The 457,488-nt window shown below is 66.3% G+C and carries 394 protein-coding genes, 1 tRNA gene, 1 other RNA gene and 6 pseudogenes (1 of these 402 running past the window's edge); 207 read left to right on the plus strand and 195 right to left on the minus strand.

Features of this window, described 5'->3' with window-relative positions; genetic code table 11:
* Positions 1-676: the 5' portion of a LysR family transcriptional regulator gene (locus tag ACZLIF_RS08515; protein WP_065174970.1), read on the minus strand. The gene continues 356 nt to the left of window position 1, outside the view; only the first 676 of its 1,032 coding nucleotides appear in the window; it begins with the start codon at positions 674-676; its stop codon lies off the left edge, out of view.
* 147 nt (positions 677-823) lie between these two features.
* Between ACZLIF_RS08515 and ACZLIF_RS08520 the strand changes: the two genes are divergently transcribed.
* The 7 genes from ACZLIF_RS08520 to ACZLIF_RS08550 all read left to right on the plus strand — a co-directional run bounded on the left by ACZLIF_RS08520 (position 824) and on the right by ACZLIF_RS08550 (position 9,213).
* Positions 824-1,051: a hypothetical protein gene (locus ACZLIF_RS08520; RefSeq protein WP_053517540.1), complete on the plus strand. Its 228-nt coding sequence runs from the start codon at positions 824-826 to the stop codon at positions 1,049-1,051.
* Positions 1,048-1,818, plus strand: a complete 771-nt coding sequence (locus ACZLIF_RS08525) for an SDR family NAD(P)-dependent oxidoreductase (protein ID WP_074901312.1) — start codon at positions 1,048-1,050, stop codon at positions 1,816-1,818. Before ACZLIF_RS08520 ends, ACZLIF_RS08525 begins: the two co-directional genes overlap by 4 nt.
* An 89-nt stretch (positions 1,819-1,907) precedes the next feature.
* Positions 1,908-3,131 carry an efflux RND transporter periplasmic adaptor subunit gene (locus ACZLIF_RS08530; RefSeq protein WP_164972414.1) on the plus strand — a complete coding sequence of 408 codons (1,224 nt, stop codon included), beginning with the start codon at positions 1,908-1,910 and terminating at the stop codon, positions 3,129-3,131.
* A 127-nt stretch (positions 3,132-3,258) separates the two neighbouring features.
* Positions 3,259-6,429, plus strand: a complete 3,171-nt coding sequence (locus ACZLIF_RS08535) for an efflux RND transporter permease subunit (protein ID WP_053517457.1) — start codon at positions 3,259-3,261, stop codon at positions 6,427-6,429.
* Positions 6,430-6,493: 64 nt separating this feature from the next.
* Positions 6,494-7,231, plus strand: a complete 738-nt coding sequence (locus ACZLIF_RS08540; protein ID WP_128990667.1) for an SDR family oxidoreductase — start codon at positions 6,494-6,496, stop codon at positions 7,229-7,231.
* Complete coding sequence (locus tag ACZLIF_RS08545; protein WP_053517459.1) at positions 7,225-8,646, plus strand: efflux transporter outer membrane subunit; 1,422 nt, start codon at positions 7,225-7,227, stop codon at positions 8,644-8,646. The genes ACZLIF_RS08540 and ACZLIF_RS08545 overlap by 7 nt, the downstream gene beginning before the upstream one ends.
* 303 nt (positions 8,647-8,949) lie before the next feature.
* Positions 8,950-9,213 carry a hypothetical protein gene (locus tag ACZLIF_RS08550; RefSeq protein WP_053517461.1) on the plus strand — a complete coding sequence of 88 codons (264 nt, stop codon included), beginning with the start codon at positions 8,950-8,952 and terminating at the stop codon, positions 9,211-9,213.
* 18 nt (positions 9,214-9,231) lie between these two features.
* Here the strand turns inward: ACZLIF_RS08550 and ACZLIF_RS08555 are convergent, their stop codons facing one another.
* The 3 genes from ACZLIF_RS08555 to hchA all read right to left on the minus strand — a co-directional run bounded on the left by ACZLIF_RS08555 (position 9,232) and on the right by hchA (position 11,779).
* Complete coding sequence (locus tag ACZLIF_RS08555) at positions 9,232-10,086, minus strand: endonuclease/exonuclease/phosphatase family protein (RefSeq protein WP_128990679.1); 855 nt, start codon at positions 10,084-10,086, stop codon at positions 9,232-9,234.
* A gap of 110 nt (positions 10,087-10,196) precedes the next feature.
* Entirely contained in the window at positions 10,197-10,901 is a 705-nt protein-coding gene (locus tag ACZLIF_RS08560; protein WP_128990665.1) for a PA1136 family autoinducer-binding transcriptional regulator, read from the minus strand.
* A 5-nt stretch (positions 10,902-10,906) separates the two neighbouring features.
* Positions 10,907-11,779 carry a glyoxalase III HchA gene (gene hchA / locus ACZLIF_RS08565; RefSeq protein ID WP_128990663.1) on the minus strand — a complete coding sequence of 291 codons (873 nt, stop codon included), beginning with the start codon at positions 11,777-11,779 and terminating at the stop codon, positions 10,907-10,909.
* 484 nt (positions 11,780-12,263) lie between these two features.
* Between hchA and ACZLIF_RS08570 the strand changes: the two genes are divergently transcribed.
* Positions 12,264-13,442 carry a cytochrome P450 gene (locus ACZLIF_RS08570; protein ID WP_241686023.1) on the plus strand — a complete coding sequence of 393 codons (1,179 nt, stop codon included), beginning with the start codon at positions 12,264-12,266 and terminating at the stop codon, positions 13,440-13,442.
* Between the two features lie 21 nt (positions 13,443-13,463).
* Here the strand turns inward: ACZLIF_RS08570 and ACZLIF_RS08575 are convergent, their stop codons facing one another.
* From ACZLIF_RS08575 to ssrA, 3 genes are all read right to left on the minus strand, one after another.
* Positions 13,464-15,473 (minus strand): esterase/lipase family protein, encoded by a 2,010-nt coding sequence (locus ACZLIF_RS08575; RefSeq protein WP_128990659.1) that lies wholly within the window; start codon positions 15,471-15,473, stop codon positions 13,464-13,466.
* 286 nt (positions 15,474-15,759) lie between these two features.
* A complete protein-coding gene (locus tag ACZLIF_RS08580; RefSeq protein WP_241686022.1) occupies positions 15,760-17,259 on the minus strand; it encodes a S8 family serine peptidase in 1,500 nt (499 codons plus the stop codon).
* A gap of 287 nt (positions 17,260-17,546) precedes the next feature.
* Positions 17,547-17,900: a transfer-messenger RNA gene (gene ssrA, locus ACZLIF_RS08585) on the minus strand.
* Between the two features lie 229 nt (positions 17,901-18,129).
* Here ssrA and ACZLIF_RS08590 point away from each other — a divergent pair.
* Positions 18,130-18,702, plus strand: a complete 573-nt coding sequence (locus ACZLIF_RS08590) for a hypothetical protein (RefSeq protein WP_053519702.1) — start codon at positions 18,130-18,132, stop codon at positions 18,700-18,702.
* A 51-nt stretch (positions 18,703-18,753) separates the two neighbouring features.
* Here the strand turns inward: ACZLIF_RS08590 and smpB are convergent, their stop codons facing one another.
* On the minus strand, positions 18,754-19,257 hold the full coding sequence (smpB, locus tag ACZLIF_RS08595) for an SsrA-binding protein SmpB (RefSeq protein WP_019661238.1): 504 nt from the start codon (positions 19,255-19,257) through the stop codon (positions 18,754-18,756).
* Between the two features lie 57 nt (positions 19,258-19,314).
* Here smpB and ACZLIF_RS08600 point away from each other — a divergent pair, with 57 nt between their 5' ends.
* Positions 19,315-19,740, plus strand: coding sequence for a type II toxin-antitoxin system RatA family toxin (locus ACZLIF_RS08600; protein ID WP_053519703.1), 426 nt, complete (start codon positions 19,315-19,317; stop codon positions 19,738-19,740).
* Positions 19,741-19,743: 3 nt separating this feature from the next.
* On the plus strand, positions 19,744-20,001 hold the full coding sequence (locus tag ACZLIF_RS08605; protein WP_053519704.1) for an RnfH family protein: 258 nt from the start codon (positions 19,744-19,746) through the stop codon (positions 19,999-20,001).
* Positions 20,002-20,037: 36 nt separating this feature from the next.
* Here the strand turns inward: ACZLIF_RS08605 and ACZLIF_RS08610 are convergent, their stop codons facing one another.
* Entirely contained in the window at positions 20,038-20,430 is a 393-nt protein-coding gene (locus ACZLIF_RS08610; protein ID WP_053519705.1) for an outer membrane protein assembly factor BamE, read from the minus strand.
* A 103-nt stretch (positions 20,431-20,533) separates the two neighbouring features.
* On the opposite strand from ACZLIF_RS08610, the gene fur reads away from it, so the two are divergent.
* Positions 20,534-20,941: a ferric iron uptake transcriptional regulator gene (gene fur / locus ACZLIF_RS08615; protein ID WP_053519706.1), complete on the plus strand. Its 408-nt coding sequence runs from the start codon at positions 20,534-20,536 to the stop codon at positions 20,939-20,941.
* A gap of 55 nt (positions 20,942-20,996) precedes the next feature.
* Here the strand turns inward: fur and ACZLIF_RS08620 are convergent, their stop codons facing one another.
* Positions 20,997-22,250, minus strand: coding sequence for an SGNH/GDSL hydrolase family protein (locus tag ACZLIF_RS08620; protein ID WP_053519707.1), 1,254 nt, complete (start codon positions 22,248-22,250; stop codon positions 20,997-20,999).
* A gap of 97 nt (positions 22,251-22,347) precedes the next feature.
* Between ACZLIF_RS08620 and ACZLIF_RS08625 the strand changes: the two genes are divergently transcribed.
* Positions 22,348-23,265: a LysR family transcriptional regulator gene (locus ACZLIF_RS08625; RefSeq protein ID WP_128990657.1), complete on the plus strand. Its 918-nt coding sequence runs from the start codon at positions 22,348-22,350 to the stop codon at positions 23,263-23,265.
* Between the two features lie 43 nt (positions 23,266-23,308).
* On the opposite strand, the gene recN is transcribed toward ACZLIF_RS08625, so the two are convergent.
* Positions 23,309-24,970, minus strand: a complete 1,662-nt coding sequence (gene recN / locus ACZLIF_RS08630) for a DNA repair protein RecN (protein ID WP_053519709.1) — start codon at positions 24,968-24,970, stop codon at positions 23,309-23,311.
* 114 nt (positions 24,971-25,084) lie between these two features.
* Between recN and hrcA the strand changes: the two genes are divergently transcribed.
* The 4 genes from hrcA (at position 25,085) to dnaJ (ending at position 30,135) form a co-directional block, all read left to right on the plus strand.
* Positions 25,085-26,149: a heat-inducible transcriptional repressor HrcA gene (hrcA, locus tag ACZLIF_RS08635; RefSeq protein WP_053519710.1), complete on the plus strand. Its 1,065-nt coding sequence runs from the start codon at positions 25,085-25,087 to the stop codon at positions 26,147-26,149.
* Positions 26,150-26,212: 63 nt separating this feature from the next.
* The gene (grpE, locus tag ACZLIF_RS08640) at positions 26,213-26,728 is read left to right on the plus strand and encodes a nucleotide exchange factor GrpE (protein ID WP_053519711.1); all 516 of its coding nucleotides are present in this window, start codon (positions 26,213-26,215) and stop codon (positions 26,726-26,728) included.
* 206 nt (positions 26,729-26,934) lie between these two features.
* Positions 26,935-28,857 (plus strand): molecular chaperone DnaK, encoded by a 1,923-nt coding sequence (gene dnaK / locus ACZLIF_RS08645; protein WP_053519712.1) that lies wholly within the window; start codon positions 26,935-26,937, stop codon positions 28,855-28,857.
* A gap of 153 nt (positions 28,858-29,010) precedes the next feature.
* Positions 29,011-30,135 carry a molecular chaperone DnaJ gene (gene dnaJ / locus ACZLIF_RS08650; RefSeq protein ID WP_053519713.1) on the plus strand — a complete coding sequence of 375 codons (1,125 nt, stop codon included), beginning with the start codon at positions 29,011-29,013 and terminating at the stop codon, positions 30,133-30,135.
* 61 nt (positions 30,136-30,196) lie between these two features.
* Here the strand turns inward: dnaJ and ACZLIF_RS08655 are convergent, their stop codons facing one another.
* Positions 30,197-30,994: an AraC family transcriptional regulator gene (locus ACZLIF_RS08655; protein WP_128990655.1), complete on the minus strand. Its 798-nt coding sequence runs from the start codon at positions 30,992-30,994 to the stop codon at positions 30,197-30,199.
* A 72-nt stretch (positions 30,995-31,066) separates the two neighbouring features.
* Here ACZLIF_RS08655 and ACZLIF_RS08660 point away from each other — a divergent pair, with 72 nt between their 5' ends.
* The 3 genes from ACZLIF_RS08660 to ACZLIF_RS08670 all read left to right on the plus strand — a co-directional run bounded on the left by ACZLIF_RS08660 (position 31,067) and on the right by ACZLIF_RS08670 (position 34,889).
* Positions 31,067-32,266 carry an MFS transporter gene (locus ACZLIF_RS08660; protein WP_053519715.1) on the plus strand — a complete coding sequence of 400 codons (1,200 nt, stop codon included), beginning with the start codon at positions 31,067-31,069 and terminating at the stop codon, positions 32,264-32,266.
* Between the two features lie 593 nt (positions 32,267-32,859).
* Positions 32,860-33,768: a pyridoxal kinase gene (gene pdxY / locus ACZLIF_RS08665; RefSeq protein ID WP_128988981.1), complete on the plus strand. Its 909-nt coding sequence runs from the start codon at positions 32,860-32,862 to the stop codon at positions 33,766-33,768.
* Positions 33,765-34,889: a prephenate dehydrogenase gene (locus ACZLIF_RS08670; RefSeq protein WP_128988979.1), complete on the plus strand. Its 1,125-nt coding sequence runs from the start codon at positions 33,765-33,767 to the stop codon at positions 34,887-34,889. Before pdxY ends, ACZLIF_RS08670 begins: the two co-directional genes overlap by 4 nt.
* Positions 34,890-35,065: 176 nt before the next feature.
* Here ACZLIF_RS08670 and ACZLIF_RS08675 read toward each other — a convergent pair whose 3' ends face one another.
* The 5 genes from ACZLIF_RS08675 to ACZLIF_RS08695 form a co-directional block, all read right to left on the minus strand.
* Positions 35,066-35,260: a hypothetical protein gene (locus ACZLIF_RS08675; protein WP_053519789.1), complete on the minus strand. Its 195-nt coding sequence runs from the start codon at positions 35,258-35,260 to the stop codon at positions 35,066-35,068.
* A gap of 70 nt (positions 35,261-35,330) precedes the next feature.
* Positions 35,331-37,103, minus strand: a complete 1,773-nt coding sequence (locus ACZLIF_RS08680; RefSeq protein WP_065181307.1) for an ABC transporter transmembrane domain-containing protein — start codon at positions 37,101-37,103, stop codon at positions 35,331-35,333.
* Positions 37,096-37,692, minus strand: a complete 597-nt coding sequence (locus tag ACZLIF_RS08685) for an IMPACT family protein (RefSeq protein ID WP_053519787.1) — start codon at positions 37,690-37,692, stop codon at positions 37,096-37,098. The genes ACZLIF_RS08680 and ACZLIF_RS08685 overlap by 8 nt, the downstream gene beginning before the upstream one ends.
* A 34-nt stretch (positions 37,693-37,726) precedes the next feature.
* On the minus strand, positions 37,727-38,689 hold the full coding sequence (locus ACZLIF_RS08690) for a hypothetical protein (protein ID WP_128988977.1): 963 nt from the start codon (positions 38,687-38,689) through the stop codon (positions 37,727-37,729).
* Positions 38,686-39,204, minus strand: a complete 519-nt coding sequence (locus ACZLIF_RS08695; protein WP_229765872.1) for an RNA polymerase sigma factor — start codon at positions 39,202-39,204, stop codon at positions 38,686-38,688. The genes ACZLIF_RS08690 and ACZLIF_RS08695 overlap by 4 nt, the downstream gene beginning before the upstream one ends.
* A gap of 292 nt (positions 39,205-39,496) precedes the next feature.
* Between ACZLIF_RS08695 and ACZLIF_RS08700 the strand changes: the two genes are divergently transcribed.
* Positions 39,497-42,292, plus strand: coding sequence for a bifunctional diguanylate cyclase/phosphodiesterase (locus ACZLIF_RS08700; protein ID WP_241685966.1), 2,796 nt, complete (start codon positions 39,497-39,499; stop codon positions 42,290-42,292).
* A gap of 19 nt (positions 42,293-42,311) precedes the next feature.
* On the opposite strand, the gene ACZLIF_RS08705 is transcribed toward ACZLIF_RS08700, so the two are convergent.
* On the minus strand, positions 42,312-42,905 hold the full coding sequence (locus ACZLIF_RS08705; protein WP_128988971.1) for an LOG family protein: 594 nt from the start codon (positions 42,903-42,905) through the stop codon (positions 42,312-42,314).
* A 264-nt stretch (positions 42,906-43,169) separates the two neighbouring features.
* Positions 43,170-44,666, minus strand: a complete 1,497-nt coding sequence (locus tag ACZLIF_RS08710; protein ID WP_128988969.1) for an aminotransferase class III-fold pyridoxal phosphate-dependent enzyme — start codon at positions 44,664-44,666, stop codon at positions 43,170-43,172.
* 209 nt (positions 44,667-44,875) lie between these two features.
* On the opposite strand from ACZLIF_RS08710, the gene queA reads away from it, so the two are divergent.
* The 6 genes from queA (at position 44,876) to fabV (ending at position 52,385) form a co-directional block, all read left to right on the plus strand.
* Positions 44,876-45,943, plus strand: coding sequence for a tRNA preQ1(34) S-adenosylmethionine ribosyltransferase-isomerase QueA (gene queA, locus ACZLIF_RS08715; protein ID WP_128988967.1), 1,068 nt, complete (start codon positions 44,876-44,878; stop codon positions 45,941-45,943).
* Between the two features lie 126 nt (positions 45,944-46,069).
* The gene (gene tgt, locus ACZLIF_RS08720) at positions 46,070-47,200 is read left to right on the plus strand and encodes a tRNA guanosine(34) transglycosylase Tgt (RefSeq protein ID WP_065181313.1); all 1,131 of its coding nucleotides are present in this window, start codon (positions 46,070-46,072) and stop codon (positions 47,198-47,200) included.
* A 135-nt stretch (positions 47,201-47,335) separates the two neighbouring features.
* A complete protein-coding gene (gene yajC, locus ACZLIF_RS08725) occupies positions 47,336-47,680 on the plus strand; it encodes a preprotein translocase subunit YajC (protein ID WP_053519780.1) in 345 nt (114 codons plus the stop codon).
* A 61-nt stretch (positions 47,681-47,741) separates the two neighbouring features.
* Entirely contained in the window at positions 47,742-49,598 is a 1,857-nt protein-coding gene (gene secD, locus ACZLIF_RS08730) for a protein translocase subunit SecD (protein WP_053519779.1), read from the plus strand.
* Positions 49,599-49,613: 15 nt separating this feature from the next.
* Positions 49,614-50,594 (plus strand): protein translocase subunit SecF, encoded by a 981-nt coding sequence (gene secF, locus ACZLIF_RS08735; protein WP_053519778.1) that lies wholly within the window; start codon positions 49,614-49,616, stop codon positions 50,592-50,594.
* Positions 50,595-51,125: 531 nt separating this feature from the next.
* On the plus strand, positions 51,126-52,385 hold the full coding sequence (gene fabV, locus ACZLIF_RS08740; RefSeq protein ID WP_053520465.1) for an enoyl-ACP reductase FabV: 1,260 nt from the start codon (positions 51,126-51,128) through the stop codon (positions 52,383-52,385).
* A gap of 149 nt (positions 52,386-52,534) precedes the next feature.
* Here fabV and ACZLIF_RS08745 read toward each other — a convergent pair whose 3' ends face one another.
* From ACZLIF_RS08745 to ACZLIF_RS08755, 3 genes are all read right to left on the minus strand, one after another.
* Complete coding sequence (locus ACZLIF_RS08745; RefSeq protein ID WP_128988965.1) at positions 52,535-54,604, minus strand: EAL domain-containing response regulator; 2,070 nt, start codon at positions 54,602-54,604, stop codon at positions 52,535-52,537.
* 91 nt (positions 54,605-54,695) lie between these two features.
* Positions 54,696-55,880 carry a BaiN/RdsA family NAD(P)/FAD-dependent oxidoreductase gene (locus ACZLIF_RS08750; protein WP_128988963.1) on the minus strand — a complete coding sequence of 395 codons (1,185 nt, stop codon included), beginning with the start codon at positions 55,878-55,880 and terminating at the stop codon, positions 54,696-54,698.
* A complete protein-coding gene (locus ACZLIF_RS08755) occupies positions 55,877-56,425 on the minus strand; it encodes a YaeQ family protein (RefSeq protein ID WP_053517781.1) in 549 nt (182 codons plus the stop codon). Before ACZLIF_RS08755 ends, ACZLIF_RS08750 begins: the two co-directional genes overlap by 4 nt.
* Positions 56,426-56,549: 124 nt before the next feature.
* On the opposite strand from ACZLIF_RS08755, the gene ACZLIF_RS08760 reads away from it, so the two are divergent.
* Positions 56,550-57,443, plus strand: a complete 894-nt coding sequence (locus tag ACZLIF_RS08760) for a pseudouridine synthase (protein ID WP_478462520.1) — start codon at positions 56,550-56,552, stop codon at positions 57,441-57,443.
* 13 nt (positions 57,444-57,456) lie between these two features.
* Here ACZLIF_RS08760 and ACZLIF_RS08765 read toward each other — a convergent pair whose 3' ends face one another.
* Positions 57,457-57,948, minus strand: a complete 492-nt coding sequence (locus ACZLIF_RS08765; protein ID WP_128988959.1) for a YaiI/YqxD family protein — start codon at positions 57,946-57,948, stop codon at positions 57,457-57,459.
* Positions 57,949-58,251: 303 nt separating this feature from the next.
* On the opposite strand from ACZLIF_RS08765, the gene ACZLIF_RS08770 reads away from it, so the two are divergent.
* From ACZLIF_RS08770 to ACZLIF_RS08785, 4 genes are all read left to right on the plus strand, one after another.
* Positions 58,252-58,461, plus strand: a complete 210-nt coding sequence (locus ACZLIF_RS08770; RefSeq protein ID WP_005416210.1) for a cold-shock protein — start codon at positions 58,252-58,254, stop codon at positions 58,459-58,461.
* 148 nt (positions 58,462-58,609) lie between these two features.
* Positions 58,610-59,299, plus strand: coding sequence for a glutathione S-transferase (locus tag ACZLIF_RS08775; protein WP_065181317.1), 690 nt, complete (start codon positions 58,610-58,612; stop codon positions 59,297-59,299).
* A gap of 31 nt (positions 59,300-59,330) precedes the next feature.
* Complete coding sequence (locus ACZLIF_RS08780) at positions 59,331-60,896, plus strand: protein adenylyltransferase SelO (protein ID WP_128988956.1); 1,566 nt, start codon at positions 59,331-59,333, stop codon at positions 60,894-60,896.
* Positions 60,897-61,241: 345 nt separating this feature from the next.
* Entirely contained in the window at positions 61,242-61,778 is a 537-nt protein-coding gene (locus tag ACZLIF_RS08785; RefSeq protein ID WP_065175040.1) for an adenine phosphoribosyltransferase, read from the plus strand.
* A gap of 80 nt (positions 61,779-61,858) precedes the next feature.
* Here ACZLIF_RS08785 and dbpA read toward each other — a convergent pair whose 3' ends face one another.
* A complete protein-coding gene (gene dbpA / locus ACZLIF_RS08790) occupies positions 61,859-63,235 on the minus strand; it encodes an ATP-dependent RNA helicase DbpA (RefSeq protein ID WP_128988953.1) in 1,377 nt (458 codons plus the stop codon).
* A 69-nt stretch (positions 63,236-63,304) separates the two neighbouring features.
* A complete protein-coding gene (locus ACZLIF_RS08795) occupies positions 63,305-64,384 on the minus strand; it encodes a YeiH family protein (protein WP_128988951.1) in 1,080 nt (359 codons plus the stop codon).
* A gap of 101 nt (positions 64,385-64,485) precedes the next feature.
* Here ACZLIF_RS08795 and ACZLIF_RS08800 point away from each other — a divergent pair, with 101 nt between their 5' ends.
* The gene (locus ACZLIF_RS08800; protein WP_065181327.1) at positions 64,486-65,361 is read left to right on the plus strand and encodes a LysR family transcriptional regulator; all 876 of its coding nucleotides are present in this window, start codon (positions 64,486-64,488) and stop codon (positions 65,359-65,361) included.
* Positions 65,362-65,412: 51 nt separating this feature from the next.
* On the plus strand, positions 65,413-67,293 hold the full coding sequence (locus tag ACZLIF_RS08805) for an ATP-binding cassette domain-containing protein (protein ID WP_065175043.1): 1,881 nt from the start codon (positions 65,413-65,415) through the stop codon (positions 67,291-67,293).
* Positions 67,294-67,608: 315 nt separating this feature from the next.
* On the opposite strand, the gene ACZLIF_RS08810 is transcribed toward ACZLIF_RS08805, so the two are convergent.
* Together ACZLIF_RS08810 and ACZLIF_RS08815 are read right to left on the minus strand one after the other, a co-directional pair.
* Complete coding sequence (locus ACZLIF_RS08810; protein ID WP_053517751.1) at positions 67,609-68,070, minus strand: c-type cytochrome; 462 nt, start codon at positions 68,068-68,070, stop codon at positions 67,609-67,611.
* A 9-nt stretch (positions 68,071-68,079) separates the two neighbouring features.
* Positions 68,080-68,469, minus strand: a complete 390-nt coding sequence (locus ACZLIF_RS08815; protein ID WP_128988949.1) for a c-type cytochrome — start codon at positions 68,467-68,469, stop codon at positions 68,080-68,082.
* A gap of 205 nt (positions 68,470-68,674) precedes the next feature.
* On the opposite strand from ACZLIF_RS08815, the gene ACZLIF_RS08820 reads away from it, so the two are divergent.
* From ACZLIF_RS08820 to ACZLIF_RS08830, 3 genes and pseudogenes are all read left to right on the plus strand, one after another.
* Complete coding sequence (locus tag ACZLIF_RS08820; protein WP_053517749.1) at positions 68,675-69,820, plus strand: efflux RND transporter periplasmic adaptor subunit; 1,146 nt, start codon at positions 68,675-68,677, stop codon at positions 69,818-69,820.
* 56 nt (positions 69,821-69,876) lie between these two features.
* Positions 69,877-73,338: pseudogene (locus ACZLIF_RS08825) on the plus strand (efflux RND transporter permease subunit).
* Positions 73,335-76,412, plus strand: a complete 3,078-nt coding sequence (locus ACZLIF_RS08830) for an efflux RND transporter permease subunit (RefSeq protein ID WP_065181330.1) — start codon at positions 73,335-73,337, stop codon at positions 76,410-76,412. Before ACZLIF_RS08825 ends, ACZLIF_RS08830 begins: the two are co-directional and overlap by 4 nt.
* A gap of 156 nt (positions 76,413-76,568) precedes the next feature.
* Here ACZLIF_RS08830 and ACZLIF_RS08835 read toward each other — a convergent pair whose 3' ends face one another.
* The 6 genes from ACZLIF_RS08835 to ykgO form a co-directional block, all read right to left on the minus strand.
* Positions 76,569-77,789, minus strand: a complete 1,221-nt coding sequence (locus tag ACZLIF_RS08835; RefSeq protein WP_206733978.1) for a TraB/GumN family protein — start codon at positions 77,787-77,789, stop codon at positions 76,569-76,571.
* Positions 77,790-77,793: 4 nt separating this feature from the next.
* Positions 77,794-78,324, minus strand: a complete 531-nt coding sequence (locus tag ACZLIF_RS08840; protein ID WP_128988941.1) for a GNAT family N-acetyltransferase — start codon at positions 78,322-78,324, stop codon at positions 77,794-77,796.
* A 13-nt stretch (positions 78,325-78,337) separates the two neighbouring features.
* Positions 78,338-79,225, minus strand: coding sequence for a carbon-nitrogen hydrolase (locus ACZLIF_RS08845; RefSeq protein WP_053517744.1), 888 nt, complete (start codon positions 79,223-79,225; stop codon positions 78,338-78,340).
* A gap of 164 nt (positions 79,226-79,389) precedes the next feature.
* Positions 79,390-80,427 (minus strand): agmatine deiminase family protein, encoded by a 1,038-nt coding sequence (locus ACZLIF_RS08850; protein ID WP_478462523.1) that lies wholly within the window; start codon positions 80,425-80,427, stop codon positions 79,390-79,392.
* A 39-nt stretch (positions 80,428-80,466) separates the two neighbouring features.
* Entirely contained in the window at positions 80,467-80,796 is a 330-nt protein-coding gene (locus tag ACZLIF_RS08855) for a hypothetical protein (RefSeq protein WP_053517741.1), read from the minus strand.
* A gap of 146 nt (positions 80,797-80,942) precedes the next feature.
* Positions 80,943-81,068 carry a type B 50S ribosomal protein L36 gene (gene ykgO, locus ACZLIF_RS08860; RefSeq protein ID WP_005409283.1) on the minus strand — a complete coding sequence of 42 codons (126 nt, stop codon included), beginning with the start codon at positions 81,066-81,068 and terminating at the stop codon, positions 80,943-80,945.
* Positions 81,069-81,265: 197 nt separating this feature from the next.
* On the opposite strand from ykgO, the gene cmk reads away from it, so the two are divergent.
* From cmk to galU, 8 genes are all read left to right on the plus strand, one after another.
* Positions 81,266-81,943 (plus strand): (d)CMP kinase, encoded by a 678-nt coding sequence (cmk, locus tag ACZLIF_RS08865; RefSeq protein ID WP_053517740.1) that lies wholly within the window; start codon positions 81,266-81,268, stop codon positions 81,941-81,943.
* A gap of 199 nt (positions 81,944-82,142) precedes the next feature.
* Positions 82,143-83,822 carry a 30S ribosomal protein S1 gene (gene rpsA / locus ACZLIF_RS08870; RefSeq protein WP_053517739.1) on the plus strand — a complete coding sequence of 560 codons (1,680 nt, stop codon included), beginning with the start codon at positions 82,143-82,145 and terminating at the stop codon, positions 83,820-83,822.
* 85 nt (positions 83,823-83,907) lie between these two features.
* Entirely contained in the window at positions 83,908-84,213 is a 306-nt protein-coding gene (locus ACZLIF_RS08875) for an integration host factor subunit beta (protein WP_053517737.1), read from the plus strand.
* 77 nt (positions 84,214-84,290) lie between these two features.
* Complete coding sequence (locus ACZLIF_RS08880) at positions 84,291-84,575, plus strand: lipopolysaccharide assembly protein LapA domain-containing protein (protein ID WP_053517736.1); 285 nt, start codon at positions 84,291-84,293, stop codon at positions 84,573-84,575.
* 6 nt (positions 84,576-84,581) lie between these two features.
* Positions 84,582-85,760: a lipopolysaccharide assembly protein LapB gene (gene lapB, locus ACZLIF_RS08885; protein ID WP_053517734.1), complete on the plus strand. Its 1,179-nt coding sequence runs from the start codon at positions 84,582-84,584 to the stop codon at positions 85,758-85,760.
* Positions 85,761-85,763: 3 nt separating this feature from the next.
* Entirely contained in the window at positions 85,764-86,753 is a 990-nt protein-coding gene (locus ACZLIF_RS08890; protein WP_053517733.1) for an MraY family glycosyltransferase, read from the plus strand.
* Positions 86,754-86,756: 3 nt separating this feature from the next.
* Complete coding sequence (locus ACZLIF_RS08895; protein WP_053517731.1) at positions 86,757-88,667, plus strand: polysaccharide biosynthesis protein; 1,911 nt, start codon at positions 86,757-86,759, stop codon at positions 88,665-88,667.
* Positions 88,667-89,545, plus strand: a complete 879-nt coding sequence (gene galU, locus ACZLIF_RS08900; protein WP_053517730.1) for a UTP--glucose-1-phosphate uridylyltransferase GalU — start codon at positions 88,667-88,669, stop codon at positions 89,543-89,545. The genes ACZLIF_RS08895 and galU overlap by 1 nt, the downstream gene beginning before the upstream one ends.
* A gap of 463 nt (positions 89,546-90,008) precedes the next feature.
* Here the strand turns inward: galU and ACZLIF_RS08905 are convergent, their stop codons facing one another.
* From ACZLIF_RS08905 to ACZLIF_RS08915, 3 genes are all read right to left on the minus strand, one after another.
* Complete coding sequence (locus ACZLIF_RS08905; RefSeq protein ID WP_128989543.1) at positions 90,009-91,217, minus strand: acetyl-CoA C-acyltransferase; 1,209 nt, start codon at positions 91,215-91,217, stop codon at positions 90,009-90,011.
* A gap of 92 nt (positions 91,218-91,309) precedes the next feature.
* Positions 91,310-93,682, minus strand: coding sequence for a 3-hydroxyacyl-CoA dehydrogenase/enoyl-CoA hydratase family protein (locus tag ACZLIF_RS08910; protein ID WP_128989545.1), 2,373 nt, complete (start codon positions 93,680-93,682; stop codon positions 91,310-91,312).
* A 40-nt stretch (positions 93,683-93,722) separates the two neighbouring features.
* On the minus strand, positions 93,723-94,379 hold the full coding sequence (locus tag ACZLIF_RS08915; protein WP_065175050.1) for a TetR/AcrR family transcriptional regulator: 657 nt from the start codon (positions 94,377-94,379) through the stop codon (positions 93,723-93,725).
* A gap of 348 nt (positions 94,380-94,727) precedes the next feature.
* Here ACZLIF_RS08915 and ndk point away from each other — a divergent pair, with 348 nt between their 5' ends.
* From ndk to ACZLIF_RS08990, 15 genes are all read left to right on the plus strand, one after another.
* Complete coding sequence (gene ndk, locus ACZLIF_RS08920; RefSeq protein ID WP_005409295.1) at positions 94,728-95,153, plus strand: nucleoside-diphosphate kinase; 426 nt, start codon at positions 94,728-94,730, stop codon at positions 95,151-95,153.
* Positions 95,154-95,163: 10 nt separating this feature from the next.
* A complete protein-coding gene (rlmN, locus tag ACZLIF_RS08925) occupies positions 95,164-96,369 on the plus strand; it encodes a dual-specificity RNA methyltransferase RlmN (protein ID WP_053520188.1) in 1,206 nt (401 codons plus the stop codon).
* Positions 96,356-97,141, plus strand: coding sequence for a type IV pilus biogenesis/stability protein PilW (gene pilW, locus ACZLIF_RS08930; protein WP_128989547.1), 786 nt, complete (start codon positions 96,356-96,358; stop codon positions 97,139-97,141). Before rlmN ends, pilW begins: the two co-directional genes overlap by 14 nt.
* An 18-nt stretch (positions 97,142-97,159) precedes the next feature.
* A complete protein-coding gene (locus ACZLIF_RS08935; protein WP_065175051.1) occupies positions 97,160-98,029 on the plus strand; it encodes a RodZ domain-containing protein in 870 nt (289 codons plus the stop codon).
* A 64-nt stretch (positions 98,030-98,093) separates the two neighbouring features.
* Positions 98,094-98,732, plus strand: coding sequence for a YfgM family protein (locus tag ACZLIF_RS08940; RefSeq protein ID WP_053520185.1), 639 nt, complete (start codon positions 98,094-98,096; stop codon positions 98,730-98,732).
* A complete protein-coding gene (gene bamB / locus ACZLIF_RS08945; RefSeq protein ID WP_053520184.1) occupies positions 98,732-99,940 on the plus strand; it encodes an outer membrane protein assembly factor BamB in 1,209 nt (402 codons plus the stop codon). The genes ACZLIF_RS08940 and bamB overlap by 1 nt, the downstream gene beginning before the upstream one ends.
* A gap of 15 nt (positions 99,941-99,955) precedes the next feature.
* Positions 99,956-101,353, plus strand: a complete 1,398-nt coding sequence (der, locus tag ACZLIF_RS08950) for a ribosome biogenesis GTPase Der (protein ID WP_053520183.1) — start codon at positions 99,956-99,958, stop codon at positions 101,351-101,353.
* 126 nt (positions 101,354-101,479) lie between these two features.
* Positions 101,480-102,616 carry a molybdopterin-synthase adenylyltransferase MoeB gene (gene moeB, locus ACZLIF_RS08955; RefSeq protein WP_128989549.1) on the plus strand — a complete coding sequence of 379 codons (1,137 nt, stop codon included), beginning with the start codon at positions 101,480-101,482 and terminating at the stop codon, positions 102,614-102,616.
* A gap of 221 nt (positions 102,617-102,837) precedes the next feature.
* Positions 102,838-104,670: a monovalent cation:proton antiporter-2 (CPA2) family protein gene (locus tag ACZLIF_RS08960; protein WP_111186653.1), complete on the plus strand. Its 1,833-nt coding sequence runs from the start codon at positions 102,838-102,840 to the stop codon at positions 104,668-104,670.
* Between the two features lie 146 nt (positions 104,671-104,816).
* Positions 104,817-105,692 carry a bifunctional methylenetetrahydrofolate dehydrogenase/methenyltetrahydrofolate cyclohydrolase FolD gene (gene folD, locus ACZLIF_RS08965; RefSeq protein WP_053517606.1) on the plus strand — a complete coding sequence of 292 codons (876 nt, stop codon included), beginning with the start codon at positions 104,817-104,819 and terminating at the stop codon, positions 105,690-105,692.
* A gap of 266 nt (positions 105,693-105,958) precedes the next feature.
* Complete coding sequence (guaB, locus tag ACZLIF_RS08970) at positions 105,959-107,416, plus strand: IMP dehydrogenase (protein WP_279942087.1); 1,458 nt, start codon at positions 105,959-105,961, stop codon at positions 107,414-107,416.
* 105 nt (positions 107,417-107,521) lie between these two features.
* The gene (gene guaA / locus ACZLIF_RS08975; protein WP_128990520.1) at positions 107,522-109,087 is read left to right on the plus strand and encodes a glutamine-hydrolyzing GMP synthase; all 1,566 of its coding nucleotides are present in this window, start codon (positions 107,522-107,524) and stop codon (positions 109,085-109,087) included.
* Positions 109,088-109,304: 217 nt separating this feature from the next.
* A complete protein-coding gene (locus ACZLIF_RS08980) occupies positions 109,305-110,282 on the plus strand; it encodes an SAVED domain-containing protein (RefSeq protein WP_164972408.1) in 978 nt (325 codons plus the stop codon).
* A 130-nt stretch (positions 110,283-110,412) separates the two neighbouring features.
* Positions 110,413-111,651, plus strand: a complete 1,239-nt coding sequence (locus ACZLIF_RS08985; protein WP_478462528.1) for a nucleotide-binding domain-containing protein — start codon at positions 110,413-110,415, stop codon at positions 111,649-111,651.
* 81 nt (positions 111,652-111,732) lie between these two features.
* Positions 111,733-112,572, plus strand: coding sequence for a DUF4238 domain-containing protein (locus ACZLIF_RS08990; RefSeq protein ID WP_128990524.1), 840 nt, complete (start codon positions 111,733-111,735; stop codon positions 112,570-112,572).
* Between the two features lie 215 nt (positions 112,573-112,787).
* Here the strand turns inward: ACZLIF_RS08990 and ACZLIF_RS08995 are convergent, their stop codons facing one another.
* Together ACZLIF_RS08995 and ACZLIF_RS09000 are read right to left on the minus strand one after the other, a co-directional pair.
* A complete protein-coding gene (locus tag ACZLIF_RS08995) occupies positions 112,788-113,144 on the minus strand; it encodes a hypothetical protein (protein WP_478462530.1) in 357 nt (118 codons plus the stop codon).
* A gap of 554 nt (positions 113,145-113,698) precedes the next feature.
* On the minus strand, positions 113,699-114,622 hold the full coding sequence (locus tag ACZLIF_RS09000) for a LysR family transcriptional regulator (RefSeq protein WP_414487924.1): 924 nt from the start codon (positions 114,620-114,622) through the stop codon (positions 113,699-113,701).
* A 97-nt stretch (positions 114,623-114,719) separates the two neighbouring features.
* Between ACZLIF_RS09000 and ACZLIF_RS09005 the strand changes: the two genes are divergently transcribed.
* From ACZLIF_RS09005 to ACZLIF_RS09025, 5 genes are all read left to right on the plus strand, one after another.
* Positions 114,720-115,559, plus strand: coding sequence for a type 1 glutamine amidotransferase domain-containing protein (locus ACZLIF_RS09005; protein ID WP_128990293.1), 840 nt, complete (start codon positions 114,720-114,722; stop codon positions 115,557-115,559).
* A gap of 635 nt (positions 115,560-116,194) precedes the next feature.
* Positions 116,195-117,157 carry a hypothetical protein gene (locus ACZLIF_RS09010; RefSeq protein ID WP_128990291.1) on the plus strand — a complete coding sequence of 321 codons (963 nt, stop codon included), beginning with the start codon at positions 116,195-116,197 and terminating at the stop codon, positions 117,155-117,157.
* Positions 117,158-117,228: 71 nt separating this feature from the next.
* The gene (locus ACZLIF_RS09015; RefSeq protein WP_128990289.1) at positions 117,229-117,582 is read left to right on the plus strand and encodes a hypothetical protein; all 354 of its coding nucleotides are present in this window, start codon (positions 117,229-117,231) and stop codon (positions 117,580-117,582) included.
* The gene (locus ACZLIF_RS09020; RefSeq protein ID WP_128990287.1) at positions 117,579-118,055 is read left to right on the plus strand and encodes a hypothetical protein; all 477 of its coding nucleotides are present in this window, start codon (positions 117,579-117,581) and stop codon (positions 118,053-118,055) included. Before ACZLIF_RS09015 ends, ACZLIF_RS09020 begins: the two co-directional genes overlap by 4 nt.
* A 566-nt stretch (positions 118,056-118,621) precedes the next feature.
* Complete coding sequence (locus ACZLIF_RS09025; protein ID WP_478462532.1) at positions 118,622-119,353, plus strand: hypothetical protein; 732 nt, start codon at positions 118,622-118,624, stop codon at positions 119,351-119,353.
* Between the two features lie 66 nt (positions 119,354-119,419).
* Here the strand turns inward: ACZLIF_RS09025 and ACZLIF_RS09030 are convergent, their stop codons facing one another.
* The 3 genes from ACZLIF_RS09030 to ACZLIF_RS09040 form a co-directional block, all read right to left on the minus strand.
* Entirely contained in the window at positions 119,420-121,303 is a 1,884-nt protein-coding gene (locus tag ACZLIF_RS09030) for a DNA/RNA helicase domain-containing protein (protein ID WP_478462533.1), read from the minus strand.
* Complete coding sequence (locus tag ACZLIF_RS09035) at positions 121,300-121,572, minus strand: nucleotide pyrophosphohydrolase (protein WP_227255387.1); 273 nt, start codon at positions 121,570-121,572, stop codon at positions 121,300-121,302. Before ACZLIF_RS09035 ends, ACZLIF_RS09030 begins: the two co-directional genes overlap by 4 nt.
* 249 nt (positions 121,573-121,821) lie before the next feature.
* Positions 121,822-123,201 carry a M1 aminopeptidase family protein gene (locus ACZLIF_RS09040; RefSeq protein WP_478462534.1) on the minus strand — a complete coding sequence of 460 codons (1,380 nt, stop codon included), beginning with the start codon at positions 123,199-123,201 and terminating at the stop codon, positions 121,822-121,824.
* Between the two features lie 128 nt (positions 123,202-123,329).
* On the opposite strand from ACZLIF_RS09040, the gene ACZLIF_RS09045 reads away from it, so the two are divergent.
* Complete coding sequence (locus tag ACZLIF_RS09045) at positions 123,330-124,112, plus strand: 3-hydroxybutyrate dehydrogenase (RefSeq protein WP_478462536.1); 783 nt, start codon at positions 123,330-123,332, stop codon at positions 124,110-124,112.
* On the opposite strand, the gene ACZLIF_RS09050 is transcribed toward ACZLIF_RS09045, so the two are convergent.
* Complete coding sequence (locus ACZLIF_RS09050) at positions 124,109-124,480, minus strand: DUF4180 domain-containing protein (protein WP_478462537.1); 372 nt, start codon at positions 124,478-124,480, stop codon at positions 124,109-124,111. The two genes, ACZLIF_RS09045 and ACZLIF_RS09050, sit on opposite strands and share 4 nt — an antisense overlap.
* 225 nt (positions 124,481-124,705) lie before the next feature.
* Between ACZLIF_RS09050 and ACZLIF_RS09055 the strand changes: the two genes are divergently transcribed.
* A complete protein-coding gene (locus tag ACZLIF_RS09055) occupies positions 124,706-125,428 on the plus strand; it encodes a hypothetical protein (protein WP_478462539.1) in 723 nt (240 codons plus the stop codon).
* Positions 125,429-125,450: 22 nt separating this feature from the next.
* A complete protein-coding gene (locus ACZLIF_RS09060; protein WP_478462541.1) occupies positions 125,451-126,185 on the plus strand; it encodes a hypothetical protein in 735 nt (244 codons plus the stop codon).
* A 22-nt stretch (positions 126,186-126,207) separates the two neighbouring features.
* On the opposite strand, the gene ACZLIF_RS09065 is transcribed toward ACZLIF_RS09060, so the two are convergent.
* From ACZLIF_RS09065 to ACZLIF_RS09075, 3 genes are read right to left on the minus strand one after another with little or no spacing between them, the layout of a single operon-like run.
* Positions 126,208-126,666, minus strand: a complete 459-nt coding sequence (locus ACZLIF_RS09065) for an SRPBCC family protein (protein ID WP_074901428.1) — start codon at positions 126,664-126,666, stop codon at positions 126,208-126,210.
* A 2-nt stretch (positions 126,667-126,668) separates the two neighbouring features.
* Positions 126,669-126,983: an ArsR/SmtB family transcription factor gene (locus ACZLIF_RS09070; protein WP_053517574.1), complete on the minus strand. Its 315-nt coding sequence runs from the start codon at positions 126,981-126,983 to the stop codon at positions 126,669-126,671.
* A 33-nt stretch (positions 126,984-127,016) separates the two neighbouring features.
* Positions 127,017-127,853, minus strand: coding sequence for an oxidoreductase (locus ACZLIF_RS09075; RefSeq protein WP_478462542.1), 837 nt, complete (start codon positions 127,851-127,853; stop codon positions 127,017-127,019).
* A gap of 102 nt (positions 127,854-127,955) precedes the next feature.
* On the opposite strand from ACZLIF_RS09075, the gene ACZLIF_RS09080 reads away from it, so the two are divergent.
* From ACZLIF_RS09080 to ACZLIF_RS09090, 3 genes are all read left to right on the plus strand, one after another.
* On the plus strand, positions 127,956-128,909 hold the full coding sequence (locus ACZLIF_RS09080) for an AraC family transcriptional regulator (protein WP_478462543.1): 954 nt from the start codon (positions 127,956-127,958) through the stop codon (positions 128,907-128,909).
* Positions 128,910-128,964: 55 nt separating this feature from the next.
* Entirely contained in the window at positions 128,965-129,549 is a 585-nt protein-coding gene (locus ACZLIF_RS09085; RefSeq protein ID WP_193396291.1) for a TetR/AcrR family transcriptional regulator, read from the plus strand.
* Between the two features lie 96 nt (positions 129,550-129,645).
* Positions 129,646-130,131 carry a hypothetical protein gene (locus ACZLIF_RS09090; protein WP_053517571.1) on the plus strand — a complete coding sequence of 162 codons (486 nt, stop codon included), beginning with the start codon at positions 129,646-129,648 and terminating at the stop codon, positions 130,129-130,131.
* A 24-nt stretch (positions 130,132-130,155) separates the two neighbouring features.
* Here ACZLIF_RS09090 and ACZLIF_RS09095 read toward each other — a convergent pair whose 3' ends face one another.
* Positions 130,156-131,400, minus strand: a complete 1,245-nt coding sequence (locus ACZLIF_RS09095) for a hypothetical protein (RefSeq protein ID WP_478462544.1) — start codon at positions 131,398-131,400, stop codon at positions 130,156-130,158.
* A gap of 85 nt (positions 131,401-131,485) precedes the next feature.
* Positions 131,486-132,487 carry a helix-turn-helix domain-containing protein gene (locus ACZLIF_RS09100; RefSeq protein WP_478462545.1) on the minus strand — a complete coding sequence of 334 codons (1,002 nt, stop codon included), beginning with the start codon at positions 132,485-132,487 and terminating at the stop codon, positions 131,486-131,488.
* 260 nt (positions 132,488-132,747) lie between these two features.
* Between ACZLIF_RS09100 and ACZLIF_RS09105 the strand changes: the two genes are divergently transcribed.
* From ACZLIF_RS09105 to ACZLIF_RS09145, 9 genes are all read left to right on the plus strand, one after another.
* Positions 132,748-135,324 carry a TonB-dependent receptor plug domain-containing protein gene (locus tag ACZLIF_RS09105; protein WP_478462547.1) on the plus strand — a complete coding sequence of 859 codons (2,577 nt, stop codon included), beginning with the start codon at positions 132,748-132,750 and terminating at the stop codon, positions 135,322-135,324.
* 52 nt (positions 135,325-135,376) lie between these two features.
* Complete coding sequence (gene msuE / locus ACZLIF_RS09110) at positions 135,377-135,958, plus strand: FMN reductase (protein WP_053517566.1); 582 nt, start codon at positions 135,377-135,379, stop codon at positions 135,956-135,958.
* A gap of 159 nt (positions 135,959-136,117) precedes the next feature.
* Positions 136,118-136,480 carry a DUF3088 family protein gene (locus ACZLIF_RS09115; RefSeq protein ID WP_053517565.1) on the plus strand — a complete coding sequence of 121 codons (363 nt, stop codon included), beginning with the start codon at positions 136,118-136,120 and terminating at the stop codon, positions 136,478-136,480.
* 14 nt (positions 136,481-136,494) lie between these two features.
* Positions 136,495-137,490, plus strand: coding sequence for an LLM class flavin-dependent oxidoreductase (locus ACZLIF_RS09120; RefSeq protein WP_053517564.1), 996 nt, complete (start codon positions 136,495-136,497; stop codon positions 137,488-137,490).
* Between the two features lie 18 nt (positions 137,491-137,508).
* The gene (locus ACZLIF_RS09125; protein WP_128990407.1) at positions 137,509-138,852 is read left to right on the plus strand and encodes an LLM class flavin-dependent oxidoreductase; all 1,344 of its coding nucleotides are present in this window, start codon (positions 137,509-137,511) and stop codon (positions 138,850-138,852) included.
* A gap of 4 nt (positions 138,853-138,856) precedes the next feature.
* The gene (locus ACZLIF_RS09130) at positions 138,857-140,071 is read left to right on the plus strand and encodes a M20 aminoacylase family protein (RefSeq protein ID WP_128990409.1); all 1,215 of its coding nucleotides are present in this window, start codon (positions 138,857-138,859) and stop codon (positions 140,069-140,071) included.
* Positions 140,068-140,628, plus strand: coding sequence for a GNAT family N-acetyltransferase (locus ACZLIF_RS09135; RefSeq protein WP_128990411.1), 561 nt, complete (start codon positions 140,068-140,070; stop codon positions 140,626-140,628). Before ACZLIF_RS09130 ends, ACZLIF_RS09135 begins: the two co-directional genes overlap by 4 nt.
* Positions 140,625-142,355 (plus strand): amino acid ABC transporter permease/ATP-binding protein, encoded by a 1,731-nt coding sequence (locus ACZLIF_RS09140; RefSeq protein WP_128990413.1) that lies wholly within the window; start codon positions 140,625-140,627, stop codon positions 142,353-142,355. Before ACZLIF_RS09135 ends, ACZLIF_RS09140 begins: the two co-directional genes overlap by 4 nt.
* Before the next feature lie 16 nt (positions 142,356-142,371).
* Positions 142,372-143,346 (plus strand): ABC transporter substrate-binding protein, encoded by a 975-nt coding sequence (locus tag ACZLIF_RS09145; RefSeq protein ID WP_128990415.1) that lies wholly within the window; start codon positions 142,372-142,374, stop codon positions 143,344-143,346.
* Positions 143,347-143,405: 59 nt separating this feature from the next.
* Here the strand turns inward: ACZLIF_RS09145 and ACZLIF_RS09150 are convergent, their stop codons facing one another.
* Together ACZLIF_RS09150 and ACZLIF_RS09155 are read right to left on the minus strand one after the other, a co-directional pair.
* Positions 143,406-146,522, minus strand: coding sequence for a galactose-binding domain-containing protein (locus ACZLIF_RS09150; RefSeq protein ID WP_128990417.1), 3,117 nt, complete (start codon positions 146,520-146,522; stop codon positions 143,406-143,408).
* 197 nt (positions 146,523-146,719) lie between these two features.
* Positions 146,720-147,799, minus strand: a complete 1,080-nt coding sequence (locus tag ACZLIF_RS09155; protein WP_065181371.1) for an MBL fold metallo-hydrolase — start codon at positions 147,797-147,799, stop codon at positions 146,720-146,722.
* A gap of 103 nt (positions 147,800-147,902) precedes the next feature.
* On the opposite strand from ACZLIF_RS09155, the gene ACZLIF_RS09160 reads away from it, so the two are divergent.
* A complete protein-coding gene (locus ACZLIF_RS09160) occupies positions 147,903-148,514 on the plus strand; it encodes a TetR/AcrR family transcriptional regulator (RefSeq protein ID WP_128990420.1) in 612 nt (203 codons plus the stop codon).
* A 124-nt stretch (positions 148,515-148,638) separates the two neighbouring features.
* The gene (locus ACZLIF_RS09165) at positions 148,639-149,667 is read left to right on the plus strand and encodes an aminoglycoside phosphotransferase family protein (protein WP_065181372.1); all 1,029 of its coding nucleotides are present in this window, start codon (positions 148,639-148,641) and stop codon (positions 149,665-149,667) included.
* Between the two features lie 7 nt (positions 149,668-149,674).
* On the opposite strand, the gene ACZLIF_RS09170 is transcribed toward ACZLIF_RS09165, so the two are convergent.
* From ACZLIF_RS09170 to amaB, 7 genes are all read right to left on the minus strand, one after another.
* Positions 149,675-150,562, minus strand: a complete 888-nt coding sequence (locus ACZLIF_RS09170) for a DMT family transporter (RefSeq protein WP_065175629.1) — start codon at positions 150,560-150,562, stop codon at positions 149,675-149,677.
* Positions 150,563-150,594: 32 nt separating this feature from the next.
* Positions 150,595-151,656: a UDP-N-acetylmuramate dehydrogenase gene (murB, locus tag ACZLIF_RS09175; RefSeq protein WP_128990422.1), complete on the minus strand. Its 1,062-nt coding sequence runs from the start codon at positions 151,654-151,656 to the stop codon at positions 150,595-150,597.
* A gap of 8 nt (positions 151,657-151,664) precedes the next feature.
* On the minus strand, positions 151,665-152,720 hold the full coding sequence (locus ACZLIF_RS09180) for a quinone-dependent dihydroorotate dehydrogenase (protein WP_478462551.1): 1,056 nt from the start codon (positions 152,718-152,720) through the stop codon (positions 151,665-151,667).
* A gap of 8 nt (positions 152,721-152,728) precedes the next feature.
* Complete coding sequence (locus ACZLIF_RS09185; RefSeq protein WP_128990424.1) at positions 152,729-153,496, minus strand: class I SAM-dependent methyltransferase; 768 nt, start codon at positions 153,494-153,496, stop codon at positions 152,729-152,731.
* Between the two features lie 5 nt (positions 153,497-153,501).
* Positions 153,502-153,786 carry a DUF4190 domain-containing protein gene (locus ACZLIF_RS09190; protein WP_053517549.1) on the minus strand — a complete coding sequence of 95 codons (285 nt, stop codon included), beginning with the start codon at positions 153,784-153,786 and terminating at the stop codon, positions 153,502-153,504.
* A 76-nt stretch (positions 153,787-153,862) separates the two neighbouring features.
* Positions 153,863-154,666, minus strand: a complete 804-nt coding sequence (locus tag ACZLIF_RS09195; protein WP_128990426.1) for an SDR family NAD(P)-dependent oxidoreductase — start codon at positions 154,664-154,666, stop codon at positions 153,863-153,865.
* On the minus strand, positions 154,666-156,198 hold the full coding sequence (gene amaB, locus ACZLIF_RS09200; RefSeq protein ID WP_128990428.1) for an L-piperidine-6-carboxylate dehydrogenase: 1,533 nt from the start codon (positions 156,196-156,198) through the stop codon (positions 154,666-154,668). Before amaB ends, ACZLIF_RS09195 begins: the two co-directional genes overlap by 1 nt.
* Positions 156,199-156,808: 610 nt before the next feature.
* Here amaB and ACZLIF_RS09205 point away from each other — a divergent pair.
* The 13 genes from ACZLIF_RS09205 to ACZLIF_RS09265 all read left to right on the plus strand — a co-directional run bounded on the left by ACZLIF_RS09205 (position 156,809) and on the right by ACZLIF_RS09265 (position 170,912).
* Positions 156,809-158,143, plus strand: coding sequence for an undecaprenyl-phosphate glucose phosphotransferase (locus ACZLIF_RS09205; RefSeq protein WP_478462554.1), 1,335 nt, complete (start codon positions 156,809-156,811; stop codon positions 158,141-158,143).
* Between the two features lie 143 nt (positions 158,144-158,286).
* Entirely contained in the window at positions 158,287-158,721 is a 435-nt protein-coding gene (locus ACZLIF_RS09210) for a low molecular weight protein-tyrosine-phosphatase (protein ID WP_128990432.1), read from the plus strand.
* A gap of 57 nt (positions 158,722-158,778) precedes the next feature.
* A complete protein-coding gene (locus tag ACZLIF_RS09215) occupies positions 158,779-160,989 on the plus strand; it encodes a polysaccharide biosynthesis tyrosine autokinase (RefSeq protein ID WP_128990434.1) in 2,211 nt (736 codons plus the stop codon).
* A 104-nt stretch (positions 160,990-161,093) separates the two neighbouring features.
* On the plus strand, positions 161,094-162,227 hold the full coding sequence (locus ACZLIF_RS09220) for an NAD-dependent epimerase/dehydratase family protein (protein ID WP_128990436.1): 1,134 nt from the start codon (positions 161,094-161,096) through the stop codon (positions 162,225-162,227).
* Between the two features lie 28 nt (positions 162,228-162,255).
* Entirely contained in the window at positions 162,256-163,278 is a 1,023-nt protein-coding gene (locus tag ACZLIF_RS09225) for a WaaS/CpsH family glycosyltransferase (protein WP_128990438.1), read from the plus strand.
* 161 nt (positions 163,279-163,439) lie between these two features.
* Entirely contained in the window at positions 163,440-164,615 is a 1,176-nt protein-coding gene (locus ACZLIF_RS09230) for a hypothetical protein (protein WP_128990440.1), read from the plus strand.
* A complete protein-coding gene (locus ACZLIF_RS09235; RefSeq protein WP_128990442.1) occupies positions 164,612-165,886 on the plus strand; it encodes a lipopolysaccharide biosynthesis protein in 1,275 nt (424 codons plus the stop codon). Before ACZLIF_RS09230 ends, ACZLIF_RS09235 begins: the two co-directional genes overlap by 4 nt.
* 63 nt (positions 165,887-165,949) lie before the next feature.
* On the plus strand, positions 165,950-167,236 hold the full coding sequence (locus ACZLIF_RS09240) for a hypothetical protein (RefSeq protein ID WP_128990444.1): 1,287 nt from the start codon (positions 165,950-165,952) through the stop codon (positions 167,234-167,236).
* A 97-nt stretch (positions 167,237-167,333) separates the two neighbouring features.
* Positions 167,334-167,918 carry an acyltransferase gene (locus ACZLIF_RS09245; protein WP_206733995.1) on the plus strand — a complete coding sequence of 195 codons (585 nt, stop codon included), beginning with the start codon at positions 167,334-167,336 and terminating at the stop codon, positions 167,916-167,918.
* A gap of 386 nt (positions 167,919-168,304) precedes the next feature.
* Positions 168,305-168,478: an LbetaH domain-containing protein gene (locus ACZLIF_RS09250; protein WP_478462627.1), complete on the plus strand. Its 174-nt coding sequence runs from the start codon at positions 168,305-168,307 to the stop codon at positions 168,476-168,478.
* Positions 168,479-168,492: 14 nt separating this feature from the next.
* Positions 168,493-169,338: a 3-deoxy-8-phosphooctulonate synthase gene (gene kdsA, locus ACZLIF_RS09255; protein WP_128990451.1), complete on the plus strand. Its 846-nt coding sequence runs from the start codon at positions 168,493-168,495 to the stop codon at positions 169,336-169,338.
* A gap of 1 nt (position 169,339) precedes the next feature.
* Entirely contained in the window at positions 169,340-169,891 is a 552-nt protein-coding gene (locus ACZLIF_RS09260) for a KdsC family phosphatase (RefSeq protein WP_128990453.1), read from the plus strand.
* Positions 169,892-169,964: 73 nt separating this feature from the next.
* Positions 169,965-170,912 carry a KpsF/GutQ family sugar-phosphate isomerase gene (locus ACZLIF_RS09265; protein ID WP_128990454.1) on the plus strand — a complete coding sequence of 316 codons (948 nt, stop codon included), beginning with the start codon at positions 169,965-169,967 and terminating at the stop codon, positions 170,910-170,912.
* Between the two features lie 44 nt (positions 170,913-170,956).
* On the opposite strand, the gene ACZLIF_RS09270 is transcribed toward ACZLIF_RS09265, so the two are convergent.
* From ACZLIF_RS09270 to ACZLIF_RS09295, 6 genes are all read right to left on the minus strand, one after another.
* The gene (locus ACZLIF_RS09270; protein ID WP_128990456.1) at positions 170,957-173,098 is read right to left on the minus strand and encodes a YjbH domain-containing protein; all 2,142 of its coding nucleotides are present in this window, start codon (positions 173,096-173,098) and stop codon (positions 170,957-170,959) included.
* Positions 173,098-173,871, minus strand: a complete 774-nt coding sequence (locus tag ACZLIF_RS09275) for a capsule biosynthesis GfcC family protein (protein WP_478462562.1) — start codon at positions 173,869-173,871, stop codon at positions 173,098-173,100. The genes ACZLIF_RS09270 and ACZLIF_RS09275 overlap by 1 nt, the downstream gene beginning before the upstream one ends.
* Positions 173,868-174,557 carry a YjbF family lipoprotein gene (locus tag ACZLIF_RS09280; RefSeq protein ID WP_128988625.1) on the minus strand — a complete coding sequence of 230 codons (690 nt, stop codon included), beginning with the start codon at positions 174,555-174,557 and terminating at the stop codon, positions 173,868-173,870. Before ACZLIF_RS09280 ends, ACZLIF_RS09275 begins: the two co-directional genes overlap by 4 nt.
* Positions 174,558-174,567: 10 nt before the next feature.
* Positions 174,568-175,677 carry a polysaccharide biosynthesis/export family protein gene (locus ACZLIF_RS09285; protein ID WP_128988627.1) on the minus strand — a complete coding sequence of 370 codons (1,110 nt, stop codon included), beginning with the start codon at positions 175,675-175,677 and terminating at the stop codon, positions 174,568-174,570.
* Between the two features lie 89 nt (positions 175,678-175,766).
* Entirely contained in the window at positions 175,767-176,066 is a 300-nt protein-coding gene (locus ACZLIF_RS09290) for a hypothetical protein (RefSeq protein ID WP_128988629.1), read from the minus strand.
* Between the two features lie 122 nt (positions 176,067-176,188).
* Positions 176,189-176,779: a phosphatase PAP2 family protein gene (locus ACZLIF_RS09295; protein WP_128988631.1), complete on the minus strand. Its 591-nt coding sequence runs from the start codon at positions 176,777-176,779 to the stop codon at positions 176,189-176,191.
* Between the two features lie 109 nt (positions 176,780-176,888).
* Here ACZLIF_RS09295 and ACZLIF_RS09300 point away from each other — a divergent pair.
* From ACZLIF_RS09300 to ACZLIF_RS09310, 3 genes are all read left to right on the plus strand, one after another.
* Positions 176,889-176,965: transfer RNA gene (locus ACZLIF_RS09300), tRNA-Arg, on the plus strand.
* Between the two features lie 886 nt (positions 176,966-177,851).
* Positions 177,852-178,034 (plus strand): hypothetical protein, encoded by a 183-nt coding sequence (locus tag ACZLIF_RS09305; RefSeq protein WP_128988635.1) that lies wholly within the window; start codon positions 177,852-177,854, stop codon positions 178,032-178,034.
* 132 nt (positions 178,035-178,166) lie between these two features.
* Positions 178,167-178,301 (plus strand): hypothetical protein, encoded by a 135-nt coding sequence (locus ACZLIF_RS09310; protein WP_258012811.1) that lies wholly within the window; start codon positions 178,167-178,169, stop codon positions 178,299-178,301.
* A gap of 15 nt (positions 178,302-178,316) precedes the next feature.
* Here the strand turns inward: ACZLIF_RS09310 and ACZLIF_RS09315 are convergent, their stop codons facing one another.
* Together ACZLIF_RS09315 and ACZLIF_RS09320 are read right to left on the minus strand one after the other, a co-directional pair.
* Positions 178,317-178,676, minus strand: a complete 360-nt coding sequence (locus tag ACZLIF_RS09315; RefSeq protein ID WP_053516753.1) for a response regulator — start codon at positions 178,674-178,676, stop codon at positions 178,317-178,319.
* Positions 178,673-179,827 (minus strand): two-component system sensor histidine kinase NtrB, encoded by a 1,155-nt coding sequence (locus ACZLIF_RS09320; RefSeq protein WP_128988637.1) that lies wholly within the window; start codon positions 179,825-179,827, stop codon positions 178,673-178,675. The genes ACZLIF_RS09315 and ACZLIF_RS09320 overlap by 4 nt, the downstream gene beginning before the upstream one ends.
* Before the next feature lie 152 nt (positions 179,828-179,979).
* Between ACZLIF_RS09320 and ACZLIF_RS09325 the strand changes: the two genes are divergently transcribed.
* The 6 genes from ACZLIF_RS09325 (at position 179,980) to ACZLIF_RS09350 (ending at position 187,258) form a co-directional block, all read left to right on the plus strand.
* Positions 179,980-183,081 (plus strand): response regulator, encoded by a 3,102-nt coding sequence (locus ACZLIF_RS09325; protein WP_128988639.1) that lies wholly within the window; start codon positions 179,980-179,982, stop codon positions 183,079-183,081.
* Positions 183,078-183,902 (plus strand): CheR family methyltransferase, encoded by an 825-nt coding sequence (locus tag ACZLIF_RS09330; protein ID WP_065175572.1) that lies wholly within the window; start codon positions 183,078-183,080, stop codon positions 183,900-183,902. The genes ACZLIF_RS09325 and ACZLIF_RS09330 overlap by 4 nt, the downstream gene beginning before the upstream one ends.
* Positions 183,902-184,477 carry a chemotaxis protein CheB gene (locus ACZLIF_RS09335; RefSeq protein WP_128988641.1) on the plus strand — a complete coding sequence of 192 codons (576 nt, stop codon included), beginning with the start codon at positions 183,902-183,904 and terminating at the stop codon, positions 184,475-184,477. The genes ACZLIF_RS09330 and ACZLIF_RS09335 overlap by 1 nt, the downstream gene beginning before the upstream one ends.
* Complete coding sequence (locus ACZLIF_RS09340) at positions 184,474-185,601, plus strand: hybrid sensor histidine kinase/response regulator (RefSeq protein ID WP_065175573.1); 1,128 nt, start codon at positions 184,474-184,476, stop codon at positions 185,599-185,601. The genes ACZLIF_RS09335 and ACZLIF_RS09340 overlap by 4 nt, the downstream gene beginning before the upstream one ends.
* Positions 185,602-185,690: 89 nt before the next feature.
* The gene (locus tag ACZLIF_RS09345; RefSeq protein ID WP_128988643.1) at positions 185,691-186,119 is read left to right on the plus strand and encodes a BLUF domain-containing protein; all 429 of its coding nucleotides are present in this window, start codon (positions 185,691-185,693) and stop codon (positions 186,117-186,119) included.
* Between the two features lie 83 nt (positions 186,120-186,202).
* Entirely contained in the window at positions 186,203-187,258 is a 1,056-nt protein-coding gene (locus ACZLIF_RS09350; protein ID WP_128988684.1) for a linear amide C-N hydrolase, read from the plus strand.
* Here ACZLIF_RS09350 and ACZLIF_RS09355 read toward each other — a convergent pair.
* Positions 187,255-188,028 carry a DUF6491 family protein gene (locus ACZLIF_RS09355; RefSeq protein WP_128988646.1) on the minus strand — a complete coding sequence of 258 codons (774 nt, stop codon included), beginning with the start codon at positions 188,026-188,028 and terminating at the stop codon, positions 187,255-187,257. The genes ACZLIF_RS09350 and ACZLIF_RS09355 overlap by 4 nt on opposite strands.
* Before the next feature lie 80 nt (positions 188,029-188,108).
* On the opposite strand from ACZLIF_RS09355, the gene ACZLIF_RS09360 reads away from it, so the two are divergent.
* From ACZLIF_RS09360 to thrC, 5 genes are all read left to right on the plus strand, one after another.
* A complete protein-coding gene (locus ACZLIF_RS09360; RefSeq protein ID WP_053516737.1) occupies positions 188,109-188,804 on the plus strand; it encodes a helix-turn-helix transcriptional regulator in 696 nt (231 codons plus the stop codon).
* Between the two features lie 126 nt (positions 188,805-188,930).
* Positions 188,931-189,881, plus strand: coding sequence for a DMT family transporter (locus tag ACZLIF_RS09365; RefSeq protein WP_128988648.1), 951 nt, complete (start codon positions 188,931-188,933; stop codon positions 189,879-189,881).
* Positions 189,882-190,238: 357 nt separating this feature from the next.
* On the plus strand, positions 190,239-192,743 hold the full coding sequence (gene thrA / locus ACZLIF_RS09370; RefSeq protein WP_128988650.1) for a bifunctional aspartate kinase/homoserine dehydrogenase I: 2,505 nt from the start codon (positions 190,239-190,241) through the stop codon (positions 192,741-192,743).
* Positions 192,740-193,654, plus strand: coding sequence for a homoserine kinase (locus ACZLIF_RS09375; protein ID WP_065175578.1), 915 nt, complete (start codon positions 192,740-192,742; stop codon positions 193,652-193,654). Before thrA ends, ACZLIF_RS09375 begins: the two co-directional genes overlap by 4 nt.
* Before the next feature lie 29 nt (positions 193,655-193,683).
* The gene (thrC, locus tag ACZLIF_RS09380) at positions 193,684-194,970 is read left to right on the plus strand and encodes a threonine synthase (protein ID WP_065182706.1); all 1,287 of its coding nucleotides are present in this window, start codon (positions 193,684-193,686) and stop codon (positions 194,968-194,970) included.
* A gap of 91 nt (positions 194,971-195,061) precedes the next feature.
* Here thrC and ACZLIF_RS09385 read toward each other — a convergent pair whose 3' ends face one another.
* Positions 195,062-195,814 (minus strand): Crp/Fnr family transcriptional regulator, encoded by a 753-nt coding sequence (locus ACZLIF_RS09385; RefSeq protein ID WP_053516731.1) that lies wholly within the window; start codon positions 195,812-195,814, stop codon positions 195,062-195,064.
* A gap of 138 nt (positions 195,815-195,952) precedes the next feature.
* On the opposite strand from ACZLIF_RS09385, the gene hisS reads away from it, so the two are divergent.
* The 17 genes from hisS (at position 195,953) to cueR (ending at position 215,985) form a co-directional block, all read left to right on the plus strand.
* On the plus strand, positions 195,953-197,350 hold the full coding sequence (gene hisS, locus ACZLIF_RS09390) for a histidine--tRNA ligase (RefSeq protein ID WP_053516730.1): 1,398 nt from the start codon (positions 195,953-195,955) through the stop codon (positions 197,348-197,350).
* 188 nt (positions 197,351-197,538) lie between these two features.
* Entirely contained in the window at positions 197,539-197,847 is a 309-nt protein-coding gene (locus ACZLIF_RS09395; RefSeq protein WP_074901503.1) for a YerC/YecD family TrpR-related protein, read from the plus strand.
* Positions 197,848-197,880: 33 nt separating this feature from the next.
* Complete coding sequence (gene hisG, locus ACZLIF_RS09400; protein ID WP_128988652.1) at positions 197,881-198,792, plus strand: ATP phosphoribosyltransferase; 912 nt, start codon at positions 197,881-197,883, stop codon at positions 198,790-198,792.
* Entirely contained in the window at positions 198,789-200,084 is a 1,296-nt protein-coding gene (gene hisD, locus ACZLIF_RS09405) for a histidinol dehydrogenase (RefSeq protein WP_065175580.1), read from the plus strand. The genes hisG and hisD overlap by 4 nt, the downstream gene beginning before the upstream one ends.
* Positions 200,081-201,175, plus strand: a complete 1,095-nt coding sequence (gene hisC, locus ACZLIF_RS09410; protein WP_128988655.1) for a histidinol-phosphate transaminase — start codon at positions 200,081-200,083, stop codon at positions 201,173-201,175. The genes hisD and hisC overlap by 4 nt, the downstream gene beginning before the upstream one ends.
* Positions 201,172-202,245, plus strand: a complete 1,074-nt coding sequence (gene hisB / locus ACZLIF_RS09415) for a bifunctional histidinol-phosphatase/imidazoleglycerol-phosphate dehydratase HisB (RefSeq protein ID WP_128988657.1) — start codon at positions 201,172-201,174, stop codon at positions 202,243-202,245. The genes hisC and hisB overlap by 4 nt, the downstream gene beginning before the upstream one ends.
* Positions 202,242-202,844, plus strand: coding sequence for an imidazole glycerol phosphate synthase subunit HisH (gene hisH / locus ACZLIF_RS09420; protein ID WP_053516724.1), 603 nt, complete (start codon positions 202,242-202,244; stop codon positions 202,842-202,844). The genes hisB and hisH overlap by 4 nt, the downstream gene beginning before the upstream one ends.
* A complete protein-coding gene (hisA, locus tag ACZLIF_RS09425; protein ID WP_128988659.1) occupies positions 202,841-203,575 on the plus strand; it encodes a 1-(5-phosphoribosyl)-5-[(5-phosphoribosylamino)methylideneamino]imidazole-4-carboxamide isomerase in 735 nt (244 codons plus the stop codon). The genes hisH and hisA overlap by 4 nt, the downstream gene beginning before the upstream one ends.
* A complete protein-coding gene (gene hisF / locus ACZLIF_RS09430; protein WP_128988661.1) occupies positions 203,569-204,345 on the plus strand; it encodes an imidazole glycerol phosphate synthase subunit HisF in 777 nt (258 codons plus the stop codon). The genes hisA and hisF overlap by 7 nt, the downstream gene beginning before the upstream one ends.
* Positions 204,335-204,955, plus strand: coding sequence for a bifunctional phosphoribosyl-AMP cyclohydrolase/phosphoribosyl-ATP diphosphatase HisIE (gene hisIE / locus ACZLIF_RS09435; RefSeq protein WP_053516720.1), 621 nt, complete (start codon positions 204,335-204,337; stop codon positions 204,953-204,955). Before hisF ends, hisIE begins: the two co-directional genes overlap by 11 nt.
* 124 nt (positions 204,956-205,079) lie before the next feature.
* Positions 205,080-206,669 (plus strand): calcineurin-like phosphoesterase C-terminal domain-containing protein, encoded by a 1,590-nt coding sequence (locus tag ACZLIF_RS09440; RefSeq protein ID WP_128988663.1) that lies wholly within the window; start codon positions 205,080-205,082, stop codon positions 206,667-206,669.
* Positions 206,670-206,825: 156 nt separating this feature from the next.
* The gene (locus ACZLIF_RS09445; RefSeq protein ID WP_128988665.1) at positions 206,826-207,848 is read left to right on the plus strand and encodes a glucokinase; all 1,023 of its coding nucleotides are present in this window, start codon (positions 206,826-206,828) and stop codon (positions 207,846-207,848) included.
* Positions 207,849-207,898: 50 nt separating this feature from the next.
* Positions 207,899-208,897 carry a glycosylasparaginase gene (locus ACZLIF_RS09450; RefSeq protein WP_053516718.1) on the plus strand — a complete coding sequence of 333 codons (999 nt, stop codon included), beginning with the start codon at positions 207,899-207,901 and terminating at the stop codon, positions 208,895-208,897.
* The gene (locus ACZLIF_RS09455) at positions 208,894-209,634 is read left to right on the plus strand and encodes a copper homeostasis protein CutC (RefSeq protein WP_128988667.1); all 741 of its coding nucleotides are present in this window, start codon (positions 208,894-208,896) and stop codon (positions 209,632-209,634) included. The genes ACZLIF_RS09450 and ACZLIF_RS09455 overlap by 4 nt, the downstream gene beginning before the upstream one ends.
* A 295-nt stretch (positions 209,635-209,929) precedes the next feature.
* Positions 209,930-212,887: a TonB-dependent receptor plug domain-containing protein gene (locus tag ACZLIF_RS09460; RefSeq protein ID WP_128988669.1), complete on the plus strand. Its 2,958-nt coding sequence runs from the start codon at positions 209,930-209,932 to the stop codon at positions 212,885-212,887.
* 151 nt (positions 212,888-213,038) lie between these two features.
* Entirely contained in the window at positions 213,039-215,531 is a 2,493-nt protein-coding gene (locus ACZLIF_RS09465) for a heavy metal translocating P-type ATPase (RefSeq protein ID WP_128988671.1), read from the plus strand.
* Positions 215,532-215,544: 13 nt separating this feature from the next.
* Positions 215,545-215,985: a Cu(I)-responsive transcriptional regulator gene (gene cueR, locus ACZLIF_RS09470; RefSeq protein ID WP_053516714.1), complete on the plus strand. Its 441-nt coding sequence runs from the start codon at positions 215,545-215,547 to the stop codon at positions 215,983-215,985.
* Positions 215,986-216,073: 88 nt separating this feature from the next.
* Here cueR and ACZLIF_RS09475 read toward each other — a convergent pair whose 3' ends face one another.
* Positions 216,074-216,268 carry a heavy-metal-associated domain-containing protein gene (locus tag ACZLIF_RS09475; protein ID WP_128988673.1) on the minus strand — a complete coding sequence of 65 codons (195 nt, stop codon included), beginning with the start codon at positions 216,266-216,268 and terminating at the stop codon, positions 216,074-216,076.
* Between the two features lie 157 nt (positions 216,269-216,425).
* Entirely contained in the window at positions 216,426-219,500 is a 3,075-nt protein-coding gene (locus ACZLIF_RS09480) for a TonB-dependent receptor (protein ID WP_128988674.1), read from the minus strand.
* Positions 219,501-220,030: 530 nt separating this feature from the next.
* Between ACZLIF_RS09480 and ACZLIF_RS09485 the strand changes: the two genes are divergently transcribed.
* The 6 genes from ACZLIF_RS09485 (at position 220,031) to ACZLIF_RS09510 (ending at position 229,994) form a co-directional block, all read left to right on the plus strand.
* The gene (locus ACZLIF_RS09485; RefSeq protein WP_128988676.1) at positions 220,031-222,493 is read left to right on the plus strand and encodes a GH92 family glycosyl hydrolase; all 2,463 of its coding nucleotides are present in this window, start codon (positions 220,031-220,033) and stop codon (positions 222,491-222,493) included.
* A 96-nt stretch (positions 222,494-222,589) separates the two neighbouring features.
* Entirely contained in the window at positions 222,590-223,642 is a 1,053-nt protein-coding gene (locus tag ACZLIF_RS09490) for a LacI family DNA-binding transcriptional regulator (protein WP_053516709.1), read from the plus strand.
* A gap of 59 nt (positions 223,643-223,701) precedes the next feature.
* Positions 223,702-225,015, plus strand: coding sequence for an L-fucose:H+ symporter permease (fucP, locus tag ACZLIF_RS09495; protein ID WP_053516708.1), 1,314 nt, complete (start codon positions 223,702-223,704; stop codon positions 225,013-225,015).
* 7 nt (positions 225,016-225,022) lie between these two features.
* The gene (locus ACZLIF_RS09500) at positions 225,023-226,018 is read left to right on the plus strand and encodes a carbohydrate kinase family protein (protein WP_128988678.1); all 996 of its coding nucleotides are present in this window, start codon (positions 225,023-225,025) and stop codon (positions 226,016-226,018) included.
* Positions 226,015-227,241: an AGE family epimerase/isomerase gene (locus ACZLIF_RS09505; RefSeq protein ID WP_128988680.1), complete on the plus strand. Its 1,227-nt coding sequence runs from the start codon at positions 226,015-226,017 to the stop codon at positions 227,239-227,241. The genes ACZLIF_RS09500 and ACZLIF_RS09505 overlap by 4 nt, the downstream gene beginning before the upstream one ends.
* 56 nt (positions 227,242-227,297) lie before the next feature.
* Positions 227,298-229,994, plus strand: coding sequence for a beta-mannosidase (locus ACZLIF_RS09510; RefSeq protein ID WP_478462573.1), 2,697 nt, complete (start codon positions 227,298-227,300; stop codon positions 229,992-229,994).
* A gap of 72 nt (positions 229,995-230,066) precedes the next feature.
* Here the strand turns inward: ACZLIF_RS09510 and mtnC are convergent, their stop codons facing one another.
* From mtnC to ACZLIF_RS09535, 5 genes are all read right to left on the minus strand, one after another.
* The gene (gene mtnC / locus ACZLIF_RS09515) at positions 230,067-230,762 is read right to left on the minus strand and encodes an acireductone synthase (protein ID WP_053516704.1); all 696 of its coding nucleotides are present in this window, start codon (positions 230,760-230,762) and stop codon (positions 230,067-230,069) included.
* 3 nt (positions 230,763-230,765) lie between these two features.
* Positions 230,766-231,323, minus strand: a complete 558-nt coding sequence (locus ACZLIF_RS09520) for a 1,2-dihydroxy-3-keto-5-methylthiopentene dioxygenase (RefSeq protein WP_053516703.1) — start codon at positions 231,321-231,323, stop codon at positions 230,766-230,768.
* A gap of 78 nt (positions 231,324-231,401) precedes the next feature.
* Entirely contained in the window at positions 231,402-232,043 is a 642-nt protein-coding gene (locus tag ACZLIF_RS09525; RefSeq protein WP_053516701.1) for a methylthioribulose 1-phosphate dehydratase, read from the minus strand.
* A gap of 566 nt (positions 232,044-232,609) precedes the next feature.
* Positions 232,610-234,037: an amino acid permease gene (locus ACZLIF_RS09530; protein ID WP_053519498.1), complete on the minus strand. Its 1,428-nt coding sequence runs from the start codon at positions 234,035-234,037 to the stop codon at positions 232,610-232,612.
* A 91-nt stretch (positions 234,038-234,128) separates the two neighbouring features.
* On the minus strand, positions 234,129-235,604 hold the full coding sequence (locus ACZLIF_RS09535) for an amino acid permease (RefSeq protein WP_053519499.1): 1,476 nt from the start codon (positions 235,602-235,604) through the stop codon (positions 234,129-234,131).
* 131 nt (positions 235,605-235,735) lie between these two features.
* Between ACZLIF_RS09535 and ACZLIF_RS09540 the strand changes: the two genes are divergently transcribed.
* Positions 235,736-236,350, plus strand: a complete 615-nt coding sequence (locus ACZLIF_RS09540) for an NUDIX hydrolase (RefSeq protein WP_081279755.1) — start codon at positions 235,736-235,738, stop codon at positions 236,348-236,350.
* Positions 236,351-236,483: 133 nt separating this feature from the next.
* On the opposite strand, the gene serA is transcribed toward ACZLIF_RS09540, so the two are convergent.
* A complete protein-coding gene (gene serA / locus ACZLIF_RS09545; protein ID WP_053519501.1) occupies positions 236,484-237,725 on the minus strand; it encodes a phosphoglycerate dehydrogenase in 1,242 nt (413 codons plus the stop codon).
* Positions 237,726-237,896: 171 nt separating this feature from the next.
* On the opposite strand from serA, the gene ACZLIF_RS09550 reads away from it, so the two are divergent.
* The 3 genes from ACZLIF_RS09550 (at position 237,897) to ACZLIF_RS09560 (ending at position 241,547) form a co-directional block, all read left to right on the plus strand.
* A complete protein-coding gene (locus ACZLIF_RS09550) occupies positions 237,897-239,285 on the plus strand; it encodes an FAD-binding oxidoreductase (protein WP_053519502.1) in 1,389 nt (462 codons plus the stop codon).
* A gap of 62 nt (positions 239,286-239,347) precedes the next feature.
* A complete protein-coding gene (locus ACZLIF_RS09555) occupies positions 239,348-239,647 on the plus strand; it encodes a DUF2388 domain-containing protein (protein ID WP_053519503.1) in 300 nt (99 codons plus the stop codon).
* A 10-nt stretch (positions 239,648-239,657) separates the two neighbouring features.
* The gene (locus tag ACZLIF_RS09560) at positions 239,658-241,547 is read left to right on the plus strand and encodes a DUF7844 domain-containing protein (protein WP_128988698.1); all 1,890 of its coding nucleotides are present in this window, start codon (positions 239,658-239,660) and stop codon (positions 241,545-241,547) included.
* On the opposite strand, the gene ACZLIF_RS09565 is transcribed toward ACZLIF_RS09560, so the two are convergent.
* On the minus strand, positions 241,525-242,592 hold the full coding sequence (locus tag ACZLIF_RS09565; protein WP_053519504.1) for an ATP-binding protein: 1,068 nt from the start codon (positions 242,590-242,592) through the stop codon (positions 241,525-241,527). The genes ACZLIF_RS09560 and ACZLIF_RS09565 overlap by 23 nt on opposite strands.
* Complete coding sequence (locus ACZLIF_RS09570; protein ID WP_180876004.1) at positions 242,592-243,308, minus strand: response regulator; 717 nt, start codon at positions 243,306-243,308, stop codon at positions 242,592-242,594. The genes ACZLIF_RS09565 and ACZLIF_RS09570 overlap by 1 nt, the downstream gene beginning before the upstream one ends.
* A gap of 129 nt (positions 243,309-243,437) precedes the next feature.
* Here ACZLIF_RS09570 and ACZLIF_RS09575 point away from each other — a divergent pair, with 129 nt between their 5' ends.
* The 4 genes from ACZLIF_RS09575 to ACZLIF_RS09590 all read left to right on the plus strand — a co-directional run bounded on the left by ACZLIF_RS09575 (position 243,438) and on the right by ACZLIF_RS09590 (position 248,926).
* A complete protein-coding gene (locus ACZLIF_RS09575) occupies positions 243,438-244,586 on the plus strand; it encodes an efflux RND transporter periplasmic adaptor subunit (RefSeq protein WP_128988700.1) in 1,149 nt (382 codons plus the stop codon).
* A gap of 36 nt (positions 244,587-244,622) precedes the next feature.
* Entirely contained in the window at positions 244,623-247,766 is a 3,144-nt protein-coding gene (locus ACZLIF_RS09580) for a multidrug efflux RND transporter permease subunit (protein WP_128988702.1), read from the plus strand.
* Positions 247,753-248,145, plus strand: a complete 393-nt coding sequence (locus ACZLIF_RS09585; RefSeq protein ID WP_478462575.1) for a nuclear transport factor 2 family protein — start codon at positions 247,753-247,755, stop codon at positions 248,143-248,145. The genes ACZLIF_RS09580 and ACZLIF_RS09585 overlap by 14 nt, the downstream gene beginning before the upstream one ends.
* Positions 248,146-248,227: 82 nt before the next feature.
* A complete protein-coding gene (locus ACZLIF_RS09590; RefSeq protein WP_128988704.1) occupies positions 248,228-248,926 on the plus strand; it encodes an MliC family protein in 699 nt (232 codons plus the stop codon).
* Positions 248,927-248,979: 53 nt separating this feature from the next.
* Here ACZLIF_RS09590 and yeiP read toward each other — a convergent pair whose 3' ends face one another.
* From yeiP to ACZLIF_RS09615, 5 genes and pseudogenes are all read right to left on the minus strand, one after another.
* Positions 248,980-249,546, minus strand: coding sequence for an elongation factor P-like protein YeiP (gene yeiP, locus ACZLIF_RS09595; RefSeq protein ID WP_005409468.1), 567 nt, complete (start codon positions 249,544-249,546; stop codon positions 248,980-248,982).
* A 48-nt stretch (positions 249,547-249,594) separates the two neighbouring features.
* Entirely contained in the window at positions 249,595-250,365 is a 771-nt protein-coding gene (locus ACZLIF_RS09600) for an SDR family oxidoreductase (protein WP_128988706.1), read from the minus strand.
* A 103-nt stretch (positions 250,366-250,468) separates the two neighbouring features.
* On the minus strand, positions 250,469-251,362 hold the full coding sequence (locus ACZLIF_RS09605) for a hydroxymethylglutaryl-CoA lyase (protein ID WP_128988708.1): 894 nt from the start codon (positions 251,360-251,362) through the stop codon (positions 250,469-250,471).
* Between the two features lie 44 nt (positions 251,363-251,406).
* A pseudogene (locus ACZLIF_RS09610) lies at positions 251,407-251,583 on the minus strand (VOC family protein); the annotation flags it as partial.
* Between the two features lie 2 nt (positions 251,584-251,585).
* Positions 251,586-252,374 carry an enoyl-CoA hydratase/isomerase family protein gene (locus ACZLIF_RS09615; protein WP_053519513.1) on the minus strand — a complete coding sequence of 263 codons (789 nt, stop codon included), beginning with the start codon at positions 252,372-252,374 and terminating at the stop codon, positions 251,586-251,588.
* 119 nt (positions 252,375-252,493) lie between these two features.
* Between ACZLIF_RS09615 and ACZLIF_RS09620 the strand changes: the two genes are divergently transcribed.
* From ACZLIF_RS09620 to ACZLIF_RS09630, 3 genes are read left to right on the plus strand one after another with little or no spacing between them, the layout of a single operon-like run.
* Complete coding sequence (locus ACZLIF_RS09620; protein WP_053519514.1) at positions 252,494-252,748, plus strand: FeoA family protein; 255 nt, start codon at positions 252,494-252,496, stop codon at positions 252,746-252,748.
* Positions 252,745-254,607, plus strand: coding sequence for a ferrous iron transport protein B (gene feoB / locus ACZLIF_RS09625; protein ID WP_065175604.1), 1,863 nt, complete (start codon positions 252,745-252,747; stop codon positions 254,605-254,607). The genes ACZLIF_RS09620 and feoB overlap by 4 nt, the downstream gene beginning before the upstream one ends.
* Positions 254,607-254,861, plus strand: a complete 255-nt coding sequence (locus ACZLIF_RS09630; RefSeq protein ID WP_128988714.1) for a DUF6587 family protein — start codon at positions 254,607-254,609, stop codon at positions 254,859-254,861. Before feoB ends, ACZLIF_RS09630 begins: the two co-directional genes overlap by 1 nt.
* 42 nt (positions 254,862-254,903) lie before the next feature.
* Here the strand turns inward: ACZLIF_RS09630 and ACZLIF_RS09635 are convergent, their stop codons facing one another.
* The gene (locus ACZLIF_RS09635; RefSeq protein ID WP_459061967.1) at positions 254,904-255,686 is read right to left on the minus strand and encodes a 3-oxoacyl-ACP reductase; all 783 of its coding nucleotides are present in this window, start codon (positions 255,684-255,686) and stop codon (positions 254,904-254,906) included.
* A gap of 116 nt (positions 255,687-255,802) precedes the next feature.
* Here ACZLIF_RS09635 and ACZLIF_RS09640 point away from each other — a divergent pair, with 116 nt between their 5' ends.
* The 11 genes from ACZLIF_RS09640 to ACZLIF_RS09690 all read left to right on the plus strand — a co-directional run bounded on the left by ACZLIF_RS09640 (position 255,803) and on the right by ACZLIF_RS09690 (position 273,943).
* A complete protein-coding gene (locus tag ACZLIF_RS09640) occupies positions 255,803-256,486 on the plus strand; it encodes a 4-hydroxy-tetrahydrodipicolinate reductase (RefSeq protein ID WP_478462629.1) in 684 nt (227 codons plus the stop codon).
* 326 nt (positions 256,487-256,812) lie between these two features.
* Positions 256,813-257,940 carry a glutamine-hydrolyzing carbamoyl-phosphate synthase small subunit gene (carA, locus tag ACZLIF_RS09645; RefSeq protein WP_053519346.1) on the plus strand — a complete coding sequence of 376 codons (1,128 nt, stop codon included), beginning with the start codon at positions 256,813-256,815 and terminating at the stop codon, positions 257,938-257,940.
* Positions 257,941-258,090: 150 nt separating this feature from the next.
* Complete coding sequence (carB, locus tag ACZLIF_RS09650; protein ID WP_053519344.1) at positions 258,091-261,333, plus strand: carbamoyl-phosphate synthase large subunit; 3,243 nt, start codon at positions 258,091-258,093, stop codon at positions 261,331-261,333.
* Between the two features lie 8 nt (positions 261,334-261,341).
* Entirely contained in the window at positions 261,342-261,806 is a 465-nt protein-coding gene (gene greA / locus ACZLIF_RS09655; RefSeq protein ID WP_026347191.1) for a transcription elongation factor GreA, read from the plus strand.
* A 4-nt stretch (positions 261,807-261,810) separates the two neighbouring features.
* The gene (locus ACZLIF_RS09660; RefSeq protein ID WP_128988718.1) at positions 261,811-262,728 is read left to right on the plus strand and encodes a phosphoglycerate mutase; all 918 of its coding nucleotides are present in this window, start codon (positions 261,811-261,813) and stop codon (positions 262,726-262,728) included.
* 175 nt (positions 262,729-262,903) lie between these two features.
* Complete coding sequence (recJ, locus tag ACZLIF_RS09665) at positions 262,904-264,661, plus strand: single-stranded-DNA-specific exonuclease RecJ (RefSeq protein ID WP_111186466.1); 1,758 nt, start codon at positions 262,904-262,906, stop codon at positions 264,659-264,661.
* 200 nt (positions 264,662-264,861) lie between these two features.
* Positions 264,862-267,105, plus strand: a complete 2,244-nt coding sequence (locus ACZLIF_RS09670) for a type VI secretion system Vgr family protein (protein ID WP_065175609.1) — start codon at positions 264,862-264,864, stop codon at positions 267,103-267,105.
* Between the two features lie 19 nt (positions 267,106-267,124).
* On the plus strand, positions 267,125-268,741 hold the full coding sequence (locus ACZLIF_RS09675) for a hypothetical protein (protein ID WP_128988720.1): 1,617 nt from the start codon (positions 267,125-267,127) through the stop codon (positions 268,739-268,741).
* The gene (locus tag ACZLIF_RS09680; RefSeq protein WP_006441023.1) at positions 268,738-268,866 is read left to right on the plus strand and encodes a hypothetical protein; all 129 of its coding nucleotides are present in this window, start codon (positions 268,738-268,740) and stop codon (positions 268,864-268,866) included. Before ACZLIF_RS09675 ends, ACZLIF_RS09680 begins: the two co-directional genes overlap by 4 nt.
* Positions 268,867-268,885: 19 nt before the next feature.
* Positions 268,886-273,343, plus strand: coding sequence for an RHS repeat-associated core domain-containing protein (locus tag ACZLIF_RS09685; RefSeq protein ID WP_128988722.1), 4,458 nt, complete (start codon positions 268,886-268,888; stop codon positions 273,341-273,343).
* Positions 273,344-273,355: 12 nt separating this feature from the next.
* The gene (locus ACZLIF_RS09690) at positions 273,356-273,943 is read left to right on the plus strand and encodes an SUKH-4 family immunity protein (RefSeq protein ID WP_128988724.1); all 588 of its coding nucleotides are present in this window, start codon (positions 273,356-273,358) and stop codon (positions 273,941-273,943) included.
* Positions 273,944-274,041: 98 nt separating this feature from the next.
* Here the strand turns inward: ACZLIF_RS09690 and ACZLIF_RS09695 are convergent, their stop codons facing one another.
* Positions 274,042-274,491, minus strand: a complete 450-nt coding sequence (locus ACZLIF_RS09695) for a hypothetical protein (protein ID WP_128988726.1) — start codon at positions 274,489-274,491, stop codon at positions 274,042-274,044.
* A 199-nt stretch (positions 274,492-274,690) separates the two neighbouring features.
* On the opposite strand from ACZLIF_RS09695, the gene ACZLIF_RS09700 reads away from it, so the two are divergent.
* Positions 274,691-274,876, plus strand: a complete 186-nt coding sequence (locus tag ACZLIF_RS09700; protein WP_164972371.1) for a hypothetical protein — start codon at positions 274,691-274,693, stop codon at positions 274,874-274,876.
* Between the two features lie 194 nt (positions 274,877-275,070).
* Positions 275,071-277,977, plus strand: a complete 2,907-nt coding sequence (locus ACZLIF_RS09705; RefSeq protein ID WP_128988728.1) for a VIT domain-containing protein — start codon at positions 275,071-275,073, stop codon at positions 277,975-277,977.
* A gap of 64 nt (positions 277,978-278,041) precedes the next feature.
* Here the strand turns inward: ACZLIF_RS09705 and ACZLIF_RS09710 are convergent.
* Positions 278,042-278,404 (minus strand): annotated as a pseudogene (locus tag ACZLIF_RS09710) (acyltransferase family protein); the annotation flags it as partial.
* Here ACZLIF_RS09710 and ACZLIF_RS09715 point away from each other — a divergent pair.
* A pseudogene (locus tag ACZLIF_RS09715) lies at positions 278,401-278,784 on the plus strand (LytTR family DNA-binding domain-containing protein); the annotation flags it as partial. The pseudogenes ACZLIF_RS09710 and ACZLIF_RS09715 sit on opposite strands and share 4 nt — an antisense overlap.
* 38 nt (positions 278,785-278,822) lie before the next feature.
* Here ACZLIF_RS09715 and ACZLIF_RS09720 read toward each other — a convergent pair.
* On the minus strand, positions 278,823-279,563 hold the full coding sequence (locus ACZLIF_RS09720) for a M48 family metallopeptidase (protein ID WP_128988730.1): 741 nt from the start codon (positions 279,561-279,563) through the stop codon (positions 278,823-278,825).
* Positions 279,564-279,746: 183 nt separating this feature from the next.
* On the opposite strand from ACZLIF_RS09720, the gene prfB reads away from it, so the two are divergent.
* The 7 genes from prfB to ACZLIF_RS09755 all read left to right on the plus strand — a co-directional run bounded on the left by prfB (position 279,747) and on the right by ACZLIF_RS09755 (position 291,158).
* Positions 279,747-280,872 (plus strand): peptide chain release factor 2 gene (gene prfB, locus ACZLIF_RS09725; protein WP_111186457.1). Its coding sequence is split into 2 segments (ribosomal slippage): positions 279,747-279,821 and positions 279,823-280,872, totalling 1,125 coding nucleotides; the frame shifts between segments, so codons are not numbered across the junction.
* Positions 280,873-280,917: 45 nt separating this feature from the next.
* The gene (locus ACZLIF_RS09730) at positions 280,918-281,700 is read left to right on the plus strand and encodes a helix-turn-helix transcriptional regulator (RefSeq protein ID WP_053519318.1); all 783 of its coding nucleotides are present in this window, start codon (positions 280,918-280,920) and stop codon (positions 281,698-281,700) included.
* A gap of 624 nt (positions 281,701-282,324) precedes the next feature.
* Complete coding sequence (locus tag ACZLIF_RS09735; RefSeq protein ID WP_053520219.1) at positions 282,325-283,710, plus strand: NAD-dependent succinate-semialdehyde dehydrogenase; 1,386 nt, start codon at positions 282,325-282,327, stop codon at positions 283,708-283,710.
* 64 nt (positions 283,711-283,774) lie between these two features.
* Positions 283,775-285,415 carry an acetolactate synthase large subunit gene (locus ACZLIF_RS09740; protein ID WP_128988734.1) on the plus strand — a complete coding sequence of 547 codons (1,641 nt, stop codon included), beginning with the start codon at positions 283,775-283,777 and terminating at the stop codon, positions 285,413-285,415.
* Between the two features lie 169 nt (positions 285,416-285,584).
* Positions 285,585-287,096 (plus strand): lysine--tRNA ligase, encoded by a 1,512-nt coding sequence (gene lysS, locus ACZLIF_RS09745; protein ID WP_478462582.1) that lies wholly within the window; start codon positions 285,585-285,587, stop codon positions 287,094-287,096.
* A gap of 206 nt (positions 287,097-287,302) precedes the next feature.
* Positions 287,303-288,442 (plus strand): cyclic di-GMP phosphodiesterase response regulator RpfG, encoded by a 1,140-nt coding sequence (gene rpfG, locus ACZLIF_RS09750; protein WP_478462584.1) that lies wholly within the window; start codon positions 287,303-287,305, stop codon positions 288,440-288,442.
* Position 288,443: 1 nt separating this feature from the next.
* Positions 288,444-291,158 carry a response regulator gene (locus tag ACZLIF_RS09755; protein WP_478462586.1) on the plus strand — a complete coding sequence of 905 codons (2,715 nt, stop codon included), beginning with the start codon at positions 288,444-288,446 and terminating at the stop codon, positions 291,156-291,158.
* Positions 291,159-291,170: 12 nt separating this feature from the next.
* On the opposite strand, the gene rpfF is transcribed toward ACZLIF_RS09755, so the two are convergent.
* From rpfF to betI, 5 genes are all read right to left on the minus strand, one after another.
* On the minus strand, positions 291,171-292,040 hold the full coding sequence (gene rpfF, locus ACZLIF_RS09760) for a diffusible signal factor synthase RpfF (RefSeq protein ID WP_128988742.1): 870 nt from the start codon (positions 292,038-292,040) through the stop codon (positions 291,171-291,173).
* 205 nt (positions 292,041-292,245) lie between these two features.
* Entirely contained in the window at positions 292,246-293,922 is a 1,677-nt protein-coding gene (locus ACZLIF_RS09765) for a long-chain fatty acid--CoA ligase (RefSeq protein WP_065175618.1), read from the minus strand.
* 213 nt (positions 293,923-294,135) lie between these two features.
* Positions 294,136-295,818: a choline dehydrogenase gene (gene betA / locus ACZLIF_RS09770; protein WP_128988744.1), complete on the minus strand. Its 1,683-nt coding sequence runs from the start codon at positions 295,816-295,818 to the stop codon at positions 294,136-294,138.
* An 88-nt stretch (positions 295,819-295,906) separates the two neighbouring features.
* Positions 295,907-297,379, minus strand: coding sequence for a betaine-aldehyde dehydrogenase (betB, locus tag ACZLIF_RS09775; protein WP_053520387.1), 1,473 nt, complete (start codon positions 297,377-297,379; stop codon positions 295,907-295,909).
* A 40-nt stretch (positions 297,380-297,419) separates the two neighbouring features.
* Positions 297,420-298,010: a transcriptional regulator BetI gene (gene betI / locus ACZLIF_RS09780; protein ID WP_053520388.1), complete on the minus strand. Its 591-nt coding sequence runs from the start codon at positions 298,008-298,010 to the stop codon at positions 297,420-297,422.
* A gap of 169 nt (positions 298,011-298,179) precedes the next feature.
* On the opposite strand from betI, the gene ACZLIF_RS09785 reads away from it, so the two are divergent.
* The gene (locus ACZLIF_RS09785; protein ID WP_128990539.1) at positions 298,180-299,730 is read left to right on the plus strand and encodes a BCCT family transporter; all 1,551 of its coding nucleotides are present in this window, start codon (positions 298,180-298,182) and stop codon (positions 299,728-299,730) included.
* 21 nt (positions 299,731-299,751) lie between these two features.
* Here the strand turns inward: ACZLIF_RS09785 and ACZLIF_RS09790 are convergent, their stop codons facing one another.
* From ACZLIF_RS09790 to ACZLIF_RS09805, 4 genes are all read right to left on the minus strand, one after another.
* Complete coding sequence (locus ACZLIF_RS09790; protein WP_128990537.1) at positions 299,752-300,384, minus strand: ATPase; 633 nt, start codon at positions 300,382-300,384, stop codon at positions 299,752-299,754.
* Positions 300,384-300,758, minus strand: coding sequence for a type II toxin-antitoxin system Phd/YefM family antitoxin (locus ACZLIF_RS09795; RefSeq protein WP_053520391.1), 375 nt, complete (start codon positions 300,756-300,758; stop codon positions 300,384-300,386). The genes ACZLIF_RS09790 and ACZLIF_RS09795 overlap by 1 nt, the downstream gene beginning before the upstream one ends.
* Before the next feature lie 307 nt (positions 300,759-301,065).
* Positions 301,066-303,819, minus strand: coding sequence for an aconitate hydratase AcnA (gene acnA / locus ACZLIF_RS09800; protein WP_128990534.1), 2,754 nt, complete (start codon positions 303,817-303,819; stop codon positions 301,066-301,068).
* Positions 303,820-303,991: 172 nt separating this feature from the next.
* Positions 303,992-304,894, minus strand: a complete 903-nt coding sequence (locus ACZLIF_RS09805) for a LysR family transcriptional regulator (RefSeq protein WP_053519987.1) — start codon at positions 304,892-304,894, stop codon at positions 303,992-303,994.
* Positions 304,895-305,003: 109 nt separating this feature from the next.
* Here ACZLIF_RS09805 and ACZLIF_RS09810 point away from each other — a divergent pair, with 109 nt between their 5' ends.
* From ACZLIF_RS09810 to acnB, 8 genes are all read left to right on the plus strand, one after another.
* Positions 305,004-306,125: a 4-oxalomesaconate tautomerase gene (locus tag ACZLIF_RS09810; protein ID WP_128990532.1), complete on the plus strand. Its 1,122-nt coding sequence runs from the start codon at positions 305,004-305,006 to the stop codon at positions 306,123-306,125.
* A 77-nt stretch (positions 306,126-306,202) separates the two neighbouring features.
* Positions 306,203-307,258: an ABC transporter substrate-binding protein gene (locus ACZLIF_RS09815; RefSeq protein ID WP_053519997.1), complete on the plus strand. Its 1,056-nt coding sequence runs from the start codon at positions 306,203-306,205 to the stop codon at positions 307,256-307,258.
* 13 nt (positions 307,259-307,271) lie between these two features.
* Positions 307,272-308,105 (plus strand): ABC transporter ATP-binding protein, encoded by an 834-nt coding sequence (locus tag ACZLIF_RS09820; protein ID WP_053519989.1) that lies wholly within the window; start codon positions 307,272-307,274, stop codon positions 308,103-308,105.
* A complete protein-coding gene (locus ACZLIF_RS09825) occupies positions 308,089-308,871 on the plus strand; it encodes an ABC transporter permease (RefSeq protein ID WP_478462589.1) in 783 nt (260 codons plus the stop codon). The genes ACZLIF_RS09820 and ACZLIF_RS09825 overlap by 17 nt, the downstream gene beginning before the upstream one ends.
* A gap of 113 nt (positions 308,872-308,984) precedes the next feature.
* A complete protein-coding gene (locus ACZLIF_RS09830; protein ID WP_128990530.1) occupies positions 308,985-310,421 on the plus strand; it encodes an OprO/OprP family phosphate-selective porin in 1,437 nt (478 codons plus the stop codon).
* A gap of 124 nt (positions 310,422-310,545) precedes the next feature.
* A complete protein-coding gene (locus ACZLIF_RS09835; protein WP_053519992.1) occupies positions 310,546-310,770 on the plus strand; it encodes an AbrB/MazE/SpoVT family DNA-binding domain-containing protein in 225 nt (74 codons plus the stop codon).
* A 6-nt stretch (positions 310,771-310,776) separates the two neighbouring features.
* On the plus strand, positions 310,777-311,175 hold the full coding sequence (locus ACZLIF_RS09840) for a type II toxin-antitoxin system VapC family toxin (RefSeq protein ID WP_053519993.1): 399 nt from the start codon (positions 310,777-310,779) through the stop codon (positions 311,173-311,175).
* A 51-nt stretch (positions 311,176-311,226) separates the two neighbouring features.
* Positions 311,227-313,818 carry a bifunctional aconitate hydratase 2/2-methylisocitrate dehydratase gene (gene acnB, locus ACZLIF_RS09845; protein ID WP_128990528.1) on the plus strand — a complete coding sequence of 864 codons (2,592 nt, stop codon included), beginning with the start codon at positions 311,227-311,229 and terminating at the stop codon, positions 313,816-313,818.
* Positions 313,819-313,887: 69 nt separating this feature from the next.
* On the opposite strand, the gene ACZLIF_RS09850 is transcribed toward acnB, so the two are convergent.
* The 53 genes and pseudogenes from ACZLIF_RS09850 to ACZLIF_RS10110 form a co-directional block, all read right to left on the minus strand.
* Positions 313,888-314,964 carry a protein-glutamate methylesterase/protein-glutamine glutaminase gene (locus ACZLIF_RS09850; protein ID WP_111186102.1) on the minus strand — a complete coding sequence of 359 codons (1,077 nt, stop codon included), beginning with the start codon at positions 314,962-314,964 and terminating at the stop codon, positions 313,888-313,890.
* Positions 314,961-315,557 carry a chemoreceptor glutamine deamidase CheD gene (gene cheD / locus ACZLIF_RS09855; protein WP_053519995.1) on the minus strand — a complete coding sequence of 199 codons (597 nt, stop codon included), beginning with the start codon at positions 315,555-315,557 and terminating at the stop codon, positions 314,961-314,963. The genes ACZLIF_RS09850 and cheD overlap by 4 nt, the downstream gene beginning before the upstream one ends.
* Positions 315,554-316,423, minus strand: a complete 870-nt coding sequence (locus tag ACZLIF_RS09860) for a CheR family methyltransferase (RefSeq protein ID WP_053519996.1) — start codon at positions 316,421-316,423, stop codon at positions 315,554-315,556. Before ACZLIF_RS09860 ends, cheD begins: the two co-directional genes overlap by 4 nt.
* A gap of 34 nt (positions 316,424-316,457) precedes the next feature.
* Positions 316,458-318,713 (minus strand): methyl-accepting chemotaxis protein, encoded by a 2,256-nt coding sequence (locus tag ACZLIF_RS09865; RefSeq protein ID WP_478462592.1) that lies wholly within the window; start codon positions 318,711-318,713, stop codon positions 316,458-316,460.
* An 887-nt stretch (positions 318,714-319,600) separates the two neighbouring features.
* Positions 319,601-321,976 carry a methyl-accepting chemotaxis protein gene (locus ACZLIF_RS09870; RefSeq protein ID WP_164153061.1) on the minus strand — a complete coding sequence of 792 codons (2,376 nt, stop codon included), beginning with the start codon at positions 321,974-321,976 and terminating at the stop codon, positions 319,601-319,603.
* A 102-nt stretch (positions 321,977-322,078) separates the two neighbouring features.
* Positions 322,079-322,462 carry a hypothetical protein gene (locus tag ACZLIF_RS09875; protein ID WP_053520421.1) on the minus strand — a complete coding sequence of 128 codons (384 nt, stop codon included), beginning with the start codon at positions 322,460-322,462 and terminating at the stop codon, positions 322,079-322,081.
* 136 nt (positions 322,463-322,598) lie between these two features.
* Complete coding sequence (locus tag ACZLIF_RS09880) at positions 322,599-323,090, minus strand: chemotaxis protein CheW (RefSeq protein WP_053520422.1); 492 nt, start codon at positions 323,088-323,090, stop codon at positions 322,599-322,601.
* Between the two features lie 137 nt (positions 323,091-323,227).
* Positions 323,228-324,001 carry a flagellar brake protein gene (locus tag ACZLIF_RS09885; protein ID WP_053520423.1) on the minus strand — a complete coding sequence of 258 codons (774 nt, stop codon included), beginning with the start codon at positions 323,999-324,001 and terminating at the stop codon, positions 323,228-323,230.
* Between the two features lie 141 nt (positions 324,002-324,142).
* Positions 324,143-326,335: a methyl-accepting chemotaxis protein gene (locus tag ACZLIF_RS09890; protein WP_128990759.1), complete on the minus strand. Its 2,193-nt coding sequence runs from the start codon at positions 326,333-326,335 to the stop codon at positions 324,143-324,145.
* A 3-nt stretch (positions 326,336-326,338) separates the two neighbouring features.
* Complete coding sequence (locus tag ACZLIF_RS09895) at positions 326,339-326,812, minus strand: hypothetical protein (RefSeq protein ID WP_128990761.1); 474 nt, start codon at positions 326,810-326,812, stop codon at positions 326,339-326,341.
* Positions 326,813-327,014: 202 nt separating this feature from the next.
* Positions 327,015-329,258 carry a methyl-accepting chemotaxis protein gene (locus ACZLIF_RS09900; RefSeq protein ID WP_478462593.1) on the minus strand — a complete coding sequence of 748 codons (2,244 nt, stop codon included), beginning with the start codon at positions 329,256-329,258 and terminating at the stop codon, positions 327,015-327,017.
* Between the two features lie 345 nt (positions 329,259-329,603).
* Complete coding sequence (locus ACZLIF_RS09905; protein WP_053520424.1) at positions 329,604-331,613, minus strand: chemotaxis protein CheA; 2,010 nt, start codon at positions 331,611-331,613, stop codon at positions 329,604-329,606.
* 44 nt (positions 331,614-331,657) lie between these two features.
* Positions 331,658-332,023, minus strand: a complete 366-nt coding sequence (locus tag ACZLIF_RS09910) for a response regulator (RefSeq protein WP_005409521.1) — start codon at positions 332,021-332,023, stop codon at positions 331,658-331,660.
* Positions 332,020-332,328: an STAS domain-containing protein gene (locus ACZLIF_RS09915; RefSeq protein ID WP_053520056.1), complete on the minus strand. Its 309-nt coding sequence runs from the start codon at positions 332,326-332,328 to the stop codon at positions 332,020-332,022. The genes ACZLIF_RS09910 and ACZLIF_RS09915 overlap by 4 nt, the downstream gene beginning before the upstream one ends.
* Before the next feature lie 117 nt (positions 332,329-332,445).
* Positions 332,446-332,880: pseudogene (locus tag ACZLIF_RS09920) on the minus strand (chemotaxis protein CheW); the annotation flags it as partial.
* Between the two features lie 419 nt (positions 332,881-333,299).
* The gene (locus ACZLIF_RS09925) at positions 333,300-334,082 is read right to left on the minus strand and encodes a ParA family protein (protein ID WP_128990565.1); all 783 of its coding nucleotides are present in this window, start codon (positions 334,080-334,082) and stop codon (positions 333,300-333,302) included.
* 4 nt (positions 334,083-334,086) lie between these two features.
* A complete protein-coding gene (motD, locus tag ACZLIF_RS09930) occupies positions 334,087-335,100 on the minus strand; it encodes a flagellar motor protein MotD (RefSeq protein ID WP_053520059.1) in 1,014 nt (337 codons plus the stop codon).
* Between the two features lies 1 nt (position 335,101).
* Positions 335,102-335,842, minus strand: a complete 741-nt coding sequence (locus tag ACZLIF_RS09935; RefSeq protein WP_053520060.1) for a flagellar motor protein — start codon at positions 335,840-335,842, stop codon at positions 335,102-335,104.
* A 101-nt stretch (positions 335,843-335,943) separates the two neighbouring features.
* Entirely contained in the window at positions 335,944-337,770 is a 1,827-nt protein-coding gene (locus ACZLIF_RS09940; RefSeq protein WP_461287887.1) for a chemotaxis protein CheA, read from the minus strand.
* A 2-nt stretch (positions 337,771-337,772) separates the two neighbouring features.
* Positions 337,773-338,378, minus strand: coding sequence for a protein phosphatase CheZ (locus ACZLIF_RS09945; protein ID WP_053520062.1), 606 nt, complete (start codon positions 338,376-338,378; stop codon positions 337,773-337,775).
* Positions 338,378-338,770 carry a chemotaxis response regulator CheY gene (gene cheY, locus ACZLIF_RS09950; protein WP_053520063.1) on the minus strand — a complete coding sequence of 131 codons (393 nt, stop codon included), beginning with the start codon at positions 338,768-338,770 and terminating at the stop codon, positions 338,378-338,380. The genes ACZLIF_RS09945 and cheY overlap by 1 nt, the downstream gene beginning before the upstream one ends.
* A 57-nt stretch (positions 338,771-338,827) precedes the next feature.
* Positions 338,828-339,571 carry an RNA polymerase sigma factor FliA gene (locus ACZLIF_RS09955; protein ID WP_053520064.1) on the minus strand — a complete coding sequence of 248 codons (744 nt, stop codon included), beginning with the start codon at positions 339,569-339,571 and terminating at the stop codon, positions 338,828-338,830.
* Positions 339,568-340,455, minus strand: coding sequence for a MinD/ParA family ATP-binding protein (locus ACZLIF_RS09960; RefSeq protein WP_053520065.1), 888 nt, complete (start codon positions 340,453-340,455; stop codon positions 339,568-339,570). The genes ACZLIF_RS09955 and ACZLIF_RS09960 overlap by 4 nt, the downstream gene beginning before the upstream one ends.
* Positions 340,442-342,094, minus strand: coding sequence for a flagellar biosynthesis protein FlhF (gene flhF, locus ACZLIF_RS09965; protein ID WP_478462596.1), 1,653 nt, complete (start codon positions 342,092-342,094; stop codon positions 340,442-340,444). Before flhF ends, ACZLIF_RS09960 begins: the two co-directional genes overlap by 14 nt.
* 145 nt (positions 342,095-342,239) lie before the next feature.
* Positions 342,240-344,345 carry a flagellar biosynthesis protein FlhA gene (flhA, locus tag ACZLIF_RS09970; protein ID WP_128990271.1) on the minus strand — a complete coding sequence of 702 codons (2,106 nt, stop codon included), beginning with the start codon at positions 344,343-344,345 and terminating at the stop codon, positions 342,240-342,242.
* Entirely contained in the window at positions 344,342-345,472 is a 1,131-nt protein-coding gene (flhB, locus tag ACZLIF_RS09975) for a flagellar biosynthesis protein FlhB (protein WP_128990274.1), read from the minus strand. The genes flhA and flhB overlap by 4 nt, the downstream gene beginning before the upstream one ends.
* A gap of 84 nt (positions 345,473-345,556) precedes the next feature.
* Entirely contained in the window at positions 345,557-347,791 is a 2,235-nt protein-coding gene (locus ACZLIF_RS09980) for a CocE/NonD family hydrolase (protein ID WP_128990275.1), read from the minus strand.
* 72 nt (positions 347,792-347,863) lie between these two features.
* Complete coding sequence (locus tag ACZLIF_RS09985) at positions 347,864-349,996, minus strand: putative bifunctional diguanylate cyclase/phosphodiesterase (protein ID WP_065176159.1); 2,133 nt, start codon at positions 349,994-349,996, stop codon at positions 347,864-347,866.
* A 163-nt stretch (positions 349,997-350,159) separates the two neighbouring features.
* The gene (gene fliR / locus ACZLIF_RS09990; RefSeq protein WP_053519606.1) at positions 350,160-350,951 is read right to left on the minus strand and encodes a flagellar biosynthetic protein FliR; all 792 of its coding nucleotides are present in this window, start codon (positions 350,949-350,951) and stop codon (positions 350,160-350,162) included.
* Positions 350,952-350,964: 13 nt separating this feature from the next.
* The gene (locus ACZLIF_RS09995) at positions 350,965-351,234 is read right to left on the minus strand and encodes a flagellar biosynthetic protein FliQ (RefSeq protein ID WP_053519605.1); all 270 of its coding nucleotides are present in this window, start codon (positions 351,232-351,234) and stop codon (positions 350,965-350,967) included.
* A gap of 93 nt (positions 351,235-351,327) precedes the next feature.
* Positions 351,328-352,110, minus strand: a complete 783-nt coding sequence (gene fliP / locus ACZLIF_RS10000; protein ID WP_053519604.1) for a flagellar type III secretion system pore protein FliP — start codon at positions 352,108-352,110, stop codon at positions 351,328-351,330.
* A 1-nt stretch (position 352,111) separates the two neighbouring features.
* The gene (gene fliO, locus ACZLIF_RS10005) at positions 352,112-352,519 is read right to left on the minus strand and encodes a flagellar biosynthetic protein FliO (RefSeq protein ID WP_053519603.1); all 408 of its coding nucleotides are present in this window, start codon (positions 352,517-352,519) and stop codon (positions 352,112-352,114) included.
* Positions 352,516-352,851: a flagellar motor switch protein FliN gene (gene fliN, locus ACZLIF_RS10010; RefSeq protein WP_053519602.1), complete on the minus strand. Its 336-nt coding sequence runs from the start codon at positions 352,849-352,851 to the stop codon at positions 352,516-352,518. The genes fliO and fliN overlap by 4 nt, the downstream gene beginning before the upstream one ends.
* Positions 352,848-353,852, minus strand: a complete 1,005-nt coding sequence (gene fliM, locus ACZLIF_RS10015) for a flagellar motor switch protein FliM (RefSeq protein ID WP_065176161.1) — start codon at positions 353,850-353,852, stop codon at positions 352,848-352,850. The genes fliN and fliM overlap by 4 nt, the downstream gene beginning before the upstream one ends.
* Before the next feature lie 10 nt (positions 353,853-353,862).
* Positions 353,863-354,381 carry a flagellar basal body-associated FliL family protein gene (locus ACZLIF_RS10020; protein ID WP_053519600.1) on the minus strand — a complete coding sequence of 173 codons (519 nt, stop codon included), beginning with the start codon at positions 354,379-354,381 and terminating at the stop codon, positions 353,863-353,865.
* A gap of 112 nt (positions 354,382-354,493) precedes the next feature.
* The gene (locus ACZLIF_RS10025) at positions 354,494-355,585 is read right to left on the minus strand and encodes a flagellar hook-length control protein FliK (protein ID WP_128990277.1); all 1,092 of its coding nucleotides are present in this window, start codon (positions 355,583-355,585) and stop codon (positions 354,494-354,496) included.
* Complete coding sequence (gene fliJ, locus ACZLIF_RS10030; RefSeq protein WP_065183030.1) at positions 355,582-356,049, minus strand: flagellar export protein FliJ; 468 nt, start codon at positions 356,047-356,049, stop codon at positions 355,582-355,584. Before fliJ ends, ACZLIF_RS10025 begins: the two co-directional genes overlap by 4 nt.
* A gap of 3 nt (positions 356,050-356,052) precedes the next feature.
* The gene (locus ACZLIF_RS10035; RefSeq protein WP_053519597.1) at positions 356,053-357,438 is read right to left on the minus strand and encodes a FliI/YscN family ATPase; all 1,386 of its coding nucleotides are present in this window, start codon (positions 357,436-357,438) and stop codon (positions 356,053-356,055) included.
* Positions 357,435-358,076 (minus strand): FliH/SctL family protein, encoded by a 642-nt coding sequence (locus tag ACZLIF_RS10040; protein WP_053519596.1) that lies wholly within the window; start codon positions 358,074-358,076, stop codon positions 357,435-357,437. Before ACZLIF_RS10040 ends, ACZLIF_RS10035 begins: the two co-directional genes overlap by 4 nt.
* Positions 358,073-359,059 (minus strand): flagellar motor switch protein FliG, encoded by a 987-nt coding sequence (gene fliG / locus ACZLIF_RS10045; protein WP_053519595.1) that lies wholly within the window; start codon positions 359,057-359,059, stop codon positions 358,073-358,075. Before fliG ends, ACZLIF_RS10040 begins: the two co-directional genes overlap by 4 nt.
* Before the next feature lie 7 nt (positions 359,060-359,066).
* Positions 359,067-360,713, minus strand: coding sequence for a flagellar basal-body MS-ring/collar protein FliF (gene fliF / locus ACZLIF_RS10050; protein ID WP_053519594.1), 1,647 nt, complete (start codon positions 360,711-360,713; stop codon positions 359,067-359,069).
* A 12-nt stretch (positions 360,714-360,725) separates the two neighbouring features.
* The gene (fliE, locus tag ACZLIF_RS10055) at positions 360,726-361,091 is read right to left on the minus strand and encodes a flagellar hook-basal body complex protein FliE (RefSeq protein ID WP_053519593.1); all 366 of its coding nucleotides are present in this window, start codon (positions 361,089-361,091) and stop codon (positions 360,726-360,728) included.
* A gap of 259 nt (positions 361,092-361,350) precedes the next feature.
* Positions 361,351-362,856 (minus strand): sigma-54 dependent transcriptional regulator, encoded by a 1,506-nt coding sequence (locus ACZLIF_RS10060; RefSeq protein ID WP_065176167.1) that lies wholly within the window; start codon positions 362,854-362,856, stop codon positions 361,351-361,353.
* Positions 362,853-363,230, minus strand: a complete 378-nt coding sequence (locus ACZLIF_RS10065; protein WP_053519591.1) for a response regulator — start codon at positions 363,228-363,230, stop codon at positions 362,853-362,855. Before ACZLIF_RS10065 ends, ACZLIF_RS10060 begins: the two co-directional genes overlap by 4 nt.
* Positions 363,231-363,244: 14 nt before the next feature.
* Positions 363,245-364,654, minus strand: coding sequence for an RNA polymerase factor sigma-54 (gene rpoN, locus ACZLIF_RS10070; protein WP_128990279.1), 1,410 nt, complete (start codon positions 364,652-364,654; stop codon positions 363,245-363,247).
* A 269-nt stretch (positions 364,655-364,923) separates the two neighbouring features.
* On the minus strand, positions 364,924-365,556 hold the full coding sequence (locus ACZLIF_RS10075) for a response regulator (RefSeq protein WP_053519589.1): 633 nt from the start codon (positions 365,554-365,556) through the stop codon (positions 364,924-364,926).
* 91 nt (positions 365,557-365,647) lie between these two features.
* Entirely contained in the window at positions 365,648-366,226 is a 579-nt protein-coding gene (locus ACZLIF_RS10080) for a PilZ domain-containing protein (protein WP_053519588.1), read from the minus strand.
* Complete coding sequence (locus tag ACZLIF_RS10085; RefSeq protein ID WP_111186089.1) at positions 366,223-366,516, minus strand: hypothetical protein; 294 nt, start codon at positions 366,514-366,516, stop codon at positions 366,223-366,225. Before ACZLIF_RS10085 ends, ACZLIF_RS10080 begins: the two co-directional genes overlap by 4 nt.
* Complete coding sequence (gene fliS / locus ACZLIF_RS10090) at positions 366,513-366,929, minus strand: flagellar export chaperone FliS (RefSeq protein WP_053519586.1); 417 nt, start codon at positions 366,927-366,929, stop codon at positions 366,513-366,515. Before fliS ends, ACZLIF_RS10085 begins: the two co-directional genes overlap by 4 nt.
* A 127-nt stretch (positions 366,930-367,056) precedes the next feature.
* Positions 367,057-368,472, minus strand: a complete 1,416-nt coding sequence (fliD, locus tag ACZLIF_RS10095) for a flagellar filament capping protein FliD (RefSeq protein ID WP_053519585.1) — start codon at positions 368,470-368,472, stop codon at positions 367,057-367,059.
* 436 nt (positions 368,473-368,908) lie between these two features.
* Positions 368,909-370,087 (minus strand): flagellin, encoded by a 1,179-nt coding sequence (locus ACZLIF_RS10100; RefSeq protein WP_128990281.1) that lies wholly within the window; start codon positions 370,085-370,087, stop codon positions 368,909-368,911.
* Between the two features lie 86 nt (positions 370,088-370,173).
* The gene (locus ACZLIF_RS10105; protein WP_128990283.1) at positions 370,174-371,406 is read right to left on the minus strand and encodes a flagellin; all 1,233 of its coding nucleotides are present in this window, start codon (positions 371,404-371,406) and stop codon (positions 370,174-370,176) included.
* A 72-nt stretch (positions 371,407-371,478) separates the two neighbouring features.
* Positions 371,479-372,696 (minus strand): flagellin, encoded by a 1,218-nt coding sequence (locus ACZLIF_RS10110; RefSeq protein WP_053517904.1) that lies wholly within the window; start codon positions 372,694-372,696, stop codon positions 371,479-371,481.
* A 123-nt stretch (positions 372,697-372,819) separates the two neighbouring features.
* On the opposite strand from ACZLIF_RS10110, the gene ACZLIF_RS10115 reads away from it, so the two are divergent.
* Entirely contained in the window at positions 372,820-373,083 is a 264-nt protein-coding gene (locus ACZLIF_RS10115) for a hypothetical protein (RefSeq protein WP_478462600.1), read from the plus strand.
* Here ACZLIF_RS10115 and flgL read toward each other — a convergent pair.
* From flgL to ACZLIF_RS10175, 12 genes are all read right to left on the minus strand, one after another.
* A complete protein-coding gene (gene flgL / locus ACZLIF_RS10120; RefSeq protein ID WP_053517905.1) occupies positions 373,067-374,269 on the minus strand; it encodes a flagellar hook-associated protein FlgL in 1,203 nt (400 codons plus the stop codon). The two genes, ACZLIF_RS10115 and flgL, sit on opposite strands and share 17 nt — an antisense overlap.
* Positions 374,266-376,146 carry a flagellar hook-associated protein FlgK gene (flgK, locus tag ACZLIF_RS10125; protein WP_053517907.1) on the minus strand — a complete coding sequence of 627 codons (1,881 nt, stop codon included), beginning with the start codon at positions 376,144-376,146 and terminating at the stop codon, positions 374,266-374,268. The genes flgL and flgK overlap by 4 nt, the downstream gene beginning before the upstream one ends.
* A gap of 8 nt (positions 376,147-376,154) precedes the next feature.
* A complete protein-coding gene (flgJ, locus tag ACZLIF_RS10130) occupies positions 376,155-377,351 on the minus strand; it encodes a flagellar assembly peptidoglycan hydrolase FlgJ (protein ID WP_262218047.1) in 1,197 nt (398 codons plus the stop codon).
* 1 nt (position 377,352) lies between these two features.
* Complete coding sequence (locus tag ACZLIF_RS10135; RefSeq protein WP_429001031.1) at positions 377,353-378,480, minus strand: flagellar basal body P-ring protein FlgI; 1,128 nt, start codon at positions 378,478-378,480, stop codon at positions 377,353-377,355.
* Positions 378,481-378,488: 8 nt separating this feature from the next.
* Positions 378,489-379,181 (minus strand): flagellar basal body L-ring protein FlgH, encoded by a 693-nt coding sequence (flgH, locus tag ACZLIF_RS10140; RefSeq protein WP_074898853.1) that lies wholly within the window; start codon positions 379,179-379,181, stop codon positions 378,489-378,491.
* Between the two features lie 22 nt (positions 379,182-379,203).
* Positions 379,204-379,989 carry a flagellar basal-body rod protein FlgG gene (flgG, locus tag ACZLIF_RS10145; RefSeq protein ID WP_478462602.1) on the minus strand — a complete coding sequence of 262 codons (786 nt, stop codon included), beginning with the start codon at positions 379,987-379,989 and terminating at the stop codon, positions 379,204-379,206.
* A 103-nt stretch (positions 379,990-380,092) separates the two neighbouring features.
* A complete protein-coding gene (locus tag ACZLIF_RS10150) occupies positions 380,093-380,842 on the minus strand; it encodes a flagellar basal body rod protein FlgF (protein ID WP_053517911.1) in 750 nt (249 codons plus the stop codon).
* A 32-nt stretch (positions 380,843-380,874) separates the two neighbouring features.
* Positions 380,875-382,098 carry a flagellar hook protein FlgE gene (gene flgE, locus ACZLIF_RS10155; RefSeq protein WP_053517912.1) on the minus strand — a complete coding sequence of 408 codons (1,224 nt, stop codon included), beginning with the start codon at positions 382,096-382,098 and terminating at the stop codon, positions 380,875-380,877.
* Positions 382,099-382,129: 31 nt separating this feature from the next.
* Complete coding sequence (locus tag ACZLIF_RS10160; protein WP_053517914.1) at positions 382,130-382,813, minus strand: flagellar hook assembly protein FlgD; 684 nt, start codon at positions 382,811-382,813, stop codon at positions 382,130-382,132.
* Positions 382,814-382,836: 23 nt separating this feature from the next.
* Positions 382,837-383,244, minus strand: coding sequence for a flagellar basal body rod protein FlgC (flgC, locus tag ACZLIF_RS10165; RefSeq protein ID WP_053517916.1), 408 nt, complete (start codon positions 383,242-383,244; stop codon positions 382,837-382,839).
* Between the two features lie 3 nt (positions 383,245-383,247).
* Positions 383,248-383,643: a flagellar basal body rod protein FlgB gene (gene flgB, locus ACZLIF_RS10170; protein ID WP_053517917.1), complete on the minus strand. Its 396-nt coding sequence runs from the start codon at positions 383,641-383,643 to the stop codon at positions 383,248-383,250.
* 166 nt (positions 383,644-383,809) lie between these two features.
* Positions 383,810-384,754, minus strand: coding sequence for a chemotaxis protein (locus ACZLIF_RS10175; RefSeq protein ID WP_053517918.1), 945 nt, complete (start codon positions 384,752-384,754; stop codon positions 383,810-383,812).
* A gap of 129 nt (positions 384,755-384,883) precedes the next feature.
* On the opposite strand from ACZLIF_RS10175, the gene flgA reads away from it, so the two are divergent.
* From flgA to ACZLIF_RS10195, 4 genes are all read left to right on the plus strand, one after another.
* Positions 384,884-385,540 carry a flagellar basal body P-ring formation chaperone FlgA gene (flgA, locus tag ACZLIF_RS10180; RefSeq protein ID WP_111187003.1) on the plus strand — a complete coding sequence of 219 codons (657 nt, stop codon included), beginning with the start codon at positions 384,884-384,886 and terminating at the stop codon, positions 385,538-385,540.
* Positions 385,541-385,615: 75 nt separating this feature from the next.
* The gene (gene flgM / locus ACZLIF_RS10185; RefSeq protein ID WP_053517921.1) at positions 385,616-385,921 is read left to right on the plus strand and encodes a flagellar biosynthesis anti-sigma factor FlgM; all 306 of its coding nucleotides are present in this window, start codon (positions 385,616-385,618) and stop codon (positions 385,919-385,921) included.
* Positions 385,918-386,256, plus strand: coding sequence for a flagella protein (locus ACZLIF_RS10190; RefSeq protein ID WP_053517922.1), 339 nt, complete (start codon positions 385,918-385,920; stop codon positions 386,254-386,256). Before flgM ends, ACZLIF_RS10190 begins: the two co-directional genes overlap by 4 nt.
* A gap of 91 nt (positions 386,257-386,347) precedes the next feature.
* Positions 386,348-387,565 carry an ATP-binding protein gene (locus ACZLIF_RS10195; protein WP_065175707.1) on the plus strand — a complete coding sequence of 406 codons (1,218 nt, stop codon included), beginning with the start codon at positions 386,348-386,350 and terminating at the stop codon, positions 387,563-387,565.
* A gap of 54 nt (positions 387,566-387,619) precedes the next feature.
* Here the strand turns inward: ACZLIF_RS10195 and ACZLIF_RS10200 are convergent, their stop codons facing one another.
* Both ACZLIF_RS10200 and ACZLIF_RS10205 read right to left on the minus strand, forming a co-directional pair.
* Complete coding sequence (locus tag ACZLIF_RS10200) at positions 387,620-389,395, minus strand: EAL domain-containing protein (RefSeq protein WP_053517925.1); 1,776 nt, start codon at positions 389,393-389,395, stop codon at positions 387,620-387,622.
* 4 nt (positions 389,396-389,399) lie between these two features.
* Positions 389,400-391,502, minus strand: coding sequence for a sensor histidine kinase (locus ACZLIF_RS10205; RefSeq protein ID WP_128988561.1), 2,103 nt, complete (start codon positions 391,500-391,502; stop codon positions 389,400-389,402).
* Between the two features lie 131 nt (positions 391,503-391,633).
* On the opposite strand from ACZLIF_RS10205, the gene ACZLIF_RS10210 reads away from it, so the two are divergent.
* Entirely contained in the window at positions 391,634-394,396 is a 2,763-nt protein-coding gene (locus ACZLIF_RS10210) for a bifunctional diguanylate cyclase/phosphodiesterase (RefSeq protein WP_053517927.1), read from the plus strand.
* An 84-nt stretch (positions 394,397-394,480) separates the two neighbouring features.
* Here the strand turns inward: ACZLIF_RS10210 and ACZLIF_RS10215 are convergent, their stop codons facing one another.
* The 7 genes from ACZLIF_RS10215 to ACZLIF_RS10245 all read right to left on the minus strand — a co-directional run bounded on the left by ACZLIF_RS10215 (position 394,481) and on the right by ACZLIF_RS10245 (position 400,318).
* Positions 394,481-395,566, minus strand: coding sequence for a GAD-like domain-containing protein (locus ACZLIF_RS10215; protein WP_164972368.1), 1,086 nt, complete (start codon positions 395,564-395,566; stop codon positions 394,481-394,483).
* A 279-nt stretch (positions 395,567-395,845) separates the two neighbouring features.
* Entirely contained in the window at positions 395,846-396,064 is a 219-nt protein-coding gene (locus ACZLIF_RS10220) for a hypothetical protein (protein WP_128988565.1), read from the minus strand.
* Positions 396,065-396,162: 98 nt separating this feature from the next.
* Positions 396,163-397,353, minus strand: a complete 1,191-nt coding sequence (locus tag ACZLIF_RS10225) for a methyl-accepting chemotaxis protein (protein ID WP_478462607.1) — start codon at positions 397,351-397,353, stop codon at positions 396,163-396,165.
* A gap of 281 nt (positions 397,354-397,634) precedes the next feature.
* Positions 397,635-398,249: a high frequency lysogenization protein HflD gene (hflD, locus tag ACZLIF_RS10230; RefSeq protein ID WP_053517934.1), complete on the minus strand. Its 615-nt coding sequence runs from the start codon at positions 398,247-398,249 to the stop codon at positions 397,635-397,637.
* The gene (gene mnmA, locus ACZLIF_RS10235) at positions 398,246-399,388 is read right to left on the minus strand and encodes a tRNA 2-thiouridine(34) synthase MnmA (RefSeq protein WP_053517935.1); all 1,143 of its coding nucleotides are present in this window, start codon (positions 399,386-399,388) and stop codon (positions 398,246-398,248) included. Before mnmA ends, hflD begins: the two co-directional genes overlap by 4 nt.
* Positions 399,385-399,846 (minus strand): NUDIX hydrolase, encoded by a 462-nt coding sequence (locus ACZLIF_RS10240; RefSeq protein ID WP_053517938.1) that lies wholly within the window; start codon positions 399,844-399,846, stop codon positions 399,385-399,387. The genes mnmA and ACZLIF_RS10240 overlap by 4 nt, the downstream gene beginning before the upstream one ends.
* A 1-nt stretch (position 399,847) precedes the next feature.
* Positions 399,848-400,318, minus strand: a complete 471-nt coding sequence (locus ACZLIF_RS10245) for a hypothetical protein (RefSeq protein WP_111186999.1) — start codon at positions 400,316-400,318, stop codon at positions 399,848-399,850.
* Positions 400,319-400,426: 108 nt separating this feature from the next.
* Between ACZLIF_RS10245 and clpS the strand changes: the two genes are divergently transcribed.
* Complete coding sequence (clpS, locus tag ACZLIF_RS10250) at positions 400,427-400,753, plus strand: ATP-dependent Clp protease adapter ClpS (RefSeq protein WP_053517940.1); 327 nt, start codon at positions 400,427-400,429, stop codon at positions 400,751-400,753.
* Positions 400,754-400,851: 98 nt separating this feature from the next.
* Here clpS and ACZLIF_RS10255 read toward each other — a convergent pair whose 3' ends face one another.
* A complete protein-coding gene (locus ACZLIF_RS10255; protein ID WP_128988567.1) occupies positions 400,852-401,664 on the minus strand; it encodes an APH(6) family putative aminoglycoside O-phosphotransferase in 813 nt (270 codons plus the stop codon).
* Between the two features lie 133 nt (positions 401,665-401,797).
* Here ACZLIF_RS10255 and clpA point away from each other — a divergent pair, with 133 nt between their 5' ends.
* Positions 401,798-404,077, plus strand: a complete 2,280-nt coding sequence (gene clpA / locus ACZLIF_RS10260; protein WP_065182194.1) for an ATP-dependent Clp protease ATP-binding subunit ClpA — start codon at positions 401,798-401,800, stop codon at positions 404,075-404,077.
* A gap of 81 nt (positions 404,078-404,158) precedes the next feature.
* Here the strand turns inward: clpA and ACZLIF_RS10265 are convergent, their stop codons facing one another.
* From ACZLIF_RS10265 to trxB, 6 genes are all read right to left on the minus strand, one after another.
* A complete protein-coding gene (locus tag ACZLIF_RS10265; RefSeq protein ID WP_128988569.1) occupies positions 404,159-405,028 on the minus strand; it encodes a hypothetical protein in 870 nt (289 codons plus the stop codon).
* 276 nt (positions 405,029-405,304) lie between these two features.
* Positions 405,305-405,682: a hypothetical protein gene (locus ACZLIF_RS10270; protein WP_128988571.1), complete on the minus strand. Its 378-nt coding sequence runs from the start codon at positions 405,680-405,682 to the stop codon at positions 405,305-405,307.
* A gap of 201 nt (positions 405,683-405,883) precedes the next feature.
* On the minus strand, positions 405,884-406,102 hold the full coding sequence (gene infA / locus ACZLIF_RS10275; RefSeq protein WP_005409596.1) for a translation initiation factor IF-1: 219 nt from the start codon (positions 406,100-406,102) through the stop codon (positions 405,884-405,886).
* An 86-nt stretch (positions 406,103-406,188) separates the two neighbouring features.
* Positions 406,189-406,929, minus strand: coding sequence for a leucyl/phenylalanyl-tRNA--protein transferase (gene aat, locus ACZLIF_RS10280; protein ID WP_053517945.1), 741 nt, complete (start codon positions 406,927-406,929; stop codon positions 406,189-406,191).
* A gap of 43 nt (positions 406,930-406,972) precedes the next feature.
* Positions 406,973-408,097 (minus strand): GNAT family N-acetyltransferase, encoded by a 1,125-nt coding sequence (locus ACZLIF_RS10285; RefSeq protein ID WP_478462611.1) that lies wholly within the window; start codon positions 408,095-408,097, stop codon positions 406,973-406,975.
* 83 nt (positions 408,098-408,180) lie between these two features.
* The gene (trxB, locus tag ACZLIF_RS10290; RefSeq protein WP_053517948.1) at positions 408,181-409,152 is read right to left on the minus strand and encodes a thioredoxin-disulfide reductase; all 972 of its coding nucleotides are present in this window, start codon (positions 409,150-409,152) and stop codon (positions 408,181-408,183) included.
* 233 nt (positions 409,153-409,385) lie between these two features.
* Between trxB and ACZLIF_RS10295 the strand changes: the two genes are divergently transcribed.
* The 15 genes from ACZLIF_RS10295 to ACZLIF_RS10365 all read left to right on the plus strand — a co-directional run bounded on the left by ACZLIF_RS10295 (position 409,386) and on the right by ACZLIF_RS10365 (position 428,781).
* On the plus strand, positions 409,386-411,749 hold the full coding sequence (locus ACZLIF_RS10295) for a DNA translocase FtsK (RefSeq protein ID WP_053517949.1): 2,364 nt from the start codon (positions 409,386-409,388) through the stop codon (positions 411,747-411,749).
* 38 nt (positions 411,750-411,787) lie between these two features.
* Positions 411,788-413,731 carry a DUF3857 domain-containing protein gene (locus ACZLIF_RS10300; protein ID WP_128988575.1) on the plus strand — a complete coding sequence of 648 codons (1,944 nt, stop codon included), beginning with the start codon at positions 411,788-411,790 and terminating at the stop codon, positions 413,729-413,731.
* Positions 413,732-413,842: 111 nt separating this feature from the next.
* Positions 413,843-414,481, plus strand: a complete 639-nt coding sequence (gene lolA, locus ACZLIF_RS10305) for an outer membrane lipoprotein periplasmic chaperone LolA (protein ID WP_065182198.1) — start codon at positions 413,843-413,845, stop codon at positions 414,479-414,481.
* 186 nt (positions 414,482-414,667) lie between these two features.
* Positions 414,668-415,945, plus strand: coding sequence for a replication-associated recombination protein A (locus ACZLIF_RS10310; RefSeq protein WP_227255445.1), 1,278 nt, complete (start codon positions 414,668-414,670; stop codon positions 415,943-415,945).
* A gap of 81 nt (positions 415,946-416,026) precedes the next feature.
* Positions 416,027-416,416, plus strand: a complete 390-nt coding sequence (locus tag ACZLIF_RS10315; RefSeq protein ID WP_128988577.1) for a DUF805 domain-containing protein — start codon at positions 416,027-416,029, stop codon at positions 416,414-416,416.
* Between the two features lie 200 nt (positions 416,417-416,616).
* Complete coding sequence (locus tag ACZLIF_RS10320) at positions 416,617-417,645, plus strand: alpha/beta hydrolase (protein WP_065182201.1); 1,029 nt, start codon at positions 416,617-416,619, stop codon at positions 417,643-417,645.
* A gap of 122 nt (positions 417,646-417,767) precedes the next feature.
* A complete protein-coding gene (locus ACZLIF_RS10325) occupies positions 417,768-419,156 on the plus strand; it encodes a YncE family protein (protein WP_128988579.1) in 1,389 nt (462 codons plus the stop codon).
* 51 nt (positions 419,157-419,207) lie between these two features.
* Positions 419,208-420,260, plus strand: a complete 1,053-nt coding sequence (locus tag ACZLIF_RS10330; protein ID WP_128988581.1) for a heme/hemin ABC transporter substrate-binding protein — start codon at positions 419,208-419,210, stop codon at positions 420,258-420,260.
* The gene (locus ACZLIF_RS10335; RefSeq protein ID WP_128988583.1) at positions 420,257-421,300 is read left to right on the plus strand and encodes a FecCD family ABC transporter permease; all 1,044 of its coding nucleotides are present in this window, start codon (positions 420,257-420,259) and stop codon (positions 421,298-421,300) included. The genes ACZLIF_RS10330 and ACZLIF_RS10335 overlap by 4 nt, the downstream gene beginning before the upstream one ends.
* Positions 421,297-422,058: a heme ABC transporter ATP-binding protein gene (locus ACZLIF_RS10340; protein ID WP_128988585.1), complete on the plus strand. Its 762-nt coding sequence runs from the start codon at positions 421,297-421,299 to the stop codon at positions 422,056-422,058. Before ACZLIF_RS10335 ends, ACZLIF_RS10340 begins: the two co-directional genes overlap by 4 nt.
* Positions 422,059-422,428: 370 nt before the next feature.
* Positions 422,429-424,465 carry an elongation factor G gene (gene fusA / locus ACZLIF_RS10345; RefSeq protein ID WP_128988587.1) on the plus strand — a complete coding sequence of 679 codons (2,037 nt, stop codon included), beginning with the start codon at positions 422,429-422,431 and terminating at the stop codon, positions 424,463-424,465.
* A 156-nt stretch (positions 424,466-424,621) separates the two neighbouring features.
* Positions 424,622-424,894, plus strand: a complete 273-nt coding sequence (locus ACZLIF_RS10350; protein WP_019659661.1) for a hypothetical protein — start codon at positions 424,622-424,624, stop codon at positions 424,892-424,894.
* 110 nt (positions 424,895-425,004) lie between these two features.
* On the plus strand, positions 425,005-425,757 hold the full coding sequence (locus tag ACZLIF_RS10355; RefSeq protein WP_128988589.1) for a SapC family protein: 753 nt from the start codon (positions 425,005-425,007) through the stop codon (positions 425,755-425,757).
* Positions 425,758-425,944: 187 nt separating this feature from the next.
* Complete coding sequence (locus tag ACZLIF_RS10360) at positions 425,945-427,879, plus strand: caspase family protein (protein WP_128988591.1); 1,935 nt, start codon at positions 425,945-425,947, stop codon at positions 427,877-427,879.
* Positions 427,876-428,781, plus strand: coding sequence for a hypothetical protein (locus tag ACZLIF_RS10365; protein WP_478462613.1), 906 nt, complete (start codon positions 427,876-427,878; stop codon positions 428,779-428,781). Before ACZLIF_RS10360 ends, ACZLIF_RS10365 begins: the two co-directional genes overlap by 4 nt.
* A 31-nt stretch (positions 428,782-428,812) precedes the next feature.
* On the opposite strand, the gene ACZLIF_RS10370 is transcribed toward ACZLIF_RS10365, so the two are convergent.
* The 9 genes from ACZLIF_RS10370 to ACZLIF_RS10410 form a co-directional block, all read right to left on the minus strand.
* Entirely contained in the window at positions 428,813-429,346 is a 534-nt protein-coding gene (locus tag ACZLIF_RS10370) for a lipocalin family protein (protein ID WP_128988595.1), read from the minus strand.
* Between the two features lie 7 nt (positions 429,347-429,353).
* Positions 429,354-430,427, minus strand: a complete 1,074-nt coding sequence (locus ACZLIF_RS10375; protein WP_128988597.1) for an SAM-dependent methyltransferase — start codon at positions 430,425-430,427, stop codon at positions 429,354-429,356.
* The gene (locus ACZLIF_RS10380) at positions 430,424-431,209 is read right to left on the minus strand and encodes a DUF1295 domain-containing protein (RefSeq protein ID WP_128988599.1); all 786 of its coding nucleotides are present in this window, start codon (positions 431,207-431,209) and stop codon (positions 430,424-430,426) included. Before ACZLIF_RS10380 ends, ACZLIF_RS10375 begins: the two co-directional genes overlap by 4 nt.
* Positions 431,206-431,754: a DUF2878 domain-containing protein gene (locus ACZLIF_RS10385; RefSeq protein ID WP_053518549.1), complete on the minus strand. Its 549-nt coding sequence runs from the start codon at positions 431,752-431,754 to the stop codon at positions 431,206-431,208. The genes ACZLIF_RS10380 and ACZLIF_RS10385 overlap by 4 nt, the downstream gene beginning before the upstream one ends.
* Before the next feature lies 1 nt (position 431,755).
* Positions 431,756-433,015 (minus strand): SAM-dependent methyltransferase, encoded by a 1,260-nt coding sequence (locus ACZLIF_RS10390; protein ID WP_128988601.1) that lies wholly within the window; start codon positions 433,013-433,015, stop codon positions 431,756-431,758.
* Positions 433,012-433,779, minus strand: coding sequence for a DUF1365 domain-containing protein (locus ACZLIF_RS10395; RefSeq protein ID WP_128988603.1), 768 nt, complete (start codon positions 433,777-433,779; stop codon positions 433,012-433,014). Before ACZLIF_RS10395 ends, ACZLIF_RS10390 begins: the two co-directional genes overlap by 4 nt.
* Positions 433,776-435,053, minus strand: a complete 1,278-nt coding sequence (locus ACZLIF_RS10400; RefSeq protein WP_128988605.1) for an NAD(P)/FAD-dependent oxidoreductase — start codon at positions 435,051-435,053, stop codon at positions 433,776-433,778. Before ACZLIF_RS10400 ends, ACZLIF_RS10395 begins: the two co-directional genes overlap by 4 nt.
* Position 435,054: 1 nt before the next feature.
* Positions 435,055-436,005 (minus strand): acyl-CoA desaturase, encoded by a 951-nt coding sequence (locus tag ACZLIF_RS10405; RefSeq protein WP_065182214.1) that lies wholly within the window; start codon positions 436,003-436,005, stop codon positions 435,055-435,057.
* 93 nt (positions 436,006-436,098) lie between these two features.
* Positions 436,099-436,866, minus strand: a complete 768-nt coding sequence (locus ACZLIF_RS10410; RefSeq protein WP_128988607.1) for a hypothetical protein — start codon at positions 436,864-436,866, stop codon at positions 436,099-436,101.
* Between the two features lie 132 nt (positions 436,867-436,998).
* Between ACZLIF_RS10410 and ACZLIF_RS10415 the strand changes: the two genes are divergently transcribed.
* Genes ACZLIF_RS10415 through ACZLIF_RS10425 form a run of 3 tightly spaced genes read left to right on the plus strand, consistent with a single transcriptional unit; the run spans position 436,999 to position 439,000 of the window.
* Entirely contained in the window at positions 436,999-437,622 is a 624-nt protein-coding gene (locus tag ACZLIF_RS10415; RefSeq protein WP_065182216.1) for a sigma-70 family RNA polymerase sigma factor, read from the plus strand.
* Positions 437,619-438,299 carry a ChrR family anti-sigma-E factor gene (locus ACZLIF_RS10420; RefSeq protein WP_111186982.1) on the plus strand — a complete coding sequence of 227 codons (681 nt, stop codon included), beginning with the start codon at positions 437,619-437,621 and terminating at the stop codon, positions 438,297-438,299. Before ACZLIF_RS10415 ends, ACZLIF_RS10420 begins: the two co-directional genes overlap by 4 nt.
* Positions 438,300-438,331: 32 nt before the next feature.
* Positions 438,332-439,000: an NAD(P)H-binding protein gene (locus tag ACZLIF_RS10425; protein WP_241685957.1), complete on the plus strand. Its 669-nt coding sequence runs from the start codon at positions 438,332-438,334 to the stop codon at positions 438,998-439,000.
* A gap of 21 nt (positions 439,001-439,021) precedes the next feature.
* Here ACZLIF_RS10425 and ACZLIF_RS10430 read toward each other — a convergent pair whose 3' ends face one another.
* The 4 genes from ACZLIF_RS10430 to ACZLIF_RS10445 all read right to left on the minus strand — a co-directional run bounded on the left by ACZLIF_RS10430 (position 439,022) and on the right by ACZLIF_RS10445 (position 444,752).
* A complete protein-coding gene (locus ACZLIF_RS10430; protein WP_128988611.1) occupies positions 439,022-441,418 on the minus strand; it encodes a response regulator in 2,397 nt (798 codons plus the stop codon).
* The gene (locus tag ACZLIF_RS10435; RefSeq protein WP_053518529.1) at positions 441,411-441,878 is read right to left on the minus strand and encodes a response regulator; all 468 of its coding nucleotides are present in this window, start codon (positions 441,876-441,878) and stop codon (positions 441,411-441,413) included. The genes ACZLIF_RS10430 and ACZLIF_RS10435 overlap by 8 nt, the downstream gene beginning before the upstream one ends.
* Complete coding sequence (locus tag ACZLIF_RS10440; RefSeq protein ID WP_128988613.1) at positions 441,875-444,112, minus strand: ATP-binding protein; 2,238 nt, start codon at positions 444,110-444,112, stop codon at positions 441,875-441,877. Before ACZLIF_RS10440 ends, ACZLIF_RS10435 begins: the two co-directional genes overlap by 4 nt.
* 97 nt (positions 444,113-444,209) lie before the next feature.
* A complete protein-coding gene (locus ACZLIF_RS10445; RefSeq protein WP_241685958.1) occupies positions 444,210-444,752 on the minus strand; it encodes a biliverdin-producing heme oxygenase in 543 nt (180 codons plus the stop codon).
* A gap of 195 nt (positions 444,753-444,947) precedes the next feature.
* Here ACZLIF_RS10445 and ACZLIF_RS10450 point away from each other — a divergent pair, with 195 nt between their 5' ends.
* The gene (locus ACZLIF_RS10450; protein ID WP_128988617.1) at positions 444,948-445,247 is read left to right on the plus strand and encodes a hypothetical protein; all 300 of its coding nucleotides are present in this window, start codon (positions 444,948-444,950) and stop codon (positions 445,245-445,247) included.
* Positions 445,248-445,260: 13 nt separating this feature from the next.
* Here ACZLIF_RS10450 and ACZLIF_RS10455 read toward each other — a convergent pair whose 3' ends face one another.
* Entirely contained in the window at positions 445,261-445,746 is a 486-nt protein-coding gene (locus ACZLIF_RS10455) for a TspO/MBR family protein (protein WP_128988619.1), read from the minus strand.
* A 66-nt stretch (positions 445,747-445,812) separates the two neighbouring features.
* A complete protein-coding gene (locus ACZLIF_RS10460) occupies positions 445,813-448,008 on the minus strand; it encodes an AsmA family protein (protein WP_128988621.1) in 2,196 nt (731 codons plus the stop codon).
* A gap of 74 nt (positions 448,009-448,082) precedes the next feature.
* On the opposite strand from ACZLIF_RS10460, the pseudogene ACZLIF_RS10465 reads away from it, so the two are divergent.
* Positions 448,083-448,157: pseudogene (locus ACZLIF_RS10465) on the plus strand (CGNR zinc finger domain-containing protein); the annotation flags it as partial.
* A 24-nt stretch (positions 448,158-448,181) separates the two neighbouring features.
* Here ACZLIF_RS10465 and ACZLIF_RS10470 read toward each other — a convergent pair.
* A complete protein-coding gene (locus tag ACZLIF_RS10470) occupies positions 448,182-449,429 on the minus strand; it encodes an arsenic transporter (RefSeq protein ID WP_128988623.1) in 1,248 nt (415 codons plus the stop codon).
* Between the two features lie 153 nt (positions 449,430-449,582).
* Between ACZLIF_RS10470 and ACZLIF_RS10475 the strand changes: the two genes are divergently transcribed.
* A complete protein-coding gene (locus ACZLIF_RS10475; RefSeq protein ID WP_241685942.1) occupies positions 449,583-449,954 on the plus strand; it encodes a hypothetical protein in 372 nt (123 codons plus the stop codon).
* 30 nt (positions 449,955-449,984) lie between these two features.
* Here ACZLIF_RS10475 and ACZLIF_RS10480 read toward each other — a convergent pair whose 3' ends face one another.
* On the minus strand, positions 449,985-450,236 hold the full coding sequence (locus ACZLIF_RS10480) for a DUF3653 domain-containing protein (RefSeq protein ID WP_241685941.1): 252 nt from the start codon (positions 450,234-450,236) through the stop codon (positions 449,985-449,987).
* A 394-nt stretch (positions 450,237-450,630) separates the two neighbouring features.
* Between ACZLIF_RS10480 and ACZLIF_RS10485 the strand changes: the two genes are divergently transcribed.
* Positions 450,631-450,780 carry a hypothetical protein gene (locus ACZLIF_RS10485; protein WP_324615445.1) on the plus strand — a complete coding sequence of 50 codons (150 nt, stop codon included), beginning with the start codon at positions 450,631-450,633 and terminating at the stop codon, positions 450,778-450,780.
* A 253-nt stretch (positions 450,781-451,033) separates the two neighbouring features.
* Complete coding sequence (locus ACZLIF_RS10490) at positions 451,034-451,360, plus strand: HNH endonuclease (protein ID WP_323162603.1); 327 nt, start codon at positions 451,034-451,036, stop codon at positions 451,358-451,360.
* Here ACZLIF_RS10490 and ACZLIF_RS10495 read toward each other — a convergent pair.
* The 3 genes from ACZLIF_RS10495 to merR form a co-directional block, all read right to left on the minus strand.
* Positions 451,357-452,133 carry a hypothetical protein gene (locus ACZLIF_RS10495; RefSeq protein ID WP_128988315.1) on the minus strand — a complete coding sequence of 259 codons (777 nt, stop codon included), beginning with the start codon at positions 452,131-452,133 and terminating at the stop codon, positions 451,357-451,359. The genes ACZLIF_RS10490 and ACZLIF_RS10495 overlap by 4 nt on opposite strands.
* Positions 452,134-454,017: 1,884 nt before the next feature.
* Positions 454,018-454,389, minus strand: coding sequence for a hypothetical protein (locus ACZLIF_RS10500; RefSeq protein WP_021201824.1), 372 nt, complete (start codon positions 454,387-454,389; stop codon positions 454,018-454,020).
* Between the two features lie 197 nt (positions 454,390-454,586).
* Positions 454,587-455,021, minus strand: a complete 435-nt coding sequence (merR, locus tag ACZLIF_RS10505; RefSeq protein WP_005413387.1) for an Hg(II)-responsive transcriptional regulator — start codon at positions 455,019-455,021, stop codon at positions 454,587-454,589.
* 71 nt (positions 455,022-455,092) lie between these two features.
* Between merR and merT the strand changes: the two genes are divergently transcribed.
* From merT to merA, 3 genes are all read left to right on the plus strand, one after another.
* Entirely contained in the window at positions 455,093-455,443 is a 351-nt protein-coding gene (gene merT, locus ACZLIF_RS10510; RefSeq protein ID WP_003131974.1) for a mercuric ion transporter MerT, read from the plus strand.
* Positions 455,444-455,455: 12 nt separating this feature from the next.
* Entirely contained in the window at positions 455,456-455,731 is a 276-nt protein-coding gene (gene merP, locus ACZLIF_RS10515) for a mercury resistance system periplasmic binding protein MerP (RefSeq protein WP_003131987.1), read from the plus strand.
* A 71-nt stretch (positions 455,732-455,802) separates the two neighbouring features.
* Positions 455,803-457,488, plus strand: coding sequence for a mercury(II) reductase (gene merA / locus ACZLIF_RS10520; RefSeq protein ID WP_003156770.1), 1,686 nt, complete (start codon positions 455,803-455,805; stop codon positions 457,486-457,488).

A 457,488-nucleotide genomic window follows, 5' to 3' on the forward strand; every position in this document is an offset into this window, starting at 1 on the left:
TCATCAGCGGCGTCACCGGGAAGTCACGCAGTTCCCCTCCGTTCTCGCCCAGCTGCCAGGTAAAGCGCGGTGAATTGCCAGTGTGGTAGGGCTTGCGCATGGCCAGGATGCGATGGAACTGAAGCTCTTCCGGGTGCAGCGGCTCGCCGTAGCGCTCGATGTAGGCCGGGCTGGCGAACACCTGCGTGCGCAGGCTGCCGAGCTTGCGTGCGACCAGGTTGGAATCGGGCAGGGCGCCGACGCGCAGGGCCAGATCGGCTTCACCGGCGATCAGGTCGAGCTTCTCGTTGCCCATGTGCATGTCCAGGCGGATTTCCGGGTACTGCGCATGGAACTGGCCCAGCAACGGCGCGATCCAGGTGATACCGATGGAGTAGGGCACAGTGAAACGCAGCCAGCCGCGTGGGCCGGACTGCAACTGGCTCACCGCGCTCTCGGCTTCTTCCAGCTCGCGCGCGATGCGCTGGCAGTGCTCGTGGTAGATCGAGCCCGCCTCGGTCAGGCCAAGACGGCGCGTGGTCCGGTGCAGCAGGCGCGCGCCCAGCCGCGTCTCCAGCTCCTGCACCTTGCGGCTGACAGTGGTCTTGGGCAGGCCGAGCGCTTTGGCAGCTGCGATGAAGCTGCCCTGCTCGACCACTTTGACGAAGATCAGCGTTTCATTGAGATCGTGGGACATGGTCGGGAGTCCTGGACGTCGGGGGTGGGACAATCGTGACAGATCGATTGGACCGGGAACGGGATGATTATTCCCCTTAATCAGGACTAATCAAGTAAAGGTTTGAGGTCTATCGTGGCGCCATTCGTGAAATGGAGCCCCCCCGCCATGAGCCTGCGCAACATTCTTGCCCGTTTCCGGCATGCCGGCCAGAACGCCCTGGATCTGGCGATGACCGTTGAGATCCGCCCGAGTTCCTTGGTGCACAAGGATTTCCGTGAGTTTACCGCGCCCATGCGGCAGCAGCGTGGCGGTGCCATCCGCTTGGCGCCGCAGAAGAGCGATCGACTGCGCCGAATCGGGACTATCCCGGATTTGGGAGGAAATGTCCCGTGAATGGGATTCTGATGCCCGAAGTCCTGGTCCTCGGCGGAACCGGTGCGGTCGGCCAGGGCGTGGTCGGTGCGCTGCTGGAAGCCGGCAGCCCGGTGCTGGTGGTCGGCCGCGATCCAGGACGGCTGGCGTCGCTGGAAGCGCAGTTCGCCGATGAACCCGGCCTGCAGACCATGCTGGGTTCACTGGCAGACGACGGTTCGGCGCAGGTCCTGGCCGAGCGCGTCGCGCAGCGCCCGCGGCCGTTGGCGGCGGTGATCGCGGCCATGGGCGGTCCTTACAACCGTGGCCGGGTGATGGACCGCAAGGGCGACGAACTGCTCGGCGCACTGCAGGCCGACCTGATGCCCCATGTGCATGCGGTACGCCACCTGCTGCCGCTGCTGCGTGACAACGTGCATGCGCGGCGCTACGTGATGATCGGCAGCCCTGCCGGTCTCAAGCCCTGGGCCGGCTACGGCGAGACCTCGATCACCACCGCCGCCCTGCGCATGTACGCGCAGGTGGTGCACCAGGAAGCACAGGCGGTCGGTGTCCGTGCGCAGATGCTGGAGGTGTGCAGCCCGGTGTGTACACCGGCCAACGCCGCCAACGCCTGCATCGAGTGGCCGAGCTCGCTGCTGGTCGGCCGGCGCGTGGTGTCGCTGCTTGATGGCTGCCGCGACAACCGCGCCATCGTTCGCTGCGACAGCAGCGATGCGGAACTGCCGCGGGGCCTGCTGCGACTGGAAGTTCCACCACCGTGGCGCGACACCGTGGGTGTCGCTTGACCTTGACCTTGGTTGAGGTTGCAGCATACGCCGCACTTTTTGATAGCCATTTTCATTAGCTGTACCACCCCTCCGTACGGATGCATGCCATGACTTCCCCCAAAACCACCCCACATCGTTTCGGCCATCGCATTGCGATGGTCGGCGTGTCGATCCTCGCCGCGGCGGTGCTCGCTGCCTGCAGTGGCGGCCATGCCGAAGAAGCCGGTGCACCGCCCCCGCCGCAGGTCAGCGCAGCCCCGGTGCTGGTCAAGCAGATCAGCCAATGGGACGAGTTCAGCGGCCGCATCGAGGCGGTGCAGAGCGTTGAACTGCGTCCGCGCGTGTCCGGCTACATCGACAAGGTCAACTACGTCGAAGGCCAGGAAGTGAAGAAGGGCGATGTGCTCTTCACCATCGACGCGCGCAGCTACCAGGCCGAGTACGATCGCGCCGCCGCTGAACTGGCCCGCGCCCGCACCCAGGCAACCCTGGCCCGCAGTGAATCGGAGCGGGCCAAGCGCCTGGCCGAGCAGCAGGCGATCTCCACCGAGACCGCCGAGCAGCGTCGCGCTGCGTCAGACCAGTCCGGCGCAGCCGTGCAGGCCGCGCAGGCGGCGCTGGATGCTGCCCGCCTGAACCTGGAGTTCACCAAGGTGCGTGCGCCGATCGACGGCCGTGCCGGCCGCGCGATGGTCACCGCGGGCAACCTGGTCACCGCCGGCGACAGCGCCAGCGTGCTGACCACGCTGGTCTCGCTGGACACCGTGTTCGTCTACTTCGATGCCGACGAAAGCACTTTCCTGCGTTACGCGCAGATGGCACGCAAGGGCGAGCGCCCGAGCGAGCGCGACAGCGACCTGCCGGTGAAGGTTGGCCTGTCGGGTGAAGAAGGCTACCCGCACGCGGGCAAGGTCGACTTCCTCGACAACCAGGTCGCACGCAGCACCGGCACCATCCGCGTGCGTGCGCTGCTGGACAATGCCGACCGGCAGTTCACCCCGGGGCTGTTCGCCCGTGTGCAGCTGCTGGGCAGTGGCCAGTTCCAGGCGATGCTGATCGACGACAAGGCTGTGCTGACCGACCAGGACCGCAAGTACGTGTACGTGGTCGACAAGGATGGCAAGGCCCAGCGCCGCGACATCCGCCTTGGCCGCACGGCGGAAGGCCTGCGCATCGTCGAGCAGGGCCTGTCCGCAGGCGACAAGGTCATCATCGATGGCGTGCAGAAGGTCTTCATGCCGGGCATGCCGGTGCAGGCCAAGGCGGTGGCGATGCAGCCGGCTGCGGCCGCCGCACCAGGCCGTGATGCCACTGCTGCGCTGAACCGCTGATCCGCCGTCTCCTGATCCGAGTTTCCGCTTAGCTGCCGGCTCCAGCGGCGGCCTTCCCTGCCTTCGTCATATCGGCGAGGGGCAGGGTGGCTGTTGCCCGCCGGCGGCATTTCCCAGGAATTCCTCCATGGACTTTTCCCGTTTCTTCATCGACAGGCCGATCTTCGCGGCGGTACTGTCGATCGTGATCTTCGCCGCAGGCCTGATCACGATTCCGATCCTGCCGATCAGCGAGTACCCGGAAGTGGTGCCGCCGTCGGTGGTCGTGCGCACGGTCTATCCGGGCGCCAATCCCAAGGTCATCGCCGAAACCGTCGCCACGCCGCTTGAAGAGGCGATCAACGGCGTCGAGGGCATGATGTACCTCAAGTCGGTCGCCGGTTCCGACGGCGTGCTGCAGATGACCGTCACCTTCCGCCCGGGCACTGATCCGGACGCGGCGGCGGTGAAGGTGCAGAACCGTGTGGCGCAGGCGCAGGCCCGCCTGCCCGAGGACGTGCGCCGGCAGGGCGTGACCACGCAGAAGCAGTCGCCCACCTTCCTGATGGTCGTGCATCTGACGTCGCCCAATGGCAAGTACGACACCCTGTACCTGCGCAACTACGCCCGCCTGCACGTCAAGGACGCGCTGGCACGCATTCCCGGCGTGGGCGACGCGCAGATCTTCGGTGGTGGTGACTACGCCATGCGCGCATGGCTGGACCCGGACAAGGTTGCTTCGCGCGGCCTGACGGCCAGCGACGTGGTGCGTGCCATGCGTGAGCAGAACGTGCAGGTCTCTGCGGGTCAGCTCGGCGCCGAGCCGCTGCCGAACAGCCAGTTCCTGACCCTGATCAATGCCCAGGGCCGCCTGCGCAGCGAGCAGGAGTTCGGCGACATCGTGCTCAAGAGCGGTGTCGACGGCGAGATCGTGCGCCTGTCCGACGTTGCCCGCCTGGAACTGGGCGCTGGCGACTACACCCTGCGCTCGCAGCTCGACGGCAAGAATGCGGTGGGTATCGGCATCTTCCAGTCGCCCGGTGCGAATGCATTGGAGATCCGCGACAAGGTCATCGCCACGATGGACGAGATGCAGAAGACCATGCCCGCCGACGTGAAGTACGAAGCGGTGTATGACACCACCATCTTCGTGCGTGATTCGATCAAGGCGGTGGTCTCGACCCTGCTTGAAGCGATCGCCCTGGTGGTGCTGGTGGTGATCCTGTTCCTGCAGACCTGGCGCGCGTCGATCATTCCGCTGATCGCGGTTCCGGTGTCGGTGGTCGGTACCTTCGCAGCGCTGTACGTACTGGGCTTCTCGATCAACACGCTGAGCCTGTTCGGCCTGGTGCTGGCGATCGGCATCGTGGTCGACGATGCGATCGTGGTGGTGGAGAACGTTGAACGCAACATTGAAGAAGGTCTGTCGCCGACCGCAGCGGCCCACCAGGCCATGCGTGAGGTGTCCGGCCCGATCGTTGCGATCGCACTGGTGCTGTGCGCGGTGTTCGTGCCGATGGCGTTCCTGTCGGGCGTCACCGGTCAGTTCTACAAGCAGTTCGCTGTCACCATCGCCATTTCCACGGTGATCTCGGCGATCAACTCGCTGACCCTGTCGCCGGCCCTGGCCGCCCGCCTGCTGAAGGCCCATGGCGCTCCGAAGGATGGCCCGAGCCGTCTGATCGATCGCCTGTTCGGCTGGGTGTTCCGCCCGTTCAACCGCTTCTTCAAGTCCAGCTCGGAGAAGTACGAGCGCGGTGTGGCGCGCATCCTCGGCCGCCGCGGCGCTGTGTTCGTGGTCTACGCGATCCTGCTGGTCGGCACCGGAGTCATCTTCAAGCTGGTGCCGCCGGGCTTCATCCCGACCCAGGACAAGCTGTACCTGATCGCGGGCGTGAAGCTGCCGGAAGGTTCGTCGATCGCACGTACCGATGAAATGCTGCGCAAGGTCGCCAAGATCGCCCAGGAAACCGACGGCGTGGCGCATACCATTTCGTTCCCGGGCCTGAACGCGCTGCAGTTCACCAACACCCCGAACACCGGTGTGGCGTTCATTCCGCTCAAGCCGTTCAACGAGCGTCATGGCCGGACCGCGGCGGAGATCAACGCCGAGATCAACCAGAAGATCGCAGGCCTGCAGGAGGGCTTCGCGTTCGCGATGATGCCGCCGCCGATCCTGGGCCTGGGCAACGGCAATGGCTACCAGATGTTCATCGAGGACCGCGGCAACCTGGGTTACGGCGCGCTGCAGAATGCCGTGCAGGCGATGCAGGGGACCGTTGCACAGACCCCGGGCATGGCCTTCCCGATCAGCAGCTACCAGGCCAACGTGCCGCAGCTGGATGCGGAAGTGGACCGTGTGAAAGCGAAGGCGCAGGGCGTGCAGCTGACCGAGCTGTTCGACACGCTGCAGACCTACCTGGGTTCGGCGTACGTCAACGACTTCAACCAGTTCGGCCGCACCTGGCAGGTGATCGCCCAGGCGGACGGCCCGTTCCGTGAGAGCGTCGAGGACATCGCCAAGCTGCGCACCCGCAACGACCGCGGCGAGATGGTGCCGATCGGTTCGATGGTGACCATCAAGCAGACGTTCGGCCCGGACCCGGTGCTGCGTTTCAACGGCTACCCGGCAGCGGACCTGGCCGGCGAAGCCGACCCGCGCCTGCTGTCCTCGGCGGAAGCGATGAACAAGCTGACCGAGATTGCCGGGCAGGTGCTGCCGGTCGGCATGGCCACCGAATGGACCGACCTGAGCTACCAGCAGGCCACCCAGGGCAAGGCCGCGTTCATCGTGTTCCCGGTGGCGATCATGCTGGCCTTCCTCGTGCTGGCCGCGCTGTACGAGAGCTGGTCGCTGCCGCTGGCGGTGATCCTGATCGTACCGATGACCCTGCTGTCGGCTCTGTTCGGCGTATGGCTGACCGGCGGCGACAACAACGTGTTCGTGCAGGTGGGCCTGGTGGTGCTGATGGGCCTGGCATGCAAGAACGCGATCCTGATCGTCGAGTTCGCCCGTGAGCTGGAGATGGGCGGCAAGGGCATCGTCGAGGCCGCGCTGGAAGCCTGCCGCCTGCGCCTGCGCCCGATCGTGATGACCTCCATCGCGTTCATCGCCGGCACCGTGCCGCTGGTGCTTTCGCACGGTGCGGGTGCCGAGGTGCGCTCGGTGACCGGTATTACGGTGTTCGCCGGCATGCTGGGCGTCACCCTGTTCGGCCTGTTCCTGACCCCGGTGTTCTACGTTGCCCTGCGCAAGTTCGTCACCCGCAACGGCGGTGGCCAGCTGGTGCAGCACGGCGAGCCCACCATTCATCACTGATACGGAACCCCGTCGCCGCCGGTCGATGATCGGCGGCGGCTTCTCCCTCCAAAGGCATGAATCCATGAACACCCATCAGAACAAGATCGCGCTGGTTACCGGCGCTACCCGTGGCATCGGTGCCGAGACCGTGCGTCAGCTGGCGAAGGAAGGCGTGCACACGTTGCTGGCCGGCCGCAAGCGTGAGACGGCGGTGGAGCAGGCACTGAAGCTGCAGGCGGAAGGCCTGCCGGTGGAAGCGCTGCAGCTGGACGTTACCGACGCTGCGAGCATCGCCGACGCGGTCGAGCAGGTGCGCCAGCGTCACGGCCGGCTGGACATCCTGGTCAACAACGCCGGCATCATGATCGAGAACCCGGCACAGGCACCGTCGGAGCAGTCGCTGGATACGTGGCGTCGCACCTTCGACACCAATGTATATGCACTGGTGGCGGTGACCCAGGCGTTCCTGCCGCTGCTGAAGCAGGCCAAGGCCGGGCGCATCGTCAACGTGTCCAGCATCCTCGGCTCGCAGACCCTTCACGCCGACCCGGGTTCGGGCATCTATGACTTCAAGATTCCGGCCTACAACGCCTCCAAGGCGGCGGTGAACAGCTGGACGCTGGCCCTGGCATACGAGCTCCGCAGCTCGCCGATCAAGGTGAACACCGTGCACCCGGGCTACGTCAAGACCGACATGAATGGTGGCCACGGCGAGATCGAGATCGCCGAAGGTGCGCGTTCCAGCGTGCAGATGGCGCTGATCGGCCATGAAGGCCCGAGCGGCAGCTTCACCTATCTGGGCGAGGTGCTGCCATGGTGATCCGCACCCTGGCGGTGGCCGTTTCCAGCCTCGTGCTGGCCGGCTGTGTCACCGTCGGTCCCAATTACAAGGCACCCCAGCAGGAGCCTGTCGTCCTGCAGGGCGCGGAGCAGCCGGTGTTCAGCACCACGTCGCCGGTTGCCAGCTGGTGGGCGCAGTTCGATGACCCGGTGCTGGAAGAGCTGGTGCATGGCGCACTGTCGAGCAATCTCGACCTGCGCGTGGCCGTGGCGCGTGTCAGCCAGGCGCGGGCGGTGTTCGTCGAAAGCCGCTTCGACCAGGCACCGCACGTGACCGCAGGCGGCAGTTACGACCGCCGCAAGCAACCCGATCCGCAGCTGGGTGGGCAGCGGGTGTTCAGTGAAAGCTACCAGCTCGGGTTCGATGCGGGCTGGGAGCTGGATCTGTTCGGCCGCAAGCGCCGTGCTGCCGAAGCGGCACGCGCCGATCTGGGGGCCGAGCAGGCCAACCTGGCCGATGCGCAGGTACTGGTTGCCGCCGAAGTGGCACGCAACTACTTCGAGCTGCGCGGTACGCAGAAGCGCATCGCCGTGGCCCAGCACACACTGGTCAATCTGCGTGATACGCAGAAGCTGACCGAGGCGCGCTGGGAGCTGGGTGCCGGCAGCGAGCTGGATGTGCAGAGCAGCCGTGCCCGGCTGAAGGCGATCGAGGCCGATATTCCCCTGCTGGAAGTGGCCGAGACGCAGTCCCGCAATCGCCTGGCGGTGCTGCTGGGCCAGCGCCCGGAAGTACTGGCCGACATGCTCGCGCCGCATGAGGTGCCGGCGTTCGCCAAGCCGTTGCCGCTGGGCGATACCCGCGAGCTGCTGCGCCAGCGTGCCGACGTGCGTGCGGCCGAGCGGCGGCTGGCGGCCGCCACGGCACGGGTGGGGGTGGCAACGGCCGATCTGTTCCCGCGGTTGTCGCTTTCCGGTTTCGTCGGCTTCCTCGGCGGCGACGCCAATGGCCTGGTCAACGGCAACAACAAGGCCTGGTCGCTGACGCCGTCGTTGAGCTGGGCAGCCTTCGATTTCGGAACCGTGCGCGCACGTCTGCGTGCCAGCAAGGCCGAGGCCGAGGGCGTTGCCGCGCAGTACGAGCAGACGGTGCTGCTGGCACTGGAAGACACCGAGAACGCGCTGACACGCTACTCCAAGCAGCAGGCACGGCTGGCGATCGTGGTGGAGCAGGCGCAGGCCGCACGACGAGCCGAGTCGCTGGCGCAGATCCGCTATCGCGAGGGCTCGGAAGACTTCCTGACCCTGCTCGACGCACAGCGCACCCAGCTGGCCGCCGATGATGCACTGGCGGCCGCCGAGGCGGAGGTCAACGTCAGCGTAGTCGGCGTATACAAGGCGCTGGGTGGTTGGGGCCAGTCCCCGCAGGCGCCGAGCGTGGCACAGGTGAATTGACCGGACGGGGACGGAGGCAGTGGCCTCCGTCCTCGTTTCCGGTCAGGGCCACCGATGGGCGGGCGCCTGCCGCCCAGCATGGCGGCGCAGAAGCGAGTGCCTTCGTCGGCGGCTGCGTCCTGGCTGTCGATGATGAATCCGGCCGGACGGCGCGGGTGTGCCATGCCGTCCTCCACACTTTGCGAACTCAGGCAGGGCAGCGCGGCGTGAGCCGTGGACACCGTCACATTCATGACGCTTCTGACTCTCCCGGAAGCGCCTTCTGCCGTGTAACAAGTGGGGCGGGCCATCAGAGGACAGGCGATGACGGACGGCAAGCGGGATACCCAACGAATGTTGTTCGGCGATCCGGGGCCACCCGGTGCAGGACTGTCCGTCGCGGTGGTCGTTCTGCTGGTGCTGGCGATGCTGGCCGCGGCCATCGGCTTCGTGCGGCTGCCGGACTCCATGCTGGGCCTGGGCCTGATCGGCGTGGCCGTGCTGCTGGCCATCGGCGCCCGCATCTGCCAGGCGCGCGATCAGCACCAGGCGCTGTATCGCCTGTTGGCGCGGCAGCCGCCGCGGTGAACGCGGCGGCAACCCGACTCAGGGCCGGGGCCAGTCCAGCTCGACCACCAGCGGGAAGTGATCCGAGGGCAGCACGCCGTCGATGCGACGGTCATCGGTCAGGAAGCTGCGCGCACGGAAGCCTCTCACCAGTACCCAGTCCAGCTGCGTGGTGGCCTTGCCGGTGAAATCATGGAAGGTCGGGCGCGGCCCCTGGGGAGACGCCACCTGGGTGCGTGCGTCCTGCAGAACGCGGGTGAGCGTCGCGTAGGTTCCGCCCCCGGGTTCACTGTTGAAGTCGCCCGTCAGCACCACCGGCAGATCCGGCGGCAGCGTCGCCACCCGCCTGCCGATCAGCTCGGCCCCCTTGACCCGGCGCGGTTCGTCTTCGTCGCGATAGGGCAGGTGGGTGTCCATGAAGTAGAAGCGGCGGCCATCGTCAAGGCGACGGAACAGGGCCCAGGTCACCATGCGCGGGTACAGGTTGCCCCAGGTGATGCTGCCGGCGACCTCCGGTGTATCGGACAGCCAGAAGTTGCCTGATTCCTCCACGGCCAGCACCCGCGTGTCGTAGAACACGCCCATGTGCTCATCGCCGCTGCCACCGCGCCGTCCTTCACCGAACCACGCGTAGCCGGGCAGGTGGCCGGCGAGATAGTCGGCCTGTTCCTGTACCAGCTCCTGGGTGCCGATCACGGCCGGGCGGGCATCCAGGATGACCTTGACCATCGCATCGCGCCGATCCGGCCAGCGCTTGCCTGGCGCGGTGTCGGCCGGGGTGCGGACATTGAAGGACATCACCTTCAGCGGCGCAGGGGCCGCCGCCCAGGCGATGGCGGGAAGAGCGAAGGCTAGCAGCGCACACAGCGCAGGGCGACGGAAACGCGACAGCATCGTGGAATCCCTCCATTCCATGTAAACGATTCCATGAAGGATGGCACGGATTGGCAGGGGAGGGTATGCCAGGATGGGTCATTGGTGTGGCGACTGCGCGGGCGACTCGCTCAGTCTTCGATCTCGCCGCGTCGCGCGGCCGCGCGCACGGCCTGCGCCGTCGTCGCAACGCCCAGGCGCTGGCGCGCGCGGCGCAGGTGGTTCTCCACGGTGCGCGCGGACAACCCCAGCGTGGCGGCGATCTCCGCCTGGCGCCGACCGGCTGCGACCCAACGCAGAACCTCGCGTTCCCGCGTGCTCAGTTCGCCCAGGGGGCGTTCGGCCGGTGCTTCGGCCAGCCGGCGGGCGGCGCGGAATGCTGCTGTGCCGGCAGACTCCAGCAGCAGCCGGGCAGGCGCGGAAGCGTCGATGATCGTTCCGGCGAAACTGATCGCCCCTTCCAGCCCCGTGGTTCCGAATACGGGTACCTGCAGCCCATGCAGGCCGTCGCCGCGGGGGTGCCTGACCACCTGGTAGCGGGCCCCCCTTACGCCGTCGCGCTTGCTCCAGAAGAACGGGGCATCGCTGTCGAGCACGTGGCGGTTGACCGGGCAGGCATGCAGGTAGCGGGCAAGATCGGTCTCACGCCCTTCACCCAGCCAGTCGCCCTCGATCCAGTACACGCGGTGTGCGCCGCGTTCGAGCCCGGTGCCGGCCGCAAACACCAGCACGCGATCGTAGCCGAGGGGCGCGGCGATCGAGCGAAGCAGCGCCCCGATCTCGGCGATCGAACGCGCGTGCTCCAGTTCCAGCAGCATCGGCACCAGCGCGGCCACGGTGTTCAGCGACCTGCCAGCGCGTCCAGCAGGGTGCGTGCGGCCAACTGGCCGAGTGCATTGCCGGCCAACGGACTATCGCCTGTCAGCAGCAGGCGATCCTGCAGCACGCTGCCGTCAATACCCTCGTTGACGATCTGCACGCCCTGCTGCGCAAGCTTTTCACCGAAGAACCACGGCAGTTGTCCGGGCATGTAGCCGATGTCCGGCGTCTGCCGGTCCATCGCATCGGGGAAGGCGCAGATGCGGTAGCCATGGAACAGCGAATCACCGCCCGCTTCATCGATCCCGGCAGCCAACAGCGCTGCAGGGCCGTGGCAGAGCGTGATGATGTAGCGCTGCTGCGCCATCGCCCAGTGCAGCGCCTTGCTGACCGCGCGGCTCTCCGGCAGACCGATCAGTGCACCATGCCCGCCCGGAATGAAGATGGCTGCATAGTCCGACGCCGCGTCCAGCGAGGCCACGATGTCGTCCAGCACCTTCGGCTGGCGGAACCGCGCCAGGTAACGTTCGTACAGACCGCCGATGTCGCGGTCCTCGCCGGGGAACGCCCACCATTCGAACTTCACGGCGTTGCCGGACAGGGTTGCCACATCGAAGTCGAAGCCGGCCTTGTCCAGGTGATACATCGGCAACAGCGTTTCGACCGGGTGATTGCCGGTGGAGAACAGGTGGCCGTTGGCGGTCGGCAGGTAGCGCTCATCGGCGCCGATCATCAGTATCTTCCAGCGGCCATCCCGGCGTGCGTCGGCATAGTCCGCGCCGGACAGATTGCTGGTGGGTGACGTGAACTGCGAGAGCGACCAGGGCGAGGGAAAGAAGGCATCGCGCTCGGCCGGATCGGGACGGGGTTGGCGGCTGAGGTCCTGGGTGTTCATGTGGCTGGCCTGCTGTCGGGGAGGTGCGGCCAGCATAGGAGGCACTGTGCGTACGTGCGATGAGGGATTTCCCGCAACGGCAGTCGCTGTCCGATAGCGCACGGCAGATGCTGCAGATAATGCAGTGGCAAGTTGCATTGGAGGTGTGTCCATCATGTTGCGCCGCGCCAGATTTACTACTTGATTATCGCTGCCTATCAGTGATATCTAAATCTGCCGGATAATCCCGGCGAAATCACACAGCAATCAAAGGAGTGAAAATGAACAGATTCGCCCGAGCATTGCGCGTCACTCTGAACATCCATCCGAACGAGAAGAGCAGTGTGTGGAGGATCTGGCCGCTCTGGGTCGAGTTCTGATTCCGCGCGGCAAGCCACGCGATTGAGTCGTAGCAAGACGAAGGGACTCGTCTTCGAGTCCCTTTCTGCCTAAGGCGCAGCGTATGCAAGGGACATCAAATCAGGGTGGCGCGGCCGCCGAACGGTTGGCGGAGCGCGTTGAGCGCGAGGGGCCGGTTCTGAAGCTGGAGACAGGCGGCGTCGGTGTGTTCTGTCCAGAGCTGGCGGGCAAGGTCGACAAGGAGAACTCGGAGCATCTGTTCGTCGCCGAATCACTGGGCGATCTACTGCGGCGCCACGAGCGCGTGCGCTGGACCGAAGTGCGCAGTCTGATCGCTGCCCGCAGCGCGGAGCTTTCCGGAGCTGCAGTACTGCAGCCATTGCAGGCACGCATGCGGGGCGCGCTGGATGCCCTGTGCGGCGAGGAGCTTGATGCGACACCAGCGATCTGGACGGTGATGGCAACGCCCCTGATCCCGATGGTGATCGCCGGCCTAGATGCCCGGGGGCAGGCCGCAATCGAACGCGCAATGCAGTTGCGCTATACCACTCAGGTGGAACAGGTGATTCATCGTCGTCACCTTCTGCGCAACTTCATGATTGGCCGTGGCGAGTCCCGCGCCATCTACGGTGAACTCAAGCAACGCCTGCGCGGTGGCACCTCTCATCTGGACTATGCGCAGTCGTTGTTGTCACTGCACGATAGGATCGGCTTGCGGAAGGTCACCTACCTGGTGACAGTGCAGTTGATCGCTATTTCCGGCGTACCCGGCATGATGGCGGCCTGCGTGCTGCTGGCCCTGCAGATGCACCCCGATTGGCGGCGGCGCATCGAGGACGAATTTCATGCACTGACCGATCTGGAGATCCTTGCGTTGCCGATGGCACGCATTCCCTGCACGATGCGCTTCCTGAAGGAAGTGATGCGGCTGTACTCGACGCCGTTCAATAATCGACGTGTCGCCATGTGCGACCTGGATGTGGACGGGCATAGAATTCCGGAAGGTAGCGTGTTCGAGTTGAGTTCTTTCATCCAGCACCGTTCTTCCAAGTACTGGGACGACCCGCTTCAGTTCGATCCTGACCGCTGGTTGCCGGAGCGGCGCAAGCGCACTGCCGGAATCTATGTTCCCTACGGCTTCCCGTCCCGCTCCTGTGTCGGTTCGGCGGTGGGCAATGCGCAGCTGGTGCTGCTGTGCGCCATGCTGGCCCGTGAGTACAGTTTCACCCCTTCGGCCGATTACCGTCCGGAGGTCCGCATGGAGGGCTTCGCGATCCCCGCGGCGCTGCACGGCCGGTTCTCGCGCCGCCAACCCGGGCAGTGACCGGATCGCCGTCCGCTGGACCTACTCTGCTGCGTGACCATGGGCCTGCATGTCCTCATGCAGGATGCGCCTGAGCTCGACGATGGCGGGCGTGGCTTCCTGCACGCTGTGACCGGACACGATCACCTTCTCCGATTCGGCGAACGGCAGGTGCGAACTCCAGTACGGCACCAGTCCGTCGCTGGTCTGCTCCAGCGGTCCATCGGCTTTGGCGCGCGCGATGATGGAGTGATAGCGCACGCTCGGAGACATCGGCAGATCGGCGACGGCCTTGACGAAGGGGTCATCCTTGTCGAGATTCTGGATGCTGTTCATCTGGTAGCCGTGCTTGCCGTCGTCGCGATCGACGTGGCCGTCGTTGGCGATCGTCGCCACGTCCTCCAGCACGGTCAGTGGCAGCCGCACCAGACGGCCGATCCAGCGCCCGAGGCGGGTGCCGGCAACGTCGGTGCCGCGATGCGGGGTGGCAATGAATACCACCCGTGAAATCTCCGGCTCCGGCTTGAACGTGAGCACCGGCGCGCCGCGGGTGCGCAGCAGCTCGCGCTGTGCCGGCGTCATCTGCGCGGTTGCCAGCAGGGTCTCGACCAGATGGTCGCCGGACGAAGACACCATCAGCCGCGAGATCACTCCGCCCATGCTGTGCCCGACCAGCACCATGTCATGCGAGGCCGCCGCCTTTCCAGTGGGATCGAAGTGCTGCAGCACGTCGGCCAGCATGTGGCGGATCGCATCGTGGCTCATCGCGATGGGCATATTGGTCGGGTAGTAGAACTGCCACACCTGGAAGTCCCGGCGGATCTCATCGTCGCGCATCAGCTCGTTGGCGACGTTGACCCATGCCTCCGGGCTGCTTGCCAGGCCGTGGATCATCAACAGCACGCGGCGCTTTGGGTCGTAGGGCTGCATCATGTACAGATGCGGCGTATCGATGCCGCCCTTGCTGCCGAACAGCGAGCGCAGCGATTGCCGGCTGAAGTTGGAGCGTGCGAGCCACAGCGCGTAGCCTGCCGTGAAGTTGGCCGCCAGTGGCACCTGCTGGCCATGCAGGGTGACTTCCGAAACCTGGTAGGGATCGTGGATCTCCACCTCCGGCTCGTCGTCGTGCAGCACTTCCCACAGGTTGTTGCCGGAGAACCGCAGCAGCACCGACATCGAGGGCGAAGGCATTTCGCTCCAGCTGCGTTGTACCGGCGGGGGGGCGCTGGCCGCGGCAGCCGGCGTGTCCACGTCGCTGCCGGGATCATCCATCACCGCCACCAGCTCGGCGCCGAAGCCATCCCGGCGATGCACGCTGCGCAGGGTGCCGGTGAACGAGAGCGCTGCGGCGGGAACCAGCTCCCTCGGCGTACGCTCGTCCAAGGGCGAGCCGTCGTCCGATGGCGCCAGCACAAAGGTCCATCGTCCCAGCTGGAAGCGGCTGGTGTCGCCGTGCACCCGGCCGGTGGCGTAGGCCTCGAACAGCTGCACGGAGGCTTCCTGCACGGCCAGGTTGTAGTAGTCCCGCACCTGCGTCTGGCGATCCTCGAAACCCCGCTGGTTGGCGGTGCGCTCGGTGAAGAACAGATAGGCGTAGGCCTGCCTCGCAACCTGCATCCACGCATCCAGACGCGGCTGGAAGCCGGCGTCCAGTTCGGTGACCACGGCCTTGGCGCGGCCTTCGGCGGAGTACTCGCGCTTGGGGGCGGGCAGGGTCAATGCGTACTGCAGCCAGAGTTCGGCCAGGGCCGAGCGCTTGTCTTCCTCGCGCACGACGATGCTGGCCTCCATTGCATCGATGCAGGGCGGACCGGGCCTGGCGCAGACACCCTCGTCCAGACCGGCCACGCGCAGGGTCTCCAGGGTGGCCGAGCTGAGCTTGCCGGTGGTGAGGATGTCACCGCGCTTGAGCGCGATGTACTGGCCGGGGGTAACCGAGGCGACCTGCACCGAGGGCCCGAACTGGCGCAGGGTGGCGCAGCCGCTCAGCGCCAGCAGCAGGGTGAAGACGAGAGCCGTGCGGCCGACGATGCCCATTCCCGTGGTTGCCATACGATCCTCCTGCGCGGTCGCGCCACTCTAGCGGGAGGTATGTCAAGGCGGAAGCGGCGTGCGCCCGTTCCTTCAGCGGCCGGTCGTCAATCGTCCAGATCGCTGTTGCGGATTGCCAGGACCACCGCAGCAGTACATGCCAGGACACCGAGCAGGAAGCCGATGGCCATGCCGTCGAACCAGTTCATGGGTTTCGTGCCGGGAGTGTGGGAGAAGGTGGCCTGTGGATCTGACCGGCGAGCAACGCATGGCGCAGCGGCTGTGGCGGGCCGCTGCGCCCCTGGCCTCAGTTGCTGGCCTCCCTGACAGCTTCTGCGGCGTCGATGATGCCCGGACCGCAACCCCCCGGGCAGTTGGCCGCCGCGATCGGATGGGCGGTGCGGCGCAGGATGTCCTTGACCTGGCTGGTGGTCTTCGGCACCGGTGCCACCGCCTGCATCAGCGCGACGACGCCGGCCACGTGCGGTGCCGCCATCGAGGTGCCGGACATGAAGTCAAAGGCATTGTTGCCCACCGTGGACAGAACGCCCTGCGCCGGATGCTGGCGGGTCGGTGCGCAGTTGGTCGAGTTCGGTGGTGTGGCCAGGGGCAGGAACTCGCCCACCGAGGCGCGGCACGACCACGTCTCGCCACCGGGCGCGGTGATATGGATGCCTGCACCGTAGTTGGAGTAGAACGCGCGGCGCCCGCCCTGGTCGTTCGCGGCTACCGCGATCACGCCGTTGCAGTTCGCCGGTGCGAACTCGGACACATCGAGGTTGCTGTTGCCCGCCGCGACCACCACGAGGGTGCCGGTGGCCGTGATGTCGTCGATCGCATCCTGCTCGGCCGGCGAGCAGGGCCGACGGCCGCCCAGGCTGAGATTGATGACCTCGGCCGGGTTGGCATTGGCGGGAACACCCGGCACAGCGATGCCAGCGCTCCAGAGCATGCCGTCGATGATGTCATCCGAGCCGCCATTGCCCTGGTTGCCCAGCACGCGTACCGGTACGACCTTCGCGTTGTAGGCCACGCCTGCCACGCCGATCTGGTTGTTGGTTACCGCCGCGACGGTTCCCGCAACGTGGGTGCCGTGCGCGATGCCCGAGGCATCGAAGGCATCCGCATCGCGGCCATCGCCATCGTCGGAACCGCCACAACCGGGATTCAGCCCGCCCAGGATGCACTGCAGATTGCTGAACGGCCGGGTGGAGGAAATCATGTCGTAGCCCGGCAGCAGGTTCGGCTGCAGGTCGTTGTTGTCGAGATAGCCCGAATCGATCACCGCCACCACGACCCCTTGGCCGGTGGAGCGATCCCATGCCGCCGGCACGCGTGCGCCACTGACGGGATTGCTGTAGTGCCACTGTTCGGCGTAACGCGGATCGTTGGGCGTGGCGAACGCACTCATCATGAAGTTCGGCTGCACGTATTCGACGTCCGGGTCGTCGGCGATGCGCTGCATCAGGATCTCGGCCTCCGGACGATCCAGTGCCTTGTCTGTCCTGATCACATCGGCGCCGCCACCCATGCGGCGCTGATGCGCCACCGCCGCAGCCTGCGCCGCACCCACCGAGCGCTTGCTGCGCTGCTGCGCGCCCAGCCGCTGTTTCAGCGCATCCTGGGCGGTGTCGGCAGAGACGCGTTTGCGGCTGCCATCGCGGTACTTGACGATGAAACTGCTGTACTGCTGGTTGTTGTCCATGCCCCGTGTCCACACCCGTTCGGTGGATTGGGCGAAGGCAGGGGCACTGGCCAGGGCCAGGGCGATGGCACTGGCAAGGGAAACCCGAAGCGACGTACGCATGAATACAGTTCCTTTGTGAAAGGTGCGATGAGCCGGTCGTGCCCTGGGGGCTCGACTCGAGATGAAGGGGGTATGTCCGCGCGGTCTCCTTTCTGATGGCGACCTTGAACGAACGGCTTCGCAGACCGTTCTCCCCCAGTGCGGGGGTAGGAAATTTCTGAACTGATTTACCGATGTCGAGATCGACACGCGCGGCGAGCGGTGTATACCGCAGGCAATAAAAAAGCCCGGAGATCCCCTTCTGGCGGGAATGTCCGGGCTTCTCCGGTCCTTGAAGGACCGCTCGTTGGTGGAGGTGGGCGGAATTGAACCGCCGTCCGAAGGCACTCCATCCCCAGCACTACATGCTTAGCTCGCCGTTGAATCTCGTCCCCGAACAGCACGGCGTGCAAAGCGCATCCGGGAACCAGCCTGTTGTGTTCTAGTGCCGGACTGACAGGCAGCCGTCCAGCGCGATTCCATGATAGTGACTCTACACCGCGAGCATGGACACAAGCGGTTTCGAGGCTTAGGCCTTAAGCGGCCAGAGCGTAGTTGTCGTCGTTGGCAACTAGAGTTTTGCAGCTGGATTCACGAGGAAAGCTACCCCCTCGGCATGCGCCAGGCGACTTCACAACCCCCGTCGAAACCAATGCACCCCCGGTTTCTACAGTGCTGCAAGGTACAGGGCCGATTCCGTGTCACCACGGGCAGGGCCTGCCCAACGGTTGTCATGCTACGGCAAAACAGCTGAACAGTCACCTCGCGCGGCCGGTCAATCCGCAACATGTTGTACTGCCTGTGTCATAGCGGATTGCTAACGTCTCCGGCACGGATTTGCGACACACTGGTCGTGACCATCCAGGGCAGGACAGAAACGGGAGACTGTGGGTGACCGACGCGATGCAACAGCGCAGCCTGCGCCAGCTGGTGGGCCCGGTCGGGGCTGACTATCAGCGACGGGCGTTGCCTCCCGGTTGGGTCTGGGCGCTGCTGGCGGTGCTGCTGGCGGCGACCTGGCTGACCGAACTGCCGGCCACCGCAGCGGTGGCGCTGGTCGCCAGCGCAGTGGTGGTGCATTGGCCGCAGCGTGGGCGCACCCATTGGCTGGGCTGGCGGCTGCCGGCGCTGGCGGTACTGGCGGCGTTGCTGTGGGGGCCGGACGTGCTGGCGCAGTGGTTCGAGCACGGCCTGGCGCTGACCTTGATGACATTGGCCAGCCTCAGCATCGGCGTTCACGTGTGGCAGTCGCGGCAGCTGGCGCGCCAGCTGCAGGGTGCAGCCGATGCGCTCGACGATACGCAACTGCTGGCCCTGCTGCCGGCCGATGCAGCCCAGCTCGCCCAGCAGTGGCGGGCGGGCGATGATCGCCACGCGCCGGAACTGGCGGTGGTGATGCACCTGGCCGTGATGCACGCGGCCCTGGCGCCGCGCGCGCGCGGGCAGGGCATGCTGGCCGGTTGATGGCCCGGGCCGCCGGGCATCGCCCGGCGCCACATGGCGGCGGGGCCTGCCTCAGGCGTCGCGGTTGCCGCGCCGCATCACCCGCTGCTTCTCGATCGCCCAGTCGCGATCCTTGGCCGCATCGCGCTTGTCGTGGTTCTGCTTGCCCTTGGCCAGCGCGATCTCGAGCTTGATCTTGTTCTTGCTCCAGTACATCGCGGTCGGCACGATCGTATAGCCATCACGCTCGACCTTGCCGATCAGCTTGTCGATCTCGTTCCGGTGCAGCAGCAGCTTGCGCTCGCGCCGATCCTCGGCCACCACGTGGGTGGAGGCCTGGATCAACGGAGTGATCTGTGCGCCGATCAGGTAGATCTCGCCACGCTTCACGTAAGCGTAGGCGTCGATGATGTTGCCGCGCCCCGCCCGGATCGACTTGACCTCCCAGCCCTGCAGGGCCAGCCCGGCCTCGAAGCGCTCTTCGATGTGGTACTCGTGGCGGGCACGCTTGTTCAGCGCGATGGTTTTGTTGGCCGTCGCGCTCTTTGCTTTATCCTTGCCGCTGTTCTTGCTCATTTCCGTATTGTCTCCGATTCGGGCCCGCCCGGTCGATTGCCGAAACGTCCCGTATACATGCCTACTATCCGCCGCAGCGCCCTGGTCGAACATTCGGCCGCGCGCATGTTCGACCTGGTCAACGACGTCCAGGCTTATCCGCGCCGCTTCCGCTGGTGCTCCGATGCCCGCATCCTGGAGCAGGGCGAGGACCGGCTGGTGGCGCGTCTGGACCTGGGCCTGGGTTCGTTCAGTACCTGGTTCCAGACCGAGAACACCCTGCAGCGCCCGCACAGCATCGACATGCAGCTGCGCGACGGTCCCTTCAAGCAGCTTCATGGCCGTTGGGAATTCCACGCGCTGGCCGAAGACGCCTGCAAGGTGACGCTGACCCTGGAATTCGAACCCAGCTCACGGCTGCTGGGCCCGGCGCTGGCGATCGGCTTCCAGGGTCTGGCCGATCGCATGGTCAACGATTTCGTCCGGGTTGCCGACGAGGACTGAGCGATGATCGAGGTCGAGGTGGTGCTTGCCTGGCCGCAGCGGGTGCTGTCACGCCGGTTGCAGCTGGAAGAGGGCGCCACGGTTGCCGATGCGATCGCCGCTGCCGCTCTTGAGGGCAGTGCCGGCTGCCCGGCTGCCGCCGTGCATGGTGTGCTGGCCCGCCCGCAGCAGGCACTGCTGGATGGGGACCGGGTCGAACTGCTGCGCCCGCTGCAGGCCGATCCCAAGGACAACCGCCGGCGTCGCGCGCTCGGCGGTTGAGGGCCAGGGCCCGTCCGTCGGAACGGGCCGGCGGCCTCAGCGGCCCTTCTTCTTCTTGTCCTTCGGCAGGTTGCGGCCGAACTGGCGGACGGTCTGCTGGGCCAGCGCCTTGTCGTTGGCCGGGAAATAGTCACCCTCCCAGCGCGTCACGGCGTCGTTCTCGAAATACACGGTGAAGTTCTTCACTTCCGTGCGGCCGAGACGGTCGACCCGCTGGCTGGAGGTGTAGTCCCAGCGCTGGGCATGGAACGGGTCCGGCACGGAGGGCGTGCCCAGCAGCGCGTTCACCTGCTGCTTGCTTTGCCCGACCTGCAGCTTGGCCACGGCATCTTCCCGGATCAGGTTGCCCTGATAGATGGGTTGCTTGTAGATGATGCCGCACCCGGTGGTGGACAGGGCGACGGCGGCGACCAACAGGAGATTGCGCATCGGGACTGGCGGTTGGGGAAATCGAACCGATGATACACTCCCGGCGTGCCACCGCGACCCAATCCGAGGCAGCTGGCGCTAAATCGCCAATGAACGGAGACCTATGGAAACCCACGACCTGCGTAAAGTCGGCCTGAAGGTAACCCATCCACGGATGCGGATCCTGGCGCTGCTCGAGCAGCGCACTGCCCAGCACCACATGACCGCCGAAGACATCTACCGCCAGCTGCTGGAGCATGGTGACGAGATCGGCCTGGCCACGGTGTACCGGGTACTGACCCAGTTCGAGGCTGCCGGCCTCGTGCTCAAGCACAATTTCGAAGGCGGCCAGGCCGTCTATGAACTGGACCGCGGCGGCCATCACGATCACATGGTCGATGTGGACAGCGGCAAGATCATCGAGTTCGAAAGTACCGAGATCGAGGAACTGCAGCGCAAGATCGCGGCCGATCACGGCTATGAGCTGGAAGAACACTCGCTGGTGCTGTACGTGCGCAAGAAGCGCAGATAGGCCCCCCCTGCGTGCCGGTTGCGACGAGACCCCGGGCTGGCCCCGGGGTTTTTCGTCAGCGCGGCGGAGTGACCGCCGGGTGCGATGGCGGCATCAGCATCCGCAGATCCACGGCCTCGGCCATGGCCCGGTTGCCGGCATCGCCCGGATGCAGATGGTCGCCTGAATCGTAGGCGGCGGCCATCCGTGAGGGATCGGCGGGGTCGCGCAGCACTGCATCCAGGTCGATCACCGCATCGAATGGGCTGTCCTGCCGCAGCCAGGCATTGAGCTGCTGGCGCAGTGCGTCCTTATCCGGCTGGTAGTAGTCGTCCAGCGGGGTGCCGGGCAGGGCGCCGGCGAACGGCGGCAGGGTTGCGCCGACAATGCGCAGTCCATGGCGATGGGCCTGTCCGGCCAGGCTGCGATAGCCGGCCTGCAGTTCGGCGAGCCCGGGCCGGTCCTGGCCGCGCGCGAACGCTGTGCCCGGCCAGCTGATGTCGTTGATGCCGATCAGCACGATCACACTGGCGACACCAGGCTGGTCGAGGACATCGCGCGGGAAGCGGGCCAGGGCGGATTCCCCCATGCCGTCGCGCAGCAGGCGTCCGCCGGAGATGCCGGCGTTGACCACTGCGATTCCCTGCGGTGCCAGCCGTGCGGCGAGATGGTCGGTCCAGCGCTGGTCCTGGTCGAGGCTGGCCGTTGCGCCATCGGTGATCGAGTCGCCGATCACCACCACGCTGCGCGCGCGGGCTGCGGTTTCGACGTCGATGCCGGACAGCAGCAGGCGGGCCGTGGTGCTGCGGGCCCCGTCCAGGTCCGCAGCCAGGCTCTGGTCACCCGGCGCGATCCAACTGGTCTGCCGGCCCTCCCAGTGGAACGTCCGCAGCGGCGTGGGCTGTGGCAGATGGATGCTGACCTGCAGCGACTGCAGGTTGCGCGTGGGCAGTGGCAGCGCGTCGCTGAGCCGGTCCTGGCCAGGCGCGATCAGCACGCCGGGCTGGCCATCGAAGGTCAGCGCCTGCGGCACCTCGCCCGGATGTGCCGCCAGGGTGGCCCGGCCCACCCGCAGTGGCTGTGTCCCGTAGGCGTTGCTCAAGCGGACACGCAGGCGCGAGCCGCCCAGGCTGATGCGGACGGTCTGGCGGAAGGTCTGGTCGGCCAGCTCTGCGGGGATCAGCGTCGGAAACAGGAAGTCTGCCTGCCAAACCGGTTGTGGACTGGCTTGCCAGCTGGCCACCCAGTGCCGGGGAGGGGCGGCCGTGGCGCTGGCTGCTGCGGACAGGGTGAGCAGGGCAGCGGTGGTCAACGTGCTCAGGCGGTTCATCGGAAGGGTCCGTCGGAAGGAGGGGCCATGGTGTCCCTGCCGCTTTCTGTGAACTAGACTGCGCCTGGATAATCATCTGTGAACTGGATTCATCACCATGCCGCGACCCGACATCAATCGCTCCGGCGAGCTGGAAGTGTTCGTGAGGGTGATCGAAACCGGCGGATTCTCCGCGGCGGCCCGCAGCCTGGACATGACGCCCTCGGCGGTCAGCAAGCTGGTGGCGCGGCTGGAGCAGCGGCTGGGCACGCGCCTGCTGCAGCGATCCACCCGCCAGCTGCAGCTGACCCCGGAGGGCTGCGCCTTCTACGAGCGCGGGCTGCGCGTGCTTGCTGACCTGGAAGAGGCCGAGCGCTGTGCGAGCGCGCATGCCGAACCGCGCGGGCGGCTGCGGGTGAATGCCAACGTGCCCTTCGGCCAGCATTTCCTGCTGCCATTGCTGCCCATGTTCCTGCAGCAGCACCCGCAGGTGGGGGTGGACCTGACCCTGACCGATGAAGTGATCGATCTGCTCGAGCAGCGCACCGATGTGGCCGTGCGGGCCGGTCCGCTGAAGAGTTCCAGCCTAGTGGCACGACGGTTGGGGGCGACGCGGATGATGATCGTGGCCTCACCCGGCTATGCGCAGCGACACGGTCTGCCTGGCAACGTCGACGACCTGCAGACGCACAACCGGCTGGACATCGGCCATGCGCGGGCGATGCAGGGGTGGCCGCTGCTGCAGGGCGGCCAGGTGCTGCGCGTGCCCACCAGCGGCAATGCGCGCGCCAGCAACGGCGATGCCCTGCGGCAGCTGGTGCTGGGGGGGCTCGGGCTGGCCCGGCTGGCCGCGTTCCAGGTCAGGGACGACATAGCGGCCGGGCGGCTGCTGCCGGTGCTGGAAGAGGCCAATCCCGGCGATCTGGAAGAGGTGCACGCGGTATTCCTGGGGCAGAGGGGCTATCTGCCGCTGCGGGTGCGTGCGTTCCTGGATTTCCTGGTGGAAAAGGTGGATCTGGCGCGGCCGCTGGGGTGAACCTGCGGTGGGACGGACCGGGCGTCGCTCGGCGCCGCCGGCGTCAGACCTGCAGCAGCTTGCGGGCGGCGGCGCGCGCTTCCTTGCTCACTTCGACGCCACCGAGCATGCGTGCCAGTTCTTCCTCGCGTGCCTTGAGGTCCAGCTTCTCCACCGCACTCTGGGTCATGCCTTCCACCGGTGCCTTGCTGACCCGGTAGTGGGCATGGCCCTTGGACGCGACCTGCGGCAGGTGGGTCACGCACAGCACCTGGCGCTTCTCGCCAAGGGCGCGCAGTTTCTGGCCGACGATGTCGGCCACCGCGCCACCGATGCCCGAGTCGACTTCGTCGAACACCATGGTCGGCACGGCGTCCAGGTCGAGCGCGGCCACTTCGATTGCCAGCGAGATGCGCGACAGTTCGCCACCCGAGGCCACCTTGCGCAGGGCGCGTGGTGGTTGACCGGCATTGGCCGCGACCAGGAACTCCACGCGTTCGGCGCCCTGCGGGTCGGGCTTGCCGCCGTCCTGGGGTTCCAGCTCGATCAGGAACTGGCCACCGCCCATGCCCAGCTCGGCAATGATGCCGGTGGTGGTGGTCGACAGCGCGGCCGCCGCACTGCGCCGGCTTGCGGTCAGTGCTTCGGCCTGCACCCGCCAGGCGGCCGCGGCCTTGTCGATCTCGCCGGCCAGGCGCTGCAGCCGTTCGTCGGCGCCGCGCAGCTGCTCCACTTCGGCATGCATGCGCTCGCGCTGCGCGCCCAGTTCGTCCATCGGCACGCGATGCTTGCGCGCAAGGTCGTGCAGGCGGCCGAGACGGCGCTCGTTCTCCTCGAACTGCTCGGGGTCGGCATCCAGGTCGTCGTGCACGCGGTCGAGCAGGGACAGGGCTTCATGCAGCTGGATCGATGCGTTTTCGATCAGGCTGTCCACCTCGCCCAGGCGCGGGTCGTGTTCGATCAGCCGGGCCAGTTCGTGCCGCACCTGCTGCAGCTGATCCAGCGCCGAGCTGCCCTCGTCGCCGTTGAGCTGGTTGCTGGCGGCCTGGCAGGCGGTCAGCAGCGCGCTGGCATGGGCCTGGCGCCGATGGCTGGCGCCCAGCGCGAGGATCGATTCGGGCTCCAGATCCTCACGGTCCAGTTCGCGCAGCTGATGCTCGAGGAAACCGATACGGTCACTGACGTCACCCTGTTGCGACAGCGCCAGGGATTCATCGACCAGTGCCTGCCAGGCGGCTGCGGCGCGGCGGACCTGACGGCGCTCTTCCTCGTTGCCGGCATAGGCATCGAGCAGGGCCAGCTGGGAAGGACGCGCCAGCAGGGCCTGCTGTTCATGCTGGCCGTGGATTTCCACCAGCAGCGCGGCCAGTTCGCCCAGCTGGGCGAGGGTGACCGGGCGGCCGTTGATCCAGGCCCGCGAACCGCCGTCGGCGCGGATCACGCGGCGCAGCTGGCACTGGTCCTCATCGTCCAGCTCGTTGTCGGCCAGCCACTGGCGTGCGGCCTGCAGATGCTCCAGCGCGAACTCGGCCGACAGCTCGGCACGGGCGGCACCGTGGCGGACCACGCCACTGTCGGCGCGCAGGCCGGACAGGAAGCCCAGCGCGTCGACCATCAGCGACTTGCCGGCGCCGGTCTCGCCTGAAACCACGGTCATGCCAGGCCCGAATTCAAGTTCGGTAGCGCGGACGACGGCGAAATCCTTGATCGATAGGTGTCTGAGCATGGGTCTGGGGGTATCTGAGCCGCGCAACGCTAGCACGCGCACGCGGGCGGTCCAATGGCTTGCCAAGGTGATCCGGCGCCATTATCTAGTCTCCGTGTCTCACAGGTTGATTCCATGCACGGTTCCGCCGACCAACTCGCCCCGCGCGCGCGCCATCTGCTGCGCACGCTGATCGCGCGCCACATCCAGGATGGTGAGCCCGTGGGCTCGCAGACGCTGGCGCGCGTGGCCGGGCTGGAAGTCAGCCCGGCCACCATCCGCAACATCCTCGGCGACCTGGAGGACCTGGGCCTGCTGGCGTCGCCGCATACCTCCGCCGGGCGGATCCCGACCGCGCATGGCTACCGGGTGTTTGTCGACAGCCTGCTGCAGATGCAGCCGCCGGGCGAGGGCGAGCTGGCCCGCTTGCGCCAGGAACTGGCCGGTGGCGGCAGCACCCAGGCCCTGCTCGGCAGTGCCTCCGAGCTGCTGTCGGCGATGAGCCACTTCGTCGGCGTGGTCAGCGCGCCGCGGCGCGAGCAGTTCGCCTTCCGCCAGATCGATTTCGTGGCGCTGGACGGCCGCCGGGTGCTGGCGATCCTGGTGTTCGCCGACAACGAGGTCCAGAACCGGGTGATCGAAACCCGCCAGGACTTCGCCCCGGGCCAGCTGGAGCAGGTCGCCAATTACCTCAACGCCCATTTCGCCGGGCTGCCGCTGGCGGAGATCCGGGCGCGCCTGCTGCTGGAGCTGCGCGATGCCCGCTCCGAGCTGGAGCAGCTGCTGGCGCACAGCATCGAACTGGCCGAGCAGGCCCTGCAGCCCGCGGCCGACGACATGCTGGTGGCGGGCCAGACCCGCCTGATGGGGGTCCAGGACCTGTCCGACCTGGAGCGCCTGCGTGAACTGTTCGAGCTGTTTTCCAGCAAGCGCGAGATCCTGCAGCTGCTGGAGCGGACCATCCAGGCCCCGGGCGTGCGCATCTTCATCGGCGAAGAGACCGGGATGATGCCGCTGCAGGGCGTTTCGCTGGTGACCGCCCCGTATGCGGCCAACGGGCAGGTGCTGGGCGTGCTGGGGGTGATCGGGCCGAAGCGGATGGCCTACGACCGCATGATCCCGCTGGTACAGGCCACCGCCGACGTGCTGGGGGCGGCCTTTTCACCGACCGGACGCGGATCCGGTGCCGCGGACGCTTGAAACGCAGCATCCCGCCCACACTAGGGTGGATGGAGGCGGGGAGTGACCGCCAGGGACCCAGACATGAACCACGAACATCCAGATTTCGAATCCCAGCAGAGCGCCGCCGACGCGGCCGCCGCAGCAGGCGTCAATGACGAAGTGGAGCGACTGCGCGCGGAAGTCGAGCAGGTCAGGGCCGATGCGCTGCGTGAGCGCGCCGACCTGGAGAACCAGCGCAAGCGCGTGGCCCGCGACATCGAGCAGGCCCGCAAGTTCGCCAACGAGAAGCTGCTGGGCGAACTGCTGCCCGTGTTCGACAGCCTGGATGCCGGCCTGAAGGCCGCCGGCGACGACCCGCACCCGCTGCGCGAGGGCCTGGAGCTGACCTACAAGCAGTTGCTGAAGGTCGCCGCCGACAACGGCCTGGTCCTGATTGACCCGACCGGCCAGCCGTTCAACCCGGAGCACCACCAGGCGATCAGCCAGGTGCCGGCCCCGGACGCCGCCCCGGGCAGCGTGGTGACCGTGTTCCAGAAGGGCTATCTGCTCAACGAGCGCCTGCTGCGGCCGGCGCTGGTGGTGGTGGCCGCCGACTGAGCGGTCGATCCGGGAGCGGCCGCCGGGCATGGCCCGGCGCTACCCCCGGATCGTCATCGCCGGGCCATGCCCGGCGAACCTTGAACGGCTGAACACAGCGTTCGGGAGATGGCTTGAATGTTCCACGAGCCTCCCCCACATCCCATTCATCCACCGGCCGAGCGGCCGGACTGACATCCACACAGCATTTCTCAGGAGTCTCCCCCATGGGCAAGATCATTGGTATCGACCTCGGCACCACCAACTCGTGCGTGGCGATCATGGACGGCGGCAAGGCCCGCGTCATCGAGAATTCGGAAGGCGATCGCACCACCCCGTCGATCGTCGCCTACACCAAGGACGGCGAAGTCCTGGTCGGTGCCTCGGCCAAGCGCCAGGCGGTGACCAACCCGAAGAACACCTTCTACGCGGTGAAGCGCCTGATCGGCCGCAAGTTCACCGACGCCGAGGTGCAGAAGGACATCGCCCACGTCCCGTACAGCATCCTCGCCCATGACAATGGTGATGCGTGGGTGGCCACCAGCGACGCCAAGAAGATGGCGCCGCAGGAAATCTCGGCCAAGGTACTGGAGAAGATGAAGAAGACCGCCGAGGACTTCCTCGGTGAGAAGGTCACCGAAGCGGTCATCACCGTGCCGGCCTACTTCAACGACAGCCAGCGCCAGGCCACCAAGGATGCTGGCCGCATCGCGGGCCTGGACGTCAAGCGCATCATCAACGAGCCGACCGCGGCCGCGCTGGCCTATGGCCTGGACAAGGGCGACAACAAGGATCGCAAGATCGTTGTGTACGACCTGGGCGGCGGTACCTTCGACGTCTCGGTGATCGAGATCGCCAACGTCGACGGCGAGAAGCAGTTCGAAGTGCTGGCCACCAACGGCGACACCTTCCTGGGTGGCGAAGACTTCGACAACCGCGTCATCGAGTACCTGGTGGAAGAATTCAACAAGGACCAGGGCATCGACCTGCGCAAGGATCCGCTGGCCCTGCAGCGCCTGAAGGACGCTGCCGAGCGTGCCAAGATCGAGCTGTCCAGCGCCCAGCAGACCGAAGTGAATCTGCCGTACGTCACCGCTGACGCGTCGGGTCCGAAGCACCTGAACATCAAGCTGACCCGCGCCAAGCTGGAAGCGCTGGTGGAAGACCTGATCAAGAAGTCGATCGAGCCGTGCCGCGTCGCCCTGAACGATGCCGGCCTGCGTTCGAGCGACATCAGCGAAGTGATCCTGGTCGGCGGCCAGACCCGCATGCCGAAGGTGCAGCAGGCGGTGACCGAGTTCTTCGGCAAGGAGCCGCGCAAGGACGTCAACCCGGACGAAGCCGTGGCACTGGGTGCGGCGATCCAGGGTGGCGTGCTGGGCGGCGACGTCAAGGACGTGCTGCTGCTGGACGTGACCCCGCTGTCGCTGGGCATCGAAACCATGGGCGGCGTGTTCACCAAGATCATCGAGAAGAACACCACCATCCCGACCAAGGCCTCGCAGGTGTTCTCCACCGCCGAGGACAACCAGTCGGCCGTGACCGTGCACGTGCTGCAGGGTGAGCGCGAACAGGCCCGCTTCAACAAGTCGCTGGCCAAGTTCGACCTGTCCGGCATCGAGCCGGCGCCGCGTGGCCTGCCGCAGGTGGAAGTGTCCTTCGACATCGACGCCAACGGCATCCTGCATGTGTCGGCCAAGGACAAGAAGACCAACAAGGAACAGAAGGTCGAGATCAAGGCCGGCTCGGGCCTGTCCGAGGAAGAGATCGCGCGCATGGTCGCCGACGCGGAAGCCAACCGCGAAGAAGACAAGAAGTTCCAGGAGCTGGTGCAGGCCCGCAACCAGGCCGATGCCCTGATCCACGGCACCCGCAGCGCCATCACCGAGCACGGCAGCAAGGTCGGCGGCGATGTCATCGGCAAGGTTGAAGCGGCTCTGGCCGATCTTGAAACCGCGATGAAGGGCGACGACAAGGCACAGATCGAAGCCAAGTCGAAGGTGCTGGAGGAAGCCGGCCAGTCGCTGTTCGCCGCAGCGTCGGCAGAGCAGGGCGGTGCCCCGGGCGCCGATGCCGGCAATGCGGGCAAGGGCAACGACGACGTGGTGGACGCCGAGTTCACCGAAGTCAAGGACGACAAGAAGTCCTGATCCGGACCGACGCGGGACGCTGCCTGGCAGCGTCCCGTTGTCGCATCAGGGTCCTGACCGCCTCCGGCGCGTCGGGGCGCCCGACGCAAGAGCGGACCTGGTTCCGCTCTTCCGCTTTGACGAATCCCGACATTCCGGAAGCCGATTCACGATATGAGCAAGCGCGATTACTACGAAGTGCTGGGCGTGGCCCGCACCGCCAACGAAGAAGAGCTGAAGAAGGCTTACCGCCGCTGCGCGATGAAGTTCCATCCGGACCGAAATCCGGGTGATGCGGCCGCCGAAGCCTCCTTCAAGGAGTGCAAGGAAGCCTACGAGGTGCTGTCCGACGGCAACAAGCGCCGGATGTATGACAGCCACGGTCATGCCGCGTTCGAGCACGGCATGGGCGGGGGCGGTCCGGGTGGTCCGGACATGAACGATATCTTCGGCGACATCTTCGGCAACATCTTCGGTGGTGCCGGCGGCGGTCCGCGCCAGGCACGCCGCGGTGCCGACATCGGTTACGTGATGGAGCTGGACCTGGAAGAAGCGGTGCGTGGCGTCGAGCGCCGCATCGAGATCCCGACCCTGGCCGAATGCGGCGATTGCGATGGCAGTGGCTCGGAAGACGGCAAGGTGGAGACCTGCAACGTCTGCCACGGCCGCGGCCAGGTGCGCATCCAGCGCGGCATCTTCGCCATGCAGCAGGCCTGCCACAACTGCGGCGGCCGCGGCCAGATCATCGCCAAGCCCTGCAAGACCTGCCACGGCAATGGCCGTGTCGAGGAAGACAAGGTGCTGTCGGTGAAGGTGCCGGCGGGCGTCGACACCGGCGATCGCATCCGCCTGGCTGGCGAGGGCGAAGCGGGGCCGGCCGGCACGCCGCCGGGCGACCTGTACGTGGAAGTGCGCGTGCGCGAGCACCCCATCTTCCAGCGCGATGGCGACGATCTGCATTGTGAAGTGCCGATCCGCATCTCGCAGGCGGCGCTCGGCGATACCGTGCGCGTGGCGACGCTGGGCGGCGAAGCGGAGATCCGCATTCCGGCAGAGACCCAGACCGGCAAACTGTTCCGCCTGCGCGGCAAGGGCGTGCGTTCGGTGCGCAGCCGCAGCGAGGGCGATCTGTATTGCCGCGTGGTGGTCGAGACGCCGGTCAACCTGACCAACGACCAGCGCAGGCTGCTGGAGCAGTTCGAGGCCACCTTCGTCGGTGAGGAAGCGCGCAAGCACTCGCCGAAGTCCGCCACCTTCATGGACGGCGTGAAGGGCTTCTGGGACCGGATGACGTCCTGAATTTTCAACGCAAGCGTTGAACGGTAGCGCCGGGCCATGCCCGGCGTTTCTGTGCATGGGGTCAGCGGAAGAACGCCGCCGGCGTCTGCCCCAGCTGGCGCTTGAACATGCTGGTGAACGCGCTGGGGCTGTCGTAGCCCATCGCCAGTGCGACATCGATGACCTTCTCGCCGGTCGCCAGCCGTTCCATTGCTGCCAGCAGCCGCGCCTGCTGCCGCCACTGGCCGAAGGTCATGCCCAGTTCGTTGGCGAAGTGGCGCTGGATGGTTTTCACATCCACTTCCAGTGACTGCGCCCAGTCCTGCAGCGTGGCGTCATCGCCGGGGTGCTTCTGCAGGTGCTGGCAGATCCGCTGCAGGCGCGGATTGGTAGGCGCGGGCAGGTGCAGCGGCAATACGTCCATGCGATGCAGTTCGTCCAGCAGAAGGCGCACCACGCGGCCATCGCGGCTGTCTTCGATGTGCTCGCCCTTGATCAGGGTGGCCGCCTGCAGCAGTTCGCGCAGCAGCGGTGCCACCTGTACCGCGAACGGTTCGGCCGGCAGTTGCGGGGCGAATGATGGGTCGATGTAGAGGCTGCGCATGTGCACGGCGGCAATGCAGTCCACCGCGTGCACCATGCCGGCCGGCATCCAGATCGCACGGGTGGAGGGCACGACCCAGCGACCGACTTCCGAGCGCACCACCATCAGCCCGGAGATGGCATAGACCAGCTGGTGGCGCTGGTGCTTGTGGCCTGCGATACGGGTGCCGGCCGGGTACTGGGTAACCCGGTAGGTGACCGGGCGATGCAGCGGCACATCGCGCCACGGCGCAGCCGGGTCGACATCACCGCCGATGTCCTTTTTGCGATAGGCCATGACCCGAACGCGGCAGAAGGGAAGGGAAGGCAACCGTAGCATGCGGGGCTCGCCCCCAATCTGACTGCGTCCATGTCGACTCTGGCTTCCCCTGCAACGACCTCCCGCCCGGTGGCGCCCGGCGTACTGGCCGCCATCTCAACCTCGCACGTCGTCAACGACATGATGCAGTCGCTGATCCTGGCGATCTATCCAGTCATCAAGGGTGGCTTCAATCTCAGCTTCACCCAGATCGGCCTGATCACGCTGACCTACCAGCTCACCGCGTCGATCTTCCAACCGCTGGTGGGGATGCATACCGACCGTCGTCCAGCGCCGTACTCGTTGCCGATCGGCATGGCCTCGACGCTGTGCGGGATGCTGCTGCTCGGCTTCGCGCCGAACTATGCGATGGTCCTGATGGCCGCCGCGCTGGTCGGCATCGGATCGGCGATCTTCCACCCGGAAGCGTCGCGCATCGCACGGCTGGCGTCCGGCGGGCGCCATGGCTTCGCACAGTCGGTGTTCCAGGTCGGCGGCAACTTCGGTACCGCGCTGGGGCCGCTGATTGCCGCCGCCGTGATCGTGCCGTACGGCCAGCATGCGGCCTCATGGTTTGCCGGTGCTGCGCTGGTCGGCATCGCCCTGCTGACCTATGTGAGCCGCTGGTATGCGCTGCACCTGGGCGCACCCCGCCCGGCCGGCGTGGCGGCGGTGGCGTCGCGGCATCCTCCACGTACCGTGGCCAAGGTGCTGGCGATCCTGCTGGTGCTGATCTTCAGCAAGTACTTCTACATGGCCAGCATCGGCAGCTACTTCACCTTCTACCTGATCCACCATTTCGGCATCCCGGTGGCGCAGGCGCAGCTGCACCTGTTCGCGTTCCTGGTGGCTTCGGCGGCGGGTGGCTTCCTGGGCGGTCCGTTGGGCGATCGCATCGGCCGCAAGCCGATCATCTGGACCTCGATCCTGGGCGTGGCGCCGTTCGCACTGGCGTTGCCGCATGCGGATCTGCTGTGGACCACGGTGCTGGCGGTGCTGATCGGTTTCGTGTTGTCGTCTGCCTTCTCTGCCATCGTGGTCTATGCGCAGGAGATGATGCCGCACCGGATCGGCATGGTGTCGGGCCTGTTCTTCGGTTTTGCGTTCGGCATGGGCGGCCTGGGCGCGGCGGTGCTGGGCCTGCTGGCGGACAGGACCAGCATCGAATACGTCTATCACCTGACGGCGTTCCTGCCGCTGCTCGGCATCGTGGCGGCATGGCTGCCGCCGTCGCGGCCTGCTGCTCACTGAGGGAGGGTGGGTTTGCAGGGCTTGCAGCCCTGCACCTGCAGAGGCAACGGCAACAACCGAAGCGCGCTATCCGTGGATTGGCGGGGTGGGTCCGGTTGCGGGGGACGCTGCAAGTACGTCCATGTAAGCTCGGTCGCCGCATCCATGCGGCTCACGCCCCCGCAACCGGACCCACCCCGCCTTCGGTGGTTTTCCGCGATCTGTCGGAACAGCACTCTGCTCTGGTAGGTGTCGACCAAGGTCGACACGGTAGATCCACGCCATGCGTGGATGAATTCATTCGATATCTGACAGATGTGTCGACCAAGGTCGACACCTACCAACAGCCGCGCGGAACAACAGCCGCAGTTACCAACAGCCGCGTGAACCTATCGAAGGTGGGGCGGTGTGGGTGGTCAGGACCGTTGGCGCCATGGATGGCGCCATCGAGCCCCCATGGATGGGTTTACGGCGTGTCCTGACCAGCCACACCGCCCCGCCACCCCACGGAATGCCGCTTTGGCTTTGGCTTTGGCTTCGGCCGTTGCCGTTGCATTGAGCAGGTGCAGGGCTGCAAGCCCTGCCGAAAACCCCCTTGGGCGTAGAATGCGGCCATGAGCGAATCCCTTGACAACCACCTGGTCCACGGCCGCCGCCAGCGGCCCGACGGCCCGTCGCCGATCGATGTCATCTCGGTCCAGTCGCAACTGGTCTACGGCCATGCCGGCAACAGCGCCGCCGTACCGCCGATGCGCGCGCTCGGCGTGCGCGTAGCTGAAATTCCGACCGTGCTGCTCAGCAACGCGCCGTTCTACGACACCACCCGCGGTCGCGTGCTGCCCGCCGACTGGTTCGCCGATCTGTTGCTGGGCACCCACGAGCGCGGCCTGCCGCAGCGGGCGAAGATGCTCGTCTCCGGCTACTTTGGCAGCACGGCCAACGGTGCCACCTTCGCCGATTGGCTGGACGACATCCTGCCGGCCTGCCCGCAGCTGCGTTACTGCCTGGATCCGGTGATCGGTGACACACACACTGGCCCCTACGTGGAACCGGGACTGGAAGCGATCTTCGCCGAGCGCCTGTTGCCGCATGCCTGGCTGGTGACCCCGAACGCCTTTGAACTGAATCGCCTGACCGGCATGCCGGCGCTGGCCGAGGCCGACGCCATCGCCGCCGCGCGTACGCTGCTGGCGCGTGGTCCGCACTGGGTGATCGCGCACAGCGTGGGTGGCACGCCGGGCGAGCTGGTGACGCTGGCGGTGGGACGCGACGAGACCTGGCGCTGGACCTCGCCGTTGCTGCCGGTGGACGTGGCCGGGACCGGCGACGTACTGATGTCGCTGGTGGTGTCGTTCCTGCTGCGGGGAGAGTCGATGCAGCAGGCGATCTCGCGTGCCATCGCGGGTACCCATGCCGCCCTGGAGGCCACGCTGGCCAATGGTTTCGAGGAGTTCGACGTGATTGCCGCGGCGCCCGCCGCACTGGCCGAAGGCACGCGCTTCCGCGCTGAACGCGTGGCATGACGGCAGTGCAGCACTTTGCGCCGCGCACGATCGGCATCGTCGGCAGTGCCGGCGCCTACGGGCGCTGGCTGGGCCGCTTCTTCGAGCAGCAGATGCGACTGCAGGTGATCGGCCACGATCCGGCCGATGCTGCTTCGCATACACCGGAGCAGTTGCTGGCCGAGGCCGATGTACTGGTGTTCTCTGCACCGATCCGGCATACGCCGGAACTGATCGCCGAATACGTGCGCCGCTCGGCGGGTCGTGAACGCGGGCGCCTGTGGCTCGATGTCACCTCGGTCAAGGACGCGCCGGTACAGGCGATGCTTGCCTCACAGGCCGAAGTGGTCGGCCTGCACCCGATGACCGCGCCGCCGAAAGCCCCCACGTTGAAGGGCAGGGTGATGGTGGTCTGCGAAGCGCGACTGCAGCACTGGCAGCCCTGGCTGGATGCGCTGTGCGTGGCGCTGCAGGCCGAGTGCGTGCGCGCCACGCCACAGCACCATGACCAGATGATGGCGCTGGTGCAGGCGATGGTGCATGCCACGCATCTGGCCCAGGCCGGCGTGCTGCGGGAATATCAGCCGCAACTGGGGACACTGGAAGCGATGCTTCCCTATCGCTCGGCGTCGTTCGAACTGGATACCGCGATCATCTCGCGCATCCTCTCGCTGAATCCGGCGATCTATGAGGACATCCAGTTCGGCAATCCGCATGTCGCGCCGATGCTGGAACGCCTGGTCGGCCAGCTGCGCGTGCTGCAGGCCCAGGTCGACCAAGGCGACGACCTTGCGCGCGGTGCGTTCCGCGAGCAGATGCTGGTGGCGAACCAGGCCGCCTTCGGCGCGCCTGCACTGGCCTCGGGAAACTATACCTTCGAGCGGGTGGGCTACCTGCTGGCCGATCTGACCGAGCGCAACGCCGTGTCGGTCCACCTGCCGGAAGATCGCCCGGGCTCACTGCGTGAGCTGCTGAACATCTTCGAGCAGCACGGCATCAGCCTGGCTTCTATCCATTCCTCGCGCACGCCGGGCGGGGAAGTGCATTTCCGCATCGGCTTCGTCGCCGGCAGTGATCCCCGCGCCCTGGCCGACGCAGCGGCCGCCGTGGATGCCAGCGGAATCGGACGGGTACTGGCGTAGTGCATTCATCCACAGGGGATGTGGATGAATTCTGCGCAAACATGTGGATAACACTGCTCACGCCTTGCCAGCACAAGCTGTCAAGATCTGTGGCGAAAAACTGACCAGGGTGCTGCCGGTGAGGCCGGGCTATGCCCGGCTGCCCTGCGATTGACCCGCGCGACGCTAGCGCGACGCTAGATGGTCAGCCGCAGTTCGCCCCCGCTGGTGCTGAACTCGCGGCCATTGCGCACCAGATGACGCCCGTCGTCGAGCTCGTAGCGCGGGGTGGCTTCGGAATGATGCCCGCTGCCATTGGCCTCGGGCTTGAACTCGATGATGATATGGCTCTCGCCATTGCTGTCGACTGCGGGAAACTGACGGAACGACATCGTCCACCTCCTTCAGCGGATGCTGCTTCTGCGCGGCCAGCTTGGCGCCAGAGGTGTTAGCCGACCGTCATCAATCGATGAACTGCAGTCGCGCCAGCTCCGCGTACAGACCCCCTTCAGCCAACAACTGTGCGTGCGTGCCTTCGGCGACGATGCGCCCCTGGTCCATGACCACGATGCGGTCGGCCTTGAGCACGGTTGCCAGACGGTGTGCGATGACCAGCGTGGTGCGGCCCGCCATCAGGCGCTCCAGCGCCTGCTGTACACCGTACTCGCTCTGCGCGTCGAGCGCGCTGGTGGCTTCGTCCAGCAGCAGGATCGGCGCATCCTTCAGCAGCGCGCGGGCGATCGCCACGCGCTGCTGCTGCCCGCCGGACAGGCGCGCGCCGCGCTCGCCCAGCTCACTGTCATAACCCTGCGGCAACGCACGCAGGAAGCCATCGGCCTCAGCGGCACGAGCCGCTTCCTCGACTTCGGCATCGCTGGCCTGCAGGCGGCCGTAGCGGATGTTGTCGCGGGCGCTGGCGGCGAACAGCGTCGGTTGCTGCGGCACCAGGGCCAGCTGGGCGCGCAGGTCGGCGGGATCGACCTCGCGCACATCGATGCCGTCCACGCAGATGCGGCCGTTGGCCGGGTCATGGAAGCGCAGCAGCATCGACAGCACCGTGCTCTTGCCGGCACCCGAGGGGCCGACCAGGGCCACGGTCTCGCCGGGGCGCACATGCAGGCTGAAGTGGTCGAGCGCGGCCTGGTCCGGTCGCTGCGGGTAGTGGAACACCACGTCATCGAACTGGATCTCGCCTTGCAGCGGCTGCGGCAGCGCGCGTGGATGCGCGGGCGCGCGGATCTCGACATCCTCCTGCAGCAGTTCGCCGATCCGGCCCATGCCGCCGGCAGCGCGCTGGAGCTCGTTCCAGACTTCGGCCAGAGCGCCCACCGAACCACCGCCGATCAGCGCATACAGCACGAACTGGCCCAGGGTGCCGGCACTGAGGCGGCCCTCGATGACATCGTGGGCGCCCAGCCACAGCACGCCGACAATGGCACCGAAGATCAGCAGGATGGCACTGGCGGTGACCAGCGACTGTGCGCCGATGCGCCGGCGTGCGGCACGGATCGCATCGCCCAGCGCCAGGTCGAAGCGGCCGCGCTCGTAAGGCTCGCGCGCATGTGCCTGCACCGTGCGGACGGCACCGAGGGTCTCGCTGGCCAGGCTGTTGGCGTCGGCGATGCGGTCCTGGCTGCTGCGCGCGACGGTGCGCAGCTTGCGTGCGCCGATGATGATGGGCAGCACCGCCAGCGGGATGCCGAGCAGCGACCACGCCGCCAGGCGCGGACTGGTCACGAACAGCATGGCCAGGCTGCCGACCACCGTCACGCTGCTGCGCAATGCGACTGACATGGTCGAGCCCACCACGCTGCGCAGCAGCTCGCTGTCGGCGGTCAGGCGCGAGACCAGTTCGCCGCTGCGGCTGCGGTCATGGAAACCGGCACCCAACTGGATCAGGTGCCCGTACAGACGGCTGCGCAGGTCGGCCACTACCTTCTCGCCGAGCAGCGACACGAAGTAGAAGCGTGCGGAGGTGGCGATCGCCAGCACTACCGCCACCAGCATCAGCAGGGCAAACGCCCGGTTGATCTGGCCGCCGCTGCTGAAGCCGTGGTCGATCATCTGCTTGACGGCCGGAGGCAGGCTGAGGGTGGCGGCCGAGGAGACGGCCAGCGCCAGCAGCCAGGCGGCGAACAGGCCACTGTGCCGGCGCACGAACGGCCACAGCGTTCGCAGGCTGCCGAGGCGGCGCAATGGCGGGGTCGCGGCGGCCGCGTCGTCCTTGTCAGTCATCCTGGTCGTCATCTCGGATACGGATACGGTCACGGGTGGCGTCTCGCAGGCGGATTTTCAATGCGTCGGCCTGGTCGGCGGGTAATTCGATCCGCAGGCGCACGCCTTCAGCGTCGAACTGTTCATCCTGCTTCTCGGCGGAGAACGCGGGCAGGGCCGCATGCAGGGTACCCAGGTCCTCGAAGCCGGCCAGCAGCTGCAGCCGTGCCATCGCCACCAGCGGCAGCCGCGGTGCCGTGCGCAGACACTCGGCGGCGGTACCGCCGTAGGCGCGGACCAGACCGCCGGCGCCGAGCTTGATACCCCCGTACCAGCGGATCACCACCACCATGACCCGGTCGAAGCCCTGGCCATCGATGGCGGCCAGGATCGGCCGGCCGGCAGTCCCCGCTGGCTCGCCATCATCGCTGGAGCGATACTCCTGTCCATGCCGGTAGGCCCAGCAGTTGTGCGTGGCGTCGGCCACCATCACCCGCTGCAGGAACGACATCGCCGCCGCCGCGCCATCGATGGGCGCGGCATGGGCGATGAAGCGGCTGTGCTTGACTTCCAGCGTGTGGCTGACGGGCTGGGCGAGGGTATCGGGCATTCCCTTCATTCTACGGGGTTGCCGCCCCCATGCTTCAGTCGTCCAGCAGAGGACGCAGGTCGCGTGGCAGCCGCGACTCCGGATACTGCTGCACGTAGCGCTCGAGGCTGGCACGGGCGATGTCGCGCTGGCCTTCGTCGCGACGTTCGCGGATCTTCTGCAGCCACTGCCGGCGGGGCAGCTGGGCGTCGGCGGCCACTTCGGCCTGCACGGCCGTAGCGCTGAGCGCGGCATCGCTGCCGCGACGCATCACGCCCGGTGCGCTGCGGAGCGGTACGGCCCGCTTGAGCGTCGTGGTGTCACCGCGCTGTCCCGCGCTGGCCGGGGCGGCCTCCATCGCGCCGGACAGGGGGGCAACGGCGTCGCGCGCTTCCAGCGACGGCGGCGCAGGCGCCGCAGCGGGCAGCGGTGCCGAATAGGCCACAGCGGCCGGAGGTTCCGCAGCCGGCGGCGGAGCTGCGGTGTCGGCTGCGGCGCGCTCGGTGGCCTGAGCCGCCGCCTTCGCTCGTGCCGCCACCGTCGGTGCCGGTGTTTGCGGTGCAGAGGATCGGGCCGGCGCGGCGGGCCTGGGTGCCGCGACCGGCGCCGGTGGTGCCGGCGGCGCACTTGCGATGGCCGGCTCGGCAGGGGAAGGCCGGGCAGGGCCCTCGGCAGGCTGCGCGGCCACTTCGGCAGCGACCTCGTCGGCGACGCGCGGCGCAGTGATCTGTGCATCGTGCGCCGGGACCGCGGGCGGTTCCGGGCGCAGCTGCCAGGCGATGCCGATGGCGAATACCATCGATGCAGCAACGCCGAACACCGCAGGCCAGTGCCGGCGCGGCCGCCGTGCACGCACGCTGCCCGCGTCGGCCGCGTCGGCCGGTGGCGCCTGCACCGCCGCACGGGCGGCCGCCAGGATCGTGGCATCCAGCGCCGCCGGAGGCGCCTGTTCGACACGACGGCCGAGCAGGCGCGCCAGCTCGCGCTCTTCAGGCGTCAGGGGTTCGTCTCGGTTCATGCGTTCAGTCCCGCACGCAGCTTGTCCATCGCATAACGCAGCCGCGATTTCACGGTTTCCCGGCCTACGCCGGTGATCTGGCCGATCTCCTCCAGGCTCAGTTCCTGATCCAGCCGCAGCTGCAGCACTTCGCGCTGCTCCAGCGGCAGTTCTTCCATCGCGCGCTGGATGCGGCGACGTTGCTCGAATTCTGAAAGCTCTGCTTCCGGGGTCTGCCCGTCTTCCAGCGCGGCCAGACGCAGCTCGGCATCGGCCGGCGCCGCCGGGCGGTGGCGTGCGGCGCGCCAGTGATCGTTGAGCCGGTTGTGCGCGATGCGGAACAGCCAGGTGCTGAAGGCGGCATCCGGCTGCCAGCCGGACCGTGCGCTGATGACCCGTTGCCAGACGTCCTGGAAGATCTCCTCGGCCAGGGCCGTATCGCGCAGCTGGCGCAGCAGGAAGCCGAACAGGCGCTTGCGATGGCGCGCATACAGGCTCTCGAACGCGTGCAGGTCGCCGCCGGCCCAGGCGAGCATCAAGGCTTCATCGGTTGGCAGGGCGCTGGCGTCCACGCGGTACAGGTTAAGGCCTGCCGACGATGGCGCATAGCGGGGTACGGGGGCGGACAGGGCGAGGTTCATGGCTCGGAACGGGGGGCGGACGCCAGGAATAACGAACGGGCGCACGATTCGGGGTTGCCGGGCTTCCATTGCCCCCCCGGTGGCGCGCTATGCTCGACGGCTCAGGGGAGGCGACGCACAGACGGCGCCAAGAGATTGTCATTTGTCCACGCACGCTGAACCTGCGCAAACGCCATCACACGAGGCCGTGCTGAGTACGGAACTCGTGCGCGCGCTGCATGCGCTGCTGCCGGAATCGGCGGTGGTCCGGGTCGGCTGGGACGATCCTCAGCTGGGGCGCGGTGACGCCATCTGGCCGATACCGCCGGTCGCGGCCGACAGCGTGGCACCGGCTGCCGGCGATGGCCGCCACGGTTGGGACCATGATGGTGCCCGCCTGTACCTGGCGGTGGAGGGCGCGGCGCCTTCGTCCGCGTGGTGGGGTCTGGCGCGGCAGGCCATGGAACTGGCCCTGCAGCGGGGCCGCCAGGCGGGACAGATCAAGGCGCTGGAAGAGGCCGAACGGCTGCAGCAGGCGCTGTTCCAGATTGCCGATCTTGCCGGCGCCGACCTGGAGATGGGGCAGATGCTGCGCCGCGTGCACGACGTGCTGGGCACGCTGATGTACGCGGAAAACTGTTACATCGTCGAATACGACGACCTGCACGACCAGATCAGGTTCCTGTACTTCGCCGACCAGGTGGATGATTTCGTCGCCGATCCGGCGCAGAGCTTCGACGCCAGCGGAATGCCACGCAGCCTCACGGTGGCGCTGCTGCATCATGGCAGGCCCCTGAGCGGACCTTCGCGAGAACTGCTGGCCCGCGAGGTCGGGCAGGAGCATGACCCGCTTCGCGGCCCCGAAAGCCTGGACTGGCTGGGTGTGCCGATGCTGCGCGACGGCCGGGTGTGCGGTGCCATCGTGGTGCAGAGCTACGAGCAGGCAGACCGCTACGGCGAGGCCGAACGTGCGCTGCTCGGCTTCGTGGCCCAGCACGTACAGACTGCGATGGATCGGCGCCAGGCCCAGGTGCGTCTCGAGCAGCAGGTGGAACTGCGCACGCAGGAACTGCAACGCGCCAATCACAGCCTGCAGGACGAGGTGGCCGAGCGTCGTCGTGCCGAGCAGCTGCAGATCGCGCTGTACGATATCGCAGAGATGGCGATGTCCGCCGAGAGCCTGGAGCAGTTCTACGGCCAGGTGCATGGCGTGGTCGGCCGACTGCTCGACGCGCGCAATTTCTACATCGCGCTGGTCAACGAGGCGGGTGATGGACTGGATTTCGTCTACTCGGTGGATGAACGCCACGCCAGCCGCGCCTCCCGTGCGTTCAGTCGTGGCCTGACCGAATACGTGGTGCGCAACCGCCAGCCGCTGTTGGCCTCCCGCGCGCAGATCGACTCGCTGCGCGCCAGTGGCGAGGTGCGCGAGTCCGGCGCGCGCTCGCTGTGCTGGCTGGGCGTGCCACTGCTGCGGGATGACGAAGTGGTTGGCGCGATCGTGGTGCAGAGCTACAGCGAGCAGCGTGCCTTCAGCATCCACGACCAGCGCTTGCTGACCTTCGTCGCGCAGAACATCGGCACCGGACTGGCCCGCCAACGCGACCAGCAGCGCCTGCGTTCGGCGCATGCCGAACTGGAGAAGCGCGTGGACGAACGCACGCGCGAACTGGCTGAGGTCAACGAAAAGCTGTTGGGCCAGATCGGCGAGCGCCTGCGTGCCGAGCAGCGGCTGACCCACCAGGCCATGCACGACGCGCTGACCGGGTTGCCCAACCGCCTGCACCTGCTGGACCGACTGCAGGATGCGCTGGTACTGGCCAGGCAGGAGGACGGCCCGGTGTTCGCGGTGCTGTTCCTGGATCTGGACCGTTTCAAGCTGGTCAACGACAGCATCGGCCACGCGGCCGGCGATCACATGCTGGTGGAAGTGGCCAAGCGCATCGTGTCGATGGCGGGCGCCGACGACGTGGTGGCGCGCCTGGGCGGTGATGAGTTCGCGGTGCTGCTGCAGTGCCCGCTGGGCCTGGCGCAGGCCCTGGATTTCGGTCAGCGCCTGCTGTTGGCATTGCAGGAGTCGATGTGGATCGCCGGGCGCGAGCTGTTCCCGTCCGGCAGCCTCGGCATCGCGCTGTGGAATCCGCGTTACCGGACCGGAGAAGAGCTGCTGCGCGATGCCGACGCCGCCATGTACCGGGCCAAGGCGCAGGGGCATGATCGCTGTGCGATCTTCGACGAGGACATGCGCGAGCAGGCCATGCGCAGCCTCGATCTGGAAGCCGATCTGCGGCGGGCGATCAACAACCGGGATTTCGTGCCGTTCTACCAGCCGATCGTGCGCCTGTCCGACGGGGAAGTGGTGGGACACGAAGCGCTGCTGCGCTGGCAGCACGAACGGCGTGGCCTGCTGTTGCCGGGCGCGTTCCTGGAGCTGGGAGAGGAGAGCGGGTTGATCGAACAGGTCGACTGGCTGATCTACGAACAGGTCATCGCCGGCCTGGCCGCGGGCGGGCAGGGCTATGTGTCGGTGAACGTGTCGCCGCGGCATTTCCGTTCGGCCGGTTTCAGTGCGCGCCTGTTCGGCCTGCTCGACGCCTGCGGGGCCGATCCGCGCCGGTTGCGCCTGGAGATCACCGAGGTCGCGCTGCTGGATGACGGCCCGCACACGCTGCATATCCTGCAGGGACTGCGCGAGCGCGGCATCCAGGTGCAGCTGGACGACTTCGGCACCGGCTTCTCGGCGTTGTCGTACCTGCACCGCTTCCCGATCAGCACGCTGAAGATCGACCAGAGCTTCATTGCCGGCCTGCATGGACCGGAAGTTCAGAGCACCCGCGCGCTGGTACAGGGCGTGCTGTCGCTGGCGCGCACGCTGGGCATCGAAACCATCGGCGAAGGCATCGAAACCGAAGCCCAGCGGCAGACACTGCGCGAACTGGGTTGCGATTACGGCCAGGGCTACCTGCTGGGGCGACCGGCTCCCTGGGCCGACGTGGCGCCCTGAGACGCCACGCGGCGGACGATCAACGCAGGGCGGCGCGGCGCTTCTCGTCGATCCACTTGGAGGCCTGTGCCGGCTGGTAGTACTTCATCCACTCCAGCATCTGCTCGATGTCCGAGCCGTACCACAGGTCCTGGCGCTGGTCCGGGTGCAGGAAACGCTCATCCACCATGCGATCGATCATGCCGATCAGCGGCGCGTAGAAGCCGTCCACGTCCAGGAATGCACAGGGCTTGTTGCCGATGCCCAGCTGGCGCCAGGTCAGCATCTCGAAGATCTCCTCCATGGTCCCGAAGCCGCCGGGCAGGGCGACGAAGCCGTCGGCCAGGTCGAACATGCGCGACTTGCGTTCGTGCATCGAGCCGACGATCTCCAGCTCGGTCAGGCCACGATGGGCCACTTCCCAGTCGGCCAGCTGGCGGGGAATCACGCCGGTGACCTCGCCGCCGGCCGCGAGCACGGCATTGGCCACGGTTCCCATCAGGCCGACGTTGCCGCCGCCATACACCAGGCGCAGGCCGTCGCGGGCGATGCGGTCGCCCAGTGCAATGGCGCGTTCGGTATAGGCCGGCTTGCTGCCAGCGTTGGAACCACAGTACACACAGATCGATTTCATGGATCTTCCTGTCTCTTGGCCGGAAACGAAAACGCCCCGTCGCCGACCGCAGGGCGGTCAGGGACGGGGTGTCCAAGGATTATGAGGCCTTGAGAGGCCTTCTGTAGAGCCGAGCCATGCTCGGCTGCTCTTCGTTCAGATCGCGGCAATGCCCTAGCCGAGCATGGGCTATGCCGGTCGTCCTGACCGGCACCCTTCGGGCCGTCGCCAGCGACGTTGGCAGCGGCTCCTGCCGCTGCCTTCGGCTCTACAGAAAGCGGGGGCTTACGCCGCCGCAGCCTGCTCGCGTCGCGGGCCTTCACGCAGGGCGCGGCCGACCATGCCCACCAGCAGATCCAGCTCTTCGCTGTCCATGCCGAAGTGGGGCGTGAAGCGCAGCGAGTTCTCGCCGCCATGGATCACATTGATGCCATGCCGGCGCAGCCATTCTTCGGTGGAACCACTGCCGTAGCACTTGAACTGCGGCGCCAGCTCGCACGAGAACAGCAGGCCGGTACCCTGCACCTTGGTGATCAGCCCGCCAAGCTCGCCCTTGAGCTGTTCCAGCTTGCGCACGGCTTCGGCGCCGCGCTCGGCGATGTTGGCGCGCACCTGCGGGGTCAGCTGTGCCAGCGTCGCGCAGGCCACGTCCAGCGCACGCGGGTTGCTGGTCATGGTGTTGCCGTAGATGCCCTTGCGGTACAGCTGTGCGGCATGCTCGGTCACCGCCAGCACCGACAGCGGGTACTGGGCCGCGTTCAGGGCCTTCGAGTAGGTTTCCATGTCCGGCGGATCCAGGCCTTCGAAGCCCGGGTAGTCAACCACCGACAGCACGCCGTGCGCGCGCAGGCCGGCCTGGATCGAATCGAGCAGCAGCAGGCTGCCGTGCGCGCGCGTCAATTCGCGGGCCAGGGCATAGAACGACGGCGGCACCGAGCGGCCCGGATCGCCTTCGCCCATGACCGGCTCCAGGAACACCGCCTCGATGAACCACTTGTTGCGGGCGGCGTCCTCGAACACCGCGCGCAGGCCGGCTTCGTCGTACGGCGCCACGGTGATCACCGAATCCTCGCCACGGTAGCTGGCCAGATGCTGCATGTAGCTCTTGCGGCTGGAATCGGAGTACAGCGCCGGCCGGTCGGTGCGGCCATGGAAGCTGCCCTTGACCACCACACGCTTGATCGCGGCGCCGGCGTGGCGCGCACCCGGGTCGGTCTGCAGCTTGGCGTTGACGTCGGCGATGCGTGCGGCCAGCCCGACCGCTTCCGAGCCGGAGTTCAGGCACATGAAACGGGCGAACGGGCAGCCGCCACGACGGTGGCCGATCTCGGCGCGAAGGGCGGTGATGAAGCGCTGCTGTGACAGGCTGGGGGTCATGATGTTGGCCATCACCTGCGGTCGGGCCATCGCCTCCAGCACCGTGTCGGGGGTATGACCGAAGCCGAGCATGCCGTAGCCGCCAGCGTCATACAGCACCGCCCCCTTGAGGGTGACCACCCACGGGCCGCGCGCGGCCAGCGCCACATAGGGCGTAACGGCGTCGTCGGCGTAGAAATTGACGAACCCGTCCTGCATGGCATCGATCTGCGCCTGTTCGTCCTGCCCCAGCAACGGCCCCAGTTCGCCCTGCACACGGGCGAACTCCGCGGCGGCGGCCTCGACCGCGGCCACCAGCTGCGGATGGCGGACGGACAGGGTGGTCAGGGTGGCGTCGTCCAGGCCGGTGGTGAGGCGGGTGCCGGGCTGGCTGCGCAGGGGGGCGAGGCGTTCGATGAAGCTCATTGCAGATCTCCTGAAACAATGGGGCGCACGGGCCATCAAAAAGCAAAACGCGCGTCATCACGCGCGCTGGGCGGCCTCGTGCAGCGGACTTCCATCTCGATGCTAGCACTTGTTTTTTTGCGCGATAACCCCGCAGAAACCTGTTGCATAGCAGCATTTTGCGCGACGTTCGCCGCGGACCACGCCGGCTCGCAGACGCTGGCCGTACAATGCGCGCCATTGTCGACCTGTTGCCGCCCACTGCCTTGAAGAAGTCCGATTTCCACTACGACCTGCCGGCTGAACTGATCGCGCAGGCGCCGCTGGCTGAACGTTCCGCCAGCCGCCTGCTGCTGGTGCCTCCGGCCCCTGCCGCCTTCACCGACCTGCAGGTGCGTGATCTGCCCTCGCTGCTGCAGCCGGGTGACCTGCTGGTATTCAACGATACGCGCGTGATCCCGGCGCGCCTGTTCGGTCAGAAGGCCAGCGGTGGGCGGGTCGAGATCCTGATCGAGCGCCTGCTCGGCGGCCAGCAGGCGCGTGCCCAGGTCGGCGCCAGCAAGTCGCCCAAGGCCGGCAGCCGCATCGCGCTCGATGCCGGAGGCGAAGCCGAAGTGCTGGGCCGCGACGGCGAGTTCTATGTGCTGCAGTTCCATGTGCCCGAGTCACTGGAGCAGTGGCTGCTGCACGCCGGACGCCTGCCGCTGCCCCCCTACATCCAGCGCGAGCCGGGCGTGGACGACCGCGAGCGCTACCAGACCGTGTTCGCGCGGGAGGTGGGAGCGGTGGCGGCACCGACCGCCGGCCTGCATTTCGATGAACCGCTGTTGGCCGCGCTGAAGGACAAGGGCGTGGAGTTCGGCCACGTCACCCTGCACGTGGGGGCAGGCACCTTCCAGCCGGTGCGAGCCGATGACCTGAAGGACCACGTGATGCACCGCGAGTGGCTGAACGTGGGCGCCGAGCTGGTGCAGCAGGTGCGTCGGACCCGCGCTGCGGGCGGGCGCGTGATCGGTGTCGGCACCACCGTGGTGCGCGCGCTGGAAAGTGCGATGCGTGACGGCGAGCTGTTGCCGTTCGCCGGCGAGACGCAGATCTTCATCACCCCGGGCTATCGGATCCGCAGCGTTGACGCGATGGTGACCAATTTCCATCTGCCGGAAAGCACCCTGTTGATGATGATTTCGGCCTTTGCCGGCAAGGAGCGGGTGTTCGAGGCCTATCAGCACGCGATCCAGCAGCGCTATCGCTTCTTCAGTTACGGCGACGCGATGCTGCTGTTCCCGCAGGGACGATAACGGTAGCGCCGGGCCATGCCCGGCGGAGAGGGGGGGAGGTGCGACGGTCGCCGGGCATGGCCCGGCGCTACCGGCAGCCGCCTTCTTGGGAGACAATAGGCAACTATTTGCCTGAACGACCGCTCCATGTCCCGACTGCAGTTCCAGCTCAAGACCCGCGACGGCCGTGCCCGTCGCGGCCGCCTGACCTTCCCGCGCGGCACGGTGGAAACGCCGGCTTTCATGCCCGTGGGAACCTATGGCTCGGTCAAGGGCATCCTGCCGGACCAGGTGCGCGCGCTGGGTGCCGAGATCATCCTTGGCAACACCTTCCATCTGTACCTGCGTCCGGGCCTGGACATCATCGCCGACCACGGCGGACTGCATGGCTTCTGCCGCTGGGACGGCCCGATCCTGACCGATTCCGGCGGTTTCCAGGTGTTCTCGCTGGCCCACCGCCGCAAGATCACCGAACAGGGCGTGACCTTCGCTTCGCCGACCGACGGGGCCCGGGTGTTCCTCGGCCCGGAAGAGAGCATGAAGATCCAGAAGGTGCTCGATTCGGACGTGGTGATGATCTTCGACGAGTGCACCCCGTACCCGGCCACCGAGGACGTCGCCCGCCGGTCGATGGAGCTGAGCCTGCGCTGGGCCCAGCGCAGCCGCAACGCGCATGACGAGCTCGGCAACGATGCGGCCCTGTTCGGGATCGTCCAGGGTGGGGTGCATACCGACCTGCGCAGCCGCTCGGCCGAGGCCCTGCAGGCGATCGGCTTCGATGGCTATGCCATCGGTGGCCTGGCCGTGGGCGAGCCGGAGCACGAGCGCAACGCCATGCTCGACCACCTGGATCCGGAGCTGCCGGGCGACCGCCCGCGCTACCTGATGGGCGTGGGCCGGCCGGAAGACCTGGTCGAGGGTGTCGCACGCGGCGTGGACATGTTCGACTGCGTGATGCCGACCCGCAACGCGCGCAACGGGCATTACTTCACCTCGTTCGGTACCGTCCGCATCCGCAATTCGCAGTATGCGCGGGACATGGACCCGATCGAACCGGGCTGCGGCTGCGTGGCCTGTACCGGCGGCTACACCCGCTCGTACCTGCGCCACCTGGACCGCTGCAACGAGATGCTGGCGCCGATGCTGGGCACCCTGCACAACCTGTTCTACTACGAGAAGCTGATGGCCGACATCCGGGCGGCGATCGAGGCGGGAACCTTCCAGGCGTTCCGCGAGTCCTTCTATGCGGCACGCGGAGCGGTTCCGCCGCCGCTGTAACCCGGCGCCCCCCCTGTCGAACGGCCCGGGGACGAACGTCCGGGGCCATGGCATACTTCAAGGCTGACCCAGATCCGCGGTCGACACCCCGCGCCCGTGAAAGGGCCGGAGCGCCGCCCAACCAAAGGACCAAAGATGAACCTGCTTGCCTTCCTGATTCCCGCCGCCCACGCCCAGGCCGCCGGTGGCCAACCGCAGGGCATGGGCCTGACCACGCTGCTGTTCCCGATCATCCTGATCGCCATCATGTACTTCCTGATGATCCGCCCGCAGATGAAGCGGCAGAAGGAGCACAAGGCCATGCTGGAGAAGATCAAGCGTGGCGACGAAGTGCTGACCAACGGTGGCATCGCCGGCGTGGTCACCGACATCGGCGACAACTTCGTCACCCTGGAAGTGGCCGAGAACGTGCGCATCCGCGTGCAGAAGGGCGCTGTCGGCAACGTGCTGCCGGCCGGTACCCTGAAGTCGGCCCAGTAAGCCACTCCCTTTCCGATGCACAACCGCGGCGCCGGGGATGGCGCCGCGCGGGACCCAAGCAATGCTCGAATTTCCACGCTGGAAGTACGTCGTCATCCTGATCGTACTTGCGCTCAGTACGCTGTATGCGCTGCCCAACATCTACCAGAAGGACGCGGCCGTCCAGATCACCGCCAACCGTGGCGGACAGGTCGACGACGCCCTCCGCGACCGCGTGGTGGCTGACCTGAAGAAGGCCGGCATCGCCAGCCTCGGCGCGGAGAAGGAAGGCGAGAGCCTGATCGTCCGCCTGCCGGACCTCAAGACCCAGGCCGCGGCAAGCGACCTGCTGCGCGACAGCGTGGGTGAGAACTACACGGTCGCGCTGAACCTGGCATCCACCGTTCCGGACTGGCTGGCCAATCTTGGCGGTCGCCCGATGACGCTCGGCCTGGACCTGCAGGGCGGCGTGCACTTCGTGCTGCAGGTGGACCAGAAGGCTGCGCTGGACAAGCGCCTGGATGCCTATACCGAAGACGTGCGCAGCACCCTGCGCGACGCACGCATTCCGTACCAGTCGGTCGAGCGTCGCGCCGACAACAGCATCGTGGCCAACCTGAGCCCGTCCGCCGGTGACGACGCCGCGCAGCGCGCCCGCACGGCCCTGCTCAAGGCGCAGCCGACCCTCGGTTACGACGTCAGCGGTAGCCGCATCACGGTGACCGTGCCGGAGGCCGAGATCTCGCAGATCGCCAACGGCGCCATCGAGCAGAACATCAATACCCTGCGCAACCGCGTGAACCAGCTGGGCGTGGCCGAGCCGATCATCCAGCGCCAGGGCGCCGACCGCGTCGTGGTGCAGCTGCCCGGCGTGCAGGACACGGCCGAAGCCAAGCGCATGATCGGTGCGACCGCCACCCTGGAATACCGTGCGGTGGTCGAGGGCAACGCCCAGGACGCCATCAACGCCGGCCGCATCCCGCCGGAAGCCAAGGTCTACCAGCAGCGTGACGGCCGCGGCCCGATCCTGCTGAACAAGCGCGTGATCGTCACCGGCGACCAGATGGTGGCTGCGCAGGCGGTGACCGACGCCAACAGCGGTGCCCCGGCGGTCAGCGTGACGCTGAACAACGTCGGTGGCCAGCGCATGTTCGACTTCACCAGCGCCAACGTGAACAAGCCGATGGCGGTGGTGTACACCGAACGCGTGCCGACCGTGACCGTGGTCGACGGCCAGGAAGTGCGCGGCTTCAAGGTCAACGAGGAAGTGATCTCGGTGGCCAACATCAATGGCGTGTTCGGCAAGAACTTCCAGACCACCGGCCTGCAGAAGAAGGAAGCCGAAGATCTGGCCAAGCTGCTGAAGTCCGGCTCGCTGGCCGCGCCGATGGACTTCGTCGAAGAGCGCGTGGTCGGCCCGAGCCTGGGTGCCGAGAACGTCAAGAACGGCATGCGCGCCGTGGTCTTCGCCTTCCTGTTCACCCTGGTGTTCTTCAGCATCTACTACCGCATGTTCGGCATCATCACGTCGGTGGCGATGCTGTTCAACCTGCTGATCGTGGTGGCGGTGATGTCGTTGTTCGGCGCGACCATGACCCTGCCGGGCTTCGCCGGCCTGGCGCTGTCGGTCGGCCTGTCGGTCGACGCCAACGTGCTGATCAACGAGCGTATCCGTGAAGAGCTGCGGGCCGGTGTTCCGGGCAAGACCGCGATCGTGACCGGTTACGAGCGCGCTTCCGGCACCATCCTCGACGCCAACCTGACCGGCCTGATCGTCGGCGTGGCACTGTTCGCATTCGGTACCGGTCCGCTGAAGGGCTTCGCGCTGACCATGATCATCGGTATTTTCGCCTCCATGTTCACCGCGATCACCGTGTCGCGTGCGCTGGCGACGCTGATCTACGGCCGCCGCAAGAAGCTCCAGAACGTGGCCATCTGACGGGACGACACGCACATGAAACTGTTTCCGCTGCACATCCTCCCGAACGACACCAAGATCGATTTCATGCGGTGGCGCCATGTCGCCATGGTCGTCACGATCATCGTGTTCCTGGCATCGATCGCCATCATCGGCTTCAAGGGCTTCAACTATGCCCTGGACTTCACCGGTGGCACCCTGATCGAAGCCCGCTTCGAGCGCCCGGTGGACGTCGAGCAGGTCCGCACCAAGCTCGAGCAGAGCGGCTTCGACGGCGCCCAGGTGCAGAGCGTCGGTGGCAGTACCGACCTGCTGATCCGCCTGGCGCCGCACGGTGAGCATGCCCCGGGTACCGGCGATTCCGCCGCCGAGGACAAGGCTACCGCGGCGGCCGTGGTCAAGGCGCTGTCCTCGGCCGACAACCAGGCGACGGTGCTGCGCAATGAGTTCGTCGGCCCGCAGATCGGCAAGGATCTGGCGATGAACGGCCTGTACGCCACCATCTTCATGCTGGCGGGCTTCCTGATCTACATCGCCGTCCGCTTTGAATGGAAGTTCGCGGTCACCGCCAGCATCGTGGCCATGTTCGACCTGATCGTGACGGTGGCTTACGTGTCCCTGCTGGGCCGCGAGTTCGACCTGACGGTGCTGGCCGGCCTGCTGTCGGTGATGGGCTTTGCGATCAACGACATCATCGTGGTGTTCGACCGCGTCCGCGAGAACTTCCGCAGCCTGCGCGTGGAACCGATGGAAGTGCTGAACCGTTCGATCAACCAGACGCTGTCGCGTACGGTGATCACCGCGGTGATGTTCTTCCTGTCCGCACTGGCCCTGTACCTGTACGGTGGCAGCTCGATGGAAGGCCTGGCCGAAACGCACATGATCGGTGCGGTGATCGTGGTCATGTCGTCGATCCTGGTCGCGGTGCCGATGCTCACGATCGGCTTCCTGCGCGTGAGCAAGCAGGATTTGCTGCCGAAGGCCAAGGACATCGAGGCTCTGGCCCGCCGTCCGTAAGCGTTCGCGCTGCACGCAACGCACAGAGAACCCCGCGCAAGCGGGGTTTTTTGTTGGCAGGGCGTGCAGTCCTGCGGCTGACACCCCGCACTCTGACACCGCCCCACCTTCGACAGATTCCGGCGGCTGATCGAAATGAATCCGGGGTCAGATCCGTTTTCCTGTGGAAAACGGATCTGACCCCAAGAGCATTTCCGACAGAACGCGGAAGACTGTCGAAGGCGGGGTGGGTCCGGTTGTGGGGGCGTGAGCGCCATGGATGGCGCGACCGAGCCTGCAGGGACGTATTCACGGCGTCCTCCGCAACCGGACCCACTCCGCCATCCCTCAGCAAGCCAGCCTTTGACGTTGACGTTGCTCCGGCCTGCAGCAGGTGCAGGGTGCAACCCTGCAGAAGAAACACCACCCTACGCCGCCGTCGGTTGTGCAATCGTGCCCCGCACACTACGATCCTGCGGTTCGCGCGCGCAGGCGCGCCCTCCGATTCCTGCTGAGCGCCCTGCGCGCCGCATCTGCCAACCCGAGGTATCCATGGTCATCAAACCGCGCGTCCGCGGCTTCATCTGCGTCACCACCCATCCGACCGGCTGCGACGCCGCCGTCAAGCAGCAGATCGACTACATCCGCGCCCGCCCGCCGATCCAGAACGGTCCCAAGCGCGTGCTGGTGATCGGCGCCTCGACCGGCTACGGCCTGGCCGCCCGCATCACTGCCGCGTTCGGCAGCGGTGCGGCGACCCTGGGCGTGTTCTTCGAGCGTCCCGGCAGCGAGACCAAGCCGGGCACGGCGGGCTGGTACAACTCGGCGGCGTTCCACCGCTATGCCGATGAGGCGGGCCTGTATGCCAAGAGCATCAATGGTGATGCGTTCTCGGATGAAGTGAAGGCGCGCACCATCGAGATGATCAAGGCCGATCTCGGCCAGGTCGACCAGGTCGTCTACAGCCTGGCTGCGCCGCGCCGCAAGCACCCAAAGACCGGTGAAGTGATCAGTTCCACGCTGAAGCCGATCGGTGAGCCGATCACGCTGCGTGGCCTGGATACCGACAAGGAAGTGATCACCGAGACCACTTTGCAGCCGGCGACGCCGGAGGAAATCGCAGGGACCGTCGCAGTGATGGGCGGTGAAGACTGGCAGATGTGGATCGACGCGCTGGCCGATGCCGGCGTGCTGGCCAACGGCTGCACCACCACCGCCTTCACCTACGTTGGCGAAGAAATCACCCAGGCCATCTACTGGAATGGCTCGATCGGCGCTGCCAAGAAGGATCTCGACACCAAGGTGCTGGGCCTGCGCGAGAAGCTGGCGAAGATCGGCGGTGATGCCCGCGTGTCGGTGCTCAAGGCCGTGGTCACCCAGGCGAGCTCGGCCATTCCGACGATGCCGCTGTACCTGTCGCTGCTGTTCAAGGTGATGAAGGAAAAGGGCACCCACGAAGGCTGCATCGAGCAGCTGGACGTGCTCTACGACATTCTCTACGGCGGCAAGGCCGACGGCGTGGCGATCGACCGCCTGCGTCACGATCTGGTCGATGGCGATGGCCATACCGTCGCGCTGGTCGATGAAGAAGGCCGCCTGCGTGCCGACTACAAGGAAATGGCGGCAGACGTGCAGGGCAAGGTGGTTGCGCTGTGGCCGCAGGTGACCAACGAGAACCTGTACGAGATCAGCGACCTGGCCGGCTACAAGGCGGACTTCCTGCGCCTGTTCGGTTTCGGCGTTGAAGGCGTCGACTACGAGGCCGACGTCGATCCGGATGTGAAGATCAACAACCTGGTCGATATGACCTGATCAAGAAGGCCGGCGAAAGCCGGCCTTTTCACGTAGGGCGCGCCGCTATGCTCGCCGGGCATGGCCCGGCGCTACCAGGCTCGTCGTGCATGGGCCGGCGTTACCCCGGCGCCCCTTGGTAGCGCCGGGCCATGCCCGGCGATGCGGGATCACCCGAAGTCGAAACTCATCGTCGGCAGCGCCGGACCGACGAAGTCGCCCTGCACGTAGTCCACGCCTGCACTGAACAGCAGCGTCATGGAATTGGCATCGCTGACGAACTCGGCGATGGTGCGGATACCGGCCTCCTGCGCGCGCGCCGTGATCTGGCTGATGCGGTCGATGTTCTCGCGGGTCGCCGCCAGGTCGCTGGTGAATCCACGGTCCAGCTTGAGGAACTGCGGCTGGAAGTGGGCGAGCAGCTGGAACGAATCCAGGCCGGACCCGAACTGTTCCAGGCCGATGCGGCAGCCCAGCGGGGCCACGGCGGCCAGGAACTGCTGGGCGCTGCGCAGGTGGGTGAACACCTTCGCTTCCGGCGCATGCAGCCACAGGCGCTCGCCCGGAACCCCGTGCGCTTTCAGTTCACCACGCAGGGTGGCAATCATCTGCGGGTCGTCGAACGATTCGGGGGTGACCTTCACCAGCATCTGGGTGGCGCTGCCTTCGCGCGCGCGCTGCCCCAGCACCGTGATGGCCTTGGACACCACCCAGCGGTTGATCTCGGCCAGCAGCCCGTGTTCCTCGGCGATGCCAAGGAAAGCGGTGGGACTGAGCAGTTCACCGTTGTGCTCCAGTCGCAGATAGGCTTCGTACAGCTCCAGTGGCTCGCCCTGCAGGTTCAGTACCGGCTGGTAATGCAGCTGGAAGCCGTCGCCGTCCAGGGCTTCGCGGATGCGGCCGACCCAGCGCTGCACACGTTCTTCCTCGACCCGATCGACCGCGGCCGGATCGAAGATGCGACAGGTGTTGCCCAGCTCGGCGGCCGCCTGCGTGCACTCGCTGGCACGCGCCAGGACCTGGCCGATACTGGCGATCTTCTCGCCGACCTGGACACCGCCGATGCTCACGGTGACCGTGGCCGAACGCGCGCCGATGCTGAACACATGGGCGGCATATGCCTCACGGATGCGTTCGGCCAGTGCCACGGTCTGCGCATAGGGGCCGGCCTGCAGCACGGCGAAGCTGTGTTCGCCGAAGCGCGCCAGCTGCGCGTCCTCCCCCACGACATCGGCCAGCAGGGAGGCCAGCGCGCCGATGAGGGTATCGGCCGAGGCCAGCCCGATGTCCGGCATCAGCCGCGCATAGTGGTCGGGCTCGACCAGCAGCAGGCCGAACTGGCCCTCGCTGCGGCCAGCCTGGGCGACCGCACTTTCGACCTGCAGCATGAAGGTCGGCCGGTTCAGCAGGCCGGTCACCTGGTCGCGCTGGCGAAGATCCTCGACCTCTCGGGCCAGTTCCGGGTCGAACTCGATCCGGCGGCGGAACACGACCTGCAGGCAGGATTCGCCCTCATAGGTGGCTGCGGTGAATTCCATCGTTGCCGGAAACGCACTGCCATCCTGGTGGCGTGCATCGAGCTGGTACTGCGGTGGTGGCGCTTCGCCGCGGCTGAGGCTCTTCAGCAGCTGCTTGAAGTCATCAACATGCTGGGCGGCCACCATGTCCAGCAGCGAGATGCCCTCGATGTCGTCGAAATGCTCGTAGCCGAACATGTCCAGATAGGCATCGTTGGCGCGGATGTGCATGCCTTCGTGCACATAGGCGATGGGTTCGCGGGAGGAGGCAATCAGCGCGTCGCAACGGCGCTCGGTCTCGCGCATCTGTGCCTCGATGCGGCGCAGCCCGCGGCGCGCCTGCAGGTCGACCCACTGGTCGCGGACCACCGCCAGCAGATGCTCCGGCCGTTGACGGAGGGCAAGGGCGCGGATGCCATGGCTGCTGGCCTGGACCAGCTCATCCTCGTCGATGCGCTCGGCCAGCAGCACCAGCGGAATGTCCTTGCCACTGGCGGCGATGTGCTGGGCCACCAGCGGCAGCGGGATGCCCTGCGAGGGCGAGGCCAGCACCAGATCGATGGCCTGGTTGGCCAGCACCTGCGACAGCTCGGCCGAATCCTGCGGGCGCCAGGGGCGCACGGCGATGCCGCTGTTGCGCAGCGTGCTGACGATGGCTTCCGCATTCTCGCCGCTGTCGTCGACGATCAGCAGGCGGATGGTGATGTCGTTCGCGTTCTGCATGCACTGCTCCCCAATCTGCGGATCTTGATACACGATGCACGGCGAGCCGTCCATGCGTGCAGGCATCCCGCACCCCGAACGGCGATGCGGTTCACACCACGCTGCCGGCGGCGTGGCCGCTGGCCCAGGCCCACTGGAAGTTGTAGCCGCCAAGCCAGCCGGTGACGTCCAGCACTTCGCCGACGAAATGCAGGCCCGGCACGCGCTTGGATTCCATCGTGGAGGACGAAACGTCGGCGGTGTCCACGCCGCCCAGCGTGACCTCGGCGGTGCGGTAACCTTCGGTGCCACTGGCCACCAGCGGGAACGCACCCAGCAGCTGCGCAGCCTGGCGCAGCTGGGGCTCATCCAGCTGCCGTACCGGGCGGTCCGGCAGCCAGTGTTCGCACAGGCGCTGGGCCAGGCGCTTGGGCAGGACCTCGGCCAGCACCGTGCGCAGCTCGGCGGCTGGCCGCTCCTGCTTCATCCGTCGCAGCCACTGGCCGGCATCCTGGCCGGGCAGCAGATCCAGTTCCAGTGCATCGCCGGGTTGCCAGAAGGAAGAGATCTGCAGGATCGCCGGGCCGCTGACGCCACGATGGGTGAGCAGCATGGAATTCTGGAACTGCATGCCGTTGCAGCGCGCCTCGATCGGCAGGGCGACACCGCTCAGGTCGGCCAGGCGCTCCTGGTGCCTGCCACTGAGGGTCAGCGGCACGAGTCCGGCGCGGGTCGGCAGCACGGCATGCCCGAACTGGCGTGCAATCTCGTAGCCGAAGCCGGTTGCGCCCAGGCTGGGGATGGACAGGCCACCGGTGGCGACCACCAGCGAGGCGCAGTGGAACATCCCCTGCGTGGTGTGCACACGGAAGCCATCCGCCCCGTGCTCGATGCGCTCGACGCTGCAGTGGGTACGGATGTGCACACCCGCTGCTTGGCACTCGTCCACCAGCATCTTCACGATCTGCTTGGACGAAACGTCGCAGAACAGCTGCCCCAGCTCCTTCTCGTGATAGGCGATGGCATGGCGCTCGACCATCTCGATGAAGTGCCAAGGCGTATAGCGGGCCAGCGCCGATTTGCAGAAGTGCGGATTGGCCGACAGGAAGTTGGCCGGGGTGGTGCCGGTGTTGGTGAAGTTGCAGCGGCCACCGCCGGACATCAGGATCTTCTTGCCGATCTTGTTGGCGTGATCGATCACCTGCACCTGGCGGCCGCGCCGGCCGGCGGTGATCGCGGTCATCAGGCCGGCGGCACCGGCACCGATCACCACGACGTCGCAGCGCGTCGTACTCATGCCTTGGCGCGCTTGCGCCAGGTGGGGATGATGTCGAGCTGGATCTGGTCGTTGAGGATCTGCACCTCGCCGTCCTGGATCAGCACGCTGAAGCGCATGGCACGCTGGATCTGTTGGCCCCACTGCTCGACGAAGGTGCCATCGAGGTCGATCACCGACAGGTTGTCGAAGCGCGCCAGGCCCTTGCCCTGCTTGCCCCACCAGATGTCGGACGCATTGCCGCCGTAGTTGACCACCTGCACCTGGCGGCTGCGATTGCTGGCCTTGCGGATACGGGATTCATCGGGGTGGCCGAGGTCGATCCACTGCAGGATGTCGCCGGTGTAGTCGTGCTGCCACAGGTCCGGCTCGTCATCCGTACTCAGGCCCCGGCCGAATTCCAGGCGGTCGTCGGCGTTGAGGGCGAAGGTGAGCAGGCGCACCATCAGGCGCTCGTCGGTTTCCGACGGATGCTGGGCCAGGGTCAGGTTGTGGGTCGCGTAGTAGCCGCGATCCATGTCGCTGATCTGCAACTCGGCCTTGCGGATGGTGGCGGTGAGGGCCATGGGGGATCCGTCGACTAAAGAGGACAATGATAGAGGTTTGCTGCAGGGGTGTCCGTGGCCGGGGTGTCTGCCGCGTGTCAACGGTGGCACGCTTGCGGTTCCTGTTGCCGCCGGAGCGGACGCGATGACCCTGCCCAGCCGGCTGCAGCTGCCACCCGGCCATTGGCCGACCCTGCTGGACGGCCTGTGCGCACGCTTTCCGCGCATCGACCGCAGCCAGTGGCAGGACCGGTTCGCGCGCGGACGGGTACAGGATGCGCAGGGCAGGGCGCTGGCGGCGGACCAGCCGTGGCAGGTGGGGCTGGAAATCCTGTATTTCCGCGAGGTCAGCCACGAGCCGCGCATTCCGTTCAACGAGACGATCCTCTACCAGGACGAGCATCTGCTGGTGGTCGACAAGCCGCACTTCCTGCCGGTGACCCCGGCGGGTGCCCATGTCCGCGAAACCCTGCTGGCGCGGCTGGTGGCGCGGACCGGCAACGCGCAGCTGGCACCGCTGCACCGCCTGGACCGGCTCACCGCTGGGCTGGTCCTGTTCTCGCTGCGACCGGAGTCGCGCGATGCCTACCAGCGCCTGTTCCGCGAGCGCCGTATCGACAAGACCTACGAGGCGCTGGCCCCGGCACTGCCGGCGCTGGACTTCCCGTTCGAGCGCCACAGCCGCATCGGCCCGGCACAACCGTTCTTCCGCATGGGCGAAATGGAGGGCGAGCCGAATGCGAGTACCCGCATCGAGGTGATCGACGCGACAGGTCCGGTCTGGCGCTACCGCCTGCAGCCGAGAACCGGTCGCAAGCACCAGCTGCGCGTGCACATGGCGGCGCTGGGCGCGCCCATCATCGGAGACGACCTGTATCCGCAGCTGCGTCCGGCCGCGACCGGGGCGCAGGCGCCGCTGCAACTGCTGGCGCGGGCGTTGTCCTTCGACGATCCCCTGAATGGGGTACGGCGGGTGTTCAGCAGCCAGCGTCAGCTGGGCCTGGAGCTGGGCCTGGAGCTGGGCCCAGTGGTGGCGTGAGCCGGGCCCCGCCTCATCGCGCCACGCGGATGCTGGCCAACCAGCGGTCCAGCGCGCTGCCGAACGCCTGGCGGTCGCGCGCATGCAGGGGAGGCGGGCCCCCGGTCTGGACGCCGGCGCCGCGCAGCTCTTCCATGAAATTGCGTACCGACAGGCGCTGGGCGATGGTGTCGGCGGTGAACAGCTCCCCGCGCGGATGCAGGGCCAGCGCGCCTCGTTCGAGCACCAGCGCGGCCAATGGAATGTCCTGGGTGACAACCAGATCGCCGGCGGCGACCCGTTCGACGATGGCGCTGTCAGCCACGTCCAGGCCCTGCGGCACCTGGAGGGAGCGGATCCAGCGCGAGGGCGGGGTGCGGATCCACTGGTTGGCGACCAGGGTCAACTCCAGGCCGACCCGCTCGGCGGCCCGGAACAGGATGTCGCGGATGACAACAGGGCAGGCGTCTGCGTCCACCCAGATGCGGGGACGGGGCAGTTCAGCCGGGGTTTCAGCTTCAGTCATTTACCCAGTGTAGGGTAGGAAAAACCTGAATGGGTCCCCGGATCCGGGCCCGACCGACTGCCAGCCCTTGCCACGCCTAGCGGGGGCGGGGTGGCGATGAATGCCGGGGCTATCGCTTTTTGGGGAAAACACGCGTATCGTGCGACCCACTGTGTTTGCTAGGGTCACCGTGAATCGTGGCCTGGTGCAGTTGATCTCACGATCCACTCATCGATCCGCTTTACCAACGCCTGCAACTCAGTCTCGGCCCCGATACCCGGTGGCTGCGATTTTTTTCAACATGTGTTTCAGGAGTTAGTAAATATGTCTGAACGTCAGACCGGCACCGTCAAGTGGTTCAACGACGCCAAGGGCTTCGGCTTCATCACCCCGGAAAGCGGCCCGGACCTGTTCGTGCACTTCCGCGCCATCCAGGGCACCGGCTTCAAGACCCTGCAGGAAGGCCAGAAGGTCACCTTCATCGCCGTCCAGGGCCAGAAGGGTATGCAGGCTGACCAGGTGCAGGCGGTCTAATCCGTCTGCTGTCCTCGGGTAGCCAGAACGCCGGAAGCGCAAGCTTCCGGCGTTTTTTTTTTGCGTCGGCGGGAGCAGGCGCGGATCGAATCCACAGGCGCATGCGTGCAGGCGCGTTACGATGCTTGCACCCCTCTGGAGTCCTTTCATGCGCATCGTCCATCACCTCGAGAATTCCCGTTCGCTGCGCGTGCTGTGGATGCTGGAGGAGCTGGGGCTGGACTACGAACTGCGCCGTTACCCGCGCGACCCCAGAACGCTGCTGGCACCGCCGGCACTGCGCCAGGTACATCCGCTGGGGAAATCACCGGTGCTGCAGGACGGCGAGCAGGTGCTGGCCGAATCCGGCGCCATTCTTGATTACCTGGCTGACCGCTACGACACGCAGCGGCAGGTGTCGCCGTCGCCGATACCGGCCGAAGGTGCCGAGCGCATGGCCTATCGCTACTGGCTGCACTACGCCGAAGGCTCGGCGATGCCGCCGCTGCTGCTGACGCTGGTGATGAGCCGCATCCGCAACGCGCCGGTGCCGTTCTTCGTGCGCCCGATTGCCCGCAGCATCGCCGACAAGGCCGAGCAGAGCTTCGTCGGCCCGCAGCGCCGCCTGCACCTGGACTGGATGGAGCGCCGCCTGGCCGAGAGCCCGTGGTTCGCGGGTGAGCGTTTCACCGCGGCCGATATCCAGATGAGCTTCCCGATCCAGGCCGCAGCGGCGCGCGGAGGCGGACTGGACGACAAGCCGGCGCTGCGCGCGTTTCTCCAGCGCATCGGTGAACGCCCGGCCTACCAGCGCGCTGAAGCGCACGGCGGATCGCTGCAGGCGCTGCGCGGCGATTGAGGTCAGCGGCGTCCATCCCCATGTCAGGGCCATGGACAGCCCCTTCCCGCGATTCGACAACCGTCTGCTGACCGCCCTGCCGGGCGACCCGGAAGCCGGGCCCCGCCGGCGTGAAGTCCGCGAGGCGGCCTGGTCCTCGGTGATGCCGACGCCGGTCGCCGCGCCGACCCTGCTGGCCTGGTCGCCGGAGGTCGCTGCGCTGCTCGGCATCGATGTGGCTGAAGTGTCGAGCGGCACGTTTGCCCAGGTATTCGCTGGCAACGCGTTGTATCCGGGCATGCAGCCGTGGGCCGCCAATTACGGCGGGCACCAGTTCGGTCACTGGGCGGGCCAGCTTGGCGATGGGCGGGCGATCTCGCTGGGCGAGCTGGTGGCGCCGGATGGCCGGCACTGGGAACTGCAGCTGAAGGGTGCAGGCCCGACCCCGTACTCCCGTGGCGCCGACGGTCGCGCGGTGCTGCGCTCGTCGATCCGTGAATTCCTGTGCAGTGAGGCCATGCACCACCTCGGTGTACCGACCACGCGCGCGCTGTCGCTGGTCGGTACCGGCGAGCACGTGGTGCGCGACATGTTCTATGACGGCCGTCCGCGAGCCGAGCCCGGCGCGATCGTATGCCGTGTGTCGCCCTCGTTCCTGCGTTTCGGTTCGTTCGAACTGCCGGCCTCGCGCGGTGAGACGTCACTGCTGCAGCAACTGGTGGATGCCTGCATCGCCCGTGATTTCCCCGAACTGGCAGGGCAGGGTGAGGCGCTGTACGGTGACTGGTTCGCGCAGATCGCGGTGCGCACCGCCGAGATGATCGCGCACTGGATGCGTGTCGGTTTCGTGCATGGGGTAATGAACACCGACAACCTTTCCGTGCTCGGCCTCACTCTCGACTATGGCCCCTATGGCTGGGTCGAGGACTTCGATCCGGACTGGACCCCGAACACCACTGACGCACAGGGCCGTCGCTACCGCTTCGGAACGCAGCCGCAGGTGGCGTACTGGAATCTGGGGCGGCTTGCGCAGGCGCTGTCGCCCTTGTTTGCCGACGTCGCGCCGTTGCAGGCGGGCCTTGCTGCCTATCAGGCCACCTTTGCCGCCTGCACGCGTCGCGATGCGGCGGCCAAGCTTGGCCTGGCAGCTGCCGATGATGCCGATCTGCAGCTCTACCAGCGCTGGCAGCAGCTGCTGCAGGACGGTGGCATGGACATGACCCTGTCCTGGCGCGCCTTGATGCGGATCGATCCGGCATCGCCCGATCCGGCGGCACTGGCTGAGGTCTACTACGACCGGGAGCGGCAGGAGGCCGTGCAGGTGCCGCTGCGGCAGTGGCTGCAGGACTACGCCGCGCGATTGCGGGCGGATCCTCTTCCGGCCGCCGAGCGCCTGGCGAAGATGGGCGCGGCCAATCCGCTGTACGTGCTGCGCAACTGGCTGGCGCAGGAAGCGATCGACCGTGCGGAACAAGGGGACATGGGCGGCGTACACGCCTTGCAGGACGTGCTGCGCGATCCGTACACCCAACGCGCCGGACGTGAGCATTTCGCCAGCAGGCGCCCGGCCTGGGCCGACGACCGCGCCGGCTGCTCGATGCTGTCCTGCAGTTCCTGAGCGTGGGGTTCGGCAGGGCTGCGCCCTGCACCCGCCGAGGCCAGGTCAAAAGCCAGCGCGAAAGCTGGATTCCGTGGTTGGGTGGGGCGGTGTCGGAGTGCGGGGACCGTTGGTAGGTGTCGACCTTGGTCGACACATCTGTCAGATATCGACATACGAGAATGGGGTCAGATCCGTTTTCCTGCGGAGAACGGATCTGACCCCACGACCCACCCCGCATCCCGCAGGAAACCAGCTTCTGCCTTTGCCTTGGCTTGACGCCTCTGCAGGCGCCGGGCGCAGCCCAGCCAGGCAGGCCGCGCCGGGAACGGGTACCCTATGCCGCCATCAGACATCCGACGTGACATGACCGACGCTATCGTCGCTCCTCAGTGGGCCTCGCGCCTGCGCGACATCGCCGACTTCCCCAAGCCCGGCATCCTGTTCAAGGACATCATGCCGCTGCTCGCGCACGGCGAGGACTTCCGTGATGCCATCCGCGCGATGGCCGACCGCTGGCGCGACCAGAAGCTGGACGCGGTGGTGGGTATCGAATCGCGTGGTTTCATCCTGGGTGCCGCGATGGCACTGGAACTGGGCGTCGGCTTCGTGCCGGTGCGCAAGCCGGGCAAGCTGCCCGGCCAGGTGCTGCGCGAGGAATACACACTGGAGTACCGCAGCGACTGCATCGAAGTGCATGCCGATGCGCTGGCGGCCGGCGCGCGCGTGGCGATCATCGATGACGTGCTGGCGACCGGCGGCACGCTGGTGGCCGCATTGTCGCTGGTGCGCCGGTTGGGCGTGGACGTGGTCGGTGCTGGCGTCCTGGTCGAGCTGGATGGCCTGGGTGGCCGCGCCCGTTGGCAGGCGGACCTGCCGCTGCACACCGAGCTGGTGTTCTGAGACTGCCGCCGGGCATGGCCCGGCGCTACCGGCTTTGGAACTGCCGCCGGGCATGGCCCGGCGCTACCTGTCGCTGGGCCTTACATCATCCGTACGCGGAAGCGGCGGCCCTTGATCTTGCCGGCCTCCAGTTTCGCCACGGCCTTGCTGGCCTGCTCGCGCGCGATCGCCACGTAGGAGCGGGTCGGGAAGATCGCGATCTTGCCGATGAACTTGCCCGACAGGCCGGCGTCGCCGGTCAAGGCGCCGAGGATGTCGCCCGGGCGCAGCTTGTCCGTCTTGCCACCGTCGATGCGCAGGGTGCGCATCGCTGCCTGCGGCAACTCGGCGGGACGTGACGTCGCCAGCGGCGTTTTCTGCCAGTCCAGCGCGCGCCCCATCTGTGCTTCGATCGCTTCGGCGCGGGTCTTTTCGCGGCCCGCCACCAGGCTGATGGCCAGGCCGCTGGCGCCGGCACGGCCGGTACGTCCAACGCGGTGCTGGTAGCTTTCGACATCGGTCGGCAGCTCGTAGTTGATCACCGCCGCCAGCTCTTCCACGTCCAGACCGCGCGCGGCGACGTCGCTGGCGACCAGCACGTTGCAGCTGCGGTTGGCCAGGAGCAGCAGCACTTCCTCACGGTCACGCTGCTCCATGTCACCGTGCAGGGCCAGCGCCGAGAAGCCGAACTGCTGCAGCGAATGGGCGACCTCATCCACGTCCTTGCGGGTATTGCAGAACACCACTGCCGATTCGGGCGTGTACTTGAGCAGCAGGCCGGCCAGCGCCTTCTGCCGATGGGCCGGCTCGACCTCGCAGAACAGGTGGCGGATGGCCGGCGCCTGGTCAGCGCCTTCCACGGTGACTTCAACGGCATCGCGCAGCAGGTCACGGGCAATGGCACGGATGCTGTCGGGGAAGGTGGCCGAGAACAGCAGGCTCTGCCGGTCCTTGTGGGTGCGTCCGGCGATTTCGCGGATGGGCTCTTCAAAGCCCATGTCGAGCATGCGATCGGCTTCGTCCAGCACCAGCGTGCGCACCGCGCCAAGATTCAGCGCGCGCTTGCGTGCCAGCTCCTGCACGCGGCCAGGGGTGCCGACCACCACGTGCGGGTCGTGGCCTTCCAGCGAGGCGAGCTGCGGTCCCAGCGGTACGCCGCCGACCAGCAGCAGCAGCTTCAGGTTGGGGATGCCGGTGGCCAGCTTGCGGATCTGCTTGCCGACCTGGTCGGCCAGTTCGCGGGTCGGGCACAGCACCAGCGCCTGTACGCGGATCAGGCTCGGATCGATCGCTTGCAGCAGCCCCAGGCCGAACGCAGCGGTCTTGCCGCTGCCGGTCGGAGCCTGCGCGATCACGTCGCGGCCATCGAGGATGGCGGGCAGGCTCTGGGCCTGCACAGGGGTCAGGGTGGTGTAGCCGAGGGCATCCAGGCCGGGCTGCAGGGCCGGGCTCAGCGGCAGGGTCGAGAAATCAGTCATGGCGCATTGTACCTGCGCGCGCGGCCGTCCCCGTCTCCCGGGGCAGCGGCCGTATCGGCAGACCTGCGCTCAGTGCAGCATCGCCAGCACGCCCTGCTGGATCGCCAGGCCACCGAACAGCAGCCAGGCGAACAGGAGCAGCGCCAGCAGCAGCGGCTTCAGGCCCGCCTGGCGCAGCGCGGAGACATGGGTGGTCACGCCCAGCGCCGCCATCGCCATCGCCAGCAGCACCGTGTCCAGCTGCACCAGCGCTGCGTGAAGTCCGGCGGGCAGCAGCTGCAGCGAGTTCATGCCGGCCACGGCGACGAAACCGAACGCGAACCACGGCACAACGATGCGGGCCTTGCTGCCCTCAGGCGTTGCCTTGCTGCCGCGTGCCAGCCAGAGCGACAGCACGACCAGGAAGGGCGCAAGCAGCATCACCCGGACCATCTTGGTGATGACGGCGGTATCGGCAGCCGCCTCACCCACGGCACGGCCGGCAGCCACCACCTGCGCCACTTCGTGCACGGTCGCCCCGGTGAACAGGCCGTACTGCCGCGCGTCCATCGCCAGCCAGCCGTGCGACTGCAGCAACGCATACAGCGCCGGATACAGGAACATGGCAAGCGTACCGAACACCACCACGGTCGATACCGCCACTGTTACCTGTGCCGCACGACCACGCACCACCGGCTCGGCCGCCATCACTGCCGCCGCGCCACAGATGGCACTGCCGGCGCCGATCAGCATCGCCGCCTCACGCTCCATCCTGAACACGCGCGTGCCCAGCCAACAGGCCAGGCCAAATGTGCTGGCGACCACCAGCACGTCCATCAGCACGCCGGCGATGCCGACATGGCCGATGTCCTGGAACGTCAGGCGCAGGCCATACAGCACAATGCCGGCACGCAGCAGCCAGTGCTTGGCGAAGCCGATGCCTGCCGCGCTGCGCGGCGCCAGCCGCGGGTAGAGGGTATTGCCGACCGCGATACCGGCGACGATCGCCACGGTCAGCGCGCTCAGGCCATGCGCCTGCAGCCATGGCAGGTCCGCCAGATGAAGCGATGCCGCAGCGAGCAGGGCTGCCAGCAGCAGCCCGGGCAGGCGCGGCTGCCAGCGCTGCCGCAGAACGGGCAGGGACCAGGCGGAGGGGGCGGAGGTGCTCATGGCGGGACCGGTGTGGGGAACGATGAAAAGCGTGCGCCTGCGCCAATGACCTGTAAAACGAATAATATAAGTAGAATCTACCTGCTTTATAGGTAAATGCCATGCGCCTGACTCTGCGCCAGCTACAGGTCTTCGTCGCCATTGCCGACCACGGAAGTACCTCCGCGGCCGGCCAGGCCATCGCGCTCTCGCAGTCGGCCAGCAGTGCCGCCCTGCAGGAGCTGGAGGCGCACTTCGGCACGCCCCTGTTCGACCGTGTCGGTCGCCGCCTGGTGCTGAACGGCCATGGCCGCGCGCTGCTGGAACCGGCCCGCGCGCTGCTGGTCAATGCCGTTGATCTCGAGCGCCAGCTCGCTGCCGGCGGGGACCCCGCGCAGGGGGCACCGTTGCGGCTGGTGCTGGCGGCCAGCACCACCATCGGCAACTACCTGCTGCCGGCGCGCATCGCCGACCTGTTGCGGCAGGCGCCACAGGCGGAAGTCGATCTGCGCATCGACAACAGCGCCGGCGTGGTCGCCGCCGTCCAGCGGCTGGATGTGGATGCCGGCCTGATCGAGGGGCCATGCCACGAGCGGGGTTTGCAGGTGACCGCGTGGCAGCAGGATCCGCTGGTGATCGTTGCCGCCGCCGACGCGGCGGCGCGCTGGTCGCTGGAGGATCTGCGCGCGGCGCGCTGGCTGCTGCGCGAACCCGGGTCCGGCACCCGCGAGGCCGTGGAGCAGGCGCTTCTGCCGCATCTGCGCGGCTTCGCGCAGACCCTGCAGCTGGGCAATACCGAGGCGATCAAGCAAGCCGCGATCGCCGGCCTCGGCGTGGCCTGCCTGTCACGTCACGCATTGGAGGAGCCGCTGGCACTGGGTCGCCTGCGTGTGCTGGATACCCCGCTACCCGCGCTGCAGCGCACGCTGTGGCTGGTGCGCCACCCCGGCAAGCAATGGTTGCCGGGTCTGCAGGCGTTGCTGGGGGAGGTGGGCTGATCGATCTCCGGGAGCAGCCCGGCCGGCGCCCCCAACCCGTACAATATCCGGATGCCTCTGATTACTCTGCAGAACGTCGACTTCAGCGTCGGCGGCCCGTTGTTGCTGGAAAAAGCCGAACTGTCGATCGAGCCGGGTGAACGCATCGCCCTGATCGGCCGCAACGGCGCCGGCAAATCCACCCTGCTCAAGCTCCTGTCCGGCGACCACAAGCCCGATGATGGCGAAGTACGCGTCCAGCAGGGCGTCCGTGTGACCCGCCTGGAACAGGAAGTGCCGCACGGCGCGGCCGGCTCGGTGTTCGACGTGGTGGCCGATGGCCTGGGTGAGCTGGGCCAGTGGCTGGCCGAGTTCCACCACCTCAGCCATGCCGACGAGTTCGACGGCGATGCACTCGGCCGGGTGCAGGCCAAGATCGACGCGGCCAATGGCTGGGGTCTGGACCAGCGCGTGGCCGAGACACTGACCAAGCTCGACCTGGATGGCGATGCGGAGTTCGCGCGCCTGTCCGGTGGCATGAAGCGCCGCGTCCTGTTGGGCCGCGCGCTGGTCTCCAGCCCGGACCTGCTGCTGCTGGACGAGCCGACCAACCACCTGGACATCGAAGCCATCGACTGGCTGGAAGCATTCCTGAAGGGCTGGAGCGGCAGCGTGGTGTTCGTCACCCATGACCGCCGCTTCCTGCGTGCGCTGGCCACCCGCATCGTCGAGATCGATCGTGGCCAGGTCACCAGCTGGCCCGGCGACTGGGCCAACTACGAACGCCGCCGCGAAGAGCGCCTCAACGCGCAGGCGCAGGAGAACGCGCGCTTCGACAAGCTGCTGGCACAGGAAGAAGTGTGGATCCGGCAGGGCATCAAGGCGCGCCGCACCCGCGATGAAGGTCGCGTGCGCCGGCTGAAAGCGATGCGCACCGAACGGTCGCAGCGACGCGAGCTGAGCGGCAATGTCCGGATGGAAGCGGCACAGGGCGTGAGCTCCGGCAAGAAGGTCATCGACGTCAAGGACATTTCGTTCGCGTTCGGTGACCGCACCATGGTCCGCGACTTCACCACCACCATCCTGCGCGGCGACCGGATCGGCCTGATCGGCCCCAACGGCAGCGGCAAGACCACCCTGTTGAAGCTGCTGCTGGGTGAACTGCAGCCGCAGAAGGGCGAGGTCAACGCCGGCACCAACCTGCAGGTGGCCTATTTCGACCAGTATCGTGCCGTGTTGCGCGAAGACTGGAGCGCCATCGAGAACGTGGCCGAAGGCCGTGATTTCCTCGAGTTCAACGGCAAGCGTAAGCACGTGCATGCCTATCTGCAGGACTTCATGTTCACGCCCGAGCGCGCGCGCGCGCCGATCACCCGGCTGTCCGGTGGGGAGCGCAACCGCCTGCTGCTGGCCAAGCTGTTCGCGCAGCCGTCCAACCTGCTGGTGATGGACGAACCCACCAACGACCTGGATGTGGAAACGCTTGAGCTGCTGGAAGAGCTGCTCGGCGAGTACACCGGCACGCTGCTGCTGGTCAGCCACGATCGTGATTTCATCGACAACGTGGTGACGTCCACGCTGGTGATGGAGGGCGACGGCGTGATCGGCGAGTACGTTGGAGGCTACACCGACTGGCAGCGCTACGCGGCCAGTACCGCAGCGGCAGCAGTGCCCGCCGCAGCCAGGCCGGCGGCAGCGGCTGCGCCCGTGGCTGCCGCGGAACCCGCAGCGGCCAAGCGCAAGCTCAGCTACAAGGAAGCGCGCGAACTGGAGCAGCTGCCGAAGACGATCGAGAAACTGGAAGGCGACGTCGAAGGCCTCACCTCAGCGATGAATGATCCTTCGTTCTACACCCGCAGCAGCGCCGAGGTGACGGCACACACGCAGCAGCTGGCCAAGGTGCAGGCCGAACTGGACGCCGCGTACGCGCGCTGGGAAGAGCTGGAAGGCTGATCATTGACCGACGCTGACGGTGCGCGGTAGCGCGGGGCCATGCCCCGCGAGCGCGCAGCGCGGGCGTGTGGTGTTTCGCCGGGCATGGCCCGGCGCTACCGGTACGCAGGCAGTGCGAGGGTAGCGCGGGGCCATGCCCCGCGAGCGCGCAGCGCGGGCTTCTGGCGTTCCGCCGGGCATGGCCCGGCGCTACCGGAATGCAGGCAGTGCGAGGGTAGCGCGGGGCCATGCCCCGCGAGCGCGCAGCGCGGGCCTGTGGCGTTCCGCCGGGCATGGTCCGACGCTACGGATGCGGGGCGCCATGGCGCCCTGATCCTATTTGACCCCGTGCAGGTCCCGCAGCTGGCTTGGCCGGCTGCCGAAGTACGCCGCCAGGTCGGCGATGTCCTGATCGCTCAGGTCCGTCGCCTGCGGCGTCATCAACGCGTGCTGGCGGTCGCCGGAACGGTAGGCCTGCAGCGCATGCGCGAGGTAATCACCGTACTGCCCACCCAGTTTCGGGTAGGTCGGATCGATCGGGGCGTTGCCGTCGGCACCATGGCAATCGATGCAGCTCTGGTTGGTGGCCTTGCCCTTCACCTTGGCCCGGGCTTCACCGGCAGCCTCACGGCCGGTGGGCAGGCCTGCCGAGGATGAAGAGCCGTGCTCGCCGCTGGCATGGCCCGGATCGGCGGCGGATTTCTCGCTGTTCTCCACCTGTGACTGCGAGCAGGCCGCCAGCAGCAGGGCGACGGACAGGGCGATGGCATGACGCAGTGGATGCGCGGCTTTCGACATGGGCGGGCCTTACTTGACGGTGGACAGGTAAACAGAGAGATCGGCGATCTCCTGTTCGCTGAAACTCATCGACTGGGCCTGCATCGTCGGATGCCGGCGCTTGCCCTGGCGGTACTCGGTCAGGGCCTGGGTCAGGTACTGCTGGGTCTGGCCACCGATCTTCGGTACCCGGTAACTCGGGTAGGCGTTCTTGTAACCGGTGATGCCATGGCACCCCTGGCAGGTGTAGGCCAGCACCCGGCCATTGTCGTAATTGCCAGCGGGCGCGGCGGCGGCAGCGGCGGGTGCCGGGGCCGGGGCGGGTGCTGCGGTTGTGGTAGCTGGAGCGGGCTGTGCGGCGGCCCCGAGGGGCAGGAGGACGGCCAGAGCGAGACAAGCGGCGAGCGGCTGCGGGCGCATGATGTCGTTTCCGGGGATTCGGGTCTGGTCGTTCCGGCGTGGGGTACGGAACGACCCGAGTATAGCCTCAGGTTTCATCTAGCTGAAATGGGGGTGGGCCGACCAGCGGCGTGAAGACACCATGACCTTTGGGATATGGTGTTGCCGTGAAGTGGTGCATTACTTTGCTACCACACCTGCCCACGCATCCTCCAGGGACCTGACGATGTCGCACCCAATCTTCCTGCATGGCCGCCGCAGCGGACTCTGCGCCGCCGCCCTGCTGATCTCCACCACGCTGATGCTGGGCGGTTGCGCCGCGGGCCCCAACAGCGAGGCCAAGGCCGCCGAAACCAAGGATGAGAAAAAAGTCGAGTCCGTGCCGGTCGAGGTCGCGGTGGCCAGCCGCCGCGCGGTGGCGGCCAGCTACACCGGCACCGCCGCGCTGGAGCCGCGCGCCGAGTCGCAGGTGGTTGCCAAGACCTCTGGCGTGGCGCTGGCGGTGCTGGTCGAGGAAGGCCAGCGGGTCAGCGCGGGGCAGCCGCTGGTACGGCTCGATCCGGACCGCGCACGCCTGGCGGTTGCCCAGAGCGAGGCACAGATGCGCAAGCTCGAGAACAACTACCAGCGCGCACAGAAGCTGGTCGGCCAGCAGATGGTCAGTGCCGCCGACGTCGACCAGCTGCGCTTCGATCTGGAAAACGTGCGCGCGCAGTATCGCCTGGCCACGCTGGAGCTGTCGTACACCACGGTGGTCGCACCGATCTCCGGCGTGATCGCCTCGCGCTCGATCAAGACCGGCAATTTCGTGCAGATCAACACGCCGATCTTCCGCATCGTCGACAACTCGCGCCTGGAAGCCACCCTCAACGTTCCCGAACGCGAGCTGGCAACGCTGCGTGCCGGCCAACCGGTGACCCTGTCGGCGGATGCACTGCCGGGCCAGAGCTTCACCGGCATCGTTGATCGCATCGCACCGGTGGTGGATTCGGGCAGCGGCACGTTCCGTGTTGTCAGTGCCTTCGACGGCACTGCCCATTCCCTGCAGCCGGGCATGTTCGGCCGGATCCGCATCGATTACGACCAGCGTGCCGACGCCCTGGTCGTGCCGCGCCTGGCGCTGCTCGACGATGGTGAGCCGGCGGTGTTCCGGGTGCGCGACGGCAAGGTCGCGCGCGTTCCGGTCAAGCTGGGTTACGCCGAGGGGCCATGGGTGGAGATCCGTGATGGCCTGGCGGCCGGAGACCAGGTGGTCACCGCAGGCAAGGTCGCGCTTCGCGATGGAACCGCCGTGCAGGTGATCGCTGATCCGAAGGCGAAGACGGCGACGGCCTCGGCCAAGCCGGCAGACAAGGCCGGGAGCCGGCAATGAGCCATCCTGACCACGACCACGGTGCTTCGCCCCACGGCGAAAGCGCCGCCGCCGGCATGCGCGGCGGCCTGGTGGAGTTCGCTACCCGCCGCCGCGTCACCATTGCCATGTGCACGGTCACCCTGCTGCTGTTCGGCCTGATTGCGCTGGGCAGCCTCAAGGTCAACCTGCTGCCGGACCTGAGCTACCCGACGCTGACGGTACGCACCGAATACACCGGTGCGGCACCGACCGAGATCGAAACCCTGATCACCCAGCCGGTGGAAGAAGCCGTGGGCGTGGTCAAGAACCTGCGCAAGCTGAAGTCGGTCTCGCGCACCGGCCAGAGCGATGTGGTGCTGGAGTTCGCCTGGGGCACCAACATGGACCAGGCCAGCCTGGAGGTGCGCGACAAGATGGAAGCGCTGAACCTGCCGCTGGAGGCGAAAGCCCCGGTGCTGCTGCGCTTCAATCCGTCCACCGAGCCGATCATGCGCCTGGTGCTGTCCAGCAAGGCGGCGCCGTCCAGCGATGCCGACGCCATCCGCGAGCTGACCATCCTGCGCCGCTACGCCGACGAGGATCTGAAGAAGAAGCTGGAACCGGTCACCGGCGTGGCGGCGGTCAAGGTCGGCGGCGGCCTGGAGGACGAGATCCAGGTCGACATCGACCAGCAGAAGCTCGCGCAGCTGAATCTGCCGATCGATACCGTCATCAAGCGCCTGAAGGACGAGAACATCAACATCTCCGGCGGTCGGCTGGAAGAGGGCTCGCAGCGCTTCCTGGTGCGTACCGTCAACCAGTTCGCCGACCTGGAGGAGATCCGCAACCTGCTGGTCACCACCCAGGCGTCCAATGGCAGTGCGGCGGACTCCGCGCTGCAGCAGATGTTCAACATTGCCGCCTCCACCGGTTCCGCTGCGGCCATCGCCGCAGCCTCGGCCGCACAGAGCGCATCGTCCGGCGGTGGCTCCAGCGTGGTCGCCAATGGCGTTCCTGTCCGGTTGAAGGACGTGGCCACCGTACGCCAGGGCTACAAGGAGCGTGAAGCGATCATCCGCCTGGGCGGCAAGGAATCGGTCGAGCTGGCGATCTACAAGGAAGGCGACGCCAACACCGTCGCCACCGCAGAAGCGCTGCGCAAGCGCCTGGAGCAGATCAAGGGCACGTTCCCCGGCGATGCCGAACTGACCACCATCGAGGACCAGTCGCGCTTCATCGAGCATGCGATCAGCGACGTCAAGAAGGATGCGGTGATCGGCGGCCTGCTGGCGATCCTGATCATCTTCCTGTTCCTCCGCGATGGCTGGAGCACGTTCGTCATCAGCCTGTCGCTGCCGGTGTCGATCATCGCCACGTTCTTCTTCATGGGCCAGCTGGGTCTCAGCCTGAACGTCATGTCGCTGGGCGGCCTGGCGCTGGCGACGGGCCTGGTGGTGGACGATTCGATCGTGGTGCTGGAGAGCATCGCCAAGGCGCGCGAGCGCGGGCTGGGCATCCTGCAGGCCGCGATCGAAGGCACCCGCGAAGTGAGCATGGCGGTGGTCGCCTCCACCCTGACCACCATCGCGGTGTTCCTGCCACTGGTGTTCGTCGACGGTATCGCCGGCCAGCTGTTCCGCGACCAGGCGCTGACCGTGGCGATCGCCATCGCCATTTCGCTGCTGGTATCGATGACACTCATTCCGATGCTCAGCTCGCTGAAGGGGCGGCCGCCGCTGGCGTTCCCCGAAGAGCCCGCCAGCGAGGCGTGGCAGCCGGAGCGTCGCTGGCAGAAGCCCGTTGCAGCCGGCCGTCGTGGCTTCGTCGCTGCGGTGCGCTGGACCTTCTATGCGCTGGCCTGGCTGGTGGTGCGTGCCTGCCGCGGCGTTGCCGCCGTGATCGGTCCGGTCATGCGCAAGGCCAGCGATATCGCGATGAAGCCCTATGCGGGGGCCGAACGTGGCTACCTGCGGCTGTTGCCGAGCGCGCTGTAGCACCCCGGCAAGGTGCTGGGCCTGGCCGCGCTGGCGTTTGCAGCCACCATGGCGCTGGTGCCGATGCTGGGCGCCGACCTCATCCCGCAGCTGGCGCAGGACCGCTTCGAGATGACCGTCAAGCTGCCGGCCGGCACGCCGTTGAAGCAGACCGATGCACTGGTCCGCGAACTGCAGCTGGCGCACGGCAAGGGCGAGGGCGTGGCCTCGCTGTACGGCGTCAGTGGCAGCGGTACCCGGCTGGACGCAAGCCCGACCGAGAGCGGTGAGAACATCGGCAAGCTGACCGTGGTGATGGAAGGCGGTGGGGATGCGCGCACCGAAGCGGCCATCACCGAGCGCCTGCGTGGCACCATGGCCGGGCACCCCGGCGCGCAGGTCGACTTCGCGCGGCCGGCACTGTTCAGCTTCTCCACCCCGCTGGAAATCGAACTGCGTGGTCAGGACATGGCCACGCTGGAGCAGGCTGGCCAGCGGCTGGCTGCCCTGCTGCGCGGCAATGCGCACTACGCCGACGTGAAGTCGACGGTGGAGGAGGGCTTCCCGGAGATCCAGATCCGCTTCGACCAGGAGCGCGCCGGTGCGCTGGGCCTGACCACCCGCCAGATCGCCGACGTCGTGGTGAAGAAGGTGCGCGGCGATGTGGCCACCCGCTACAGCTTCCGCGACCGCAAGATCGACGTGCTGGTACGGGCACAGGAAGGCGACCGGGCCAGCGTGGAGAGCATCCGCCGCTTGATCGTCAACCCGGGCAGTACCCGTCCGGTCACCCTGGACGCCGTGGCCGACGTGGTGGCCACCACCGGTCCGAGCGAGATCCACCGTGCCGATCAGACCCGCGTCGCGGTGGTCTCGGCCAACCTGCGTGACATCGATCTGGGCGCCGCCATGCGCGAAGTGCAGCAGATGGTCGCCGAACAGCCGCTTGGTGCGGGCGTCGGCCTGCATATCGGCGGCCAGGGCGAGGAACTGGCGCAGGCGGCAACGTCGCTGATCTTCGCCTTCGGACTGGCGATCTTCCTGGTCTATCTGGTGATGGCGTCGCAGTTCGAATCGCTGCTGCATCCGTTCGTGATCCTGTTCACCATCCCGCTGGCGCTGGTCGGCGCGATCCTGGCGCTGATGCTGACCGGCAAGCCGATCTCGGTGGTGGTGTTCATCGGCCTGATCCTGCTGGTGGGACTGGTCACCAAGAACGCGATCATCCTGATCGACAAGGTCAACCAGCTGCGCGAGGCCGGGGTGGCCAAGCACGAGGCGCTGGTGGAAGGCGCGCGCTCGCGCCTGCGTCCGATCATCATGACCACCCTGTGCACGCTGTTCGGCTTCCTGCCACTGGCGGTGGCGATGGGCGAGGGCGCTGAAGTACGTGCGCCGATGGCGATCACCGTGATCGGCGGCCTGCTGGTCTCCACCCTGCTGACCCTGCTGGTGATCCCGGTGGTCTACGACCTGATGGATCGCCGCGGCGACGCTTACTACCGCGAACGCGGCCGCAAGCACGCCGGCGACGGACTGCGAATCCCAGAAGGTGGCCGCGTCGGCGGCGAGGAGCCGGCATGAGTGTCGCCGAGTTCTCCATCCGCCGTCCGGTCACCACCATCATGTGCTTCGTATCGCTGGTGGTGATCGGCCTGATCGCTTCATTCCGGCTGCCACTGGAGGCACTGCCGGACATCTCCGCGCCGTTCCTGTTCGTGCAGATTCCGTACACGGGCTCGACACCGGAAGAAGTGGAGCGGACCATCATCCGGCCGGTGGAAGAGTCATTGGCAACGATGACCGGGATCAAGCGCATGCGCTCCTCGGCCACGTCCGAAGCGGCGCTGATCTTCATCGAGTTCAGCGACTGGGACCGTGACATCGCCATCGCCGCTTCCGACGCGCGCGAACGTATCGATGCGATCCGCAGCGACCTGCCTGACGACCTGCAGCGCTACAACGTGTTCAAGTGGTCCAGCAGCGACCAGCCGGTGCTGAAGGTGCGCCTGGCCAGCACCACCGACCTGACGACCGCCTATGACATGCTCGACCGCGAGTTCAAGCGGCGCATCGAGCGCATTCCGGGCGTTGCGCGCGTGGACATCACCGGTGCACCGCCGAATGAAGTCGAGATCGCGATCGATCCCAACCGGCTCAACGCGCACGGGCTGAGCATCAACGAGCTGAGCGAACGGTTGCGCACGCTGAACTTTTCGATCTCGGCCGGGCAGATCGATGACAACGGCCAGCGTGTGCGCGTGCAACCGGTCGGCGAGATCACCGACCTGCAGGAACTGCGCGACCTGGTGATCAACGCCAAGGGCCTGCGGCTGGGTGACATCGCCGATGTGCGGCTGAAGCCGGCGCGGATGAATTATGGCCGCCGCCTGGATGGCAACCCGGCAGTGGGCCTGGACATCTTCAAGGAGCGCAGCGCCAATCTGGTCGACGTCTCGCGCGCGGCGCTGGCCGAAGTCGAAGCGATCCGCGCACAGGCCTCGATGCGCGATGTGCAGATCAAGGTCATCGACAACCAGGGCAAGGCGGTGACCTCCTCGCTGCTGGAGCTGGCCGAAGCCGGTGCGGTGGGCCTGATCCTGTCGGTGACGGTGCTGTTCTTCTTCCTGCGCCACTGGCCGTCCACGCTGATGGTGACGCTGGCCATCCCGATCTGCTTCACCATCACCCTGGGCTTCATGTACTTCGTCGGGGTGACGCTGAACATCCTGACCATGATGGGCCTGCTGCTGGCGGTGGGCATGCTGGTGGACAACGCCGTGGTGGTGGTGGAGAGCATCTACCAGGAGCGCGAGCGCATGCCGGGACAGCCACGGCTGGCCTCGATCATCGGCACCCGCAACGTCGCCATCGCGCTCAGCGCCGGCACCCTGTGCCATTGCATCGTGTTCGTGCCGAACCTGTTCGGCGAGACCAACAACATCAGCATCTTCATGGCACAGATCGCGATCACCATTTCGGTATCGCTGCTGGCGTCCTGGCTGGTGGCGGTCAGCTTGATTCCGATGCTGTCCGCGCGCATGGCCACGCCCAAGCTCGTGCACTCGCAGACCGGCCTGATCGCGCGCCTGCAGCGACGCTACGCGCAGGTGCTGGACTGGTCGCTGCACCATCGTGGCTGGAGCCTGCTGGGCATCGTGCTGGTGGTGGCCGTCAGCCTGGTGCCGATGAAACTGACCAAGGTGGACATGTTCGGTGGTGAAGGTGGCAAGGACATCTTCATCGGCTACATGTGGAAGGGTGCCTACACCTACCGGCAGATGTCCGAGGAAGTGGCGCGGGTGGAGAACTGGATCGACGAGAACCGTGAGCGCCTGCACGTCAAGCAGGTGTACTCCTGGTACAGCGAGCAGGAAGGCAGCTCGACGGTCGTCACCCTGGACGAGAAGTACGCCAAGGACATCAAGTCACTGCAGGAGGAGCTGCGCAAGGGCCTGCCGAAGTCCGCGCGTACCGACTACTTCGTCGGCAACCAGGGCGGTGATGGTGGTGGCGGCAACCAGGGCGTGCAGGTGCAGTTGATCGGCGATTCCAGCAGCATGCTGCAGGAAATCGGCCAGGAAGTGCTGCCCCTGCTGGCCCAGCGTGCGGAGCTGCGCGACGTGCGCATCGACAATGGCGAGAAGGGCGGTGAACTCAAGGTGCGCGTCGATCGCGAGCGTGCCGCCGCCTTCGGCTTCAACGCCGAGCAGGTGGCCAGCTTTGTCGGCCTGGCATTGCGCGGTGCACCGATGCGTGAGTTCCGGCGAGGCGACAACGAGGTTCCGGTCTGGGTGCGCTTCGCCGGGGCCGAGCAGAGCAGTCCGGAAGACCTGGCCGGCTTCAGCGTGCGTACCGGCGACGGCCGCAGCGTGCCACTGCTGAGTCTGGTCAGCGTCGATGTCGGTTCGTCCGCCACCCAGATCGGCCGAACCAACCGGCAGACCACGCTGACGATCAAGGCCAACCTGGCCGAGAAGATCACCGCACCGGACGGACGCAAGGCGATCGAGGCCGTACTCAAGCCGATGAGCTTCCCGGCCGGCTATGGCTACACCTTCGATGGCGGCGACTATGGCAACGATGACGAGGCGATGCAGCAGATGGTGTTCAACCTGCTCATCGCGCTGGTGATGATCTACGTGGTGATGGCGGCGGTGTTCGAATCGCTGCTGTTCCCGGCGGCGATCATGAGCGGCGTGCTGTTCTCGATCTTCGGCGTGTTCTGGCTGTTCTGGATCACCGGCACCTCGTTCGGAATCATGTCCTTCATCGGCATCCTGGTGCTGATGGGCGTGGTGGTGAACAACGGCATCGTGATGATCGAGCACATCAACAACCTCCGGCGCAGCGGCATGGGGCGTACCCAGGCCCTGGTGGAGGGCTCACGCGAGCGCCTGCGCCCGATCATGATGACCATGGGAACGGCGATCCTGGCGATGGTGCCGATTTCGCTGACCAACACGCAGATGTTCGGCGACGGCCCGGAGTACGCGCCGATGGCCCGTGCCATCGCCGGTGGACTGGCGTTCTCGACCGTGGTCAGCCTGCTGTTCCTGCCGACGATCTACGCGGTGCTGGACGACCTGCGCAATGCCGTGACGCGGCTGATCCGCCGCGCGCGCGGCCTGGAAAAGGTGGCGGCAACGGCCGCCTAGCATCGAGCTTGCCCGACTACGGGGAACGACAACGTGTTGTGGTGTGGGGAGGCCGGTCGTAGTGGGGCGGCCTCCCTTTTTTTTCGCCGGGCATGGCCCGGCGCTACCATCACCGCCACACGGTATCGCCGGGCCATGCCCGGCGGGGCGTTGCAATCAACCTGCGACCTTGCCCCACACCTGGAAGCCGGTCAGCCACAGGCCGAGCATGCTGCCGAGATTGGTCAGCATGAACGTCAGCACCACGCGGGTGACCCGATTGCGGTACCAGCCCTTCAACGACTGTGCATCGTCGCGCAGCTGCAGGAAATCCTGGTACGCCGGCTTGCGCAGGCGTGCCTCGACCAGCGCCGAGAACGCGCCGGTGGGAATGCTGAGCCGGAACGGCTTGAACGGGGCGACCACGATCGCCGTGAGAATGCTCAGCGGGTGACTGCCGGCCAGCAGACAGCCGAGGCCGGCCAGGCCGCCGGTGTACATCGCCCACGTGGCCAGCAGTTCGGTGCCCACGCCCAGGCCTCCGCGGTAGAAGCCGACGGCGATGCCGGTGATGACGATGGCAAGGATGCCCAGCGTGAACCACGGGATGTTGCGCTTCTTCGGCACGGCTTCGAGTTCGGCGCGCAACGGTGCCGGTGCATCGGTATCCGTTTCGAGGTATCGCGCCAGGCCTGCCAGATGGCCGGCGCCGACCACCGCCAGCACTTCGCGCTGCCGCGGGTCGTGTTCTTCGCGCAGGCGCGTGGCCATGTAGCGGTCGCGCTCGCCGATGATGGTTTCGTACAGCGCGGGATTCTCGGTCGCGAACTCGCCGAAGCTCGACTCCAGCATGTCGCCCTGCTTGAGCTTCTCGATTTCGTTTTCGCCCACCTCTTCCGATGAGAACAGGCCGGCGCCCAGGCCCGCAACCAGCTTCAGCTTGCCGAAGAAGCCCAGCCGCTGCGAGGCGCGGCGGAAGGTCAGGCCCACCTCGCGGTCGATCAGATGGACGGGCAGGCCGCGCTCACGCCCCAGTTCGACGGCGCGCTTCAGTTCCGCACCCGGCTCGATGCCGAGCTGTTCGGCCAGACGACGCTGGTAGGCGGAAAGCGCCAGGTTGGCGGCGAACAGGGCAACTCGACCCTTGCGGATCACCTCGACCAGGTCCAGCTTGGCCAACGTGTCCGGATCGCTCAGGGCCTGCAGGCGCTGGGGGTCCAGTTCGACCGCGACGGCATCGAAGCGGCCGCTGTTGATTGCTTTCTCCACCGCCTCGACGCTGGCGTGGGAAACGTGGGCGGTGCCCAGAAGGGTGTAGCGCACGTCGTCGCGTTCAACGACGCGCACCGGCTGGCCGGCGAACAGATCGTCGCCGGTCTCGGGAAGGATTTCGGTCATGGAGTCATTCATTGGAAGGTGCGGTGTCGGCGCCGTCGCCGAGCGCGCGTTGCATCTGCACGGTGTCCAGCCAGCGGCCGTGCTTGCGGCCGAGGCCGCGGAACACGCCGACCAGCTCGAAGCCGAAACGCTCGTGCAGCCTGATCGAAGCGGTATTGGTCGGTTCGCCGATCACCGCCACCATCTGCCGGAAGCCACGTGCGACGCATGCGTCGATCAGCGCCTGCAACAGGCCGGTGCCGACGCCCTGGCCTTGGAACCGTGCATCGACATAGACCGAGTTCTCCACGGTCCACTGGTAGGCAATGCGCGTGCGGTAGGTGTTGGCGTAGGCGTAGCCGGCGACCTGGCCGTCGATCTCGGCGACCAGATAGGGAAAACCGCGGTCGATGATGTCGCGCATGCGGCGCAGCATCTCGGCCTGGTCCGGTATGTCGTACTCGTACGTGTTGACGAAGTCGGTCACTTCGACCGCGTAGATCGCGGTGATCGCGGCGATGTCGACCGGGCCGGCATCACGGATGAGGACGGCCATGCGCGGCTCCGGTTCAGTCGATGTAGCGCTTGAGCAGATCGCCGTAGGCATCGATGCGGCGATCGCGCAGGAACGGCCAGATGCGGCGCACGTGCTCGCTGCGCTGCAGGTCGACGTCGCATACCAGCACAGCGGCATCGGTGCCGGCTTCGGCCAGGAACTCGCCCTGCGGGCCGAGCACGTGGCTGTTGCCCCAGAACTGGATGCCCGACGCGCCCAGCGGCGAGGCCTCATGGCCGACGCGGTTGCAGCTCAGCACCGGCAGGCCGTTGGCGACGGCATGGCCACGGTGGCTCAGTACCCAGGCATCGCGCTGGCGGGTCTTCTCGTCCTGCACGTCGTCCGGGTCCCAGCCGATCGCGGTCGGGTACAGCAGCAGCTCGGCGCCGGCCAGCGCCATCAGGCGCGCCGCCTCCGGATACCACTGGTCCCAGCACACCAGCACGCCCAGGCGGCCCACCGAGGTGTCGATCGGGGTGAAGCCGATGTCGCCCGGGGTGAAGTAGAACTTCTCGTAGAAGCCCGGATCGTCCGGGATGTGCATCTTGCGGTACTTGCCGAGCAGGGTGCCGTCCTTCTCGAACACCACCGCGGTGTTGTGGTACAGGCCGGCGGCGCGGCGCTCGAACAGCGAACCGACCAGCACCACGCCATGCTTCTTCGCCAGCGCACCCAGGCGCTCGGTGCTCGGGCCCGGGATCGGTTCGGCCAGATCGAACTCGTCAACCGACTCGTGCTGGCAGAAGTAGGGGCCGTTGTGCAGTTCCTGCAGCAGCACCAGCTTGGCGCCCTGCGCTGCCGCTTCGGCCACGCGTGCCTCGATCACCGCCAGATTGGCGGCGGCATCGCCGTGGTTGCGCTCCTGGATCAGGGCGACGGTAAGCGGGCTGCGCGAGTTCATGCGGGTGTTCCTGCGGGGGAAAACCCGCATGTTAGCGCGTATGCGATGCCGCAGCGTGTCGGCCGCTGAACAGGTGCACGCAGCCGGTATCGCCGGGCCATGCCCGGCGTACGAACCGAATGCCGCTGTGCTCGCCGGGCGTGGCCCGGCGCTACCGCATCGTGCTACGCCTTCAGCAGGCCTTCCGGCAGCTGCATGGTGATGCAGTGCAGGCTGCCGTTCTGCCAGATCAGCGAGCGGCAGGGCACCTGGACGATCTCGCGGCCCGGATGGGCCCTGGCCAGCACGTCGCGGGCCAGATCGTCGGCCGGATCACCGTACGCCGGCATCAGCACCGCGCCGTTGACGATCAGGTAGTTGGCGTACGAGGCCGCCAGGCGGCGGTCTTCGTCGATTACCGGCTGTGCCCACGGCAGCGGGAACAGGCGGTATGGCTGACCGTCACGGGTGCGCAGCGCAGCCAGTTCCCTGCCCATCGCCTGCAGCTCGGCGTAGTGCGAGTCGTTCTCGTCGTCGCAGGCCTGGTAGACGATGCTGTCCGCCGAGGCGAAGCGGGCGAGGGTATCGATGTGGGCATCGGTATCGTCGCCTTCCAGGTAGCCGTGGTCGAGCCACAGCACGCGCTCCTGCTGCAGCCAGTCGGCGAGGTCGGTGCTCAGGCTGGCGCGGTCACGATCCGGGTGGCGTTCGTGCAGGCACCTCCAGGTGGTCAGCAGGGTGCCTTCACCGTCGGTTTCGATGGCGCCGCCTTCCAGCGCGAACGGGATGCTGCGCACCGGCGCGTTGTTGAAAACGCCGGCCTGGTCGAGCGCGCCCACCAGCTGATCGTCGAGGGTGGCATCGAACTTGCCGCCCCAGCCGGTGAAGCGGAAGTCCAGCAGCTGGAAACCGCCGTCGGCACGGCGCAGGGTGATCGGGCCCGAGTCGCGCAGCCAGGTGTCGTCGTAGGCCGCCGTGGTGAAGTGCACCCTGTCCATGTCGATGCGGTTGGAGCGCAGCCGCATTTCGGCATAGGTCTCCACATCGTCATCGGCCACGCAGATCAGCACCGGCTGGAAGCGGGTGATCGCTGCAACCAGTGCGATATAGGTTTCCTCCACCTGTCCCAGGCGGTCGGCCCAGTCGGTATCGGCGGTGGGCCAGGCAATCAGGACGCCGCTCTGGGCTTCCCACTCGGCAGGAAAACGAAGGGTCTGGTTCATGGTCTCGCTACACAGGCCCGCCCGGGGCGGGTAAAGGGGTCAACGGATCGGCGGTTTCGGGCCGATTTCGTTCGGGTCCGCCTGGTTGGCCACCACGTCGATCACCTTCTGCTTCTCGAAGTAGACAGTGAACTGTGGGTACACCCAGCGGTTGATGGTCGGCCATTGCCGCTTCTGCCCGCCGCGCGGCTGCAGCTGCTCGCTGGGCGCACCGAACTGGCTCTGCACCTGCTGCATGGACTGGCCACGAAGGGGCAGGGCGCCGGCCGGCTTCTCGCGGGCGCGGTCGACAAGCAGAGTGTCGGCCAGGGCCGGCGTGGCGGCAGCCAGAGTGGCCAGCACGGCCAGGGTGGACAGGTAACGCTTCATCTCGATCTACTCCCCAGTGGTCAAGAAAGGCGATTACAGCAAAATCGGCAGGAAAAAGCCGCATAAACAAAAAACCGCCCGAAGGCGGCTTTTTGCATCGGGTCGGTCCCGCGCGGGACCAGCCGCAGCCACGAAGGCTGTTGGGCTCAGCGCTGACGCGCCTTGAAACGCGGGTTCGACTTGCAGATCACGAAGATCTTGCCACGGCGACGGACGACCTTGCAGTCACGGTGACGGGCCTTCGCCGACTTCAGGGAGGACAGGACTTTCATGGCATACCTCGGCGTAAACAGTAGTTGTTCGGGTGGAGCGTGGCCGCGATATGCGAAAGACAATCGGCAGTTGACGCTCGTTCAAGCCCGCCATTCTACCGGGCTTTTCCTCATGGTTTCAAGTGGTTGCACAAAAGATCCGTCGCGGGGTGTCTGGCAGGGGCTAGAATGCCCCCTTCACACGTACTGGGACCCCCATGAATCCACTCGCTCCCGTCCTGACCATCGACGGCCCATCAGGGGCCGGCAAGGGTACCATCAGCCGCATCGTGGCGCGCCGGATGGGCTGGCATTACCTGGATTCAGGCGCCCTGTACCGGGCGGTGGGCGTGGCCGCCAGCTGGGCCGACATCGATACCTCCGACGCCTCGGCACTGGTGCGGTGCACGTTCGATACCCATGTTCAGTTTGTTGAACAGGGTGACGCGATGCGGGTCCTGGTCAATGGCAGCGATGCCACCGACGAACTGCGGCTGGAGACCACCGGCGCGCTGGCGTCGGCCATCGCGGCCATTCCCGAAGTCCGGGCGGCCCTGAAGGAGCGGCAGCGCGCATTCAGGGAGCTGCCGGGCCTGGTCGCGGACGGTCGCGACATGGGTACGGTGATCTTCCCGGATGCCCCCTACAAGGTGTTCCTGACCGCCAGTGCCGAAGAGCGCGCCGAGCGCCGGCATAAGCAGTTGAAAGACAAGGGGGTTTCTGTTAACTTTGATGACCTCCTGCGCGAGATCATGGCCCGCGACGCCCGTGATGCTCAGCGTACCGTGGCGCCCCTGAAGCCGGCAGACGATGCCGTCCTCATTGACACCACAGGCATCGGCATCGCAGATGTCGTTGCCCGAGTGATGGATCTGCTTCCGGTTCCGGCTGCCTGATCCGTTCGCGCGGGAGCACTGCCAGCCGCATCGGTGGTGGTCGCGCAATAGCAGTGCTGTACAAGCTCCGTCGCGCAATGATGCGTGGCGGTTTTCCTACTTCACACACGACCTGCTTTTCCGGGGTCGACCAACAGGCGGGCGGTCGCCCATCCCCGAAGGGACGCCACCGACCCATGTGTCCAACAGAGTAAATCTAATGACCGAATCATTTGCCGAACTGTTTGAAGCCAGCCAGGCCAATCTGGCCAAGCTGAAGCCGGGCGCCATCGTCAGCGGTACCGTTGTTGAAGTCCGCGGCGACGTCGTGGTGATCAACGCTGGCCTGAAGTCCGAAGGCATCGTGCCGATCGAACAGTTCCGTAACGACGCTGGCGAGATCGATGTCGCCGAAGGCGATATCGTCAAGGTCGCCCTCGACTCCATCGAGAACGGCTTCGGCGAAACCGTCCTGTCGCGCGAGAAGGCCAAGCGCGCGATGGTGTGGGACGAGCTGGAAGAAGCGTTGGAAAAGAACGAAACCATCACCGGCCGCATCAGTGGCAAGGTCAAGGGTGGTTTCACCGTGGACATCAAGGATGTCCGCGCCTTCCTGCCGGGTTCCCTGGTCGATGTGCGCCCGGTGCGCGATCCGGCCTACCTGGAAGGCAAGGAGCTGGAATTCAAGCTCATCAAGCTGGACCGCAAGCGTAACAACGTCGTGGTCTCGCGCCGCGCTGTCGTCGAAAGCGAGCACTCGGAAGAGCGCGAGCAGCTGATGGACAAGCTGCAGGAAGGCGCGATCCTGAAGGGTGTCGTCAAGAACCTGACCGACTACGGCGCGTTCGTGGACCTGGGCGGTATCGACGGCCTGCTGCACATCACCGACATGGCATGGAAGCGCGTGCGCCATCCGTCCGAAGTCGTGAACGTCGGCGACGAGCTGGACGTGCGCGTGCTGAAGTTCGACCGCGAGCGCAACCGCGTTTCGCTGGGCCTGAAGCAGCTGGGCGAAGATCCGTGGGACAACATCGCCCGTCGTTACCCGGCCAACAGCCGCGTCTTCGGCAAGGTCTCCAACGTCACCGATTACGGCGCGTTCGTCGAGATCGAGCCGGGCGTCGAAGGCCTGGTGCACGTCTCCGAGATGGATTGGACCAACAAGAACGTCAACCCGTCCAAGGTCGTGCAGGTCGGTGACGAAGTCGAAGTGATGGTGCTGGACGTCGATGAAGAGCGTCGCCGCATCTCGCTGGGCATGAAGCAGGTTGCCGCCAATCCGTGGGAAACCTTCGCTGCCACCCACAAGAAGGGTGACAAGGTGTCCGGCCAGATCAAGTCGATCACCGACTTCGGCATCTTCATCGGCCTGGACGGTGGCATCGATGGTCTGGTCCACCTGTCCGACATCAGCTGGAACACCACCGGCGAAGACGTCGTTCGCAACTTCAAGAAGGGCGATACCCTGGACGCCGTCGTCCTGGCCGTCGACCCGGAGCGCGAGCGCATCTCCCTGGGCGTGAAGCAGCTGGAGCAGGATCCGTTCGGCCAGTACATGGCGGCCAATCCGAAGGGCTCCAAGGTCGAAGGCGTGGTGAAGGAAGTCGACGCCAAGGGCGCCGTGATCGAACTGGCCGACGGCATCGAAGGCTACGTTTCGGCTCGCGACATCGCCAACGAGCGCGTTGACGACGCCACCCAGCACCTGAAGGTCGGCGACAAGGTCGAAGCCAAGTTCGTGGGCATGGACCGCAAGGGCCGTACCCTGCAGCTGTCGATCAAGGCCAAGGACGACGCGGAAATGCGCGAAGTGCTGGAGGAATACCAGTCCGCTTCGGGTGGCACCACCCAGCTCGGCGCGCTGCTGCGTGCCCAGCTGAACGGTAGCAAGTCCGAGTAATCGGGCCCGTTGTTCGTTGTTTCCTGGACGGCCCGGGCACTGCCCGGGCCGTTTCAGGCTGAAATGCCCCTGATGTGAGCCGGTGATGACCAAATCCGAACTGATCGAAATCCTTGCGCGCCGTCAGGCGCACCTGAAGGCCGATGATGTCGATCTGGCGGTGAAGTCGTTGCTGGAAATGATGGGCGGTTCCCTCTCTGTCGGGGATCGCATCGAAATCCGCGGTTTTGGCAGCTTCTCGCTGCACTACCGCCCGCCGCGCCTGGGTCGCAACCCCAAGACCGGTGAATCGGTTGCCCTGCCGGGCAAGCACGTTCCCCATTTCAAGCCGGGCAAGGAACTGCGCGAGCGGGTCAGCAGCGTGCTGCCGCTGGACGCCGATCCCGCCTGAGCGTCCCGTCGCGCCACCGCGTGCGAATCCAGCCGCGAGTCGGATAAGCTACGGTCTCCCGCCCCTGGAGCTGTCGCATGAAGGTCTTTCGTCTGCTGGTCCTGCTGGCGGTGCTGATCCTTGGATTGATCATCGGTGCGGTCAACATGACCGCGATGTCGATCAACCTGCTGTTCACCGAGCTGCATACCTCCGTCGGCGTGGCATTGATCGCCGCCCTGCTGGTGGGCGTGGTGGTCGGCGCCGGCCTGGTGCTGGTGAGCGTGGTCGTTCCGCTCTACAGCCAGCTGCGCCGCGCCAACAAGTCCGCTGCCGCGACGCCGGCACCGGCCGCTTCCCCCCAATCTTTTGACGGACGTTGATCGAAGATGGATTTCGTCACCGAGTGGTTCTGGTTTTTCCTGTTCGTGCCGCTGGCCGCCCTGGCCGGCTGGGTGATCGGACGGCGTGGCGGTCAGCGCCACGGTGACAACCAGGTCAGCCGACTGTCCAGCACCTACTTCCGTGGCCTGAACTACCTGCTCAACGAGCAGCCGGACAAGGCCATCGAGCTGTTCCTGCACATCGCCGAGCTCGACAAGGAAACCTTCGAGACCCAGGTCGCGCTGGGTCATCTGTTCCGTCGCCGCGGCGAAGTGGACCGCGCCATCCGCCTGCACCAGGGCCTGGTCAACCGCAACGATCTGAGCGATGCGCAGCGCGTGCAGGCGCTGCTGGCGCTGGGCGAGGACTACATGAAGTCCGGCCTGCTGGACCGCGCCGAAACCGTGTTCACCGAGCTGGCCCAGCTGGACCAGCGTGCGCCGCAGGCGCTCAAGCACCTGATCGGGATCTACCAGGCCGAGCGCGACTGGGAGAAGGCGATCGACAACGCCACCCGCTTCGAGGATGTCACCGGCGAGCCGATGGGCAAGCTGATCGGGCAGTTCGAGTGCGAGCTGGCCGAACGCTTCCGTGGCGCCGGCAAGCTGGAAGAGGCGAGGGCGGCCATTGCCCGTGCCTACCAGGCCGATGCGATGTCGGTGCGCGCCGGCATCATCGAAGGACGCCTGGAGAGCGATGCCGGCAATCCTGAAGCGGCGGTGCGAGCCTTCGAGCGTGCTGCGCGCAATGACCCGGAGTATCTGCCGGAACTGCTGCCGGCGCTGATGCAGAACTACCGCAAGGTCGGCGACCTGGGCGGCGCCCGCGCCTTCCTTTCGGAAATGACCGAGCACTACCGCGGTATCGCGCCGGTGCTGGCGCTGACCCGGCTGATGGAGGAACAGGAAGGTGTCGCCCCTGCGCGCGCCTATCTGGGCCGCCAGCTCAAGGACCGCCCCTCGGTGCGCGGCGAATCGGCGTTGATCGACCTGACCCTCGCCGAAGGTGCCGATTCCACGGCCACCCTGCACGATCTCAAGCACATCACCGACCAGCTGCTGGTGCGCAATCCGGCCTACCGCTGCACACGCTGCGGCTTCGGTGCGCGCACCCACCACTGGCAGTGCCCGAGCTGCAAGGAATGGGGTACGGTCAAGCCGCTGCTGAACTACGCGGTGCTCTGAATCATGCCCTGGCTCGTGATGGGCGCGCTGCTGGCGTTGGCCCTGCTGAGCGCCGCCCTGACCTGGGCGGCGCGCGGCTACGCGCTGCGCCGGCAGCTGATGGACCACCCCGGGGAACGCCGCAGCCATAGCGTCGCCACGCCACGTGGCGGCGGCATCGCCATTGTCATCAGCCTGCTGGCCACCGCAGCCGTGGCCATGTGGGCGTGGCCGCAGGCCATGCCGAGCCTGCTGGTCGCCGCTGCCGGCCTGCTGCTGGTCGCGGGCATCGGCTGGTGGGACGACCATCGCCCGCTGCCGGCCATGCGCAGGCTGCTTGTTCATTTCATTGCTGCCGGCCTGTTGGCCGGGCTGGTGAAGATCCACGGCGGCAGCTGGCTGCTGGCCCTGCTGGTGCTGTTCTTCACCGCCTCGTTGATCAACATCTGGAACTTCATGGATGGCATCAACGGCATTGCCAGCAGCCAGGCCATCGTGGTCGCGCTGGGGTTCGCTCCGGTGCTGCCCTGGCCGTGGTCATTGCTGGCCATCGCCCTCGGGCTGGCCTGCGTGGGTTTCCTGCCCTTCAACTTTCCGCGCGCACGCATCTTCCTCGGGGATGTCGGCAGCGGAGCGCTGGGCTACGCGGTGGCGGCCGTCGTGGCCGTGGCCAGCCTGCGCACGGACATCAACTGGATCCTGCTGCTGGTGCCGCTGTCACCGTTCCTCGTGGACGCGGGCTTCACACTGCTGGCGCGCATCATTTCCGGACAACGCTGGATGGAACCCCACACCCAGCACGTCTACCAGCGCGCTGTGCAGGCAGGAGCCAGCCACGCCCTGGTGACAGGGATGTACTTTGTTTTGGGCCTATTCAGCATTACAGTGTTCAATGTCAGTTCGAATCTGCAGCCGAGGTGGGAGGCTGTCGTGGCAATTGCTTGGTTCATCACGCTGAGCATGCTGTGGCTCCTCCTGCGCAATGGAATGCGCCACCGACAAGGAACTCCTTGAAATATGTCTTCACCCTGGCGGGATAGAATCCTCGGCCTGTTGCCGCGTACGGCCATTGTCTGCCACGACCTGTTCATGGTCTGGGCATGCTGGCAGCTGCTCCACGCCGGTCGTTACTCGATCCTGCCGGACGCGCCTGCGCTGCCGTTGTGGAATGTCGATACCACCCTGGTCCTGCTGCTGCAGGGACTGGTGTTCTGGCGCGTCGGCCTGTATCGCGGCCTGTGGCGGTTTGCCAGCGTCAGCGACCTGCTGAACATCTTCAAAGCCAGCTTCATCGGCATGGTCGCCATCGTCCTGGTGCTGATGTGGAAGCGCTTCAACGGCGTGCCGATGTCGGTGCTGGTGATCTATCCCTTCGCGCTGTCGGCCCTGCTGGGCGCGCCGCGCCTGCTGTATCGCGCATGGAAGGACTACCAGGCGCTGCAGTCCGATTCGAGCGCGCGCCGGGTGCTGATCCTGGGTGCCGGACAGGCCGCCGAAACGCTGGTCCGCGATCTGCGTCGTTCCGGCAATTTCGAGCCGGTCGGCCTGCTCGATGACGCCCCGCACTTGCGCGGCGCGAAACTGCAGGGCCTGCCGATCCTGGGCACGCTGGACGATGCGCCGGCCGTGGCCCGCGAAACCGCAGCCAAGCTGCTGGTCATCGCCATTCCGTCGCTGGATGCCGCCGGCATGCAGCGCGTGGTCGCCATCTGCGAGAGCACCGGGGTTCCGTTCCGCACCGTGCCCAAGCTCAGTGACATCCTGCAGGGGCAGTCGCTGCCGGGCCAGCTGAAGGAAGTGGCGATCGAGGATCTGCTCGGCCGCAAGCCGATCATGCCGGACTGGAACCTGATCCGTGGCTGGCTGGGCGGGCGCACCGTGATGGTGACCGGCGCCGGTGGTTCGATCGGTTCAGAACTCTGCCGCCAGTGCGCGCGCCACGGTGCAGGCCGCATCGTCCTGCTGGAGATCAGCGAACTGCTGCTGTTGACCATCGAAGGCGAACTGCGCCGCAGTTTTCCCGACATCGAGATCGAAGCCGTGCTGGGTGACTGCGGTGACCCCGCGGTGATCCGCCATGCGCTGTCGCTGCACCCGGTGGATACGGCCTTCCATGCTGCCGCCTACAAGCATGTGCCGGTGCTGGAACGGCAGCTGCGCGAGGCGGTGCGCAACAACATCCTGGCCACGGAGAACGTCGCCCGTGCCTGCCTGGAGGCACACGTCGAGCACTTCGTGTTCATCTCCACCGACAAGGCGGTCGATCCGGTCAACGCGCTGGGTGCCAGCAAGCGCTACGCCGAGATGATCTGCCAGAGCCTGGACCAGAAGTCCACGCATACCCGCTTCGTCACCGTGCGTTTCGGCAACGTGCTGGCGTCGGCGGGCAGCGTCGTGCCGTTGTTCCGCGAGCAGATCCTCAAGGGCGGGCCGGTCACGGTCACCGACCCGGAGGTCAGCCGCTATTTCATGACGATCCCCGAGGCCTGCCAGCTCATCCTGCAGGCGGCCGCCTCGGCGTCGCATGGCGCCATCTACACGCTCGACATGGGTGAGCCGGTGCCGATCCGGGTGCTGGCCGAGCAGATGATCCGGCTGGCCGGCAAGCAGCCGTACAAGGATATTCCGATCATCTACACCGGGCTGCGCCCGGGTGAGAAGCTGCACGAGACGCTGTTCTATTCCGACGAGGACTATCGTTCGACCGCGCACCCCAAGATCCTCGAAGCCGGCGTGCGCGCGTTCTCGCGTGACATGGTGCTCGGCAACGTTCCGAAGCTGCGCGAAGCGATCAGCAGCTACGACATCGACACCATCCAGGAGATCCTGTTCGCGACGATGCCGGAGTTTTCTCCAATCGAACAGGATGCTTACATCTCATCCGCTAAAGTCGTGCCGTTTCCGACACGCGAGGCCAACAGGCACTAATGAGCAAGCGAATTCGTAAAGCAGTTTTTCCCGTGGCAGGGCTCGGGACGCGCTTCCTGCCGGCGACCAAGACGGTGCCGAAAGAAATGCTGCCGATCATCGATCGTCCGCTTATCCAGTACGCTGTTGATGAGGCCATAGAAGCCGGCTGTGACACGCTGGTGTTCATCACCAACCGCTACAAGCACGCGGTCGCCGACTATTTCGACAAGGCGTATGAGCTGGAACAGAAGCTCGAGCGCGCCGGCAAGCAGGAGCAGCTGGAGATGATCCGCCACGTGCTGCCCAACGGCGTGCGTGCGGTCTTCGTGACGCAGGCCGAAGCGTTGGGTCTGGGCCACGCGGTGCTGTGTGCCAAGGCCGTGATCGGTGACGAGCCGTTCGCCGTGCTGCTGCCGGACGATCTGATCTGGAACCGCGGCGACGGTGCGTTGAAGCAGATGGCCGATCTCAATGAGGCCAGCGGTGCCAGCGTGATCGCCGTCGAGGACGTGCCGCACGACAAAACCGCCAGTTACGGCATCGTGGCCACCGAGGCCTTCGATGGCCGCAAGGGCCGTATCTCGCAGATCGTGGAGAAGCCGAAGCCGGAAGACGCCCCCAGCGACCTGGCGGTGGTCGGCCGCTACGTGTTGAGCCCGAAGATCTTCGATCTGCTGGAGCAGACCGGCAGTGGTGCCGGTGGCGAGATCCAGCTGACCGATGCGATCGCGCAGCTGCTGAAGACCGAGCAGGTCGATGCCTACCGTTTCGAGGGCACCCGTTTCGACTGCGGCACGCACCTGGGGCTGGTCGAGGCGACGATCCGCTTCGCGCTGGACAACCCGAAGCTGGCGGGCCCGGCGCGCGAGAAGCTGGCGGCGATGCTGGCGGAATAAGGTTTATCAAGCGCTCCGTTCGCGGCGCCTTGATTGATACGTGGTGGGCGGTACGGGTGGGCCTTTGCAGGACACGCCGTAAACCCATCCAGGGGGGCTCGATGGCGCCATCCATGGCGCCAACGGTCCTGCAAAGGCCCACCCGTACCGCCTGTCAGATTTCCTGCGGGCGCGGACGGGAAGGGCGGAATCAAAGACAAGAGCAAAAGCAAAAAGGCAGCCATCGGCTGCCTTTTTGCTTGTTGGGGTCAGATCCCTTTGCGCAGCAAAGGGATCTGACCCCAGCTCTTGCTCATCCCTCCGCCGCGGGGAGGCTGGAAGGGCCGGGTTGGCAGGGCTGCCTGGGACCGTTGGCGCCATGGATGGCGCCATCGAGCCCCCATGGATGGGTTCACGGCGTGTCCCAGGCAGCCCTGCCAACCCGGCCCACGCCATGAAGCCCAACGAGGCAACGCTTTGAACCTTACAGCGCCTCGAAAATACCCGCCGCGCCCATGCCGGTGCCGATGCACATCGTCACCACGCCGTACTTCTGCTGGCGACGACGCAGGCCGTGCAGCAGGGTCGCGGTACGGATCGCACCGGTGGCACCCAGCGGGTGGCCCAGGGCGATCGCACCACCCAGCGGGTTCACCTTGTCCGGGTCCAGGCCGCAGTCACGGATCACCGCCAGCGACTGCGCGGCGAAGGCTTCATTGAGCTCGATCCAGTCCAGCTGATCCTGGTTCAGGCCGGCCTGCTTGAGTGCCTTCGGGATCGCGGCGATCGGGCCGATGCCCATCACTTCCGGGCGCACGCCGGCCACCGAGAAGCTGACGAAGCGCGCCAGCGGGGTCAGGCCGTAGTCCTTGATCGCCTGTTCCGACGCCAGCAGCACGGCACCGGCGCCGTCGCTCATCTGCGACGAGTTGCCGGCAGTGACGGTGCCACCGAACTGGCCATTGCGGAACACCGGGCGCAGCTTGGCCAGGCCTTCGGCCGAGGAATCCGGGCGCGGGCCTTCGTCGGTATCGGCAACCTTGTTGCGGGTGATGATGCGCTGGCCATCGGCCAGGTCCGGCAGGTGCGAGACGATCTCGTACGGGCTGATCTCGTCCTTGAACTCGCCGTTCTGGATCGCAGCCATCGCCTTCTGGTGCGACGCCAGGGCGAAGGCATCCTGCTCTTCGCGCGAGACCTTCCACTCTTCGGCCACCTTCTCGGCGGTGATGCCCATGCCGTAGGCGATGGCCACATGGTCGTTGTCGAACACGCTCGGTGCCATCGCGATCTTGTTGCCCATCATCGGCACCATCGACATCGACTCGGTGCCGCCGGCCAGCATCAGGTCGGCGTTGCCCAGGCGGATCGCATCGGCGGCCTGCGCAACGGCCTGCAGGCCGGAGGAGCAGAAGCGATTGACGGTCTGCGCCGCGATGGTGTTCGGCAGGCCGGCCAGCAGCACGCCGATGCGCGCCACGTTCATGCCCTGCTCGGCTTCCGGCATCGCGCAGCCGATGATCGCATCATCGATGCGGTTGACGTCCACGCCCGGCGCCTGCGCGACAACGCTGCGCAGCACGTGGGCAAGCATGTCGTCGGGGCGGGTATTGCGGAACATGCCCTTGGGCGCCTTGCCCACCGGGGTGCGGGTGGCGGCGACGATGTAGGCGTCCTGGATTTGCTTGGTCATTGCAGTGATCTCTCGAATAGGTTTTGTAGAGTCGAGCCATGCTCGACTGCCACAGCAGGTGATGCCGGCCCGGGGCCGGCATCCGCCATCAATCAGTTGCGCAGCGGCTTGCCGGTCTTGAGCATGTGCGCGATGCGGGCCTGGGTCTTTTCCTGCTGGGCCAGTTCGACGAAGTGCTTGCGCTCCAGGGTCAGCAGCCACTCTTCATCGACCAGGGTGCCGCGATCGACCTTGCCGCCGCACAGCACGGTGGCGATGCGCTCGGCAATCTCGTAGTCGTACGGGCTGATGAAGCGACCTTCCAGCATGTTGACCAGCATCATCTTGAAGGTGGCGATGCCGACGTCGCCGGCCACCTGGATGCGGCGTGCCGGCAGCGGCGGACGGTAGCCGGCTTCGGCCAACGCGCGGGCTTCGGCCTTGGCGATGTACAGCGCCTCGTAGCTGTTGAACACCACCTTGTCGGTGCTGCGCAGCAGACCCAGCTCCTTGGCATTGACCGCCGAGTTGGACACCTTGGCCATGGCCACGGTCTCGAAGGTCTTCTTCAGTTCGGCAAACACGTCGCCGCCCGGGCCGGCCGCCTGCGAGGCGCGCACGGCCAGTTCCTTCAAGCCGCCACCGGCCGGCAGCAGGCCGACGCCGGCTTCGACCAGGCCGATATAGCTTTCCAGGAAGGCCACGGTCTTGGCGCTGTGCATCTGGAACTCGCAGCCACCGCCCAGGGCCAGGCCGCGCACGGCAGCCACCACCGGCACCAGCGAGTACTTGATGCGCTGGCTGGTGCGCTGGAAGTTGGCGACCATCTGCTCGAACTGGTCGACCTTGCCGGCCTGCAGCAGGCCCAGGGCGCCGGCCAGATCGGCACCGGCGGAGAACGGTTCCTTCTGCTGCCAGATCACCAGGCCCTGGAAGTCCTTCTCGGCGCGCGAGACGCATTCCTGCAGGCCATCGAGCACCTGGTCGGAGACGGTGTTCATCTTGGTCTTGAAGCTGACCACGGCGATACCGTCGCCGTCGTGCCACATGCGCAGGCCATCGTTCTCGAACACGGTCTCGCCCGGCGCGAACGTTTCGCCCAGCAGCGGATCCGGGAAGCGCTGGCGCTGGTACACCGGCAGCGACGAGCGCGGCAGCTTGGCGTTGCGCGACGGGCTGTAGCTGCCCTCGGCGGCGTGCACGCCGTCGCGGCCATCGAAGACCCAGTCCGGCAGCGGGGCGTTGCTCATGCTCTTGCCGGCGACGATGTCATCGGCGATCCACTGCGCCACCTGCTTCCAGCCCGCGGCCTGCCAGGTCTCGAACGGGCCCAGCGACCAGCCGTAGCCCCAGCGGATCGCGAGATCGACGTCGCGCGCGGTCTCGGCGATGTCGGCCAGGTGGTAGGCGCTGTAGTGGAACAGATCGCGGAAGGTCGCCCACAGGAACTGTGCCTGCGGATGCTGGCTCTCGCGCAGCTTGGCGAACTTCTCGGCCGGGTTCCTGATCTTCAGGATCTCGACCACCTCCGGTGCGGCGCTGCGGTCGGCCGGACGGTAGTCCTGCTTTTCCAGATCGAGCACGACGATGTCCTTGCCGACCTTGCGGAAGATGCCGGCACCGGTCTTCTGGCCCAGCGCGCCCTTGGAGATCAGCGCATCCAGCCACTTGGGCGACTTGAAGAATTCATGCCACGGGTCGTTCGGCAGGGTGTCGCCCATGGTCTTGATCACGTGCGCCATGGTGTCCAGGCCGACTACGTCGGAGGTGCGGTAGGTCGCCGACTTCGGGCGCCCGACCAGCGGCCCGGTCAGGCCATCGACTTCATCGAAGCCCAGGCCGAACTGCTGGGTGTGGTGGATGGTCGACAGGATCGAGAACACGCCGATGCGGTTGCCGATGAAGTTCGGGGTGTCCTTGGCGTAGACCACGCCCTTGCCCAGGGTGGTGACCAGGAACTCTTCCAGGCCTTCCAGCACGGCGGCATCGGTGGTCGAGGCCGGGATCAGCTCGGCCAGGTGCATGTAGCGCGGCGGATTGAAGAAGTGCACGCCGCAGAAGCGGTGGCGCAGCTGTTCCGGCAGCACGTCGGCCAGCTTGTTGATGCCCAGGCCGGAGGTGTTGGACGCCAGCACGGCGTGATCGGCCACGAACGGAGCGATCTTCTTGTAGAGGTCCTGCTTCCAGTCCATGCGCTCGGCAATGGCCTCGATGATCAGGTCGCAGTCCTTCAGCTGCTCCAGCCCCGACTCGTAGTTGGCCGGGGTGATCGCTTCGGCCAGCGACTTGCTGGCCAGCGGCGCCGGGCTGAGCTTGCCCAGGTTGGCGATCGCCTTCAGCACGATGCCATCGGCCGGACCTTCCTTGGCGGGCAGGTCGAACAGCACGGTGTCGACGCCGGCGTTGGTGAGGTGGGCGGCGATCTGGGCACCCATGACGCCGGCACCCAGCACGGCGGCGCGGCGGACTAGCAGGGAATTGGACATGGTGTAAGGGCCTTTGTTGGTCAGCAGTTACTGGGTGGAATCAGGCGGAGGCGGGCAGGGCGCTGCCGCTGCGTGCGGCGGCGCGGAACCCGGCTTCGGCGAAATGGATGAGCTCGTGGGCTGCCTGGGCACGATGCGCCGCTTCGGTGACACCGGCGGGACGCTTGATCAGCCCGAAATCGGCCATGGCGTAGGTGAGCGAGCCGGCCAGGAAATCCAGCCGCCAGTACAGCTCTTCCTTGCTCAGGTCGGGCACGCACTCGGCGATGGCCTTGCCGAACGCACGCAGCACGTGGCCGTAATGGTCGGACAGGAACTTGCGCAGGTTGTCGTTTTTCTCGGCGTAGGCGCGGGCGATCACGCGGACGAAGGCGCCGCCGCTCTGGCGGTCCTGGGCCAGCGCCAGCGCCGGCTCCACGAAGGCGGCCAGCACCGGGCGCAGTTCACCGGGGTGTTCGCTGCGGGCGCGTTCGAGCTGGGCCATGCGGGCGCCGGTCATCTCGTCCATGCGACGGCGGAACACCTCGTTGACCAGGTTTTCCTTGGAACCGAAGTGGTAGTTGACGGCGGCGATGTTGACGTCGGCCTGGCTGGTGACCTGGCGCAGCGACGTGCCGGCAAAGCCGTGCAGGGCGAACAGCTCCTCCGCGGCACCGAGGATCCGGTCCTTGGTCGAGAAGTGGGCGGGCTTGGCCATCGGCAGGCGGACCTTAATCAAACGATTGTTTGATACTAGAACCAGACGGTAGCGTATGGCATTTTGCAGTGCAGCAAAACTGCCGGGCCAGTCAGAGGGCATTCACCCCCGGGTGCGGGGTCGGATCCCCGAAGGGGCTCCGATCCCTGTCGGGCTGGGGGATGGGGTCAGGGCCCCTGCCGGGGCCTGACCCCGGCCGGCATGAGGCCGGCCAGCCATGGGCTGGCACTACTTAGTGGGATCTCTTACAATTCGCCTACGTTTATCAGGCTAAGCCCGCGTTCCGACGCGGGTTTTTTTCATGTACCCTTCGGGCCATCAGCGGCCCGATTCCATTGGAGACATCCCATGGCGCTGGAGCGCACCCTTTCGATCATCAAGCCGGACGCCGTTGCCAAGAACGTCATCGGCGAAATCTACGCCCGCTTTGAAAAGGCCGGCCTGAAGGTCGTCGCCGCCAAGTACAAGCAGCTGTCGCGCCGTGAAGCCGAAGGCTTCTACGCCGTGCACCGCGAGCGTCCGTTCTTCAACGCCCTGGTCGAGTTCATGATCTCCGGCCCGGTGATGATCCAGGCCCTGGAAGGCGAGAACGCCGTGCTGGCCCACCGCGACCTGCTGGGCGCCACCAATCCGAAGGAAGCCGCGCCGGGCACCATCCGTGCCGACTTCGCTGAATCCATCGATGCCAATGCCGCCCACGGCTCGGACTCGGTCGAGAATGCCGCGATCGAAATCGCCTACTTCTTCGCCGCGACCGAAGTCGTCTCGCGCTGAGAGTGATGCCGTGAACGAGGTCGTACAGACACCCGCCATCCAGCCGCTGCCGAAGTCGGCACCCACGGCCGGCAAGCAGAACCTGCTCGACCTCGATCGCGCGGGCCTGGAGACGTTTTTCGTCGAGGTTCTCGGCGAGAAGAAGTTCCGTGCCCACCAGGTGATGAAGTGGATCCACCACCGCTACGTCACCGACTTCGATGAGATGACCGATCTCGGCAAGGTCCTGCGCGCCAAGCTGCAGGATCATGCCGAGGTCGTCGTTCCCAACATCGTGTTCGACAAGCCCTCCGCCGACGGCACCCACAAGTGGCTGCTGGCGATGGGCGTGGATGGCAAGAACGCCATCGAGACCGTGTACATCCCGGACAAGACCCGCGGCACGCTGTGCGTGTCCTCGCAGGTTGGCTGCGGGCTGAACTGCACGTTCTGCTCCACTGCCACCCAGGGCTTCAACCGCAACCTGACCACCGCCGAGATCATCGGCCAGGTGTGGGTGGCTGCGCGCCACCTGGGCAACGTGCCGCACCAGATGCGCCGTCTCACCAACGTGGTGATGATGGGCATGGGCGAGCCGCTGATGAATTTCGACAACGTCGTGCGTGCCATGAGCGTGATGCGCGACGATCTGGGCTATGGCCTGGCGAACAAGCGCGTGACGCTGTCCACGTCCGGCCTGGTGCCGCAGATCGACCGCCTGTCCAGCGAGAGTGATGTCTCCCTGGCGGTGTCGCTGCACGCACCGAACGACGAGCTGCGCGAGACGCTGGTGCCGCTGAACAAGAAGTACCCGATCGCCGAGCTGATGGCCTCGTGCGCGCGCTACCTGCGCGCCAACAAGCGTCGCGAGTCGGTGACCTTCGAATACACCCTGATGAAGGGCATCAACGATCAGCCCGAGCATGCCCGGCAGCTGGCCCGGCTGATGCGCCAGTTCGACAACGCGGTGCAGGCCAAAGACTCGGGCAAGGTCAACCTGATCCCGTTCAATCCGTTCCCGGGCACCCGTTACGAGCGTTCCGAGGAAGCCGACATCCGCGCGTTCCAGAAGATCCTGCTCGACAGCAACGTGCTGACGATGGTCCGCCGCACGCGCGGCGACGACATCGACGCCGCCTGTGGCCAGCTCAAGGGCCAGGTGATGGACCGCACCCGCCGCCAGGCGGAGTTCAACAAGACGCTGCAGGCGGGGAAGGGGAGCGATGCGGCCGCCTGACCGCTTCCGGCTGGCGCTGCTTGCGGGCGTGCTGGCCATGGCGGTCGGTGCCTGCTCCTCCACGCCCAAGGGCCGGCTCGGTCCCAGCGAAGCGCCGGTCTATTCGGTGCGTGACCCGGACGGCGTGCGTCGCCAGGTGCGCGTGAACGACCTGCTGGTGCTGGCCTCGCGCGACATGCAGCTGGGCAATCTGGACGGTGCCGAGAGCAAGGCCCGCCAGGTGCTGAAGCTGCAGCCCGACGAGCCTGACGCACTGGTCCTGCTGGCCGGCATCGATGACCGCCGCGGCCGCACCCGGCAGGCGGGCGAGGGCTTCCGCAGGGCCGCAGAGCTGGCCCCGCAGCGCGGTGACGTACTCAACAACTATGGCGCCTGGCTGTGCCAGCAGGGGCAGGCCGCCGAGTCGCTGGTGTGGTTCGATCGTGCGCTGCAGGCGCCGGGCTATGCCACGGCCGCCGAGGCGCAGGCCAACGCGGGGGGCTGTGCGCTCGACGCGGGGCAGCCCGAACGGGCCGAGCGCGACCTGCGTGCCGCACTCGCGGTGGCTCCGGCCAACCCGGTCGCCCTGGAGGCGATGGCCCAGCTGAGCTTCCGCCAGGGCCGCTACATGGAGGCCCGGGCCTTCGCCGAGCGCAGGATTTCGGCTGCACCCGCAACACGTTCCGTGTTACAACTTGCGTCTCAAATCGAGGCGCGGCTGGGCGATCACGCAGCATCCGATCGCTATCTGCAGCGGATTCGACAGGAATTTCCGCAGGATGCGGGCTCCTAACTCCAGGGTTGATGCATTGTGATTGATGACCAGACTGTGAGCGCTCTCGAGACTGCGGCCGGCTGTGGCACCCGCCTTCGCCAGGCCCGCGAGGCGGCCGGACTGACCCTTGACGACGTCGGACAGCGGCTGCGCATGCCGGTCCAGGTGGTCAGGTCGCTGGAAGAAGAACAGTGGCAGAAGCTTGGTGCGCCGGTGTTCGTCCGCGGCCAGCTGCGCAGCTATGCGCGCCTGCTGAATGTGGATGTGAGCGAACTGCTGGAGCAGGCCCAGGTGGGCCCGGTGGTCCCGCCGACCCTGGTCAGCCATACCCATACCCCGCGTGCGCGCCGGATCGCCGAGAACCTCGGCCGGCGCGTGCTGTATGTCGGCATCACCGCGGTGCTGGCCGTGCCGGTGTGGTTCGCCACGCGCGGCCATTTCGATGGCGGCACGCCGTCGCCGAACACCGCCTCGCTGGACGTGATCCCGGCGACCGTGCCGGTCACCCCCGCCGCCGACGGCGCCGAGCCGGTGGCATCGACGGAGACCTCGGTGGCGTCCACCGCCAAGCCGGCCGCGACCCCGTACGTCGCCTCGCTGGCGCCGGTACCGCGTCCGGCCGCCACTGCGGCGGGTGCCGGCACCACGCTGGAGATGCAGTTCAACGGAGACAGCTGGGTCGACATCGGCGGCCCCGATGGCAGCACCGTCGAGAAGGCGCTGATCCGGTCGGGCGAGAGCCGAAGCTTCACCCCGGGCCAGGTGACCCGGGTCACTCTGGGCAACGCCTCGGCGGTCCAGGTTCAGCAGAACGGCGCTATCGTCGATCTGGCGCCCTACCAGCGAGCCAACGTGGCACGCTTTCAGGTATCCTCTGAAGGCTCCGTGGTCCCGGTTTCGCACTGAGGCGCGGTTTCACCACCTTCGATAATCCCAATGGTCCCTCCCGATGGGCGGGGCGAGAGTACGCATGGCGATCGACGATCTGCTCGACGAGCACGAACAAAGTGAACGCGTCCGCAGCTGGCTGCGGAAGAATGGCGCCAGCATCATCGGTGGCGTGGCCATCGCCATCGGCGCCATCGCCGGCTGGCAGTGGTGGCAGACGCAGCAGGGCGGCAAGCTGGCCTCGGCCAATGTCGAATACCAGAAGGCACTGGTGGGTCTGCAGCAGAACAAGCTCGACGACGCCGCCAAGGCGGTGAAGGCGCTCGAAGCCGGTCCCTCCAGCATCTACGGCGACCTCGCGGCGCTGCAACTGGCCAAGGCCCAGGTCGACGCCGGCAAGAATGAAGAAGCCCTGGCGACGCTGCGCAGCGTGAAGGTCGAAGGAGACCTGCAGCGCGTGGTCGACCAGCGCGTGGCCCGCCTGCTGGTCGCCACCGGCAAGGCCGACGAGGCGATCTCCCTGCTGGGCAGCGCCACCGACAGCGGCAGCCTGGAGATCCACGGCGATGCGCTGATGGCCCAGGGCAAGCGCGATGCCGCCCGCGAACAGTACGAGAAGGCGTTGAAGACGCTGGACGTGGCGGCGCCGCAGCGGCGCCTGCTGGAAACCAAGGTTATGGACGCCGGCGGCACCGTCGCCGCCCCTGCGGAGTCGGTTTGATGAGTCAGAAGGTCATGATCACCCGCGTCGCCACCGTGCTGCTGCTCGGCGTGGCGCTGTCCGGCTGCAGCACCATGAAGGGCTGGTTCGCCGGCAAGGACGCGGAAGCGAAGAAGGCGCAGGAGCCGGCCGAACTGGTCAAGTTCGAGCCGACCCTGAAGGTCAACAAGGCCTGGTCGGTCAATCTGGGCAAGGGTGAGCGTCGCATCGGCGTGCGCCAGGGCCCGGCGGTGGCCAACGGTCACGTGTTCGCTGCGGCGATCACCGGTGGCGTGCACGCCATCGACCTGCAGACCGGCAAGAAGGTCTGGACCTGGGAGCCGAAGAAGGAAAAGAAGAAGGACAAGCTGCGCCTGTCCGGTGGCCCGGGTGTTGGCGAGAACCTCGTCGTGATCGGCACGCTCGACGGCCAGGTCATCGCGCTGGACATCAATGACGGCAGCGAGAAGTGGCGCGCCCGCGTGCCCGGCGAAGTGATCGCCGCGCCGGCGGTGGCCCAGGGCATGGTGTTCGTGCGCAGCAACGACGGCCGCATCACCGCCTTCGACGTGGGCAACGGCACCCAGCGCTGGTTCAACCCGAGCGAACTGCCGGCGCTGACCGTGCGTGGCAATGCGCCGGTGGTGACCGGTCCGGGCGTGCTGTTCATCGGCAGGGATGACGGCGCCATCGCCGCCCTGGCCATGCAGGATGGCCGCACCCTGTGGGAACAGAACGTGGGCAGCGCTGAAGGGCGCACTGAGCTGGAGCGCATGGCCGACATCGACGGTGCGCCGGTGCTCGATGGCAACACGCTGTTCGTGAGCAGCTTCAAGAACCAGACGATGGCCATCGAAGGCCCGACCGGTCGCCCGCTGTGGGCGCGCGACCACGGCGGTGCCGGTGGCGTGGCGGTCTCGTCGGGCAATGTGTTCGTCACCGACAACAAGGGTGGCGTGTTCGGCCTGGACAAGGCCAGTGGCGCGGCGATGTGGTCGCAGACCGGGCTCGCCCGGCGCCTGCTGACCGGCCCGGCACTGCACGGCGACTACGTGGTGGTCGGCGACTACAAGGGATACGTGCACTGGCTGCAGACGTCCGATGGCGCGATGGCGGCGCGGGCCAAGAGCGGCGGTGAAGCTCTGCTGGCCCAGCCGATCGTCGTCGACGGGGTGCTGCTGGTGCAGAACGTGGATGGCAAGCTGACCGCCTTCCGGTTGGCAAATTAATACGGAGTAATCGCGATGCTGCCTTTGGTCGCCCTGGTTGGACGGCCGAATGTCGGCAAGTCGACCATTTTCAATGCGTTGACCCGCACCCGTGACGCCCTGGTCCATGACCAGCCCGGCGTCACCCGTGATCGCAACTACGGCGTCTGCCGCCTCGACGAGGACAATCATTTCCTCGTCGTGGACACCGGCGGTATCGCCGGGGAAGACGAGGGCCTGGCGGGCGCAACCACGCGTCAGGCCCGGGCCGCTGCCGCCGAAGCCGACCTGATCCTGTTCGTCGTCGATGCCCGTGAGGGCACGTCGGCGCTGGATGACGAGATCCTGTCGTGGCTGCGCAAGCTGTCGCGTCCGACCCTGCTGCTCATCAACAAGATCGACGGCACCGACGAGATGGCCGTGCGCTCGGAATTCGCGCGCTACGGCTTCAGCGAGATGCTGACGGTTTCGGCCGCGCATCGTCAGGGCCTGGACGATCTGCTCGATGAAGTGATCCAGCGCCTGCCGGAAGAGGGCAGTGGCGAAGAGCTGGACAACGATCCGAACCGTGTGCGCATCGCCTTTGTCGGCCGCCCCAACGTGGGCAAGTCGACCCTGGTCAACCGCATCCTCGGCGAGGAGCGCATGATCGCCTCCGACGTGCCCGGCACCACCCGCGATTCGATCGCGGTGGACCTGGAACGCGATGGCCGCGAATACCGCCTGATCGACACCGCCGGCCTGCGTCGCCGCTCGCGGGTGGACGAGGTGGTCGAGAAGTTCTCGGTGGTCAAGACCATGCAGTCCATCGAGCAGTGCCAGGTGGCCGTGCTCATGCTGGACGCCACCGAAGGCGTGACCGACCAGGACGCCACCGTGCTGGGGGCCGTACTCGACGCCGGCCGCGCCCTGGTGATCGCCATCAACAAGTGGGATGGCCTGACCGAGTACCAGCGCGAGCAGGCCGAAACCATGCTGTCGCTGAAGCTGGGCTTCGTGCCGTGGGCGGAATCGGTACGCATCTCGGCCAAGCATGGCTCGGGCCTGCGTGAGCTGTTCCGTGCGGTGCACCGCGCCCACGAATCGGCGAACAAGACGTTCACCACCAGCGAAGTGAACAAGGCGCTGGAAGTGGCCTACGAGACCAACCCGCCGCCGACCATCCGCGGCCACGTCTCCAAGCTGCGTTACGTGCACCCGGCCGGGGCCAACCCGCCCACCTTCATCGTGCATGGCACGCGCCTGAAGGAGCTGCAGGAGTCGTACAAGCGCTACCTGGAGAACTTCTTCCGCAAGCGCTTCAAGCTGATCGGTACGCCGGTGGTGTTCCTGTTCCGCGAAGGTGCCAACCCGTACGAGGGCAAGAAAAACGTGCTGACCGAGCGGCAGATCAAGGCCAAGCGGCGCTTGATGAAACACGTCAAGGGCAAGTAACCGGAAAGGCGGCCGCAGGGCCGCCTTTTTCTTTTGACGGGGAATGGGGTCAGATCCCTTTTCCTCCGGAACAGGGATCTGACCCCTGGGACGCTCGGCGGGCAGGGCCTGCGCGATAATGGCGCCATGAGCATCCGAGAGCTTTCCCCCGCGCAGGCGCATGACCGCCTGGCCCATGGCGCCGTGCTGATCGACGTGCGGGAGGCGCACGAGCGCGCCGGTGGCATGGCCGAAGGCGCCCGTGGTGTGGCCAGGGCGGAACTGCAGGCCGACCCGGCCGCGCACCTGCCACGCCCGGAACAGGAAATCCTGCTGATCTGCCAGACCGGCAAGCGTTCGGCCGACGCCGCGCAGGCCCTGCTCGACGCCGGCTACGCGAACGTGGCGTCGGTCGCCGGGGGCACCGTGGCCTGGCGCGAGCAGGCGCTGCCGCTGGTGCAGCCCGTGGCCAGCGCTGCCGACCGCGATTTCTTCGACCGCTACTCGCGCCACCTGCTGCTGCCGCAGGTGGGTGAGGCGGGCCAGCGTCGCCTGCAGCAGTCGCGTGTGCTGGTGCTGGGCGCGGGCGGCCTGGGGGCACCGGCCGGCTTCTACCTGGCCGCGGCCGGGGTCGGGCACCTGCGCTTCGCCGACCACGACCGGGTCGAACGCAGCAACCTGCACCGCCAGATCGTGCATACCGAAGCCAGCGTCGGCCAGCTCAAGGTCGACTCCGCACGCGAGCGTCTGCTGGCGCTGAATCCCGCCATCGACATTGAAGCCGTGCCGCAGCGGGTCACCTCCGACAACGTCGACGCGCTGCTGGACGGGGTGGACGTGGTGCTGGATGGCTCGGACAACTTCCCGCTGCGCTACCTGCTCAACGATGCCTGCATCAAGCACCGGCTGCCGCTGGTGTATGCGGCAATCGAGCGCTTCGACGGCCAGGTGAGCGTGTTCGACGCCGGCCGCCAGCGCGGCGTCGCGCCCTGCTACCGCTGCCTGTTCCCGGAGCCGCCGCCGCCAGAGTTCGCGCCGAACTGTTCCGAGGCCGGCGTGCTGGGCGTGCTGCCAGGGTTGGCCGGCGTGCTGCAGGCCACCGAGGTGTTGAAACTGCTGCTGGGCATCGGCGAGCCCCTGGTGGGGCGTCTGCTGCGTTTCGATGCACTGGGCATGCGTTTCCGCGAAACCGGCATCGGCCCGGACCCACAGTGCCCGTTCTGCGCGCCGGGCGTGCCGTTCCCGGGATACATCGATTACGCCGCCTTCTGCCGGGGCGGGTGATCGCGGTAGCGCCGGGCCATGCCCGGCGAGCGCAGCGGGGGCCGGCACGCATATCCGCCGGGCATGGCCCGGCGCTACCGTTGATCGTTTCAGAATGATCTAAGGGGTGGCTGCCGGCATCGTTCCACCTTCAAGACAATCCGGCGCAACATGCGTGCTATTGCCGTCATCCACATTGCTCTATCGTGGTGAGCGATTCTGGGCTCCGGGGAAAGCACCGCATGGCGGTAGAAGCAGCGACCAGCGAGCTGGTCAAGGTGGTTGCCCTGCTGGGCGCGGCGGTGGTGATGGTGCCCTTGTTCCGGCGGCTGGGCCTGGGGTCGGTACTGGGCTACTTCGCCGCCGGCCTGGCGATCGGACCGTTCGGGCTGGGCTGGTTCTCCGATCCGCAGGCCATCCTGCATACCGCCGAACTCGGTGTGGTGATGTTCCTGTTCGTGATCGGCCTGGAGATGCGGCCCTCGCACCTGTGGAGCCTGCGCAAGGAAATCTTCGGGCTGGGCACGCTGCAGATCGTCACCTGCGCGCTGGTGCTGACCAGCATCGCCAAGTTGTTCGGCTTCCCGTGGCAGGTGGCCTTCATCGGTGCCACCGGCTTCGTGCTGACGTCCACCGCCGTGGTGATGCAGCTGCTGGCCGAGCGCGGTGATATCGCGCTGCCTTCGGGGCAGAAGATCGTCTCCATCCTGCTGTTCGAAGACCTGCTGATCGTGCCGCTGCTGGCCCTGGTGGCGTGGATGGCGCCCAGCGCGGGCAGCGCCGATGGCGAGGGCTCGCGCTGGCTGTCGGTGGCGATCGGTGTCGGTGCCATCGTCGGCCTGGTGCTGGTCGGCCGCTTCCTGCTCAACCCGCTGTTCCGCCTGCTGGCCGAATCGAAGGCACGCGAGGTGATGACCGCCGCCGCGTTGCTGGTGGTGCTGGGCGCGGCACTGCTGATGCAGCTGTCCGGCCTGTCAATGGCGATGGGCGCGTTCCTGGCCGGCGTGCTGCTGAGCGAGTCGACCTTCCGCCACCAGATCGAAGCCGATATCGAACCGTTCCGCGGCATCCTGCTCGGCCTGTTCTTCCTCAGCGTCGGCATGGCGCTGGACCTGGGCGTGGTGGCCTCGCACTGGCAGCTGATCGCCGGCCTGGTGCTGGCGCTGATGGCGGCCAAGGCACTGTGCATCTACGTCGTTGCGCGTCTGATGGGCAGTGACCACGCGCAGGCGCTGGACCGTGGCGTGCTGATGGCGCAGGGCGGTGAGTTCGCCTTCGTGCTGTTCTCCGCGGCGGCGGCCGCTGGCGTGATCGACGTGGACATCAATGCCAACTTCACCGCCGTGGTGGTGCTGTCGATGGCGCTGACCCCGCTGGTGGTGCTGGTCTACAAGCGCGTGGCACCGAAGCCGACGGTGAACCTGGAGGGCGTGGACGAGGCCGACGGCCTGTCCGGCAGCGTGCTGCTGATCGGCTTCGGCCGCTTCGGCCAGGTGGCCAGCCAGTCGCTGCTGGCGCGCGACGTGGACGTGACCATCATCGACAACGATGTGGAGATGATCCAGAGCGCGGCGCGGTTCGGCTTCAAGATCTACTACGGCGATGGCACCCGCCTGGACGTGCTGCATGCTTCCGGCGCGGCGACCGCGCGCGCGATCGCGGTGTGCGTGGACAAGGCCGACGCCGCCGACCGCATCGTCGAGCTGGTCGCGCACGAATTCCCGCAGGCCAAGCTGATGGTGCGCTCGTTCGACCGCGAGCATTCGCTGCGGCTGATCCATGCCGGCGTCGATTTCCAGATCCGCGAGACCTTTGAATCGGCCGTGCTGTTCGGTCAGGCCGCACTGGTCGAGCTGGGCGCTGACGAGGACGACGCGATCGAGATCGCCGAACAGATCCGTCGCCGCGACGCCGAGCGTTTCGAGCTGGAAATCGCCGGCGGCGGCCTGAACGCCGGCGCCAAGATGGTGTTTGGCAACTCCGGCCAGGGCGTACCGACGCCGACCCCGTTCACCGCGCCGAAGCGGGCAAGCAAGACCTTGAACCCGCAGGACGTGCCCGAAGAGGAAGAATGAGGGATGCGACCCGTAACGTCACCCGGGGTCAGCGTTCCAAGGTAGCGCCGGGCCATGCCCGGCGAGCGCAGAGGCCGCATTGGCGGTGGGCGAGGGGGCCTGAATCGGGGACAATAGCCTCCCCACCGCCGCCGCCCCCGCATTCGATGAACGATTCCGCCGCCCCGCATCCTGCCCGCATTCTCGATGGCCGCCGCATCGCCGAAGACCTGCTCGACAGCCTGAAGGTGCGTGTCGATGCCCGCATCGCGGCCGGTGGCAGCCGTCCGGGGCTGGCCGTGGTGCTGGTGGGCGGCGACCCGGCCTCGACCGTATACGTGCGCAACAAGCGCCGTGCCGCCGAGAAGGTCGGCATCGAAGCACACGATTACGACCTGCCGGCCGGCACCACGGAGGCCGAACTGCTCGACCTGATCGACCAGCTCAATGCCGATCCGAAGATCAACGGCATCCTGATCCAGCTGCCGCTGCCGGGCATCCCCGATGCACGCCGGCTGATCCAGCGCATCGACCCGCGCAAGGATGTCGATGGCTTCCATCCGGAAAACGTCGGCCATCTGGCCCTGCGCGAGTTCGGCCTGCGCCCGTGCACCCCGCGCGGCATCACCACGCTGCTGGGCCACACCGACCAGCCGGTGCGCGGCCGCAACGCCACGATTGTGGGTGTCAGCAACCACGTCGGCCGCCCGATGGGCCTGGAACTGCTGATTGCCGGCTGCACCGTGACCAGCTGCCACAAGTTCACCCCCAAGGACGTGCTGGAGCAGGCCGTGCGCAACGCCGACATCCTGGTGGTGGCGGTGGGCCGCCCGGGCATCGTGCCGGGCGAGTGGGTGAAACCGGGCGCGGTGGTGATCGACGTCGGCATCAACCGCCTGGACGATGGTCGGCTGGTGGGCGACGTCGGCTTTGACGCGGCGGCGCAGCGGGCGAGCTGGATCACCCCGGTGCCGGGCGGTGTCGGCCCGATGACCGTGGCCACGTTGATGCAGAACACCCTGGAAGCGGCGGAAGCCTCCTGACGTGTGCGCGCCGGGCATGGCCCGGCGCTACCGATGGGTGATGCGCAATGCTGTTTCGAGGGTAGCGCCGGGCCATGCCCGGCGGCTGTCTGCTGTGCCGCTGCGCTCGCCGGGCATGGCCCGGCGCTACCGGTGGGGTGGCCTGGGGCCTTGCGCTACCGGCTGAACGCGGCTTCGCCCGCGCGACACTGCGTCGCATCCACCCCCTGCCACGCGGCGCGAAAACAAGGTAAAATGTCGCGCTTCCCCACATCTCGGGTATGCCGATGCTGCGCATCCAGGCTGAAGCACTCACTTACGACGACGTCTCGCTCGTCCCCGCCCACTCGACCATCCTGCCCAAGGACGTCAACCTTGAAACGCGGTTGACCCGAGACCTGAAGCTCAAGCTTCCGATCCTGTCCGCAGCCATGGACACCGTCACCGAAGCCCGCCTGGCCATCGCCATGGCCCAGCTCGGCGGCATGGGCATCATCCACAAGAATCTCAGCCTGGAACAGCAGGCCGCGGAAGTGGCCAAGGTGAAGAAGTTCGAGGCCGGTGTCATCCGCGACCCGATCACCGTCGGCCCGGAAACCACCATCCGTGACGTGCTGGCCCTGACCCAGGCACACAACATCTCCGGCGTGCCGGTGGTGGGCAGCGACGGCCTGCTGGCCGGCATCGTGACCCACCGCGACATGCGCTTCGAGACCGAGCTGGACGATCCGGTCCGCCACATCATGACCAAGAAGGATCGCCTGATCACGGTCAAGGAAGGCGCCGCGTCCGACGAAGTGCTGCAGCTGCTGCACCGCAACCGCATCGAGAAGGTGCTGGTGGTCAATGACTCGTTCGAACTGCGTGGCCTGATCACCGTCAAGGACATCCAGAAGAACACCGACTTCCCGAACGCCGCCAAGGATCTGTCGACCCGCTTGCTGGTCGGCGCCGCCGTCGGCGTGGGTGGCGATACCGATCGCCGCGTGGAAGCGCTGGTCGCCGCCGGCGTGGACGTGATCGTGGTTGATACCGCGCACGGCCACTCGCAGGGCGTGCTGGACCGTGTCAGCTGGGTCAAGAAGAACTTCCCGCAGGTTCAGGTCATCGGCGGCAACATCTGCACCGGCGAAGCCGCACTGGCGCTGCTGGACAGCGGCGCGGACGCGGTCAAGGTCGGCATCGGCCCGGGCTCGATCTGCACCACCCGCGTCGTCGCCGGCGTCGGCGTGCCGCAGGTCACCGCCATCGATCTGGTGGCCGAAGCGCTGCAGGACCGCATCCCGCTGATCGCCGACGGTGGCATCCGCTACTCGGGCGACATCGGCAAGGCGTTGGCCGCCGGTGCCTCGACCATCATGGTCGGCGGCCTGCTGGCCGGTACCGAGGAATCGCCGGGCGAGACCGAGCTGTACCAGGGCCGTTCGTACAAGAGCTACCGCGGCATGGGTTCGCTGGCTGCGATGGAGAAGGGGTCCAAGGACCGCTACTTCCAGGACGCCGCCACCGCCGACAAGCTGGTGCCGGAAGGCATCGAGGGCCGCGTGCCGTACCGCGGCCCGGTGGGCGGCATCATCCACCAGCTGATGGGCGGCCTGCGCGCCACCATGGGCTACGTGGGCTGCGCCACCATCGACGATATGCGCAGCAAGCCCAAGTTCGTGAAGATCAGCGGCGCCGGCCAGCGTGAGAGCCACGTCCACGACGTGACGATCACCAAAGAGCCGCCGAACTACCGCGCCTGACGCGGGCCGAGCAAAGAGGAACGAGGAAGCTGATTCCCGTTCCTCTTTCTCCATCTGCCGCCGCAAATTCCGACTTCGTTTTCCCTACTGCATTGCCAGGGCGCCATGACCAACATCCATAACGACAAGATCCTGATTCTCGATTTCGGCGCGCAGTACACGCAGCTGATTGCCCGCCGCATCCGCGAACTGGGCGTCTACTGCGAAATCTGGGCGTGGGACCACAACCCGGCCGAGATCGCCGGCTTCGGCGCCAAGGGCATCATCCTGTCCGGTGGACCGGAATCGACCACGCTGCCGGGCGCCCCGGCTGCACCGCAGGAAGTGTTCGACAGCGGCCTGCCGATCTTCGGCATCTGCTACGGCATGCAGACCCTGGCGGCCCAGCTGGGCGGTGCCACCGAAGCCGCTGACCAGCGCGAGTTCGGCCACGCCGAAGTGAATGTCATCAACCCTGATGCGCTGTTCAAGGGCCTGAGCGACCACGGCGGCGAGCCGAAGCTGAATGTCTGGATGAGCCACGGCGACCACGTCTCCGTTGCGCCGCCGGGCTTCACCATCACCGCCACCACCGACCGCATTCCGGTGGCCGCCATGGCCAACGAAGAAAAGCGCTGGTACGGCGTGCAGTTCCATCCGGAAGTGACCCACACCCTGCAGGGCCAGACGCTGCTGCGCCGCTTCGTGGTGGACGTGTGCGGCTGCCAGACCCTGTGGACCGCCGCCAACATCATCGACGACCAGATCGCCCGCGTGCGCGAACAGGTGGGCGATGACGAAGTGATCCTGGGCCTGTCCGGCGGCGTCGATTCGTCCGTGGTGGCTGCGCTGCTGCACAAGGCCATCGGCGACAAGCTGACCTGCGTGTTTGTGGATACCGGCCTGCTGCGCTGGCAGGAAGGCGACCAGGTGATGGCGATGTTCGCCGAGCACATGGGCGTGAAGGTCGTTCGCGTGAACGCCGCCGACCGTTACTTCGCCGCGCTGGAAGGCGTGAGCGACCCGGAAGCCAAGCGCAAGATCATCGGCAACCTGTTCGTTGAGATCTTCGACGAAGAGTCGAACAAGCTGAAGAACGCCAAGTGGCTGGCGCAGGGCACCATCTACCCGGACGTGATCGAGTCGGCTGGCAGCAAGACCGGCAAGGCGCATGTGATCAAGAGCCACCACAACGTGGGCGGCCTGCCAGAGCACATGAAGCTGGGCCTGGTGGAGCCGCTGCGCGAGCTGTTCAAGGACGAAGTGCGCCGCCTGGGCGTCGAGCTGGGCCTGCCGCGCACCATGGTCTATCGCCATCCGTTCCCGGGCCCGGGCCTGGGCGTGCGCATTCTGGGTGAAGTGAAGCCGGAATACGCCGAACTGCTGGCCAAGGCCGATGCCATCTTCATTGATGAGCTGCGCAAGGCCGACCTGTACGACAAGACCAGCCAGGCGTTTGCCGTGTTCCTGCCGGTGAAGTCGGTGGGCGTGGTGGGTGACGCGCGGGCTTATGAGTGGGTGATTGCGCTGCGGGCCGTGGAGACGATCGACTTCATGACGGCGCATTGGGCGCATCTGCCGTATGAGTTCCTGGGGACGGTGAGCAATCGGATCATCAATGAGTTGCGGGGGGTGTCGAGGGTGGTTTATGACATCTCGGGGAAGCCGCCGGCTACTATTGAGTGGGAATGAGTTGAAAGAACGAGGGCGCCGAGAGGCGCCCTTGTTGTTTCTGTGGGATATGGAATTGCTAAAATTCAAGCGATAGACTGCCCGTTATCCCTTTAGGATGTGATCTGAATTCAGCCATAAGGGAGGTAGTAAACCCGATTTATTGCTGCTTCTTAGATTAGGAAAAACGGGGGGGGGGGGGATGAGTCGACACCTGAGTGATCTGGACTCCACGCTGATGAAAATCGCAGTTCCAGCTGCGGTTGCTGGAATTGGAATATTGGCGCCTGGCGCTGTGGACGCCGTAATTGGAGCCATCAACTCAATCTTCCACCTTGGATTGGATCTGGTAGTACCAGCTTGGGTAGGGTGGACGTTACTTGCGATTGGCATCCTGCTGGCCGTATTCGTCTATTGCTCGGCCAATGGCTGGCTTCCTTCGCGTCAGCAAAACTACTTCGCCGTGACGCATACATCATTTCCCACCCCTGCGCCCATGCTTGGTCGGGAGGTTGCGGATAGCGGTCGAGACACTGTAGTCCAACGTATATGTGATCTTTCTCCCTTCTTCGGTCAACATTTGGATGTCGTAGGAGCTCTCCGCCAGCAGGCGCTAATGATCAATGATGTTCGAGCTGCACAACGTTCAGGGCACGTAGTGTGCTATGGCGGCCTGGTGCACATTCCCCTGCAACTTCATTTGGGTAGCGCCATTTCGACAGGGGCCAAAGTTAGGTTTTTTGAGAAGAATAGAAATAGTAATAGTTGGATGGAGCTGCTCATGAAGTCGCCACCATTAGGTGTTTCCACGGAGTGGAAAATGGCCGATAGCCCGACAAGTGCGGTGATTCGTATAAGTATTAGTTATCTTGTTGATGAGTGGGCGATTCGATCATTTGTTGATGATGAAAGTATTCAGGTGCACATAAAGGTGCCCACTCCATGCGTTGATTGTGTCGTCTCATATTCTCAGCTCGATGAAATATCTGCTGAGTTTCGGAGATCTCTGGATCGTCTGCAGTCGCTATTGCCGAAAGATGCCGAAGTTCGCCTCATGTTCGCCGGACCTTCTTCACTGGGCGTTTCAATTGGGCGCCAGATAAGCCACAGCATACACAACAAGGTCTGGGTCTATAACTACAATAGGCAGTCTGATCCGCCATATGCGTGGGCTGTCTTTGTTAACTCGGATGGATTCGAAGTCCGCCACTTGTGAAGGGGGGGGTATGTTTGATGTAACGGCGCTTCTTCAGCGATTTTACGACGAACACGTTCGCCTGGGTGGCGATCGCCGCAATAGGCTGCAGCAGGTGCGAGACTTAAATCTCGCGAAGTTAAATCGGGGCTTGGATGACCTTGCTCTTGAGAGCGGTAGAGCCAAGCCGCACTTCGTGGAGGCAATTACACAGGGTGGATTCGCGATGCATACCCTGAATCAAGATCCTGCAGGTCTGAATGAATACGACATAGATGTAGCAGTAATTTTTAACTCAGATGATCTGCCTGTCAGCTCTCTTGCCGCGCGTCAGAGAGTGCGAGACGCTCTGGGGAAGAGGACTGAACATATGAAGGAGGCCCCCGACCTCCGCACCAACGCAGTCACACTATGGTATCAAGAGGGATATCACGTGGATTTTGCGGTGTTTCGACGGAGAACGGAGCTATCTGGGCGAACTGTTTTAGAGCACGCAAGTACGGATTGGGTCGAGCGCGATCCAAACGCGGTCAATAGGTGGTTCAATCAGTCCGTGTCGCTACTTAGTCCAAAGAATGAGAATGGCCAGCCGGACATAAGGGTTCGTCCAAATCAGTTCAGGAGGATTGTTAGGTTTATTAAGTGGTTCTGCAAGTCCAGGGAGTCGTGGAGCCTGCCTGGAGGTATGGTGGTTTCGAGTCTTGCGGCGGAGTGCTATCAGTTCGATCGCTTTCGCGATGATGTATCTCTTTATAATACTTTAGTTTCAATTGTCCAGAGATTGCAGCGATCATTGGAGATCGAGAATCCTGTTTCAGCTGGAGTCTGGCTTACTGGTCGTGAAGAAAATAGGAATCAGGTTGCACGATTGAAAGCTCAGTTGGAATTGATTGTGCCTAAGCTCAATATCCTATTTGAGCCAAATTGCACGGTTGAAAAGGCCAGAGGTGCTTGGGACTGGGTTTTCAATCACCAGTACTGGGGTGAGGTGAGGGAGGAGGCTCTGGCTGCCTCAGTTAGAGAAGATGTTGAGGCGCCACAAATATATCAGCTGCGGATTCGTTGCGAATTGGCACGAGGAGGGGAGCATGGAGAGATCTATGGCCAGTACCGTACCGCGCAGTATCCCCTTCCGAAGGGGGTTGGATTGAAATTCACGGTGGCGGCAACGAATGTTCCACAGCCCTATGAGATCGCGTGGCACATTCAGAACTCTGGCGACGAGGCATCGGCGGCGGGGCAACTCACATGGGATAGATACAATCAGGCCGAATGCTGGACCAGTACGAAGTACAAGGGGCTTCATAGAATGACGTGCGAGATAAGGCGTCACGGCGCTGTGGTTGCGAAAGCCCATCATGTTGTTCGTGTGAGGGGGATGTGGCGCTAATAGAGCTAAGCTTGTTCGCTATGTGTGGGGGTAATTGCTCATTGCGAGCAGATGTTTGTTTGATAGCTGAGGTTGGTATTAATGGGTGATCATTACATTCCTCGTCACTATTTAAATGGATTCTCGATTGATGAAAGATTGTATGTGTATGACTTGAAGAATAAGATGGTTAGGCGTGGAAAGTCAAAGTCTGAGGCTAATGTTAATGGCTTGTGGTCCAGTGATCTAGAAAGGCATCTTTCTGAAAATATCGAAGGTCCAGCGCAGAGTGCAATAGAAAAAATAAGGCAATTTAAAGGAATATGCGATTCCGAGAAGCATGCTCTTGCAGTCTATCTGCTCACCATGTGGAAGCGTGTGCCGGCCGCTCGTGATAGAACGGCGTCACACATACCTGGGCTCGCGGCGGCGCACAAGATCGAGTATTTTCGTGAGATTGACGCCATGCTGGCTGAAGGAGCGCTTTCCTCCGATGATGCCGTTGAACTAAAAGGCACGATATCTGGGACGCTGGATCGACTTGTCGCAGGATCACCCGACTACTATTGGCACCACACGTTGAAGGAGGGGGCTACGCCGAGAATGATGCAGGCTCTTCGTGCGATGGATTGGACCTTCTTGGTAACCAATTCCGATCCCTATATCACTTGTGATGATCCGGTGTTTTTCTTCCGGGAAATTGGTGTCGGAAGATCTAATTCTGAGCTTAGCATTCCGCTATCGTCATCGGTTACGTTGTTGGCCCACCGGAGTGGACGTTACTCAGGCAAGTTCCGGGATGCGCGTAAGGGTATGGTTGTTCAGCTTAATCGCCGAACGGCATATAATGCCAGAAGATTCATTTATTCGGATCATTTGACGCCTTGGGTTCTGAAGTTGGGGTTGAGAAAGACTTTTCCAAATTTTCTGATTCTGAAGTAGTTGCGATTTAATTTTTCCGCAAGATCAATTTCATTGGCGCGAGTTCTGATTGTTTGCTGTTTGGCTTCGGGCGTGAGCTGAAGAATGAGTAATGATCCGCCGTGTAGTTGGCTCTCGGCGAGTCAGTCACATTGCCTACGTGGCCGATTGCACTTGCTGTTGTGTGTATATGGAATGGATGATTCTCGAGCAGCGAACAGTGCGTGTCGGCATGCTCACTCCGGCCTAACCTCCCGACAAGCCCACTCAAGCAACCCCCGGCAAGCCAGAAACAACCCATCCACCACCCCCTCATCCAAATGCCGCTCCGGATCCGCCGCCACCCGGCAGCGGTCCGCAGCATGCAGCACCTCCAGCACCGTCAGCGCCCCCACCATCGCGCGCTCACTCCTGGCGAGGCTGACTCGCCGTCCAGGCGACACATCGTTTTCCGGCCAAGGCAATCCATCGGCGCCTTCGCAGCGGCGGATGCGCTTGAGGATGCCGATCAGGGAGTTGAGGTCGGGCGGCGGGGTGTCGTCGTTGATGGGCTCAACGGTGGTGTACGAGGAGAAGTTCTCGGAATCGTTCATGGCGTCGGTTTCCCTGGCTGTGCTTGACAGCGCCACCGCGTAAACGGGGTGGCGGACGATGCGTGGCTGCAAACCGGGACGAAGTAGTGCCATGACCGGTGGGTCCGAAGACCCCCACGCACCGCCCGCCATAAAGGCCGACGGATTGCCCGCCGGCACCGTTCAAATACGGTGCCGACGGGCAAGCGTAAACAACAGGCACAGCAATCGTCACGGGTTTGCAGACCCGTAGCCACCCGTTGTCGGTGGCGCGCCATGGTGTTTACGCCGTCGCTCCGAATGCCAATAGAAATTCCCGAAGAAATCGCAGGAATCGAGAGCGAAGAACTATTGTGGCACGCACCATTCGTGCAGCACGCGACATCGCCAGACGCATTCGCGCAGTCACCCTGCTGATTGCGAATCAAACTGGCGTAATCGCCCACGCCACAAGCGAATAGCGCGACAGCCTTCTTAACACCCCTTTCGTCTCAAAATCGGATGGCGACGCTGCCCGATCACCCGCGCACCTGAAAAATCGGTTCAATCACGACACCGCCAGCAGGCAGCGCTCCTCAACGAACACCTTCCTCAACCGCGCCCGCATTCCCCACCAACAACTCAATCATCGCCCGCGCCGCCGCCGACTGCCGCCGATGCGGCGCATAGATCACCGAGAACGGCCGTGACCGCCCCCGGAGCTGCGGCAGCACCTCCACCAGCTGCCCGCGCTGCAACCGCTCGCGCACGATGAACTCATAGCTCTGGCAGATGCCGATGCCCTGTTCGGCCAGCGACACCACGCCCAGCACATCGTCGGAGGTCTCGATGGACGAACGCGGCAGCCAGTCCACGTCGCGCCCCTCGTCGCGGAAGATCCACGGCGCCAGCCGCCCGGTGCGCGGCATCACGAAGGGCAGGCACAGGTGCTGCTGCAGGTCGTCCAGCGTCTGCGGCGTGCCACGGCGTTGCAGGTAGCCCGGCGCGGCCACCAGCAGCAGCGGCGCGTCTTCCAGCTTCCGCCCCACCAGCCCGCTGTCCGGCAGCTGGCCCAGGCGGATGGCCAGGTCGAAGCCTTCGGCCACCAGGTCCACGTTGCGGTTGGTGATGTTCAGTTCCACCTGCACCTGTGGGTACTGCTGCGCAAAGCGCGCCAGCACCGGGGGCAGCCGGTAGTGGCCATAGGTGGTCGGCACGCTCAGGCGCACGCGGCCGGCCAGCGCGCCGTCCTGACCCTGCACGTCGCGCTCGGCGTCGTCCAGCAGGCCGAAGGCCGTGCGCACCTGTTCCCGATAGAGCCGCCCGGCGTCGGTCAGGCCCACGCGGCGGGTGGTCCGCTGCAGCAGCTGCCGGCCCAACCGCGCTTCCAGGCGCGTGACCGCGCGGCTCAATACCGACGGCGTGGTGGACAGCGCCACCGCGCCCGCCGTGAACGAGCCGTGCTCCACCACCGCCAGGAACACCTCCACATCGCCCAGGTAGTCGAACTTGCGGCTCATTTGGCTCTCCGGGGAACAGATGTTTTGCGATGAGGCCAATTTATCGCCGCTGGGGTGATGAATAAAGTGGCCGCCATTCCCCGAACAGGAGCTCCCCATGAACCTGATGACCCGGCTGGCCGCAGCGCTGGCCCTGACCCTGGCCGCCACCGGCGCGCAGGCCGCCAACGTGCTGGTGGTGCTGTCCGACGAAAACCAACTGGACCTGAAGGACGGCAAGGTGCTGGCCACCGGCTTCTATCTCAACGAGCTGATGCAGCCGGTCAAGCTGCTGCTGGACGCGGGCCACGCGGTGACCTTCGCCACGCCGCAGGGGCGGGCGCCGACGGTGGATGCGTCCTCGGTGACGGCGGCGTACTTCGGCAACGATGCCGCGCAGCTGACGCTGCACAAGGACCTGCTGGAGAAACTGGCGCTGACCTCGCCGACGGCCTCCCCGGTGGTCAGCCTGGCGCGCATCGAGCAGCAGGGTTACGCGCGGTTCGATGCGGTCTACATTCCCGGCGGCCACGCGCCGATGCAGGACCTGCTGAAGAGCCAGGCGCTGGGCAGGCTGCTGGCCGACTTCCACCAGCGCAACAAGACCACCGCACTGGTCTGCCACGGGCCGATCGCACTGCTGTCCACGCTGCCGGATGCAGCAGGTTTCGTGGCAAAGCTGGACGCGGGTGCGATGCCGGCCACGCCGAACTGGATCTACAGCGGCTACCAGATGACGGTGATCAGCAACCAGGAAGAAGAACAGGCCAAGCCGCTGCTGGGCGGCGGCGAGATGAAGTTCTACCCGCAGACCGCATTGCAGCGGGCGGGTGCGAAGTTCAGCAGCAACATCACGCCGTGGACCGGCCATGTAGTGGTGGACCGCGAGCTGATTACCGGGCAGAACCCGGCCTCGGCGCTGGAAGTCGGGCAGCGGTTGCTTGAGCGGTTGAAGTAGATATCGACGGTCGAATCAGGTAGAGGGGAATTGTCCATACTGCGCATGGCTGGCACCACAGGGTCTCCTGCGGCAGCGGCGTCGTGGCGGTTTGGTGACGCAATTGGCTCGCTTGGCTGATGGGGCGGTGTAGCAGTTGAGTGTAGGCGTCTGGACGTTCTTGTTCCTAACCCGTACTTTGAAGGTAATTCATTCTAGAGTCGGGAGGCATCGGGCGATTTGGCCCGTCAAGGTGACGATGATGGTCCGGGACGGCTGTCCGTACTTCACAGTGGCAATATATAGAGGGGCTTTTGGCACCGAGCATGTGGCGAAAGCGTTGAATGCTTTGGTCGAAGACATTCGCATCATCAATACGCCTGCTTCGGCGGAAGGCGGAGCGGCTTCGCTTTCACCCAGCGTAGTGGCGGATACCTCAGCGCCGAGAAACTCTGGACTATTACCGCATGCGGCATCTTTTGGCTCAATGGCTTGATAGTAATGCTGTAAATTTTTTGTCCCTTATGCTGCTTAGCATTGTGGTCGGCTGACATCTGGAATCGGAATTCCCTGGTACTTGACGTTCATGAATCAATCCGACGACTATCGGAGGTCAAGGATGTATTGGCTTTGCGGTCTCTACAGAGGGCTCGATCGTGACTGATGCTGACAGTTCGGGGGTTGGTTACCTAAAGTTGTATGGCGAGGCGGTACCCACTGGGATAATTTCGGCCTCTGCTGCGGGAAATGTGCTACTTGGTCTCGACGATTGCATTAAGTATTTTTGCAGGAGGCAGGCTCCTGGTTTGGCCGCAGTTGACTATGAGATCCCCGTAAAGACTGCTGAAGGTTCCTGGGTCGTCTGGATTCAAGAACACGGGATGCTTGTGGCTTCCGGGGTAGTCACCATAGGCGCAGGGGCCTACGTAAAGAAGGCTGCTGAGAAGATGGCGGAAAAGGACTTCAAGGACATCGGTCTTTCAGATGTGGTGCGAAAGTCTCTAGATGCGTTCAAGAAGCTCATTGATGTGCTCAAGCACACCAAAGGAAATCGTGAGTGGGCTAGTGACCTTCACTGGCCCGGAGCTGGGGTTGTCGGAATTAAGAATGAATCCGGCGAGATCATCTATGTTCCGATTGAATACCTAAAGTGGTACATGGAAATACCATCGGCCATGTTGAAGCGAATTTCATCAACGGTTCGGGAGGGGCGTTCCTTGGAAATTGGCGTTAGGAATGGCGATGGTGGCAATTTTGAAGCGACCACGATCACCGTTGAAGAGAAGTCATTCTTCGGCCACCAGCCGGCAGCCAATGACGATGGAGAGTTCCTGTTTCCAGAGTTGGAACATGGCGATGAAGTGCGCCTGGAAGGGAGGCTTACGCGAGGCAATGAGAACGCAAACTCATTGGGCCTTGAGTATCACGGGCATGTATTGAATTGTGTTCCCGGTGTTGGGAATATCAAGAAATACAAGCCGGCGCTCTTTCTTCATTGCGTTGTCGAAGGGACAGTGTCACGCCTCTACAAGCAATCTCACGTCGCAGAGCGACGGCCGACCATCATCGTCTATGACATTACGCCGCTTGAGTCAGACGACCAACTTACTCTCCTGTAGTTCAGTAGAGCAGATGGAAGCCAATCTGGCAGGTCTAGAGTGTTTCCTGCGTACAAGCAGAGGGGACTTCAATGAGCCAACGCATTGATGACGCAGTTGACCTTTTGCACGCCATTCTTTTGGCTCACAAAGCAGCTCCATGCAATAGCTCTGGTGATGTACGCCGGATTCGAATCCGAGCGGTTAAGGATGTTGCTGAGGCACGCGGTGTCACTCATCAAGACATTGCGGACGTATACATTCGCAGGCTGATTCCTTACGTCAAGCAAACCAGGCACTTCGATGCGCTGGTGAGTAAATGGATACAAGGAGACTCGATAGAGCTAAAGGCTGCACTGGAGAAGAGCTGTTTGGATTGCGGTGACTCTAGACGAGTTGAAGCATTTTTTGCAGTCAATCATCTGCCATTAGGAGATGAGGCGTGACTGCGTTCTTGGCAATCTGGGGTGCATTGCTGTCCTCACTCATGGCCGGATTTGAAGTGTTCCGCTTCATCAATCGCGCCCGACTCCGAGCAATGGTTCAAGATGGGCTTCTGATTTTTACGCCAGGGCAACGAAATGATGGCGTATTGCATCTTGGTTTTACCGTCAAAAACATTGGTAGTCAGGCAACAACGCTGGAGAGTGTTGCGGTATACGGCTTCACTCGGATGCCTTGGAAATGGCGAAGGCCCTTTAGCAGGTTTGAACGGACCAAAGCTGCAGTCCTCAACGTTGAATCGATTCCATTTGTTCTACAGCCCGGACACAAGTGGAGTGCTCACCTGCCACAACAGCGAGTTCAAGAGGCATTTGCGGTATGTGACCGTGTATCGTTCGTCATCAATCACAGCATGGCGAGAACAGAAATTCTTTTGCCGCATGTCTTTAAGCACAAGCAGAGCGATGATGACTAGAACAGAACGCCCCGGCCATCTTGACGGATGACCGGTGTGAGCTACTTTGAAGGGAAGGTTTGTGGGTGAGCGAAACCCAAGGACGATCTAAGGCAGGAATCAGCTACCGAGCCCAGGCGGTGGCCTCATGGTGTCAGCCTGCCAAGCCAGGGTTCGATCCTGTAGTTAGTGACAATTGAACTGGCGTTTCGCGTTTGTTCTCGAGGAAGTATGCGCAGACGTCCTTGCCGCTGAATTGAAAGTGTCCCTCTTCTACTGGAAGGATACTTCCCGGGTTCACCTCCGTTTTACCCGGATACCTACAAGAAGGCCGATTCAGACCTTGAGGAGTACTCATGTCAGCACGTAGGAGGTTCAGTGCCATCGAGCGACGCCACAATCCGAGGATGCGGCAACGGGGCGTCAGGCAGGATCAGAGGGTAGCCGCTCTTCTAGAGCCGTCCGTGATGCCGGGGTAGAGCCCAGTAAGGCGCGTTCCGCATCGCATGCGGCGCCGTGGCATCATGGCGGACTGGCCCCGTCCTTTTGGGTGAGGCCGGTTTTCCAGGGAAGCCCTTCAATACGACATGCGAACGTCCTTCTTCATTCTTTCCGCCCTGTGCCTGGGCCTGCTGTCCGGGTGCGCCAGCGGCCCGGAGCAGCACACCTCGATCCGCGAGATTACCGGTGCCTTCGTGGCCGACGATGGCCAGCTGTACCTGCTGCCGCGCTACGACGAACCGATGCGCTTCGATGCGGCGCCGTTCCGTGACTACCGCGCCCTGATGGACAGCCCGCTGCGCGAGGCGGTGGTGTGCGCGCAGATGTACTTCCACGAGGATTGGCGCGACCCGGCCAACAAGGCCAAGGTGCATGGCAGCTACGCGCTGCTGCTGCGGCCGGAGCAGGTGACGCCGCAACAGGCGGCGCAGTTCAGGCTGGAACGGATTGACGTCACACCGCGAGAAGCCAAGGTGGTCGATGAGCGCGCGCGCTACTACCTGCCGCTGGAGCGGAGCCGTTACTCGCTGGCTTTTGATCGTGCCTGCGCTCTTTCAAAGAAGGGTGGCAGCTATTACAGCGCCTTGTTCGAGGGCGATGGCGAACGCGTGCAGCTGCCGGACGCTGCGGTGCTGGCGGAGAAGGCGGCGCTGGCGCAGCCGATCAACGCGCGCGCCGAGCGTATCCTGCCGGAGCGGGAGGACGGGCCGGGCGTGGGGTCAGCGGCGGGCAAGGTGCTGGGCGCCGCTTTGATTCCTGTGGCGGTTCCGGTGTTTGTGTTGAGCCTGCCGTTTCTGGGGCCGGATCACTGGAAGTGATGGGTTGAGGGGGAGCATCTTCGCCCCGCGTGAATCTACCGCTGATGGCCTGTCAGGTGGAGGCGCTCAGGCCTCCACCTCTACAGCGTGCTCAACGCTGGCGACGGACTGCAGTCGGGCCCTGAAGTAGGCGGCAACCTGCGGATCGGTCGCGTAGACGTAGCAGCCCTTCATCCCTCGGGTCATCAAGGTGCGGTAGGTGTTCTTGATGATGGTGTCCGCGAGTTCAGCGGCGTGGGCGGGATGAGCCTTTGACAGCTTCACTAAACCCTTCATGGTTTTGTCGTGCCGGTCCCGCGCGCGCGGCACGGTCTTGAGCGCGCCGTCCTGCATGACGAGGTCCGGCCTGATGATCACCCCGATGTAGTCCACTTCCAGACCCTGGCAGGTATGGATGCATCCCACCTGGTCGATCGAGTCCGGCGAGATGATCCAGAGGCTTCCGTCGTCATTGAGGTTCCATTGGCGCTGGTAGCTGCCGATGACAATGTCCATCTCCTTGCTGTTCTTCTTGCTGTTCCAAGGCCAGCAGTAGCCGGCCACAACGCGCGCACGGTTGCCGGTGTTCCTCGCTTCGATGGCGGCATGCAGCGCGGACGGATCATCGAATACCTGGAAGTCGTAGCTGTTCTCGTCCAGCGTTGTGTTTGCGGTGGGCCGGATCTGCAGCACATCGTCCAGCCACGCCAGATAGCCGTCTGAACCCGCGCAACGGAACTGCGAAGACAGTACGTATTCCTCCACCGTCGCTCCACGGGCAATCGCGAAGTCCCGGATGGCCTCTTTGGTGCCGACATCCTTCAGCGTGACGCGCTGGTCTTCATCGATGAAGAACACACTGCATAGTGCGGCATTTATCAGTTCCTGGATCTGGTGCGTGCCCAGGTTCCCATAGAACCCGCTCTTCTCGGTAAGGCGGTGTGCCTCGTCCACGACCAACACGTCATACGCGTTCTGTGCCGACTCGGTAAAGGAGCCGGACCCGCCGAAAAGATGCACCAGATGGGCGTTCTCGGGCTTCTGGATGAGCGTGTTGCTGTAGACGGCGCGAGGTGCCGCATTCTTGGAGATGTACTTGACGGTCAACCCATCGCGAAGCGCGGCAAGAAGATTCACCGCGACAATGGACTTGCCCGTGCCTGGACCACCTTCGACGATGACGACGCGGGGCTTTCCGCTGGCGTGCGCTTGGGCACACGCGGCCTTGGCGGCTTCAAATACCTGCTTCTGCTCATCAAGCAGCGCAAAGGCACTGTTTCCCCTCAACAGCCGATGCACATCGTCGGCGAGCGCCTTGGAAGGGCGGATTCGCCCATTCTCCAGCTCGGCAAGCACGAACGCGCCATCGCCTTTGCTGGTGTGCTGACTGATGAAGCCACGCAGCTTTTCGAGGTCCCCGGTGCTCTTCAGGAAGAGCGGGGCACGTTCGATGTAGGGCTGATAGTGGGGCGAATCGATCACACCGTCCGGCACATAGTTGTGCAGGTAGGCGCAGGGGTGGAGCTGGAGTTTTCCTTCATGGACCGCTTCGTTGAAGCCTTCCAGGAATGCAGCATAGGACCACGCCTGATAGCTGGGGTGAACGAGTGCTTGCCCTTCGCGAAGCTCCACGATGGCGTCGCGTTTGGTCGGCTTGATGGCGGACCATTGCTTGAGCTCGACAATGATAACGTGGGGTGAACCGTCCTCGGAGCGACCGGTCAGGACGACGTCGATGCGCTTCTTCGACTGGGGAAGAATGAACTCCACCGCCACGCCGATGTCATCGGGAATGGAGTGATGGGTGATTGCACGCGCGACGTACCGAAGCGACTCGCGCCAGGAACGGATCTCGGACTCGCCTACGTCGCCCTTCGTCGCCGCCTTGAAGCTGGCGCGGATGACCTCCTCGATCTCCTCGTCGTTGCATTGGCGAAGGAAGGACGCCTTGTCTGCCTGGTAGACGATCATGGCTGCGACAGCTTGTTGTACTTGGTGCTGACGCCCCGCGAGAGGTCCACCGGGTACTTGGCGGCATTGGTGGCCAGCTTGCTGCTGACGGCTTCGTTCAGATCGATGCCGAGCACGTCCGACAGCCGGATGAGGTACAGGGCTACATCGGCAACTTCATCGCGTACGGCCTTGGCGGTGGTTTCCGAAGTCGCCGCCTTGAACGAGTCGGCCTCTGTCATCCACTGGAAGATCTCGTTCAGCTCTCCAACTTCGCCGGAAAGGGCCATGACAAGATTCTTGGGGGAGTGAAACTGGGCCCAGTCACGGGCTTCGGCGAACTCCCTGAGCGCTTGGGCAGCGCCCCGAACCTCGACAAGAGGGTGTTCCATGGCATGGCCTTATACGACAGGGTTTGGCCAATTCTACCCATGCCAGTGGGGCGTAAGCGACATTTCGGCCTTGCCCTGCAATCAACAAGGGCGCCAATGGGCGCCCTTGTTGGTGATGCGATCAGGCGATGATTGCCCGTCCCGGCATCAGCCCCGACACCTCGGCCTGCCCCCTGCCACACAGCTGGCCTGCCAGTGCTGCCAGGCCTCGGCATCGATACTGGCCTTCAGTGCAATGGCCTGCAGCTCCGCCCAGTCTTTCGGTGAAGGCGCGGCCAGCAGCCCGCGCATGAAGGCCTGCATCTTCGCCTCACCCACCTGCTTTTCCAGCGAAAGTAGCAGCAACGGACCATAGACGTAGCGATACATCTCGCCCAGGTCCGAGTGGCCATCGACGGCATCGAACGCCGGCAGCGGCGTATCCAGCGCATCGACGGCCGCCTGCAACCTCGCAACATAGCGGTCCGCCGCAGCGTCACCACTGATCTGACGCAGCGCCTTGATCGACAGGAATTCGGCGCTGGATTCCAGCAGCACCCAGTAGTACGGCCCCTGCGGACGGTTGAGCGTGCCGAAGTAGTAGTGGCCCATTTCGTGCGCGATGTACTGCACGCGCCGCTCGGCCTGTTCACCGCCAGCCAGCAACGAATCGGCCACATTGCCGATGCTGCCGCTCATGGCGATGGTCGGCCAGGTGGCGAAGCCCCATTCGCTGCCGTCGCGGTCGCGCTCGGCCTGGTTGAGCGTGACCATGCGCAGGAAGGTGGGGCGGTCGGCCAGCGGCACGCCCATGTAGCGCGCGTGCACGTCGGCCACCTGCTGCACGACGCGGGACAGCGCGTCGACCTTGGGCGTGGGCAGGCTCTCGTTGAGGAGGGTGACCTGCGCGGTGTGGGTGATCGGGCCGCTGCCACCGAACAGCAGGATGGGCCGCGCGTTGTCGCTGCGAAAGCGGCCCTGCGTGCCTTCGATGGCGGGGCTGCCATTGAGGTACAGGAAGCGGCAGCCGCGGCAGTCCACCTGCAGGTCGTAGCGGCTTTCGCTGCCGCGCACGCGGGCCTTGGGGTCGAACGCCTGAGGCAGCCATGCAGACTGCTCGGTAAAACGGGCGCTGTCGCCGTTGAAGGCCATCATGCCTTTGAAGTCGCCCATGGCATCGTGCTTCGGGTACAGCGGGAACGCGCCCACGTACTGCACGCAGAGCGTGGCCGTGGGCTCGGCCAGAGTGTAGACGCGCGCCTCGCCATCCACGCCCGGGTCGTACCAGCCATCGAACCCGACCGGCTTGCCCTCGTCATCGGTGACCCGTGCGACGTTCAGACCGGCATTGAGCACGAAGTGGCCCTGTGCGTCGGCGGGGCGATTGGACAGGCATGCATCGCCCTCCACGCGGCCACTGGCGATATCCAGGCGCACACTGCCAGTGGTGAGCGGCGTTGCCAGCTGCTCGGGCGATGCGGCTTGGCTGAGGGCAGGAGCGAGCAGTGCGGCGAGGGCCGCCGGCAGCAGGGCCTTGCTGGGGTTCATCGAGCCATCCTTGGGTGGATGGCGCCGACTATAGAGCCAATATGAATTCCTGCCGAGAGGGGCGCATCCACGCGTGGCGTGTAGTTGCGGAGCTACACTGGCCCCCTGCACGTGATGGAAGCTTGCCCATGTTGAACGGAAAGGTCGCAGTGGTTACCGGCTCCACCAGCGGTATCGGTCTTGGCATCGCCACGGCGCTGGCGCGACAGGGCGCCGACATCGTGCTGAACGGCTTCGGCGATGCGGCGCAGATCGAGAGCCTCCGCGCCAACCTCGAGGCGGAGTTCGGTGTGCGGGTGGCGCATGACGGCGCCGATCTGTCCCGGGGCGAGGCCGTACGGAACATGATCGCCAACGCCGTCGCGAGGATGGGGCGTATCGACGTCCTGGTGAACAACGCGGGCATCCAGCACACCGCATCGATCGAGGAATTTCCCGTAGAGAAGTGGGACGCGATCCTGGCGCTGAATCTCTCGGCGGTGTTCCATGCCACGGCGGCGGCCTTGCCCTACATGAAGCAGCAGGGCGCCGGCCGCATCATCAACATCGCCTCGGCGCATGGGCTGGTGGGCTCGGTGAACAAGTCGGCCTATGTGGCAGCCAAACATGGTGTGGTGGGATTGACCAAGGTGACCGCGCTGGAAAATGCCGGCACCGGCATCACCGCCAATGCCATCTGCCCCGGGTGGGTTCGCACGGCGCTGGTGGAGCAGCAGATCACCGCGTTGGCCGAGCGCGAGGGCATCGATCAGGAGTCTGCCACGCGTGCGCTGCTGGCCGAAAAGCAGCCCTCTTTGCAGTTCGTCACCCCCGAGCAGCTGGGAGAAATGGTGGTGTTCCTTTCCTCGGACGCCGCCGCCCAGATCACCGGCACAGCGTTGCCGGTGGATGGGGGCTGGACCGCGCGCTAGCGGGCCGGCGCCGCAAGCCGCGCCCGCAGCGCGTCCCAGTCGGCCACGAAACAGCCCTCGCGGCCGCGATTGCACTCGGTGATCCACGCATCCAGTGATTCGCTGCGCGCCCGGTGGGCGCTGACATCCCCCAGCACGGCAAAACGCAGGCGGTAGTTCACCAGCATCTGCATCCATTGCCCGGCCACGCCCGAACGCAGATCGAAGAAGTCCGGCGAGAGGCGCTGCACCGGAACCACGATCCACTCGGCAGGGTGACCCAGCGCGTCGCCGACGAGGTCGCGCAGGCCGTTGGCATCCAGCACGGGGCCTTGGTCATGGACGCGCAGGAGGGTGGTGTCGCCGATCTTTTCCAGGTGCGGGTGCATGGGGGGAAGTGGGAGGTTCTGAGCGGAGTGGGCAGTGAATACATGCAGTCTAAGCCGAATGTCGCAATGCGCTTGGTATGGCGGTCGGCTGCTCCGCCAACGCGGAATAAATTGCCTTTGCTTTCATTGGTTTGGCAGGTCGCGGCGTCATGCCTGTTGCCTCTGCACCGCCTGATGGGGCTTGAGTGTCGCCGACACCGCCTTGGTTTCATGGTGCACGTTGAGATGATCGCTACATTGACCGTGAAGTTCGTCCCACAGAGGCTGTCTCTCTCAGAGGCATACGCCTATTCGGCTGCATTGATCGAGAATCTTGGAGAGCTCACGCCTGATTTCCGGCAATGGTGGGGCATGCCGAAAGGGCCGAAGGACCATTTCGTGTCATTCGTAGAGCGATCGAGGATCATCGCCCGAACGGAAGCGGACGATGCCGAGTTTCCAGAGCTTCGGCATGCCGGCGCTCCCGGCCTGCTGTTGACGAACGCGGGAGATGAGGCGAGCTGGAGGGCGCGCGGACGGGTTGGGCTGGCGATCTCTCCAAGCTTTGGCTCGATTCGGATCAGCATCAGCGATGTGGAGGTGGTCTTCGAGCGGCCATCGCGCGTGCTGTGGACGATTCTGGATGCGATGTCCAAGCGGCCCGATGTGTGTTTGATACAGACGAACGTGAAACAGCGTGTGGGTGCTGATCTACTGCTTTACAGCCTGCATCGAGCACCGTTTCCCCATCGTGAGTTCCTGGGCTGGATGGGATACGTGGATGAGGCGCTCACCCGTGATCAGGTTCCTGCTGCGGAAAAGCTTGAGCGACGGGGCAATGGCACGCTCATCCTCGCCACCGACGTACTCGACCTGTCCGACCCGCATGCCGTGCAACAGGCCAACCAGGTCGAGATGAGCCTGGTCGATCTTGGGTTGCTTCCGGTCATCGACCCTGCGTTGAAGTAGCACTCGTTGCTGAGGAGATGCCGTGAATATCACCCTGGTCTGCCGTTATCCCCATCGGGCTCGCACTGCCGAGCAGGTGTGGGACGACCTGTCGATACTTATTCTCAACCTGTCCAGTGCCGACCCGCTCTTCAGACAATGGTGGGCAAATCCACGATCTGCCAGAGACCCCTATGTTCCCCTCAGCGACAGCCGTGCATTCGTGGCGCGTGTCGAGGAAGACGATCATCGGTGGGCCAGGGAGTTCCCGGGCCAGCCGTCGGACGGCAGCAACGGAATCATGATCACCAACTCCGGAAACGATAGCGACTGGACGAAGCGTGGCGGCGCAGGAGTGAGCTACCAGCCCAATCTTGGCGTCCTTCGGTTCCACGTTGACCGTATCGAGAAGGCCTACCGGTCTCCCGGAAATGTAGTGGGCACCATGTTGTCTGCGGTACTCAGGACTTTGCCGATAAGCTTCGCCCAGACCAATGTCCAGCAGCGGGTGGATGGCCAGTTGCTGCTCTACAGCCGCGATCGCGCGCCCTTCCCGCACCGCGAGTTTCTGGGCTGGATGGGGTACGTGGACGCCCCTCTCGCTGCAGACCAGATTCCCGCGGCTGCCCGGCTGGAACGCTGTGGCAACGGAACACTCATCCTCGCCACCGACGTACTCGATCTTGCCGACCCGCATGCCGTGCAACAGGCCAACCAGGTTGAGATGAGCCTGGTGGATCTCGGGCTGCTTCCGGTCATCGACCCGGCGTTGAAGTGACTGCGGCCAGACACCTCACCGGTCAGCTCGGCTTGGCAAACACGTCCAGACCCTTGCCGGTCTCCAGCAACGATTTCAGGCTGGACAGCACGATCGGCCAGCCCTGGCGGATGCCGGTATCCATGCCGCTGCCGGGTTCCAGATCGTCGTGGGTGACGGTCAGCCGCACCATGTCCTGGTAGGGCACGATCTCGAAGGTGACGCGGCTGTAGCTGTCCGGGTTGTCGGCCTGCGAGGCCGCAGCCCAGGTGATGACCAGTCGCGAGGGTGGGGTGCTTTCCACCACTTCGCCGACCAGCTCGACCGAGCGCGTGTCGTTGGCGCGCACATGCTGCCAGCGCGAGCCGGGTTTCCAGTCCGAGACGTTCTCGTGGCCCCAGTAGCGGCGGGCGATCTCGGGCCGGGTGATGGCCTCGAACACCTTCTGTGGCGTGGAAGCGATGTAGATCACGTGGATGAAGCGGGTGGACGCTGCGGACATCGTCATTCTCCTTCCAGTTCTCGTTTCAGGTCATGCAGCAGGCTCAGGCGCTGCTGCTCGAACTTGCGTACCCAGCGCTCGTAGACGTCATGCAGCGGCACCGGGTTGATGAAGTGCAGCTTCTCGCGGCCACGGCGCACCGTGCTGATGAGGTTGGCGTCTTCCAGCAGGCCCAGGTGCTGGGTGACCGATTGCCGGGCCATGTCCAGGTGTTCGCACAGCTGGCCCAACGTCTGACCGTTGTCTGCGCAGAGCAGGTCCAGCAGCGTCCTGCGCGTGGGGTCGGCCAGGGCCTTGAACACCTTGTCTGCATCCATGGCGGACAGAATAGGCAGGTAAATACCTGCATGTCAACCGCCGTCGGTGGATCGGCTCACGACCTCCCACTGGTCGATGCGGCTGGACATGGCCTGCAGCTTGTCACGCACACGTTGCACGGCATCGCTGCCCAGCAACAGGTGGCTGGGCGGTGCGTCGCTGTTGATGATCTTCAGCATGGCCTGCGCCGCCTTTTCCGGATCGCCCAGCTGATGACCGCTCTTGGCCTCGCGCGTACGGCGGATGGGGTCGAACAAGGCGTCGTAATCCCCAATGCTGCGCGGTACACGCATCATCGAACGGCCGGCCCAGTCGGTGCGGAACGATCCCGGCGCAACGGCCGTGACGTGGATGCCGAACGCGGCCACTTCCTGGCCCAGCACCTCGCTGATGCCCTCCAGTGCGAACTTGCTGCCGCAGTACCAGGCGATGCCGGGCAGGGTGATGAAGCCGCCCATCGAGGTGATGTTGAGGATGTGACCACGGCGGCGCGCGCGCATGTGCGGCAGCACGGCCTTGATGAGCGCGGCGGGGCCGAACACGTTGACCTCGAACTGGTGGCGCAGTTCGTCCAGCGTGGATTCCTCGAGGATGCCTTCGTGGCCATAGCCGGCGTTGTTGACCAGCACGTCGATGGCGCCGATGCCGTTTTCGATGGCATCGACCAGCGCGTCGATGGAGGCGTGGTCGGTGACGTCCAGCAGGCGGCCGAACGCGCGGCCGGGGGCGAGGGATTCAAACGCCTGGCGGGCCGGTTCGTTGCGCACGGTACCGACCACGCGGTGGCCGGCCTGCAGGGCCTGTTCGGCGAGGGCGCGGCCGAAGCCGCTGCTGACGCCGGTGATGAGCATCAGACGGGAGGGAGACATGGTGATGGCCTCATGGAAAGCGGGCTTGCACAGTAGTGCTTGTGGGGGATGCCCTACAGGCCTAAGCTTCGGCCGATCTTGCCTATTCCTCTGAGGTGTGCGGTGCGGTCTGGCGATGATCCGGTGCAGCAGGATGCGCAGGCGCGCATGGTGGGGCTGCTGCAGGCGTTGGCGCCGGAGGAGGGCTACACGCTCACCGCCGTGCCGGGCGTACGCCTGCTGCGCTCGAACCGGCCGCTGGCGCGCACGCCGGTGCTGTACGACCCGGGCATCGTGATCGTCTGCCAGGGCGTCAAGCGCGGCTACCTGGGCGGGCAGGTCTACCAGTACGACGCGCAGCACTACCTGGCGGTGTCGGTGCCGGTGCCGTTCACCATGGAAACCGACGCGTCGGCGGATGCGCCGTTGCTGGCGATCTACCTGCACCTGGACCTGCAGCTGGCGGCGGAGCTGCTGCTTGCGCTGGATGCGCATGAGGCGCCGGGGCAGACACACGCGCGCAGCATGATGGCCAGCCCGATGGACCCGCCGATGCAGGCCACGGTGATACGGCTGCTGCATGCGCTGGGCGACACACGGGAAGCGGCAGTGCTGGGCCCGGCGCTGGTGCGCGAGGTGTACTTCCGCGTGCTGACCGGCGCGCAGGGCGCTGCGATGCGTGAGGCGCTGGCCATGCGCGGCCGTTTCGGCAGCATCGGCCGGGCGTTGCGGCAGATCCATGCGGCCTATGCCACGGCGCTGGACGTGGCACACCTGGCGGCGGAGGCGGGGATGAGCGTGGCGACCTTCCACGATCACTTCCGTGACGTCACCGGCACTTCGCCCATGCAGTACGTGAAGTCCACGCGCCTGCACCAGGCGCGGTTGCTGATGCTGCGCCAGGGGATGACCGCCGAGGCGGCGTCGCTGGCGGTGGGGTATGCCAGCCCGTCGCAGTTCAACCGGGAGTTCAAGCGTCTGTTCGGCCTGCCGCCGGCGGCGGAAGTGGCGCGGATGCGGCGCAGCTTCGCGGTGCCGCCCGCGCCAGCCGGTGCGCTGTATGTGTCCTCCCACTGAACGGCGCGGGTCGGCCCGTTGACAGGCCTGTCTACCTACTAGTAGGTTTACGCCCATGAAAGAGTCGCTGTCCCCGAAGGCGCTGGAGATCCTGGCGCAGGCCCGTTCCCTGCTGGAAGCCGGTGGTTACAACGGTTTCAGCTACGCGGACGTGTCCGCGCGGGTGAACATCAGCAAGGCCAGCATCCATCACCACTTCCCCAGCAAGGCCGATCTGGTGCGCACGGTGGTGGTGCTGTACCGGGCCGAGGCGCGCGAGGGACTGGCGCTGCTGGACCGGCAGCTGGGTGATCCGCTGCTGGAGCTCAACGCCTATGTCGATTACTGGTCCAGCTGCATTGCCGGCGGAACGGCGTCGTTCTGCATCTGCGCGATGCTGGCCGCGGAAGCACCGATGATCCCGGTGGAGATTGCCGAGGAGGTGCGCGGCCACTTCGAGGACCTGACCGAGTGGTTGACCCGTACCCTGCTGAAGGGCGCTGCGCAGGGGCAGCTGCGCCTGCAGGGCCCGGCGGACGACGAAGCCAAGGCGTTCATGGCGTCCGTGCACGGTGCGATGTTGGCGGCGCGGGGGTTTGGCGATGCGGCCACCTTCGCGGCCCTGGCGCGGCTGGCGATCGCGCGGGTGAGCGCCGCCTGAGAACTGTATGCGGAAGGCCTGCGGCAACGCGGGTCTTCTTTTTACCCACCATGCCTACCTACTAGTAGGTTTGTTTAATCCCAACGGAGCACTCCCATGCCACACCCGCTGTCCGCCCTCGGCGTCATCCACACTGCCGTCAGCCTGCTTCCCATCGTGGCCGGTCTCTATGGCTTCGTCCGCCACCGCGCCATCGATCCGGCCACGCGTGCCGGCAAGCTCTACCTGCTGGGCCTGGTGTTGTCGGTGGCAACCTCGTTCACCGTGTCCAGCACGGGCGGACTCAATCCCGGCCACGCCTTTGGCGTGATCGTGCTGCTGGTTGCTTTCGGCGGCGTGCTGGCCGCGCGCCTGCGCTTCCTGGGGCGGGCGGCGCGGTATCTGTCCACCTTCGCGTTGTCGTTCAGCTTCCTGCTGTCGCTGGTGCCGGGCGTGAATGAAACGCTGACCCGCATCCCGGTGGCACATCCGATTGCGGCCGCGCCGATGGCTCCGGTCGTGCTGCAGACCTTGCTGGGGTGTTTCGTGGTGTTCGTGCTCGGTTTCATCGCACAGTGCTGGCGGATGCGTGGCCGCCGCTGAGAACAGGCGCTGCGGCGACGCTGCTCAGTCTGCCAGCGGCGGCGGCGCGTCTTCGCCATAGGTGGCGTAGGCGCTGCCGCAGGTGGCCACCGCAGCGGCCGCCGCGGGCAGGCCGGTAGCGCGGATGCCGCGCCGCGTATCGCGGTCGAATATTTCCGCGTAGCGTTCGGCGGCCAGCGCGTCATCAGGCAGCACATACAGCAGCACGCGCTGCAGGGTTGACTGGCCCTCCAGGGGCTGCGGCGTGCGGAACGCCGGTACCTGCACGCGGGCGCTGTGCCAGCGCATCGGCTCGCTGCTGGTCTGCCAGCGGACCTGCAGGGGCTGATCGAGCGGAAGCAGCGCGGCGCCGTCCGGGTAGCCGTACGCGGTGCAGTCCGCGGGCGGCGTCCGGATGCTGGCGATGGCGCCGTCTCCGATGTCCAGTGCGATGCCATTGACCTCCATCCGCACGATGGGCGCGCCGCCGTAGTTGTGGACCTTGAACAGCACCAGGCCTTCGAAGCGGCTGCGCTGCAGATCATCTGCGGTAGCGCCGCTGAGGCGTGCGAGCGCGGGCGCGACCTCCACATGATCGCGGTAGTGGTAATAGAGGTGCACCAGTTCCGGCGTGCCCGGGCGCCTCCATGACGCGTTGAAGGGCGCAAGGTCCGGATAGGGGCGGCGCAGCAGGGGCACGTCGGTGACGGCACGATCTCCAGAGGGCGTGGCGTAGCGGTAGTGGTCCACCGAGCGCTTCAGGCGCCGGTCTTCATACGGGAATGCCCTGTCTGCATCGGACTGCGCGTTGGGGTAGCGGTGGAAGGTGATGAAACGTTCGGGCGTGTCGCCCTGCATGGGCAGGTCCGGGCCAGCGCCGGAGCCGGTGGATGCATACGGCGAGGTGTCCAGCCACAGCGGCTGCCCGCTGAGATTGACGTGCAGTTCCGCGATGGCGTCACGCGAGCCGCCGGCGAGGCTGTCCCAGGTGTTCTGCAGGGACTGCCACAGCGGAACGATGAGCATGGCTGCGGCGGTGGGCACGAACATCACGGCGTGCACGCGGCCGGGCACCTGGCCACGGTCCCGTACCATGTAGCGCAGCCACGCCAGCACAAGCACCAGCAGCAACGGTACGCCCACCCAGATCGCCAGGGTGGCCAGCGCCACAACGCCCCAACCCAGATTGGGGGTGGCCACAGCGATGAGCGAAAGGGTGGCGATGAACGCCGCCAGCACCAGCGACACGCCTATCCCGAAGCGGTAGTTCCTGTAAGGGCGGTCAGTCATCACCGTTCCATCGGCCTGCGGGACATGGCGTTATCTTGCCGGTCCGGTGACGGAGTGGAAAGGCGGACGTTGCCGCAGGCGTACCTCAGCAGCCGACCAGTCGATCGGCTGCGATGCCCTGCCGATGCAGGCTGCGGTACTCGGTGGGGCTGGCATCGACCAGCCCGCGGAAATGGCGGCGGAACGATTCCTGTGAGCCGAAACCGGCCTGCTCGGCGACCCAGTGCAGGGGGCGGTCGGTGGTTTCCAGCAGTTCGCGGGCGAAAGCCACGCGCTCGCGGATCAGCCAGTCGATGGGTGACAGGCCGGTGGCGTCGAGGAACTGCCGTTGCAGGGTACGCTGGCTCAACGCGGCCTGTTCGGCGAGGCTGCCCAGCGAGTGCGGTTCGCGCAGGTTGCGCCGCATCCATTCCATCAGCTTGGCCAGGCGTGTCGGCTCGCCGCTGGGAATGGCGCGGCTGACGCGCTGGCTGCGGCCGGCATCACGCCAGGGCGCCAGCACCAGGCGCTCGGCAACGAGGTTGGCCACGCGCGCGCCGTAATCTTTGCGCACCATGTGCAGCATCATGTCCATGCCGGTGGCCGAACCGGCCGAGGTGATGATGCTGCCGGCGTCGACGTAGAGCACGTCGTCGCGCACGCCGATGCGGGGGAACTGCTGCGCAAGCGTTTCGGTGAGCCGCCAGTGGGTTGTGGCCTGGCGGCCATCGAGCAGGCCGGCCCAGGCCAGCACGAAGGAGCCCGAGCAGATCGAGGCGATGCGGGCGCCGCGCGCGTGGGCGCGGACGAGCGCATTAAGCAACGCCTGCGGCGGGCGTTCACTGGGTTCGCGCCAACCGGGAATGACGATGATGTCCGCATCGTCCACCGCGTTCAGATCATGCGGCAACTGCACCTGCGTATTGCCGAGCATGCGCAACGCACCGGGTTCGCCCGCGCACAGCTGCGTGCGGTACCACGCCACGCCCAGTTCCGGACGCACCGGTGCGAACAGGCCCACCGCACAACCGAACTCGAACAGGCCCTGGCCGTGGCAGGCCACGATGGCGACGGTCGGCGCGGTGGGATCGGCAGCGTGGATGGGCATGGCCTGATGCTACCGGTGATGGTGCATGCCGCCGCGTGGCATGCGGTCATGAGGTGATGCCTGCGGGATATATGGCGGCTGGGGTCGGATCCGTTTCCTTCGAAAGGGATCCGACCCCATGCAAGCGCGCTGCCTAACGTCATTACCAGCGGTCATGTGGGTGGCCGGATGTTACGGCTGGGTGACGCGATCACGCCTGTCGTGGCGGGTGAACAGGCCCTTGAATGGAACCGTGTTTCCGGCCCACCCCACGAGCCCCCATGCCTGCCGCCTACGCCCCTGTCCTGAGTCCTCTTGCTGTGTTGATCGCCGCCGCCCTGGTTGCGGCCCCCGTGCATGCGGCAGACGCCGATGCGCAGCCGGCAACCACAGCGGCTGCCGCCAACGTCGCTGCATCCACCCTGGACGCAGTGGTGGTGACCGGCTCGCGCACCAGCACGCGCACGGTCAAGAACAGCTCCACGCCCATCGACGTGATCTCCGCCGAGGATCTTGCTGCGACCGGGCAGGCCAACCTGCTCGAAGCGCTGCAGCGCAGCCTCCCGTCGCTGAGCCAGATCGGTGGCTACCAGAGCGACCAGGAGAGCCTGATCCGCGGCTATCAGCTGCGCAATCTTTCACCGGGCTACACGCTGGTGCTGGTCAACGGCAAGCGCCGCAACGCCAGTGCCTATGTGAGCGGTGCCAACGGCGGCGGCTTTCCTGGCCACGCCTGGGCGGATCTGGCGCTGATTCCGGTGTCGGCCATCGACCACGTGGAAGTGCTGCGCGATGGTGCCTCCGCCATCTACGGCTCGGACGCAATCACCGGTGTGGTCAACGTCATCCTGAAATCGCAGGCGCAGGGCGGCGAGGTGTCGGTGGAGAGCGGGCAGAGCATCGATGGCGACGGCACCCGTACCAGCGTGCGCGCCAACGTCGGCCTGCCCTGGGGCGAGGACGGCTTCGTCAACCTCTCGGGTGAGACCACGCGCCAGCACCACGCGATCCGGACGCGACGCTACATCGATGGCTATCTGAGCTATCCGGCGATCGATGCCAATGGCAACCGGGTCGCGCTGCGGCCGAACAACCGCCTGCCTGCCGGTGCGACGCCGGACCCTGCCGAGGCCACGCGCGATGCCGAAGCCAACACCATTCTCAGCTCACCGTCGTATGCGCTGAAGGCGTTTGCGGTGAACGTGGGCCATGGCCTGGGTGAGAGCGCGCAGTTCTACGCCAACGCCACTGCCAGTGACCGCACCGCGCAGGCGATCCAGAACTTCCGCCTGCCGGCCACGATCTTCACCACGTACCGGACACCGGGGGTGCTGAGCGTGTTTCCCGACGGCTTCCTGCCGGTGCTGGAGACCAAGGAGAAGCAGTACACCGGCACCGCCGGCGTGAAGGGGCAGCTGGCCGGCTGGGACTACGACGCCAGCCTGACCGGCAACCGCAGCACGGTGCGCACCTATACCCGCAACTCGGTGAACTACTCGCTGCCGTACCCGGGCTCGCCCACCGACTTCTATGACGGCAAGCTGGATTACCAGCAGGGCATTGCCAACCTGGACCTGCGCCGGGGCTTTGAGGTGGCGGCCTTTGCCTCACCCCTGGAAGTGAGTGCCGGTGCCGAGTACCAGCACGAGCGCTACGAGCGCGGGGCAGGGCAGTGGGAGTCGTACACCGGATTCGGTGCCGCTGCGTTTGTCGGCTACTCCACCGCCGACGCGGTGAAGGCCACGCGCAACAGCAAGGCGGTGTACGTGGGGGCGGCGACCAACGTCACCTCGCGCTGGTACCTGGATGCGGCCGCGCGCTGGGAAGACCATTCGGACTTCGGCAGCGTCTCGACCGGACGCTTGACCAGCCGCTTCGACATCACCGACGCACTGGGCGTGCGTGCGACGGTCAGCAACGGCTTCCACGCGCCAAGCCTGGGCGCGCAGTTCTACCAGGCCACGGGCAGCTGCCCGTGCGGTACGACGCTGGTGGCGCAGGTGTCCTCGCCCGCTGCGGTGGCACTGGGTGCCACCCCGCTGAAACCGGAGAAGGCCACCAACTACAGCATCGGCGTGACCTGGGACCCGAGCCCGGCCTTCCACCTGGCCGTGGATGCCTACCAGATCGACATCCGCGGCCAGCTCGGCCAGTCCAGCCAGATCGGCTACAACGCGCAGGATCCGGCGCGCATCACCGACAACAGCGGCACCGTATTGACCGCCGCGCAGAAGAACACGATCGATGCGCTGCTGGGTTCGGCCGGCATCAGCATCCTGCCGGGCGACGCGTTCTATGCCAGCTACTTCACCAACGTGGGCGACACCCGCACGCGCGGCGTGGAGCTGACGCTGGAGGCGAACCAGGACACTTCGTGGGGCAAGCTGCGCTGGAGCTACGCCGCCAACGTCGGACGCACCACGATCCGCAGCGTCAGCGCCATTCCTGCGGCGCTGCAGGGGCTGCCCAACATCAACCTGCTGACGAAGTCCGGCGAGTACGCGTTGCGCTTCCGTACGCCCAGCTACACCCAGGTGGCCGGACTGGGCTGGCAGAACGGACGCTGGCGCTCGAATGTGGACGTTACCTACTACGGGTCGATCAAGCGCCTCAACAACGGCGTGGAGTACAGGCAGCCACCGGTGCTGGTGACCAACCTGTCCGGCGGTGTGGAGCTGGGCGCGGGCTGGAGTGCGGCGCTGGGCATCAACAACGTGTTCGACAAGCGCACCCGCAAGGTGCCGGAGTACGCGCGCAGCGCCACCGACGTGGCCAGCATCGAGACCACCTGGGACAGCGGTGACGTGCTCAGCCGGATCGGCGCGTTCTGGTACGGGCGGGTCAATTACCGGTTCTGAGGTTCAGGCATGGCGTCGCCGGCCAGCGTCCGGCGTTACCGAGGAGAGTGGCATGTCATCTGGGTTGAAGATTGTTGCGTTGATCGGATCGCCAACGGCATCGGTGAATTCGCGCACGCTGTTGCTGGTACGGCACCTGCTGGAGGCGCTGCAGCAGCGCCTGCATGCCAGCGTGACACTGGTGGAGCTGGCGCCGATAGCGCGCGCGCTGGGGCAGACGCTGTCGCGCAGCGAGGCCGAGCCCGCGGTGGAACAGGCGCTGGCCACCCTCGAGGATGCCGAGCTGCTGGTGGTGGCCGCACCGGTCCATCGTGGCTCGTACCCGGGATTGTTCAAGCACCTGGTGGACTTCATCGACCTCGAGGCGCTGGTGGACACCCCTGTGCTGCTGGCGGCCACCGGGGGCAGCGAGCGGCATGCGCTGGTGATCGACCATCAGCTGCGACCGTTGTTCAGCTTCCTGCAGGCGCATACGTTGCCCATCGGCGTGTACGCCACACCAGCCGATTTCGATGGCGAGCAGATCAACAGCGCGGCGTTGCAGGCGCGCATCCAGTTGGCTGCCGAGCGCGCTGCCGGGCATCTGCTGCCGCATGCCGCCAGCGGGCCGGCGCCCCTGCGCCGCATCGCCTGAGCTGCCCATAACGGCCAGCAGTCTGCTTATTGCCAACCTGCATCTGCGTGGCCGGATCCGACCGGCGATTGTCGCCAGCAGGTACGGGCGCGGCGCACAGCTTCTCTAGCATCGATAGCGAAACGGCACTTCATTGCCGGCCCAGACGAGGACGAACCCGTGGCTGCAGCTGCCTCCCCCAAACCCATCCTGTTCCTGCTTGATCGCGAGTTCGTCGACGGCCAGTTGCCGGGCCAGCGCTTCTTCTGCCGGCACAGCCTGCTGCTGGAAGGCGCGCTGTCCAGCATCGACGGCCTGGATGCACAGCTGGACGTGCGCCGCATCGGCTTCGCGCGGCCACGCCGCGAGGTGATCGCGGCGGTGGGCGAGCAGGACCAGTCGCTGCCGAAGCTGGTGCTGCCGCAGGGCGTGCGCAGCGAACACGCCAACGGTGCCTACCAGGACCGGCAGTACGTGACCGGTGCCGAGCCGATCCTGGCCGCACTCAATGGCCTGCTTGGCATTCCTGTGGCCCACCCCTGAGCGAGGACGCGGACATGAGCTACCTCATCAGCGTGCTGGACAAGAGCCCGGTGGCCGAAGGCGCAGGCGCCGAGCAGGCGCTGCGCAACAGCCTGCAGCTGGCCCAGCGTGCCGAACAGCTGGGCTACCACCGCTACTGGTTTGCCGAGCATCACGCGGCACCGACCCTGGCCAGTCCGGCGCCGGAGGTGCTGGCGGCATGGGTGCTGGCACAGACCCGGCGCATCCGCATCGGCAGCGGTGGCGTGATGCTGCGCCACTATGCGCCGTACAAGGTGGCCGAGAACTTCAACCTGCTGGCGGCGCTGGCGCCCGGACGCGTCGACCTGGGGGTGGGCAAGGCACCCGGTGGCCTGCCGGCGTCCACCGCAGCGCTGGCCGCGGGGCGGCCGGCCTTCGCCGATTTCGATCAGCAGCTGCGCGATCTGGAAGGATTCCTGTCCGGCTCGCTGGCCGAAGATCATGCGCATGCCAATGCGCAGGCGCGGCCGGTGCCGCAGGTGGCGGCCGAGCGTTTCCTGCTGGGCGCCAGCCCGCAGAGCGCACGGCAGGCGGCGGAGCTGGGCTGGCGCTTCGTCTATGCCGCCCATTTCGACGGCGACCCGAAGCACATCGAAGCGGCGTTCGAGGCCTATCGCGCCGTATCCACGCAGCCGCCGTTGCTGGCCACCGTCGCTTTCGCGGCGCCCACCAGCGAAGCGGCGGCGCGCCATGTCGGCGCATTGCGTGTCTACAAGCTGCACCTCGGCCCGGGGCAGACGGTGAACCTGCCCAGCCCGGACGCCGCGGCCGAGTATGCCCGCCAGGTGGGCGTGACCGACTTCCGTATCGAAGAGACGCGGCCCAGCGTGCTGTCGGGCGACGCGCAGCAGGTGCGCGGGGAACTGGACGCACTGCACCGCCGCTTCGGCGTGGGCGAATTCATCCTCGATGCGCCGGTGGCCGACCTCGACGCACGCCTGGCATCCCTTGAACTGCTGTCGCCCGCGCCACGCGCGGCGGTGGCCTGACCTGCAGGAGCGATACCCATGAGCAAGACACCGCGCCCCATCCCGTTCGGCATCATGCTGCAGGGACCGGGCAGCCACATGCATGCGTGGAAGCATCCGTCCAACCCGGCCGATGCCAGCGTGAACCTGGACTTCTACATCGACATCGCGCGCACGGCCGAAGACAACGGCATCGCGTTCGGCTTCGTTGCCGATGGGCTGTACATCAACGAGAAATCGATCCCGCACTTCCTCAACCGCTTCGAGCCGATCTCGCTGTTGTCCGCGCTGGCCACGGCGACGAAGAAGATCGGCCTGGCCGGCACGCTGTCCACCTCCTACAGCGATCCGTTCACCGTGGCCCGGCAGTTCGCCTCGCTGGACCTGATCAGTGGTGGGCGCGCCGGCTGGAACGTGGTGACCTCGCCGCTGGAAGGATCGGGCCGCAATTACGGCCGCCCGCATCCGGAACATGCGCTGCGCTACCAGATCGCCGACGAATACCTGGAGGTGGTGCAGGGCCTGTGGGATTCGTGGGACGACGATGCCTTCATCCGCGACCGCGAACAGGGCACCTTCTTCGCCGCCGACAAGTTCCGCCGCCTCGACCACAAGGGCCGCTTCTTCCAGGTCGAAGGCCCACTGAACATCCAGCGCTCGGCGCAGGGCCAGCCGGTGATCTTCCAGGCGGGCTCGTCCGACGACGGCATCGCGCTGGCCGGCAAGTATGCCGATGCGGTATTCACCCACTCGCCCTCGCTGGAAGAAACCCGTGCCTTCACCCAGAAGGTGAAGAACTCGGCCATCGCCCACGGGCGCAGCGGCAATGACGTTAAGATCTTTCCGGGCATCGGGCCGATTGTCGGCCACACCGCCGAGGAGGCCGAAGCCAAGTACCAGGCGATTGCCGCACTCGCGGGCCTGGACGATGCGCTGGCCTACCTCGGGCGCTTCTTCGACCATTACGATTTCACCCAGTACGATCCCGACGCGCCGTTCCCCGAGCTGGGCGAGATCGGCAGCAATTCGTTCCGCTCCACCACCGATCGGATCAAGCAGGATGCCCGCGAGCAGGGCTTGAGCCTGCGCCAGGTCGCGTTGCAGGCGGTGAGCCCGCGGCCCAACTTCATCGGTACACCCGAGCACGTGGCCGACGAGTTGATCCGCTGGTTCGAGGCGGGCGCCAGCGATGGCTTCATTCTGGGGTTCGCGGCGCAGCGCGAGGGGCTGGACGATTTCGTGACCCTGGTACTGCCGATCCTGCAGGCGCGCGGGTATCACCAGCGCGAACTGGAAGGGAAGACGCTGCGCGACCACCTGGGCCTGCCGTACAAGGCCAGCCGTCATTCGACGGCCGCCGAACCGGCGCGGAAGGTGGGGTGAGGCGATGAACGTACTGCGCCGGGCATCGTTGACTGTGGCGCCCACCGGGCCGACGGGCGTGCTGCCTGAAATAGCCGCACGCGCCGATGAGGCCATCGCCATCCGCCACGACCTGCATCGACAACCGGAGCTCGCCTTCGAGGAGCATCGCACCAGCGCACGCGTAGCCGAACTGCTGCAGCAGTGGGGCTATACGGTGACCACGGGCGTCGGCGGAACCGGTGTGGTCGGAACGCTGCAGCGGGGTCAGGGCAGCCGAAGGCTCGGGCTTCGCGCCGACATCGATGCGCTGCCGATCCAGGAGGCGTCCGGGCTGCCTTATGCCAGCCAGAACGAAGGACGGATGCATGCCTGCGGTCACGATGGACACACCGCGATCCTGCTGTCGGCGGCGCATTACCTGGCCCGGCACGGGCGCATCGATGGCACCCTGCAACTGGTGTTCCAGCCGGCGGAAGAAACCGGCTCCGGTGCGTCAAGGATGCTCGCCGACGGTCTGTTCGAGCGCTTTCCGGTGGATGCGATCTACGGACTGCACAACTGGCCGGGTGTGCCGGTGGGGCACTTCGGCTTTGTCGACGGACCGGCGATGGCATCGGTCGACTGGGCACGGTTGAGGGTGATCGGCAAGGGCGGGCATGGTGCGGAGCCACAGGGAAGCGTGGATCCGATCCTCGCCGCCGCGCACATCGTCACTGCACTGCAGAGTGTGGTGTCGCGCAATGTGGACCCGCGGCAGATGGGCGTGGTGACGGTCGGTTCGATCCACGGTGGGCAGGCGGCCAACGTGATTCCCGATGTGGTGGAGCTGACACTGACCGTACGCGCCTATCTGCCCGACGTTCGCGACACGCTGCGCCGTCGCGTGACCGAGCTTGCCGAGCAGACCGCCGCCGCGTTCGGGGCGCGCGCCGAGATCGAGTTCCCGCGTGGCTTCCCGAGCGTGATCAACCATCCGCAGCAGACCGCCTATATCCGTGAGGTGGCGCTGCAGGGATTCGGCGCAGGGCAGGTGCTGGATGCCTTCGCGCCGCGCACCGCCAGCGAGGACTTCGCCTTCCTGCTGCAGGCCCGGCCCGGAAGCTTTGTGTTCGTCGGCAACGGTGACAGTGCGCCGCTGCACAGCCCGCGCTACGTGTTCAACGATGCGGCCATCGCCCCTGCCGCCAGCCTCTGGGCGCGGCTGGCCGAACACTATCTGGTGGAGGACGCAGCATGAGTACGGCACCGTTCGAGGAGCGCTTCCTCTACACCTCGGTGGACGATCCACTGGCGCGGCCGCTGTTCGATGGTCTCGAACAGGAGTACGACAGTCGCTACGCCGATGTGCGGCGACGCATCGGTGGCAGTGCGCGCGAGGAGTTGCAACGCTACCCGGCGCAGGCATTCGCTGCGCCGGTGGGAGCATTCGTGCTGCTGCTGCGTGAGGGTGTGGCCATTTCCGGCGGCGCGTTCATGCCTCACAGCGACCCGGATACGGCCGAGTTCAAGCGCATCTGGACACTGCCTGGCCTGCGCCGCCAGGGCATCGCCCGGCGGGTGCTGCAGGAGCTTGAAGACCAGGCCGCACGCCAGGGCTATCGCCGCGTGTACCTGACCACCGGCTTCCGCCAGCCTGAGGCGGTCGGCCTGTACCTGAGCCATGGCTACACCGCACTGTTCGATCTGTCTGCCGACCCGGAATCGATCGCCCATCTGCCGTTCGAGAAGCAGCTGCGGGCACCGGCGCGTCCGCCGGCATCAAGCACTGCCGCCGTGCAGGGAGTCCACGCATGAGTACGCCGTCCACCGCGATCGAGGGTCTGGCCGCGCGTCCGGCACCGGCATTGAAGATCGTGCCGGCGCGGCATCCGCTGCAGGTGTTCGGCACGGTCCTGGCGCTGGCGTTGATCCTGATCGGGCTGCAGTCGGTACTCGGCAATCCACGTTGGGGCTGGGGCACCTTCGCCGAGTGGTTCTTCGCCCGCCCGGTGCTGGAAGGGCTGGGCCGCACGCTGCTGCTGACCGCGCTCGGCACCGGCCTGGGCTTCGCGCTGGGCACGCTGCTGGCGCTGGCACGGGTATCCGGATCGCCGTTGCTGTCGGCGGTCTCGTGGGGCTACGTCTGGTTGTTCCGTTCGATTCCACTGCTGGTGCTGTTGCTGCTGCTGAACAATCTTGGCTATCTGTACAGCACCATCGAACTGGGCATTCCGTTCACCGGCATCAGCCTGTTCTCGTATCCCACCACCCAGCTGATCGGTGTATTCACGGCTGCGGTGCTGGGCCTGACACTGAACCAGGCGGCGTTCTCGGCCGAGGTGATCCGCGGTGGCATCCTCTCGGTCGATCACGGCCAGTATGAAGCAGCGGCCGCGCTGGGCCTGCCGCGTGGCCGCCAAGTGCGGCGCATCATCCTGCCGCAGGCGATGCATTCGATCCTGCCGGCCGCCTTCAACGATGTGATCGGCCTGGCCAAGAGCACGTCGGTGGTCTACGTGCTGGCGTTGCCGGAGCTGTTCTACACCGTGCAGGTGATCTACCGCCGCAACCTGGAGGTGGTGCCACTGCTGATGGTGGCCACGGTCTGGTACCTGGTGATCCTGACCGTGCTGTCGCTGCTGCAGCGGCGCGTGGAGCAGCGCTTCGCGCGTGGCCAGCTGCAGCGTGAGCGCAGCGTGTCGCGGGTATCCTCGCCCGCGCCGCGTGCGGCATCGCCGGTTGCGGTGCGGCCGCGCATCGCGGGCGCGACCGAGGCCGGACAGGGAGCGCCGATATCGCTGCACGGTGTCGGCAAGGCGTTCGACGGGCAGCCGGTACTGGAGGACATCACCCTGGAACTGCGCGGCGGCAGCGTAACGGTGCTGATCGGCCCGTCCGGTGCCGGCAAGTCGACCCTGCTGCGGCTGATCAACCACCTGGAGCGCGCCGACACCGGCTTCGTCAGCGTCGGTGGCCAGCTGATCGGCTATCGCCGTGACGGCGACACCCTGTACGAGCTGCCGGAGCGCGAGATCCGCCGCCGTCGTGCCGAGGTGGGCATGGTGTTCCAGGGCTTCAACCTGTTCCCGCACCTGACCGCGCTGGAGAACATCATCGAGGCGCCGATGGCGGTGCGCGGTGTGCCGCGTACGCAGGCCGAACAGCAGGCGCGCGTGCTGCTGGAGCGCGTCGGTCTGGCGGACAGGGCCGATGCGTTCCCGCGCCAGCTGTCAGGTGGCCAGCAGCAGCGCATCGCCATCGCCCGTGCACTGGCCCTGCAGCCGAAGGTGCTGCTGTTCGATGAGCCGACGTCGGCGCTGGACCCGGAACTGGTGGCCGAAGTGCTCAGTGTGATCGAAGAGCTCGCCCGTTCCGGCACCACGCTGGTGATCGTCACCCACGAACTCGGCTTCGCCCGCCGCGTTGCCGACCACGTGGTGATGATGGACCAGGGCCGGGTGATCGAGCAGGGCACGCCCGAGGCCATATTTGAACACCCGCGCCAGCAGCGCACCGCCGATTTTCTCGCCAAGACCCTCTGATCCGGATGTGACCCCCATGAGTCCTGCAACGTCCCGTCGTCCCTCGCGCAGCACCCTGCTGGTCATCGCTGTGCTGGTCATCGGCATTGCCGGCATCGTCTATTCCCGTGCACGGCAGGGACCGGAGGCCGTGCCCGCAGCGACCAGCAGCCTGGCCGGTGCCGGCGCGCCAGCGCTGCGGGGGACCGTGGATCCGAAAGCGCAGGCGCTGGTTCCGGCGGACTTCCGCTTCGTGACGCCGGGCACGTTGACCGTTGCGACGCATCCCGGTCAGTTGCCGCTGGCCGACTATGGCGCCGACAGCAAGGAAGTGATCGGCATCGAGCCGGACATCGCACGGCTGGTGGCCGATGCGCTGGGCCTGAAGCTGGTGGTGGTGCCGGTCGCCTGGGCCGACTGGCCGCTGGGACTGGAGTCGGGCAAGTACGACGCAGTGCTGTCCAACGTAACCGTGACCGAAGAGCGCAAGAAGAAGTTCGACTTCTCCAGCTACCGTTATGACCTGCTCGGCATCTATACGCGCACCGACGGGCCCATCCAGAAGATCGAGAAGCCGGCCGATGTCGCTGGCCTGAAGGTGGTGGTCGGTGCCAGCACCAACCAGGACCAGATCCTGCGGCAGTGGGATGCACAGAACATCGCGGCCGGGCTGGAGCCGGTGCAATACCAGTACTTCGATGATTCGGTGGTCGGCCGCCTGGCCGTGATCACCGGCCGAGCCGATGTGTCGTTCGAGCCCAACGCCACCGGCGCGTACTCCGCGCGCGATGGCAAGGTGCGGCGCGTTGGCCTGTTTCCGGGCGGTTGGCCGAACGCTGCTGCGATCTCGGTCACCACGCGGAAGGGCAGCGGCCTGGCCGATGCGGTGACCCAGGCGCTCAATACCCAGATCGGCAGCGGCACCTACGCACAGGCACTGGCGCGCTGGAACGTGACCGAGGAAGCCGTGCCGCAGTCGCAGACCAACCCGCCGGGCTTGCCGGATCTCTGACGCCGGGCATGCCCCGGCACCAAGGCGGCTTCTGTAGAGCCGAGCCATGCTCGGCTGCTCTACCAACGCGCCTCCAGCGTCCTGAACGGCTTCGCCAACCGCACACCCTCGGCATCGAAGTCGGAAACGCTATGGCCGTCCACGCGCACCTGCTTCGGTGCCGTGCGCGCGGGCCACCAGACCTTGACGGCCGTGGCGCTGCGCAGCCCTTCGCCGAGCGTCACGGTCAGCGTACCGTCGCGTTGCTGTGCCTGCATCCGCAGCGTGCCGTACGCCGTCGGCAGTCGCTCCACCGCAAGGCCATCGCCGGCCAGCCAGGAGGGCGGCGTGCCCGGCAGCAGTGACAGGGCATCGTCGTCCTCGCGCATCAGCATCCCGAACAGGGTGCGGCCGTATTCGGCACCGATCCAGGTGTGCGGCATGTCGCCCAGGTAGCGCGGAAAACGCAGCCGTGAGTGCACGACTTCGGCCAGCACCTGCCATTGCAGCGGGCGACGGTCGCGCAGCAGGCCCTGCAGCAGCTCGTCGGCCGCTGCGGGCTGGCCCAGATGCACATAGCTCAGGACGTTGCGGATTTCATAAGGGGTGTACGCATACAGCGCACCGGGCTGGTTGCGCTTGCGGACGTCGTCAAGATAGCGGGCAAAGGTGGTGCGCAGCGCATCAGCCGGCAGCACGCTCTGCGCACCGGTGGGATCCAGCGCGATGGAGACGCCGGTCGGGTCGCCATCGCCAAGATCGGCGGAGGAGGGAATGAAATCGATGCCCTTCCACGCCATCGTCGCGCGGATCGAAGCGTGCAGTGCGTCATACAGCGCCTTGTACTGCCCGCGTGCCCAGGTGGCGGTGGCGTGGTCGCCGAGTGATTCAGCCAGCCATGCGCCGTCATGCCAGCCCTTCAGGCCCCAGTAGTCGTCCCAGTAGCTGTGGGTGGGAGAGGGATAGCCCTCGTGGCTGATCGACGGTGCCAGGATGCCGGCAAAGCGTTCCGGCGCCGGTTGATCGGCCTTGTAACCGGGTACCAGCGTGCGCTCACGCAGTTCCTGCAGGAAGCGCAGCGCGGCCTTCACTTTCGGCAGGTATGCACGCACGGACTCGGGGCCACCGTCGAGGCGCGCGACATCGGCCACCAACGCGACGTACTGCCCCTGGCTGTCGTACTCGATGTCCGATCCGAAGCCGGTGTTGACGCTGCCATCGTCATTGAGGATCGGCGACACCAGGCCGTTGGCATGTACCCCGTGTTCGCTGTACCACGCCAGGTAGTCGCGCGCGACCTTGGCTTCGCCCATCCGCAGCAGTACCGCCGAGGTGGCCATGCCGTCGCGGATGAAGGAGCGGTTGTAGTTGCGTGGGCCGGGTTGCATGGCCGGGCCGGTCTGGTTGATCAGCATGTACGCGGCCTGGGCACGCAGCATGTCGACCAGCGATGGATCGGGCAGGCGCAGGCCGACCTGGCCCAATCGTGCCTGCCAGTCCGCGGAGGCTTCGGCGGCCAGCGTCTCGAAGCCGGCATCGGCATCGCCTGGCAGGCGCGCGAGGTCCAGTGCCGGTGGCTCCGGAAGTACACCCTTGGCGTCGGCCGCCGCCGTACCCAGCGGGAAGGCGACGACCACGGATTGGCTGGCGCCGGGTGCCAGTGTGATCCGGTAGTCCAGCGCTGCCGCCGCCAGGCCACGCGCATCGGTGGCCTGGCGTGCGCCGGGCAACCGGCCCGACGCGATGGCGGAGGTGATCTCGGTTTCGCCGTTCGGGCCGAACGGTGCCGCGCCGGAGGCGCTGACCGCCGACAGCGAGTGCAGCAGGGTACGACCATTGACGCGCACGCTCTGGCCGTCGATGGCCACGTCGCGGATCGGCGACAGGCCACCGTTCTGCCACGGCGGGTTCATCTGCATCGGCCGCACCACCAGGCTCAGCGTGCCCTCGACCGGCGTGGTACCGGTATTGCGCAGTCGATGCCGGAGGAAGGTGACGGGCTGGCCGTCGCGCTCGATCGCGAACGCTTCGCTGCGCAGTTCCAGACCGGGCTGCGGCGACCAGGTGGCCGAGGGCATCGGCTTCCAGCCGTCGCGCAGGGCATGCTGCACGGTCTGTTCCGCGGCACCGGCGGCACGACCATCGGCATTGCGCCAGATCGGCTGCACCAGCGGCGCGCCCTTGAATGCCTCGATATTGCCGTATTCGTCGAAGATCGATTTCTGCCGTCCGGCATGCACACCCACCGCGGTCCAGTACGTCTGCTGCATCTGCAACGACGCCGGGAACAAGCCACGCTGCGCGCCGCTGGCGGCGATCTGGTACTGCTTCATCGGCGTCATCACGGCCTTCGGGCCGAGCAGGCGCAGGCGCGTGACCTGTGGCGAGGGCCCTTCGACGATGAGCCGCAGGGCACGCACATCGTGCACGGTATCGCTGGCCAACCAACTCTGGGCATGGCTGGCGGCCTGCGTGTCCTGCGCCAGCGGCTGCCAGCGCCCCTGCGCATCCTGGGCCTGCAGGCGTGCGGCGCCACGCTGGCCCGCCCACTCCACCGCCAGGCCGGTGCCCGGCTGAGCGCGCGGCAGGGTGATTTCAAGCACATGGCTGCCCTTGCCATCGGTAGGGAGGGCGACGCCGCTACCGCCTTGCCACAACGCGGCTGCCTGTGCGCTGTCGAGTCCGTGCACGCGTGCACTGAGCGTGGCGTCCAAGGGTTCCATCTCGAAGATGGAGACCCCCCAGTCCGACGTGCGCTGGGGACTGGCCAGCCTCAGATAGCGCGCCTGGCGCGGTTCGAAGTACAGCGTCTCCACATCGCCCAGCGAGTCGGCCATGGTGTATGCGGTCTGCCACTGCCGGCCGTCCATCGAGGTCTGCAGCGTGTAGCCCTCGGGATTGGAGACATCCCAGGTCAGGCGCGCGCCCCCGAGCAGGGCAGGCGCGCCCAGATCGATCTGGAACCAGTGTCCGGGGCTGAAGGCGCCGCCGGTGACCGTCTTCGGGTCGTTGTCGATCAGATGGCCGATGGCCATCGCCGGGACCTGCTGTGATGAGCTGCTGGCCTGCCACTGGCTGCGCGGTGGCAGTGTCTGCGCCTGCGCGGCGGAGGCCATCACGGCCAGTGGCAGCAGAGCGCGCGCGACGTAGCGCAGGCAGGCCCAGGAGGGGCGGAAGCGATCAGCACGCAGCGTCATGTCGACAGCCTTGGATGTTCGGCCAGGATCGGGCAGGCGCTACGCTAGCAGGGGGTGTAATCGTTTACATGACGCGCTGCAATAGGGGAGAGTGCGGACGCGTGGCGCGACGCCCTGCAAGGCGTCGCGACAGCCATCGTCCTTAAGGTCACTGCCTGCACGAACCGGCGCCCCGTGACAGCAGCGCCCAGGCAAGCTCAGCGCAGCGCCACCTGTTCCCACCAGCGCGTGCCTGCCTGCGGCGCCTGCATGTCCAGCGCCTCGCCCATCATCGGCGTGGCGATCGGCACATCGTGCGCGGCTGCCAGCGCGGTGATGCGCTCGAAGGGCTGTTGCCAGTCATGCAGGGCCAGGTCAAAGGTGCCGTTGTGGATCGGCAGCAGCCACTTGCCGCGCAGGTCCAGGTGGGCCTGCAGCGTCTGCTCCGGCTGCATGTGCACGAATGCCCAGCGCGGATCGTATGCGCCGGTTTCGATCATGGTCAGATCGAACGGGCCGTACTTCTCGCCGATGGCCTTGAAGCCATCGAAGTAGCCGGTGTCACCACTGAAGAAGATGCGGAAGTCGCCGTCCTGGATGACCCACGAGGCCCACAGGCTGCGGTCGCTGTCGCCCAGGCCGCGGCCGGAGAAGTGCTGGCCGGGTGTGGCGGTCAGGCGCAGGCCATCGGCTTCGGTCGATTGCCACCAGTCCAGCTGTTCGACCTTGTCCGCGTCCACGCCCCAGGCGATCAACTGATCACCCACACCCAGCGGCGCGATGAAGCGCGTGGTCTTGCCCGCCAGCTGCATCACCGCAGCGTGATCCAGGTGGTCGTAATGGTTGTGCGAGAGGATCACGCCGGCGATCGGCGGCAGCTGTTCGATGCTGATCGGCGGGGCGTGGAAGCGCGCAGGGCCCATCCACTGCACCGGTGACGCCCGTTCGGAGAAGACCGGGTCGGTCAACCAGTACTGGCCGCGCAGCTTCAGCAGGATCGTCGAGTGCCCCAGCCGGAACAGGCTGCGATCCGGCGCGGCTTCCAGCGCGGCACGATCCAGCGCCTGCACCGGTATGGCGCCCGCGGGTACGGTCCCCTTCGGCTTGTTGAACAGGAACGTCCACCAGATCTCCAGCCCGTTGCGCAGGCCCATCGCCGGCCGCGGCAGTACGTTGTGGAACTTGCCCTCGCGGTACTGCGGGGAGTCGGGGAAGTCGGGGAGGGACCAGGACTTGCAGAAGGTGTAGGCGGTCACGGCGAGGATTCCAAGCAGGAGGACAAGGAGCAGGCGCTTCATGGGTGACGTCCGCAGGGTACACTGCACAGTGTAGTTTCCTGCTGCGGAAAAGTATACTCATCGGTGTAAAATGGGGGTATCCGTTCAGTTATCTGGTGTCGCCATGTCCCGTCCGCCGCAGCGCCTGACCGACCGCAAACGCGAGGCCATCGTGCGCGCGGCGGTGGAGGAATTCCGCACGGCCGGCTATGAAGCCACCAGCATGGACCGGATCGCGGCAGCGGCCGGTGTATCCAAACGCACGGTCTACAACCACTTCCCCAGCAAGGAAGAATTGTTCTCGCTGATTCTGGAGGAACTCTGGGAACGCAGCATGGCCGGCGTCGAGCTGCCCTACCGTGCGGAGCAGCCACTGGAGCCGCAGCTGCTCGCGTTGCTGGAGCAGAAGCTGGAACTGCTGGGTGATGCCAATTTCATCGACCTGGCCCGCGTTGCCATGGCGGAGATCATCCATTCACCCGAACGTGCGCAGGCAATCGTCTGTCGCATGGGCGAGAAGGAGAGTGGGGAAAGCGCCTGGATCCGTGCAGCGATCGCCGATGGCCGGCTGCGTGCGGTCGATCCCGAATTCGCTGCCCATCAGCTGCATGGACTGGTGAAGAGTTTCGCCTTCTGGCCCCAGGTAACGATGGGGCAGGCGCCGCTGGATGCCGACGAGCGTGCGCGGGTGGCGGCATCGGCGGTGGCCATGTTCCTGGGCCACTACGCGCGCTGACGCCATGGCAACCGCGTCGGCATGGCTCGCCCGGCCCGCAAGCACAGTGCTGTGACGGACATGTCTGTGCCGTCGATGCGCCATCTGCGATAGTGACGTCGGGTATCAATGCACGATTGCTTCCATGTCATCCGCTTCGGCGCGCCATATCGGCGAAGTCCTGCAACAGTCCTATGGCATCACCACCGCCGCCGTGGTGCCTCGCGCGGTTGGCGCAGACGCCAATGCCAGCGTTTACCGCATCGATGCGCGACGCGGTCAGTGGTGGTTGAAATGCCGCACCTACCAGGTGCAACCGGCGGTCTGGGACACGCTGCATTGGCTGCGGGGCACCCTGGGCATCGAGGAGATCGTGGCGCCCTGGCCGGCATTGACCGGCGGCGCGTCGGTCCAGCGCTGGGGCCTGCAGTTCACGCTGTTTCCCTACATCGAGGGCCAGTCCGGTTTCGAGGCGCCGCTCAGCCATGCGCAGTGGCTGCGCCTGGGCAACGTGCTGCGCCGGCTGCATGACGCTGAGGTGCCCGAATCGCTGCAACGCGCGCTGCCGACCCTGCGCCTTGAAGCGGATGCGTTGACCACCGTTGGGCGCTGGTTGCAGCCGGGCGATGCCTTGCCGGTCGCGCAGGATCGGTTGGGCAGCGCGTTCCTGGCCGTCTGGGAGCTGCGCCGCGAACGCATTGCCGAGGTCCACCGCCGCGCGTCGGAACTGCACGATGAACTGCGCGACGAACGGCCGCCGCTGCGGTTGTGCCATACCGACCTGCATGCGGGAAACCTGCTGATGGGTAACGAGGGCAACCTGCACCTGATTGATTGGGATGGCCTGTCCCTGGCGCCCCGCGAGCGTGATCTGATGTTTCCCGGCGCGGCGGTGGGCGGACGCTGGGGGCGCGAACGTCCGCTCGGTTTCGTGGAAGGGTATGGCCCGGACCTGGGGGACCCACGCTGGATCGCCTGGTACCGGCACTGGCGGATCCTGCAGGACCTGATCGAGTTCGAACAGGTGCTGCTGGGGGGCGACGCGCTGGAGCGCTCGCCGCAGCTGCGCCGTCAGTCGCTGCACTACCTGGGCGAACAGTTCGCGCCGGGCAATGTGTTCGACGCAGCCGAACGCGCGTATCGCGCGCTGGATGCGTCGCCGCTGCAGCGTTGACGGTGGATCATTCGGCGGGCTTGGCCGCCGCTGACGCCGCCGCCGTCGCCGCCCGCCGCGACAGCACGGCCTCGCGGTGGGCGATGTAAGCGTTGGCGGCCAGAATGATGCCCGCACCGACGATGGTCCAGCGGTCCACGGTCTCGTTGAACAGCAGCCACCCGCACAGGGTCACCAGCGGCAGCTGCAGGAAGCTGATCGGCGTCAGCGCCGACACTTCTCCCAGGCGCAGCGCACGCGTCCACAGCAGCTGGCCGACCGTGCCCATCACGCCGGTGACCAGCAGCCACAGCCAGGCCACGCCACTGGGCCAGACCCAGACAAACACTGCCGGAACCAGCGAAAGCGGCACCCAGAAGACGTAGGTATAGAGCACCACGGTATCGGCGCTGTCCACGCGGGTGAGCTGCTTGATCTGGATGGCCACCAGTGAACTCAGCACCGCAGCGGCGACGGCGACCAGGCTGCCAGCGGTGAAGCCGGTGGTGCCCGGCCGCACGATCACCAGCACACCGATGAAACCGACCACCACTGCGGCCCAGCGGCGCACACGCACGGTTTCGCCCAACCACAGCACGGCGGCGATGGTGACGAACAATGGTGTGGAGTACGAGAGCGATACCGCCTGCGCCAGTGGCAGATGGCCCAACGCCCAGAACGCGCACAGCATCGAACCCAGGCCGATCGCACTACGCACGAAGTAGCGTGGCAGCTGCTGGGTCTTCAGCGGCGCATGGCCCGGCCGCAGCAGCATCGGCAGCAATGCCAGCAGGCCGAACGCGTTGCGGAAGAAGGCGACCTCCTGGGTCGGTACGTAACGGGTGGCGTAACGGATCGCCACCGCCATCATGCCGAACGCCAGGGTGCTGCCGAGCATCAGCAGCGCCGCCCGCATCGGGGTGGCGCCGGTGGAAAGGGCGGGGGTGTTCACCACTGTGCGCCGAGCAGGCGCGGCTCCGGTTCGATCGGTACGCCGAATTTCTCCAGCACTGACGCGGAAATGCGCCGCGCCAGCGCAAGCAGCTCGGCCCCGGTGGCGTTGCCATGGTTGACCAGGACCAGCGCATGGCTGGCAGCAACGCCTGCATCGCCCTCACGGAAGCCCTTCCAGCCGCAGGCCTCGATCATCCACGCTGCGGAGACCTTGCGCCGGTCCTCACGATCGGCCGGGAACACCGGCAGGTCCGGGAAATGCTGCAGCAGCACGTCGACCTGCTCCAGGGGCAGGACCGGGTTCTTGAAGAAGCTGCCGGCATTGCCCAGCACCTCCGGATCGGGCAGCTTGCGGCGGCGGATCGCGATGACTGCGTTGGCCACGTCTACGGCACTGGGCAGCTCCACGCCCTGCGCCTGCAGTTCTTCGCGGATGCCGGCATAGTCCATGCGCAGGTCGTGCAGCAAGGGCAGCTTCAGCTCGATGGCGGTGATCAGGTAGCGGTCTGCCTGCTGCTTGAACACGCTGTCGCGGTAGGCGAAGCCACACTGTTCATTGTCCAGCCGCACCCAGGCCTGCTCGTGGCAGTCCCAGGCTTCCACTGCCTGGATGAACTCGCCGACCTGTGCGCCATAGGCGCCGATGTTCTGGATCGGCGCTGCACCGGCCGTGCCTGGAATCAGGGCCAGGTTCTCCAACCCGGACAGGCCTTCCTGCAGCGACCACATCACCAGGCCGTGCCAGGGCACGCCGGCACCGGCGCGGATCACCGCATGATCGGCGCGATGCTCCAGGAAACTGATGTCGCGGTTGCCGAACACCAGCACGGTGCCAGGCAGATCGTCGGCGATCAGCACATTGCTGCCGCTGCCCAGTACCAGCAGCGGTCCGGCGGAAACCTCCGGTAGCGCCAGCACTTCCGGCAGCAGCGATGCGTCATGCAGCTCCAGCAGCTGCGCGGCATTGGCACGCACGTGGAAGGTGTTCAGCGCCTGCAGCGGCGCGTTCCGGGTCAATGTCCAGCGCAGCGGCGCGGCGGTGTCGAGTCCATCCATGGGGGCGCTCACAGCGGCGCCACCGCGCCACGGCTTGGCGCTTCGCGGCGGCGGCGGATCGCCTCCACGCATTCCGATACCAGCGCCGGCCCGCGGAAGATCAGGCCGCTGTAGCACTGCACCAGCGAGGCGCCCGCCGCCATCTTGGCCACTGCGTCGGCGCCGGACAGGATGCCGCCGACACCGACCAGCGGCACCGACTCGGGCAGGTGCGAGCGCAGCCGCCGCAGGACCAGGGTGGACTGTTCCAGGACCGGGGCACCGGACAGACCGCCGGCTTCGTTCGCCAGCGGATCGCCGGCCACCTTGCTGTGGTCGATCGTGGTGTTGGTCGCGATCACGCCGTCCACCTGCAGCTCGCCGAGCACGCGCGCAGCAGCGTCGATGTCGCGCTCGCTGAGGTCAGGCGCCACCTTCACCAGCATCGGTACGCGCCGGCCATGCCGCGCGGCCAGGTCTTCCTGGCGGTCACGCAGCTGGCTGACCAGCTGGCGCAGTGCGGTCTCCTCCTGCAGCTCGCGCAGGCCGGCGGTGTTGGGCGAGGAGATGTTGACGGTGATGTAGTCAGCCAGCGGGTACACCTTGTCGAGGCAGGCCACATAGTCGTCGACGGCCTGCTCGTTGGGGGTGTCCTTGTTCTTGCCGATGTTGATGCCGAGCAGGCCGCGACGGTTGCGTGCACGCTCGACGTTGCGCACCAGTGCATCCACGCCGGCGTTGTTGAAGCCCATGCGGTTGATGATGGCGTTGTGCGCCGGCAGCCGGAACAGCCGCGGCGTCGGGTTGCCCGCCTGTGGCCGCGGCGTGATCGTGCCGATCTCGACGAAGCCGAAACCCAGCGCGAACAGCGCATCGATGTGCTCGCCATTCTTGTCCAGGCCGGCCGCCAGGCCGACCGGATTGGGGAATGTCAGCCCGAACACGGTGCTCGGCAGCGGCGCGATGCGTGCGGCCAGCAGCGGCGTGGTGCCGGTGCGGTAGGCCACGTCCAATGCGGACAGGCCGAGGCCGTGGGCGCGCTCGGCGTCGAGCGAGAACAGGAAGGGGCGGGCAAGCGAATACATGCGTCGGTTCAGTCCAGCGTGCCGAGGAAGGCTCGGGTTCGATATTCAAAGGCGACCTGGCCGTTGACCGCGTGGGCCGCGAACAGATCCTGCAGTGCCGCCAGCATCGGCGCATGGCGCGGATGCCCGGGCTGTGGCGCATAGGAGGACGACAGCAGGCGGCCGCGCAGGGCGTCCAGATCCAGGTGCTGCACGTTCGGCAGTTCCACCTGGCCGCGCAACCCGGCGCCAAACCATGCCTGCATCGTGGCGTCATCCTGGTAGCGTTCGGCCACGGCGGAATAGTCCGTGCCGTAATCGAGCAGCAGCTGCTCATAGCCGACCAGGAACGGGCTGGCATCGAGCAGGCGTGAGTTCCAGTAGATCAGCGCCAGTCCGCCGGGGCGGAGGATGCGCTGCCATTCAACACGGACGGCGTCGGTGTCGAACCAGTGGAAGGCCTGCGCGGCACTGACCAGATCGACGCTGTGCTCTGCCAGGCCGGTGGCCTCGGCACGCCCATCGACGGCCTGGAACAACGGGAATGCAGCCAGCCAGCCTTCGGCGGCGGCGCGCATGGCGGCGTTGGGCTCGACCGCGACCACAGGATGGCCGGTGTCGAGGAACAGACGGCTGGAAATGCCGGTACCGGCGCCGATGTCGGCCACCCGTGCATCGTGGCCGACGCCCATCGGTCCATGCAGCCATTCCATCAACGCCGGCGGGTAGTCAGGCCGGTAACGGACATAATCGGCGACGCGGCTGCTGAAGCGTTCGGTGCTGTCGGAGGAGGTCATGGCGGTCAGTTCGACAGTGCGGCGAGCCAGGCCAGGCCACCGAAGAAGAGGATGAAGGCCAGGACTGCCGCCAGGGCGGCTGCCACCATCACCCAGCCCAGCACCAGCCCGGTGACCGCCAGGCCATCGCCCTCAAGTTCATGCGGGCGGCGGCGGATCTCGGCGCGGGCCATGTGGCCGGTGACGATGGCGACGATGCTGGCCACGAAGGGCAGGACAGTCCAGGCGGCAATGCCCATGACCAGGCTGACCACGGCCAGGGCGCTTGTCTGTCGGGGTGCCACGCTCATCGGGTCCTCCTTGCAGTACGCACATGATAGTGCCTCCGTCCGGGCAATCCCATGGGCAGTGCCCGGCCCGAGCGGTTCAGCCCATCAGTACCTGGCCACCATCGACGTTCAGCACGTGACCGGTGATCCAGCGCGCCAGCGGCGAGCACAGGAACAGCGCGGCATCGGCAATCTCGCGTGGCTGGCCGAAGCGGCCGAACGGAATTCTTGCCAGGGTGCCGTGATACAGCGCCGGGTCGCTGGTTTTGCGCCGGTCCCACAGACCGTCGGCAAACTCGATAGAGCCCGGGGCGATCGCGTTGACCCGGATCCGGTCCGGAGCCAGTGCCAGCGCCTGCGACGTGGTGTAGTGCGAAAGAGCGGCCTTGGCAGCCGCATAGGGAGCGCCCCCCGGCCGGGGTTGCTGCGCGGCGATCGAGGAGAGATTGAGGATGCAGGCGTCGCTCGATTCGCGCAGCCAGGGCAGGGCGAGTCGCGAGGCCCGCACCGCGGCCATCAGGTCGACCTGCAGGCTGGCGGCCCAGCCGTCTTCATCGTCGGCCATGCCGTATCCCGTGGCATTGTTGACCAGCACGTCGATGCCGCCCAGGGACGCTGCGGCCGCATGCAGCCAGGCGTCGATCTGGCCGGGGTCGGCCAGGTCGGCGGCAAAGGCGTGCAGTGATGCCCCCTGGGCCGCTGCGTCGGCCAGCAGGGCGTCGAGCCCCGCCTGACCTCGTGCGCAGACCGAGACATGGGCGCCGGCCGCAGCGAAGGCCAGGGCCATCTCACGGCCGATGCCTTTGCTGCCGCCGGCAACCAGCACCCGGCGGCCGCTGAAGTCGAGGATTGGAGCCCCCGCCGGGGCCCCACTCTCGGCGACGTCCGGGCCGGGATGCATCACAGGTCGAACTTGATGCCCTGGGCCAGCGGCAGCGAATCGGAGTAGTTGATGGTGTTGGTCTGCCGGCGCATGTAGACCTTCCATGCGTCCGAGCCCGACTCGCGGCCACCACCGGTGTCCTTCTCGCCACCGAACGCGCCACCGATCTCCGCACCGGAGGTGCCGATGTTGATGTTGGCGATGCCGCAATCCGAGCCCGCAGCCGACAGGAAGCGTTCGGCGGTCTTCAGGTTCTGGGTGAAGATCGACGAGGACAGGCCCTGCGGTACCCCGTTCTGCATGTCGATGGCTTCGTCGATGCTGTCGTAGGGCATCACGTACAGGATCGGCGCGAAGGTCTCGTGCTGGACCACGGCATCACTGTTCTTCAGGCCGCTGACAATGGCCGGCAGCACGAAATTGCCGGCGCGGTCGATGCGGGTACCACCGGTCTCGATGGTGCCGCCGGCGGCCTTGGCCTGGGCAATGGCATCGAGGAACTGCTGCACGGCACCCTCGCTGTTCAGCGGACCCATCAGGTTGGCGGCATCGGTCGGATCGCCGATCTTGCCTTCCACCTGCTTGTACGCCTTGACCAGCGTGGCCAGCACGTCGGCGTAGATCGAGCGGTGCACGATCAGGCGGCGGGTGGTGGTGCAGCGCTGGCCGGCCGTACCGACGGCGCCGAACACGATCCCCGGCACAGCCAGCTTCAGGTCGGCGGTCTCGTCGAGGATGATGGCATTGTTGCCACCCAGTTCCAGCAGGCAGCGGCCCAGGCGGCGCGCCACCTTTTCATTGACGGTGCGGCCGACCTGGGTGGAGCCGGTGAAGCTGATCAGCGGCACGCGACGATCATCAACCAGCTTTTCCGACAGTGCGGTGCCGGCATCGTTGACCAGGAAGAAGATGTCCGGGAAGCCGGCTTCGCGCAGCGCGTCGTTGCAGATCTTCATCGAGGCGATGGCGGTCAGCGGCGTCTTGTTGGACGGCTTCCAGATGCACACGTCGCCGCAGATCGCCGCCAGGAATGCATTCCAGCTCCACACCGCGACCGGGAAGTTGAAGGCCGAAATGATGCCGACCAGGCCCAGCGGGTGGTACTGCTCGTACATGCGGTGGCCGGGGCGCTCCGAGTGCATCGTGTAGCCATACAGCATGCGGCTCTGGCCGACGGCGAAGTCGGCGATGTCGATCATCTCCTGCACCTCGCCATCGCCTTCCGGCTTGCTCTTGCCCATCTCCAGGGCAACCAGCGAGCCCAGCGCATCCTTGTGCCTGCGCAGCGCCTCGCCGCACAGGCGCACGGCTTCGCCACGGCGCGGGGCAGGGGTCGTGCGCCACTGCTTGAACGCTTCCTGGGCGCGGGCGATCACCGTTTCGTACTCAGTCTCGGTGGTCGCACGTACCTGTGCGATCGGCTCGCCCGTGGTCGGGTTGACCGGGGTGATCAGCTCACCACTGGTAGCGCTCGACCACTCCCCGTTGCCCAGGTACGTGCCAGCGTTGATCGCGTCCAGGCCAAGGGACTTGAGCAGCTCGGAAGACATGCAGACTCCTGTGTTTCGTTACGTTGTTTTGGCGTCATCGCAGGCGCTGTGGGGGGGGCGATGAACAGAACCGCCGATGGTAGCAGAGGGCGATGAGCGGCCTTGGTGCAGTGCAGGGTGCCAAGCCTGGCGGACGTGCAGGGGACGGGGGGGCCGGCGGCGCCAATCGGATGGATCCTTCGGGGCGTAATGGGATGATTCCGTGCACCAAACGTCAATTTCTGGACGCTATCGGACGCAGTGCGAATCATTTTGACGCATTTTGAAATATTAAAAAATGGGAATAGTTCTAATGACTTAGGGTGGGTCGGCCGGGTGAATGGGCGCACGACGGGCCGCCGCTTCCTACCAATTGCCTTTCACATCATTCACAATCACGTTCGACTTATTGACGCAATTCCGTCTGTTCGCACCGGCTTGGGGAGGCTTGGTATGCGACAGCCATCACATTGTAGTGCTGGATCGGAACACAGCTTGGAGAAGTACAGTGCTACATGGATCGGTAGATGACCTCCCCGCAGAGCGTGCCGATGCCGGCCGCCGCCGGGTCGAAGCCCGGGCGGCCCTGGAACTGGGGCTTCGCCTCGGAGACCTGTTACTCCTGCCCGGCATGGCTGCATTGGCCCACGTCGTGTGCTACGGGACGGCGGCGCCCAACCAGTCCCAGCGCATCGTCTTCGGTGCGGTGATTCTCAGCGCCATCGTCTGCTTCTCCATCGCACCGGTCTACCGCAACTGGCGCCTGCGTGGCCTGCTGGCCGACCTCTGGCTGCTGCTGCTGGCCTGGTCCGGAAGCTTCGCCCTGTTCTCCCTGTATGCCGTGCTGGTGGGGCTGGCCGATGCCGTTCCGTCGCGCTGGCTGGTGGGCTGGTACATCGGCGGTCTGGCCTCGATGGTCGGCCTGCGCGTACTCCTGCGTGTCCAGCTGCACCGGTTGCGCTCGCGTGGACTGGATCATGAGCGGATCCTGCTGGTCGGCCTCCGGGCCCCGGCGCTCAGGCTGCATCGCCTGCTGCGCGGCAAGCCCGAGATGGGCAAGGAAGTGATCGGCTACTTCACCAGCAAGGGCGACATCGCCACCCGGCGTGGCGGCGATGCCCCGCAGCGCCTGGGCGCACTGGATGATGTGCCGCGCTACCTGGATGCGCACCGGGGGGAGTTCGACCAGGTGTGGGTGTCCCTGCCGCTGGGGGATACCGCGCCCATCCGTGACATGCTCAAGCAGATCGAGCGGTTCCCGGTGCCGATCCGCCTGATTCCCGATACCACGGGCCTGGGGGCACTGAATCCGGGCGTGCACCAGGTGGGCGATGTGCCGATGATCGGCGTGCGTCAGGGCCTGGTGGACCACAACTTCCGCCTGTTCAAGCGCATCGAGGACATCCTCGTGGCTGGCGTAGCGGTCATTCTGCTGGCGCCGCTGTTCGTGGTGCTGGCGATCGGTGTGAAGCTCAGTTCACCTGGGCCGATCCTGTTCCGCCAGCGCCGCCACGGCCTGGGCGGCAAGGAGTTCTGGATGCTGAAGTTCCGCTCCATGCGCGTGCATGAGGAAGGGACGGGGCAGATCACGCAGGCGACCCGGGGCGACCCGCGAGTGACCCGGTTCGGTGCCTTCCTGCGGCGCAGCAGCCTGGACGAGCTGCCCCAGTTCTTCAATGTACTGGGCGGCAGCATGTCGGTAGTCGGTCCTCGTCCGCACGCGATCCAGCACAACAATCACTATGAACGCGTGATCGAACGCTACATGCACCGCCATTACGTCAAGCCGGGCATCACCGGCTGGGCGCAGGTGCACGGGCTGCGGGGCGAGACGCCGGAACTGCGGTCGATGAAGAAGCGTGTGCAGTACGACATCGACTACATCCGTCGCTGGAGCCCGACCCTGGATGTTCGGATCATTGCCTTGACGGCGCTGAAGGTTCTCGGGCAGAAGTCGGCTTATTGACGCCTTCTGCTGTAGACATCTGCCGTAATGTGATGAATTTCCTGACGTTTTCATCCCTCGTCATCGCCGTGTAAGGTATCCTGTAAGGCTGTCACCACCCTTGATGGGCTGGTGCCGCACGGAATGCCACAGGATTCGAGTCAGTGTTCAAGAACGTTCTTTTTGTTTGCGTTGGCAACATCTGCCGCAGTCCGTCCGCCGAAGTCATGCTTCGTCAGGCGCTGCAGGGCAAAGATATCCAGGTGTCCTCCGCCGGCCTGGGGGCACTTGTAGGCCATGGCATCGATGCCACGGCACAGGAACTGTTGATCGAACATGGCCTCACCGGCGACTCGCATCGCGCCCGTCAGATTGACGACGCCATTCTGGCGACGGCTGATCTCGTGCTCACGATGGAGCGCAAGCATGTGCGCCGGATCGCCGAGATCGCGCCGCAGGCCTCCGGAAAAACCTTCCTGCTGGGCAAGTGGCAACAGGACCGGGAAATCCCCGACCCGTACCGCCAGCAACGCCCGGCATTCGAGCATGTCTATACATTGATGGCCGAGGGTGTCGAGAGCTGGGCGCGGCATTTCTGACTGCAGTCAGCTTCACCAAATCGAGCCTCCATTCCTTTTACTTGAATTCAATTGCACATGACCACTGATTCGCGCTCCATCCCGCAGGACGATGCTGAAGAGATCGATCTGCGTCAGTTGCTTGGGACACTGGTTGACCACAAGTGGTGGATACTGCTCATTACCGGTGTGTTTCTGCTTGTGTCCGCAGCCTATGCCTTCCTGGCAACACCGATCTATCGTGCAGATGCAATCGTGCAGGTGGAACCGAAGACGCCGTCGTTGCCGGGTCTGTCGGATCTGAGCCAATCGTTAGGGATCAACACTGGAACTGCTGAAGCCGCGACTGAAATCGCGCTGATCAAATCTCGTGCGGTTGTCGGTAGTGCCGTCACCGCCCTACGTCTCGATATCGAGATCGTCCCAAAGAGATTTCCACTGATTGGCGGCTACTGGGCCAGACGTGCGGAGAAGAAGGCTCCTGGCGATCTGGCATCTCCATTCCTGGGTCTGTCTAGTTTCGGTTGGGGTGGGGACCAGTTGCGGGTCTTTCAGTTGGACGTACCCGAGCGGTTGCTGATGACAGAACTAGAACTGGTCGCTGGCGATAGTGGTCACTATGAGCTGTTTGATGAAGACGGTGAGCCGCTCCTGAAGGGCGTTACAGGAAGGCCTGCTACAGGCAGTGGGGTTACGATGCAGGTCGAGTCCCTGAGGGCGAATCCCGGCATGCGTTTCACCGTGATCCGCCATCGTCATCTCAGCGTGGTCAGCGACCTTCAGCAGGAAGTTGGAGTGGGCGAGGCGGGTAAGGACTCGGGAATCCTTACTTTGACCTACGAGAACGCCAAGCCGGAAATGGCGCGGGATTTTCTGCAACAGGTGGCGCAGGCTTACGTAAGGCAAAACGTCGAGCGGAACTCGGCTGAGGCGTCGGCGCAGCTGACCTTCGTAAAGGAGCAGCTGCCGAACGTGCGGAACCAGGTGGACGCGGCACAGAAGGCGCTGAGCGCCTACCAGATGCGCGCCAATTCGGTGGATCTGACCCTCCAGACCAAGGGCCTGCTGGATCAGGAGGTTGCCGTCGAGACCAGCATCCAGCAGCTGCGCCTGCAGCAAGCTGAGATGGACCGCAAGTTCACCCGCGATCACCCTGCCTACCAGGCGTTGATGCGTCAGATCGGAGACCTGGAGTCCCGCAAGAGTGGGTTCCAGGGGCAGGTGAAGCAGCTTCCGGAAGCCCAGCAAGAACTGCTGCGTTTGACCCGTGATCTGCAGGTCAGCAACGAGATGTACACCGCGATGCTGAACCAGGCTCAGCAGTTGGACGTGGCGCGTGCCGGCACGGTCGGCAACGTGCGCATCGTCGATGCTGCCGAAGTCGACGCCACCGAGCCGGTCAAGCCCCGCAAGGGGATGGTTGTGCTGGTCGGGGCTCTGCTGGGCGCGTTCCTTTCCATCGGTCTGGTGCTGCTGAGGCAGGTCTTGAACCGTGGCGTCGAGGATCCCTCCCAGATCGAGGAGATCGGCCTGCCGGTCTACGCGTCGATTCCGGTCAGTCCTGGCCAGCAGTCGGATTCCGTGCGCGGCAAGTTCCGCGCCGACGGCAAGCTGCACCTGCTTGCAATGAAGGATCCGGCCGATCTCGCTATCGAGGCGGTGCGCAGCCTGCGTACCAGCCTGCACTTCGCGCGGCTGGAGGCAAAGAACAATATCGTCCTGATCTCGGGTTCGAGCCCGAATGCAGGCAAGACGTTCGTTTCCTCCAACCTGGCTGCGGTGATTGCCCAAGCCGGCCAGCGCGTGCTGATCATCGACGCTGACATGCGCAAGGGCACGCTGCACAAGGCACTGGGTGCCTCCCAGACGCCGGGCCTGTCGGACGTACTCGTCGGCAAAGCACCGCTGGACACCGCCATCCGTACAGTCCAGGGCCTGGACAACCTGAGCTACATTTCCCGCGGCGACGTACCGCCGAATCCGTCGGAACTGCTGATGCACCGCAACTTCACGGAGTTGCTCGAGCAGGTCGAGAAGCGTTTTGATCTGGTGATCATCGATACGCCGCCGATCCTGGCGGTCACTGATGCGGCGATCATCGCCCATCACGCCGGCACCTGCCTGCTGGTCGCGCGTTTCGGCCTGAACCAGCCCAAGGAGCTGGCACTTGCCCGCAAGCGCTTCGAGCAGAACAACGTTCAGCTGAAGGGCGCCATCTTCAACGCGGTCGAGCGCCGTGCAACCGGCTACTACAGCTACGGCTACTACGAATACAAGTCGACCCGATAAACGGGAGGCGGGCAGGGTGCGACCAGGCATCCTCGCCGACAGGGAAGTCACGGCAACTGCGACCTGCAGGCCCGCGACGCAATCGAGATACAGCGGAGATAGGCATGAAAGTACTGATCACGGGTGGCGCAGGATTCATCGGCAGTGCACTGGCGCGCGCGCTGGTTGCGCGGGGAGACCAGGTCACGGTCCTGGACAATCTTTCGCCACAGATCCACGGCGAGAATCCGCAGGACTCTGCACTGCTGGCCTCTCTGCCTGCCGAAGTCACGGTGGTCAGGGGAGATGTGCGCCGGCGCGAGGACTGGCTGCAGGTCCTGCCGGGCCAGGATGTAGTGGTTCATCTGGCCGCCGAAACAGGTACCGGGCAGTCCATGTACGAGATCGACCGCTATGTCGACGTCAACGTTCGTGGCACCTCGCTGTTCCTTGATCTGATCGGCAACAAGGTACAGGGCTGCGAGTCGGTCAAGCGCGTGGTGGTTGCATCCTCCCGCTCGATCTACGGCGAAGGCCGCTACCAGGGAGCCAACGGTCCGGTTTACCCCGGGGCACGTGTCGATGCCGATCTGCGTGATGGCGTGTTCGAATGCCGTGATCCACAGACGGGTGATCTGGTTGCGCCGCTGCCCACGGACGAGGACTCGCGCATCCACCCCAGCTCGATCTATGGCATCACCAAGCAGGTCCAGGAACAGCTGGTCCTGGTTGGCGCGTCCGCCATCGGCATCCAGGGTATCGCCCTGCGTTACCAGAACGTCTATGGGCCAGGCCAGTCCTTGAAGAATCCGTACACGGGCATCCTCTCGATCTTTTCCACTCTGCTGCTGCAGGGCAAGGATGTGAACATCTTCGAAGACGGCAAGGAAACCCGTGATTTCGTTTTCATCGACGATGTGGTCGCGGCCACCGTTGCGGCAATCGATGCGGATGTCAGCGGTCAGGCGTTCAATGTCGGCACCGGCGAGGCAACCGACGTCATCGCCGTTGCCAGCGCGTTGAAGAATGCGTACGGCAAGGGCGGAGAGATCAGGATCTCCGGCAACTACCGTATCGGGGATATCCGGCATAACTTCGCCGATCTCAGCCGCGCTGAGGCGGCCTTGGGCTACCGTCCGCGTGTCACTTTCGCAGAGGGCGTGAAGCGCTTTGCCGCATGGGTTCTGACACAACAGATCGAAGACTCCGGTTACCAGCGGTCGGTGGACGAAATGCGCGCGAAGGGACTGCTGAAGTGAATTCCGCAGTACAGCCGGGGCGTGCAGTATGAGCGAGTCACTCGCCGGCAAGCGCGTGCTTTTCATCGCGCCGATGTTCTTCGGCTATGAGAAGTTGATAAAGGCGGAGCTCGAGCGTCAGGGGGCACGCGTTGATTTCCACCCTGATCGCCCGGGCGTGGATTTTCTCACAAAGGCCCTGATCCGCGTTGACAGGCGCCTACTGGCGCGGCGGATTGCAAGATACTACTCGGCGATCGTCGAAGCTGCTTCTGCTGAGCAGTACGATTACGTGCTTGTTATCCGTGGGGAAGCGATTTCGGCGCAGATCATCGCGCGAATTCGTGAAACACAGCCACTAGCGAAGCTGACGCTATACCTCTGGGATTCGATGCATTACAACCCGAATGCTCGGGTGGTTAGGAAGTACTTCGACTCGGTGCTCTCGTTCGACAGGGCCGACGTGGCCGCAAATTCTGATATGGCCTTCCTGCCGCTCTTCTTTGCGGATGAATACTCTCGAGCTGCGGAGTGGGGGGGTGAGTACGAGTACGACGCCTGTTTTGTTGGAACCATCCATACGGACCGCTACCGCATCCTGGAGAAACTCTTGGATTCGCTGGAGCGTGATGGTCGTCGCGTCTTTGTCTACTGTTACTATCCGTCAAGATTGTTGCATCGACTCCGCTCATTCGTGGATCCGGGATTTCGCAGATTTTCTAGAAAGTACGTTAACTTTGTCGGTTTGCCGCTTTCCAAAGTGGTTGATTACATCTGTGCGTCGCGATGCGTCATTGATATCAATCGACCAGGTCAGAAAGGGCTTACGATGCGAAGCATCGAGGCGTTGGGTGCTCAGCGGAAGCTAATTACCACAAATGAAGATGTGAGTTCTTATGACCTGTACAACGGGGCCGGCGTGCGAATAGTCGACCGGAATGAACCTACGATCGATGCCGCGTTTCTGGAGAGTAATGAGCGGCCGTTCGACGACGTAGTGAGAATGCGCTATTCGGTGCGCAACTGGGTTGCTCAGGCATTGCTGGGGCGGCCTGCCGTCGACGAGCGCTGAGGTCACCGCGCAGAATGAGAATTACAGTGACGTCGCCACCTCGTGGAATAGGACGGAGAGTTGAAGAGCAATGGCTCTCGAGGCTAGCTCTGTCGACAATCTTCATCTCGGGAATTTTTGTCCATACGCCTGCCGGCAACTTCTATCTCTCGTACCTATGCATGATCGTGACCTACGCGCTGATTGTACTGAGAACGGGCAGTCTCGGACTCAGACGTGAGTATGTTGGGCTCGCCGGCGCTCTCGCGTTGCTGTCTCTTCTGGGGGCGCTCTTCAACGACGCGGCAGCAGGGGCTCGAGCGACGGTGTTTCTGATCTCTGTAGCAAAAATAGCGTTGCTGATCTTTTTCGTTGTCTTCTTCACCTCGATATATAATCTCCAAGGGCGATCAGTAGAGAGTCTATTCTCAGCTTACCTGCGCGTGGCGTATTTCTTTGCTGTCCTTGGTGTTCTTCAGCAGCTAGTTTTTTTGACTTCGGGTGTTGATATCCTGGCGGTTATCTCGCCTGGCTCCAAAAAATTAGGTTCGCATCTCGGAATCGCCGCTCTGAGCGTTGAGCCGGCGTTCTATGCCTGTGCTCTTCTGCCTGCCGGCGCGTACCACGTTTCGAAGTTTGTGCAGAAGCTCCGAATGTCATTTCGAGGAGTGGCCATCGTTCTTGCCATTGTTCTCTCGACTTCGGCCTTGGGTTACATCGGGTTATTCTTTGCCGCGGCCGCAACCTTTGTTGTCGGCTTCAGTATCCGGCGCTTCTGGATTCTTATTCTCTCGGTTCCTATCATGCTGGCTCTTGCTGTCCAGGTCAGTAGTCTGGAGTTCTTCCAGATTAGATGGAATGACACGGTATCCGTGCTGCAGGGTGGGGAGCTGACTATGGAGGATGGTATGAATCTCAGTACCTACTCCAACGCGGTGAATTCATTAATTGCGTTCCGCTCCTTCGCTGATAACTACGGCGTGGGTGTGGGTTTTGGGATGTACAGTTCGGTGTTCGATCAATACATTTCGGGATACGAGCTGCCGGCCTATCGCGACGATCTGCCCGGGCGCGGCTCGGCAACTTCGTTGTTTGCCCGTGTTACCGCCGAACTTGGCCTCGCAGGTTGGCTTATTCTGCTTTCGGTCCTGTACTGGGCGTGGAGGAGTATGCGGGTCGCAGGCGACAGGTCTATGGCGATTGCATACCTGGCAACATTGTCGATCATTATGCTGCGTATGGGTGAGTATTATGCCAACGGCGTGGTGCTTGTGTTTGTGATGATCTACCTGTCGCGCGTTGCAAATACAACAAGAGCGCGAAATGGTGGTGTCGGTGACGTGGATGCTTCGGGATGAAGATCCGGCATCTCATGGCGGTGCTCAGAACACTGGTTCTGCGTGGACTGGGTTCCGGTGTGGCTGTACTATTCACCGTGCTTGTTTCCCGCTACCTCGCAACGGCGGACGCTGCGCTGTTCTTTATCCTGTTCAATGCGAGCGTCATAGCTGCCGTTTGCTTTCGCTGGGGTATGGACGAAGTCGTAATTAGACAGGTAGCCTCCGCTGATGTTGGCGAGCGCGAGCGAATCGCTGTCCCGCTGGTAATCCATACGCACCGCCGTGTCCTCTGTTGGACTGTAATCGCCCTGTTGGTTGGGGTGGTATTATGGGTGCCGTCAGTAGCTAGACGTTTTGATCTTAGCTATTTTGACTTCGTTCTAATGGTGGTTGCATCCTCCCTAATCGCTTGTGCTTCATCCGCAGCTCGAGTTCTGCAGGGGGAGGGAAGAATAGATTCTGCAACCTTTTATCTGAACATTTGTGTGCCTGCGCTGGCTTTGGTTGCACTCGTGTTTCTGAGTAAGACGATCTCCGAAATCAGTGCCCGCCAACTGATGTGGTGCTATCTGTTCGCGGCGGCCTTGATGTATTCAAGAGTAGTGCTTCTTCGATATGGAGGCGACCTTTTGCGGTCGCTCTCGTCGAGGAGGCAGAGCGGTATGGCTGCCTCAGAAGTTGCCGCGGCCAATCGCTTGGGGGCGGTGGTCCTTGCACAACAGGCGCTGGGATGGAGTGCGGTTGCGATTGTGCCTGGCTTCTATGGCGATGCCTCCTACTCTGCGTTCGTGGTGTCCCAGAAGTTGGCGACGCTGATCAGCCTTCTGATGCTCGCGATCAATTTTACTTTTTCATCCAGGTTCGCGGCGTTGCACGCTCAGGAGCGGCTTGCGGAACTCTGGAACCTCGTACGTCTTTCGGTGGTCGCAATTGCTCTGGCGAGTCTGTTCATCTTGGCCGGAACTTGGTTGTTCATTGGGGAGATTCTGGATTACGCCCATGTTCCACTCGACTACGGAAACGTGGTAATCATCATGATGATCGGGCAGATCGGCTTTTCCATCGCCGCGCTTTTTGCTCTCGTCCTGAGTATGTGCCGAATGGAGGTTTTCCTGCTGCGTGCGCAGTTGACGATTGGGATGCTCTCCATCGCGGCGCTGCTGATCGTCTGTATCTATTCATCGCTCAATGCTGCGGTGCTGGTGTTCCCGGTTTCCTATTTTGCGCTCGCTTGGATCCTCTGTGCGAGGATTCGAACTCTTATCCACGAACAGCGGGCGACCCGATGAACGACGTGTGCGCGACAGTGTTCAGCGGTTCACTCGGTGGAGAACGACTTACGGAGGCTGTTCGTGGACACGAATAGCTATGATCGCCATCTTAGGATCCAGGAGTTCAAAAGGGCAGGGACCGCGCTCGTCGACGGCATAAATTTCGCTAATGTTGTCGCCACGTTGTTATACGACTCTGGAGTCAAGGGGTGGCTGAAGCGGGTGGCTCATGCTCTGTTGATGGGGGCTCGAGTCACCAGCGACAGTTCGGCGACGGCTCGTCATATAGTGTTGTACTCGGCGCGGGGAAAGCTTCGTGCGGACTACGATTACATAGTTGACCGTCTGATGAGCATCATGGCGGGCAAGGCGCGTCTGGTGGAAGTCAGGGATAGTTTTTCCTTGCTTCAGCCTTTCAGGACACTGGCGGGACTGATGCCCGCCTGGCCATTGGTTCGAGGCTACAAAGGCACAGTCATGGAACGCTTGCTCTGCGCTCTGCTTGTTTCCAGGGCCCGCAGCGCACTTCTACCGATCGCAGCTCGGGAGCTGAAGGGGGTTGAAACCCTTGTCACCTTCTGCGACGCACATCCGATCGAGAATCTTGCCACGCAGATGGCAAATTCTAAAGGTGTGTTCACAATTACCAATCAGCATGGTCAGTATAGAGTTCTTGATCATACAAACATGAGTGCTGACGCCGAGGCATATGCGAACTTTCAAAGTGATCGAATGCTTGCATGGGGCGGGGCGACTGTTCGGGAGTTTGAGAAGGCCGGCATTGCGACATCGAGATTGAGTGTCACTGGATGGATCAGGTTGCCCCGCACCGCGAAGGTGCGAGCGACTGCAGCGCAGCCATGCTTTGGTGTAATGTTTAATGGCGAAAATGGAAGAGAGTCCAATGCGAATCTTCTGCGAGCCGCAGATAAGATTGCGGAGAGTCTCGGCCTCGAGTACGTGGTCAGGCTCCATCCGTGGAGTCGTGCAGCCGATTATGCCGGGATGGTCAGTGCGCGTTGCGTGGGGCTTTTTCATCTTTCGCTTGAACAGTATCTCTGTCGAGTGCGATTCAGTCTGGGGCACATGTCGGGCGCGGTGGTGGAGGTCCTTGATCATGGCGCGCCGGTCTATCTTCTAGACGATGGATGCTTGGCTTCCGTGTTCCGTTTGGAGGGTCTTTCATGGCCTGACGCCGACGCGATTTTGAATGTGGTCGAGCAGGATCTTAATGATCCGCAGGCGATGATCGTCCGCATTGAGGGCCTTGCTCGGTGGTTCAACGATGCTGAGAGGCAGGTAGATCGACTTGCTTCTGCACTCGGCCTAAAGGATGCGGCGCCGAGCGGGATTCGCGAAGTTGAGTGATTGTTCGACTTCTCTAGTTGTTCTGGGGCGTCGCGGCGCGTCCCGCGCATGCGTGGTTAGCCGCGAGTCATCGATAATGCATACAGGAGGTACGCTGGTGGGAACGCTCTACAAGCTGGCATGGGTCCTGCGCGCCTTCCTGGTCGCGCCCTTCTTTGGTCGATTCGGGCGGGGGGGCTATCTTGGACCGCCGGCATTTATTTCTGGATCCCGCCGTATGTACTTTGGACGCGCGGTTCGGATTTTTCCCGGCCTACGAGCCGAATGTATAGGCACGGGTTCGCTAACAGTTGGCGACGACGTTTCCATTGGTCAGGGATTTCACGTAATTGCAAGTGGCTCGGTCGAAATTGGCGAGGGTGCGCTCATATCGGCCAACGTGTTTGTTACTGACACGGATCACGGTTTCGACAATCCTGATCTGCCGATTCTTCGTCAGCCCAATGTGATTCGTCCGACATTCATTGGTCGCCGCTGTTTCCTCGGCGTAGGCGCGAGAATTCAAGCCGGGACGCAGCTGGGGGACGGTTGTGTGGTGGGAGCCAACGCTGTCGTCAAGGGGGCGTTCCCACCGTACTCGATGCTTGCTGGCGCACCGGCGCGTGTGGTCAAGCATTATGACTTCGAGCAATCGGCTTGGGTCAGGTCCGGGTCCGTAGCCATATCGGAGAATCGTCCATGAGTTGCCTTCTTAAGTTGGGCTGGGTGATTCGCGCTTTGGTCTACGGCCTTCTGATGAGGTCATTTCGTTTTCCGGGGTACATTGGTCGCCCATTTTTTCTCCTTGGACTTCGCCGAATGTCGATGGGCCGACGCGTCCGGATATTTCCGGGATTGCGGGCCGAGTGCCATGGTCAGGGTGAGCTGGTGATCGAGGATGATGTAGCCCTGGGTCAATGCGTACACATAACGTGTGGAGAGCGACTGGTCATTGGGCAGGGCACGGTGATAGCTGGATTCGTATCAATCACCGATATCGACCATGATTACCAGGAGGTCGGCGTCCCCGTGATGTCGCAAGGCCATACAACCCGGGAGACCCGGATCGGGAAGAACTGTTTCATTGGAATGGGGGCGCGGATCCAGCCTGGCACCCGGCTTGGAGACGGCTGCGTGGTTGGCGCGAACTCCGTGGTCAGGGGAGAATATGCTCCCAATTCGGTTCTTGTCGGCTCTCCCGCGAGGGTCGTGCGGTCCTATGATCCAGGCCAGCAGGCATGGGTGCGAACGGTTAACCATTGATGAGAGGTTGTTTGATGAACGTTTCAATTTCCGAGAAGGTAGTCGTCGGCAACGACCTCCCCTTCGTTCTGTTCGGTGGTCTGAATGTCCTTGAAGACCTCGACTCGACGCTGTTCGCAGCGGAGAAGTATGTCGAGGTCACCCGCAAGCTCGACATTCCCTACGTCTTCAAGGCCTCGTTCGACAAGGCGAACCGCTCGTCGATCAACTCCTTCCGTGGGGTGGGCCTGGACGAGGGGCTGCGCATCTTCCAGGAAGTGAAAAGCCGCTTCGGCGTACCGGTGATCACCGACGTCCATGAGGTAGACCAGGCGGCGCCCGTGGCCGAAGTGGTCGACGTGCTGCAGATTCCTGCGTTCCTGGCGCGCCAGACCGATCTGGTCACCGCCATTGCGCGTACCGGCCGCGCCATCAACATCAAGAAGCCGCAGTTTCTCAGCCCGACGCAGATGAAGAACATCGCCAGCAAGATCCGCGAGGCCGGCAATGAGCGGATCATCCTGTGTGAGCGCGGCGCCCAGTTCGGTTACGACAACCTGGTCGTGGACATGCTCGGCTTCCGCGAGATGATCGAGGCCACGGGTGGTCTGCCCGCCATCTTCGACGTGACACACAGCCTGCAGCGTCGCGATGCGGGTAGCGAAGCCTCCGGTGGTCGCCGCCGTCAGGTGGTGGAGCTGGCGCGCTCGGGTATGGCGGTTGGCCTGGCAGGTCTGTTCCTGGAGGCGCATCCGGATCCGGACAATGCGCGTTGCGATGGTCCGAGCGCGTTGCCGCTGAGCGCTCTCGAACCGTTCCTGGCGCAGATCAAGGCGGTCGATGATCTGGTGAAGTCGTTCCCCAAGCTTGATATTGCCTGACATGTCATCGGCGAGGTACCAGGGACCGATCAAGCTGGTCCTGTTCGATGTGGATGGTGTATTGACCGATGGCGGCCTGCACATCGATGGCAAGGGCGAGCAGTTCAAGACCTTCAATGTCCGCGATGGTCTGGCGGTCGCATTGCTGCGCGTGCATGGCATCCGTTGTGGCGTGCTGTCAGGCAAGGCCAGCCCGTCCCTGGATTTCCGGATCCGGCAGCTGGGCATGGATGTGGCTGTGACGGGCCGGCTGGAGAAGCTCGACGCGCTGGCTGCCATCTGTGGTGACGTGGGTGTCTGCGAAACCGAGATCGCCTATGTCGGGGATGATGTCGTAGACCTGCCGTTGGCCGGCAGGGTGGGGCGCTTCTATGCGCCTTCCGATGCGCATCCTCTGGTGTTGGCCGCCGCCGACGTGGTCACGGATGCTCGAGGTGGCCGCGGCGTGGGGCGGGAAGTGGCCGAGCGTGTCCTTGCCGAGGGCGGCGTGGATCTTCAGGCAGCCTACGCGCCGCTCATAGCAGGATGGAGCGCCGCTGGAGCGGTGCAGTAGCCGGCGCAAGGTTGCGCGGGTAAGCGCGGCGTAGCGAGGTTCGCCGCGAATTATCATCAGAAGGAAACAAGGTATGTCTTCCGTGGTATCAGTCGCCGATCACATCGCATCGGCCAAGCGTGTCCTGCAGATCGAGGCGTCGGCTGTCGCCGCGCTCGCCAGCAGGCTAGATGGGCAGTTCACCCAGGCAGTCGAGCAGGTGCTGGGTTCTCAGGGCCGGGTCATCATCTGCGGCATGGGCAAGTCGGGAATCATCGGGCGCAAGATCGCCGCCACGCTGGCCAGTACGGGAACGCCCAGCTTCTTCATGCATCCAGGTGAGGCTTTCCACGGCGACCTGGGTATGGTGACAGCCACCGATGTGTTCGTTGCGATTTCCTACTCCGGTGAAACCGAGGAAGTGGTGAAGCTGCTGCCGTTCCTCAAGGACAACGGCAATTTCCTGGTGGCAATCACCGGTCGGGCGACATCGACGCTGGCGCAGGCTGCCGATTGCCACCTGGACGCGGGTGTAGCGCAGGAAGCGTGTCCCCTTGCGTTGGCGCCCACCGCATCGACTACGGCGACGCTGGCGATGGGGGACGCGCTGGCGGTTGCGCTGATGGAGGCCCGAGGCTTCCAGCCGGAGAACTTCGCGCGCTTCCATCCGGGAGGTTCGCTGGGTAGGCGCCTGCTGTCGCGTGTCGAGCATGAGATGGTCGCCGGCGACCTGCCGGTAGTGGACGCAGCCGCATCGATGATGGATGTCCTCCAGGCCATCACCCGGTCCAGTCTGGGCTTGGCGATCGTACGCGCCGGCGCGAGCTACGCGATCATCACCGATGGTGATGTTCGCCGGGCGCTCGAGCGTCATGGTCGCGAGGTGTTCGACAAGTCTGCGGCCGAGCTGATGACGGCCTCACCGGCGCAGGTCAGCGTGGGTACACGGGTCGAGGATGCGCTGGTACTGATGGAGCGACGCAGGATCTCGTCGCTGCTGGTCTTTGACGGCGACGTACTGGTCGGAGTCTTCAAGAAGTAGGAAGAAAAAGGCGCCCGTGCGGGGCGCCTTTTTCTTTGTCAGCATCATTTCGCGATGGCGTCGAAGTTCCGATAGAAGAACTCCGAATCGCGTTCCGATGTCAGCTGGTACAGGCTGTGGGAATGCGCCAGGCGCGCGCCACCGTCGCGATACAGTGGGTTCCACATGAAATCGGCGCGTGCGCGCGTCGACCGAGGCAGCATGAAATCGAACGGCACCGAGAAGTAGATGCCCTTGTCGAAGCTGCCCTCACCGAAGTCCCGCGATGAAACGTCGGTCTTGGTGGCGTAGGCACCCATCGTCACGCCATTGTCGAACATGCGGGCTACTGACACGGTCGCACCCCAGTCCTTGGCCAGGTATCGGCCTGCGCTGACCGCGCTGATGATGCGGCGCTGGTCGCCCCACAGGTAGTAGAGCGTGGCATGACCGGTGGCGACGCTGTAGTCGCGGAAGCTGAAGCGCTGGTTGAAATCCCGCTGCCTGACCCAGTTCAGTTCAGCACCCAGCGCCCAGCGCTCGTCCATCGGCCGATACAGGATCTCGCCGCCGACGCCGCCGTACATGTACTCCAGCAGGCCGGCATAGGCCATGCCGTACAGGTCGCGGCCCAGCTGTTTGGTGCCAGTCAACTGCAGGTTGGGCAGGGTGAAGTCGGAGGTTGTCAGGTACTGGCGCACGTAGGTGCGTACCCGCGGCAGCCTGCTGGGTGCGTCGTACTTGAACTTGTCGTAGTTGTTGTACGCGTTGTAGCTGGCGGTGCCGCTCAACCACAGGTTGTCGTTGAAGCGGAACGTCGCGCCATACATCGCCGCAACCTGGAACAGGATGAAGCCATCCGGGCCGCCGACGGACTGCCGGTAGCCGACATTGAACGCACCGTCGAAGCGCTTCAGCGGCGCTTCGTACAGCGTTTCCGACCGCCGGGCATAAGGAACGGTCATTTCGACATGGCGGCTGACCGCGGCCAGATCGGTGCGGTCGTCCAGGTAATCGTTGAATGTCTTGCGTTCGAGGCTGGTCTCGACGACAGGCAGCCCGAGGCGCACATTACGCAGCGTCCACCAGCTGACATCCGGCGAAGCGTGCCCGTCGAGGATACGCGCAGCGCGGCCAATGCCCTGCGCGGGATAGATGAAACGGCGCTGTTCGGCACTGACGATCAGCTCCTGCCCACTGCGATCGATGCGCTTCACTCGCAGGCCGGCATTGTCCTCCAGTTCGCGCGCGATGGCTGGCCAATCCGTGGTGGCGGTGACCGCCTGGGCTTCTTCCACACCCGTTGCCTGGCTCACCGTAGCGCCGCGGGGTACTGGCGGTGGGTCCAGGAGCTTGGTCATGGGCGTGGCCTGGGCCAGGTTCGAGCGCAGCGTGATGCCCACCATGGCGGTGTTGCCACGCTCCCAGCCCAGATGCAGCAGCACGTTGTTGTTGACCGTGAACACCGCGCCGAGGTTGATGGGCGATGACTGTTTCTGGTTGTTGCGCTGGGGCTCGTTGCGATAGTCGTTACCGTCGTACTCGAGCTTCAGCTGCAGGCGGTCCCACGGCGTCTGGTAGCTGATGCCACCAAATATGCCGAGACGGCCGCGGAACATGGCGCTGGTGTTGAAATCACCAGGGGTGTTGACGCCGGGACGTTCCTTGAAGCGGTCGTCGATGGCGCCGAGCGGATTGGCGATGTCGCCACGGTTGCCGATGTAGCCGGTGGCCACGCCAAGGCTGGCGTCCACCGGTCCGAATCGCTTGTTGGCGACGAGGTACTCGCTGGAAAACAGTCCGGTGCCACCGAGATCGCGCGCACCGACGGAGACTTCCGGGAGCCAGCGACCTTCCTGCCACAGCCGCAGCTTGAGATCGATGGACTTGTCCTTGTAGTTCTGGTCGCCACTGAGGCCTTCAGAACCATAACGTCGATTGGCGACCGAGATGTAGCGGAACGCACCCTCCACCCAAGGCAATGGCTGCATCACGACCGTGTACCGGCTGTAAGGCGATGTGTGGCTGGCAGTGAGGCTGAGTTCGCCTTCATCGCTCATGCGCGCACTTGGCGTCTGCAGAAGGCCGACGCCGCCCCAGTCGCTGGCGGTGGGGGCGGGGCCTTCCTGGGCGTGCAGGGCAGCGCTGATGCTCAGGCTCAGCAGGGCCACAGCGGCGCTCGCCAGCGGCATTCGATTACGGGACATCAGTTTGAAACTCCCGGCGCGTCCAGCACCTGGGTGGCGAGGAAGCGGGCGGCTTCGTCGTTGATATCGGGGGCGATCGAGCGCACGGCCGATCCCGCGATGGGGACGTAGATCATCGCACCCGGCGCGAGCGCCACGGGCGCACTGCGGTTCCACAGGGCGATGCCGATCTTCGCGGCGCGGCCGTCGGGTTGGATCACATACAGATCGTCAGGGCTGGCTGCCGGCAGCAACGCGCACTGGCTGCGATAGATCCGGGCATCCTGCATCGCAACGTGCGGTATCGCGCAGGGTTGCGCTACGGCGCCGGTGACGGTGACCGTCTGCGGCCGCGAGGGATAGATCAGCCGATCGCCTGCGCGGGCCGGTCGGTCCTGCCTGCGGGCGGCCTCCAGCGAGCGCGGTTCGAGAAGCTGCACTTCGCGGCCAGTGACGGGCAGGTCGCTGAACTCACGCGCCATGCGATCGGCAGCCTCCGCGACGTCGGTGTCATCCTGCAGGGCCGCAAGCGTCTGCAGGTCGAACAGCAGCCCTGCCTTCAAGCGTGTTTGCGGCACCACGGCATCGGTGCGCAGCAGGGCCGCGCCAAGCATGTAGGCTTGCTCGTCCGGGGCCGCAGCCAGTGCAGCAGCGCTGATGCGCGCGCCGGAGGCCAGACTGTGCACGCCTGGCGCGCGGACGTGGCCGGAGACATCCACGGAAATCGGGGGGGCCGCCAGGGCGGAGTTGGCAAGTGTCAGGCCAAGCGTCAGGCCGATCAATCGCTGCTTCATCGGGGCTGCAGATCCGGCGAATAGGGTTTGAGCTGGATGATTTCCAGGCGGGTGCCCGGTGCGATGGCCTGCACGCTCTTCCAGATGAATCCGTTGGAAGGATCGACCCAGTAATGATTGTCCTGCTTCCAGCCCTGGCCACTCAACCGTTCGCGGACGTGCAGCAGCTCACGCGTGCGTCCCAGAATTTCGACCTTTTCCTGGCCCAGGGGATGCAGCGTTCCGGTGACGCGCTGACCGAACTGGTAGCCGGGCATGACGTCATAGAGTCGCTGCACGGTGTCGCCATCGCGCGCCCTGCGCAGGTCGACGAATGGATCTGGACCCGCAATGCGCATGCTCTGCAGTTCCGGTGAGCCACCATGCGTTGCTTCAACCAGGCCGTTGCGCAGGAACACGATGCTGCGCTCGTTGCTGTACCACGCCTGGCGGCCGCCATCCAAGCCGCCCAGGACGAGCACGGCGCCGCCGGCCGGGCCATTGACCTTGATCTGCGGATAGCGGTTGCGTGCAACGTCCTCTGCCGTGGGCTCGACATCGGGCTTGCCCTGGATGGCGAGTTGGACTGCCTTGACACTGCTGCGGCTGACCACGCCGCAGCCCGTTGCTGCGGCGACGGTCAGCACGGCCAGCACGCCTGCACGAAGACTCTGGAGGACGAGCGTCGCCCGAGCGTTGCTGCTCATGCCGACCTCGTCAGTTGTTGTCCAGATCGTTGCGAGCGCTGGCCGCGTTGCTGATGATGGCAGTGAACGGCAGCAGCTGGTTCACGAAGCGGCTCCAGCGGGTCACGCCGGCAGCGCCGACGAACACGACGTCGCCCGGCTGCAGATTGAACTGGCTGGCCACCGCGAAGGCGGTCGGTGACTTCGCTTCCAGATGGAACACCTGCGACGGCCGCTCCTGCAGATCGTTGGAGCCACGAATCACGTAGACGGCGTTGCCGTTGGAGGTGGTCTGCAGCAGGCCACGGGCGCGGCCCAGCGCCTGGCTCAGCGAGATCTCGCCGGTCTTGAAATTCATGGCGCCCGGTTGGTTAACTTCGCCTACAACGAAGACTTCCTTGCGGTCGAGATAGGGCACGTACAGATGGTCGCCGGCCTTGAGGAACACGTTGGTGTCGCCGCCACCGTTGCGACCCAGCCGGTCAAGATCAAGTGTATAGGTGGTGCCTTCGCGGGTGAGGCGCACACCGGACAGATCCGCCTGGGTCGGGTCCAGCCCCGCCTGGCTGATCGCATCGCCCAGGGTCAGCGGGGTGACGGTCAGCGGAACGGTGGCCGGTTGGCGCGAGGCGCCCGTGACCCAGACACGCTGGCTGGCATAGGTCAGGATGGAAACATCAACCTGCGGCGCTTCGATGTAGCGGGCCAGCCTGCTGGTGATTTCCTCGCGCAGCTGCGCGGGGGTCTTGCCGGCAGCGGTGACCTTGCCGATGTAGGGATAGAACAGGGTGCCGTCGGAGTTCACCAGGCGGCCTGCTGCGCTGAGCTGCTGCTGCGGGCCTGCCGGTACGGTCAGCTCGGGGTGGTCCCAGACCGTGATATAGAGAATGTCGCCCGCGCCGATCTGGTAGGGGCCAGGCTGGTACTGGGCCAACGCGGCAGGGAGGCCGGGAGCGACCTGGGTCGCGCGATCCATCGCGATCAACTTGGGCGTGATCGGAATCAGTTCAATCTGATCATTTCCAACCTGCTGGCTGTCGCGCACCAGTGAACTCGAACGCATGTGCTGGCCAGGGGCCCACACACAGCCAGACAGGGTGAAGGCGAACGCCATGGTGGCGACGAGACGCTTGCAGTCCATCGTTAATCATTCCTGGCCCGAGCGGGCATGAAAAAGCCCTCGCCGAACTGCCGCCCGGCGAGGGCGTGGGTACTACAGCGGCGTTCCGATCAACGGGTGCCGGTAGTGCCGGTCGAACCGGTGGTGCCGCCCGGCGGGTTGGTGGTGCCGCCGCCGTTGTCGTTGCCTGCGTCATCGCTGCTGCTGTCAGCAGCGACACTGTAGATCACCGCAGCCGCGGCGACGCCGAGGCCGATCGAGGCAGCGGTGTTCAGGGTGCCGGAGGCGGCAGCGCTGGCGCTGTCGGTGGTGGCCACTTCGTTGCTGCCGTCAGTGGAGGCCGGAGCATCCTGAGCGAACAGCGGGGAGGACAGACCCAGGAGGGCCAGAACGGCAATCATCTTCTTCATCTACGGGGTCTCCTACTCCGTGAGGGAAATTTTCCAAGGCTATAGTCCCAGCCACATTGAGGCCTGTCAAGGAAACTGGCGGTTTCTTCCGGGGGGATTCATCTGCCTGATGGTCGTTCAGATCAGAAGTGCTCGAAGACCGTCGTGCGACCGGAAAGCAGTTTGGCCAGCGCGATGACAAACCTGTGGGTGTGGAGCTCCGGAACGGCAAGGGGCAGCGCTAGTCCGGCCATCACGGCAGCACCCATCGCCCACGTCGGTATGCGCTCCGTAGGGAGGCCGCAGCGCAGTACCCATGCGCTGCTGGCCAGGCCGAGCGCCAGGCCGGCCATCACCTCGGCCAGGCTGTGGGCGTGAAGCGGCAGGCGTGAAGCGGCGATCGCCACCGCAAGGCCAACGCCGGCCGCAGCGCCAAAATAAGCCCTGCTCCTGAAGGCGGTCGCCAAGAGTATGCCGACCACCGGGTAGACGGCGCTGGACATGGCGGCGTGCCCGGAAATGCCGGTGAAGTCCAGACGCTGAATGCCCAGCCCCCAGCCCATGAACGCGAGCTTGGAGGCCAAGGTCAGCCCGGCGGTTGCGGCGATTGCCAGCGCCCACCTTCGCTTGAAGCGCGCCTCGCTTCGCGGCAATGCCAGCAGCAGCACCATGGCCATGGGCAGCAGCCAGCGGCTGTCGCCCAGGTTGGAGAGGAAAAGCCAGAACTCGGACATCCGGTGGGACTGATGTGGGGGCGGCCAGCATACCTGCCGCCGATGGCGCGGCGATCGTCGGTGGCTTGGTCCATTCAGCTGGACGCGGTATGCTTTACCGCTTGCGCAAGGCCCCGTAGCTCAGCTGGATAGAGCGTCCCCCTCCTAAGGGGAAGGTCGCCCGTTCGAATCGGGCCGGGGTCACCATCGGTCAATTGCCCGCAGATGATCAGGCGGGTGCCGCTTGTGCTTGCGGCGTGCTGTCTTCGCTGCGGCGTGCTTGCCACCCGCCACAGTGCGTTGGAAAAGGGCGTGCGGCGGCCATGTCTGCCTTTCGCCAGGCCCACCTAGGGGCGATCCAGGTCCTCTGGCAACAGGCCAGCGAGTGCGAGTATTCGATCGTGCCTGATCTGCTGCACCCAGTGGCCCCAGGCATCCGCCGCCGTCAAGACATCGATCGAGCCGCAGGCGGGACACCTCAGTTGCACACCCCCGTGCACATCGGTGAGCCCGCACCCGTGCGACATCCGTGATTCGTCCCCACATGACTTGCACTTGGCCTGCACGGAATCCAGCCGTTCGATGGTGGCATCCAGGCGCAGAAAAGGGCGGATCCGCAGGATCCGGAATGCAACAGGAGTGGTCATGTGTCTTGCCGGTCAGGGGCTGGACACGGAGGCGAGGAATTTCGCGCCGAAGAGAAGCCGAATGCAGTGACCATACAGCATGAACTGTTAAGACTCTCGTTCTTGACAGCCCTTATTTCGTTCTGGTGAGGGCCGAGGGTTCGCGAGAGGGGCGGGGAGCCTGAACATCCAGTCAGGTAAGCAAGCCGTTTTCACACAAGGCTAACTGCTCAGCGCCCAGTTTCACTGCAGCGTGACGGGTCGGCAGGGGGACTCGTGGCAGGCCTTGAGCCTGCCGTGCGCAGCGCTTCCCCCATGACCAGCAGGATCCGAATGAATCGCAATGCCGTGACGTCCGTTGGCGTCGGACCGGGCGCCGTCCCCCTGTGCTGCCGGGTGGGCCATGCCGTCTTCCCTGGACGCGCACGCCGCCCCGCCTTCCCGATCATCCCCCCGGCGGCCGGGTGATGGGGCGTTTCCAGTACGCCTTCCGCAAGGCGCGGGGCTGGCAGGCCTCCCTGGTCGCTGCCGCGTGGGCAGCGCTGCGCTATACCGTGAGCGGGGACACCGGCTACTTCCGTTCCCACGGCGGCTGGCGAAGATCACGGATCAGCCGGAGACCGGGCGAGGCCGACTCTCTGGATGACTGAGTCCGCGGGTGATTCTTGCCGGAAACGCATAGCAGTCTGCGGGCTGCATGGGTTTGCCGGGCCTACAGTGGCCCCCAATGCCGGGCGGGGTACCCGGCCACCTGCACGCCTTCGGTCCAGACGGGAGTCGCCATGCACCTGCTGATCGCCCTTGGCAAAGTGGCCGCGGTGTTCGCCTGCGTGCTCGGAATTCTTGAAATCTGCAGCCGGGTTCACCGTCGGCGCAGGGGCCGCAGCAGGCGTGCGGACAGGGAAAAACTCCCCTGACGCACTTGGCGAGGCTCAGTCCTGCCTGAGCAGCTCCACCAGTTGCCGCAGTCGATAGGGTTTGGGCAGGAATTCGACCTGTTCGGGCAGGGGGGGCAGCTGCGAACGCGCATAGCCGGAAGAGAGGATCATGCGGGCGTGCGGCTGGTCGCGCGCGACGTGTTCGCTCAGTTCAATGCCGGACATGCCATTGGGCATGCTGACGTCGCTGAACACCACGTCGAAGCGGGTATCGCCGCGCAGCAGGGCCACTGCTTCATGACCGTCGGCCGTGGTCGCCACGTCGATGCCGAAATCGCGCAGGGCCAGCCCTATCATTTCGCGCAGGTCGGTCTGGTCCTCCACCATCAGCACGCGGATCGGATCATCGGTCATGGGGCGGGTTCCTCTAGTGCGGGTAACAGCAGGCTGACTGTGGTGCCGACGCCTGGCGTGGTGGAGACATCGACGAAGCCGCCGCTCTGGGTGGTGAATCCGAACACCTGGCTCAGGCCCAGTCCGCTGCCTTTGCCGATGTCCTTGGTGGTGAAGAAAGGCTCTGTCGCGCGTTCCGCCACATCGACGGGCATGCCACGCCCCTGGTCACGCACGCTCACCGTCACGTATCGGCGCTGCTGGCCAGCCTCTCCATCCGGATCAAGGCGATGCTCCAGTGCGGTGGCGATCAGCACGTGGCCGCCATCGGCCGTGGCTTCGACAGCGTTCGCGACCAGGTTCGCCAGGGCGGTCTGCAGCTGCAGCGCGTCGGTGCAGACCGGCGGCAGATCGTGAGCCAGTTCCGTGCCCAGCAGTGTACCCGAGGCATGCGCGCGCCGCAGGCCCGGCAAGGACTCGACGATCAGTTCGTTGACGTCCACCGGTTCACGGATCAGGGTCTGCCCGGTGCTGAAGGCAAGCAACTGGCGGGTCAACAATGCGCCGCGGTCGGTCGCCGTCTGTGCAGTGGAAAGCAGTTCGTGGGCCCGCGGATCACTGCCCACGCGCAGCGCCAGCAGATCCAGTGCGTTGCCGATGGTGGTCAACAGATTATTGAATTCATGCGAGAGCCCACGACTCAGCCGGCCGACCGTCTCGAACTGCTGGGTCTGCCGGAGTGCACGCTGTGCGTCACGCAGCAGGCGCTGCGCCTGCCATTGTTCGGTGATGTCGCGGGTGATCTTGACGTAGCCGAGCAGCTCGCCGTTCTCCAGGACCGGCTCGATCACGATGCTGGCGCGGAACGAGGCACCGTCGCGCCGGACGCGCCAGCCTTCGGCGGAGCAATGACCCTGCAGCGCGGCCAGCCGGAGCAGGCGCTGCGGCTCGCCGGCGTCGCGGTCTGCAGGCAGGTAGAAGCGTCCGAAGTGGGTGCCGATGACCTCGTCGGCTGCATACCCCTTGATGCGTTCGGCCCCGGGGTTCCAGCTGCAGACGATGCCCTCGGGATCGAGCAGATACAGCGCATGGTCCCGCACGCTGTCTATCAGCAGGCGCAGCTGTTGGGAAGTGTCCGTCAGAGCGGACCTCGTAGAAGCGGGTGCGTCCACGTGGAAATGAGCATTACCCCTGTGAGGGCCGGAAAGCTAGGCACTGCAGTGTGAAGGATGTGTGCAGGGATTGCCCGTGCCATTGGTCGTATGCGGCTGAATACGACACGGGGTACCATCACGCACTTCTTTGCCTTCTGGAATCGCCCCGTATGCGTCCCGGTGCAACCTCGCGCGACCGCTGGATATGGATGACTGCCGCCGCATTGCTGGCCGCAACCATCGCGTTGGAACTTGTCGTGCCTCTGGGTTATGCGGTGTGGCTGGCCTACTTCCTGGCCGTTGGCGTGACGGTGTTCCAGCGGAGTGCACGCGCACCGTTCGTGGTCGCGGTGCTGGCCTGCGCGCTGCTGATGGTGGGCTATCACATTGCCCCGGCAAGCACGAATTCGGCGTTCTCGCTGGTGAATCGCACCATCGGCGGTGCGGCCTTCCTGATGATCGCGCTGATCGTGTCCCGCGCCATCCAGGCGCGCCGGCAGGCCATGCGCGCCCTGTGGCTGCAGGAGGCGGAGAACGCCGTGGCCATGAGCCTGCGGGGAGACCTGGGGCCGGAGCAGATCGCCGAGGCGGCGGCGACCAGCCTGGCCTCGCAGCTGCAGGCCGATGTCGGCGCCGTGTACCGGCTTGAGGGCGGCCGCCTGCAATTGACGGGCGGACTGGCGTTGCCGGCCGGCATGCCGGCGTCGCTGGCACTGCAGGAGGGGCTGGCCGGACAGGTCGCGCGCGACCTGCGCACCCGCCACCTGCAGGGCGATGAGGCCTCGGTACTTGAACTCCAGAGCAGCCTGGGGCGGGTTCCGGTGCGTGAGCGGATCCTTGCACCGATCACCAGTGACGGTGCCGTGGTCGGCATCGTCGAGCTGGGTCGATCCAGCGTCGGCGAACAGCGTGATCTGGACCGCGAACTGCTGGAGCGCTGTGGCGACACCATCGGCATGGCCCTGCGGGCGTCGCTGCTGCGCGCGCAGCTGGTCGTGCTGCTGGAGGAGTCGCAGCGCCAGGGAGAGGAGCTGCAGGCCCAGCAGGAAGAACTGCGCGTGGCCAACGAGGAGCTGGAAGAGCAGAGCCGCAGCCTGCTGCAGTCGCAGACCCATCTGGAACAGCAGCAGGCCGAACTGGAGCAGAGCAACGTACAGCTTGAGGAGCGCACGCACGAGCTGGAGGCGCAGAAGCAGGCCCTGCTGGTTGCGCAGAGCCAGCTGGTGCGCAATAGCAACGAGCTGGCGGCGACGTCGCGCTACAAGTCCGAGTTCCTGGCCAACATGTCGCACGAGCTGCGTACGCCGCTGAACAGCTCGTTGATCCTGGCCAAGCTGCTGGCCGACAACAAGGATGGTACGCTCACCGAAGAGCAGGTGAAGTACGCACGGGCAATCCTGTCGTCGAACAACGATCTGCTGGCGCTGATCAATGACATTCTCGACCTGTCGCGCATCGAAGCCGGGCATGTCGAACTGAGCGATGAAGTGGTCGCGGTCGACAGCGCGCTGCAGCGGCTGCGCGAGACCTTCGATCCGATCGCGCGGCAGAAGGGGCTTGCCCTGGAGATCAGCGCCGATGCGCTGGCGCCGGGTCAGCTGGTGGTGGACAGCCAGCGCCTGCAGCAGATTCTGAAGAACCTTCTGGCCAATGCACTGAAGTTCACCGAGCACGGCAAGGTCAGCCTGCACGTGCGTCCCGGCGGCAGTGGCCGCATCCGCTTCGAGGTCTGTGATACGGGCATCGGCATCGCGCGCGAGCAGTTGCAGGTGATCTTCGAGGCTTTCCGCCAGGCTGATGGCAGTACCCGCCGGCGCTATGGCGGCACCGGGTTGGGCCTGTCGATCTCGCGCGACCTGGCTGCCCGCATGGGCGGCGAAATCCAGGTGGACAGCGAACCGGGGCGTGGCAGCTGCTTCGTGCTGGAGCTTCCGCTGCAGGGCGCCCCCGTGTCCGCGCCGGAGCCGGGAGCGGAGCCCGCGCGCGTGGCCACTCCGGCAGCGCGTCCGGTGGTTGCACAGATGGCGCCCACTGCGCCTGCGCCCCCGCCCGCAGCTGCCACACACGTTCCAGATGATCGTGGCCGGCGCCAGCGCATGGGACGCCTGATCCTCGCGGTGGAGGACGACGTGGCATTCGCCGAAGCGCTGGTGGTGCTGGCGCATGAACTGGACTTCGACTGCGTGGTTGCCGGCACGGCAGAGGAAGCGCTGGCGCTGGCTGCCGAACTACGGCCGAACGGCATCCTGCTCGACATCGGCCTGCCCGACGTGTCAGGTCTGAGTGTGCTGGAGCGTCTGAAGCGCAACCCGGACACGCGGCACATCCCCGTGCACGTGGTCTCGGCGATGGACCGCAGCCAGGTGGCCCGTGAGCTGGGCGCGATCGGCTATGCGATCAAGCCGACCACGCGCGAGCGGCTGGCGGCGGCCATCGAGCAGCTCGAGCAGACCAGCCAACGCGATGTCAGGCGCCTGCTGATCGTCGAGGATGACAGCGAGCTGAGGCGCAACCTGGAGCTGCTGCTGGGACGTGATCAACTGCAGATCGTCGCCGTCGGTACACTGGCCGCAGCGCTGGAGCAGCTCAGCAGTGTCACGTTCGACTGCATGGTGATGGATCTTTCCCTGCCGGACGGCAGCGGTTACGACCTGCTTGAACACATGGCCGGCAATGATGACGTCGGCTTCCCGCCGGTGATCGTCTACACCGGACGTGCGCTCAGCCGCGAGGAAGAACAACGGCTGCGTCGTTATTCCAAGAGCATCATCATCAAGGGTGCGCGCTCTCCCGAGCGCCTGCTGGACGAGGTCACCCTGTTCCTGCACAGCGTGGAGGCGAGCCTGCCCACCGATCAGCAGCGCCTGCTGCGCGAGGCGCGCCGGCGCGACACCATCCTTGATGGGCGCACCGTACTGCTGGCCGAGGATGATGTGCGCAACATCTTCGCGCTGTCGAGCGTGCTCGAGCCGCTGGGTGTCAACCTCGAGATCGCGCGCAACGGCCAGGAGGCGGTCGATCGGCTGGCGCAGCGCGAGGTGGACCTGGTGCTGATGGACATCATGATGCCGGAGAAGGATGGTCTGACGGCGATGCGCGAGATCCGTGCGCAGCGCCACCTGCAGGATCTCCCGATCATCGCGTTGACCGCAAAGGCCATGCCCGATGACCGCGAGCGTTGCCTGCAGGCCGGCGCCAACGACTACATCGCCAAGCCGATCGATGTCGACAAGCTGGTTTCGTTGTGCCGGGTGTGGTGCTCGCGTCAATGAACGAGCAGGCCTTGTTCGACCTGGAGCTGAAGGTGCTGCTGGAGGCGATCTATCAGCGCTACCACTACGACTTCCGCAGCTACGCGGTGTCGTCGCTGCGACGGCGCATGCGTCAGGCCATGCAGCGCTACGAGTGCGAGAAGCTGTCGGACCTGCAGCATCGCCTGCTCCACGAGCCGGAGCTGTTCACTCAGGCGATGCAGTTCTTCACCGTGCAGGTCTCGGAAATGTTCCGGGACCCGGCATATTTCCGCACCCTGCGCGAGCAGGTGGTGCCGGTGCTGCGCACCTATCCTTCGGTGAAGCTGTGGGTGGCGGGCTGCAGCACGGGCGAGGAGGTGTGGTCGTTGGCGGTGCTGCTGCACGAAGAAGGGCTGCTGGAGCGCAGCATCGTCTATGCCACCGATATCAATCCCGGGGCCCTGGTGACCGCCGAGGCCGGCGCATACCCGATCGATCGCCTGGCCCAGTTCAGCCGCAATTATCTGGCGGCGGGGGGCAGGGCGTCGTTGTCGGACTACTATTCGACGGCGTATGACGGGGCCGTGTTCGACCGTCACCTGCGACGCAACATCATGTTCGCCGACCACAGCCTGGCGACGGACACGGTGTTCTCCGAGGTGCACCTGGTGTCGTGCCGGAATGTGCTGATCTATTTCAACCGGGACCTGCAGGACCGGGCCGTGGGGTTGTTCCGGGAAGCGCTCGTGCATCGTGGCTTCCTCGGCCTGGGCAGCAAGGAGTCGCTGCAGTTCGGTTGCCATCACGACGCGTTCGACGTGTGTTCGCGCGAACATCGGCTGTACCGGAAGGTCGCCTGATGAATGACGCCGGTCTGCCGGAGGTGATAGTGGTCGGTGCATCCGCTGGCGGGGTCGCTGCCCTGCAGGCCATCGTGCAGGCGCTGCCGGCGGGCCTGTCGGTGCCGGTGCTGGTGGTTCTGCATGTGCCCCGTGACCGCAACAGCCGCATCGTCGAGGTGCTGGCGCCGCATTGCGCGGTGCCGGTGCGCGAGGCGGAGGACAAGCAGCCGATAGAGCGCGGTACGGTGACGTTTGCGCCGCCGGACTATCACCTGCTGGTGGAAGACCGATCCTCGGTTGCCCTGTCGATCGATCCCCCTGTGCTGTATTCGCGTCCGGCCATCGACCCCCTGTTTGAATCGGCCGCGGCGGTGTTTGGTCCGCGCGTGCTGGCACTGCTGCTGACCGGCGCCAGCAGTGACGGCTCCGAAGGCGTGGCGGCAGTGCGCGAGGCGGGAGGTCGCGCCTGGCTGCAATGCCCCGAAGAGGCCGAAGCTTCGATGATGCCGGCCTCGGCCCTGCAGCATGCCGGCGCCGATGCGGTGCTGCCCCTTGAACTGATGTGTCGCCGCTTGAAGGAGTTGTTTTCATGAACCTGTTGCCACCGGACCCTGCGCAGGCCCAGGCCCCGGTCAACCTGTTGATCGTCGATGACGTTGCACAGAACCTGGTGGCGATGCAGGCACTGCTGCAGCGCGAGGGCGTCAACCTGCTGCTGGCCAGCTCCGGCGCCCAGGCGCTCGAACTGCTGCTTGAGCACGAGGTGGCGCTGGCGCTGCTGGATGTGCACATGCCCGAGATCGATGGCTTCACGCTGGCGGAACTGATGCGGGGCTCGCTGCGCAGCCGCGACGTGCCGATCATCTTCCTCACCGCGTCGCCGGATGATCCGGTGCGCGCGTTCAAGGGATACGAGACCGGCGCGGTGGATTTCCTGCACAAGCCGGTGGCGCCGCAGGTGATCCTCGGAAAGGTCAATGTGTTCATCGAGCTGTACCAGCAGCGGCAGCTGCTGAAGGTGCGCAACGAAGCCCTGGAGCGCGCGCTGAAGTTGAACGAGACCATGGCCGCGGTGCTTACCCACGACCTGCGGACGCCGCTGTCAGCCATCCTGCTCTGCGCGGACAAGCTCAGCCTGGAACTGCCTGCGGGCAATTCCGCTGCACAGCAGACATTGCAGCACCTGGAAGCAAGCACGCTGCGCATGGCACGGATGGTCGAGCAGCTGCTGGACTTCTCGCGCATCCGCAGCGGCGGCCTGCGATTGCAGACCACGACCTGCGACCTCGACGCCCTGGCCCGCGCGGTCATTGCGGAGGCGGGCAGTGCCCACGGACTCGAGCGGATCCGCTTCCAGGCGCAGGGCGATACCGTCCTGCAGGGCGACATGGACCGGTTGGGGCAGGTCGCATCGAACCTGATCGGCAACGCACTGACGCATGCCGGCGAAGCACATGTCCAACTGGACGGGCGTGACCCGCAGCGGGTGGTGTTCCGGGTCAGCAATGCCGGCCACATCGACGCGGCGCTGCTGCCGCGGCTGTTCGAGCCCTTCAAGGCCAGCTTCCACCAGAGCAAGGGCCTCGGCCTGGGGCTGTACATCGTCGATCAGTTCGTGCGCGCTCACGGCGGTCGATTGACCGCGCGCAACGACGCAGGGCAGGTTGTGCTGGAGGCGGCACTGCCACGGCGGTGCGGTGGACCGGACATGGCCTGAATCTGAATTCTTCAGCAAGCGGGGCGCAGCCTTATGACGGGCTCATCCGCAACTGCTACCGTGGCTGCATATCTTGCCAGGGAAGCGCTATGCCATTGCGAGCCATCGCCTACGTCAGCCAGGCGCTGCCGGATCTTTCCGCAGATCGCCTGAAGGCGCTGGTGGACGACGCCGCCCGTTTCAACAAGCTGGCTGGCGTGACCGGGGTGCTGCTGCATGATGGCGGGCGCTTCCTGCAGTACATCGAAGGGCCGCCGGATGGCATTGATTCGGTTTATGAGCGCATCCTGCAGGCCGGCAGCCATGTCGACATCGTCGAGCTGGCGCGCAGCAGGCTTGGCCAGCGCCAGTTTCCCTATTGGGCGATGCGTGTCCTGCAGGTGGAGGCGTCCATGCTGCATGGACTCACGGTGGGCGACTGGGCCGGATTCAGCCGTGCGCTGCAGGGCGACCGCGCGGCGCCGACGGCGGTGGACCTGCTCGCCGACATCGTGCAGCCGGCGCTCCACGCCGGCTGAGTCGCGGCAGGGGCGCCGGGCTTCACCGCTGTCTCACCCTGCATGCGCTGAGATTGGACCTCCAGGGCATGGACGGGGGCAGCATGGTACGGATGATGAAGCACACAGGGGCCGCGCTGCTGGTGGCGGCCCTGGCAGGCGCTGCAATGCCTGCCTTGGCCTGCACACGTGCGGTCTATCTGGGTGAGAACGGCGATGTGATCACGGCGCGGTCGATGGACTGGAAGGTCGATGTGGCGACCAACCTGTACGTGTTGCCGCGCGGAATTGCACGGACCGGCGAGGCCGGGCCGAAGTCGTTGGCCTGGACTGCACGGTACGGCAGCGTGGTGGCCACCGGCTACGACGTGTCGACCACCGATGGCATGAATGAGAAGGGGCTGGTCGCCAATCTGCTATGGCTGGTGGAATCGGAGTATCCGCAGCAGCGCGGCAGCAAGCCCGGCCTGGCCATTTCATTGTGGGCGCAGTACGTGCTGGATAATTTCGCGACAGTTGCAGAGGCCGTGGCGGCGCTGCAGCGCGAGCCGTACTCCATCGTCACCGACAAGGTGCCCGGCGAGGACCGGCAGGCGACCCTGCATCTCTCTCTGTCCGATGCCAGCGGCGACAGCGCGATCGTGGAATACATCGGTGGCCGTCAGGTCATCCATCATGATCGCCGCTACCAGGTGATGACGAATTCGCCCATCTTCGAGCATCAGCTTGCGCTCAACAGCTACTGGCAGCAGATCGGCGGCACGGTGATGCTGCCGGGCACCAACCGATCGGCCGACCGTTTTGCACGCGCGTCGTTCTACATCAATGCGATTCCCAAGGCGGAAGACCCCGTGGTGGCACTGGCCAGTGTGTTCAGTGTGATCCGCAATGTCTCGGTGCCGTACGGAATCACCACGCCGGGCGAGCCCAACATCTCATCCACGCGCTGGCGCACCGTGGCCGACCACAAGCGACGCCTGTACTTCTTCGAGTCCGCGATGACGCCGAATACGTTCTGGGTGGACCTCAACAGGATCGACTTCGGTGGCAAGGTGCTCAAGCTGGACCTGGGCAAGGACCAGCGCAACACCTTCTCCGGCGATGCGCTGGAGCATTTCGTTCCCAGCGCACCGTTCACCTTCCTCGGTGTCGGGAGCTAGTTCGACGCCTGGGTCGCGGCCGGGTAGACCGCCTGGATCTGGCAGCTGCCGCGGGTGTACAGCGGCAGCGGCCCCAGGCCGCGCTCGTCGCCGGGCTCGAACTCGGCACTGAGGATGCGATCGCCGGGATTGCCGCAGATCAGGCCGTTCTGCAGCCCGGACTGGAAGCTGACCTGAGGCGCGCGGTCCAGCTGGCGGCAACTGCCGCCCAGTTCGACGCGGTAGTAGCGGTGGCCGCCATTGCGGCGTGGATTGGTCTCCACCAGCAGCCCCTGCTGATCGGAGGACCAGGCACGGACGTTGCGGGTTGCAAAACAGTAGGCGGGCGATCCGCCGAAGCTGCGGCGCTGCTCGCGCCGCTCGCTGATGGTCACCGCAGGCAGGGTCGCGGTGCTCAGGCGGTCACTGTCACGGGCGACAGTGGCGTAGTCGCGGTTCTGCACTGGACTGACCGCGCTGACCGCGCAGCTGTGCCCGTCCACGACAACACGTTCGCTGGGGCGGCCGCAGGCCCAGCCTGCCGGCGCTTCCAGCTTCAGGGAGGTGGCGGCACGCACGTTCGGGCAGTCTTGGCTGAAGTCGATCCGGTAGGCCTGGCCGGAAGCGGCACGGACGGCGATCGAGCGCGGCGAGGCCTGCTCCACCTCCTGCACGCCCACGGCGTCGAGGCAGTGCGGTGCCGGCGCCCGGCGTTCCTGCCCGCTGGCGGTGACGGAAAGGGACAGGCCGATGCTCGCGGCCAGAGCCAGGGAAACCTGTCGATATGCCATGACCTGCACTCCTTGCTGGATAGACGGCCCGACTATAGCAGTCAATTGCACCGCCGGTGTCAGGCGCGCAGACTTGCCGAATGGGCGCCATTTTCCACCTCCGGCACTATGGCCAGGCCACCGGCCTGGATCGCCACGACTACGCGCAATGGGTGCTGCCACTGCAGGGCGAGCTGCAGTTCGAGCTGGAAGGGCGGGGCGGCCGGCTGGACCTTCTGCAGGGCGCATTCGTGGCCGCCGGCGAGGCGCATGACCAGATGGCGGAGGGTCCGAACGGTTTCGTGATCGTTGATTGCGGTCCGGATGTTCTGGACGACGACACGCAGGAGCACTTGTGCAGGCAGCGGTGGCTGCATCTGCCGCTGGCCCTGCGCCAGGGGCTGGCCGAGGTGCGGCAGGGGCAGCCGCTGCCGTTGCTGCTGCCTGCCTTGCTGAGGGTGTTTGCACCGGCAGGCAGTGGCGCGCGCATGCAGGGGCTGTGCACGGCGGTACAGGCCGACCCGGGGCAGCCCTGGCCGGTCGCGCGCATGGCGGCATTCGTCGGCGTCAGCGAAAGCCGGCTGCATGCGTTGTTCCAGCGCGAATTCGGCTTGAGTCCGCAGGCCTGGGTCAGTGCCTGCCGCCTGCGCTGGGCCAAGCACCAGCTGCGGACCAGTGCGCTGCCGATCAGCGAGATTGCGCTGGCCGCGGGGTATTCCGAACAGAGCGCATTGACCCGAGCGCTGCGCCGGGAGAGCGGCGTAACCCCTGCGGCCTGGCGGCGGGGCAGCCTCTGATCCATGGCGCTGCGGGAACGCCGCCGAGTGCGTCTGGCTCTGCCGGGACAGCAATAGCCTGGGTCAAGAGAGGTCGTCCGGTGGGCGGCTACACTGCGCGGCCTCTTCTCCCCCGAAGAATCCGCAATGCGCAACAATCCGATGGTCCTGGGCATCGCCAATGGCGTAGCCGCGGGCGCGCTGTGGGGCGTGGTGTTCCTGGCGCCCGCCGTGCTGCACACGTTCAACGCCCTGCAGCTGTCTGCCGGCCGTTATCTGGTCTATGGCCTCATCGCCGTGATCCTGCTGCTGCCGCGCTGGAGGCGGCTGGCGCCGAGGCTGGGGCGCGCAGAATGGTACGGCCTGCTGTGGCTGAGCCTGGCGGGCAACCTGGTGTACTTCCTGCTGCTGGCCACGGCCGTGCAGTGGGCCGGTGGCGCTGCGGCCTCGCTGATCGTTGGCCTGATTCCGGTCGTGGTGACCCTGGTGGGCGTGCGCGAGCAGGGGGCGGTGCCCCTGAAGCAGCTGTTGCCCGCCTTGGCGCTGTGCGTGCTCGGCGTGGCCCTGGTCGGGTGGGAGGCGCTGATGTCCGAACACCTGGCGACGCCCTGGCGGCAGCGCCTGATCGGCCTGCTGTGTGCCTTCGGCGCACTGTTCTCGTGGGCGTTGTACTCGATCGGCAACAGCCGCTGGCTGGCGCGGCGCCCGGATCTGTCCAGCCATGACTGGTCGTTGCTGACGGGTGTCACCACCGGCGGGTTGTCCCTGCTGCTGGTACCGATGGCCTTCGCCGGGTCCGCCGGCAGCCATACGGCCGCACAATGGGGCGCATTCTGGGCCATCAGCGCAGGTGTCGCGGTCGTGGCGTCGATCGTGGGCAACGCATTCTGGAACCGTGCCAGCCGTCTGCTGCCGCTGACTTTGACCGGGCAGATGATCGTGTTCGAAACCCTGTTCGCGCTGCTGTACGCATTTGCCTGGCAGCAGCGCTGGCCAACCGTGCTGGAGGCACTGGCGATCGTGTTCCTGGTGGCGGGAGTGATGCTGTGCGCGCACGCTCACCGCGCGCCACGCGCGATCGCCGAACATGCCGGCTGAATGGCCATCTCAGAGTCGACGATCGCTGCTTTGTCTCAGTTGCAACCAAATGACGGCACGTTGGCAGATGATCGGCGCAGGGAGTTTTTGCGCTGCAGCACTTGACAGCAGCGGGCTGAACAGTGTTTTCTGTCCGTCATGGTCCTTGATGCCGCCACCGTCAGTCTGATTGCACCCGCTATCGCGGGGCGTCCGACTGCACCGGCCGCCATCACCACCATTACCACCACCACCGTCACCACTGCCCTGGTGCGGCCCGTCGTCTTCGTGTAACTCCCGAAAACCACGGCCCCGCACCATCCAGGTGGCGGGGAAACTCGACACCTGCATGCGACGGGGCCTCCTGCCGAGGTCTGCATGTCTTCCCACGTTCTCCCCCCTCCTGTTGCCCCGGCCGAGCTGGCCGCGCCGTCCACGGTCGTGCACAAGTTCGGCGGCACTTCGGTGGCCGACGCCGAGCGCTACCGCCATGTCGGCAGCCTGCTGCGGGCCCGCCCCGAATCGCAGCAGGTCACCGTTGTCTCGGCCATGAAGGGCGTCACCGATGCGTTGATTGAACTGGCCCAGCTTGCGGCGCGGGGAGACGAGGGGTGGCGCGAGGCCTGGCATGCGTTGCGTGCCCGCCATCGTGGGGCTGCGGTGGCCCTGCTCGGCGAACAGGTGGGCGACACCGTGGAGTGGATCGACGCGCGTTTCGAGCAGCTGTCCGAAGTGCTGGCCGCGCTGACCGTAATCGGGGAGCTGCCGCGTGAAGTGCTCGACCGCGTGCAGGGCCTGGGAGAGGTGTTCTCCGCGCAGCTGCTGGGGACGTACCTGCGCGCATGCGGCGAGGACTGCGCCGTTCTTGATGCACGCGACGTGCTCGTGGTCGGCCACGGCGAGCTGGGCGTGGATGTGGACTGGGAAGCCAGCGCCGACCGTCTGGCGAAATGGCGCCTGCAGCATCCGCAATCACGCGTGGTCGCCACCGGGTTCGTCGCCCGGGACCGCAACGACCGCATCACCACGCTTGGCCGCAACGGCAGTGACTATTCCGGCGCGATCTTCGCCGCGCTGTTCAATGCCGACGAGCTGCACATCTGGACCGATGTCGATGGTGTGCTGTCGGCCGACCCGCGACTGGTGCCGGAGGCGGTGCAGCTGGAGTCGCTGAGCTACGACGAAGCCTGCGAGCTGGCGTACTTCGGCGCGAAAGTGGTGCACCCGCAGACGATGTCGCCGGCGATCCGGCTGGGGCTGCCGATCTTCATCCGCAACACCTTCCAGCCGACCCATCCGGGTACGCGCATCAGCGCCGAGCGCTCGCCCCGCGGACCGGTGAAGGGGCTCACGCTGAGTCCCGACCTGGCCCTGCTGAATCTCGAGGGGACCGGCCTGATCGGCGTGCCTGGCACCGCCGAGCGCGTATTCGCAGCGTTGCGCCAGGCGCAGGTGTCGGTGGTGATGATCTCGCAGGGTTCTTCGGAGCACTCGATCTGCTGCGTGGTGCGGGCTGCCGAAGCGGGCCGTGGCCGCGGGGCGTTGCTGCAGGCCTTTGCCCATGAACTGTCGGTCGGCCAGGTGCAGCGCGTGCAGGTCCACGAAGGGGTCAGCGTGCTGGCGGCGGTGGGCGATGGCATGGCGGGCCAGCCCGGTGTGGCTGCGCGCCTGTTCGAGGCGCTCGGCCGGGCGCAGGTCAATATCCTGGCGATCGCCCAGGGTTCCTCCGAGCGCAACATCTCGGTGGCCGTGGACAGCGCTGACGCGACGCGCGCGCTGCGCGCCGCCCACGCCGGATTCTGGTTGTCGCCGCAGACGTTCGCGGTGGGCGTGATCGGGCCGGGCAACGTCGGTGCCGCGCTGCTGGATCAGTTGCTGGCGGCGCGCCCGCAGCTGCTGGCCAAGGCCAATGTCGATCTGCGCCTGCGTGCACTGGCATCGCGTTCGCGGATGCGGCTGGAGGCCGATGGTCTGCATGCCGACTGGCGGCAGGCGCTGCAGGCGGGCGGTGAGGCCAGCGATCTCGACCGCTTCACCGAGCATCTGCTGGCCGCGCACCTGCCGCATGCGGTGGTGATCGACTGCAGTGGCAGCAGCGAGGTCGCCGAGCGCTATGCCGATTGGCTGGCCGCGGGCATCCATGTGGTCACCCCGAACAAACAGGCAGGCGCCGGCCCGCTGTCGCGCTACCAGCGGATCCGTGCGGCGGCGGCTGCCAGCGGCGCGCGCTTCCGCTATGAGGCGACGGTGGGCGCCGGCCTGCCGGTGATCACCACGCTGCGCGACCTGGTCGATACCGGCGACGAGGTGCTGGCCATCGAAGGCATTTTCTCCGGCACGCTGGCCTGGCTGTTCAACCGCTTCGACGGCAGCCAGCCGTTCTCCTCGCTGGTGGCGCAGGCGCGTTCGATGGGCTACACCGAGCCGGATCCCCGCGATGACCTGTCGGGCGTGGATGTCGCGCGCAAGCTGGTGATCCTGGCGCGCGAGGCCGGCCACGCACTCAGTCTTGAACAGGTGCAGGTGGAAAGCCTGGTGCCGGCGCTGCTTCGCGAAGGCAGCGTCGAGGACTTCATGGCCCGCCTGGGCGAGTCTGATGCATCACTGCAGCAACGCCTGCAGGACGCGCGCGAGCGCGGCGCAGTGCTGCGCTATGTGGCCAGGCTTGACGCGGACGGCGCGTCGGTGGGTCTGCACGAGCTGCCGGCGGCACACGCGTTCGCCAACCTGCGCCTGACCGACAACGTGGTGCAGTTCCGCACCCGCCGCTACTGTGAGAATCCGCTGGTGGTGCAGGGGCCCGGCGCGGGACCGGAGGTCACGGCTGCAGGCGTGTTTGCCGACCTGCTGCGGGTGGCGGCCGGTGAAGGGGCGCGCCTGTGATCGCACGTGCATTCGCACCGGCGTCGGTGGCCAATGTGGCAGTGGGGTTCGACATTCTGGGCCATGCCATCGCCGGTATCGGCGACACGGTCAGCGTGCGCCGCATCGATGAGCCTGTGGTGCGTATCGCGGCGATCCGTGGCAGTGCGGTCGAGCTTCCACTGGAGGCAGCGGGCAACACGGCTGGCGCGGCACTGCTGTCACTGCGCGAGGGCCTGGGCCTGGGCTACGGGTTCGAGCTGGAGATCGACAAGGGCATTCCGTTCGGCTCCGGCATGGGTGGCTCAGCAGCATCCTGCGTCGCGGCACTGGTTGCAGCCAACGCGCTGCTGGATGCGCCGCTGCCACGCGCCGCCCTGTATCCGCACGCGCTCGACGGCGAAGCGGTGGCCAGCGGCGGTCGCCATGGCGACAACGTCGGACCCTTGCTGGCGGGCGGGCTGGCGCTGTGCACCGCCGACAGGGTGGTGTCGGTGCCGGTGCCTGCGTGCTGGCACAGCCTGCTGGTGCATCCGCATGCCGTGCTGGAAACGCGCAGGGCACGGCAGGCGCTGCAGGGCAGTTACGCGCTGCGCGAGTTTGTCGCCCAGAGCGCGAATCTGGCCCTGGTCCTCAGCGGCTGCCATCGCGGCGATGCCACGCTGGTGCGCGCAGGCTTGCGCGATGTGCTGATCGAGCCACGACGTGCCGGCCTGATCGCGGGATTCGAGGCAGCGCGTGACGCCGCGCTGTCGGCGGGCGCAATGGGCGCGGGTATTTCCGGTGCCGGTCCCAGCGTGTTCGCCTGGTTCGAAGATGCGGTGCAGGCGCAGGCTGCCGCAGGGCAGGTCCGCGCGGCATTTGCGGCTGCGGGCTTCGACAGTGACGCGTGGGTCTCTCCGTTGGACGCGGCGGGAGCACGACTGTGCTGACTTCTTTCCTCTCACTGGATGCCGATCCCATGCAATTCGTTTCCACCCGCGGCCAGTCGCCGGCCGTCGGCCTGAGTGCCGCCATCGCCGCCGGCCTCGCCCCCGATGGGGGGCTGTATGTGCCCAGCGCCTTGCCTGCGCCGCATCATGTGCAGCAGGGCGAGACCCTCGCCGAAACCGCTGCCGATCTGCTGGCACCCTTCTTCGACGGCGACGCGCTGCAGGAGGCGCTGCCTTCGATCTGCCGTGAGGCGTTCGATTTTCCGGTGCCGTTACGTCCGCTTGGCGGTGGCGACTACGTCCTCGAGCTGTTCCATGGTCCCACTGCGGCCTTCAAGGACATCGGCGCACGTTTCCTGGCAGGCGCGCTGTCGAGGCTGCAGGCGGGCAAGGGACGCGACCTGACGATCGTCGTTGCCACGTCCGGTGATACCGGTGCCGCCGTGGCGGCGGCCTTCCATCGCCAACCGGGCGTGCGCGTGGTGGTGCTGTATCCGGATGGCCGGGTATCGCCGCGCCAGGCGCACCAGCTCGGCTGCTTCGGCGACAACATCCAGGCGCTGCGCGTGGCGGGTTCGTTCGACGACTGCCAAGCCATGGTCAAGCAGGCGCTGGCCGATCGGGCGTTGCAGGCGGACGTGCCGCTGAGTTCGGCCAACAGCATCAGCCTGGGGCGTCTTCTGCCACAGATGAGCTACTACGCGCATGCGGCACTCGTCCATCATGGGCAGCATCGGCGCCGGCTCAATCTGGTGGTGCCGACCGGCAACCTGGGCAACGCGATGGCTGCGGTGCTGGCACGCACGCTGGGGGTTCCCATCGGCCAGATCGTGCTGGCCACCAATGCCAATGATGTGCTGCCGAAGTACTTCGAGGGCGGCGCGTATCAGCCACAGGCCAGTGTCGCCACGGTTGCCAATGCGATGGATGTGGGCGCGCCGAGCAACTTCGAGCGCCTGCGCTGGCTGTACGACGGCGACGATGCCGAACTGCGCGCAGCCTTCCGTGCTTTCGCGGTGGATGATGTGACCATCCGCGCCACCATCGCCAGTGCGCACGCCAGCGGGGGCGAGCTGTTCTGCCCGCATACCGCGACGGCAGTGAAGGTGCTGAAGGACCTCCGCGCGGGCGGGGCGAAGGGCGACTGGGCGGTGGTGGCAACCGCGCACCCGGCCAAGTTCGAGGCGGTGGTGGAGCCATTGATCGGCGAAGCAGTGCCGGTGCCTCCGGCGCTGGCGGCGCTGCTGCAGCGTCCCGCGCATGCGGAACCGCTGGCTGCCGACTATGCGGCGCTGCGCGAGGTGCTGCTGCGCTGACGGACAGGTGCCGGGCATGGCGCGGTGTCGTCTGAAGCAAGGGGCAGGGTGGGGCGCCCGGTACCACCGGGCGCAGGTCGTGGCGCGACGCTCAACCCTGGACGTCGCCCGCCAGCTGGCGCAGCCCGTCCTCGTCGAGGATCTCCACGACGTTCAGGTGCGGCAGCGCGATCAGCGCCTGCTGACGCAGCTTGGTGAAAGTGCGGCTGACCGTCTCCATGGTCAGGCCGAGGTGGTCGGCGATGTCGCCGCGCCCCATCGGCAGCGAGACGCGCAGGCCGTCGCCGCCCAGCCGCGCCTCGCGCGCGGCCAGGCGCAGCAGGAAGTCAGCCAGCTTTTCCGCGGGCTGCAGCCGCGCCAGGGCGAGGGCCGCATCCTGCGCAGCGTCCAGCTCCTGGCAGGCGCGTTGCAGCAGCTTGCGCTCCAGGTGCGGATAACGCCCGCGCAGCGCCTTCATCTGCGGCAGCGCGACGCGGCAGACCCGGCTGTCGGCGATCGCCTCGATGTCGTAGCGGTGATGGTCGCTGCCGCTCAGGCCCAGGTAGTCGCCCGGCAGCACGAAGCCATTGATCTGGCGGCGGCCGTCGGCCAGCGTCCGCACCAGGCGCAGTGCGCCGGCGGTCAATGTATAGACATGCTGGCGCTCTTCGCCGGTGCGGGCGAGGGTGCTGCCCATCGTCACCGCCTGCGAGACGGTCACCTGTTCAAGTGCCTGCACTTCGTCAGGAGACAGCGCCGAACACACCGCCAGGTGGCGGACCGAGCAGTGCAGGCAGTCCAACGTGGAGCAGGACTGCCCGGCGGTGTCGTTGTTGGCGGACGGGGCGCCGGAAGGCCGGGACATGGTGCGTGGGCGTATCGCGGGCGGGGAGGGCCTTATGATACTTCAAGCGGCTGTTCGACCCTGCGTCAGGCGGCCGCGCGCTCCAGGGCGCTAGAATGTCGCCCCCTCCCACGTCCCGTTCCAGCAGGAGTTGCTCCCGTGATCAAGCCCCGTACCCCGCCCGGCACCCTTGAGCTGCTGCCGCGCGAGCAGATTGCGTTCCAGCGCATGCTGGACGTCATCCGCCGCAACTACGAGCGCTTCGGGTTCCTGCCGGTGGAGACGCCGGTGTTCGAGCTGTCCGATGTGCTGCTGACCAAGTCCGGTGGCGAGACCGAGCGCCAGGTGTACTTCGTGCAGTCCACCGGTGCGCTGGCCAATGCCGCCGAGTCGGGTGACCGCTCGCTTCCGGAAATGGCCTTGCGCTTCGACCTGACCGTGCCGCTGGCGCGCTATGTGGCTGAGCATGAGCACGAACTGACGTTCCCGTTCCGGCGCTACCAGATGCAGCGGGTGTACCGTGGTGAGCGTGCCCAGCGCGGTCGTTTCCGCGAGTTCTACCAGTGCGACATCGACGTGATCGGCAAGGACAGCCTGAGCGTGCGGTACGACGCCGAAGTGCTGGCGGTGATCCACGCGGTGTTCTCGGAGCTGCGCATCGGAGACTTCAGCATCCAGTTGAACAACCGCAAGCTGATGCGTGGCTTCTTCGAAAGCCTGGGCGTGGCCGAGGGCGAGCGCCAGCTGGCGGTGCTGCGTGAAGTGGACAAGCTGGACAAGCGGGGCGCCGACTACGTGCGCGAGACGCTGGTGGGCGACGGGTTCGGCATTCCGGCCGGACAGGTCGAGAAGATCCTGGCATTCGTGGCCGTGCGTTCGCAGGGGCATGCCGATGCGCTGGCCCAGCTTTCGGCGCTGGAGGACGCTGCGGGGTCCTCGGAAACGCTGCGTGCCGGCGTGGCAGAGCTGCGCGAAGTGCTGCAGCTGGTGCAGGCGCTGGGTGTGCCGGAGAGTGCCTACTGCCTCAACTTCTCCATCGCCCGTGGCCTGGATTACTACACCGGCACCGTCTATGAGACCACGCTGACCGACCACCCGCAGATCGGTTCGATCTGCTCCGGCGGCCGCTATGAAGACCTGGCCAGCCACTACAGCAAGTCGAAGCTGCCCGGCGTCGGCATTTCGATCGGCCTGTCGCGCCTGTTCTGGCAGCTGCGTGAGGCGGGCCTGATCGACGGAATCGAGGCCAGCAGCGTGCAGGCGCTGGTGGCGCTGATGGACGAGCAGGGCATGGCGCAGTCACTGGATATCGCCCGCCGCCTGCGGGCCGGTGGCATCAACACCGAAGTGCAGATGGAGCCGAAGAAGATCGGCAAGCAGTTCCAGTACGCGGCCAAGGCGGGCATCCGCTTCGTGGCGCTCGCCGGCGAGGACGAACTGGCGCGCGGGGTGGTGGCGGTGAAGGATCTGCTCCGCGAGCAGCAGTTCGAGGTATCCCGCGAGGAGCTGGCCAGCACCCTGCAGGTGGAACTGGAACAGTCGAAGGTGATGGTGTGAACTGACATTGCCGTGCCGCCGCTCTCCCGGTGGGGCGGCGCTGACCTGGATGACGCCCGCCTCTGGCGGGCGTTTTTCGTTTCCGGAACCTGAATGCTCGGGTGGAGGCGATGGGGTGGTTTGACGCACTGCGCAAGAATGCGCTAATGTACTAGCGCGCTATTACATTGATGCAAGAGAACCGCCCCGTGAAAGCCCGCCCCGACATCGCCGCCAAAGACCCCCAGGCCGATCTGGAAGCCCTGGCCCAGGCGTTCGCGGCCCTGCGTGAGCCGGAGCAGGTCATGGCTTTCCTGCGTGACCTGTGTACTCCGGCCGAGCTGGAGGCCATGGCCGACCGCTGGAAAGTGGTGCCGCTCCTGCAGCAGGGGGTGCCGTACCGCGAGATCCACGAACGCACCGGGGTCAGCGTGACCACCACCGGGCGGGTGGCGCGCTCGCTCGAGCATGGCCATCGAGGCTATGCCGCTGCCATCGACCGTCTGGCCTCGCGCTGATCCGCGCCCCGTACCGAACTTCGAGACCTTCCCATGAGTGCAACCCAGGCAGCCCCGGCACGAGACCGGCTGCGTATCGCCATCCAGAAGAGCGGGCGGCTTGCCGAGCCCGCCCGCAACCTGCTCAGTGCCTGCGGCCTGAGCTGGCGCGAAAGCCGTGACAAGCTGTTCTGCTACGGAGAATCGTTGCCGGTGGACCTGCTGCTGGTGCGCGACGACGACATTCCTGGCCTGATTGCCGACGGTGTCTGCGACCTGGGCATCGTCGGTCGTAACGAACTGGACGAGCAGGCCGCCGCGCGTCGCCAGATCGGCCTGCCGGATGCCTATCAGGCCCTGCGGGGGCTGGGTTTCGGCCAGTGCCGGCTGATGCTGGCGGTGCCGGAGGACTGGCAATGGCAGGGGCCGGCACAGCTGGCCGGCATGCGGATCGCCACCAGCTATCCCGCCATCCTCAAGGCATGGCTGGTTGAGCAGGGCGTGGACGCGCAGGTGGTGGAGCTGTCCGGTTCGGTTGAGATCGCCCCACGGCTGGGCACGGCCGACCTGATCTGCGATCTGGTGTCGAGTGGTGCCACCCTGCGTGCCAACCAGCTTGTGCCGGTGCACAACCTGCTGGACAGCGAGGCGGTGCTGGCCGGTGCGGTGCGCGTGCCCGATGACGCTCGAGCGGGCCTGCGCGCCATGCTGCTGCGCCGTCTCGATGGCGTGGTACAGAAGCAGGACCGCAAGCTGCTGATGTTCCGCGCCAGCGAAGACCGTGTTGATGCCCTGGCCCAGCTGCTGGCCGATGCCGAGCCGCTGGAGCGCCTGCCGGCTGACGGCGGCACGCTGCGGCTGCAGACCATGTGCCCCGGACCACTGAGCTGGCAGCGCATGGAAGAGCTTGAGCGTGCGGGCGCGCAGGGCCTGATGGTGTTGAGCGTGGAGCGGTCGCTGGCATGAATCGTCTGATCTGGTCGCAACTTGATGAGGCTGCGCGCAGCGCGGCACTGACCCGCCCGGTGCAGGCCGTGGCCCAGCAGACGCGCGATGCGGTCGCGACCCTGATCGCGCAGGTGCGCGCGCAGGGCGACGAGGCGCTGCGTGTGATCACCGCACGCTTTGACGGTGTGCAACTGCCGTCTTTCGAAGTGTCTGACGCCGAATTCGCGACTGCCGAAGCGGCGGTGCCAGGCGATCTGCGCCAGGCCATGGTGGAAGCGGCCGGGCGCATCGCGCGCTTCCACAGCGCAGGCATGGGCCAGGGCTATGCGGTGGAGACCGCGCCGGGCGTGGTCTGTGAACGCATGCTGCGGCCGATCGGCCGGGTCGGCCTGTATGTGCCGGCCGGCAGCGCACCGTTGCCGTCCACGGCGTTGATGCTGGGCGTGCCGGCGCAGCTGGCCGGGTGCCCGCAGGTGGTGCTGTGCACACCACCGCGCGCCGACGGCAGCGCCGATCCGGCGGTGCTGGTGGCTGCCCGGCTGACCGGCGTGCAACGCGTTTTCAAGCTGGGCGGCGCGCAGGCGATCGCTGCGATGGCCTATGGCACCGCCAGCGTTCCGGCCTGCGACAAACTGTTCGGGCCCGGCAACAGCTTCGTCACCGAAGCCAAGCAGCAGGTCGCGCAGAACGGTGCAGCGGCGATCGACATGCCTGCAGGGCCGTCGGAAGTTCTGGTGATTGCCGATGCCGGTGCCAATCCGGCGTTTGTGGCTGCCGATCTGCTGTCGCAGGCCGAACACGGCCCCGATTCGCAGGTGCTGCTGCTGACCGATGATGCCGCGATGCTGGCCGCGGTCGAGGCCGAAGTGGAACGCCAGGTCGCGCTGCTGCCGCGGCAGGATATCGCCCGCCAGGCGCTTTCGGCGTCGCGCCTGATCCTGGTCGACACGCTGGCCGATGCCTTCGCGATCAGCAACCGCTACGCCCCTGAGCACCTGATCCTGGCCCTGCGCGAACCACGCGGCTGGCTTGATCGGGTGCAGGCCGCAGGCTCGGTGTTCCTGGGTGATTACACCCCCGAGGCATTGGGCGACTACTGCAGTGGTACCAACCATGTGCTGCCCACCGCAGGCGCCGCACGTGCGTACAGTGGTGTCAGCGTGGCCAGCTTCCAGAACTTCATCAGCGTGCAGAGTGCCAGCGCCGCCGGGTTGGCGGCGATCGGCGGCTGCGCGCGCACCCTTGCCAGCGCCGAAGGGCTGGACGCGCACGAGCGCGCCGTTGCCCTGCGCATGGAGGTGGCTGCATGAATGCCGGGATCGACGAGGTACTGGCGCTGGTGCGCACCGACCTGCAGGCCTTTGCAGGTTACAGCTCGGCGCGCAGTGCGGCAGTGCAGGGCGATGTCTGGCTGAACGCCAACGAATCGGCCTGGGCCAACCCCGCGGACGCCGAGGGTCGCAGCCGGCGCTATCCAGAGCCCCAGCCACAGGCGTTGCGCGATGGACTGGCTTCGCTGTACGGCGTGCAGCCGCAACAGGTGCTGGTTGGGCGTGGCAGCGATGAAGCCATCGACTTGCTGGTGCGTGCGCTGTGCGTGCCGGGGCGCGATGGTGTGCTGGTCACGCCGCCGGTGTTCGGTATGTATGCAGTCTGTGCACGGCTGCAGGGCGCGCCTCTGATCGAAGTGCCCCTGGTCGATGCCGCCGACGGCCTGCACGCCGACCTGGATGCGGTGATCGAATCGGCCAGAGCACGCAATGCGAAGCTGGTGTTTCTGTGCGCGCCCTCCAATCCGGCCGGCAGCGATATCGCCCTGGCCGACATCGAGCGTGTGGCCGAAGCCTTGCGCGGTCGGGCGCTTGTCGTGGTCGATGAAGCCTATGTCGAGTACGCGCAGCGTCCTTCGGCGACCTCCCTGCTTGCCACGCACGCCAATGTGGCAGTGCTGCGTACGCTTTCAAAGGCCCATGCGCTGGCGGCCGCACGGATCGGAACGTTGATCGCCGCAGCGGAACTGATCGCGGTGCTGCGTCGCTGCCAGGCACCGTATCCGGTGCCGACGCCGTGCGCGGAACTGGCGGTGCAGGCGCTGCAGCCGGGAGCGCTGGCACGCACACGCGAGCGCGTGGCCACCGTGATCACCGAACGCGAGCGCCTGCGTACTGCGCTGCAGGGCCTGCCTGGCGTACGTCAGGTCCATGCGTCCGCAGGCAACTACCTGCTGGTGCGCTTTGCCGATGCCCAGGGCGCGTTCGATGCGTTGCTGGCGGCCGGCGTGGTGGTGCGCGACCAGCGTGCAGCCCCGCAGCTGGACGATGCGCTGCGGATCAGCATCGGCAGCCCCGAAGAGAATGACCGCGTGCTTGCGGCCCTGTCGGCCCGGAGGGCCGTTGCATGACCCCGATCCTGTTCATCGACCGCGACGGTACCCTCATCGAGGAACCTTCCGACTTCCAGATCGACGCCTACGAGAAGCTGCGCTTCGTGCCGCAGGTGATTCCGGCACTGCTGAAGCTGTGTGATGCCGGCTACCAGTTCGTCATCGTCACCAACCAGGATGGCCTCGGCAGCGAGGGCTATCCGCGCGCCAGCTTCGACGGACCGAATGATCTGATGCTGCAGATCTTCGAAAGCCAGGGCATCGTGTTTCGTGACGTGCTGATCGACTGCAGCTGGCCGCAGGACAATGCCCCGACCCGCAAGCCCGGCATCGGCCTGATGACGGCCTACCTGCAGGACCGCAGCATCGACTGGGCACGCTCGGCGATGGTCGGCGACCGCATCACCGACCTGCAGTTCGCCGACAACCTCAACATCCGTGGCTTCCAGCTGCGCACGGCGCAGTTCGGCGGTGACTGGGACTGGCCGGGCATCGCCCACGCGCTGGCCGATGCGCCGCGCACGGCCGTGGTCCAGCGCAACACGAAGGAAACGAAGATCCGCGTCGAGCTGGATCTGGATCGCGCCGGTGACGCCAATATCCGCACCGGGTTGCCGTTCTTCGATCACATGCTGGAACAGATCGGCAAGCACGGTGGTTTTGCGCTGGACATCCGCGCCGAGGGCGACCTGCACATCGACGAGCATCACACCATCGAGGACACAGGGCTGGCGCTGGGCCAGGCGCTGCGCGAAGCCTTGGGTGACAAGCGCGGCATCGGCCGATACGGGTTCACCCTGCCGATGGACGAGACCCTGGCCAGCGCAGCGCTGGACTTCAGTGGCCGGCCCTATTTCGTCTTCGAGGGCGAGTTCAAGCGTGAGCGCGTTGGCGACATGCCGACCGAACTGGTGCCGCATTTCTTCCGCTCGCTGTGCGATGCAAGTGGATTGAACCTCAATCTGCAGGTGCGCGGTGACAATGACCACCACAAGGTGGAGGCCTGTTTCAAGGCGCTGGCCCGCGCGCTGCGCCCGGCACTGGCGCGCCAGGGCACGGCGCTGCCCTCGACCAAGGGGGCCCTGTGAGCGAAGTCGCGCTGATCGATGCCGGCGGCGCCAATCTGGGTTCCGTACGCTATGCGCTGGAACGGTTGGGGGCCAGTGTCCGGCTGGTGCGCGACGCAGAGGGGCTGGCGGGCGCACGGCGGGTGATCCTGCCCGGCGTCGGTGCGGCAGGGCCGGGCATGCAGCGCCTGCACGCGCAGGGACTGGTGGAGCCGTTGCGACGGATCGAGGTGCCGTTGATGGGCATCTGCCTGGGCATGCAGCTGCTGTTCGAGCGCTCGGAAGAAGCCGGTGTGGAAGCGCTCGGCCTGATTCCCGGGGTGGTGCGCAAGCTGGTACCGGCGTGCGGCATCCGCGTGCCGCACATGGGCTGGAACCGCCTGCTGCCACTGCGGTCCTCGCTGCTGCTGCGCGATGTGCCTGATCGCGCAAGCGCCTACTTCGTGCACAGCTATGCGGCGCCATTGAACAGCCACACGGTGGCCGCCTGCGATCACGGCGGCCTGTTCACTGCCGTGGTGGAGCAGGGGCGCTACTTCGGTGCGCAGTTCCATCCCGAACGCTCCGGCGATACCGGATCGCTGATGTTGCGCAACTTCCTCGAGGGCACCGCTGCATGAGTTTCACCGTCTACCCCGCACTGGATATCCGCGAAGGCCGTGTGGTGCGGCTGCGGCAGGGGGATTACGCGCAGGAAACGCACTACGGCGACGATCCCCTGCCGCGCGCGCAGGCATTCGCCGCGCAGGGCGCGCGTTGGATGCACCTGGTCGATCTGGACGCAGCGCGTGCCGGTGGCTACACGCTGGCCCCGCTGCTGGCAGCGGTTCGCACGCAGACGACGTTGCAGGTGCAGACCGGCGGCGGTGTGCGTGGGCGTGATGATGTGGCGCGCATTCTCGATGCGGGCGCGAGCCGGGTGGTGGTAGGGTCGCTGGCAGTGCGCAGACCCGATGAAGTGGTCGGCTGGCTGCAGGAGTTCGGTGCCGATCACATCACCATCGCGCTGGATGCACGCCAGGACCCTCAGGGCCAGTGGCAGCTGCCGGTGCATGGCTGGACCGAGAACGCGGGCGTGACCCTGGATGACCTCGCGCTGCGGTATGCACGGGCGGGCATGTGCCACCTGTTGTGTACCGATATCGCCCGCGACGGCATGCTGGCCGGGCCGAACATCGGCCTGTACCAGCACCTGGTGTCGCTGCTGCCGGGCGTGCAGGTGCAGGCCTCCGGTGGCATCCGCGATGTGGCCGACGTGGCCGATGCGCGTGCTGCCGGCTGTGGCGGTGCCATCCTTGGCAAGGCGCTGCTGGAACAGCGCATGGACCTGGCGGAGGCGCTGGCATGCTGAGTCGCCGCATCATTCCCTGCCTGGACGTGCGCGAAGGACGGGTGGTCAAGGGGGTGCGCTTCCGTGAGCACGTGGACATGGGGGATATCGCCGAGCTGGCGCAGCGTTACCGCGATCAGGGGGCCGATGAGCTGGTGTTCTACGACATCGGCGCCAGCCCCGAGGCGCGTTCGGTCGATGTGGCCTGGGTCGAGCGCATCGCACGGCTGATCGATATCCCGTTCTGCGTAGCCGGTGGCATCGACAGCGTGGAAACCGCACGTCGGGTGCTGTTTGCCGGTGCCGACAAGATCTCGATCAATTCGCCGGCACTGGGCCGTCCCGCACTGATCGACGAGCTGGCTGCCGAGTTCGGCGTGCAGTGCGTGGTGGTCGGCGTCGACTCGGTGCGCGAGGCCGATGGCGAATGGCGGGTGCGCCGCTTCAGCGGCGACCCGGACAAGACCCGGGCGGTACCCATACGGACGCTGGATTGGATCGTCGAGGCACAGCGCCGCGGCGCAGGCGAGATCGTGCTGAACTGCATGGACAGCGATGGGGTGCGCCGCGGCTACGATGTGGCCCAGCTGCAGCAGGCGCGTGCGTTGTGCCAGGTGCCGCTGATCGCGTCGGGCGGTGCGGGCACGATGGAGCATTTCGCCGAGGCCTTCGACCGCGCCGACGTGGATGGTGCGCTGGCCGCCAGCGTGTTCCACAGCGGCGCCATCGCCATTGCAGACCTGAAGCGCTACCTGCGCGAACAGCAGATCGAGGTACGGGATGTCTATTGAGGTGCGACCGTCGCTGGAGGCCCTGCAGGGGCTGGACTGGAGCAAGGGGGACGGCCTGCTGCCCGCGGTGGTGCAGGACGCCGATACCCTGCAGGTGCTGATGCTGGGTTACGTCAGCGCGGAGTCGCTGGCCGCGACGCTTGCCGTCGGGCACATGACCTTCTACAGCCGCAGCAGGCAGCGCCTGTGGACCAAGGGCGAGCAGTCCGGCAACGTGCTGGCGGTGCAGTCCATCAGCGTGGACTGCGATGCCGATACGCTGCTGGTGCTGGCCCGCCCGGCAGGACCGACCTGCCACACCGGTGCGGAGAGCTGCTTCGACCAGGCGCCGAAGGATTTCCTGGGCGGGCTGGGGCAACTGGTGGCCACGCGTGAAGCACAGCGTCCACCCGGCAGTTACACCACCCGCCTGTTCGAGGACGGCATCCGCCGTATCGCGCAGAAGGTGGGCGAGGAGGGCGTGGAAACCGCTCTGGCCGCGGTCGCACAGGATGACGCGGCGCTGCTGGGCGAGGCTTCGGACCTGCTGTACCACCTGCTGGTGCTGCTGCGCGCACGCGGCCTGTCGCTTGACGACGCGCGCCGGGTGCTGGAAACGCGCCATCGTTGATGGCTGCATGTGGCCTGCGGTCCGCACGCGCTTTCGGCGCCGGCGCCGGCCCGGCTGCATCCGCGCGGCAGACAGCCATGGCTCCGCTCTACAATAGGCAGTCCTCTTCTTTGCCGGATTGCCCATGAAATCGCCCGCTGCGTGGCTGTGCTGCCTGTTGCTGACCTCGCCGGCCTGGGCTGCGGATACGGTTGTCAGCGGCAAGGTCTACCTGGAACGCGACGGCAGGCCCGGCCGTGGTGCAACCGACCCGGGCCTGGCCGGGGTGCAGGTGTCCAACGGCGAGCGCATCGTGAAGACCGCGGCCGATGGCAGCTACAGCCTGCCCGTGCGCGAGGGCCAGACGGTGTTCGTGATCAAGCCGGATGCATACGCGTTCCCGAAGGCGAGCGACGGGCTGCCGTCATTCTGGCGTCATTTCCAGCCCAACGGCTCGCCTGCACTGAAGTACGGTGGCATCGCCGCAACCGGCGACGCCACCCGCAACTGGGACTTCGCGCTGCAGACGGATCGTCATGACAACCGGCGTGGTTTCCAGATGCTGGTGTTCACTGATTCACAGACGGCCAGTCTCAAGGACATCGGCTACTACCAGCAGTCCATCGTGGCGCCGCTGGTCGGCCAGACCCGGGCGCGGCTTGGCACGACGCTCGGCGATATCGTCAATGATGACCTGACGCTGTATCCGGCCATCAACAAGGTCACCACGCAGCTGGGCGTGCCGTGGTTCCATGTGCCGGGCAACCACGATCTCGATTTCGATGCCGCCGTCGACGAGCATTCGCTGGACAGCTGGCGCAACGTCTACGGCCCGGACACGTACGCCGTGGAGGAGGGCGGTGCCAGCTTCGTGTTCCTTGACGATGTGGTGTACGACCCGAAGGCGAGGCCGAGCTATGTCGGTGGCCTGCGCGAGGATCAGTTCGCGTTCCTTGCCGCCTACCTCAGGGGTCTGCATCGCGACCGCCTGCTGGTGCTGGGCATGCACATTCCGCTGTTCGATGCAGCGCCGGGTCGCGAGAGCTTCCGGCACGCCGACCGGCAGCGCCTGTTCGACCTGCTGAAGGACTTCCGCAACGTGCTGGTCCTGAGCGGCCACAGCCACACCCAGCAGCATGTCTACCATGGCAAGGCCGAGGGCTGGCACGGCGAAAAGCCCCTGCACGAGTACAACGTCGGTGCCAACTGCGGTGCGTTCTGGTCCGGTGTGAAGGATGCTGCCGGCGTGCCGGACAGCACCATGAGCGACGGCACGCCAAAGGGCTACGCGTTGCTGGATGTGGCTGGCAACGGCAGCTATCGCCTGCAGTATCGCGTGGCCGGCGCGCCAGCCAGCGAACAGATCGGCCTGCATGCGCCGAAGGTGCTGCGCCGGGGCGCGTATCCGGCGTGGGGCGTGTACGCCAACGTGTACATGGGTGAGGACGCGAGCGTGGTCGAGTACCGCGTGGACGGTGGGGCATGGCAGCCGATGAAGCAGGTCCGCCAGCCCGACCCGCGGCTGCTGGTGGAGAATGCGGCGGACGACCTGTCCAGCGTGCTGCGCGGTTACGATCGCTCGCCAGAGGCCACCGCTTCGCCGCATCTGTGGCGCGGCGCGCTGCCCACCCACCTGGCCGTGGGCGACCACAGGATCGACGTGCGTTCGACCCAGCCGGATGGTGCGGTATTCACCGCCACCACCCGTTATAGTCTGCAGACCGCAGAGCCCTGATCCGCAGGCGCCGCTGCGCGCAGCGTCCCGGCTGCCGCCACCCGGACGCTGCGGACAAGGCCATGGCAGGGTGGGCTGCCGGCGCGGCGCCGTGCTAGGCAAAGCGACCCTGATGCCTGAGAATCGGTGCGATTCAATCGATTCAAGCAGGCCAGAGTGACCATCGCAGCAGTGCCCCCGGTTTCCACCGACTCCCCCCGCGGCGGTCTTCCGCGAAGCCTGGTCGTCGCCGATGTCGGCGGTACCTTTGCCCGCCTGGCGCTGGCTGAAACCCTGCCGGGGCAGGCGCCACGGCTGGGCAGTCATCGCACCTACGCGTGTGCCGATCATTCCAGCCTGGCGGCGATTCTGGCCGACTTCACCCGGAGCCTCGCACTGCCGGTGCGGTCGGCGGTGGTCGCCATCGCCGGCCTGCTCGATGGCGATGTGCTGATCAATGCCAATCTGCCGTGGACGGTGTCGTTGTCCGCCACCCGCGCACAGTCCGGTCTGGACGATCTGCAGCTCATCAATGATTTCGAGGCGGTGGCACTGGCCATTCCCTACCTGCAGGCCGACACCCTGGTTCCATTGAACGGCGATGCCGACCCGGCGATGGCGTTCCCGGCGCTGGTGCTGGGGGCCGGTACCGGCCTGGGCGCGGCGCTGCGCTTCGCCGATGGCGGGCGTCCGGTGCTGCCCAGCGAGATCGGCCACGCTGCCCTGGGGGCCGGCAACGCGCTGGAGCTGGAGGTGCTGGGCAGGCTGCTGCAGCGGTGGCCACATGTGGACAACGAGCGTGTGCTGTCCGGCAGCGGTCTGATGAATCTGTATCCGTGCCTGTGCGAGCTGCGTGGCGTCACTCCGGTGTGGTCCAGCACCGAAGCGCTGATCGGCGCCGCACGCAGCGGCGAAGACGCACTTGCAGTGGAGACGCTGCAGGTGTTCTGCGCCTGGCTGGGCAGCCTGGCCGGCGATGCCGCCATCGCCGTGGGGGCCCGCTCGGTGTACCTGGCGGGCGGCATTTCCACCCACGTGCAGGATTTCCTCGCCGATGGCCGCTTCCGCGAGCGCTTCCTCAACAAGGGCGTGCTGGCCGACGTGCTGCGGCAGGTGCCGGTATGGCGGGTCGAACACGGCCAACTGGGCGTGCTGGGCGCCGCCGTCTGGCATGCGGCGCGGTACCACGTACACGATTGATCGGTGCTGCCGGCATCGGGCCGGCGACACGTTGCGGACTGGGAGGCAACATGGTGGATCGCAGGCAGTTCCTGCAGGCCGGAGCGCTGGCGGCTGGCATGGCCGCCCTGCCGGGCGTACAGGCACGTGTGCAGGGCGGAGCGAAGGTGGTCTCGACCTGGGACTTCGGTGTGCCGGCCAACCAGGCGGCATGGAAGGTCCTGGCGCAGGGCGGCAGTGCCCTGGACGCAGTGGAGGCCGGCGCACGCTGGGCCGAGAGCGAGCTGTGCAATCCCACCGTGGGCCATTGCGGCAATCCGGATCGGGACGGCGTGCTGAGCCTGGACGCGAGCATCATGGACGGCGATGGCCGCTGCGGTGCGGTGGCCGCGCTGGTCGACATCCCGCACCCGGTGTCGGTGGCCCGCAAAGTGATGGAAAACAGCCCGCACGTGTTGCTGGTGGGTGAAGGGGCGCAGCAGTTCGCCGTGCAGCAGGGCTTCGAGCGCAGGCGTCTGCTGACGCCGCAGGCCGAAGCGGCCTGGCGCGAGTGGTTGAAGACCGAGAAGTACCAGCCCCAGATCAACGCCGAGCGACGTGGCCTTCCCGGCAACAGCGACAACCACGACACCATCGGCATGCTGGCGCTGGATGCCCGGGGCCATCTTGCCGGTGCCTGCACCACCAGCGGCATGGCCTGGAAACTGCACGGCCGGGTCGGCGACAGTCCGATCATCGGCGCCGGCCTGTACGTCGACAACGAGGTCGGTGCTGCCACCGCATCGGGCGTGGGCGAAGAGATGATCCGCAATGCGGCCTCGTTCCTGGTGGTCGAGCTGATGCGCCAGGGTCGAACGCCCGCCCAGGCCTGCCGTGAGGCGATCGACCGCGTGGTACGCAAGCGTCCCGAGGCAAGCAGGACCCTGCAGGTGTGCTTCCTGGCCATGAACAAGCAGGGCGAGGTGGGCGCCTATGCGCTGCATCGCGGTTTCGTCTATGCCGTCTGCGATGCGCAGCGCCAGGACGACCTGCGCGATTCACCGTCGATCTACACGAGCACGCAGGCGTGAGCACGCGGCTCACCCTGGAGATCGCCAGCAACTCGCTGGCTTCGGCGTTGGCCGCGCAGGCCGGTGGTGCCGACCGCATCGAACTGTTCGACAACCTTGCCGAGGGCGGCACCACACCGTCGTTCGCCAGCATCGCCATGGCCCGCGAACGCCTGTCGATTCCGCTGTTCGTGCTGGTGCGGCCGCGGCCGGGTGATTTCCACTACGACGCCCTGGAGGCCGAGCTGATGCTGCGCGATATCGCACAGTGCCGTGCGCTGGGCTGCGATGGCGTGGTGATCGGTGCGTTGGACCGTCAGGGCGATATCGATCTGCCCCTGTGCCGCGTGCTCATCCAGGCGGCGGGTCCGCTGCAGGTGACGTTCCACCGTGCCTTCGACGCTGCGCGTGACCTTCCGGCGGCGTTGGAGCAGGTGATCGCTCTGGGGTGCAGCCGTGTATTGACGTCCGGGGGACAGGCCAGCGCGGCTGCCGGTGTCGACGTGCTGGAAGGCCTGGTCGCCCGGGCGGCGGGGCGCATCAGCGTGATGGCGGGTGCTGGCCTGGACCCGGCCAACATCGCTGCGGTGGCGCGGCACAGCGGCTGTGTTGAGCTGCACGCGTCGGCCAAGAGCCGCCAGCACTCGGCCATGCAGTTCCACAACCCGGCACTGCGCGGGCTGGACCCGCACTGGGATCAGACCGATGCCGCAATCGTGGCGGGGCTGCGGCGGGCACTGGACGGCGATCTGTCCTGATACCGGGCGAAGTCGGTTCCGCGCGGGTCTGCCGCTCGCGTGTCATCAGTTCATCTCCGGCCTGCGGCGGCCAACCTGCGCAAGCCACTGATTCATCTACTTTTCAAGCGGGGACGGCAGCGGATCCGCAGCGGCGTGTTGCGCCGCGGAATGCTCTCTCCGGTTCAGCCGTGCTTTAGTTTGGATCGATCCACAGGGGGGCGCCGGAACCGGCTTGAACCGACCCGGCACCTGGATCTTCCGTAGTGCCGCGCCACCACCCATCCGTGCGACCACACCCTCCGAGAGCGACCACATGGCTCAGTTCGTCCGCAATCGTCTTCACCTGCTGTCCCAGGCCCTGGTCCTGGCCCTGCTTCCGCTGGCTGCCAATGCACAGGAAGTCTCAGGCTCGTCCACCAAGGATCTCGACGCGGTCACCGTCACTGGCTCGCGCATCAAGCGCGCCAGCGTCGAAGGCCCAGCTCCCGTCAACGTGATCACCGCGCAGCAGATCCAGAAGGAAGGCTTTGTCAGCGTGTACGATGCGCTGAAGACATTGACCGAAGCCACCGGCACCGTGGAGGCGGCTTCGCAGTGGGGCTCGCACACGCCCAACGCCAGCGGCCTGAATCTGCGCGGGATGGGCCCCAACCGCTCACTGCTGCTGGTCAATGGCCGTCGCGTGGCCGACTACCCGTTGCCCTATGGCGGGGAGACCAATTTCTCCAACTACGGCAACATTCCCGCCGCTGCGGTGGAGCGCATCGAGGTCCTGACCGGCGGCGCCTCTGCGATCTACGGCTCGGATGCCATTGCAGGCGTGGTCAACGTCATCCTGAAGACCCACTACGACGGCGACGAAGTGCGCGTGCGCGGCGGCACCTCCACTGAAGGTGGTCGCGATACCTGGGATCTGTCGTGGGCGGGTGGCAGGACCGGAGACAACTGGAGCGTGACCTACGCGCTGCAGTACACCAAGCGCGATCCGCTGTTCGGCCGTGACCGGCCGCAGATGGATGATGCCGATGATGCGCCGCGCCCCTCCTGGAACATGGAACAGCGCAAGGTCGGTTTCCGTCCTACCGCCGGCCTGGCCCTGATCGACCCGGGTACCGGCCAACGACTGGCGCCGCCGACCGGCACCTGCGAGAAGTTCGACGGCGAGTACTACACCGCCGATCGACTGGTCTACAACTACAACACCGATACGATCACCAATACCGGGCGGTTGTGTGGCATGACGGCCGACTATGCCAACTGGCTGCTGACCGGTGGTGCCGAGAATGTGTCCGGCAATCTGTATGCCACGTTCGATTTCGACAGCGACCTGCAGGGCTGGACCAACCTGGCGGTGTACCGGTCGGAGGCGATCTGGGGGACCAATCCGCCCGGCGTGACGCTCATCGATGATGACAACGGCTACTACTGGGATGCCAACCGCAACCGCGCGATCCTGGGCGTGCGCCAGTTCACGCCCAACGAAGTGGGCGGCCTGGACACCCTGCGCAACACCAACCGCGAGCTGTCCTGGGACTGGAGTGCAGGCCTGCGCGGGCGCCTGGCGGACCGCTTCGACTGGAGTGCCACCATCGGCCGTTCCTACTACCGCGTGGAAGAGCGGCAGAATGTAGTGGACGAGCAGAAGTCCTATGACTTCTTCCTCGGCCCGCGCCTGGGTACGACGGCGGATGGTGAAGCGATCTACGCACTGGACGAAGCACGCTGGTGGAACCCGCTCACGCCGGACCAGTACTGGCAGATGGGTACGGTGGCGAAGAACCGCGCGTCTTCCTGGGTCAACCAGGCGTCGGCGGACATCACCGGTGAGTTGTTCCAGGGCTGGGCGGGGCCTGTTTCGTTCGCGGCGGTGGCCGAGGTGGCGCAACAGGGATATCACCTCGCTCCCGACCCTCGCGCCGGCATCGATTTCGACCTGCAGAACGTTGATCGCGGTGGCGGCGAGCGCACGCGCTACTCGGCGGGCGTGGAGTTCAAGATTCCACTGCTGGACAGCGTGATCGCCACCGCGGCGGCACGCTATGACCGTTACGGCAGTTACAAGGCCGACGCCAATGTAGAGGCGCTGGACATCGGCAGCCAGAAGGAGACCACCTGGAATGTCGGTCTGGAATGGCGGCCGGTGGAGTCGCTGCTGGTACGCGGTTCCTACGCCACCAGCTTCCACGCGCCTGACATGCACTACCTGCTGGGGCAGCCCAGCAGTTCCGAGGTGCAGACCTATGACCGCCTGCGTTGCATCGAAAGCGGTGCCTATCTGGTCAACAACTGTGGAGTGGGCAATACCGATGTCTGGTACACGTTCGACGTGAATCGTCGCGGTACTCCGCTGCTGCGCTCGGAAACGGGGGATTCATGGACGGTCGGATTCGTCTGGGATGTGATGTCCAATCTTTCGATCAGTGCCGACTACTGGGCGATCAAGCTGGAGGACATGATCGTCGATGTCGGCGCCGACGAGGTGCTGGCCAGCGAAGCGGGCTGCCGCACGGGACTGAACATCGACGGCACGCCGTGGGCCAATCCGGCCGGTGCGGACTACTGCGCCGGCATCCTCGCGCGCGTGAACCGCGACAGCAATGGCCGCCTGGTGTCGATCGAGCGGGGGCCGTTCAACCTGGCCAGCCGGGAGGTCCGCGGTATCGACCTGACCGCGCGTTACCGGTGGGACAGCGCAGCATGGGGAAGCTTCCAGTTCGGCGTGAACTACACCAACCAGCTGTCGACCAAGGAGCAGCGCTATGCCGCGGATCCGAATCCGCAGCGCCGTGATCGCGACCTGCGCAGCAAGCTGCGAGCGAGCCTGGCCTGGCAGCGTGGTCACTGGAACGCGAATGTGTACGCCGACCGCATCGGCTCGGTGCCGGGCGTGCGTTACCACTGGGGCACCGACCGCCTGGACAATCCCGGCGGCTGCCTGCCGTTCGCCGATGGCTACGTACCCAGCGACAGTCCTTCGCTGGACTGCCTGGAACCTGCCACGCGTCCCGATGGTTCGCCGAATCCGAATCCGAACGCCGGCCAGCGCACGGCGCGCTACTACGGCCGGGTTGGACCGTTCATCACCTGGAACGTCAATGTGGGCTATCAGGTGACTGAACGCGCCAAGGTCAATGTGTACGTCAACAACGTCTTCAACTCGGCCAGCTGGAACCACAAGGATCCCTACAAGCTGGACTACGATTTCGCGCCGACCCGGTTGCTCGGTGCGGTCGGCCGCGAGTTCGCGCTGGAATACGTGTTCACGTTCTGAGCCTGCGCCATGGATCCACCCTCGACCGGTGGATCCATGCCCCGCGGATGAACTGACCGCTGGGCCGCCGGACAGGACAGGCTGGATTTGACCTTCCCACGATGGCAAGGTTTAGCCTGTTCCGGTCCAGAAGGAACCCGGGAATCCAGTCATGAGCCTGCCGCACGCCACCACCGCCGCTTCCGTGCCTGATCCGATCAGCCTGCCCATCGAAGGCATGACCTGCGCGAGCTGCGTAGGCCGAGTCGAGGCCGCGCTGGCCAAGGTGGAGGGGGTCGGCAGCGTCTCGGTGAACCTGGCCACGGAACGTGCCGATATCCGTCCGTCGGGGCCGGTGGACCGCGCCGCCTTGATCCAGGCGGTGCACAAGGTCGGCTATGAGGTTGCGGCCACGACCGTGGAGCTGGCCGTGGAGGGCATGACCTGCGCGTCCTGCGTGGGCCGGGTCGAACGCGCACTGCTGGCCGTGCCGGGCGTGAGCGCGGCGAGCGTCAACCTGGCCACCGAGCGTGCCACCGTTCGCGGCGCAGCAGACGTGGAGGCGCTGCTGGCGGCGATCGACAGGGCGGGCTACGGCGCTCGTCTTCTCGATGGCAGCGCGCAGGCCGATGACGGCGGGGAGAAGAAGGACGCCGAGCGTGCTGAACTCAAACACGCGCTGATACTGGCCAGCGTACTGGCCCTGCCGGTGTTCGTACTGGAGATGGGATCGCATCTGATTCCGGGCATGCACCACTGGGTGATGTCGACCATCGGGTTGCAGGCCAGCTGGTATGTGCAGTTCGTGCTGACCACGCTGGTTCTGGTGATTCCCGGCCGGCGCTTCTACCAGAAGGGCATTCCGGCACTGCTGCGTTTGGCACCGGACATGAACTCGCTGGTCGCGGTGGGCACCGCGGCGGCGTTCGGCTACTCGGTGATAGCGACCTTCGCACCGCGGCTGCTGCCGCCCGGCACGGTGAACGTCTATTACGAAGCCGCGGCGGTGATCGTCGCGCTGATCCTGCTGGGCCGCTTTCTCGAGGCGCGTGCCAAGGGCCGTACGTCGGAAGCCATCAAGCGGCTGGTCAAGCTCCAGGCCAAGGTCGCCCACGTAGTACGCGATGGTCGGGTGGTCGACGTCCCGGTGGGCGAGGTGGTCAGTGGCGACCTCGTGGAAATACGTCCTGGCGAACGCGTCCCGGTGGATGGCGAGGTGGTCGAGGGGCGCAGCTTCGTCGATGAGTCGATGATCAGCGGTGAGCCGGTTCCGGTTGAAAAGGCATCGGGCGCGGCCGTGGTCGGTGGTACGGTCAACCAGCAGGGAGCACTGACCGTGCGTGCCACGGCGGTAGGTGCGCAGACCGTGCTTGCGCAGATCATCCGCCTGGTTGAACAGGCACAGGGGTCGAAACTGCCGATCCAGGCCGTGGTCGACAGGGTCACGCTGTGGTTCGTGCCTGCGGTGATGCTGGCCGCGTTGGCCACCTTCGTGGCGTGGCTGCTGCTCGGGCCGTCCCCGGCGCTTACCTTCGCCCTGGTCAATGCCGTGGCCGTGCTGATCATTGCGTGCCCCTGTGCGATGGGGCTGGCAACGCCGACCTCGATCATGGTCGGCACCGGGCGGGGCGCGGAGATGGGCGTGCTGTTCCGCAAGGGCGAGGCACTGCAGTTGCTGAAGGATGCGCGGGTGGTGGCGGTGGACAAGACCGGAACCCTGACCGAGGGCCGCCCGCGATTGACCGATCTGGAACTGAGCCACGGTTTTGCGCGAGCGGCGGTGCTGGGCGCGGTCGCGGCCGTTGAATCGCGCTCGGAGCATCCGATCGCACGCGCGATCGTGATGGCCGCCGAGGAGGAGGGCATCTCCGTGCCGGCCCTGCAGGCGTTCGAATCGGTCACCGGCATGGGGGTGCGTGCGATCGTGCAGGGAAGCCGCATTGAAGTCGGGGCCGACCGGTTCATGCGAACGCAGGGCGTTGATATCGATGGCGTTGCCGCGCTGGTGCAGCGTCTGGGAGGTGAAGGAAAGTCGCCGCTGTACGCCGCCTTCGATGGCCGGCTGGCAGCGGTGATCGCAGTGTCCGACCCGATCAGGACGAGCACGCCGGCCGCCATCACCGCACTGCATGAGCTGGGACTGAAGGTGGCGATGATCACCGGCGACAATGCGCGCACCGCACAGGCGATCGCACGCCAGCTGGGCATCGACGAGGTCGTGGCCGAAGTGCTGCCCGAAGGCAAGGTGGAGGCGGTGCGACGCCTCAAGGCTGCGCATGGTCACGTCGCCTTCGTCGGCGACGGCATCAACGATGCGCCGGCGCTGGCGGAGGCGGATGTGGGCCTGGCCATCGGCACCGGTACCGATGTGGCGGTGGAATCGGCCGATGTAGTGCTGATGTCCGGCAGTCTGCTGGGCGTGCCCAATGCCATCGCGCTGTCCAGGGCCACCCTTGGCAACATCCGGCAGAATCTGTTCTGGGCCTTCGCCTACAACACCGCTCTGATTCCGGTGGCCGCCGGCGTGCTGTATCCGGCTTTCGGCATCCTGCTGTCGCCGGTATTCGCCGCCGGTGCGATGGCACTGTCCAGCGTGTTCGTGCTGGGCAATGCACTGCGCCTGCGTCGCTTCCGGGCGCCGATGGCCGACGCCGCCAGCCACTGAAAAGGAGACTGTCTTGAACATCGGTGAGGCCGCGAAGGCATCGAGCGTTTCGGCGAAGATGATCCGCTACTACGAGCAGATCGGGCTGATTCCTGCTGCCGACCGTACGGCATCCGGCTACCGGGCCTATTCGCACGCCGACGTGCATCGACTGCGGTTCATACGCCGCGCGCGGGACCTGGGATTCTCGGTCGCCGAGATCACGGATCTGCTGGGTCTGTGGAACGATACCTCGCGCCACAGCGCCGACGTCAAGCGCCTGGCCGAGCAGCACATCGATGATCTCGAGCAGCGCATCGACCACATGCGGCAGATGGCCGATACGCTGAAGTCGCTGATCAGCTGCTGTGCGGGCGACGAGCGGCCGGAGTGCCCGATCCTGCAGCGGCTGGAGGAGGGCGAGGAAGGCGCGGAGCCAGTCGCGGCGCGGCGGCGGCAGGCGCGCCGGAGCTGAGCCGCGGGGCGCAGGGGCCTTCGCACCTGCGCGGCGGGAGTGCTGTGGCTCCTTCAGAAGGACGTGAGCATCGCCCGGAGCCGGGCGATCAGGCGGTGCGCGGCGGGAAGCCTGCGTCCTTCACAGCGGCGAAGATCTCTGCTTCGCTGGCCGTGGTCTGCACCTGCACGCGGCCTGTCGGCGGATCGGCGACCACGCAGGCCTGCGGATCAACGCTCTGGATCGCGCGGGTCACGCTGCGCGCGCATCCGCCGCAGGTCATGCCGTCAACATGGAAGTCCATCTGTAGCTCCTTCGGTTCCGGGGAATGCAGCCAGTGTGCACCTTCCAACGATGGCAGGGTCAAGTGATGCCTCCGCGGTGCCCATGAAAAACGGCAGCCACCCGTACCAGCGTGGCTGCCGTGGAGGAATGTCCCCGCGCCGGGCGGGGCGACTGCCTTAGAACTTCCAGGTCGCGCCGAAGTACAGCTGGCGGCCCGCGTAGGTATTGGAGATCAGGCGGGCCTTGGTGTCATTGCCCAGATGCACGCGCTGCTCGGACTTGGTGGCGTTGATCACCGACGCGGTCAGGGTCCACTCCGGGGTGAGGTTGTAGGCCACGTTGAGATCAAGCTGGTCGTACGGCTCGGTGTAGACCGTCATGCCGTTGTTCAGTCCGCCGACCACCTGGCCGCGACGGTTGTACGAGGCGCGGGCAAGGAACGTGTCGTTCTCGTAGAACACCGTCACGTTGGCCTGGTTCTTGGCGCTGCCGACCAGCGGCGACGAGCCGATGTTCTGCCCATCCAGCACGATCGAGGCCAGGTTGGTGTCGTTGTAGGTGTAGTTCGCCTGCACGCCGACGCCGAAATCGAAGGTGTACTGGCCGTACAGCTCCACGCCCTGCGACACACCGTCCTGGCCGTTGGCACGGGTCTCGTAGTCCTGCACGGTCACGGTTTCGCCACCGACCTGCATCTGCATGTCGCGCACGACGGGCACGGTGAAGTTGTCCACGTTCTTGCGGAACAGGCCCACGCCGGCCACCGCGCCAGGCTGGAAGTACCACTCCAGGCCGAGGTCGAACTGGGTGGCCTCGAAGGGTTCAAGCTGCTTGTTGCTGCCGTCGCCGGTCCAGCCCGGGGTCGGTGCACCGCCGGCCACGCGGCGGTCATTGACGTACTCCTCGCTGTAGTAGCGCAGGCTGCCCGGAGCGCCGATCTCGGTGTAGCCGGGGCGTGCGATGACCTTCGAGGCGGCACCGCGCAGCAGCAGGGTATCGGTGATGTCCCAGGCGATGTTGAAGCTCGGCAGGACGTCGGTGTAGGTGCGGTCCACGCCCAGCAGCTCGAAACTCTTGCTCTGTGCCAGGTTGTACGGCAGGCGCACGAAACCGCTCTCGCAGCTGTAGTTCGGGTAGGCCGCCGCGGCCGGGTCGGAGCACGCCATCGGTGCGCCTGCGGCGTTGTCGAGGAAGTAGTCGTCGAAACGCTCGATCGAATCGGTGGACTGCGCCAGCTGCTTGGTGCGCACCACGCGCACGCCCACGTTGCCGCGTACCCGCTCGGTGCGGAAGTTGGCCTGGAAGTAGCCCGAGTAGATCTTCTCGTTGACGTTGTAGATGAAGTCGTCCTCGACACGGTTGTGCGAACCGCCGTAGGTCTTGTTCAGGTAATCGATGTAGGCCGGATAGTTGATGCCCGGGAACACGTTGGTATTGAAGCCGCCGGGGATGTTGCTGATCGGGTTGGACAGGAAGAAGCCGGGCTGGGCGATAGTGGCCGTCGGGTCGCAGCCGCTCTGGTAGCGGTTGTTGTCGTAGTCCGACGGATCGCGGCCCTGGCACACCCAGTAGGTGTTGCCGGTGTTGCGGTGCACCGTGCCGTCACGATACTTGGCGCCGAACTGGATCGAGTCCAGCCAGCCGGATTCGAACAGCTTGGTGACATCGGCCTGGAAATAGTTCTGCTTGATCTCGGTCTGCTTCCAGGACGAGTCGGTCGAACCGGTGTCGATCTCGGCGATGCCGGCCATGAGCTGCTGCTGCAGGTCGGGAGCGAAGGTGCCCGACGGCGTGCCGGTCAGGTCCCAGGAGGTGCTGCTGGACGATTCCCACACGCCATTGGTCTGCCGACGCGGTTTGGCCGACATGCGGAAGTTCATCGAGGGACCGCCTTCGGACCAGGTGCGGCCGCCGGTGAACGACGCCTTCCACAGCGGGCTGATATCCCAGTCGATGCTGAGGTCGGCGGTCTGCGAGAGCGCCTTTTCGCGGCTGTAGCCGCCGGTGAGCTGCGGGGTCGGAATGGTGCAGTCATCGGGGCCCCAGCCCCCCGGCTCGAGCCCGGCCGCTTCGGCCTCGGCTTCATTGCAGTAATAGGTCTTGCCGGCCAGCTTCTCGAACTGCGCGCCGGTGACGACGGTGCCGCTGGGATCGAAGTCCAGCCCGTTGAGCATGCGGCCGCCGGCCCAGTTGCCGTCACCATTGAAGCGGGCCATGCTCCACTCCGGCACCTTCAGCATGTGCTGGGCGTAGTTGCCCTCCAGCTCGAAGCGGAAGTAGTTGGCCGTCATGGTCACGTTGTCGACCGGCTTGAACTGGAAGGTCAGCTGCCCGCCCTTGCGCTCGCGCGTTTCCTCCTTCACCGCGAAATTGACCGAGGTCGGCATGAAGAAGTCGGTGTAGTTGCGACCGTTCTGGTTGTTGAAGCCGGAGTTGCCCCACCAGTACTCGATGCCGTCCTGCAGCATGGGGTTGCCATGCACGTCGCGCGCATCGGTATCGGTGCCGTACCACTGATAGTTCTCGGTGGTGACTTCCATGGTGCGGCTGGTGCGTTTCTGCTGGGTCACGCCGACCAGCACGCCGAAACGCTCGTCCTTGCTGTGCCACGAGTACAGTGCGGAGGCCTGCGGATCGATGTCGTGACTGGTATCCGACGAGGTGCCTTCAAGGGTGACGAAGCCCGAGTTGGACTCCATGTCCAGAGGGCGCCGGGTGTGCAGGATGACCGTGCCGCCGATGCCGCCTTCGTCGATGCGCGCTTCCGGCGATTTGAACAGCTCGGCGCTGGACAGCATGTTGGACGGCAGAAGGGTGTAGTTGAAAGAGCGGGTCGCCTCGTCGTTGGTCTCGGAGGTGGCGACGTAGTTGCCGTTCAACTGGGTCAGCGTCAGGTCTGCAGCGAGGCCGCGCACGCTGACCGTCTTGCCTTCGCCGCCGTCGCGGGTGATGACCACGCCCGGTACGCGCTGCAGCGCGTCGGCCACGTTCTTGTCGGGGAACTTGCCGACGTCTTCGGCCGTGATTACTTCGACCACGGCGTTGGCGTCGCGCTTCTGCTCAAGGCTCTTTTCGATGGCGTAGCGGTAGCCGGTGACCTGGACGCTGTCCAGGGTGGTGGCATCGGGCGTGCCGGTGGTGGCCTGCTGCGCCGCGGCGCCCGCCGGCAGGACGGCAGCGGCCAATGCCAGCGCGATGGCCAGCGACAGTGCGTCCTGGCCATGCATGCGTTTTGAGTGACTCATTCCCATCTCTCCCTCTCTCCTGGATTGATCCGCTGACGTGTGACGTGGTGCGGATGACTTGAATCGATCTAATCTGTGGTGATGCCGGTGCGGTCGCCACGCAGTTGCAACTGCATCCTGTGTCTGTGCCGGCCCGTCCTGTCGCTGCTTCCCCAAACTCCCGGCCACCGCAACGTCGTCTTGGATCGATCTAAGCGATGGGCCGGCGTTTTTTAGCATGGGTTGCCCGTCGGCGCATGCTGCTGCGCAATATGGTATTGCCGTGGCGGGGGCATGACGTTTTTCTGAATCGGCTGGAAACGTTTTCTCGCGCGATTCCCCGGCAGGCCGGCCAAGAGGCCGCGCGGCGGGACGTATGCTGCGGCGCAGAATGCATTGGCGCGAATCGCCATGCTCTACTTGAATCGATCTAAATTCACGGTTGCGCGGGTCTCGCGCCATTCCACGGGGAGCAGGCTGCCTGCAGGCAGCGCTCAGCGGAAGGCGTTGCAGGCTCCAGCCGTCTGCCACCGCACCATCGACCACAGGAACCCGACATGCGCCCAGTGCCGTCCGCTCCCGCTGTCCCCTCGACGCCGCGCCCGTTGACGCGATTGGCCTGGCTGCTCGCACTGGCGATGTCGCCGGTGCTGCAGGCCGCCCCGGCCGCACTCGAGCGCGAGGTGAACACCTTCATCGGCAGCAAGGACGATGGCAACACGTTCCCGGGCGCCTCGGCACCCTTCGGCCTGATCCAGGTCAGCCCCATCGGCAGCCACTATTCGGGATGGCGCTACGACGACGAGAAGATCCGTGGCTTCGGCCATTCCTTCCTGTCCGGTGCCGGGTGCTGGGAGCAGGGCGGCCAGGTCTCGGTCCTGCCCGTGACCGGCAGCATCGGTCCCGGTGGCGATTTCGACACCGCCGACGCCAAGAGCTTCAACCACAAGACCTATGCCGCGTCGTACACGCATGACGGCGAAATCGGCCAGGCCGGCTACTACAAGGTGCGCCTGACCAGCTACGGTGGCGTCGATGCCGAGGCGACCGCGCGCACCCGTGCCGCCGCCGAGCGCTACACCTTCAGCCAGCGAAGCGGCGATGGCCACGTGCTGGTGAATGTCGGCCAGGCGAATGAACGCCATTCGGTGATCGGCAGCGTGATCGACGTGGTCGGCGACCGCGTGGTCGAGGGCAAGCTGGTCACCAAGAGTTTCTGCGGTGGCCACCAGTACACGACGTGGTTCCGCATCGAGTTCGATCGCCCGTTCAAGGCGCACGGTACCTGGGGCGAGGCCGGTGGCCTGCCGGGGGCGCGCCACAGCATGGAAGGCGAGCAGAAGCCGAACGGTGCCTGGTTGAGCTTCGACCTGGCCAAGGGGCAGTCGGTCACGGCGGTGAGCGCGATTTCGCACGTCGATGCCGAAGGCGCGCGCACCAACCTGCGCACCGAGGGCATGCAGGGCGGAGCGCTGATGGGGTTCGACCGCATGCGCGCGCTGTCGCAGCAGGCGTGGCGCGAGGAGCTGGGCCGGGTGCGCGTGCAGGGCGGCAGTGCTGATGACCGCACGGTGTTCTACAGCGCCGCCTACCACGCGCTGCTGCAGCCGCTGACCGGCAGCGATGCCGACGGCCGCTACCGCGGCTACGACGATGGCATCCATCGCGCGGATGGCTGGACCTACTACGAGTACTTCTCGCTGTGGGATACCTACCGTGCACAGAACCAATGGCTGGCGCTGACCCGCCCCGATGTGGCGCGTGACATCGGCCGCACGCTGCTGGCGATCGACGAGCAGGGGGGCTGGCTGCCACGCTGGGGTTACGCCAACTTTGAGACGAACATCATGACCGGCGATCCGGTGACCCCGTTCATGGTCGACCTGTGGCGTTTCGGTGCGTTCAAGGGCCGTGAATCGCAGGCGTGGGATGCGCTGCGCCGCAATGCGTTCGGCACCCCGCCGTTGAATTCCCGTCATGCGGGCCGGTCGGGCAATCCGACCTATCTGGACAAGGGCTACGTGGTCTACGACCGTGCGTTCCCGTCCAAGGGCATGGACGTCGATCCGCATCACGGCGGCTCGGCCACTCTGGAATATGCACTGGCCGACTGCGCGCTTTCGCAGATGGCCGATGGCCTGGGTCACGCCCGGGATGCGGCGACGCTGCGAGAGCGCGGCCGCAACTGGCGCAAGGTGTGGGACCCGCAGGTCCGCGACGCCGAGACCGGCTTCAGCGGCTTCCCGCGGCCTCGCACCGAGGACGGGCAGTGGTACACCCCGGCCGACGGGCACTACAGCCCACGTTCCCACCACGGCTTCCATGAAGGCACCGCGTGGCAGTACCAGTGGCTGGCGCAGCAGGACATGCCGGGGCTGGTCGAGGCGATGGACGGTCGTGAGCAGGCCGGGCGCCGGCTCGATGCCTTCTTCGCGATGGATGCACTGCAGGCCGACCCGCTCAATGCCGCGCGGCGCGAATGGGTGGTCGGGCCCTACAGCTACTACAACCAGTTCCGCTACAACCCGAACAACGAACCCGATCTGCACGCGCCGTGGCTCTACACCCTGATCGGCCAGCCGTGGAAGACCGCCGCGGTGGTGCGGGCCGCGCAGCAGCTGTTCACCAATGCGCCCAATGGCGTGACCGGCAACGACGATCTTGGAACGATGTCGGCGTGGTACCTGTTCAGTGCGATCGGCATGTACCCGGCAGTACCGGGCAGTGGCCAGTTCCTGCTGCATACGCCGCGCTTTGCCCGGGTCGAGGTCGACATGGGCAATGGCCGCACCCTGCGCATCAATGCCCCGGGGGCAGACGGCCGCCGCCTGCAGTACGTGCAGGGCGTGCAGGTCGATGGCCAGGCGCATGCCCCGGTCTGGCTGGACTGGGAGCGCCTGCAGCAGGGCCCGCGCCTGCACTTCGCCCTCGACGCGCAGGCGCCGACCCAGGGGTGGGGCACGGCGGTGAAGGATCTGCCGGTGTCCTGGTGCGCGGCACCTGGCAGCCAGCTGCGTTGATCGGGGCTGTGCCGTTCGCGGCGACCCAGCGAACGGCACGGCACGAGACGGCCGCGATCCATTAGGCTTGAGCCCTCAGCGGAGCCCGGGAATACGATGAACGACAACGGCAGCAGCACTTCCAGCAAACGCGCCGGCAAGGCAGTGACGGTGACCGACATCGCGCGCGCCATCGGCGTATCGCGGGCGACCGTGTCGCTGGTGCTGCGCGGCAGCCCGCTGGTCAACGTCGATACCCGGGCCAAGGTCGAGGCCGAGCTGCGGCGCCAGCGCTATGTCTACAACCGCGCAGCAGCCAACCTGCGGCGGCGCACGTCCTCCAGCATCGCACTGGTGATCAACGACCTGTCCAATCCATTCTTCGCCGAATTCGCCTCCGGCGTCGACGAGGCGCTGGGTGGGCGTGGCTACGTGACCCTGCTGGGCAGCACCGGCGAATCGCCGGAACGCCAGCAGGCGGTGCTGTCCACGCTGATGGAACACACCCCGGCGGGGCTGATCCTGTCGCCGGCCGAAGGCAGCGATGCCACGCAGCTGCGCCAGGCACTGGGAGCCAATGCCAACGTCCTGCTGTTCAACCGTGAGCTGGACGGGGCCGATTGGGACTTCCTGACGCTGGACAACCAGCATGGGGCCTATCTGGCCACCCGCCACCTGATCGAGCGCGGCCATCGCCATATCGCCTTCTTCGGCGGCCACGCGGCGTCCAGTTCCTGCCACCAGCGCCGTGCCGGCTTCCAGCAGGCGCTGGCTGAGGCTGGACTGTCGCTGCCACCCGGCTGGATGATCGAATCGGCGCCGAACCGGCTGGAGGCGGCTGCACGCACCGACGAACTGTTCGCCGATGGCCATCGGCCGAGCGCAGCGGTCTGCTACAACGACACCGTCGCGCTGGGGCTGATGCTGGGCCTGAACTCGCGCGGCATCCGGCCGGGCGGCGATTTCGCTGTCACCGGCTTCGACGATATTTCCGAGGCTTCGGTGGCGGTGCCACCGTTGACGACGCTGACCGCCGACCCGCGCGAGCGTGGCCGGCAGGCGGCGGCACTGCTGCTGCAGCGCCTGGACGAACCGGATGCGCCGCCACGGCGCACGGTGGCTCCGGTGCAGCTGCGGATCCGCGAAAGCAGTGCCGCCCGGCCGACCTGATTTCACTGCCGTTACTCCTTCCACGCAACAACGATTCCGCGCAACGAGGCGCGTTCCGCATGCCGATCTCAGCAACGCCCCGTCCGTCGGGTTCCCCGGGCAACGCACCGGCCGTCACCAACGGCAAGGCCCTGGCCGTGGTGACCACCATCTTCTTCATGTGGGGCTTCCTGACCTGCCTCAACGACATCCTGATTCCACACCTGAAGGCGGTGTTCGAGCTGAACTACGCGCGGGCGATGCTGGTGCAGTTCACCTTCTTCGGTACGTACTTCCTGATGTCGCTGCCCGCTGGCCGCCTGGTCGCGGCTCTCGGCTACAAGAAGGGCATCGTGGCCGGCCTGCTGATTGCAGGTGTGGGTGCGCTGGGCTTCTGGCCGGCGGCCGAACTGCGGATCTACGGCGCTTTCCTGGGTGCATTGTTCGTGCTCGCCACCGGCATCACCGTGCTGCAGGTGGCGGCCAATCCCTATGTGGCGCTGCTGGGCCCGGAGCAGACCAGCTCCAGCCGGCTGACCCTGGCGCAGGCGTTGAATTCGCTGGGTACGGCGATCGCGCCGATCTTCGGCGGCATGCTGATTCTTTCCAATACGGTCAAGAGCGCCGATGAAATGGCGGCGATGCCGGCCGCCGAACAGCTGGCCTATCGTGCTGCCGAGGCGCAGGCCGTGCAGGGCCCGTATGTGGGCCTGGCGGTGGCGCTGGTGCTGCTGGCGTTGTTCGTGTTCCTGTTCCGCCTGCCGGCGCTGAGCGATGCGACCGAACAGGCCGACCAGGGGCATCACCACAGCTATCTGGATGCGCTGCGCCAGCGTCATCTGCTGCTGGGCGTGCTTGGCATCTTCTTCTATGTTGGTGCGGAAGTGTCGATCGGCAGCTTCCTGGTGAACTACCTGTCGATGCCGGACATCGGCGGATTCAGCGAGCAGGAGGCCACACACTACGTTTCCGCCTACTGGACGATGGCGATGGTCGGCCGCTTTGCCGGCTCGGCGCTGCTGGCTCGCTTCTCGCCGAGCCGCCTGCTGGCGATCTTCGCACTGGTCAACGTCGGACTGCTGGCGCTGACCATGGCCAGCGCCGGCAGCGTCGCGCTGTACTCGGTGGTGGCGATCGGCCTGTTCAACTCGATCATGTTCCCCACCATCTTCGCGCTCAGCATCGAGCGCCTGGGGCCGCTGACCAACAAGGGCTCGAGCCTGCTGATCATGGCCATCGTCGGCGGCGCCGTGGTGCCGTACCTGCAGGGCGTGCTGGCTGACCACATCGGGGTGCAGGCCAGCTTCATCCTGCCGCTGCTGTGCTACGTCTACATCATTTTCTACGGACTGGTCGGCGCACGTACGCCGGCCTCCGCAACGCAGGGAGGCTGAGTCCGGAATGGGTGCGATTGTCTGCTTCGGCGAAATTTTGATCGATCTACTGGCGCAGCCGCCGGCCAATGCGGACACGCCGCGCGCGTTCCTGCAATACGCCGGCGGGGCACCGGCCAACGTCGCGGTGGCTGCCGCGCGGCTGGGCGCGAAGACCCAGTTCGTCGGCATGCTGGGCCGCGACATGTTCGGCGACTTCCTGGCCGAAAGCCTGGCCGAGCACGGTGTCGGTACCGACTACATCGTCCGCACCGATGCCGCCAAGACCGCGCTGGCGTTCGTCGCTCTCGATGCAGAGGGGGAGCGCAGCTTCAGCTTCTACCGTCCGCCGGCGGCCGATCTGCTGTTCCGCGACAGTGATTTCCAGGCCGCCTGCTTCGACAGTGCGCAGTGCTTCCACGTCTGCTCCAACAGCCTGACCGAGGCGGCCATCGCGGACGCAACCTTCGCGGGCATGGAGCGCGCGCGCGCTGCCGGGGCTGTGGTCAGTCTCGACCTCAACCTGCGGCCGGCGCTGTGGCCGGCCGATGTCGATCCGTCGCCTCGCCTGTGGCAGGCGCTCGAACGCGCGGACCTGGTCAAGCTGTCGCGCGAAGAACTGGACTACCTGGCGGCGCCCCTGGGCGACGGCGGCGACGACGCGGTGCTGCAGCGTCTGCTGGCTGCGCAGGCGCGCTGGGTGATCGTGACCGATGGTGCGGCCACGCTGCACTGGTACACCCGCCAGGCGCAGGGCACGGTGACCAGCTTCCAGGTCGCCGCTGTCGATACCACCGCAGCCGGTGATGCCTTCGTGGGAGGCGTGCTGGTGGGACTGCTGGAGCGGGGTGGCGCAGGCGCGGGATTCAGCGCGTTCTGCCAGGACCCGCAGGCCATCGACGCCACGCTGCGCTTCGGTGCCGCGGTCGGCGCGCTGGCCGTTACCCGCAAGGGCGCGTTCGCCGCGATGCCCTCGCTCGACGAAGTGCAGCAGCTGCTGCAGGCACAGGACATTACCGCATGAGCACCTCGCCCGACTTCCGTTCGCCCGCGTTCCTGCGCGCGCATATCGCCGATACCCTGGCGTTCTATCATCCGCGCTGCATCGATCCGGCCGGTGGTTTCTTCCATTATTTCCGTGACGACGGCAGCGTCTACGATGCCAGCCATCGCCATCTGGTAAGCAGCACCCGTTTCGTCTTCAACTACGCGATGGCCTATCGCGAGTTCGGCAAGGCCGAGTACCGCGAGGCCGTCGAGCATGGCGTGCGCTATCTGCGTGAGGTGCACCGCAATCCGGCCACCGGTGGCTATGCCTGGACCCTGCGCGATGGCCAGGTCGAGGACGACATGAATCACTGCTATGGCGTGGCGTTCGTCCTGCTGGCCTACAGCTGCGCGTTGAAGGCCGGCATCGAGCAGGCCCGCGCGTGGATGGATGAGACCTGGCAGCTGCTGGAGGCGCGCTTCTGGGAGCCGCAGCACGGTCTGTACCGGGACGAGGCGGACGGCCAGTGGAACTTCACCGGTTACCGTGGACAGAACGCCAACATGCACATGTGCGAGGCCATGCTGGCTGCGTTCGAGGCCAGTGGCGAACTGCGCTATGTGGAACGTGCCCTGCAGCTGGCCGACAACATGACCCGTCGCCAGGCAGCCAAGGCCGGTGGCCTGGTATGGGAGCACTACGATTCCAACTGGGAGATCGACTGGAACTACAACCTGGACGACCCCAAGCATCTGTTCCGTCCCTGGGGTTTCCAGCCGGGCCACCAGACGGAGTGGGCCAAACTGCTGCTGATCCTGGATCGGCACGTGCAGGCCGACTGGCTGGTGCCGACGGCGCGTCATCTGTTCGACGTGGCCGTGGAGCGCAGCTGGGACGAGGCCCGTGGTGGCCTGTACTACGGTTTCGCGCCGGAGTCACGGCGGCAGCCGGGCATGGACGGCGCGCCGATCGGCGGCGACAGCTTCGTCTGCGACGACGACAAGTACTTCTGGGTACAGGCCGAAACCCTGGCAACCGCTGCGCTGATGGCTGCGCGCACCGGTGATGACCGCTACTGGCAGTGGTACGACCGCATCTGGGCCTATTCCTGGGAGCACTTCGTCGATCACCGCTACGGCGCCTGGTTCCGCATTCTCGATGCAGACAACCGCAAGTACAGCGATGAAAAGAGCCCCGCAGGCAAGGTGGATTACCACACCATGGGTGCCTGCTACGAAGTGCTGAACGTCGTGCGTTGAGCATGATCGGTAGCGCCGGGCCATGCCCGGCGAAGCATGATCGGTAGCGCCGGGCCATGCCCGGCGGAAGCATGATCGGTAGCGCCGGGCCATGCCCGGCGGACACAACAGGAGTCCCGCCCGTGCATCGCCCTTTCCGTGCCGTTTGCCCATTCGCCTCTCTGGCCCTGTTGTGGATTGCCACTCTCGTATTCCCGGCAGCGGCCGCTCCGTTACAGGCAAGCTGGGAGTTCCGCATGCTGCCGGGCGACGCGCAGGGCGCGGCGCATCCCGGCCTGCAGCATTGGCGCAGCGCGCAGGTGCCGGGCAGCATCCACACCGACCTGCTGGCGCATGAACTGATCCGTGATCCTTACGTCGGCGCCGCCGAGGCCGAGCTGCAGTGGATCGGCCTGGCGGCATGGGAATACCGTGCACGCTTCGATGTGGACGCCGCGACCCTGGCCAGGCCGAACGCGGAACTGCGCTTTGACGGTCTGGATACGTACGCGGAAGTCACCCTCAACGGCAGGCCGCTGCTGCGCGCCGACAACGCTCACCGCAGCTGGCGCGTGCGCGTGGATGGCCGCCTGAAGGCGACGGGCAACACGCTGCAGATCGTGTTCCGTTCGCCGATCCGCAGGCTGCTGCCCGCTGTCCAGGCGATGCCGCACAGGATCGCTGGCAATTATCCGTCGCCCTACGGTGACGAGCCGAAGGATGCGATGGTCGGTAATTTCGCGCGCAAGCCGGCCTACCATTTCGGCTGGGACTGGGGTCCGCGCTATGTCACCGCCGGGGTCTGGCGTGGCATCGACCTGGAGTCCTGGGGGGAGCGACGCCTCGGCGATGTGGCCGTACGCACCGACATGCTGGACGCGCAGCAGGCGAAGCTTGCGGTAGTGCTGCAGGTGGAACAGGACGCTGCCGCGGGTACCGCGGCCGTCGATGTGGAGGTGTTCGATCCGCAGATGCGCAGTGTCGCGCGGGTGCAGCGGCACGTTGCAGTGGCCCCGGGAGCGAATACGGTGGAGCTGCCGGTGGCGCTTGCCCAGCCGCGCCGCTGGTGGCCGGTCGGCTACGGGGCACAGGATCGCTACGTGGTGGCGGTCCGCCTGGACGGCGGCGACAGCGGGTCGCTCGCGCGCGAGCAGCGCATCGGCCTGCGCACGGTCGAACTGCGCCGCGACAAGGACGCTGATGGCGGACAGGGCTTCGCATTCGTCATCAACGGCGTGCCGGTCTTCGCCAAGGGCGCGAACGTGATTCCCTTCGACGCGTTCCCGGCCCATGTGGATCCCGCGCGCGTGCGCCAGGTGCTGACCGCCGCGCGCGACGCCAACATGAACATGCTGCGCAACTGGGGCGGCGGCTACTACGAAAACGATGTGTTCTTCGATATTGCCGATGAACTGGGCCTGCTGGTCTGGCAGGACTTCATGTTCGGCGGCGGCATGCAGCCCGGCTACGACCCGGCATTCCGCGCCAGCGTGGTTGCCGAAGCGCGCGACAACGTGCGCCGCCTGCGCCATCACCCCAGCATCGTGTTGTGGTGTGGCAACAACGAAGAGGAAACCGCGTGGAAGGACTGGGGCCATGGCCGCGACCTGAAGGCCGCAGATCCGGTCTTCGCAGCAAAGGTCTGGCAGGGCTATGTGGACCTGTTCGGCAATGACCTGCGTGCGGTGGTCCGCGAAGAGGGGCTGGGGGTGCCGTACTGGTCCAGTTCGCCCAGCAACGACCTCGACGAGAAGGCCAATGATTCCACCCGTGGCGACAAGCACTACTGGCAGGTGTGGGGCAATCCGGCATTGCCGGTGCAGGCCTATCTGCGCGAGACGCCGCGCTTCATGTCCGAGTACGGCCTGCAGGCGTGGCCGGCCGTGGCGACGGTGGACCAGATCGCAACCCGCGCCGAGCAGCGGATCGACAGCCCGGTGATTCGCGCGCACCAGAAATTCATGGCGGGCGAGGGCAACAGCCGTTTGCTGCACTATATCGAGCGGGGTTACGGTACGCCGAAGGATTTCGGGGACTTCGTGTATCTCAGCCAGGTGATGCAGGCCGATGGCATCGCTCTGGCAGCGCTGCACCATCGCGCCTCACGCCCCTACACGATGGGCTCGCTCTACTGGCAGCTCAATGACGTATGGCCAGGTGCGTCCTGGTCGAGTGTGGACTACTTCGGGCGCTGGAAGGCGCTGCACTACCAGGCGCGGCGCTTCTTCGCTCCCGTTGCCGTGGCGGCGCTGCGTGACGAGGGCACGACACGCGTGCGTCTGCTCAACGATGGCGACGCCGGCGAGGCGCGCTGGCGGCTGCGGGTGATGGATGTCGACGGCAAAGTGCTACGTCGTCGCGAACAGGCGGTGACCCTGGCGGCCGCGGGCGTGACGGCGGTCGGCGATTTCAGTGATGCCGAACTGCTGGCGGGTGCCGATCCGAAGCGCACGATTGCCGTGTTCGAGGTGCTGCAGGGAAGGAAGACGACTGCGCGTCAGGTCGTGGGATTCGTCGAGGCCAAGGATCAGGTGCTGCCCCGCCAGGCGCTCAGGGCCACGCTGGACATCGAGGGGGACCACTACCGGCTGCGGCTGCAGAGCAGCGCATTCGTGCGCGCGGCATGGGTGGACTTCGGTGCCCTGGAGGTGCAACTGGAGGACAACCTGCTCGATCTGCTGCCGGGCGAGAGCCGCGACATCAACGTGCGCGGCCCGGTGGATCTGGCCACGCTGCGCGAGGCGCTGGAGGTGCGCAGCCTCAACGATCGTTGAGGCTGCGCCGTCGGCGGTACCTGGCCTGGGCCGGTGCCAACCCGGGTTGGCAGCGACCAGAAAGGGATCGTGTTACAGCTGGATCTGCTGGAAGTTCTCGACCCGCTCGTGACCGTGGGCGGCGTCGCCGACGCGCGGCATCGGGTAGTCGTCCAGACGGTCCAGCAGGCGGGTCTGCAGACCCGCCTCGCGCGCGGCATCAAGCTCTTCCACCACGTCGGACAGGAACAGGATCTCGCCTGCCGGCACGCCGATGGACTGGACGATGCGGCGGTAACTGTCGGCCTCACGCTTGCCGCCGATCTCGGTGTCGAACCAGCCTGACACCAGCGGGCTGAGATCGCCCGCGTCGCTGAAACCGAAAAACAGCTTCTGCGCCGGCACCGAACCGGAGGAGTAGACGTACAGCGGCAGGCCCGAGGCATGCCATCCCTTCAGCACCGGCGCCACTTCCGGATAGAAGTGCGCGGTGTAGTCGCCACGGCGATAGCCGGCGTCCCAGATCAGGCCCTGCAGCGCCTTCAGCGCCGTGTGCTTGCGGTCCTGGTCGATCCAGCCCTGCAGGGTCTCGGCGACCACGCTGTCCTGGCAGGCGCCGCCGATTTCGCTGGCCACCGTATCCAGCCAGCGGCGCACGTCCGGTCGCTGGCCATGCTCGGCCACGAAGCCGGGCAGGGCCTGGCGCGCATAGGGGAACAGCACGTTCTTGACGAACGAGATGCTGCTGGTGGTGCCTTCGATGTCGGTCAGGATGACGCGGGGCTGCATGGATCAGGATGCCTGGGTCGGAACGTAACGGGGGAATTTCTGCGCGATGTCGGTGCCGGTGAAGTGGCCGACCCAGCCATCCGGCTCGGTGAAGAAGCGGATGGCCACGAAACTCGGCTCCTCGCCCATGTCGAACCAGTGCGTGGTGCCATCGGGCACGGCGATCAGGTCATCTTTCACGCATTCGATCTCGTAGACCTTGTCACCCACGTGCAGGGTGAACAGCCCCGAGCCGGCAACGAAGAAGCGCACTTCGTCTTCCTTGTGGAAGTGCTCGTCGAGGAACTTCCTGCGCAGCTCGGCGCGGTTGGGGTTGTCCGGCGCGATCGACGCCACATCCACGCTCTTGAAGCCGCGTTCGGCGACCAGGCGATCGATGTCGGCGCGGTAAGCGGCGAACACCTCGTCCTGGCTGGCGCCCGGCGCGACCGGTGCGGTGGCCTGCCAGCGCTCGAAGGTCACGCCGATCTTCTGCAGCTCGGCAGCGATGATGGCGCCGTCCTGGCTGTCCAGCAGCGGGGATTCGGGGCGGGTGTCGTCGTAGATGCGCAGTCGGCTCATGGCGGCAGCTTGAACGTCTCGGGGGGAGGACAGGGTAGCAGGGTGGCGGGCGGGCGCAGATTGCGGTTTGGAATCTGCTCAGCCACGCAGCCTGCGCAGTTCCAGTTCGCAGTGCAGCAGGAACTCGAATGCCTCAAGGTGGCGGCGCGCTTCGGCCATGTCGCGGCCCCAGGCGTACAGGCCGTGGCCATCGATCAGGTAGCCCCACAGCGTCTGGCGGTCCAGCAGATCCTCGACCTGGGCCGACAGCACGTTCATGTCCTGGGTGTTGGCGAACACCGGAACGTCGATGGCCATCTCGTGCGTGCTGTTGCCGGCAAAGGCTTTCAGCAGCTCATAGCCTTCCAGGCGGATGTGCCCCTGCGGTGCATACAGGCGCGAGGCGACGGTCTGCACCGGCGAATGCGTGTGCAGGACGCAGCCGACTTCCGGGAAACGCCGGTACAGCTGCGTGTGCAGCAGCGTCTCGGCGGACGGGCGCAGCGGTCGGCCGACGGCCTGGCCATCGAAGTCCACGACCATGATGTCGTCCTCGATCAGCCGCCCCTTGTCCTTGCCGGAGACGGTGATTGCCGCATGGCGGTCGTCGAGGCGATGGGAGAAGTTGCTGCTGGTGGCCGGGGTCCAGCCGGCCTGGGCCAGTTCGCGGACGTTGTCGATCAGCAGCTGGGCGAGCTCGCTCAGGCGCGCGGTGTCGTAGGGGAGGGGGGCGGCGTTCATGCGGGCGATTTTACTGGATTCGGCCAACGGCTGAGCCCCTCGTGGCTGTCTCGCCGGGCGGGATTTCTTGCTTTGGCCGGGCGGGTGGGCTGTGCAGGGGACGCCGTAAACCCATCCTTGGGGGCTTGGCCGCGGCATCCATGCCGCGGACACCCCTGCACAACCCACCCGCCCGGCCACGGACAGGTTCCGTGCGCGTCAGCCACGGAGTGAAGAAGGAAAAGCGAAAAGCGGGTCGCTTCGCTGCGCTTGCTCGGAGCGGAGCATGGCTCCGCTCTACAGAGGATTCATCGACCTGTGAAAATTCATTCCCTGGACGAATTCATCCACGCAAGACGTGGACCAACCAGACGCGCCGGGAGACTGCCGGAGGTGGGGCGGGTTGGGTTCGCGGGGGTGTCCGCGGCATGGATGCCGCGGCCAAGCCTCCAGGGATGGATTCACGGCGTCCCCCGCGAACCCAACCCGTCCCGCCAAACCCTCGGCCCCGCTGTTGCTGTTGCCGTTGCCGTTGCTCCGGCTTCAACGGCGGGTGCAGGGCCGCAGGCCCTGCAATGCAGAACCCCTTACTTCACCCGCAGGCGGCTGTGCCGGAAGCCGTAGCAGAAATAGATCACGAACCCGAAGAACGTCCACACGCCCATCAGCATCCAGTTGTGCATGGTCATCGCCGACAGCAGCGCCAGGCAGCTGAGCACGCCCAGGCTGCAGATCAGCCACGCCATCGGCATGCGGAACGGGCGCGGCAGGTCCGGTTGGGTGCGGCGCAGGATCAGCACGCCCGCACACACCGCCGCGAAGGCGATCAGCGTGCCCATCGAGGTCAGTTCGCCGAGCACATCCAGCGGGAACAGCGCAGCCAGCAGGGCGATGCCGATTCCGGTGATGACCGTATTGATATGCGGAGTGCGGTACTTCGGATGGATCCGGGTGAACACGGGCGGCAGCAGGCCATCGCGACCCATGATCATGAAGATGCGCGGCTGCGCGATCACCATCACCAGTACGACCGAAGAAAGGCCGACCAGTGCCCCGATTTCCACCACCACCCGCAGCCAGCCCAGCTGGGGATGCGCCGCGACGGCGGTGACCACCGGCTCATCGGTGCCGAGCAGGGTGTACGGTACCAGGCCGGTCATGACGGCCGCCATGGCGATGTACAGCACCGTGCAGACCACCAGCGAGAGCATCATGCCGATCGGCATGTCGCGCTGCGGACGGTGTGACTCCTGTGCCGCCACCGAGACCGCCTCGAAACCGATATAGGCGAAGAACACCATGGCAGCGCCACGCAGCACGCCCTCCATGCCGTACTTGCCGGGCCCCTGGTTCTCCGGAATGAACGGGGTCCAGTTGGCCGGATCGACGTACTTCCAGCCAACCACGATCACCAGCACGATCAGGCCGGTCTTGAGCACCACCATGGCCATGTTCATGGCCGAGGACTTGCTGATGCCCACGTAGCACAGCCAGGTCAGCAGCAGCACCAGGATGGCCGCGGGCAGGTTGGCGATCGCGCCGGTCGGGCGCAGCTGCCCGTCCAGCGGTGCGCTCACCAGCGCGGCCGGCAGGTGGATGTCGAAGTGACTGAGCAGGCTGAGGAAGTAGCCGGTCCAGCTGACCGCCACTGCCGAGGCGGACACGCCGTACTCCAGCACCAGCATCCAGCCGATGAACCAGGCCGAGAGCTCGCCGAAGGTGGCATAGGTGTAGGTATAGGCGCTGCCCGAGACCGGCACCATCGAGGCGAACTCGGCGTAGGCCATGGCGCAGAACGCGCAGCAGATGGCGGCCAGCACGAAGGACAGCATGATGGCCGGGCCGGCATGGTTGGCTGCGGCCTGCCCGGTGATGACGAAGATGCCGCCGCCGATCACTGCGCCGATGCCCAGGGCGGTCAACCCCCAGGGTCCGAGGTGGCGGCGCAGGCTCAGGCCATTGGCGTCTTCATGGGCGGCATGCGGGTGCTTGGTGGCCCAGAGTTGCTTGAACATGTGTGGGGATCTTGTCGATGCGCGCCGGGTGGGCGCGCGGGCGGAAACACTGGCAGGAGCAGACGGGCCGGCGCAGGGCCGGCCCGCAGGTTCAGGCGGACTTGGCCAGCTTGCTGTTGCGCATGCCGTAGCCGAAGTAGATCAGCAGGCCCAGCACGGTCCAGCCGACGAACAGATGCCAGTGCACCACGAAGGCCTGCCAGAACAGGAACAGGCAGGCCGCCGCGCCCAGCGGGCAGATGATCCACACCACCGGGACGCGGAACGGACGATGCAGCTCCGGACGGGTGTAGCGCAGAACCAGCACGCCGATGCATACGGTCGCGAACGCCAGCAGGGTACCCATCGAGACCAGTTCGCCCAGCACGTTCAGCGGCATCAGGCCGGCCAGTGCCGCAGCGATCACACCGACCACGATCGTGGCCCAGTACGGGGTGCGGAAGCGGGCATGGACCTTGCCGAAGAACTTCGGCAGCAGGCCGTCGCGGGAGATCGTGTAGGCGATGCGGGTCTGGCCCATCATCATCACCAGCACCACCGAGGACAGGCCGGCGATGGCGCCGATCTCGACTGCGGTCTTCAGCCAGGACAGGCTGGCATAGGGCTCCAGCGCGGTGGCCACGGGCTTGTCGGTGCCCAGCAGGTGATACGGCATCATGCCGGTCAGCACGGCGCAGACGATGATGTAGACGAGGGTGCACACGGCCAGCGACCCGAGCAGGCCGATCGGCATGTTGCGCTGCGGGTCCTTGGTTTCGCCGGCTGCGGTGGAAACCGCGTCGAAGCCGATATAGGCGAAGAACACGATGGTGGCGGCACGGAACACGCCGCTCCAGCCGAACTCGCCGGATACGCCGGTGTTTTCCGGAATGAAGGGCTGCCAGTTGGCCGGATCGATGTGGGCGGCGCCGAAGCCGATGAACAGGCAGATCACGGTGACCTTGATGGCCACGATGATGGCGTTGACGAAGGCCGACTGGGTCACGCCGACATACAGCAGGCCCGAGACCGCAGCGACGATCAGGACCGCCGGCAGGTTGAACAGCTTGCCGGAAGAGATGAACTCGCTGCCGGTCCATGCGATCGGTGCCGCACTGAGTGCGTCAGGGAACGGCATGTGCAGCGTGGTGGTGATGAAACTGATCAGGTAGGCCGACCAGCCCACCGCGACCGAGGCCGAGGCGAACAGGTACTCCAGTACCAGACACCAGCCGATGAACCAGGCCATGCCCTCGCCGAGCGTGGCGTAGGAGTAGGAGTAGGCGCTGCCCGATACCGGCATCATCGCGGCGAACTCGGCGTAGCACAGGCCGGCGAGTGCACATGCGATGCCGGCGAAGACGAACGACAGCATCACTGCCGGGCCGGCGTGGTTGGCCGCGGCCTGACCGGTCAGTACGAAGATGCCTGCACCGATCACCGCCCCTACGCCAAGCAGGATCAGGTGTTTCGCCGTGAGGGTCCGTTTCAGCGTGGCTTCGCCGTCCAGGCTGCCTTCGATGGGTTCGCCGGCATCGACGTGCCCGGCCGGTTGCACCGGCTTGACCCTCAACAGAGCTTTCAGCATGCAGTACTTCCCTAATGATCGGTTTGGGGGCCGTCGATACGTTGCCGGCAGCCCTGAATGGTGAAGGCCGCGCGAACGGCCCGCTGTACCTTAGCCAAAGCTGAAGCCAACGCACAAGCGCAATCGCAACAATGAGCGGCGATAATGAACAGTATTTTTCCGAACCACCCCCATTCATGAGCCACACCGCCGAAACCCTTGCCGCGCTTGATGATCGCCTGCGCAGTCTGCTGCGGGACCATGCGCGCCTCGAGCCCGCCCACGACGCCCTGGCTGCCGAATTCGGCACATTGCTGGACGATCCGGAAGATCCGTTCCGGCGCGAGCGGTTGGCCGGCCACTTCACCGCCAGCTGCTGGCTGGTCAGCGCCGATGGCCAGCGCCTGCTGCTGACCCACCACCGCAAGCTGCAGCGCTGGCTGCAGCTGGGCGGCCACGCCGACGGCGACCGCGACCTGGCCCGGGTGGCGCTGAAGGAGGCAGAGGAGGAGTCGGGGCTGTCCGGGCTGGTGCTGGACGATCCGGCGATCTTCGACCTGGACAAGCATTGGATCCCCGAACGCGGGGACGTGCCGGGGCATTGGCACTACGACGTGCGCTTCGTGATCCGGGCGCTGGGGGGCGAGGACTTCGTGCTCAGCGAGGAATCGCTGGACCTGGCCTGGCGGCCGGTGACCGAAGTCGCGGCCGATCCGGAATCGGACGAATCGATGCAGCGCATGGCGCGCCGGTGGTTGGCGCGCTGACGGGGACGTCCACCTCATGCGCGGGCCGCCGGGCATCGCCCGGCGCTACCGTGATCGCGTGGGTAGCGCCGGGCCGTGCCCGGCGAACCTTGATCGCGTGGGTAGCGCCGGGCCGTGCCCGGCGAACCTTCAATCAATACAGGATGCGGGTGCGCAACGTGCCCGGAATGGCCGCCAGTTCTTCGCGCACCGCGGCGGCCTGCTCCTCGCTGGCGGTGATGTCGATCACCACGTAACCCACCTTCGGGTCCGTGCGCAGGAACTGGCCGTCGATGTTGACGTTGTGGCGCGAGAAGATCTCGTTGACCTTGGACAGCACGCCCGGCACGTTCTGGTGGATGTGCAGCAGGCGCAGGCTGTCTTCGTGTTCGGGCAGGGTCACTTCCGGGAAATTGACCGCCGACAGGGTGCTGCCGTTGTCGCTGTAGCGCACCAGCTTGGCGGCGACTTCCACGCCGATGTTGTCCTGCGCTTCCAGCGTGCTGCCGCCGACATGCGGGGTCAGGATCACGTTGTCGTGGCGGGTCAGTGGTGATTCGAAGATGTCGCCGTTGCCCTTCGGCTCCACCGGGAACACATCCAGTGCAGCCCCACCGACATGGCCGCTGGCCAGCGCTGCGTCCAGCGCATCGATGTCGACCACGGTGCCGCGCGCCGCATTGATCAGGTGCGCGCCCTTGCGCATCTTCGCCAGCTCGGTGCTGCCGATCATCCACTGCGTGGCCGGGGTCTCCGGCACGTGCAGGGTAACGATGTCGGCACGTGCCAGCAGGTCGTCCAGGCTGGCCGCGGCACGCGCATTGCCCAGCGCCAGCTTGGTTTCCACGTCGTGGAAGATCACCTGCATGCCCAGCGATTCGGCCAGCACGCCGACCTGGGTGCCGATGTGGCCGTAGCCGATGATGCCCAGCGTCTTGCCCCGTACCTCATGGCTGCCGCTGGCGGACTTCGACCAGCCGCCGCGGTGGCATTCAGCGTTCTTCTGCGGGATGCCACGGGTCAGCATGATCGCCTCGGCGATCACCAGTTCGGCCACGCTGCGGGTGTTGGAATAGGGCGCGTTGAACACCGGGATGCCGGCCAGCTCGGCCGCGTCCAGATCGACCTGGTTGGTGCCGATGCAGAAGCAGCCCACCGCGATCAGGCGCTTGGCCTCGGCCAGCACCTCGGCGCTGAGCTGGGTGCGCGAACGGATGCCGACGATATGCGCCTCGGCGATGCGCGCCTTCAGTTCGTCCTCGGGCAGCGCCTTGGTGTGCGCCTCGATCTGGCTGTAGCCGGCGGCGCTGAATACCTCCACGGCGGTCTGGCTGACCCCCTCCAGCAACAGCACGCGGATATCCTGCTTCGGGAACGAGGTCTTCTTCGGCGACATGGGGCAACACGGCCAGTGGGACAGGGGCTGACCACTATGCCAGATCGGACCGCCCATGGTGCAGTGCGCAATTGGTTGCATCCGTAGCTATCTGTGCGGCACTGCGGGGCTGGACGCTGGCGCGTGCCACTGGCACGCTTGCCCGTTCGTCACGCACCGCGCTGGACCGACATGACCGATTCCCGCATTGCCTCGCTGCTGCAGGCCTGTCCCGGCCTGAAGCTGAAAACCGACCCATCCGACCTGGAGCATTACGGTCGCGACTGGACCCGGCGCTGGACGCCGGCGCCGCTGGCGATCGCGCTGCCGGCCACGGTCGAGGAGGTGCAGGCGGTGATGCGCTGGAGCGCGGCCGAAGCGGTTGCGGTCGTGCCCTCCGGCGGCCGTACCGGGCTGTCCGGCGGCGCGGTAGCCGCCCACGGCGAACTGGTGCTGAGCCTGGAACGGATGAACAAGGCCCTGGCCTACGACGCGGTCGACCGGACCCTGGTGGTACAGGCCGGCATGCCGCTCGAAGCGCTGCACAACGCCGCGCTGGAGCATGGATTGATCTATCCGGTCGACTTCGCCGCGCGCGGATCGTGTTCGATCGGCGGCAACATCGCCACCAATGCCGGCGGCATCCGCGTGATCCGGTACGGCAACACCCGTGAATGGATCGCCGGGTTGAAGGTGGTCACTGCCAGCGGCGAACTGCTGGAATTGAACAAGGGCCTGATCAAGAACTCCAGCGGCTACGACTTCCGCCAGCTGCTGATCGGTTCAGAAGGCACGCTGGGCGTGATCGTCGAGGCGACGGTGAAGCTGACCGATCCCCCGCCGGCCAGCAACGTGATGCTGCTGGCGCTGCCCAGCTTCGAGGTGCTGATGCAGGTATTCGCCGCCTTTCGTGCGCGCCTGCAGCTGCAGGCGTTCGAGTTCTTCACCGACCGGGCGCTGGAACACGTGCTGGCACATGGTGCGCAGGCGCCGTTCGACGAAGTGCATCCGTACTATGTCGTGACCGAGTTCGCTGCCAATGACGAGGCACAGGAAGCCGCGGCCATGGCGGCCTTCGAGGACTGCATGGGCAACGGCTGGGTCAGCGACGGCGTGATCAGCGCCAGCGACGCACAGGCGGCCCAGCTGTGGCGCCTGCGGGAGGGCATCACCGAATCACTGGCGCGCTACAAGCCCTACAAGAATGACGTCTCGGTGCGTATCTCGGCGATGCCGGCATTCCTGGCCGAGACCCAGGCGCTGATCGGCCAGGCTTATCCACACTTCGATGTGGTCTGGTTCGGCCATATCGGCGACGGCAACCTGCACATCAACGTGCTGAAGCCGGACGACACCAGCGACGCCGAGTTCCTTGCCCAGTGCGAGCAGGTGACCAAGCTGCTGGCGCAGGTGCTGGCGCGTTTCGATGGCAGCATTTCGGCCGAACATGGGATCGGCCTGGTCAAGAAGGGTTACCTGGACAGCACGCGCGGACCGGCGGAAATCGCGTTGATGAAGGCGGTCAAGCGTGCGTTCGATCCCGAAGGGCGGCTGAACCCGGGCAAGCTGTTCGACGCCTGATCTGGGCAAACCCTTCACGCACCCGTTACGCTCCACCCATTCCTTCAACCGGCCTGCGACCGATGATCCGACCGTTCCTGCTGATTGCCCTGCTGTCCCTGCCGCTGGCCGGCTTCGCTTCCAGCTTCGCCGGCACCTCGGCCGGTTCGGCAACCGGTGCATCGTCCGGCTCGTCGGGCAGCAGCTCGGGTGACGACAAGGTCGTGCGCGCTGCGCGCGATGATGCCGCGGCCTTTGTCGCCAGCGACGGCCAGATCCGTGGCGCGCGCCTGCAGGCCGCGCTGGTCCATCTGCGCGAGCAGGACGCTGCCGCGCAGCAGCAGAGCGATCTGGAACTGGCGCGCGCCCTGCTGGCGCGTTGATCCGGGCCGCATGCCGCCCGCGGTTTCGCTTGCCGTGGCGCCGGCCGATGCACGGCTGAACGTCCAGCGTAAGCGGGCAGCAGCAGATGCCGGGCGCGACCCGGCGCTGTACAAGCGCGCCCTGCATGCAGGATGGGGTATCGCATTGGCGTGGCTGGCGATACCGGTGGCGCATGCGACCGACCGCCTGCAGCTGGACCCCGCAGGCCTGGACCCAACACAACAACGGCTGGCCCGGCAGACCCTGGCCGACGTGCAGTCGCTGCTGCCCGAGGGGCTGCTGCGCGCGTTGCCGCCGCAGGTGCAGGTGCGCTGGAGTGAGGCCCTGCCGGCCGATGTGCACGGTCGGGCCTTTGGCGGACGCGTGTCGATGCGTCGCGACCTGCTGGATGAGGAGGTGCCTGGCGCCCGCCGCGCGCGACGCAGCGCGCTGGTGCACGAACTGGCCCACGTTGCCGACCGCAACGGTGCAGGCTGGTCGCGCAGCGCGCGCTGGCGCGATCTGTCCGGCTGGCAGCGCAGGCCGTGGCATCTGGGCCGCGGTGACAATGATTTCCGTGACCGCAGCCCGGATCCCTACGAGCTGACGGATGCGGCCGAGTACCTGGCAGTGAATGCCGAGCATTTCGTGCTCGATGGTGCGTTCGCCTGCCGCCGTCCAGCCCTGGCGCAGTGGTACCGGGCGCATTTCGGCACGCCGCCATCGCTGCCACGCCCGCACTGTGAGGCAACCCTCCCATTGCTGCAGGCCGAAGCGGAGGAGGGGGCAGCCTCGTTGCTGCAGCTGGATCCCGCGCGCGTCTATGCGGTGGACTACCTGTTTGCTGAAGGCAGCCGGCAGCCGATGAGCCGCTGGGGCCACAGCATGCTGCGGCTGGTCATCTGCCGGCCGGGCCGGACGCCGGGACCGGCGTGCCGACTGGATCTCGAACATCACCGCGTACTGTCCTTCCGCGCGTTCGTGGGTGATGTGCAGATTTCCAACTGGCGTGGCCTGACCGGCGACTATCCGTCGCGCTTGTTCGTGCTGCCGCTGCAGCAGGTGGTGGATGAATACACCAAGGTCGAGCTGCGTGGCCTGCAGTCGCTGCCCCTGCGCCTGCAGCGCGAAGAAATCGCCAGCCTGCTGGAACGCACCGCGCAGGTGCATTGGACCTATGACGGACGCTACTACTTCGTCAGCAACAACTGCGCGGTGGAGACTGCGAAACTGCTGCAGGCCGGCGTGCCCCGGCTCGGCCAGGCCGGGCTCGCCCAGCTCACCCCGCGGGGACTGCGGCGTCGGCTGGCACGGCTGCATGTTCTGGACGACCAGGTACTGGCGGATCGGGCGGGTGCGCAGGCCCAGGGGTATTACTTCGCCTCCGCGCGTGATCATTACCAGCAGCTTTTTTCCGTGGCTGCCACCCAGCTCGCCTTGCCGGCGCGCGACGTGCGCGCATGGCTGAATCTGCCCGCGCGCGAGCGCGGCCCCTGGCTGCTGCAGGGTGATCTGCGCGCAAGTGCTGGACTGCTGCTGCTGGAACAGGCCGCGCAGCGACGCGCGGAGCTGCGCGCGCGTGACGTGCTGAAGCGTAGTCTGCTGGCGGCGCCGGAGAGCGCTGAAGCACGCAGTCTGCGCGAACTGCTGGACCTGAGCGGGCAGTGGCTGCGTCCCGGGGAGCTGCTGGCGGACGGCGGCTACGGCTTGCCGCTGCCTGAGGAGCAGGTACTGCTGGCCGACCGCGTTGCGCTGGCCAGCGCCCAGGCGGTGCCGGCGTGGCGAACCCTGCGCATGCAGCTGCGGCAGCAGCTGCCGGCATCGCAGCGGGGGGAACTCGATGACATCGACGCGAACCTGGTGGCGCTGGGTGAGCGCCTGCGACGGCAGGCGACGCCTACTGGCGCGGCAGTTCGATGACGAAGCGGCTGCCGCCGCTGCCACCGGGCGCGCAGTAGACCTTTCCGCCATGTGCATCGGCGATGGCCTTGACCACGGCCAGGCCCAGGCCGCTGCCACCACCCTGGCGCGAACGTGAACCGTCGGCGCGCATGAAGGGGCTGAAGATGTCCGCGTGCAGTGCCGGATCGATGCCGGGGCCCTCATCCTCGATGGCAACCTGCACGTGCCCCGGGGTGTCATGCACGGCGATCCGCACCCGGCCCGGGCTGGCGTAGCGGCGTGCGTTCTCCAGCAACGCAAGAAGCGCCTGCCGCAGGCGGGTCGGATCGCAGTGGGCGTTGTGCTCCTCGCGGCTGGTCTCCAGTTCCAGCACGAAGCCGGCCGCGCGGAACTGGGGATCGACCAGGGTCATCACCGAGTGCACTTCGGCCACCACATCGGTACGGGCGCGGCGCACGTCCAGCCGGGCGTTGTCCGCCAGGCTCAGCACGCGCAGATCCTCGATCAGCCGCGACAGCCCTTCCACCTGCGCCAGCAGGCTGCGGAACTGCGATTCGTCGGGGTGGAACACGCCTTCGGCCAGGCCCTGCAGGCGACCACGCAGGATGGTGACCGGCGTGCGCAGTTCGTGGGCGATGGCGGCGTGCCACATCATCCGTTCGCTTTCCATGTGCTGCAGGCGGCGCGCCATCGCGTTGAAGTCGTCGACCAGCGCGGCGACCTCGCCGGGAGAGTTGCCGTCGGCGCTGGCGCGTGCGCCCAGGTCGCCGCTGGCCAGCGCGCGCACGCTGTCGACCAGCGAATTCAACGGGGACAGGATACGGTGGGCGAGGCGGAACGATGCGGCGATCGCAAGGGCCAGCCCGGTCAGGATGACACCGACCATCCAGGCCAGTTCGGGTCCGGTGGGCAGCCAGCTTTCCGGCTCGACCGTACTGGCCGGCGAAAACTCGACCAGCACCGCATACAGCAGCCAGGACGAGAGGATCATCATCACAATGACACCGATCACCATCAGCGACATCGAGACGACGATGTGCCGGCTGAGCCCGGACCGGCGCATCAGCGGTCGGCCATCAGGCGGTAACCGACGCCGCGCACGCTGGCCGGGATGTTGACCATGCCCACGTCGTCCAGCTTGCGGCGCAGCTTGCTGACATGGCTGTCGACCGTGCGCTCCAGCGCTTCACTCTCAGGCAGGCATTCATGCATCAGTTCGCTGCGGCTGAAGATGCGGGTCGGTGCCAGGGCCATGCAGTGCAGCAGCTTGAACTCGGTCAGCGTCAGCAGGACTTCATGGCTGTAGCCATCGCCTTCCACATGCACGGCATGGGTTGCCGGATCGATCAGCAGCTGCCCGATGCGCAGTGCCGCCGGTGCATCCACGCGTGAGGATCTGAGCGTCCGCCGCAGCACCGCGCGCACGCGCGCAGCCACCTCGGCCGGGTTGAACGGCTTGACCACGTAGTCGTCGGCGCCCATGCGCAGCGCGGTCAGCTTGTCCAGGTCCTGGTCGAGTGCGGTCAGCATGATCACCGGCGTTTCCCCGCGCTGGCGCAGCTGGCTCAGCACGCTCCATCCGTCCAGCCGCGGCAGTTGTACATCCAGCAGGACCAGGTCCGGACGCATGTTGCGGTGCAGGTCCAGTGCACTGTGGCCGTCGCCGGCGCGCAGGGTGCGCAGGCCCTCACGTTCAAGATAGGCAGTGAGGATGTCGGCGATCTCGGCCTCGTCCTCCACGATCAGGACCAGGGCGGCGAGGGCGGTGGAGGCGTGCATGCGTGGATCAGGCCATAAGGTGCTTGCCTCCATCGTATCTCCACACTTCCTCCATCGAAACCCCATCATCGCCGCGCAGACTGCGCGCTTCATGACCTATCCGCCGCGCCCGCGGCATTGTGCACAGCAATGAGAACCTTCAGGACTCCGGCCGCGTTGATCGCGGTCCTCGCCTTGGCCATGACGGCCTGTTCCTCCCCCGAAGCCAGCCCCGAACCCGCACCGCGCGTGAGTGTGGTCACCGTCGGCCCACAGGTCGTGCAGCGCGACGATGAGCTGCCGGGCCGCGTGACGGCCGTGCGTACCGCACAGATCCGTGCGCAGGTCGGCGGCATCGTGCAGCGTCGCCTGTTCGAGCAGGGGGCCGAAGTCACCGCCGGGCAGGCGTTGTTCCAGATCGATCCGGCAGCCTTCCGTGCGGACGTCGATTCGGCGCTGGCGGCCCTGCAGCGCAGCGAGGCGGCGCTTGCCCGCAGCCGTGTGCAGTCGCAGCGGCTGCATGCCCTGGCGGCGGCGCAGGCCGTCAGCCAGCAGCATCGCGACGATGCGAGCGCCGAGTACGAGCAGGCGCGCGCCGCGGTGAATGAAGCCCGGGCGATTCTTGCCCGCCGCCAGCTGGACCTGCGCTATGCGACGGTCAGCGCGCCGATCACCGGTCGCATCGATCAGGCATGGGTGACCGAGGGCGCGCTGGTCGGCGTGACCGATGCCGAGCCGATGGCAGTGGTGCAGCAGATCGACCAGGTCTACGTGGATGTTCGCCAGCCTGCGTCCCAGCTGGAGTCGCTGCAGCGCAGCGCCTCCAGCGGTGGACAGTCGTCGGTGGCGATCATCGGCCCGGCGGGCAGGCCGTTGTCGGAACGTGGCGAGCTGCTGTTCTCCGGCATCAGCGTCGATGCGCGTACGGGCGATGTGATGCTGCGCATCCTGGTGAACAACCCGCAGCGCCAGCTGCTGCCCGGAATGTACGTGCGGGCGAGAGTGCCGCGCGGTGCCCCGTCCAGTGCGCTGGTGCTGCCGCAGCAGGCCGTGCTGCGCAGTGCCGGTGGCCAGGCCTATGCCTGGGTGGTCGGCAGTGACGGCAAGGCGGTGATCCGCACGCTGGAGATCGATGGCAGCGTGGATCGGCAGTGGCTGGTCCGGCATGGCCTGAAGGCGGGCGAGAAGGTGGTCGTCGAAGGCCAGGAGCGCCTGCAGGAAGGCGTGGTGGTCCAGATGCACGACTGGTCACGGCCCGTCGCCATTGCCGGGGCTGCACCGTCAGGTCGTCAGGGCTGAGTCCGCCAGGACCCGGCCGATCCAGGAAAATCCAACATGACACGTTTCTTCATCGATCGCCCGGTGTTCGCCTGGGTGCTGGCGATCTTCATCATCCTTGCCGGTGTCCTGGCGATTCCGCGGTTGGCCGTGGAGCGCTACCCGGCCGTCGCTCCGCCCAGTGTCAGCATCTATGCGAGCTATCCAGGCGCAAGCCCGCAGACATTGAACGATGCGGTGGTCGCGCTGATCGAGCGCGAACTGTCCAGCGTCAAGCACCTGCTGTACTTCGAATCGTCGGTGGATACCTCCGGGGAGGCGTCGATCACGGCGACCTTCCAGCCGGGAACCAACCCCGAACTGGCCCAGGTCGATGTGCAGAACCGGATCAAGGCGATCGAGCCGCGGCTGCCGCGCAGCGTGCGCCAGAACGGGCTGTACGTGGAGGCGGCCGATTCCGGTTTCCTGATGCTGGTCGGCCTGCGTTCGCCGGATGCCAGCGTCAGCGAGGCCGCGCTGGGTGACTTCATGGCGCGCAACATCATCGAGGAACTGCGCCGCATCGACGGTGTCGGTCGCGTGCAACTGTTCGGCGCGGAGCAGGCGATGCGCGTCTGGCTCGATCCGACGCGGCTGACCGGGTATGGCCTGACCATGGGCGACGTGGCCAGCGCCATCGAGCAGCAGAACCTGGAAATCGCACCGGGTCGCATCGGCGACTCCCCCGGCCTGCCCGGCCAGCGCCTGACCGTGCCGCTGAGCGCCGATGGCCAGCTGTCCACGCCGGCGCAGTTCGCGTCGATCGTGCTGCGTGCGCGTGCGGATGGCTCGCGGGTGCTGCTGGGTGACGTCGCCCGGGTCGAACTGGGGGCGCAGAGCTACGCCTGGGGTACCCGTGAGGATGGTCAGCCTGCGACCGCCGCGGGCGTCCAGCTGCGGCCCGGTGCGAACGCCGTACGCACTGCCGCAGCGGTGCGCGAAAGGATGGCCGAGCTGGCGCCGCTGCTGCCGCGTGGCGTGGAGTCGAGCATTCCGTTCGATACCGCGCCTTTTGTCAGCATCTCGATCCGCAAGGTGGTGCAGACACTGCTGGAGGCCATGCTGCTGGTGTTCGCGGTGATGTACCTGTTCCTGCAGAACTGGCGCTATACGCTGATACCTGCCGTGGTCGCGCCGATCGCGCTGCTGGGTACGTTCGCGGCGATGCTGGCGCTGGGATTCTCGATCAACGTCCTCACCATGTTCGGCATGGTGCTGGCGATCGGCATCATCGTCGATGATGCGATCGTGGTGGTCGAAGGCGTGGAACGGATCATGGCCGAGGAGGGGTTGCCACCCCGCGAGGCGACGATCAAGGCAATGCGCGAACTGACTGGCGCGGTGATCGGCATCACCCTGGTACTGACCGCGGTGTTCATTCCGATGGCGTTCGCCAGTGGTTCGGTAGGCGCGATCTACCGTCAGTTCACCGTGGCAATGTCGGTATCGATCCTGTTCTCCGCGCTGCTGGCGCTCAGCCTGACGCCTGCACTGTGCGCCACGCTGCTGCGCGGGAACACACGCGGGCATCATGGCCGCAGTGGCCTGTTCGGCACCTTCAACCGCGGCTTCGAGCGGATGACCGGCCGCTACCAGCGTGGCGTGGCCGCTGTGCTGCAGCGAAGCGGGCGCGTGATGGCGGTGTTCGTCGCACTGGTGGCAGCGCTTCTGCTGGGCCTGAACGGGTTGCCCGGGGCATTCCTGCCGGAGGAGGACCAGGGGTACTTCATGACCTCGATCCAGCTGCCGGCCGAGGCGACCACCGAGCGCACGCTTGCCGTCGTTGAAGCGTACGAACGTCACGTGGCCTCGCGCCCCGGCGTGGCATCCAACCAGTCGATCCTGGGGTACAGCTTCTCCGGCTCGGGGCCGAGTGCTGCACTGGCCTACACGATGCTGAAGGATTGGGGGGAGCGTGCCGGTGCGACGGCTGCCGGCGAGGTGGAGGCGGTACGGAAGGCGATGTCGACGCTGGTCGAGGGCGAAGTCATGAGCGTGATGCCGCCGGCCATCGACAGCCTCGGCCGCTCATCAGGCTTCTCGCTGGCGCTGCAGGCGCGGACCGGGCAGACCCAGGCCGAGCTGCGCGCTGCCCTCCAGCAGCTGCTGCAGCTGGCCCAGGCCAGCACACTGCTGTCCGATGTGCATGCCGATGGAATGCCCGCAGGTACCAGCGTCCGGCTTGACATCGATCGCGCCAAGGCCGAGGCGATGGGCGTGGCGTTCAGCGAGATCAGCGGAACGCTGTCGGCGGCAATGGGCTCGCAATACGTCAACGACTTTCCGAACAAGGGACGGCTGCAGCAGGTCATCGTCCAGGCCGATGCGCCGTATCGGATGGAGCTGGGCGACGTGCTCAAGCTGTATGTCCGCAACAGCGAAGGGGGCATGGTGGCGCTGTCGGAGCTGGTCGATCCGCAGTGGACGGAAGCGCCCCTGCAGCTGCAGCGCTATCTCGGCTTCCCGGCATTGAATCTGTCCGGCGCGCCCGCGTCGGGCGTTTCCACCGGGCAGGCGATGGACGAGATGGAGCGCCTGGCCCGGCAGCTGCCGGCGGGCTTCGCGCTGCAGTGGACCAGTCAATCGCTGCAGGAGCGCGAGTCTGGCGCACAGGCCCCGTGGTTGCTGCTGCTGTCGATGCTGGTGGTATTCCTGGTCCTGGCGGCGCTGTACGAGAGCTGGTCCATACCAATGGCGGTGATGCTGGTGGTGCCGCTGGGTCTGCTGGGAGCCGTGGCGGCGGTGCTGCTGCGGGGCATGCCCAATGACGTGTTCTTCAAGGTCGGCATGATCACGGTGATCGGCCTGTCGGCGAAGAACGCGATCCTGATCGTCGAGTTCGCGCGACAGCTGCAGCAGCAGGGACGCGGGCTGGTGGAAGCGGCCGTGGAGGCAGCGCGCCTGCGCCTGCGACCCATCGTGATGACGTCGCTGGCGTTCGCGCTCGGCGTGGTGCCCCTGATGGTGGCGCAGGGTGCCTCGAAGGAAACACAGCAGGCAATCGGTACCGGTGTGTTCGGTGGCATGGTCAGCGCGACCGTGCTCGCGGTGTTCTTCGTGCCGGTGTTCTATGTGGTGGTGCAGGGGGTGCGGCAACGGATCGCGCGGCGCCTGCGCAGGCGCCGGCCACTGCCGGAAGGATCTGTGGATGGGAACGGATAACGGTAAAACGCTGCACGACGTACAGCTGAAAGCGCTGGAACGGCGCCTGTGCCAGGCCCTGATCGAGGGTGATCGGCAGGCACTGTCGCTGCTGTTGTCGCCGGCGATGTTCATGATGGATGGCGATGGCGGGCGTCTGTTTGATCTGCCCTGGCTGGATGACTGGTTGGGCGGGCACCTGCAGGTGCGGGCGCTGCATCTGCAGGCGGTGGACACCCTGCTGTGCGGTCGGCTGGCGCTGCTGTCCAGCCCGGTGCAGATGGTGGTCGTCCGGCACGGGCAGGAGCAGGCATTGCGGGTGCGTCTGTTGCGGGTCTGGGCCTGTAGTTCCGGCGGGGAGGGCGCGCAGCTGCTGTCGATGACGGTGCTCGCGGCGTGAACGCGATCACATCGGTTTCAGCGCCGGCTCATCGCCGGATGATAGGGTGGTTTTTTCAGTACGGTCGACAAGGAGTCGAGTCATGCGTGTAGTTTCCAGTCTGTCGACGGCTTCGCTGGCCCTGGTGCTGGCGGCCTGCCAGCCCTCGACGCCGCCTGCCGCAGCAGGTGGCACGGCTGACCCGGCGCCGCCGGAGCCGCAGCCGCTGTCCACGAACTCGACCGCCAGCCAGACGGCCTATCAGTGTGGCGATCTGGCCGTGCGTGCGACGTTCAACGGCGAGGACGCAGCCACCGTGGTGATCGGGGATCGCACGTTCGCCATGACCTCCGAGCGTGCTGCTTCGGGGGCGAAGTACGGCGACGGGCAGGGCAACAGTTTCTGGACGAAGGGCCACGATGACGGGCTGCTCAGCCTGAAGGGCGAAGCGGACCGCGAGTGCCGCGCTATGGAGGCCACGGAGGGCGACGGCCGTGCCGGTGCTGCCGCGTTCAGGGCGACCGGCAACGAACCGGGCTGGCTGGCGGTGGTCGACGGTGACACGCCGGGCCTGCAGGTGCAGGTCGATTATGGCCAGCGGCACTTCGACGTGGGCGCGCCCAACCGGGGGGCGGACGGGTGGAGTGGCAAGGCTGCGGACGGTACCGACATCAAGCTCACCTTCCAGCGCACGACGTGCACGGACGACATGAGCGGCGAGCCGTTCGAGGCGAAGGCGATGCTGACCGTCGGCACGCGCCAGTACCATGGGTGTGGCAATTTCGGCGCCAGGCAGCCGTAAGCTGGTCGGCAGAGCCGAGCGGGGCTCGGCTCTGCCAGGCGCGTGCGGTCAGCTCAGTCCGCGCGGCCTGCGAACTCGCCGGTGGCAGTGTTCACCAGCACGCGTTCGCCATTGACGATGTACTCCGGCACCATGATCTCGATACCGGTATTGAGCTTGGCCGGCTTGGGACGCTTGGTGGCGGTGCCGCCCTTCAGTTCCGGCGGGGTCTCGATCACTTCCAGCACCACCGAGGCCGGCAACTGGATGGCCACCGGCTGCTCGTCGATCACCTGCACGTAGATGCCGGTCAGGCCATCGGTGATGTAGCCGGCGTCGTCGCCGATGACGTCCGCATCCAGGGTGTAGGGGGTGTAGTCCTCGTCATCGAGGAAGACGAACGCATCGCCATCCTTGTACGAATAGGTGGACTGGCGGCGCAGCAGTTCGACCTCGACCAGATTGTCGTCGGCATCGAAGCTGGCATCGAGCTTGTTGCCGCCCGGCACGCTGTACATGATGAAGCGGAAGCGGACGTTGCCGCCCCGGCCCTGCGGGGAGCTGCGCTCGATGTCGCGGATCTGGTAGACGCCGTTGTTGTACTCGACGACGTTGCCCTTCTTGATGTCGTTGGCTTTCATGGTGATCTGGGTCGTTGGGGGTGGACGCCGTCCCGGCGCCCGGGGGAATCACTTCGGAGCGAGGCGGGTAGCGCCGTCCAGGCGGATGGTCTCGCCATTGAGGTAGGTGTTGCCGAGGATGAAGCCGACCAGGCTGGCGAAATCCTCCGGCTTGCCCAGCCGCGACGGGAACGGGATCGAGGCGGCAAGCGACTGCTGTACGGCTTCGGGCATGCCATCGACCATCGGTGTCCAGAACACGCCCGGGGCGATGGTGTTGACGCGGATGCCGAAGCGCGAGAGCTCGCGGGCCATCGGCAGCGTCATCGACACCACACCGCCCTTGCTGGCGGCGTACGCGGCCTGGCCGATCTGGCCCTCATAGGCGGCGATGCTGGCGGTGTTGATGATGACACCGCGTTCGCCATCGGCGCCGGCCTCGTTGTGCTGCATGCGGTTGGCGGCGGCCTTGGCCACGTTGAAGCTGCCGACCAGGTTGACCATCACCGTGCCCTGGAAGCCGGCCAGCGGCATCGGGCCTTCCTTGCCGAGCACACGGCCCGCGCCGAGGATGCCGGCGCAGTTCATCGCCACGTTGAGGCCGCCGAGGAAATCGTGGGCCTGGTCGATGGCCGCCGCCACGGCAGCTTCATCACTGACGTTGACGTTGAAATAGCGGGCGTTGTCGGCACCCAGCGCGGCGACGGCGGCGCTGCCTTTGTCGTCGTTGAGGTCGAACAGGGCCACCTTGCCGCCTTGGGCGACGAGGTGCTCGGCCACGGCCAGGCCAAGGCCGGAAACGCCGCCGGTGATCACGGCACGTACGGAAGACAGCTGCATTGCACGGTCCTGCAGGTTCGAGAACCGCCGATTCTAACGGAAGCCACGACCGCTGCCGTTGTGCACCGCGCCGCCCGGAGCCCGGGCGACGCGCCCTGATGGATCAGACGGCCGCGAGCGCCTGGCCGGTGCGGCTGGCGGTCGCACGCCCGAGCAGGCCGGCCAGCCAACGACCGGTTTCCGCCAGCGCCGGCAGGTCCACCCCGCTGTCCAGGCCAAGGCCCTGCAGCAGATAGACCACGTCCTCGCTGGCGACGTTGCCGCTGGCGCCTTTCGCGTAAGGGCAGCCGCCCGCGCCGGAGACGGCGCTGTCGACCACGCGCACGCCTTCTTCCAGGCAGGTGGCGATGTTGGCAATGGCCTGCCCGTAGGTGTCATGGAAGTGCACGGCCAGCGCGCTCATCGGGATCTCCGCGGCGACTGTCTGCAGCATCGCCCGCGCCTTGCGCGGCGTGCCGACGCCGATCGTGTCGCCCAGCGAGATCTCATAGCAGCCCATCTGGTGCAGGGCGCGCGCCACCCGCACCACATCGGCCAGGGGGACCTCGCCCTGGTAGGGACACCCCAGCACGGTGGAGACATAGCCGCGCACCCGTACGCCATCGGCGGCGGCGCGGCGCAGGATCGGCTCGAAGCGTGCCAGCGACGCGTCGATGCCGGCGTTGGTGTTGGTGCGGTTGAACGCCTCGGATGCGGCCGTGAACACCGCCACTTCCTCCACGCCGACCGCGAGCGCCCGCTCGTAGCCCTGTTCATTCGGTACCAGCACTGGATAGTGGATGCCGGGCCGGCGCTGGATGCCGGCATAGACCTCAGCGGCATCCGCCAGCTGCGGCACCCACTTCGGGCTGACGAAACTGGTCGCTTCGATGCTGCGCAGGCCGGTGGCCGACAGGCGGTTGATCAGCTCGATCTTGTCGGCCGTAGAGACCGGTTGCTTTTCGTTCTGCAGGCCGTCCCGCGGGCCGACCTCGACGATGCGGACGTAGTCGCTCATGCCTCCGTCTCCGCAGCGGGGCGCTGGCAGACCGCCTCGATGTTGTTGCCGATCCAGAAGAACGGCTTGCCATCGCGGCCGAAGCCGACCTGGTCGTGGGTGCCGGTCTGCTCCGCGGTGACTTCCATCACCACGCCGATCTGCAGTGGGGCCAATGCCTGGCTGAAGAACGCCCTGCTGCGCGCCAGGTCGGCGCTGGTCAAACCAAGATGATCGAGCATGTTCAGGCCTCCGTGACCCAATGGGGGGCGCGCTTGTCGAGGAAGGCGCCCAGGCCTTCCTGACCCTCGGCCGAGACCCGCAGGCGCGCGATCAGGGCGGCATTGTCGCGGTCGAGCGCATCGCGGTCATGGCTGTCACGGACCTGCCGGACCAGGCGCTTGGCCGACGCCGAGGCGATCGGGCCGGCCTTGTCGAGCAGGGCCAGCTGGCGCTGCACCGCCTCGTCCAGCCGCTCCGGTTCCACCAGCTGGTGCACCAGGCCGATGCGCAGGGCGGTGTCGGCGTCGAAGTGCTCGCCGGTCGCGAACCAGCGGCGGGCCTGACGCGGCCCGATCGCCTCGATCACGTACGGTGAGATCACGGCCGGCAGCAGGCCAAGGCGGCTTTCGGTCAGGCCGAACCGGGCGCTGGTGCTGGCGATGGCGATGTCGCAGCAGGCGACCAGGCCGACACCCCCGCCGAAGGCGGCACCGTGGACCCGGGCCAGGGTCGGCTTGGGCAGTTCGTCCAGTGTGCGCATCAGGCGCGCCAGGGCCAGCGAATCCTCGCGGTTGTCAGCCTCGCTGGCAGCGGCCATGCCCCGCATCCACTGCAGGTCGGCACCGGCCGAGAAGGATGCGCCGTGGCCGGCCACCACCACCGCGCGCACCGCGTCTTCCCGCCCGGCCGCCTCCAGCGCAGCGGTCAGCCGGGCGATCAGGCCGGCATCGAAGGCGTTGTGCAGCTCCGGCCGGTTCAGCCAGAGGGTGAGGACGGCGCCACTGCGCTCGATCTGCAAAGCATCGTTCATGGGATTCCAGGGTCACTCCATACCTGTATGGATCATAGCGGGCCATTGGTCATGGGCCATGACGCGACGCGGGAATGTTAGAATCGAGAACCATTTACATCCAGCAGAGAACAGGCTAGATGACGCTGTCCGAACTGCCCCTGCATACCTCGGCCGTGGTCGACTCCGTGCAGGACCTGCATGCCAACGATGCCATTGCCCGCCGCCTGCGCGAGCTGGGCTTCGTCAAGGGCGAGGAGGTCCGCCTGGTGGCCAAGGGCCCGCTGGGGGGGGAGCCGTTGCTGGTGCAGGTCGGGTTCACCCGTTTCGCACTGCGTATCAGTGAAGCCAAGCGCGTCGTGATCGACGCTGCCAGCCAGGAAAGACGTGCATGACCGCATCCGCCACTGCCGCCCCCCTGCGCATCGCGCTGGTCGGTAACCCGAACAGCGGCAAGACCGCCCTGTTCAACCAGCTGACCGGCAGCCGGCAGAAGGTCGCCAATTACACCGGCGTGACCGTCGAGCGCAAGGAAGGACGCCTGCGCGCACCCTCCGGCCGCGAGTTCGCCGTGCTTGACCTGCCGGGTGCGTACAGCCTGCACCCGGCGAGCCTGGACGAGGCGATCACCCGCGACCTGTGCCGGGGCTTCTATCCGGGCGAGGCCGCGCCGGACGTGCTGCTGTGCGTGATCGATGCCACCAACCTGCGCCTGCACCTGCGCTTCGCACTGGAACTGCGCGAGTTGGGCAAACCGATGGTGGTGGCGCTGAACATGGTGGATGCGGCCGAGCGCCGTGGCATCCAACTGGACGTGGCAGCGCTGGAGCGCGAGCTGGGCGTGCCGGTGGTCGAGACCGTGGCGGTACGCAAGCAGGGCGCGCGTGCGCTGGTCGAGCGCCTGGACCGCATGGTGCCGCACCTGGATGCGCCGATGCCGCCGGCCGAGGACGGCATCGACTACCACGCCCGGGTACGTGACATCCTGGCGGTGGCCGTGCGCATGCCGGCACGCACCGCGAAGATCGACGACACGCTTGACCGCTGGCTGCTGCATCCGGTGTTCGGACTGGTGACGCTGGTCGTGGTGATGTTCCTGATCTTCCAGGCGGTGTTCGCCTGGGCGACACCGCTGATGGATGGCATCGAGGCCGGCTTCGGCTGGCTGGGCGAGGTGGTCGGTGGCGCGCTGCCGGAGGGGCCGCTGACCAGCCTGCTGACCGACGGCATCATCGCCGGCCTGGGAGGCGTGGTGGTGTTCCTGCCGCAGATCCTGATCCTGTTCGCGTTCATCCTCGCGCTGGAAGAGTCCGGCTACCTGCCACGTGCAGCGTTCCTGCTCGATCGGCTGATGGCCGCGGCCGGCCTGTCGGGGCGTTCGTTCATCCCGCTGCTGTCCAGCTTCGCCTGCGCGGTGCCGGGCATCATGGCCACCCGCAGCATCCAGGATCCACGCGACCGGCTGGCGACGATCCTGGTGGCGCCGCTGATGACCTGTTCGGCCCGCCTGCCGGTGTATGCCCTGCTGATCGCCGCCTTCATTCCCGATGGCAAGGTCGGCATCTTCAACCAGCAGGGCCTGGTGCTGTTCGGACTGTACGTGGCCGGCATCCTCAGCGCGCTGGCGATGTCGTGGGTCATGAAGAAGTGGCGCCGCGACAAGAGCGAGCATCCGTTGATGCTGGAGCTGCCCTCGTACCGTATTCCGCATCCGCGTGATCTGGCAGTCGGCCTGTATGAGCGCGGCATGATCTTCCTGCGGCGCGTGGGCGGCATCATCCTGGCGTTGACCGTGCTGCTGTGGTTCCTGCTGTCGTTCCCCGGTGCGCCCGCCGACGCCACGCTGCCGGCCATCGATTACAGCTACGCCGGCCGCATCGGCCATGCGATGACCGCGGTTTTCGCTCCGCTGGGTTTCAACTGGCAGATCTGCATCGCACTGATTCCGGGCCTGGCCGCGCGTGAAGTGGCGGTTTCCTCGCTGGCGACAGTGTACGCGCTGTCCGCGGCCGACGACGATGCGGCGATCTCGGCGCTCACGCCGGTGGTGGCCGATGGCTGGTCGCTGGCCACGGGCCTGTCGCTGCTGGTGTGGTTCATCTATGCGCCGATGTGCATCTCCACGCTGGCCACCATCAAGCGTGAGACCAACTCGTGGAAGAAGATGGGTTTCGCGGCGTTCTACCTGTTCGCAGCGGCCTACGTTGCAGCGCTGATCACCTACCAGGTGACCGTGGCGCTGGGAGGCGGCTGATGGACGCAGGACTGCTGCTCCAGTACCTGCTCGTTGCGCTGGCCGTGCTGGTCAGCGCGTGGGTCGTACTGAAAAAGCAGTTCCCCGGCACCGTGCGCAGGATGCGCGGTGCCTTGGCACTGGCGCTGCTCAAGCCCGGCCGCGCCGGCTGGCTGCAGGCGCTGGGCCGCAGGATCGCGCCGCCTGTCAGTGGCAGCGGCGGTGCCTGTGGTGGCTGCGACAGCTGCGGGCCGACGCCGCCGAAGCAGCACTGACGATGGCGGGAGAGAGCGGGGGCTGCTGCGCTCGCCGAAGCGTCAATCCCGCACCAGCCCACCGTCCACCACCAGATTCTGGCCGGTGACCGCGCGCGCCCAGGGGCTGGCGAAGAACAGCGCGGCGTCGGCGAACTCGGCCGGCGTGGTCACGCTGCGCAGTGGCGTGTTGGCGGCGATGTAATCGAACACCGCCTGCGGTGTCGCCGCGCTGGCATCGGTGCTGCGCAGCAGGCCGCCGGACAGCATGTTGACGGTGATGCCCTGCGGCCCCAGGTCGCCGGCCAAGGTGCGGGTCAGCGAAAGCAGGGCGGCTTTGGCGGCCGTGTAGTCGTGATAGGGCACCACCGGGTTCTGGAACAGATTGGTGCCGATGTTGATGATGCGGCCGAAACCGCGCGCCTGCATGCCGGGCAGGGCGGCCTGCACGGTGTTGAGCGCGCCGCGCACGCTGCCTTCGAACTGCGCCTGGAACGCCGGCCAGCCAATGTCGGCAGCGCCGTCGCGCGCATCACCATTGAAGGAGAAGTCGGCCAATGCATTGTTGACCACAGTGGTCACGCCCTGGCCGAAATGCGCCAGCGCCTGCTGCAGGAGTGCCTCGATCTGGCCCCGGTCGGTGACGTCGGCGCGGAGCGCGAGTGCCTGCCCGCCCAGCTCTACCGCCAGCGCACGTGCGGCCGTCTCGCTGCGGTGGTAGTTGATGATGATCCGGGCACCCTGCGCGGCGAATGCGCGGGCGATATGCTGGCCGAGGCCGCGGCCAGCGCCGGTGACCAGTACCAGCTGTTCGCTGATCTGCATGGGAAATGCGGTCCATTGCATGAAGAGTCCTGCAGCGTAGCAGCGATGATGCTTGCCGGACCGGGCATGCTGCCGCTAGCCTGCGGGGCATGAACCAGACTCCCCTGCGATTGCTCATTCACGGCGCTTCCGGGCGCATGGGCCAGGCCCTGCTGCGGCTGGCCGCCGATCATCCCGAAACCCTGCAGATCGTGGCAGCGGTGACCGGCCGCGCGCCGGCCCAGCGGGTGGTCGACGGAGTGCCGTTCTTTGCCGCCAGCGAGCTGGCAGGGGCGCCGGCATTCGATGTGGCCATCGACTTCAGCCTGCCGGAAGGCTTCGATGCGATGCTGGCCCTGTGCGTTGAACGCGGCGCAGGCCTGGTATCGGGTACCACCGGCATCTCCAGTGCGCAGCGCCAGGCGCTGGACGCCGCCGCGGCGCGCATTCCGCTGGTGTGGGCTTCGAACTTCAGCCTCGGTGTCGCGGTGCTGGACGAGCTGGTCGAGCGCGCTGCGCAGGCCCTGTCGGGCTGGGACTGCGACATCGTGGAATCGCACCATACGCAGAAGAAGGATGCGCCCTCGGGAACGGCACTGACCCTGGGCGCAGCCGCGCAGCGGGGTGGGGCGGATCCGCAGTACGCCAGCCTGCGGGCCGGCGATATCGTGGGTGAGCATCTGGTGCAGTTCACCGGCCTGGGCGAGCGCATCGAACTGGTCCACCGGGCGACCAACCGCGACATCTTCGCCCGCGGTGCGCTGTTTGCCGCCCGCCAGCTGCAGGGGCGGGCGCCCGGGAGCTACCGGGTGCGCGACCTGCTGGACACCCCGGCGGGCTGATTCACGGGGTCGGATCCCTTTCCAACGGAAAGGGATCTGACCCCTCGCCGCGATTGGGATCAGAGCCCTTTTCCCGCATGAAAAGGGATCCGACCCCGGCCATCGCGCTTTGCACACGCGGGCGTATTGAAATGAATACGCAGTCGCCTGTTCATGAAACGATTCAACCGCTGGCGCGAGCGCTCCGGCAGCGCTACAATTCGCACTCGCCGAATCACCAAAGCCGGACCGGTCCTGAACCGCACGTCCGCGCTTTTTTGCAACCGGATTTCCGTGAAGCACAGGCGTGACTTCGGCACCCCCTCGGTAGCCAAAGTGAGATTTCCGTGACCCAAGCCGCAATCCTCGTCCTCGAAGACGGCACCGTATTCGAGGGCGAATCCGTAGGCGCGCCCGGCCTGTCCGTCGGTGAAGTGGTGTTCAACACCGCCATGACCGGTTACCAGGAAGTGCTGACCGATCCGTCCTACGCCCGGCAGATGGTCACGCTGACCTATCCGCATATTGGCAACACCGGCATGACCGACCAGGACGACGAAGCCTCCAAGGTGTGGTCGGCCGGCCTGATCGTGCGCGATGTGCCGCGCCGCCCCAGCAACTGGCGCAGCCAGGTGTCGCTGCAGGACTGGCTGATCCAGCGTGGCGTGGTGGCGATCGCTGGCATCGATACCCGCAAGCTCACCCGCATCCTGCGCGAGAACGGTGCCCAGAACGGTGCGCTGATGGCAGGTGACATCGATGTTGAGAAGGCGCTGGAAGCCGCCCGCAAGTTCCCGGGCCTGAAGGGCATGGATCTGGCCAAGGTCGTCACTACCGAGAAGACCTATGTCTGGACCGAGGGCCAGCTGGACCTGGATGCCAACGCCTTCGTCAGCGTGCCGGCCCGCTTCAAGGTCGTGGCCTACGATTTCGGCGTGAAGACCAACATCCTGCGCATGCTGGCCGAACGCGGCTGCGAAGTGACCGTGGTGCCGGCGCAGACCCCGGCGGCTGAAGTGCTGGCGCTGAAGCCCGACGGTGTCTTCCTGTCCAATGGCCCGGGTGACCCGGAGCCGTGCGATTACGCGATCGCCGCGATCAAGACCTTCATCGACGTGAAGATTCCGACCTTCGGCATCTGCCTGGGCCACCAGCTGCTGGGCCTGGCCTCGGGCGCGCAGACCGTCAAGATGGGCCATGGCCACCATGGTGCGAACCATCCGGTGCAGGACCTGGACAGTGGCCGGGTGATGATCACCTCGCAGAACCATGGTTTCGCGGTCGATGAAGCCACCCTGCCGGCGACGCTGCGCGTGACCCACCGGTCGCTGTTCGATGGCACCAACCAGGGCATCGCACGCACCGATGTGCCGGCGTTCTCCTTCCAGGGCCATCCGGAAGCGTCGCCGGGCCCGCACGACGTCGGTCCGCTGTTCGACCGTTTCGTGACCCTGATGGAACAGGCCAAGGCGTGATCCGCAGGCCACCGGCCACCGGTGGCACCGCGATGGACCGTAAGCCCCCGCATTGCTGCTGCCTCCCGGCGCGGCGCTGCGGATCGAGATTCCTGATCGACAGCGTGCGATCACTCCCCCTTGTCACGCTGTACTGACTTAGAGAAGAAAATGCCCAAGCGCACTGACCTAAAGACCATCCTCATCATCGGTGCCGGCCCGATCGTCATCGGCCAGGCCTGCGAGTTCGACTACTCCGGCGCCCAGGCCTGCAAGGCCCTGCGCGACGAGGGTTACCGCGTGGTGCTGGTCAACAGCAACCCGGCCACGATCATGACCGACCCGGAGATGGCCGACGCCGTCTACATCGAGCCGATCAACTGGCAGACGGTCGAGAAGATCATCGCCAAGGAGAAGCCCGACGCGCTGCTGCCGACCATGGGGGGACAGACCGCGCTGAACTGCGCGCTGGACCTGGCCGACAACGGCGTGCTGGAGAAGTACAACGTCGAGCTGATCGGTGCCAAGCGCGAAGCGATCCGCATGGCCGAAGACCGCGAGCTGTTCCGCGTGGCGATGGGCGAGATCGGCCTGGAGTGCCCGACCGCCGCCGTCGCTCACACGCTGGACGAAGCGCTGGAGATCCAGACCCGCGTCGGTTACCCGACCATCATCCGTCCGAGCTTCACCCTGGGCGGCAGTGGCGGTGGTATCGCCTACAACCGCGAAGAGCTGGTGGAAATCGTCAGCCGCGGCCTGGAACTGTCGCCGACCACCGAAGTGCTGGTGGAAGAGTCGGTGCTGGGCTGGAAGGAATTCGAGATGGAGGTGGTGCGTGACACCGCCGACAACTGCATCATCGTCTGCTCGATCGAGAATCTCGATCCGATGGGCGTGCACACCGGTGACTCGATCACCGTGGCCCCGGCGCAGACCCTGACCGACAAGGAGTACCAGCGCCTGCGCGATGCCTCCATCGCCGTGCTGCGCAAGATCGGCGTCGATACCGGCGGCTCCAACGTGCAGTTCGGCATCAACCCGAAGACCGGCCGCGTGGTCGTCATCGAGATGAATCCGCGCGTGTCGCGCTCCTCGGCGCTGGCCTCCAAGGCCACCGGCTTCCCGATCGCGAAGGTGGCCGCCAAGCTGGCCGTGGGCTACACCCTGGACGAACTGAAGAACGAGATCACCGGTGGCCTGACCCCGGCGTCGTTCGAGCCGTCCATCGACTACGTGGTCACCAAGATCCCGCGCTTCGCCTTCGAGAAGTTCCCGGCCGCCGATGCGCGCCTGACCACCCAGATGAAGTCGGTGGGCGAAGTCATGGCGATGGGTCGCACCTTCCAGGAATCGGTACAGAAGGCGCTGCGTGGCCTGGAAACCGGCAAGGTCGGCTTCGACCCGACCGGCCTGGACCTGGCCAACGAGGAAGACCTGCAGACCCTGCGCCGCGAGCTGAAGGCACCGGGTCCGGAGCGCCTGTTCTACGTGGCCGACGCGTTCCGCGCCGGCATGAGCGTGGAAGAGATCCATGCGCTGTCGTTCATCGACCACTGGTTCCTGGACCAGATCGAGGAAATCATCGCTGCCGAAGGTGAAGTCGCTGCCGATGGCATCGATGCACTGGACGCCGCCCGCCTGCGCAGGCTCAAGCGTGCCGGTTTCTCCGACGCCCGCTTGGCCCAGCTGACCGGCACCAACGAAGCGGCCATCCGTGCGCTGCGTCGTGCCCACAAGGTGCGCCCGGTCTACAAGCGCGTGGACTCCTGTGCTGCCGAGTTCGCCACCGGCACCGCCTACCTGTACTCGACCTACGAGGACGAGTGCGAGGCCGCGCCGAGCAATCGCGACAAGATCATGATCCTGGGCGGCGGTCCGAACCGCATCGGCCAGGGCATCGAGTTCGACTACTGCTGCGTGCATGCGGCGCTGGCGCTGCGCGAGGATGGTTATGAAACCATCATGGTCAACTGCAACCCGGAAACCGTTTCGACCGACTACGACACCTCCGACCGCCTGTACTTCGAGCCGCTGACGCTGGAAGACGTGCTGGAGATCGTCGAGCTGGAACAGCCGAAGGGCGTGATCGTGCAGTACGGCGGGCAGACGCCGCTGAAGCTGGCCCGCGCGCTGGAAGCCAATGGCGTGCCGGTGATCGGCACCAGCCCGGACTCCATCGACCTGGCCGAGGACCGCGAGCGTTTCCAGCAGCTGGTGGACAAGCTGGGCCTGAAGCAGCCGCCGAACCGTATCGCCCGCAACGACCAGGAAGCCCTGCTGCTGGCCCGCGAGATCGGCTACCCGCTGGTGGTGCGTCCGAGCTACGTGCTCGGTGGCCGTGCGATGGAGATCGTGTACGGCGAAGCCGATCTGGCCCGCTACGTGCGTGATGCGGTGAAGGTGTCCAACGATTCGCCGGTGCTGCTGGACCGCTTCCTCGACAACGCTGTCGAGTGCGATGTCGACATCATCGCCGACAAGGATGGCAACGTGCTGATCGGTGGCGTGATGGAGCACATCGAAGAAGCCGGCGTGCACTCGGGCGACTCCTCGTGCTCGCTGCCACCGTACTCGCTGTCGGCCGAGACCCAGGCCGAGCTGCGTCGCCAGGTGGTGGAGCTGGCCAAGGCGCTGAACGTGGTGGGCCTGATGAACACCCAGTTCGCGATCCAGACCAGCGACGAGGGCGACGACACCGTCTACCTGCTTGAAGTGAACCCGCGTGCCTCGCGCACGGTGCCGTTCGTGTCCAAGGCCACCGGCATGCCGCTGGCCAAGATCGCCGCACGCTGCATGGCCGGCAAGACCCTGGCCGAGCAGGGCGCGACCGAAGAGATCGTGCCGGACTACTACTCGGTGAAGGAAGCGATCTTCCCGTTCGCCAAGTTCCAGGGCGTCGATCCGATCCTCGGGCCGGAAATGCGGTCCACCGGCGAGGTGATGGGCGTCGGTCGCAGCTTCAACGCCGCCTTCGCACGCGCGCAGGAAGCCGGCGGCATCAAGGCCCCGCCGATCGGCAAGGCCTTCGTGTCGGTGCGCGACCCGGACAAGAAGCGCGTGCTGCCGGTCGCCAAGGCGCTGCTGGCGCGCGGCTACAGCCTGGTGGCCACCCGTGGCACCGCCGCCTGGCTGCAGCAGCATGGCATGCAGTGCGAGATCATCAACAAGGTGGTCGAGGGTCGTCCGCACATCGTCGATTCGATCAAGAACGGCGAGATCGTCTACATCGTCAACACGACCGAAGGTCGCTCGGCGATCAACGACTCGTTCTCGATCCGTCGCGAGGCGCTGCAGCACCGCGTCACCTACTCGACCACCATTGCCGGCGCCAAGGCGCTGGTGGATTCACTGGAATTCCGCGGCACCGGCCCCGTCTGGTCGCTGCAGGAGCTGCACAAGGAGTTGAATGCATGAGAGCCCCCATCACGATGAAGGGCGCGCAGAAGCTGCGCGACGAACTGGATCACCTGAAGTCGGTCAAGCGGCCGAAGGTGATCGCCGCGATCGCCGAAGCGCGTGAGCATGGCGACCTGAAGGAGAATGCCGAGTACCACGCCGCGCGCGAGGAACAGGGCTTCATCGAAGGCCGCATCAAGCAGCTGGAAGGCGAGCTGTCGCACGCCGAGATCATCGACGTGAGCAAGCTCAATGCCGGCTCCAAGGTGGTGTTCGGCGCCAGCGTGACCCTGGCCGACGTGGAAACCGACGAAGAGAAGAAGTACCAGATCGTGGGTGACCTCGAAGCGGATATCAAGCTGGGGTTGATCGCGATTTCCTCGCCGGTGGCGCGCGCGATGATCGGCAAGCTGGAAGGCGATTCGATCGTGATCGACGCCCCGGCTGGGCAGCGCGAGTACGAGATCGTCAGCGTCAGCTACGTGGACTGAGCACGTGGCGACGGCGACCCTGCTGTTGCCCGCACGCAGCCGCTTTGCCGCGGCTGCGCTGCCGGACGATGTGGCACGTGCGCTCGGCCGTGCCACAGCGGTGCAGGTCGAGCCGGGTGAACGGGCGCAGCTGATGCGCCATTTCACGGTCGCCGCGCCGCACTGGCCGGTGGCCGCGCTGACCCGCCAGCGTGACGTGGGCGATGCGGCCGGTGCCAGCTGGCTGCGCGCCGATCCGGCCTGCATGGTGCCGGACATGCATGGCGCGCGGATGATGGCCTACGGCGAAACCCTGCGACCAACCCTGGCAGACAGCCTCGCCCTGCTGCCGGTGCTGCAGCCGTTGTTCGCCGAGGCCGGCTTCGTGCTCGACGCGCCTGATCCGTCGCGCTGGTATCTGCGGCTGCCGATCGATACCGCACTGCCGGCGTTCGACGGTCCCGACGAGGTGCTCGGCGATGACCTGTTCTCGCACCTGCCGGAAGGCGAGGGCGGCCGCCGCTGGCGGGCGCTGATGACCGAGGCGCAGGTGCTGCTGCACAACCACTCCTGGAACCAGCAGCGCGCCGCGCAGGGCCAGCAGCCGATCAATTCGCTGTGGTTCTGGGGCGGTGGCGTGATGCCGGTGTCGGTCAGCACGGTGCATGCGCAGGTGCGCAGCCGCGATGCGCTGCTGCAGAGCCTGGCGCAGGCCGCTGGCGTGGCGGTGGATGGTGAGCAGGCTGTCGATGCGCTGGTTGACCTGCGCCAGCTGCGTTCGCTGCAGCAGTTGGGCAACGAGGCGATCCGCCCGCTGCTGGCCGCGTTGAAGCGTGGCGAACTGCAGCGGCTGGTGCTCGATTTCGAGGACGGCCTGCAGTTCCAGCTGGACCGCGGCCAGCGCTGGCAGTTCTGGAAGAAGCCGCGCCAGCTGCACGACTGAGCGGGGACTCGGCCGAGCGGGGTCGGATCCGTTTCCCGTCGGGGAACGGCTCTGCCCCCGATTGTATGCCGGGGTTGCCGCCAGCGGCCGGCATTACCGCAGGTGCCGGGCGCAATCCCGCCAGCCTCTCCCACGCGCGGTATCATCCCTCTGTCTTTCGTAACCGGCGATGCCGATGTCCCTTGCCGCCGATCCAGCGCTGCCGTCTTCCGATACGCCGACAATCCGACGCCGTGAGGCAGCTACGCCGGCTGCATGGCCGGAGGGAACGCTGCCACTGCTTGCACGTCTCTATGCCAGCCGTGGCGCGGGGACGCCGGAACTGGCGCTGCCGAAGCTGGGCAATCTGCATGCCCCCGAACTGCTGACCGGCATCGACGCTGCGGTCGACCTGCTGGTCGAGGCCATCGCCAATGACAAGCGCATCCTGGTGGTCGGCGATTTCGACTGTGATGGCGCTACCGCCTGTGCGGTCGGCGTGCGCGGCCTGCGCATGCTCGGCGCGCAGCATGTCTTCCACGCGGTGCCGAACCGCATGGTGCATGGCTACGGCCTGTCGCCGTCCCTGGTGGAGGAACTGGCCGCGCTGCAGCCGGACCTGCTGGTCACCGTCGACCACGGCATTGCATGCCATGCCGGCGTCGCGGCCGCAAAGGCGCGTGGCTGGCAGGTGCTGGTCACCGACCATCATCTGCCGGGCCCGCAGTTGCCTGCGGCCGACGTGATCGTCGATCCGAACCTGGATGGCGACGCATTTCCCAGCAAGTCGCTGGCCGGTGTCGGCGTGATCTTCTACGTGCTGATGGCGCTGCGCCGGCGGATGCGCGAGGCCGGCGTGTTCGCCGATGGCAAGGGCCCGGACCTGACCACGCTGCTGGACCTGGTGGCGGTCGGCACCGTCGCCGACCTGGTGGCGCTGGATCCGAACAACCGCGCACTGGTCAGTGCGGGCCTGCGCAGATTGCGTTCGGGGCAGGGCTGTGTCGGCCTGAAGGCGCTGATCGAAGCCAGTGGGCGCGACGCGGCGCGGCTGACCGCGACCGACATCGGCTTCGCCCTGGGCCCACGCCTGAATGCCGCCGGTCGGCTGGAAGACATGGCGCTAGGCATCGCGCTGCTGCTGACCGAGGACCCGCGGCAGGCGCGGGAGATCGCGCAGACGCTGGAGCAGATCAATGCGGAACGCCGCGCCGTGCAGCAGTCGATGACCGACGATGCCGAGCAGGCGCTGACCCGAGTTGTGCTGGACATGGCCGGGCAGCGGCCGGTGGCGGCGTGCCTGTTCGATGCCGAGTGGCATCCGGGCGTGGTCGGTCTGGTGGCCTCGAAGATGAAGGATCGCCTGCACCGACCGGTGATCGCCTTCGCGCCGGCCGAGCCCGGTGCCGACACCCTGCGTGGCTCCGCGCGTTCGATTCCGGGCCTGCATATCCGTGACGCGCTGGCATTGGTCGATTCACGACATCCCGGCCTGATCGAACGCTTCGGCGGTCACGCCATGGCGGCCGGCCTCAGCCTGCGGCTCGATCATGTCGACGCCTTCAAGGCGGCCTTCGTTGCCGTCGTGCTGGAGATGCTCGACCCAGCGGCACTTCAACAGCAGGTGCTCAGCGACGGCGAACTGGCAGCGGACGAGCTCGACCATCGCCATGCCGATGCGCTGCGCCTGGCCGGTCCTTGGGGGCAGGGCTTCCCGGAGCCGCTGTTCGATGGCCATTTCGAGGTGGCCAACTGGCGCGTGCTGAAGGAACGCCACCTCAAGCTGGAACTGCGCCTGCCTGGCGTGCCTGGCACGATCAACGCGATCCATTTTGGCGGCTGGCACGGCAATGCGCCGAGCCGCCATGTGCATCTGGCCTACCGGCTGGCCTGCGACGACTATCGCGGTGGTAGCGCCATCCAGCTGATTGTCGAGCATTGCCTGCCGGCGTGAGGCAGCGTTCGCGCACTCCCGCCGGGGCCAGCGTTGGCGACGGGGTCGCGGGGAAGGAAATGTGAGGAAATTCGCAGTTCCTTGAATTTCCTTAATGAATTCATCTCTTTATCCAGAGGCAAAAGCGTCAAAAAGCTGGCGCATGTCACCTGCCGGTGGCAAAGTCGGGCCACGACCAACATGGGACGACGGAACGCCCGATGTACGCCGAATCACTGCTTCCCGGCGCCGCACTGCAGCGCCTGCACCAGGACCGACGCCTGATCCGCGTCGAAACCGCTCTGGATCCGGACACTTTCCTGGTCAAGCGTTTCGAGGGCAGCGAGGCGGTGTCCAGCCCGTTCGCCTACCGTATCGAACTGCTGTCGGTCCAGCCGCGGCTGGAACTGAAACAGCTGGTCGGGCAGCCGCTGCGCCTGCAGCTGGGTGATGAATTCGGCAACCGCAGCGTGCACGGCTACGTTCGCGAGTTCGCCAGTACCGGCCAACAGGCCCAGTTCAGTGCCTACCGGGCCGAGCTCGCGCCCTGGTTCGCCTTCCTCGATTACACCTGCAACTGCCGGATCTTCCAGGACCGCAACGTGCTGCAGATCATCGAGGAGGTGTTCCAGGGCTACGCACAGCTGGCGAAGTTCCGCTACGACCTCAATGCCGGCAAGCTGCCGCCGCTGCCGTACTGCGTGCAGTACAACGAGTCCGATTTCGCCTTCGTCAGTCGCCTGCTGGAAGATGCCGGCCTGTACTACAGCTTCGTCCATGACGAAGAGGGCCATACGATGGTGATCAGCGACGATTCAACGCTGAGCACCGCGCACGGCGAGCCGCAGCCCATCGCGTTCGTGTCCGACCAGGGCACGCTGGCCAGCACCGGTCTGCACCGCTGGGGTGCACGCCGACGCGTCGGGCCCAGCGTGCAGACCCTGCGCAGTTTCGACTTCAAGCAGCCGGGCCAGACGCTGGATGGCAACCAGGGCAATCAGGTGCCGCTGGGCCTGCTGCCGCCGCTCGAGCAGTACCGCTACGACGGTGCGGCGCGTTTCACCAACAGCCGCATCGGCCAGGCGCTGGCGGCGGTGCGCAACGAGGAAGTGGCGTGGCCGACCAAGCTGTTCGAGTGCGCGGGCAACGCCGGTGAGCTCGATGCCGGCGCCTGCTTCGAACTGGAGCGGCACCCGGATTTCATCGGACGTGACGATACCGACCGCAGCTTCTTCGTGGTGAGCGTGCAGCGGGAAGGCCACAATAATTTCGCTGCCGATTTCGGCAGCGCTGAAGCCCCGAGTGTCGAAGTGCAGGCCGAGGTGCTGCGCCGTCGCATCCCCTACAGGCCGCTGCGGCGGACGCCATGGCCACGCATGCCGGGTCCGCAGACCGCCACCGTGGTTGGTCCGCCGGGGGAGGAGCTGCATGCCGACCGCTACGGCCGGGTGAAAGTGCAGTTCCATTGGGACCGCCAGCTGGATCGCCGCGAGAATGCCTCGTGCTGGATCCGCAGTGCGAGTCCGTGGGCAGGCGCCGACATGGGTGGCGTGTCGCCGCCGCGCGTGGGCCAGGAGGTGATCGTCGATTTCCTCGATGGCGACCCGGACCGCCCCATCATCACCGGTCGTGTCTACAACGAGGACAACATGCCGCCGTTCGGCATGGAGGTGAGCGGCCTCAAGTCGAAGACGGTCAAGGGCGCGGGCTGGAATGAGATCACCATGCATGATGGCGCCGGTGGCGAGCTGCTGAACATGCGGGCGCAGCGTGACATGGTCACCACCGTGCTCAACGACCAGAACGCCAGCGTCAAGAACAACAAGTCCACATCGGTGTCGGTCAACCATCGAATGGACGTCGGCGCCAACCAGGACATCAGCGTCGGCGGCAACCGTGGCATCACGGTCACCGGCACCGACACGCTCGGCGTTACCGGCACCCGCACCACCAATGTGACCGGCGCGGTGACCGAGAAGTACGAAGCAGGCGAAACCAAGACGATCTCCGCAGCCGGCTATACCGAAACCATCACCGGCGACTTCAAGACCACCCTGACCGGCAACTTCACCAGCCAGCGCACCGGCACGTGGACAGAGACCGTCACCTCGACCTCCAGTCGCACGGTTGGCGGACTGGTGACGGAGACGCTGAACGCCGCGCGGGAGGTGACCATTACCGGTCATGACAAGCGCAGCGTGCAGGGCAAGGTCGACGACAGCAATGTCGGCGAGCGGGTGATCGACGTCACCGGCAATTTCAGCCAGGACGTGACCGGTACGCACAGCCAGGGCTCGGATGGCGCGATGAGCCTGGAGTCGGCGGTCAAGCTGTCCACCAAGGTGGGTGGCTCGGTCATCGAGATCACCGACAGCGCCATCAAGATCACCGCCGGTGGCTCGGAAGTGGTCATCGACGCAGGCGGTGTGTCAGTCAACGGCAGCGAGATCAAGCTCAACTGCTGAACAGCACGGGAGATACACCATGCAGGACACCCCCATGCTGCGCGGCCTGAACGCATTGCGCGACGCCTGGCTGGAGGCCAGCGCCGACAGCAGCAGGCGCCTGTTGGTATGGCGTCTGCCGGCTGCCGCCAGCCGCCTGCTGGCCGCGTTCTTCGAGATGCAGCGCAACGACGCAGGGCGTGATACGCCGGACTGCTTCCTGCGCATCGATACCGCCTATGAGCTGGGCTTCCGTTACAGCCGGCAGGTCAAGCAGGATCTGCTCGACCGTTATCTGGCCAGCCAGGACGATCTGCGCGCGCAGCAGGTGCCATTGGGCTGGCGTGGCCCGAGCGAGGCGCATCCGGACAGCGCGCAGGGTGTGGTCGATGTGCTGGAGAGTTTCGTCGACCATCACGGCGAGCATCTGCGCCTGCTGGCTGCCGTGCTGGAACCGGAGCGTTGCGTGCCCGGTGAAGGCTTCGAGCGCTGGCTGGATGCGGCGCTGGCCGCTGCGCCGGGAGAGCGCCTGCGACTGGTGCTGGTGGATACCGAAGAGGACCCGCGCTGGCAGCCGCTGCTGGAGCGTCATGCCAGGACCGCACGGGTGGTCACCGCACCGGTCGACATGTTTGCGATTGCCCGGGATACCGCCGCGCAATCCGGTGGTCGCGGTCCGGAAGTGCTGTACCGGCAGCTGCTGGCGGACCTGATGCTGCTGCTGGAGCGAGGCAGTCCGTCGCAGGTGGTGGCCCGCGCCGGACGCGCGCAGGGCCTGGCGCTGCGGCATGGCTGGCAGGACCAGCAGTCGGTGGTGCAGATGATGGTGGCTGGTGCCTGGCTGAAACATGGCGATCACAGCCAGGCGATCAACAGCTACCGGCAGGCACGCAGCGCCGCCGAAGGTGCACGTGCCAGCGGCAATCCTGTCGCGCCGGAACTGGTGATGCAGAGCTGGTTCGGTGAAGCGGGCTGCTGGTTGGCGGCCAAGCAACCCGAGCGTGCGGCACAGACCTACCTGCAGGCATCCGCTTCCGCAGCCAGCATTCCGCACCCCATGTTCGCACTGGAGGGCCAGCGCATGGCGGGCTGGTGTCACGTGCAGGCGGGCCAGCGAGAGGCGGCGCGCACGCAGCTGCTGGAGGCGATCCGCATCGCCAAGCCGCTGGCGCCGGCCGACCGCAAGGCGACGACGCTGCCCCAGGCACTGTGGGATCTGCTGCAGCTTCAGGACGCACGACGCTGCGAACAACTGCGGCAGGTCGCCACTGACTACCTGCAGGCCAGCACCGGCCTGCTGGAGAAGGCGGACGCGCAGGGGCGCGCACTCGGCCCGCGTCCTCCGCGTCCGGCGCTGGATGCCATCGACGCCGAGCTCGATGCCGCGCTGGAGCGCGGCTTTCATCGTGCGCAGCAGGAACGCGAGCGGCTGATCCAGGGCGGTGACGAATTCTTCCGCAAGATCGTGGCCGTCGGCCGTGATTTCCTCGACCCGGGCTGGAACGGCCTGCCGACGATCGAACACCCGCTCGACCACGAGATTCCGGTGTGGAGCGAGCCCCCGGCGATGCAGCCGCTGCCCGATCCCAGTGGCCTGCTGCAGCCGCCCGTGGCCGCGCCTGCCGGGTCCGCCGTTACAGGAGTGGCTGTTGCATGAAGTCGAACAAGACCGTGGTGATGCTGGTGGCCATCGTGCTTGGCATCATCGTCGTGACCTGGATCAGCGCCGAGTACCGTGACGAAGTAAAGGCGTTCCTGCGCGCGTTGTTCCGCGCCTTGTAACGCAACAGGGAGTGTTGCCGTGAGCATCGCCGCCAAGCATTTCGATCCGCAGCTGGGTATCGACATCCACATGTATGCGGTGCCGCCGTGCCCGCTGCCGACGCCGCACATCGGCCTGGTGCTCGATCCGTTCGACTACATCCCGTTCATCGGTTCGACCATCAAGGTCAACGGCGTGCATCGCGGCACCGCCGGTACCGGCGGCCTGGATATCCACATCCCGCTCGGTGTGTGGGGGCCGCCGTTGGCGGCACCGATGGGCCCTCAGTTCGACGGCGAAGAGATCTTCATGGGCAGTCGTACCGTGTCGGCCGATGGCGAGCCGTTCTCGCGGCTGGCGATGCCGGTGCTGGACTGCAATCTGGCCGGCATGATCAACCCGTTCCGGGTGAAGAAGCCGAAGAAGCCACTTCGGGCGATGTCACTGCCGACCGGCCTGAACGTGGCCATTCCCACCAGCGTCAAGGTGGGAGGACCGCCGACGGTGTCATGGACCGCGCTCGCGTTCCGCGCCGCCTTCGCCGGACTAGGCAAGCTGCGCAAGAGTGCGTTCTTCCGCAAGAAGATGGATGCCTTTGCCAATTGGCGGCGGGGCAAGTGGGGAAACCTGCCCTCGGGTTTCCTGAAGTGCAAGGTGCTTCGCGCCGAGCCGGTGGACATCCGTGATGGCAGCGTGGTGGTCAACCACCAGGATTTCGATGTTCCGGGCCGCTTGCCACTCACCTGGCAACGCAGCTACGGCTCGCGCCACGCGGGCGCGCCGGGTCTGTGCGGCGCGGGTTGGCAGACGCCGGCAGACATCCGCCTGGAGCTGCTGGCCGACGGCAGCGTCTGGCTGTCCGGCCCCGACCAGGTCGCGTTCTTCCCCGAGCTGCCGCCCGCCGAGGGAGAGGCCGGGGCGATTCTCGATTTCGTCGATGGCGCGCGCCTGCTGAGGCGGCGCGGGCAGTGGCGGGTGCGCTTCAAGAACGGCCTGCAGTACGTGTTCGGTGGCGAGCTGCCTGCAGGTGTCAGCGCGTTGCCGGGCCCGCAGTCCTGGCCGATCGAGCGCATCGAGGATGCGCATGGCAACCACTGGCGCTTCGAGCGTCGCGACGGCCATCTGGTGCGCATCGTCGAGAGCGGTATCGGTGACCTGCAGGGCCGCTTCATCGAAGTGGAGGCGCGCCACGGCCACATTGATCGCATGGCCCTGCACGATCCCGCCACCGGCCTGGCCCATCCGCTGGTGAGCTACCGGTACAGTGCCGAAGGTGACCTGCTGGCGGCAGTCGACGCACTGGGGGCACCACGCACGTTTGCCTATGAACGTCACCGCATGGTGCGGCATACCGACCGCGTGGGCCTGTCCTTCCACTATGCGTTCGATGCGCAGGGCAGGGTGGTGCATTCGTGGGGCGATGGCGGTCTCTACGATTATCACTTCGAGTACGACGCGCTGCTGCGCGAAACCCGGGTGACCGACTCGCTGGGGCACCTGAGCGTGGTCAAGTTCGACGAGAACCAGCTGCCGCTGTGCGAGATCGATCCGCTCGATGGCGTGACGCTGTTCGAGTACGACGATTTCGGGCGGACCGTGGCGGTGACCGATCCGGAAGGACTGAGAACGGCGTTTGCCTATGATGCGCATGGCAATGTTGTCGAGCTGCTACGGGCTGACGGCAGCCGCATACTTCACGAGTACGGCGATCTGGATCTTCTGACTGCAGTGCATGTTCCAGATTCTGGAACATGGACCCAGAGCTACAATGAATTCGGAGATATCGTCGCGCAGACGGATCCTCTGGGCGCAGTGACTGAATTCGCCTATGACGCCGCGGGGCAACTGCTGCAGCAGACAAGCGCAAGAGGAGGTGCGACGAGGCTCACCTATGACAGGCATGGTGCCGTCGCGAGCGTCATCTCTGCCACGGGTCGGGAAGTCAAGTTCGAGCACGATGGCAGGGGCCTGCTCATGCGGCAGGTGGATGCTGGAGGGAATCAGACCCGGTTCCGATATGACGTGAAAGGTCGATTGACGGAGTGCATCGAGCCGGATGGTCGGAGTGTCGCCTATTCGTTCGATGCAGAAGATCGGATTTCGGTTTATGTCGATGCGCTGGGAAACCGCACTCTCTTGGAGTACGCAGGCCTGGGGCAGGTTTCGCGGAGGCGGTCGCCGGATGGGTCGCGGGTCGAGTATTTCTACGATACCGAAGAGTGTCTGGTTGGGCTCATCAATTCCGATGGGCAGCGCTACGAGATCGTGAGAGATGCTCTGGGCCGGATTGTCAAGGAAATCGATTACTGGGGGCAGGCCCGGAGCTATCGATACGACGGTGCGGGGCGGCTCGAAGAGTGCGTCGATTCTGAAGGCAGGGTTGTTCGATACACATCCGACAAGCTCGGCCGTGTGTCGCGGCGCTCCGTGGTGTGCGCTGGATATATCGAAGAGGATTACTTCACCTACGACGCCTGCGGAAATCTCATCGAGTGCGGCAATGCAAGTCGGGTCGTCAAGCGCGTGTTCGACGCTGTGGGGAATCTGGTGGAAGAGTCCCAGGACGGCTTCCGCGTACTCAGCAGTTTCGACAGGTCAGGCAACCGCGTGTGCAGGAGCACATCGACCGGAAACACGATTGAATATGCTTACGATCTTGACGATGAGCTTGTAACGCTTGCCATCAATGGAGAACGTTGTCTGAGTGTTGCCCGGGATGAATCCGGGCGTGTGGTCGAAGAGAAGATCGGGCGGTTCAGCCGATATCTGCAGTACGACCCGTCCTCGAACGTGAGCTCGCAAGCGGTCAGATGCGGGGATGCGCCGCTGTTTGATGTTGCCTACGAATATGATCGCGCCGGAAATCTGATCCGACGCATGGACAGCGTGCAGGGGACTGACCAGTATCGCTACAACGCCTTGGGCAGACTCAAACAGCGGATTGATCCCCAGGGCCGACTGCACAATCTGCTCGACGGATCTTCCGCCTCACGACTGAAGACGGACATCCGAAGACATGTGCCGGCAAAGCGTGTGGGTGGGGCTGAGGAGGATGAGCTGTGGACGCGTGAGGGCGTGCTCGATGGCGTGAGTTACGTTTTCGATCGAAACGGCGCATTGGTCTGCAAGCGTAGCCTCGACGGTGGTCGGCACCTCGAGCTGACCTGGGATGGCCATCAGCGTCTGGCAGCGGCGACGGTTGGCGGCTCCCGATGGGTCTATGGCTATGACTCTTTGGGGCGTCGTGCATTCAAGTCGAACGGGAAGAGAACGGTCTGGTTCTTCTGGGACGCGAATGTACTGCTGAGTGAGGTCGAGGAGGTCAGGGCTGATGTCGGGCGGATTGTGTCGGAGCCCGGCAGTCGAACAAGCCTGGTGGAATCGAGACGGCGCCAGCGTCGTCTCGTCGCGCTATCTGGCAAGGCAAGGGAGTACATTCATTACCCCGACGGGTTTATCCCGTTCGCTATGGTTGATCCCAAGACAGAGCCTGATGCGGCAGATGGATCAAGGGGCCGAGAAGGCGAAGGGCCGGCTGATCGGCGTCCGCGTCTGGAACTGCTGCAAGGTACCGGGCCGGTTCAAGCCGGGGACCAGGGTGCGCTCGGTATGTTGGGAGGGGCAGTTCTGGGAGGAGCAAAGCCAAAGGATGCTTCAACCGGGATGATCCTTGGCGGCGCGGGTTCGCAGCTTGGTGCAGCACGTGCCGGACCTTCCCGCGATGTTGGCGCACCCGTAAGCGCTCCGGATGCGGAAGTCGCAGCGGCAAAGGTCTACTACTTCTTCAACGATCTCAACGGCCGACCGGTCAGGCTGCTGGATGCTGACGGCACCGTGGTGTGGGAGAGAGCTGCAGGCGCATCGTTGAGTGATCAGCCTTCCGTCCGGCAGATTGCTGTCAATCTTGGCTACCAGGGGCAGTACCTCGATGAGGAGACGGGCCTGTGTTACAACCGGCATCGGTACTTCGATCCCGCAATCGATGAGTTCGTGTCGCAGGATCCGATGCGGCTTGCCGCGGGAGAGAACTTGTATGCGTACGCGCTGAACCCATTCGGCTGGGCTGACCCGCTTGGGCTACACTCCACCCAGGTGGACTACGGCAGTACCGACCTCAGCCAGATGGCTCAGATGCATCGCTTGGAGAACGGCATCAAGGGAGGGCGGAACATCGCGGTTTTCGAGTATGTCGATGGTGCGGGGAATCCAAGTTACATCGTGGATGCCAGTGGGGGTGGTCTGCACTCTGAGAGGAGGATCGCGGCCAAGTTGACCCAGATGAACATTCCTCCTGAAAATGTCAAACGTGTCTATACTGAACTCGCTCCCTGTCCGCCGGTCAGAGGAATGCAGTACTGCGGAAGAATGCTGTCCAGTGTTTTCCCCGGTGCAGCGGTCACGCACAGCTTTGATTACGGTGTGACGCGCGCATCCAGGCGATCAGGTGTCAAGGCGCTGAAGGCGGCGGTCAGGAAGCTATTCAATGGTTGTGGCTGATGAGGTTCATGCGTGACTGAAACTGCATTCTCCCGCGTTTATGGCTCGGGTTCGTTGGAGGTGAGTGCCCAGGTCCTTCGGGATTTCGGACTGGAGCCGTCGACGAGTGAGCTGATGTTGCGGCTGGGGCTTCCTTCAAGGCTGTCCGGCGATGTGCCTATTGTTCAGTTCGAAGTGCCCCACGTGGTCGAGATCGATGGCACCGGACTTCTGGCTATCGCGCGGGAGCCATGGGGCGAGGATCTGCTGCTGTGCCTGTCAGCGAGTGGCGAGGTACTTGCCGCGGGCGATGGCGGACGTCAGATCGTGAATGGACGCCTGTCGAGCTTCCTCGGGTTTCTCGAAGCGTATGAGGCATTCCAGGCCCAGGCAAAGGTGGAAGATTCCGGTCCCGTTGTCTACTCCCAGGCGGAGATGCAGGCCCGGCTGGAGGCATTCAAGCGGGGTGAGATTCCCAAGCGCTCTGCAAAGCCGCGATTCGATCGCAGTGAGGCGATCAAGGCCATGGTGTCGGAGTGGAGGAGCCTTGATGCCGCTGCACTGACGGAAGGGTCATGGTGGTCAATCGTTCTGGAGCAGATCCAGGACGGCCTTATTTGAGGTGTCGGCCCCGTGAGGCGGCATCTGGTTGTCGCGGCACAATCGGGACGGCGCGGATCCGCCTGGCCCCGCATACCTACATCGCACATGGAATGTGACTAGGTCGTCGCTCCGATGGTGCGTTTCTGAAGCGATTCGATCTTTGCCTGTATTCTCTCCAGGCCCACCTTTCCGCAACCTACGAGCGTCAACTCACGAAGAGCGGAAAGATCATTGATGACCTCGATGTTGGCCATCTTCTTGCAGTACTGGATATCCAGTTTCTGAAGCTGCTCAAGTCCGGTCAGTGCTTGGATGTCCGTCAGCGAACTCAGATTCTTCAGCCACACCGACGTCAACGCGGCAAGTGTCTCGATGCCATCGAGGCTTTTCAGCTTTGAGCCACCCAACAGCCCCAGGCGTTCAAGGCCACCAACCGATGCAGACAGGATGTTGAAGATCTCACCATCGACGGGGACATTCAGAATGTTCAGTTCTTCCAGAGGCAGGGCCAGGGCCTGCCTGAGATTCCTCAGTGACTTGTCTGGATAGAGCGAAAGTACTTTCAACGCGGGGAAGCTTGGCCAACGTCCCCGTGCCAAGATGGATGCTCAATGCCTCAATGCTCTCGGGCAGAAGTCCTTCCTCGAGTCCATCCATGATCGACGGTGCGATTGATCCCGGCCCGATGCTGAGCGTCTTGAGACCTCGCATTTCCCTGAGGATCTCCGGAAGCGCTTCGAGCTTGTCGCCGGGAGGTGACCAGAGGTGAACCTGCTCGATCCGGGCAAGCCTCTCAGTGTTGAAGGGGGCATTGAAGAACACCAGCTCAGCACCCGGGGTCGGGAATCCTGCTTCGTGTCTGCCATGCATCAGGACAACTTTTTTGTTCATATTCTTTTCACTACCACTGGCTGGCGTCCGGCAGCAAGATCTCCCAGTCACGTCGAGTAACGAACAGCCGCTGTGACCGCTCTTCCTGCTCCGGCCTGCCTCTTTGAGAGGGCATCTTCTGCGGAGCTTGGCGCGGGTCATGACAAGCCTGCATCCGGTCTGCACACGCAGCAGCCATCGCGGACGATCACCCGATCAACCCCGATCCGGCCTGCCATGCGTTGAACAGTTCGTCCTCGCTCTGGAGACGTACCATGTCGCCCGTCCTTCGTCGTGTGCTGTGCCTGCTGGCCCTGCTGCTCTGTGCCTTCACCACGGCCGCCCAGACCCACGGCCGTCCGGCCGTCCGCCCGGTTCGTGCGGTCCCGTTGCTGCAGGTCGCGGGCGCCGAGCAGCCCATCGTGCTGCGTCGGGCCTCGATCGAAGGGGAGGTCCAGGCGGGTATCGCCCAGACCCGCGTCACGTTGGAGTTCCATAACCCCAACCGCCGGGTCATGGAGGGCGAGCTGCAGTTCCCGCTGGCTGATGGCCAGCAGATCACCGGCTTCGCCCTGGATATCGATGGCCAGTTGCGCGAGGCGGTGCCCGTGCCGAAGGACCGGGGGCGTCAGGTGTTCGAGGACATCGCGCGTCGCGGCGTCGATCCGGGCCTGCTGGAGCAGACCGCCGGCAATCAGTTCCGCCTGCGCGTCTACCCGTTGCCCGCCGGCGGCAGCCGCCGTGTGCAGCTGGTGCTGCGCGAACCGCTGGCGTTTGCCGCCGACGGCTGGCAATGGACCTTGCCGTTACAGTTCGCCGCCAGCGCGGCCTCGGTCGAGCTGACGCTGCAGGCGCCGGATGCGGCGACCACGGGCGCAGGTCCGTTCCGCTTCACTGAGGGGCAACTGCATTGGCAGGGCCGGGGCGCCCTGTTGCCGGCGCAGCTGCAGTGGACGCTCCCGGCATCACGTCAGGCACGGGTACAGGTCGCACCGTGGCAGGACGGTCACTATCTGCTGGCACAGCTGCCGGTGCCGGTCGATAACGCGCCGCGTACGCTGCCGACCGATATCGGCCTGCTGTGGGATGGCTCCGGCTCATCAGACCGGCGTGACCGTTCGCGGGAGTTTGCACTGCTGGACCGTTACTTTGCTGTGCTGGGAAACGGCACGGTCGCGTTGACGGTCCTGCGTGACCGGGCCGAGCCGGTGCGTCGCTTCCGTATCCGCGGCGGTGACTGGTCGGCATTGCGGCAGGCGTTGCAGGCCGTCCGCCCGGATGGCGCCAGCGCGCTGGCGCAGTGGCAGCCGCAGGCAGCCGTGAAGGAGTATCTGCTGGTCAGCGACGGTCTGTTGACCTATGGCCCGCAGGTGTTGCCGACGCTCGCCGCCGACCAGCGCCTGTTCGCGGTCAGCAGTGCGGGCGCGCATACCGATGTCGTTCGGTTGCGCGGTTGGAGCGAATCGCATGGCGGTCGCTTCGTCGCCCTGGGAACGGATGTCGATGCCGCTGCACGCGAACTGCTGTCTTCGCCGCTGGACGTGCAGGTCGATGCGGGCCGCGGTGTACAGGACGTGGTGATCGATCGTCGCAGTGAAGCGCAGGGCTGGCTGTGGCTGCACTCGCGGCTGGCGGCGGACGGCGTGCCGATGCGGGTCCGCGTCGGCGGCCAATGGCTGGCGCTGCCCGCGACACAGACGAGCGGCAATGGAGAACTGCTGGCCGGCCTGTGGGCGCAGGCGCGGCTGCAGCAGCTGGCCGCCGACCGTCGCGGCAACCGTGAGGCGATGCAGCGCCTGTCGCAGCAGTTCGGCCTGGTCGGTCCGGATACCTCGTTGATCGTGCTGGAGACGCTGGACGATTACCTGCGCTACGCGATCCGGCCTGCCGGCGCGCTGCGGACCGAGTACGACGCCCGCTTTGCACGCGTGGTCGCTGACCGCAGCGCCGCCGAGCGCCGTCGCCTGGACGACATCGCCGCACAGTGGCAGGAGCGCCGGGAGTGGTGGCGCCGCAGCTGGCCGAAAGACACACCGCCGCAGTTGCAGGGAAAGGCGTTGGACAGGGTTGCCGTCTCTGCTTCGGCCGCCGCGCCGGTAGCGATGCTGGCGGCCGCACCTCCCGCGCCCGCACCGATGCTTGCGGCCGCGGAACGCGACGTCCAGGTGTCGCGTGCACGCGCCCGTCGCTCGGCACCTGCACAGGAAGCCGCACGCGATGCGAGCACAGGGAGCGGCGCTGCCGCAGCGGCAGGGGCGGCAGCGAACAGCGGTGCGCTCGGCATCCAACTGGCCGCATGGCAGCCAGATTCGGCCATTGCCCGGCGCCTGCGCCAGGGGCCGTCCTCGCAGCTGTACGACCGCTACCTGGCCGAGCGCGCCGCGCATGCCGACAGCAGTGCGTTCTTTCTCGACGTGGCCGATCTGTTGCTGGAGCAGGGGCAGCGGGACCTGGCCCTGCGCGTGCTGTCCAACCTGGCCGAGATGGACCTGGACAACCGCCATCTGCTGCGCGTGCTCGGCTACCGCCTGATGCAGGCCGACGAACCGATGCTGGCGGTGCCGGTGTTCGAGCAGGTGTTGGCGATGGGCGAGGAGGAGCCGCAGAGCTTCCGTGATCTCGGCCTGGCCCTGGCGGCGGCGGGCCGGCCACAGCAGGCGCTGGCGCCGCTGTACCAGGTGGTGACGCGGCCCTGGGACAGCCGGTTCAACGGCATTGCACTGATCGCGCTGGACGAGCTGACCCAGCTGGTTGCACGCAGCACGCCAGGGCTTGATACCTCCGCCATCGACCCGCGCCTGCTGCAGCCGATGCCGCTGGACCTGCGGGTAGTGCTGTCGTGGGATGCGGACAACAGCGACATGGATCTGTGGGTGACCGACCCGAACGGCGAGCGCGCGTACTACGGCAATCGTCTGACCTACCAGGGAGGACAGATGTCGCAGGACTTCACCGGAGGCTATGGACCCGAGCAGTTCTCACTGCGTGATGCCAAGCCGGGCAGGTACAAGGTGGAGGCCAATTATTTCGGCAGTCGCCAGCAGCTGGTGACCGGTGCCACGACCCTGATGCTGCGCCTGACCACCCATTGGGGCACGCCGAAGCAGAAGGACCAGAGGGTGACGATGCGGTTGAAGGATCGTGCCGAAACGGTGCTGGTGGGCGAGTTCGAGGTCAGATAGCGCCGAGCTCAGTTCGGGCAGGCTTGAGTCGGAGCCGGGCATGACCCGGCTCCACGCGATGGTGTCACGGTGCCGTCGCCGCGCCTGCCACCGAAGGCGATGGCGGATGGGCGCGCAGGCCGAACAGGGGGCGCAGCCAGCGGACACGACGGATCAGCAGCTCGTGGATCAGCAGGCAGCCGGCGACGGTGCCGGCAACCAGCAGAGCCGGTTCCAGCCAGGGGCCGAGCTGAAGGGGCCGCAGCCAGTAGAGCAGGACGATCAGCACGGTCTGGTGCAGGATGTACCAGCTGAAGACCGCCTCTCGGCAGTAGTCGAGGCCACGCCACGGCTGGTCGAGCAGCACGCGGGCCCAGCCGAACATCGCCAGCAGTGCGCACCAGGTGTACAGGGCCCGGCCGACGCGCTCGGTCTGCGCCCATGGCATCCCTGCTGGCCGCGCCGGGTGTCGGTCCGCCGGTCGAGCCGGTCGAGCGCCCGCAGCACTTCCTGGTGCGCAAGCTGGGCAAGGAATTCCTCGTCGCCACCGAGGACGTCGAGTACGCCCAGGCCGCTGGCAACTACGTGAATCTGAGGGTCCGCGGCCATGACTATCCGCTGCGGATCACCATGGCGGTGCTGGAACTGCGGCTGGATCCGCTGGTGTTCCTGCGGCCGCATCGCAGCTGGCTGATCAACCGCGGGCAGCTGCGCTCCATCGAGCCGCTGGATGGCGGCGAGGCCCTGCTGCACATGGCCGATGGGGCCAAGATTCCCTGCAGCAGGCGCCAGCTGCCGCTGCTGCGGCAGGCGCTGGCGGGAGGATAGGGGCGGGCGGACCTGAGGAGCGCCCGCCCCCTTCGTGCTTACTTCCTGTCCTTCTTGATCATCGCGTCGATGCGCGCGGCGCGGGCTTCCGAGCCGGGGTGCGACGACATCAGGCCGCCTTCGCTGGACAGCTTGCGGAACATGCTGGCCAGGGCTGCCGGATCATAGTTGTGGCGCTTCATGAACTGGTAGCCGTACTCGTCCGCCGCGCTCTCTTCCTTCTGCGAGAACTGGGCGTTGACGAAACCCTCGGCGAGGTCGCCGAGCTGGCCCTGGCTGAGCTGGGTCAGGTTGCCGTTGCCCGACGCTGCCAGGCCTTCGCGGCCGGCCGATGCGAGCAGCGCGGTGCGCATCTTGGTCTTGCTGTGGCCCAGCTTCACGTGGCCGATTTCGTGGCCGATCACGCCACGCACCTCGTCATCGCTGGCCATGTCCATCAGGCCGGTGTAGACGCGGACGCAGCCGTTGGCCATCGCCCAGGCGTTGACATCGGCGGTCCGGTAGACCTTGAAGTTCAGGTTCAGGCCGTCCTCGTTGGCGAGCCCCTGGGTGATCTTGGCCAGGCGCTGGGCATAGGGATCGTTGGCGGGTGCCAGCTGGTTCTCCTTGTCCATGTAGGTGCAGGCCTGGTCGGCGGCCGCCGAGACCTCTGCGTCGGACAGGGTCAGCGCCTTGCCGGCCTTCAGGCCGGTGCTGGTCAGGCCCTTCAGGTCGATGGCCGAGGCATTGGCGGCCAGCAGGCAGGCGGCCAGGCACAGGGTGGAACGCATGATCTTCATTGAAATGGTGCTCCTTGGATTGGGATGGGCCGCGCGTCCCCCTGTTGCCGCGGCGGCCGGGAAGTCTACCGGCTTCAGCCCGGCCCGTGTCCAGCCGCCGGCCGGGCCGCTGGGGGTGCCTCGCCGCCTGCCGGGCGCCTGCGTTATCATTGGCAGTCATTTTTTGAACGCACGACCGCCGACATGATCGAACTGAATCCTGTCCGCCAGCGCATCACCGATCTGACCGATCGCGTGCTGTCGCTTCGGGGGTATCTTTGACTACGACGCCAAGAAAGAGCGTCTTGAAGAAGTAACGCGGGAGCTTGAAAACCCCGACGTCTGGAACAACGCCGAGTACGCCCAGAACCTGGGGCGCGAGCGATCCAGCCTGGAAAAGACCGTGGGCGGCATCGCCTCGGTGCTCGATGGCCTGAAGGATGCGACCGAGCTGCTGGAGCTGGCCGAGTCCGAGCAGGACGAGGACACCGCGCTGGCCGTGGTTGCCGATCTGGACAAGCACCAGTCGCACGTCGAGAAGCTGGAGTTCCAGCGCATGTTCTCCGGCGAGATGGACAATGCCGCTGCGTTCGTCGACATCCAGGCCGGTGCCGGTGGTACCGAAGCCCAGGACTGGGCCGAGATCCTGCTGCGCATGTACCTGCGCTGGTGCGAATCGCGTGGCTGGAAGACCGAGCTGATGGAAGTTTCCGGCGGTGATGTGGCGGGCATCAAGTCGGCCACCCTGCGCGTGGAAGGTGACTATGCCTATGGCTGGCTGAAGACCGAGACCGGCGTGCACCGCCTGGTGCGCAAGTCGCCGTTCGACTCTGACAACCGTCGCCACACCAGCTTCACCTCGGTGTTCGTTTCGCCGGAGATCGACGACAACATCGACATCACCATCAACCCGGCCGATCTGCGCACCGACGTCTACCGTTCGTCCGGCGCCGGTGGTCAGCACGTCAACAAGACCGAGTCGGCGGTGCGTATCACCCACATTCCGACCAACATCGTGGTGGCGTGCCAGACGGGCCGCAGCCAGCACCAGAACCGCGACAACGCGATGAAGATGCTGGCCGCAAAGCTCTACGAGCTCGAGATCCAGAAGCGCAACGCGGAGAAGGATGCCGTGGAAGCGACCAAGTCCGACATCGGCTGGGGCAGCCAGATCCGCAATTACGTGCTTGATCAGAGCCGCATCAAGGACCTGCGCACGGGCATCGAGCGTTCCGATACGCAGAAGGTGCTCGATGGTGACCTCGATGAGTTCGTCGAGGCCAGCCTGAAGGCCGGCCTGGCGGTGGGGTCCAAGCGCGTCGATGCCTGATGCGCACGCCTGCGCCGATATCATCGCCTTCCGCAACGGAGGGCGATGATGCGCAGCGAGAGTGAACGCAGGGAGCTCGGCGGTTTCCTCAAGGCCTGCCGCGCCCGTGTCGACCCGGCCACGCTGGGCCTGCCGGCCGGGCGCAGGCGTACCCCCGGCCTGAAGCGCGAGGAAGTGGCGCTGGCGGTGGGGGTCAGTGTCAGCTGGTACACCTGGATCGAGCAGGGACGTGAAGTGCGTGCGTCGCCGGAAGTGCTCGAGCGCCTAGCCCGGGTATTGCGGATGAGCGATGACGAGCGTGCATATGCGTTCGCGCTGTCCGGCTATGGCGTTCCGCTGGAGTCTCCAGATGAAAGCGTGACCGATGGCCTGCGCCAGCTGGTGGACGCGATGCAGCCGATCCCGGCCTACGTACGCAACACCCGTTTCGACATCCTGGCCTGGAATCCGGCCATTGCCGAACTGTTCGTCGACTACAGCCAGCTGGCGCCGCATGAGCGCAACACGCTGCGGCTGATGTTCCTGTATCCGCCTTATCGCACGTTGATCCTCAACTGGGAGGAGATGGCCCGGGGCCTGCTGGCCGGCTTCCGCGCGGCGATGGCGCAGGCGCAGGACAAGGCGCCTTTCCTGGCGCTGGCCGAGGACATCGCTGCCCACAGCGATACGTTCCGGCAGTGGTGGCCGGAGCATGATGTGCGCCGCTTCGACGAGGGGGCGAAGAAGCTGAACCACCCCACGCGCGGGTTGCTGGACCTGCAGTACGTGGCGCTGGTGCCGGAGAGCCGGCACGACCTGTCGTTGGTCACCTACCTGCCGCGAAAGTAGGTGGGTCGGCAGGGCTGCGCCCTGCACCCGCAGAGGCTTCAAGCCACGGCAACGGCAACGGCGTGCATTCCGTGGGATGGCGGGGCGGCGTCGAAGTGCGGGGACGCCGTGAACCCCTCCATGGGGGCTTGGCAGCCGCATCCATGCGGCTGACACCCATGCGGCTGACACCCCGCACTCCGACGCCGCCCCGCCTCTGACAATTTCCCGCGGCTGTGGGTGGGTGTCGACCTTGGTCGACACATCTGTCAGATATCGAATGAAATTCCGGGGTCAGATCCGTTTTCCTGCGGAAAACGGATCTGACCCCGAGAGTACTTCCAACAGATCGCGGGAAACTGTGTCCGCGGCATGGATGCCGCGGCCAAGCCCCCATGGATGGGTTCACGGCGTCTCCCGCCATCGGCCCCACCCCGCCATCCCGCAGGAAACCAGCTTCTGCTGTGGCTTGGCTGTGGCTTGGCGTGGCTTGGGGGGCAGGGCACAGCCCTGCCAGCAACCCCATTCAGGCAGGTAAGTGCAGGTCACAGGATAAGCAGACGCCTTGTTGCGCGGCAGCTTCGGGTCCACATTCCTGACAGGAGACGGGCAATCGGCCCGTTGCCGAGACAACAGGAGCCCTGCATGTCCGCTGCCCCCGCCATTGCGATTTCCCTCGATCCGGCCACCGGCCAGGAAATCGCCCGCCATCCCTTCGTTACCGACGCCGAGCTGGAGGTGATCCTCGATCGAGGCCAGGCCGGCTTTGCCGCCTGGAGTGCGCAGTCGCTGGAGCAGCGCGCCGATGCCCTGCGTGCGATGGCCGCGGTCCTGCGCCGCGACCGCGAATCGCTTGCGGCGCTGGCCACCGCTGAAATGGGCAAGGTCCATGCCGAATCGTTGGCCGAAATCGAGAAGTGCGCGGTGCTCTGCGAGTGGTATGCGGATAACGGCGCACAGTACCTGCGCGACGAGCCGACGCTGGTTCCCGATGACAAGGCCTACGTGTCCTACCTGCCACTGGGCGTGGTGCTGGGCATCATGCCGTGGAATTTCCCGTACTGGCAGGTGATGCGCGCAGCCGTGCCGATCCTGATGGGAGGCAATGGTTTCCTGCTCAAGCCGGCCGAGAACATCGTCGGTACCGCCCATCTGCTCGATGCCGCCTGGCGCGACGCGGGCCTGCCGGAAGGCACCTTCATCGCCGCCAACATCAGCCGTGAGGGCACCAGCCGTGCCATCGCCGATGACCGCATCGCAGCTGTCACCCTGACCGGCAGCGTCGGCGCAGGGCGCAGCATTGCCGCGCAGGCCGGGCAGGCATTGAAGAAGGTCGTGCTGGAACTGGGGGGCTCGGACCCCTTCATCGTGCTGGACGATGCCGACCTCGACGCGGCGGTGGATGCGGCACTCGCCTCGCGCTTCCAGAACACCGGACAGGTCTGCATCGCCGGCAAGCGCATCATCGTCGAGGACGGCGTGTACGACCGTTTCGTGGCGCAGTTCTGCGCGAAGGTGCAGGCGCTGACCGTCGGTGATGGCCGTGAACCCGGCAACCGCATCGGTCCCATGGCCCGGCAGGACCTGCTCGAGCAGCTCGATGCGCAGGTGCGTGCATCGGTAGAGGCCGGCGCGCAGCTGCTGGTCGGCGGTCATCAGCTGGATCGTCCGGGCAGCTTCTATGCCCCCACGGTGTTGGCCGGTGTCGAGCCGGGCATGCAGGCGTTCGATACCGAGACCTTCGGCCCGGTGGCTTCGATCAGCCGCGCACGCGATGCCGATCATGCGGTGGAGCTGGCCAACCAGAGCGAATTCGGTCTCAGCGGCAACCTGTGGAGCGGCGATCGCGAGCGCGCGATGCGGCTGGCACGCAGGCTGCAGACCGGGGGCGTGTTCGTCAACGGCTTCTCCGCGTCCGACCCGCGCGTGCCGATCGGTGGCGTGAAGAAGAGTGGCTTCGGCCGCGAGCTGTCGCATTTCGGCATCCGCGAGTTCGTGAACGCGCAGACCGTGTGGTTCGACCGTCGTTGACGCGCGGCTTGCATCCTTCCTGTAACGATCCACCACCAGTCCAGTGAAGAGGGACGGCATTCCCATGTCCAAGGGTTCAGATCTGCTTGTCGCGGCGCTCGAGAACGAGGGCGTCGAACGTATTTTTGGTATTCCCGGCGAAGAGAACCTCGATGTCGTCGAGTCGCTGCGCCATTCCAGCATCGAGCTGGTCATCACCCGCCATGAGCAGGCGGCGGTGTTCATGGCGGCCACCTACGGACGCCTGACCGGCAAGCCGGGCGTGTGCCTGGCCACGCTCGGCCCGGGTGCCCTCAACTTCACCACCGGTGCGGCCTACGCGCTGCTGGGCGCGTGGCCGGTGATCATGATCACCGGGCAGAAGGGCATCGTCGCCAGCAAGCAGGCGCGCTTCCAGATCGTCGACATCGTCAGCACGATGAAGCCGCTGACCAAGCAGGCGCGGCAGATCGTATCGGCGCGCACCATCCCGACCATCGTCCGCGAGGCATTCCGTGTCGCGCAGGAAGAACGTCCGGGCCCGGTCCTGCTGGAACTGCCGGAGGACATCGCGGCCACTGAAGTCGAGGATGTGGCAATGATCCCGACGCATGCGGTGGATCGACCGATCGCCAGTCCCGAGGCGCTCGATCGCGCCGCGCAGATCATCCGCAATGCGAAGCGTCCGCTGCTGATGATCGCCTCCGCGGCGTCACGGCCGCAGTCCAGCGACGCGCTGTCAGCCTTCGTGCTGCGTGCCGGCATTCCCTTCTTCACCACGCAGATGGGCAAGGGTGCGGTGGCGGGCGGATCAGGCCTGTACATGGGGACCGCCGCGCTGACCGAACGCGACTACGTGCATATGGCCATCGACCAGGCCGACGTGATCGTCACCATCGGCCATGAAGTGACCGAGAAGCCGCCTTTCGTGATGCGGCCGGGCGGACCGACCGTCATCCACATCGGCTATTCGCAGGCGGCGGTCGAGCAGGTCTACTTCCCGCAGGTGGAGGTGATCGGCGATATCGGCCGCTCGCTGACCCAGCTGGCCGACCGCATCGAAGGCCAGGTGGCCCATGCCGATGCGCTGCTGCCGCTGCGGGCCACCATCCTCGACCATCTCGCCGACCGTGCCGAAGAGGCCCGGTTCACCCCGCAGCGGCTGGTCCACGACGTGCGCCGGGTGATGCCGCCCGACGGCATCGTGGCGCTGGACAATGGCATGTACAAGATATGGTTCGCGCGCAATTACCGCACCCAGGTAGCCAATACGCTGCTTCTGGACAATGCGCTTGCCACGATGGGCGCGGGCCTGCCTTCGGCGATCATGGCCTCGATCCTGTACCCGCAGCGCCGGGTGCTGGCGGTGTGTGGCGACGGCGGCTTCATGATGAACAGCCAGGAGCTGGAAACCGCGCGGCGGCTGGGGCTGAACCTGGTGGTGCTGATCCTCAACGATGGTGCCTACGGCATGATCCGCTGGAAGCAGGCGGTGGATGGCTTCACCGACTATGGGATGACCTTCGGCAATCCTGACTTCGTCAGGTACGCCGAGGCCTATGGTTGCAAGGGCCACGAAGTGACGGCCATCGAGCAGTTCATCCCGACGCTGGAGGCGGCGTTCAACGAAGGCGGGGTGCACCTGGTGTCGGTGCCGATCGACTATTCGGAGAACGAGCGGGTGCTGGTGGATGAATTGCGGCAGGCGTTCCCCGGGAATGCCTGAGGTAGCGCCGGGCCACGCCCGGGGATTCCTGCCGACTGACCGCCGGGCATGGCCCGGCGCTACCGGGCCGTGGGCGCCGGCCAGGGCCGGGGCAGGGTGGTTTTGCTATGCTGTGCAGCCGGCCGTGCCGGGCGCAAGACTCCCCCAACTACACGATTCCCGCAGATCCATGAGCGAAGCTACCGAAACCCCTTCCGTCGACGAAAACAAGTTGATCGCCGAGCGCCGCGAGAAACTCAAAGCGCTGCGCGGGCAGGGGATCGCGTACCCGAACGACTTCCGTCGCGAGGATTTCGCCGGGCAGCTGGAGGACGAATACAGCGACGCCGAAACCTGGACCGCCGAGGCCCTGGAAGCCAATGGCCGCCAGGTGCGCATGGCCGGACGCCTGATGGCCAAGCGCATCATGGGCAAGGCCAGCTTCGCCCAGATCCAGGACGAGTCCGGCCGCATCCAGCTGTTCCTGCAGGGCGCGGCCCTGGGCGATGACTACGCTGCCTTCAAGGGCTGGGACGTGGGTGACATCATCGCCGTCGAGGGCGGCCTGACCCGTACCCGTACCGGCGAACTGTCGGTCAAGGCCGCAACGATCCGACTGCTGACCAAGTCGCTGCGTCCGCTTCCGGACAAGTGGCATGGCCTGGCCGACGTCGAGCAGCGCTACCGCCAGCGTTACGTCGATCTGATCGTGACCCCGGAGTCGCGCGCGGTGTTCATCAAGCGCTCGAAGATCATCCGTGCCATGCGCGCGTGGCTGGACAACCGCGACTTCCTCGAAGTCGAGACGCCGATGATGCATTACATCCCCGGCGGTGCGGCGGCCAAGCCGTTCACCACCCATCACAACGCGCTGGACCTGGACCTGTACCTGCGCGTGGCGCCGGAGTTGTACCTGAAGCGCCTGACCGTCGGTGGCCTGGAGCGGGTGTACGAAATCAACCGCAATTTCCGCAATGAAGGCGTCAGCACCCGGCACAACCCGGAGTTCACCATGATGGAGCTGTACGAGGCCTACGCCACGTACAACGAGATCATGGACCTGACCGAAGGCGTGATCCGGGACGTGGCCAGGACGGTGAACGGCACTACCGAAGTGGAGTGGGACGGCGCGAAGATCGATCTCGGCCCGGCGTTCCGCCGCTGGCGGATGGACGAGGCCGTGCGGCACCACAATCCGGAGATCTCCGCTGCCGACTGCACCGACCGCGAAGCGCTGCTGCGGCACTGCGAGCGCCTGAAGATCAAGGTCAAGCCGTCCTACGGCTGGGGCAAGCTGCTGCTGGAGATCTTCGAAGCCACCGTCGAGCACACCCTGATCCAGCCCACCTTCATCACCGATCATCCGGTGGAGGTCTCGCCGCTGGCGCGTGCCAACGACAACGACCCCGGCTACACCGATCGCTTCGAGCTGTTCGTGAACGGCAAGGAGCTGGCCAACGGCTTCTCCGAGCTGAACGACCCGGAGGATCAGGCCCAGCGTTTCCAGGCCCAGGTGGCCGCCAAGGAGGGGGGCGATGACGAGGCCATGCACTACGACGCCGACTACATCCGCGCGCTGGAGTACGGCATGGCGCCGACCGGCGGCCTCGGCATCGGCGTCGACCGCCTGGTGATGCTGCTGACCGGCAGCAGCTCCATCCGCGACGTGCTGCTGTTCCCGTACATGCGTCCGGAGCACTGAGCCGGGGTTTTGTGACTCCCGTTTGTGCGCGCCGTCCCGAAACGGGACGGCGCAATTGACGTCTCTGGCACTCGGCGTATCGTAATTGCACTACCTTGACGCCGGCTATGGCTTGATCGGTGACGGGGAAGAGCGCAATGTGGAGAGCCCGCTTCACAATGTGACCACGATCATGAACCGGGACGCATGACACGGGAGTCAGTCCGATGCAGGGTGCCAGCGTGCGCAGCGGCAGCGTTTCCACGCCTGCTGATGACCAAGCGTGGTCGAGAAACCAGGCGGAGTACACGTTGAACATCGTCATCGTCGATGACCAGACCTCCGCGTGGACGATGCTGCGGCACGTCATCGAGGACATCGCGCCGGAACTGAGCGTGCATGACTTCGGCAATCCCCTGACCGCGCTGGCCTGGTGCGAATCGCACCCGGTCGACCTGCTGCTGCTCGACTACCGCATGCCGGAAATGGACGGGCTGGAATTCGCCCGCCGCTTCCGGCGCCTGCCCAAACATCGCGACATCCCCGTGATCCTGATCACCGTGGTGGGCGACGAGCCGATCCGGCAGGCCGCGCTGGAGGCAGGCGTGATCGACTTCCTGGTCAAGCCGATCCGCCCGCGCGAACTGCGGGCGCGCTGCTACAACCTGCTGCAGCTGCGCCAGCAGACCGAGAACGTGAAACAGCGCGCGCTGTCACTGGAACAGCGCCTGCTCGCCAGCATGCACGAGGTCGAGGAGCGGGAGCGCGAGACCTTGTCGCGATTGGCTCGTGCGATCGAGTTTCGTGACGCCGGCACCAGTGCCTACCTGGAGCGGATGGCCCGCGTGGCCGGGCTTATCGCCGAGCAGCTGGGCCTGCCGGAAGACGAGGTACGGCTGATCGAGATGGCGGCGCCCCTGCACGACATGGGCAAGATCGCCATACCGGATGCGGTGCTGCTCAAGCAGGGCAAGCTCAATGAAGAGGAGCTGGCGATCATGCGCCGTCACCCGCGCATCGGCCATGAACTGCTCAGCGGCAGCCAGAACCGCTTCATCCAGGTCGGTGCGCTGATCGCGCTGCGTCACCATGAACGCTACGACGGCAGCGGTTACCCCGATGGGCTGGTAGGCGAAGCGATTCCACTGGAAGCGCGCATCGTTGCCGTCGCCGATGTCTTCGACGCCCTGATTTCCCCGCGTCCATACAAGGAAGCCTGGACGATGGAAGCAACGCTGGCCTATCTGTATGCCCAGCGTGGCCGCCTGTTCGACCCCCGCTGCGTGGATGCGCTGCTGCGGGGCCGCCAGCAACTGCTGGACATCTGCGCGCAGCACTCGACGGCCTCCACGCGACCGGGTGGATGAGATGCAGGACCTGTTCGCACGGCTGAAGCGCCGGCTGTCGCAGCGGCCCGACTCCGAGCACGGGCAGGTGATAGTGCGGATCGCGCTGATCTCGCTGATCCTGGTTTACGTACTGCTGTCCGGGGCCCGGATGCATCGCCTGGAGCAGTACCAGGGCGTGCTCGTGACCGTGCTGACCGGGCTGTCGATATCCCTGCTGCTGTTCGCCTGGTTGCTGTGGAAGCCGGGGCGCTCCGATGCGCGCAGGGTGGTCGGCATGGTCGCCGACTATGGGTTGATGACGGTCGGCATGGTGCAGATGGGCGAGCCTCTGGCCTGGGTCTATGCGCTGGTGATGTGGGTCACGGTGGGCAATGGCCTGCGCTTCGGCAACCGCTACCTGGGCGTGGCGATCGCCATGGCCCTGGTCAGCTTCGGTACCACCGTGCTGTTGACACCGTATTGGCGTGACAACCCCAGCCTGGCCGTGCCCCTGTGGCTGGGCCTGGTGGCGGTTCCGCTGTGCTGCTCCTCCCTGTTGCGACGACGGATGCGACATCCCCCCATGGACACTCCTGCCGTTGAATCCTCCCCGGCCCGGTCGCTGCTGGCCCGGGTGAAGCAACGGCTGTCCGGACGCGAGGACAGCGAGCACGCGCAGAACCTGATCCGCATCGTGATCACCGCGCTGTTCATCAGCTATCTCGGCTGGCGCTACCTGAGCGCGGGTGGCGAGACGCTGACCACGACGTGGCTGATCCTCGCCTTCGAGCTGGCCATCTCGGCGGGCCTGCTGGTGGCGATCCTGGTCGATCCCGGGGTGTCACATGTCCGCCGCGTGATCGGCATGCTGACCGACTACACCTGCATGGCCTGGATCATGACCATCCAGGGTGAGCCGGCAGCTCCGCTGTACGCGGTGATGCTGTGGGTCACGATCGGCAACGGCATGCGCTACGGCAGCACCTACCTGCGGGTGGCCACCGCAATGGGGTGCCTGGCCTTCCTGTGCACCGTGATGCTGTCGCCTTACTGGCGCAGTCACGACTACCTCGGCTGGGGCCTGCTGCTGGGCCTGGGCGCGATTCCGCTCTACTTCGATTCGCTGCTGCATGCCTTGACCCGTGCGGTGGCCGAAGCGCGCCAGGCCAACGAAGCCAAGAGCCGTTTCCTGGCGAACATGAGCCACGAATTCCGTACGCCACTCAACGGCCTGGCCGGCATGACCGAAGTGCTGGCCACCACGCAGCTGGATGAGGAGCAGCGCGAGTGCCTCAGCACCATCCAGGCATCCACCCGCAGCCTGCTGGCGCTGGTGGAGGAGGTGCTGGACATCTCGGCGATCGAGGCCGGCAAGGTGCGGGTGGAATGGCATGAGTTCGCGCTGGCCGACGTGCTGCAGGCGATCAACCTGATCCTCACCCCGCAGACGCGTTCCAAGTCATTGGAGTATCGCGTCGACGTGGACGACAACGTTCCGCCACGGTTGTTCGGCGACGCCGGCCATCTGCAGCAGATTCTGCTGAATCTGATGGGCAACGCGGTGAAGTTCACCGACAGTGGCTTCGTCCATCTGCGTGTCAGCAGCCATGACGAGCGTGGCAGCGAGCGTGCCCGGCTGCGTTTCGAGATCCTCGACAGCGGCATCGGCGTACCCGTGGCCCTGCGCAGCCGCCTGTTCAACGCCTTCGAGCAGGCCGACGTCGGCCTGGCCCGCCGCCATGAAGGCACCGGACTGGGTACGGCGATCGCCAAGGGGCTGGTCGAGTCGATGGGCGGGCAGGTCGGTTACCTGCCGAACACGCCGCGCGGCAGCGTGTTCTGGGTGGAAATCGCGCTGGACGTGGCGCCGACGCCGGACGTGCAGGGCGAGCTGCCGGAGGGCGGCAACGTCATTGCGTTCTCCAATCCATTCCTGCGCCATCGGGCCCGTGTACGCAGCCTGCGGGTGCTGGTTGCCGATGACCATGCCGCCAACCGCATGGTGCTGCAGCGGTTGCTCGAGAAGGCCGGCCACAAGGTCACATGCGTCAATGGTGGGGTCGAGGTGCTCGACGCTCTCGAGCAGGCCAATTACGACGCAGCCATCGTTGATCTGCACATGCCCGGCATGAGCGGCCTGGACCTGCTCAAGCAGCTGCGGGTGATGCAGGCCAGTGGCCTGCCGTATGTGCCGGTGATGGTGCTCAGCGCCGATGTCACCCCGGAATCCATCCTGCGCTGTGAGCAGGCAGGTGCACGTGCATTCCTGGCCAAGCCGGTCGTCGCGACGCGTCTGCTGGAGGTGTTGGCCGATGTGGCCGCCAACACGCGTACCGAGCCGGGCATCCAGTCGGTACCGGCCATGGAGGTCGGTGACGGCGTACTCGACACCGCCGTGCTGGACGAGCTGGCGTCACTGGGCATGGGCGATGGCTTCGAACGCAAGTTCATCGACCAGTGCCTGGTCGATGTGGACGCGAGCATGGCGCAGATGCAGGCCTGTGGCGAGCGGCTGGACTGGGAGGACTTCCGCGAACACGCCCACGCCCTGCGTGGCGTGGCGAGCAACCTGGGCCTGGTCCAGGTTGCTGCCGCCAGTGGCGAGATGATGCGCATGGCCGACTGGCAATTGAAGGCCGAGTGGACAATGCGCCTGTCCAGCCTGGTAGGTGCACTGCGCATCGGCAGGAAAGCGCTGGCGTCCCGCGTCGCAGGCATCCAGCAACGCGACGACGGGGAACGCACGCCCTCCTGACCGCGAGGTCTGTCAGCCCACCTCGCCATTGCGGCGGGCCTGGGCGCGGACCAGCCGGTCCATGGTCCGCAGCGACTTCTCGCCCAGCTGCATGGCGGTGTCGACCCAGATCTCGGTGATGCGCATCATTTCGTGCAGCGGCACCATGGTGGCGATCTCGTTCACTTCGCGCATCGCCGCCCAGGCGTGCGGAATGCGCCGGCTGTCCCGGATCACCTGTTCGACCGCCGCAACGCCTTCGCCCACCGGCACGACGACATCCACCAGGCCCATGTCCTTCAACTGCCGGGCGGTGAAGAGGTTGCCCTCCAGCATGATCTTCTCGGCCAGCCGCGGGCTGACCCGCTGGCACAGGAAGGAGTAGGCGCCCATGCCCGGGAACAGGTCGAACAGCACCTCCGGCAGTCCCATCAGCACGCCTTCTTCGGCGACGATGGTATGGCAGCTAAGCGCGGCCTCGAAGCCGCCGCCCAGTGCATTGCCCTGGACCAGCGCGATGCTGTGGGCGCGTGCGCCCAGCCCGGCGTGGAACGCATGCACGCCGCGCACGCAGCGCTGCGCATAGTCGAGCAGGCGGGCACGGTCGCCCTCGCGGATCAGCCGGCAGAACAGTTCCAGGTCGCCGCCCAGGTTGAATACGTCACTATCGGAGGCCAGGACCACGTGAGGCGAGAGAACGTGGGCGGCACTGAGACGGTCTCCCAGTTCACGCTGATAGTCGACGATGTCGTCTACCAGGCGTGAGGCAAAGCACGGGCGGCCCGGCTGGTTGACCAGGTTGGCATGCATGTGGATCCAGTAGACATCCCGTTCGGTTTCCTCGGTGATGCGCAGGGTCGGGTGCTGCGACGGACGGGTGATGATGGGGCGTACTGCAGACATGGGTTTTCTCCGAGTGACCGTCCGGCCAACCGCAGAGCGGACGGAGAGATGGAATGTGAGGGAGTGGGCGGAACGTGCGGTGGCGAGTGATTCTATGCACCGCTCGTGAACCGCCTGCAAGCGGCCGCCGCCCGCGCTGGCCGCCAACGAAAAGGGCCCCGCCGTCGCCGGCGGGGCCCTGATCTGCGTCGAACCGTGGAAACCCTTACTGCGCGGGCGTATCGCGCAGCTCGCGACGGAGGATCTTGCCGACATTGGTCTTGGGCAGTTCCTTGCGGAACTCCACGATGCGCGGGTGCTTGTAACCGGTCAGATTTGCCCGGGCATGCTCCTTGACCATTTCGGCGGTCAGGTTCGGATCCTTCTTCACGATCACCACCTTGACCACTTCGCCGGACTTCTCGTCCGGCACGCCGACCGCGGCCACTTCCAGCACGCCCGGCATCATCGCGATGACGTCTTCGACTTCGTTCGGATACACATTGAAGCCGGACACCAGGATCATGTCCTTCTTGCGGTCGACGATGTAGAAGAAACCCCGTTCATCCATCTTCGCCATGTCGCCGGTATGCAGCCAGCCGTCGCTGTCGATCGCCTGGGCGGTCTCTTCGGGGCGCTGCCAGTAGCCCTTCATCACCTGCGGGCCCTTGATGCACAGCTCGCCCACCTCACCCAGCGGCAGGATGTTGCCGTTGTCGTCCTTGATGCACGCATCGGTGGACGGGATCGGCAGGCCGATGGAGCCGTTGTACTCCGGCAGGGTAAGCGGGTTGATGCAGGCGGCCGGCGAGGTTTCGGTCAGGCCGTAGGCCTCGACCAACGTCACCCCGGTAACCTTCTTCCAGCGCTCGGCCACAGCGCGCTGCACCGCCATGCCGCCGCCCAGGGTGAACTTCACCGACGAGAAATCGATCTCATCGAAACCGGGCGTATTGAGCAGACCGTTGAACAGCGTGTTGACGCCGGTGATGGCGGTGAAGCGCGTGCCCTTGAGCTCCTTGACGAAGCCCTTCATGTCGCGCGGATTGGTGATCAGATGATTGCAGCCGCCGAACTTCATGAAGACCAGACCGTTCGCGGTCAACGCGAAGATGTGGTACAGCGGCAGCGCGGTGATGATCACTTCCTTGCCCGGCTCGATGCCGGAGGTCGACAGCCATGCCGAGGCCTGCTGCATGTTGGCGATCAGGTTGCGGTTGGTCAGCATCGCGCCCTTGGCCACGCCGGTGGTGCCGCCGGTGTACTGCAGGAACGCCACGTCGTCGTGGTCGATCTCGACCTCGGGCAGGGTGTGGCGGCTGCCGAGCTTGAGTGCCTGCTTGAAGCGGATGGCACCCTTCACGTGATAGTTGGGCACCATCTTCTTGACGTACTTCAGCACGAAGTTGACGATCGCGCCCTTCGCGCCGAGCAGATCGCCCAGGCCGGTGGTGACCACCTGCCTGACCGGCGTGTCGGCGATGACCTGCTGGACGGTATCGCCGAAGTTGTCGACCACCACCAGCACCGAGGCGCCGGCGTCGACCAGCTGGTGCTTGAGTTCGCGTGCGGTATACAGCGGGTTGACGTTGACCACGGTCAGGCCCGCACGCAGCACGCCGAAGGTGGCGACCGGGTACTGCAGGCAGTTGGGCATCATCAGGGCGACGCGGTCGCCCTTCTTGAGCTTGAGCTCACCCAGCAGGTAGGCCGCGAACTGGTCAACCAGCGCATCGGTCTCGCCATAGGTGAGGACCTTGCCGAAACTGGAGTAGGCGGGGCGGTCGCGGTACTTGGCGACGGAGGCGTCGAAGACGGAGGCTACCGAATGGAATTCGTTGACGTCGATCTCGGCGGGAACGCCTTTCGGATAGCTCTGCAGCCAGGGACGATCCAGACTCATATTCCCCCTCCAGGAATCGTGATTGTTGGGTCCGACCCTGAGCGTACTGACAGCGGCCGGTCATTGCAGCATACCCCGCCGTAGGGGAAACGCGAAGAGGGCATCGCGCGACGGCCTGTGCGATCGCGTCAAATGCCGCCGGGCATGGCCCCGCGCCACCGAACTGGCAGCGCTGGGCCATGCCCGGCGGGTGTTTCAGGGTGCGTGCGGTGCTCAGCCCTGCCTGCGCACCGGCGCACCATTGGCCTTGTAGTAGGGCGCGGTGCTGCGGGGCAGCGGCGCACGGCCGCGGATCACGTCGGCGAGCTTTTCGGCGATCATGATGGTCGGCGCGTTGAGGTTGCCGGTCACCACCTGCGGCATGATCGAGGCGTCGACGATGCGCAGGGCCTCCAGACCATGCACGCGGCCCTGGCCGTCCACCACCGCCATCGGATCATCGGCGTGGCCCATCTTGTTGGAGCAGGACGGGTGGTATGCCGTTTCAGCATGCTCACGGACGAACGCGTCGATCTGCGCATCGGTCTGCAGTGCACTGCCCGGCGAAATCTCGCGGCCGCTGTATGGAGCCAGTGCCGGCTGCGCGAAGATCTCGCGGGTGATGCGGATCGCCGCGCGGAACTCGCGCCAGTCCTGGTCGTGCGACATGTAGTTGAACAGGATGCTCGGATGCTCGCGCGGATCCTTGGAGCGGACATGGATGCGGCCCCGGCTGGGCGAGCGCATCGAGCCGACATGCATCTGGAAGCTGTGTGCCTTGATCGGATTGGACCCGTTGTAGTTGATGGCCACCGGCAGGAAGTGATACTGCAGGTTGGGCCAGTCGAACTCGGCATCGCTGCGGATGAAGCCGCCGGCCTCGAACTGGTTGCTGGCGCCGATACCGGTGCCCAGGAACAGCCATTCAGCGCCGATTGCCGGCTGGTTGTACAGCTTCAGCGCCGGCGCCAGCGAGACCGGCTTCTTGCATTCGTACTGGAGATACATCTCCAGGTGATCCTGCAGATTGGCGCCGACGCCCGGCAGGTGATGCACCAGGTCGATGTCGAGGCTGCGCAGCAGATCGGCCGCGCCCACGCCGGAGCGCTGCAGGATCTGTGGCGAGGCGATGGCGCCGCCGCACAACAGCACCTCGCGGCGGGCAGTGGCACGCTGCGGCTGGTCGTTGCGCAGCCACTGCACGCCCACCGCGCGCTTGCCGGAGAACAGGATGCGGTCGGTCAGCGCGTGGGTGACGATGGTCAGGTTCGGGCGCGGCCTGGCCAGATCCAGATAGCCGCGGGCGGTGCTGGAGCGGCGGCCCTTCGGCGTGACCGTGCGGTCCATCGGCCCGAAGCCTTCCTGCTGGTAGCCGTTGAGGTCATCGGTGCGCGGATAGCCTGCCTGCACGCCGGCTTCAACCATGGCTGCGAACAGTTCGTTGTTGCCGGCCTTGGGGGTGGTCACCCGCAGCGGGCCATCGCCCCCGTGGTAATCGTTGGGGCCGATGTCGCGGGTCTCGGCCTTGCGGAAGTAGGGCAGGCAGTCCAGATAGGTCCAGTCGTCCAGGCCGGGCATGCTCGCCCAGTTGTCGTAGTCCATCGCGTTGCCGCGGATGTAGCACATGCCGTTGATCAGCGACGAACCGCCCAGGCCCTTGCCACGGCCGCAGTCCATGCGGCGGTTGTTCATGAAGGGCTCTGGATCGGTCTTGTAGGCCCAGTTGTAGCGCTTGCCCTGCAGCGGAAACGCCAGCGCCGCCGGCATCTGGGTGCGGAAGTCGAGCCGGTAGTCCGGGCCACCCGCTTCCAGCAGCAGTACGCTCACATCGGCATCTTCGGTCAGGCGGGTGGCCAGCACGTTGCCGGCCGAACCGGCGCCGATGATGATGTAGTCGTACTCGTTATGGGTGCTCATGGTTGTTCTCCTTCAGGCCGGGACACGCTGCAAACAGGCGTCCCGGCGGAATGTCGGATCGGCGCGGTGGCCGGACGAGGGGCGCGGCTCAGAACACGCTGGCGTAGTCGCCCAGTTCGACCTGCACCGACTTGATGCGGGTGTAGTGGCCCAGGGTCGAGAGGCCGTTCTCGCGGCCGACACCGGACTCCTTGTAGCCACCCACCGGCATTTCGGCTGGCGATTCGCCCCAGGTGTTGATCCAGCAGATGCCGGCTTCCAGGCGATGGATGATGCGGTGGGCGCGGCTGATGTCCTTGCTGACCACGCCGGCGGCGAGGCCGAAGGTGGTGTCGTTGGCGCGGCGGACCACTTCATCTTCGCTGTCATAGGCAAGGATGCTCATGACCGGCCCGAAGATCTCTTCCTTGACGATGGTCATGTCGTCGCGGCAGTCGGAGAACACAGTCGGCAGCACATAGGCGCCCTGGGCCAGCGTGCCGTCGGTGGCACGGCCGCCGCCGATCAGCAGGCGCGCGCCTTCGGTCTTGCCGCTTTCGATGTAGCGCAGCACGTTCTCCATGTGCGGGAAGCTGGTCAGCGGGCCGAAGTTGGTGTCCGCGGCCATCGGATCGCCGATGCGGATGCGCTTGACGCGCTCGACCACGGCGGCCTCGAACGCGGCCAGCATGCCGCGCGGCACAAACACGCGGGTGCCATTGGTGCACACCTGGCCGGAGCTGAAGAAATTGGCCATCACCGCGATGTCGGCGGCGCGGTCGAGATCGGCGTCATCGCAGATCACCAGCGGCGATTTGCCGCCCAGTTCCATGGTCACTTCCTTCAGCGAGGAGGAGGCGGCCGCAGCCATCACCTTCTTGCCGGTGGCCACACCGCCGGTGAAGGAGATCTTCTCGATCACCGGATGTTCGGTGAGCCAGTTGCCGATTTCGCGACCGGGGCCCTGCACGACATTGAACACGCCGGCCGGCACGCCGGCTTCGGTGTAGATCTCGGCAAGCCGGATGGCGGTCAGCGGCGTGACCTCGGACGGCTTGAACACCATCGCATTGCCGGCGGCCAGTGCCGGCGCCGACTTCCACAGGGCGATCTGGATCGGGTAGTTCCAGGCACCGATGCCGGCGACCACGCCCAGCGGTTCACGGCGGGTGTAGAAGAAGCTGGATTCGCGCAGCGGCAGCTGGATGCCTTCGATGGCGGTCGCCAGGCCGGCGTAATACTCCAGCACATCGGCGCCGGTGACGATGTCCACCGTGGTGGTTTCCGCCAGCGCCTTGCCGGTATCGAGCGTTTCCAGGCGGGCCAGTTCGTCATTGCGCTCGCGCAGGATCTCCACGGCGCGGCGCAGGATGCGCGAACGTTCCATGGCGGTCATTGCCGCCCATGCCTTCTGGCCTTCGGTGGCGCTTTCGACGGCGCGTTCGACGTCGGCCTGGCTGGCGACCTGCACCTCGGCGATGACCTCACCGGTGGCGGGGTTGACCGTGGCGAAGGTCTTGCCGCTGGTGGCATCGACCCGGCGGCCATGGATGTAGAGCTGTTGGACGGGCAGGGTGGTCATGGGGCGTACTCCTCGAAAGGGGGCGGGAAGCTGAAAGCGCTTATAGCGCGTCGGCCTGCAACTGGAAGTCGATGTAGCCGTAGGCGATGCGTCGGGCCTTGTCAGCATCGAAGGCGCCGCCGACCAGGCTGCCGCGCAGCCAGAGGCCATCGATCATCGCGGCCAGGCCGCGGGCGGCGAGGCGTGCCTGTGGGCGTGGCAGCACGCGATTGAACTGGTGGCACAGGTTGGAAAACAGGCGCTGGTCGTTGGCATGCTGCAGGCGCGCCAGTTCCGGCTGGTGCATGCTCGCGGCCCAGAAGGTGAGCCAGACACGCATCGCGGTGCCATTGATCTGGCTGTCATCGAAGTTGCCATCGACGATGGCGCGCAGCTGGTCGCGGGGATCGTCGCCGACCCCGGCCCGGCAGCGGGCGACCGCGTCCCGCAATTCGCGCAGGATCTGCCGCATCGCAGCGTTGAGCAGGCCGTCCTTGTCGCCGAAGTAATGGGCGACGATGCCGCTGGACAGCCCGGCCTTCCTGGCGATGGTGGCGACGGTGGCATCGGCCATGCCCATTTCGTCGATGGTCTGGAAAGTGGCCCGGATCAACTGTTCGCGACGGACCGGCTCCACGCCCTTCTTCGGCATTGTCTCTCCACGGATTGCGACCCGAGGCATCGGGTTGGCCATCATTATGCTTTTTATTGATTGAACGTTCAATCAATAAACCCTAGGATGCGCTCGCGCCCCACGCCATGGGCCCGGTTTCCCGGTCCGGCCCCGCCCATGTGCTCCTTCGGACTGATGAGACGATCCCATGTCTTCCCAGGCTCATCCCAAGCGTTCGCCCCTGCGCTTGAACCGCTTTGTCTTCCTCAGCTCCTCGGTGTCGATCGGCATTCTCGGGCTGCTCACCGTCCTCTATCCCGATGCCAGCGAGCACTGGCTGCAATGGGCGCAGGCCGAGATCTCGGCTGCGTTCGGCGCGTGGTACATGCTGCTGGTCGTGCTGTGCCTGGGATTCGTACTGTGGCTGGCGTTCTCGCCCTATGGCCGTATCCGCCTGGGCCACAACGAGGAATCGCCGGCCTTCGGCTACGTCGCGTGGGTGTCGATGCTGTTCTCGGCGGGTATCGGTATCGCATTGCTGTACTACGGTGCCTACGAGCCGCTGGACCATTTCCTCAACCCGCCGGGCCAGCCGGGCGGCACGGTGGCGGCCGGCCGCGAGGCGATGGTGCTGACCTTCCTGCACTGGGGCCTGCATGGCTGGGCGCTGTACGCGCTGGTCGGGGTGGCGCTGGGCTATTTCGCCTATCGCCGCAACCTGCCGCTGGCATTGCGCTCGGCGCTGTATCCGATCTTCGGTGAGCGCATCCATGGCCGCATCGGCGACATGGTCGATGGCTTCGGCATTCTCGCCACGCTGATCTCCATGGTCACCAATCTCGGCATCGGTGCGCTGGTGGTGCAGTCCGGCCTGGTCTATCTGTTCCACATCCCGGACACACCGCAGGTGCTGGTCGCGATCGTGCTGGTGATGATGGTGGTGGCCACCATCGGCGTGGTGGCGGGGGTCGAGAAGGGCATCGCCTGGCTGTCCAACCTCAACGTGCGTCTGTTGTGCGCGCTGTTGCTGTTCGTGCTGGTTACCGGCCCGACCCTGCATCTGTTCGATGGCCTGGTGCAGAACACGGGCGACTATCTCGGCGCATTCGTGCGCAAGAGCTTCGACATGTATCTCAACGATCCGCAGGGCCGCGCCTGGATGGGTTCCTGGACGCTGTTCTACTGGGCGTGGTGGATCGCCTGGGCACCGTTCGTGGGCTTGTTCGTGGCACGCATCTCGCGCGGCCGCACCATCCGCGAGGTCGTGATGGGCGTGCTGTTGATACCGCTCGGCTTCACGCTGGCGTGGCTGTCGATCTTCGGCAACACCGCCATCGACCTGGTGCTCAACCATGGCCAGGCGGTGCTGGGGCAGGTGGCACAGCACGATGCAGCGATGACCCTGTTCAAGCTGCTGGAGTACCTGCCCGGCGCACCCTATGTAGCCGGTGCCGCAGTGGTGATCGGTTTCGTACTGTTCCTGACCCCAGTCGATTCGGGCACGCTGATGATCGCCAACCTGTGCACCCGTCGTGTCGACGACGGGGTGGAGGATGGTCACGATGCGCCGATCTGGCTGCGCGTGTTCTGGGCGGTGGGCATCACCGTGGCCAGCATCGGCCTGCTGCTGGCGGGCAACTTCAGCGCGATGCAGACGGCGGTGGTGCTGTGCGGTCTGCCGTTCTCGTTCACCCTGGCGTTCTACATGCTGGGCCTGCTGCGCGCATTGCGCACCGATCCGGACGCGCCGCGGCGCTGAGCGGACTGCCGGCCCTTGGCATTACAGGCGCAGAGCGGCTTCCAGCAGGACTGTCGCCCATGGGGGCGTGCGCTGCAGCTGCTGCAGGTCATCGGCGGCCGGCCATTGCAGGTGGCCGTCCTCCATCTGCAGCAGCAGCTGTGGATCGGGCACGGCCTCGCCCGGCGCGGCGTCGGCGCTGTTGTCGTAGACCTGCAGCTGCGCCAGCACCGGCATCAGCCCGATCAGGTTCTGCTGCGCCAGCGGCCAGCGGCGGCGGATGTCGACTTCGGAAATGGGGTGGCCACCGGCCTGCACCCGTGCGCGTACCCGGGCGATGTGCTGCTCCGGGCTGGACAGTCCACAGAACCACATCAGCACGTCATGGGTGCGGCTGGCCTCATGCAGCAGGGCGGTGATCGAGTTGCCCCCCAGCGTGGTCTCGAAGGCATGGTTGCGGGCGTGATCCAGGGCGTCGCGGATACGGTTGACACCCTCCTGCCAGGCTTCGGCATTGGCCTCCATGGCGTCCAGGCCGGCCCGCTCGCGCAGCCCGCGGGCGAACGTATCGGGGTTGAACCATTCCAGGCCGGCTTCGCGCAGCACGTGGCCACCCACCGAACTCTTGCCGGCGCCATTGACGCCGGCAAGCACATACAGGAACGGGCGTGGCATCAGTGGCCCGTGCCCGCCTTGACCTGGCCCTTCAGGCGGGCAGGGCGACGCAGCAGTGCGCGTGCGGCATCACCGGCCTGGGCGTGCTGCAGCACCGCCAGGCGCTGGTCGAAGCCGGCACGCAGATCCGCCAGGGCCGGGTCCTGCCCACGCAGCTCCTCCAGCGAGCTTTCCAGCGCTTCGACCTTGGCCTGCAGCGCGCGGTACTGCTCGATGGAAACGATCACCGCCTGCGGTTCGTTGTGATTGGTGACCACCACCATGTGCTGGTCGCGCACTTCCTGCATGACCTTGCGCCAATGTTCCTTCACCGACGAGGCGGTGGTGTGGGTCAGCTCGTTGATCGGGTCGAAGCGGACGGGGGCGTGCAGCATGGCGGTGCTCCAGGGGACCTGTGCGATCACCTTACGCCTGTTTCATGCAAATTGCATGAATGGTGAAAAATATCAAAAATATGATTCATGGGCGATTCGGCCCCGGCGGTGACGCCGGGGCCGGGCTTCCGCCCGCCGGATGCCGCGCGCCGGGTCAGCGGGCAGCCAGCTGACGCAGCACGTACTGCAGCAGGCCACCGTGGTGGGCGAGGAGGCGCGGTTGCGAACCACCGGTTCGCGCGCCTCCGCAGCGCCCCGGCGGTAACGCCGGGGCCGGGCTTCCGCTCGCTGGATGCCGCCCGCCGGGTCAGCGGGCAGCCAGCTGACGCAGCACGTACTGCAGCAGGCCACCGTGGCGGAAGTATTCCACTTCCTTCGGTGTCAGCAGCATCACCGACACCTCGAAGCGCTTCTGCGTGCCATCGGCCCGGGTCGCGGTGACCGTGGCGCGCTTGCTCGCACCGTCCTCCAGGCCGGTGATGTCGATGACTTCCGAGCCATCCAGCCCCAGCGACTGCGCGTTCTCACCATTGCGGAACTGCAGCGGCAGCACGCCCATGCCGACCAGGTTGGAGCGGTGGATGCGCTCGAAGCTCTCGGCGATGACCGCCTTCACGCCCAGCAGCAGGGTGCCCTTGGCGGCCCAGTCGCGCGACGAACCGGTGCCGTACTCCTTCCCGGCCAGCACGACCAGCGGCACCTTGTCGGCCTTGTACTTCATCGCCGCGTCGTAGATCGCCAGCTTCTCCGGCTGACCACCGCCGGCCGGGTAGTACAGGGTGTTGCCACCCTCCTCGCCGCCGAACATCAGGTTCTTGATGCGGATGTTGGCGAAGGTGCCGCGGACCATCACGTCATCATTGCCGCGGCGGCTGCCGTAGCTGTTGAAGTCGGCGGGCTGCACGCCCCGGGCCTGCAGGTAACGCCCCGCGGGCGAATCCTTCTTGATGTTGCCGGCCGGCGAGATATGGTCGGTGGTGATCGAGTCGCCGAACAGACCCATCACACGCGCGCCATGCACGTCGTCGATGCTGCCGGTCTGCATGGTCATGCCATCGAAGTACGGTGGGTTCTTGATGTAGGTGGAGTCATCGCTCCACTCGTACAGATTGCCGTCCGGCGAGGCGATGGTGTTCCAGCGCGTATCGCCCTTGAACACGTCGGCGTAGTTCTGCTTGAACATCTCTGGGCCGATGGTGGCGGCGATGACATCGCCGATTTCCTTGTTGCTCGGCCAGATGTCGCGCAGGTAGACCGGCTGGCCGTCGCTGCCGGTGCCCAGCGGCTGGGTGGTCAGATCGATGTCGGTGGTGCCGGCGATGGCGTAGGCGACCACCAGTGGCGGGCTGGCCAGGTAGTTCATTTTCACTTCGGGATGCACGCGGCCTTCGAAATTACGGTTGCCCGACAGCACGGAGGTCACCACCAGGTCACCGGCGGCGATGCCGGCACTGACCTCGGTCGGCAGCGGGCCGGAGTTGCCGATGCAGGTGGTGCAGCCGTAGCCGACCACGTAGAAGCCGATCTTCTCCAGCTCCTTCAGCACCCCGGCCTTTTCCAGATAGTCGGTGACCACGCGCGAGCCTGGGCCCAGCGAAGTCTTCACCCAGGGCTTGCGATCCAGGCCCTTGGCCGCCGCGTTGCGCGCCAGCAGGCCGGCACCGATCATCACCGCCGGGTTGGACGTGTTGGTACAGGAGGTGATCGCGGCGATGACCACCGCGCCATCCTTCAGGCGGACCTTCCGGCCTTCGATCTCGATGTCGGCGAAGCCCTTGGCCAGCTGTTCGTTGCCGACCGCGGTGCCGCCGCCCTCGTTGAGGAAGGAGGCCACATCGTCGCTGCGCTTGTCGCGGTTGCTGGTCAGGCCGACCAGCGCTTCGCGGTAGTTCTTCTGCACGTCTTCCAGCAGCACGCGGTCCTGCGGGCGCTTCGGTCCGGCCAGCGATGGCTTCACCGTGCCCATGTCCAGCTCCAGCGTGGTGCTGTACTGGGCATGGGGGCTGTCCGGTTCGTGCCACAGGCCCTGCGCCTTGGCGTAGGCCTCGACCAGTGCGATCTGTTCTTCGCTGCGACCGGACAGGCGCAGGTAGTTCAGTGATTCGGCGTCGATCGGGAAGATGCCGCAGGTGGCGCCGTATTCCGGTGCCATGTTGCCGATCGTGGCGCGGTCGGCCAGTGGCAGGTGCTGCAGGCCATCGCCATAGAATTCGACGAACTTGCCGACCACGCCCAGCTTGCGCAGCATCTGGGTGACGGTCAGCACCAGGTCGGTGGCGGTGGCGCCCTCAGGCAGCCGGCCGGTGAGCTTGAAGCCGACCACCTGCGGGATCAGCATCGACGACGGCTGGCCCAGCATGGCCGCTTCGGCTTCGATGCCGCCCACGCCCCAGCCAAGCACGCCGATGCCGTTGATCATCGTGGTGTGGCTGTCAGTACCGAACACGGTGTCCGGGTAGGCCACGGCCCTGCCATCCTTGTCCGCGGTCATCACCACGCGGGCCAGGTTCTCCAGGTTCACCTGGTGGACGATGCCGGTGTTGGGCGGCACCACCTTGAAGTTGTCGAACGCCTTCTGGCCCCAGCGCAGGAACCCGTAGCGTTCCTGGTTGCGCTGGAATTCGATCTTGCCATTGAGATCGAGCGCGTCCGGCTTGCCGAACACATCGACCTGTACCGAATGGTCGATCACCAGTTCCGAAGGGATCTGCGGGTTGATCTGTTCCGGCTTGCCGCCCAGCTTGACCACCGCATCGCGCATGGCGGCCAGATCGACGACACACGGTACGCCGGTGAAGTCCTGCAGGACCACGCGCGCGGGCATGAAGGCGATTTCGGTGTCCGGCTCGGCCGCCGGGCTCCAGCGGGCAACGGCCTCGATGTGCTCCTTGCCGACGGTGACGCCGCCGTCTTCGTGCCGGAGCAGATTCTCCAGCAGGATCTTCATCGAGTAGGGAAGGTGGGAGATGTCGAAGCGCTGGCCCAGTGTGGGCAGGCTGAAGTAGTCGTAGGTCTTGCCGCCGACGTCCAGCTGGCTTCGGGTGGAGAACGAATCGCTCATGCGGGATGACTCCTTCTTGCGGATGGCTTGCAGTGGCCCGTGCATGGACGGACCTGCTTGCGTATGCCGGGGCTCTCCGCCACCGGATCCCCGCCAGTATGGCGGAGCCGGCGCGGCCGGGAACGTCCTCGGCGCAGGACGCAAGGTTACATGGCTGTATGTAGTGCCGATGTCACGGCTTGCCCCGCCACTGGCTCATCAGCATCTGCAGGAAGCGTTCGGCCGTGGGCGAGAGCAGGGCACCACGGCGGCGCACGATGCCGATGGTGCGCGAGACCACCGGATTGCCGATCGGCCGGGTCACCAGGATGGGATGGTCGCCGTCCGGGGTAGCCATCTTCGGCAGCACCGACACGCCGATCCCGGCCTCGACCATGCCCAGGGAGGTGGACAGGTGGGTCACTTCGTAATGCCAGCTCAGCTTCAGGTTCTCACGGGCGAGGGCGCCATCGAGCAGGGTCCGGTTGCCACTGGTGCGATGCACGGTGATCAGCTGGTGCTGGGCAAGATCGGCCCATTCCACGCGGCGCTTGCGAGCCAGCGGATGATCGCGGCGGCAGGCCAGCACGAACGGGTCCTCGGCCAGTACATCGAAATCCAGGTTGGGATCGTTGGCACCCATGAAATTGATGCCGAACTCCACTTCGCCGCGTTCCACTGCCTGCAACCCCTCGGTGGCGGGAATGTCGAGGATGCGGAAGCGGACGTGCGGATGCGCATCGTGGAAGCGTGCCATGACACTGGGCAGGAAGTAGAACGCCGCGGTGGGCAGGCAGGCGATGGTGACCGTGGCGCCGCGCGTGTCGTCGTGCCCGCGCAGCGAGAACAGCGAACCATCGAATTCCTCCAGCATGCGCCGTACCAGCGGCAGCAGGTTCTCGCCGACCGCGGTGGTGCTGACGCTGCGGGTGGTGCGTTCGAGCAGCGGTGAGCCGACGGCCTGCTCCAGCTTCTGGATCCGGCGGCTGAGCGCGGGCTGCGAGACGTGCAGGGTTTCAGCGGCGCGATGGAAGCTGCGCGTCTCGGCGACGAGCAGGAACGCGCGCAGATCGAGGATTTCGCAATTGATGCTCATACGGTATCAATCATCCAAAAATCAGCAATTCACAGATCAATCCGGCTCATGCCAGTATCGAATCACAGAGGGGTCATTCATCCCCTATACGCATCAATCTAGCACACGTATGTCGAACGATCTGCTCAGTATCCCCTGCGTCCTCATGCGTGGCGGCACGTCCAAGGGGCCGTTCTTCCTGGCCTCGGACCTGCCGGCCGACGCCGGCCTGCGCGACCAGCTGCTGCTGGAGGTGATGGGCTCGGGCCATCCGCTGCAGATCGATGGCATCGGCGGTGGCAATGCGCTGACCAGCAAGGTGGCGATCGTCAGCCCCGCCAGCCGCGCCGATGCCGATGTCGACTATCTGTTCGCGCAGGTCCGGGTCGAGCAGCGGGTGGTGGATACCACCCCCAACTGCGGCAACATGCTGGCGGCGGTCGGTCCCTTCGCGATCGAACGCGGACTCGTTCCTGCGCGCCACCCGCGCACCGAAGTGCGCATCCACAACGTCAACACCGGCAAGCTGATCGTGGCCACGGTGGAAACCCCGAACGGCCAGGTGGCCTACCGGGGCGACACGCGTATCGCGGGCGCGCCTGGCGCTGCCGCGCCGGTCCGCCTGGCCTTCCTCGATGCGGCCGGTGCACGTACCGGCCGGCTGCTGCCCAGTGGGCGGCCGCAGGATATGATCGACGGCATCGCCGTCAGCCTGGTGGATTGCGCGATGCCGATGATGATGGTGCGCGCGGCCGATCTGGGTGTCCGCGGTGACGCCTCGCCGGCGGAACTGAATGCGGATCACGCGCTGCTGGCACGGTTGGAAGCGATGCGCATCGAGGCGGGCACGCGGATGGGCATCGCCGATGCGGGCAGCAAGGTGATTCCCAAGCCGGTGCTGCTTTCCGCACCGCAGCAGGGCGGCGACCTGCAGGTGCGCTACTTCATGCCCCACCAATGCCACACCGCGCTTGCCATCACCGGCGCGGTCGGCCTGGCCACCGCCGCAGTCACGCCCGGCACCCTGGCCAACACTTTCGTCGGATGCCTGCCGATGCCGGGCAGCATTACCCTCGAACATCCGAGCGGCCTGCTGGAAGTGGGCCTGAGCCGCAGCTCGGACGATGCGCCGGTCGTTGCCAGCGTGGTCCGTACCGCGCGCCGCCTGTTCGAAGGGCGCGTGTTCGCGACTTCGCCTGCCACTGCCGAAGCCCATTCCACCGAAGCCCGCCAATGGACCTCAGCGGCATGACCTGAAACCGGTCGGGGCCGCGCAGATGCGCGTGGCCAGGCCACTACAACGCAGATGCTTCACTCCTGGGAGGGATGATGTACAAGCAGTTCTTCATGGCCGCGCTGTGCGCGGCGAGCCTGGCCGTGTCCGGTTGCGGCAAAGACGATGCCAGCGGGGCCTCGGCGCCCGGCGGCGACAATGCGCCGGTGCGGATCAGCGTCGGTTCCTACAACCTCAACAACCTGCCGTTCTTCATCGCCGACGCCAAGGGCTACTTCAAGGACGTCGGCCTGCAGGTGAAGACCGAGAACTTCGCGCAGGGCGGCTCCAAGGTGCTGCAGGCCCTGGTCGCCAACTCGACCGACGTGGCGGTCGGCTTCTACGACCACACCATCCAGATGCAGGCCAAGCACAAGGACGTGGTCGGCTTCGTGCTGCTGTCGCGCAATTCGGGCCTGGTGATGGCCGGCCGCGAGGATGCCAGCTTCGATCCGGCGCGCCCGCAGACCATCAAGGGCCAGAAGATCGGCATTACCGCCCCGGGTTCGTCATCGGACTTCTTCGTGCGCCACTTCCTGGCCCAGCACGACATCCCGGTGGACAGCATCTCGCTGATCGGCGTGGGTTCTGGTGCTGCGGCGGTGGCGGCGCTCGAGCAGGGCAAGATCGACCTGCTGGTCAACTACGATCCGGCCGCGACCCTGATCACCGAGCGCAAGGTCGGCAGGATCATCATTGATGCGCGCAGCGACGAGGGGGCACGCCAGGTGTACGGCGGTCTCTATCCCACCTCGGTGATGTACGCCAACCGCAGCTTCCTGGAAGCACGTCCCGAAGCAGCCGAGAAGATCGCCCGCGCCGAGCAGATGGCATTGAAGTTCATCGCCGACAACAGTGCCGAGGACATCGTCGCTGCGCTGCCGGACAGCTACGTCTCCGGCGACCGCGCCACCTACGCGCGCGCCGTGGAGAACGCCCGCGCCATCTTCACCACCGATGGCCACTTCACGCCCGCGGACCTGGAAACGCCGTTGAAGGTGCTGCGCGAGTTCAACAAGGACGTGGCCAACGCGGACATCGACCTGTCCCGGACCTACACCAATGCCTTCGTCGAGCGCGCCAGCGCCGCGACGCAGGCAACCCAACCGTAAGCGGAGATAACCCATGGCCCTCAATGCCACCGTGCGCCAGTTCAATGGCGCACCGCAGCTGGAGCCCGCACAGACCATGGTCGCCATCAACAAGGTGACCATGTCCTTCGGTGACTTCACCGCCGTGCGCGATGTCGATATCCAGGTCGGTGATGGCGAGTTCCTCGCCATCGTCGGTCCCACCGGGTGCGGCAAGAGCACCATCCTCAATTCCGTGGCGGGCCTGCTCAAGCCCAGCGCCGGTGACGTGAGCATCGACGGACGCGCCGTCAATGGCGTGCAGGCGTCCGTCGGCTACCTGTTCCAGCAGGACGCGCTGCTGCCGTGGAAGACCGCCTTCCAGAACGTGGAACTGGGCCTGAAGTTCCGCGGCGTCGATGAAGCCGAGCGCCGGCAGAAGGTCACCACCTGGTTGGCCAAGGTCGGCCTGACCGGCTTCGAGCACCGCTATCCGCACCAGCTCTCCGGCGGCCAGCGCAAGCGCGTGCAGATGGCACAGGCACTGATCGTGGAGCCCAAGGTGATCCTGATGGACGAGCCGTTCTCGGCATTGGACATCCACACCCGCCATCTGATGCAGAACGAACTGCTACGCCTGTGGCAGGAAGACCGTCGCTCGGTGATCCTGATCACCCACGACCTGGAAGAGGCCATCGCGCTGGGCGACCGCGTGGTGGTGCTGTCCTCGGGTCCGTCAAGCCGCGTGGTGCGCAGCTTCGATGTGGACCTGGAACGCCCCCGCAACGTTGCCGAGATCAAGCTCGACGAACGTTTTACCGACCTGTACCGCGACATCTGGGCCTGCCTGCGCGGCGAAGTGGAGAAGAGCTATGCACGCCAGGACTGACCGTTTCATCCAGATCGCACTGGTCATCGCCGTGTTCGGTGGCTGGGAGGGCGGCATCGCGCTGGGCTGGATCGACCCGTTCTTCTTCCCCGCGCCCACGGCCATCGCCCAGCAGGCGTGGAACTGGTTGTCGGATACCTCGTTCTACCAGCACGTGTACATCACCCTGACCGAAACCGCGCTGGGCTACCTCATCGGTACCGGGCTGGGCGTTGCAGGCGGTGTGTGGCTGGGCCTGAGCCGGCGCTCGGCGCGCATCCTCGATCCCTTCATCAAGGGCTTCAATGCCATCCCGCGCGTGGTGCTGGCGCCGATCTTCGTGCTGTGGCTGGGCCTGGGTCTGTGGTCGAAGGTGGCACTGGCGGTGACGCTGGTGTTCTTCACCACGTTCTTCAATGCCATGCAGGGCGTGCGCGAAGTGAACCCGGTGGTGCTGGCCAATGCCCGCATTCTCGGTGCCAGCCGCAGTGACCTGCTGCGTCACGTGTACTTCCCGGCGGCGGCGAGCTGGATCCTGTCCTCGCTGCGCACCTCGGTGGGCTTTGCCGTGGTCGGCGCGATCATCGGCGAATATCTGGGTGCCTCGGCGGGCCTGGGTTACCTGATCGCGCAGGCAGAAGGCAACTTCAATGCCGTGGGTGTGTTCGCCGGCATCATCATTCTGGCCGCCTTCGTGCTGGTCATCGATGCACTGCTCGACGTGGTCGAGAACAAGCTCATCACCTGGCGTCCAAACGCCCAGGCCCAGGCCCAGGCCACCAGCTGAGCCTGCCTGGCGCGCCGCTGGAATGATCCGGCGGCGCGCCCTTCCGTAATTCCCCCGCATCATCGCAACGGGCCAGCGCCAGGCCAGGGGGCCGGCTGGCTGGAGAGAACACCATGCATAGCCATCCCGTGCTGCCGCGTGCAGCGCTGACGGTCGCCCTTGGCCTGCTGCTGGCCAGCGGCCATGCCGGAGCACAGGCCGCCACAGCCCCACCGGCCCCGCTGAGCCAGGCCGAACTTGCCGCGCTGGTGCAGCAGCAGGCGCAGCAGATCCAGCAACTGCAGTCGCGACTGGATGCGCTGGAAGGCGTCGGTACGACCGCCAGCAACGCAGCGGCTGCCCCTCCTGCGTCTGCCCTGGAAACCCGTGTTGCGGCGCTGGAAACCCAGCAGTCCAAGGCGCCGAAGGTGTCGTGGTCGAAGGGCGCGCCGGAATTCAGCAGCGCTGACGGCAACGTGATCTTCCGCCCGCGCGGTCGTCTGTTCGTGGACGGCTCCAGCACCGACGGCTCGTCCAGCAGCGACCGCAACATCTCCGGTACCGAGATCCGTTCGGTGCGCCTGGGCGCGGAGGGCCGCTACGGCACGCTCGGCTGGGTGGTGGAGGGCGACTTCGCTGACAACGAGGTGGCGTGGAAGTCGGTGTATGCCACTGTGGACCACAGGCTGTTCGGCCTGCCTGCCGACCTCACCGTGGGCAACCGCCTCAACGACCGCGGCATCGATGGCTCCAGCAGCACCTCCAACACGCCGTTCCCGGACCGCAACGTGGTGGGCACGCTGATGCTGCCGCAGCGGGGCCTGTTCGGCGTCGGCCTCACCGAGCGCGTGTACGGAAAGGGCTGGCACGCCAGCCTGTCGGTGGCCGGCAACGACCTCAACAATGCCGGTGACAACAACGACAGCCAGACCTGGGCCACCCGCGTCCACTGGAACCCGATCGACAGCAAGGCCGCGACCGTGCATCTGGGGGCGTGGGCGTTCCACGAAGAGATCGCCGCAGGCTCCTCGGGCGTGCTGCGCAGCTCCGCCATTGCCGGCCACTTCAACGACCTGGTCAAGATCACACCGGGCGCGCTGGTCGGCACCGATCGCAGCACCGCCTACGGTGTGGAGGCGGCGGGCTTCTTTGGCCAGGGCTGGGCCACGGGCGAGTGGGGCACGCGTAACCTGCGCGGCGCCGATGCCAGCGGCCGTTACGACCTCGATCACCAGGCCTGGGCGATTTCCGCCGGCTGGTTCCTTGGCGGGGCCAGCCCGGCGTACTCGGGCAAGACCGGCACCTGGGGCCGGGTCAAGGTGGCCGATCCGGTCACCCGTGGCGGGCGGGGCGCATGGGAGCTGCGTGCGCGCTATGAAGACGTGGACTACTCGGAACTGCCGACCGGCGGCACCGGACATGCGTGGACGGTGGGTGCCAACTGGTATCTCAACGACTACAGCCGGGTGATGCTCGACGTGATCCGCTGGCAGACCGACAACCCCACCGGTGCGGTGCGCGGCAAGGACGAGGGCACGACGGTCAATACCCGGCTGCAGGTTGCGTTCTGAGTGAAGGCATCAAGCTGAACGGACAATGCCGGCCACGTGCCGGCATTGCCGTAAAGGGGGGGGGCGGCTGGCGGTATGACGCCTTGAGTATGTATAATTCGTACATACCGAAGAGGGCCTACCCATGGAAGCCACTGTCGCCGAACGCGGTCAGATCACCCTGCCCAAGGCTGTGCGTGACGCCCTGGGCCTGACCAAGGGCACCCAGCTCAAGGTCGAACTGGACGGCAGCCGCATCATTCTGCGCAAAAGTGTCGACGACGCGATTTCACGGGCGCGTGGCAAGTTCGCGCTGGACGGCTTTGATTCCGCCGACGCCGCCGTACGCGCGGTGCGCGACGAGGACTAAGCCGTGATGATCGCCGTCGATTCCCCTGTGCTGGTCGAACTGCTGAGCAATGGCCCGCAGGCCGACGCCGTCGAGGCCTGCCTGCGGCAGAGCCTGGTCGGCGGCAAGGTGGTGGTGTGCGGGGCGACCCTGGCCGAAGTCTGCGCCAGCCTGCGTGGCGGGGCCGAGGTGCTGGAAGCGCTGGAAGAGATGGGCGTCCACTTCAACGCGCTGGAAGCCAAATCGGCATTGCGCGCCGGCGAGATGCATCGCCGCCACCGCCAGCGTGGTACCCAGCGCCGCAGCCTGGACGACTTCATGGTGGGGGCCCATGCACTGCTGCAGTGCGACGGGCTCATCACCTGGAACGACACGTTTTACCGCGACTACTTCAAGGGCCTGAAGCTGATCGTGCCGCACGCCTGAGCCCGTTGCATTCCTTTCACTGTTCCATAACCGCATTACCCGGGAGTTGTCATGTTGGAAGCCTATCGCCACCACGTAGCCGAGCGCGCCGCGCTTGGCATCCCGCCGCTGCCGCTGACCGCCCAGCAGACGGCAGACGTCATTGAACTGTTGAAGAACCCGCCGGCGGGCGAGGCCGAGTTCCTGCTCGACCTGCTGACCCACCGTGTGCCGGCCGGCGTGGACGACGCCGCCAAGGTCAAGGCCTCGTACCTGGCCGCGATCGCGCTGGGCAGCGAGCAGAATCCGCTGATCAGCCGCGAGCGCGCCACCGAGCTGCTGGGCACCATGCTGGGCGGTTACAACGTGGCCCCGCTGGTGCAGCTGCTGGACGACGCCAGCGTCGGCACCATCGCCGCCGACGGCCTGAAGAACACCCTGCTGGTGTTCGATGCGTTCCACGACGTGCAGGACAAGGCCAAGGCCGGCAATGCCAATGCCCAGGCCGTGCTGCAGAGCTGGGCCGACGCCGAGTGGTTCACCAGCAAGCCGGAAGTGCCGCAGAGCCTGACCATCACCGTGTTAAAGGTGCCGGGCGAAACCAACACTGACGACCTGTCGCCGGCGCCGGACGCCACCACCCGTCCTGACATTCCGATGCACGCCCTGGCGATGCTGAAGAACAAGCGCGATGACGCGCCGTTCACTCCGGAAGAAGACGGCAAGCGCGGTCCGATCCAGCAGATCCTGTCGCTGAAGGACAAGGGTCACCTGGTGGCCTACGTCGGCGACGTGGTCGGCACCGGCTCTTCGCGCAAGTCGGCGACCAACAGCGTGCTGTGGTGGACCGGCGACGACATCCCCTACATCCCCAACAAGCGCGCCGGTGGCGTGTGCCTGGGCGGCAAGATTGCCCCGATCTTCTACAACACCATGGAAGATGCCGGCGCGCTGCCGATCGAGCTGGATGTCTCGAAGATGGAGCACGGCGACGTTGTCGAGCTGCGTCCGTATGACGGCAAGGCACTGAAGAACGGCGAAGTGATCGCCGAGTTCGAAGTGAAGTCCGAAGTGCTGTTCGACGAAGTGCGTGCCGGCGGCCGCATTCCGCTGATCGTCGGCCGTGGCCTGACCGGCAAGGCGCGCGAAGCGCTGGGCCTGGCCCCGACCACCCTGTTCCGCCTGCCGGTGCAGCCGGCCGACACCGGCAAGGGTTTCTCGCTGGCGCAGAAGATGGTCGGCCGCGCCTGTGGTCTGCCGGAAGGCCAGGGCATGCGCCCGGGTACGTACTGCGAACCGAAGATGACCTCGGTGGGCTCGCAGGACACCACCGGTCCGATGACCCGTGACGAGCTGAAGGATCTGGCCTGCCTGGGCTTCTCGGCCGACCTGGTCATGCAGTCGTTCTGCCACACCGCCGCGTATCCGAAGCCGGTGGACGTGAAGACCCACCACACGCTGCCGGAGTTCATCTCCACCCGCGGTGGCATCTCGCTGCGTCCGGGCGACGGCGTGATCCACAGCTGGCTCAACCGCATGCTGCTGCCCGACACCGTCGGCACCGGCGGCGACTCGCACACCCGTTTCCCGGTGGGCATTTCGTTCCCGGCCGGCTCGGGCCTGGTGGCCTTCGCCGCCGCCACCGGCGTGATGCCGCTGGACATGCCGGAATCGGTGCTGGTGCGCTTCAAGGGCCAGATGCAGCCGGGCGTGACCCTGCGTGACCTGGTCAACGCGATTCCACTGTACGCGATCAAGTCGGGCCTGCTGACGGTTGCCAAGGCTGGCAAGAAGAACATCTTCTCCGGCCGCATCCTGGAAATCGAAGGCCTGCCGGAGCTGAAGGTCGAGCAGGCGTTCGAACTCTCCGACGCCTCGGCCGAGCGTTCGGCCGCCGGTTGCTCGGTGCGCCTGAACAAGGAACCGATCATCGAGTACCTGACCAGCAACATCACCCTGCTGAAGTGGATGATTGCCGAGGGTTACCAGGATCCGCGTTCGCTGCAGCGTCGCATCGAGAAGATGGAAGCCTGGCTGGCCAACCCGCAGCTGCTGGAGCCGGACGCCGACGCCGAGTACGCCGCCGTCATCGAGATCGACCTGGCCGACATCCACGAGCCGATCGTGGCCTGCCCGAACGATCCGGACGACGTGAAGACCCTGTCCGAAGTGGCCGGCGCCAAGATCGACGAAGTGTTCATCGGTTCGTGCATGACCAACATCGGCCACTTCCGTGCGGCCGCGAAGCTGCTGGAAGGCAAGCGCGACCTGCCGACCCGTCTGTGGGTGGCCCCGCCGACCAAGATGGATGCTTCGGAGCTGACCAAGGAAGGCGTGTACGGCACCTTCGGTGCGACCGGCGCGCGCATGGAAATGCCGGGCTGCTCGCTGTGCATGGGCAACCAGGCCCAGATCCGCGAAGGCTCCACCGCGATGTCGACCTCGACCCGCAACTTCCCGAACCGTCTGGGCCGCAACACCAACGTGTACCTGGGTTCGGCCGAGCTGGCCGCGATCTGCTCGCGTCTGGGCCGCATCCCGACCAAGGAAGAGTACATGGCCGACGTCGGCGTGATCGCCGCCAGCGGCAGCGAGATCTACCGCTACATGAACTTCGACCAGATCGAGGAATACCAGGACGTGGCCAATACGGTCGCCGCCTGATGCGATGAAACGAAAACCCCCGGCGAAAGCCGGGGGTTTTTTCATGCAGGGCGGAGCGTGCGTTCGTCGCTATTGCCCGCGGGCGAGGGCGAGCAGGCGCTCGGCGATCCGTTCCAGCGGCACCTGTTCCTCGGCCGCGCCGAGCTTGAACGCGGCGCCGGGCATGCCCCAGACCACACTGGTGGCTTCATCCTGCACCAGCGTCGGAGCGCCTGCCTGGCGCATTTCCAGCAGGCCGCGCGCGCCGTCATCGCCCATGCCGGTGAGAATGGCGCCGATGGCATTGCCCCCGGCACTCTGGGCCACCGAACGGAACAGCACATCGACCGCAGGCTTGTGCCGGTTCACGGCTGGGCCGTCATCGACGCGGCAACGCCAGCGCGCACCATCGCGGATGATCCGCAGGTGCCTGCCGCCCGGCGGCAGATAGGCATGGCCGGGCAGCACGGCTTCGCCGTCGCTGGCCTCGCGCACGGCCATCGCCGAATGCCGGTCCAGGCGTTCGGCGAAGGCGCTGCTGAAGCTGGCCGGCAGGTGCTGGGTCATCACCACCGCCGGTGCATCGGCGGGCAGGCCTTCCAGCACCACGCGCAGGGCTTCGGTGCCACCGGCTGACGAACCGATCGCGATCAGGCGGTCGGTGGTGCGGAACTGTGGTGCCACCGGGCGCGATGCCGGTGCCGCATCCAGGGTGAGTTTCGGTGCCGCAGCCCGCAGCAGCGGCCGCACCCGCGAGCGTGCGGCCATCTTCACCTTGCCGATGATTTCTTCGGCATAGCCCTGCAGTCCGCGCGCCACATCGAGCTTCGGCTTGGAAACGAAATCCACGGCACCCAGTGCCAGCGCCTGCAGGGTCGTGTCGGCCCCCCGCTCGGTCAGCGAAGAGATCATCACCACCGGCAAGGGATGCAGGCGCATCAGGTTTTCCAGGAAGGCCAGCCCGTCCATGCGCGGCATCTCCACGTCCAGGGTGATCACGTCCGGGGCGAGGCGCTTGATCTTCTCGCGTGCCAGCAGCGGATCGGCGGCGGTGCCGACCACGTCGATGGCCGGATCGCTGGAGAGGATTTCGGTCAGCATCTGCCGCACGACGGCGGAGTCGTCCACGATCAGGACCCGGCAGGGGGCGTTGCCGGTCAGGGTCATTCGAACAGCTCCACGCCACCGGTGACCGGGGCCCTGGACAGACGGGCACGCACTGCCGATTCGGTGGCGGCCACTTCCGCTTCGTGGGCATGTGGCAGGCGCTGCACGACCACGCGGCCGGTATCGGCAAAGAACCAGATCTTGCGTGGATGGATGCCGCACAGATCTTCGGCGATGATCGGAATGTGCTCGGCCTGCAGGTACTGGCGCACGAACTCGGCGTTGCGGGTGCCCACGGGATTGCTGGTGAAACCCTTGAGCACGTTGGCGCCGCCGAACACCTTGGCTTCCAGGCGCTTGCGGTGCGCACCGCGCTTGAGCATGTCGTTGATGAGAAGCTCCATCGCATAGCTGCCGTAGCGTGCGGGCGCGCCGTCACCGGCATTGCCCTCCGGCAGCAGGAAATGGTTCATGCCGCCTATCTTCAGCACCGGATCGCGCAGACACGCAGCTACGCAGGAGCCCAGCGTGGTGGTCAGCGCAGTGGTGTCGTCGACCACCAGGTACTGGGTCGGCAACAGCTTGGCGGCGAGGGTCTGGAAGCGCGCGTCCTGGTAGCGCATCACCTCGTCGGTGCGCAGCGAGGCGTTCATGCCCCGGCCCCCTGCGCGCGGCGGTACAGGGTGCGGCCACAGGGCTGGATCAGATCGGCCGCGTGCAGGTAGTTCTCCGAGTGGCCGGTGTAGAGCAGTCCGTCATCGGTGAGATGCTGCACCAGCCGGCCAAGGATGGCGCGTTGGGTCGGCTTGTCGAAATAGATCATCACGTTGCGGCAGAACAGCGCATCGAACGGGCCGCCAACGTCGTAGCGCGGGGCAAGAAGATTCAGCGGGCGGAACTCGATCAGTTCGCGCAGTGCGGGCAGCACCCGGCACTGGCCCTCGTTGGGGCCACTGCCACGCTGGAAATACCGTCGGCGGAGCTCCGGATCGAGGCTGGCGACGCGGTCGATGGCGTACACGCCACGGCCTGCGGTGGCCAGGACCTGTGTGTCGACATCGGTGGCGATGATGCGGACCGGCGGCTTCAGGCTGCCGAACGCCTCGCACGCGGTGATCGCCATGGAGTAGGGTTCCTCGCCGGTGGACGCGGCGCAGGACCACAGCAGCAGCGGGGCGTGGCCGGAGCGCTGCCGCAGTTCCTCGCGCAGCTTGTCGAAATGGTGGGGCTCACGGAAAAAGGAGGTGAGGTTGGTGGTCAGGGCGTTGGTGAACGCCTGCCATTCGTCACCGCCCTCCTGTTCCAGATGGTCGAGGTACTGCTGGAAGCTGCGCATGCCGAGTGTGCGCAGGCGACGCGACAGGCGGCCATAGACCATGTCGCGCTTGGCGGGCGCGAGGGCGATGCCCACCCGCTGGTAGATCAGGTCGCAGACACGGCGGAAATCGCGGTCGGCGAACTCGAACTCGCGCGGACCGGTGACGATGGGGCTGGGACTATGCACGGGGGACGTGTCCATCGGCGTGGGCGGTGGCCGCAGCCACCGCGGGTTCTCAGAATTCCTGCCAGTCGCTGGCGACGACGGGGGGAGTGTGGGCGCGGCGGACCGGCGCGGCCGGCGCATGCGCGCGTGCCGTGTTGGCGGTCACCGTTGGTTCCACCCGTGCGGCCACCGCCTTCACTGCGGCGGCCACTTGGTTGTCGAGGCGGAAGATCGCCACGGCATCGGCCAGTTGCGCGGCCTGTTCCTCCATCGCCCGTGCAGCGGCGGTGGCTTCCTCCACCAGCGCGGCGTTCTGCTGGGTGGTCTCGTCCATCTGCACCACGGTCTGGTTGACCTGCTCGATGCCCGCGCTCTGTTCCTGCGAGGCCGCGGAAATCTCGGCCATGATGTCGGTTACGCGCTGCACCGAGGCAACGATCTCGCCCATGGTGGCGCCGGCCTTGTGCACCAGCGCAGAACCATCGGCGACCTTGCCCACCGAGTCGTCGATCAGGCCCTTGATCTCCTTGGCGGCGGCGGCCGAGCGCTGGGCGAGGGTGCGCACTTCGCTGGCGACCACCGCAAAGCCGCGGCCCTGCTCACCGGCACGGGCGGCCTCGACCGCGGCGTTGAGGGCCAGGATGTTGGTCTGGAAGGCGATGCCGTCGATGACGCTGATGATCTCGGCGATCTTCTTCGAGGAGGCTTCGATGGCGGACATGGTGGTGACCACCTGGCCGACCACTTCGCCGCCCTGGGAGGCGACGCCATGGGCACCGATGGCGAGCTGGTTGGCCCGGCGGGCGTGCTCGGCGTTCTGGCGCACGGTGGAGGTCAGTTCCTCCATCGAGGCGGCGGTTTCTTCCAGGTTGGCGGCCTGCTGTTCGGTACGGCGCGACAGGTCGTTGTTGCCCGAGGCGATTTCGCCGGCGGCCAGGGTGATGCTGGAGGCGCTGGCCTGGATCTGGCCAACGATGCGGGTCAGCTGGGTGACGGTGGCATTGGCATCGTCACGCATCCGTGCGAACACGCCCTGGTAGTCGCCCTGCATGCGGGCGGTCAGGTCGCCTTCGGCGATGGCTGACAGCAGCTGTGACAGCTTGCCGAGGTTCTCATCGCTGACTGCCATCATCGCGTTGAGGTTTTCCAGCATGGTGCGGAAATCGTGATCGAAGCGCTGTGCGTCGCCGCGACGGCTGAAGTCACCGGCAGCGGCGGCGCCGGCCAGCTGCTTGATCTCGGCATTGATGCGGCCGAGGTTGTCCTTGACGGTATCAACGGCATGGGTCATTGCCGCCTTCTCGCCCGGGTAGCGGGCGATATCACGGCTCAGATCGCCGATGGCGTATTGCTGGACGACATCGAGCACATCATGAAGGGTCTGCACGTGGCCGCCGACCAGCGCATTGGTCTCCTGCACCATCAGCCCATACTCGCCGGGGAATGCGCTGGCATCGATGCGGTAGCTGAGTTCACCGGCGTCGTGGCGACGTGCCATCTCGCGTTGGCCGCCGATCACGGCGTGCAGCTGCCGCTGCATGGCGGACATCGCATCCAGCAGGCGGCCGGGCTCGTCATGCGGCTGCGGGCCGATATGGCTGTCCAGTCTGCCAGCGGCGATGCCTTCGGCCACGGCCGTAGCCTGCTTCAACGGTACCGCGATGCGGTTGCCGATCAGCCAGCTCAAGGCCAGCACGATCAGAACCACCACGCCACCGGAGATCGCCATGATCGTGGTGAACACCAGGGCCTGCTTCTGCACGTCGTCCGTGTAGACGCCACTGCTGATGACCCAGTTCCACGGCGCGAACAGCCCGGCATAGGCGATCTTGCCGACGGTGCCTTCGCTGCCGGGCTTGGCCCAGCGGTAGTCGACGAAGCCGCCCCCGGCCTTGGCTGCCTCGACCTGCTGGTAATAGATGCGCACCCCTTCATCGGTGCGGAAATCCTTCATGTCCTTGCCGACCAGGTCCTTGCGGAACGGGTGCATGAGTACCCGGTAGCCGGTGTCGTAGACGTTGTAGTAGTAGGTGTCGTTCTCGGCACGCATCCTCTCCAGCGCCTGCAGTGCGGCGGCCTTGGCTGCCTCTTCGCTGAGTTCGCCGGTACCGGCCAGGCGGTGGTAGTGCTGGACAATGCCGTAACTCAGTTCGACCTGGGTCTTCAGCGAGGTCTTGCGCGTTTCAGTCAGGTCGAGGTACTGCATGCGGGCGGCGATCACCGACAGCGCGACCACGCCCAGCGCGATGAGCAGCGTGAGCAGATTGAGCTTGCGCCGGACGGAGAGATTGCTGAAGTAGTGTTGCCAGCGATGCATGAGGTTCATCGAGCAGGACCAGTTTGAAGCAGGCGGGCGGCGCCGAGCCGGCCACGGCGGAATACACCATGACACCCCCGTTATCGGCCGCGGGCGCGCGGGATTGAGGTGGAGTGCCGGAACGCATTCAGGTTTCCTTGCAGCGGCGGCTGTGGCGCTGCCTGTGGCAGGCTTTTGAAGCGACGGCAACGGCAACGGCAACGGCAACGGCAGGTCATGGCGATGGGGTGTCATGGATTGGCCGGGTCGGGGTGGGCAGGCAGGACACGCCGTGAACCCATCCATGGGGGCTCGATGGCGCCATCCATGGCGCCAACGGTCCTGCCTGCCCACCCCGACCCGGCCCGCCAGGGCTTCACTTCGACGGACGGCGAAGGCGTTGGGTTTCCAAGTGGAAAGAGGGGTCAGATCTGTTTTCCCGCGGAACACGGATCTGACCCCGGAAGCGATCCATGGCGCCAACGGTCCTGCCTGCCCACCCCGACCCGGCCCGCCAGGGCTTCACTTCGGCGGCCGGCAAAGGCGTTGGGTTTCCAAGTGGAAAGAGGGGTCAGATCCGTTTTCCTGCGGAAAACGGATCTGACCCCCGAAGTGGCCTGGCTTTTGCTTTTTGCTTTCTTTCTTCAATCCGGGGTGGACGCGCACGGAAACTGTCCGTGGCCGGGAGGGTGGGTTGCGCAGGGGCGTAAGCGCCATGGATGGCGCGCCCGAGCCTACAGGGACGTATTCACGGCGTCCCCTGCGCGACCCACCCTCCTGGCCCAAACGAAGGAAATCCGCAGCTCTCCGCGGCCACTCCGAGGGGCTTCGCCGTTGGCTGGACAATCAGATACCCCGTAAACGAAAACGCCCCGGCGCAGGGCCAGGGCGTTGTCGTGCGTCAGGTCAGGCAGGAATCAGAACTCCTGCCAGTCTCCGTCGGCCAGTTCCGCGGCCATCGGGCGACCGCCGCTGCTGCGGCGGGCCGGCGGTGCAGCCGGCGCCGGGGCGGCGGGTGCAGCGGTGCGCGGGGCGGGGGCGGCGACGCGGGGCGCGACCACGGTTTCGGCTTCATCGAGCACGAAGATGGAAACCGCTTCACTCAGATGGCCTGCCTGTTCCTCCATGGCCCGCGCAGCGGCGGTGGCTTCCTCCACCAGCGCGGCGTTCTGCTGGGTAGTCTCGTCCATCTGCACCACGGTCTGGTTGACCTGCTCGATGCCCGCGCTCTGTTCCTGCGAGGCCGCGGAAATCTCGGCCATGATGTCGGTTACGCGCTGCACCGAGGCAACGATCTCGCCCATGGTGGCGCCGGCCTTGTGCACCAGTGCAGAACCATCGGCGACCTTGCCCACCGAGTCGTCGATCAGGCCCTTGATCTCCTTGGCGGCAGCGGCCGAGCGCTGAGCGAGGGTGCGTACTTCGCTGGCGACCACCGCAAAGCCGCGGCCCTGTTCACCGGCACGGGCGGCCTCGACCGCGGCGTTGAGGGCCAGGATGTTGGTCTGGAACGCGATGCCGTCGATGACGCTGATGATCTCGGCGATCTTCTTGGAGGAGGCTTCGATGGCGGACATGGTGGTGACCACCTGGCCGACCACTTCGCCGCCCTGGGATGCGACGCCATGGGCACCGATGGCGAGCTGGTTGGCCTGGCGGGCGTGCTCGGCGTTCTGGCGCACGGTGGAGGTCAGTTCCTCCATCGAGGCGGCAGTTTCTTCCAGGTTGGCGGCCTGCTGTTCGGTGCGGCGCGACAGATCGTTGTTGCCGGAGGCGATCTCGCCGGCGGCAGTACTGATTGCCCGGCTGGACTGCTTGATGCGGGTGACGATCTCGCTCAGCTGCGCGGCAGTGGCATTGGCATCGTCACGCATGCGAGCGAATACGCCCTGGTAGTCGCCATGCATGCGCACGGTGAGGTCACCCTGCGACAGCGCGGCGAGCAGGCCGGAAATCTGTTCGATGCTGCCGGCGTTGGCGTCGAGCAGGCCGTTGATCTGCTGGGCCAGCTGCAGGAAGAAGCCTTCCTTGTCGCTGGTTTCGATCCGGCCGGACAGATCGCCGGCGGCGGCGCGGGCGATCACCCGGGCCACTTCGGCCTCGACCTGCGCTTCCTGGGTACGGTCACGCCATTCCACCACGCAGCCGACGGTGTCGCCGTCCTCGTTGCGGATGGTCGACACGACCTGGGCGAACTGGGCATCGCCGTACTGCATCGGGCGACGGGCCACGCCGTGCTGCTTGAGGTTCGCCAGCAGGGACGGGTCCATCTCGCCACGGTGTTCCAGCACCGTGACCGGCTTGCCGATCAGCGAGTCCTGTGCATCGAAGTCAGGCAGGTCGCGGCGCACATCGTCCTGGTACTGGCTCAACGTCTGCTGCAGGGCACGGTTGCTGTAGACGATGGTGTTGTTGGCATCGGTCAGGTAGACGCCGGTCGAACTGTAGTCCAGCGCGGTCCGGATACGCAGGTTCTCGCGGGCGATGGCCTGGTCGGTCTCGATGCGCTCACGCAGATCACGCTGCATGCGCTGCATGGCCTGCATCAGTTCGCCCACTTCATCCTGGCGGCTGACATCGATGTGACCGTCGAGCTTGCCGCCGGCGACATCATTGGCCACCGAGACGGCACCACGCACGCTGCCGACGAGGGCGCGGGCGAACAGCCACACCAGCACCAGGCCGAGTGCGGCGCCACCGAGCAGGGCGATCACGGTCAGGACGGACGAAGCGGCATAGGTGGATTCGGCCTGTTCGCGCGAGGCGCGTGCGAGGCGGTTGTCTTCGGCAATCAGGGCTTCCAGCGCCGCGGCGGCCTTGCGGTGCTTGGTGCGGGTCTCGCCGACGAAGGTATCGATGGCGTCGTCCGGCAGGTCCAGTTCCAGCATCTCGGTGACGCTGTCGTAGGAGGCCAGGGCGTCCTTCCAGTCCTTGGCGAAGGTGTCGAACAGCTTCTTCTGCTGGGCGTTGTCCACCAGCTTCGGATAGTCCTTGATGGAACTGTCCATGCTGGTACGCAGCGCGGCAGCCTGCTTGCGCGCGTCGGCCTTGACGTCATCGCTGGCACGGATCAGCTGCTGGTAGGCACTGTTGCGGTACTCGCCGAGCATGCCGCGCATCTCGCCGGCCAGGCGGATGCTTTCCATGCGCGAACCGGCCAACTCGGTGGTGACGTTGTTCAGCGAATGCAGGCCACGATAGGCGACGATGCCCTGCAGCAGCATCACCAGCAGGATGACGCCGAAGGTCACCATCAGCTTCGGCATCAGTTTCAGGTTGTTGATCCAAGGCATGGGCGTTGCGATCTCCTAAGGCAGACGCGCACGGGCATCGGGCCCGGTTGCGGCGGCGGCCACGCCGGCACCAGGACCGGCGTGACTGCGACGGACAGCGGATTACTTGATGTTGGCCAGCTTCAGGCCGGCCGGCGAGCTGACTTCGATCTCGGCGCGCGAGGCATCGCGCTGGATCTTGCCGATCACGCACACGGTCTTGCCTTCCAGCGTTTCCAGCGGGAACGAGAACTTGCTGCGGTTTTCACCGGCGATGCGCGCCGAGAAGGTGTGGCGCGGGAAGGCGCCGCCCATGTACAGGAACGTCGGCTGGCCTTCGGAACCTTCGGCGAAGCGGGCCTTCTCGACCTTGCCGCAGACCATGCCGTCCTTGCCCACCGAGCGCGGGGCCAGTTCCGGCGGGATCATGTCCGAGGACTGGGCGAGGGCGGACGACGCGGTGGTGGCCAGGGCGGCAGCCGAAACGAGCGCGAGCAGGGACTTCATCGGGGTGGTTCTCCGGGAGGGTGATGGTTTTTTGCCGGTGGTACGCGTTCCCGCGCGGCCGGCCTCTGTCCCCCTATCGGCACCGCCGCAGGGAACTGAAGGGTTTCGTGACAGCAACGTGAAGCGGTACGCAGACTCAGGCGGCGGCGTCTTCGAGCAGGGCCGGCTGGCCCATGTCCGCGCTGTCCAGCAGGGTCTCGATGTCCAGCAGGATCAGCATGCGGTCGTCCTGGGTGCCGATGCCCGAGATGAACCGGGTATCGACCGCAGCGCCGAATTCGGGGGTCGGGCGGATCTGTTCGGACGACAGCGGGATGACGTCCGAGACGCTGTCCACCACGATGCCGACCACGCGGTCATCGACATTGAGCACGATCATCACGGTAAAGGCGTCGTAGCGCGCGTTTTCCAGGCGCAGCTTAAGGCGCAGGTCGATAACCGGCACGATGGTGCCGCGCAGGTTGATCACGCCCTTGATGTAATCCGGTGCGTCCGGCACCCGGGTGACGGCATCGTAGCCGCGGATTTCCTGCACCTTGAGGATATCCACGCCGTAATGCTCGGCGCCGAGCGTGAAGCTGAGGAATTCGCCGCCGGCGCTGGCGGCGGAGCGGGTCTGGTCGTTCATCGAGGGGTCCTGGTTCTGCCGGAAGTCCCGGTGTCAGGCTCGATATCGGCCCCGCGCGGGGGGACTTTAGGCAGGGCCGTGACAGGACATTCCCGTCTGGTGAGGACCGGATGGCGCCAGGCCACGGCCGGCGCCAGCTACATCTCTCCGTTCCGGCGTGCCTTGCGCTGGCGGTCGATCCGGAAGATGTAGCGCTGGATGGCGCTGTCGCCACCGCGAGGCAGGCTGTCGAAGCGCATCCCCACGCGCTTGATTTCGGTTCCGTTGGGCTGGCGCTGCGGCAGCAGGTTGCAGACCACCAGTTCGATATCCAGATCCGGCCCATCCGACAGCGACAGCACCGCCGCGTAGCGCTGCTGCAGGCCGAACACGGCGCAGTCGCTGGGCACCGCGACGGCAAGGCCACCGCCGCTGATGTCCACCACGCGCATCGACAACGCCTCGGGGCGTCCGTCCGCAGCCGGCAGCAGCAGCTGGGGCGAGTCGGTGATGGGGGTCTCCAGCCGGTACAGTTCGCGCCGCTGCAGATGCATCAGTTCCTCTGGCAGCGCAGCGCGGAAGGCGACGTGGCCGTCGTTGTCCACGCGCTGCAGCCCCTGCAGACGGAAGCGCACCAGCACGCGCTCAAGCTGGGCGAAACACAGCACATGATCGGCCTGCTCGGCTGCCCGGTTGGACGCCTCCTGCGGGCTGCCATCGATCAGCAGCACGTCCTCGTCCTCGTCCAGTTCCAACAGCGCGGTCGGGAACGAGCGATCGCGGCCGTCGATATGCGCGTTTATCAGGGAGCGCTGCTCGATCAGCGAGCGCAGCAGCTGCCGCAGCTGGCGCGGATTACGGACCAGGAAGCGTTCATCCGCGGCGTCGGCCGCATGGACATCGTGCACTGCTGTGTCGTTGCCGTCGGACATGGAATCTGTGGTCAGGGGCGGGCGCCTGCGCGCGCCGGCGCGTGGCTCGATGGGGATATCGGCCACCGCGCCGGATTATGAAGTGTGAGTTTCATCACCTTCCATCGGCCGGGCCGGGATCGAAGGAATGGGCCGAAGGCATCATTCCTCGATACCGGCGATCTGCCGCACACGCTGCATCACCGCCGGATTGTCGTCCCCTCCGTGCAGGTGGAAGCGCGCTACCGCGGCCGCCAGCAGCTGTGCCTGTTCGGCCATGCCGTGGGTGGCCGCGGTGGACGCCTCCACCAGCGTGGCGTTCTGGCGGGTGCTGGCGTCCATCTGCGCGATGCTCTGGTTCACCTGCTCGATGCCCATGCTCTGTTCCTGCGAGGCGGACGAGATCTCGCCCATGATCTGGTTCACCTGCTGCACCGCGGCCACGACCCGCTGCATGGTGCTGCCGGCCTGTTGCACCAGTGCAGCGCCATCGCTGACCTTGCCGACAGAGGCGTCGATCAGGCCCTTGATCTCCTTGGCAGCACCCGCCGAGCGTTGGGCGAGGGTGCGCACTTCGCTGGCGACCACGGCAAAGCCGCGGCCCTGCTCACCGGCACGGGCGGCTTCGACCGCGGCATTGAGGGCCAGGATGTTGGTCTGGAAGGCGATGCCGTCGATGACGCTGATGATCTCGGCGATCTTCTTCGAGGAGGCTTCAATGGCGGACATGGTGGTGACCACCTGGCCGACGACCGTGCGCCCCTCGCCGGCGATGTCGGCCGCATCGGTGGCCAGCTGGTTGGCCTGCCGCGCATGTCCCGCGTTCTGGCGCACCGTCGCGGTCAACTCCTCCATGGTGGCGGCGGTTTCCTCCAGGCTGGCCGCCTGCTGTTCGGTACGGCTGGCCAGGTGGCCATTGCCCTGCGCCAGTCCGGCGGCAGCGCCGGTGAGGCGGCTGGAGGCGGCCTGGATGCTGCCGACGATGCGGGTCAGCTCGGCGATGGTGGTGTTGGCATCGTCGCGGATGCGGGCGTAAACGCCGTGGAAGTCGCCCTGCATCTGCACGGTGAGGTCGCCGCGCGAGAGCGAGGACAGCAGCTGCGAGATCTGCTCGATGCTGCGTGCGTTGGCATCCAGCAGGCCGTTGAGGCGTTCCGCCAGCTGCAGGAAGAAGCCTTCCTTGCCGGCGGTGCCGACGCGGCCGCTGAAGTCGCCCTGCGCGGCGGCATCGACGATATGGCCGAGTTCTTCTTCGACCTCGATCTCGGCTGTGCGGTCGGCCCACTCCACCACGAATCCCTGGCGCTGTTCGTCGTCGCCGATGATCGGATTGACGATCAGCTGCAGGGCCCGGCCGCCGACGCGGATCTGCGTGCGGTAGGTGCCGCTGAGGCGGTCGAGCAGGGTGGCCTGGTGGGCCGGATTGCGGTGGAAGATGTCGATGTTGCGGCCCAGCAGATCGGCGGCGCTGAACTGTGGCAGGTCACGGCGCAGGTCGGCTTCGGCGGCGGCCAGCATTTTCTGCAGTGGACGGTTGACGAAGACGATGTTGCGGTCACGGTCGGCGATCATCACGTTGGTGGTGACATCGTCCAGCGCGCTGCGGATGCGCAGCGATTCGCCACCGGCCGCCAGCTCGCGCTGGCGGCGCTGCAGCAGCCGGGTGCTGGCCTGGACCAGGGCGGCGGCCAGCGAGTCCTGCGGGAACTGGCTGGCATGCAGCGCCTCGGGCAGGGGCTGGTCGTCGGCCAGGCCGCGTGCCAGGTGTGCCAGTTGCTGCGGGTCGTGGCCGAGCAGCAGAAGCTGGCGGCGCATCTGGACGGCCATCACCGACAGCAGGCCGGCCTCGATGGTGACGTACAGGGCGTGCAGGACCAGCACGCCCAGACCACTGCCGGCGGCGAATACCGGGTACGGCAGGCCGCGCGTCTGCAGGGCGAAGAACAGCACGTGATGCACGGCGATCGCCACGGCGGCCACCACGATCGGCAGCCAGTCGCGGTAGTACAGCAGCAGTGCGATCAGCACGATGACCGTGAAGTGGGTCTCCAGCTGTCCGTGCGTCTGGTGGATCAAGGTGGCCGACAGCACCATCCACGCCAGCGCTGTCGTGCAGCGGCTGAGGCGGCTGCCGGGTTGCAGGTGGACCTGCACCGCGCTGACCAGCAGCGCAGGCAGTGCGACCAGCAGCCACGGTGTCCATTGCCCATGGCGCACGGCCAGTGCCAGCGAGGCCAGGACCAGCCCTGCACTGACCAGCAGGAACAGGCGGTCGGCACCCGCGGCCAGCGTGCGCAGGTAAGGCGGTGTCGGCTGACCGGTCGGCGCGGCGGTATTACGGGTGGAGGCATGCATGCGCTACTCCTTGTGGCATGGGCAATGATGGGAAAGGATCACGGGCGCCTGTGCATTGCGCAGCAGCCCCGCAACCAGTGGAGCGGCTGCGAGCGGACGGCCGCCGCAGCCCGCGTCGAGAAGGGAGGGCCCGGCATAGACAAGGCGCTGCTGGTACAGCACCAGCCATTCGAAGGGCAGCGGCGTGCGGGCCTCCCGCAGATCGATGCCGTCGGGTGTGCGCGCCGGTGGGGCGCAGCCACAGACGATGGACTGCCGCAGCAGCAGGGGATGCTGGTGGCTGGCGGCAAGCACGGCGGGCGACAGCTGCGCCAGCACGTCCGCGGCGCGCCAGCGGCCGGCCGGTGGCTGTGAAGCATCGGCCTGCGCCCACAGCGCGGCGAGGGTCCATCCGAGCCACGCAGCGAGCAGCAGCACGCCGGCCAGCATTCGCCCACGCTGTACCGGTATCGGGTCGGGGTCGTTGCTGGCTGGCATCGCTGGCTCGCGTAGGACCGTGTCCCGTTAGCGGCGAGCGGCGGCTGAACCTGAAGAAAAATTCAATCAGTTGGCCGGGGCAACGCTGGAACTGTGATGCGTTGCGACGACCGGCGAGGAGTCACGGCGATCAGACCGGGCCGGTCGAGGGTCGGATCCCTGCCAGTGTGCAGGAATCCGACGCGTCCCGGTTCCGATGAGGTCAGAACTCCTGCCAGTCGCCGTCGAGTGCCAGCGCCGGCTGCGCCGCCGCGGCGCGTGCGACGCGCTGGGGGGCCGGCCTGGCCGCTGGAACTGCCGCTGGCGTTCTGCGCTGCGCCGCCACGACCACCGCCGGTAGCGGTGCTTCGTTCTGTGACTCCAGGCGGAAGCGGGCCACGGCCTCACCCAGCTGCACAGCCTGTTCCTCCATTGCCCGCGCAGCGGCGGTGGCTTCCTCCACCAGCGCGGCGTTCTGCTGGGTGGTCTCGTCCATCTGCACCACGGTCTGGTTGACCTGCTCGATGCCGGCGCTCTGTTCCTGCGAGGCCGCGGAAATCTCGGCCATGATGTCGGTTACGCGCTGCACCGAGGCAACGATCTCGCCCATGGTGGCGCCGGCCTTGTGCACCAGCGCAGAACCATCGGCGACCTTGCCCACCGAGTCGTCGATCAGGCCCTTGATCTCCTTGGCGGCGGCGGCCGAGCGCTGGGCGAGGGTGCGCACTTCGCTGGCGACCACCGCAAAGCCGCGGCCCTGCTCACCGGCACGGGCGGCCTCGACCGCGGCGTTGAGGGCCAGGATGTTGGTCTGGAAGGCGATGCCGTCGATGACGCTGATGATCTCGGCGATCTTCTTCGAGGAGGCTTCGATGGCGGACATGGTGGTGACCACCTGGCCGACCACTTCGCCGCCCTGGGAGGCGACGCCATGGGCACCGATGGCGAGCTGGTTGGCCTGGCGGGCGTGCTCGGCGTTCTGGCGCACGGTGGAGGTCAGCTCCTCCATCGAGGCGGCAGTTTCTTCCAGGTTGGCGGCCTGCTGTTCGGTACGGCGCGACAGGTCGTTGTTGCCCGAGGCGATTTCGCCGGCGGCCAGGGTGATGCTGGAGGCGCTGGCCTGGATCTGGCCAACGATGCGGGTCAGCTGGGTGACGGTGGCATTGGCATCGTCACGCATCCGTGCGAACACGCCGTTGAACTGCCCGTCCATGCGCGCGGTGAGGTCCCCGGCAGCGATCGACTGCAGCAGCTGCGAGAGCTGGCCGAGATTGCTGTCGGCGACTTCCATCATGGTGTTCAGGTGATCGATCATCACCTTGAAATCATGCTGGAAGCGCTGTGCGTCGCCGCGCTGGCTGAAGTCGCCCGCGGCGGCTGCGGCCGCGAGCTGCTGGATCTGCGTATTGATCGCCAGCAGGCTGGACTTGGCCGCATCCATCGACTCATGCAGGATGGCGCGGCTGCCGGGCAGGCGGCGCGCGTCCGGTGCGAGATTGCCGACGGCATACTGGTTGAGTACGTCGATCGCATCGCGGATCGCGTCCAGGTGCTCGAAAATGACCGTATTGATGCCGCTGGCGAGCTGGCCGTAGACACCCGGGAAGTCTTCCGGGATGCGATGGCTGATATCCGGTCCGGCATGCATCTGCGCCATCAGCTGCGTCTGCTCGGAGAAACGGCGCAGCATTGCGGTCATTTCCGCGGTGGCGGACAGCATCTGGCCGGCCTCGTCGTTGCTGGTGGCGCGGGTGCTGACGCTCAGGTCACCGCGGGCGACTGCCTGGATGGCCTGCACGGCCTTGCCGAGCGGACCGGTCACGGCCCGCGAGATGACCGTGGCCAGCGCGGCGGCCAGCAACGACAGCAGTACGATGCAGCCGATGATGGCGATCATGCTGGCGCGATGCGTGGCGTTGGCATCGGCGATCCGCGCGTCCATCAGGCCGGCGATGTGGGCACCCAGTGCCTTCAGGGCGTCGAACAGTTCACGCCGTGCCGGGCGCGACTGCTCGTCGGAAATCTGCTGCGCCATGATGCCGTCGCCGGCGGCCACTGCGTCACGCATGGCCTTGTTGGCGGCGAAGTAGCGATCCACCTGCGCCGAGGCGGCGCGATACAGTTCGCGTTCCTTGTCCTGGGCCGGCAAGGCGGCATAGGCCGCCAGTTCATCGCGTACGGCCTTGGCGGTGGCGTCCATGCGCTTGTTGTAGTCGGCCACCTTGTCCGGTTGGTCCAGCATGGTCAGCTGGGCCAGCTCGTAGGTACGGAATTCACCAAGCTGCGAGCGGGCTTCGCCCAGATGCTGCACCGACGGAATATCGTTGCTGGCCATCGCCCCCAGCTGGTCGTTGGCCTGGCTCAGGCGCAACAGTGCGAACGCACCCAGCAGCAGGGTCATCAGGGTGGTGAGGGTGAACCCCACGGCCAGCTTGCGGGCGATGGGCAGATCGTGGAACCACTTCATGCAGGTGCTCCAGGTGGGCAGAGTGGCGGGCGTGCGCGCCGGCCGGGGAGTGCAGCGTGAACCGGAGCCGATGCGAGTCCGGTCACGACTGTCACTGCGAGATAGCGGCGCACGGCCGGCGGACTTTATGGATGGGCGTCACATCCGGATGCGTAGGGACGGCGGCGCGGACGCGTTGCAGGGGCCGTGTTCCGGCCTGCACGCGGGTGGTTTCCTGCGGCGCCGTGGGCCGACGGAGTTCACGAAATGGAGCGGGAGGCGCACACTCGCCTTGCTACCGGGCTGCACACAAACGAAAGCCGCCGCCCGTGTGGGGCGGCGGCCCTGGATCACCTGCGCTCGGACTCAGGCGGCCTGCGGCACGCGCAGCGAGCGCACCAGCCCACCGATGTCGACGATCAGTGCAACGCGGCCATCGCCGAGGATGGTGGCGCCGGACACGCCGCCGATACGCCGGTAGTTGTTCTCGATGTTCTTGACCACGACCTGCTGCTGACCGACCAGTTCGTCCACTTCCAGTGCGATCTTCTGCCCGTCGCCTTCCACCACCACCACCAGCGATTCGCTGCCGGGCATGCGGGCGCCGTACCCGTAGTACTCGCTGAGGGACAGGATCGGCAGGTACTCGCCACGCACGCGCAGCACGCGCCCTTCGCCGGCCATGCTGCGGATGTCCTCCGGCTGCGGCTGCAGGGCTTCCAGCACATAGGCCAGCGGCAGGATCAACGTCTCGCCCGCCACCGCCACGGTCATGCCGTCGAGGATGGCCAGGGTCAGCGGCAGCCGGATCAGGGTACGCGTTCCAGTGCCCAGGCTGCTTTCGATCTGTACTTCACCGCCCAGTGCCTGGATGTTGCGACGGACGACGTCCATGCCCACGCCGCGCCCGGAGAGATCGGTGACGGCGTCGGCGGTGGAGAAGCCCGGCTGGAAGATCAGGTCCCAGACCTGCGAGTCGGTGGGATTGTCGGGCACGCTCAGGCCGCGTTCGGCCGCCTTGGCGAGGATCCTGGCGCGATCCAGGCCGCGTCCGTCGTCGCTGACTTCGATGACGATGTGGCCTCCCTGGTGCGACGCCGCCAGGGTGATGGTGCCGGTCTCGTCCTTGCCTGCGCCCTTGCGCACGTCCGGCATTTCCAGCCCGTGGTCGATGGAGTTGCGGACCAGGTGGACGAGCGGATCGGCGATCTTCTCGATCAGGCCCTTGTCCAGTTCGGTGCCTTCACCGATGGTGCGCAGGCGGACCTGCTTGCCGAGGCGGGTGGAGAGGTCGCGGACCAGGCGCGGGAAGCGGCGGAACACGGCGTCGACCGGCAGCATGCGCACGCCGATGACGGCTTCCTGCAGGTCGCGGGTGTTGCGTTCGAGCTGATCCAGGCCGGCGAACAGGCTCTCGGCAAGCACCGGATCCAGCGCATGCGAGACCTGCTTGAGCATGGCCTGGGTGATGACCAGTTCACCGACCAGATTGATCAGCGCGTCCACCTTGTCGACACTGACGCGGATCGAGGTTTCCGCATCCTGGCTGGTGCCAGGGGTGCCACTGGCGGCAGGGGCGGCGGCAACGGGGGGTACTGCAGCAACGGGCGTGGAAGGGGCGTTGGCTGTTGTATCGGGGGCGCGGGTGGCCAGGCTCGGCGGCGCGGCCGGACGGATGTCCAGTTCGCAGTCGTCCAGCACCCACGCAAAGGTGTCTTCGATCTTGCTGCGCGGCACCTTGCCGACCAGGCCGAGGTCCCACGCAAGATGGGCTTCGAGAGGGTCAAGCTGGGCGAAGCCGGGCAGGCGTTCGAGCCGCGCAGCGACCTGCAGCGAGCCGAGATGTTCCAGTTCGCGGATGATGCGCAGCGGATCATTGCCGCTCATGAACAGTGAGGGCGCGGGGGTGAAGCCGATCTGCCAGGCTTCGGGCGTATCGTCCACCGGTGCTGCGGCGGCAGCCGCGGCCGGGGCGCTGGCTGCCGGCTGGCCGGACAGCACTGCCTCCAGCCGCGCCTTCACCGCGGCGACGGCCGCCGGATCGGCCGCCTGGCCGTGCTCGGCCTCGCGCAGCAGGGCGCGCAGCACATCCACGGACGACAGCATCGCATCGACCGCGTGGCCTTCCAGCGCGCGCTTGCCGGCGCGCAGCTCGTCCAGCAGCGTTTCCAGTACGTGGGTGAGCGCGGCGATGGCATCGAAGCCGAACGTACCGGCACCGCCCTTGATGGAGTGGGCGGCGCGGAACACCGAGTTGATGATCTCCGCGTCCTGCTGCCCCGACTCCAGGGCCAGCAGGCCGGCCTCCATCGCGTCGAGGCCTTCGCGGCTCTCTTCGAAGAAGGTGGCGTGGAAGCGTTGCAGGTCCATGCTCATGCAGTGGTGATCCGGAAGCGAAGAAGGGGAACGGTGCGGGGCGATCAGCCCAGCACTTTCTGCACGGTAGCGACCAGCTGTTCCGGGTTGAACGGCTTGACCAGCCAGCCGGTGGCGCCGGCGGCCTTGCCTTCGGACTTCTTGTCGGCGGCGGACTCGGTGGTCAGCATCAGCAGCGGCGTGAACTTGTAGTCCGGCAGCTGGCGCAGCTCGCGGATCAGCGCAATGCCGTCCATGTTCGGCATGTTGACGTCGGTGACCACCGCGTTGAAGCGCTGTCCCTTCGCGCGGCCGAGCGCGACCGCGCCGTCTTCAGCTTCTTCGACGGCAAAACCGGCCGAGGTGAGGGCGAAGGACACCATCTGGCGCATCGACGCCGAATCGTCCACCACCAAGATACGTGCGCTCATGCAGCGTTCTCCACAGATTTCAGGTTGTCATGGGGTACGTCCAGGCCCAGGGCCTGGGTGACGCCCAGCAGGCGCGCGGCGTCACGGAAGGTTGCAGTGCAACCGTGGAAGCCGGTGTCCAGGCCCGCCTCGCGGCGTGCCTGCACGAATGCACACAGCACCTGCACGGCGGCGGTGTGGACGCGGCCGACCTGGCTTGCATCCAGGGTCAGCTCGCCAACCTGCGCTACCAGCGGGGCGAGGCGGTTCTTGAGCTCGGTGCTGGTCTCGATGCCGAGATCCTCACCCAGTTCGACAGTGCTCATCGTTGCTCCGGACAAACGGTTCCGTCATCCATATCGGCACCCGCCAGGGGTTCTTTAGGGGGCGGTGAGGCCCTGCGTGCCCGTTCCGACGGGCCCGGGCAACGCGTGGCCCCCGCCTCAGTTGAGCAGGCGGGTGGCGTCGAGCAGGATCATCGGCCGTTGGCTGACGCGGGCCACACCACGGAAGAGGTCGTTGGAGATCTGGCAGATGCGGGCGGTATCCGGTGGCTCGATCTGCGAATCAGTGAGATTGGCGACGTCTTCCACGGCCGAGACGCGCAGGCCGATGGTCTCGCCGTCTTCCTCCAGCACCACGATGCGGGTCTGTGCGTCGTCCTCGGCCGCCGCTGCGCCCAGGTGCAGCCCAAGGTCCATCACGGGCACCACCTGGCCGCGCAGGTTCATGATCCCCAGCATCGCCGGCGCAGTGCCGCGCAGCGGCAGCAGGGGCACCGGCAGTACCACTTCCTGCACTTTCAGCAGTTCCAGTGCATAGGCCTGGCTGCCACAGCGCATCCGCAGCCAGCGCGAGGTGCGCTCGTTCGCGCGGCGGTGCTGCGGATGCGGGCTGTTGGCGGGTCGATGGGCCTGCGCCTGCAGTTCCTGCCAGCTGGCAGGGCGGCTGGCGGCGGGTGCTTCGAGGGCGACACGCGGCGGTGCAGCCGCTGCCGGCGGCGCAGCGGCGGGTGCCGGGGGCACGATCCGCGCGGGCGCCACCGGATCCACCCCGTCGCCGCTGGCGGCGGCCTCGAAGGCAGCCTGCAGCGCGGGGCTGTCGGTGTGGGCCAGCAACGGGCTTTCCGCGCCGTCGGTCTCGTAGATCACCTCATCGGGCAGATCGTCCCAGGTCGGCTCGCGTTCGGCGATCGCCGCCGGAAGCGCCGTGTTGCCTGCATCGGGGCTGGCCGCCACCGGGGCGATCGCTTCGCCCAGCAGCTCGTCCAGATAGTCGTCCAGCACGCCGGTGGTGTTCATGCGGCCTGCTCCAGCGCGCGCGCATCCTCGCCAAGGATCCAGTTCAGCGCGCGACGGTAGGCCGCGAGCCCGCGGCCGGGATAGTCCTCGCCGACGCTCGGCAGGGTCAGGCCGGCCGCGTTGCTGACCCGCGTGTCGATCGGAATCGCATCCTCCCAGACGCGTGCGCCGTGACGGTCCTGCATGCTGCGCAGTGATTCGTTGCCGGTGCGGGTGCGGCGGTCGAACAGGGTGGGCAGGATCGAGATCGGCAGCGGGCGCCGGCGCGAGCGCTCGACCATCTCACCGGTGCGCACCATGCCGTCCAGCCCGTGCAGTGCCAGCGGCTCGGCCTGCGTCGGAATGATCAGGCGGTCCGCTGCCGCGAGCGCATTGATCATCAGCAGGCCGAGTGTGGGCGCGCAGTCCAGCAGGATGTAGTCGTGCTGGCCCTGGTGCCGTGCCAGCGCGTTCTGCAGCGCCAGGCCAAGGCCCGGCTGGTTGGCGCTGCGGCGCTCCAGCGTGGCCAGTGCCGGCTGTGCACAGACGTAGTCCAGGCCGCTGAGGCTGCTGGTGTGGCAAAGGCTGGACAGCTCGGCCGGAGGTGCGCTGAACAGCTCAAGTACGCCGGTCGGTGGCGGGTCCACCGGCACGCCGAAGGCGCGGCTGAGCGAGGCGTGGGGATCAAGATCGATCAGCAGCACGCGATGGCCCTGCGTGGCCAGGTTGCGGCCGAGGGCCAGGGTGGTCGTCGTCTTGCCGACTCCGCCCTTCTGGTTGGCGACTGCCCAGATGCGCATGGGTTTACTCCTTCATTGCCGGGGGAGCGGCGGCGCCGACACGGCTGCCAGCCGGCACCGGTGGCAACTGCACCGGTGCGATGGGGGACGGGGAGGGCACTGTGGCGGGTGTTGCCGCAGGCCCGGCGGACGGGTCGGCCGCGCCGTTGGCGGCGTTCAGGCGCTGGCCCAGCGGGTCGACCGAGTGCGAGGTATCGGCCAGGATGATGACCATCACCCTCCGGTTGCGGTTGCGACCCTGCGCACTGTCGTTGTCCTCGCGCGGGCGGAACTGGCCGTAGCCGACCATGGCCAGACGCGAGGGCTGCAGGCCCTGGTCGGCGAACAGGTGGACCACGCTGGCGGCCCGCGCGGCCGACAGTTCCCAGTTGGAGGGGAAGGTGGCGGTGGCGATCGGCACGTTGTCGGTGTGGCCTTCCACCCGCACGCTGTTGGGTACGTCGCGCAGCACACCGGCCAGGCTGGACAGCGTGCCGCGCGCGTGCACGTCCAGCGCCGCCGAGCCGGTCGGGAACAGGATGTCGCTGTTGATCTCCACTTCGATCCACAGCTCGGTGCGGCGCACGCTGATCATGCCGCGCTCGATCAGCGGCGACAGCGCGGCGGTCAACCGGTCGGCGATGCTGCTGAGCTGGCGCTCGGCACGGGCGATCTGCTGCTGGTCGTGCACCGAGACCGGCATGCGCATCTGCGAGGCCATGGCCGGCAGCAGGGTAGGGTCGTGCGAGGGTGCCGGTGCGGACGGGCCGATCTTGGTGCCGGACTTGATCACCGAAGGACTGTCCCAGCCGCCCCCCTGCACCTGCTTGTTGCCGACCTGCACCGGATTGATGGTGCGCGGCGCGCCACCAAAGGCATCGGTGAGCGCATCGGCCATGATCCGGTACTTGCCTTCGTTGATCGAGGAGATCGCATACATCACCACGAAGAAGGCCAGCAGCAGCGTCATCAGATCGGCATAGGGGATCGCCCATGCTTCATGGTTGGCGTGCTCTTCGTGGTGTCTGCGGCGGGCCATGTCAGTGCAGGAAGCCGGACAGGTTGGTTTCGATGTTCCGCGGGTTCTCGCCCTGCGCGATCGAGATCAGGCCTTCGATGACCATCTCGCGGTCGCGGCTGTTGTGGGCAATCACCCCCTTCAGCTTGGCGGCGATCGGCAGGAACAGCAGGTTGGCCGACGCGATGCCGTAGATGGTGGCGGTGAAGGCGGCGGCGATGCCATGCCCCAGCTTGCTGGGGTCGGCCAGGTTCTTCATGACGGCGATCAGGCCCAGCACCGCACCGATGATGCCCAGCGTCGGCGCATAGATGCCCATGCCCTCGAAGACCTTGGCAGCGGCCTGGTCACGGTGTTCCTGGCTGCCCAGCTCGATCTCCAGCATGTGCCGGATCGATTCGGGCTCGACGCCGTCGACCAGCAGCTGCAGGCCTTTGCGCAGGAACGGATCCTGCTGCGCTTCCACCTGCGCTTCCAGGCCCAGCAGGCCCTGGCGGCGGGCGATGTTGCTCCACTCGACGATCTGCTGGATCAGCTCGCGACGATCACTGTGCGGCGGGCGCACGACCCAGCGTACGATCCGGAAGGCGTGCCTGAATACGGCGGGTGCGGTGTGCAGCAGGATCGCAGCGATGGTGCCGACGATGACGATCACGAACGCCGCAGGCGACCACAGGGACGCCAGTCCGGCGCCCTTGAGGATGCTGCCGCCGACCAGCGAGGCCAGGGCGAGAAAGAGTCCGATGAGGCTGAGTCTATCCATGGGTCCGGTATCGGCGTGTGTGAATGGGACTTGAGACACCGGTCGATCGCGTACAGACGGTAGTCACAGTTTCTGGTTCGCCAGGCATGGCCCGGCGAGCGTCATCGCAGGCCATCCACGTCGAGGATGAGGGCCATCCGGCCATCACCGATCAGCGTCGCACCGGCGTAGCCGCGCAGGCCGCGCAGGGCCTTCGGCAATGGCTTGATGACCACTTCCTCGCGCCCACGGACCTGGTCCACGACCAGGCCGAAGCGCGCCTCGCCGGCCTGCAGCACCACGATGGTGAGCAGCGCCGAGGCGGCCGGCGTCACATCCAGCCACTGGCGCAGATCGACCAGCGGCAGGGTGTGCGAGCGACGATCCAGCACCGCCCGGCCATCGAACCAGCCCAGCGAGGTGCGCGGTGCATGCAGCACTTCCATCACGCGCGCCAGCGGCAGCGCATAGACGTCCTCGCCGGCCTGCACCAGCAGGGTTGGCAGGATCGCCAGGGTCAGCGGCACGCGGATCAGGAAGCGGCTGCCCCGACCCAGTTCCGACTGGATCTGGATCTGCCCACTGAGCTCGCGGATGCGCGACTGCACCACATCCATGCCGACGCCGCGGCCGGAGATGTCGGTCACCTGCTGCTTGGTGGAGAAGCCGGGCAGGAACACCAGGTGCAGACATTCCTCGCTGCTCAGCCGGGCCGCCGCCTCCGGGTCGATCAAGCCCTTTTCGCGTGCTTTCGCGCGCAGTTTTTCCGGATCGATGCCGGCGCCATCGTCCTGCACCTCGATGCTGACGTAGTCGCCTTCCTGCTGGGCCGACAGACGCACGTGGCCCATGCGTGGCTTGCCCTGTGCTTCGCGCAGATCGGGCATCTCCACACCATGGTCGATGGCGTTGCGGACCAGGTGCACCAGCGGGTCGGCCAGGGCCTCGACCAGGTTGCGGTCAAGCTCGGTTTCGGCGCCGACCAGCTCCAGGTCCACTTCCTTCTTCAGCGAGCGGGCAACATCGCGGGCGACCTTGGGGAAGCGCGAGAACACCTTGCCGACCGGTTGCATGCGCGTGCGCATCACTGCCGACTGCAGGCGCGCGGTGGCGATGTCAAGGGTCGACACGGCGCGGTCCAGTTCCTCGTCGCGCAGGCGCGCACGCAGGGTCTTGAGCCGGTTGCGCGACAGCACCAGCTCGCCGATCAGGTTGACGATCGCATCCAGCCGCTTGGTATCCACGCGCACGGTGTGCTCGGCCTCGGCCACCGGCTTGTTGGCCGCGGGCTTGACCGCGGCGGCCGCGGGGCGCGGTGCGGGCAGTGCAGGCGCCGGCGGGGCAGTCACGGGTTTCGCGCCCGGGGCGGCGCCGCCGTGCAGCTGGTCAAGCAGGGCTTCGAACTCATCCTCGCTGATCAGGCCATCGTCGGCCTTGGCCGGCGTCGCCACCGCGGTGGGGGCGTTGCTGCCGTGCAGCTGATCGAGCAGGGCCTCGAACTCGTCGTCGGTGATCAGGTCACCGGCAGCGGGCGCGGCTGCTGTGGGGGCGACAGCAGCCGGCGCAGCAGTGCCGTGCACGTCGAACTGGGCGATCAGGTCCGGCGGGGCATAGCCGGGTTCGTTGCCGGAAGACACGGCATCCAGCATCGATTGCAGGTAGTCCAGTGATTGCTGTGCGGCATCGAAGTGATGCGGCTGCAGCACCGCTTGGCCAGCGCGGGCGGCGCCCAGTGCCTCTTCGGCGGCATGGCACAGCTCGACCATGGCGGTGATGCCGAGGAAGCCGGCGCCGCCCTTGAGCGTGTGATAGCCACGGAACACGGCGTTGAGCTGGTCGGCGTCCTGCGGCGCCTGTTCCAGCGACACCAGCTGTTCGCCGAGGCGATCCAGGATTTCCTGTGCCTCGATGATGAAATCGGCGGTGATGTCGTCGGATACCGCGCTCATGCTTACAGTCCCAGGTCCGACAACAGGTCGTCGGCGTCGTTCTGAGAGACCGCGTGGCGGTCCAGTCCCTTCAGTGCCGGTCCGGCCAGCGCCGGATCGGTGCGATGCTGCTCCGGTGGCAGGCCCAGCGCGCCAAAGCCTTCGTGCACGCGGCGGACGATGCCGACCACGCGACGGATGATCTGTCCGGTCAGGTCCTGATAGCTCTGGGTCAGGGCAATCTCGGTCAGGTTGTGGCGGATGCGTTCCAGCTGCGCATCCTGCCCCGGCTGGAGGCCTTCGGCGCGCAGCTGTTCGGTGAGGCTGCGGCACTCTTCGGCCAGGTCCAGGGTGCGGTGCGTGGCCTGTTCGGTCATCGCCACCACATGGTCCAGGCGCGCGCAGGCGTCGTCCAGCTCGCCCGCCTCGCTGGGGACGGTCGGCAGTTCGCCCAGGGCCTGGCCCAGTTCGCGGGCCAGCCGTGACAGGCCGCTCATCATCGGCTGCGTGCGTGCGGCCACCAGGGCGTCGATGCGCTGGCGCCAGGCGCTCTCGTCGCCGGATTCGAGCGCGTCGAGGGCTTCCTGCAGGCGCAGGGCGAGAGCGTTCTTGTCGACCGTGGCGTCCATCAGGCGCTGGCCGCCAGGCGTTCGAAGATCTTGCCCAGTTTCTCTTCCAGCGTCTGCGCGGTGAACGGCTTGATGATGTAGCCGTTCACGCCGCTCTGCGCCGCTTCGATGATCTGCTCGCGCTTGGCCTCGGCGGTGACCATCAGCACCGGCAGGGTCTTGAGCTTGGCATCGGCGCGGATCGCCTTGAGCAGTTCGATACCGGTCATCACCGGCATGTTCCAGTCGGTGACCACGAAGTCGAACGGCTGGCTCTGCAGCATCGACAGTGCGGCATGCCCGTCCTCGGCTTCGGCGGTGTTGGTGAAGCCCAGATCGCCCAGCAGATTCTTGACGATGCGACGCATGGTCGAGAAGTCGTCGACGATCAGGATGCGCATGTTCTTGTTCAAAGCGGAGTTCCTTTGTTGTTCAGTCGCCCGCGGTGGCCGTGGCCGCCGCAGGCATGTTCATTCTTCAAGCCCGGCATCCGCAGCCTCGAAGATCTTCAGCCGGCCGCGCAGGCGCAGCACGGCCTGGCCGTGGATCTGGCAGACGCGCGATTCGCTCACGCCGAGCACCGCGCCGATCTCCTTCAGGTTCAGCTCCTGCTCGTAGTACAGCGAGAGCACCAGCTGTTCGCGTTCGGGCAGATGGCCGATGGCCTTGCCCAGTTCGCGGCCGAATTCGCCACGTTCCAGGACCTGCTGCGGTGTGGGTCCGCCCTGGGCGACGGTGTCCAGCTCGCCCTGGTCTTCGATGCGCGACTCCAGGCTCAGCACCTGGCCGCGCGAGGCGTCCTCCATCAGCCGTAGGTATTCGGGCAGTGGCATGTCCATGGCCGCCGCCACCTCGGTGGCACTGGCTGCACGGCCCGTGGTCTGCTCCAGGCGGCGGATGGTGGCGGCCGCATCGCGGGCGCGCCGATGCACCGAGCGCGGTACCCAGTCGCCACGGCGGATCTCGTCGATCATCGAGCCGCGGATGCGGATCGAGGCATAGGTCTCGAACGAGGCACCCTGGTCGGCGTCGTAGCTGCGCGAGGCTTCGATCAGGCCCATCATGCCGGCCTGGATCAGGTCGTCCACTTCGACGCTGGCCGGCAGGCGTGCGGCCAGGTGATGGGCGATGCGCCGCACCAGGTCCGAGTGCTGGGCGATGACCTCGGTCGCCGCCGAGCGCTGGACTTCCCTGTACTGGGCCGCGCCTTTCATGCTGCCACCCCGCGTTGCTTGAGGATGCGCTCGAGGAAGAATTCAACGCCACCGCGTGGCTCGGTGGGGGCCTGCCAGCGGGCGGTGCGACGGGCGATCTCGGTGATCGCCAGCGCCGCCGGGCTGGATGGATAGGCCTTCACCACCGGCTGCTGGCGCTGCACCGACAGGCGCAGCCAGTCATCCTGCGGCACGCAGCCCAGGTAGTTCAGCGAGACATCGGCAAGGAACTTCTCGCAGACCCGGGTCAGCTTTTCATACAGCACGCGGCCCTCGTTGGGGTCGCGCACCATGTTGGCCACCACCTGGATGCGGTCCACGCCGCGCTCGCGCGACAGCACCTTGATCAGTGCGTAGGCGTCTGTGATCGAGGCCGGTTCGTCGCAGACCACGACAACCGTGTCCTGTGCGGCCTGACAGAAGGTCAGCACGCCGTCGGTGATGCCGGCGGCGGTGTCCACCACCATGATGTCCAGCTCGCGTTCCAGTTCGGAGAACACGTTCACCAGGCCGATGTGCTCGGCCGGGGCCAGCTCGGCCATGTGCCGCCGACCGGACGCGGCCGGCACCACCAGCACGCCGTTCGGACCTTCGACGATCACGTCTTCCAGCGAGCAGCGGCCGGCGACCAGATCCGCCAGGGTGTGGGTGGGATTCAGCCCCAGGATCACGTCGATGTTGGCCAGACCCAGGTCGGCGTCGAGCAGCAGCGTGCGCTTGCCCATGCCGGCCAGCGCCACGGCCAGGTTGGCCGAGACGTTGGTCTTGCCGACGCCGCCCTTGCCGCCGGTCACGGCGATGGTGCGCACAGGGCCGAGCGGCTCGCTGCGGGTGGCCGACAGCGGGAAGGTCTTGGTCAGCTTGGCGTACTCACGCGACGGCATGGTTCAACTCCGGGTTGCAGGGCATATCGGCCGCTCGGCGCAAATCTTCAAGGCGAAGTACAAGATTGGCCGCGCTGGCCCGGTGCAGGTCGTCCGGAACGTCCTGGCCATCGGTCACCCAGGTGATCGGCAGCGCGTGGTCTACCGCCACTGACAGGGCGTTGCCGAAGCGGCCGGTTTCATCCAGCTTGCTCAGCACCAGGCCCTGCAGGTTGGCCGCGCCGAAGCGGCGCACCACCTCGTCCATGTCACCAAAGCTGGTATTGGCCGGCAGCACCAGCAGAGTGCGGACCTGGCGGGCGGCACGCAGCCACTGCAGCTGCGCGGTCAGGGCGCGGTCGCGCGGGCCCAGGCCGGCGGTATCGATCAGCACCAGCTTGTAGTCCTTCAGGCGCTCCAGCAGCTGGTCCAGGTCGGTACCGCTGTTGGCTTCATGCACCGCGATGCCGAGCTGGCGGCCATAGCCGTACAGCTGCTCGCGGGCACCGATGCGCAGTGTGTCGGTGGTGACCAGGGCCACGTCGCGCGGCGCGTGTTTTTCGGCGAAGCGCGAGGCGAGCTTGGCGATGGTGGTGGTCTTGCCGGCCCCGGTTGGACCGACCAGAGCGATCACGCCGCCTTCTTCCAGCGGATCGACCGGCGCGATCGGCAGCCTGCGCGAGATCAGGCCCAGCATCAGCCCGCGGCCCCGGTGGGCTTCGGTTTCCAGCGGGATCTGCATGGCCACATCGCGGGCCAGCCCGGCATCGAATCCGTACTCGTCCATCAGGTCCAGGGCGGTTGCCCGCACCGGGCAGCCGCGCAGGCGCTCGTCGGTGAAGCGGTTCATCTCGCGCTCGATGACCTGGCGCATGCCGGCCACTTCGTGGCGCAGCTGGCGGATCTCGGCATCGTCCTGTGCAACCACCGTCAGTACCGGCGCCGGGGCAAGGAGCGGCGCCGGGGCCGGCGCGGTCTCCGCTTCAGCGGCAGCGGCAGGGGCTGGCGTGGTCTCGGCAACGTCCTGCGCGTACGGCGGCTCGGGGTGCACGGACTCGGCCTGCGCAGTGGCCGCAGCGGTGATCGGCAGCGGCGGCGGCAGCACTGCCGGCGCGGGGGATTCGTGATGCTCGTCCTGCGGCGGGTCGATCAGGAAACGGGCGCGGTTGGCGGGCGCCGGTGCGGGAGCCACGACGGCGCTCGCGAACGGCGCGAAGATCTGCTCCGGCAGTGCCGGATCGTTGACGGTGGCACGCGCCAGGGTGGCAGCGAAGCCGGAACTGCCGCGGGTGGGCACGATCTCGTCCGCACTGTCCAGGGTGCGGCCGGTGGCACCGACGGCCGCGCGGGCGAGGGCGGCCACGGCCGATGTGGTGGCGGTCACCGGCTGCTGGGCCGGTGTCGTGGAGCGGCGGCGGGTGACCGCGGCGATCACTGCATCCGCGGCGGTGCGCGGTTTCGGCGGCGGCGGAGCCACGTCGCGCCGCGAGGCTTCCAGCGCGCGTTGCACCGCGCTCTCGTCATAGTTGGCTGCGGCGACGATCTCGACGCCTTCCTCGATCCGGCGGTTGGACAGGATCACAGCATCGGGACCATGTTCCTTGCGCACCAGGTTCATGGCCGAGCGCATGTCGGCGGCGACGAATCGTTTGATTTTCATGCTGTGGTCACGGGACGGGGACGGCGGGGTGGGGGTGGGAGAACGCGGGTGGTCGGTGGTCTGCACGGAACGGGTTCCCCTTGGCATCTGTCTGTTGCGGTGGTTCGAAGGTGGTGTCTGTTTTCTGACGCATCGGTGGGCGGCGTCAGCTGATCGTTCCGACCAGCTTCAGGCGCTTGTCCTCCGGCACTTCGCTGTACGCCAGTACCGACAGCGACGGGACGCTGTGGCGGACCAGGCGTGCCAGCGCGGCACGTACCGGGCCGGGTACCAGCACGACCGCGGGCTCGTTGCGGGCTTCCTGCTTGCTGACACATTCGGCCAGACTCTGATGCAGTCGCTCGGCAAGCCCGGGTTCCAGCGCGGCGCCGTTGCCCTGCGTGGACTCCTGCAAGACACGTTCCAATTGCGGGTTGAGGGTGAACACCGGCAGCTCCGCCGACATTCCGGCGATCTCCTGCACGATGAAGCGGCCGAGCGCGGTGCGCACTGCGGCGGTGAGCGTGGCCGGGTCCTGGCTGGACGGCGCGTGCTCCACCAGTGCTTCGGCGATCTTGCGCAGCTGGCGGATCGGAATGCGTTCCACCAGCAGGTTCTGCAGCACCCGCACCACGGCCGACAACGGCAGCGCCTTGGGCGTCAGATCTTCGACGAGCTTGGGTGCGCTCTTGGCGAGGTTGGCCAGCAGGTGCTGCACCTCTTCGTGGCCCAGCAGCTCCGGCGCATGCTCGCGGATGAGGTGGGAAAGATGGGTGGCGACCACGGTGGCCGGGTCGACCACGGTGTAGCCCATGGTTTCGGCCTGGGCGCGCTGGTGCGGCTGGATCCAGGTAGCGTCCAGGCCGAAGGCGGGATCCTTGCCGGCGATGCCGTCCAGCGGGCCGAGCGCACTGCCGGGGTCCAGCGCCAGTTCGCGGTCGGGATGGATCTCGGCGGTTGCCACCGGCACGCCATGCACCAGCACGCGGTAGCCGTTGGCCGGCAGTTCCAGGTTGTCGCGGATGTGCACGGATGGAATCAGGAATCCCACGTCCTGGGTCAGCTTGCGCCGCACACCCTTGATGCGTGCCATGAGTTCGCCGCCCTGATTGCTGTCCACCAGCGGAATCAGCCGGTAACCGACCTCCAGCCCCAGCGGGTCGACCGGGCGCAGTTCGTCCCAGCTCAGTTCCGCGGTAGGGGCCGGCGCCGCCGGTCGGCCCAGCGCATTGACCGCGCCGGGGTCGCTGCCGGCAGCGTCGCTCGGGGCCGGTGCCTGTCCCTTCCGGTACAGCTTCCAGGCGATGAAGCCGAGAATGGCGGCAAGCGTCAGGAAAGCGACGTTGGGCATGCCGGGCACCAGGCCGACCAGGCCGATGATGCCGGCGGTGATGGCCAGGGCACGGTATTGGCCGAATACCTGGCCGGTCATCGCCTGCGCCATGTCCTGCGAGCGCGAGGCACGGGTGACCAGCATCGCCACTGCGCTGGAGACCAGCAGGGCCGGCAGCTGCGCCACCAGACCGTCACCGATGGACAGCAGGGTGTAGGTCGCAGCGGCATCGCCGAACGGCATGCCATGCTGCAGCACGCCCACGGCGAGGCCACCGAGCATGTTGATGAACAGGATCAGGATGCCGGCAATCGCATCACCCCGGATGAACTTGCTGGCGCCGTCCATCGCGCCATAGAAGTCGGCTTCCTCGCGGACCTCCTCGCGGCGCAGCTTGGCTTCTTCGCGCGTCAGCAGGCCGGCGTTGAGATCGGCATCGATGGCCATCTGCTTGCCGGGCATGGCGTCGAGGATGAAGCGCGCGGTCACTTCCGAGACACGGCCGGCGCCCTTGGTGATGACCACGAAGTTGATGATGGTCAGGATGGCGAACACCACGATGCCGACCGCGTAGTTGCCACCGATCACGAATTCACCGAACGCGGCGATGACCTTGCCGGCCGCGTCGTGGCCGTTCTGGCCATTGAGCAGGATGACGCGGGTGGAGGCCACGTTCAGTGCCAGCCGCAGCATGGTGGTGACCAGCAGCACGATCGGGAAGATGGTGAAATCCAGCGGGCGCTTCACGTACACCACCGCCAGCAGCACCATCAGCGAGATGGCGATGTTGAAGGTGAACAGCGCATCGAGCACGGGCGCCGCCAGCGGCACCACCACCATCGCCAGCAGCGCCAGCACGATCAGCGGCGCGCCGAGGCCCTGGCGGATCATCTCCAGCAGCCGGCGGGTGTTGAATCCGGACGAGGCCTGCGCGCTCATGCCCGGCCTCCCTTGCCGAATTCATCCACCTCGATGTGCGGGGCGCCCGGCATCGGGCCGGTGCGCCAGGCGCGCAGCTGGTAGACGTAGGACAGGACCTGGGCCACGGCCGAATACAGTCTCACGGGGATTTCCTTTCCGAGTTGGCCTTCCCGATACAAGGCGCGTGCCAAAGGCGGGGCGGAGACGATGGCGACCTTGTTGCCATCGGCCACTTCACGGATGCGCAGGGCGGTCTCGTCCACGCCCAGCGCCACCACGGTGGGCGCGTTCATGGCGCCGCCCTCGTACTTCAGGGCCACGGCGTAGTGGGTCGGGTTGACCACCACCACGTCCGCGGTGGGCACCGCTTCCATCATCCGGCGGTTGGCCATCTGCTGCTGCAGCTGGCGGATGCGGCCCTTGACCTCCGGGCTGCCTTCGCTTTCCTTCATTTCCCGCCGCAGTTCCTCGCGGGTCATCTTCAGCTTGCGCATCCAGTTCCAGCGCTGGTAAGGCGCGTCGATCGCCGCCAGCACCAGCATTGCCCCGGCAGTGGCCAGCAGCAGTCGCAGGGTGAAGCCCAGGCCATCGGTGATGGCAGTTTCCAGTGGGTGGTGGATCAACCCGCGCAGGCTGTCGAAGCCGCTCCATACCACCAGTCCGGCGGCCACGCCCACGAAGGCCACGCGCAGCAGCGACTTGGTGAATTCGGCGATGGCTTCCGGCCCGTACAGACGTTTGAGGCCGGTCAGCGGGTTCAGCCGATTGATGTCGGGCATCATCGCTTTGGCCGACCAGCGCAATCCGCCCATCACCAGCGGGGCGACGAAGCTGGCCAGCAGGCAGACCAGCACCAGCGGGGTGATCACCAGCATGAACTGCAGCAGCAGGTCGCCAAAGTGGCCGAACAGTTCCTTCGGGTTCTGCCGCAGCCCCTGCTCGGGACTCAACGCCTGTTTCATCCATTGCGTGGCGCCACGGCCGATCGAGCCGCCCATGGCCATCACCGCCAGCACGCCGCCACCGAACACCGCGGCGGTCCCCAGTTCGCGGGAACGCGGCAGGTTGCCCTGTTCCCGGGCCTCGCGCAGGCGTTTTTCGGTGGGTTGTTCGGTCTTTTCGCCGGCGGATTCGTTCTCGGACATCACGGGCACTGCGGCAGGGGATGCCGGGCTGCCTGCAAGAACTGTTCCGCGGCGTGTGGTTCACCGCCGGGGCAATGCCCGACGCTAGCCGGGCAGGGCCGGCCGCAGCGGGATGCTCAGCGTGCTGTCGCTGTGCCAGTCCACCTGCAGGGGCTCACCGGCATCGGCGGCTGACTCGTCGCTGACATCGCGTCCGGTGCCGTGGTTCACCTGGTGCATGGCGTCCTTGAGCACGTCCACCTTCACCAGCAGCCGGCTGCCCGCGCCCACACGGCGGGCGACCATGCGGGTGCGATCGAAGGGCAGGTCGGTCCATCGCCCCGGCACCAGCAGCTGCCGCGTGGTCGGGTCGCGTACGTGGCTGGCCCGGCCGACGTAGTAGGACAGCTGCATCCGGCGCCCATCGGGCAGCAGCTCGTACAGGGTGACCGTGAAGTCCATGTCGCGCTTGTTGATGCGGACCTTCAGATCGCCCGAGAAGCGTCCGATCAGGTCCATCGGTGCTGCGAAGGGCTCGGAGAGGAAGGTCAGTGCCGTGTCCGGCTCGTCCCCGGCGGCCACGATCGGGAACGGATAGTAGCCATGCCGGACTTCCTCGCGGTCGGCAAGGTCCACCGTCTGCCGCAGTGTTCCCGGCGTTGGCCGCTGTTCCTGCAACGGGTGACGGTCGCCCTCAGTGGCCGCTGACAGGTAGTACGTGCGATGGCCGCCGGCAGCGGCATCCAGGGTGGCTGCATGCCCCCAGGTGTTGCTGCCCATCAGCTGGAAGTTGACCTGGTCGGCCAGAAGCGCCGGGCGCGGGGCACCGCGAAGTACATGGTCCAGCCACTGGAAGGTCAGCGCAGGCGTATCGAACTGCGCGACCGGGTCCACCGTGTAGCCGCGCAGCTGCATCGGCTTGCTGGCGGCCTGGGCGCCGCCGTGGTCATACGGCCCGATCAGCAGGACATGATCGGCGTCCGGCCGGTAGCGCATGTGATCGGTGAAGTACTGCAACGCGGAAATCTGGCCGTCGTCGTAGTAGCCGGTAATGGTCAGCACCGGAATGCGGATGTCCCTGAAGTCTTCGGCGTACGGCACCATGGCCTGCCAGTAACCATCATAGGCCGGGTGGGCGAGCCAGCGCTGCAGCCAGCGATTGGGGGTGCCGTCGATCTGGTCGATCTGCCGGTACGGCCGGCCGGAGGCATACCAGCGGCCGGGCAGCTGTGACCACCGGTCCTGCTGCCCATAGGTGTCGGTATCCAGCATCGGGCCATTGGCCACGTAGAAGGCCCAGCCGTAGTTGGCGCTGAGGAATACGTTGTTCTCCATCGGCAGGCCCTGGCCCGGAATGGCAGCCACGTAGGGCACGATGGTCTTCAGTGCCGGATGGTGATGGCGCGCTGCCGCCCATGCGGTGAATCCTTCATAGCTGCCGCCATACATGGCGACCCGACCGTCGCTCCAGGGCTGGCGGCTGACCCAGTCGATCGCGGCATTGGCGTCCACCCCGTCGTGTTCGTAGGGGGCGATGGTGCCGGTACCCTGACCTTTTCCGCGTGCGTCGACCACGATGCCGGCGTAGCCGTGGGCTGCGGCCAGCAGCATCTTCAGACGGTTCTTGGGCGGGTCGGTGTAGATGGTGAACAGCATGGCCGTCGGCAGCGGCGCGGACGCGCTGCGGGGCCGTGCCAGCTGTGCGGACAGCACCACCCCTTCGGCCACGGGGATACGCAATCCGCTGTCGATCACGAAGCGGCGTTGCTGTTCTGCGTCAAGCAGTGCAGGGGCGAGTGCCGCAGCCAGGGTCTGCGCGCGCAACACAGCCTGCAGACGCACCAGCTCCAGCGCGGCTGACTGCGGCACGGTGGCGGCATCGGCCTGTGCCGCAAGCGCCTGCGTCAGCTGCGCCTGTACCGCAGCGGGAGGCAAGGCAAGCGCTGCATCGGCCTGCACGGCGGCAACATCATCCAGGCCAGCAAAGGCCGAATGGAAGGCGCGCGAATACGCTTCCGCATCCCGCGCGCCAGTGCTTGCCAGCAGCATCGGCATCCAGCGCTGGGCCGCCGCGCCATCGCCGGCAGCGGCCAGCGTCGCGCGCAGCTTCTCGATCATGGTGCGTGCCTCGGCGTAGCGACCCGTGGCCAGCAGCGCATGGCAGCGCTGTGCATCGGTCAGCGTTGCCGACTGCAACAGCTTCGTACCCAGCGCCTGCAGTGCCGTATCCACCTGTGCTGGCGGCGCATCGCGGGGCAGCGACCACCGCAGATCGCTGGCGGCCACGCCGGTGCAGGTGAGCGCCAGCAGCAGGCCAGCAAGAAGAGCGCGTAAGGTCACGGGGTGTTCCTTGCAATGGCGGGCGCGTGGCCATCATACGGTGGGTGGCCGCCCGCCGCGGAGAGTCCGACCTTACCCTGGCGGGGCCGGTGGGGGCGGGGTCTGCGCCAGCTCCACCCGTGGCCGCGGCAGGTCGTGCAGTTGCATGAAACGGCCCGCATCGACCGGGCGGCCGAGCAGGTAGCCCTGCAGGTAATCGCACCCCAGCCGCTCAAGGTAGGCACGCTGGGCAGCCGTTTCCACGCCCTCGGCAACAATGTCCATGTCCAGTGCATGGCCCAGCGCCACGATCGCCGATACGATCACCACGTCCTCCGCGCTGTGTTCGAGATCGCGCACGAAGGCGTGGTCGATCTTGATCTCGGTGGCCGGCAGGCGCTTGAGGTACAGCAGACTGGAATAGCCGGTGCCGAAATCGTCGATGGAGATGCCGACCCCCAGCACCGACAACGCCTGCAGCAGCCGCAAACTGGTGTCGGTGTCGCGCATCACGGTGCTTTCGGTGATCTCCAGCACCAGGTTGCGCGGCGTGATGCGATGCCGCTCGATCACGTCGCGCACATCGCGCAGCAGGTGCGGCGAGCTGAACTGGACCGGCGACAGGTTGACCGATATCGACCAGCCCTCGTGGCCGGCGTCGTGCCAGTGCCGCAGTTGCAGGCACGCCTGGTCCAGCGCCCAGCGGCCGATCTCGTTGATCGCGCCGCTGCGCTCGGCCAGGCGGATGAAGCGATCCGGTGGAATCAGGCCCTGTTCCGGATGACGCCAGCGGATCAGCGCCTCGGCGCCGGCGACCTTCTGGGTGGCCACGCGGATCTTCGGCTGGTAGTGCAGGAACAGCTGTTCGCTGCCGATCGCCCGGCGCAGGTCGGCCAGCAGGCGGAACTGCTGTTCGGCGCTGTCGTTCATCCAATCCGCGAACAGGACAAAGGAGTTTCGGCCGGATTCCTTGGCCTGGTACATCGCAGCGTCGGCGAAGGCCATCAGCTGGCGTTCGCTGGCGGCGTGGTCGGGGCAGATGGCGATGCCGATGCTGGCAGTCACCTGCAGTTCGTTGTCGGGCAGCAGCGGGCCGCTTCCCACCGCCTGCAGGATGCGCCGGGCCAGGGTCGGTAGATCCTCGTCATGGTCGATGCGCACCACCAGCACGAACTCGTCGCCGCCCAGCCGCGCCAGCAGGTCGTTCGGCCGCAGCAGCTGGCGGGTGCGCTCGGCGACGGCCACCAGCAGGGCATCGCCGGCCTGGTGGCCATAGGCATCGTTGACCTGCTTGAAGCCATCCAGGTCCATGAACATCACCGCGAAGCGGCTGCCGCCCTGTTCGGCTTCGGCCAGTGACTGCACGATGCGCCGTTGCAGCAGCAGCCGGTTCGGAAGGCGGGTCAAGGGGTCGTGCAGCGCGGCCTGGGTCAATTCCTCCTGCGCATCCGTCAGCGAGGTGCTCAGCATCGCGTTGCGAAGGCGCAGCAGCTGCGCTTCCACCCGCTGGTCCAGCCAGGACACCACCAGCACCACCGCCAGGATCGCGACGGTCAGCACCACCACCAGCATCGCCAGCCAGGTGCTCTGCAGGCCATCGCCCACCGCAGCGCCGCAGATGCTGCCCTGTGGAAAGCGTGCGGCGGCCATGCCGGTGTAGTGCATGCCCACGATGGCCAGACCGAGCAGGCCGGCGGCGGCCAGCCGGTCACCGACCCGGGTGCGCTGCGCGCGCAGGCGGAAGGCGACGTAGAGGGCGGTCCAGGATGCAGCGACCGCAACCAGCAGCGACAGCAGCAGCCAGCCCGTGTGGTAGTCGATGCCGGGTTGCATGCGCATCGCGGCCATGCCGACGTAATGCATGCCGGCAATGCCGGTGCCCATCAGCAAGGCGCCCCCTGCCAGGCGGGGATGTGGCAGGGTGGGCAGCGAGACCAGCCAGAGCGCGAACACCGACGAGGCGATGGCCAGGGCGAGCGACAGCAGGGTGATCGGCAGGTCGTAGCCCAGCGGAATGGGCAGGTCGAAGGCCAGCATGCCGATGAAGTGCATCGACCAGATGCCCAGGCCCATCGCGAAGCCGCCACCGAGCCGCCACCACCAGGTCGCGCCCCTGCCGGGTGCCGTGACCGTGCGTCCGGCCATCGCCAATGCCGTGTAGGAAGCCATCACGGCCACCAACAGCGAGACTGCCACCAGCCATGCGTTGTACGTGCCTACCAGCATTCGTCAGTCTCCCGGACCTGCCTGTCGACGGAAACTACGGTGGGGCATGCATGTGGCAGGCAGCCAGAAGCGGCCGCCATGTGCGGCATCCCCCCGGTTGCCGCGTATTCACTCTAACGCGCGTCCCCGGGGGGACGGCAAGCAGCAAAGCGTGATGGAAGCGTCAGTGTGTGACCGCGTCCGCAGCCTGGAACGCCGCATCGAACAGTCGTTGCACCGGGGGCCCCATTTCGCCGGCCAGCAGGACCAGCAGGAACAGGCCCAGCAGCAGCGACACCGGCAGGCCGAGCTGGATCGGATTGAGCGCAGGTGCCGCACGGGCGAGCACGCCGAACGCCAGGTTCACCGCCAGCATCGCCACCGTCAACGGAATGGCCAGTGTCAACGCACCGCGCAGTACGGTCAGCAGGAACGTCGGGGCGATGCTGAAGAACGCGTGCGGATCGGGCAGCGGCGCACCGATCGGCAGTGCCCGGTAGCTGTCCACGACCAGCGAGATCAGCGCGAGGTGGCCGTTCGCGGTGAAGAACAGCAGGCCGAACAACAGGTAGAACCACTGCCCGATCACGCCGGAGGTGCCGCCGCGCAGGGGGTCGCTCATCTGCGCGAACGCCAGGCCGGTGCCCTGAGCCACCAGTTCGCCGGCCATCGCGCCGGCTTCGAACACCAGCCGCAGCAGGAAGCCGATGGCCACGCCGATGGCCAGCTCACGGGCGATGGTCAGCACGGTGGCCGCATCGAAGCCGGTCCACTCCGGCACGGGCGGCAGCAGCGGGGCGAGCGCGATGGCCAGGGTACCGGCCAGTACCACGCGGATCCGCGCCGGCACTGCACGGGTGCCGACCATGGGCATGGCCATGGCCACCGCGCCGATGCGCAGCATCGTCCACAGCACGGTGCCGATCATGCCGAAGGCCTGCAGGCCGTCGGCAGCCATCTGGGTGGCGGCATCCATCGCGGTGCGCGTCCTAGCCGATCAGGTGCGGAATGCGCTGGAACAGCAGCGTGGTGTATTCGACCAGATGGCCGATCAGCAGGCTGCCCAGGGCGAACAGCACGGCGGTCAACGCCGCCGCCTTGGCGACGAAGGCGATGGTGGGCTCATTGAGCTGGGTCGCGGCCTGCACGACACCGACCACCACACCTACCACCAGTACGGTCAGCAGCAGCGGGCCAGCCACCCACAGTACGGCAATCAGGCCGCCACGCAGTTCGGTCAGGGCAAGTTCGGGAGACATCGTCTTTCCATCGGTAGCGCCGGGTCCTGCCCGGCGGTGGTCAATGCGGCCGCCGGCAATGGCGGGCGGCCCCTGCAATCACGCCGGTCCGGGTCACGCCGGATTGAAGCTGGCCGCCAGCGTTCCCACCGTCAGCACCCAGCCGTCGACGAGCACGAACAGCAGGATCTTGAAGGGTGCCGAGACCAGCATCGGCGACAGCATCATCATGCCCATCGACATCAGCACGCTGGCCACGACCAGATCGATGATCACGAACGGGATGAAGATCAGGAAACCGATCTCGAAAGCGGTCTTCAGTTCGCTGGTCACGAACGAGGCGACCAGGACAGGGAACGGGATCGCATCCGGGCTGGCGTAGGTGCCGTGCCCGGCGATGCCGGCGAAGGTCATCAGGTCGGTCTCGCGGATCTGCGCCAGCATGAAGCCGCGCAGCGGCTGGGTGGTCAGTGTCCACGCGGTCTGGAAGTCGATCTGGCCGTTGAGGTAGGGCGCCATTCCGCTGCTCCACGCCTTGTCCCAGGTCGGCATCATCACCATCGCGGTGAGGAACAGGGCCAGGCCCAGCAGCACCTGGTTGGACGGGGTCTGGCCGGTGCCCAGTGCCTGCCGCAGCAGGCCCAGCACGATGATGATGCGGGTGAACGAGGTCAGCACCAGCAGCATCGACGGGATCAGGGTGATCGCCGTCATCAGCAGCAGTGTCTGCAGTGGCAGGCTGACCGGCTGGCCACCGATCCTGCCCACGTTGACATCCGGCAGTGGCGTGGTCGGAGCAGCGCCCGGCGCGGCAAAGGCGAGCGCGGGCAGCAGGCACAGGGCAATCAGCAGCAGCCACGCGATCAGGGTAGCTGGACGGGTACGGATGACACGCATGTCAGGGGTCCTTGCGCAACCGCTGCTGCAGCAGCTGGGCGAAATTCGGCAGGTTCTTCAGGTCCGGCACGCGCACCGGCGCGGGCGGCGGCAGCGGTTCGGAAAGGGTGTGCAGGGCGTTGATGCTGCCGGCGGTGACGCCCAGCAGCAGTTGCTGGCCGTTGACCTCCACCACCACGACGCGTTCCTTGGCGCCGACGCTGAGGCTGGCCACCAGCTTCATGCCGTCGGCCGGGCGGAAGCCGCTGCCGGGCAGGCGCTTGAGCAGCCAGCCCAGGCCGACCACCAGGGCCAGCACGGCCAGCAGCGCCAGCACCGCGCCGAACAGGCCCGGTGCCGAGGCCGCGTGCTGGCCGACCGGGGCGGCGGCCTTGCCGACGCCCAGCAGGGTGGACGCCAGCAGGCTCAACGCAGTCTCCGGATGCGTTCGCTCGGGCTGACCACATCGGTCAGGCGCACGCCGAAGCGGTCATTGATCACCACGACCTCGCCATGCGCGATCAGGGTACCGTTGACGAATACGTCGAGCGATTCACCGGCGCCACGCTCCAGCTCCACCACCGAACCCTGGTTGAGCTGCAGCAGGTTGCGGATCGGCAGGCGGGCGCGGCCGACTTCCAGCGACAGGGTCACCGGCACGTCGAGGATCACGTCCAGATTCAGATCGACCCCGGAGGCCTCGTCGGCGTGCAGGGTGCCGAACTGGGCCGGAGTCGGTTCGAGGGCGTCGGTATCGTTCATTGCGGGTCTTCCTGGATGACGGGTACGCGCGGGCGGGTGCCCGGCGGATGGGTAGCAGTGATCTTCACGGCATTCATGCCGTTGGCGATGCCGAATTCGCCGGTGAACACCGGGATGTTCTCCACGCACAGCGGCACCTGCGGGCTCAGCTCGATCGGCAGGATGTCGCCGACCTTCAACCGGGTCAGGTCACGCAGGGTCATGCGCTTGCTGGCCAGCACGCTGGACAGGGTCACTTCGGCGATGTTGAGCTGCTCGCGCAGGGTCTGGCCCCAGCTTTCGTCGCGGTCGTTGCGATCGCTCTGGATGCCGGCATCGAGCAGCTCCCGGATCGGTTCAAGCATCGAGTACGGCAGGGTGACGTGGATGTCGCCGCCACCGCCGTCGAGCTCGACATGCAGGCGGCACACCACCACGTATTCGCGCGGGGTCACGATGTTGGCGAAGTGCGGGTTGATCTCCGAGTTGATGTACTCGAACTCCACGTCCATCACCGGTGCCCACGCCTCGCGCAGGTCGGCGAAGGTCTGCTTCAGCAGCAGATGGATCACGCGCATCTCGGTGGCGGTGAACTCACGGCCTTCGATCCGGGTGGGGTAGCGCCCGTCGCCGCCGAAGAAGTTGTCGACGATGGCGAACACCAGGGTCGGCTCGAACACGATCAGGCCGGTGCCGCGCAGTGGCTTGAAACGGATCAGGTTCAGGTTGGTCGGCACATACAGCGAATGCATGTAGTCGTTGAACTTGATCAGCTCGATGCCGCGCACCGACAGTTCGGCCGAGCGCCGGATCAGGTTGAACAGGCCGATGCGCCACAGGCGTGCAAAGCGCTCGTGGACCATTTCCAGCGTCGGCATGCGGCCGCGGATGATGCGGTCCTGGCTGGCGAAGTCGTATGAACGGGCTTCGCCGGACGGCGGCTCCGGGTCGGTCTCGACCGCGCCGCTGTCCACGCCGTGGAGCAGGGCATCGATCTCGTCCTGGGACAGCAGATCATTCATCGGTGGGCCCTTACTGGGTCACGAAGCTGGTGAACAGCAGATCGTCGGCACCATTGCTGCCGGTCTCGGCCTTGAGCACCTTCTGCACCTCGGCCAGCGAATCGGCCTGCAGCTTCTTCTTGCCGGCGATATCGGCGATCTGTGCCGGCTCGACCTGCGAGAACAGCATCAGCAGTCGTGCACGCAGGGCCGGGGCGTGGGTCTTGATGGCCTCCAGCGCGGCCGGATCACGGGTCATCAGCTGCACTTCCAGCTGCAGGTAGCGCGGGCCGTCGATGGGACCATTGAGGTTGACCACGAATGCAGGCTCCAGCGCGAAGTACTGCGCCGGTGCCGGCGTGGCGTTCTTCTTCTTCGGCGCCTGGCTGGTCTTTTCTTCCTGCGTGGACTGGGTGAAGAACCACACGCCGCCACCGGCGGCAGCGGCAGCCAGTACGGCCACCAGCGCGGTGATCAGGATCGGACTGCGCGGCGTGCGGGCCTTGTCCTTTTCGACGTTCTTCTTGGTTTTGTCAGCGGCTGCGGCCACGAGGTGAAGCTCCTGAGGGTTGCTTCACCGGGATATGCAAGGGGTGTGCCGATGCACCGGGAACAGGGTGCGACGGAATTCCGTCGGCAGGGCCTGCGCCGGTCGCGCACGGTCAGGCGTAAGCGTCCAGCAGGCCACGCTGGCGGATCAACGGGGTGGCCGGCAGGCTGGCATCACCCCGCGTCGGTTCTCCGTCACCCCGACCGGCCTCCTGCCCGGCCTGGCCGGCAGGTGCGCCACCGCCGCCCGACTGATGGCCGACATCGGCGTGGGCCAGCTGGAAGCCTTGTTCGCCCAGCAGTTCACGCAGGCGTGGCAGGCTGCTTTCCAGCGCTTGGCGGACATCCACGTGCGGGCTGCTGAAACTGGCGTGGACCTTGTCACCGTTGAGCTGCAGGCGTACGTCCACCGGCCCCAGATCGTCGGGGCTCAGTCGGATGTGGGCGTGGCCGATCTTCTGGTCGGCCAGCCAGCCCAGGCGGGCGCCGATGGCCTGGTCGAAACCGTCGTCGCCAAGCACCGGCTTCGGCGTCGGTTCACCGTTGAAGACCGCGTTGCTGGACAGCGCCGCCTTCAGATCCTGCAGTGCGGCGGGCAGGGGCGCCTGCAGGGGGGCAGGCGGGGCACGATCACCCTGCAACGTGCTGTCGGTGTCAGCGCTGCGCTCCAGCGCGGCGTCGCCCATCGGCAGAGCGGGCAGGGGCAGTGCGCCGTCTTCGCCATCGACGCCCGGGGCGGGTGGCTGCACTGCGGCGGCAGGCGACGCGGCAACCGGCGATGGCGGTACGGCGGTTGCCGCCAGGGCCGGCGGCGCTGTGCCCGTGGCGGACGGTGGGACGCTGGCCGCAGGGTCGGCGGGCAGTGGAGCGGCCAGCACCAGCCCGGCCAGACCGAATGGCGGCCAGGGCGCCTCGTCGGTTTCCGTCGTCGCGTCCTGGTCGGTCGCAGCCTTGCCGGCCGGTGGCGCAGCGGCCTCGCTCGCGACCTGCTCGCTGGCGGGTGGCCGCACGCTGGCGGTGTCATCGCTGCCGGTGGCCGCAACGCCGGTCGGCGCGGGGCTGTCCGTGGGCGGGACGGGCGCGCCGCCCTGCAGCAGCTGACCGAAGTCCTTGCCGCCTTCGCTGCGTGCCGTGCGCGACGGGCTGCTGCCCACGCCGGGCGGAGTGGCCGTCGTGCTGCTGCCGGAAAGCGCGGCGGGCGTCACGAACGGCCTCCGGTGTCTGCGCCGTCCTGGTCCTCGGCCTGCGCCAGGCGGGAGCGGCGCGCGCCGATGTCATCCATCTCGCGCTGGTCGCGGCGGTCTGTCACCACCTTTTCCTGTGCGCGATAGCTGGCGGCCAGCTGCTCCAGTACCGCCTTGTCGCGGCTGGCCAGGATCAGGCGCGCGCGTTCGGCTTCGACCTTCTCGCGGTTGCCGTCGACGGTGCGCTGCTGTTGCTCCACCGCACTGTCGAGGCGGTCAAGGAACGCACGCCGGTTCAACAGCTGGGCGGGACTGGTCGCGGCCATCTGTGCGTTGGCGTACTCCTCGGCATAACGTCGCAGTTCGTCCAGACGCGACAGGTGAGTGTCGAGAAGGCGCTGGCGCTCGGCCAGGTCGCGGGCGACCGCATCTTCATGTTCCTGTGCCCGCCTCAGCAGAGGGTCGATACGCTTGGACTGGTTCATCGCTTACACCTCGTTTTCCACCAGGCGCTGCAGCGCCGCCTGGCTGTGCGGGAGATCCGCGGCCTTGGCCACGTCCTGTCCCAGGAATTCCATGATTTCCGGCCAGCGTTCCAGGGCTTCGTCGGTAGCTGCGTCGTTGCCGCGCTGGTAGGCGCCGATGGCGATCAGGTCGCGGTTGGCCGAGTAGGCCGACACCAGGCGCTTGAGCTTGCGGATGCGCAGGCGCCACGGTTCGTCGGCGATTTCCGTGACCACGCGGCTGACGGACGATTCCACGTCGATGGCCGGGTACAGGCCGCTGTCCGCGACCCGGCGCGACAGCAGGATGTGGCCGTCGAGGATCGCGCGTGCGGCGTCTGCGATCGGATCCTGCGGATCGTCGCCTTCGGTCAGCACGGTGTAGAACGCGGTGATGGAGCCGCGCCCCTTGGCGCCGTTGCCGGCGCGTTCGACCAGCGCGGGCAGCTTGGCGAACACCGACGGCGGGTAGCCGCGCGTGGTCGGCGGTTCGCCCACCGACAGGCCGATCTCGCGTTGTGCCTGCGCGAAGCGGGTCAGCGAGTCCATCAGCAGCAGGACGTTCAGGCCCTGGTCGCGGAACCATTCGGCAATGGCGGTGGCACGGTAGGCGCCATGCAGGCGTGCCAGCGGTGGCCGGTCGGCCGGGCTGGCGACCACCACCGCGCGGCGCAGGCCTTCCTCGCCCAGCGTGGTTTCGACGAAATCGCGCACTTCGCGGCCGCGTTCGCCGATCAGCCCGACCACGATGACGTCGGCAGCGGTGTAGCGGGTCATCATGCCCAGCAGTGTCGATTTGCCGACGCCGGAGCCGGCGAACAGGCCGACACGCTGGCCACGGCCGATCGGCAGCAGTGCGTTGATGGCGCGCACGCCCACATCCAGTGGCTGGGTGATCGGCTCGCGCGCGAGTGGATTGATCGACACACCGGCCATGCCGACGTGGCCTTCGGCACGGATCGGGCCCTTGCCGTCCAGCGGCACGCCATCGCTGTCAATCACCCGGCCGAGCAGGCCTTCGCCCACTTCCACGCCGCCGCGCCGTGCCGATGGCACGACCCGCGCGTTGGGCAACAGGCCATGCAGTTCGGCGCTGGGCATCAGGTAGGTGCGCTCACCGGCGAAGCCGACCACTTCGGCATCCACCCAGCCACCGTCGACCACTTCGACCTTGCAGCTGGCCCCCAGCGGTGCTTCGCAGCCGACCGCTTCCAGGGTCAGCCCGACCGCGCGGCGCAGCACGCCTTCGCGGATCAGGCCACGGCCGTGCGCGGTGTCCACGCGCAGCCCGTCCAGGCGACGGGCCAACCGTAGATTGCGGGCCAGGGCCCAGTCGGCCGCAGGCGGCGGCAGTGGCGTTTCGGCCGTCATGCGTTCGCTCCGGTCTGGCGGATCACTGCGTCCAGCGCGCCACGCAGGCGGGCTTCGAGAGTGCCGTCGATGCGCACGGCCTCGGCATGCACGCGCAGGTCGCCGCGGCTGAGGCTGGTGTCGGCCACCAGCCGCTGCTGCGGTGGCAGGGTGAGCAAGGGGGCGAGGGCAGCGATGTCGTCCGGGTGCAGGCGCACTTCCACTTCGCGCGTGCTGCCGCCGACCGCATCGATGGCTTCGCCGACCAGCTGTGCCAGCAGCGCCGGTTCGGCCTCGTAGGCGCGACCGACCAGGGCACCGGCGATGCGGACCGCCAGCTCTCCCAGCGCACCGACCACCTCGTTCTCCAGGCGGACCAGCGGGCGGCTGAAGTTGTCCAGGATGCCCTCGATCTGCGCGGCAAGCCGGCGCACCTCGGCCTGGCCCTGGCCATAGCCCTCCGCATGGCCGTGCTGGAAGCCTTCCTTCTCGGCACTGTCCTGGATGGCCTGTATCTCTTCCAGGGTCGGCAACTGCAGCGGCGGTTCCGGCTCGTGCTCCGGATCCGGCCCGGCGTGCCCGGACGCGTCCTCCTGTTCCAGCACGGGTTCCGGCTGGGCCAGCAGGTCAGGGGCGAGCCAGCGCACGACCGTGCTCACAGCATGGCCTCCGCGCTGCCGCCGATGGTGATGGTGCCTTCATCGGCCATGCGCTTGACGATGGCCAGGATCTCGCGCTGCGCGCCTTCCACGTCGGACAGACGCACCGGCCCACGGGCCTCCATGTCCTCCAGCAGGATCTCGGCGGCACGCTGGGACATGTTGCGGGTGATTTTGTCGCGGACCTTGATGTCGGCGCCGCGCAGGGCCAGTCCCAGCCGCTCGCCGCTGACTTCACGCAGCACCAGCTGCATCTCGCGGTCGTCCAGATCCACCAGGTCGTCGAACACGAACATCAGGTCCTGGATGCGGCCACTCAAGGGCGCGTCGATGCGTGCGATCTCGCCCAGGATCGCCTGGTCCTGGCCGCTGTCCATGAAGTTGAGGATGTTGGCCGCGCACTGCACGCCGCCGATGTTGGATGACTTCAGGTTCTGGTTGCCGGCGAACTGGCGCTCCATGATCTCGTTGAGTTCATTGAGTGCGTTCGGCGGAATGCCATCGAGGGTGGCGATGCGCAGCAGCACGTCCACGCGGGTGCGGTCGGGCAGCAGTTTCAGTGCATCCGCGGCCTGGTCGGTTTCCAGGTGGGCCATGACGATGGCGATGATCTGCGGATGCTCGTTGCGGACCAGGTCGGCGACCGCACGCGGATCCATCCACTTCAGCGCATCCAGGCCGGTGGTGTTGCGGCCCAGCAGGATGCGATCGATCAGGTTGCCGGCCTTTTCGCTGCCCAGTGCCTGCACCAGCATGTTGCGGATGTAGTCGTCCGACCCCACGCCCAGCGAGGTCTTGGAGCCCAGCTCCTGGCCGAACTGGTCCATCACCCGTTCCACCTGTTCGCGGGTGATGTCGGACATGGTGGCCATCGCGATGCCGATCTTCTGGACTTCCTTGGGTTCCATGTGACGCAGCACTTCGGCCGCGTCCAGTTCACCCAGCGACAGCAGCAGCACGGCGGCGCGCTGCACTCCGGTCAACGGTACCTCAGTCATTGGCCACCCAACCCTTGACCACCTGGGCCACGCGCTTGGAGTCGGTCTTCACGGCTTCACGGGCCATCCGCAGTCGTTCCTCGTAGGAGTCCACCGGCAGGGCCAGTGCCTCCGGTCCACCCAGGCCAGCGCGCTCGGCACCCAGGGCCGGCAGCGGGCTGCCATCGTCATCGACCAGCTGCACGTCAGCGGTATGCGGTTCCAGTGCCAGCGGGTCGTGCTTCTTCGCCTGGCCGGTGATGGCACGCAGCGCCGGACGCAGTACGCCGAACAGCAGCGCCAGCACCACCACGGCCCCCAGCAGCATGCGGCCGGCATCGTGCACCCACGGCAGTTCCCACCAGGCCGGGCCTTCCACCGGTGTGGTCTCGCGCACGAACGGGGCATTCATCACCGAGACCGTATCGCCGCGTTCGGCGCTGAAGCCGACGGCCTGCTTGACCAGCGCCTCGACGCGGGTCAGTTCGGCGGCCGACAGCGGCTGCGGGGTAAGTGCGCCATTGGCGCCGGGGCGCGGCACGTTGTCCACCAGCACCGCCACCGACACGCGCTTGATGCGGCCGGCCGGCTGGCGGGTGTGCTGCAGCGTGCGGTCCAGCTCGTAGTTGCGCGTGGCGTTCTTGCTGCTTTCGCTTGGCGTCTGCGCGGTCTGTGGCGGCGCAGCCTGGCCCGGAGGCGTGTTGCTGGTTGCGCCAGGCACACCCTGCGGTCCGGGCGTGCTGGTGGTGTTCTCGCTCATCTGTTCGCTGCGCAGCTTGGCCGGCTCGCCGTTGTACAGCTCACGCGCCTCCTCGGTGACCGAGAAGTCCATGTCCACGCTGACTTCCGGATTGACGCGGCCCGGGCCGGTCATCGGTTCCAGCAGCTCGCGGATGCGCTGGTTGAAGGAGGTCTCCTGGCGGCGGACCTGCTCGAACTGGGCGGCATTGACCGCCGCTTCGCTGTTCGGGTCGCTGATGCTGAGCATGCGCCCGCTCTGGTCGACCACGGTCACCCGTTCCGGCGACAGGTCCGGAATGCTGGCGGCAACCATGTGCACGATCGCATCCACCTGGCTGCGCTCCAGCTGCTGGCCACCGCGCAGTTCCAGGGTCACCGAAGCACTGGCGACGTCGCGCTGGCGGGTGAAGGCGCTGGGCTTGGGGATGGCCAGGTGTACGCGTGAATCACGCACCGGCCGCAGCGTATTGATGGTGCGCGACAGTTCGGTTTCCAGCGCGTGCTGGTAGCGCGCGCTTTCCACGAACTGGCTGACACCAAAGCCCGGGTCGCGCTCCATCAGCTCGAAACCCAGCTTGCCGCTGTCGGTCAGGCCGGAGCCGGCCAGCTTCAGGCGGGCGTCATGCAGGTTCTTCTCCGGCACGGTGATGCCACCGGTTGCCGGGTCCAGGGCAAACGGGATCTGCGCTGCACGCAGCAGGTCGGTCGCTTCAGCGGTGGCCTTCTGGTCCAGGCCGGTATACAGCGGAACCATGCCGGGCTTCTGCGACCAGAAGAACACGAACAGGCCCGCCGCCACCGCCACTGCGATCATCGCCATCAGCCCCAGCCGACGGGTGATCTGCAGGCTCTGCAGGCGGTCGAACCATTGCCCCGCCTTCTCGGCGTTCAGGCTGTCCTTGGAAAGCGTCAGTGCCATGCGTCAAGTTCCTTACAGCGGCATGTTCATCACGTCCTGGTAGGCCTGGACGAGACGGTTGCGGACTTCCACGGTGGCGCGGAAGGCGATCTGGGATTGCTGCGAGGCGACCATCACCTTGGCCAGGTCGGCGCCGGGTTCGCCCATCTCGAACGCCTTGGCCAGCGCGCCGGACGTCTGCTGCGCATTGTTGACGCCGGCAATCGCACCGCGCAGGGTCTCGGTGAAGCTGGCCGGCTGCACCTGCGGCGCATCCAGCACCGCACCAGGAAGGGCATTGCTGCGCGGCGCTTCAGCCAGCGGATTGAGCACCGGCTGTCCCATCTGGGACTGGTAGGTGCGGATCTGCGAAAGGATCGAAGTGACGGAGTGGGACATCTGCAACGGTTCCAGGAACAGGGATGGGGAATCTGCAGGGATCACTGCAAGTGCCGTGCCGGAACGCCTGAGCGGTTCAGAAACGTGACGGAAGTTTGCGTTCGGCGGAGGACGGGCGAGCTGGCGTGCCGATACGCTGTCGTCATCTGCCGGTGTCAGTGAACCGGCGTCGGTTTTTTGGCCTTGCCGGCGGCCGCCGGATACACGAACGCCCGGGCAAGCCCAGGCGTCCGTGCCCCCTTCATGCTGGCGATCACGCTCAGCTGGCCAGTTCGGCCTGCTCGCGTTCGATGCCGTACTTGCGCAGTTTTTCCACCAGGGTGGTGCGGCGCAGGCCCAGCAGCTGCGCGGCGTGGGCGACCACCCCCTGCGTCCGCTCCAGTGCTTCATTGATCAGGCCCAGCTCGATGCTGGCCATGTGGTTGCGCAGGTCCAGGCCGTCGTCGGGCAGGGCCGTGGCAGCCGCAGCGCGGTTGACCGCGATGCCGTGCTCCAGCGACGGCTGGCCGCCGCTGCCGGGGGTGTGGAAGGAGAAGCTGCGCAGGTCCAATCGCTCTTCGCTGGGTGCTGCCGGTACCGCCGCCGGGGTACTGACGGGGGCCAGCATGGCGTCGCCCCGGTAGCGCGCGGGAAGGTCCTGCACGCGGACCGAACCACCCGGATGCAGCACCGCCAAGCGTTCGACCAGATTGGTCAGCTCGCGTACGTTGCCCGGCCATTCGTAGCCCGCCAGCGCCTGCAGGGCTTCGGCAGTGAAACGGACTTCGCCGCGGCCGGTGCGCGCCAGCTGCGCGGCAATGGTTTCCACCAGTGCCGGCAGATCCTCGCGCCGTTCGCGCAGGGCCGGCACGTCGATCGGGAACACATTGAGGCGGTAGAACAGGTCTTCGCGGAACTTGCCGTCGGCGATCCGGCTCTCCAGATCGCGGTGGGTCGCTGCGATCACCCGCACGTTGCAGCGGATGGTCTGGTTGCCGCCGACACGCTCGAAGCTGCGCTCCTGCAGCACGCGCAGCAGCTTGACCTGCATCGGCAGGCTCATGTCGCCGATCTCATCCAGCAGCAGGGTGCCGCCCTCCGCCATTTCGAAGCGGCCCTTGCGCGCGGTCAGCGCGCCGGTAAAGGCACCCTTCTCGTGGCCGAACAGTTCGCTCTCGAGCAGGTCGGCTGGAATGGCGCCACAGTTGATCGCCACGAATGGCCCGTCGCGGCGCGGCGAGCGCTGGTGGATGGCGCGCGAGACCACTTCCTTGCCGGTGCCCGACTCGCCCAGCACCAGTACGGTGGTGTCGAATGCCGCGACCTGGTCGATCATCGTGCGCAGCGCGCTCACAGCGGCACCATTGCCGGTGGGTCCCTGCTCCTGCACGGCGCCCGCCTGGTGCTCGGCATCCAGGCGCTTGAGGCTGGCACGGCGCAGCAGGGCTTCCATCTGCGCATGGCGCAGCGGCGTCTCCAGCGGCCAGATGTTGGCTTCATGCAGGCCGTGGCGGTGGGCGAAGGCACTGGCCTCGCCATCGGCCAGCAGCACCGGCGGCGGCAGGCTGCTGCCACCCAGCCATGCGTAGAGGGCGGTGCTGGCGGCGCTGTCGTCGAGGCTGCCGACGATCACCGCCATCCAGTCGCTCTGGCGCTGCCGGCCCAGGTCGAAGTCTGCCGCGTCGGAAACCCAGCGCGGATTGAAGTCCATGAATTCCAGCAGGGCAACGGTGCGTTCGGCACGCACGGCGTCGTTGTCCAGCACCAGGATGCGCGACTCGCTCACGATCGATCCTCCCTGAGGCCTTCCAGGATTGGCATCACTTCCTGGATGTAGGACAGCTTGCTGACGAAATTGTCGGCGCCGGCGCGCAGTGCATGCTCGCGGTGCTCGGCGTCATCGAAGTGGCTGGCGATGACGATGTACGGGGCGTCATCCTGCGACTTGATCAGGCGGGTCGCCTGCAGGCCACCCATTTCCGGCATCGCCAGGTCCATCAGCACCACCTGCGGGCGCAGGGTCTCCGAGCGCTCGATCGCTTCCAGGCCGTTGCCGGCACTGCCGACGATCTGCAGCCAGTCGATCTTGCGGAAATGGCGCATCGCTGCGTTGATGAAACCTTCGTGGTCGTCGACCAGCAGGACCGTGAGCGTGTTCATGTCCAACATCCTTTTCAGCCCACCCGGGCCAGCTGCGGTTGCCTGGCGCTGAGCCGGCGCCGTTCTCGGGCCGGGGCGATATCCAGTTGTTCTCGGTATTTTGCGACGGTTCGGCGGGCAATGTTCACCCCCTGGCGCGAAAGCAGGGCGGCGATGGCCTCATCGGCCAGCGGCCGACCGGCCGGCTCGGCATCGATCAGGCGGCGCACCATGGCCTTCACCGCCTGGCCGGAGACGCTGGCGCCTTCCAGGCGCACCGCGAAGAAGTGCTTCAGCTCGAAGGTGCCACGCGGGGTCTGCAGGTACTTGCCGGTGGTGATGCGCGAGACGGTGGACTCGTGCATGCCGATCTCCTCGGCCACTTCCTTCAGGGTCAGCGGCGCCATCGCTTCCTCGCCCCGGACCAGGAACGCAGCCTGGCGCTCGACGATCACCCGCGCGGTACGCAGCAGGGTGTCATAGCGCATCGACAGGCCACGGCTGAACCAGCGCGCTTCCTGCAGCATCTCGCGCAGCGCCGGTGCAGCCTCGTTGCTGTCGGCCAGCGCCTGTTCGTACTGCGTGTTGATCGATACGCGGCGGCTGGTCGCCGGATTCAGGGCCACTTTCCACTGGCCGTCGGCGTGCCAGGCGACCACGTCCGGTACCACCACGGCATTACGTTCCGGCAGCAGGTTGTCACCCGGGCGGGGTTGCAGCGAGAGGATCAGTCGCACTGCTTCGCGCACGTCACCGATCTCGGCGTCATGCAGGCGGGCGAGGGCGGGGTAGTCGTGCGCGGCCAGCGGCTCAAGCGCGCCCGCAAGGATGCGGGTGGCCAGATGCCGCGCGGGAACCACGCCGTCCAGGCTGCGCAGCTGGGCCTGCAGGCTTTCGCGAAGGTCCCGCGCGGCCATGCCGGCGGGCTCGCCATGCAGCAGGCGCTGGCGGACCGCTTCGACACCATCGGCGGCGATGTCGAACTGGGCGCTGGCCAGCAGTTGCAGCTGTGCCAGCGGTGCCTGCAGATAGCCGGCGTCATCGCAATGCTCGAGCCAGAAGGCGGCGACCGCCAGCTCGCGGTCGTCCAGGTCCAGTGCCAGCCGCTGCAGCACGCGCAGCTGCGGATCACTCGATTCGCCCGCCGCGATGCGTGCCATCCGGTCGTCGTCGCCGTCCTGCCAGCTGGCGCCGGCAACGTCCCACATCGAGGACTCCGGCAGCTCGTCGAACGCCGCGGTTTCCAGCGTGGTGGCGCCGGCGTCGCCGGGTTCGGGTGCAGGTGCTTCGGCATCCTCGATCTCCAGCATCGGGTTGGAGTCGAGCAGGCGCTGGATTTCCTGTTCCAGATGCAGTCCGTCCAGCTGCAGCAGCCGGATCGACTGCAGCAGCTGCGGGGTGAGGTGAAGTTGTTGGCCCAGCTGGGCCGAGAGTGAAGCCTTCATCGTGGTTCCCCGGCGTCGCTCCCCGACGCCTTGTGGAACGCATCTTGCTTCTGATCCGGCAGGTGCGGAATCAGGGGGTTCCTGAGGTGGTTGGTGAATTACCCGACAGCGTGTAGGGGTTTTCCCGACATCGGCGCGGGATGTTGACGTTTCCCGGTCGCAAGCCCTTGATTTCCTGTTGCGCACGCGGTCGGGGCGTCGTGCCGGCGTGTACGGGATTCCGTCAGTGCCTGTGGGGGTGACGGGAACCCGTCATCCGGATGGCGCGGTCACTCCAGCTCGTGCTGGTGGCGGGCGGCGAGCAGCAGCAGGTCGTTGGCGCGGCGGCACCCCAGCGACTCCATCATGCGCGCGCGGTGGGTTTCCACGGTCTTGACGCTGATGCCGAGATCGGCGGCGATTTCCTTGTTGCTTTCGCCTTTGCCGATGCGGCGCAGGATCTCGCGCTGGCGGGGTGACAGCGCGGCGATACCGGTGGGCTTCTCGCGGCCCAGCATGGGCGCCAGCATCTTCGCCGAGATCTGCGGGCTCAGGAACACCTGGCCTGCGTGTGCAGCGCGCAGCGCCAGTTCCAGTTCCTGCGGAGCGGCATCCTTGACCACGAAGCCGACGGCACCGCGATCCAGTGCGTCGCGCACGTGGGCGGCATCATCGTGCATGGTCATCATCACCACCCGGGTGCCGGGTGCGCGCATGCGGATGTCGCTGAGTGCTTCCAGGCCGGTGCGTCCGGGCAGGGACAGATCCATCAGCACCACGTCCGGCGCGTGCTGCAGGGCCAGTTGCAGCGCCTGCTCGGCGTTGCTGGCCTCGGCCACGAGCTGCACGTCGGCAAACCCCTGCAGCAGCCGCGCCAGGCCGGCGCGGACCAGGGTGTGATCGTCGACGATGAGAACTCGCACAGGCACGCTGGAGGTCCGGGAGGGGAGTCCACCTTAACTTAGCTGAACGGGCGAGCCAAGCGTCGTCCGTTGCGGGCGGGCGTGCCAGGGTTCAGCGCGCCCGCCTTGCTTCGGCCACCTGACGTCTGTGCAGGCGGAACAGATGCCGCTCCATGGCCATTTCCAGCCCGTCGCCGAGGCGATGGAAACGCAGCCAGAGATAGTGGCCTCCACTGCCGTCGGCGGCCTCGGCAACCACTTCCACCGGCAGATCGATATGGTCGGGCAGCCAGTCGCTGGGCTGCACGCGGACCACGCCGGCCTGGCCCGGGGCCGCGCCACTACGGGGGCCCAGCTGCAGGCGGATGCCGCGCCGGGACCAGCGCACCGGGCGCAGGGTCAATGCCGGGCCCTGCTGGCGCACGAGCCGGCCCAGCAGCACCATGGCCAGATCCAGCTTGGCTTCCAGCCGCTGCAGCGGAAGGCTGGCCTCGCTGCGCTCGTCGTGTTCATCGACACGGCTGTCCTCGACCAGCGCCAGGCTGCGCAGCAGGCCTTCGGCGCTGCTGGTACGTCCCGCCGCATTGCCGGCCTGGAACTCGACCGGCAGCGCCAGTTCGCAGCTGAGCGTCTCGTCGAACAGCTCGCTTTCGGCCGGGTGATGCAGCGACGTGGTCGGCAGGAGGGTCATGCCAGCGATTCTGCCTGCAGGTAGGCGTGCGCGGCGCGAAGGGAGCGCCGTCCATCGTGCAGCTGCACGGCCACCGCGTCGCGGCGGTGGCGCAGCAGGGTGAGCAGGTTCTGCTGGCGTTCGAACAGCGCGGTCAGGGGCGCATGGTCGGCGGCCGCCAGCGGTTGGCTCAACAGCGCGTGCAGCTTGCTGTCATGGCCTTCGAGCAGGCTGTCGGCGGTGTCGAAGGCATCTTCACCCAGCGCCTTCTCGAACGCGTCCAGCTGCGCATGCAGTGCCTGCAGGCTCATGGTGCCACCGCTGCCGTACGGCGCTGCTCGTGCGGAATTGCGTTCCAGGCGCTGTCGATCTCGCCCAGCAGCTGCAGCGATTCGTCCAGGGCGGCGCGGTCGTTGTGCAGGTTGGCCTCGGTCAGGCGCTGCAGCACGTAGTCGTAGAGGGACGAAAGATTGCCGGCAATCTCGCCACCGGCCTCATGGTCCAGCGAGCCGTTGAGGTGGCCGACGATGGCGCAGACCTCGCCGATCGCCTTGCCCTTGCCGGCATGGTCGCCGCGCTCGAGGCTGGCCAGTGCGCGCCGCACGCGCTCCAGCGCGCCCGCCAGCAACAGGGCCACCAGCTTGTGCGGATCGGCATCGGTGACCGCACTGGTCACACCCACCTGGCGGTACTGCTCGGCGTACTGACGGCTGGAACCGTACATTCGTGATTCTCCTTGCGCTGGGTGCTGCAGCAGGATCGTGACGATCACTGCCGGCAGTACCGCGATGATTGCTGTTGCGTCCGTTATCGGTGCGTTCGGCACCAAACTTGAGTGCCGCGCACGTCCGTCAACCGTTCAACTGCGCCAGCTGCTGCTGCAGCGCCGAACTGCTCTGCTGCAGCTTGCCCATCAGGCTGTCCAGTGCGAGGAACTGCTTCTTGTACCGTGCCTCCACGCCGACCATGCGTGTATCCAGGTCCTTGCGGCGCTTGTCGATGCTGTCCAGGGTGTTGTTCAGGCCCTTGGTGCGGGCCACGAACGCACCCTCCTTGCCGACCGTCGTGCTCACGTAGCCGTCGACCAGCGAGTACAGCTGGCCCGCACCGCCGGCATCGCCGGTGATCGCCTGGCGGATCTTCTCCGGCTGGCTGGCAAGCGCGGCAGCGAACTTGGTGGTATCAAGCACCAGGCTGCCATCGGCATTGGGGTAGCCACGGGTCTGCAGGCCGATGGCCTTGGCGTCCAGGCCATCGCCGGACAACGACTTGAGCACGCCCGACATCACCGAGCGCAGCTGGCTGGCGGCGCCGCGCATCTGTGCGTCGCCGGTGAGGGCTGCCGCTTCCTTGGTCTTGGCGTCGTACTTGGTTTCGGTGTTGATGGCGGCGATGGCCGCGTTGTACGCGGTCACGAAATCCTGCATCACCTTGGTCGCCGCGGCCGTGTCGGTGCTGATCGTGACCGTGCTCTGTCCTTCCTTCTTCAGGTTCAGGGTCAGGCCCGGCACGGCGTCGGCCACGGTGTTGCTGGCGCTCACCACTTCAACGCCGTCGATGGTCAGTTTGGCATCGGCGGCCGCGGTGTTCTGCTTCAGGCTGCCGACCAGCGCTCCCAGCTTCGGGTCGCTGCCGGCGTATTCGAGCTTGATCGCGTTTGCCGCGCCGGTCTTTTCCTGTGCGATCGACAGGTACTGGTTGTCGCCGGAGCTGATCAGGGTGGCCTGCACGCCTTCCTTGCGGCCGGCGGCGTCGATCTTGTTGCGGATCGTGGTCAGCGTGTCGCCTTCCTCGACCTCCACGTTCATGGTCTTGGCCTTGTCGCCGACGCCGACGGTCAACGTCAAGGTTCCGGCGGCGAACGTATCGGTCTTGGGCACGGAGGTGTCGGCGATCAGCTTGTGTGCGGTCGCCAGCGACTTGACGTCGATGATGTGCGTGCCGTTGGACGCGGCCGCCTTGGTGGTGCCGACGTCATACAGCGCCACGCTGGCCGTCAGGATCTCGTCGGTGCCGCCGCTGCCGCCCTTGCTGGCGGTGACCGTGCGGGTGTCGAAGGCCGTGGTGGCCTTCAGTGCCGTGAGTGCGGTCTTCAGCTTGTCGAAGGCCGCGGTGACGGTGCCGATCGACGACAACTGCATCTTGGTCTTGGACTGCTGCAGGTTCAGCGCATTGTCGGCGGGCTTGCGGTCGGCCGCGACCAGCTGGCTGACGATGCTGGAGATGTCCAGGCCCGAGCCGATGCCACCGTATCCAAAGTCTGCCACGTCGTTTCTCCTGGTAAGCCGGGCGCCGCGCTGCGGCCGCCCGTCGTCAACGAAAATAGCGGCCTGCGCCGCTGGGTCTTGAGGACTTCGTTGATGCATGCGCCGTGCCAGTGCCGGACGGCAGGTTTGGCATGCAGGTTGCAGGAGTGACAGGGCAGGATGCGGTCGGGACGACGCAGGCTGCCGGGAGTCTGCAAAAAACCCTCCCCCAAAGCAGGGGAGGGATCAGGCTACTGACAATCGGGGGGAGACGAAGCCGCCCGGTGCGTACAGTCAAAGGTACAGCGCTGAAACAGAGGTCCGCAGGGGCGGGCGATGCCAAGCCGGTTCGGGAAGCGTCCCGGGCCGGGCATGGCCCGCGCCTGCGTGCGCCGTGGCTGTCGGGTTGCCGCTGCCGCCGGTTCGACCGGCGGCAGCGGTACCTTCTTGCCGTGGATCAGCGCAGCAGGCTGAGTACGCCCTGCGGTACCTGGTTGGCCTGGGCCAGCATGGCCGTACCGGCCTGCTGCAGGATCTGGGTACGGGTCAGTTCAGCGGTTTCCTTGGCGAAGTCGGTGTCCTTGATGCGGCTGCGCGAGGCGGACAGGTTCTCCGTCGAGGTCTGCAGGTTGGCAACCACCGAGGTGAAGCGGTTCTGGATCGCACCCAGGTCGGCGCGGGTGTTGTTGATCGAACCCAGTGCCTTGTCGACCACTTCCAGCGCCTGCTGGGCGCCGAGCACGGTGCTCACGTCCAGCTTCTGCACGCTGGCATCGGTGGCGGTGCCAGCCGCGTAGGCGGCGGTAGCGGCCTTGGCGCCCCAGGTGCCCGCGGTGGCGTCGAAGTCGCTGCGCTCCAGGGCGATATCAGCAACGACGACGTCCTTGCCTTCCTTCACGGAGCTCAGCTTCAGGGTGCCGTTGCTGTTGGCTTCTGCGTAGATGCCGGCTTCACCGATCTTAGCATTGATGGCGGTGGCCACCGCCTTGGCGGCCTCTTCGGTGGTCGCGCCGGCCTTGATCTCGACGGTGCCGATATCCACGTCCATCACGGTACCGGTGATGCGTGCGCCGTCGCCGCCAGCTGCAAGGGCAGCCGTAGTGCCGGTGGCGAAGGTCGCGGTGCCCAGCGATTCGGTCTTGGCGTCCACCACCTTGTCGATGGCAATGGCCTGGCCGGCGTTGGCACCGACCTGGAACAGCTGGCTGGAGAACGAGCCGTCCAGCAGCTTGGTGCCGTTGAACTCGGACTGCTTGGCGACGCGGTCGATTTCGCTGACCAGCTGGGTCACTTCGGCCTGCAGGGCCTTGCGGTCGCTGGCCGAGTTGGTGGCGTTGGACGACTGCACCGACAGCTCACGGATGCGCTGCAGGTTGTTGCCGATCTCGGTCAGCGAACCTTCGGCGACCTGGGCCAGCGAGATGCCGTCGTTGGCATTGCGGATGGCCACGTCGGTGCCGCGGATCTGGGTGCCGAAGCGCTCGGAGATCGCCAGGCCGGCGGCATCGTCCTTGGCGCTGTTGATGCGCGAGCCCGAGGACAGGCGCTGGATGGTGGTGGCCAGCGAGGCGCCGCTGGTGCTCAGATTGCGCTGAGCATTCAGCGACATCGTATTGGTGTTGATGACTTGTGCCATGGTGCATTTCCTTTGGCGGAGGTGGTACGTGGTTCAGGGTCCGGGCGCCGGCCTGACCGGCGCCCGGGAGTCGATCGCGGTGCGGATCAGCGCAGCAGGCTGAGCACGCCCTGCGGTACCTGGTTGGCCTGGGCCAGCATGGCCGTGCCGGCCTGCTGCAGGATCTGGGTACGGGTCAGTTCAGCGGTTTCCTTGGCGAAGTCGGTGTCCTTGATGCGGCTGCGCGAGGCGGACAGGTTCTCCGTCGAGGTCTGCAGGTTGGCGACCACCGAGGTGAAGCGGTTCTGGATCGCACCCAGGTCGGCGCGGGTGTTGTTGATCGAACCCAGTGCCTTGTCGACCACTTCCAGCGCCTGCTGGGCACCCTTCACGGTGCTGATGTCGACGTCCTTCAGCAGCTTGCCCGCTGCGGCGCTGGGGCTGGCGGTGGCGGCGGCGCTGTCGAAGCCGGTGACGCCGGCGCTGGTGCCCGCGGTGGCCGACATGGCGACGAACTTGCCGTCCTTGTCGACGCTTTCCTTCACCGAGGTCAGGTTGATCTGGCCGGCGGTGGTGCCGTCGAGTTCGGCGTAGACGCCGGTCTCACCGATCTTGGCGTTGATCGCGGTCACGGTCGCCGCGGCCAGGGCGGCCTGGTCCTTGGCGGCGTCGCCGGTGGAGGTGATCTTGACGTCGGCGATCTTGATCGCCGAGGTCAGGCCGCCGCCACCGATGGTCAGGCCGGAATAGGTGATTTCCTTGCCGGCATCGGCTGCGACGCTATCGCCTTCGTCGATGGTGACGGTGTTGGCGTCGAAGACGGCATTGCCCAGCGCGTCGGCCTTGGCATCGACCACCTTGTCGATGGCGATGGCCTGGCCGGCATTGGCACCGACCTGGAACAGCTGGCTGGAGAACGAACCGTCCAGCAGCTTGGTGCCGTTGAACTCGGACTGCTTGGCAACGCGGTCGATTTCGCTGACCAGCTGGGTCACTTCGGCCTGCAGCGCCTTGCGGTCACTGGCCGAGTTGGTGGCATTGGCGGCCTGCACCGACAGCTCGCGCACGCGCTGCAGGTTGTTGCCGATCTCGGTCAACGAGCCTTCGGCGACCTGGGCCAGCGAGATGCCGTCGTTGGCATTGCGGATGGCCACATCGGTGCCGCGGATCTGGGTGCCGAAGCGCTCGGAGATCGCCAGGCCAGCGGCGTCGTCCTTGGCGCTGTTGATGCGCGAACCGGAGGACAGGCGCTGGATGGTGGTGGCCAGCGAGCTGCCGCTGGTGCTCAGGTTACGCTGAGCATTCAACGACATCGTGTTGGTGTTGATGACTTGTGCCATGAGGAGAGGTCCTTGAGCGGTTGCACGTGAGTTGGGTCAGACGCCCCCGACGTGCCCCGGGAGCGGCTCATGTCAGCGCTGCAACAGGCTGAGCACGTTCTGCGGCACCTGGTTGGCCTGGGCCAGCATGGCCGTGCCGGCCTGCTGCAGGATCTGGGTGCGGGTCAGTTCGGCGGTTTCCTTGGCGAAGTCGGTATCGCGGATGCGGCTGCGCGAGGCCGACAGGTTTTCGGAGGAGGTCTGCAGGTTGGCGACCACCGAGGTGAAGCGGTTCTGGATCGCGCCCAGGTCGGCGCGGACGCTGTTGACCGATTCCAGGGCCTTGTCGACGATCTCCAGGGCCTGCTGGGCGCCGGCGACGGTATCGATCTGGATGTCGGCGACGTGGGCGGCAGCAGTGCCGGCGGCGGGGGCGTTCAGATCGGTTGCGGTGGCGGTCGGCCCCATCTTCACGGTCACACCGGCCACGGTGTTGTCGGCCTTGACCGAGGTCAGGGTGACTTCGCCCGCGGTGGTGGACTGCGCGGCATGCAGGCCGGTTTCGCCGATCTTGCCGTTCAGGGCAGCAGCCAGCGCCTTGGTGGCATTGTCCTGGTTGACCTTGCGCACTGCAGCGATCTCGGCGGCGGTGGCCGGCGCGCCCGGCGGGGTGGTGTAGTCGAACGTGACGTCGCCGATGCTGACGTCGCCCACCGTGATGTTGGCCAGCGTGCCGGCGGCGGCATCGACGGCTGCGTCATCCAGGGTGGCGCTGCCAGCGTTGACGAAGGTCGTCGCGCCCAGCGAGTTGGCCTTGGCGTCGACCACGCTGTTGATGGCGATGGCCTGGCCGGCGTTGGCGCCGACCTGGAACAGCTGGCTGGTGAAGCTGCCGTCGAGCAGCTTGGTGCCGTTGAAGTCGCTCTGCTTGGCGACGCGGTCGATTTCGCTGACCAGCTGGGTCACTTCGGCCTGCAGGGCCTTGCGGTCGCTGCTGGAGTTGGTGGCATTGGAGGCCTGCACGGCCAGTTCGCGGATGCGCTGCAGGTTGTTGCCGACTTCGCTCAGCGAACCTTCGGCGACCTGGGCCAGCGAGATGCCGTCGTTGGCGTTGCGGATGGCCACGTCCAGGCCGCGGATCTGGGTGCTGAAACGCTCCGAGATCGCCAGGCCGGCGGCGTCGTCCTTCGCGCTGTTGATGCGCAGGCCGGACGAGAGGCGCTGGATGGTGGTGGCCAGCGAGTTGCCGCTGGTGCTCAGGTTGCGCTGAGCGTTGAGCGACATCGTATTGGTGTTGATTACCTGTGCCATGGGGTCGTCTCCTCTTATTTGGAACCCGTAGGTGAATGGAACGAAGCGCCGCCTGTTTTTTGTTTGGCTGTGTGCTTCGCCGTTGCCAAATGAATAACGGCGCTTTGTCAACAACCTTTAGGCGTGAATTCCGGTGAACCGGAAAAAGCCCGCGGGACGCTGTTTTTCCGGGGTTTCACCGGCCTGGAAGGGGGGCGGGCAGGGGGGCGGGCGCCGCTGGCGGCGCCGGGTGGGGCGGACCTGGGCGCGCGGGTCGTCAATGAACGCGCGCGGCGCACCCGCGGGCGAGGCAGCAGCAACGCCCTGCGGAAACGAAAAAAGGCCGCGATGCAGGGCATCGCGGCCTTCATGGGCGTGTGCTGGAAACGGATCAGCCGATCTTGTTGAACAGCGACATCGACTGCATCTGCGAGAAGATCGTCTGTGCAGCCTGCAGCGCGGTGCTCTGCAACTGGTACTGGCTCAGGGCATCGGCGTAGTCCAGGTCGCGCATCTGTGACAGGGTGGTCTTCAACGTCACGCTGTTGGCTTCGCGCATGTCCGCTGCATTGTCCAGCGCCTTGAGCTGCGATCCGCCGGCAGCACGCGAATCGATCATCCGCTCGGACGCGCGACCGACGTCGCGCAATGCACTCTGCAGCTGGTTCTGCTGCGCCGCCAGCTGCGCGGTGCTGCCGGTATCGGCGTCGAGTGCGGCGATCAGCTTGTCCATCGTCGCGAAGATGTCGCGGCTGCCGGCCGGCTGCACGTTGAAGGTATCGCCGGGCTCGGCAGCGCCGGTGATCTGCAGGCGCACGCCGTTCACTTCCAGTTCGTCGCCGGGCTTCAGGGAGCCGGTACTGGTCACGTTGCCCGTTGCGTCCAGCACCTCGTATTGGTCGCTGGCGGTGAAGCGCACGCTGAAGGCCTGGCCGTTCCAGCTGTCGCTGCCGTCGCGGGTGATGTTGGTCAGCACGCCCTTGCCGGTGTTGCCTGCGGCGGCGCTGCCGTCGACGAAGCCATCGCCGGTCGGAATGCGCATGAAGATCTCGCTGCCGGGCAGGGCGTCGAGCACGTAGGTGTCCGGCCCCACTTCCACCTGGCGCTGGGTCTGGTCGCCGCGATAGACCACCTTGCCGTCGATCTTGGCGAACGGCGGATCGCCGTCATGGGTGCCACCGAATACATAGCGGCCGGTACCGTCGCTGCTGTTGGCCAGCGACAGCAGGCCGTCGCGGATCTGGTTCAGCTCGGTGATCAGGGTCTTCTTGTCCGCGGCGCTCAGCGCCGGATTGCTGGCCTGCAACGTCAGGTCGCTGACGCGGCCCATCAGGTCATTGACCTGGGCCAGCGTGTTCTCCTGCACGCCGAGCCGGTTCTGCACGTTGCCGGCGTTGAGGCCCATGCGCTCGAGTGCCGCCAGGCTGCGGTCCAGGCCCACGGCGGTGCCCGCGGCCACGGGATCGTCCTTGGCGCTGACGATCTTGCTGCCGGTGGCGATCTGCTGCTCCAGGTGATTGAGCTTGGCCTGCTTGGCCAGCATCAGCGTCACCGACTGGTTGAACATCATTCCGGTGGAGATGCGGCTGCTCATCGGCGGACGGCTCCCAGGATGGTCTGGAACATGTTGTCGGCAGTGGAAATCAACTGCGAGGCGGCCTGGTAGGCCTGCTGCAGGCGGAGCATGTTCGCCGCCTCCTCATCCAGGTTGACGCCGGAGATTTCGTCGCGCGCGTCCTGGGCCTTCTCGTTGATCACCAGCTGCGCTTCAAGCGAGTACTCGGCCGAGCGCGCGGCCGCGCCGACCTGGGTGGTCAGCCCGCCCAGTGCGCCGTTCAGGGTGACGGTGCCGCTGCTGAACGCCTTGGCGCTCTCCACCTTGGCCAGCCTTGCCGCGTTGCTGTTGTCCGAAGAGCCGGCCGGGGTCGGGGTGATGTTGAAGGTGTCGCCGGTGCGCGGTGCACCGTCGAGAACGAAACTCCAACCGTTGGCGCTGATGGTCTGGCCCGGGGTGTAGGTCTGCGGTGGGCCACCATCGATGGTGTAGGTGGTGGCGGAAGTGAAGACGATCGCCGCAGGATTGCGCAGGTCCGCATGGCCGGCATCGGTCACGGAGACGCCGCTGAGCTTGCCCGTACCGGTATTGGCGGTGGCGGCGGCGCCCTTCACGGCAGCCGCGGCTGCGATGCGCGAGGGATCGGTGATGGCGATCTCCAGGCTGCCGGCCACGCCGGCAGTGGGCTGCAGCAGGAAGCGGTCGTTGATTGCCGGCGTGCCGCCGACCACCAGCTCGACGCCGTTGATCACCAGCGGATCGGCGGCGGTGCCGGTGCCGGTCAACGGAATGCTGGCGCCGGTGTCGGCGCGGCTCGCCTTCCACTGCGTGCCATCGAACTGCAGGACGACGTTCTGCGCGTCCAGCTTGCCGAGATCGCCGAAGCTGGCACTGATGCTGGCCGTCCCGCTGTTGCCACTGTTGGCCGTCACCCGCGGCGTGCCGATGTTGAAGAAGTCACCGCCGAGCTGGCCGTAGAGATCCACGCCCTGGTGGTGGACCTGGTTGAAGCTGTCGGCCAGGCCGATCGCCAGCTTGCCCAGTTCCGCCTGCGCCGGGGTCAGCACGGTGTCGCGGAACTCCATCAGCCCACCGATCTGGCCGCCGACGGCCTTGGGATCCAGGGTGATGGTGTTGCCCTGCGTTTCCAGTGCCAGCTGCAGGCGCTCGGGCTGGTACGGATCGGCCACGGTGGTGACCCGGGTGGCGGTGGTGCCGACCACCAGTGCGTTGCCGCCGGCGGTGTAGACGTTCATCACGCCGCCGTCCTGGATCACCGCGGTGCCACCGGTATAGCCGATCAGCTGCGAGATCAGCTGGTCGCGGCGATCGAGCAGGTCCGGGGCCGCGCTGGCGATGTTGGTGCCGATGGCGCCGTTGATCTGGGCGATTTCCTGCGCCAGCCGGTTGACCTCGGTCGCTCCGGCGAGCAGGCCGTTGTTGACCTCGCTGTTGAGGTTGTTCAGATGGGTATTGAGCTGCACGAAACGGTTGGCCAGGGCCTTGCCACCGTCCAGCATGCTCTGCCGGTCGGCCGTGCCGGAGGCATTGGAAGACAGGCCGCTGACCGAATCGAAGAAGCTGGACCAGACGCCTGCGACGTTGGTGGCGGCGTCGGAGAACAGCGCGTTGACTCGGTCGGCCATGCCGGACAACTGCTTCAGGCGTGCCAGCTCACCGCTGCTGTCGAGCAGGCGCGAGATCGCCAGCTGGTCGGCAGTGCGCCGGATGTCGGTGATGCGCGTGCCGTTGCCCACCGTGCCGTAGCCGAAGTTCTGCGGATCGGCCGTGGCGAAATTGACCTTCTGCCGGCTGTAACCCGGCGTGTTGAGGTTGGCCACGTTGTGGCTGGTGGTTGCCAGGGCGCGCTGGAAGGCGAGCAGGGCACCGGTACCGGTGGAAAGTACGCTGGACATGGGGTTCCTCAACGACGGGTGATACCCAGCGCCGCTGTTGCGGTGCTGGCGAAGGTCTGGCCAAGGCGACTGCCGGCATCGGTCACGGCGGCGACGGCACGCTCGATGGTCGGGCCGCCGGCGATCGCGGCGATCTTGGCGGCGTAGCGCGGATCGGTGGCATAGCCGGCCCGCTGCAGGCCCCGGGCGAAGCCCTGCACATCGGTGCCGGCCTGCAGGGCCTGCTGGTAGCGCGGGCTGGTCTTCAGCAGGCGCACGTAGTCGGCGAAGCTCTCGGCCGGCGAGGAGTAGGCGCGGAAGCTTGCGGTTTCATTGCGGCGCACGCCATCGACGTACTCATGGGTGCCGGCCACCGCACGCTGCCCGTTCCAGCCATTGGCCTTGATGCCGAACAGGTTGTGCGAGGTGCTGCCATCGGCGTGCTTGATCTGGCGCTTGCCCCAGCCGGTTTCCAGTGCGGCCTGCGCAACCAGCGCGCGGGCGTCCACGCCCAGCTCCCTGGCTGCGCTCTGCGCGTGCTGCCAGATGCTGGCGACGAAGCCTTCCGGGGTATGCGCACCCAGCTGGGCAACCGCGTTGCGGGTCGCCAGCGCATCGGTCGTAGTGCCGCTGCCACGGTTGCTGGCAGTGGCGGCCCACTGGTCGTTGCGGGCTGCCCAGTCGGGGCCGTCAAGCCCGGCGATGTACGGATCATCGGTGCCCAGCGACCGGTGGACGCTGCTGCTTTCGCGGCCGGCGATCAGGTCCAGGGCCTGTTCCATCGGCGCGATGGCGGCCGATGCATCCTGCTGTGCACCTGCGGCCATCTGCTGCAGCATGCGTACGGCCTGGCCGGCGTCCTCCAGCGGCAGCGACGGCGCCGCCTTGGCGGGCGCGTTGAGCTGATAGGCCCGGCTGGCCTTCGCAGCGCCGATGCCGGTATCCAGCGCCGGTCCTTCGGCGGTCGCTCCGGACAGCTGGCGGGTGATCATGGCCGACAGCCCGAGTCCCTTGCCACGGGTCATCGCCTCGGCGATCTTCTGGTCGTACATCTCCCGGAACATCTTGTTCTCACCGGGAAAGAGCGAGTCGCCGAAACTGGCATCGCGCATGCTCTTGACCAGCATCTGCGCGAACTGGCCTTCCAGCTGCCGCGCGACCTTGTCGATCCTGGCCGGGTCGTTCTGCTGCGCCGGATTCAGCTCGAAGGCGGGGGTGATGCGCATGTCAGATCACCTCGAGTTCGGCGCTCAGCGCGCCGGCCTGCTTCAGTGCTTCCAGGATCGCGATGAGGTCGCCCGGCGCGGCGCCGACGGCGTTCACCGCGTGCACGATCTCATCCAGTGTGGTGCCGCCATTGAACTTGAACATGCGGCTGCCATCGTTGGTGGCGGTGATGGTCGACTGCGGGCTGACCACCGTGCTGCCGCCGGCCAGTGCGTTGGGCTGGCTGACGTTGGTGTTCTCCTGGATGGTCACCGTCAACGAACCGTGCGAGATCGCCGCAGGGCCGACGCGGACCTGCTGGCCGATGACCACCGTACCCGTACGCGAGTTGACCACGACCTTGGCCGGGGCGCTGCCCGGGGTCAGCTCCAGATTCTCGATGCGGGCAAGCAGGCCGATGCGTGCACCCGGGTCGGTCGGCGCGGCCACCGCCACCGTCACGCCGTCGACGGCACGCGCTGCACCTTCGCCGAAGGCGTTGTTGAGCGCCGCGACCATCCGCGAAACGGTGGTGAAGTCGTTGTTGTGCAGGTTCAGGGTGATTTCGCCGTTGGCACCGAACACATCCGGCAATGCGCGTTCGACCGTGGCACCGTTGGGAATGCGGCCGACGCTGGGCACGTTCACCGACACCCGCGAGCCGTCCTTGCCCTGGGCACCGAAGCCACCCACGATCAGGTTGCCCTGTGCGATGGCGTAGATCTGGCCGTCAGCGCCGCGCAGCGGCGCCATCAGCAGCGAGCCGCCACGCAGCGACACCGCGTTGCCGATCGAGGACACGGTGACATCGATGGGCTGCCCTGGCTTGGCGAACGGTGGCAGTTCGGCGTGGATCGCCACGGCGGCGACGTTCTTCAGCTGCGGATTGACGTTGGCCGGCACATTCACGCCCAGCTCGCCCAGCAGGTTCTTCAGGCTCTGCACGGTGAAGGGGGCCTGGCTGGTGCGGTCGCCACTGCCATCCAGGCCGACCACCAGGCCGTAGCCGACCAGCGCGTTGCCGCGCACGCCGCCGACCTGGGCCAGATCCTTGATGCGCTCGGCATTGGCGGGCGCAGCCACTGCCAGCAGCACCAGGCAGCACAGCGATGACAGGCGGTGCCAGGAAGAGAAGAAGGTAAGCGTCATGGCCATGCTCAGAACGGCGTCAGGCCGGAGTTGAAGAAGCGGCTCAGCCAGCCCATCGCGTTGGATTGCGCGACCGGACCGCGGCCACCGTAGACGATGCGGGCCTCGGCCACACGGCTGGAGGGAAGGGTGTTGTCCGGGCTGATGTCACCCGGGCGCACGATGCCCTGCACCTGCACCAGCTCGTCGCCCTGGTTCAGGCGCAGATTCTTCTGTCCCTGCACGACCAGGTTGCCATTGGGCAGGCGCTGGATCACGGTGACCGTGACGCTGCCCTGCAGGCGGTTGCTCTGTGCGCTGTTGCCCTTGCCGGTGAAGTCGCGCGCGCCCTTGGCGCTGGCGCTGAGGATGTCCTTGCCGCCCAGGGTGACCGGCGCACCGAAGATCGATGGCGTCCCCAGGCTCAGATTCGATTCCTTGTTGGTGGCAGTGTTGGCGCTGGTCTGCGCGGTGGTGTTTTCCAGCAGCGTGATGGTCAGCAGGTCGCCGACATCACGCGCGCGGCGGTCCGAGTACAGCTGCAGGGTTGGCCCTGCCGCATAGATCGCACCGGCCGTCGGCTCAGCCTGGGGCGGCATGATCGGCTGCAGCGGCGCCATCGCGGGGTAGGGGCGCACGTCGCCGGCGATCACGCAGCCGCCGAGCAGGGCGGCCATCGTGCTGGCGAGGACAGTGCGGGCGAGGGTGGAAATGGGCGACATGGCGTTATCCCGGTTGGGCCGGTCAGATCTTGTTGTTGAGGTAGGCCAGCATGGAGTCAGTGGTCGAGATCGCCTTGGCGTTCATCTCGTAGGCGCGCTGGGTTTCGATCATCGACACCAGCTCCTCCACCACGTTCACGTTGCTGCCTTCGAGCGCACCCTGGACCACGTTGCCGAGCCCGTTCAGGCCCGGATTGCCGCTCTGCGCCGGCCCCGAGGCGGTGGTTTCCAGGAACAGGTTCTCGCCGCGCGCCTGCAGGCCTGCGGGATTGACGAAGTCGGTCAGGGTCAGCGCACCGATTTCCACCGATGCGGCGTCGTCGGCCATCTTCACGCTGATGGTGCCGTCGCTGCCGATGGTCACCGACTGCGCGCCTTCGGGAATCTGGATGCCGGGCTGCACCGGGTAACCGCTGTTGGTGACCAGCTCGCTGTCCTGGTTGATCTTGAACGAGCCGTCGCGGGTATAGGCGGAGCTGCCATCGGGCAGCTGCACCTCGAAGAAGCCCCGGCCATTGACCATCACGTCCAGCGCGCGGCCGGTCTGCTGCTGGCTGCCCTGCTCGAAGTTCTTGGCGGTGGCCACCACGCGCACGCCCGTGCCCAGCTGCAGGCCGGTCGGCAGCTGGGTCTGCGCCGACGATGCGCCGCCCGGCTGGCGGACCTGCTGGTACAACAGATCCTCGAAGCTGGCCCGGTCCTGCTTGAAGCCGGTGGTGTTGGTGTTGGCGAGGTTGTTGGAAACCACCGACATGCGCATCTGCTGCGCATCCAGTCCGGTTTTCGCGATCCACAATGCCTGGTTCATCTTCGGAGTCCTGTCTGGCTGAAACCGGCCGCGTGCTGCGGCCCATGGGGTACGGCGTGCAAGCGGTGTGCCAGTGCCGTTACGCGGCGCCGGTGGAATTCCGTCAGCTGCCCAGTCGCAGCAGGCTGTTGGCGCTGCGTGCGTTGTCATCACCGTGCTTGATCACCTGCACCTGCATTTCGTACTGGCGCTGCAGCTGGATCATCTGCACCAGTGCACCGGCGGCATCGACGTTGCTGCCTTCCAGCTGGCCGCTGTGCACGGTGGGCCCGAGGGCCTGGGCGAACGGCTGCAGCGGATCGGTGTTGCGGAACAGGCCATCAAGACCGCGCTCGAGCCGTTCGTCCGGTGCCTGCACCACCTTGATCCGGCCGATCATGGCCATGGTCTGCGGGCCTTCACCCTGCGGGATGATCGAGATCGTGCCGTCGTTGCCGATTTCCATCGCCTGGTAAGGCGGAATGGCGATCGGGTTGTTGTTGTCATCCAGTACCGGGCGCCCACCGGAAGTCACCAGCTGACCGTTCGGTGTCACCGACAGTGCCGCGCCGCGCGTGTACGCTTCGCTGCCGTCGGTGGACTGCACGGCCAGCCAGGTGCCGGTCTGCAGCGCCAGGTCCAGCGGCTTGCCGGTGATGTGCTGCGCACCGGGCCGGCGGTTGAAGCCGGCGTCGACGTGCAGCGCATCGACCCGCGAGGCAAAGCCCTTGCCCTGGATCGGGAAGGCTTCGGTGTTGGCCAGCGCTTCCTTGAAGCCGGGGGTATCGGAGTTGGCGAGGTTGTGGCTGAGCGTTCCCTGCGCCTGCAGGGAGGCGCGGGCACCGGTCATCGCCACGTAGAGGGCTTTATCCATGCGGGGAGTTCCGTGACAGGGTCAGCGGCTCATCAACGGATGTTGATGACGGTCTGGGTGATCTGGTCCTGGGTGGTGATCATCTGTGCGTTGGCCTGGAAGTTGCGCTGCGCGGTGATCATGTTGACCAGCTGCTCGGTCAGGTCGACAGTGGACGCCTCCAGCGAGCCGGCCTGGATCTTGCCGAGGTTGGAGGTATCGGGCATTCCGGTACGGGCCGTACCCGAATCGAACGTCTCCGCCCACACGTTGTTGCCCTTCTGCTCCAGGCCCTGCGGGTTGTTGAAGGTGGTCAGCGCAACCTGGCCGAGCGGCTTGTCGTCGCCATTGGAGTAGCGTGCGTAGACCACGCCGGTGTCCGACACCGTGATTTCGTTGAGCTTGCCCGCGGCGTAACCGTCCTGCTGGGTGTTGCGCAGGGCGAACTTCTCGCCGTACTGGGTCGAGCCGCTCACGTCAAGGGTCATGTTCAACTCGCCCGCGCCGGTGGTCGGGGTGAACGTGCCGAGGCTGATCCTGCCGTTGGCCGGTGCGGTCAGCTTGCCGCTGTTGTCGAAGGTGACCGGCGTCGGGGTACCTGCGGGTTCGCCATCGACGAAGTTGTGCACGGTCCACTGGTTGACGCCGGCTTCCTTGACGAAGTACGACACCTGGATGTGGCTCACGCCCAGGGAGTCATACACGGTGATGCCGCCGCTGGAGTGGTTGTAGCTGTTGGAATTGGTGGCATCGAACGGCTGCACCGTCGGTTCCTTGGCGTTGGCCGGCAGGGTGAAACCAACCTTTACATCGCTGGTCTGCCGGGGCGGGCTGTCGGTGGTCAGCAGCTGCAGGTCGATCATGCGACCGGCGTCGAAGTTGGTGCCGTCGGCGTTGGGCGCGAACACCTGCAGGCGCGCGCCCTGCGGGTTGGTCACGTAGCCTGCTGCATCGGTCTGGAAGTTGCCGGCACGCGAGTACACCCGCTGGCCGTTCATGTTCATGGTGAAGAAGCCCTCACCGGAAATCGCCATGTCCAGGCTGCGCCCGGTCTGCTCGTTGTTGCCCTGGATGAACTGCTGGGCCACGTTGGAGACGCGCACGCCCGAGCCGACCGCGTTCTTCGACAGGCCGTAGCTGGTGGCGGCGAACAGGTCGGCGAACTCGGCGCGCGACTGCTTGAAGCCGGTGGTGTTGACGTTGGCGACGTTGTTGGCGGTGACGCTCAGGTCGGAGTTGGCGGCATTGATGCCGGACAGCGAGACATTGAAGCCCATGGGATGCTCCTGGTAGATGCGGGTAGGCGGCTCAGCTGACGCGGAGCACGTAGTCGATCGGGGCCGTGCCCAGGCCCTTGAGGTTCAGGTACAGGCCATCGGAACCGACGGTCACGCTTTCCACCGGTGCCTGCACATAGGTGGACAGCTTGGTGCTCTTGCCAGCGGTATCGACATGGTTGGCGACCACGCTGTACTTGCCCGGCTCCATGCGGTTGCCGGCGGCATCCTTGCCATCCCACTGGAATGCGGTTTCGCCTGCGGCCTTGGCTTCGACGCTGATCGAGGTGACCTTGGCACCGTTGGCATCGGTGATGTCCACGGTGATGATGCCGGCGCCGGGCGCGGCCACGGTGCCTTCGACGCTGCCTTCGTTCTCCAGCACCAGCTTCTCGGACGGCACCAGCACCTGGTGCCCCACCAGCGCGGCGCCACGCAGCACCTGGTCGCTGGCCATCGACTGCTGGAAGCCCTGCACCGTGGTGTTCAGATCGGTGATGCCCTGCACGGTCGACATCTGCGCCATCTGCGCGACCATCTGCGTGTTGTCCATGGGCTTGAGCGGGTCCTGGTGCTGCAGCTGCTCGGTCATCAGGCGCAGGAAGTCGGCCTGGTCCAGAGTGTTCTTCTTCTTGGTGGCGTTGCTGTTGGGAGCATTCAGGCCCAGTGCGGAGTAGACGTCCTGGCTGGTCTGGTTGTTGACGGCAGTGGTCATGGCGGTATCCGGTACTGCGGGCCTCAGCGGCCCATGGTCAGGGTGGCCAGGGCCAGTTCCTTGGCGGTGGTCAACATCTCCACGCCGGCCTGGTAGTTGCGCGAGGTCGAGATCAGATTGACCATCTGCGCGACAGGATCGACGTCGGGCTGGTAGATGTAGCCGTCGGCATCGGCGAGCGGGTGGCCGGGCTCGTAGCGCTTGATCGGCGCCGCCTCGCTGCGGGTGATTTCCTTCACCTGCACCGAGGTGATGTTCGGGTCGTCCTTGCTCGTGACCGCCTGGAAGATCGGCTCCAGCGGCTTGTAGACGGCCTCGGCCGAGCCGGCAACGGTGTCGGCGTTGGACAGGTTGGAGGCGATGGTGCTCATGCGCACCGACTGCGCCTGCAGCGCAGAGCCGGCGATATCGAAGATCGGCAGGTTGCTCATGGCTTATTGCCCCGTGATCGCGGTCAGCATGGAACGGACCTTGCTCTCGACGAAGCTGAGCGATGCGCGGTACTCCAGCGCGGCGCGACCGTAGGCGGCGCGCTCTGCATCCGGATCGACGGTATTGCCGTCAAGGCTGGGTTGGACACCCTCGCGCGCGATCTGGAACGGATTCAGGCCGTTGTTGATCGCGTAATGCTGCTCGTGGGTGGTGGCCATCAGGCCGTTGCCATCCTGTCCCTGTGCGCTGCGCAGGGCGGCGTCGAAGTCCAGGTCCTGGGCCTTGTAGCCGGGGGTGTCGGCATTGCCGAGATTGCTGGCGATCAGCTTCATCCGCTGTTCGCGCAACGGCATGGCCTGGGCATGTACGCCCAGGTAGTCGGTAATCAGGTTGCGCACGATGCACTCCCACAGGAACGTTGCCGGGGAAGCTGCAAGCGGTGTGCCAAAAGGTCGTGGGCGGGGCGGGGCGCCGCTACGCTCGCCGGGCACGGCCCGGCGCTACCCAAGGGGCGGCCAACATCCGGTAGCGTCGGGCCATGCCCGGCGGGGAACCCCAGCGGCCTCAGGCCGCCATCGCCACCTTGCGCAGGCGGTCCAGCACGAAATCGGCCAGCTCGTGCGGGGAGTACTTGGCGACGAAGGCATTGGCGCCCACGCGCTCGACCATCGCGTTGTTGAATACGCCCGACAGCGAGGTATGCAGCAGCACGTACAGCCCCGCCAGCCCCGGATGGCGCCGGATTTCCGTCGTCAGCGTGTAGCCGTCCATCGCCGGCATCTCGATATCGGAGATGACCATGGCGTAGCGGTCGGCGGGATTCTCGCCCGAGGCGTGGATCTGCAGCAGGTGGTCCAGCGCCTGCCGGCCATCGGAGAGCAGGGTGGCGCCGACCCCCAGCTGGTCCAGCACGCTGCGGATCTGCTGGCGTGCCACCCGCGAGTCGTCCACCACCAGCACCTGCAGCTGCGGGCCGTCGGCGGGCATGGCCATCTGTGGATCGAGCACGGCCTCGCCCCGGATCTGCGCGATGTCGGCCAGCACGCTTTCCACGTCGATCACCTGGATCAGCTCGCCCTGGAAGCGGGTGACCGCCGTCAGGTAGCTCGATTCAGCGCCGAGTTCCGGTGGCGGATGGATGTCCTCCACTGCGATGTTGACGATGCGCTCCACGCCGCTGACCAGGAAGCCCTGGATCGAGCGGTTGAATTCAGTGACGACCAGGTAGCCGGGCGAGGTATCGGCATCCGGCTCGCGCTCGGGATGGCCGATCGCCAGGCCCAGGTCCAGGACCGGCACCGAGCGTCCGCGCACATCGGCCACGCCGGCGAACTGCCCGGGCAGGCCGGGCACCTGGAACAGCTCCGGGCGCCGCAGCACTTCCTGCACCTTGAATACATTGACGCCAAAAAGCTGACGTCCGCCGAGGCGGAACAGCAGCAGCGCCAGTCGGTTGTGGCCGGCCAGGCGGGTCCGCTGGTCGATCCGGTTGAGCAGGTCATGGGACATGGCTGCTGTATCGGCGTGCGGCGGCGGGAACTTGAGGGTCCGATCCAGCGGCGCCGAGTGTTGCGCCGCGCATCGCACTGGCACGCCGCTTGCACGCGTCCGGGCCAGGTCCCATCGACAGGAGGCGCCATGCGCCCGATCTCCTCCATCCTGGCAGTCGCACTGGCCGTTGCCTCGCCCTGGGCAGTGGCCGCCGACTGGCAGCCGGTGGCCAGCATCCGTGCGGCGGCGTTGTCGAGCCTGCCTGCCGGCAGCGAAGGCGAGGCCCAGGTGGCTGACGCGCTGCGTCTTCCCCGGTGCGGGGGAGCGCTGCAGGTGCAGCCGACAGCGAACACCACGGTCGAGGTCAGCTGCCCCGATGCGGGCGGCTGGCGCCTGTTCGTACCGGTGAAGGTGCGGCGCAACCAGACGGTGCTGGTGCTTGCACGCGGCATCGCTGCTGGAGAAACGCTGACGGCTGCCGATATCAGTACCGCCCAACGCGATGCTGCACGCATTGCCGGGGCCGTGCTGGCCGATCCCAATGCAGCGATCGGCCGCATCGCCCGGCGTCCGCTGCAGGCTGGAACGCTGCTGTCGAGCAACGACCTGGTCACCCAGCGTCTCATCAAGCGCGGAGACAATGTGGCGCTGGTGTCACGGCGCGGCTCGGTCGAGGTGCGCATCGCGGGCCGGGCGATGGGCGATGCCGGCGAGAACGAACGCATCTCGGTGGAGAACCTGTCCTCGCGGCGCATCGTGCAGGGCACGGTGGATGCCCGTGGTGACGTAATCGTGGCGCGTTGAATTCCCGCAAGATTTCCCTAAAGATCACGGCCCTGCGGCCGTTATCCCTTGTGAACGGCAACTCCAGGACACCCCATGAGCCAGAAAATCGACGGCAACCTGCAGGTCCCCCAGGCACTGCGCAGCGTGACGAACCCGGCCAGCAAGCCCGGCGTCAGCAGCGACTCGCCGGCGCGTCCGGTGGAGGCGGCCGACAGCCTGCGCCTGACCGGCGAGGCCACCAATCTGCAGGCCATCGAACGCGAACTGACCACGGCGCCGGCGATCGACGCCCAGCGCGTGGCCGCCGTGCGCGAATCGCTGCAGAACGGCACCTATACGATCAATCCGGACGCGATCGCTTCGCGCATGCTTGAGCTGGACCAGCAGCTGCACGGATGACCGCGGCGATGAGCGAGCCGTTGCAGCGCCTGGCGCTGGCCCTGGACGTCGAACGCCAGGCCCTGGTCGAGCATGACGTGCACGCATTGATCCGCGCCACCGGCGCCAAGCTGGAGGCGCTGCGTGCGCTGGAAGGCGCACCGCCGGTGGGCGAGGGCGAACAGCTGCAGGAGCTGGCCGAGCGCAATCGCGCCAACGGCGTGCTGCTGTCGCGCAGGCGCCGCGAAGTGAACTGGGCGCTGCGCCAGCTGGGCCGCAGCGAAGAGGCCTCGGCCTACGATGCCAAGGGGCAGGCCCACGCAGTCACCGCTGGCCGTCCTCTGGCGGTGGCCTGACGCAATTTCGCGCGGACCTCCCGGCTCGCAGGCTGTCGCCTGCGGCACGACCGCGTATATTGGGCGCCTGTTCGAATGCCCCTGAGCCGCCGTGTCCGCTGCCAACGTCCTGGTTACCGCCCCCCTTCCACCACAGCCGGTGCTGCAGGCGTTGCTTGAACGCCTGCGCGAGGGCCTGCTGCTGTTCACCGAAGACGGTCAGGTCGCCTTGGCCAATCCGGCCGCGCAGAACCTGCTGGCCAGCGACGAAGGCCTTCTGCCGGCACCACAGCGCCTGCGTCAGCTGCTGCCGCCGGACGCGCTGGAGCACGCCCGCCAGAACGGTCACTGGAACGGCAGCCTGCCGCTGGGCGAGGGCGTGGTGATCGCGCATCTGTACCATCACGGTCCGCCCGGGCAGGGCCACTACCTGGCACTGTTCCGCCACATCGAGGGCCAGGAAGACTACGAGCGCGAGCTGCAGCAGCGCCATGCCGAACTGCGCCAGGCCTACCTTCGATTGAACGGCACGCAGGAAAAGCTGCTGCAGTCGGAGAAGATGGCGTCCATCGGCCAGCTTGCCGCCGGCGTCGCGCACGAGATCAACAACCCGATCGGCTACGTGCACTCCAATCTCGGCAGCCTGCAGGAGTACCTGCGCAGCCTGTTCACCGTGATCGAGGCCTACGAGCGCGCCCTGCGTGCGCCCGACCCGAAGGCGCTCATCCCGGAGATCGACGACATCCGTGACCGGCTGGACATCGACTTCATCAGCCGCGATCTGCCACAGCTGATGGCCGAGTCACGCGAGGGCATCGAGCGGGTGACGCGCATCGTGCGCGACCTCAAGGACTTCTCGTACTCCGGCCGCGATGAGTCGTGGAAGCTGGTCGACCTGCACGCCGGCCTCGAGTCCACCATCAACATCATCTGGAACGAGCTCAAGTACAAGGTCACCCTGGTGCGTGAGTTCGGCCAGCTGCCGCTGGTCGAGTGCCTGCCGTCCGAGCTCAACCAGGTCTACATGAACCTGCTGCTCAACGCCGGCCATGCCATCGCCGAGCGCGGCACCATCACCGTGCGTACCGGCGTGGAGGGCGACCATGTCTGGGTCGAGTTCGAGGACACCGGTGGCGGCATCTCGCCCGAACTGCGCCAGCGCATCTTCGATCCGTTCTTCACCACCAAGCCAGTGGGCAGCGGAACCGGCCTGGGCCTGTCGATCTCCTACAGCATCATCAACAAGCACCACGGTCGCATCGATCTGGACAGCACCCCTGGCGTCGGCTCGCGCTTCCGCGTGGTGTTGCCGGTGAAGCAGCCGCGCTGAGCCGCCGCACGGCACAGGTGCACGGTAGCGCCGGGCCATGCCCGGCGGCCTCCATCACCGCAACGGCGGGCGATCCTCGCCACCGTCACCTGCGTCCATCGCCACCGGGCCGGCGTTGCTGCGGCGCTGTTCCTCGTAGGTACGGAAGGCCTGGTGGATGTGCTTGCGCAGCTCGTCGTCGTTCCATGGTTTGGTCAGGAAGCGGTAGATCGCGCCGCGGTTGATCGCGTCGGTCACCGTGTTCAGATCGGTGTAGCCGGACAGCACGAGGCGGATGGTGTCGGGGTACAGCATTTTCACCCGGCCCAGGAACTCGGTGCCGCTCATGTCGCTCATGCGCTGGTCGGACAGGATCACCTGCACATCGTTGATCGCCAGCAGATCGAAGGCGTCGCGCACGTTGCCGGCGGCGAGGATGCGGTAGCCGTCGCGACGGAACAGCCGCACCAGCGAGCGCAGCACGTTCTCTTCATCGTCCAGCAGCAGCAGGGTGCGGTCCGGTCGGGTCTCGGCGAATGCTTCCGGGCGCAGGTAGCGCCGGCGCAGGGTCATGCCCGCGGCATCGGCCGACATCGGTTCGCCGAACAGATAGCCCTGGAACACATCGCAGTCGTTGCGGCGCAGGAAGCCCAGCTGTGCCTGCGATTCCACACCGTTGGCGATCACCGTCATGCCCAGCTGGTGGCCCATGGCGATGATCGCACGGGCGATGGCGGCCTCGCGGTTGCCGGCCGGTGCGCTTTTGATGAAGCTGCGGTCGATCTTCAGCTTGTCCACCGGATAGCGCACCAGCGCGCTCAGGCTGGAGTCGCCGGTGCCGAAGTTGTCCAGGCTCAGGCTGATGCCTTCGTTGCGCAGGTTGGCCAGGGTCTCGTGCACGAAATTGACGTTGTTGGTCAGTGCGCTTTCGTTGATCTCCAGCGTCAGCATCTGCGCCGGCACGCCCGCTGCCTGCAGCAGCGACATCACTTCGGCGAAGAAATTCGGTCGCAGCAGCTGCAGGGTGGAGACATTCACCGCAATGGTGAAGTCGTCGAAACCCTGGTCGCGCCACAGCCGGGCCTGCTTGAGCGCACCCTCCAGCACCCAGGTGCCGATCTGCACGATGATGCCGAGCCGCTCGGCCGTTCGCATGAAGCGCTCAGGTACCAGCATCCCCAGCGTCGGCGACTGCCAGCGCAGCAGGGCTTCCATGCCCACCACATGGCCATCGCGTGCGCTGACCAGGGGCTGGTAGCGCAGCTTCAGCTCGGCATTGGGGATGGCATCGACGATCTGGCGCGCGATGATGCTCTCGCTGTGCGCGCTGGGCGGTGTGTCCACGGCATGGATGCGCACCGCGTTGCCACCCTCGCGGGCGGCCTGGTACAGCGCATCCTCGGCATGATCGAGCAGGCGCGAGGTGCTGCTGGCATGTTCCGGGCACAGGCTGACGCCCAGCTTGCCGGTCATGAACAGGGTGTAGGGCAGCACCGACAGCGGCAGTTCCATCTGCTGGCGGATCTCTTCGGCGAAGTCCTCCGGCAGCGGCAGGTCGGCGTCACGCGGCACGGCGATCAGGAACTCGTCGCTGCCATGGCGCCACAGCTTGCCGCGCCCGCGCAGGTAGGACTGCAGGCGTTGCGCCACCAGTACCAGCGCCTGGTCACCCACTTCCGCACTCATGTTCTCGTTGACCGACGCGAAGTGGTCGATGTCCACATGCATCAGCATCAGCGGCGTGCCACCCGAAGCGGCTTCGGCCACCATCGCCTGCAGCTCGGGATTGCCGGCGCCAAGGCGGTCAGGGGCATCGTCGATGCTGACCAGCGGCAGATTGGGATTCCACATAGGCTCAGTAATCCGGTGTTTCGACGGCAGCCGCGCAGGCCGCCTGGTAGGGAAGATGGACATCGACCAGGGTGCCGGCGCCGTGCGCCGACTCGATGCGCACGTGGCCGCCCACGCTCTGCGCACGTTCGCGCATGACGATCAGGCCCAGGCCGCGCGGGCCGTCAGGGTCGAAACCCTCGCCGTCGTCGCGGATCTGCAGGTGCAGCCCGCGCTGGCCGACATCACGCAGCTGCAGCTGCACCTGGCTGGCGCGGGCGTGGCGCAGTACGTTGGTCAGGCTTTCCTGGGCGATGCGGAAGCAGGCCTGCTCGATGCTGTTGTCGGGCCGATGCGGCAGGGGCTCGATTTCGGCCAGCAGTTCCACCGGTGAGGAGCGGAACAGTACCCGTGCCTGCCAGCTCAGTGCCGCCTCCAGGCCCAGCGCATCCAGCTGTGGAGGCCGCAGCAGGGTGGAGATGTCACGCAGCTTGGCCACCGTGGTGTCGGCCAGGCTGACGATCTGTGCCAGATCCTCGCTGCGGCGCTTCGGATCGTCTTCGTCCTGCGCGGCATAGGCGGAGAGCTTGATGGCGGTGATGGCCTGCCCGATGTCATCGTGCAGGTCGCGCGAGATCGCGCGGCGCTCGTCCTCCTGCAGCGAGAACAACCGGCCGGCCATGGCCTGTAGTTCGCGGTTGCTGGTCTCCAGCGCACTGCGGGTGCGCTCGGAATCGCTCAGGTCACGCACGATCAGCAGCTTGCAGTCGCGACCGCCGTAGCGGACTTCGCCCACGGCCAGGCCGGCGTGGAAGCTGCGGCCATCGGCACGCTGCATCGCCACCACGCTGCTGTGGCCGGGGCCGTGCTGGGGCTGGCCGGCCCGGAGCTGCACGCGTACCCGCGCCAGATCGCTGTCGGCGACCAGAGCCGCCAGCGGCTCGCCGAGCAGGGCATGGCCGCCATAGCCGAACAGACTCGCGGCCCAGGCGTTGGCGTACAGCACGTGCTCCTCGAAGAGGATGACCACGCCGTCCGGCAGTACACGCACCAGTTCGCGGAACTGTTCCTCACGTTCGCGCAGCAGCCGCCGCGACTGCTCGCGCTCGGTCACGTCCTGCAGGGTGCCGAGCACACGGTCTCGGCCGGCCTCGTCAACGCCGCTGGCCGCGCGCAGGTGCACCATCAACGCGCGGCCATCCATCGACAGCAGCGGCAGCAGCACGTCCACCTGCACCGGTTCGCCGGAACACAGTTCGGCCAGCAGCTGGTCGGCCTGCGCGGCGGTGGCCGGATCGGCCGCCACCAGCAGTTCGTCGAAGCGATGCCAGCGGCGGGCTTCCGGCGGGCGCCGGCCGAGCAGGCGATAGACCTGGCTGGAGTACCGGCCCAGCCCACTGGAGGGGTCCAGTTCCCAGGCGCCGATCTTCGCCAGCTCATGCGCTTCCTCCACCCGTGCCAGTGCCTGGTCCCGGCGCAGCTGTGCAAGGTCCTCGGCGGTGCGATCGATGGCAATCAGCAGGCGTGCGTTGTGGCCGTCGTAACCGATTGCGTTCGAGCGCAGCTCCATCTGCCGCAGGCTGCCATCGCGCAGCTGCAGCTGCGCCCGCAGGATGCACAGCTGCTCGGGCGCCTCCCGGATGGCTTCGAGCTTGGTCTGCAGCGCCTGGCCCTGGCCGGGCGGCCAGAGCACGTCGATGGTGCGCTCAAGCAGTTCCTCGCGCTCCCAGCCGAAGGCGCTGCAGGCCGCAGGATTGGCATCGAGAATGGCCAGGCTGTCCAGATCGTAGACCAGGATCGGCCCGGGATTGCCCTCGAACATCTGCCGCAGGCGCAGCTCGGAGGCCTGCAGGCGGGCATGGGTGAGCAGCACGTGCTCGGCCAGCGGCCGCAGCAGCAGGTACAGCAGCCCGGCGCTGGCCAGGGCGAAGAACGACCCTTTCAGGCTTTGCCACAGTGATGCCTGGTACGGATCGGGTACCAGCAGCTGCACGGCGCTGTCGGTGGCGATCATCCAGGCCAGGGCCATCGCCAGGTAACTCAGCACGATCCGCCGACGATCGCGGCCCAGCGATTGGGCCATCCGCGGGTCGGGAACAGGGGCGGTGCCGGTCGGTTCTGCGGGCATGGACAGGGCAGCAGGTAGGGGCGCCGGCCATCTTACCGCGCAGGTGCCCCGTAGCCACTCAATTATCCGCCGCAGGCGCCGTTAACCACTGCGTGCCCCGCTGTCGGGCGTTTCATCCGGAGCAAGATCGCGTGGACCAAGGGATCATCGCCAGCCTGCTGCAGCATCCGCTCGCGTCGGCGCTGGTCATCGTCGACCGCACTGGCCGTCCGCTGGCGGCCAATCCGGCCGCGCGCGAGCATGGCCTGCCGGCGACGGTCGCGGCCTACGCGCCGATGCTGGAGGACCTGCGTCTGCTGGCCGCCGACGGTGGCATTGTTGCGTGCAGCCTGCCGGGAGGGCCGCGCGGGCATTACGACGGCCACCTGCGCGCCGTGCATGACGGCGCCGGCAATCTGCTGGCCTTCACCCTGAGCGTGCCGGAACCGGTGCCGCTGGCGGGTGGCGGACGCTGGGAACTGGCGCTGGACAGCGCTGGCCACAGTCTGTGGGACTGGGATATTCCCAGCGATCGCGTCACCCGCACCCCTGGCCTGGGCGAAGAGACCGCCAGCGGAATGCTGGCGCGCGTGCACGGCGAGGACATCGGCCACGTGCGCGCCGCGCTGGATCAGCACCTGCGTGGAACCAGCGACCAGTACAGCGCACAGTTCCGCTTCCGACAGCCCGACGGGCAGTGGCGCTGGGTGCTTGATCGTGGCCGCGTGGTCGCGCGCACTGCCGACGGCCAGCCGCTGCGGATGGTCGGCACCCACACCGACATCGAACAGCAGAAGCAGCTGGAGGCGTTGCTGCACGAACAGCAGGTGCACCTGAGCGAGGCGCAGCGCATCGCCAGCATGGGCAGCTGGTCGTTCGATCCAGGCACGGGCTCCTTCTGGTGGTCGCCCGAACTGCGTTCGCTGCTCGCACTTGAGCCCGGCAACGTGCCCGGCCAGCGACGCTGGCTCAAGCAGCTGCATCCGCGTTCACGCGGAGCGCTGCGGGCAGCCTGGCGCCGCTTGTGGCGCGATGGCCGCTCCGCCAGCCTCGAGCTGGAGCTGGCCCGCGGCAGCGGCGAACCATCGCTGCATCTGCGGCTGTGGATGCAGCCGCTGCTGGACGGCGAGGGCCAGCCCAAGCGGCTGCTGGGCCAGGTGCAGAACATCACCGAACAGCACCAGACCGATGCGCTGATCCGCTGGCGTACCGAGCTGCTCAACCGCGTTTCGGCCCTGGGCCGCATCGGAGGGTGCGAGATCGAGGTGCAGACCCGGCACATGCAATGGACCGAAGAGTGCTATCGCATCCACGGACTGCGCAAGGAGCCGATCACTCTGGACCAAGCGTTGGCGCTGTACACCGAGGACTCGCGCAGCGCGTTCGAGGCGGCGCTGGGCCGGATTGCCGGTGGCGGCCTGCCCGAGCAGCTGGATCTCTGCTTCTATCGTCAATCCGGCCTGCGCGTATGGGTGCAGGTGCTGATCGAGCTGGATCGGCGCGATGGCCTGCCGCCACGTTTCGTGGTGCTGTTCCGTGACATCACGCGAGAGCGCGAGGCCAATGAGCGCATCGAGCTGCTGGCCCATTACGACCTGCTGACCGGCCTGCCGAACCGGGTGCTGCTGGGCGAGCAGACGGCTGAAGCAATCGAGGAAGCGCGTGATCGCGGCACCTCGCTGGCGATGCTGTTCATCGACCTGGATGGCTTCAAGACCATCAACGACAGCTTCGGCCATGCCACCGGTGATGCGCTGCTGAAGGCGGCGGCCACCCGGCTGCACCAGAACCTGCGCAACAACGATCTGTTCGGCCGCTTCAGCGGTGACGAATTCATCGTGGTGCTGCGCGACCTGGCCGAACCGGAAGACGCTGGCCACGTGGCGCGCAAGCTGATCGGCTCGCTGGCCGAGCCGCTGCGCCGCGGCGATACCACGCTGAAGGTGGGGGCCAGCGTGGGCATCGCCATGCTGGGCGATACCCAGACCGATTTCGATTCACTGCTGCGCGCCGCCGATGCCGCGATGTATGCGGCCAAGGAAGCCGGTCGCAACACCTACCAGTACTACAGCCAGGACGCGCTGGCCCGCATCCAGCGCCGGCTTGAGCTGGAGCATGCACTGCATGGCGCGATCGAGCGCGAGGAGTTCAGCCTGGCCTATCAGCCGCTGCTGCACGCCCACCTTGGCGAGCCGCCGGCCATCGAGGCACTGCTGCGCTGGCATCGACCCGGCATCGGCTACTGCAGTCCGGCCGAGTTCATTCCCATCGCCGAGAAGTGCGGTGAAATCGTGCGCATCGGAGACTGGGTACTGAACGAAGCCTGCCGCCAGGCCACTGCCTGGGACAGAGCCGGTCTGCACTTCGACCGCATCGCGGTGAACGTCTCGGCCGTGCAGCTGCGTGATCGCGGATTCGCAGAGCGGGTGATCGAGATCTGCCATGCCCATGGCTGGCCGCCACAGCGCCTGGAACTGGAGCTGACCGAGTCGGCGCTGATCCGTGACACCGACATCCTGCGTCATTGCTTCGACGTGCTGGAACGGCACGGTGTGCCGCTGGCGGTGGACGATTTCGGAACGGGATTCTCCAACCTCAACTACCTCAACCGGTTCCCGGTGGGCCGCCTGAAGATCGACCGCAGCTTCGTGCAGGGCATGCTGCACGACTCGGGTACGGCCGAGGTGACCCAGGCCATCGTGCACCTGGGCCACGCGCTGGGCATGAAGGTCGTGGCCGAAGGTGTGGAAACGCACCAGGAAGAAGACATGCTGCGCCGCCAGGGCTGCGACGAGATCCAGGGCTACCTGTACTCGCGGCCGCTGAGCCCGCGCGACCTGGCGCAGTGGCTGCGCCAGCAGCATCAGTCACCGTCGCGCACGGACGCCGGCAACGAAGCGTTGCTGGTGCGTTGACGATTTGCGCTGTCCGGCACGTGCTCTGGTAGGTGCCGACCTTGGTCGGCATGCACGCAGGTACATCCCTCCATGTGTCAGCAGTCAGCGACGCTGCGCAAGCTCTGCGAGCACATCCAGCGCCTTGCGTTTCACCAGGCGGTCTATCCGCCAGCCGTGCTCTGGCACGGGCTCCGTCGAGGTGTAGATCTCTCCGTCGCCCAGCGGCCCCAACATCTCACGGACTCGCCAGAACATTGGCTCCTCGTCCTCGGTCAGGACATCCAGCTCAGGATCATCCAATGTCAGCAGGAAGTCGTGCAGGCTCCTGTTGCGGACGGCGTTGCTTGCTGGGAGAGTCAGCGCTGCAGGCGCGCATAGGTAGCCTTCGTGTGGTTCAAGCGTGAGGTCGACGCCAGTCTTCTCGCCACAGATCAGCATCTGGCCGAATGGCGAGATCGCATATACATGAAGGTTGTCCTTGTCCCGCGGCGGACTGCCTGCCAGAAGGGCAGCCAGGACGGTTTCGTATTGGGCAGGATCGACCATAGTCAGTCGATCATCGTGATAGCGCGCCAGGCCGTCGCGCTGCCACAGTGCAAGTAATGCATCCGGGAGCCTGCCCTTCCAGAGGGCCAGGGCGGTGTCAGTGACAGGTGTACCTGGAGTGCTGGCGCAGAGCTGATCCAGAATGCTCTTCACGAAGGGATCGGATGTATCGGAATCCGAGACTGCCGAGCAACTCTCCAGCTGGTCCCTGGCTTCCGAATCTCCAGGCAGCAGGTCGAGAAACGTCAGCATGATCTCGGCTCTTGCAAGCTCCCGGCTCCAGTCCTGAGCTGAAATGACGACCGCCCTGTCTCCGCAGACGAGCAGCAATGTGCCCGCTGGAAGGCTCTGCCATGGCTCGTCCAGTACCAGATAGCGCTCGGGTGTCTCGTCGCCATCATCGTCCAGGACGATGACCTTGGGACCCTCCTGCAGGCAGCCCGCGGAGACCTCGACCGTTGCGTCGATCACCCCCGCGTCAGGGTCGTATGCGTCGATTGGAGCAGAATAAGGGTGCTGGAACGCTCCGAATGTCTGCAGCGCCTGCTGAAGCGTCGCGAGGGAATCGGGATCCAGGGTCAATGGGTCGGGGGCAACCGGAAGCTGCAAGGCAAGCGAAAGGCAGAGGGCGGCGCTGGTCATCGGGCTGGGCTGATTTGAACCGAAATGGGTCCGGCACGATGAAGGGTGCGTTGATCGCATTCCATGCAAGAAATCCGAAACTCATGAATCCCCGGAACCATCCATGCGTGGTGGGGAACTGTCATCGTACGCAATCGTCAGCTGCATCCGCAGCGCCTGTACGGGGCCGCTCCAGCTCCGCTAGAGGAGGAAAGACGCAGGGCCAGAAGCATCGGCCCGAGCACGCGTGCCTTCTGGCCGTCGCACATTGAGCTCGCCCCATCCACGCACGCCCCGGCACTACTTCAGGGCATCTCCATCCAACCCCAGGTCCCAGGCCATGCCCAGCAGTTCGCTGGCGGTACCGGGCGAGGGCGGGCGCGCATCGGCGAGCTGCTGCAGCTCGCGGATCTCCTCATGCGCGACCTTTTCCAGCTGCTGCAGCTGTTCTCGCACGCTGGCGTTGCGCGGGCGTTCGATGTCGGTGAGGGAGGAGGGCGGGGCGCTGATCAGGGCCATGGGGCGCGTACAGGATGCATTCGGCGGTGGATCACAGGCAAAGGCCCCGGTTGAGCCGGGGCCTTGCAGACTGCCGGAGAGGGCAGCGGACACGCGTGTCAGAACAGTTCGACGGTACCGGCGCCCATGTTCTGCTGGGCGACCGGCTTGTGCGGCGGGCGCTCCCATTCGTTGCGAAGTTCGCGCAGACGGTTGCCGGTGCGCTGCAGCGCGCTGGCGATCTCTTCGTCGAAGACGCCGCCATTGCGGTGCAGCAGTTCCTGCAGGGCCACCGCTTCGCGGTTGATCGCGGTCAGGCGGTCGAGGTGGGTATGTACGCCACCCAGCGCCTGTGTGGCGATATCTTCGAACTGCAGTGCGCGCACGGCCTCGGCGACGCTGCCGTCGATGGCACGCGCACACTCGGACACCTCGCGCATGCCTTCGCCCAGAGAAGCATTGATCTGCGCCACGTTGTCCAGCATGGCCGCTGCTTCCTGGCGTGCTTCGCGGGAGCGGTCCATGTCGCGCGAAGCCATGTGCGAGACCGTCTCGCGGACCTTGGCGATGGCGTCCTTGGAGCTGTGCGCCAGCTTGCGGATCTGTTCGTTGAAGGTGGTCGAGCGCTCGGACAGGTTGCGCACTTCGTCGGCGACCACCGCGAAGCCGCGGCCGGCCTCGCCGGCACGGGCCGCTTCGATGGCGGCATTCAGTGCCAGCAGGTTGGTCTGGTCGGCAATCGACTTGACGTCTTCCAGCAGCGCGAAGATGCCGTCCAGGTGCTGTGCCATCTGGTCGATGTGCTGCACGGTGGTCGAACTCTGGCCGCTGACCTGTTCCAGCGCTTCCACCAGCTGCTCCATGCGATGGCTGGCATGCTGGGCGAACCGCGCAACGTCGAGGCCCGCACTGCCTTCATCGCCGGCACGGTCGACGATGCGCGACAGCGCCTGGCTCTGCTGGCGTGACTTGCGGTTCATTGCATCGAAGCTGCCGCCCAGGCTCGATACCGCCTGGCGGATCAGGTCGCGGGCGCGTTCCACTTCACCACGCGAACCGTCGATTTCGTTGCCGACGAAGCTGCGCAGTTCGGTCAGCAGCTGGTCCTGCTCACGCAGGACGCGGGCCTGTTCCGGTGAGCGGTGCGCCTGGGCGCGCGCGGTCCACCACGCAAAGCCCAGCCAGCTCAGCGTCATCGTGGTCAGGATCGCCCAGCGCAGGGCGGCCGGCCATTCGAAACCGATGGCGAAGGGGAGCAGCAGGGTCAGGGCCAGGGGGGTGGCCAGACGGATGAAAATGCGTGAGTACATGGACGTTCTCGGGAGGTGCACGGAGGATGTATCGGCCGTGTGCCCCTTCTCTTTAACGTCGATGCGCTTTCTGAATGCGCCGGATTTCCGGCGCCGGACGCTCGCCGGGCATGGCCCGGCGCTACCCTGGCGGCGCCCCGACGGTCAGGCCATGCGGTAGCGCCGGGCCCCATCCCCGGCGGGTGAAGCAGTCAGGCCATGCGGTAGCGCCGGGCCATGCCCGGCGGATGCATAGGGTCAGGCCCCCGGTAGCGCCGGGCCATGCCCGGCGGATGCAACGATCAGGCCAGCAGGCGGTCCACGGCCTCGACCATCGCCTTGCGGCCAAACAGGAAGTCCCAGTAGCTGCCGCCCACCTGCCGCCACAGCACCGCAGCGCGGACGGCGGCCAGCAGCAGGGCACGGATCTCGGAGACCACACCGGCCTGGCCCAGGTAATGCGGGTTGCCCTGCACCATCACCCGCGGCTTGAGATGGCTGATGGTGTCCGCATAGACGCCGCCGAGGCTGGCCAGCACATCCGGGTGACCGCTGTCGCCCAGTTCGGCGGCCTTGCGCTGCGCCTGCTCGATGCCCGCGGCAACCTTGTTGACGGTTGCGCCGTCCTGCACGAAGCGGCGCTCCAGCTGCAGCACCGACAATGCCAGCTTGGGCAGGATCGGATCCTGGCCCTGGTTGCGGAAGTAGTTGTGCAGCAGGCGCAGGCCCGACTTCAGCGCGTGGCGGTCGCCGAACACCTCCTGCGGAGAGGAGGCGTCGACGCGGAACACGCTGTCCACCGCGGTACGTACAGCGGCGGCGTCGGAATGGCCGGTATCGGCGATGCGGCGCACCTGCTGCAGGGCCTGGGCAATGCCGGCCAGGGCCAGGACGCGGTCGTCGACAGTGAAACTCATGCAGCGATTACCTCAAAAGGAGAAGGGGTGGTGCGCAGGCGCTGTTCCAGCGGCGCATCGGTGGCGGCGATCACCGCACCGCCCAGGCAGATCTCGCCGTCATACAGCACCAGCGACTGGCCGGGCGTGACGGCCCGCTGCGGGCGGGCAAAGGTGACCAGCACGCTGCCATCGTCCAGCACATCGACCGTACACGGCTCGTCGGGCTGGCGGTAGCGGGTCTGGGCAGTGCATTCGAAACGCCGGGCCGGTGGTGCGCCGGCGATCCAGTGCGCGGTTTCCGAACGCAGGCGTTCGGAGAGCATCCACGGGCTGTCGCGGTCCTGATCGACATACAGCACGTTGCTGGCCACGTCCTTGCCGACCACGTACCACGGCGCGGCCGGGCGGCCACGCACGCCGCCGATGTTCAGGCCCTCGCGCTGGCCGAGCGTGAAATAGAACACGCCCGGATGCTCGGCAATCACGCTGCCGTCGGCCGGGTCGAGGATCTGTCCCGGCCGGGCCGGCAGGTAGCGGCCCAGGAACTCGCGGAAGTCGCGCTCGCCGATGAAGCAGATGCCGGTGGAGTCCTTCTTGGCATGGGTCGGCAGGCTGACGTCACGGGCGATCCGGCGCAGGTCGCTCTTTTCCAGGTCGCCGATCGGGAACAGGGTGGCGGCCAGCTGCTCCTGCCCCAGCTGGTGCAGGAAATAGCTCTGGTCCTTGGAGCGGTCGGCGCCGCGCAGCAGCAGCCACTGGTGGCCGCGCTGGGTCACCCGCGCGTAATGGCCGGTGGCGATGCGCTCGGCGCCCAGTTCACGCGCCGCGTCCAGGAAGTGCTTGAACTTCACCTCGCGGTTGCACAGCACGTCCGGATTGGGGGTGCGGCCGGCGGCGTACTCGGCCAGGAAATGCTCGAACACGCCTTGCCAGTACTCGCTGGAGAAGTCGCGGAAATGGAAGGGAATGCCCAGCAGGCCGCAGACCGCCACCGCATCGCGGCGATCATCCTCGGCGCGGCAGTCGCCGCTGCCGTCGTCGGCCCAGTTCTGCATGAACAGGCCGGCCACGGCCTCGCCCTGCTGCACCAGCCGCCAAGCGGCGACCGACGAATCGACGCCACCGGAAACGCCCACCATCACGCGCGGGGTGCTCATGCGACCTCCCGGACCAGCGAAAGCGGGTGGCGCTGGCCACCCAGATAGTCCGCCACGACCTGCCATACCAGCGGGCTGCGCTGGCGCTGCCCGGCGGCCTGCAGCTCGGCCGGGGTCATCCACAGCGCGCGGTCGATGCCGGTGTCGAGCGGCTGCGCCGGATCATGCGAGACCGGGCGCGCCGCGTAGCAGAAGCGAAGGAACGTCGTACCGTCGCCCGCCGTCCACTGGTAACAGCCGATGAAGTCGGTCAGCTGAACCGTCCAGCCGGTCTCCTCGCGGGTCTCGCGCAGCGCCGCCTCGGCCAGGCTCTCGCCGGGTTCGAGGTGCCCGGCAGGCTGGTTGAGCACGGCGCGGCCATCGATGGTCTCCTCGACCAGCAGCACGCGGCCACCGTCGACCACGACGGTGGCGACGGTGGCGTGCGGTGCCCAGCGCGGGTCCGGCGTGGCATTCACCTCAGAGATCGTCCTTCTTGGTCAGTTCCAGTTCCATCGCGTCGGCGGTGCGGATCGCGGCATCGATGGCGTCGCTGAGCTGGTCGGCGGTGGCATCGGCGTCGATCTTCACCACGAACATCGCGGTCGCCTCCTGTTTCACCCAGCCGCCCATCTTGGCGTCCTGCGAGTCCTCCAGCAGGCGGTTGGCGACCGCGACCGGGAACTGCTTGGTCTTGGACGTGTAGCCTGGCGACCAGATCTCACGGATGTTGTGGCTGCCGAAGTCTTCCACCGCCGAGCGCACGTACACCATCTGGGTGCGGTCGCCCTCGACGTCGAACACCAGGCGGTAGTCGCCATCCTCGTCGACCTCGTAGTTGTAGCCCAGCTTGTCCAGCTGGCGACCGACGGCAGCGTCGGCATCGGCTGCGCTCGCCGGACCGGCACAGGCCAGGGCGATCAACAGGGCAGGCAGAAGGGTCCTTTTCATGAAAATCCTGTGAAACCGGGGTGGGAAGGACAATTGTGACGGCGGCCGTCCGTGCCGTCCATTCCGGGAGGGCCGACGCGGGCGCGCGGCAACCTCTATAATGACCGGATGCCCCGCGAGTCTTCCCCCGATTCCCACCACGAGCACGGCATCGCCGTGGAGCCCGCGCGCCCGGAAGTGGCGCCGCCGCCGTTCTACCAGGTCATGCTGCTCAACGACGACTACACCCCGATGGATTTCGTGGTGGACGTGCTGCAGCAGTTCTTCAACATGGACCTGGACAAGGCGACGCAGGTGATGCTGCATGTCCATACCCGCGGTCGCGGCGTCTGTGGCGTGTTCACCCGCGAAGTGGCCGAGACCAAGGTCGGCCAGGTCAACGAGTATTCACGGATGAACCAGCATCCGCTGCTGTGCACGATGGAAAAGGCCTGACGGGCCTCCTGTAGAGCCGAGCCCATGCTCGGCTGCTGTTCGTGCAGGCATCCTGATCGCTGTCAGCGCAGCCGAGCCCATGCTCGGCTACAGCGGGATCACCCCTCCGCCAGCGCCTCCAGTGCCATCGCCGCGACCGTCTCGTCGATATCGGCCGGGTCGCCATCATTGCGGAACCATACGGCCGACAGCCCTGCGCTGGCAGCGATCCAGCGCAGCAGGCGCGTGCGATCCAGGTCCGCCAGGGCGCTGACCTCGGTCACCCGGGCCGCAAAGCGCTCCGGCCGGGTGGCCACGTGGATGCCGGGACCGCACAGGTCGGGGTTGCTGAACAGCGTGGTGTAGTCGAACGCGCGATCACCGATCAGCCGTTTCGGGTCGATCGCCAGCCAGCCGCGCGCGCCGAAGTCGAGCACGTTGTCGTGGTGCAGGTCACCGTGCAGCGGCCGGACCTCCTGTTCGGCCTCCAGCAGCGCAACCGCCAGTGATCTGCACTGTTCCAGCAGTGGCGGCAGCGAGCCCCTTGGCTGCAGCAGGTCGGCGAACCATGTAGGCAGGCAGACCAGCTCCGCTGGCGGTGCGCTCCGTGGCCGGTGCAGCCGCTGCAGGACCTGGCACAGGATCGTGGTACAGGTGCTGTCATCGCCGCCGATCGAGCGCTCCCGCAGCGATTGGCCGTCGGCGCGCTCGATCAGGATGGCCGGCCCCTCGTGCGCCAGCAGGCGCGCGGCACCGTCGCCGCCCCACCAGCGCAGCAGGCGATGGCTGTTCTGTTCTTCGGTTTCACTGCTGATCTTCAGCATTGCCGGCAGGTCGTCGGCGGTCAGTACCGGCCAGAGCCGGGCGTGCGGGGTACGGATGGCGGGACCATCACGTCGCAATCGCCAGCGGCTCAGGTAGGGTTCGCTCATGGGGGCTGTCCGGGAGTGAATGAAGATCAAGCAATCCGCACTGCTAACGCCATCTGAACGCAGCAATCCGCTAGGGTGATGGAAATCGCGTAGTCAGGCCGCATATTGTCCCCATCTGCCGCCGGAGTAATCCATGTTCAGCAAAGACCTCGAACACACCATCGGCCAGTGCTACAAGCGCGCCCGTGAGGCCCGGCATGAGTTCATGACGGTCGAACACCTGCTGCTGGCACTGCTCGACAACCCGTCCGCCCAGGCCGTACTGAAGGCCTGTGGTGCCGATGCCGACCGCCTGCGCCAGGAGCTGGAGCAGGCCATCGAGGCCTCCGTGTCCCGCCTGGCGGAAGACGATGGCCGCGACACCCAGCCGACGCTGGGCTTCCAGCGCGTGCTGCAGCGGGCCGTGTACCACGTGCAGTCCTCGGGCAAGAAGGAGGTCACCGGCGCCAATGTGCTGGTCGCCATCTTCGGCGAGAAGGACTCCCATGCCGTCTACTACCTCAACCAGCAGGACGTGACCCGCCTGGACGTGGTCAATTACCTGTCCCATGGCATCGCCAAGCTGGGCGAGGAGGGCGAACAGCCTTCCTCCGAAGGCGAGAGCCGGGCCGAGGGCGGGGAGGGCGAGCCGAAGGGGGATGCCCTGACCGAGTTCGCCAGCAACCTCAACGAGCAGGCCCGGGCCGGACGCATCGACCCGCTGGTCGGGCGTGCCGACGAGATCGAGCGGACCATCCAGGTCCTGTGCCGCCGTCGCAAGAACAACCCGCTCTACGTGGGCGAGGCCGGCGTCGGCAAGACCGCGATCGCCGAAGGCCTGGCCCGGCGCATCGTCGAGGGCTCGGTGCCGGAGGTGCTGGCCGATGCCGTCATCTATTCGCTCGACCTGGGCGCACTGGTGGCTGGCACCAAGTACCGTGGCGACTTCGAGAAGCGCCTGAAGAGCGTGCTGACGGCCCTGAAGAAGGTGCCCAACGCCGTGCTGTTCATCGACGAGATCCACACCATCATCGGTGCCGGTTCGGCGTCGGGCGGCACCATGGATGCGTCCAACCTGATCAAGCCGGCGCTGGCGTCGGGCGAGCTGCGCTGCATCGGCTCGACCACGTTCCAGGAGTACCGCGGCATCTTCGAGAAGGATCGCGCCCTGGCGCGCCGCTTCCAGAAGATCGACATCGTCGAGCCGACCGTGGGTGAGACCTACGAGATCCTGCAGGGCCTGAAAGGCAAGTACGAAGCCCACCACGGCGTGACGTACTCCGACGAGGCGCTGCAGGCCGCGGTGGACCTGTCGGTCAAGCATATCGGTGACCGCCTGCTGCCGGACAAGGCCATCGACGTGATCGACGAGGCAGGTGCGCGCCAGCGGCTGTTGCCGGAGGACCAGCGCAAGGAACTGATCGACGTGGAGGAAGTGGAGGCCATCATTGCCAAGATGGCGCGCATCCCGACCAAGCAGGTCAGCGCCACCGACAAGGATGTGCTGCAGCACCTGGAGCGCAACCTGAAGATGGTGATCTTCGGCCAGGACCCGGCCATCGAGACCCTGTCGTCGGCGATCAAGCTGGCGCGCTCGGGCCTGGGCAATCCGGAGAAGCCGATCGGCAACTTCCTGTTTGCCGGCCCGACCGGTGTCGGCAAGACCGAGGTGACCAAGCAGCTGGCCCTGCAGCTGGGCATCGAGCTGGTCCGCTTCGACATGTCCGAGTACATGGAGCCGCATTCGATCAGCCGCCTGATCGGTGCGCCCCCGGGATACGTCGGCTTCGACCAGGGCGGCCTGCTGACCGAGAAGATCGTCAAGACGCCGCATTGCGTGCTGCTACTGGACGAAATCGAGAAGGCGCACCCGGACATCTTCAACATCCTGCTGCAGGTCATGGACCGTGGCGTGCTGACCGACACCAACGGACGTGAAGCGAACTTCAAGAACGTGGTGCTGGTGATGACCACCAATGCCGGCGCGGCCCAGGCCTCGCGGCGTTCGATCGGCTTCACCAAGCAGGACCACGCCACCGACGCGATGGAGACCATCCGCCGCAGCTTCACGCCGGAATTCCGCAACCGCCTCGATGCGGTAGTGCAGTTCCAGGCGCTGGGCTTCGAGCACATCCTGCGTGTGGTGGACAAGTTCCTGATCGAGCTGGAGATGCTGCTGCAGGAGAAGCATGTCAGCCTGTCGGCCACGCCGACCGCGCGCGACTGGCTGGCCCACCATGGCTTCGACCCGCTGATGGGCGCCCGTCCGATGGCGCGCGTGATCCAGGACAAGATCAAGCGTCCGCTGGCCGACGAGCTGTTGTTCGGCAAGCTGGTCAACGGCGGCAAGGTCAGCATCGATGTCCGCGACGACGAACTGGTGGTCGAGACCCAGGCCGAACCGGAGCGGCTGCTGCCGGCCACGGTGGAGTGAGCTGACGCCACGGGCTGTGGCGTGAAGGACTGGAAAGGGCAAGGGCGGCTTCGGCCGCCCTTGTCGATTGCGGGGGTGTGTTCAGGGTGCAGGTGGGATCTGCCACGCCCCTGTGGCGCGCAGTTCGCACAGAGCGTCGGATGGAACGACCTCGACCTTCCAGTCGAGGCGATCGGCCGATGCTGCCTGCAAGACGAAGGAGGCCAGGCGGGCGCGCGAGCAGTCTGTCCATAGCCAGTTGACAATGAGCCGGGTACGCCCGGCCGCGTCCAGCTGGAACAGTTGAGCGTTGGCGGCAGGATTTCCTGTGTCCGGAGCCTGTCCGGCAGGAGGATTGGCCAGGTCGATCGTCCAGGCCAGGATGGTGCCATCGGCCGCATTCCGTGCGTGGCTGGCCAGCATGGCGTCGAGGATGGGCGCGACGGATGAGGTGGTCGCGTCTGCCGTCGCGTCGTCCAGGCGACGCCGACAGCGTTCCGGCGTGGCTTCCAGTACCACATATCGACCATGGAAATGGGCGAGCCAATCGTCTGCTGCGTGCAGGTGGTCTGCCGCCGGCAACGACAGTGTCCAGCGCCGCCGCCCGTCCGTACCGGTCACGAAGCTGGCGCCGCGCTCGCTCCAGCGTCGCTCCAGGGTCTCCGGTGCAACTGTGGTGGAGACCACCAGCAAGGTGTCGCAGCGGTCGCGCCGCTCAAGCAGGGTCATGCTGTTGATCGGTCCGGCGAAGGCTGCGTCCTTGCCGCTTGTCCAGCTTCGCAGCGGGTTGGTGTCCGGGTTCTGCTCGGAGAACGACCGGTAGTGCAGCTCGTCCAGGCTGTCGACCGGTGCGATTGCGGCGGTCGCCGCGAGCATTGCCGGCAGCTCCGCAAGTGTGCCTGCAGGTGGTGTGGGGGCGGCGGCCAGGGAGGCGGCCAGGCCCAGGATGAGGAGGGCAGGCGGCGTGGGCATGTTGATCACACATCAATGCCGCATGGAGCGGCGGGCGTGCCATGCTGCGGGCGGGGCACGGGGCGGGCCATGCAATGAGTTGCAAACGTGCGCCACCGATGTCAGTCAGAATTTCCAGCGCCCACGACAAAGGGCCAGCAGCAAGGCTGGCCCTGTCTGAGTCAGGAGAAGCATGTCAGCCTGCCGGCCACGGTGGAGTGAGCTGACGCCACGGGCTGTGGCGTGAAGGACTGGAAAGGGCAAGGGCGGCTTCGGCCGCCCTTGTGCTGTCGGGTGTCAGCGGCTGCGACGGCGCGCTTCGCGCGTGAACCGCTCGGCATCGATCGGCTCGATGCGCGCCACCTCGCAGGAGCCGCGACCGGTGTCCAGCTTGCTTCGGCCCTCGCTGCACAGCGTGTCAGCCTCCTTGCCGTCGGTCGTGAAGCCGAGGCGGGTGGCCCGCACGGCGGAAGGGCAGCTGTTGCGGAAATGCACGACATAGTGCGCTTCGCCGGAGCGGAGCAGGATGTTCCTGTCGGCGCCGGCGCGAACGATCTGCTGTTCGCCGGACAGCGGCACGCACTGTGCCGCCGGGGTATCGGCCGCATGGGCGGACGGGGCCACCAGGGCGATGGCGGACAAGGCCAAGGGGCCGAGCAGGGAAGCGAGGTTCATGGCGGGGCAGGGGTGGCGATCCGGAGTGGATCGGATCCCAGAATGCTGCCGCTGTCGCAACTGCGAATCTGCCGCAAGCAGGGCTGACTGACGTCATGGTGAGATCGGTCACGATGACCTCCGGCAGGGCCGGAGAGCGGGCATGACAAAAGGCCAGCAACCCAGGCTGGCCTTGTCGAAGTGGCGCGACGCGCCGACCGCTTACTTCATGCGGTAGGTGATGCGACCCTTGGTCAGGTCGTACGGGGTCATTTCAACCTTGACCCGGTCACCGGTGAGGATGCGGATGTAGTTCTTGCGCATGCGGCCGGAGATGTGGGCGATGATCTCGTGCCCATTTTCCAGACGAACGCGGAAAGTGGTGTTCGGCAGCGTCTCGCTGACGGTGCCCTCGAACTCGATGGAATCGTCTTTCGACATGTAGTCCTGTGCGGTTCAGAAAACGGCCACGCTGGGCCTAAGGCGCAGTATTTTACGCGGGACGCGGCCGGCTTGCAAAGTTTATGTTAACCCCCCGCCAGGACGCGGGCCGGCAAGCGGCCCATGTGCCGGGTCCACGGGCCTTCACGCCCCGGGCAGCGCACGGCCTGCCGCACGTGGTCCAGAAACGCGGCGCGTGGCAGGTGCACCGCACCCATCCGCAGCAGATGCGGATTCTCCACCTGTGCATCGATCAGTTCCCAGCCCCAGCCATGCAGGGTGGCCGCCAGCGCGGCCAGCGCGATCTTGGAGCCGCCGCTGGCGCCGCTGAACATGCTTTCGCCGAAGAACACCGTACCGATGGCCACGCCATAGATGCCACCGACCAGGGTCTGCCGGTCCCAGACCTCGACGGAATGGGCGAACCCGAGGTCGTGCAGCCGGCTGTAGGCCTCGACCATTGCCGGGCTGATCCAGGTGCCGTCCTGTCCGGGGCGCGGCGCGGCAGCACAGGCGCGCATCACCTGGCTGAAGGCGGTGTCGGCAGTCACCTCCCAGTGGCTGCCGCGCAGCTGGCGGCGGAAGCGGCTGGACAGGTGTACGCCGGAGGTGCGGAACACCATGCGTGGGTCCGGTGACCACCACAGGATCGGCTCGCCGTCGCTGAACCACGGGAAGATGCCGCCGGCATAGGCATTCAACAGGCGTGCAGGATGCAGGTCGCCGCCTACGGCCAGCAGGCCGTCGGGACTGCGCAGCGCGGTTTCAGCGGGCGGGAAGGGGGCGTCCGGCGCATCGTCCAGGCGCCAGGGCAATTGACGGGTCATGCCGGGAGTGTAGCGATGCCGGCGCATCCATTCTGCGGCGGCGCTAGTCCTGCGTGCGGAACGGGCTGTGTTGCTGCAACGTCTGCTCATAGCGCCGCACGTCCCTGCGCTCCTGCCGGCACCAGTCCTGCAGAGCTTCTGCGAAATCCGCATCGGCCACCCAGTGCCGGCTGCGCACCCGCGTCGGCAGGAAGCCGCGCGCCAGCTTGTGTTCGCCCTGTGCGCCGGGCTCGAAGCGGGTCAGGCCTTCGCGCAGGCAGTACTCGATGCCCTGGTAGTAGCAGGCCTCGAAGTGCAGGCCAGGCAGGGTAGCGCCACCCCAGTAGCGGCCATACAGCGTGTCGCCCCCACGCAGGCACAGGGCGCCGGCAATCGGTTCGCCGTCCTGTTCGGCCAGGAACATCACCAGGCCGCGCCCGAGGCTGCTGGCCAGGTGGCGCAGGAAGGGCTCGGTGAGCGCCGGTGCATTGCCGTACTCGACGAAGGTCTGCAGGTAGAAACGGTACATCGCCTGCAGGTCGGCACGGCTGGCCTCATCGCCGTGCACGACGCGGAAGCCGATGCCCTGGCGGGTGACCCTGGCGCGCTCCTGGCGGATGTTCTTGCGGTGCTTGTGGTCCATGGCGCCAAGGAACTGATCGAACGTCGTCCAGTCGCCCGGGTTCTGCCACTGGAACTGGATGTCCTCGCGCAGCAGCCAGTCATCGCCGAACAGCACTTCATCCGCTGCGGTGTGGAAGTTGATATGCGCCGAGGACACGTCCAGCGCGGGCAGCGCCCCGCGCAGGGCCGACAGCACGCCCGCGCGGGCTGGATCGTCCCGGGCCAGCAGCCGCGGCCCGGTCACCGGCGAGTACGGCACGGCGCCGAGCCATTTCGGGTAGTAGTCGCTGCCATGCCGGGCATAGGCATTGGCCCAGGCGTGGTCGAACACGAATTCGCCGTGGGAGTTGGTCTTCAGGTAGCCGGGAATCGCCGCGACCAGGACGTCGCCCTCCCACAGGGTGAAATGCCGTGCCTGCCAGCCCCAGTCCCCGCGCAGGCAACCGTGGGCTTCGAGTCCGGCCAGGAAGGCGTGGCTGACGAAGGGATTGCGCCCATCATGCAGCGCGTCCCAGTCGGTGGCGGTAACGGACTGCAGCGAGTCGAGGAAACGGGGGGAGGGCATGGGCCAAGGATAGGTCAGAAGAAAACAGAAAGGCCGGCGCTTCCGCGCCGGCCCCCAGGGTCAGTCATGGCGTGAAGCAATCCTCAGCCGGCCTTGCCCTGTGCATCCAGGTAGCGCTCGGCATCCAGTGCGGCCATGCAGCCGAAGCCGGCGGAGGTGATGGCCTGCCGATAGTGCTGGTCGGCCACGTCACCCGCGGCGAACACGCCTTCCACCGAAGTCTGGGTGGCGTTGCCGCCCAGGCCCGAGCGGATTTCCAGGTAGCCGTTGTTCATCGCCAGCTGGCCATCGAACAGGGTGGTGTTCGGGTGATGACCGATGGCCACGAAGAAGCCGTGCGCGTCGATGTCGCGGGTGCTGCCGTCCAGGGTGGACTTCACGCGCACACCGGTCACGCCGGCATCGTTGCCCAGCACTTCCTCGACCTGGTGGTGCCAGACGGTTTCGATCTTGCCGGCCGCGACCTTGGCGAACAGCTTGTCCTGCATGATCTTTTCCGCCTTGAGGGTGTCGCGGCGGTGGACCAGGTAGACCTTGCGGGCGATGTTGGACAGGTACAGGGCCTCTTCCACCGCAGTGTTGCCACCGCCGACCACGACCACGTCCTGGTCACGGTAGAAGAACCCGTCGCAGGTGGCGCAGGCGGACACGCCGCGGCCCTTGAAGGCCTCTTCGGTCGGGATGCCCAGGTACTTGGCGGTGGCGCCGGTGGCGATGATCAGGGCGTCACAGGTGTATTCGTGACTGTCGCCGATCAGCCGGAACGGACGCTGGGACAGGTCGGCGGTGTGGATGTGGTCGAAGATGACCTCGGTCTCGAAGCGCTCGGCGTGAGCCTGCATGCGCGCCATCAGGTCCGGGCCCATCAGGCCATGGGCGTCACCCGGCCAGTTGTCGACCTCGGTCGTGGTCATCAGCTGACCGCCCTGCTGCAGGCCGGTGATGACGACCGGCTTCAGGTTGGCGCGGGCGGCGTAGACCGCAGCGGTCCAGCCGGCCGGGCCGGAACCGAGGATGACAAGCCGTTGGTGGCGGGAGGGCAGGCTGGTGCTCATGTAAACTCGCGAAAAGGTAAGTGGGACAAGGCGCTGGCGATGTTTGCGCAGCATCCATGGCAGGTCATAGAGTGGCGGCTGGGGCAGGGCGATTCAAGCCGATGAACAGAACGCCGTCACCCATCGGCGGTTTCCGGCCCCGGAGGGCGCCTCGCAGCGTCGCATAACTGAAAACTGACGCCGTCTCATTTATTATCAATCACTAACAGCGCATTCCAAAGGTATGGTCTAAGGTGGCGAAGCAGGTCCCCGAACGCTCCAAGTCCGACGACAGCAAGGCGTCACGTCGCACGGCCGCGGCGGCAGCGACGACCGACAACCCCCGCCGCCAGCGCCTCTGGCGCGACCTGGGCCTGATCGCGATCGCGCCGGCCCTGCTGTACCTGGCGGCAAGTCTGTTCACCTACTCGGCGTCGGACCCCGGCTGGTCGCATACCGGCAGCGTGGTCGCGCCGGTGCACAACATGGGCGGCCGCGCCGGTGCCTGGATCGCCGACGTGCTGCTGCAGTTGTTCGGCTACATCGCGTTCCTGCTGCCGGTGGTGCTCGGCGCACTGGCCTGGATCGCCATGTTCGGCCTCAAGCGGGAAAGCAAGGGCGAGAACGACCTCGATCCGGCCCTGCGCCTGGTCGGTCTGGTCGGCTTCCTGATCGCCGGTACCGGCTTCCTGCATGTGCGCCTGTTCAATGGTGACGTCTCCAGTGCCGGCGGCATCCTTGGCAAGCTGGTGGGCAACTCGCTGACCGTCGGTTTCGGGGCGCTGGGCGCGAACCTGTTCGTGCTGGTGCTGCTGCTGGCCTCGATCACCCTGGCCACCGGCCTGTCGTGGTTCACGGTGATGGAGAAGATCGGCCGTGGGGTGATGTCCCTGGCGCCGCTGCTGGAGCGCAAGAAGGAACAGGCGACCGAGTGGAAGCAGACCCGTGCCCTGCGCGAGGAGCGCCAGGAAGTCCGCAAGGCGGACGCCGAGGTGCGCGCCAAGCGCGAGCCGGTGAAGATCGAACCGCGCCCGGAACCGGTGATCGAGAAGAGCGACCGGGCCAAGCGTGACAACCAGATACCGATGTTCCGCGGCGTCAACGGCGATGGTTCGGACCTGCCGCCGCTGGCCCTGCTGGATGATCCCAAGCCACAGCCCAAGGGCTACGACGAGGAGACGCTGGAGACCCTGTCGCGGCAGATCGAGTTCAAGCTGAAGGATTTCCGCATCGACGCGCAGGTGGTTGGCGCCTATCCGGGCCCTGTCATCACCCGCTTCGAGATCGAGCCGGCGCCGGGCATCAAGGTCAGCCAGATCAGCTCGCTGGACAAGGACATCGCCCGCGGCCTGTCGGTCAAGTCGGTGCGCGTGGTCGATGTGATTCCCGGCAAGTCGGTGATCGGCCTGGAGATTCCCAACGTCACCCGCGAGATGATCTTCCTGTCCGAGCTGCTGCGCTCGAAGGAGTACGACAAGGCCTCCAGCGTGCTGACCCTGGCGCTGGGCAAGGACATCGCCGGCCGCCCCACCGTGGCCGATCTGGCGCGCATGCCACACCTGCTGGTGGCCGGTACCACCGGCTCGGGCAAGTCCGTGGCCGTCAATGCGATGGTACTGAGCCTGCTGTACAAGGGCTCGCCGAAAGATCTGCGGATGCTGATGATCGACCCGAAGATGCTCGAACTGAGCGTCTACCAGGGCATCCCGCATCTGCTCGCGCCTGTGGTCACCGACATGAAGGAGGCCGCCAACGGCCTGCGCTGGTGCGTGGCGGAGATGGAGCGCCGCTACAAGCTGATGAGCGCGGTGGGCGTGCGCAACCTGGCCGGCTTCAACAAGAAGGTGAAGGACGCCGAGGACGCCGGCCAGCCGCTGATGGACCCGTTGTTCAAGCCGAACCCGGAGCTGGGCGAGGCGCCGCGCCCGCTGGAGACGCTGCCGTTCATCGTCATCTTCATCGACGAATTCGCCGACATGATGATGATCGTCGGCAAGAAGGTCGAAGAACTGATCGCACGTCTGGCACAGAAGGCACGTGCAGCCGGCATCCACCTGATCCTGGCCACCCAGCGTCCGTCGGTGGATGTGATCACCGGCCTGATCAAGGCCAACATTCCCACCCGCATCGCGTTCCAGGTGAGCTCGAAGATCGACTCGCGCACCATTCTCGACCAGTCCGGCGCGGAGACGCTGCTGGGTCACGGCGACATGCTGTACCTGCCGCCGGGCACCGCCATGCCCGAGCGTGTGCACGGCGCGTTCGTCTCCGACGATGAAGTGCATCGCGTGGTCGAGCATCTCAAGGCGATGGGTCCGGCCGATTACATCGAGGGCGTGCTGGACGAGGTTCAGACCCTGGGGGACGGCGTGGTGGTGGGTGCCACCGGCCTGCCGGAAACCAGTGCCGGCGGCGACGAGTCGGATCCGCTGTATGACGAGGCACTGAGGGTGGTCACGGAGACCCGCCGCGCGTCGATTTCCGGCGTGCAGCGCCGGCTGAAGATTGGCTACAACCGTGCGGCGCGACTGATCGAGGCCATGGAAGCGGCCGGCGTTGTCAGTGCGCCCGAGCACAATGGCGACCGGACGGTGCTGGCACCGCCGCCGCCGAAGTAAGGCCCGACGTACCCCCACGACGTCCAAGGATCCGACGAATGCTTCATCCCGTACCACGCGCGCTGGCGCTGGCGCTGGCTGGCCTGGTGGCCGCCAGCCCGGCCCTGGCGGAGACCGCCACCCCCGCGCCCGCTACGGCGCCGCCTTCCGCCAGCGGCGATACCGAAGCCAGCAACAACTTCAGCATCGTCCGCTATCGCGCCGACTACCAGGTGCGGCCCGACGCAGGCAATGTGCAGACCGAGACCTACGAGGTCCTGCTCAAGACCAAGGCCTCGGTCGAGCAGTTCAGCCAGGTGCGGCTGAGCTACAGCGAGAAGATGGAGACGCTGGAGGTGCTCGACGCCTACACCATCACCGCCGATGGCCAGCGCCGTGACGTTCCGGCAGATCGCATCTACACCCAGGAAAGCTATTCCAGCGCCTCGGCAGCGATGTACGCCGACCGCAAGGTGCGGGTGATCGTGTTCCCGAACCTGGCGCCGGGCACGCGCCTGTATTACCAGGTGCGCCGCACCCAGGCCACGCCGTACTTCCCGGGCTACTTCGGCCTGTGGGAGACCTTCAATGTGTTCACCGAATACGAGGATGCCGAGGTGACGCTGAGCGCGCCGGCCAACCTGCCGATGTTCGTCGACAGCCGCGGCGTGCAGGGCAGCGATCGCCCGGTGGTGAGGAACGGCCAGGCGCAGTGGCGCTGGCGCTACCAGCGCGGCGAGGCGATGCAGGCGCAGAACTGGTCGGCCGCCGGCTGGGAGTTCGGCCCGAACATCATGGCCAGCACCTATCGTGACTGGGCGCAGATGGGCCGGGCGTACCAGCTCAAGGCCGGTCCGGCGGCCGAGGTGACCCCGGCGCTGCAGGCGCTGGCTGATGAGATCACCGCTGGCATCAGCGACCGGCGCGAGCAGGCCGATGCACTGTACCGCTGGGTGGCGCAGAACATCCGCTATGTGGCGGTGTACCTGGGCAATGGCGGCCTGGAGCCGAACAGTGCGCAGAGCATCCTCGACAACCACTACGGCGACTGCAAGGACCATGTGACGATCCTGGAGGCGCTGCTGGCGGCCAAGGGCATCACCAGTTCACCGGTGCTGATTGGTGCCGGTGGCGGACCGACGCTGCCGAAGATCCCGGTGCTGGGCCGCTTCAACCACGCCATCACCTACATTCCCGAGTTCGATCTGTACCTGGATTCGACCACCGCCTGGGCGCGCTTCGGCCAGTTGCCCGAGGGCGACCTGGGCGCGCCGGTGATGCGCACGGCCGACGCGAGCCTGGCACGCACGCCGGCCAATGGTCCGCAGCGCAACGCAACATCGATGGAGGTGCGCTTCACGTTCGACGCCAACGGCAATCTGCGTGGCGAGACGATTCCGCAGCTGGGCGAGAATGCCGAGATTGGTATGCGCGCACAGTTCGCCCAGCTCAACGCGCAGAATCGAGCGCGTGCCGAGGAGTCGATCATGGCGGCGTCCGGTTTTGATGGCCGCGGCCAGCTGCAGCTGCTGGGCGTCCCGGTCGATCTGACCCGGCCGTTCGGCTACCGCATGGCCTTCCAGGCGGAAGACTACGTGGACTTCAGCGTGGCCGGGGGCATGGCGGTGCCGGATCCGCCGGGCGGCGAGTCGGTGCGCGGGCTGTACGCTACCGCGTCTGCACCGGCCAACGAGACGCCGTTCTACTGCAACGCGAGCCTGCGTGAAGAAACCTATCGCCTGCAGTTCCCGGCCAACGCGCCGATCATCGCCATTCCGGCCAGCCAGCGTTTTGCCAATGCCGCGGGCGAGTACCGGGTGGACTGGAGCCGGCAGGGCCAGGAGGTGATCGTCCACCATCGCCTGCAGCAGAATGCCGTGCGTGGACCGGAGGCACTGTGCCAGCCCCAGGACTACACCGCGTTCCGCGCGCTGTATCGCGAAGTGCGCCGCGGCTTCCGCGGACAGGTTCTGTATGGAAGGCTGCCTGCGCCGGCCAACTGAATCGCCGGTGGACGTGCGGGGCGGCATAATGTCGCCCTGATCGCCCATTCATCTTTGCCCGGGCACACTGACATCCACCTTTCCTTGCGCCCGCGCCCACAGGATTCCCGCATGAACGTCCGCCTCCGCCGTATTCTTGCCGCCAGCACTCTCGCCATGGCCTGCGCCGCCGCGGGCAGCGCGTGGGCGGGTGCCCGCGATGACCTGAAGAACTTCACCAGCGGCCTGAAGGGCCTGGATGGCCAGTTCAGCCAGCAGGTGTTCGACAGCCGCGGCAAGGTGAAGGAATCGACCAGCGGCCGCGTGGCCCTGTCGGCGCCGCGCCTGTTCCGCTGGGAGTACGTGCGGCCGCATGAACAGCTGATCGTGGCCGACGGCAAGAAGGTCTGGATGTACGAGCCGGATCTGGAGCAGGCCACCGTGCGCGAGCAGGGCAAGGAAGAGCAGAACAGCCCCTTGACCGCGCTGATCAACCCGGCGCTGCTGGAGCAGCAGTACGACCTCAGCGAGGAGGCGGCACAACGGGATGGCCTGCAGTGGCTGTCGCTGTCGCCGAAGCGCGATACCGAGGCCAGCTTCCAGTACGCTGCACTAGGCTTCAATGCCCAGGGGCTGGCGAGGATGGAGATCACCGACGCGGTCGGCCAGCGCACCGTGATCAATTTCAGCGGCTGGAAGCGCAACCCGACGTTCGCGGCCTCGACCTTCCGCTTCAGCCCGCCGGCCGGCACTGACGTCATCGGCAACTGATGGGTGACGCCGGGCATGGCCCGGCGCTACCGATGTGCGCATTTCGCCGATCCGCCGGGCATGGCCCGGCGCGACCGACGGGGGGCGCGGTACAATGAGCGGGTGCCAAGACAACGCTCCACTTCCTTCCCCGGCCCCGATCTGCTGAGTGTCGATCGGGATCATCTGCGCCCGCTCGCCGAGCGCATGCGTCCGCAGACCCTCGATGAAATGGTCGGGCAGAAGCGCCTGCTCGCTCCGGACAGCGCACTGCGCCGGGCGGTCGAGTCCGGTCGCGTGCATTCGATGATCCTGTGGGGCCCGCCGGGCTGTGGCAAGACCACGTTGTCGCTGCTGCTGGCCGAGTATTCCGATGCCGAGTTCCGCGCCATCTCCGCCGTGCTGTCCGGCCTGCCGGAGGTGCGCCAGGTCCTGGCAGAAGCGGCGCAGCGTTTCGCCGAAGGCCGGCGTACCGTGCTGTTCGTCGATGAGGTGCATCGCTTCAACAAGGCGCAGCAGGACGCGTTCCTGCCGCATATCGAGCGCGGCACCATCCTGTTCGTGGGTGCCACGACCGAGAACCCGTCCTTCGAGTTGAACTCGGCGTTGCTGTCACGCTGCCGTGTGCACGTGCTGGAGGCGGTCTCGCCCACCGACATCGTCGAGGCACTGCAGCGGGCGCTGGGCGATCGCGAGCGCGGCCTGGGCCAGGAGTCCATCGAGGTTGCGCCCGAGCTGCTGCTGGAGATCGCCACCGCTGCCGATGGCGACGTGCGCCGCGCCTTGACCCTGCTGGAAATCGCCGCCGAACTGGCAGGGGGTGAAGGCGGGCACATCACCCCGCAGACGCTCACCCAGGTGCTGGCCGACCGCACCCGTCGTTTCGACAAGGGCGGCGAGCAGTTCTACGACCAGATCTCGGCGTTGCACAAGTCGGTGCGAAGTTCCAACCCCGATGCGGCGCTGTACTGGCTGACCCGCATGCTCGACGGCGGCTGTGATCCGTCGTACTTGGCGCGCCGGCTGACCCGCATGGCGATCGAGGACATCGGCCTGGCCGATCCGCGAGCACAGAGCATGGCGCTTGAAGCGTGGGACATCTACGAACGGCTGGGCAGCCCTGAAGGCGAGCTCGCGTTCGCCCAGCTGGTGCTGTACCTGGCCAGCACCGCCAAGTCGAATGCAGGCTACGCGGCGTTCAACCAGGCCAAGGCCGACGTGCGCCAGAGCGGTACCGAAGAGGTGCCGCTGCACCTGCGCAACGCGCCGACCAAGCTGATGAAGGAACTGGGCTACGGTGCCGAGTACCAGTATGACCACGATGCGGAAGGCGGGATCGCGCTGGATCAGACCGGCTTCCCCGATGCGATGGGCGAGCGCGTGTACTACAACCCGGTGCCGCGCGGACTGGAGATCAAGCTGAAGGAAAAGCTCGACCGGTTGCGCGCCGAGCGCGAGGCGGCGCGGGCGGCGAAGCGGCGTTGATCGCCGTTATGCAACCAATCCGATTGTCGGGTCCACGCTGATTCGAGAGAATCCCCGGTTCACTTCTCAAGGATGACGTTCATGCAGGACATGACTCTGGCGTTGAAGCGCTACGCCCAGTTCGAGGGTCGGGCCAATCGCCGCGAATACTGGATGTTCCAGCTGTTCCTGTTTCTGGTGGCCACGGCGGTGTCGCTGCTGGCCGGCGTGCTGGCGATCCTCATGCGCTCCAGTCCGGATGCACTGAGCGCCATCCTGATCGGCATGATGGTGCTGCTGGGCCTGATGTGGCTGGCGACGATCGTGCCGCTGATCGCCGTCACCGTGCGCCGTCTGCATGACTGCAACCAGTCCGGCTGGCTCTATCTTCTGGCATTGGTGCCGATGGGCGGCCTGGTGATCCTGGTGTTCGCCCTGCTGCCGGGCACGCCGCAGGAAAACGCGTATGGCCCGGTGCCGGCGGGCCCTTGACGCCGCACCCGCCGGGCAGCGCCCGGTCCTGGATCGGCCTTCCCGCCTTGGCGGGAACAATGATGATGCGTCCCATGACGCCGCGGTATCGCGCGCGTGATACACAGTGTGACGTTTGATCGTTGTGATAATCATTCGCGTTTAAGGTAGACTGCGGTCCCTTGTGAAACAGCGGCCCAGGCCGCTGACGTCGCCCGCCGATGAAGCATTTCGTCCTGCCTCCGCACCGTGGTCCGCTGGCCCGCGGCCTTGCCGTCCTGATGATGGGTCTGCTCCTGGCTACCCCGTATGCGTACGCGCAGCAGCGCAATCCGCTGCAGAAGATCGGCCACACCGTGCTGGATGAGCCGGCCGCCAGCTATCGCTTCGAGCATTTCGTGATCGACAGTGCCGACACGCAGCGCCGCTGGCGGGTGAATCTGGCGATTCCGGTCCGCGCCTCCAGTGCACCTTCGCCGGTGTTGTACGCGCTGGACGGCAATGCGGTGGCGATGGTGCTCGACCAGCCGCTGCTGGCTGAACTTGCAGCACTCAAGGCGCCTCCGGTGCTGGTGCTGATCGGCTACGACAATGATCTGCGCATCGACTCGAAGGCGCGGACCCGTGACTACACGGCATGGATCGACCGCGCCGACGATGAGAGCGGCGCAACCCAGGCGGTCGGCGGGGGCGCTGCGGCGTTCCTTGATGTGATCGAACGCCGCATCAAGCCCGAGGTGGAGCGTCGCGCGCGCGTCGACACCGGGCAGCAGGCGCTGTGGGGGCACTCGCTCGGTGGCCTGTTCGTGCTCAACGCGCTGTACACCCGGCCGGCCGCGTTCCAGGCCTATCTCGCCGCCAGTCCGTCACTGTGGTGGGCGCAGGGCGCGGCGCTGGGCGATCCCGAACAGCAGTTCGTGCAGAACGTGCACGGGCAGCCGGCCAGGGTCTGGTTGATGCTGGGAGGCGCCGAGCGCGTCGGCGACCGCGGCAAGCGCGACCTGAACAACCCGCGGGTGGTCGCGCACCTGCGCCGCATCGGCGGCGCCACGCCTGACGCGGCGATGCAGTTGTCCGAGCGGCTGCGCCGGGTGCCGGGGCTGAGCGTGCAGTACCGCGAGTTTCCTGGCCTGGGCCATGGCCCGATGCTGCCGGCGTCCTTCCACGCGGCGCTGCATGAGCTGTACGGGGTGACCGATCGCAGTGCAGGCGATGGCGCCAGTGCAACGGATGGGCCGTCCAGCGAATGAATCCCTTCGCGCGGCCTGCCGTGCGACCCCACTACCCAGGCGAGGCTGCCCGCGTGCAGCGGCCCAGGCAACCGATGAATCCCGCGCCACGTGGCGCGGCCTACGTGTGCAAGGAGCCTGTCATGTCGTTCCGTTCCTCCCTTCGTCCTTCGCTTCGCTTCACCACTCTGGCCACCGGCCTGCTGCTGGCCGTCGCTGCCACCGCACAGCCGGTATTCGATCAACCGGCCAACGCCACGTTCAAGGGCCAGGTGGTCTCGCGCGGCGACAATGTGGTGCCGGGCAGCACCGCCGATGTGGTCGGTCGCGGCTTCGTGCCGGGCCAGAAGGTCAGCCTGCTGCGCGGCGACAGCGTGTTGAACGCCCAGCCGGTGGTGGTTGATGCCGATGGCAACTTCAAGACCCAGCTGGCCATTCCCGCCGATGCCGTGCCGGGCACCCATCCGGTCGTGGTGCGGGCGAGCCAGCCGGCCGCCGCGACGGTGCTGAAGCTGCGCGTCTCGCCGCAGCTGCCGCTGTCGGGCCAGGCGCAGTTCACCACCCAGTCCAACAAGCTGGTGCCGGGCCTGTACCAGTCCGCCTACAGCGCCGCCAGCAATGCGCTGTTCGTGACCTCCGCGGTCGGCCGGCCGCCGGTGACCCAGTCGCAGCTGCTGAAGATCGACCCGGCGTCGCTGAAGGTCAGCAAGGCGATCACTCCGGCGCAGGTGCCGGGCAGTACCAACGGCGCGGTCTATGCGGTGTACGGCGTGGGCGTGGATGATGCCAACGGCAACGTGTGGGTGACCAATACCCGTCAGAACAGCGTGGCCGTCTATCGCCAGAAGGATCTGTCGCTGGTGCACCAGTTCCCGGTCGATGCGGTGCCGCATGCGCGCGACGTGGTGATCGATGGTACCCGCGGCAAGGTGTTTGCCTCGGCCACCGGTGAGGATCACCTGTCGGTATTCGATGCGAAGACGTTCAAGGAGCTGCCCGCGGTGACGCTTGAATCGGGCGTGGATGACGGCAAGTTCACGCCGATGAGCCTGGTGCTGGACGAGAAGGGCGGCAAGCTGTTCACCGTCAGCATCGGCACGCCGGAGGCGGCGGTGATCGACGTGGCCAGCGGTGAGGTCGAGAAGGTGATCGATCTGGGCAACTCGATCAGCGCGTCGGGCGTGGCGTTCGACGCGGCGCGCAACCGGTTGTACGTGGCGTCGCAGGGCACCGACAACCTGCTGATCGTCGACGTCGCAGCCGGCAAGGTGCTGCACGATGTGCCGGTGGGCGCGGGTGCGCTGAACGTCGCCTTCGATGATGCATCCGGCCTGGCCTATGTCAGCAACCGTGGCGCCGGCACCGTGACCGTGGTCGACCGCGAGGGCAAGGTGGTCGCCAACCTCGACGGCGGCACTTTGCCGAACCACGTCCGTGCCGATGGCAAGGGCAACGTGTTCGCGGTGAACAAGTCGCGCGGCGCTGAAGACCCGAAGGGTGACCGCATCACCCGCATCACCCCGAAGCAGTAAGTCAGACGGCAGGGCGGCGCGCGCGTCGCCCTGCCAGCAAGGAGAACGTCCATGAACATCGTGCCCCGTCTGCGCCTGTGCGCACTTCCGTTGGCTGTTTCGCTGGCACTGGCTGCCTGTGGCGGCTCGTCGGCTCCCTCCGATGCCAAGAAGCCTTCCGAAGCGCCGCCGGCGGCAATGGCGGCCGCCGCGGACACCGCGTTGCCGGCAGGCTGGAAACGCGTGGCCGGTGCCGAGATGCCGGCCGTGCATGACCAGAAGGCCGTGCTGCCGGCCAAGGTGCATTCCGATGACGGCGCCGATATCGCAGTGACCGACACCCGCCGGATCATCGCCGGTGGCGACGACGTCATCGCGGTGATCGAGGCGCTGGGGCTGGGCAAGCAGGTATTTGCCGCCCCGACCAACACCACCACCGAGGCTGGCCGGGCTGCGCCGCACCAGTTCCTGTTCAACCGCACCACGGGTGTGGAGGGTGTGCTGAGCCTGCAGGGTTCGCTGTTCCTGGGCAACAGCCTGCGCCGCCACACCGAGCTGGCGAAGAAGCTGCGCGAGGTGGGGGAGCCGGCGGTGGTCATCGACGATCTGCAGCCGGCGCCGGACAAGGTGCGCAAGGTCGCCGCCGCACTCGGGCTGGCCGAAGCAGGGCAGACGCTTGCCACGCAGGTGCAGCGTCAGCTGGATGAGGCCGCAGCGATCGGCCGGGGCCTGGGCCATGCGCCGCGTGTGATCCATGTGTCGGCCACCGGTGCCGGCGGCGCACCGACCGTTGCGGGCGCCGACAGCGCATCGGCGCAACTGATCGCGCTGGCCGGCGGCGTCAACATCGGCACCGAAGCGGGAGTGAAGAACTACTCGCAGCTGAGCAATGAGGGTGTGGTCGCCGCGGCACCGGAGGTGATTCTGGTGACCGAGCACGATCTGCAGCTGTTCGGCGGTGCCGAGGGCCTGTGGAAGTCGTACCCGACGCTGAAGCAGACACCGGCCGGGCAGGCCAACCGGGTCTGGGTGATGCCGGATGTGCAGCTCAAGTACACCAGCGTAGGTTCCGGGGCAGGCGCGCTGGCGCTGGCACGGGCGCTGGCGGCGCTGCCGAAGGCATGAGTCCGGCGGACCGGCGCCGCCGTCGCGGGCGGACGATGTTGATGGTGGTGTTGCTGGCACTGCTGGGGGCAGTGCTGGCGTCGTTCGCCGTGGGCCCGCTGCGGCTGCCGCCGCTGGAGGTGATGCAGGCGCTGGCGGTGAAGATGGGGTTGCTCGATCCGCAGGCGGTGAGCAGCCGCGATCTGGCGGTGGTCTGGCAGCTGCGCATCCCGCGCGCCCTGTTGGGCGCGGTGGTGGGCGCATCGCTGGCGATGGCCGGTGCCAGCCTGCAGGGGCTGTTCGGCAATCCGTTGGCGGACCCGGGCATTGTCGGTGTCAGCCAGGGCGCCGCGCTGGGCGCGGTCGCCGCCATCGTGCTCGGTGCTGCAGGTGCGGCCGGCTGGTTGGTGCCGGTGGCCGCGTTTGCCGGCGGTGCGCTGGCGATCGGCCTGACCTACGCCCTTGCCCGGCCGGGCAAGGGCAGTGGCAATGCCACGCTGTTGCTGGTCGGCATCGCCATGGCGGCGTTCTGCTCGGCGCTGATCGGTTTCCTGACCTACATCGCCAGCGAGAGCGAACTGCAGTCGCTGGTGTTCTGGCAGATGGGTTCGCTGGCCCGCGCCAGCTGGAGTGATGTCGCCGCCGTGGTGCCGTTGTTCGCCATCGGCGTGTTCGCGCTGCAGCGCCTGGCAACGCCACTGGACATGCTGGCGCTGGGGGAACGCCAGGCCCAGCATCTGGGCCTGGACGTGGCACGGACCCGCCGCCGGCTGGTGGCGTTCAGTGCCCTGCTGGTGGGTGCGGCCGTCGCGTTTGCCGGTTCGATCAGCTTTGTCGGCCTGGTGGTGCCACACGTGGCGCGCATGCTGGTGGGGCCGGGGCACCGCTGGTTGCTGCCCCTTTCCGGCCTGCTGGGGGCGCTGCTGATCGTGGTGGCCGATACGGCCGCGCGCACGCTCGACCCGCCGGCGGAGATTCCACTCGGTCTGTTCTCGGCTGCACTGGGTGCACCGTTCTTCCTCTGGCTGGTGCTGCAGCAGCGCCGCAAGGCAGCCCCATGACGGCCCTGCTTCATCTGCGCGACGTCGTGGTGCGACGCGGGCAGCGCGAGATCCTGCACGGCATCAACCTGGCGTTCGAGCCGGCGACGGTCACTGCCTTGGTGGGGCCCAACGGCGCTGGCAAATCGACGCTGCTGGCAGTCGCTGCAGGCGATCTGGGTGCCGATGCGGGTGAGGTGAGCCTGCTTGGCAGGCCGCTGGCCGGCTACAAGGCCGGTCCACTGGCGCGCGAGCGCGCGGTGATGCCGCAGGAGCACGGCGTGCGCTTCGCATTCAGCGTGGAGGAGGTGGTGGCGATGGGGCGCCTGCCACACCCGCCCGATCCCGTACGCGATGACACGCAGGTGGAGGCCGCGATCGACGCGACCGAACTGCAGGCGCTGCGCCTGCGCGAGGTGCAGCAGTTGTCCGGTGGCGAGTCGGCCCGGACCACGTTCGCGCGCGTGCTGGCGCAGGATACGCCGCTGCTGCTTCTCGACGAGCCGACCGCTGCGCTGGATCTGCGCCACCAGGAGCGTACGCTGCGCAGCGTGCGTGCCTGTGCCGAGGCCGGGGCCTGCGTGATCGTGGTGCTGCACGACCTGAATCTGGCCGCCGGCCATGCCGACCGCATCGTGCTGCTGGAACAGGGCAGGGTGGCCGCCGACGGCTCACCCGCGCAGGTGTTGACCGTGGACACGCTGCAGCGGGTCTACCAGCAGGACGTGGTCGTGCTGGAGCATCCGAAGCGGGGCGTGCCGCTGGTGGTGGTCACCTGATCCGGGCGGCGAAAGGAATCCTCATCGTTCCACTGGTGCGCGCAATCAGCACTTTCGCGCCAGATTGGCAGGTCTAGAATGCGCCCCATGAACCGGATGCCGCTCCTGAAGTTTTTCACCCTGACCCGCGCAAGCGCGGAACGGGCGTGTCTGCCTGGAGCTCGACGGGGCCGCTGAATCGGCCACCGTTGGACCATCCACAGAGCGCCCTCCGGGGCGCTCTTTTCGTTTCCGCAGTCCCTTTCATCCACCCGCTGCACCGCAAGGAGAACGTGCCATGCACCAGATCGCCGAGACCGAACGCTAGCCGCGCACCCTGTCGCCAACCGGGGTGCGCGGCCCCCGAAGTTGGCTTGCAGGAACCCATCACATGAACACCCAGATCCTTTCCCGTCGTCGCAACCTCGGCATCATTGCCCACATCGACGCCGGCAAGACCACGCTCACCGAACGACTGCTGTGGAAGAGCGGCGAGATCCACCGCGTCGGTGAGGTCCATGACGGCAACGCCACCACCGATTTCTCGGCGATCGAGCGCGAGCGTGGCATCACCATCGGCGCAGCAGCCGTGCAGGCGCAGTGGGCGCCGCGCGATCTGCCGCCGCATCGGCTGACCCTGATCGACACCCCGGGCCACATCGATTTCGCCATTGAAGTCGAGCGTTCGCTGCGGGTGCTCGACGGTGCCGTCGCGGTGTTCTCTGCCGTGGATGGCGTGCAGCCGCAGTCGGAAACGGTGTGGCGCCAGGCGCGCCGGCACCGGGTGCCGTTGATCGCCTTCGTCAACAAGATGGATCGTGTCGGCGCCTCGTTCGAGCGCGTGCTGGAGCAGCTGCGGGACAAGCTGCAGGCGCGGCCGTGGGCGCTGGGTGTGCCGCTGGGCAGCGAAAGCGACTTCAGCGGCTGGGTCGATCTGGTGGATGAGCGCGTGCTGCAGTGGCGCGACGGCGGCGTGGTGACCATCACGCCGTGGGATGACGCTGCACGCAGCCAGTGGCAACCGCGGCGCGACGCGCTGGTGGAGGCCGTGGCCGACCATGATGAGGGTCTGGCCGATGCGTGGCTGGAAGGCCGGGTGATCGATGCGGAACTGCTGCGCGCGGCACTCCGGCGGGCGACGCTGGCCGGTGCGGGCGTGCCGGTGCTTGCGGGTGCGGCGTTCAAGGACAAAGGCATCGAGGCGCTGCTGGATGCGGTGGTCGATTACCTGCCTTCGCCGTTGGATCGGCCTGCCGTCACTGCCGAAGGCGAGGCCGGCGACGTGCTGCTGCCGCCGGATCCGGAGGGTCCGCTGGCGGGCCTGCTGTTCAAGATCACCCATCAGCAGCACGGTGCGCTGAGCTTCGTGAGGCTGTATTCGGGAACGCTGAAGGCAGGCGACGCTGTGGCCAGCTCGCAGCATCCGCAGGGTCGGCGCGTGAGCCGCCTGGTGCGGGTGCAGGCAGACCAGACCCATGACATCGAGCAGGCCGTGGCCGGTGACATCGTCGCGGTGCTGGGCTGGAAGGATGCAGTCAGCGGTGAAACGCTGAGCGCACGCGATCAGCCGTTGCGCCTGGAGAGCATCCAGGCACAGGCGCCGGTGCTGGCGTGGCGCCTGGAACCTGCGCGTGCAGCGGACCTGATCCGCATGGCGCAGGGGCTGGCCAGCCTCGCCCAGGAGGATCCGTCATTCCGCGTGGAGACCGATCGCGAGAGCGGCGAAACGCTGGTATGGGGCATGGGCGAACTGCACCTGGAGGTGATGGTCGAGCGCCTGCGCAGCGAATGGAAGGTCGATGTCGGCATCGGTTCGCCGCGCGTTGCCTACCAGGAAACGCCGTTGTGCGCGGTCTCCGGCGTGGTCGGCAGGGTCGTCAAGCAGAGCGGTGGCCAGGGCCAGTTCGCCCATGTGGTGCTGGACGTGGCGCCGCGCGAGGATGACCAGGTGGTGTTCAACGATCGCATCGTGGGAGGCGTGATCCCCCGTGGTTTCATCGCAGCGGTGGAGAAGGGTGTGCGTGCGGCGCTGTCGGAGGGACCGCATGGGCATCCGGTCGTGGGCATCGAAGTGACCCTGGTGGACGGCCAGACCCATGCCAAGGATTCCTCGGACATGGCGTTCCACCGGGCCGGCAGTGAGGCCGTCAGGGCCGCGCTGGCCAGTGCCGGCACGCAGGTGCTGGAGCCGGTGATGGCGGTAACGGTGCATTCGCCCTCGGCGTCGGTGGGCGACGTGGTCGGTGACCTCAACCGTCGCCACGGTCGCGTCGCGCGCATCGAGGACCAGGAGGGCCGTGCCGAAGTGATCGGCTTTGCACCGTTGGCGCAACTGGTGGGCTACACCACTGCGTTGCGCTCGCTCAGCCAGGGGCGCGCCAGCAGTGAAGCGCACCTGCACGGTTACGAGCCGGTACGCGCTGCCTGAAGTGTGCAAGGGGCCCGTTCGCGGGCCCCTCTTGCTGCCGGCGAGCGGCGGCAGGGCGCATTGCAGTGCAACAAAAGTGTAGAAAAAGCTGGATTAAAGTGATGCCTCACGATAAATTGCGCACCCGTCGTTGCTTGCCGCTGTCAGCCCCCACTCATGCGTGATGACAAAGACCCCGGAACCCTGGAGCTGACCCTGCCGCGCAAGCGCGGTCGTCCGCCCAAATTCGGGTACGCGATGAGCGATGCGCAGCGCGCCGCGCGTTACCGCGCACGCAGGTCGGGCCAGGCCAACCACGCCGATGTGCGCTCCTGCAGTGACATGGTCCTGCTGGACAAGATCCGCGCCGCGGTCAGTGCGCGCGACACCGAACTGGCGGGCTTCCTTGTCCACGTCCTGTGGCAGCGCTATCCGCTGCAGCTGAAATAAGTCAGTGCCGGGGTGGTGGTCGTCACCCGGCTTGTTGATAATGCGGGATTCAGGTTGTTCCCGCTGGCGCGCCCGGGATGGCAGGCGCGCATGATGAAACGGTTCCTACGATGACCACCAGCGACACCACCACCGAAGCGGCGCAGGCCGGCACCCCCCTGTTCTACACCCGTCCGGTGCCGCTGCAGGCTGATGTGCACGCCGACCTGCGCATCCTGCCGGGCAAGCTTGATTTCGCCGCCGGCAACAACGCCATTCCGCTGGTGCTCGGCGAGTTCTCGCTGGCACTGCACCATTTCCCGATCCTGTTCGCCGGCCCCGGCGCCGTTCCGATGGCCGCCGTCGGCGTGACCAACGAGAACCTGTTCATCAAGGACGGGCTGTGGGAAGACGAGGCCTACGTTCCGGCCTATCTGCGTCGCCACCCCTTCATCTTCATCGACACCGGCGCGGACAATGATTTCCTGCTCGGCATCGATGAGGCGAGCCCGCGCGTGGTCAAGGGAGGCGACGAAGGCCAGGCGCTGTTCGCCGACGGCAAGGCCACCGACATGGTGCAGCAGGCGCTGGAGTTCTGCGGCCAGTACACCCGCGAGCACGAACAGACCCAGGCCTTCTCCAAGGCGCTCATCGAAAAGGGACTGCTGGTCGAGCGCAACGCGACCGTACGCGCTCCGAACGGCCAGGAGTTCAACCTCAACGGCTTCCAGGTGGTCGACGTCGAGAAGTTCGTCGCGCTGCCCGAGGAAACCGTGATCGAGTGGCACCGCAGCGGCTGGCTGGCCCTGATCCACCAGCACCTGATGTCGCTGGGCCGCTTCAACGACCTGACCCGTCGCCAGGTCGAACGCCTGGCAGCCTGAGCGGGCTGAAGGGCCGGGCTCCCGCGCAGCGGGGCCCGGTCTGCGCGCTTTGTGTGGCACCTGGCGCGAGCAACATCGGGCGCTTGGGGTGTTGGTTGCCGGAGTGCTAGGCTGGGTAGGAGGAGCAGTCTCCCTAGGGGCGTTGAAGGGGGCTAAGGCGCTGTCGGCAGGTCCGGAGATGACGTGCATGGGGATGAACAAGGCAATGGTCATCATCGCCGTATCCCGTTACATGGGAGCGTACGGCGACCTGCCGGGGACGGTGAATTCAGCGCGCCGCCTGCAGGATTGGGCGTTGCAGGAGAGCTATACCGTTCTCTATCTGGGAGACGATGACGAGAGCCCGGAGATCGCGCAGGATGGCATCACCGTGGACCTGTTGCGGCGCCGGATCGGGCAGTTTCTTGCCACGAATTTCATCGACCGCCTGGTGGTGTATTTCGCCGGACACGGCGCGATTGCTTCGGATGTCAACGAGTTCTGGCTGCTGACCAATGCTGGCAACGACCGGCGGGAAGCGATCGACGTGGAAGCGCTGCGCCGCAGCCTGGCGGAGTACAACATCGGCGGCAGCAACCAGCAGGCGCGCGCGGGTCAGTTGTGCCTGGTCGGTGACGCCTGCCGCATGGTCGGCAGTGACTCATTGAAGCTGACCGGCGACTCGATCGTGAGCAAGAAGGGGACTGCACGCCCGCTGCAGGTGGACCGTTTCCTGTCCTGCCAACAGGGCCAGGCGGCTTTCCACATCGATGCTACCGGTGAAGCGCCTGCCTATTGTCTTTTCTCAGACGTGCTGATCGATGCGTTGTCCGGCAATGTCGCCGAAGCCGTCGAGCACGACAACCACGAGTTCAGGCCGGTCGTGACCAACCATCGGCTTGCAGACTATCTGGAGTTCGAAGTACCTCGCCGGGCCGAGCTGCTCGGCGAGGCATGTTCCCCGACAATCGACACGCAGATCCGGCCGCCTCACAATGACTACAAGCGGCTGCAGGGTCTCGCGCCAGTGACGGCTCTCCCCGTTGCGGCAGGTCGCTACGGGCCTCCAGCGGACAACCACCCGGGAGCGGAGCCTCCATCGAGGAATGCCCTCGAGCTCGCGGCGCGACGTCCGCAGATGATGGTCGCGCACATGCAGTTTTCGTTGCAGATGCCCCTTGCGTCTCGTAGTGGGTTGGAGCGGGGTGTGAGGCCGCCCTGGCGGCGCGATGGCTTCGTGGATCGATCACGGGATGATGAACCTTTGGCTGTTTTCTGCGATCACCTGCCGGCGTCCGTGGCCGTCGGGACGAGCAGTCGCGTGGATACCCTGCGCGTCGCCGGTATGCGCGCGATCCGTACCTCGCAGTTTGACGGCATGCCGATGCTTATGCCTGCAGGAGACGACTTCCTGCTGCTGTCCAGCTACCCGGGCGTGGCTACGGCAGTCCTGGGAGAGGAGCCGAAGCAGGCCGTTCTCTACCGGCCCGACACCAACGAATGGCAGCCCGGCCTGAACGAGTCGAGCCAGGGCGAGAGGCGTGCGCGCCGCCCCCTGGCGCGCGCCGATGCATTGGCAGCGGCCTTTGCCAGGGATGGAGAGGCATTCCCGCACCTGGCGGTGCTGGCAGGCTACCTCTACGAGTATTCGGGACGGCGCGATCGGGTCATCCAGCTCGCGCAACGTCTGGCACGACGGGGGCTGGACGCGGGAGCAGGGCAGCCCGTTCTTCCATTCGATCTGGCCCTGCTGTGTGCCGACAAGATCGAATGGGTGCAGGAGGGTTCACGAAAAATCGCGTTTGCGGCTCTGCCTGGGGTGGAGGGAGAGCGCGATGGCGATGGATTCAAAGCTGTTTCGCCGCACATGGGCTGGCGCGGCTACAGCGGCTTGAGAGGGGTGCCGCTTTGGGGGACGCTGCCTGCCCATCGCTCGGGCTGGAGCCTGCTGCGCTCAGCGGATTCCTACGTGCCACGCGATATCCGGGTCATCGCCGAACACATCCATGGCGGCGCTACGCCCCGCCTTTTCGGCAAGGGTGTGCCCGTCTTCCTCAAGGCCTTCAACTATCGCTTTGTCGAGCTGGGGCAGGGTGGCGGTGATGACGTGCTGATTGATGTCCCAACGGAGGTTCTGCTGTGACCAAGATTCTGCTGATCCATGGAATCAACAACCAGGGAAAGTCCGAGGAGATCATCCGCAGCAGCTGGGGCGATGCCTTGCGCAAGGGGGCGGTGGCGGCGGGCATGAGCATTCCTGGCGACGTGACCTTCCACGCGGCCTTCTACGGCGATCTGCTGCATGAGGAGACCGAGTCGTGGGGCAAGAGTGGGCCGGCAGTCACGCCGATGGGGCCGGATGCACTGGACTCGGACTATGTGGATGATCGGATCGCCGAACTCTATATTGAATATCAGCGGGGCAATGGCATCTCCGATCCGCAGGTTGCGCTGGCCCTTGATCCCGGCGATGAACCTTTGTCCGCAAAGCGCATGGCAAAAGGAGTCCACAAAAAGTGGCTGAAGGCGATCGCACGCGCTTTGGAGAGCATCCTGCCGGATCGAGGAAAGGCGGTTGCGCGTCAATTCCTGCGGCAGGCGTCGGCGTACCTACAGAAGCCCGGATTAAAGGCGCGCATCGACGCAAAGGTCCGTGAACAGTTGTTCGATTCACTCCGGACAGATGAAGAGGTGGTGGTGATCGGGCATTCGCTCGGATCGGTCATCGCCTATGACCTTCTGCGTCGCTTGCATTCCGTGGTCGGCTGCCGGCTCCTGCTGACCTGCGGTTCGCCGCTTGGGGTGAATGTGGTCAAGGTCGGAATTGGCCCGCCGCTTCGATGCCTTCCGAATGTGAAGCATTGGTTGAACGTTTCCGATGAGGAGGACTTCGTCGCCCTGCACCCGGAATTGACCGTCAAGAGCTTTGGCTGCGACCAAGTGCACAACATGGCGGACGTCGACAACGGTGTTGAGGATGCACACGACGTGCTTCGATACCTGGCACATCCAGCTGTGTTCCGGGAGCTGCGGAAGGCTCTCTAGCAGGTGATGGAGCCTCCGCTGAGTCGTTGGACTAGCGCAGTGACTGCGGCACGCGCCGCAGCTCGCGGGTGTCATATCCCATCGCGGCGATGCGTTTCACCGCCTGCGCATAGTCCTCCGCAGAGACCTGCGGGGTGCGGGCCATGTACCACACGTAGTCGCGCTTGCTGCGCGCAACGATGGTCTGCTGGTAGTCGCTATCGATCCAGGAAATGACGTACTCGGCCTGAATGGGCCATACGAACTGCATGCCCCAGATGGCGCCGTTGCCTTCCTTCTCGACCCTGCCGATCGGGTGCATCGATCGCTGTGGTGCGTCGAAACTGCCCTTGCGATAGGTGAAGGTGGTCTGGATACGGCCGTCCGGCCGCGGCGCGTAGCTTTCAATGGCGTCAAACGCTTCGCGTTCTGGCCAGGAAGGGATATGGGCGATGACGTACCAGTCGCCCATGAAGCGGGGAACGTCGACCGCCTGCGGCCGCGGCAGGGGGCGCAGGTCACTTGAACTGCAGCCGGTGCCGAACAGGGCGATCGCCAGGAACGAGAGCAGCGGAAGGGGGCGCATGGTGACCTCAACGTGGCCGGAACAGGTAATGGGCAACCAGCCACTGCTGGCCGTTGTCGTAGCCGAACAACTCGGCGCAGGCCATCCAGAACATGCGCCAGCGGTTCCACCATTGCCTTGCCGCCGGCCTGCCATAGGTTGCCTCCAGGATCGGCATGATGCGTTCACGCGCGGCATCCTGGTTCGCCAGCCAGTGGTCAGCCGTACGCTGGTAATGCGTGCCATCCAGCAGCCAGCGCCGCTGCAGGCGCAGGTCCTGCTGGAAGTGCAGCAGAGTGTCGGCAGCGGGCATCAGCCCACCCGTGAAGAAATGCCGTCCCATCCAGTTGTCGCCGCCTTCGGCTTCAAAGGGGTACATCAGGGTGCGGTGGGCGAAGATGTGCACGAACAGCGCGCCGTCGGGCTTCAGCCACTGCGCGATGCGTGACATCAGCTGCGCATGGTTGCGGACGTGCTCGAACATCTCCACCGAAACGCAGCGGTCGAAACGGCCGGCGGGCAGCTCCAGCCGGTTCACATCGCAGGTGATCACCTCGACATTGCCCAGCCCGCGCAGCCTGCACTGTTCAAGGATGTGCTGGCGCTGGCTGTGCGAATTGGACACCGCCGTGATGCGCGCGCCCGGGAAGCGCTCGGCCATCCACAGGGTCAGCGAGCCCCAGCCACACCCCAGTTCAAGGATGTGCTGCCCGTCAGCCAGGCTGGCACGCTCGCCGTAGAGCTCGAGCATGGCGACTTCGGCTTCGTCCAGGGTCTCGCGACCGCTCGGGTAGTAGCAGCTGCTGTATTTCAGGCGCTTGCCCAGGCAGGCCTGGAAGAATGCGGCGGGGACTTCATAGTGTTGCCGGTTGGCGGCATCGACATGAAGCGCGACCGGGCTGCCGGCCAACTGCTCAAGGCACTGGTTGAAGCGCGCGGACTGCGCCTCGATGCCCCCGGCACTCTCTTCCTGGAGGCGTTGGGCGCACAGCCGGCGGATACCTGAGCGCAGGGCCACATCCGGAATGAGGCCGCGCTCGGCCCAGGCGATCAGCCCGGTTTCCGGATCGGCAGGCGTTGCGAGCGATGTGGCGACAGTCATGGCAGGTGCTCCTTGGACGAACGCGGGAACCACGGGAAGAACATCGGCGTGCTGCGCTGGTAGTCGCGGTAGTCCTCACCACGGCTGCGCAACGCCTGCTTTTCGGTGAAGGGAATGCCGCTGAGATAGCGCAGGAACAGGTACATCAGCACCGGTCCTGTCCAGGCAAGCCAGCCCAATGGCGAGCCGACCGCGAGCAGGACGTAGGTGAACCAGTGCAGCCATTCGAAGAAGTAGTTCGGGTGCCGCGAGTACCGCCAGAGGCCGGTGCGGCAGGTGCGCCCCTTGTTGGCCGGGTCGGCGCGGAACCCTGCGAGCTGATGGTCGGCCAGCGCCTCGCCGCCAACGCTCAACAGCCAGACTGCGGCAGCGGCGGCAACCCAGCCCGCCGCGGCGGGCGAGTCGTTGCTGGCGACGGCCACGAATGGCAGGGAGAACAGCACGATCAGCAGCGCCTGGGCGATGAAGAAGCCGAAGATCTTGCCCTGGTGGCTCTGCCAGTGATCTCGCAGGTATCGGTAACGCCCGTCCTCGGCCTCGCGCCGCACGCGGCTCCACAGGTGCAGCGCGAGTCGGCCGCCCCACAGGCCGCCCAGCACCGCAAGGGCCACACGCGGCAGCGCGGCGCCGTCACCGAGCAGGGCCAGTATCAGCGCTGACGCAGCGACGCCCTTCGCCCACAGCACATCGACGATGCCGATGTTGCGGTGACGGCGTTGCCATGCCCATCCCCAGGCCATGATGAGCAGGGCATACAGGGCAACCCAGGGTAGGGCGTTCATGGTCGGGCTCCGGCAAACGGTGGGCGGATGGCCAGCCTCGACCAGCGACGCGCAGCGATACAAAGCAGCGGCAGGGCGATGCTCCAGCCGATACCCAGCGTCAGCAGGCCTTTCCAGGCCGGGGGCGAAAGCTGCACGGCGTCGAAGCCGCGGCTGGCGGACAGGTACGCCAGCGGGGCAAGCAGCAGGCCAAAGCACACGGGGAGCGCCGTGTTCCGCTGCAGGAAGGCCATCGATGCATTGATCGTCATCGCGAAGGACGCCCAGAGTGCGAGGATCCAGGGCGGTGGCATCCAGCCCAGGGGCGCAGCGGCATAACGCACCACGCCCGCGGCGGCAGCGGCGCCGTCGACCAGCCACGCACAGGCCAGGGCCAGGACCAGCAGGCGGAGCTCGACCCGGGGCAGGGGACTGGTGCTGAGCTGGCTGGCCACGAACAGTGTGGCGGCCAGCAGTGCTGGCCATTGCAGCCCGCGCCCGGCGCCAGCGACCGCGCACAGCCAGACCGCCTGGTTGCCGAGCAGATTGAGCCAGGTGCGGCGCATGTCAGTGTGCGCCTGTGGCGTGCGCGCTGCCCCGATGGCCGGGGCGTGCCAGCAGCAGGTGTGAAACGCCGATCGAACGTTCCAGGAAGCCGCCCTCGCAGTAGGCCAGGTAGAACTCCCACAGACGGCAGAACCGCGCGTCGAACCCCTGCGCATGCACTGCGGGAAGCTGTGCGAGGAATCGCTGGCGCCACGCCCGCAGCGTGAGGGCATAGGAATGGCCGAAGTCCTGCTGCGCCAGCAGCTGCAGATCGCTGGCACGGGTCTTGGCGGCCATGATCGCGTTGATGGAAGGGATGAAGCTGCCGGGGAACACGTGGCGTTTGATGTAGTCCACGCTTCGGCGCGCCTGCTCGTAGCGGTGGTCTTCAATGGTGATCGCCTGCAGCAGGGCCAGCCCGTCCGGCTTGAGCAGCCGTTGCAGGGTGGCCATGTAGGTGTCCAGATACTGGGCGCCGATCGCTTCGATCATCTCGATCGAGACCAGCTTGTCGTACTGCCCGTCGAGGTCGCGATAGTCCTTCATCAGCAGGGTGATGCGATCCTCCAGGCCCGCGGCACGCACCCGCGCCACGGCGAGCGCATGCTGCTCGGCGGAGATCGTGGTGGTAGTGACGTGGCAGCCGTAATGCTGCGCGGCATGCAGTGCGAATCCGCCCCACCCCGTGCCGATCTCGACCACACGGTCTCCGGGTGCCAGGCCCAGCTGCTGGCAGATGCGGTCGAGCTTGCGCCGCGAGGCGTCCTCGAGCGTGTCCTGCTCGCTGGCGAACAGCGCCGATGAATACATCAGGTCCGTTGACAGGAACAGGGCGAAGAAGTCGTTGCCGAGATCGTAGTGAGCCGCGATGTTGCGCCGGCTGCCTTCGCGGCTGTTGCGGCGCAGCCGGTTCCAGCCGCGCAGCAGCCAGCCGCCGATGCGTGCAGGGCCACGTTCCATGCCGTCCAGCAGATCGCGGTTGCGCACCAGCAGGCGCACCAGCGCAACCAGGTCGTCGCACTGCCAGTCGCCATGGATATAGCTTTCGCCTGCGCCTACGCTGCCTTGTGCGGCGACTTTGCGGTAGAACGCCGGGTCATCGATGGTCACAGTGACATGCAGTTCCCCCGCAGCGTCGCCCAGCAGTGTTTCGCCGAGGGCATCCCGTACCCGCAGCTGGCCTTCGCGCAGCGGCGCAAGCTGGGACAGCAGGCGTTGGCGCAGGTATGCGTCGAGCGCGCCTGCCCGGGGCATGGCTGCCGATGGAGTCATCTCGTTCATCGCGGTTTTCCGGCAAGTGAGGGGTGGTCATGGACCGGGTTGCGCTTGAGCCACAACCGCAGCGCATGCCAGTGAATCGCCGCAACGACCTGCACGGTCATCAAGGGATACAGGGTGAGCACCTTCGCCAGGCCGCGCCCGTCCAGCGGTCGTCGCTGCATGTGCTGCGTGGCGTCGAACTGGCGCACGCCCTCCTGCAGAACCTGCATGTGGACCCTGAGGTCCTCGCCGGGCGTGCTGAACCGCCAGTCGTAGGTGCAGTCCATCGCCATGAAGGGCGACACATGGAAGCGCTTCTGGAACTGCCAGCGCAGTGAGCCCGGCTCGCTGGCCGCTTCTGCCACTGACAGGACGTAGGCGTGGCGCTCTTTCCAGGGCGTATTGGTGATGTCGGCCACGATGCAGTCCAGTGTGCTGCCGTCAGGCTGGTAGCAGTAATAGAAACTGACCGGGTTGAAGACGTGCCCGCCGAAGCGCAGATGGGTCAGCAGGCGGATGGGGCCCGCCGGGCGATGACCCCGCACGCCTGCGACATGGCGGCGGACCGCCTCGGCAAGCGGCATCGAGGGGTCGCCGAAGTAGTCGCTGCGTCGGAACTCCGCCAGATTGCGGCGGTTCAAGGACCACAGCCATCGTCCGGCAAAGATCGTGTCCAGCTCGTCGAGATCAAGCAGCAGCTGCGCGACCGGGTAGCGGAAGGCGTGCGCGTGCGGCTGGTGCCTGCGGTGTATCACGTGGCCGAAGTAGAGGGCGCTGGCGCTCATGCGGCGGCCTCGTCCTGTGTCATGGGACGTGGCTGTGGCGAACAGGTCCGCATTGCGTCGACGACACGACGGGCACTGCGGATGCCATCTTCGTGGAAACCCCACCCCCAGTAGGCTCCGGCAAACCAGGTGTGGCGGCGGCCCTGTACGTCGGCCCAGCGCTGCTGGGCTCGGACTGCAGCATGATCGTGCACCGGGTGTGCATAGCTCATACGACGCAGTATGCGGCGTGGGTCGATCGCCTCGGTGCGGTTGAGCGTCACGACCAGCGGGATGTCGCCGGGCAGTCCCTGCAGCAGGTTCATGCAGTAGCTCACGGTGCAGGGAGCGGCGGGATCGCGCGGCACATGCGCGTTCCATGCAGCCCATGCCTTGCGGTTGCGGGGCAGCAGGGACGCATCGGTGTGCAGTACGACGTCGTTGGGCTGGTAGCGGATGGCGCCGAGTACGTCACGTTCGATCGGATCGGCATCGGCCAGCAGTGCCAGCGCCTGGTTGCTGTGGCAGGCGAGGATCACTTCATCGAATCCTTCCACGCCCGCAGCGCTGTGCACGCGCACGCCCCAGGGCATCCGCTCGACGGCGAGGACGGGACACTCCAGGCGCTCGTGCACCCGCCAGCGGCGGCGCAGGGCGTCCACGTAGCGCGCCGAACCACCTTCCACCACGCGCCACGGCGCGCGGCCGGTCATCTGCAGCATCTGGTGGTTGGCCATGAACTGGGCCAGGTAGCGTGCGGGGAAGTCCAGGACGGTCGCCGTCGGCGACGACCACAACGCCGACGCCATCGGCAGCAGATGCTCGTCGACGAAGGCCTTGCCATAGCGCTGGCTGCGCAGATAGTCGCCCAGCGTTGGGCCTTCCTGCTCGGCCAGCAGCAGCGGCGCATCGCGATAGAAGCGCCGCAGGTCGGAGAGCATTCCCCAGAAGCGCGGTGAAACGAGGTTGCGTCGCTGGCAGAACAGGCCGTCCAGCGAGGTGGCGTTGTACTCCACGCCCGAACGCTCGCTGTGCATGGAGAAACTCATGGTGGTGGGCCGCGAGGTGACGCCCAGCTCGTCGAACAGCGCACTCAGCAGCGGGTAGTGCAGCGGATTGAACACGATGAACCCGGTGTCCACGGCCATCCGCGTCCCGCCCAGCTCGATGTCGTGGGTGTGGGTGTGTCCGCCGAGATAGTCGTTGGCCTCGAACAACGTGACGTCATGTTCGCCGTCCAGCCACCATGCACTGGCCAGACCAGAGATTCCCGAGCCGATGACTGCGATCCGCATGTCAGTATCTCGCCTTGTCCAGGACCCACGCAGGGATGGGTTTGAGTCCGCTGACCAGCCGCAGGGCGGCCATTGCGCGCAGCCCGTACCAGGTCATGTCCACCTCCCACCAGCGGAAGCCCTGCCTGACCGAGCCGGGAAAGAAGTGATGATTGTTGTGCCAACCCTCGCCGAAGGTCAGCAGTGCCAGCCACAGATTGTTGCGGCTGTCGTCACGGGTATCGAAGCGGCGCCGGCCGAAGCGATGCGCCAGCGAGTTGATGGTGACCGTGGCATGGAACAGGACGACGGTGGAAACGAAGAAGCCCCAAACCAGAAGCTGCGGCCCGGACGTGTGCAGGCCGGGCGCTGCCCGTTCGAGCAGTTCGCCCAGTGCATAAAGGCCTGCCGCCAGCAGTACCGGCACCGCGATGTCGAAGCGGTCCAGCCAGCGCAGTTCCGGGAACCGGGCCAGATCAGGCACCCGGGCAAGGTCGGTGGTGAATGCCTCGCGGGTCAGGAACCAGCCCATGTGACTGCGCCAGAATCCGCGCTGGCGTGGGGAATGGGGGTCCTGCGGCTGGTCGGCGTGGCGGTGGTGATGCCGATGGTGCGCGGCCCACCACAGCGGGCCGCGCTGCACGCTGGAAGCGCCGATCACCGCGAATACGAACTGCACCCAGCGCGGCGCCTGGAAGGTTCGATGCGAGAAGTAGCGGTGATAGAAGGCGGTGATCGCAAACATCCTGATCGCGTAGAGCGCAGCTGCCACGGCCACGGCGATCCAGGACACCCCCACCCAGATCACGCCGAGGCAGGCCAGGTGCATCAGCGCGAATGGCACCGCGCGCAGCCAGTCGATCCGATCCGCACGCCCACTGTCGGTGTCCATTGCAGTGCCGGCGTCGAACCAGCGCCGGATGGTGCTCAGAAGGCGTTCGCGTCGGCTGCGGAGGGGCGCTGCGGAAGCCATGGGGCGGATCTCGAGAGAGGCGTGTGTTTCTCTACGCAGCAGGGCGGGAAATGGATGCGCCTCGTTGCAGATTCTTCGTCTTCCTGTTTGTCTTCACTTCGCCGTAACGGCGCACCCGGCGACCAGAGGCCGCGCCCACGCCTGCTGCCACTGGCTGTCCGGCTGGGGCGCAGGCGGGCTGTCGAAGCGCACCACCACGGCGGGGTAAGTGCCACGTGCATCGCGCAGGTTGCTGGTGCCGCGGAACTCCAGCAGGCGACGATCGGCCTCGGCGTAGACCAGTGACAGGCGTGGGGCCACGCCGCCATACCAGGTGTCCAGCTGGACCTCGAATGACTGTGCAGCCAGCCCGCGCCAGCGGTTCGCACCACGCCAGCTGACCTTGACCGGATAGAAGCGCTGGCGCCCGGGGACGAGAAAGGGCAGGGTCACCTCGGCTCCCTGCAGCAGCGGTGTCCAGTGCTGGCGCACGGCCGCATCGAAGCCGGCATCGACGACTGCACCGGCAGGCGCTGGCAGGCGTGCCTGCCGCGATGTGGACGAGGCACTCTCCTTCCACGAGATGCGGACTGCATCGCTGGACATCTCCACGTCAGCCTGCTGACCGGAGCGCTGGTCGAGCAGCCGGTAGCCGCGCGCCAGCGGTCGATCCGTGGCCGCCATGTGTTTTCTTGCAAAGGGCTGGCCGTCCGGGCACAGGTACTGGACCCAGCGCTCGGCGCCTTCCGTGGCGCCCCGCTGCCAGTGCATCTCGCGGTAGGCCACCCGGCCGTCCGGCAGGGTGGCGATGCCCTCGTTGTGCAGCAGGGTGGCCGAGAGTGCGTGGCAGGGCAGGCACAGCAGCAGGAGAGTGATGCGCATCGAAGGCGCTCCGGCGGGGGGACGTCCTGGCATACGCGGCAGGGCCGTTGCTGGATGCAGGTCGGTGCTGCATCCAAACGGGCCCGTGGCCCGTACTCAGGACAGACCTTCACCAGCCCGCCGCGACCGCAGATGTACCCTGACGCCGCCAGCCCTCCCGTTCCCTTCGACACCGCCCGCCTCGTGTCCAGTTCCCAGCAGCCCAGCACTGACGCACTGAACTGGACCGGTGACATGGACGCGGTGGCGCGGTTGCGCGACCGCGACTGCTTCATGCGCATCTATGACCACTTCATGCCCAGGTTGTGCGTCTATCTGCGCGGACTCGGCGTGCCGGATGCCGTGGCTGAAGAGCTTGCGCAGGAATGCCTGTTGAAGGTGTGGCTGCGCGCTGGAGACTACGATCCGGCGCAGGCGGCACTGAGTACATGGCTCTACCGGATCGCCCGCAACCTGCATATCGACCGGGTCCGGCGCGAGCGCAGCTGGATGCAGGTCCAGGCGGCCGTCGAAGAGGCCGCTGCCGCGGACCTGGTCGAGCGCAGCAGCGCCGAGCAGTTTGCCGACCATGCACGGCTGCGCCAGCGCATCAACGAACTGCCGGCCGTGCAGGCGCGCATGGTCCGGATGTCGTACTTCGAGGCCAAGAGCCACGGTGAGATCGCCTCCATTCTGGGCATGCCGCTGGGGACCGTGAAGTCGCATCTCCGCCGCGCATTCCTGCGCCTGCAGTCGCGGATCGGAGGTGCGCAATGAGCCCGCAGCACCATCTGCACGAATCGACGTTGATGAGTTATGCGGCCGGCGCACTGCCGGCGCCACTGAGTATCGTCGCCGGCACGCATCTGGAGCGCTGCCCGGTGTGCCGGCAGCGCCTGCGGGAGGCTGAGGCGATCGGTTCGGCGCTGCTGGAACACACCCAGCCTGCGCTTGCCGAAGACCGCCGGGACGCCCTGCGCGAGGCCATGCTGGCCCATTTGTCCTCGCAGGCGGTCTCGGCAGCGGCCGAGCCATCATCGCCGCGGGAGGTGCCGCATGAACGGCCGGAGGCTGATCCGGACTACCTGCCGGCGTCGCTGCACCCGTATTTCGGCAGGTCACTGGCAGCGCTGCGTTGGCGCTGGATCGCGCCTGGCGTGCACTGCATCCGGGCCGAACAGATGCCATCGTTGATCATGCTGAAGATCGCCCCCGGAAAGTGCCTGCCGATGCACAGCCACGGACAGAGCGAACTGACGCAGATCCTGCGCGGTTCCTACAACGATGCGTTGGGCCTGTTCGCGCCTGGCGATGTCGCGGATCTTGACGAGGACGTTGAGCACCAGCCGGTGACGGCGCCGGGCGTGCCATGCATCTGTGTATCCGCGCTGGATGCCCCGCTGGTGTTCAGTGGTTGGCTGGCGCGCCGCATCCAGCGTTTCGTGAAACTCTGAGCCTTATGGACAGCCACGCCGCCCCTGGCCGCATGAAGCTGCTCGTTGCCGGCGCAACGGGGCTGGTGGGGCAGGGCGTTGTCCTGGCCTGCCTGGAATCGCCCCGGGTGCAGCGTGTCACGGCACTGGTCCGCAGGCCGGGCAGCCGGCCGGGGCAGCAGGTCGCCGAACTGCTGCTCGCCGATTTCCGGCAGGCCGCCGGCAGTGTTGACCTGTTTTCGGGATTCGACGCCTGCCTTTACTGCGCCGGAGCGCCGCCGGTGGGAACCCGCGAAGCCGAGTACCGCGCGGTGACCTTCGATGCCACGCTTGCCGTGGCTTCGGCGTTCGCCCAGGCATGTCCGCAGGGGCGCTTCCTGTACGTGTCCGGGGCGCATGCCGATCCGCAGAGCCGCATCATGCCATTGCGGGTGAAGGGGCAGGCCGAACAGGCACTGGCCCGCTTGCCGATCCGTACGGTGATGCTGCGGCCAGGCGGTGTCCAGCCTGTTGCAGGTACGGGCACGGTGCATTCGTGGATGAAGCCACTCTATGGTGTCGGCGCCCCGGTGCTGGGGCTGATTGCACGCATGGCCCCTTCCATCGCGACCAGCAATCTGGCCCTGGGGCGGGCGATGGTTGCACTGGCCGACATGCCACAGCCGCCGGGCGTCGTTGAGTGCGCGCAGATCAACCGGCTCGGGGACGCGGACGGCCCCTGAGCCGGCGCGTGCCCCGCTCGATCAACTGGAAGGCGCCAGCACGCCGCGGATCGATTCGGCCAGATCGGCGCGCGTGAATGGCTTGCTCAGCAGCGCCGCAGAGCGGCCCGCGCCCCCCGGCGCGTCATGATCACGCGGATAGCCGGACGTGAACAGAATCGCCACCTCAGGCCAGCGCTCCCTGACTTCGCGACCCAGCTCCCAGCCGGACATGCCGGGCATCACGATATCGGAGAACAGCAGATCGATGCGCGCGTCCGGGCGTTCCAGCAGGCGCAGGGCGGACGGCCCGTCATGTGCCTCCAGCACGCGGTAGCCCAGCTGGCGCAGGGCGTCGACGGTGTACGCGCGGACATCATCATTGTCTTCAGCGACCAGGATGGTCTCGCCGCGCTGTTCATAGCCGGCCAGTCCCACTGCCGGCGCAGGGGATTCACAGGGCAGGGGAAGCGGCGAGCGCGGGAACATCATGGTGATGCTGGTTCCTCCGCCCTCCACGGAGTCGATCAGCACGTGGCCGCCGGACTGCTTGACGAAACCATGCACCATGGAGAGCCCCAGGCCCGTGCCACGCCCCACCTGTTTCGTGGTGAAGAACGGCTCGAACACCCGCGCCAGCGTGTCGGCCGGCATGCCGTGGCCGTTGTCGCGGACACGCAGCATCACGTACTCGCCCGGAGCCGCATCGGGGAACAGGGCGGCGTAGTCGCCGTCGAGATGGCTGTTGTCGATCTCGACCCTCAGCCGGCCGCCGCTGGGCATCGCATCACGTGCATTCACCGCGAGATTGAGCACGGATGCCTCCAGCTGTGCGACGTCCAGTTCCACGCACCAGATGCCGGCAGCCGTGCTGATCTCCAGTCGCACCAGCTCGCCCAGCGCCCGCTGCAGCATGTCCTGCATTCCGAGCATGCAGTCGTTGAGATTGACGGCCTGGCTGCGCAGCGGCTGGCGGCGCGCGAAGGCGAGCAGCCGCTGGGTCAGGCTTGCCGCGCGCGAGACGCCCTTCAGGGCGTTGTCCAGTGCGCGTGTGGTCGCCTCGGCCGACGCTCCGGGATGGCCACTCAACAGCATCGCGTGCTCGACGTTGCCGGAGATGACCGTCAGGATGTTGTTGAAGTCATGGGCGATGCCGCCGGTCAGCTGCCCGACGGCCTCGATCTTCTGTGCCTGCCGGAGTGCATGCTCTGCCTGTAGTCGTGCGGTGGTCTCCACGGCTTCGGACACCACCGCAGTGACCTCGCCGGCGCCGTCCTGCAACGGACGGAATGAAACGTCGAAACTTCGCCGGCCGGTGGGCAGCTCCAGTTCGAGCGAGTGCAGGGAGCTGCGCCCACTTACGGCATCGGCAACCGCCTTGTCGATCACCTCGCTCATTCCGGGCGTGGTGGTGAACCAGGGCGTCTGCCAGTAGGGGGTATCCACAACCTGCGCCTTCTCGGCCAGCACCGCGGCCAGCGAGGCGACGTTGGCGTCGACGACACGCCCGGACAGGTCAAGCAGCACCTGATGCTGGAAGCTGGACTCGAAGATGGACTGCAGACGTCGCTTGCTGGCCCGGAGCTCGGCGGTGCGCGCCTGAACCTGCCGCTCCAGCGACTGGTTGTCCTCGCGCAGGGCCAGTTCGGCGCGCTTGAGCTGGGAAACGTCGCTGCCCACGCAGATGTAGCCGACCACGCGGCCATCGGCTGCGCGCTCCGGTACGCAGTCCATCTGTACGAAGCGCGTCTCACCGCTGCGATGGGCAAGACGTGCCTGGAAGTTGGCGCGCTCTCCCTGGAGGACCTGCTGCAGGCTGGGCAGCGCCTCCTCGAAGGCTGAAATCCCACTGATCTCGCGCGCAGTCCGCCCCTGCACTTCGGCCAGGCTTACCCCGTGCCAGTCGAGAAACGCACGGTTGGCGAAGCGGAAGCGGTGTTCGTGATCGAACTGCGCGATCAGCGCCGGAACCACGTCGGTGATCTGCTGCAACTGCGCCTGGCTGTCATTCAGCGCCGCCTGGGCCTGGGCCAGCTTGCCACGCTCGTGCGCCTCCTGCCGTGCACGCCGTATCGCGTCCGGCAGTCGTTGCAGCCGCTGCTTCACCACGTAGTCGCGCGCGCCACGGGTCAGGGCCTGCACCGCCAGTTCTTCGGTAAGCGTGCCGGAAACAAAAATGAATGGCGTATGGGGGACGCGTTCGCGCGCCAGGGCCAGGGCCGCATCGCCATCGAAGCCGGGCAATACATGATCGGCGAGGATGACGTCATGCGTGCCGCTGTCGATGGCATCGAGGAAGCCCCGACGCGTCCATACGCGCTCCGCCTCGAAATCCAGGCCGGCCCGCAGCAGCTGGGCGGAGATCAGCTCCGCATCGAGTGCGCTGTCCTCCAGCATGAGGATGCGCAGGCGCTCGCCGCGGTCGGTGATATCACCCATGGTGGTGTCCCGAGCCGTTCGGGCGATGGGGCGGTGGTTGATTGGTGATTCCCCAGAACATGCCAAGACCCTGGATCGCGTCGAAGAATTCCTTGAAATCCACGGGCTTGACCACGAACGCGTTGACCCCCAGTTCATAGCTGCGGATCAGATCCTGCTCCTCCCGCGACGAGGTCAGCATCACGATCGGGGTGCTGCTGAGAACGGGATCGCCACGAACCTGCTCGAGCACCTCCAGTCCATTGACCTTCGGCAGCTTGAGATCGAGCAGCACGACCACGGGGCCGCCATGGCGGGCACCGGAAAAGGCGCCCTCGCATCGCAGATAGTCCAGCGCCTCGGCGCCGTCACGCACATGGATGACATCGTTGAGCAGCTGGCAACGCGACAGCGCGGCCAGGGTCAACTCAGCATCCTTGGGGCTGTCCTCGACAAGCAGGATCGGCCGCAGGTCCCTCATTGAACATCTCCAGAATGCAGGGGCAGGGTGAAATGGAGGGTGGCGCCTTTGCCCGGCTCGCCCTCGGCCCAGGTGCGGCCGCCATGGCGGCCGATGATGCGGCGCACGTTGGCCAGGCCGATGCCGGTGCCTTCGAACTCCTCGACATGGTGCAGCCGCTGGAACACGCCGAACAGCTTGTCCACATAGCGCATGTCGAAGCCGCAGCCGTTGTCGCGCACAGTGAAAACATCCTCGCTTGCCGAACGCTCGTGCGCCACTGCGATCACCGCGTGCATGCGCTCGCGGGTGAACTTCACTGCATTGGACAGCAGGTTCTGCCAGACCAGGCGCATCATGGTGGGGTCGGCCTCAACCTGCGGCAGGTCCCCGATCTGCCATTGGACATCGCGTCCGTGGTATTCGAACTCCAGCATCTTCCGCACGTCCTCCACCATGGCTGCCATGTCGATGCGTGCGCGACCCAGCGTCGAGCGGCCCATCTGGGAGAAGCTCAGAAGATCATCCACCAGCGTGCCGGCCGATTTGGCCGAATCAACGATGGTGTCGAGGAAACGCCGCTCGGTCTCGTTCAAGCGCTCGCCTGCCGAGCTGCCGAGCAGTTCGGAATAGCCCACGATATGCCGGAACGGGGCGCGCAGATCATGGCTGATGGAATACGAGAACGCCTCCAGCTCCTTGTTGCTGCGCATCAGCTGCTCGTTCAGTTCGGCCATCTCTTCCGCCTTGCGCAGCACGATGTCGACGATGGCGTTGCGCATCTCGAGCGCCGCATCGCAGTCGGCCTCGTTCCACGGCAGGCTGCGCTGCTGCACGGTCTCTTTCCATGCCTCGAATGAATGCCGTGGCGACAGGGCGTCGCTGCCGCCTGCGCTCTTGCGTGGATCGCCACCCCATCTGACCGTGCGTACCACCTCTGGGCGGAACCACATCAGGTAGCTGTCATGCAGCTGGGAGATGGATACGGCGATCACGCCGCTGGCGACATCGCTGAACTGCTCCGCAGGCGGCCAGGCCGCGGTCAGATGATCGGTGAAGTACATTTCCTCGCCCACGTGCGCGGTCGCGAGCCACTGTGCCAGCGCAAGTACCTCCGGATTCCCGGGGCATTGGCCCAGGCGCACGCAGTCGTTCCTGTGCACGATGGCCGCGCCCTGCGCGCCGGTCAGTGAAAGCAGGCTGTCGGGGTCCCGGCGGAGCGCGGCCATGAAGTCCTCGTCGCCGGCCATGCGGCCCAGCAGCTTGACCAGCAAGGACCGGCGCCCGACCCGTTCCTCCACGGCGCGTGCGCGCTGCTTCAGTGCGATCTGCAGCGACAGGATCTGCCCCATGAACTCGCAGGCCGTGCGCACGTGATAGGGCAGCCGGCGCGGCTGTGCGCTGTGGCACGACACCAGCCCCCACAGCTGTCCCTCGTGGATCAGCGAGACCGACATCGATGCCGCCGTGCCCATGTTGCGCATGTACTGCAGGTGCACCGGCGAGACGCTGCGGAGCGTGGAAAGGCTCAGGTCGGTGGGCGGGGCCTGGCGATGATGCCCGGCCCGCACCAGGGGCACGGGCGTGTAATCGCAATCGGCGATCAGCCGCACCCGGTTATGCAGATACAGGGCGCGCGCCTGCGCCGGAATATCCGATTCCGGGAAGCGCAGATCAAGATACGAAGGCAGGATGCCGTTGCCATCTTCGGCCACGACGGTTCCATTCCAGCCGGCGTCGAACTGGTAGACGAGCGTACGGTCGAATCCGGCGATCCTGCGTATGTGCGCAGCCGCCAGCTGGCAGAGATCCTCCACCGTCGCAGCCCCCTCGATGGCGAGCATCAGCTCGCGGATCGCAGGGTAGAGTTCCTCCAGGGAGCCGGGTTGCCCGGCAACGGGAGCTTCCAGCTCGATCAGAAGATCGTCATCTGAACGATGCGCGAGCAACTGGTGGCGCCCCAGCCCATCCAGGTGGACCGCGCCCAGGTGCAGGGTGCCGCCCGGTGCGATGTGCCGCAGGCGATGCACGAAGGGGCCGATCACCCCGCCCAGTGCGTTCTCGACATGCTGCATCAGCGGATCACCGTACTGGCGCAGCGCGATGGGCTGGCTAACGGCACATTCCCGCACCAGCAGCGTCAGCGGATCCAGCACCAGCAGCACGCCATAGGGCTGGATGGCGCCCGGTGTGTGGATGGGTTCCCGCGCACAGTCCGACAGTGCATCGTTCCAGGTGCGATCAGCGGAAGGCATCAAGGGCGGTACTCATGATTCGTGACGGGCCGGGCGGAATGGAATGGTGACGGAAAATGCTGCGGCCGCATACCGTCCGGTCGATGTGAATGCTTGTTCACGCTTTGCTGAACACTTCAGCTGCGCAACGCCGCACGAATGCAAACGCCTGTTGCGCCGCGCTGCAGGCCTGTTGGCGTTGCCGCTGCGTTAGGGGCTGCGCATCCAGATGCGCGCGGGTGATCCGCCATTGCTCGGCCACGCCTGCAGGCGAAGGTGCAAGGTGACGGGCGCCATGGCCGGCACCCAGCCCCAGCGCGGCGGCGTACTTGAGCAGGACAGCCGAACCCAGGGCAGAACCCTCGACGGTGTACAGCCAACCCAATGCCGACGCACGGGATGCGTGCTGCAGCCTGGGACGCCAGGCATGCGCTGGGGGGAGCGGGGCGCCGGTGTCCATCAGGTCCTGCTCAACCAGCCCCAGTCGTGACGTCAGCGGAAGCGCGAGCCGGTCCCTGTACAGCGGTGCTGCGGCGTGGTGGAAATGCCATTGGACCTGGAGAAAGCGCCCGTAGCGCAATGTGGATTCGAACAGGCGTTGCCCGATCAGGAACGCATCGAGGCTGCCGTGCACCGACCGCGTGGCGTCCCTCAGGTACACGCTCAACGGACTACCGGCAGACTGCTCGCAGCGGGCGGGTGGATCGGAGGACGGCAATGGACTGTGCATCTGCGGCACCCTAGCAGAATCGGTCCGCGGCCCGCAGAAGATTTCGCGGTCACTGCATGTGCACTGCACACCCGCTGCACGCTGGTTTCCATAACGTACGCAGGTCACCTCCACTGGCGCTCCGTCGTGAACCTGCAGACATCCCCGAACACGTCCTACTCCATGCGCGCGATGCCGGACAGCTGCCAGTTCCAGCTGCTGGACGTGGATCTTCTGCAGGACCCCGGCACCCGCCGCATCGTTCACCTGTATTCCATGGTGGCACGCTGCCTGCGCTGCGAGACGGTGTTCAAGGCGGTGGAGGGGCAGGGCCTGGTCAGTATGTCGGCCATCCGTGTGCTGCGCTGCCCGACCGGCTGCGGGCAGCAGTCGCTGAAGGGCGCGACCCTGCGCAGCTGGCAGCCTGCGCCTGAAGCAACCGCCTGAAGCGCGCACCGCTTTACAGGGCCCCGGGGTTGGCCTGCCACACCGCGTAGTTGAGTACGGCGGCGAACCCTACCCACAGCAGATAGGGCAGCAGCAGGATCGCCGCCAGCGTCCGGATGCGCGCGAAGGCAATCACGGTGGCGATGATGAGCGCCAGCAGGGCCAGGATATCCACGAAGGCGAGCGCACCCTGTTTCCATCCAAAGAACAGCCAGCTCCATGCGGTGTTGGCGGCCAGCTGCACGACGTAGAGCACCAATGCCACCATGTTGGGGCGCCGTTCCTTCTCGCGCCAGACCAGCCACGCGGCCACTGCCATCAGCGCGTACAACACCGTCCAGACCGGTCCGAACAGCCCGGCGGGAGGCGCCCACGCGGGCAGCGACAGGGTGGAGTAGAAATCCGATGCCGAGATCGAGGCCCGTGCGCCAAGCGCCGCTGCCACGAAGGTCAGCGTAAGCCAGCCGGCCAGTCCAAGGGCCTGCGTTGTTCGTTTCATCGGGCATCCTCGCGTGGGTCTCGAACCAATACGAACGAGTGGCACGTTTGGATGCAGCGCCGGCCGTCAGTCCCCAGGCGCTTGTTGCGCAGGGGCCGCCGAGGCGGGCAGCAGGGAGGGGCGCTCATCAAACCACTCGCGGGCCTTTGCCAGGTGCCAGCGGCGCTGCTCGCCGTCGAGCTCGAGGCCGGCGCCGAGCACGCCCCAGCGCAGATAGAGATCGCCGCGCTTGTGCTGGCCGGGAAGATCGAGGCGGGCGCGGACGGACCACCGGTCATTCTCCGCGGTCAGCTCGTCCAGGGTGAGATGCCCTGGCCGCCAGCGCAGTGCGGTCTGCGCATCGACCTGGCCAGCGTCGAGCAGCGACAGCACCCAACGCGGATAGTCGCCGCGCTCGGCAAACACCGCCAGCAGGGGCGAGGCATCGCTCATTGCCAGGGCCCCACGTGCGTCCACCTGGAAGGGTGACTGCGCATCGATGCGCCCGGACTGGATGTCGATACGCCCACGCCACGGCGTCTTGCGTGCGACACCGGCCATCTGGATGTTGCGCAGCTCGACGGTGCTGCCCGAGACGTCGAAATGGCGGTCAGTGAAGTTGCCGCGGCGCAGGGCTGCATCCAGCTGCACGTCGCCGGTCAGTGACAGCCCGGCGACCTGCGCACGTGCCTGCCGGCCCAGCAGGCGGGCGCTGCCCTGGCCGATGCGACCATTGGTGTCCAGCCGCATCTCGCCGCTCACCTGGCCGGTGCCGCCGAGCAGCCGTACCTGGTCCGTGCCCAGATAGCGGTTGTAGGCCGCCAGGTCCGGAATGGTGGCGTCACTGAAACGCAGGTGCGCGCGCACACCGTTGCGCAGCTCGCGGATACGGCCGTCACCGCTCAGCGTCACCTGCAGATCGCGGCCATCGAACAGCCGTGTGTGCGGCGCGTCCGTCGGGTTGGCAGTGAAGCGGGGCAGGCGTACCGACAGCTCGGCGCGGGTGGGCGATCCGTCCTTGAGCTCACCATGCGCGCTGGCCGTGCCCGCCATCGTCACGCCGGCAATACCGGCAACCGCTTTGGCGGAGGGAATGTCGACCGTGCTGCCCGCCACCAGTTCACCGTTGCGGAGCTTCAGATCCGCCTGCAGGACGCCGCCGCCATCGAGCTGCAGCCAGGGTTTGCGAACGAACAGCGCGGGGATCCAGTTGAGCGAGGTGAAGGTCCACTCGCCGCGCACCGTTCCCGAGGTCCGTTCGATCAACTGGTCGATCTGGCGGAAAGGAATCTCACGGCCAGCAATCCGAAGATCGGCGTCCAGCGCTGCGCCCGTTCCTTCCTTGGGAGGCAGCCGGGCCTGCAGCCGAATGTCGTCGGCGGTGTTGAGCTGCAGGGCCAGAACGCCACGGCCGGGAGCGCCGTCACCGAGCAGCAGGGGCACGTGCCACAGCGCGTGGCTGCCGGGCTGCAGGCGTCCATGGTCCATGCGGATGTCCATCTGCAGTCGCCCCGGCACCGGGGCACTGGCGATCCGCGGCTGCGCCAGGCCGGTATCCAGGCGCAGCCCCTGGCTTCGTGCGTTGACCTCGAGCGCAGCCCGCAACAGGCCCAGTTTGGCCAGGCCGGGCGCCTGGTCGCGGAAATGGCGGGGATAGCTGAAGCGGGACGTGAGTTCTGTGTCCCCCAGCAGCTGAACGCCGTCATAGCTGACGTCGGCGGCATCGAAGCGGACCTGGGAATCGAACAGTTCCGACGGACCGCCGCGCAGTTGCTTGAGGAAACCGACCGTTCCGGCTCCCTTGCCGATGATCAGCAGCTTGCCCAGCCGGGCACTGCGGATGCTGTCGCTATGGATGGCGTTGAAGCGCAGCGTCCACCCGCGGGTGCCGCGGGGGGGCGAGGGGACGACCTGATCGACGCGACTGACGTCGGCCGAAACACCGGTCGCTTGCAGCCGCGGCACCCGGACTTCGCGCCGGAACAGGGGGAGGAGGGCAAGGCGCGCACTGGCACGTTCCGCATGCAGCACATAGACCGTGTGGTTGACGTGGCCGCGCATGTGCACGTTCCAGGCGATCACGTGGCCCGGCACCAGTGTGATCGCCGGGCCCGTGGTCATCACGAACTTCTGCGGCTTGCGGTTGGTGACGTTGTCGAACAGCGGCGTGTTGAGGAAGACGTTGCCCGCCAACAGATAGGCTGCGTAGAGGCCGACCAGGATGTAGAGCGCTGTGCGCCACCGGCGAGGCAACTGCTTGAGGTGCGCGCGGACTGCTGCCATGAACGCTCAACATGATGACGAACTCCGGCCACTATGGCCGAGCACCGTGGTTCACCATGTGAAGTGACTGGCGACGTTGGTGCAGCATGGCCCAGTGCGGAAACCGCATGAAGGTGGCGGCGTTCCGCTCGTGCAGGCAGCCGCACTGAACCCTGTGCCGGGCCGGCGATGGCTCAGAGCAGCAGCAATGCCCCGAGCAGCGCGGGCGGCATCACCAGTACGCCGATGCGCAGGAAGTCGAGCCCGCTGACATGTTCGCCTTCGCGACGCAGGGCCACCAGCCACAGCAGGGTCGCCAACGAACCGGTCACCGACAGGTTCGGGCCGAGGTCCACACCAATCAGCAGTGCCGCGCGCGTCGGCGCCGGCAGGTCGGCCATCTGCCCCAGTGAGCCTGCGGCCAGGCCCACCGGCAGATTGTTGGCGAGGTTGCTGAGCAGAGCTGCGGCCGGGCCGGCCAGCCACCCGGCCTGCTGCGGCGAGGTGCGGGCAAGGGATTCCAGCGCACTGGCCGCCATCTGTATCACGCCGGTCTTTGCCACACCTTCGACCAGCACGAACAGACCTGCCACCAACGGCAGCACGCCCCAGGACACGTTGCGCAGCAGCGGCAGCGGACTCCGGCGCTGGCCAAGGGCGACGGCGACGACGCTCGCGCTGCCTGCGCAGAAGGTCACCAGACCCAGCGGGCCGTTCAACGCCGACGTCACCAGCAGCGCTGAGCCGGTGAACAGCACGCCGTAAGCACTCAGGCGACCGCCAGCAGACAGGGGGCGATGTTCCGGCGCCGGGGCCAGTGGCTGCGCGATCTCGCGGCGGTGCACCCAGCGCAGGACCAGGTAGGTCGCACCGATCGCCGCCAGCGACGGCAACGCGAACTGCGCCAGCCACTGCTGCAGCGGTGGCATGTGCCTGCCATACACCACCAGGTTGGCCGGATTGGAGATGGGCAGCACGAAGCTTGCCGCATTGGCGATGAACGCACAGACGAACAGGTAGGGCAGGGGATTGGCGCGGGCCGCCCTGCAGGCGGCATAGACCGCAGGGGTCAGCACGACCGCGGTCGCGTCGTTGGAGAGGAATACCGTCACCAGCGTGCCGACCAGGAACACCAGGTCGAACAGCCGCCGCCCGGAGCCACCCGCGTGCCGCACCGCGTACAGCGCCAGCCAGTCGAACAGCCCTTCCCGCCGCGCGAGCTCTGCCAGAACCATCATGCCAACCAGGAACAGATAGACATCACCGCCTTCGGCGACCGCGCCCAGGACCGTGCCGGCCTGCATCACACCGGTCAGCGGCAGCAGCGCCGCCGCCACGACGGCCCAGACATACTCGGGCAGGCGGAAAGGACGGAACAGCAGACCTACGGTGGCGAGCGCCACTGCCGTCCAGATAATGGCGGAAGAGCAGGGGGCGGGCATGGGGAGGGGGAGTGGGAAAGGCGGCATCATACCGTGCGGGTCGCGCCGAGGCCGCGTGTGCCATGCGCACAAAGCGCCAGTCAATGACCCATACCGATCAGCCTCCAATTATCGTGACGCATCACGGCCGCTGTGTAATATCTGCTGACGGAGTTGCTGCTGGCAACCGCGTCGCACGCGCAGGCCATTCGCTCTGCGACGGGTCCGCAGCCGCTGCCCAGGCAGACGCCATCGCCGCCAAAGGCGAGCAATCTCGGCGCTGAACCACTCAGATGCCAGCAGCACATCGATCCGCGTGTGCGGCGCTATTGCACGGACATTGAGCGGGCGTTGATCCAGGGCGAGGCGCGTCGCCAAGGCATACCGACGCCGTCGAGCGAGATTGTGCACATGCCGGCTTACGGCAGCGCGGAGGCAAAGCAGTTGGGCGCTGCCTGCATGGGTGGGACCGCAATGCGGCGATTGAGCAACGGCTGGGAGCAGCTGCGCAACGCAAAGGGCGAATGGCTGCGCTGTCGTGAATAGCAGAGCAGGCATCAGCGGCCAGGCTGACGGTCATTCCGGCGAGCGGCGGGCCCGGCGACGGATCGCCTCGGCCAGATCAATGATGACGGCCCGACCAAATGGACGTTTCTGGCGGGCTTGTGAGGTCTCCATCAGGCGGCGCCATTCCTGGGCCTGAGCGGCCAGCAGGGAAAGCCACGCCAAGTCCTCAGGGAGCAGTTCACGACCCTCAGGCGTGACCAGTCGGCCACTCTTGAACGAGAAGCCGGCCCAAGCACCGGTGAGTTTCCGATCACGCATCATCTTGGCTCGATGTCAGAGTGGGAGCCGGGATGCGGCAAGACACGTGCCGGGACGCTCTGAACATAATATACATTATGCGAAATGCTATGTCTGGCCTGATCCGGTTCCTAGGCTCGGCTTGGCAATGGCTCCGGCTCTGGTGACTGCCACAACGGAAACGCCCCAGATCCCACAGCTGTCCGCCCGTATTTCCCCACAAGGACGCCCGCGATTTCCAGATCTCCCCCAAAGATGCCCTTGATTCCTGGATCCGCACCTAAGACGCCCTCGATTTCTGGCTCCACATCCAGCTCGCCCTTGAGTTCCCAACTGCGCACCTGATCGGTCAGAGCTTGTCGCCTGCACTTCCCAGTTCCGCCAGTCGCGACATTGGTCGCAAGAACAATTAGACGAGATCTCGGGCCTGAACGTGCGAACAGTTCAGCGGGTTGAGCAGGACTACAACACCGCGACTTCCCTGGGTGACGCGCCACGCCCCGCTCCACCTGCTCAAGCGCGTCGCTCGCCCCCTGACCAAGCTTTGACCTTAACTGGGCGTCGGTGACTCCCTCCCGTTCTGGTCGGCATCTGGGCCTTGTAGCGGCTCAAGCGCTGAGCTATAACGCCTTAGCCAGTCGCTATAAAGCGCCGGTGTTGTGCCCGCATAGCCAATAGGCTCCGGGTGCCCGAGGTCCACCCAATGGGGGCACGGGAATCCTTCGATTCCGGAGCCATCCATGACCGCCAAACGCCGCAGATCCCTTCGCACTTCTGCCTTCTACGCCCAATCGGGCCGTTGCTTCTATTGCGGCCTGCCGATGTGGCTCACTGCACCCTCAGAGCTCGGGCTGAAGGCCAGTAAGGCCCGAGCCTTTCAATGCACCGCCGAGCACCTGGTGGCCCAACAGGACGGGGGCAGAGACGTGTCCGGGAACGTGGTGGCCGCGCATAGCCGGTGCAACCAGGGCAGGCACCAGCGGAAGGGACCAGCCCCTTCCGCTGAAGCGTTCCGGGCGCTGGTTCAGACGCGGCTGGCAATGGGGAGATGGTGGTCCCGACTGCCATCAGGGATTGCACGTGCTTCCGTATGGCCAATTGAATTGAATCTTTGCAAGGAATCGGCAGCTGCTTGCCTGATTCGCTAGTCCACACTAGTGGCGCCCGGTTGCGGTGCTAGAACGGCGAGTCTGCTGCGAAATGGTCGCGCATTGGGCCTAACAAGGTCTGCGACCCTGTCAACACGTCCGAGAATTCCACCTGTCGCCACCTTCTCGTTCCAATATCGTTCCATCCACTCGGCTTTATCCAGGATCTTACCCGGAGCGCCTAGCAGCCTCTTGGCGATGAAATGCCGGATGAGAGCGGCCTGGCTATCGAGAATCACGACGCCCGCCCTTGGATTAGAGTCATAAGCGCTGTACGAGATCAGATAGTGGACATAGTGGCGGTCTGGCTCTTCGTCATCCCACGTCAACAGGTTGCTTAACCCCGCAGCGCGAGCATCCGATCGCACCTCTTCGCTCACGAGCACCATGGGATTGCGTGCTTCCTTACATTCCATGCGATAGGCGTCCAGCATCGCCGGTCCGAAGATCATCTGAGAATCATGATGAATGCTTCCAACTGTGAGCCCTCCACGTATCAATATATCAACCACTAGCAGGTTCTCGGCCAACATTCTGATGCAGCTCAGGATGTCGGCAAGGCCAGCAGGAGAGCGGCTGCTTGATATGACGATGCAGTCGCTGAAGTAAGTGAACAAAAGTGCTGTTGCTGGGTTGCAGCACGCTGTGTTCTTTAGTCTGTCGATGGCCTCTGCTATTTCATCAAGCTTGCTCATGTCGGCTGCCGACTCTTGGACAAGTGCGGAGAACCCGAGCATGTCGATGAAGGCGACGTACTTATCTTGGTAGAGCATGAAGAACTCCTTAGATGGTCGTGCCCATGGTGCCGAGGGCGGTTCCATTTGACCAGCGGGTGCGGGGCACGTCATAGGCCATGGAGCAATGTCAGCGACCTGGCTCGCGCACTAGTCTCGCAGAGGCTTGTTACGGCGCATCTTCGCATCGGATAGAAGCGAGCGAACGAGAGAGTTGAAGTCCATCCTGGCCCTAAAAGTTTCCTTCACCCTTGGTTAAACGAATGTCCGCTTTCGGTCAGAAGCGGACCAAAGTAGCCGGTGCTCTTCGCAGCCCGTACGCGACTTGGAGTCATATCATCAATCTGTATCAGGGCTCAGACCTAAGTGCCTGATGGTCCAATTCAGCGACACTATCCAGCTTCGGCGTCATCGCACACTTCGGGATACAGCCAGCGCGATCCGCTTATGGAACCAAACCGCACTGTGCCTTACTCTTAAGGAACATTGCCAACGGCAACCTTCGGCAATTGAATTTAGAGAATCCGGGCGGTTCATCCCGCGCGGCCCGTTAATGTCTACAGCTGTGGAGTTGTGAATGGCAGAAGATCAAGGTGGTGAAGAGGTAATTAGGGAGATAGGGAAGGCGCTAGCCCTTGCGTCTGAGCTTGATCCACAAATTGTTAGATCGCTTCGCTCCGCGATTGTTCAGGCGATGTCTGATTACGAGGACGACACGAATGCACAAGCTGCAGCCGCACTTGCGGCGGTTCTCGATTTTAGACCTGTGACGACCCAAGACGCCCTCTCGCAAACCTTGGGTGAGATCGGGAAGCTGGTCCAAGGTCTCACCGGACTGGAGGACGTTCATTACACTGTTGAGACACCAGAAGGTCGCCGAGTTCGCTCAATCCGGTCACATCTACCAACTGTATCACCCCAGCGTTTGACGGATCACGAGCAGGCAGATCTTGAGGCCTATATCGCTCGATATCTGCCACCGGACGACCCTCGCGAGGAACACGCGCCACGAGGACCGCGACTGTGACGATCAGTAAGTTAGCAATCCTCAACGCTGTGAAAGCAGCCATTTCGCGTGCTAAGGCGAGCGGGTCTCCCTACGCGCAAGGAAAGGCTTACGAACTTCGGGTGCTGCTTAGGCTTCTGCGAATCATCGATAGTGCGGGCTACAAGCTCACGTGTACCCCCAAGATGGCAGGCGTCCTGACGTTTGGAGGATCTCCATGCAAAGCAAACCATCCGGATCACGATTACATCAGTGGATCTACGTCTACTGAGAAGCTCGAGATTAGGATTTCAGTGCAGGTCACCACACTAAGCCATAGCTGGAAAGGCACGACGGTGGTCAAAGCGGCTGACCGTCACGAGATTGACGTCGGTGTATATCGTCCGATTAAGACCCGTCGCTATCCCGCATTTACGGAGTTACTTCTTGGGGTCTCGTGCAAGACTGGCGGCTGGAACAAGGCGTACGTCCGCGAGGCGCTAGGTATGCGTAGGGAGCTAGGATTCCTCACATCACCTAGGACGAGCTTGACGAGCTCAGCTCCGTGGTTCATCGCAACAGTTCCCTGCGATCCTCCGGTTCCCTTTGCCTTGTACGCGACCAACGCTGGGTCCGCCGTGTATGCGTCGTTGGCAGCTTTGGGGCTCTACGTCGAGCACTACAAGGGGTAGCGGAAACAGGCTTTGGAGTACGGATCAACTCAGGTGTGTCGAGAACGATGCCCGCTTTGGGTCGAAGGCGGATGCCATCACCGGGCCGGTCGCCGCCCAATGTCCGCTTCCGGCCAGAAGCGGACATCCACCCTGCCCTCGATAAACATCCCAAATCCACGGACGACCTTGGTCTGCTTTGGCCTTCTGCCTTAGGGCCAGACCTGAACTTCGATTTCAGCCCCTAGCGTATTTGACTCCCGCGACCTAGATCTCTCCTAGATCCTTGAGCAGGGCTTGCCCCTTCTGCAGAAACCCAACTAGCAGTCGACCTCCTGCTACTTTCCGGCCCAATTGCCCATTGAGGTAGCTGACCTGGAGACGCGCATGGGCCAGCAGATCCACCTGGGCCATGCTAGGGGTCGCGGCCTGGAGCGGTTCGCCCGGCGACGCCATCTGCCCCCCGATCGGCTGGACAACGCAAGGGCGCCGGCTGTCACTCTTCGCATACGCCGTGGCCATCATCCGGCCGTTCTTCAACGACCATCCACCAAGCACCAACTCGGTCCCGAGTTGCTCGATCGGCAATCCCGCTTCGCTAACCGCTTTCTCAAAGTTCGGCCAGAGTTGGTCCACCACCAGCCCTAGCTCGGCAGATAGCTGTTCTATTGTGAAATCTGCGCGGAAGCTGGCCTGCAGTGCAAGCTCGTAGATGCGGAGGAAGGGGGAACCGCAGAATTCGGAAAAAATCGTACGCTAAGCTAACGGTGTTCTCGTGACAGCTCTTTGACTAGGCTTTCTAAGGGGTCGTCTCAGAAAACGGAAAATAAAGCACGCTAAGGCATAGCCGAACCTGCCAAGCTTGCTCCACCCTGTAGTGACGCGATCAGCGGGCAGGAAACGTTCCCCCTTCGCGCATGGCAGGCGCGCACCAACTCAGACAGCACGGCCTCCATGCGCGCCAGGTCAGCCATTTTCTCGCGCACGTCCTTGAGCTTGTGCTCGGCCAGACTGCTGGCTTCCTCGCAATGGGTGCCATCCTCCAGCCGCAGCAGCTCGGCGATCTCATCCAGGCTGAAGCCCAGCCGCTGGGCTGATTTCACGAAGCGCACCCGCGTTACATTCGCCTCGCCATAGCGGCGGATGCTGCCATAGGGCTTGTCAGGCTCCAGCAACAAGCCCTTGCGCTGATAGAAACGGATGGTCTCCACATTGACCCCGGCCGCCTTGGCGAAAACGCCAATGGTCAGGTTCTCCAAATTGTTTTCCATATCGCTTGACTCCGTACATGAGTACGGAAGTAAGGTTACGCTATCCAATTTCAATTCGAAAGGACAAGCGCATGTCTGAACCAAAAACCGGGCGCGGCGCGCTCTTCACTGGAGGGCTTGCCGCCATCCTCGCCTCGGCTTGCTGCCTCGGGCCGTTGGTTCTGATCGCCTTGGGGTTCAGCGGCGCTTGGATCGGCAACTTGGCGGTGTTGGAACCCTATCGCCCCATCTTTATCGGCGTGGCGCTGGTGGCGTTGTTCTTCGCCTGGCGGCGCATCTACCGGCAGGCAGCGGCCTGCAAACCGGGTGAGGTCTGCGCGATTCCCCAAGTGCGAGCTACTTACAAGCTCATTTTCTGGATCGTGGCCGCGCTGGTTCTGGTCGCGCTCGGATTTCCCTACGTCATGCCATTTTTCTACTGATCGGAGTTCACCATGAAGAAACTGTTTGCCTCCCTCGCCCTCGCCGCCGTTGTTGCCCCCGTCTGGGCCGCCACCCAGACCGTCACGCTGTCCGTACCGGGCATGACCTGCTCCGCCTGCCCGATCACTGTCAAGAAGGCGATTTCCAAGGTCGAAGGCGTCAGCAAAGTTGACGTGACTTTCGAGACACGCCAAGCGGTCGTCACCTTCGACGATGCCAAGACCAGCGTGCAGAAGCTGACCAAGGCAACCGCAGACGCGGGCTATCCGTCCAGCGTCAAGCAGTGAGTCACTGAAAACGGCACCGCAGCACAACGGACGTCATTGTCTGGCGCCACAAACGATAAAGGATCTGTTGCATGACCCATCTAAAAATCACCGGCATGACTTGCGACTCGTGCGCGGCGCACGTCAAGGAAGCGCTGGAAAAAGTGCCAGGCGTGCAGTCGGCGCTGGTGTCCTATCCGAAGGGCACAGCGCAACTCGCCATCGTGCCGGGCACATCGCCGGACGCGCTGACTGCCGCCGTGGCCGGACTGGGCTACAAGGCAACGCTAGCCGATGCGCCACTGGCGGACAACCGCGTCGGACTGCTCGACAAGGTGCGGGGATGGATGGCCGCCGCCGAAAAGCACAGTGGCAACGAGCCCCCGGTGCAGGTAGCGGTCATTGGCAGCGGTGGAGCCGCGATGGCGGCGGCGCTGAAGGCCGTCGAGCAAGGCGCGCAGGTCACGCTGATCGAGCGCGGCACCATCGGCGGCACCTGCGTCAATGTCGGCTGTGTGCCGTCCAAGATCATGATCCGCGCCGCCCACATCGCCCATCTGCGCCGGGAAAGCCCGTTCGATGGCGGTATTGCGGCAACTGTGCCTACGATTGACCGCAGTAAGCTGCTGGCCCAGCAGCAGGCCCGCGTCGACGAACTGCGGCACGCCAAGTACGAAGGCATCCTGGGCGGTAATCCGGCCATCACCGTTGTGCACGGTGAGGCGCGCTTCAAGGACGACCAGAGCCTTACCGTCCGTTTGAACGAGGGTGGCGAGCGCGTCGTGATGTTCGACCGCTGCCTGGTCGCCACGGGTGCCAGCCCGGCGGTCCCGCCGATTCCGGGCTTGAAAGAGTCACCCTACTGGACTTCCACCGAGGCCCTGGCGAGCGACACCATTCCCGAACGCCTTGCCGTAATCGGCTCGTCGGTGGTGGCGCTGGAGCTGGCGCAAGCCTTTGCCCGGCTGGGCAGCAAGGTCACGGTCCTGGCGCGCAATACCTTGTTCTTCCGTGAAGACCCGGCCATCGGCGAGGCGGTGACAGCCGCTTTCCGTGCCGAGGGCATCGAGGTGCTGGAGCACACGCAAGCCAGCCAGGTCGCCCATATGGACGGTGAATTCGTGCTGACCACCACGCACGGTGAATTGCGCGCCGACAAACTGCTGGTTGCCACCGGTCGGACACCGAACACGCGCAGCCTCGCGCTGGACGCAGCGGGGGTCACTGTCAATGCGCAAGGTGCCATCGTCATCGACCAAGGCATGCGCACGAGCAACCCGAACATCTACGCGGCCGGCGACTGCACCGACCAGCCGCAGTTCGTCTATGTGGCGGCAGCGGCCGGCACCCGTGCCGCGATCAACATGACCGGCGGCGATGCGGCGCTCGACCTGACCGCAATGCCGGCCGTGGTGTTCACCGATCCGCAAGTGGCGACCGTGGGCTACAGCGAGGCGGAAGCCCACCACGACGGGATCGAGACCGACAGCCGCACCTTGACCTTGGACAACGTGCCGCGTGCGCTCGCCAACTTCGACACACGCGGCTTCATCAAGTTGGTTATCGAGGAAGGCAGCCATCGGCTGATCGGCGTACAGGCGGTCGCGCCGGAAGCGGGTGAACTGATCCAGACGGCGGCTCTGGCCATTCGCAACCGCATGACGGTGCAGGAACTGGCCGACCAGTTGTTCCCCTACCTGACGATGGTCGAGGGGTTGAAGCTCGCGGCGCAGACCTTCAACAAGGATGTGAAGCAGCTTTCCTGCTGCGCCGGGTGA

This window comes from Stenotrophomonas sp. 2201_Sma (assembly GCF_056486685.1).

Excerpts from the sequence above, each read along its gene's own strand:
- ACZLIF_RS08520 (WP_053517540.1), top strand. The coding sequence starts at position 824 with ATGAGCCTGCGCAACATTCTTGCCCGTTTCCGGCATGCCGGCCAGAAC.
- ACZLIF_RS08530 (WP_164972414.1), top strand. The coding sequence starts at position 1,908 with ATGACTTCCCCCAAAACCACCCCACATCGTTTCGGCCATCGCATTGCG.
- ACZLIF_RS08535 (WP_053517457.1), top strand. The coding sequence starts at position 3,259 with ATGGACTTTTCCCGTTTCTTCATCGACAGGCCGATCTTCGCGGCGGTA.
- ACZLIF_RS08540 (WP_128990667.1), top strand. The coding sequence starts at position 6,494 with ATGAACACCCATCAGAACAAGATCGCGCTGGTTACCGGCGCTACCCGT.
- ACZLIF_RS08545 (WP_053517459.1), top strand. The coding sequence starts at position 7,225 with ATGGTGATCCGCACCCTGGCGGTGGCCGTTTCCAGCCTCGTGCTGGCC.
- ACZLIF_RS08550 (WP_053517461.1), top strand. The coding sequence starts at position 8,950 with ATGACGGACGGCAAGCGGGATACCCAACGAATGTTGTTCGGCGATCCG.
- ACZLIF_RS08555 (WP_128990679.1), bottom strand. The coding sequence starts at position 10,086 with ATGCTGTCGCGTTTCCGTCGCCCTGCGCTGTGTGCGCTGCTAGCCTTC.
- hchA (WP_128990663.1), bottom strand. The coding sequence starts at position 11,779 with ATGAACACCCAGGACCTCAGCCGCCAACCCCGTCCCGATCCGGCCGAG.
- ACZLIF_RS08575 (WP_128990659.1), bottom strand. The coding sequence starts at position 15,473 with ATGGCAACCACGGGAATGGGCATCGTCGGCCGCACGGCTCTCGTCTTC.
- ACZLIF_RS08580 (WP_241686022.1), bottom strand. The coding sequence starts at position 17,259 with ATGCGTACGTCGCTTCGGGTTTCCCTTGCCAGTGCCATCGCCCTGGCC.
- smpB (WP_019661238.1), bottom strand. The coding sequence starts at position 19,257 with ATGAGCAAGAACAGCGGCAAGGATAAAGCAAAGAGCGCGACGGCCAAC.
- ACZLIF_RS08600 (WP_053519703.1), top strand. The coding sequence starts at position 19,315 with ATGCCTACTATCCGCCGCAGCGCCCTGGTCGAACATTCGGCCGCGCGC.
- ACZLIF_RS08605 (WP_053519704.1), top strand. The coding sequence starts at position 19,744 with ATGATCGAGGTCGAGGTGGTGCTTGCCTGGCCGCAGCGGGTGCTGTCA.
- ACZLIF_RS08610 (WP_053519705.1), bottom strand. The coding sequence starts at position 20,430 with ATGCGCAATCTCCTGTTGGTCGCCGCCGTCGCCCTGTCCACCACCGGG.
- fur (WP_053519706.1), top strand. The coding sequence starts at position 20,534 with ATGGAAACCCACGACCTGCGTAAAGTCGGCCTGAAGGTAACCCATCCA.
- ACZLIF_RS08620 (WP_053519707.1), bottom strand. The coding sequence starts at position 22,250 with ATGAACCGCCTGAGCACGTTGACCACCGCTGCCCTGCTCACCCTGTCC.
- ACZLIF_RS08625 (WP_128990657.1), top strand. The coding sequence starts at position 22,348 with ATGCCGCGACCCGACATCAATCGCTCCGGCGAGCTGGAAGTGTTCGTG.
- recN (WP_053519709.1), bottom strand. The coding sequence starts at position 24,970 with ATGCTCAGACACCTATCGATCAAGGATTTCGCCGTCGTCCGCGCTACC.
- hrcA (WP_053519710.1), top strand. The coding sequence starts at position 25,085 with ATGCACGGTTCCGCCGACCAACTCGCCCCGCGCGCGCGCCATCTGCTG.
- grpE (WP_053519711.1), top strand. The coding sequence starts at position 26,213 with ATGAACCACGAACATCCAGATTTCGAATCCCAGCAGAGCGCCGCCGAC.
- dnaK (WP_053519712.1), top strand. The coding sequence starts at position 26,935 with ATGGGCAAGATCATTGGTATCGACCTCGGCACCACCAACTCGTGCGTG.
- dnaJ (WP_053519713.1), top strand. The coding sequence starts at position 29,011 with ATGAGCAAGCGCGATTACTACGAAGTGCTGGGCGTGGCCCGCACCGCC.
- ACZLIF_RS08655 (WP_128990655.1), bottom strand. The coding sequence starts at position 30,994 with ATGGCCTATCGCAAAAAGGACATCGGCGGTGATGTCGACCCGGCTGCG.
- ACZLIF_RS08660 (WP_053519715.1), top strand. The coding sequence starts at position 31,067 with ATGTCGACTCTGGCTTCCCCTGCAACGACCTCCCGCCCGGTGGCGCCC.
- pdxY (WP_128988981.1), top strand. The coding sequence starts at position 32,860 with ATGAGCGAATCCCTTGACAACCACCTGGTCCACGGCCGCCGCCAGCGG.
- ACZLIF_RS08670 (WP_128988979.1), top strand. The coding sequence starts at position 33,765 with ATGACGGCAGTGCAGCACTTTGCGCCGCGCACGATCGGCATCGTCGGC.
- ACZLIF_RS08675 (WP_053519789.1), bottom strand. The coding sequence starts at position 35,260 with ATGTCGTTCCGTCAGTTTCCCGCAGTCGACAGCAATGGCGAGAGCCAT.
- ACZLIF_RS08680 (WP_065181307.1), bottom strand. The coding sequence starts at position 37,103 with ATGACTGACAAGGACGACGCGGCCGCCGCGACCCCGCCATTGCGCCGC.
- ACZLIF_RS08685 (WP_053519787.1), bottom strand. The coding sequence starts at position 37,692 with ATGCCCGATACCCTCGCCCAGCCCGTCAGCCACACGCTGGAAGTCAAG.
- ACZLIF_RS08690 (WP_128988977.1), bottom strand. The coding sequence starts at position 38,689 with ATGAACCGAGACGAACCCCTGACGCCTGAAGAGCGCGAGCTGGCGCGC.
- ACZLIF_RS08695 (WP_229765872.1), bottom strand. The coding sequence starts at position 39,204 with ATGCTCGCCTGGGCCGGCGGCGACCTGCACGCGTTCGAGAGCCTGTAT.
- ACZLIF_RS08705 (WP_128988971.1), bottom strand. The coding sequence starts at position 42,905 with ATGAAATCGATCTGTGTGTACTGTGGTTCCAACGCTGGCAGCAAGCCG.
- ACZLIF_RS08710 (WP_128988969.1), bottom strand. The coding sequence starts at position 44,666 with ATGAGCTTCATCGAACGCCTCGCCCCCCTGCGCAGCCAGCCCGGCACC.
- queA (WP_128988967.1), top strand. The coding sequence starts at position 44,876 with ATGCGCGCCATTGTCGACCTGTTGCCGCCCACTGCCTTGAAGAAGTCC.
- tgt (WP_065181313.1), top strand. The coding sequence starts at position 46,070 with ATGTCCCGACTGCAGTTCCAGCTCAAGACCCGCGACGGCCGTGCCCGT.
- yajC (WP_053519780.1), top strand. The coding sequence starts at position 47,336 with ATGAACCTGCTTGCCTTCCTGATTCCCGCCGCCCACGCCCAGGCCGCC.
- secD (WP_053519779.1), top strand. The coding sequence starts at position 47,742 with ATGCTCGAATTTCCACGCTGGAAGTACGTCGTCATCCTGATCGTACTT.
- secF (WP_053519778.1), top strand. The coding sequence starts at position 49,614 with ATGAAACTGTTTCCGCTGCACATCCTCCCGAACGACACCAAGATCGAT.
- fabV (WP_053520465.1), top strand. The coding sequence starts at position 51,126 with ATGGTCATCAAACCGCGCGTCCGCGGCTTCATCTGCGTCACCACCCAT.
- ACZLIF_RS08745 (WP_128988965.1), bottom strand. The coding sequence starts at position 54,604 with ATGCAGAACGCGAACGACATCACCATCCGCCTGCTGATCGTCGACGAC.
- ACZLIF_RS08750 (WP_128988963.1), bottom strand. The coding sequence starts at position 55,880 with ATGAGTACGACGCGCTGCGACGTCGTGGTGATCGGTGCCGGTGCCGCC.
- ACZLIF_RS08755 (WP_053517781.1), bottom strand. The coding sequence starts at position 56,425 with ATGGCCCTCACCGCCACCATCCGCAAGGCCGAGTTGCAGATCAGCGAC.
- ACZLIF_RS08760 (WP_478462520.1), top strand. The coding sequence starts at position 56,550 with ATGACCCTGCCCAGCCGGCTGCAGCTGCCACCCGGCCATTGGCCGACC.
- ACZLIF_RS08765 (WP_128988959.1), bottom strand. The coding sequence starts at position 57,948 with ATGACTGAAGCTGAAACCCCGGCTGAACTGCCCCGTCCCCGCATCTGG.
- ACZLIF_RS08770 (WP_005416210.1), top strand. The coding sequence starts at position 58,252 with ATGTCTGAACGTCAGACCGGCACCGTCAAGTGGTTCAACGACGCCAAG.
- ACZLIF_RS08775 (WP_065181317.1), top strand. The coding sequence starts at position 58,610 with ATGCGCATCGTCCATCACCTCGAGAATTCCCGTTCGCTGCGCGTGCTG.
- ACZLIF_RS08780 (WP_128988956.1), top strand. The coding sequence starts at position 59,331 with ATGGACAGCCCCTTCCCGCGATTCGACAACCGTCTGCTGACCGCCCTG.
- ACZLIF_RS08785 (WP_065175040.1), top strand. The coding sequence starts at position 61,242 with ATGACCGACGCTATCGTCGCTCCTCAGTGGGCCTCGCGCCTGCGCGAC.
- dbpA (WP_128988953.1), bottom strand. The coding sequence starts at position 63,235 with ATGACTGATTTCTCGACCCTGCCGCTGAGCCCGGCCCTGCAGCCCGGC.
- ACZLIF_RS08795 (WP_128988951.1), bottom strand. The coding sequence starts at position 64,384 with ATGAGCACCTCCGCCCCCTCCGCCTGGTCCCTGCCCGTTCTGCGGCAG.
- ACZLIF_RS08800 (WP_065181327.1), top strand. The coding sequence starts at position 64,486 with ATGCGCCTGACTCTGCGCCAGCTACAGGTCTTCGTCGCCATTGCCGAC.
- ACZLIF_RS08805 (WP_065175043.1), top strand. The coding sequence starts at position 65,413 with ATGCCTCTGATTACTCTGCAGAACGTCGACTTCAGCGTCGGCGGCCCG.
- ACZLIF_RS08810 (WP_053517751.1), bottom strand. The coding sequence starts at position 68,070 with ATGTCGAAAGCCGCGCATCCACTGCGTCATGCCATCGCCCTGTCCGTC.
- ACZLIF_RS08815 (WP_128988949.1), bottom strand. The coding sequence starts at position 68,469 with ATGCGCCCGCAGCCGCTCGCCGCTTGTCTCGCTCTGGCCGTCCTCCTG.
- ACZLIF_RS08820 (WP_053517749.1), top strand. The coding sequence starts at position 68,675 with ATGTCGCACCCAATCTTCCTGCATGGCCGCCGCAGCGGACTCTGCGCC.
- ACZLIF_RS08830 (WP_065181330.1), top strand. The coding sequence starts at position 73,335 with ATGAGTGTCGCCGAGTTCTCCATCCGCCGTCCGGTCACCACCATCATG.
- ACZLIF_RS08835 (WP_206733978.1), bottom strand. The coding sequence starts at position 77,789 with ATGACCGAAATCCTTCCCGAGACCGGCGACGATCTGTTCGCCGGCCAG.
- ACZLIF_RS08840 (WP_128988941.1), bottom strand. The coding sequence starts at position 78,324 with ATGGCCGTCCTCATCCGTGATGCCGGCCCGGTCGACATCGCCGCGATC.
- ACZLIF_RS08845 (WP_053517744.1), bottom strand. The coding sequence starts at position 79,225 with ATGAACTCGCGCAGCCCGCTTACCGTCGCCCTGATCCAGGAGCGCAAC.
- ACZLIF_RS08850 (WP_478462523.1), bottom strand. The coding sequence starts at position 80,427 with ATGAACCAGACCCTTCGTTTTCCTGCCGAGTGGGAAGCCCAGAGCGGC.
- ACZLIF_RS08855 (WP_053517741.1), bottom strand. The coding sequence starts at position 80,796 with ATGAAGCGTTACCTGTCCACCCTGGCCGTGCTGGCCACTCTGGCTGCC.
- ykgO (WP_005409283.1), bottom strand. The coding sequence starts at position 81,068 with ATGAAAGTCCTGTCCTCCCTGAAGTCGGCGAAGGCCCGTCACCGTGAC.
- cmk (WP_053517740.1), top strand. The coding sequence starts at position 81,266 with ATGAATCCACTCGCTCCCGTCCTGACCATCGACGGCCCATCAGGGGCC.
- rpsA (WP_053517739.1), top strand. The coding sequence starts at position 82,143 with ATGACCGAATCATTTGCCGAACTGTTTGAAGCCAGCCAGGCCAATCTG.
- ACZLIF_RS08875 (WP_053517737.1), top strand. The coding sequence starts at position 83,908 with ATGACCAAATCCGAACTGATCGAAATCCTTGCGCGCCGTCAGGCGCAC.
- ACZLIF_RS08880 (WP_053517736.1), top strand. The coding sequence starts at position 84,291 with ATGAAGGTCTTTCGTCTGCTGGTCCTGCTGGCGGTGCTGATCCTTGGA.
- lapB (WP_053517734.1), top strand. The coding sequence starts at position 84,582 with ATGGATTTCGTCACCGAGTGGTTCTGGTTTTTCCTGTTCGTGCCGCTG.
- ACZLIF_RS08890 (WP_053517733.1), top strand. The coding sequence starts at position 85,764 with ATGCCCTGGCTCGTGATGGGCGCGCTGCTGGCGTTGGCCCTGCTGAGC.
- ACZLIF_RS08895 (WP_053517731.1), top strand. The coding sequence starts at position 86,757 with ATGTCTTCACCCTGGCGGGATAGAATCCTCGGCCTGTTGCCGCGTACG.
- galU (WP_053517730.1), top strand. The coding sequence starts at position 88,667 with ATGAGCAAGCGAATTCGTAAAGCAGTTTTTCCCGTGGCAGGGCTCGGG.
- ACZLIF_RS08905 (WP_128989543.1), bottom strand. The coding sequence starts at position 91,217 with ATGACCAAGCAAATCCAGGACGCCTACATCGTCGCCGCCACCCGCACC.
- ACZLIF_RS08910 (WP_128989545.1), bottom strand. The coding sequence starts at position 93,682 with ATGTCCAATTCCCTGCTAGTCCGCCGCGCCGCCGTGCTGGGTGCCGGC.
- ACZLIF_RS08915 (WP_065175050.1), bottom strand. The coding sequence starts at position 94,379 with ATGGCCAAGCCCGCCCACTTCTCGACCAAGGACCGGATCCTCGGTGCC.
- ndk (WP_005409295.1), top strand. The coding sequence starts at position 94,728 with ATGGCGCTGGAGCGCACCCTTTCGATCATCAAGCCGGACGCCGTTGCC.
- pilW (WP_128989547.1), top strand. The coding sequence starts at position 96,356 with ATGCGGCCGCCTGACCGCTTCCGGCTGGCGCTGCTTGCGGGCGTGCTG.
- ACZLIF_RS08940 (WP_053520185.1), top strand. The coding sequence starts at position 98,094 with ATGGCGATCGACGATCTGCTCGACGAGCACGAACAAAGTGAACGCGTC.
- bamB (WP_053520184.1), top strand. The coding sequence starts at position 98,732 with ATGAGTCAGAAGGTCATGATCACCCGCGTCGCCACCGTGCTGCTGCTC.
- der (WP_053520183.1), top strand. The coding sequence starts at position 99,956 with ATGCTGCCTTTGGTCGCCCTGGTTGGACGGCCGAATGTCGGCAAGTCG.
- moeB (WP_128989549.1), top strand. The coding sequence starts at position 101,480 with ATGAGCATCCGAGAGCTTTCCCCCGCGCAGGCGCATGACCGCCTGGCC.
- ACZLIF_RS08960 (WP_111186653.1), top strand. The coding sequence starts at position 102,838 with ATGGCGGTAGAAGCAGCGACCAGCGAGCTGGTCAAGGTGGTTGCCCTG.
- folD (WP_053517606.1), top strand. The coding sequence starts at position 104,817 with ATGAACGATTCCGCCGCCCCGCATCCTGCCCGCATTCTCGATGGCCGC.
- guaB (WP_279942087.1), top strand. The coding sequence starts at position 105,959 with ATGCTGCGCATCCAGGCTGAAGCACTCACTTACGACGACGTCTCGCTC.
- guaA (WP_128990520.1), top strand. The coding sequence starts at position 107,522 with ATGACCAACATCCATAACGACAAGATCCTGATTCTCGATTTCGGCGCG.
- ACZLIF_RS08980 (WP_164972408.1), top strand. The coding sequence starts at position 109,305 with ATGAAAATCGCAGTTCCAGCTGCGGTTGCTGGAATTGGAATATTGGCG.
- ACZLIF_RS08990 (WP_128990524.1), top strand. The coding sequence starts at position 111,733 with ATGGGTGATCATTACATTCCTCGTCACTATTTAAATGGATTCTCGATT.
- ACZLIF_RS08995 (WP_478462530.1), bottom strand. The coding sequence starts at position 113,144 with ATGAACGATTCCGAGAACTTCTCCTCGTACACCACCGTTGAGCCCATC.
- ACZLIF_RS09000 (WP_414487924.1), bottom strand. The coding sequence starts at position 114,622 with ATGAGCCGCAAGTTCGACTACCTGGGCGATGTGGAGGTGTTCCTGGCG.
- ACZLIF_RS09005 (WP_128990293.1), top strand. The coding sequence starts at position 114,720 with ATGAACCTGATGACCCGGCTGGCCGCAGCGCTGGCCCTGACCCTGGCC.
- ACZLIF_RS09015 (WP_128990289.1), top strand. The coding sequence starts at position 117,229 with ATGAGCCAACGCATTGATGACGCAGTTGACCTTTTGCACGCCATTCTT.
- ACZLIF_RS09025 (WP_478462532.1), top strand. The coding sequence starts at position 118,622 with ATGCGAACGTCCTTCTTCATTCTTTCCGCCCTGTGCCTGGGCCTGCTG.
- ACZLIF_RS09030 (WP_478462533.1), bottom strand. The coding sequence starts at position 121,303 with ATGATCGTCTACCAGGCAGACAAGGCGTCCTTCCTTCGCCAATGCAAC.
- ACZLIF_RS09035 (WP_227255387.1), bottom strand. The coding sequence starts at position 121,572 with ATGGCCCTTTCCGGCGAAGTTGGAGAGCTGAACGAGATCTTCCAGTGG.
- ACZLIF_RS09040 (WP_478462534.1), bottom strand. The coding sequence starts at position 123,201 with ATGAACCCCAGCAAGGCCCTGCTGCCGGCGGCCCTCGCCGCACTGCTC.
- ACZLIF_RS09045 (WP_478462536.1), top strand. The coding sequence starts at position 123,330 with ATGTTGAACGGAAAGGTCGCAGTGGTTACCGGCTCCACCAGCGGTATC.
- ACZLIF_RS09050 (WP_478462537.1), bottom strand. The coding sequence starts at position 124,480 with ATGCACCCGCACCTGGAAAAGATCGGCGACACCACCCTCCTGCGCGTC.
- ACZLIF_RS09055 (WP_478462539.1), top strand. The coding sequence starts at position 124,706 with ATGATCGCTACATTGACCGTGAAGTTCGTCCCACAGAGGCTGTCTCTC.
- ACZLIF_RS09065 (WP_074901428.1), bottom strand. The coding sequence starts at position 126,666 with ATGTCCGCAGCGTCCACCCGCTTCATCCACGTGATCTACATCGCTTCC.
- ACZLIF_RS09070 (WP_053517574.1), bottom strand. The coding sequence starts at position 126,983 with ATGGATGCAGACAAGGTGTTCAAGGCCCTGGCCGACCCCACGCGCAGG.
- ACZLIF_RS09075 (WP_478462542.1), bottom strand. The coding sequence starts at position 127,853 with ATGTCTCCCTCCCGTCTGATGCTCATCACCGGCGTCAGCAGCGGCTTC.
- ACZLIF_RS09085 (WP_193396291.1), top strand. The coding sequence starts at position 128,965 with ATGAAAGAGTCGCTGTCCCCGAAGGCGCTGGAGATCCTGGCGCAGGCC.
- ACZLIF_RS09090 (WP_053517571.1), top strand. The coding sequence starts at position 129,646 with ATGCCACACCCGCTGTCCGCCCTCGGCGTCATCCACACTGCCGTCAGC.
- ACZLIF_RS09095 (WP_478462544.1), bottom strand. The coding sequence starts at position 131,400 with ATGACTGACCGCCCTTACAGGAACTACCGCTTCGGGATAGGCGTGTCG.
- ACZLIF_RS09100 (WP_478462545.1), bottom strand. The coding sequence starts at position 132,487 with ATGCCCATCCACGCTGCCGATCCCACCGCGCCGACCGTCGCCATCGTG.
- ACZLIF_RS09105 (WP_478462547.1), top strand. The coding sequence starts at position 132,748 with ATGCCTGCCGCCTACGCCCCTGTCCTGAGTCCTCTTGCTGTGTTGATC.
- msuE (WP_053517566.1), top strand. The coding sequence starts at position 135,377 with ATGTCATCTGGGTTGAAGATTGTTGCGTTGATCGGATCGCCAACGGCA.
- ACZLIF_RS09120 (WP_053517564.1), top strand. The coding sequence starts at position 136,495 with ATGAGCTACCTCATCAGCGTGCTGGACAAGAGCCCGGTGGCCGAAGGC.
- ACZLIF_RS09125 (WP_128990407.1), top strand. The coding sequence starts at position 137,509 with ATGAGCAAGACACCGCGCCCCATCCCGTTCGGCATCATGCTGCAGGGA.
- ACZLIF_RS09130 (WP_128990409.1), top strand. The coding sequence starts at position 138,857 with ATGAACGTACTGCGCCGGGCATCGTTGACTGTGGCGCCCACCGGGCCG.
- ACZLIF_RS09135 (WP_128990411.1), top strand. The coding sequence starts at position 140,068 with ATGAGTACGGCACCGTTCGAGGAGCGCTTCCTCTACACCTCGGTGGAC.
- ACZLIF_RS09140 (WP_128990413.1), top strand. The coding sequence starts at position 140,625 with ATGAGTACGCCGTCCACCGCGATCGAGGGTCTGGCCGCGCGTCCGGCA.
- ACZLIF_RS09145 (WP_128990415.1), top strand. The coding sequence starts at position 142,372 with ATGAGTCCTGCAACGTCCCGTCGTCCCTCGCGCAGCACCCTGCTGGTC.
- ACZLIF_RS09150 (WP_128990417.1), bottom strand. The coding sequence starts at position 146,522 with ATGACGCTGCGTGCTGATCGCTTCCGCCCCTCCTGGGCCTGCCTGCGC.
- ACZLIF_RS09155 (WP_065181371.1), bottom strand. The coding sequence starts at position 147,799 with ATGAAGCGCCTGCTCCTTGTCCTCCTGCTTGGAATCCTCGCCGTGACC.
- ACZLIF_RS09160 (WP_128990420.1), top strand. The coding sequence starts at position 147,903 with ATGTCCCGTCCGCCGCAGCGCCTGACCGACCGCAAACGCGAGGCCATC.
- ACZLIF_RS09165 (WP_065181372.1), top strand. The coding sequence starts at position 148,639 with ATGTCATCCGCTTCGGCGCGCCATATCGGCGAAGTCCTGCAACAGTCC.
- ACZLIF_RS09170 (WP_065175629.1), bottom strand. The coding sequence starts at position 150,562 with ATGCGGGCGGCGCTGCTGATGCTCGGCAGCACCCTGGCGTTCGGCATG.
- murB (WP_128990422.1), bottom strand. The coding sequence starts at position 151,656 with ATGGATGGACTCGACACCGCCGCGCCGCTGCGCTGGACATTGACCCGG.
- ACZLIF_RS09180 (WP_478462551.1), bottom strand. The coding sequence starts at position 152,720 with ATGTATTCGCTTGCCCGCCCCTTCCTGTTCTCGCTCGACGCCGAGCGC.
- ACZLIF_RS09185 (WP_128990424.1), bottom strand. The coding sequence starts at position 153,496 with ATGACCTCCTCCGACAGCACCGAACGCTTCAGCAGCCGCGTCGCCGAT.
- ACZLIF_RS09190 (WP_053517549.1), bottom strand. The coding sequence starts at position 153,786 with ATGAGCGTGGCACCCCGACAGACAAGCGCCCTGGCCGTGGTCAGCCTG.
- ACZLIF_RS09195 (WP_128990426.1), bottom strand. The coding sequence starts at position 154,666 with ATGCATCCCGGCCCGGACGTCGCCGAGAGTGGGGCCCCGGCGGGGGCT.
- amaB (WP_128990428.1), bottom strand. The coding sequence starts at position 156,198 with ATGTCTTCCGAGCTGCTCAAGTCCCTTGGCCTGGACGCGATCAACGCT.
- ACZLIF_RS09205 (WP_478462554.1), top strand. The coding sequence starts at position 156,809 with ATGGCTGCATTGGCCCACGTCGTGTGCTACGGGACGGCGGCGCCCAAC.
- ACZLIF_RS09215 (WP_128990434.1), top strand. The coding sequence starts at position 158,779 with ATGACCACTGATTCGCGCTCCATCCCGCAGGACGATGCTGAAGAGATC.
- ACZLIF_RS09220 (WP_128990436.1), top strand. The coding sequence starts at position 161,094 with ATGAAAGTACTGATCACGGGTGGCGCAGGATTCATCGGCAGTGCACTG.
- ACZLIF_RS09225 (WP_128990438.1), top strand. The coding sequence starts at position 162,256 with ATGAGCGAGTCACTCGCCGGCAAGCGCGTGCTTTTCATCGCGCCGATG.
- ACZLIF_RS09230 (WP_128990440.1), top strand. The coding sequence starts at position 163,440 with ATGATCGTGACCTACGCGCTGATTGTACTGAGAACGGGCAGTCTCGGA.
- ACZLIF_RS09235 (WP_128990442.1), top strand. The coding sequence starts at position 164,612 with ATGAAGATCCGGCATCTCATGGCGGTGCTCAGAACACTGGTTCTGCGT.
- ACZLIF_RS09250 (WP_478462627.1), top strand. The coding sequence starts at position 168,305 with ATGGGGGCGCGGATCCAGCCTGGCACCCGGCTTGGAGACGGCTGCGTG.
- kdsA (WP_128990451.1), top strand. The coding sequence starts at position 168,493 with ATGAACGTTTCAATTTCCGAGAAGGTAGTCGTCGGCAACGACCTCCCC.
- ACZLIF_RS09260 (WP_128990453.1), top strand. The coding sequence starts at position 169,340 with ATGTCATCGGCGAGGTACCAGGGACCGATCAAGCTGGTCCTGTTCGAT.
- ACZLIF_RS09265 (WP_128990454.1), top strand. The coding sequence starts at position 169,965 with ATGTCTTCCGTGGTATCAGTCGCCGATCACATCGCATCGGCCAAGCGT.
- ACZLIF_RS09270 (WP_128990456.1), bottom strand. The coding sequence starts at position 173,098 with ATGTCCCGTAATCGAATGCCGCTGGCGAGCGCCGCTGTGGCCCTGCTG.
- ACZLIF_RS09275 (WP_478462562.1), bottom strand. The coding sequence starts at position 173,871 with ATGAAGCAGCGATTGATCGGCCTGACGCTTGGCCTGACACTTGCCAAC.
- ACZLIF_RS09280 (WP_128988625.1), bottom strand. The coding sequence starts at position 174,557 with ATGAGCAGCAACGCTCGGGCGACGCTCGTCCTCCAGAGTCTTCGTGCA.
- ACZLIF_RS09285 (WP_128988627.1), bottom strand. The coding sequence starts at position 175,677 with ATGGACTGCAAGCGTCTCGTCGCCACCATGGCGTTCGCCTTCACCCTG.
- ACZLIF_RS09290 (WP_128988629.1), bottom strand. The coding sequence starts at position 176,066 with ATGAAGAAGATGATTGCCGTTCTGGCCCTCCTGGGTCTGTCCTCCCCG.
- ACZLIF_RS09295 (WP_128988631.1), bottom strand. The coding sequence starts at position 176,779 with ATGTCCGAGTTCTGGCTTTTCCTCTCCAACCTGGGCGACAGCCGCTGG.
- ACZLIF_RS09305 (WP_128988635.1), top strand. The coding sequence starts at position 177,852 with ATGGGGCGTTTCCAGTACGCCTTCCGCAAGGCGCGGGGCTGGCAGGCC.
- ACZLIF_RS09310 (WP_258012811.1), top strand. The coding sequence starts at position 178,167 with ATGCACCTGCTGATCGCCCTTGGCAAAGTGGCCGCGGTGTTCGCCTGC.
- ACZLIF_RS09315 (WP_053516753.1), bottom strand. The coding sequence starts at position 178,676 with ATGACCGATGATCCGATCCGCGTGCTGATGGTGGAGGACCAGACCGAC.
- ACZLIF_RS09325 (WP_128988639.1), top strand. The coding sequence starts at position 179,980 with ATGCGTCCCGGTGCAACCTCGCGCGACCGCTGGATATGGATGACTGCC.
- ACZLIF_RS09330 (WP_065175572.1), top strand. The coding sequence starts at position 183,078 with ATGAACGAGCAGGCCTTGTTCGACCTGGAGCTGAAGGTGCTGCTGGAG.
- ACZLIF_RS09335 (WP_128988641.1), top strand. The coding sequence starts at position 183,902 with ATGAATGACGCCGGTCTGCCGGAGGTGATAGTGGTCGGTGCATCCGCT.
- ACZLIF_RS09340 (WP_065175573.1), top strand. The coding sequence starts at position 184,474 with ATGAACCTGTTGCCACCGGACCCTGCGCAGGCCCAGGCCCCGGTCAAC.
- ACZLIF_RS09345 (WP_128988643.1), top strand. The coding sequence starts at position 185,691 with ATGCCATTGCGAGCCATCGCCTACGTCAGCCAGGCGCTGCCGGATCTT.
- ACZLIF_RS09350 (WP_128988684.1), top strand. The coding sequence starts at position 186,203 with ATGGTACGGATGATGAAGCACACAGGGGCCGCGCTGCTGGTGGCGGCC.
- ACZLIF_RS09355 (WP_128988646.1), bottom strand. The coding sequence starts at position 188,028 with ATGGCATATCGACAGGTTTCCCTGGCTCTGGCCGCGAGCATCGGCCTG.
- ACZLIF_RS09360 (WP_053516737.1), top strand. The coding sequence starts at position 188,109 with ATGGGCGCCATTTTCCACCTCCGGCACTATGGCCAGGCCACCGGCCTG.
- ACZLIF_RS09365 (WP_128988648.1), top strand. The coding sequence starts at position 188,931 with ATGCGCAACAATCCGATGGTCCTGGGCATCGCCAATGGCGTAGCCGCG.
- thrA (WP_128988650.1), top strand. The coding sequence starts at position 190,239 with ATGTCTTCCCACGTTCTCCCCCCTCCTGTTGCCCCGGCCGAGCTGGCC.
- thrC (WP_065182706.1), top strand. The coding sequence starts at position 193,684 with ATGCAATTCGTTTCCACCCGCGGCCAGTCGCCGGCCGTCGGCCTGAGT.
- ACZLIF_RS09385 (WP_053516731.1), bottom strand. The coding sequence starts at position 195,814 with ATGTCCCGGCCTTCCGGCGCCCCGTCCGCCAACAACGACACCGCCGGG.
- hisG (WP_128988652.1), top strand. The coding sequence starts at position 197,881 with ATGAGTGCAACCCAGGCAGCCCCGGCACGAGACCGGCTGCGTATCGCC.
- hisD (WP_065175580.1), top strand. The coding sequence starts at position 198,789 with ATGAATCGTCTGATCTGGTCGCAACTTGATGAGGCTGCGCGCAGCGCG.
- hisC (WP_128988655.1), top strand. The coding sequence starts at position 200,081 with ATGAATGCCGGGATCGACGAGGTACTGGCGCTGGTGCGCACCGACCTG.
- hisB (WP_128988657.1), top strand. The coding sequence starts at position 201,172 with ATGACCCCGATCCTGTTCATCGACCGCGACGGTACCCTCATCGAGGAA.
- hisA (WP_128988659.1), top strand. The coding sequence starts at position 202,841 with ATGAGTTTCACCGTCTACCCCGCACTGGATATCCGCGAAGGCCGTGTG.
- hisF (WP_128988661.1), top strand. The coding sequence starts at position 203,569 with ATGCTGAGTCGCCGCATCATTCCCTGCCTGGACGTGCGCGAAGGACGG.
- hisIE (WP_053516720.1), top strand. The coding sequence starts at position 204,335 with ATGTCTATTGAGGTGCGACCGTCGCTGGAGGCCCTGCAGGGGCTGGAC.
- ACZLIF_RS09440 (WP_128988663.1), top strand. The coding sequence starts at position 205,080 with ATGAAATCGCCCGCTGCGTGGCTGTGCTGCCTGTTGCTGACCTCGCCG.
- ACZLIF_RS09450 (WP_053516718.1), top strand. The coding sequence starts at position 207,899 with ATGGTGGATCGCAGGCAGTTCCTGCAGGCCGGAGCGCTGGCGGCTGGC.
- ACZLIF_RS09460 (WP_128988669.1), top strand. The coding sequence starts at position 209,930 with ATGGCTCAGTTCGTCCGCAATCGTCTTCACCTGCTGTCCCAGGCCCTG.
- ACZLIF_RS09465 (WP_128988671.1), top strand. The coding sequence starts at position 213,039 with ATGAGCCTGCCGCACGCCACCACCGCCGCTTCCGTGCCTGATCCGATC.
- ACZLIF_RS09475 (WP_128988673.1), bottom strand. The coding sequence starts at position 216,268 with ATGGACTTCCATGTTGACGGCATGACCTGCGGCGGATGCGCGCGCAGC.
- ACZLIF_RS09480 (WP_128988674.1), bottom strand. The coding sequence starts at position 219,500 with ATGGGAATGAGTCACTCAAAACGCATGCATGGCCAGGACGCACTGTCG.
- ACZLIF_RS09485 (WP_128988676.1), top strand. The coding sequence starts at position 220,031 with ATGCGCCCAGTGCCGTCCGCTCCCGCTGTCCCCTCGACGCCGCGCCCG.
- ACZLIF_RS09490 (WP_053516709.1), top strand. The coding sequence starts at position 222,590 with ATGAACGACAACGGCAGCAGCACTTCCAGCAAACGCGCCGGCAAGGCA.
- fucP (WP_053516708.1), top strand. The coding sequence starts at position 223,702 with ATGCCGATCTCAGCAACGCCCCGTCCGTCGGGTTCCCCGGGCAACGCA.
- ACZLIF_RS09500 (WP_128988678.1), top strand. The coding sequence starts at position 225,023 with ATGGGTGCGATTGTCTGCTTCGGCGAAATTTTGATCGATCTACTGGCG.
- ACZLIF_RS09505 (WP_128988680.1), top strand. The coding sequence starts at position 226,015 with ATGAGCACCTCGCCCGACTTCCGTTCGCCCGCGTTCCTGCGCGCGCAT.
- ACZLIF_RS09510 (WP_478462573.1), top strand. The coding sequence starts at position 227,298 with ATGCCCGGCGGAAGCATGATCGGTAGCGCCGGGCCATGCCCGGCGGAC.
- mtnC (WP_053516704.1), bottom strand. The coding sequence starts at position 230,762 with ATGCAGCCCCGCGTCATCCTGACCGACATCGAAGGCACCACCAGCAGC.
- ACZLIF_RS09520 (WP_053516703.1), bottom strand. The coding sequence starts at position 231,323 with ATGAGCCGACTGCGCATCTACGACGACACCCGCCCCGAATCCCCGCTG.
- ACZLIF_RS09525 (WP_053516701.1), bottom strand. The coding sequence starts at position 232,043 with ATGAACGCCGCCCCCCTCCCCTACGACACCGCGCGCCTGAGCGAGCTC.
- ACZLIF_RS09530 (WP_053519498.1), bottom strand. The coding sequence starts at position 234,037 with ATGTTCAAGCAACTCTGGGCCACCAAGCACCCGCATGCCGCCCATGAA.
- ACZLIF_RS09535 (WP_053519499.1), bottom strand. The coding sequence starts at position 235,604 with ATGCTGAAAGCTCTGTTGAGGGTCAAGCCGGTGCAACCGGCCGGGCAC.
- ACZLIF_RS09540 (WP_081279755.1), top strand. The coding sequence starts at position 235,736 with ATGAGCGGCGATAATGAACAGTATTTTTCCGAACCACCCCCATTCATG.
- serA (WP_053519501.1), bottom strand. The coding sequence starts at position 237,725 with ATGTCGCCGAAGAAGACCTCGTTCCCGAAGCAGGATATCCGCGTGCTG.
- ACZLIF_RS09550 (WP_053519502.1), top strand. The coding sequence starts at position 237,897 with ATGACCGATTCCCGCATTGCCTCGCTGCTGCAGGCCTGTCCCGGCCTG.
- ACZLIF_RS09555 (WP_053519503.1), top strand. The coding sequence starts at position 239,348 with ATGATCCGACCGTTCCTGCTGATTGCCCTGCTGTCCCTGCCGCTGGCC.
- ACZLIF_RS09560 (WP_128988698.1), top strand. The coding sequence starts at position 239,658 with ATGCCGCCCGCGGTTTCGCTTGCCGTGGCGCCGGCCGATGCACGGCTG.
- ACZLIF_RS09565 (WP_053519504.1), bottom strand. The coding sequence starts at position 242,592 with ATGCGCCGGTCCGGGCTCAGCCGGCACATCGTCGTCTCGATGTCGCTG.
- ACZLIF_RS09570 (WP_180876004.1), bottom strand. The coding sequence starts at position 243,308 with ATGCACGCCTCCACCGCCCTCGCCGCCCTGGTCCTGATCGTGGAGGAC.
- ACZLIF_RS09575 (WP_128988700.1), top strand. The coding sequence starts at position 243,438 with ATGAGAACCTTCAGGACTCCGGCCGCGTTGATCGCGGTCCTCGCCTTG.
- ACZLIF_RS09580 (WP_128988702.1), top strand. The coding sequence starts at position 244,623 with ATGACACGTTTCTTCATCGATCGCCCGGTGTTCGCCTGGGTGCTGGCG.
- ACZLIF_RS09585 (WP_478462575.1), top strand. The coding sequence starts at position 247,753 with ATGGGAACGGATAACGGTAAAACGCTGCACGACGTACAGCTGAAAGCG.
- ACZLIF_RS09590 (WP_128988704.1), top strand. The coding sequence starts at position 248,228 with ATGCGTGTAGTTTCCAGTCTGTCGACGGCTTCGCTGGCCCTGGTGCTG.
- yeiP (WP_005409468.1), bottom strand. The coding sequence starts at position 249,546 with ATGAAAGCCAACGACATCAAGAAGGGCAACGTCGTCGAGTACAACAAC.
- ACZLIF_RS09600 (WP_128988706.1), bottom strand. The coding sequence starts at position 250,365 with ATGCAGCTGTCTTCCGTACGTGCCGTGATCACCGGCGGCGTTTCCGGC.
- ACZLIF_RS09605 (WP_128988708.1), bottom strand. The coding sequence starts at position 251,362 with ATGAGCGACTACGTCCGCATCGTCGAGGTCGGCCCGCGGGACGGCCTG.
- ACZLIF_RS09615 (WP_053519513.1), bottom strand. The coding sequence starts at position 252,374 with ATGAACGATGCTTTGCAGATCGAGCGCAGTGGCGCCGTCCTCACCCTC.
- ACZLIF_RS09620 (WP_053519514.1), top strand. The coding sequence starts at position 252,494 with ATGACGCTGTCCGAACTGCCCCTGCATACCTCGGCCGTGGTCGACTCC.
- feoB (WP_065175604.1), top strand. The coding sequence starts at position 252,745 with ATGACCGCATCCGCCACTGCCGCCCCCCTGCGCATCGCGCTGGTCGGT.
- ACZLIF_RS09630 (WP_128988714.1), top strand. The coding sequence starts at position 254,607 with ATGGACGCAGGACTGCTGCTCCAGTACCTGCTCGTTGCGCTGGCCGTG.
- ACZLIF_RS09635 (WP_459061967.1), bottom strand. The coding sequence starts at position 255,686 with ATGCAATGGACCGCATTTCCCATGCAGATCAGCGAACAGCTGGTACTG.
- ACZLIF_RS09640 (WP_478462629.1), top strand. The coding sequence starts at position 255,803 with ATGGGCCAGGCCCTGCTGCGGCTGGCCGCCGATCATCCCGAAACCCTG.
- carB (WP_053519344.1), top strand. The coding sequence starts at position 258,091 with ATGCCCAAGCGCACTGACCTAAAGACCATCCTCATCATCGGTGCCGGC.
- recJ (WP_111186466.1), top strand. The coding sequence starts at position 262,904 with ATGTCCCTTGCCGCCGATCCAGCGCTGCCGTCTTCCGATACGCCGACA.
- ACZLIF_RS09670 (WP_065175609.1), top strand. The coding sequence starts at position 264,862 with ATGTACGCCGAATCACTGCTTCCCGGCGCCGCACTGCAGCGCCTGCAC.
- ACZLIF_RS09675 (WP_128988720.1), top strand. The coding sequence starts at position 267,125 with ATGCAGGACACCCCCATGCTGCGCGGCCTGAACGCATTGCGCGACGCC.
- ACZLIF_RS09680 (WP_006441023.1), top strand. The coding sequence starts at position 268,738 with ATGAAGTCGAACAAGACCGTGGTGATGCTGGTGGCCATCGTGCTTGGC.
- ACZLIF_RS09705 (WP_128988728.1), top strand. The coding sequence starts at position 275,071 with ATGTCGCCCGTCCTTCGTCGTGTGCTGTGCCTGCTGGCCCTGCTGCTC.
- ACZLIF_RS09720 (WP_128988730.1), bottom strand. The coding sequence starts at position 279,563 with ATGAAGATCATGCGTTCCACCCTGTGCCTGGCCGCCTGCCTGCTGGCC.
- ACZLIF_RS09730 (WP_053519318.1), top strand. The coding sequence starts at position 280,918 with ATGATGCGCAGCGAGAGTGAACGCAGGGAGCTCGGCGGTTTCCTCAAG.
- ACZLIF_RS09735 (WP_053520219.1), top strand. The coding sequence starts at position 282,325 with ATGTCCGCTGCCCCCGCCATTGCGATTTCCCTCGATCCGGCCACCGGC.
- ACZLIF_RS09740 (WP_128988734.1), top strand. The coding sequence starts at position 283,775 with ATGTCCAAGGGTTCAGATCTGCTTGTCGCGGCGCTCGAGAACGAGGGC.
- lysS (WP_478462582.1), top strand. The coding sequence starts at position 285,585 with ATGAGCGAAGCTACCGAAACCCCTTCCGTCGACGAAAACAAGTTGATC.
- rpfG (WP_478462584.1), top strand. The coding sequence starts at position 287,303 with ATGCAGGGTGCCAGCGTGCGCAGCGGCAGCGTTTCCACGCCTGCTGAT.
- ACZLIF_RS09755 (WP_478462586.1), top strand. The coding sequence starts at position 288,444 with ATGCAGGACCTGTTCGCACGGCTGAAGCGCCGGCTGTCGCAGCGGCCC.
- rpfF (WP_128988742.1), bottom strand. The coding sequence starts at position 292,040 with ATGTCTGCAGTACGCCCCATCATCACCCGTCCGTCGCAGCACCCGACC.
- ACZLIF_RS09765 (WP_065175618.1), bottom strand. The coding sequence starts at position 293,922 with ATGAGTCTGGATCGTCCCTGGCTGCAGAGCTATCCGAAAGGCGTTCCC.
- betA (WP_128988744.1), bottom strand. The coding sequence starts at position 295,818 with ATGAGCACCCATAACGAGTACGACTACATCATCATCGGCGCCGGTTCG.
- betB (WP_053520387.1), bottom strand. The coding sequence starts at position 297,379 with ATGACCACCCTGCCCGTCCAACAGCTCTACATCCATGGCCGCCGGGTC.
- betI (WP_053520388.1), bottom strand. The coding sequence starts at position 298,010 with ATGCCGAAGAAGGGCGTGGAGCCGGTCCGTCGCGAACAGTTGATCCGG.
- ACZLIF_RS09785 (WP_128990539.1), top strand. The coding sequence starts at position 298,180 with ATGTCTTCCCAGGCTCATCCCAAGCGTTCGCCCCTGCGCTTGAACCGC.
- ACZLIF_RS09790 (WP_128990537.1), bottom strand. The coding sequence starts at position 300,384 with ATGCCACGCCCGTTCCTGTATGTGCTTGCCGGCGTCAATGGCGCCGGC.
- ACZLIF_RS09795 (WP_053520391.1), bottom strand. The coding sequence starts at position 300,758 with ATGCTGCACGCCCCCGTCCGCTTCGACCCGATCAACGAGCTGACCCAC.
- acnA (WP_128990534.1), bottom strand. The coding sequence starts at position 303,819 with ATGAGCGATTCGTTCTCCACCCGAAGCCAGCTGGACGTCGGCGGCAAG.
- ACZLIF_RS09805 (WP_053519987.1), bottom strand. The coding sequence starts at position 304,894 with ATGAGCATCAATTGCGAAATCCTCGATCTGCGCGCGTTCCTGCTCGTC.
- ACZLIF_RS09810 (WP_128990532.1), top strand. The coding sequence starts at position 305,004 with ATGTCGAACGATCTGCTCAGTATCCCCTGCGTCCTCATGCGTGGCGGC.
- ACZLIF_RS09815 (WP_053519997.1), top strand. The coding sequence starts at position 306,203 with ATGTACAAGCAGTTCTTCATGGCCGCGCTGTGCGCGGCGAGCCTGGCC.
- ACZLIF_RS09820 (WP_053519989.1), top strand. The coding sequence starts at position 307,272 with ATGGCCCTCAATGCCACCGTGCGCCAGTTCAATGGCGCACCGCAGCTG.
- ACZLIF_RS09825 (WP_478462589.1), top strand. The coding sequence starts at position 308,089 with ATGCACGCCAGGACTGACCGTTTCATCCAGATCGCACTGGTCATCGCC.
- ACZLIF_RS09830 (WP_128990530.1), top strand. The coding sequence starts at position 308,985 with ATGCATAGCCATCCCGTGCTGCCGCGTGCAGCGCTGACGGTCGCCCTT.
- ACZLIF_RS09835 (WP_053519992.1), top strand. The coding sequence starts at position 310,546 with ATGGAAGCCACTGTCGCCGAACGCGGTCAGATCACCCTGCCCAAGGCT.
- ACZLIF_RS09840 (WP_053519993.1), top strand. The coding sequence starts at position 310,777 with ATGATCGCCGTCGATTCCCCTGTGCTGGTCGAACTGCTGAGCAATGGC.
- acnB (WP_128990528.1), top strand. The coding sequence starts at position 311,227 with ATGTTGGAAGCCTATCGCCACCACGTAGCCGAGCGCGCCGCGCTTGGC.
- ACZLIF_RS09850 (WP_111186102.1), bottom strand. The coding sequence starts at position 314,964 with ATGACCCTGACCGGCAACGCCCCCTGCCGGGTCCTGATCGTGGACGAC.
- cheD (WP_053519995.1), bottom strand. The coding sequence starts at position 315,557 with ATGAACGCCTCGCTGCGCACCGACGAGGTGATGCGCTACCAGGACGCG.
- ACZLIF_RS09860 (WP_053519996.1), bottom strand. The coding sequence starts at position 316,423 with ATGGACACGTCCCCCGTGCATAGTCCCAGCCCCATCGTCACCGGTCCG.
- ACZLIF_RS09865 (WP_478462592.1), bottom strand. The coding sequence starts at position 318,713 with ATGAACCTCATGCATCGCTGGCAACACTACTTCAGCAATCTCTCCGTC.
- ACZLIF_RS09870 (WP_164153061.1), bottom strand. The coding sequence starts at position 321,976 with ATGCCTTGGATCAACAACCTGAAACTGATGCCGAAGCTGATGGTGACC.
- ACZLIF_RS09875 (WP_053520421.1), bottom strand. The coding sequence starts at position 322,462 with ATGAAGTCCCTGCTCGCGCTCGTTTCGGCTGCCGCCCTGGCCACCACC.
- ACZLIF_RS09880 (WP_053520422.1), bottom strand. The coding sequence starts at position 323,090 with ATGAACGACCAGACCCGCTCCGCCGCCAGCGCCGGCGGCGAATTCCTC.
- ACZLIF_RS09885 (WP_053520423.1), bottom strand. The coding sequence starts at position 324,001 with ATGTCCGACGGCAACGACACAGCAGTGCACGATGTCCATGCGGCCGAC.
- ACZLIF_RS09890 (WP_128990759.1), bottom strand. The coding sequence starts at position 326,335 with ATGCATGCCTCCACCCGTAATACCGCCGCGCCGACCGGTCAGCCGACA.
- ACZLIF_RS09895 (WP_128990761.1), bottom strand. The coding sequence starts at position 326,812 with ATGCCAGCCAGCAACGACCCCGACCCGATACCGGTACAGCGTGGGCGA.
- ACZLIF_RS09900 (WP_478462593.1), bottom strand. The coding sequence starts at position 329,258 with ATGAAGTGGTTCCACGATCTGCCCATCGCCCGCAAGCTGGCCGTGGGG.
- ACZLIF_RS09905 (WP_053520424.1), bottom strand. The coding sequence starts at position 331,613 with ATGAGCATGGACCTGCAACGCTTCCACGCCACCTTCTTCGAAGAGAGC.
- ACZLIF_RS09910 (WP_005409521.1), bottom strand. The coding sequence starts at position 332,023 with ATGAGCGCACGTATCTTGGTGGTGGACGATTCGGCGTCGATGCGCCAG.
- ACZLIF_RS09915 (WP_053520056.1), bottom strand. The coding sequence starts at position 332,328 with ATGAGCACTGTCGAACTGGGTGAGGATCTCGGCATCGAGACCAGCACC.
- ACZLIF_RS09925 (WP_128990565.1), bottom strand. The coding sequence starts at position 334,082 with ATGCGCATCTGGGCAGTCGCCAACCAGAAGGGCGGAGTCGGCAAGACG.
- motD (WP_053520059.1), bottom strand. The coding sequence starts at position 335,100 with ATGGCCCGCCGCAGACACCACGAAGAGCACGCCAACCATGAAGCATGG.
- ACZLIF_RS09935 (WP_053520060.1), bottom strand. The coding sequence starts at position 335,842 with ATGGATAGACTCAGCCTCATCGGACTCTTTCTCGCCCTGGCCTCGCTG.
- ACZLIF_RS09940 (WP_461287887.1), bottom strand. The coding sequence starts at position 337,770 with ATGAGCGCGGTATCCGACGACATCACCGCCGATTTCATCATCGAGGCA.
- ACZLIF_RS09945 (WP_053520062.1), bottom strand. The coding sequence starts at position 338,378 with ATGGACGCCACGGTCGACAAGAACGCTCTCGCCCTGCGCCTGCAGGAA.
- ACZLIF_RS09955 (WP_053520064.1), bottom strand. The coding sequence starts at position 339,571 with ATGAAAGGCGCGGCCCAGTACAGGGAAGTCCAGCGCTCGGCGGCGACC.
- ACZLIF_RS09960 (WP_053520065.1), bottom strand. The coding sequence starts at position 340,455 with ATGCCGTCGCGTGAGTACGCCAAGCTGACCAAGACCTTCCCGCTGTCG.
- flhF (WP_478462596.1), bottom strand. The coding sequence starts at position 342,094 with ATGAAAATCAAACGATTCGTCGCCGCCGACATGCGCTCGGCCATGAAC.
- flhA (WP_128990271.1), bottom strand. The coding sequence starts at position 344,345 with ATGAGCGCGCAGGCCTCGTCCGGATTCAACACCCGCCGGCTGCTGGAG.
- flhB (WP_128990274.1), bottom strand. The coding sequence starts at position 345,472 with ATGTCCGAGAACGAATCCGCCGGCGAAAAGACCGAACAACCCACCGAA.
- ACZLIF_RS09985 (WP_065176159.1), bottom strand. The coding sequence starts at position 349,996 with ATGCTGGTAGGCACGTACAACGCATGGCTGGTGGCAGTCTCGCTGTTG.
- fliR (WP_053519606.1), bottom strand. The coding sequence starts at position 350,951 with ATGGATGCCGCCACCCAGATGGCTGCCGACGGCCTGCAGGCCTTCGGC.
- ACZLIF_RS09995 (WP_053519605.1), bottom strand. The coding sequence starts at position 351,234 with ATGTCTCCCGAACTTGCCCTGACCGAACTGCGTGGCGGCCTGATTGCC.
- fliP (WP_053519604.1), bottom strand. The coding sequence starts at position 352,110 with ATGCGTGTCATCCGTACCCGTCCAGCTACCCTGATCGCGTGGCTGCTG.
- fliN (WP_053519602.1), bottom strand. The coding sequence starts at position 352,851 with ATGAACGATACCGACGCCCTCGAACCGACTCCGGCCCAGTTCGGCACC.
- fliM (WP_065176161.1), bottom strand. The coding sequence starts at position 353,852 with ATGAATGATCTGCTGTCCCAGGACGAGATCGATGCCCTGCTCCACGGC.
- fliJ (WP_065183030.1), bottom strand. The coding sequence starts at position 356,049 with ATGAACCAGTCCAAGCGTATCGACCCTCTGCTGAGGCGGGCACAGGAA.
- ACZLIF_RS10035 (WP_053519597.1), bottom strand. The coding sequence starts at position 357,438 with ATGACGGCCGAAACGCCACTGCCGCCGCCTGCGGCCGACTGGGCCCTG.
- fliF (WP_053519594.1), bottom strand. The coding sequence starts at position 360,713 with ATGGCACTGACGCTTTCCAAGGACAGCCTGAACGCCGAGAAGGCGGGG.
- fliE (WP_053519593.1), bottom strand. The coding sequence starts at position 361,091 with ATGTCCCACTCCGTCACTTCGATCCTTTCGCAGATCCGCACCTACCAG.
- ACZLIF_RS10065 (WP_053519591.1), bottom strand. The coding sequence starts at position 363,230 with ATGAACACGCTCACGGTCCTGCTGGTCGACGACCACGAAGGTTTCATC.
- rpoN (WP_128990279.1), bottom strand. The coding sequence starts at position 364,654 with ATGAAGGCTTCACTCTCGGCCCAGCTGGGCCAACAACTTCACCTCACC.
- ACZLIF_RS10080 (WP_053519588.1), bottom strand. The coding sequence starts at position 366,226 with ATGACCCTCCTGCCGACCACGTCGCTGCATCACCCGGCCGAAAGCGAG.
- ACZLIF_RS10085 (WP_111186089.1), bottom strand. The coding sequence starts at position 366,516 with ATGAGCCTGCAGGCACTGCATGCGCAGCTGGACGCGTTCGAGAAGGCG.
- fliS (WP_053519586.1), bottom strand. The coding sequence starts at position 366,929 with ATGTACGGTTCCAGCCGTCAGTACGCCGAGCAGTACCGCCAGGTGGGT.
- ACZLIF_RS10100 (WP_128990281.1), bottom strand. The coding sequence starts at position 370,087 with ATGGCACAAGTCATCAACACCAATACGATGTCGCTGAATGCTCAGCGC.
- ACZLIF_RS10105 (WP_128990283.1), bottom strand. The coding sequence starts at position 371,406 with ATGGCACAAGTCATCAACACCAACACGATGTCGTTGAATGCTCAGCGT.
- ACZLIF_RS10110 (WP_053517904.1), bottom strand. The coding sequence starts at position 372,696 with ATGGCACAGGTAATCAACACCAATACGATGTCGCTCAACGCTCAGCGC.
- flgL (WP_053517905.1), bottom strand. The coding sequence starts at position 374,269 with ATGAGCAGCCGCATCTCCACCGGAATGATGTTCAACCAGTCGGTGACG.
- flgK (WP_053517907.1), bottom strand. The coding sequence starts at position 376,146 with ATGTCCAGCGTACTTTCCACCGGTACCGGTGCCCTGCTCGCCTTCCAG.
- flgJ (WP_262218047.1), bottom strand. The coding sequence starts at position 377,351 with ATGCGCATCACCCCCGCCTTCGAGCTGAATCCGGCGCAGCAGAACGAC.
- ACZLIF_RS10135 (WP_429001031.1), bottom strand. The coding sequence starts at position 378,480 with ATGACGCTTACCTTCTTCTCTTCCTGGCACCGCCTGTCATCGCTGTGC.
- flgH (WP_074898853.1), bottom strand. The coding sequence starts at position 379,181 with ATGTCGCCCATTTCCACCCTCGCCCGCACTGTCCTCGCCAGCACGATG.
- flgG (WP_478462602.1), bottom strand. The coding sequence starts at position 379,989 with ATGAACCAGGCATTGTGGATCGCGAAAACCGGACTGGATGCGCAGCAG.
- ACZLIF_RS10150 (WP_053517911.1), bottom strand. The coding sequence starts at position 380,842 with ATGGATAAAGCCCTCTACGTGGCGATGACCGGTGCCCGCGCCTCCCTG.
- flgE (WP_053517912.1), bottom strand. The coding sequence starts at position 382,098 with ATGGGCTTCAATGTCTCGCTGTCCGGCATCAATGCCGCCAACTCCGAC.
- ACZLIF_RS10160 (WP_053517914.1), bottom strand. The coding sequence starts at position 382,813 with ATGACCACTGCCGTCAACAACCAGACCAGCCAGGACGTCTACTCCGCA.
- flgC (WP_053517916.1), bottom strand. The coding sequence starts at position 383,244 with ATGAGCAACCTGCCGATCTTCGATATCGCCGGCTCTGCGCTGCAGGCG.
- ACZLIF_RS10175 (WP_053517918.1), bottom strand. The coding sequence starts at position 384,754 with ATGTCCCATGACCTGCTCAACCGGATCGACCAGCGGACCCGCCTGGCC.
- flgA (WP_111187003.1), top strand. The coding sequence starts at position 384,884 with ATGCGCCCGATCTCCTCCATCCTGGCAGTCGCACTGGCCGTTGCCTCG.
- flgM (WP_053517921.1), top strand. The coding sequence starts at position 385,616 with ATGAGCCAGAAAATCGACGGCAACCTGCAGGTCCCCCAGGCACTGCGC.
- ACZLIF_RS10190 (WP_053517922.1), top strand. The coding sequence starts at position 385,918 with ATGACCGCGGCGATGAGCGAGCCGTTGCAGCGCCTGGCGCTGGCCCTG.
- ACZLIF_RS10200 (WP_053517925.1), bottom strand. The coding sequence starts at position 389,395 with ATGTGGAATCCCAATCTGCCGCTGGTCAGCATCGACGATGCCCCTGAC.
- ACZLIF_RS10205 (WP_128988561.1), bottom strand. The coding sequence starts at position 391,502 with ATGCCCGCAGAACCGACCGGCACCGCCCCTGTTCCCGACCCGCGGATG.
- ACZLIF_RS10215 (WP_164972368.1), bottom strand. The coding sequence starts at position 395,566 with ATGACCAGCGCCGCCCTCTGCCTTTCGCTTGCCTTGCAGCTTCCGGTT.
- ACZLIF_RS10220 (WP_128988565.1), bottom strand. The coding sequence starts at position 396,064 with ATGGCCCTGATCAGCGCCCCGCCCTCCTCCCTCACCGACATCGAACGC.
- ACZLIF_RS10225 (WP_478462607.1), bottom strand. The coding sequence starts at position 397,353 with ATGTACTCACGCATTTTCATCCGTCTGGCCACCCCCCTGGCCCTGACC.
- hflD (WP_053517934.1), bottom strand. The coding sequence starts at position 398,249 with ATGAGTTTCACTGTCGACGACCGCGTCCTGGCCCTGGCCGGCATTGCC.
- mnmA (WP_053517935.1), bottom strand. The coding sequence starts at position 399,388 with ATGAGCACCCCGCGCGTGATGGTGGGCGTTTCCGGTGGCGTCGATTCG.
- ACZLIF_RS10245 (WP_111186999.1), bottom strand. The coding sequence starts at position 400,318 with ATGAAAAGGACCCTTCTGCCTGCCCTGTTGATCGCCCTGGCCTGTGCC.
- clpS (WP_053517940.1), top strand. The coding sequence starts at position 400,427 with ATGCCCCGCGAGTCTTCCCCCGATTCCCACCACGAGCACGGCATCGCC.
- ACZLIF_RS10255 (WP_128988567.1), bottom strand. The coding sequence starts at position 401,664 with ATGAGCGAACCCTACCTGAGCCGCTGGCGATTGCGACGTGATGGTCCC.
- clpA (WP_065182194.1), top strand. The coding sequence starts at position 401,798 with ATGTTCAGCAAAGACCTCGAACACACCATCGGCCAGTGCTACAAGCGC.
- ACZLIF_RS10265 (WP_128988569.1), bottom strand. The coding sequence starts at position 405,028 with ATGCCCACGCCGCCTGCCCTCCTCATCCTGGGCCTGGCCGCCTCCCTG.
- ACZLIF_RS10270 (WP_128988571.1), bottom strand. The coding sequence starts at position 405,682 with ATGAACCTCGCTTCCCTGCTCGGCCCCTTGGCCTTGTCCGCCATCGCC.
- infA (WP_005409596.1), bottom strand. The coding sequence starts at position 406,102 with ATGTCGAAAGACGATTCCATCGAGTTCGAGGGCACCGTCAGCGAGACG.
- aat (WP_053517945.1), bottom strand. The coding sequence starts at position 406,929 with ATGACCCGTCAATTGCCCTGGCGCCTGGACGATGCGCCGGACGCCCCC.
- ACZLIF_RS10285 (WP_478462611.1), bottom strand. The coding sequence starts at position 408,097 with ATGCCCTCCCCCCGTTTCCTCGACTCGCTGCAGTCCGTTACCGCCACC.
- trxB (WP_053517948.1), bottom strand. The coding sequence starts at position 409,152 with ATGAGCACCAGCCTGCCCTCCCGCCACCAACGGCTTGTCATCCTCGGT.
- ACZLIF_RS10300 (WP_128988575.1), top strand. The coding sequence starts at position 411,788 with ATGCTTCATCCCGTACCACGCGCGCTGGCGCTGGCGCTGGCTGGCCTG.
- lolA (WP_065182198.1), top strand. The coding sequence starts at position 413,843 with ATGAACGTCCGCCTCCGCCGTATTCTTGCCGCCAGCACTCTCGCCATG.
- ACZLIF_RS10310 (WP_227255445.1), top strand. The coding sequence starts at position 414,668 with ATGCGTCCGCAGACCCTCGATGAAATGGTCGGGCAGAAGCGCCTGCTC.
- ACZLIF_RS10315 (WP_128988577.1), top strand. The coding sequence starts at position 416,027 with ATGCAGGACATGACTCTGGCGTTGAAGCGCTACGCCCAGTTCGAGGGT.
- ACZLIF_RS10320 (WP_065182201.1), top strand. The coding sequence starts at position 416,617 with ATGAAGCATTTCGTCCTGCCTCCGCACCGTGGTCCGCTGGCCCGCGGC.
- ACZLIF_RS10325 (WP_128988579.1), top strand. The coding sequence starts at position 417,768 with ATGTCGTTCCGTTCCTCCCTTCGTCCTTCGCTTCGCTTCACCACTCTG.
- ACZLIF_RS10330 (WP_128988581.1), top strand. The coding sequence starts at position 419,208 with ATGAACATCGTGCCCCGTCTGCGCCTGTGCGCACTTCCGTTGGCTGTT.
- ACZLIF_RS10335 (WP_128988583.1), top strand. The coding sequence starts at position 420,257 with ATGAGTCCGGCGGACCGGCGCCGCCGTCGCGGGCGGACGATGTTGATG.
- ACZLIF_RS10340 (WP_128988585.1), top strand. The coding sequence starts at position 421,297 with ATGACGGCCCTGCTTCATCTGCGCGACGTCGTGGTGCGACGCGGGCAG.
- fusA (WP_128988587.1), top strand. The coding sequence starts at position 422,429 with ATGAACACCCAGATCCTTTCCCGTCGTCGCAACCTCGGCATCATTGCC.
- ACZLIF_RS10350 (WP_019659661.1), top strand. The coding sequence starts at position 424,622 with ATGCGTGATGACAAAGACCCCGGAACCCTGGAGCTGACCCTGCCGCGC.
- ACZLIF_RS10355 (WP_128988589.1), top strand. The coding sequence starts at position 425,005 with ATGACCACCAGCGACACCACCACCGAAGCGGCGCAGGCCGGCACCCCC.
- ACZLIF_RS10360 (WP_128988591.1), top strand. The coding sequence starts at position 425,945 with ATGGGGATGAACAAGGCAATGGTCATCATCGCCGTATCCCGTTACATG.
- ACZLIF_RS10370 (WP_128988595.1), bottom strand. The coding sequence starts at position 429,346 with ATGCGCCCCCTTCCGCTGCTCTCGTTCCTGGCGATCGCCCTGTTCGGC.
- ACZLIF_RS10375 (WP_128988597.1), bottom strand. The coding sequence starts at position 430,427 with ATGACTGTCGCCACATCGCTCGCAACGCCTGCCGATCCGGAAACCGGG.
- ACZLIF_RS10380 (WP_128988599.1), bottom strand. The coding sequence starts at position 431,209 with ATGAACGCCCTACCCTGGGTTGCCCTGTATGCCCTGCTCATCATGGCC.
- ACZLIF_RS10385 (WP_053518549.1), bottom strand. The coding sequence starts at position 431,754 with ATGCGCCGCACCTGGCTCAATCTGCTCGGCAACCAGGCGGTCTGGCTG.
- ACZLIF_RS10390 (WP_128988601.1), bottom strand. The coding sequence starts at position 433,015 with ATGAACGAGATGACTCCATCGGCAGCCATGCCCCGGGCAGGCGCGCTC.
- ACZLIF_RS10395 (WP_128988603.1), bottom strand. The coding sequence starts at position 433,779 with ATGAGCGCCAGCGCCCTCTACTTCGGCCACGTGATACACCGCAGGCAC.
- ACZLIF_RS10400 (WP_128988605.1), bottom strand. The coding sequence starts at position 435,053 with ATGCGGATCGCAGTCATCGGCTCGGGAATCTCTGGTCTGGCCAGTGCA.
- ACZLIF_RS10405 (WP_065182214.1), bottom strand. The coding sequence starts at position 436,005 with ATGGCTTCCGCAGCGCCCCTCCGCAGCCGACGCGAACGCCTTCTGAGC.
- ACZLIF_RS10410 (WP_128988607.1), bottom strand. The coding sequence starts at position 436,866 with ATGCGCATCACTCTCCTGCTGCTGTGCCTGCCCTGCCACGCACTCTCG.
- ACZLIF_RS10415 (WP_065182216.1), top strand. The coding sequence starts at position 436,999 with ATGTACCCTGACGCCGCCAGCCCTCCCGTTCCCTTCGACACCGCCCGC.
- ACZLIF_RS10420 (WP_111186982.1), top strand. The coding sequence starts at position 437,619 with ATGAGCCCGCAGCACCATCTGCACGAATCGACGTTGATGAGTTATGCG.
- ACZLIF_RS10425 (WP_241685957.1), top strand. The coding sequence starts at position 438,332 with ATGAAGCTGCTCGTTGCCGGCGCAACGGGGCTGGTGGGGCAGGGCGTT.
- ACZLIF_RS10430 (WP_128988611.1), bottom strand. The coding sequence starts at position 441,418 with ATGGGTGATATCACCGACCGCGGCGAGCGCCTGCGCATCCTCATGCTG.
- ACZLIF_RS10435 (WP_053518529.1), bottom strand. The coding sequence starts at position 441,878 with ATGAGGGACCTGCGGCCGATCCTGCTTGTCGAGGACAGCCCCAAGGAT.
- ACZLIF_RS10440 (WP_128988613.1), bottom strand. The coding sequence starts at position 444,112 with ATGCCTTCCGCTGATCGCACCTGGAACGATGCACTGTCGGACTGTGCG.
- ACZLIF_RS10455 (WP_128988619.1), bottom strand. The coding sequence starts at position 445,746 with ATGAAACGAACAACGCAGGCCCTTGGACTGGCCGGCTGGCTTACGCTG.
- ACZLIF_RS10460 (WP_128988621.1), bottom strand. The coding sequence starts at position 448,008 with ATGGCAGCAGTCCGCGCGCACCTCAAGCAGTTGCCTCGCCGGTGGCGC.
- ACZLIF_RS10470 (WP_128988623.1), bottom strand. The coding sequence starts at position 449,429 with ATGCCCGCCCCCTGCTCTTCCGCCATTATCTGGACGGCAGTGGCGCTC.
- ACZLIF_RS10480 (WP_241685941.1), bottom strand. The coding sequence starts at position 450,236 with ATGATGCGTGATCGGAAACTCACCGGTGCTTGGGCCGGCTTCTCGTTC.
- ACZLIF_RS10490 (WP_323162603.1), top strand. The coding sequence starts at position 451,034 with ATGTGGCTCACTGCACCCTCAGAGCTCGGGCTGAAGGCCAGTAAGGCC.
- ACZLIF_RS10495 (WP_128988315.1), bottom strand. The coding sequence starts at position 452,133 with ATGCTCTACCAAGATAAGTACGTCGCCTTCATCGACATGCTCGGGTTC.
- merR (WP_005413387.1), bottom strand. The coding sequence starts at position 455,021 with ATGGAAAACAATTTGGAGAACCTGACCATTGGCGTTTTCGCCAAGGCG.
- merT (WP_003131974.1), top strand. The coding sequence starts at position 455,093 with ATGTCTGAACCAAAAACCGGGCGCGGCGCGCTCTTCACTGGAGGGCTT.
- merP (WP_003131987.1), top strand. The coding sequence starts at position 455,456 with ATGAAGAAACTGTTTGCCTCCCTCGCCCTCGCCGCCGTTGTTGCCCCC.
- merA (WP_003156770.1), top strand. The coding sequence starts at position 455,803 with ATGACCCATCTAAAAATCACCGGCATGACTTGCGACTCGTGCGCGGCG.